A 455,932-nucleotide genomic window follows, 5' to 3' on the forward strand; every position below is an offset into this window, starting at 1 on the left:
GTTACATTCCGAACCCGGAAGCTAAGCCTTACAGCGCCGATGGTACTGCAGGGGGGACCCTGTGGGAGAGTAGGACGCCGCCGAACAAATTTTAGAGAAAACCCCCGTGCCATCGGCACGGGGGTTTTCTGCGTTTAGGTCTAGCCCGCAAGGGGCTCTGTGGAAGAGCCCTTTACAGACGTCCCGCTGTCTTTAGCGCCAGATAGGCGTCTGCCAGTGCGGGTGCCAGTTCGTCCGGTGTCGCATCGACGACTGTGACGCCGGAGCGGCGGAGTTGCTCTGCCGTGCGCCGGCGTTCGCTCTGGGCCTGGGCCGCGGCTGCTGCCTCGTAGACGGAATCCGTTGTGCCGCGGGCTTTCGCCATACGGGCGACATACGGGTCGGCGACTGATGCGACCAGGACGGTGTGGCGCTGGGTCAATTGCGGGAGGACCGGGAGCAGGCCCTCTTCGATCGGGGCCGCGTCCAGGCTGGTGAAGAGGACGATCAGGGCGTGGCGGGGTGCCGTACGAAGTGCTGTGGCCGTAAGGCCGCGGGCGTTCGTTTCGACCAGCTCGGGTTCCAGCGTGGCCATGGCGTTGACGAGGGACGGGAGTACGTCGCGGGCGGTTCGGCCCTGGACGAGGGCGCGTACTCGGCGGTCGTAGGCGAGGAGGTCCACGCGGTCGCCGGCGCGGGAGGCCAGGGCTGCCAGGAGGAGGGCGGCGTCCATGGAGGCGTCGAGGCGTGGGGCGTCGCCCACGCGGCCGGCGGATGTGCGGCCCGTGTCGAGGGCCAGGAGGATGTGGCGGTCGCGTTCGGGACGCCAGGTGCGTACGGCGACCGCGGACTGTCTGGCCGTAGCACGCCAGTCGATGGAACGGGTGTCGTCGCCGGGGACGTACTCGCGAAGGCTGTCGAATTCCGTGCCCTCGCCGCGGGTGAGGACGCTGGTGCGGCCGTCGAGTTCGCGGAGGCGGGCGAGTTTGGAGGGGAGGTGCTTGCGGCTGGTGAATGGTGGCAGCACACGTACCGTCCACGGGACCTTGTGTGTTCCCTGACGGGTGAGGAGGCCTAGCGGGCCGTAGGAGCGGATGGTCACGCGGTCGGCCTGGTGGTCGCCGCGGCGGGTGGGGCGCAGGCGTGTGGTGACGCGGCGGCGTTCGCCGGGCGGGACGGTCAGGCGGTGGCGGGAGGCCTCGATCTCCGTGCCCGGCTGCCAGCTGCTCGGGGGCCAGGCGTCGCGCAGGTGGGCGCGCAGGGGGCGGCTGGAGGGGTTGGTGACCGTGAGGGTGACGTCGGCGGTTTCGCCGAGGCGTGCGGAGGTGTCGCCGGAGCGGGTCAGGCCGAGGCGCCGTACCGGGGCGGCCAGGGCGAAGTCGCAGGCGCAGGCCACGGCCAGGGGGGCGTTGACGGCGAGGATGCCGGTCCAGCTGGGTTCCCAGATGCCGACGGGGAGGGAGCCCAGGGCTGCGAGGAGCGCGGTGCGCCCGGTGAGTGCCATCAGCGGGGGACGGGGACGTGGGCGAGGATCGCGTTGATGACTGAGTCGGCCGTCACGCCCTCCATCTCGGCCTCCGGGCGGAGTTGTACGCGGTGGCGGAGTGTGGGCAGGGCCAGGGCTTTGACGTCGTCGGGGATGACGTAGTCGCGGCCGGTGAGCCAGGCCCACGCGCGGGCGGTGGCGAGCAGGGCCGTGGCCCCGCGCGGGGAGACGCCGAGGGTGAGGGACGGCGATTCGCGGGTGGCTCGGCAGATGTCGACGACGTAGCCGGTGATCTCGGGGGTGACCGTGGTCTTGGCGACGGCTGCGCGGGCGGCCTCGAGGTCGGCGGGGCCCGCCACGGGGCGTACGCCGGCGGCGCGCAGGTCGCGCGGGTTGAAGCCCTCGGCGTGGCGGGTGAGGACGGCGATCTCGTCCTGTCGGGAGGGCAGAGGGATCGTCAGCTTGAGGAGGAAACGGTCCAGCTGGGCTTCGGGGAGGGGGTAGGTGCCCTCGTACTCGACCGGGTTCTGGGTGGCCGCGACGAGGAAGGGTTCCGGGAGCGGCCGAGGGGTGCCGTCGACGGTGACCTGGCGTTCCTCCATGGCTTCGAGGAGGGACGACTGGGTCTTGGGGGGCGTGCGGTTGATCTCGTCCGCGAGGAGGAGGTTGGTGAAGACCGGGCCGGGCTGGAAGGAGAACTCCGCGGTGCGGGTGTCGTAGATCAGGGAGCCGGTCACGTCGCTCGGCATCAGGTCGGGCGTGAATTGGACGCGCTTGGTGTCGAGTTCGAGTGCGGATGCGAGGGCGCGGACGAGCAACGTTTTGGCGACCCCAGGGACTCCTTCTAGTAGCACGTGTCCACGGCAGAGGAGGGCGACGACGAGGCCGGTCACGGCGGGGTCCTGGCCGACCACGGCTTTGGCGATCTCGGCGCGCAGGGCTTCGAGGGAGGCTCGGGAATCGGCCCGGTCCCCGCTCTCCCCGGCGTTGTCAGTGGTCGGGTCCATCATGGACGGCGTACCTCACTTTCGAGGGCGTCGAGTTGGTCGGCGAGGGAGATGAGGGCCGCGTCGTCGCCGGGCGGCGGGCCGAAGAGGAGCGTGTGCAGGGACTGTCCGTCGCCGTGCAGGTGCGTGGCCAGGGCGGGGAGCAGGGCTTCGGGCGTGTGCGCCTGGGCGACGGGGACGCCTACGAGGGGGGCGAGGCGGGTGCGGGTGGTGGAGCGAAGAGCGGCGGCCGCGCGGTCGCGGGCGTTCGCCTTGCGGTAGAGGCGGGCGCGGCCTTCGACGGTTTCGGAGGCGCGGATCGCCACGGGGAGGTTTTCGGGCACGAGGGGGCCGAGTCGGCGTGCCCGCCAGAGGGCGGCCAGGACGGCCGCGAAGAAGAGCTGGAGTGTGCCCCAGAGCCAGCCCGAGGGGAGCAGGTCGAAGAAGCCGCGCTCGCCTTCGGTGCCGGCGGCGGTGGAGTCGGAGAGCGAGGGGAGGTACCAGACCAGATGGGGGCGGGAGCCGAGGAGTTGGAGCGCGAGCGAGGCGTTGCCCTGCTCGTCGAGGCGGTCGTTGGTGAGGATGTCGGGCGCGCCGAGTACGACGGTGTCGCCGTCCCCGGAGGTGTCGGGGATGCGCAGGAGGGTGGCCAGGCGCTCGCTGGGGTAGCAGGAGTCCGCCCGGAGGTGGGTGGTGGTGTAGCGGATGCCACCCGTGTCGGCGGGGCCGGCGCGGCGGGCCTCGGGCAGGTCGCAGTGGGGTTGGAGCGTGGAGTCGAGGCTCTTGGCGGGGTCGGCGACGACACCGGGGGCGAGCCGTTCGACGGACCAGGCGCCGGGGGCGACGAGGACGGTACGGCCGCCGGTGTCGGCCGACGCGGAGTGCAGCGCGGTCTGTTGACGCTCGGTCAGCAGGTCGGGGACGGCGACCAAGAGGGTGGTGTCCGGGCCGGCCGCGTCGCGCGCCTCGTCCAGAGTGGTGATCACGCGCGTGGACACGCCACGGTCGGCGAGGAGTTCGGCGACGGCCCGGCTGCCCTGGGGGTCGGCGGAGCGCGGGTCGAGGGCGCCGTGCCGGGTGTCGGAGCGGACCACGGCGATGGCGACCGCGGCCGCGATGAGGACGGCCAGGGCGAGGGCGATGCTTCGTGCGCGGGTCCAGATCTGGCGGGCGGTGGGCGAGACCGAGGTGGCCGGGAGCGTGGCCTCGGTGGTCATTCGGCGGCTCCCTGGCGGGCGTTGTGGGCCGCGCTGTGGGCGCTTGTGTCGGCGAGCTGGGGCTTGGTGCGCTCCAGGTCGCGGTCGAGTTCGGCGAGGCGCCGGTACGACGGGTCGGTTCCGGACTGTCCGCCGTATGTCACGTCGTCGAAATCCCGTGCGGCGGTGCGCAGTCGGTCCATGTGGGTGGGCAGGGCGCGACCGGCTTCGGCGGCGGCCTCGTCGGCGGTGCGACCGGGGCGGACATCGAGGAGGGCGCGTTCCTCCAGGGAGCGGACGACGGCCCGCATGCGTTCCTGGACAGCCTGGTTCCAGTGGCCCTGGGCGGCTTGTGCCTCGGCGGCGGCGCGGTGTTCGGCGGCGCTGCGGGGACGGTCGTCGAACAGGGCGGCGGAGGAGGTGGGTTCCCGGCGTGGTCTGCCGAGGCGCCACCACAGGGCGCCCAGGACGGCGAGGACCGCCACGATGACGACGACCAGGCCGAGCGGTCCTCCGGGTGTCACGGACGAGGCGCTGCTGAACAGTTCGTCGACCCAGTTCCAGAAGGCGTCGAGGGCGCGTTGGAACAAGCTGGGGTCGTCCTCGTGGTACATCCGCTTGGACAGCTCACGCCGGGCAGCCTCCCGCGCGGGATCGCGGGGGACCGTCAGCGGTGGCTCGTCGTCGGAGCGCGCCGCCGACAGCGCGGAGGCGTCCCCTAGGCGGGGCGACATTCGTGCGGCGGCGCCTGGCAGCGCCGAGGCCGCCGTGAGAACTCCCCCCGCCAGGCTCACCGGTTCAGCTCCCTGGGGTGTCGGATCCGTAGCCCTGGACGCCGGCGGCGCGGGCCAGTTCGAGGTCGAGGGCCTCGCGGCGGATGCGCTGGTCGATGTAGAGGAGCACGGTGACGCCCGCCGAGATCGGGAAGGTGATCATGGAGCCGATCACCGAGCCGATCCCGCTGACGATGAGGTACGTCCAGCCGACGTCGCCGCCACCGCCTTCGAGGAGGCCGCTGACGCCGTCGCTGCTGAAGGCCTCGGCCAGGAAGGCGAAGGGGATGGCGATGATCGACGCGAGGATGCTCGCGATGAGCATGGCCAGCAGTTGAATGCCGAAGACCCGCCACCAGGAGCCGCGGACCAGCTTCGCGGAGCGGCTCATCGACTTCGTGATGCCCTGCTTCTCCAGCATCAGCGCCGGCGAGGCGAGGGAGAAGCGGACCATCAGCCAGATCGCGACGACGGCGGTGCACAGGGTGCCGAGGACGGTGAGCGCGGCGCCCGCCTCGCTCGCGCCCGCGGCGGCGACCAGGATGCCCGGCAGCGCGCCGACGGCGACGATGCCGAAGGTGATGAGCAGCAGCAGGAAGATCAGCCCGAACAGGCGGGCGACCTGGGGGCGGGCGTCGTTCCAGGCCTCGCCGGTGGTCACCGACTTGCCGAGGACGGCTCGGCTGGTGACCGTGGTGAGCAGGGCGGTCGCCACGATCGTGCCGATCAGGGAGATCAGCGAGATGACGCCGTAGCTGAGCAGGGCGTCGCCCATGGCGCGGGTGAGTTCGCTGAGGGTGGCGCTGGGGTCGTTGAGGGCGTCGGTGTCGATGCGGTCGTTCAGGAAGAAGCCCTGCAGCAGGACGACGACGATCTCGGTGAGGACCGCGACCGTGAGGGCGATGCCGAGCACCGTGCGCCAGTAGGCGCGCATCGTGGAGACGGCGCCGTCGAGGATCTCGCCGACACCGAGCGGACGCAGCGGGATGACACCGGGCTTGGCCGCGGGCGGGGGGCCGCCCCAGCCGCTGCCCCAGGCACCGTGACCACCGGGGCCGCCGTAGCCTCCGGGGCCGCCGCCTGCGGGGGACCGGTTGCCCCAGCCCGGGCCAGGGGGCGGGGGCGGCGGGGTCTGCTCCGGGGCCGCGGGGCCGGTCGGCGCGGACCACTGGGCCGGGGGCGGCTGCTCCTTGGACCACTGCGAGCCGGGGCCCTGTGGCTGCGGGCGCGGCTGGTCCGCGGGCTGCTCGAGGTCCGGGCGGTCGGCGGGCCGGTCAGGGCCGGACGTGCCCGGCTCCTGTCCGTCGGACGGGGCGGATCCGGGCGAGGCCCAGCCCGGAGTGTCGTTCATCGTCGCTCCTTCACGGTGCCCGTCCGCGGGTCGCGGCGGCAGGTTGGCAGCCATCGTGCCATGGGGTGGTCACCGAGGGACCGGCCAAGGTATGGGCTGCACACCTTCAATTGTCCGCCGGATAACGGGCAGACTGACCGCATGGCTGATCAGCACGCGCGATCCGGCGAGGACAAGCGGCCGACCGAGATTCCGGTGATCCGTTGGGAAGAGCCGCCCGAAGGCCCCGTACTGGTCCTTCTCGACCAGACGAGACTGCCCGCAGAGGAGGTCGAACTGGTCTGTACGGATGCGCCGATGCTGGTGGAGGCGATCCGTTCGCTCGCCGTGCGCGGGGCACCCGTGCTCGGGATCGCGGGGGCGTACGGTGTCGCGCTCGCCGCCGCGCGCGGATTCGAGGTGGACGACGCCGCGGACGCGCTCGCGGGTGCCCGGCCCACCGCGGTGAATCTCGCCGTCGGGGTGCGCAGGGCGCAGGCCGCCTACCGGGCCGAGCTGGCCCGCGGCGGAGACGTGGGCAAGGCGGCCGCGGCGGCGCTGGCCGCCGCGCGCAAGCTCCACCAGGACGACGCCGAGGCCAGCGCCCGAATGGCCGAGCGAGGCCTGGCGCTCCTGGACGAGCTGCTGCCCGGCGGTGGGCACCGGATCCTCACCCACTGCAACACCGGCTCGCTGGTGTCGGGCGGGGAGGGCACCGCGTTCGCGGTGGCGCTGGCGGCGCATCGGGCGGGGCAGCTGCGGCGGCTGTGGGTGGACGAGACGCGTCCGCTGCTGCAGGGCGCCCGGCTTACGGCGTACGAGGCCGCGCGCAGCGGGATGGCGTACACCCTGCTGACGGACAACGCGGCGGGTTCGCTGTTCGCGGCCGGTGAGGTGGACGCGGTGCTGATCGGGGCGGACCGGATCGCGGCGGACGGATCCGTGGCGAACAAGGTGGGCAGCTATCCGCTCGCGGTGCTCGCGCGGTACCACCATGTGCCGTTCATCGTGGTGGCGCCGGTGACGACGGTGGACCCGGACACGCCGGACGGGGCGTCCATCGAGGTGGAGCAGCGCGCCGGGTTCGAGGTGACCGAGGTGACCGCGCCGCACGTGCCGGTGACCGGTCCCGGCGGGGGGATACCGGTGGCCCCGCTGGGGACGACGGCCTACAACCCCGCCTTCGACGTGACGCCGCCGGAGCTGGTGACGGCCATCGTGACGGAGGAGGGTGTGGTGTCGCCCGTCACGGCTGAGGCGCTGGCCGAGGTGTGTGCCAGGTCACGGGAGGTGACGATCGGCTGACGCCGGGTGGCCATGGGCCTCGGCGGCCGGCCTCGCGCGGGCCGCCGGCGCCCACCCCGGACCTCAAGATCGATGGGCGAGGGCAGACAGTAGCGACCCCATACGACTATCGTCACAGGCCAGTGACCCTTCTCACCAGCGCCCCGGTCACTGTTACGAGAATGGGATGATGTCGTTTATGAAGGGACGAGTCCTTGTCGTCGACGACGACACCGCACTGGCCGAGATGCTCGGCATCGTGCTGCGTGGTGAAGGTTTCGAGCCGTCTTTCGTAGCTGACGGCGACAAGGCGCTGGCCGCTTTCCGTGAGACCAAGCCCGATCTGGTGCTGCTTGACCTGATGCTGCCCGGACGGGACGGCATCGAGGTGTGCCGTCTGATCCGGGCGGAGTCGGGTGTGCCGATCGTGATGCTCACGGCCAAGAGCGACACCGTCGACGTCGTCGTGGGCCTGGAATCGGGCGCGGACGACTACATCGTGAAGCCTTTCAAGCCGAAGGAGCTGGTCGCCCGGATCCGGGCGCGGCTCAGGAGGTCGGAGGAGCCGGCGCCGGAGCAGCTCGCCATCGGCGATCTGGTCATCGACGTGGCCGGTCACTCCGTGAAGCGGGACGGGCAGTCGATCGCGCTGACGCCGCTGGAGTTCGATCTGCTGGTCGCGCTCGCGCGCAAGCCGTGGCAGGTGTTCACCCGCGAGGTCCTGCTGGAGCAGGTGTGGGGTTACCGGCACGCCGCCGACACCCGCCTGGTCAACGTCCATGTGCAGCGGCTGCGGTCCAAGGTCGAGAAGGACCCGGAGCGGCCGGAGATCGTGGTGACCGTCCGAGGTGTCGGCTACAAGGCGGGGCCGAGCTGACATGTCCGGTGACAGTGCCGCTTCGGCGCCCGGACGGTCCGGGACCCGCGCGGGGCGGCCTGTCGGCCGGGGGACGGCAGGCTCCCGCTGGGGACGGTTCTTGCAGGGCGGGCTGCTCCAGGGCGGGGTCCAGGGCAGCCCGGTCCTGAGGTTGTTCATGCGCTGGATACGCCGGCCGCTGCTGCCCGTGATGCGGCTGTGGCGGCGCAACATCCAGCTCAAGGTCGTCGTCACGACCCTGCTGATGTCGCTGGGTGTCGTGCTGCTCCTGGGCTTCGTGGTCATCGGGCAGGTGCGCAACGGCCTGCTGGACGCCAAGGTGAACGCCTCGCAGAGCCAGGCCACGGGCGGGTTCGCGGCGGCCAAGCAGAAGGCCGAGGAAGAGGCCGTCCGGGCCGGTGCCGACGGCACCGCCGCCGACGGCCGCTCCGAGCAGAACGTCATCGAATGGATGAGCGACCTGGTGGAGTCGCTGTCCAGCGGTGGCCAGGGCGCCTTCGAGGTGGTGACCCTGCCCGCCGGCGGGGACACCGGCGGTGGCCGCGGCCCCCGCGCCTCCAACTACGTCGACCCCAGCGCCAGCGTGCCCGAGAACCTGCGGGACCGGATCGACAGCGACACCGCCGCGGCACAGAGCTACACGCGCATCATCTACAACGCCGACAAGGAGTCCCAGCCGGCCCTCGTCATCGGCAAGCAGGTCAACGACCCCAACGGCGACCCCTACCAGCTGTACTACCTCTTCCCGCTCACCCAGGAGGAGAAGTCGCTCAGCCTGGTCAAGGGCACGCTCGCGACCGCCGGACTCTTCGTCGTCGTACTCCTCGGAGCCATCGCCTGGCTCGTCGTGCGCCAGGTCGTCACGCCCGTGCGGATGGCGGCCGGGATCGCCGAGCGGCTGTCCGCCGGGCGCCTTCAGGAGCGTATGAAGGTCACCGGAGAGGACGACATCGCGCGGCTCGGTGAGGCCTTCAACAAGATGGCGCAGAACCTCCAGCTGAAGATCCAGCAGCTGGAGGACCTGTCGCGGATGCAGCGGCGGTTCGTCTCCGACGTCTCGCACGAGCTGCGGACGCCGCTGACGACCGTACGCATGGCCGCTGACGTCATCCATGAGGCGCGGGAGGACTTCGACCCGGTGACCGCGCGCTCGGCGGAACTGCTCGCCGACCAGCTCGACCGGTTCGAGTCGCTGCTCGCGGACCTGCTGGAGATCAGCCGGTTCGACGCGGGCGCGGCGGCGCTGGAGGCCGAGCCGATCGACCTGCGCGAGGTCGTCCGGCGGGTGGTCAGCGGGGCCGAGCCGCTCGCCGAGCGCAAGGGCACGACGATCCGGATGGTCGGCGACCAGCAGCCCGTCGTCGCCGAGGCCGACGCCCGGCGCGTGGAGCGGGTGCTGCGCAATCTCGTCGTCAACGCCGTGGAGCACGGCGAGGGCCGGGACGTCGTCGTCAAGCTCGCCTCGGCGGGCGGGGCGGTCGCCGTCGCGGTACGCGACTACGGCGTCGGGCTCAAGCCCGGCGAGGCCACGCGCGTGTTCAGCCGCTTCTGGCGGGCCGACCCGGCACGCGCGCGTACCACCGGCGGTACGGGCCTGGGGCTGTCCATCGCCCTGGAGGACGCCCGGCTGCACGGCGGCTGGCTGCAGGCGTGGGGCGAGCCCGGTGGCGGCTCGCAGTTCCGGCTGACGCTGCCGCGGACCGCGGACGAGCCGCTCAGGGGCTCCCCGATACCCCTGGAGCCGAAGGACTCGCGCCGCAACCGCGGACTCGACGACGCGGGCATCCCGCGCGCGGAGAAGAGCGCCACCGTGCCGGCGCAGCCGACGGGCGAGACGTCCTCGATACCGTCGCGCGACCCGATAGCGCCCAGGATGGCCTCCGCGGCCCCCACGGCGGATCCGACGGCGCTGCCGGGCAACGGCGCGCGGGTGGTGCCCCGGCCCGCCTCGGCGCCGCGACGACAGGACGACGCGCCCGCCGGGGACGGGGCGCGCGGCGAGGACGCCGGGCCACCGGAGGGCCAGAGCAGGCAAGGGGAGGCATTTCGTGGGCGCTGACCGCGAGGGGGGCACCCGGCGCAGGCCGGGGCGCGCGGTGGCGTACGCCGCCTGTGGCGCCGTACTGCTGGCGGGGTGTGCCTCGATGCCCGACAGCGGCGATCTGAGCGGCGTGGACTCCACTCCGCGTCAGGACACCCAGGTGCGGGTCTTCGCGATGCCGCCCTCGGAGGACGCCACGCCCACGCAACTGGTGCAGGGCTTCCTCGAGGCGCTGACCAGCGACGATCCGAACTATGAGATCGCGAGCCAGTATCTGACCAAGGACGCGGCGAAGACCTGGCGGCCCAAGACGGGCACCACGGTCCTCGCGGACGGCCCCGACGCCTTCGAGCTGCCCAGGGCGCGGGGGCGGGAGGAGACCGGCGAGACCTCGTTCACGCTGAGCGGCACCAAGGTGGCCACGGTCGACGAGCAGCAGTCGTACGCCCCGGCGGACGGGCTGTACGAAACGCTCCTGCACCTCACGCAGGACCCGAAGACCAAGCAGTGGCGCATCGACGAGCTGCCCCCGGGCGTCGTGATGGGACAGGGCGACTTCGAGCGCAACTACACGTCGGTCAACAAGTACTACTTCGCCTCGAACACCACGGCCGGCAACGGGCGGCAGACCACGGCCGTCGCCGATCCCGTGTACGTCCGGGAGCGCGTCGACCCCATGACGCAGATGGTGCGTTCCCTGCTGAAGGGCCCCACCACCCTGCTCGAGCCCGTGGTCCGGACGAGCTTCCCCACCGGCACGGCGCTGGAGAAGGGCGTCACCACGCTGACGCCCGACGACCAGAACAGGCTGACCGTGCCGCTGAACGGCAAGGCGGCCCACGTCGGCCTGAACAGGTGCACCGAGATGGCGGCCCAGCTCCTGTTCACCCTGCGCAGCCTCACTCCATCGGTGGATGAGGTCGAACTGGAGTCGGGCGACAGGCAGCTGTGCACCTCCGACCGGGCCGAGACCACCGCCGCGCGCGGGTCGACGGAGCACGTCGAGTACCTGTACTTCGTCGACGACAAGCACCGGCTGGTCCGGATGTCGGCCGACGAGAGCGCCAGGACGCCGGAGCCGGTACCGGGCGCGCTCGGCGAGGGGCAGACCCAGCTGCGGTCCGCCGCGGTCTCACGGGACGAAAGGATGGCGGCCGGGGTCGGCCTGGACGGCCGGGCGCTGTACGTCGGCTCGCTGGTGTCGGGCGGATCGCTCGGGGAACCGGTGCTGCGCAGTACCGGCAGGACGGAGGACGACCGGCTGACGGCTCCCAGCTGGGACGCCCAGCACGATCTGTGGGTCGCCGACCGCAACCCCGCCGACCCGAAGCTGTTCCTGCTGGAGAACGGCGCGGGTGAGCCGCTGGAGGTGCGGACGCCGGGGCTGGACGGCCGGATCAAGTCGGTGCGTGTGGCCGCGGACGGCGTGCGAATCGCGCTCGTCGTGGCCAAGGGCGACAAGTCGTCCCTGCTCATCGGGCGGATCGAGCGCGAGTCGAAGCCCGGGGAGGACCGGCCGACCGTCTCGGTGATGGAACTGCGTTCCGCGACACCGCAGTTGGAAGAGGTCACCACCGTGTCCTGGGCGGGCGACAGCCGGCTCGTGGTCGTCGGGCGGGAGCAGGACGGCGTGCAGACGGTGCGGTACGTCCAGGTCGACGGGGCCACGCCGGAGGGGCCGGCGCCGGCCGCGCTGACCGGGGTGAAGGAGATCGCGGCGACGGAGGACGATCAGGTGCCGCTGGTGGCCTACTCGGAGGACGGCATCGTGCGACTGCAGTCCGGTGCGCAGTGGCAGAAGGTCGTCAAGGACGGGACGGCGCCGGTTTATCCGGGGTGATCCGGAATACGACGCCCGCCGGGCGTCCGGGTTGGGTGAGCGGCCGCTCCTGAACGGGGGCGGCCGTTTCCCTTTCCAATGGCTCATCGTGGGCTTCTGCGGTCGTTCTGGAGTCCGCCCTCAAGGCCGCCGGAGTTATCCACAGGCAGTTATCCACAGGGCTGGCAGGCGGACGCCCGGATTGGCACAGTGGAGGCCATGCGGGGGTGGTGGCAGGACCTCACCGATCTGGTGCTGCCGGCCGAGTGCGGCGGCTGCGGGAGGCCCCGTACGGTGCTCTGTCCGGAGTGCCGTACGGCCTTGAGCGGCGCCGCGCCGAGCCGGGTGCGACCGGATCCGGAGCCGCCCGGGCTGCCGGTCGTGCACGCGGCGGCCCGGTATGCGGACGAGGTGCGGGCTGTTCTGCTGGCCCACAAGGAGCGGGGCGCGCTGGCACTGGCGGCACCTCTCGGGGTGGCGCTGGCGGGAGCCGTGCGGGCGGGGCTCGGCGAAGTTCCGGGTCCGGTCGGCGGTGGACTGCCCGTGCTGCTGGTTCCGGTGCCGTCGGCACCCCGGGCCGTCCGGGCGCGGGGGCATGACCCGGCGCGGCGGATCGCGCTCGCAGCGGCGGCCGAGCTGCGGCGGGCCGGCACACGGGCGCGGGTGCTCGCCGTCCTGCGGCAGCGGCGTGCGGTGGCCGACCAGTCGGGCCTCAACTCCCGGCAGCGGTCGGACAATCTGGCGGGCGCGCTCGCGGTGGCGCCGGGCGGGCAGCGGCTGCTGGGCGGTGGTGCGGTCGTGCTCGTGGACGACCTGATGACGACCGGCGCGTCGCTGGCGGAGGCGGCTCGGGCGGTGCGGGAGGGCGTGGGGCGGGGTGGGTGGGAGGGGGCGGGGCGGGGCCCCGGGACCACCGCCACGCCAAGAGCGCGGACAGCCGAAGGACCTCGGCCACCGCACCCGGGAACCACCCCGTCCGGCCGTCCTCCCGGACCATCGGCCGCACCACCGTTCGTTCCCCCGGATTGGACAACGGCGGTGTGCATGGCGGGAAGTCGGGAAGAGAGAGGGGAACGGAGTACGGAAGTGACGGCGGAGACAGTGCGGAGGCACGGAGTGCCGGGAATGGCGGGCGGTGTACGCGCAGGTGAGGTCATGTGCGCGGCGGTCGTCGCGGCTTCGCCGGATGCTTTCGAAATAAACCGGAACTGACTGTGAACTTGCATCGTTGCAGGTAATGAGAGGACCAATTCACCTGAACGGAGGTACGCCGCTGTAGAGGGTGACGACATCCGTCCGGGCGAGATATGTTCGGTTGTGAGAGAAAGGCGCAGGCCATCCCTCTCATATCCGAATGCCGCGCTGCGGGTTTTCCGTATTCACCCGAGCCGGCGGGATGGAGATCTTGCCCGTGGGGGAGGAGGAGGTGGACGTCACCGAGTCCGAGGTTCCGGGGTTCGCCGGAGCCTGGTGCAAAAGGGAGATGCTCCGCCGCTGCAGCGGAGCGATCCGGGAACGGAGTTCTGCGTGGACATCGTCGTCAAGGGCCGCAAGACCGAGGTGCCCGAGCGGTTCCGCAAGCACGTGGCCGAGAAGCTGAAGCTGGAGAAGATCCAGAAGCTCGACGGCAAGGTGATCAGCCTCGACGTCGAGGTGTCCAAGGAGCCGAACCCCCGACAGGCCGACCGCTCCGACCGAGTGGAGATCACCCTCCGCTCCCGCGGTCCGGTGATCCGGGCGGAGGCGGCGGCCAGCGATCCGTACGCGGCGCTGGACCTGGCGGCGGAGAAGCTGGACGCCAGGCTGCGCAAGCAGCACGACAAGCGTTACTCGCGCCGAGGCGCGCGCCGGCTGACGGCTGCCGAGGTCCCCGACCACGTTCCGGGTGCGGCGACGCTCAACGGGAACGGCCACACCTTCCAGGAGGAAGAGTCGGACGGCGTTCCCACCAAGAAGATCGGCTCGCTGGAAGTGAAGGGTGAGGGACCCCTCGTCGTACGCGAGAAGACGCACGTCGCCTCCCCGATGACCCTGGACCAGGCCCTCTACGAGATGGAGCTGGTCGGGCACGACTTCTATCTGTTCATCGACTCCGAGACCAAGGAGCCCAGTGTCGTCTACCGGCGGCACGCCTACGACTACGGCGTCATCCACCTCAACACGGACCCGATGGTGGCCGAGGGGGAGACCCAGGCGGCTGGTGGCACGCTGGGCGGCTGAGCCACCCGGCCGGCGAGCGGGCAGGTGCCCCTGGAGCGCGTGTGCGCCCCCAGGGGCACCGGTGTGCGACCGGTTCGCGCCCCGCTCCGTGACCGCGCTGCGGTCCGGGCATGAAATCATGGCCGCACCGGCCCAACCGGTGGGCCGCTGCCTTGGGTTGGCGATGGCATCTGACCAGCCACAGCCTTCAGGGGGAGGAACGATGGCGGACACCTTCGGACCGATGCGGGACGAGGACGCCGACGGCGGCGTCGTCGGCTCGGGCTCGGACACGGGCTCTTCACGCAAGGAGCCGATCAGAGTCCTCGTCGTGGACGACCACGCCCTCTTCCGTCGTGGACTGGAGATCGTGCTCGCGGCCGAGGAGGACATCCAGGTCGTCGGAGAGGCGGGGGACGGCGCGGAGGCCGTCGACAAGGCCGCCGACCTGCTGCCCGACATCGTCCTGATGGACGTGCGGATGCCCAAGCGGGGCGGGATCGAGGCCTGTACCTCCATCAAGGAGGTGGCCCCCAGTGCCAAGATCATCATGCTGACGATCAGCGACGAGGAGGCCGACCTCTACGACGCGATCAAGGCGGGGGCGACCGGCTATCTCCTGAAGGAGATCTCCACGGACGAGGTGGCCACCGCCATTCGCGCGGTGGCCGACGGGCAGTCGCAGATCAGCCCGTCCATGGCGTCGAAGCTGCTCACCGAGTTCAAGTCGATGATCCAGCGGACGGACGAGCGGCGGCTGGTTCCGGCGCCGCGGCTGACGGACCGTGAGCTGGAGGTGCTCAAGCTGGTCGCCACGGGGATGAACAACCGCGACATCGCGAAGGAGTTGTTCATCTCCGAGAACACCGTGAAGAACCATGTGCGCAACATCCTGGAGAAGCTGCAGCTGCACTCCAGGATGGAGGCAGTGGTGTACGCGATGCGGGAGAAGATCCTCGAGATCCGCTAGGCGGGTCGGGCCGTCCGTCAGGCGGGTCAGGCCAGCAGGGCGGCGAGGGACTGGGTGAGGGGTTCGTGCAGTTCCGGGGCCTCGACGCGTTCGACGCGTACGTCGGTGCAGTCCACCCAGCTCGCTGCCTCCACCAGGGCCTGGGCCACCGCCGGGACCGCCTTCCGGCCGTCCAGCGTGACCTGCTTGGCGACCAGGGTGCGGCCCTCGCGGGCCGGGTCCACGCGGCCGACGAGTCGGCCGCCCGCCAGGACAGGCATCGCGAAGTAGCCGTGGACGCGCTTCTGCCGGGGGACGTAGGCCTCCAGGCGGTGGGTGAAGCCGAAGATCCGCTCTGTGCGTGCCCGCTCCCAGATCAGGGAGTCGAAGGGGGACAGCAGGGTCGTGCGGTGGCGGCCCCGCGGCGGGGTGGCCAGGGCTTCCGGGTCCGCCCAGGCCGGCTTGGCCCAGCCCTCCACCGTGACCGGGATCAGGCCGGATTCGGCGATCACCGCGTCGACCTGTTCGCCCTTGAGGCGGTGGTAGTCGGCGATGTCCGCGCGGGTGCCCACGCCCAGGGACTGGCCGGCCAGGCGCACCAGGCGGCGCAGGCACTCGGCGTCGTCGAGTTCGTCGTGCAGCAGGGCGGCCGGGACGGCGCGCTCCGCCAGGTCGTAGACGCGCTTCCAGCCGCGGCGTTCCACGCAGACGACCTCGCCGTACATCAGGGCGCGTTCCACGGCGACCTTGGAGCCGGACCAGTCCCACCAGTCGGCCGTCTTCTTCGCGCCGCCCAACTCCGTGGCGGTGAGGGGGCCTTCGGTGGTGAGTTGCTTGATCACCTGGTCGTAGGCGCCCTCGGGGAGTTCGTGACCCCAGTGGGGGCGGTTGCGGTAGGCGCGGCGGCGGAAGGCGAAGTGTGGCCATTCCTCGATGGGGAGGATGCAGGCGGCGTGGGACCAGTACTCGAAGGCGTGGGTGTCCTGCCAGTAGGCCTGTTCGACCGTGGTGCGGCCCACCGCGCCCAGGCGGGCGTAGGGGATGAGCTCGTGGGAGCGGGCCAGGACGGAGATGGTGTCGAGTTGGACCGCGCCGAGGTGACGGAGGACGCCGCGGACGCCGGAGCGGCGGTCGGGGGTCCCGAGGAGGCCCTGGGCGCGCAGGGCGATGCGGCGGGCCTCGTCTGCCGAGAGATCGGTGGTGGGGCGCGGGGTCGTCATGGCTCGCACGATAGGGGGTGGCACTGACAGTGCGGGGTGAGCTGGGGGTTTGAGTGGCGGAGGTCAAGGCCGGGGGTCAGGGCTTTGCCCGGCGGCGGGACTCCTGGCGTCTTTGCCGGGCGGCGGGGCCACCCGTGGGCGCGTGGCTCAGCTGCTACGGCCGTGCCGGGAGGTACGGGGCCGTCGAGGGGAGGCCCAGGTCCGAGGGGAGCAGGGAGCCCTGCCAGCAGTCTCGGCGTACGCCCTTGTTGTTGATCCCGGAGCGCAGGGTGCCCTCGATGGTGAAGCCGGTGCGTTCCGCCACCGCGCGGGAGGCGGTGTTGCCCACCTCCGCCCGCCATTCCAGGCGGTCGACGCAGGCCTGGGTGAAGGACCAGCGGGCGGCCGTGAGGACCGCTTCGGAGATGTACCCCCGGCCCCGGTGCTCCTTCGCCGTCCAGAAGCCGATCTCCGCCACGCCTAGCGCGCGCATCGTCAGGCCCAGCATGCCCACCAGGTCCTCCCCTACGGGGAGGAAGACGCCGAAGGTGAACATGGTGCCGTCGGCCCAGCCCTCGGGGACCAGTTGTTCGGTGAAGCTGCCGGCGTGTTCGGGGAGGTAGGGCGAGGGGATCGTGGTCCAGCGCTGGATGTCGGGGTCCTGAACGGCGCGGTAGACGGCGTCGGTGTCGCGCGGTCCGACCGCGCGAAGCAGCAGGCGGTCGGTGGTCAGGGTCACGGGGTCCATCGGCCGATTCTGCTCGGGGCCGGTCGAACGTGCCAGATATTTGCCGTGCGTGAGCGGGTGATCACAATTCGCGCAATTCGTCGGTGCCGCGCGGCACCATTCGCGGCGCCCGTCCGTTGTCCCCTTCGAAGAGACGGCAGGCCTCCCGGCGTGGCGGGGTCCTCGCATACGATGGCCGTTGCTCAGTCAAGTCAAATGGAAACCGACCGTCCCAGGCCCGACCGGCAAGGAGACCAACCCCCGTGTCCGTCCTCTCGAAGATCATGCGTGCAGGCGAAGGCAAGATCCTGCGCAAGCTGCACCGCATCGCGGACCAGGTCAACTCCATCGAAGAGGACTTCGTCGACCTCTCCGACGCCGAGCTGCGAGCCCTCACCGAGGAGTACAAGCAGCGGTACGCCGACGGTGAGAGCCTGGACGACCTGCTCCCCGAGGCGTTCGCCACCGTCCGCGAGGCCGCCAAGCGCGCTCTCGGTCAGCGTCACTACGACGTGCAGATCATGGGTGGCGCCGCCCTCCACCTCGGCTATGTGGCCGAGATGAAGACCGGTGAGGGCAAGACCCTCGTCGGCACGCTTCCCGCGTATCTGAACGCGCTGTCCGGCAAGGGCGTTCACCTGATCACGGTCAACGACTACCTGGCCGAGCGCGACTCCGAGATGATGGGCCGCGTCCACAAGTTCCTGGGTCTGTCCGTCGGTTGCATCCTCGCCAACATGACGCCGGCCCAGCGCCGTGAGCAGTACAACTGCGACATCACCTACGGCACGAACAACGAGTTCGGCTTCGACTACCTGCGCGACAACATGGCGTGGTCCAAGGACGAGCTCGTCCAGCGCGGCCACAACTTCGCCATCGTCGACGAGGTCGACTCCATCCTCGTCGACGAGGCCCGTACGCCGCTGATCATCTCCGGCCCGGCCGACCAGGCCACCAAGTGGTACGGCGACTTCGCCAAGCTGGTCACGCGGCTGAAGCGGGGCGAGCCCGGCAACCAGCTCAAGGGCATCGAGGAGACCGGCGACTACGAGGTCGACGAGAAGAAGCGCACCGTCGCGATCCACGAGTCCGGTGTGGCCAAGGTCGAGGACTGGCTGGGCATCGACAACCTCTACGAGTCGGTGAACACCCCTCTGGTGGGCTACCTGAACAACGCCATCAAGGCCAAGGAGCTCTTCAAGAAGGACAAGGACTACGTCGTCATGGACGGCGAAGTCATGATCGTCGACGAGCACACCGGCCGTATCCTCGCCGGCCGCCGTTACAACGAGGGCATGCACCAGGCGATCGAGGCGAAGGAAGGGGTGGACATCAAGGACGAGAACCAGACGCTCGCCACGATCACCCTCCAGAACTTCTTCCGCCTCTACAAGCGCCACGACCACAACGGCAAGGAAGAGCCCGGCCTGTCCGGCATGACCGGTACGGCGATGACCGAGGCCGCCGAGTTCCACCAGATCTACAAGCTGGGCGTCGTGCCGATCCCGACGAACCGGCCGATGATCCGCAAGGACCAGTCGGACCTGATCTACCGCACCGAGGTCGCGAAGTTCGAGGCGGTCGTCGACGACATCGTCGAGAAGCACGAGAAGGGCCAGCCGATCCTCGTCGGCACGACGTCGGTCGAGAAGTCCGAGTACCTCTCGCAGCAGCTGAGCAAGCGCGGTGTCCAGCACGAGGTGCTGAACGCCAAGCAGCACGACCGTGAGGCGACCATCGTCGCCCAGGCCGGCCGCAAGGGCGCCGTCACCGTCGCCACCAACATGGCCGGCCGTGGTACGGACATCAAGCTCGGCGGCAACCCCGAGGACCTCGCCGAGGCGGAGCTGCGCCAGCGCGGCCTCGACCCCGAGGAGCACATCGAGGAGTGGGCGCACGCCCTGCCGGCCGCCCTGGAGCGGGCCGAGCAGGCCGTGAAGGCCGAGAAGGAGGAGGTCGAGGAGCTCGGCGGCCTCTACGTCCTCGGCACCGAGCGGCACGAGTCGCGGCGTATCGACAATCAGCTGCGCGGTCGTTCCGGCCGTCAGGGCGACCCGGGCGAGTCCCGCTTCTACCTGTCGCTGGGCGACGACCTGATGCGTCTGTTCAAGGCGCAGATGGTCGAGCGCGTGATGTCGATGGCGAACGTCCCGGACGACGTGCCGATCGAGAACAAGATGGTCACGCGCGCGATCGCCTCCGCGCAGTCGCAGGTCGAGCAGCAGAACTTCGAGACGCGCAAGAACGTCCTGAAGTACGACGAGGTCCTCAACCGCCAGCGTGAGGTCATCTACGGCGAGCGCCGCCGCGTCCTGGAGGGCGAGGATCTGCACGAGCAGATCCAGCACTTCATGGACGACACCATCGACGCGTACATCACCGCCGAGACCGCCGAGGGCTTCGCCGAGGAGTGGGATCTGGACCGGCTGTGGGGCGCCTTCAAGCAGCTCTACCCGGTGAAGGTCACCATCGACGAGCTGGAGGAGGAGGCCGGCGACCGGGCCGGGCTGACCGCCGAGTTCATCTCCGAGGCCATCAAGGACGACATCCACGCCCAGTACCAGGCGCGGGAGACTCAGCTCGGCTCCGAGATCATGCGTGAGCTGGAGCGCCGGGTCGTGCTGTCGGTCCTGGACCGCAAGTGGCGCGAGCACCTCTACGAGATGGACTACCTCCAGGAGGGCATCGGCCTGCGCGCGATGGCGCAGAAGGACCCCCTGGTCGAGTACCAGCGCGAGGGCTTCGACATGTTCCAGGCCATGATGGAGGGCATCAAGGAGGAGTCCGTCGGCTACCTGTTCAACCTGGAGGTCCAGGTCGAGCAGCAGGTCGAGGAGGTCCCGGTCGAGGACACCAAGCCGACGTTGGAGAAGACCGCGCAGGACGCGGTTCCCGCGCAGGCGGGTGCCCGTCCGGAGATCCGCGCGAAGGGCCTCGACGCCCCGCAGCGTCGGAACCTGCACCTCTCCGCGCCCACCGTGGACGGCGCGGGCGGCACCGTCGAGAGCGACTGGTCCGACGACGGCGAGCCGGTGCGCTCGGAGGCCGACGGCCTCACCCGTGCGGAGCGCCGCAAGCAGTCCCGCGGCGGTCGGCGCCGTAAGAAGTAGTCACGCGGCGCCCGGGAGGACGTCGTAGCGGCTGGGAGGGCCGGGTCACCTGTCAGGGGGCCCGGCCCTTCGGCATGAGGCCGTACGGCCGTGAGGGGGCCGGAGAGCGGGCTGCGCGGGGACGATGCGACGGGGCGGGCCGCGCGGTGGTCGTAGGGGCCGCACGGGCGGCTGTGCGGCGCTGGTACGGCCCCTCGGCCGTCCGTACGGCACCCTCACTCGTCGTCCGTGCGTGGCCGGGACGGGCCGCCCAGTTCCACCGCCGTGCAGCGCCAGCGCAGGTCCGGTCCCTGTTCCAGGCGGAAGGCCATGGCGCGCAGGCGGTCGTCGGCGCCGATGCGGGCGAAGACCTCGATGGCGCCGGGGGAGGGGACGTAGTAGCCGATGTCGCGGATCACCGGGCTGCTGCCGCGCAGGGTGCGCAGGGGGCCGCGTTCGGCGAGCCAGGCCAGATCGTCGTAGGCGCGGCCCGCGGTGTGCCGGAGCATGTAGTGGACCGGGCGGCGGCCGCTCAGGACGGCGAGGAGGCGGTCGGCGAAGACGTCGGTGGGGCGCGGCTGGGGTGCGGCGGGCGGGACCGGGCGGCGCGGGGTCTGGGGCGGCACCGAGGGGGCGATCTGCCGCGTGACGGCCGTGGTCGGCGTCGCGCGCTGCTCGCGGGGCCTGCCGCCGTCCGGGGTGCGGGGCGGGGCGCCTCCGGGGCGGCGGGGGTCGCGGCGGCCCGGCGGGCGGGCGCCGGGGTGGTTCTTCGCCCTCGTCATGACCTTGTTCATGGGGTGCCCCCGTGGGTCGGCCCGGGCTGTACCGGGCAGTAACTTGCGGTTGGGGATCTTGTACGGGGTCGGAGTGGGGGCATCAAGCACGGGCGGGCGCAGGTCCCGGGGTGAGGAAGGTTCACCTATCCGGATGACCTCGGGGGTGCTCGAACCCGCCACTTCGGCGGTGCGGCGGGTGAGTTCCCGGACCGGGGTGGACGGCCGGCGGGGTGTGGGCGGGGGCTCGAAAGGGGACGGCCGCACGTATCCTGAAGGCCCTTCGGGAGGTGCGGAAACGCCCTCTCCGGGGCTGCCCGGAGTCTCCGACCACGAAAGCGGCCAGCCATGCGCGTCTACGTCCCCCTGACCCTTCCCGGTCTCGCCGAGGCGTACAAGACGGGCGAACTGGGAGGCGGGTCGCTGCTCGCCTACGCCGTCACTCCGGCCCTGCGTGAGTGGTACGTCTCCGACGACATCGAGGAGCTGGAGTACGCGGCCCTGAACCGGGCCGCGGCGGCGTCGCTTCGGCTGCTGGCGGCGGACTCAGGGGCGCCGAGGCGCCGGGTCGTGGTCGCCGTCGACGTACCGGACGGTGCCGCAGCGGCCGACCCGGACCGGGGGCTGGATCCGGCGGCACTGGGCGAGGTGCGCGTCGCGGGGGCGGTGCCGCTCGCCAAGGCGGCGTCGGTGCATGTCGACGGCGCGGACGCGGAGGCCGACGTCACGGCCGCGGTGGAGGCGCTGGCGGCGGCGGACGACGGGGACGACGACGCACAGTTCGTGGTGGACGGGGCCGAGGACCACGAGCTGCTGTGGTACGCCACGCAGGAGATCGCGAACCTGGTGGCGCTCGGCGGCTGAGGCGAGCGTTGTGGGGTTCGGCGGCTGAGGCGAGTGTTGTGGGGTTCGGCGGCTGAGGCGACCGGCCTGCTCTCCGCTCCCCTTCCTTGACCTGCGGTTCTCTTGATTGTCAGTGGGTGCGGGTACCGTTTTTCGTCATGGGGAAGCGAGCAGGGGCGCACATCGTCTGGGACTGGAACGGGACACTGTTCCACGACAACGACGCGATCATCGGAGCGACGAACGCGGCATTCGGCGAGCTGGGACTCGAGCCGATCACGATCGAGCAGTACCGGGCGCTGTACTGCGTACCGGTGCCGAAGTTCTACGAGCGGCTGCTCGGGCGGCTGCCCACCGACGCCGAGTGGGAGGTCATGGACGAGACCTTCCATCGGTACTACGCGGAGCACCGGGTGCGGTGCCGGCTGACCGTGGGGGTCACCGAGCTGCTGACCGGCTGGGGCGCGGCCGGGCGCAGTCAGTCGATCCTCAGCATGTACGTGCACGAGGAGCTGGTCCCGTTGGTGCGGGGCTTCGGGATCGAGGCGCACTTCATACGGGTGGACGGCCGGACCGGCCCGTCCGGCGGGAGCAAGGCCGAGCACATGGTGCGGCATCTCGAGGCGCTGGGCGGTGTGGTGGACCCGGCGCGGACCGTGGTGATCGGGGACGCGGCCGACGACGCGGTGGCGGCGCTGCACGTGGGGGCGCGGGCCGTGCTGTACACCGGGGGCTCGCACAGCCGGGCCGGCCTGGAGGGCGTGGGCGTGCCGGTGGTGGACTCCCTGAGCGAGGCGGTCGAAGAGGCGGAGCGGCTGGCGGCGTAGCCGGACGACCGGCGGGGCCAGGGCGGTCGCCAGCCACTCCGCCCCGGCCACTCCGCCCCGGCCACTCCGGCCCCGGGTACGTCACCTCCGGCACTCCGCCCCCGGCCACGCCACCCCCGACCTTCCCACCCCGCTTCCCGGTTCAGGTCACCGGCGCCTTGGCGCGGAGCACCGTCAGGAACTCCCGCATCCAGGCGCTGTGGTCCGGCCAGGCCCGGGAGGAGACGAGGGTGCCGTCGACCACGGCCTCGGCGTCCTGGAAGGTGGCGCCGGCGGCCTGCATGTCCAGTTCCAGCGCGGGGTACGCCGTGACGCGGCGGCCCCGGAGGCCGTCGACGGCGGCGGTGAGCAGGGGGCCGTGGCAGATCTGCGCGACCGGCTTGTCGGCGTCGAAGAAGGACTTGAGGATCTTGCGGAGTTCGGGGTCGTTGCGGAGGTACTCGGGGGCTCGGCCGCCCGGGATGACCACGGCGGCGTAGTCGCCGGGGTCCACCTCGGCGAAGGCGAGGTCGGCGGGCCAGGTGTAGCCGGGCTTCTCGGTGTAGGTGTCGAAGCCGGGCTCGAAGTCGTGGACGACGAACTGGAGCTTCTTGCGGGCGGGGGCGGCGATGTGGACCTCGTAGCCCTCCTCGCGGAGGCGTTGGTAGGGGTACAGGACCTCCAGTGACTCCGCTGCGTCGCCGGTGACGATGAGGATCTTGGCTGTCATGTCGGTGCGCTCCCCTGTTCGGCCGTGGACTGCGGCTGCGTCGGACTCTCTGGCAACGTCCCTCGGTTGGCGGGTCTTGCCAAGAGGGCCTGCGCCGGTGGGGTGACCCCGGGGCGGGGCGCCGCCGGCTCTGCGGCATCCCCCAGGCACCCGGCACTGTGCAGAACGTCAAACTTCGACCCCTGGTTTTGTACACATACGGCTCATGACGGCCCCCGGGTAATCAGCGATAGCCTTGTGGCGTGATCAGCGCGATAGCTCGCGGGGGCCTCGTTGCCTCTGCCCTGCGCCCGGTGAGCACGGATGACATCCGTGGCCGGGCGGTGGTCGCTGGTCTTCGCGGGCGGGTTCCCGTCGTGGCGCGCAACCCCGTGGTGTCGGCAGTGCGGAGAGCAGTGTCACACCCACGAGGCACGGCGATTTTGGCTGATATCCCCCCGCTCATCTCACCTCGCGGCATAGCGTCGAAGCAGACCGGACACCCCGCGTCGCGACGTTACGTCGGAGGGGACGAGACCGTACTTCCTTCTACGTCACGCAACGGCGCGCGACAGGAGCCAGAGGACAATGCAGACCAAGCTGGACGAAGCAAAGGCCGAGCTGCTCGAGAGGGCCGCCCGGGTAGCTGAGAACAGCCCGGTCGGGGGGCACCTACCGACTGGGACCACGGGCGAGGGCACCCCGGACCGGGACACCGTGCTCTCGTTCCTCCAGCGTTACTACCTGCACACCGCCCCGGAGGACCTCACCGACCGAGACCCGGTCGATGTCTTCGGAGCCGCCTTCTCCCACTACCGGTTGGCCGAGACCCGCCCGCAGGGAACGGCCAATGTGCGGGTCCTGACGCCCACCGTCGAGGAGAACGGATGGGCGTGCAGCCATTCCATCGTCGAGGTCGTCACCGACGACATGCCCTTCCTGGTCGACTCCGTCACCAATGAGCTGACCCGGCAGGGACGTGGGATCCACGTCGTCATCCACCCCCAGGTCGTCGTCCGCCGTGACGTCACCGGCAAGCTCGTCGAGGTGCTCCCCGCCCCTCCGGCCGCCGCTGACCGCCCGCACGACGCGCACACCGAGTCCTGGATCCACGTAGAGATCGACCGGGAGACCGACAAGGCCGACCTGAAGCAGATCACCGCCGATCTGCTGCGCGTCCTGTCCGACGTACGGGAGGCCGTCGAGGACTGGGAGAAGATGCGGGACGCCTCGATCCGCCTCTCCGAAAGCCTCGCCGAGGAGCACGTGCCCGGCGATCTGCCCGGCCCCGAGGTCGAGGAGGCGCGCGAGCTGCTGCAGTGGCTGGCCGCCGACCACTTCACCTTCCTGGGCTACCGGGAGTACGAGCTGCGCGAGGACGACTCCCTCGCCGCCGTCCCCGGCACCGGGCTCGGCATACTGCGCTCCGACCCGCACCACGCCGGTGCCGACGCCCACCCCGTCAGCCCCTCCTTCGAGCGGCTGCCCGCCGACGCCCGCGCCAAGGCCCGTGAGCACAAGCTGCTGGTCCTCACCAAGGCCAACAGCCGTGCGACCGTCCACCGGCCCTCGTACCTGGACTACATCGGCGTCAAGAAGTTCGACAGCGAGGGCAATGTCGTCGGCGAGCGGCGCTTCCTCGGCCTGTTCTCCTCGGCCGCCTACACCGAGTCCGTCCGCCGTGTCCCGGTCATCCGGCGCAAGGTCGACGACGTGCTCAGGCGCGCCGGGTTCTCGCCCAACAGCCACGACGGCCGCGACCTGCTGCAGATCCTGGAGACCTACCCGCGCGACGAGCTGTTCCAGACGCCCGTCGACGAACTGCAGGCGATCGTCACCAGCGTCCTGTACCTCCAGGAGCGCCGGCGCCTGCGCCTGTACCTGCGCCAGGACGAGTACGGCCGCTACTACTCCGCCCTCGTCTACCTGCCCCGCGACCGCTACACCACCGGCGTCCGGCTGCGGATCATCGACATCCTGAAGGAGGAGCTCGGCGGCACCAGCGTCGACTTCACCGCCTGGAACACCGAGTCGATCCTTTCCCGGCTGCACTTCGTCGTCCGCGTCCCGCAGGGCACCGAGCTGCCGCAGCTCAGCGACGCCGACAAGGAGCGCATCGAGGCCCGCCTGGTCGATGCCGCGCGGTCCTGGGCCGACGGCTTCGCCGACGCGCTCAACGCCGAGCTGGGCGAGGAGCGCGCCGCCGAACTGATGCGCCGCTACGGCAACGCCTTCCCCGAGGGCTACAAGGCCGACCACACCCCGCGCTCGGCCGTCTCCGACCTGGTCCACATCGAGCAGCTGACCGAGGACAACAACTTCGCGCTCAGCCTGTACGAGCCGGTCGGCGCCGCCCCCGAGGAGCGCCGCTTCAAGATCTACCGCAAGGGCGCGGCCATCTCCCTGTCCGCCGTCCTGCCGGTGCTGAACCGGCTCGGCGTCGAGGTCATCGACGAGCGCCCCTACGAGCTGCGCTGCTCGGACCGCACGGTGGCCTGGATCTACGACTTCGGCCTGCGCATGCCGAAGGCGCAGAACGGCAGCGGCGACTACGTCGGCGACGACGCCCGCGAGCGCGTCCAGGAGGCCTTCGCCGCCACCTGGACCGGACAGGCCGAGAACGACGGCTTCAACGCGCTGGTGCTGAGCGCCGGGCTGAACTGGCGTCAGGCGATGGTCCTGCGGGCGTACGCCAAGTACCTGCGCCAGGCCGGTTCCACGTTCTCGCAGGACTACATGGAGGACACCCTCCGCAACAACGTCCACACCACCCGGCTCCTCGTCTCCCTGTTCGAGGCGCGGATGTCGCCGGACCGCCAGCGCGCCGGGCACGAGATCGTGGACGCGCTGCTCGAGGAGGTCGACGCGGCCCTGGACCAGGTGGCGAGCCTGGACGAGGACCGGATCCTGCGGTCCTTCCTCACCGTGATCAAGGCGACCCTGCGCACGAACTTCTTCCAGGAGGCGGCGGGCGGCGCCCCGCACGACTACGTCTCCATGAAGTTCGACCCGCAGGCCATCCCGGACCTGCCGGCGCCGCGTCCGGCGTACGAGATCTGGGTGTACTCGCCGCGGGTCGAGGGCGTCCACCTGCGCTTCGGCAAGGTCGCGCGAGGCGGTCTGCGCTGGTCCGACCGGCGTGAGGACTTCCGGACCGAGATCCTCGGTCTGGTGAAGGCGCAGATGGTGAAGAACACCGTCATCGTGCCGGTCGGCGCCAAGGGCGGCTTCGTCGCCAAGCAGCTGCCCGACCCGTCCGCGGACCGGGACGCCTGGCTCGCCGAGGGCATCGCGAGCTACAAGACGTTCATCTCGGCGCTGCTCGACATCACCGACAACATGGTGGCCGGGGAGGTCGTCCCGCCCGCCGACGTCGTACGACACGACGAGGACGACACCTACCTCGTCGTCGCCGCCGACAAGGGCACCGCGACCTTCTCCGACATCGCCAACGAGGTCGCCGAGAGCTACAACTTCTGGCTCGGCGACGCCTTCGCCTCCGGCGGCTCGGCCGGTTACGACCACAAGGGCATGGGCATCACCGCCCGCGGCGCCTGGGAGTCCGTCAAGCGGCACTTCCGGGAGCTGGGCGTGGACACGCAGACCGAGGACTTCACGGTCGTCGGCATCGGTGACATGTCCGGTGACGTGTTCGGCAACGGCATGCTGCTCAGCGAGCACATCCGCCTGGTCGCCGCCTTCGACCACCGGCACATCTTCATCGACCCGAACCCGGACGCGGCCACCGGCTACGCCGAGCGCCGCCGTCTGTTCGAGCTGCCGCGCTCCAGCTGGGCCGACTACGACACCGACCTGATCTCGGCCGGTGGCGGCGTCTTCCCGCGGACCGCCAAGGCGATCCCGGTCAACGCGCACATCCGCGAGGCCCTGGGCATCGAGGGCAAGGTGTCCAAGATGACGCCGGCCGACCTGATGAAGGCGATCCTGCAGTCGCCGGTGGACCTGCTGTGGAACGGCGGCATCGGCACGTACGTCAAGGCCTCCACCGAGTCCAACGCCGACGTCGGCGACAAGGCCAACGACCCCATCCGCGTCGACGGCGCCGAGCTGCGGGTCAAGGTCGTCGGCGAGGGCGGCAACCTGGGTCTGACCCAGCTCGGCCGGATCGAGTTCGCCCGGCACGGCGGCAAGATCAACACCGATGCCATCGACAACAGCGCGGGCGTGGACACCTCCGACCACGAGGTGAACATCAAGATCCTGCTTAACAGCCTGGTCACCGACGGCGACATGACCGTCAAGCAGCGCAACAAGCTGCTCGCGGAGATGACCGACGAGGTCGGCCGGCTGGTCCTGCGCAACAACTACGCGCAGAACACGGCGATCGCCAACGCCCTCGCCCAGTCCAAGGACATGCTCCACGCCCAGCAGCGCTACATGCGCCACCTGGTCCGCGAGGGCGCCCTCGACCGGGCCCTGGAGTTCCTGCCCACCGACCGCCAGATCCGTGAGCGGCTCGGCACCGGACACGGCCTGACCGGCCCGGAGACGGCCGTGCTGATGGCGTACACGAAGATCACGGTCGCCGAGGAGCTGCTGCACACCTCGCTCCCGGACGACCCCTACCTGCGCGGGCTGCTCGACGCGTACTTCCCGACCGCGCTGCGCGAGCGGTTCCCCGAGCACATCGACACCCACCCGCTGCGCCGTGAGATCACCACGACCGTGCTGGTCAACGACACGGTCAACACCGGTGGTACGACGTATCTGCACCGTCTGCGCGAGGAGACCGGGGCCTCCCTGGAGGAGATCGTCCGGGCGCAGACCGCGGCCCGCGCGATCTTCCGCTCGGCGCCCGTGTGGGACGCGGTCGAGGCCCTGGACAACCAGGTCGAGGCCGATGTGCTCACCCGGATCCGGCTGCACTCGCGCCGCCTGGTGGAGCGCGGCACGCGCTGGCTGCTCAACAACCGCCCGCAGCCGATCCAGCTCACCGAGAACGTCGAGTTCTTCGGCGAGCGGGTCGAGCAGGTGTGGCAGCAGCTGCCGAAGCTGCTGCGCGGCGCGGACCTCGAGTGGTACCAGCAGATCTACGACGAGCTGTCCGGCGTCGGCGTCCCGGACGAACTGGCCACCCGCGTGGCCGGCTTCTCCTCCGCCTTCCCGGCGCTCGACATCGTCTCGGTGGCCGACCGCATGGGCAAGGAGCCGCTGGACGTGGCCGATGTCTACTACGACCTCGCCGACCGGCTGCGGATCACCCAGCTCATGGACCGCATCATCGAGCTGCCGCGCAACGACCGCTGGCAGTCCATGGCCCGCGCCTCCATCCGCGAGGACCTGTACGCGGCCCACGCGGCGCTGACCGCGGACGTCCTCGCGGTCGGCAACGGCTCCTCCACCCCGGAGCAGCGCTTCAAGGCGTGGGAGGAGAAGAACGCGGCGATCCTCGGCCGGGCGCGCACCACCCTGGAGGAGATCCAGGGCTCGGACGCCTTCGACCTCGCCAACCTCTCGGTGGCGATGCGGACGATGCGCACCCTGCTGCGGACGCATTCGTAGGACGCTTCCCGGCCTACGACAGTGAAGGGCGCCCCGGGCCGTCATGGCCCGGGGCGCCCTTTCGCACGTCAGGGAGTTACGCGGCGACCTTCGGCTTCGGCTTGGCCTTGGGCTTCTTGTCGCCGGTGAAGGCCTCGTACTCCTTCAGGACGTCCTCGGTGGGGCCGTCCATGCGCAGCTCGCCGCGCTCCAGCCACAGGACGCGGTCGCAGGTGTCGCGGATCGACTTGTTGTTGTGGCTGACCAGGAACACCGTGCCGGCCTCCTTGCGCAGCTCGCGGATGCGGGCCTCGGAGCGCTTGCGGAAGTTCGCGTCGCCGGTGGCGAGGGCCTCGTCGATGAGCAGGACGTCGTGGTCCTTGGCGGCGGCGATGGAGAAGCGGAGCCGGGCGCCCATGCCGGAGGAGTAGGTGCGCATCGGCAGGGTGATGAAGTCGCCCTTGTCGTTGATGCCGGAGAAGTCGACGATCTCCTGGTACCGCTCCTTGATCTGCTCCCGGGACATGCCCATGGCGAGGCCGCCGAGGTAGACGTTCCGCTCGCCGGTCAGGTCGCCCATCAGGGCCGCGTTGACGCCGAGCAGGGAGGGCTGGCCGTCGGTGTAGATGGCGCCGCTCTCCACGGGGAGCAGTCCCGCGACCGCCTTGAGCAGGGTGGACTTCCCGGAGCCGTTGGTGCCGATCAGGCCGATGGCCTCGCCCTTGTACGCGACGAAGGACACCTTCCTCACGGCGTGCACCGTGCGGACGCCGGAGGCCTTCTCGGTCTGCTTGCGCCGCAGGATGCGGTTGAGGGCGGCGGTGGCGGAGCCGCGGCCCGCGCCGGTGCCGTTGACTCGGTAGACGATGTCCACGCGGTCGGCGATGACGGTGGGGGTCTGGTCGTTCGGGTGCTCAGCCACGGCCGTACGTCTCCTCAGCCTTCCAGAAGTAGATGAATCCGCCGATCCCGGCGAGCAGGGCCCAGCCGGTGGCGAGCGCCCACACGTGGGCCGGCAGCTGGCTCGCGTGGAAGCTGTCGATCAGCGCGAAGCGCATGAGGTCGATGTAGACGGCGGGCGGGTTGGCCTGGAGCACCGGGCCCACCCAGGACGGCCAGTCCTGGTGCTTGGCCAGCAGGTGGTCGATGCTCCACATGACGCCGGAGGTGTACATCCAGGTGCGCAGCACGAACGGCATCAGCTGGGCGACGTCCGGGGTCTTCGCGCCCACCCGGGCCATGATCATCGAGACGCCGGCGTTGAAGGTGAACTGCAGCACCAGCGCCGGGATCGCGAGGAACCAGGAGAAGGCGACCGGGACGCCGAAGGCGAGCAGGATGACGACCAGGGCGCCCATGGAGAACAGCAGCTGCTGGAGCTGCTGGAGGCAGAAGGAGATCGGCAGCGCGGCCCGCGGGAAGTGCAGGGCGCGGACGAGACCGAGGTTGCCGGAGATCGCGCGGGTGCCGGCGAGGATCGAGCTCTGGCTGAAGGTCCAGATGAAGACGCCCGTGACCAGGAAGGGCACATAGTCCGGGACGCCCTGCTTGGTGCCCAGCAGCACGCCGAAGATCAGGAAGTAGACGGCCGCGTTCAGCAGCGGGTTCATCACCTGCCAGAGCTGGCCGAGCTTGGCCTGGCTGTACTGGGCGGTGAGCTTGGCGGTGGAGAACGCGGCGATGAAGTGGCGCCGGTCCCACAGCTGCCGGACGTACTCGGGCAGGGTCGGGCGGGCACCGCTGACCGAGAGGCCGTGGCGGGCGGCGAGGGCCGCGAGGTCGACGTCGGTGCCGGTACCGGGTGGGGCCGTCGTCGTCGGGGGCGGTGTGTCGAGGACCTGGCTCACATCCGCTGCTTTCGCTCGGGGGGTCGGGTGCGCGTGCGGCGCGTGGGGCCCGTCACCGGCTGTTCCCTTACGGGACTCTTAGCGTTCTCTTACGTCGGGACGGGACCGTATCGTCGCAACGCGAGCGTAGGCCGACTCGACGTCGGAACGCAACCGTTTCGTCGTAACGCCCTATGCTGGTCCGCATGACGACGAACGCCGACGGACCCCAGCCGCGTCCGCGCCGCCGGGCCCCCGCGGGGGCGGCCGTGCTGCGGGCGGACGTGACGGAAGCGATCCGGGCGGCCGTGTTCGAGGAGCTGGCGGCGGTCGGGTACGCGCGGATGTCGATCGAGGGGATCGCCCGGCGGGCCGGGGTCGGCAAGACGGCGGTGTACCGGCGCTGGCGGTCGAAGCTGCACCTCGTCCTGGACGTGGTGTCCGCGCTGGCGGTGCAGGGGCTGCCGATGCCGGACACGGGGTCGCTGGAGGGCGACCTGCGCCTGCTGTACGAAGTGACCTCCCGGGCTCTGCGCCACCCCGTGGCCTCGCAGATCATCCCGGACCTCCAGGCGGAGGCGGCCCGCAACCCCGAGATCGCCGAGGCGATGCAGAAGGCGCTGCGGGAGGGGCAGGACGGAGTGGCCACCGGGATCGTGGCGGCGGCGGAACGACGGGGGGAGCTGCGGGAGGGCATCGACCACGACCTCGCCCTGGACCTGATCTCTGGCCCGCTGTACTGGCGTTCGGTCGTCATCCGCAGCCCGAAGCTGCCGAAGGGGTATCTGGCGTCTCTGGCCCGGGCTACGGCTGGGGCGTTGAAGGCGTTGTGACAGGGGCGCCGGCTCCCGCCAGGTTCCGGCCCAGGCTCGCCAGCGCCCCGGCGTCCAGCACCCGTTCGCCGAAGCCCGGCAGCGGTACGTGCAACCGCTCCGTCCAGCGTTCCGGGATCGCGCCGGCGCCGTGGACCGCCCCGGCCAGGCCGCCCGTCACCGCGGCCACCGTGTCGGTGTCGCCGCCCAGGTCGACGGCCGTGCGCAGCGCGTCCTCGAAGGAGCCGGTGGTGCGGACGGACCACAGGGCCGAGGCCAGACAGGGCCAGACCGCGCCGTTGAACTCGGTGGCCAGGTCGGGGTGCCAGGTGGGGGAGAGGACGGTGGCGTAGCGGTCGACGTGGGCCGGGTGCACCGACCCCAGGGTCTCCGCCACCGCGTTGAAGGGGTCCGCGCCGGACAGGGCCACCCGGATCAGCTCATGGAAGATCGCCGTGCCCTCCCACGCGGCCCTGTCCCCATGGGTCAGCGCCGACAGCCGGCGGGCCGCCTCCATCGTGGTCTCCCTGCCCCGCGGCGCGAAGTACACCGCTGACGGCGCCGCTCGCATCAACGCGCCGTTCCCGGCCGCCCGTTGATTGACCTGGAAGTGCAGCGCGGCCGCCGTGTCCCACGGGTCACCGCTGGTCAGTACCGCTTCCGTCTGCAGTCCGATGTCCTTCGGGTCGGCCGCCGCCCAGCGCCGGAAACGGCGGAAGACGTCCGGGAGTTCGAGCCCGCCGCACTCCAGCAGCGACTCGGCGACCAGGACCGCCATCTGCGTGTCGTCGGTCGCCTCGCCCGGCTCCCAGCCGCCGCCCCCGCACATCTCGCCGCCCGCCCCGGGGGACGGGAAGCGTGCCGAGAAGGCGCCCTCGGGACCGAACTCGAAGGGCGCGCCCAGCGCGTCACCGACAGCCGACCCGACCACGGCGCCGACGGCACGCTCCAAACCTGAGTCGGTCATGCCGGCCACGTCAGCCCCGTGCCGCCCCCGGATATCGCCGTACCCAGCCCTCCCACGCCGACGTGATCATGTCCTGCACGTCGTGCTTGGCCTTCCAGTCCAGTTCCGCGGCCGCGCGGTCGGCGGAGGCGACCACGCGGGCCGGGTCGCCCGGGCGGCGCGGGGTGACGGTCGGGGGGCGGTCGTAGCCGGTGATCGCGTTGATCCGGTCGATCATGTCGCGGACCGACACTCCCTCGCCCCGGCCGATGTTCAGGGTCAGGTCGCGGCCCGGGGACGTCCGCAGCGCTCGCGCCGCCGCCACATGGGCCTCGGCCAGGTCGACCACGTGGATGTAGTCCCGGACGCAGGTGCCGTCCGGCGTCGGGTAGTCGTCGCCGAAGATGCGCGGGGGCGCCTTTTCGGTCAGCCGTTCGAAGACCATCGGAATGAGGTTGAAGACGCCCACGTCCGCCAGTTCCGGCGCCGCCGAGCCCGCCACGTTGAAGTAGCGCAGGGACGCCGTCGACAGGCCCGTCGCCCGGGCCGTCGCCCGCACCAGCCACTCGCCCACGAGCTTGGTCTCGCCGTACGGCGACATCGGCTCGCACGGGGTCTCCTCGGTCACCAGCTCCACGTCCGGCATGCCGTAGACCGCCGCCGAGGAGGAGAACACGAACGAGGGAACGCCGGCCCTGGTCACCTCGTCCAGCAGTACGCGCAGGCCCTCGACGTTCTCCCGGTAGTAGCGCAGCGGCTGGTCCACCGACTCGCCGACCTGCTTCTTCGCCGCCAAATGCACGACCCCGGTGATCCCGTGGTCCTGCAGGGCCCGGGCCACCTGCTCGGCGTCCAGGGTGGAGCCCACCACCAGCGGGACCCCGTCGGGCACCCGCTCGGAGATGCCGGTGGACAGGTCGTCGTAGACCACCGCCCGCTCGCCCGACTCGGTCATCGCCCGTACGACGTGCGCCCCGATGTATCCGGCGCCGCCGGTGATCAGCCAGGTCATGTACGGCCGTCCCCTCGTCAGTTGGCCCGTGCGTGGAGCATAACCACTCCCATTCGCCGTCAATGAACAAAAAGAGTCAGTTAATAGCACAAAATCATCGATGTGCTGAGCCGGAGAGCAGGAGCCATCGCCGTGCCCCCCGCCCTCATGCTGGCCGTCGGGCTCTGGGGCCTCGACCGCGGCGGCATGTGGCGCGACGAGGCGGTCACCTTCCAGGTCGCGCGCCGGTCGGTGCCGGAGATCTGGCGGTTGCTGCACGGCGTCGACGCGGTGCACGGCCTGTACTACCTCCTCATGCACGCCGTCCTCGCCGTCCACCCCGGCGAGGTCCTCCTGCGGCTGCCGTCGGTGTGCGGCGCCGCCGCGGCGGCCGGTCTGATCGCCGCCCTCGGCGTACGCCTCGCCGGACCGAGGGTCGGGCTGTGGGCGGGACTGATGTACGCCGTCACCCCGCTGACCGGCCACTACGCGCAGGAGGGACGGTCCTACGCCCTCGTCGGCGCCGGAGCCGCGGGCGCCACCCTCCTCCTGGTGCGGGGGCTGTGGGGGCCCGCTCGCGCGTGGACCTGGTGGGCGTACGGCGCTGTCGTCGCCGTCACCTGCCTGCTGCACGAACTGGCGGTCCTGGTGCTGTGCGCGCACGCCGTGACGCTGGCGGCGGCCCGGCCGGGGCGGCGGGTGTGGGCGCGCTGGGCGGGCGCGGCGGCCGTCGTCGGCCTGGTACTGCTGCCCCTCGTGCTGGCGTCCCGGGCGCAGGCCGGCCAGGTGGAGTGGCTGACGGCACCGGGGTGGGGGAGCGTGCAACGGCTGCTGCGGGCCTTCGTCATCGCGCCCAAGGGGCTGATGTTCGAGACCGGCGTGGTGCTGATGCTGGCGGGCCTGGCCGCGCGCCGGACGGCCGCCGTCGCGCTGCCCCTGATGACCGTGCCGCCCTGCCTGCTGATGCTGGTCTCACAGGTACGGCCGATCTACGACGACCGATACGTGTTCTACGCCCTCGCCGGGGCGCCCCTGCTGATCGCCGCCGGTGCCGACCGGGTCGCCGCCGCCGTCCTGGGCCGGATGCCGTACGTCCAGCTCGCCGGGGCCCTCGCGATCCTGTTCGCCTTCTTCCACCACCTCCCCCTGTACCGCGCCGACCGCGCCCCCGAACGGCGGCCCGACAACCTCGCCGCCGTCTCCGCCCTCGCCGCCCGGCAGATCCGCCCCGGCGACCCGGTGCTGTTCGTGCCGTCCATCGGCCGGCGGGCGGCGATGGCGTACCCGGAGGGGTTCCGGCAGGCCGAGGACCTCGCGCTCAGCCGGCCCGGGCCCGGGTCGGGGACGCTGTACGGACGGGAGGCCGGGCCGTGCGAGCTGCGCCGCAGGCTGGCGGCGGTGGACCGGGTGTGGGTGGTGGCCGAGTCGTACGCCCTGGGCCCGCGCTGGTTTCCGCGCAACCCGGTCGAGCGCGCCAAGATCACGGTCGTGGGGGAGGACTTCGTCCCGCGTGAGGAGTACGCCCGCGGAGGCGTGACCCTGCGCCTCTACGAGCGGGCCACGGTGAAACCGCTGACGGCCGACCCCTCTACCGCGCTGTCGCTGACAGTGCCGCCGCGTCCAGGGCCGTCGTGAGCTCGTCCAGGCGGGACCGCAGGGCGTTGATCTCCTCGACGTCGAAGCCGGTCGCCGCCGCGATCCGGCGCGGCACCTCGCGCGCCCGCTCGCGCAGCGCCGTGCCCTCCTCGGTCAGGCGCACCTCCACCGAGCGCTCGTCGCGCGCGCTGCGCTCCCGGCGGACCAGGCCGGCCGTCTCCAGCCGCTTCAGCAGCGGCGAGAGGGTGCCGGAGTCCAGCCGCAGGTGCTCGCCCAGCTTCTTGACGGGCAGCTCGCCGTGCTCCCACAGCACCAGCATCACCAGGTACTGCGGGTAGGTGAGACCGAGGTCCTTGAGGATCACGCGGTAGACGCCGTTGAAGGCGCGCGAGGCCGCGTGCAGGGAGAAGCAGATCTGGCGGTCCAGGCGGAGCCATTCCTCCTGGTGCGCCGCGGGTGTCTCGGTCCGGTTCATGTTCCCAGAGTAGCGCTTGCCCGCCATTTAGTTGTGCACAACTTAATTGTGTGCTCTACTTGAGCCCGTCAACGAGCCACGACTTCTCGAACAGGGATGGTTCCTTCATGGACGCGATCTACACCGCCGTCGCCACCGCCACCCACGGCCGCGAGGGCCGCGCCGTCACCTCCGACGGCAAGATCGACCTCGCCCTCGCCATGCCGGTGGAGCTGGGCGGCAACGGCCAGGGCACCAACCCGGAGCAGCTCTTCGCCGCCGGTTACGCCGCGTGCTTCGGCAGCGCCCTCGGTCTCGTCGGCCGCCAGGCCAAGGTGGACGTCAGCGACGCCGCCGTCACCGCCGAGGTCGGCATCGGCAAGCAGGGCGAGGGCTTCGGACTGAAGGTCGCGCTTCGGGTGGAGCTGCCCGACACGGTGGACGAGGAGACCGGCCGCAAGCTGGTCGAGCAGGCCCACCAGGTCTGCCCCTACTCCAACGCCACCCGCGGCAACATCGAGGTCGACCTCGTCATCGAGTAGTCGTCCCGGGGACCCGGGCCAGCACCTCTCCCGTCCGCTCGCTCCACGCCACGACCACGGCCTCCTCGGGGACCTGGTGCCGGCGGGTGAGCAGCAGCCAGCGCACGTGGTGGTGGTGGGCGATGGCGGTGCGGTCCCTGCGGGTCGCCTCGGGCGAGAGGTAGGCGCGGACGTCTTCTCGGCGTCCGCGTCTTTCGTCTTCGGGTAGTGAGGCGTCGCGCTTCGTGGGGGCGACGAGGTTGGCGCCGTAGCCCGGGAGCGAGTGGGTGGCGTGGGGGGCGTCGGTGAGGACGACTTCGCCGGGGTTGATGTGCTGTGCTGCCCAGTCGTACGACTGCCAGGGGCGGGGGTGTTCGAAGGCTGATGTCAGTAGCAGGGCCGCCGTCAGGGTTGTGATCAGAGTGCTGGCCGGTGGGGGCTTGTCGCGCCCCGCGGCGGAGCCGCAAATCGATACAGCCCCGCGCCCCTTGAGGAGTAGCACCCGCCCGGAGATCAAAGCCGCTGACCCTACCAGCGCCCCCATCCCCGTCATCGGGTCGATCAGTGCGATCAGGACGTACAGCGCGCCCAATCCGGCGTACCCCACCATGCTCGGCCTGCCCTTCGGGCCCACGAAGCGCACCGGGCCGCTCGCCCCCGTCAACCCCCACGCCCAGAACGTCAGGCCGATCGCGAACGTCGACGGGTAGGCGAGCGTCTGTGCTGTGGGCAACAAGACCGCTGTCAGCACGGCCAGAGTCCCTACCGGCACCCACGGGCGTGGAGTCAGTACGCGGACCAGACGTCCGAGACCCGTCAGCAGCACCACCAGGTTCAGCGGGCCCGCGAGTCTCAGTACCTCCCAGCCGCCCAGGCCCGTGAGGCGGGCGAGCAGGGCCTGGGTCGCCGTGTACGGCGTGTAGTACTGGCTGCCCTCGCCCGGGGCGTCCACCGTGGGGTGGCGGGGGTCGAGGAGGCTCGCCTTCAGGCGTTCCACGACCGCCGCGTGCTGGCCCGCGTCGCAGCACAGGGGCAGGCGCCAGCAGGCGAGGGTCAGCAGCAGCCAGGCGAGGAAGCCGAAGAGCTGGTACGGGGTGGGGCGCCAGGTGGGACCGCCTCGGAGGGCGGTCGCGCCGTGCGTCGTTCGCCTGGCCAGGAGCGTTTCGCGCATTCGCCGTATGTTCCCGGCCGCGCCGGCGGATTGACCTTCCTTCACCTCATGGAGTGAGTCCGGTCGGAGTGCCCCTGCGCCGGCAACGACACCCGGTCGCGCATCAGATGGTCCAGCAGGAGAGGTACGCCGACCACCGGGAGGAGCCAGGCCAGGACGATCAGCCGGTCGCCCCAGATGGTGATGTCCGGGTGCCCCGCCTGGGTGAGGATCCCGGTGGCGGCGGCCGCGATCACGAAGGCGCCGAAGGGCGGCCTGCGCAGCGCGCCCCACAGCCCGGCGCCCAGCGCCGCCAGGAACAGCGGCTCCCAGAACTGGCGGCGCAGCCACTCCACCCAGAAGTTCGACGACAGCTGGAGGAACTCCGGCCAGGGACGCGCCCGGTCGGGGCGGGTGAAGTGGTCGGCCAGCAGATCCTGGAGGCTCTCGGACGCCGCCGGGTAGTTCAGGAGCTTCGCCAGCACGACCGTCCCCACGGCCGCGCCCAGCCCGATCCCCGCGATCGCCGTGACGTCCCGGCCCGGCGCCCGCCCCTTGCGCCATCTGCCGACGGCCACCACCGCGCCCGCCGCCGCCAGGCACACCCCGAGGAACAGCGCCTGGGAGTGCTTCACCGTGAACTGCGCCGCCAGCGCGCCCGCGATCAGCGCGAGGCCCGCCCGCCTTCCCCGCAGCACCAGCGCGCAGCCCCACAGCGCGGCCAGGGTCAGGGCCAGCAGCAGGCCCTCCGTCATGGGCCGCATCGCCGTCGTCCCGCACGGCAGAACGAAGTACAGGGCCTGGCCGGTCAGCGCCAGCGGCAGCGGTACGGACAGCGTGCGCAGGATCAGGAAGACCAGCACCCCGCCCGCCACGGTCACCGTGACCCCGGCCGCCCACAGCCCCCAGGTCGCGCCGAGGACGGTCACGAACGGCACCAGGAACACCGGGTAGCCGGGCCGGACCTCGAAGATCCGCATGAAGCGCTCGGAGGCGAAGGGGGCGGTGTGCCCGGCCGTCCGCCCCTCCCGCAGCCGCTCCTCCACCTCGGGCCACTCCCGCGCCCGGCACCGCTCCTTCACCCGCTCGCTCGGGTCGGCGCGGTGGAAGCGGACCACGTCCACGCTCTGCTCGCGGCGCGCGACGGACCCCTTGCCCGCGCAGTAGTGCTCGATCGTCGCGAGGGCCGCCTCCCGTTCGCCGCGGCCGCTCAGGCTCAGGGCGTACGACAGGTAGTTCCGGGAGTCGGGGGTGTCCCGGCCGCTGACGTTGGCCAGTTGCAGCACGGCGAAGACAGCGGCCAGCAGCAGCACCCAGGTGCGCGGTCTCATGACGCGGCGAGCCGGCCGCCCGGCCGTCCGGCCGGACGCCAGGTGTGCGGCCGGGTCGGGGTGGGCCGCGACGGGCTGGAGGGCATGGGAACTCCGGTTGCGAATCAGAGGGGCAGGGGCACGGCGGGGTGCGACGGCTCCGCGCGCGGGGAGTCCGCGCGCGACGGCACCGGATGCCGCTCGGCGAGCGGGACGACCGGCGGCAACCCGTGCTCGCCGAGCACCACATGGCGCACGACGCGCTCGGCGGCACGGCCGTCGTCGTACGGGCAGAAGCGCGCCCGGAACGCCGAGCGCAGCTGGGCGGAGCGGGAGCCGCGCCAGTGGCCGGTGGCGAAGATGTCGACCAGTTCGTCCTCGCTGCGCGCGAGCGCGCCCGGGGGGAAGTCCCGCAGGTCGAAGTAGGTGCCGCGGGCCGCCTCGAAGGCCTCGCGGTCCTCGGTGTGCAGCACGATCGGACGGTCCAGGCCCGCGTAGTCGAACATGATCGACGAGTAGTCGGTGAGCAGGGCGTCCGAGGCGAGGCAGAGGGACTCGACGCTCGGGTGGGCGCTGACGTCGATGACCCGGGGCGAGGCCGGGTCGGGGGCGAGCGGGCCGCCGTGCCGCCGGTGGGCGCGGGCCAGGATCACGAACCGCGGGCCGAGCCGGTCGGCCACGCGGTCCAGGTCCAGCGGGCTGCGCTGGGTGCGGCGGTAGTCGCGGTGGGTCGGGGCGTACAGGATCGCCACCGCGTGCTCGGGGACGCCGAGCGACTCGCGCAGCCGGGTCACGTCCGCCGAGGTCGCCTGCTGGAACACGTCGGTGCGCGGCTGGCCGTACTCCAGCGTCTTGTACGTGCCCGGGTGGACGCGCTCCCGGACCAGGGTGGAGTGGCGGTTGGCGGAGACGACGTAGTCCCAGGTGTCGACCGTCCGCAGGAGCGCGTCCGGGTCCGTCGTCGCGGCCGGGCGTTCCAGCAGGTCCAGGCCCATGTGCTTGAGGGGGGTGCCGGTCCCGGTCTGCACGACGGTCTGGCCGGGGCGCTTGACGAAGCGGCGGTCGAGGCCGACGTTGTCGACCAGGTACGCGGAGCGGGCCAGCGCCGTCCAGTAGGCCGCCGTGCCGGGGGTGATACGGCGCGTGGCGGCGGGGATCGTGTGGTGGTGCTCGGGGTGCGCGATCCATGCCGTGCGCAGGTGCGGGGCGTGGGCGCGGAACGCCTGCTCCAGGGCGCCCGGGTTGCATCCGTGGCCCTGACCGCCGTACGCGCAGAAGACGGCTCGGTCGGGGCGCAGGGGCAGTCGGCGCTGGACGCGGTAGTGCAGGCGGAGGGCGGCCGCGCGCAGACGGGCCGTCAGTTTCACGGCCGCCTTGGCCGTCGTACGGCCGAGGAGCGCGACCTGTCGCAGGGACCGGTGGACGCGCCACAGGCGCAGGGGGGTGAGGGCACCCCGTGTGCGGTGGCGGCGGTGGTGGGCGCGGGCCAGGCGCAGGAACTCGGCGCGGGTGCCGCGCGGGAGACGGCCGATGTGGGTGGACACCGTCGCCAGGTGGGTGACCATATGGCGGAACACCATGGGACGCCACGGTGAGAGGTGCGGGCGCTCGGCGAGGAACGCGAAGAGACGGTCGTACTGCTCGAAGAGGTCGAAGGGGCGGCGGGCCGTGCCGCCCCTCCGGCGCTGCCGGTGGTGGACGCACACCCGGTCCAGGGTCGCGAGGGACCTCGCCGTCATCAGGGCCGGACCGGACCAGGGGGTGTCCTCGTGGGAGCCGGGCGGGAAGGCGAGGCCCTCGCGCTCGACGAACTCCCGCCGGTACGCCATGTTCCGGACCGCCGGCGGCGGTCGCAGCAGACCCGGGCGGTCCTCCAGGCGGAACGGCGCAGGGCCCTGCTCGGTGAGGGGGATCGCCGCCGGGTCGCGGACGGTCTCGCCGGTGCGGGTGAGGCGGGCGTGGTCGTGGACCAGGACGTCCGGCTCGCCGGTCTCCTTCAGCCGGTCGGCGATGGCTTCCAGGGCGCCGGGGGTGAGGGTGTCGTCGCCGTCGAGGAACAGCAGGTAGTCGCCGGTCGCCTCGGCCAGTCCGGCGTTGCGGGCCGGGCCGAGGCCCTCGTCGCGCGCCAGCCGCAGCGGCCGTACCCGCGGGTCGCGGTCCGCGAACTCGTCGATGATCGCCCCGCAGGCGTCCGGTGAGGCGTCGTCCACGGCGATCACTTCGAGATCGGGGAACGACTGCGAGAGCACCGACTCCAGACACTCGTGCAGGTACGCCTGAACCTTGTACGCGGGGACGATGACACTGAACCTGGGCAAGGGACATCCATGGGTCGGGACGCGGGCGGGCCTTGCCCGGGAACGGCCGATGGAGTGAGTTGGTTACGCTGCGTTACGGCATTCGGGGGATGACGGGATGAACGGCGAGGGGCCGGCCGGTTTCCTCCGGCCGGCCCCCGAATCCGCTTGTCCTGCCGCCTACTTCACCGCGCCCGCCATCACACCGGACACGAACTGCCGCTGGAAGGCGAAGAACACGGCCAGCGGGATCACCATGGAGATGAAGGCGCCGGGCGCCAGCACCTCGATGTTGCTGCCGAACTGCCGTACCTGCTGCTGGAGCGCGACCGTCAGCGGCTGCGAGCCGGAGTCGGAGAACACCAGCGCCACCAGCATGTCGTTCCACACCCACAGGAACTGGAAGATCCCCAGCGAGGCGATGGCCGGGGCGCCCAGCGGCAGCACGACCGTCGCGAACAGCCGTGCCTCGCCCGCGCCGTCGAGCCGGGCCGCCTCCAGCAGTTCGCGCGGGATCTCCGCGAAGAAGTTCCGTAGCAGGAAGATCGCGAACGGCAGTCCGAACGCCACATGGAACAGCACGACACCGGTGATGGAGCCGAAGATGCCGATCTCGCCGAAGAGTTCGGACAGCGGGATCAGCGCCACCTGCACCGGCACCACCAACAGGGCGATCACCACCATGAACCACCAGTCACGGCCCTTGAAGTCCATCCACGCGAAGGCGTATCCGGCCATCGCGCCGATGATGACGACGAGCAGGGTCGCGGGGACGGTGATCCACACGGTGTTGAACAGCGCGCTGGTGATGTCGTCGTTCTCCAGCAGCGTGCTGTAGCTCTCGGTGGTGAGCTGGGCCGGTGCCGTGAAGACCTTCCACCAGCCCGAGGAGGCGATGTCGGTCGGCTCGCGGAACGAGGACACCAGCAGTCCGAACGTCGGCACCAGCCAGAACAGCGCCACCAGCAGCAGGAAGGTGCGCAGCGCCCCGCCCGCCGCCCCGCTCGCCACCCGGGAGGCCCATGACTGTTTGCCGCGCACAGAGGTGTCGAGGGGGGTCACCGCTCGCGCTCCTTCCTGAGCCGGCGGATGTTGACGATCATCACCGGGACCACGAGCAGCAGCAGGATGATGCCGATCGCGCTGCCCAGGCCGTAGTTGCCGCCGCCGCCGAAGGACGACAGGAACAGTTGCAGCGCCAGCACGTTGGCCTCGTCCTGGGTGGGCTGCGGGGCGATGATGTAGACCAGGTCGAAGATCTTCATCACGTTGATCATCAGCGTGATCAGGACGACGACCAGGACCGGCGCCAGCATCGGCACCGTGATCCTGCGGAACACCTGCCACTCGTTGGCGCCGTCGACCCGCGCCGCCTCCAGCAGGTTGCGGTCGACCCCGGCGAGACCCGCCGCGATCAGCACCATCGCGAAGCCCGCCCACATCCAGACGTACGCCCCGATGATCGACGGTGTCACCAGCGTCGGGCCGAGCCAGTCGACGCCGTTGTAGGGCGCCGCGAAGTTCGAGCCCGGCAGCCGCAGTTGGGCGCCGTCCGCCTCGGCGGGCAGGGTGAAGGTGCCGTCCGCGCCACTGGTCGCCGAGGCGACGACCTCGCCGTCCTTCACCGCCTCGACCTTGACGCCCTCCAGCGCCTTCTCGCCCGCGTCGACCTGCCCCTTCTCGCCGCCTCCGCCGAGCTTGAAGTCCAGCCAGACGGTGCCGGTGATCCCGTCTCCGGTCGCCACCTCGGCGTCCTCCGGGGTGCCCGGCAGCCGGTTGGGCGCGATGCCGACGAGCGGGAGCAGTGCCGGGGTGCCCGCCTCGACCGTTCCCGTCGTGGTGAAGGACCCGCCGCCGGACGCCTTGAGATCGCTGACCTGGGCGTTGGGACGGGCCTTCGGATAGACGGAGGAGTCGGCGAAGGTGTCGTGCACGCTCGTCACGACCGCGTTCGCCACACCCTGGTCAGGATCCGCCTGGTACACCAGCCGGAAGATGATCCCGGCCGCGAGCATCGAGATCGCCATCGGCATGAAGACGATCAACTTGAACGCCGTGCCCCAGCGCACCCGTTCGGTGAGCACGGCGAAGATCAGGCCCAGCGCGGTGACCACCGCGGGCGCGACGGCGACCCAGATCGCCGTGTTGCGTACGGCGGTCAGGGTGGCGTCGTCGGTGAAGACGTCGACGTAGTTGTCCAGACCGACGAAGCCGTCACCGCCCGCGTCGTACAGACTGCGCCAGACCGAGTACCCGATCGGGTAGACCACGAGCGCGCCGAGCAGCACCAGCGCGGGCAGCAGGAACAGCACCGCCACCCACAGCCGGGTGCCCGTCACGCTCTTGTCGGGTGCCTTGGCGGCACCGTTGTCCGCTACGGCCGACATCCGTCAGCCGGTCTTGTACGCCTTGGCGGCGTCCGCCTCCAGCTTTCGCTGGGCGCCCGCCACATCGCTCGGGTTCTTCAGGAAGTCCTGGAGCTGCTTCCACTCGCCGACGCCCTGGGTGCCGCCGAAGGCCGCCGGCGCCTGGTCGGACATGTCGAACCGGAAGTCGTCGCCGGCCGCGATCAGCGCCTCGGCGATGCCCTTGGTGACGTCGTCCTTGTACGTCCCGGTGTCCATCTCCTTGCTGGGCGAGATGAACCCGCCCTGCGCCGCCCAGATCTCGGCCGCGTCGGTCGAGGCCAGGAAGGTCATCAGGGCCTGCGCCCCCTCACCGTCCTTCAGGGCCACGGCGACATCGCCGCCGCTGACCACGGGCGACTCGTCGCCGACCGCCGGGAACGGGAACACCTTGGCGTCGGTGCCGACCTTCGCGTCCGTGTCGGCGTTGATGTTCGCGGTGACGAAGTCGCCCTCGAAGACCATCGCGGCCGGGGTGTCACCGGAGAAGGTCTGGGTGACGGACTTGGGGAACTCGGTCTGCAGCGCGCCCGAGCGGCCGCCCGCGATCAGCTCGTCCTTGCCCCACAGCCCGGCGAGCGTGGTCAGGGCGTCCTTGACCGAGGGGTCGGTCCACTTGATCTCGTGCTTGGCCAACTGGTCGTACTTCTCCGGTCCGGCCTGGGAGAGATAGATGTTCTCGAACCAGTCGGTGAGCGTCCAGCCGTCGGCGCCGCCGATGGAGACGGCCGGGGAGCCGGCGTCGGAGAGGGTCTGGGCGGTGGCCAGGAAGTCGTCCCAGGTCTTCGGCTCGTCGGTGATCCCCGCTGCCTCGAAGGCGGCGGTGTTGTACCAGATCAGGGACTTGTTGGCGGCCTTCACATACACGCCGTACTGCTTGCCCTCGTAGGACCCTAGGTCGTTCCACCCGGCGGAGAAGTTCTTGTCCGCCTGGGCCTGGGCGTCGGTGCCGAGCGGCTTGATCCAGCCCTTGTCGGCGAACTGGTGGAGCACGCCGACCTGCGGCAGGAACGCCACGTCCGGCGGCTGACCGCCCTGGATCTTGGTACCGAGGAAGGTGGAGGTGTTGTTGCCGGTGGGCACGAAGTTCACCTTGGCGCCGGTGCGCTTCTCGAACTCGTCCAGCACCTTGGTGAAGTTGTCCTGCTCGGGGCCGGTCCAGACGGCCGCGACCTCGAGTGTCTGCCCGTCCAGCTTGGGAAGTTGCACGGTGGACCCGGCGCCGGTCTCCTTGCCGCCGCCGCCCCCTCCGCCGTTGTTGTCGTCGTCTCCGCCGCAACCGGTGAGCGCCAGTGCGAGGGCGCCTACGGTCGCGATGGCGATCCGGATGGTGCGATTCGTGCTGCGCATCACTGCCCCGTTCTTCGTGCCTCGTTGCCTCGTCGAACGTTCGAGCGCTGTCTGTGCGGTTTGGTTTACGCCGGGACTTGGGGGTCGGCAAGAGCGCCTGCGCTGTCAAGTAGGCGATCGTGACCGCGTCGTGACTCGGCCTCGACTGTGGCGTGAGGTGCGCGGGGATCGGTCTCGAGCGCGGCTGGAGGCGTGCGGGGAACCTCGGCTCCGGCCGGGGCGGCGGGGTTGGGGGACCTCCGACCGTGGCGGCGCGGTTGGGGGAACCTCGGCTCCGGCCGGTGTGGGCGGGGGCGGGGGACTCTCGACCGGGGTTACAGGAGCGAGGGGACCTCGGCCGCCGAGACCTCCTTCGCCGCTCTCTCCAACGCGCTGGCCAGGAGGGCCAGGTCGGTCGGGCCGTTGCCGAGTTCGCGGACCAGGCGGCGGGTCGGGGGGTCGCCCATGCGGTGCCATTCCAGCGGGACGACCGTGGGCCGCAAGGTGGCGGTGCGCGGGATGCGGCCGGTGACACGTCCGCCCTGGAAAGCGGTCGTACGGCCGTCCGCCCAGGTCAACGCGCCGCGACCGGGCGCCGGTTCGTCGGGGCCGCCGACCGGTTCGTCGAGGACGACACGCAGGGTGGCCCGTCGGGCCGGCTCCGACGCGGCCGTACGGCCGTCGGCGCCCGTCGCCGCCACCAGGTGCACGCCGAGTCGCTCGCCCTCCCGGGCCACCGCCTCCAGCGCGCGTATGACCGAGCCGGCCGCCGGTCGGCCGGGGGAGCCGAGGGCGGGGGAGACCAGGGCGTCCAGATCGTCCACGACCACGACCAGGCGGGGCAGCGGCGGTGCCGCCTCCGCCTGCCGACGGGACGCGGCCGGGCGCAGCCGCAGGGTGGAGCTGGGCGGGGCGTCGAGGTCGGCGGCGCCGGGCCCCGCGGGGGCGGTGGTGGGGTGGCCGTTCCCGGAGGGGGTGGTTCGGGGGTGGCCGGTCCCTGCGGGGCCGGTCCCGGAACGGGGGGTCCCCGCGGGGCTGGTCGCCGTGCGCTGGGTGACCATGCGGCCCGAGACCAGCCGGCTCGCGTGCCACTCGGTGAAGTGGGAACGGCCGAGCAGCTCCGCCCGCCGCTTGAGCTCGGAGCTGAGGGACTGGGCGAACTCCCGCATCCGCACCGGGTCGTTGACGGCGAGGTGGGTGGTGACGTGCGGGACGTCGGTGCACACGCGCAGCCCGTCGCCGCCGCTGTTCGCCGCGCCGGTGCTGTCCCGGCCGTCGATCAGGACCATGCTCAGCCGGTCCGGCCGCTCGGCGGCGGCGAGCGAGGCGACGAGCGCCCTCAGCAGCTCCGTACGTCCGCTGCCCGCGGGGCCCTCGATCAGCAGGTGCGGTCCGTCGGCCGCGAGGTCCGCGCCGACCGGGCCGCGCGGTCCGGCGCCGAGCACGACACACGCGCGTCCGCCGAGCGCCTCGGTGTCGTCGGCCGCGTCCGCCCAACGGGCCATCAGCGAGGCGGGGGTGGCCCGGGCCAGCCCCAACTCGTCCAGCAGCCGGGCCGCCTGAGGCAGCGGCGCGGACACCCGGGCCTGCCGCCCTCCTGCGACACCGTCCGGCCGCAACGGCGCCAGCGCCCGCGCGAACCGCTCGGCCCAGGGCAGGGACACGGCGTCGACGGTGGCGACGGTGCCGGGGGGTACGGGGGCCGGGTCGGCGTGGGCCGGGACGGCAGGGGGTGCGGAGGACTTGGGGGCGCCTTCGCCGCGGGTGGGGCGGCCGCCTTGCCCGGTGCGTGCGGTGCCGTCGTTCGCGGTGTCGCCGCGGGTGGCCGTGGCGGCACCCTCCAGGGCTCCCGTGCGCGCGACCCGCATCAGCCGCAGCGCGGTCGCCACATCGCCGCTCAGCAGCGCGACCGCGCCGCAGTCCCGGAAGGCCGGGGCCGCGGCGCAGGCCGCCCGGTAGGTCTCGGTGAGCGGTGACGCGGGGGAGGCGGGCGGAGTCTCGGCGAGGCACACCACGTGGACACCGGCCCGCGGGCCCTCGGACGCCAGCCGTGCCACGGCCTCCCGGACATCGGCACCACCGGGGTCCCCGTCCACGACGACCACGGTGTACGGGCCCGGGAAGCGGTCCGCCGGGTCGTCCTGGGCCCAGGAGGGCCGACGGGCGGGGCGGGGCTGCGCGTGGGACGTGGCGTACGGGTCGGGGGAGTGACCCGACGGGTCGGTCCGGGCGCCGGTGAAGGGGTGGTCGGCGGACCGTCCGTCCCGTCCTTGCGTACGGGATGTGGCGTACGGGTCAGGGGAGTTGGCCGACAGGTCGCTCTCGGCGCCTGCGAAGGCGCTCCTGGAGTCCTCCTGGGCGCCGGATGTGCGGGGGGCCGGGAGTGCCGGGGGGCGCTCCTGGTCGTCGAGGCGGCGGAGGAGCTCTTCCGTGCGGGCCGTCGCCTGTTCGCGGTCGTGGGCCAGCAGCAGCCGGCAGTCCTGGCCGTGGGCCGGGCGCAGATGCGGGAGCCAGCCCAGCCAGGACCACTCGGCGGTGCGCTCCTCCAGCGGGCGCGAGCGGTCCGCGCTGATCAGCACGATCTCCAGGGTGTCCGGCGAGTGCAGCGCGGCGAGTTGGGCCACCACCGCGCGGGCGAGACCGGCCAGCCGCGCGCGCGGCCCGGCCAGACCCAGGGCGCCCGCCTCGCGCAGATCGGCGGTCACGGGCACGGCGGGCAGCAGCCCGCCGTCGGGGGCGGCGCGGTCGGCGGTGCCGAGACGGACGGTCAGCGCCTCCGGGTGCTCCGGGCCGCGCTCCCACAGCCGGGCGCCGGGACCGAGGGCGGTCAGCAGCAGCGCGGCGGGGTCCGGCCAGGTCTCCGGGACCCGGTGGGCGGTGTCGGCGGCGGGGCGTGCGACGGCGTCGGCGCCCTGGACGTCGTACGCCTCGCGCCCGGGTGCGCTCTGCTCACCGCGCCCGCCGGTCAGCCGCCGAGCCCACGCGCCGAGCCCGCCACGCTTGCGCACGCCCTGCGGGACATCGGTGCCGCGCAGGGGAGTGCCCTTGCGGCCCTTGCCCTCCGGGGCGTCGGAGTCCTCACGGCTGCGGCCGGCCGGGCCACCGCCACCGGTCGACCGGTCACCGAAGCCCGGCTCGCCGCGGAAGCCAGACGCACCGCCGCGCCCGTCGCCCCGATGGCCCCCGGCCGTCCGGCCCTCGCCATACCCCTCGCTCCCGCGGTCTCCGGCAGCCCGATCTCCGCCCTGCGCCTCGCTCCGATGGCCCCCGGACGTCCCGCCCCCGCCGTGCGCCTCGATCCCGTCGCTCCCGCGGTCCCCGTGCCCGTCGGCCGGGTGGTCGCCGTGGGATGCCGTGCCGCCGCGGGTGCGAGCGTTCGTCGTGAAGCCGGCGCCGTGGGTGTCGCCCTCGCGGGGGCCCGGCACCTCCGCGCTCGGCAGGCCGCGGTTCTCGATCCGTGGCGCCCCGCCCTGGCCGGGCACGACCGGCGGTTCGACCGGCCCGTGCTCCTGTGCTCCCCGCGTCGCCGACGAGGCCCCCCAGGCGGCCGAGCCGTACGCGTGCCGCGTCTCTCCCGACGGCCCCGAGGCCTCCCGCGTCGCCTCCACGCGCGTGTGGCCGCCCGAGAGGCGGATGTGCCCCTCGCCGTCCGGCACCGTCGCCACGCGGGCTCCCGGGCCCCCCGCCGGAGCGAGCCGCAGGGTGGATTCACCGATGCGCAGGAGCGCGCCCGGGGCGAACCGGACCGGGCGGGGGCCCACCACGGCTCCGTCCAGGGTGGTGCCGTTGGTGGAACCGAGGTCGGCGACCGAGACACGGCCGTCGGCGGCGACCGTCACCGCGCAGTGCAGCCGGGAGACGTCCGGGTCGTCGAGCGGGACGTCGGCGTCGGCGGAGCGGCCGACATGGATCTGGCCGCCGTGCAGCAGGTGCACACCGCCCGCGTCGGGGCCGGCCACCACATGGAGCTGGGTCGGGGCGTCGTCGACCTCGGGGTGCGCCTCGGGCTCGGCGGGGGCGCCCAGCGAGAGCACCGCGCCGTCGATCAAGGGGGGCTCGCCCAGCGTGCAGCGCGCGCTGTCGAGCCGCTCCGCGCCCGCGTACACCACCACAGGCCCGCCGCCGCGCTCGGCCTCGCCCGCGCGGGAGGTGCCCCCGTCCGCCGAGACCGTGGAGGCGAGGGCCGACGCCACCGCGGCCAGGGCCGTGCCGGCGGGCGCCGTGACCAGCACGTCGCAGCTCGCGGCGCGGCCCCGCGGCGACGCGGGGGGCGGGCCCAGCGGGTCTACGACGGTCAGCCGGATCTGCATCGCCGTCAGCGGTCCCTTCTGCGCGGGCACCCGCGAACGGGGACGACGCCCCGCGGTCCCCCACCGCGGACTTCCCCCACCGCCACACGAGCACATCGGCCAGTACGAAAGGCATCCTCGCACCTGCCACTGACAACACGCCCGCCCCCCGGCGCCAAGTGATCTTGATTGGTCGGCTCTGCCCGTAAAAATGCCTGATCTCTGCCGCATCCCGGCCGAACTTCTGCCGCCCGGACGATCACTTGAGATCGCTCACGCCCGGGTTCGGCAACCAAAGCGAGCGGCCCGAGCGTCTTTCCTGTGAACCTTTGCTTCGAAGCGCCCGGCACTACAGTGGGTCGGAACATCGGAACACTTTCAGGCAATCAGCAGGGAGCGCGTGACGTGCGGCCAGTCGGCAGCAAGTACCTGCTCGAGGAGCCGCTCGGACGCGGCGCCACGGGCACCGTCTGGCGAGCCCGCCAGCGTGAGACCGCGGGCGCCGAGGCGGCCGTGCCCGGCCAGCCCGGCGAGACCGTCGCGATCAAGGTCCTCAAGGAGGAGCTCGCCAGCGACGCGGACATCGTCATGCGGTTCCTCAGGGAGCGGTCGGTCCTGCTCCGGCTGACCCACCCGAACATCGTCCGGGTCCGTGACCTGGTCGTCGAGGGCGAACTGCTCGCGCTCGTCATGGACCTCGTGGACGGCCCCGACCTGCACCGCTACCTGCGCGAGAACGGCCCGCTCACCCCGGTCGCGGCCTCCCTCATGACCGCGCAGATCGCCGACGCGCTTGCCGCGAGCCACGCCGACGGCGTCGTGCACCGCGACCTCAAGCCGGCGAACGTCCTGCTCAAGCAGGACGGCGGCCAGATGCACCCGATGCTCACCGACTTCGGCATCGCGCGCCTCGCCGACTCCCCGGGCCTGACCCGTACCCACGAGTTCGTCGGCACGCCCGCGTACGTCGCGCCCGAGTCCGCCGAGGGCCGCCCGCAGACCTCCGCCGTCGACATCTACGGCGCCGGCATCCTGCTGTACGAGCTGGTCACCGGCCGTCCGCCGTTCTCCGGCGGTTCCGCGCTCGAGGTCCTGCACCAGCACCTGAGCGCGGAGCCGCGCCGCCCCTCCACGGTCCCGGACCCGTTGTGGACGGTCATCGAGCGCTGTCTGTCCAAGGACCCGGACCGGCGGCCGAGCGCCGAGAACCTCGCGCGGGGCCTGCGGGTCGTCGCCGAGGGCATCGGGGTGCACGCGAACTCCGCGCAGATCGCCGCCGCCGAGGCCGTGGGCGCGCTGCTCGCGCCCGACCCGGCGCCCGCGACCGTGCCGGGTTCGGCCGACCCCACGCAGGTGCTGCCGCACGGCGCCGGTTCCTTCGACCCGAACGCCGCGACCAGCGTCCTGCCGCACACCTCCGGCGCCGCCGACCCCACCGCCGTACTGCCGAACCGGGGCGCGGCCGACCCGACGGCGGTCATGCCGCCCGTACCGCCCGGGCAGCAGCCCCAGGGCCCCCGGCCCGAGGAGCCGCACCCCTGGCAGAACCAGCTGCGGGCCGCGCGCGACCGCAACGAGCAGACGCAGGTCCAGTACCTCGACCCGAGCGAGGACCCGCTGCGCCGCCGCCCCCAGCGGCAGGTGGCCCGCCCGCAGCAGCCGCCGCAGCGACAGCCGCGGCAGCAACAGCAGGGCTACGGCTATCCGCAGCAGGGCCGGCAGCAGTACGCCCCCCAGCAGCAGCCGCAGCAGTACGCGCCCCAGCAGCGGCCTCAGCAGCCGCAGCCGCAGCGGTACTCGCCGCCGCCCGCGCCGCCCGAGACCCAGCGGCCGCAGCGTGAGCCCCGGCAGCCGCGGCAGCGCAGCGCCAACCCGATGCGGATCCCCGGGCTCGGCTGCCTCAAGGGGTGTCTGTTCACGCTCGTCATCCTGTTCGTGGCCGGGTGGCTCGTCTGGGAGCTGAGCCCGCTGCAGGACTGGATCGGCACCGGCAAGGGGTACTGGGCTCAGCTCTCGGACTGGTTCACGACGGTGACGGACTGGATCGGTGAGCTGGGCGGGAGCTCGGCCGGGCAGTAGGTCCGGGCAGCAGCCCGGCCGCGGTGCCGTGGACGACGAGTCTGTTGATTTGTCGACACCTGGCGGGTGATTTCCGTCTCCGCGGTGAAGGTTGGCTCGTCGGACGCGTAGTTTTGGCGACAACACGCGTCTGTAGGAGCAGTCTTGGCACGGAAGATCGGCAGCCGGTACACCGCCCACCAGATCCTGGGACGGGGCAGCGCCGGCACGGTGTGGCTGGGCGAGGGGCCCGAGGGGCCCGTCGCCATCAAGCTGCTGCGCGAGGATCTCGCGTCCGACCAGGAGCTCGTCGGGCGCTTCGTGCAGGAGCGGACGGCGCTGCTGGGCCTGGAGCACCCGCACGTGGTGTCGGTGCGCGACCTGGTCGTCGACGGCAACGACCTCGCGCTGGTCATGGACCTGGTCCGGGGCACGGACCTGCGCACCCGGCTCGACCGGGACAAGCGTCTCGCGCCGGAGGCGGCGGTGGCGATCGTGGCGGACGTGGCGGACGGCCTCGCGGCGGCGCACGCGGCGGGCGTCGTGCACCGCGACGTGAAGCCGGAGAACGTCCTGCTGGACATGCAGGGCCCGCTCGGTCCCGGCGGCGCGCACCCGGCGCTCCTGACGGACTTCGGCGTCGCGAAGCTGATCGACTCCCCGAAGCGGACCCGCGCGACGAAGATCATCGGTACGCCGGACTATCTGGCCCCGGAGATCGTCGAGGGGCTGCCGCCGCGGGCGTCGGTGGACATCTACGCCCTCGCGACCGTCCTCTACGAGCTGCTGGCGGGCTTCACGCCCTTCGGGGGCGGTCACCCCGGCGCGGTGCTGCGCCGCCATGTCACGGAGACGGTGGCCCCCCTGCCCGGCATCCCGGACGAGCTGTGGCAGCTGATCGTGCAGTGTCTGGCGAAGGGCCCCGCGTCCCGGCTGCGCGCGTCCGAGCTGGGCGTCCGGCTGCGGGAGCTGCTGCCGATGCTGACGGGGATGCCGCCGCTGGACGTGGACGAGCCGGACACGGAGCCGGCGGAGGAGGAGAGCGCGCCCGAGGAGCCGGCTCCCCCGGGGCCGGTACGGCGGGGGGCGGTGCCGCTGGTGCCGGGTGCGAAGCCGACGGACTCCAACCGGGACACGCACACGTCGATGAGGGTGCCGGGGCCGGACGAGCTGGCGGGCGGTGCGCGCGGTACGGCGCGGGTGCCCCGGGCGTCCGGAGCGCCCCGCCCGGGCTCGGCCCGCCACCGCGCGGCCACCCGGCGGCGCCGGATCGCGCTGGGGGCGGCGGCGGTGGCGCTGGTGGCCGCGGCCGGGGTCGGTACGTGGTTGGCGACGTCGGGGGACGACGCGGACGCGACACCGCGGGACGCGCAGACCTCGGCGCCCGCCTCACCGTGACGTCCGGGCTTCCTCGCCCCCGCGGAGCCAACCGGCCGGAAACCCAGGGCACCCTCTACGGACCTCGGCGCTTGGCGGAGCCGTTACGCTGGGAGCGTGGCAGTCGTCGATGTATCCGAAGAGCTCAAGTCCCTCTCCTCGACCATGGAGTCGATCGAGGCCGTTCTGGACCTCGACAAGCTGAGGGCAGACATCGCCGTGCTCGAGGAGCAGGCGGCCGCGCCGTCCCTGTGGGACAACCCGGACGAGGCGCAGAAGATCACCAGCAAGCTCTCCCACCTCCAGGCCGAGGTCAGGAAGGCGGAAGCGCTGCGCGGACGGATCGATGATCTCGCCGTGCTCTTCGAGATGGCCGACGAGGAGGACGACCCGGACACCCGTGCCGAGGCCGAGTCCGAGCTCGCCGCCGTCAAGAAGGCGCTCGACGAGATGGAGGTGCGCACCCTCCTGTCCGGCGAGTACGACTCCCGCGAGGCGCTGGTGAACATCCGCGCCGAGGCCGGTGGCGTCGACGCCGCCGACTTCGCCGAGCAGCTCCAGCGCATGTACCTGCGCTGGGCCGAGCGCCACGGCTACAAGACGGAGCTCATCGAGACCTCGTACGCGGAAGAGGCCGGCATCAAGTCGACCACCTTCTCCGTGCAGGCGCCGTACGCCTACGGCACGCTCTCCGTGGAGCAGGGCACGCACCGGCTCGTCCGGATCTCGCCCTTCGACAACCAGGGGCGGCGCCAGACCTCCTTCGCCGGTGTCGAGGTGCTGCCCGTGGTCGAGCAGACCGACCACGTCGAGATCGACGAGTCCGAGCTGCGGGTGGACGTCTACCGCTCCTCCGGGCCCGGCGGCCAGGGCGTCAACACCACCGACTCCGCGGTGCGCCTGACCCACCTGCCCACCGGCATCGTCGTCTCCTGCCAGAACGAGCGGTCGCAGATCCAGAACAAGGCCACCGCGATGAACGTGCTCCAGGCCAAGCTGCTCGAGCGGCGCCGCCAGGAGGAGCAGGCCAAGATGGACGCCCTCAAGGGCGACGGCGGCAACTCCTGGGGCAACCAGATGCGTTCGTACGTCCTGCACCCGTACCAGATGGTCAAGGACCTGCGGACGGAGTTCGAGGTCGGCAACCCGCAGTCCGTGCTCGACGGTGAGATCGACGGCTTCCTGGAGGCCGGAATTCGCTGGCGCAAGCAGCAGGAGAAGTAAGCGAAGCGTTTTGTCGACAAGGCAACTGCCGCCGTCGGGGCGGCAGTTGCCTTTTCTGTTCCCGATGTCTGGGTTTTACATCACACTCACAGGCTCCCTCCACCGGCAAACGGCCCGTACCTGGACATCGCGTACGCAACGGCCTTGACGTTGGTTTGAAAAGTGGGAAGGGTGAAGCGCGGCATGCGTATCTCCGGGGCGCATGTGAACCGGGGGGCGTGAGTTCAGCTACCACCCCCCGTCGATCACCGCCCCCGAGCGCCGCCTCACTGACGATGAGCTACTGGGGGTAGCAACCACATGACCAAGAAGACGCGGATCCGTGTCGCCCGCCTCGCGGCCGGTGCCGTGATAGCGGCTGGTGCCACGATCTCCGCCGCGGGTGTCGCTTCCGCCGACGTCTGTGACGATCTGGGTATTTGCGTCACGCCCGAGCCCGATCCCACGGAGACCGAGCCGGAGCCCGAGCCGGAGCCCACCGAGACCGAGCCGACCGTCATCCCGACGGCCACCGAGGAGCCGGAGCCGACGGACCCGCCCGAGCCCACGGCGGAGCCGACCGAGCCCACCGAGGAGCCGTCGGAGGACCCGACCACCGAGCCCACCGAGGACCCGGGCAACGGCAACGGCAACGGGAATGGCAACGGAAACGGCAACGGCGGCGGCAACAACACCGACCCCGACGGCGGTGCCGGTGACTCCGCCCAGCAGGAGGGTTCCTCCTCCCTGACCGACACCGGTGACGAGACCGCCTCCGACACCTCCGCCCAGGGCAGCGGTGAGGAGCTCGCCGAGACCGGCGCCGCGCAGACGACGTTCCTGATCATCGGCGCCGCGACGATGATCGCCGGTGGCATCGGCTTCCGGGTGCTCCCGCGCCTGGTGAGCGGCCGTGGCGGCGCTGCCGCCTGACGGTAGCCGCACGCACGCGCACCGTGTGTGACGAAGGGCCCGGAGCGAGGCACGCTCCGGGCCCTTCGTCGTGGCTGTGAGCAGGGCTTACGCGGTCTGGTGCGCCAGCAGCGCGACCGCCGCGATGAGAATCACCAGCAGTGCGATCAGCGTCATCGGGGTCAGGTTCGCGAGCGGGTTCTCCTGCTGGAGCCGTTCGCGGTTGGCCCGGCAGACCGGGCAGCGGCCCTCGTTCACGGGCGCCGCGCAGTTCGCGCACACCAGCCGGTCGTACGTCATGCGCCTCGCCCTTCTTCCGAGTGTTCCGGTGGGAGAACGCCTCAGGGTCGCGGAACGTTCCCCTCTCTACTGTGCCAGGTTCCTCCGCAGGCCGCCCGGGCGCTCCCGAGAGGGTGTTTTCACAGCGGGAACAAATCCGCACAACCCTTGCGCAACCCCTACCGGTGCCTGCGCTCCCGCACCCGACTCGCGTATGGTCACGCTCATCTACCCCCGGCGACCCGTGGTGCATCCGTGATCCGATTCGACAACGTATCCAAGGTCTACCCCAAGCAGACCCGCCCCGCACTCAGGGATGTCTCCCTGGAAGTGGAGAAGGGCGAGTTCGTGTTCCTCGTCGGGTCCTCCGGCTCCGGAAAGTCCACCTTCCTGCGGCTGATCCTCCGCGAGGAGCGGTGCAGCCACGGTCAGGTGCACGTCCTGGGCAAGGACCTCGCGCGCCTGTCCAACTGGAAGGTGCCGCAGATGCGGCGCCAGCTGGGCACGGTGTTCCAGGACTTCCGGCTCCTGCCGAACAAGACGGTCGCGGAGAACGTCGCCTTCGCGCAGGAGGTCATCGGCAAGTCGCGCGGCGAGATCCGCAAGTCCGTGCCGCAGGTGCTCGACCTCGTCGGGCTCGGCGGCAAGGAGGAGCGGATGCCGGGCGAGCTGTCCGGTGGTGAGCAGCAGCGCGTCGCCATCGCGCGGGCCTTCGTGAACCGGCCCAAGCTGCTGATCGCCGACGAGCCCACCGGCAACCTCGACCCGCAGACCTCCGTCGGCATCATGAAGCTGCTCGACCGGATCAACCGGACCGGCACCACCGTGGTGATGGCGACGCACGACCAGAACATCGTGGACCAGATGCGCAAGCGCGTCATCGAGCTGGAGAAGGGCCGCCTCGTCCGCGACCAGGCCCGCGGCGTCTACGGCTACCAGCACTGAGACCGCAGCGAGTTCCACGGAAAGGCTTGAAGCAGACGCCATGCGCGCCCAGTTCGTACTCTCCGAGATCGGTGTCGGTCTCCGCCGCAATCTGACGATGACGTTCGCCGTCATCGTCTCCGTCGCCCTGTCGCTCGCCCTGTTCGGCGGGTCGCTCCTGATGAGCGACCAGGTCAGCACGATGAAGGGCTACTGGTACGACAAGGTCAACGTCTCGATCTTCCTCTGCAACAAGAGCGACGCCGAGTCCGACCCCAACTGCGCCAAGGGCGCGGTGACCGCGGACCAGAAGAAGGAGATCCTCGCCGACCTCGACAAGATGAATGTCGTCGACACGGTGACGTACGAGTCGCAGGACCAGGCGTACAAGCACTACAAGGAGCAGTTCGGCGACTCCCCGCTGGCCAGCTCCCTCACGCCGGACCAGATGCAGGAGTCGTACCGGATCAAGCTGGAGGACCCGGAGAAGTACCAGGTCATCGCCACCGCCTTCGACGGCCGTGACGGGGTGCAGTCGGTGCAGGACCAGAAGGGCATCCTGGACAACCTGTTCGAGCTGCTCAACGGCATGAACTGGGCCGCCCGCGCGGTCATGGCGCTGATGCTGGTCGTCGCGCTGATGCTGATCGTCAACACGGTGCGCGTCTCGGCGTTCAGCCGGCGGCGCGAGACCGGGATCATGCGCCTGGTCGGCGCCTCGGGCTTCTACATCCAGGCGCCGTTCATCATGGAGGCGGCGGTCGCCGGTCTCATCGGCGGCGCGGTCGCCTGCGGGTTCCTGGTGGTCGCGCGGTACTTCATCATCGACCACGGCCTGGCCCTGTCCGAGAAGCTGAATCTGATCAACTTCATCGGCTGGGACGCGGTGTTGAAGTATCTGCCGCTCATCCTCGTGACGAGTTTCCTGATGCCCGCGTTGGCGGCGTTCTTCGCGCTCCGCAAGTACCTGAAGGTGTGACTCTTGCCAAGAGGGGCCGTCCGGTCAACCGACCGTACGGCCCCTCGCGTTGTCCTAGACTCACCGGCATGTCAGGTCGTGACCTGTTCTGCCAGCCCCGTCGCATTCGCCGCGGGGCCGCCCTGACATTGGTGTTCGCCAGTGTGCTCGTCGCCGGTGCGGCGACCGGATCGCTGCCCGGCCCCGACCGGAAGTCGGCGCCGGGGACGGCCCGTTCGACCACCGCCGCCCGCCATGAGCAGGTCGCCGAGGCGGCCGCCGAGGCCATGGCCGACGGAAAGTCCCCCATGGAGGCCGCCGAGCGCGCCGTCAGCCGCAGCGGGGACCGCTGGGGCGCCGTCTACTCCCAGGGTGAGTACGAGGAGTTCGAGGAGGCCCTCGACGGCCGCTACACCGGCGTCGGACTGTGGGCGCGGCGCGAGCGGGACGGCCGTATCGAGGTGACCAAGGTGCGTGCCGGGTCGCCCGCGGCCACCGCCGGGATCAAGGCCGGCGACCGGCTGCGCAGTGTCGACGGTGAGCGGGTGGACGGGCGGCCGGTCACCGAGGTCGTCTCCTTACTGCGCGGCGACGCCACCGACGCGGCCGCCGGTACGGCGGTCGAACTCGGATTGGAGCGCGGCACGCGCGCGTGGAGCCTCACCGTGCGCCGCGCGGAGCTGTCCACCGACTCCGTCACCGTCCGCCGCCTCGCCGCCGGGGTCACCGTGATCCGGATCGACTCCTTCACCAAGGGCTCCGGCAAGGCCGTGCGCACCGCCCTGGGCGATGCCCCGGCCGACGCCGGGATCATCCTCGACCTGCGCGGCAACTCCGGCGGCCTGGTCACCGAGGCCGTCACCGCCGCCTCCGCCTTCCTCGACGGCGGGCTGGTCGCCACCTACGACGTCGACGGCGAGCAGCGCGCCCTGCACGCCGAGCCCGGCGGGGACACCACCAGACCCCTGGTCGCGCTCGTCGACGGCGGCACGATGAGCGCGGCCGAGCTGGTCACCGGCGCCCTCCAGGACCGCGGCCGCGCGGTCGTGGTGGGCTCGCGCACCTTCGGCAAGGGCTCGGTCCAGATGCCGAGCCGGCTGCCCGACGGCTCCGTCGCCGAGCTGACCGTCGGGCACTACCGCACCCCCTCGGGGCGCGGCGTCGACGGCCACGGCCTCACGCCCGACCTGGAGGCGGACGCGGGGACGCTGGAACAGGCGGAGACCGTGCTCAGCGGCCTGGCCCCGCGCTAGAAAATCGGCTTCCCGCCGACCCCCTCCGTAGTGCGAAAATGGACGGCACTATGAGCAAGGGAATGTACGTACCCAAGGAGGCCCAGCCCAAGAAGGGCGGGGCGGCCGCCAAGGCCAAGGACGGCGAGAAGGGCGGCAAGCGCAAGATCGTCGCGCAGAACAAGAAGGCCCGCCACGACTACGCGATCATCGACACCTTCGAGGCCGGTCTCGTCCTCACCGGCACCGAGGTGAAGTCGCTGCGCCAGGGCCGGGCCTCGCTGGTCGACGGGTTCGTCCAGGTCGACGGGGGTGAGGCGTGGCTGCACAACGCCCACATCCCGGAGTACGCCCAGGGCACCTGGACCAACCACTCCGCGCGCCGCAAGCGCAAGCTGCTGCTGCACCGCGAGGAGATCGACAAGCTGGAGGTCAAGGCGGGGGAGACGGGTCACACGATCGTGCCGCTCGCCCTGTACTTCAAGGACGGCCGCGCGAAGGCCGAGATCGCGCTCGCGCGGGGCAAGAAGGAGTACGACAAGCGCCAGACACTGCGCGAGCAGCAGGACCGGCGGGAGTCGGACCGTGCCATCGCGGCGGCGAAGCGCAGGCAGCGGGCGGGTTGACGCCGGGAATACGGTGGCATGCGCCCGCGTTGGTCACGTACGATGGCACTGCACCTCACCGAGGGTGCGCGGCCCCTTCGGGGGATTGAAAAAACAACATGGGGATGATCGGTTTCGACAGCGGCTGTCGAAGCAGGGGAAGCGTGTCGAGGAAGCGGCCATGATCTCGTAAACCACAGGCCGAAACCAATAATCGCCAACACCAAGCGCGATTCCTTCGCCCTCGCTGCCTAAGTAGCGACTTGCGAAGTGTCAGCCCGGGGCTGTTCCCGACCCGGATCCTGGCATCAGCTAGGGGACTAAACCTTGATCCCGGTCACGGGGTGAAGAGGGAAATCAAACAGTGACTGAGCCCGTTCCGGACTTGTCTGGGTGATCCGGAGGGCTGAGAAACTCGTACCAGACTGCACACGGAGAAGCCCTGATTCCGCACCGTTGGACGCGGGTTCGATTCCCGCCATCTCCACCAGCCCCTCCGGGGGTTACCCCATGTGGGCACAGGCCCCGTCGCTTCGCGCGGCGGGGCCTTTGTCATGCGTGTTCCGGGATGGCATGTGTGTTCCGACGTGAGCTGTGTGATGTGCGGGGTCTGTGACAGCTCTGTGACGGGTGATGTGGCGCCCGTCACAGCCTGCGGTGATCGTCGCCTGATGAGGTGGGCGGATGCCGAACCCCCGTCGTGCCGTCCCGGCCGTCCTCGCCGGTGCCCTGCTGCTCGCCGCCTGCGGAACGGGGGAAGGGGGCTCCACGCGCGCCGGCGGCGAAGGCGGGCCGGTGTCCGCCGAGACCCTGTGCCCCTCGGACTTCCCGCGGTACGGCACGCCGAACGCCGAGGAGCCGGATCCCGCCGCCGCCCCCTCGGGCACCCCGTCGGCGTTGCCGCTGCCGCCCGCCGACGGCACGGCCGACGCGGACGCCGAGGTGAGGATCACCGGCCTGTACTCCTGGGGCCCCGACAGCGGGTGCGCCGGGGCGGACGTCTCCGCCGACTTCGAGGTCACCAACCGCGGTAAGGAGACGGCGACTTTCACGATCACCTTCGGCTTCCGCGGCGGCGTGGGCGGTGGGACCGACAACGGGCAGCGGACGATCGAGTCGGTCGGCCCGGGCAAGACCGTCAAGGGCACCGTGGTCAAAACCGCGGACATGGGCTCGCCGTCCGAGGTGTCCGGGATCTCGGTCGTCAAGGTGCGCAGCGTCCCGGACGCCGAGGCGTCCACGGCGTCGGGTCCCTGCCCGAAGTCCGGGCTCCACGTGTACACGGACCAGGGGGACGCCGCCATGGGCCTGCGCGTCGTGGGCCTGCACCTCGTCAACTGCGGCAGCACGCCCTACGAGCTCAACGGCTACCCGGAGATCGAACTCCTCGACGGGGAGCACAAGGCGGTCGACGGGGTACGGATCCTCCAGGGCACCGCGCAGATCAGCACCGGCCTCGGCGACGACACCGCGCGCCCCGTGACCCTCGCACCGGGCGAGGCCGCCCGCGCCACCTTCGCCTGGCGCAACACCACCCAGTCCGGCACCCCCGTGAACGCCCCCTACGCCCGGGTCCACGCCAAGCCGGGAGCGGCCCCCGTCATGGTCATCCCGGAGTTCGACCTCGGCACCACGGGCCAACTCGGCGTCAGTGCCTGGGCGAAGGACGAGGCCCTCTCGACTCCGTAGTCCTCAGACCCACCCCCGACTCACGGTCTTGGGGCTCCACATCACAAGCCCCGCCTATGGTGTCCGGCCCCATATCGGCGGGTCGTTCACGGTTCTACGGTCCCTCCCCATGACACAGACCAGAGCCGCGACCCTGCCCCTGTTCGCCGTCCTGACGGCCCTGTTGGCCGTCCTCCTCACCCCGGCGCCCGCGTCCGCCGCCTCCCTCCAGGAGGTCACCGGCTTCGGGACCAACCCCGGCGCCCTGCGCATGTACCGGTACGTCCCCGACGGACTGCCCGCGGGGCGGCCGGTCGTGGTCGCCCTGCACGGCTGCACCCAGAACGCCGCCGGATACGGCACCGGCACCGGCTGGCCCCAACTCGCGGACCGCTGGGGCTTCTCCGTCGTCCTGCCGCAGCAGCAGAGCGGCAACAACCTCTCCAACTGCTTCAACTGGTTCCAGAGCACGGACATCCAGCGCGGCCAGGGCGAGGCCGCGTCGATCGCGCAGATGGTGGACCGGCAACTCGCCGACTCCGGCGGGGATCCGTCGCGGGTCTACGTCACGGGACTGTCCGCCGGGGGCGGGATGACCTCGGTGATGATGGCCGCGTACCCGGAGAAGTTCCGCGCGGGCGGCATCGTCGCCGGGCTGCCGTACGGCTGCGCCCAGGCCGCGGGGTCGCCGTACGTCTGCATGTACGTCGGTGCCACCCAGACCCCGGACCAGTGGGGCGACCGGGTGCGGGCGGCGCGGCCCGGCTACGGGGGACCCTGGCCCACGCTGACCGTCCTCCAGGGCACCGCCGACTACACCGTGAAGCCCGTCAACATGACCGACCTCATGGAGCAGTGGACCGATGTCCACGGCGCCGACCGGACGGCGGACGTGAGCGACTCCGTGGCCGGGTACCCCCACCAGGTCTACCGGGACCCCGCGGGCACGCCCGTCGTCGAGACCTACAGCGTCACCGGCATGGGCCACGGCCAGCCCGTCGACCCGGGCAGCGGCGGTACGCAGTGCGGGACGGCCGGAGCCTACTTCCTCGACGTGAACCTCTGCGCCGCCTACCGGCTCGGGCTGGCCTGGGGGCTCGGCGCCTGACCGAACCGCCGCAGCCCGTACGTCCGTTGCGTGAGCGCGAGCACCAGGGCCGCGCAGGCCGCCGCCACCGGTACGCCGTACCCCGCGCGCGCCGACACGTGTTCCGCGACCCAGCCGCCGGCCGCGCTGCCGAGGGCGATGCCCCCGAGCAGGCCGGTCACCGCCAGGGTCATGCCCTCGTTGAGGCGGCCCTCGGGGGTGCGCTCCTGGATCAGGGTCATGTTGGTGATCATCGTCGGGGCGGTGGCCATGCCGGAGACCAGGAGGGCGCCCGCCAGCAGGACGAGGGAGCCGGTGAGGGACGCGGTGAGCAGGGGGAGCGTCAGCAGTACGGCCATCGCCGCGAGGCACCACGGGTAGCGGCGCTCGGCGCTGCCGCCCGACCCCAGGGCGCCGTACAGCAGCCCCGCCGCGCAGGAGCCGCCCGCCTGGAGGGCGAGGACCGCGCCGGCCGCGGTGGGGTGTCCCTGCTCGTCCGCGAACGCGATCGTGACGACCTCCAGGGTGCCGAACACCGCGCCCATCGCCAGGCACACGGCGAGCAGCGCGGGCATGCCCGGCGCCCGGTACGGCGGCCGCGTCGGCGTCGTTCCCGGCCGGACCGGCGGTTCGGTCGAGCGCTGGGCGGTGAAGAGCGCCATGCCCGTCACGAGCAGCACCACTCCGGTGAGCGTGCCGGCCTCCGGGAACCACGTGCCGCACAGGAAGGCCGCGAGCACCGGCCCCAGCATGAAGCACAGCTCGTCCGCCGCCTGCTCGAAGGAGTTCGCGGTGTGCAGCGCCGCCGGGTCTCCCTTCAGCAGATGGGCCCAGCGGGCGCGGGCCATGCCTCCGATGTTGGGGGTGGTCGCCGTGGCGGCGTACGCGGCGAACAGGGTCCAGTCGGGGGCGCCCCGGTGCGTGCACAGCACCAGCGCGAGGTCGCCCAGGGTCGCGAGGAGGGTGGCGGGCAGGGCGACACGGGCCTGTCCGTGCCGGTCGATCAGCCGCGCGGTCCAGGGGGCGACCAGCGCGGTCGCCGCGAGCCCGGTCGCGACGACGGCGCCGGCGAGGGCGTACGACCCGCGCGTTTCGGCGATCATCAGGACCGCGCTCACGCTGAACATGCCCATGGGCAGACGGGCCATGAGGTTCCCGGCGGTGAAGGCCCGGGCGCCGGGTATGGCGAAGAGGCGGAGGTACTGGTGAGGCATGCGCCTACCGTCGCCCGGAGTGGATCAAAGGGTCCAACACCTTCTCCGTACGGATTCACGCGGCGGCGTTGTAAATTCCCCGTCATGCCCGATCCCCGCCTCCTGCGCGCCTTCCTCGCGGTCGCCGAGGAACTGCACTTCACCCGCGCCGCCGCCCGGCTCTACGTCGCCCAGCAGGCGCTCAGCCGGGACGTACGGCGCCTCGAGCGGGAGCTGGGCGCCGAGCTGTTCGTCCGGACCACCCGGCAGGTGACGCTGACGGCGGACGGGGAGCGGCTGGTGCCGCACGCCCGGCGGGCGCTCGCGGCGCAGGACGATCTGCTCGCCGCGTTCGGGCAGGCCCGGCCGCTGCTGGTCGACGTGAACTCCCCGGGGCTCGGCACCGGGACGCGGGTGCTGGAGCGGGCCCGCGAGCTGGCGTCCGGCCATGAGCTGATGGCCCGCTACGAGAGCGGTCTGACGGGAGCCGCGGCCGAACTGCTCGCCGGGCGCCTGGACGTGTCCTTCGGGCGGTTCGCGGGGCTGGCGCCGGCGCTGCGGGCGGGCCTCGAGCAGCAGCCCGTGCGCTACGAGCCGATGGCGGTGATCCTGCCCGAGGACCATCCGCTGGCGGAGCTGGCCGAGGTGCCGCTGTCCGCGCTGGCGGGGGAGACGGTGTACGCCGGCGCCGGGAATCCGCGGACCCCGGAGTGGACGGACCTCGCGCGGCGGCTGTTCGAGGGGCGCGGCATCGAGATCGCGGCCCCCGCTCCGCTCGCCGTCGGGCACGAGGAGTTCCGGCGGATCATGGCCAAGACTCGTACCCCGGTCCTCGCCGTCGTGGACTTCCCCGCCATGCCCGCCTCGGTGCTGCGGCCCCTGACCGACCCCGTGCCCCTGTCACCGGTGTCGCTGGTGTGGCGCAGGGGACTGGTGCACCCCGGGCTCGCCGCCCTGCGGCGGGCGGCGGCGGAGCTGGCCGCGGAGCACGAGTGGCTGAATCCAGCCGCTGAAGCATGGATTCCGGACAGTGACAAAGTCACGATGCGGGTCCACAACTGACACGCGGCAAACATGGAACTCACTCGTGCGCTACATTCTTGGCCTGAGCACAGTGTGCTAGAGGGGGCGCTCGGACCGGGTGGGGGCCCGGTGACGATCGACGGGTGCTCAGTGTCGTACGCGCACCCGGAAGGCTCCCGTGGGGGGATGAGTGCGCGTGAACAATTGGCGAGAAGACGCCCAACCGGAGTGGCCCGAGGCGGCATCCGGAACTCAGACGAATCCGACGGCGCAGGGTGCCACCCAGGCGTTCCCGGAGACCGCCGCGAACAGAACGGCGGCGCCGGAGGCCGAGGCGACGACGGTGCTGCCGAAGGTCGCGGAGGGCTCCGAGGCCGATCTGACGGAACTGCTGTCGGCGTTCGACCGGTTCGATCACAGCGAGGCGCTGCCGAGGACGGGCGGGCGCAAGGCGGCGGGCGAGGCGTTCATGCCCCGCGAGGGCACCGCGCGTGCGGTGAGCCGTACGACCGCGCCTGAAGCCGTGAGCCGTACGACCGCGCCCGGAGCCGCGAGCCGTACGACCGCGCCTGAAGCCGTGAGCCGTACGACCGCGCCCGGAGCCGCGAGCCGTACGACCGCGCCCGAAGCCGTGAGCCGTACGACCGCGCCCGGAGCCGTGAGCCGGACCATCGTCCCCGAGGGTGTGGGCCGTACCACCGCCCCCGAAGCCGTGAGTCGTACGGCCGCTCCCGAGGCGACCGCCCCCGACGCCGTGGTCCGTGACCCGTGGGGTGAGGCGCCCGAGGCCGGGGTCGCCCATGACCCGCACGAGGTCACCATCCAGCTCGACAGCGTCGGACTCCACCTCGACGGCTCGCTGCGGGCGGCCCCGGGCGCTGCGGGCGGCGGGGGCGCGGAGGGCTCCGACGGGCCCGTGTTCGTGGACGCGTCCGGCCGGCGCAGCCGCCGTTTCCGGCGGCTCGGCATGGTCGTCGCCATCGCCTGCGCCGTCTACGCCGTCGTGATCGTCGCCACCGTGCTGTCCGGGAACTCCAACGCGCCCTGGCTCCCCGTCAAGGACCCGAAGCAGGACACCCCGGCCGGTCAGGTGGACACCCCGCCGCTGCCCGCCGAGTCGGCGCCGGCCGGCGATGAGGACGCGGCGACGCCCGGCGCCTCCCCCTCCGTCAGTGACGGAGTGACCCCCTCCCCGGAGGCCGGCGCCACCGCCCCGGACGCCTCAGCCACCACCGAGGAGCCGGGCACCGACCCCGAACCGACCGCGACGAAGCCGACGACGCCGGACCTCGACCCGACGCCCGTCGACCCCGACCCCACCGAGACCGGGACCACGCCCGACCCCGACCCCACCCCGACGGAGACCGGCGAGCCCACGTCGGAACCGACTCCTACCGAGGGCGGTGGCGACGCCGGAGGCGCCGGCACCGATGCGGTCGCCGCTGAGAACCCCGCCGCAACCCCGAACGACCCGTCCCCGGAGCACACCCTCTGATGGCCTCCCGTACCAGCCGCCGGGGCATATCCCCCGGCGGTCCCAGGCGCCGCCGCGTGCCCATGCGCCTGCTCCTGCCCACGCTCGTCCTCGCCGCGCTGATGGCGATGCTGATGCTGCGCGGGTACGTGCACAGCGAGATCCTGGCGGACCACCGCGTCCGCCCCGCCACCGCGTCCGACCGCGTCCCCGAGCAGGTGCTCAAGGGCGGCCCGGTCATCGACGCCCGCAGCGGCCGTACCGAGACCATGGACATGCCGGACCACCGGCTCGTCCTCACCTTCGACGACGGCCCCGACCCCGAGTGGACGCCCAAGGTCCTGGACGTGCTGAAGAGGTACGACGCGCACGCGGTCTTCTTCGTCACCGGCACCATGGCCTCGCGCTACCCGGACCTCGTCAAGCGCATGGTGGACGAGGGCCACGAGATCGGTCTGCACACCTTCAACCACCCGGACCTCTCCTACCAGTCGAAGAAGCGCATCGACTGGGAGCTGTCCCAGAACCAGCTCGCGATCAGCGGCGCGGCCGGTATCCGCACGTCCCTGTTCCGCCCGCCGTACTCCTCCTTCTCCGCCGCCATGGACAACAAGTCCTGGCCGGTGACCGAGTACATCGGCTCCCGCGGCTACATCACGGTCGTCAACAACACCGACAGCGAGGACTGGCGCAAGCCGGGCGTGGACGAGATCATCCGCCGGGCCACCCCCAAGGGCGGCCAGGGCGCGATCGTCCTGATGCACGACTCCGGCGGCGACCGCCACCAGACGGTGCAGGCCCTGGACCGGTTCCTGCCGGACATGCAGGCCAAGGGCTACGAGTTCGACAACCTCACCGAGGCCCTCGGCGCGCCCAGCGCGCACAGCCCGGTCAGCGGCATCGACCTGTGGAAGGGCAAGGCGTGGATCTTCCTGGTCCAGGCCTCCGACAACATCACCGCCGTGCTGGTGGTCGGGCTCGCGATCATCGGGTTCCTGGTGATCAGCCGGTTCGTGCTGATGCTCGTCCTGTCCGGCGCGCACGCGCGCAGGGTGCGCAGACGCGGCTTCAGCTGGGGCCCGCCGGTGACGGAACCGGTGTCGGTGCTGGTGCCCGCGTACAACGAGGCCAAGTGCATCGAGAACACCGTCCGTTCCCTGATGGCGAGCGAGCACCCGATCGAGATCCTCGTCATCGACGACGGCTCGACCGACGGCACCGCGCGGATCGTCGAGGCGATGGGCCTGCCGAACGTCCGGGTGATCCGCCAGCTGAACGCGGGCAAGCCGGCCGCGCTGAACAGGGGCCTGGCGAACGCCCGTTACGACATCGTGGTCATGATGGACGGCGACACGGTCTTCGAGCCGTCGACGGTCCGTGAGCTCGTCCAGCCCTTCGGCGACCCGCGCGTGGGCGCGGTGGCGGGCAACGCCAAGGTCGGCAACCGGGACTCCCTCATCGGTGCCTGGCAGCACATCGAGTACGTGATGGGCTTCAACCTGGACCGCCGGATGTACGACATGCTGCGCTGCATGCCGACGATCCCGGGGGCGGTGGGAGCCTTCCGCCGTACGGCTCTGGAGCGCGTCGGCGGGATGAGCGAGGACACGCTCGCCGAGGACACCGACATCACGATGGCGATGCACCGGGACGGCTGGCGCGTGGTCTACGCGGAGAAGGCCCGCGCCTGGACCGAGGCCCCGGAGACGGTCCAGCAGCTGTGGTCCCAGCGCTACCGCTGGTCCTACGGCACCATGCAGGCGATCTGGAAGCACCGCAGGGCCCTGGTGGAGAGCGGTCCCTCGGGCCGCTTCGGCCGGGTGGGCCTGCCACTGGTGTCGCTGTTCATGGTGGTGGCGCCGCTGCTGGCTCCCCTGATCGACGTGTTCCTGCTGTACGGCCTGGTCTTCGGACCGACCCAGAAGACGATCGTGGCGTGGCTGGGCGTGCTGGCCATTCAGGCGGTGTGCGCGGCGTACGCGTTCCGCCTGGACAAGGAGCGGATGACGCACCTGATCTCGCTCCCGCTCCAGCAGATCCTCTACCGCCAGTTGATGTACGTGGTCCTGCTCCAGTCCTGGATCACCGCGCTCACCGGCGGCCGGCTGCGCTGGCAGAAGCTGCGGCGGACGGGTGTGGTCGAGGCGCCGGGCGGTCCGGTCGCGAGCCGGGATCGGAGGCCGGTGGGATGACACAGGAGATGTCGCAGCAGTCGTACGACGTGGAGTCCCCACCAGCCGCCCCCGCGCGTCCGGGCCGGGACCGCTACCTGGACCTGCTCCGCTCCATCGCCCTGGTGCGCGTGGTCGTCTACCACCTCTTCGGCTGGGCCTGGCTGACGGTGCTGTTCCCGTCGATGGGCGTGATGTTCGCGCTGGCCGGGTCCCTGATGGCCCGCTCGCTGAACCGCCCGGCGTGGGGTGTGATCAAGGGCCGGGTCCGCCGGCTCCTGCCGCCGCTGTGGGCGTTCAGCGCGGTGGTGCTGACACTGATGTTCGCGGGCGGCTGGAACCCCACGAAGAACACGGAGGACAGCCCGACCTGGGCGCTGCTGGAGCTGGTCAACTACATCATCCCGATCGGCGCACCGCCGTTCCCCTGGCACATCGGCTCGAAGTCGGGCCTGTTGGAGGACTCGTGGGCGGTGCAGGCGGCGGGACCGCTCTGGTACCTGCGCGCCTACCTGTGGTTCGTGGTGGCGTCCCCGCTGCTGCTGTGGTGCTTCCGCCGGGCCCCCTGGCCGACGCTGCTGGCCCCGCTGGGGCTGACGGCGATCGTGGGCACGGGAGTTGTGACGATCCCCGGTGAAACGGGCAACGCGGTGACGGACTTCGCGGTCTACGGCGGTTGCTGGGTGCTGGGCTTCGCCCACCACGAGGGGCTGCTGGCCCGTATCCCGCGCTATGTCGCCGTGTCCTGCTCCTCGCTGCTGATGGCCTTCGGCCTGTGGTGGGCCTCCGGCCACCTCGGCCCGGACGGCTGGGACCTGAACGACATCCCGCTGGCCCAGGCGACCTGGTCCTTCGGCTTCGTCGTGATCCTGCTGATCTACAGCCCGTCCTGGCAGGAACTTCCGGGCGGCCTGCGCAGATGGGACAAGCTGATCACCCTCTCCAACAACCGTGCGGTCACGATCTACCTCTGGCACAACATGCTGATCATGGCCACGGTCCCGATCCTGGACAACCTCTACGAACTCCCCTTCATGCAGGGCGAACAGGCGGTCGCGGCCCTGGACTCCACCTACCTGATCTGGATGTTCTTCCTGGTCTGGCCCCTGATCGGCCTCACGATCCTCTCAGTGGGCTGGATCGAGGACCTCGCGGCGAAGCGCCGCCCGAGACTGTGGCCGAACGGGGTGAAACGGGGCGGCGCCAGACGCAAGGCGTGACCTCGCCGGGGCGCTTCAGGGACCGGACTGTGGATGCTGAGTCATCCAGACCTCCGAGGGTCTGGGTCGATGTGGTGGCTGAGCTGCCACAGTTGAAGTCGAGGCCTTTCCTCGTGGAGGACTCGGAATCGATCGCGCGGGCGGTTGCCGAACTCGGCTTTCGCGTGGTTCGAGTCGCGCTCCCGCTGGAGATGGCGAACGCCGAGGACGTGGTGCTCACGCGATTGACAGCGGCGCTCGCCTTCCCGGATCAGGGGGCCGGGAGCTGGGCGGCCTTCAACGATCGCCTCTGGGACCTGCTCACAGCGGAGGACGAGCCGCCGGTCGCCATCTTCTTGGCCGGGCTTGACCGGCTGCTTCCCCGTGACCGAGCGAGGCGCCCGGCGACAGTTCCGCTGAGGCACTGCCCCGCTTCCTGCGTGCGTCGGGAGCCGATAGCGTGGCGCTGATTTGTGCCGTCACGTTTGCGCCATCAGGAGCTCTCCATGACCGACACGCGGGCGCCCGTGTTCGGGTTGATCACGCCCGAGGACTGGTATCGCGTCCCCCTTCAGCCGCGGGAGCGGATGGAGGCGTCCGTCGCCGCGCTCATCAAGCGGCAGTTCGCCGGGGTCGACGATCAGCCCGTGTTGCGGCGGAAGGCCGAGGAGCAGTTGCTCGGGGCTGCCGACGCGGGGGTTGAGCAGGGGGGCGTCGTGCTCTACCTGTCCTTCCTCGAGGCCGGGGGGATTCCGCTTTCCGCCTCTCTCCTCGTCTGTCGGCTCTTCGAGAAGTTCGACAGTCTCGACGCCGTCGTCGCGCTGGCCGGGTCCGGGGAGGTGGAGCCCGTCAAGCTGCCCGCCGCCGGCCCCGCCGCGCGGCTGCTGCGACGTGAGCGGCCCAAGCAGTCCCGGAAGTTGGGAACCGAGTTCGACGACACGATCGTGGAGTACTTCGTGCCCGTCCCCGAGCGGGACGAGGTGCTGCTCCTCACCTTCAGCACGCCTCTGGAGCCCATCGCGGACGCCATGGTCGGACTCTTCGACGCCGTGGCCGGCACCCTGCGCTGGCATCAGCCGACCGAGGAGAGGGAGATACCGGCGTGAGCAAGAAACTCAAGGTCTCCACCGACGACCTCCGCACCGCCGGTACCGGGTTGCGTACCGTCGCCACCGAGCTCGAAGGGCTCGACAAGCTGATGGACGCCTATGACCGCCGTACGGTCGGGCACCAGACCCTGCACGAGCGGTTGCAGGAGTTCTCCGACGGGTGGGACGACAACCGCAAGAAGATGATCGAGGAGATCAAAGGGCTCGGCACGCTCGCCCATGAGGCGGGCAAGGCGTACACGGAGTTGGACACCGCGCTCTACGACGCGCTCGTGGGCAAGGGGAAGAAGAAGTGACCCGGCCCGCCGACCACCGCTGGGAGGTGCTCGGGGAGAGCACCGACCCCGTCCCCGGTGACCTCCACGACATGCAGGCGCTCTCCCGGCGCTTCGCCGCCACCGCCAAGACCATCACCGACACCGCCGCCGCCCTCCGCCGTATCGGCAACCTGGAGAGCTGGGACTCCGACGCCGGACGGGCCTTCGCCGAGAAGGCGAACGAGACCGCCAAGAACGTGAGCAAGGCGCACGACCGCTACGCCGACGCCGGCTCCGCGCTCAAGGAGTACTGCACCGAGCTGGAGTCGGTCCAGGGCGAGGCCGACAAGCTGCTCACCCAGGCCGAGACCAAGGCCGGCGCGCTGACCTCCGCCAAGTCCAGCGCCGCCAACCCGCCCGAGGGGACCGACGAAGCCGGGCAGAAGAAGCTCGACAAGGCCGCTTCCGACCTTCAGGACGACCTCGACGGGCTGCGCGAGAAGCTCTCCGGGCTCAAGACCCGGCACAAGGAGGCCGGGGACAAGGCCGCCAAGAAGATTCACGACACCACCGAGGGCGACGGGCTCAACGACTCCTGGCTCGACGATCTGCGGGACACCCTGAAGCTCGTCAGCGACATCGCCGGGGCCATCGCGGCGGTGTGCGGACTGCTCGCCCTGGTCGTCGGGTGGATTCCCGTCATCGGACAGGCCCTCGCCGCCGTGCTCGGCACGATCGCCCTCGTCATGACGGCGATCTCGCTCGTCTGCCACGTGCTGCTCGCCATCAACGGTGACGGCTCCTGGGGCGATGTCGCCATCGATGTGCTCGGGCTCGCAACCTTCGGCATCGGGCGGGTCTTCTCCGCCGGCGCCAAGATGGCCGCCACCGTCGGACGCAGCCGCGTCTGGACCGCCGCCACGCAGTACGTCCGTGGCTGGCACCCCAACCTCTCCTCCGCCGCCCGGCGCGACCTCGTCGAGGCCATGGTCGGCGCCCGCGCGGGGGCGACCCCGGGCGCGGCCCTCCCCGACGTCTCCCTGGGCGCCGCCTTCCGAGGACTGCCCACTTCCTTCGTCGACGACCTCGGCACCATCCGCAGCAACTGGCGGGACCTGTTCAAGGTCGGCGACAACTTCTCCGCCGCCCGCGACGCCTACAACACGGCCGGTGCGCGCGGTCTGGCCAGCATGTACGCCGGTCCCGGCATGGTCGACGAGCTGACCCGGATCAAGAACATCGACCCGTCCGACCTGAGCTTCATCGGGACGCCGGACGCGTTCAAGCAGGCCATCGCCTACAACTCGCTGGGCCTCGGCGGCACAGCCACCGGCGCCGGATCCGACACCAGGAGCTTCGTCGGACTGTTCGGCGGCGATCCCGAGATCGACGTCACCGGCTCCGACGCGTCGCTGGCGGGAGTGTGAGCACCGGCATGGGAGCTACGACGGACGAGTGGCGGGAGTGCCGGGTCGAACTGCCCGCCGCGCACAACTGGCTCGTGCTGGACCTGCGCAACGAGGACCCCGAGCGCTGGGCGCTCGGCGTCGCCGAACGGCACCTGGACGAGGAGGCCGGGGAGGAACTCCGTACGGCCTTCGCCTACGACCTCCTCTGGTACTGGGGCGTCGCCGTACGGCAGGGCGCGCTGTGCGCCGCCGTGCTGGCGCCACGCCGGGACGCGATCATCGCCAGCTACACGGTCCGTGAGCTGCGGGTTCCGCCGCAGTCCCGGAGCCTGGCCGCCTTCCGCGCCGAGGCGGGGCGGGCGGAGGGGCCGTACTTCGGGGGCGGGCAGGGCATCAGGGAGGTCGAGCTCCCCCTCGGACCCGCCCTCCGCGTCCACCGCCAGGAACCCACGGCACCGGAGTCCGACAGCGGCGTGATCATCGAGGGCGTCGCCCACTACGTCCTGCCCACCCGGCACGCGACGGCCCTGGAGTGCCGGCTGCTGTGGACGTCGCTCGGGCTCGGTGAGGAACTGTCGAAGGTGGCCGACGAGTTGGCGGACTCAGTGCGCCTTGCGTGACGTCGGCACCAGGCCGGCGAGCCCCAGCTTCTCCCAGGGGACCATCGCGAGCGGCATCCAGCTGAAGCCGACGGCGAGGACGGCGACGGTGGTGGTGAGGTCGCGGGGGAGGACGTGACCGAGCTGGGCGACCAACAGGCCGACGACCACGAGCCAGGCGCCGAAGACCAGCACGGCGAGGATCTTGCGCAGGGCCTCGCCGGGCGCGACCCGGGGGGTGTCCTCGGTGCCCCGCACCATGCCCCACAGCACGATCGGCACCATCAGCCCCACGATGCCACCGAGCCCGACGCACCCGACGACCAGCGCGTGCTCCCCGTCCTCCGGCACCGGTCCGGACAGCGGCGACTTCAGCAGCGCCACGGCGGCGAACGCCCCGAGCACCGTCGTCGCCAGTACGCCGACGGCTCCCGCGCCGAAGACGATGTTCCCGGCAAGCGAGCGCTGCGCCTTCGTACGCTCGGGCGTGGACTCGGCGGACATGGACTCTCCCCTCCCTGTGGGATCCGCTAGAGGATAACGGCGTCCAAGGCCCGCTCATACGCCCGGAACCCCTCCTTCCCGCTCTCCGGTGCCCCCGAGTCCGGGCGGAGTACGGGGACCAGATACCGGAGCCGCCAGGCGCGGAAGGCTGTGGCGGGGGTGCGGTGTCCGGTGCCGTCCGCCAGGCCGGTGGCCAGCGACAGGATCCCGGTCAGCTCCCGGGCACCGGCGGCCGCGTCCGTCCCCGCCACCAGCGCCGCCGTGACCAGCGCGTGCAGGAACTCCGTCAGCTGGAGATCCGCTCCCGCGCGGCACATACGGCGTACGGCCGTCGGGTGCGCCAGGCCGGGCCGTACGCCTTCCACTCCGCCCGACCAGAGGAGACCCGACCAGAGGAGAAGGGAGGGCGCGGTGATGTCGTGGTCGCTGAAGTACCCCAGTTCGTCGGCGACCTTTGTGAAGACCGGCCCGAACGCGCACAGGCGGCGGACACCGGCCAGGATGCGGGTCAGTTCGCCCTCGCGCTCCGCCAGGAAGGCGCCCAGCGAGGCACCGGCCGGGTCCCAGGTGCCGGTCGCCGTCACCGCGCCGATCTCCAGCAGACCGCCGAGCGGAGCGATGACCGACCGAGCCAGTACGTGTTCCTCCACGAGTCCCCCACACCAGGATCCGGTGAACCCGCTTCTCGCGGTTCCCGCTGTCAGACCCTCATGGAACACTGGCCGCGTTGCGCAAGTGAACAACGGGGAGGGTGTTGATGAGCAAGCGGCAGGTGCGGAAGATGCTGGGGCTGATGGCGCATGGGGAGCCCGTTGAGCTCACCAGTCCCCTGGCCTCCGTGAAGAAGCTGGCCCGGCTCGCCTTCATCGCGCAGCAGTTCGGCTACGAGTACGCGGATGTGCGCCAGGGGGGCAGCCACAACTCCGCGCTCGTCATGCTGCTCGTGCCCGACCACAGCCCTCACGCCCGCGCCCGCGCCGCGCAGAACTGGGCGCAGTATCCGAACGCCGGCGACGGAGTCTCCGTGCCGCCCCTGGTACCGGACGCCTTCGAGCTGCTCAAGGCGCGGATCAATTTCGACCTCACCGGCAAGAGCGCCGAGAAGCGGATGCTGCTGGGTGCGCTCGGCGGCACCGTCGGGTGTCTCGCCGTCGCGATGCAGTCCAGCCAGGGGAGCATCACCTGGATCATCGCCGGTGTGCTGGAGGCTCTGCTCATCGGCGGCCTCGGCATCGCCTTCGTCGTCAACCGCAAGCGGAACGCCAAGTTCGCCGCGCGTCTCCAGGCGGCCGGTTTCCAGCCGGTCCACGACGCCACCGGCCGGCTGCGGTATCTCCCGGCGGGGGTCCGGGTGCCCGGGCAGGAGAACCCGTTCGCCAACAGCCCCTACGGCGCCGTGCCTCCCCAGGCGTACGGGCAGCCGTACCCGCCGCAGCCGTACCCGCCCCAGCCCTACCCTCAGCAGCAGAACCCCCACTGGCACCCCTGACCCGCCACCCCCCGTCACGGGAACCTCTCATCCCACCGCCTCCTGCGGTGAGAGCAAAGTTCCTTTCCGGTCACCCAGTGCCACAGGCAGGAAACGCGCCCTCCCTACCTTCGGGATCAGCCACTCCCTGGAGTACGACCTGAGCCCGGAGCCCCGTGGAGGCGTCATGACAGCCCCAAGCACTGCCCCCGCCGCGAGCAGGGGAGGCCGCTGGATCGATCACTGGGATCCGGAGGACGAGACCTTCTGGAACGAGAAGGGCGAGAAGATCGCCCGGCGGAACCTGTTCTTCTCCGTCCTCTCCGAGCACATCGGCTTCTCGATCTGGACCCTGTGGTCGGTCATGGTGCTCTTCATGGGCCCGGAGTACGGACTGACCCCGGCCGACAAGTTCACCATCGTCTCGATGGCGACCCTGGTCGGCGCCGTCGTCCGGGTGCCGTACACCTTCGCGGTCGCGATCTTCGGCGGCCGGAACTGGACGATCATCTCGGCGAGCCTGCTGCTGGTGCCGACGGTCGCCGCGTTCACCGTGATGGAGCCGGGGACGTCGTTCACGACCTTCCTGCTCTGCGCGATGCTCGCGGGCGTCGGCGGCGGCAACTTCGCCTCCAGCATGACCAACATCAACGCCTTCTTCCCGCTGCGGAAGAAGGGCTGGGCGCTCGGCCTCAACGCGGGCGGCGGAAACATCGGCGTGCCCGTCGTGCAGCTGGTCGGCCTGGCGGTCATCGGCGCCAGTGGTGGGCCGCGCCTGCTGCTCGGGATCTACATCCCGCTGATCGTCGTCGCCGCCGTGCTCGCCGCGCTGTACATGGACAGCATCTCGTCGGTGAAGAACGACACCGGCGCCGCCAAGGACGCGGTGAGGGAGGGGCACACCTGGATCATGTCCTTCCTCTACATCGGGACGTTCGGGTCGTTCATCGGCTACTCCTTCGCCTTCGGACTGGTCCTGCAGACCCAGTTCGGCCGTACGCCGCTCCAGGCCGCGTACGTCACCTTCATCGGCCCGCTGCTCGGCTCGCTGATCCGGCCCGTCGGCGGTGCGCTCGCCGACCGGTTCGGCGGGGCGCGGATCACGCTGTGGAACTACGTCGCCATGGCCGCCGCCACCTCGGTGGTCATCGTCGCCTCGATGCGGGAGTCGCTGCCGCTGTTCACCACCGCGTTCATCGCGCTGTTCGTGCTGAGCGGCCTCGGCAACGGCTCGACGTTCAAGATGATCCCCGGCATCTTCCACGCCAAGGCCCTGGCCAAGGGTCTGGAGGGCGAGGAGGCCGCCGCCTACGGCCGCCGGCTGTCCGGCGCCTCCATGGGCCTGATCGGCGCGGTGGGCGCGCTCGGCGGACTCGGCATCAACCTCGCCTTCCGCCAGTCCTTCCTCTCGGTGGGCTCCGGCACCGGCGCCTTCGTCGCCTTCCTCGCCTTCTACGGCGTGTGCTTCGCGGTCACCTGGGCCGTATACCTTCGCCGTACGACCGCCCATCCGCACGCCTCCACGGCCGCTTCGGAGGCGAAGCCGCAGCTCAGCTATGCCGAGGTCTGAGCAGGTGTGACGTAACACCGCCGACATCAAGCCGAACCGAGCCTGTCACGGACCGTTGACAGGCTCGATCGGCATGCGGGTGCAACCCGTGCATGCGGGCGTAACCCGACATGTGACGACTCGAGTGCGGGACGAGAGTTATGTACGACGAACAGCACAAGCCCGACCAAGGGCAACACGGCCCTCTCGCGGGGTTCACCGTAGGGGTGACCGCCGCGCGCCGCGCCGACGAGCTGGGGGCGCTGCTGCAGCGACGCGGTGCCGCCGTCCTGCACGCGCCCGCCCTGCGCATCGTGCCGCTGGCCGACGACGGTGAACTCCTGGCCGCGACCAAGGAGATCGTCGACCAGGCGCCGGACGTGGTCGTGGCGACGACCGCGATCGGCTTCCGGGGATGGATCGAGGCCGCCGACGGGTGGGGGCTCGGGGAGGACCTGCTGGACCGGCTGCGCGGGGTGGAACTCCTCGCGCGCGGGCCGAAGGTGAAGGGTGCGATACGCGCCGCGGGTCTGACCGAGGACTGGTCGCCGTCGTCGGAGTCGATGGCGGAGGTGCTGGACCGGCTGCTGGAGGAGGGCGTCGACGGGCGCCGTATCGCCGTACAGCTGCACGGCGAGCCGCTGCCGGGGTTCGTGGAGTCGCTGCGGGCCGGGGGCGGGGAGGTCGTGGGGGTGCCGGTGTACCGGTGGATGCCGCCGGAGGACATCTCGCCGGTGGACCGGCTGCTGGACGCGGCCGTGACCCGTGGGCTGGACGCGTTGACCTTCACGAGCGCTCCGGCCGCCGCGTCGCTGTTGTCGCGGGCGGAGGAGCGGGGGCTGCTGCCGGAGCTGCTGTCGGCGCTGAGCCACGATGTGGTGCCGGCCTGCGTGGGTCCGGTGACGGCGTTGCCGTTGCAGGCATTGGGTGTCGACACGGTCCAGCCCGAACGCTTCCGGCTCGGCCCGCTGGTCCAGCTGCTGTGCCAGGAACTGCCCTCGCGGGCGCGGGCGTTGCCGGTGGCGGGACATCGGGTGGAGATCCGGGGGCACGCGGTGCTGGTCGACGGGGTGCTGCGGCCGGTTCCGCCGGCGGGGATGTCCCTGCTGCGGGCGCTGTCGCGGCGGCCGGGGTGGGTGGTGGCCCGGGCGGAGCTGCTGCGGGCGCTGCCCGGTGCGGGCCGGGACGAGCACGCGGTGGAGACGGCGATGGCCCGACTCCGGTCGGCGCTGGGCACACCGAAGTTGATCCAGACGGTGGTGAAGCGGGGGTACCGGCTGGCCCTGGATCCGGCGGCGGACGCGAAGTACGCGGACGCGTAGTCGTAGTACGCGAACCGTAGTCGTAGTACGCGAACGCGTCGTCGTACGCGTGCGGGTCCGCCGGGGCGCGGGTGGGCCGGGTTCACGCTCGCCCGCGCTCGCGGGGTGCCGCCTGGCCTGCTGCCAGGCACCCCAATCCCACCGTCACCAGCACCCCCCGCACCGCGTTCCACGTCACCCACGGCCCCTCGAAGTCCTCCCGGAGCTCCGACGGATCCCCCGCCCCCGCCAAGGCGTCGTTCAGCGGGATGTTCACCGCGAACGTCAGCAGCAGGGCGAGGACGTTCGCGGCGGCGGCCGCCCACACCCACCACCGGCGCCCGTCGTGCCGCAGCCGCCATGCCGCCAGGCCCGTCAGCACCGGCGCTCCCAGGAAGCTCAGCAGGAACACCGGGTTCTGGATGACCTCGTTGATGTCGCGCATCACCTCGACGTAGACCTCGTCCTCGCTGCGGGCCAGCCCCGGCATCACCGCGCAGGCGAAGGCGTAGAACGTGCCGGCCAGCAGGCCCGTGGTGATCGTGGCCGCCGTGAGAGTCGCTGTCCTCGTCGTCATGCGTCCAGTCAATCCAGGGCCCACCGCCCCGGACATGGCCATGACGCGCGCACGCATAAGCGCGCGTCCACTAGGGGTTCCGGGCGCGGAAGCGGGAAGGCACTGTTAGAGGGAACGGTTCGTCCGGGGCCGGTCCCGGGGTGACCCCTAGGCGGTGACAGGCACATGGCACTGGGTACGGCCACGGTCTCGTACGAGCTGCGCTTCGACGCCGGACGGCTCTGTCTGGATCTCCTCTCCACCACGCATCCGGGCGAGCGGCTCGACTCGGTCGAGGTGTTGTGCGCCTGGATCACCGGGTCCGGACTCGTCCCGGCCGGGACCCCCCTCGCCCACGTCGACGACCCATGGCTCCTCGACTTCCGGGAACTGCGCGGACGTATCGGCCAGTTGGTCCGCGGCGTCCTCTCCGCCGAGGTCAGGTCCTGGTCGTCGTACGACCGCGCGCTCGCCCGGGTGAACCAGACGGCCCGCACCTCACCACCGGCCCCGCGCGCGATCCGTGCTCAGGACGGCACCCTCGTGCGGGAGTTGGAGGGGCCGCCCGAGCGCCCGGCGCTGCTCGCCGCCGTCGCCCGGGACGCCGTGGAGCTGCTCACCGATCCGGTCGCCCGGGCCGCGCTGCGGCAGTGCGAGGGGGACAACTGCCCGATCGTCTACCTCGACACCTCGCGCGGACGCCGGCGCCGCTGGTGCAGCAGCGAGGTGTGCGGGAACCGGGAACGGGTCGCCCGGCATCGGCGCAGGGCGGCGCTCGCCCGCGCCTGACGATCCGTTAAGTCCCTTTCACGCACTTCGGGTCCGCCGCTGTCGAAGTGATTTCGATTACACGCCGTTTACCTTCGGCTGGTCCGTACCAAGCCGGTCGCTCCCGGCGTGCGTGGCGAAATTGTAAAGACATTGGCGGGGGAATGTGCCCTCGTGTCCCCTCCGTCATGTCACCCGGGAGAAAACTGTCAGCCGGGTTTGAACACTCAACGCGTGCGTTGCGTACCGGTGGTGGAGCGACCGGCTGGGGGAGCCCAGATGAAACGGGGACACCGGAGGTGGGCGTGCGCAAGGATGCGGCCGTGGCCAATGAACGTGGATCGAGGGCCCGACATCGCATGTCCCAGCCCTCGGTGGAACCTGACGAGGAGCTGATGCGTGCTCTGTACAGGGAGCACGCCGGACCCCTGCTCGCGTACGTCCTGCGGCTGGTCGCCGGTGACCGGCAGCGCGCCGAGGACGTCGTGCAGGAGACGCTCATCCGTGCCTGGAAGAACGCCGGCCAGCTCAATCGAGCGACCGGATCGGTACGCCCCTGGCTGGTGACGGTCGCACGCCGCATCGTCATCGACGGCCACCGCAGCCGGCAGGCCCGGCCGCAGGAGGTCGATCCGTCGCCGCTGGAGGTCATCCCCGCGGAGGACGAGATCGACAAGGCGCTGTGGTTGATGACGCTGTCGGACGCGCTCGACGACCTGACCCCCGCCCACCGGGAGGTGCTCGTCGAGACGTATTTCAAGGGGCGTACCGTCAACGAGGCGGCCGAGACGCTGGGGATACCCAGCGGAACCGTCCGCTCACGGGTGTTCTACGCCCTGCGGTCGATGAAGCTGGCACTGGAGGAGCGGGGGGTGACGGCGTGATGAACACATACGGGGGATACGGAGCAGGGGGTCCGGGTATGTCTGGCCCCATGCAGGGATCGCAGGGCCCTTCGGGCGCGAACGAGCACGAGACCGTCGGCGCCTACGCCCTCGGGATTCTCGACGACGCCGAAGCAACCGCTTTCGAAATGCACCTCGCCACCTGCGAATGGTGCGCCCAGCAGCTCGACGAGCTGGCCGGGATGGAGCCGATGCTGGCCGCGCTCGCGGACCTGCCGGGCTCCGGCACGCCCGCCATCGGCGAGTCGCTGTCGGCCAAGCCCAGTCCGCGCCTGGTGCAGAACCTCGTCGACGAGGTCGCCGAGCGCCGCGCGCTGACCCGCCGCCGCAGCTTCTACATGGTGGCAGCGGCAGCCGCCCTGATCATCGGCGGCCCGGTCGCCGCCATCGCCACCACCGACGGCGGCGGTACGGCCAACGAGGCGCACGCCACCAGCCCGGCCAAGGCCGCCTTCGACGTCATCACCGACCGGGTCGCCGGCCGGGACGCCTCCACCAAGGTCTCCGCGACGGTCGCCATGGAGCCCAAGGCCTGGGGCACCCACGCCGTGCTGGAACTGAAGAACGTCACCGGACCCGAGAAGTGCTCCCTGATCGCCGTGGGCAAGAACGGCGAGCGCGAGACGATCACCTCCTGGTCGGTCCCGAAGTGGGGCTACGGCATCGCGAACGCCAAGACCGAACAGGCCCGGCAGCCGCTGTACGTGCACGGCGGAGCGGCCTTCGCGCCCGAGGAGATCGAGCGCTTCGAGGTCATGACGTTCGAGGGCAAGCGTCTGGTCGAGGTGGCCGTATGACACGGCACATGGCGGACGCATAGCTTCCAGGGGCCCCCTTCGCGTACGGTTGACGGCTGCCCAGCACGTCAGAAGGGGGCCCGGTGGCCGCACAGGCTCAACAGGAAACCGCGGTCGGCTCGGTCCAGGACTCCGTCCGGGACCGGGAGATCAGCGTCGAACAGGAACACCTGGACCGGGTGTACCACCGCCTCGAGGAGAAGATCCACGAGGCCGAGTTCCTCATGCGTGACGCGGCCGAGCGCGGCAAGGTCGGCACGCCCGGCGCGCTCGCCGAGCGTGACGCGCAGGTCTTCCGGGCGGGCGTCCACCTCAACCGGCTGAACAACGAGTACGAGGACTTCCTCTTCGGCCGGATCGACCTGCTGCTCGGCAAGGACGGCAGGAAGGGGCCCGACGGCGCCTACACCGCGGTGGAGCCCGCCGAGGGCGCCGTGCGCGGCGACAACACCGCCGACATCGCCGAGACCCTGCACATCGGGCGGATCGGCGTCCTCGACGACGACTACGCCCCCCTGGTCATCGACTGGCGGGCCCCGGCCGCCGCCCCCTTCTACCGCTCCACCCCGGTCGACCCCGGCCGGGTGGTGCGCAGACGGGTCATCCGCTCCAAGGGGCGGCGCGTCCTCGGGGTCGAGGACGACCTGATGCGCCCCGAGCTGACGGCCTTCCTGGACGGCCGGGAGCTGCCCGTGATCGGCGACGGCGCCCTGATGGCCGCGCTCGGCCAGGCCCGTACTCACACCATGCGGGACATCGTCGCCTCCATCCAGGCCGAGCAGGACCTGGTCATCCGCGCCCCCGCCGCCTCCGTGACCTACGTCGAGGGCGGCCCGGGCACCGGCAAGACCGCCGTCGCCCTGCATCGCGCCGCCTACCTGCTCTACCAGGACCGGCGCCGCTACGCGGGCGGCATCCTGATCGTCTCCCCGACCCCGCTGCTGGTGGCGTACACCGAGGGTGTCCTGCCGTCGCTCGGCGAGGAGGGCCAGGTCGCCATCCGCGCGATCGGCTCGCTGGTCGACGGCGCCGAGGCCACCCTGTACGACTCCCCGGCCACGGCCCGCGCCAAGGGCTCGTACCGCATGCTCAAGGTGCTCAGAAAGGCCGCGCGCGGAGCTCTGGAGCTGAACGATTCTCCGACCCGCCTGCGCGTCGTCGCCTTCGGCCGCCGGCTGGAGCTGGAGGCGGAGCAGCTCGCGGAGATCCGCCGCACCGCCCTCAGCGGCACCGCTCCGGTGAACCTGCTGCGCCCGCGCGCCCGCAAGCTCCTCCTGGACGCCCTCTGGGCGCGGTCCGGCGGCGCGGCCCGGCACACCGACCCGGAGCTCGCCGCCGAGCTGCGCTCCTCCTTCGACGAGGACGTGACCGGCGAGGACTCCTTCCTGGAGTTCCTCGACGCCTGGTGGCCGGAGCTGACCCCGCGGACGGTCCTCACGGCGATGTCCGACGAGAGGCGCCTCGGCCGCTGGGCCCGGCGCGTCCTGAACCCGGGCGAGGTCCGCCGGGTCGCCCGCTCCCTGCGCCGCGACGGGCACTCGGTGCACGACATCGCGATGCTGGACGAGCTCCAGGCGATCCTGGGCGCCCCGGCCCGCCCGAAGAAGAAGCGCGAACTGGACCCCCTCGACCTGCTCACCGGTCTGGAGGAGCTGATGCCGGGGCGCGAGGAGAGCCAGCGCGAGCGGGCCGAGCGGCTCGCCCAGGAGCGCACCGAGTACGCCCACGTCATCGTCGACGAGGCCCAGGACCTCACGCCGATGCAGTGGCGCATGGTCGGCCGCCGCGGCCGGCACGCCACCTGGACAGTCGTCGGCGACCCGGCCCAGTCCTCCTGGTCCGACCCCGACGAGGCGGCCGAGGCCCGCGACGAGGCCCTCGGCACCCGCCCGCGCCGCCGCTTCCAGCTCACCGTGAACTACCGCAACCCGGCGGAGATCGCCGAGCTGGCCGCGAAGGTGCTGGCGCTCGCCATGCCGGGCTCCGAGTCTCCGGCCGCGGTCCGCTCGACGGGCGTCCGCCCGCGGTTCGCCGTCGTCCGCGACTCCCTCGCCGAGACGGTCCGCGAGGAGGCGGCCCGGCTGCTCGACCGCGTCGACGGCACGATCGGCGTCGTCGTCGCCATGCAGCGCCGCGAGGAGGCCGCCCGCTGGCTCGCCGGACTCGGCGACCGGGTCGTGGCCCTCGGCAGCCTGGAGGCCAAGGGCCTGGAGTACGACGCCACCGTCGTCGTCTCCCCGGCGGAGATCGCGGACGAGTCCCCGGCGGGCCTGCGTGTCCTCTATGTCGCCCTCACCCGCGCCACCCAGCAGCTGACGGTGGTCTCGGGGGAGCGGGACGAGCCGGACGCGACGGGGGTGCCGGATCTTCTCCGGGACTGACAGCCGGTACGGGAATGGCCTTACGGGATCGGTTTGTTAGCCTGGGTGTGGCACCGGCCCGATCCAAGCCCCCGGGCCCAACCTTCGTCCCTCAGAGGGACCACTTGCCGCGAGGCGAGCATGGCGGGTCGGTGTCACTGAACTGCGAGAGGCCCACGTCACGAGTGTGACGTGGGCCTCTTTGTCGTCGTATGACTGGCTGATCGATTCTCGTATCGTGGAAGATGTTTTCCGAACTCGCACGCACCGGGTGATCCGCCCGGTGAACAAAACGTCCGCAATCCAGGGCGGCTACCACGTACTCAGCGGTAGGTGCGACGATCGGACGGCACAACTTCGCGACACGGTGAAAGCAGAGGAAGTCGGCCATGGCAACGGCGCCCAGCGTCTCCTACTCGATGACGGTCCGGCTGGAGGTGCCCGCGAGCGGAACGGCGGTCTCGCAGCTCACCACGGCCGTCGAGTCCCACGGAGGCTCGGTCACCGGCCTCGACGTCACCGCCTCCGGCCACGAGAAGCTGCGCATCGACGTCACCATCGCGGCGACCTCCACCAAGCACGCCGACGAGATCGTCGAGCAGCTGCGCGGCATCGAGGGCGTCACGCTGGGCAAGGTCTCGGACCGTACGTTCCTCATGCACCTCGGCGGCAAGATCGAGATGCAGTCGAAGCATCCCATCCGCAACCGTGACGACCTCTCCATGGTCTACACGCCGGGTGTGGCCCGGGTCTGCATGGCCATCGCCGAGAACCCCGAGGACGCCCGCCGCCTCACCATCAAGCGCAACTCCGTCGCGGTCGTGACGGACGGCTCCGCGGTGCTCGGCCTCGGCAACATCGGCCCCAAGGCCGCGCTGCCGGTGATGGAGGGCAAGGCGGCCCTGTTCAAGCGGTTCGCGGGGATCGACGCCTGGCCGATCTGCCTGGACACCCAGGACACCGACGCGATCGTCGAGATCGTGAAGGCCATCGCCCCCGGCTTCGCCGGCATCAACCTCGAGGACATCTCGGCGCCCCGCTGCTTCGAGATCGAGGCGCGGCTGCGCGAGGCCCTGGACATCCCCGTCTTCCACGACGACCAGCACGGCACCGCGATCGTGGTGCTCGCCGCGCTGACCAACGCGCTGCGGGTGGCCGGCAAGTCCATCGAGGGCATCCGGGTCGTCATGTCCGGCGCCGGCGCGGCCGGTACGGCCATCCTGAAGCTGCTGCTGGCGGCGGGTGTGAAGAACGCCGTCGTCGCCGACATCCACGGCGTGGTGCACGCCGGGCGCGCGGACCTGGTGGACGCGGCCCCCGACTCGCCGCTGCGCTGGATCGCCGACAACACCAACCCCGAGGGCCTGACGGGCACCCTGAAGGAGGCCGTGCGCGACGCGGACGTCTTCATCGGCGTCTCGGCCCCGAACGTCCTGGACGGCACCGACGTGGCCGCCATGGCGGACGGCGCCATCGTGTTCGCGCTCGCGAACCCCGACCCCGAGGTGGACCCGGCGATCGCCCGCCAGACGGCGGCGGTCGTGGCCACCGGGCGCTCCGACTTCCCGAACCAGATCAACAACGTGCTGGTGTTCCCGGGCGTCTTCCGCGGCCTGCTGGACGCCCAGTCCCGCACGGTCAACACCGAGATGATGCTCGCGGCAGCGAAGGCGCTGGCGGACGTGGTGACCGAGGACGAGCTGAACCCGAACTACATCATCCCGAGCGTCTTCAACGACAAGGTCGCGGGCGCGGTGGCCGGTGCGGTCCGGGAGGCGGCGAAGGCGGCCGGGGCGGCTACGGGCGCCAACTCGGGCGTCTGAACGGCGTCCGCAGGACGTGACGATCGCCACGGCAAGCCCTTGTCGCGGCGCGTCGTGGAACCGAGGGCCTGGGAACGCCGTTTATGGTGACGGCCAGGCTCAGGCCCTCTTTTCGTGTGACTCCCAAGGGTGTTCTCACGACTCGGACGGGTGCCGGATTGGCTTTCCCGCCGCAGGTAGGGGCAGGATGCGTCTCTGGGCGCGAGGGTCTGACGACGGACCCGGGTCCGGGGACCGCCGAGGACCCTGGCAGCATCGGCTTCGCTGTGCCCACTATGCGGCTCCGCCGCGTGGCACGCCTCAACAGCAAGAAGAACACGGGAGTAACAACATGAACCGCAGTGAGCTGGTGGCCGCCCTGGCCGACCGCGCCGAGGTGACCCGCAAGGACGCCGACGCCGTGCTGGCCGCGTTCGCCGAGACCGTCGGCGAGATCGTCGCCAAGGGCGACGAGAAGGTCACCATCCCCGGCTTCCTGACCTTCGAGCGCACCCACCGTGCCGCTCGCACCGCGCGCAACCCGCAGACCGGCGACCCGATCCAGATCCCGGCCGGCTACAGCGTGAAGGTCTCCGCGGGCAGCAAGCTCAAGGAAGCCGCCAAGGGCAAGTGACCTTGCCGGTACACCTCGCGACGGTGTACGAGGCCTTCTAGGCCCGACAACGCAATGGGGCGGCCCTCCTTCGCCGGAGGGCCGCCCCATCGTCGTACGTAGCGCTATCCGAGTGCCTTGCCCGGCAGTTCGACCTTCGCGCCGAGTTCCACGAGCTTCTCCATGAAGTTCTCGTAGCCGCGGTTGATGAGGTCGATGCCGTGGACGCGGGACGTGCCCTGGGCCGCCAGGGCCGCGATGAGGTAGGAGAAGCCGCCGCGCAGGTCGGGGATGACCAGGTCGGCGCCCTGGAGTCTGGTCGGGCCCGAGACCACCGCGGAGTGCAGGAAGTTGCGCTGCCCGAAGCGGCAGTCGGAGCCGCCGAGGCACTCGCGGTAGAGCTGGATGTGGGCGCCCATCTGGTTCAGCGCGGAGGTGAAGCCGAGGCGGGACTCGTACACCGTCTCGTGGATGATCGACAGACCGGTCGCCTGGGTCAGCGCCACCACGAGCGGCTGCTGCCAGTCCGTCTGGAAGCCCGGGTGGACGTCCGTCTCCAGCGCGATGGACTTCAACTGGCCGCCGGGGTGCCAGAAGCGGATGCCCTCGTCGTCGATCTCGAAGGCACCGCCCACCTTCCGATAGGTGTTCAGGAACGTCATCATCGAGCGCTGCTGGGCGCCGCGGACGTAGATGTTGCCCTCGGTCGCGAGCGCCGCGGACGCCCACGAGGCGGCCTCCAGCCGGTCCGGCAGGGCGCGGTGGGTGTAGCCGCCGAGCTTGTCGACACCGGTGATCCGGATCGTCCGGTCGGTGTCCATCGCGATGATGGCGCCCATCTTCTGCAGCACGCAGATGAGATCCTCGATCTCGGGCTCCACCGCGGCGTTGGACAGTTCCGTCACGCCCTCCGCGAGCACCGCCGTCAGCAGCACCTGCTCGGTGGCGCCGACGGACGGGTACGGCAGCCGGATCTTCGTGCCGCGCAGCCGCTGCGGAGCCTCCAGGTACTGCCCATCGGCCCGCTTCTCGATGGTCGCGCCGAACTGCCGCAGCACCTCGAAGTGGAAGTCGATGGGCCGGCCGCCGATGTCGCAGCCGCCGAGGCCGGGGATGAAGGCGTGCCCGAGGCGGTGCAGCAGCGGACCGCACAGCAGGATCGGGATACGGCTCGAACCCGCGTGGGCATCGATGTCAGCGACATTCGCGCTCTCCACGTGGGAGGGGTCCATGACGAGTTCGCCGGGCTCCTCGCCCGGACGGACCGTCACACCGTGCAGTTGGAGCAGTCCACGTACGACCCGGACGTCACGAATGTCCGGAACGTTGCGCAGTCGACTTGGCTCACTGCCCAGCAGGGCGGCGACCATCGCCTTCGGCACGAGGTTCTTCGCGCCGCGGACACGGATCTCGCCCTCCAGCGGGGTTCCGCCGTGGACAAGCAGGACATCGTCGTTGACGGTCATGTATCTCGCGTTCCGATGAGTGGGGCAGGGGCCGAGGGAAACAGGGTAATCGCCGCCGACCCCGGTTCCGTAAGCCCACGTACGGCCCAGCTACGTCATAGCTGTGTCACAACACGAACGGTTCCGCGCCGGGCACGAGGGGTCACCGGGGCGGGTGTGCGCCGGGGGCGCTCGATCCGGTGCTGAGCTGCGTTCACTCCCTTACCGGGATTGCCTCCCCACGCGAAGGGAAGATGCGGGATCATGTCTGGCATGACCGAGGTGTCCTCGCTCACAGGGCGGTTGCTCGTGGCAACGCCCGCCCTGGCGGACCCGAACTTCGACCGTGCGGTCGTGCTCCTTCTCGACCACGACGAGGAGGGCTCGCTCGGCGTCGTCCTCAACCGTCCGACCCCGGTGGACGTGAGCGACATCCTGGAGGGCTGGGGCGACCTCGCCGGTGAGCCCGGAGTCGTCTTCCAGGGCGGCCCGGTGTCCCTGGACTCCGCGCTCGGGGTGGCCGTCATCCCCGGCGGCGCGAGCGGCGAGAGCGCCCCGCTGGGCTGGCGCCGGGTGCACGGCGCGATCGGGCTCGTCGATCTGGAGGCCCCGCCCGAACTGCTCGCCTCGGCCCTCGGCTCGCTGCGGATCTTCGCCGGGTACGCCGGCTGGGGCCCGGGCCAGCTGGAGGACGAGCTGGTGGAGGGCGCCTGGTACGTCGTGGAGTCGGAGCCCGGCGATGTGTCGTCCCCGGCCCCGGAGCGGCTGTGGCGGGAGGTGCTCCGTCGCCAGCGCAACGAACTCGCGATGGTGGCCACGTACCCCGACGACCCTTCGCTCAACTGACCCCTGTGAGCTTCAGTACTCTTGGTTGTTATGAGCACTCTCGAGCCCGAGCGCGGGACTGGTACGGGGACCCTCGTAGAGCCGACGCCGCAGGTGTCCCACGGCGACGGCGACCACGAGCGCTTCGCCCACTACGTCCAGAAGGACAAGATCATGGCGAGCGCCCTCGACGGGACCCCCGTCGTGGCGCTGTGCGGCAAGGTCTGGGTGCCCGGCCGCGACCCGAAGAAGTACCCCGTGTGTCCCATGTGCAAGGAGATCTACGAGTCCATGGGCTCCGGCGGGGACGACAAGGGCAAGGGCGGCGACAAGAAGAAGTAGCCCTGCCCGTCGTCTGAGTCTTTCGAAGGCCCTCGGGGCGCGCTGACCGGTGCGCCCCGAGGGCCTTCGCGTTGCCCGCCGCGGGATCCCTCGCGTGTCACGAACTGGTTGAGACCTCTTGTGGACATGTTCATGTAGTCCATAGCCTCCGGACTGTTGTTGTGCAGAGCAAAACAGTCATTGCGTATGTTGCAACGCTCGGAGGATTGCTCCATGAAGCTCCCCGCCCGTCTCGCCGTACTCCTCGCTGTCATGGCCGCCACCGCCTGCGCCCCCCAGACGTCCGACAACTCCTCTTCCGACAAGGACGAGAAGACCGGCACCCTGCGGGTCTGGCTCTTCCAGGAGGTCAGCAACAAGCCGAAGGAGGAGGTCGTCGACTCCGTCCTCGCCGCCTTCGAGAAGTCCCACGAGGACACGAAGGTCAGCGTCGAGTACATCCCCGTCGAGACCCGCGCCCAGCGCATCAAGGCCGCCTTCAACGACCCCAAGTCCGCGCCCGACGTCATCGAGTACGGCAACACCGACACCGCGGGCTATGTGAAGGACGGCGGACTCCTCGACGTCACCGAGGAGTTCGGCGCCTGGGAGGAGGCCGCGGACACCGACCCGACCGCCAGGCAGTCGGTCACCGTGGACGGCAAGGTCTACGGCGCCCCGTACTTCGTGGGCGTGCGCGCGCTGTACTACCGCACGGACGTCTTCGAGGAACTCGGCCTCGAGGTGCCGAGAACGCAGGCCGAGCTGATCTCCACGGCGAAGGAGATACGGGCCGAGAAGCCCGAGCTGTACGGCCTCGCCGTGGGCGGCGCCTACACCTACGGCGCGATGCCCTTCGTGTGGGCGAACGGCGGCGAACTCGCCACCGGCAAGGGCGGTTCGTACGCCGCCGCCATCGACAGCCCGGCCGCGCGCAAGGGCATCGAGGCGTACACGTCCCTCTTCGGCGACGCCAACTGCCCCGCGGCGACCTGCGCCGGCATGGGCGGCAACGACACGGTGACCGCGTTCGCCTCCGGCAAGGCGGGGATGGCGATCGGCGGCGACTTCAGCCACGCGGCGGTGGAGGCGGGGAAGGTCAAGGGCAAGTACGCGGTGGTGCCGCTGCCGGGCCTGAAAGCGGGTTCGATCGCCCCGGCCTTCGCGGGCGGCAACAACATCGGCGTACTGAGGAGCACGACGCACCGCACGCTCGCGGTGGACCTGATGAAGCGGCTCACGTCGAAGCGGACGCAGGCGTCGATGTTCGACGCGATGGGCTTCCTGCCGACGTTCTCCGACGTACGGCAGCAGGCCGCGGCGAAGGAGCCGTTCGTGAAGCCGTTCACGGAGACGCTGGAAGCGGGCACCAAGTTCGTACCGGCCTCCCCGGCCTGGGCCTCCATCGACTCGGGGCTCGTCCTGCCGACGATGTTCCAGGAGATCGTCAGCGGCAAGAAGTCGGTGGCCGAGGCGTCCGGTGACGCGGCGAAGAAGATGAACGACGCGTTCGGCTCCGCCGGGTGACCTCCGTGACCCACCGCACGACCTGGACCCCCTGGCTCTATCTCGCCCCCGCTCTCGTCGTCCTCGGCGGTCTGCTCGCCTACCCCGTCTACCAGCTCGGTCTCATCTCCCTGTTCCACTACACCCAGGCCCAGGTCAGCGGCGGCGAGCCGACGACCTTCGAAGGATTCGGGAACTACGCCGAGCTGTTCGGGGACTCCCAGTTCTGGGAGGTGCTGCTGGCGACCGTGGTGTTCGCTGCGGCCTGTGTCGTCTCGACGCTCGCCGTCGGATGCGCCCTCGCCGTGCTGCTCACGCGGGTGCGTGCCGTGCCACGGCTCGCGCTGATGCTCGCGGCACTCGGCGCGTGGGCGACGCCGGCCGTCACCGGCTCGACGGTGTGGCTGTTCCTCTTCGACCCGGACTTCGGGCCGGTGAACCGGGTGCTGGGGCTCGGCGACCACTCCTGGACGTACGGCCGCTTCAGCGCCTTCTTCCTCGTCCTCCTCGAAGTGGTCTGGTGCTCCTTCCCGTTCGTGATGGTGACGGTCTACGCCGGCATCCGCGCCGTACCGGGCGAGGTGCTGGAGGCCGCCGCGCTGGACGGCGCCTCGCAGTGGCGGATCTGGCGGTCCGTGCTCGCGCCGATCCTGCGGCCGATCCTGGTCGTCGTCACCATCCAGTCCGTCATCTGGGACTTCAAGGTCTTCACCCAGATCTACGTCATGACCAACGGCGGCGGCATCGCGGGCCAGAACCTGGTCCTCAACGTGTACGCCTACCAGAAGGCGTTCGCGTCCTCGCAGTACGGCCTCGGCTCGGCGATCGGCGTCGTGATGCTGCTGATCCTGCTCGCCGTGACGCTCGGGTACCTGCGCCTGCTGCGCCGCCAGGGGGAGGAGCTGTGAATCTTCTTCGAGGCCTTGTGACCCGTCCGTGGCGGTTCGCGGCGGAGGTGACCGCCCTGGTGATCGCCGCGGTCGTCGCCTTCCCGCTGTACTGGATGGTGCTCGGCGCCTTCAAGCCCGCCGGGGAGATCGAGTCGACCGAGCCCCGGCCCTGGACGACGGCGCCCTCGCTGGACTCCTTCCGGCGGGTGTTCGAGCAGGAGGAATTCGGTCGGTATTTCGTCAACAGCCTTGTCGTGGCGGGCACGGTGGTGATCGCCTCGGCGCTGATCGCGTTTCTCGCGGCGACCGCCGTGACGCGATTCCGGTTCCGCTTCCGGACCACCCTGCTGATCATGTTTCTGGTGGCCCAGATGGTGCCCGTGGAAGCCCTCACGATCCCCTTGTTCTTCCTCATGCGGGACGCCGGACAACTGAACACGCTGGGCTCGCTGATCCTGCCGCACATCGCCTTCTCGCTGCCGTTCGCGATCTGGATGCTGCGGGGGTTCGTGAAGGCGGTCCCGGAGGCTTTGGAGGAGGCCGCCTACCTCGACGGGGCGAGCCGTGCGCGATTCCTGTGGCAGATCCTTTTCCCGCTCGTGCTGCCGGGGTTGGTGGCCACGAGCGTGTTTTCCTTCATCTCGGCCTGGAACGACTTCCTGTTCGCCAAGTCGTTCATCATCAGCGACACTTCGCAGTCGACACTGCCGATGGCGCTGCTGGTCTTCTACAAGCCGGACGAGCCGGACTGGGGCGGTGTGATGGCCGCGTCGACGGTGATGACTATTCCGGTGCTGGTGTTCTTCGTACTCGTACAGCGACGACTGGTCTCCGGGCTGGGCGGAGCGGTCAAGGATTGAGGTGGTGGATGTGATTCCTGAGCCCGCCTACGTGCGCCGGCACGGGACCGAGTCCTGGGAACTGGGGCCGGGGACCGGACTGGCCGTGGGGGAGGGGGCGGAACCGGCGGCGCGCTGGCTGCGCTCCGCGCTGGGCGCCGCCACCGCCCTGCCGCTGGCTCCCGCGAGCCCGGAACGTGACGACGTCATCCGCCTTTCCGTCGACCCCGGGGTGGCCAGGGGAGTCGCCCCGGAGGCCTATCAACTCGCCGTCACGCCCAGGGGAGCCCACGTGGTCGGCGGCGGTCCGGCCGGCCTGTTCTGGGGTGCCCAGACACTGCGCCAGCTGCTCGGTCCGGACGCCTACCGCCGCGCGCCCCTGCCCGGCCGGCAATGGCGGTTGCCGCTGATCCACGTCCAGGACGCCCCCCGCTTCCGCTGGCGCGGACTCATGCTCGACGTCGCCCGGCACTTCCTGCCCAAGGACCAGGTCCTGCGCTACCTGGACCTGATGGCCGCGCACAAACTCAACGTCCTCCACTTCCACTTGACCGACGACCAGGGCTGGCGCGTCGAGATCAAGAAGTACCCCCGGCTCACCGAGGTCGGCTCCTGGCGGGCGCGTACGAAATTCGGCCACCGCGCCTCCGCGCTGTGGGAGGAGAAGCCGCACGGTGGCTACTACACCCAGGACGACATCCGCGAGATCGTCGCCTACGCCGCCGAGCGGCATATCACCGTCGTCCCGGAAATCGACGTACCGGGCCACTCGCAGGCCGCCATCGCCGCGTACCCGGAACTCGGCAACACCGACGTCATCGACACCACCTCCCTGACCGTCTGGGACAACTGGGGAATCTCCGCCAACGTACTCGCCCCCACTGACAACACCCTGCGCTTCTACGAGGGGGTGTTCGAGGAACTGCTGGAGCTGTTCCCCTCGGAGTTCGTTCACGTCGGCGGTGACGAATGCCTCAAGGACCAGTGGCGGCAGTCGCCCACCGCCCAGGCGCGCATCAAGGAACTCGGACTCGCCGACGAGGACGGGCTCCAGGCCTGGTTCATCGCGCACTTCGACAACTGGCTGTCCGCGCGCGGGCGCAGGCTCATCGGCTGGGACGAGATCCTGGAGGGCGGCCTCGCCAAGGGCGCCGCCGTGTCCTCCTGGCGCGGCTACGAGGGCGGGATCGCCGCCGCGCGCGCGGGACACGACGTCGTCATGTGCCCCGAGCAGTACGTGTACTTGGACCACCGCCAGGCCCCCGGCGAGGACGAGCCGGTGCCCATCGGCTACGTCCGCACCCTGGAGGACGTCTACCGGTTCGAGCCCGTCCCACCCGCCCTGACCTCGGAGGAAGCCCGGCACGTCCTCGGCACGCAGGCCAATGTGTGGACGGAGGTGATGGAGGACCACGCGCGCGTGGACTACCAGGCCTTCCCCCGGCTCGCGGCCTTCGCGGAGGTGGCCTGGAGCGCCCTTCCGGCCCCCGGGGAACGGGACTTCGCCGACTTCGAGCGCCGTATGACGGCCCATTACGCCCGCCTCGACGCCCTGGGTGTCGGCTACCGCCCGCCCGCCGGACCGCTGCCGTGGCAGCGCCGACCCGGAGTGCTCGGCCGCCCCATCGAGGGACCGCCCCCGAACAGGTAATGGAAAAACCCCGGCAGGGTCACCGAAGAGTGGCAATTCGCGCGGACCGGTGATGCCGGACCAAAACGGACTATCTCCCCGGTGAAGTGGGCGAATGCCTCCTAGCGGACCCCCGCGTTCGGGCCCTGCGAAGATGTGCCAGAGTTGCCACGTCCGCCCTGTCAGCACGTACCGTACGGCAGCAACAGGTGGGACCAGGTGGGGCAGCGGGAAGGGGCAGCCGGTTTGACCACGCACGCACCGCAGGCGGGGCAGGCCGTCACGCTGCCCACGACTCTGGACGAGGCCGTGGCGGCGCTCACCGCCATGCCGGCCGCCGTTCCCGTGGCCGGCGGCACCGATCTGATGGCCGCCGTCAACTCCGGGCAGCTCAGGCCCGCCGCGCTGGTCGGCCTCGGCAAGATCAGCGAGATCCGCGGCTGGCAGTACCAGGACGGCCACGCGCTGCTCGGCGCCGGGCTCACGCACGCGCGCATGGGCCGCCCCGACTTCGCCGCCCTGATCCCGGCGCTCGCCGCCTCCGCGCGCGCGGCCGGCCCGCCGCAGATCCGCAACGCCGGCACCCTGGGCGGCAACATCGCCACCGCCGCCCCGACCGGCGACGCGCTGCCGGTGCTGGCCGCCCTGGAGGCGACGCTGATCATCGCGGGCCCGGGCGGGGCCCGCCGGGAGATGCCGGTGTCGCATCTGCTGGCCGGCATGGAGATGCTGCGGCCCGGCGAACTCATCGGCTACGTGCGCGTGCCGCTGCTGCACGCCCCCCAGGTCTTCCTCAAGGCGACCGGGCGGACCGGACCGGGGCGCGCCCTGGCCTCCGTGGCGCTCGTCCTCGACCCCGCGCGGCGGGGCGTGCGCTGTGCCGTGGGGGCCATAGCGCCGATGCCGCTCAGGCCGCTGGACGCCGAGCAGTGGGTGGCGCAGCTGATCGACTGGGACAACGACCGCGCCGTGGTCCCGGAGGCGCTGACCGCCTTCGGCGAGTACGTCGCCGCGGCCTGCATCCCCGACCCCGCCCCGGGCGAGGACGGCTCCGTGGAGCAGCTCCCGCCCGCCGTACTGCACTTGCGGCGCACCGTCGCCGCGCTGGCCCGACGAGCACTGGGGAGGGCGCTGTCGTGACCGACGACCAGCACGGAGAAGGCGCCCCGCAGGGCGGGGGCCGCTGGGATCCGCTGCCCCAGGGCGACTACGACGACGGCGCCACCGCCTTCGTGAAGCTCCCCGAGGGCGGCGTCGAGGCCCTGCTGGCCGCCTCCGACAGCCCGCTGGCCGCGCCGGGCCACGGCTATGTGCCGCCGCCCATAACGGTCACGCCCGGCACCACCGCGGGCACCGACCCGGCCGCCACCGGCACCTGGACGATGCCCGCGGGCGGCGTGCAGTGGCCCGACGCGAACGCGGGGACCGAGGAGGCCGGGAACGACCGGTTCACCTACAACCCCGCCGCGACCGGCCAGTGGCACTTCGAGGATGCCGCGGCCGCCGAGGGCGCGCCGGGCCACGACGTCACGGGCCAGTGGTCGATCCCCGTCGCCGGTGGCGACCTTCCCGACGAATCGGGCGAGTTCACCACCTCGTCGCTGGTCGAGCAGTGGGGCGGCACCCCGCCGGCCACCCTCCCCGGCGGCGCGCCCGCGCCCTGGGCGGCCCAGCAGCCGCCCCAGGCCATCGGCGAGCCGTGGAGCCGGTCGGCCCCCGAACAGGCCGAGCACGCGCCCGCGCAGGCCGACCGCACCGCCGAGCACGGCGCGCCGCACGCGCAGCTGCCGGCGGACGCCGACACCGCCGTACCGGAGCCGCCCGCGCCGGAGCCCGTCGCGGAGGCCCCCGAGGCCGCTCCAGAGGCCTCTGAGGCCGCTGGGGAGGCCCGTGAGCCGGAAGGGGCCGACGAGGGGCCCCAGGAGGCCGACAGCGGCGCCGAGAGCGCCGTGGAGCCGCCCGCCGACAAGCCCTCGCTGCCCGGTGAGGAACACCCCCTCGCCTCCTACGTGTTGCGGGTCAACGGCGTCGACCGCCCGGTGACCGACGCCTGGATCGGCGAGTCGCTGCTCTACGTGCTGCGCGAGCGGCTCGGCCTCGCGGGCGCCAAGGACGGCTGCTCGCAGGGCGAGTGCGGGGCCTGCAACGTCCAGGTCGACGGACGGCTCGTCGCCTCCTGCCTGGTGCCCGCCGTGACCGCCGCCGGCAGCGAGGTCCGTACCGTCGAGGGCCTCGCCGTCGACGGACAGCCCTCCGACGTGCAGCGCGCGCTCGCCCGGTGCGGGGCCGTGCAGTGCGGCTTCTGCGTGCCGGGCATGGCGATGACCGTGCACGACCTGCTGGAGGGCAACCCCGCCCCGACCGAGCTGGAGACCCGCCAGGCGCTCTGCGGCAACCTGTGCCGCTGCTCCGGCTACCGCGGTGTCGTCGAGGCGGTCAAGGAGGTCGTCGCCGAACGCGACGCGCACAGCGCGGGCGACGGTGAGCCCGACCCCGACGAGGCACGCATCCCGCACCAGGCGGGCCCGGGAGCCGGCGGGGTGCACCCCTCGGCACTCGATCCGCACGACCAGGCGTACGGACAGGACGGAGGCCAGGCGTGAGCAACGAAGCCGCCACCGCGCCCACCCCCGCGGAGGCAGCCCCCGCCCCCGAGCCGATCCCGCACGGCCTCGGCGCCTCCCTGCCGGCCGCCGACGCCCGCGCCAAGACCGAGGGCACCTTCCCCTACGCGGCCGACCTGTGGGCCGAGGGACTGCTGTGGGCGGCCGTGCTGCGCTCCCCGCACGCGCACGCCCGCATCGTGTCCATCGACACCACCCACGCGCGGGAGATGCCCGGCGTGCGCGCCGTCGTCACCCACGAGGACGTCCCCGGCACCCCGGTGCACGGCCGCGGCACGGCCGACCGTCCGGTGTTCGCCTCCGAGGTCGTACGGCATCACGGCGAGCCCATCGCGGCCGTCGCCGCCGACCACCCCGACACCGCGCGGATGGCCGCGGCCGCCGTCATCGTCGAGTACGAGGTGCTCGACCCGGTCACCGACCCCGAGCAGGCCTTCGAGGCCGAGCCGCTGCACCCCGACGGCAACCTGATCCGGCACATCCCGCTGCGCCACGGCGACCCCGACGCGGCCGGCGAGATCGTCGTCGAGGGCCTGTACCGCATCGGCCGCCAGGACCCCGCGCCCATCGGCGCCGAGGCCGGGCTCGCGGTGCCACGCCCGGACGGCGGGGTCGAGCTGTACCTGGCCTCCACCGACCCGCACAACGACCGCGACACCGCCGCCGCCTGCTACGGCCTCGCCCCGGACCGCGTGAAGATCGTCGTCACCGGCGTCCCCGGCGCCACCGCCGACCGCGAGGACCAGGGCTTCCAGCTCCCGCTCGGTCTGCTGGCCCTGAAGACCGGCTGCCCGGTGAAGCTGACGGCGACCCGCGAGGAGTCCTTCCTCGGCCACGTCCACCGCCACCCGACGCTGCTCCGCTACCGCCACCACGCGGACGCCGAGGGCACGTTGGTCAAGGTCGAGGCGCAGATCCTGCTGGACGCGGGCGCGTACGCGGACACCTCCGCCGAGGCGCTGGCCGCCGCGGTGTCCTTCGCCTGCGGGCCCTACGTCGTGCCGAACGCCTTCATCGAGGGCTGGGCCGTGCGCACCAACAACCCGCCCTCGGGACACGTCCGGGGCGAGGGCGCCATGCAGGTGGCCGCCGCCTACGAGGCGCAGATGGACAAGCTGGCGAAGAAGCTCGGCGTCGACCCGGCCGAGCTGCGCCTGCGCAACGCCATGGCGACCGGCGACGTCCTGCCCACCGGCCAGACCGTGACCTGCCCGGCACCGGTGGCCGAACTCCTCCAGGCGGTACGGGACTTCCCGCTGCCGACGCTGCCCAAGGACACCCCCGAGGACGAGTGGCTGCTGCCCGGCGGTCCCGAGGGCGCCGGTGAACCGGGCGCGGTCCGCCGGGGCGTGGGCTACGGGCTCGGCATGGTGCACATGCTGGGCGCCGAGGGCGCCGACGAGGTCTCCACGGCGACCGTCAAGGTGCAGGGCGGGGTCGCCACGGTCCTGTGCGCGGCGGTGGAGACCGGACAGGGCTTCGCCACGCTGGCCCGCCAGATCGTCCAGGAGACCCTCGGCATCGACGAGGTCCATGTGGCCCCGGTCGACACCGACCAGCCCCCGGCGGGCGCGGGCTGCCGAGGCCGGCACACCTGGGTGTCCGGCGGCGCGGTGGAGCGCGCGGCGAAGATGGTCCGCACCCAGCTGCTCCAGCCGCTGGCGCACAAGTTCGGCATGTCCACCGAGCTGCTCCAGATCACCGACGGCAAGATCACGTCGTACGACGGCGTCCTGTCGACCACCGTCACCGAGGCGATGGACGGCAAGGAGCTGTGGGCGACGGCCCAGTGCCGGCCGCATCCCACCGAGCCGCTGGACGAGGCCGGCCAGGGCGACGCCTTCGTGGGCCTGGCGTTCTGCGCGATCCGCGCGGTCGTGGACGTCGACATCGAACTCGGTTCGGTGCGCGTGGTGGAGCTGGCCCTCGCCCAGGACGTGGGCCGGGTGCTCAACCCGGCGCAGCTGGCGGCGCGGATCGAGGCGGGCGTCACGCAGGGCGTCGGCATAGCGCTGACGGAGAACCTGCGCACCGCGCGCGGCGCGATCCGCCACCCCGACCTGACCGGGTACGCCCTGCCGACGGCCCTGGACGCCCCGGACATCAAGATCGTGAAGCTGGTCGAGGAACGGGACGTGGTCGCTCCGTTCGGCGCCAAGGCGGTCAGCGCGGCGCCGGTGGTGGCCTCGCCGGCAGCCATCGCCTCCGCCGTACGGGCGGCGACGGGCCGGCCGGTGAACCGGCTGCCGATCCGGCCGCAGGCGGCGGTTGTGACGGGCGGCACGTGAGCCGCTGAGCGGGCGTTGTCAGTGGTGCGGCGTAGTGTTTCGAGGTGTTGGGACACGCACGGGGGGACACCATGAACGGGACGATCACCAGGCCGGATCAACTGCTGCGCTGCGGGCGCCTGCTCGAGACCTTGACGCTGGTGGCGGGCCCTGAGCTGGTCCAGTGGGAGGCGTCGGGTCTGGCCGTCGCAGTGCCGCCCAGGATGCTCGCCGAGGAGTTCGGCCGCGGCAGAGTGGCGCGCTTCGAGGACGTCGACTTCCCGGCGGCGCTCACCCATGAGCCGACCCGGCGCTTCCTGCGCGAGACGGGGCTGCCGGAGGAGCACGCCCTGTTCCGCATGGACGTGGACATGGTGCTGCCGACGCTGACGGAGGCGTACGAGGCCGGCCTCCCCGAGGACGCGGACCGGCTGATCGTCCTCGGTCACCTGGACGACGAGGCCACCACCCTCCTCCTGCACGGCGCGACGGGCACGCTGCTGACCTGGACGGCACCGGGCACCACACCGCACCCGCTGAACGCCGACGTCTCCACCCTCGCGTTCACCCTGTGGCTGCTGCACCGGGACACGGTCCGGCCGTGACCGAGGACATCGTCGTCCGCCCCGCCGAGCCGTCGGACCTGGAGGCGGTCGCGGAGCTGCGCTGGCGGTGGATGGCGGAGAACGGCGACACCCCCACGACGATCGAACGCCCCGACTTCGTACGCCACTTCGTCGCCTGGGCCGCCGACAACTCCGCCTCGCACCGGTGCACGGTCCTGGTCCGCGACTCGGTGGTCATCGGCATGGCCTGGCTGGCGGTCGTCCACCGCGTCCCGACCCCACGATCACTGCACCGCGCCTCCGGCGACCTGCAGTGCGTCTACGTCGTCCCCGAGGCCAGGGACACGGGCCTGGGCGGCCGCCTGATCGACCGGACCCTGGCCGCGGCCACGTCCCTCGGCCTGGAGCGCGTCACGGTCCACTCCTCCCCGAGAGCGATACCGGCCTACGCCCGCCGGGGCTTCGAGAACTCCCCCCGCCTGATGCAGGCGCGGACGGCGGGACCGGCCTAGGTCGTACGACCAAGGTCCCGGTCGGGGCGGGACTCGCGACAGGGGCAGAGGGGCGGTTCGGACCTTACACTCGCACGCATGACCGGACTCGAGCCGCGCGACACCGACGTCGCGCCCACCGCCGACCCCGCCCCTGCCCCCGCCGAGTCCGCCGACCCCGAGTCCGCCGACCCCGAGTCCGCCGAGTCCGCCGAGTCCGCCGAGACTGTGCTGAGCCGTTCGTACCGGGCGCTCAGCATCGGGATCGTCTCCGTCGTGCTGCTGATCGCCTTCGAGGCCACGGCCGTGGGCACGGCGATGCCGGTGGCGGCACGGGAACTGGACGGGGTGTCCCTGTACGCCTTCGCCTTCTCGGGGTTCTTCACCACCTCGCTGTTCGGGATGGTGCTCGCCGGACAGTGGGCGGACCGGCGCGGGCCGCTCGGACCGGTGACCGCGGGCATCGGCGCCTTCGCCGCCGGGCTGCTGCTGGCGGGGACGGCCACGGCGATGTGGCTGTTCGTGCTCGGGCGGGCCGTGCAGGGGCTCGGGGGCGGGCTGGTGATCGTCGGCCTGTACGTCGTGATCGGGCGGGCCTATCCGGAGCGGTTGCGGCCGGCGATCGTGGCCGCGTTCGCCGCCAGCTGGGTCGTGCCGTCGATCGTCGGGCCGCTCGCGTCCGGGGCGGTGACCGAACACCTCGGCTGGCGCTGGGTGTTCCTCGGGGTCCCGGTGCTCATCGTGTTCCCGCTGGCGCTCGCGCTGCCGCAGATAGGCAGGCGGGCCTCGGGCCCGGTGGCCGGGACGCCCGCCTCCTTCGACCGCCGCCGGATCCGGCTCGCCCTGGGGATCTCCCTCGGCGCGGGGCTCCTCCAGTACGCCGCCCAGGATCTGCGCCCGCTGTCGCTGCTGCCCGGGGTGCTGGGCGCCGCGCTGCTGGTGCCCGCCGTCCTCGGCCTGCTCCCGCGCGGCACGTACCGGGCCGCGCGCGGTCTGCCGTCCGTGATCCTGCTGCGCGGAGTCGCGTCGGGCTCCTTCATCGCGGCCGAGTCCTTCGTCCCGCTGATGCTGGTGACCCAGCGGGGTCTGTCGCCGACGCTGGCCGGGTTCTCCCTCGCGGCGGGCGGCGGGACCTGGGCGGCGGGCTCCTGGGTGCAGTCCCGGCCGCGCCTTGAGCCGTACCGGGAACGGCTGACGACCTTCGGGATGGTGCTGGTCGCCGCCGCGATCGCCGCCGCGCCGAGCGTGCTGATCGACTCCGTGCCGGTCGCGACGGTCGCCGTGGCCTGGGCCCTCGGCTGCTTCGGCATGGGCCTGGTGATCTCCTCCGCCAGCGTCCTCCTCCTGAAGCTCTCCACCCCGGAGGAGGCCGGCACCAACTCCGCCTCCCTCCAGATCTCCGACGCCCTCTCCAACGTCGTCCTCCTCTCCGTGGGCGGCGCCGCCTTCGCCACCCTCGGCGGCGGCACCCTCCAGCACACGACCACCTCGGGCTCCCACCCGGCCGCCTTCGCGGCGGTGTTCCTGCCGATGGCGGCGGTGGCCCTGGCGGGGGTGTGGGTGACGACGCGACTGCGGGAGCGGTGAGTCGTAGCCGGGCCGGTGGACGGTGAGCCGTAGCCGGGTCGGTGGACGGTGAGCGGTGAGTCGTAGCCGGGTCGGTGGACGGTGAGCGGTGAGCCGTAATCCGGTCGCAGAGCCGTGACCGGCGGCGGTAGCTTCACGGCATGCACGAGCTGACCCTGCGCCTCCCGCCCGACCTCCGGCGGCGACTCGACGACCTCGCGGACGCGACCGGCCGTAGTCCCGAGGACCTAGCGCTGGACGCCGTGACTCGGCGGGTGGCGAAGGAGGCCTCGGCGGTGACGGTGACCGCCGAAGTGCTGGCGGACGCGCACGCCGATCTGCTGCGCAGGCTCGGCGAATGACCAGGCATCTCACCGTCGCGGAGGCCGAGGTCATCGCCCGGATCGCCTTCGGCGGGCGGGCGCCCGAGGTGCGGGACCCGGGGCTGTTCGCCTCTGCCGTACGCCGGTCGCGAGCGCGGATGTTCGGGGCGGAGGCCTATGGCGATCCGTACGAGCAGGCCGCCGCGCTGCTGCACGGACTCGCCGCCAACCACCCCCTCGTGGACGGGAACAAGCGCACCGCCTGGCTCGCCGCCGCGACCTTCCTCGGGGTCAACGGCGTCGACCTCGTCGACTGCGACCAGGACACCGCGTATGACCTGGTCATCGATGTGGCGGCCGGGGTCGAGAGGGAGATCCCGGTGATCGCGCGACGGCTGCGGGCGCTGTGACGTCGGTCCCACCCGTGGGTGACCCGGCCCGGTGCGCGCGTTGACAGCGGCCGGGCGCCGGTAGGGTGACTCGGTCGTCATACGCAGCCGCCCGAACCCCACGGAGACCGTGACTACCTCCGCCGCCTCCACCTCCCACCACCTTTCCCCCGCCTTCCCCGGCCGTGCCCCCTGGGGTACCGCCAGCAAGCTGCGTGCCTGGCAGCAGGGGGCGATGGAGAAGTACATCCAGGAACAGCCGCGGGACTTCCTCGCGGTCGCGACCCCGGGCGCGGGCAAGACGACCTTCGCCCTGACCCTCGCCTCCTGGCTGCTGCACCATCACGTCGTGCAGCAGGTGACCGTGGTCGCGCCGACCGAGCACCTGAAGAAGCAGTGGGCCGAGGCCGCCGCGCGGATAGGGATCAAGCTCGACCCCGAGTACAGCGCCGGCCCGCTCGGCAAGGACTACCAGGGCGTCGCCGTGACCTACGCGGGTGTCGGCGTACGGCCCATGCTGCACCGCAACCGCGTCGAGCAGCGCAAGACCCTCGTCATCCTCGACGAGATCCACCACGCCGGTGACTCCAAGTCCTGGGGCGAGGCGTGCCTGGAGGCCTTCGAGCCCGCCACGCGCCGCCTCGCGCTCACCGGTACGCCCTTCCGGTCCGACACCAACCCCATCCCCTTCGTGACGTACGAGGAGGACAACGCGGGGATCCGGCGCTCGGCCGCCGACTACACCTACGGCTACGGTTCCGCCCTCTCCGACGGTGTCGTCCGGCCCGTCATCTTCCTCTCCTACAGCGGCAACATGCGCTGGCGGACCAAGGCCGGCGACGAGATCGCCGCCCGGCTCGGCGAGCCGATGACCAAGGACGCCGTGTCGCAGGCCTGGCGCACCGCGCTCGATCCGCGCGGCGACTGGATGCCGAGCGTGCTGCGCGCCGCCGACCAGCGGCTGACCGAGGTCAGGAAGGCCATCCCGGACGCGGGCGCCCTCGTCATCGCCTCCGACCAGGACTCCGCCCGCTCCTACGCCAAGCTCATCCGTGAGATCACCGGCAGCAAGGCGACCCTCGTCCTGTCCGACGACACCGGCGCGTCCAAGCGGATCGACGACTTCAGCGGGAGCAACGACCGCTGGATGGTCGCCGTCCGCATGGTGTCCGAGGGCGTCGACGTGCCCCGCCTCGCGGTCGGCGTCTACGCCACGACGATCTCCACGCCGCTGTTCTTCGCACAGGCCGTCGGCCGCTTCGTGCGGTCGCGTCGCCGCGGCGAGACCGCGTCAGTGTTCCTGCCGACCATCCCCGACCTCCTCACCTTCGCCAACGAGATGGAGGTCGAGCGCGACCACGCCCTCGACAAGCCGAAGAAGGAGGGCGAGGAGGACCCGTACGCCGAATCCGAGAAGGAGATGGAGGAGGCGAACAAGGAGCAGGACGAGGACACCGGCGAGCAGGACATGCTGCCCTTCGAGGCGCTGGAGTCCGACGCCGTCTTCGACCGGGTCCTCTACGACGGCGCCGAGTTCGGTATGCAGGCGCACCCGGGGAGTGAGGAGGAGCAGGACTACCTCGGCATCCCGGGGCTCCTCGAACCCGACCAGGTGCAGCTGCTGCTCCAGAAGCGGCAGGCCCGGCAGATCGCGCACAGCCGGAAGAAGCCGGACACCGAGGCGGACCTGCTGGAGCTGCCCGCCGAGCGGCGGCCCGTCGTCTCACACAAGGAGATGATGGAGCTGCGCAAGCAGCTGAACACGATGGTCAGCGCGTACGTCCATCAGAGCGGCAAGCCCCACGGGGTGATCCACACCGAGCTGCGCCGCGTGTGCGGGGGGCCGCCGAGCGCGGAGGCCACGGCGGGGCAGCTGCGGCAGCGCATCGCCAAGGTGCAGGAGTGGGCCACGCGCATGCGGTGACGTTGGGCGCTGTGCCTTCGCCGGTTCCGTGGGGTGGTGCCAGTCGGGTTTTTGGCTCCGGGCCGGTGGGGGCCGGTCGCGCAGTTCCCCGCGCCCCTGAGGCGCTTCGCGTCTCTCGTGCGCTGTGCGTATCCGGACAAACACAGGCGTGCCGTACCGGCCGATGCCCGGATTCTGGACGGAGCCTTCCGCTCAGCGAACCGGCTTCGCTACTGTCCCGCTACGCACACGCCCCGTGGCAGCGCCGCCGCGGAGCGCAGCCGTGAAGCGACGCGGTCCGGACATGCCGGGCCGCCGGCCGATCGGCGGCCTCTGAAGCGCGTCGCCGACGGGACTCGGTGACGCATCTGCCGCGAGGGGGCCGCCGACCTCACCACTAAGGAGTGGGCGTCGTGACCGCGGAGACCTCCCAGACGCTCGACCGGGGACTGCGGGTCCTCAAACTGCTGGCCGACACGGACCACGGGCTGACCGTCACCGAGCTTTCCAACAAACTGGGCGTGAACCGGACCGTGGTGTACCGGTTGCTCGCCACGCTGGAGCAGCACGCCCTAGTACGCCGTGATCTGGGCGGCCGGGCCCGGGTGGGTCTCGGAGTGCTGCGCCTCGGCCGCCAGGTGCATCCGCTGGTACGGGAGGCGGCGCTGCCCGCGCTGCGGTCGCTGGCGGAGGACATCGGGGCGACCGCGCATCTGACGCTGGTGGACGGCGCCGAGGCGCTGGCCGTGGCGGTGGTCGAGCCGACCTGGACGGACTACCACGTGGCGTACCGCGCGGGCTTCCGGCACCCCCTGGAGCGGGGCGCGGCGGGCAAGGCGATCCTGTCGGCCCGCCGCCAGGATCGCCTGGAGGAACCCGGCTACACCCTGACCCACGGCGAACTGGAGGCGGGCGCGAGCGGAGCGGCGGCGCCGCTGCTGGGGGTGACCGGGGTGGAGGGCAGCGTGGGCGTGGTCATGCTGGCGGACGCGGTACCGGAGCGGGTCGGCCCGCGCGTGGTGGACGCGGCGCGAGAAGTGGCGGAGGCGCTGCGCTGACCGCCCGGGGCTCCGCCGGATCGCCGTCACGTTAGATTGACCTCGTGCTCTCTCGTCTCTCTCGCCCCCAGGCCCTCGTCGTCTGTGCTCTGCCCGTCGTCGGGCTGCTGGCGGCCGCCGCCTTCGCGCCGTTGCCGTTCGCGCTCACGCAGCCCGGGATGACGGCGGATGTGCTGGGGGAGAACAAGGGGGAGCCGGTGATCACGATCGAGGGGGCCGCCACCCGGGAGACCGAGGGACAGTTGCGGATGACGACCATCGAGGCCACCGGGCCCGATGCCAGTGTGTCGCTCGGGGACATTCTCGACTCCTGGTTCCGGACCGACCGCGCCGTCATGCCCCGTGACTCGGTCTACCCCGGCGACAAGAGCACCGACGAGATCGAGAAGTACAACACCGAGCAGATGCGCAAGTCCCAGGACGCCGCCACCGAGGCCGCCCTGAACTACCTCGACCTCGACTCCGACAAGATCGATGTCGATCTGGAGCTCGCCGACGTCGGCGGCCCCAGCGCCGGCCTGCTCTTCTCGCTCGGCATCGTCGACAAGCTGGACGGCGACGGCTCCGGCGGCGACCTCACCGGCGGCCGCACCGTCGCCGGCACCGGAACCATCGCCGCCGACGGCAAGGTCGGCCCCGTGGGCGGCGTGGCGCTGAAGACACAGGCCGCGCACCGGGACGGCGCGACCGTGTTCCTCGTCCCCAAGGCCGAGTGCTCCGACGCCAAGGCGGAACTGCCCAAGGGCCTGCGCCTCATCCCGGTCACCACCCTCGAGGGCGCCATCGACTCCCTGACCGCCCTGGAGAAGGGCGCGGGCGGGGTGCCGAGCTGCTAGTCAGCCCTCCTTCACGAACCCCTGCTCCAGCATCCAGTCCAGGGCCACCTCGTGCGGGTCCTCGCCCTCGACATCCACCTTGGCGTTCAGTTCCCGCGCCACCGCGTTGTCCAGGGCCGCCGTCACCGGGGCCAGGATCTCCGCGATCTCCGGGTACTCCTTCAGCGTTCCGGAGTTGATCTCGGGGGCCGCGTTGTAATTGGGGAAGAACTTCTTGTCGTCCTCCATGACCACCAGGTTCATGGACTTGATGCGGCCGTCCGTCGTGAAGACCTCGCCGTAGGTGCAACTGCCCTTCGCCGCCTGGGTGTAGATGATCCCGGTGTCCATCTGTGTGATGTTCCCGGCCGGGATGCTCATCCCGTACTCCTTCTCCATGCCCGGCAGGCCGTCCGCGCGGTTGGCGAACTCGCTCTCCACGCACAGCGTCACCGCGCCGGGGTCGGTCGTCGCCAGTTCGGCCACGTCGGACAGGGTCTTCGTGCCGTACTTCCTGAAGTTGTCCTGGTTCATCGCCAGCGCGTAGGTGTTGTTCAGGGCCGAGGGCTCCAGCCAGGTCAGCCCGTTCTTCAGGTCCGCGTCCCGCACCGCCTCCCACTGCTCGCGCGGGTTGTCGATGGGCTCGCTGTTGCCCAGGTACGTGATCCAGGCGGTGCCCGTGTACTCGTACATCCCGTCCGCGTCCCCTGACTTGACCGCCTCCCGCGCCCCGATCGACCCCTGGATCCCGGTGCGGTCGAGCACCTCCGCCCCCGCCGCCTCGAAGGCGATGCCCATGATCGCGCCGAGGATGAGCTGCTCGGTGAACTCCTTCGAGGTCACCGTCAGGTCGGCGCCCTTCAGCGGCTGCCCCTGGCCGATCGAACCGGGGACGACGTCGTCGACCATCGGCGAACCGCTCGTCAGCCCGCAGCCCGACAGCAACCCGGAACCCGACAGCAGTGCCCCGGCCAGCAGCAGACACGCGCTCCTTCTCACGTCCCCACCTCCAGCCCCCGCGGCCTGAGCAGCAGTTCCGCCAGCGACGCCAGCCAGTCCACCAACAGCGCCAGCGCCACCGTGAGGACCGAGCCGAGCACCAGCACCGGCATGCGCTGGGTCGTGATGCCCGTCGTGATCAGCACACCCAGGCCGCCGCCCCCGCCGAAGGTCGCCAGCGTCGCCGTACCGACGTTGAGGACGAGCGCCGTGCGGACGCCCGCGAGGATCAGGGGGACCGCCAGCGGCAGTTCCACCCGGGACAGCACGCCCACGGGGGACATCCCGATGCCCCTCGCCGCCTCCAGCAGCGTCGGGTCGTTCGCCTTCAGACCCGCGATCGTGTTCGACAGCACGGGCAGGATGGCGTAGAGGGTGATGCCGATCAGGGCCGACTTCATCCCCGTGCCGAGCCAGATCACCAGCAGCGCGAGCAGACCGATCGCCGGGGTCGCCTGGCCCATGTTGGCGATGGTCATGGCCACCGGGGTCGCCTTGCGGAACGCCTTGCGGGTCAGCAGGATACCCAGCGGGATCGCGATGATCAGCACGAAGAACGTGGAGATCACCGTCAGCTCCACGTGCTGCCACAGCGCCTTCGAGACTTCTCCGTCCGACAGGGCGTTCTCGGAGATCTCGTCCAGGTCGGCCTGCTGGAACCACAGCCAGGTCGCCAGCAGCAACGCCACCAGCAGGGCCGGCAGGACGGTCAGCTTCTGCCAGGTCACCCGGCGCCCGGTCACCTGCGGGGGCGGGGGCGCCTCCTGCTCGGCCTCGCCCTCGTCACGGAAGGCGAGCCCCTTGACCTCGTGCTCGCCGTCGGGGCGTTCCTGGTCCGGAGAGGTCGTCACGCCTTCTTCTCCCCTCCGTCGCCCTCCTGCTCGGCGTGCGTCTGGGGGGCCCGGGCGGACTCCAGCTCGTGCTGGTGCTCGATCGCCTCGAGCCGGTCCGCCTCCAGGAGCTCGTGCACGGAGTTCATCAGCGTCTCCATGTCCACCACCCCGTCGTACTCACCGCGCCGCCCGGTGACTGCGACCCGGCCCGCGTTGTCGGTGAGCACCGCCTCCAGGGCGTCCCGGAGCGTGGCGTCCCGGGTGACCGTGTCGTGCACGAGGGTGCCGGCGCGGGCCAGGGAACCTCTGGCCCGCATCAGATCGCCGCGGCGCAGCCACTTGTAGGGGCGGCGGCGCTTGTCGAGCAGCAGGATCTCGTTGGTGCCGCTGGAGCGGAGCTTGTTGAAGATCTCCTGGAGCGGGTCGTCGACGGTGACCGTCGGATACTCCCGGATCTCCACGTCCCGCACGCGGGTGAGGTTCAGCCGCTTCAGCGCCGCCCCGGCGCCGACGAACCCGGAGACGAAGTCGTCGGCCGGGTTGGTGAGGATGGCCTCCGGGGTGTCGAACTGAGCGATGTGCGAGTGTTCGCGCAGTACGGCGATCCGGTCGCCCAGCTTGATCGCCTCGTCGAAGTCGTGCGTGACGAAGACGATCGTCTTGTGCAGCTCGTGCTGCAACCTGATCAACTCGTCCTGCAGATGGTCCCGGGTGATCGGATCGACCGCGCCGAACGGCTCGTCCATCAGCAGCACCGGGGGATCGGCGGCCAGCGCCCGGGCCACCCCGACCCGCTGCTGCTGGCCCCCGGAGAGCTGACGCGGATAGCGGCCGTGGAACTCCCCGGGGTCGAGCCCGACCAGGTCCAGCAGCTCCTCCACCCGGCCCTTGATCCGCCCCTTCGGCCAGCCGACCATCTTCGGCACCAGCGCGATGTTCTGCGCGACCGTCATGTGCGGGAAGAGACCGGCCGACTGGATCGCGTACCCGACCTTGCGGCGCAGCTTCACCGGGTCGATGTCGGTGACGTCCTCGCCGTTGATCCGGATCCGGCCGCCGGTCGGTTCGATCAACCGGTTGATCATCTTGAGCGTCGTGGACTTCCCGCAGCCGGACGGCCCGACGAAGATGACGATCTCGCCCGCCTGGATCTCCATGTTGACGCTGTCGACCGCCGGGCTGGGGTTGCCCGGGTACCGCTTGGTCAGGTTCTCCAGCTCGATCGAGGCACCGGACGTGCCGGAGGCACTGGACTCAGGCACGGATCCCCCTGGGAATGGTCAGCCGTCCGATCAGGACGTACGCGGCGTCGAACAGCAGGGCCAGGACGATGATCCCGAGCGTGCCCGCGAGCACTTGGTTCAGCGCGTTCTTGCTGCCGAGGGAGGCGATCCCGCGGAAGATCTCGTTGCCGAGGCCGGGTCCGGAGGCGTAGGCCGCGATCGCCGCGATGCCCATCAGCATCTGGGTCGAGACGCGGATCCCGGTCAGGATCGGCGGCCAGGCGAGCGGCAGCTCGATCCGGGCCAGTCGCAGCAGTCGTGACATCCCGATGCCCTTGGCCGCGTCCACCAGGGTCGGGTCGACCCCGCGCAGCCCCACGATCGCGTTGCGCACGATCGGCAGCAGCCCGTACAGCGTCAGGGCGATCACCGTGGGCGGTACGCCCAGCCCCACGATCGGGATGAGCAGACCGATCATGGCGAGCGAGGGAATGGTCAGGAAGGTCGAGGTGGTCGTCGTCGCGATGTTCGCGGCCAGCTCGCTTCGGTAGGTCAGCACACCGATCAACACGCCCAGCACGGTCGCCACGACCATGCACTGGAACACGGCGCTCGCATGCTGGTACGCGTCCGCGAGCAACTCCTGCTGGTTGGTGCCCAGGTACTCCCAGAAGTTCACATCGCTCACCCCAGCAGTCGAATCAGCTCCTCTCCCGGCCCTCCGCCTGCTCCCCGAGTGCCGCCTGCTGGACCAACGGGATGATCCGCAGCGGCACGGGGTTCTCCATCACGATCGCGGTGGAGGCCCGGACGATCCCATCAAAACCGACAACCCGGTCGATGACCCGCTGCAGATCGGCGTTCGAGCGGGCCACGAGCCGGCACAGCATGTCCCCGCTGCCGGTGGTCGTGTGCAGCTCCAGCACCTCCGGCACCGTCGCCAAGTGCGCCCGCACGTCGGGTCCTTGGCCCTGCCGGATCTGGAGCGTGGCGAAGGCGGTGACCGGGTAGCCGAGCGCCGCCGGGTCGACCTGCGGACCGAACCCCCGGATGACTCCGTTCGACTGAAGCCGGTCGAGCCGCGCCTGCACGGTCCCGCGCGCCACACCGAGCCGCCGGGACATCTCCAGCACCCCGATCCGCGGCTCCCGCGCGAGCAGCACGATGATGCGGCCGTCCAGCTGATCGATCCCCACGGGACCCTCCCGACACTGGTCATCCTGTACAGAAAGCCCGCCGAGGCTGACGTATCACTGGGCACATTGTTCAGCGATTCTGCGAACTATTGCGCACCTTGCGGGTCCGGGCCACCCTGCCGCTATGACGCAGACCACAGACCACACTCCCGACACCGCCCGGCAGGCCGACCCCTTCCCGGTCAAGGGAATGGACGCGGTCGTCTTCGCCGTGGGCAACGCCAAGCAGGCGGCGCACTACTACTCCACCGCCTTCGGCATGCAGCTGGTCGCCTACTCCGGACCGGAGAACGGCAGCCGCGAGACCGCCTCGTACGTCCTGGAGAACGGCTCCGCCCGCTTCGTGTTCACCTCGGTGATCAAGCCCGCCACCGACTGGGGCCGCTTCCTCAAGGAGCACGTGGCCGAGCACGGCGACGGCGTCGTCGACCTGTCCATCGAGGTCCCGGACGCGCGTGCCGCGTACGCCTACGCCCTCGAGCACGGCGCCCGCTCGGTCACCGAGCCGTACGAGCTGAAGGACGAGCACGGCACCGTCGTCCTCGCCGCCATCGCCACCTACGGCGAGACCCGCCACACCCTCGTCGAGCGCACCGGCTACGACGGCCCCTACCTGCCCGGTTTCGTGGCGGCGAAGCCGATCGTCGAGCCGCCCGCCCAGCGCACCTTCCAGGCCATCGACCACTGCGTCGGCAACGTGGAACTCGGCCGGATGAACGAATGGGTCGGCTTCTACAACAAGGTCATGGGCTTCACGAACATGAAGGAGTTCGTGGGCGACGACATCGCGACCGAGTACAGCGCGCTGATGTCGAAGGTGGTGGCCGACGGCACGCTCAAGGTCAAGTTCCCGATCAACGAGCCCGCCATCGCCAAGAAGAAGTCCCAGATCGACGAGTACCTCGAGTTCTACGGCGGCGCCGGCGTCCAGCACATCGCGCTGAACTCGGGCGACATCGTCGCGACGGTACGCACCATGCGCGCGGCCGGGGTGCAGTTCCTCGACACCCCGGACTCGTACTACGACACCCTCGGCGAGTGGGTCGGCGACACCCGCGTGCCCGTGGAGACCCTGCGCGAGCTGAAGATCCTCGCCGACCGCGACGAGGACGGCTACCTGCTGCAGATCTTCACCAAGCCGGTCCAGGACCGCCCGACGGTGTTCTTCGAGATCATCGAGCGCCACGGCTCGATGGGCTTCGGCAAGGGCAACTTCAAGGCCCTGTTCGAGGCCATCGAGCGCGAGCAGGCCAAGCGGGGCAACCTCTAGGACTCCGCAGCCGCCTCCGCAGGCGCCTCCAGCGAAGGCTCGCCCAGCTCGTCCAGAGCCCGGCGGGCCTTCGCCACGTGCAGCGTCGAGAAGTACGGATTGATCCGCAGCGCCTCCTCCAGATGCCGCCGGGCGGGACCCGTCAGCTCCAGGTCCCGCTCGATCATCCCGCGGTGGTAGGAGTACAGCGCGCTGCGCACCCCGCCCCCCTTGGTCCTGTCCGTGGCCACCTTGGCGAACCGCAGCGCCTGTTCGTCGTCCCCGACCCGGTGCAGCGCCCACCCCAGCGCGTCCGCCACCGCGATCCCGGGCTGCCGCTGCCACTCGGCCCGCAACCGTCGTACGGCCGACGCCGGATCCCCGTGGTCCGCCTCGAACAGGCCCAGCACCAGCTCCTCGTCGGCCCCGCCCGCCGCCGCGCTCCGCACCCGCTCGCGCAGCAGGTCGTACTGGACCCGGGCCGCCTGCCCGAGCCCCAGTGACTCGTACAGCTCGCCCAGTTCCAGGGCGTACTGCGGGCGCGGCTGCTTGGTGAGGGCCACCTGGTAGGCGCTCAGCGCCTCCGTGGTGCGGCCCAGGGCCGCGAGCGCCCGGCCCTGTCCGGCCTGCGCGGCCCGCTGGTCCGGGTCGAGCCGTACCGCCGCCTGGAAGTGACGCAGGGCCGTCTCGCGGTCGCCGCGCTCGAAGGCCAGCTGCCCGCCGCGCTCCAGGTACGCGGCCCGCTCGGCCGGCGCCTCGGCGGCCGCCGCCGCGTCGGAGAGGGAGGCCGCCGCGTCCTCGCGCCAGCCGTGGTCGCGGTAGACGGCCCCGGCATGGGCCAGCACCGCGGGGCCCGAGCGCAGTCGCAGCAGCCGGTCCAGGTTCTTCTTGGCCGCCTTGTGATCGCCGAGGCCGGTGTAGGCGTCGATCAGCAGGGGGTACGTCGTCCAGCGCTTCGGTTCCAGTCTCAGCGCGGCCTCGCCCCACTTCCGCGCGGCCGGGAAGTCCCGCCGGGCGCCCGCCAGCGCGGCGAGCCCGCTCAGCGCCTCCACATTGCCCTTCGCCCGCACCTTGAGCGAGGTCCGCAGCATCCGCTCGGCCTTCGGGTAGTTCCCCGCGTCCGCGGTCCGCCGCCCCTGCTCCACGTAGGCGGCCCCGAGCACCGCCCAGGACTCGGCGTCCTTCGGATGCTTCCGCAGGTGGCTCTCGCGCTCACCGATCAGCACCGCCAGGTCGGGCAGCGCGGCCGGTACGCCCGTGGTGACCGCCGCCAGCGCCTGCGCGCCCGGCGCCGGAGCGGCGGGCGCGCCCGTGGACCCGCCCCACGGCAGCAGCGCCACCATCCCGCCGAGCAGGGCACACCCGACGCCGGCCCCGACGAGCACCCGCCTGCCCGCGCGCGGGCGCTCCTGATGTTGGTTCTCCATGGCGCTCACTGTGCGGCAGTACGACGACCACATTCCCGTACCGAAAGCCCCTCGTTGGCGGGGTTCACACCGATGGCCCCCGGTGCGAGGCTGTGATCATGAGCCACGACCTCGTCAACCGTCTGCTCACCGGTCTGCCCGCCGAGGCGGTCCTGACCGACCCCGACATCACGGCCTCCTACGCCAACGACATGGCCAGCTTCTGCCCGGCCGGCACCCCGGCGGTGGTCGTCCTGCCGCGCACGGTCGAGCAGGTCCAGCACGTCATGCGCACCGCCACGGAGCTGCGTGTACCGGTCGTCCCGCAGGGCGCCCGCACCGGCCTGTCCGGAGGTGCCAACGCCTCCGACGGCTGTGTCGTGCTGTCCCTGACCAGGATGGACCGGATCCTGGAGATCAACCCGGTCGACCGCATCGCCGTCGTCGAACCGGGCGTCGTCAACGCGGCCCTGTCCCGCGCGGTCGGCGAACACGGCCTGTACTACCCGCCGGACCCCTCCAGCTGGGAACAGTGCACGATCGGCGGCAACATCGGCACCGCCTCGGGCGGCCTGTGCTGTGTGAAGTACGGGGTGACGGCCGAGTACGTCCTCGGCCTCGACGTCGTGCTGGCCGACGGACGCCTCATGACCACGGGCCGCCGTACGGCGAAGGGGGTCGCGGGCTACGACCTGACCCGGCTGTTCGTCGGCTCCGAGGGCTCGCTCGGCATCGTCGTACGGGCGGTCCTGGCGCTCAAGCCGCAGCCGCCGCGGCAGCTGGTGCTGGCCGCCGAGTTCGCCTCCGCGGCCGCCGCCTGCGACGCCGTGTGCCGGATCATGGCCGGCGGACACGTCCCGTCCCTCCTCGAACTGATGGACCGTACGACCGTCAAGGCGGTCAACGACCTGGCGCACATGGGACTTCCGGAGTCGACGGAGGCGCTGCTGCTGGCCGCCTTCGACACCCCGGACCCGGCCGCCGACCTCGCCGCCGTCGGGGCACTGTGCGAGGCGGCCGGCGCCACCCAGGTCGTACCGGCCGAGGACGCCGCCGACTCCGAACTGCTGCTCCAGGCACGGCGGTTGTCCCTCACGGCGCTGGAGGCGGTGCGGGGCGTGACGATGATCGACGACGTGTGCGTGCCGCGCTCCCGGCTCGGTGACATGCTCGACGGGGTCGAGCGGATCGCCGAGAAGTACCAGCTGACCATCGGGGTCGTCGCCCACGCGGGCGACGGCAACACCCACCCCACGGTCTGCTTCGACGCGCAGGACGCCGACGAGTCCCGGCGCGCCCGCGAGTCCTTCGACGAGATCATGGCCCTCGGCCTGGAGCTCGGCGGCACGATCACCGGCGAGCACGGCGTGGGCGTGCTGAAGAAGGAGTGGCTGGCGCGCGAGATCGGCCCGGTGGGCGTGGAGCTGCAGCGAGGGATCAAGCAGGTCTTCGACCCCCTCGGCATCCTCAACCCGGGCAAGCTGTTCTGAGGCCCCTCCGGTTCTACGGCTCACTCGGCGTCCCGGGACTCGTCGCTCGGCCAGGGGTCGCGCAGCCAGAGGTCGTCGGCCGGGGTCGGGGCGAGCAACTCGGCGAGGCCGTCGTCGATGCCGAGCTGCTCGGCCTCAGAGCCCGGGGGGACCACCCGCAGCGTCCGCTCCAGCCAGGCCGACACCTGCGCGGCCGGGGCCTCCAGCAGGGCGTCCCCGTCGGGTGAACTCAGCGCCATCAGCACGACGCTGCGGCCCTCGACCTTCGTCGGCCACACCCGTACGTCCCCGTGGCCGCACGGCCGGAACACCCCCTCCACGAGGAGTTCGCGGGCGAAGGTCCAGTTGACGGGGTGGTCGGAGCCGATGTGGAAGGTGACGTGGACGGCGTAGGGGTCATCGCTGGTGTAACTCAGCCGGGCCGGGACGGGGATGCTGCGCTCGGGCGACAGGACGAGCTTGAGCTCCAGTTCCCGCTCTACGACGGTGGGGTGCATGGCGTTCGGTGTCCTCTCCGGTGGCTTCTCGTACGGGTCCTTCGGCGGGCCCGTACGAGGGAGAGGGGGGTGGGCCCCGGAGCATTACGCGGGTTCGCGGAACTTTTTTCCGGATCTCCTGGCTGCGTTTCCCGGGGGATGACCCCCTACCCCCGGCAGAGGGGACAGTCGGACCATGCCCGGAAAGGGGGCGGTATGGCCGGAGCGGCCCGGTCTCACGCGTGCGTCTGATAGATGTGGACCCCCACACGACCCCCGAGCAGATACGGGACGACGGACATGAGCGCCCCAACCCCGGCCCCCGGCGACGACAGGCCCCGCGAAGGGTATTACCCGGACCCGTCCATTCCTGGATATGTCCGGTACTGGAACGGTGCCGCGTGGGTACCGGGCACCAGCCGTCCGGCGCCCACGGACGGTGAGCCGCTCGCCCCGCCGCCGGGCGCGGCCCCCGCTGCGGGCGCCGCCTCGGCCCCGGTCGAGGAGACGGGTCCGCACTTCTTCGACGAGGACCCGGTCGGCGAACCCGCCCCGGCCCAGGGCCAGTCCCAGCACGGCAGCCGTCCGGAACCGGCCACGGCATGGGGTGCCGACCGCTCCCGCCAGTCCGGCTTCGGCGGCGACCAGGACCGCCGGGTCTCGTGGGGCGCCCCGGACCCGAGGGTCGCGGTACCGGGCGACGGCGCGGCGGCGGTCCCGGCCGAGGGAAGCGCGCCGAGCACCGACGGCACGGCCACGATCCCGCCGGCCGACACCGACGCCGCCCCCGGTTCCCCCAACACCTTCGTCTTCCGCCGCCCGACGCCCGGTGCCGCCGCACAGGGCTCCGCCACGGACGAGGGGACCATGACATTCCGCGCACTGTCCCCGCGCATGGGGCGCCAGGACGGGGCGTCCGGGGCACAACAGGGGCGCACACCCAACGAGCCGGGCGTCCAGGGACCGGGCGGGTCCGGAGGTGCGGGAGGGCCGGGCTTCGGAGGCCAGGGCGCTCCGGGCACGCCGGGCTCCGCGTCCGGTGCGGGTGCGGCGGGCTCCGCGTCCGGTGCGGGTGCGGCGGGCTCCGTGTCCGGTTCGGGTGCGGTGGGCTCCGCGTCCGGTTCAGGTGCCGCCGGTGCCGGGGCCCCCGGTTTCGGTGCCGCCGCCTCCGCCGCCTCCGCCGCTCAGGGCCCGGGCTTCGGTGCCGCCGCCTCCGCCGGTCAGGGTCCGGGCTTCGGCGGACCCGGTGCGGGCGCCCCGCAGGGCCCCGGCTTCGGTGCCGGGAAGGCCGCCGCCGAGCGGGCCGCCGCGCAGCAGGGCCAAGTCGGCGCCCCCACGGCCCTGTCGGGCCCGCAGGCGGCCCCCGCGGCCCCGGCCGTCCCGCAGCAGTCCGGACCCCAGCAGGCACCGCACGTCCCCGCACAGGGCGGCGCCCAAGGCGCCCCGGGCGCCGTCACCACCGGTCCCGGCGGGGGGCAGCCCTCCTGGGCGCAGCAGGTGCACCGGCTCGCCGGAGGGCCCGACGACGACCAGCCCGTCGCGCCCTGGAAGCCCCCGGTCGAGGACGTGTTCCAGGCCGCCGCCCGCCGTCAGGCCGCCGCCCGGCCCGCCTCCCTCGGCAAGCGGCTGGCCGCGCGGCTGCTGGACACCGTCGTCCTGCTCGCCGTCACCGCCGTGGCCGCCGTACCCCTCGGCACCAGAGCCGTCGACCACGTCGACGAGAAGATCGACGCGGCCAAGCTCTCCGGCGAGACCGTCACCGTCTGGCTGCTCGACGCCACGACGTCCCTCTACCTCGGCATCATCCTCGGCGTCCTCCTCCTCTTCGGCGCCCTCTACGAGGCCCTGCCCACCGCCAAGTGGGGCCGCACCCTGGGCAAGAAGCTGCTCGGCCTGGAGGTGCGGGACATCGAGGCGCACGAGCCGCCGACCTTCGGCGGGGCCCTGCGCCGCTGGCTCGTCTACAGCGTCCCCGGCCTGCTCGTCATCGGGGTCGTCGGCGTCCTGTGGTGCCTGTTCGACCGCCCGTGGCGCCAGTGCTGGCACGACAAGGCCGCACGTACGTTCGTAGCGGGATGACCGGATACGACGGAGTGCCCGGATAAATCCGTACCCCGGACGGCCGCTCGCCGGATGCGCGGACCGGGGGTTCGCGGTCGACTCGGGCCATGAGCAGTGAACCGCCCCCCGGCTCCGGCCAGCAGCCCCCGGAAGACGACCCGTTCAGGAAGCAGCCCCCGTCCGGGGACTCGGGTGCGGGCGCGGGCTCGCCGTACGACGCCCCGCCCGGCAGCCAGCCACCGCCGTACGGAGGCGGCCCCTACGGGGGCGACCCCTACGGCGGTGGTCCCGGCTACCCGGCCGATCCGCTGGCCGGCATGCCCCCGCTCGCCGACAGCGGCAAGCGCACCCTGGCGCGGATCATCGACATGGTGATGGTGGCCGTCGTGGTGTGGCTGCTCACCTGGGCGTTCCGGGTCAATGAGCTGGACATGAGCGCCGACAACGTCGACTACGGCAAGTCCCTCGGCCAGTCGCTCATCGCCGCCCTGCTCTACATCGGCTACGACACCTTCATGATCTCCAGGAACGGCCAGACGCTCGGCAAGAAGTGGCTGGGCATGCGGGTGGCGAACCTGGACAACGGCGCCACGCCCTCCGTGCAGACCGCTCTGGTCCGCTCCTTGGTGCTGTGGATCCCGTTCGCCTTCTGCTGCGCCTGCATCTGGACCGCGATCTGCGGGGGCTGGAGCTTCTTCGACAAGCCCTACAAGCAGGGCCTGCACGACAAGGCGGCCAAGACGGTGGTGGTCAGCACCCGCTGAGGGGCATCAGGCGGCGCGCTCGGGAACCGGGGCCGGGGCGGGCGCGTCCTCCGCCACGACGGCGGCGGGCTTGCGCATCACCACCACGCGCGCCTTGGGTGTCGGGACGGTCAGCGCGACCAGCAGTCCGAGGGCGAGTGCCGCGACGGCGACGATCGCGATCCCCGCGGCCGAACTCGTCTGTGACAGCAGCAGCATGGCGAGGGTCGAGAAGAGCACGGTGCACGAACCGTAGGCGAGCTGTGCGGCGGTCGGACGAGGCATGGTAATCGTGTCCTCGGATTCGGGGGTGCACGGGGGGTGTCGGCCTGGCATTCCGCCAGCTTCCGGGCGTTCCGCCATCCGACTCTAATCGCGTGCATGCCCGAGGGGAACGAACAGTAAGCGTGACCTAACCAACAGTACCGGTGCACGGGGGGCGCACGGAGTCATGGCGTCCAGCAAGTGGACGGCGCCGCGCGCCTGTCGAGCGAGCTCCGGGCGTCCGTAAAGCGGATCGCGACTCCGCATAGTGCAGTTGACCTGCTCAAGTCAAGGTCTGTCTTTTCTGGTGAACCTCTAGTCAAATGTCGTCACTTGACTACACGCGTTGATCACGCGCGCGCGAATCTTCCATGACCAGGAACCCTCCCGTCGCGCGCGCCGAACGCGGGGGAGGATCTCAAGTGACCAGCAGAACCTGGACGTTCAGAGCGGCCGCGACGGCTGTCGCGTTCGCGGCGGCCACCGCCACGTTCTCGACGTTCACCATGGCGCAGGCCGACGACACGGCCAAGAGCCCCGCAGCCGAACGGCGCGACCCGGCGCCGGTGCACAACGAGTCCGAGCACGACCTCGAAGGCCCGCTGAGCCAGACGCAGGAGGCGCAGCGCGAAGAGGCCCTGAAGCAGGTCATATCCGGCAAGGCCGAGGTGAAGGAGCGCGGCGGCTCCCAGGTCGTCGAGCTCAAGAGCAAGAAGGGCGACAGCAAGTACGTCGAGCTGGGCCGCGAGAAGACCGACAAGATCTTCACGATCCTGGTCGAGTTCGGTGACCAGACCATGCCCGAGTTCGGCGGCACCCCCGGCCCCGCGCACAACCAGATAGCCAAGCCGGACCGCACCCAGGACAACAGCACGGCCTGGCAGGCGGACTACAACCAGAAGCACTTCCAGGACCTCTACTTCGGCACCGGCAAGCGTGTCGAGTCGATGAAGAAGTACTACGAGAAGCAGTCCTCGGGCCGCTACTCCATCGACGGCGAGGTCTCGGACTGGGTCAAGGTCCCCTACAACGAGGCCCGTTACGGCAACAACAAGTGCGGTGAGACCAACTGCCCGAGCGTCTGGAACATCGTCAGCGACGGTGTGACGGCCTGGGTCGCCCAGCAGAAGGCAGCGGGGCGGACCGACGCCGAGATCCAGGCGGACGTCAAGCAGTTCGACCAGTGGGACCGCTACGACTTCGACGGCGACGGCAACTTCAACGAGTCCGACGGCTACATCGACCACTTCCAGGTCGTGCACGCCGGTGAGGACGAGTCCGCGGGCGGCGGCGCGCAGGGCGAGGACGCGATCTGGGCCCACCGCTGGTACGCCTTCGGCACCGACGCCGGCGCCACCGGCCCGGACAACAACCGCCTGGGCGGCGCCCAGATCGGCTCCACCGGTATCTGGGTCGGCGACTACACGGTCCAGCCGGAGAACGGCGGACTGGGCGTCTTCGCCCACGAGTACGGCCACGACCTCGGTCTGCCGGACCACTACGACACCACCGGCGGCGGCGAGAACTCCACCGGCTTCTGGACCCTCATGTCCTCCGGCTCCTGGCTCGGCACCGGCAAGGAGGCCATCGGCGACCTGCCCGGCGACATGACCGCCTGGGACAAGCTCCAGCTGGGCTGGCTCGACTACGCCACGGCGAAGGCCGCGACCAAGTCGAAGCACAAGCTGGGCGTCGCCGAGTACAACACCAAGAACAAGCAGGCGCTCATCGTCGAGCTACCCAAGAAGCCGGTCACGACGGAGATCGTCGCCCCGGCCGAGGGCACGAAGCAGTGGTGGAGCGGCAGCGGCGACAACCTCAGGAACACGCTGACCCGTTCCGTCGACCTCACCGGCAAGTCCAAGGCGACGCTGGCCTTCGACGGCTGGTACGCCATCGAGTCGGGCTACGACTACCTCTACACCGAGGTGTCCACCGACGGCGGCGCCAATTGGACCCCCCTGGACGGCACGGTGGACGGCGCCGCCATCCCGCGTGACGGCAGCGACAAGCCCGCGCTCACCGGCTTCTCCCAGACCTACAAGAAGCTGTCCTTCCCGCTGGACGTCTACGCCGGCAAGAAGATCGACGTGCGCTTCCGCTACGCCACCGACGGCGGCGTGGCCGAGAAGGGCTTCGCGGCCGACCGGATCTCGGTGACCGCGGACGGCACGGCCCTGTTCACCGACAACGCCGAGACGGCGGACGCGGCTTGGACGGCGGCCGGCTTCGAGCGCATGGGCGCGTCCTTCACCAAGGACTACGCGCAGTACTACATCGCCGAGAACCGCCAGTACGTGTCGTACGACAAGACCCTGAAGGTCGGCCCGTACAACTTCGGTTTCTCCACCACCCGTCCGAGCTGGGTGGAGCACTACCCGTACCAGAACGGTCTGTTGATCTGGAAGTGGGACACCTCCCAGGCGGACAACAACACCAGCAAGCACCCGGGTGTCGGTCTGATCCTGCCGGTGGACTCGCACCCGAAGGCGATGAAGTGGTCGGACGGCACGCTGATGCGCAGCCGCATCCAGGCCTACGACTCGCCGTTCAGCCTGTACCGCACGGACGGCATCACGCTGCACAACGCGGACGTGGCGACCAAGATCCTGTCGTCGAAGGGCGTGCCGGTCTTCAACGACCACACGAACACCTACTACGACAAGGCGACCCCGCTCGCCGGTGTCAACGTCACTGACACCAACACCAAGATCAAGATCGTCAAGGAGGCCAAGAATGGCTCGACGATCTCGGTCGAGGTCGGCCCCGCGGTGAAGTAGTCGGTATTTCCGCAGGTCAGAAGCGTATCGGCGGCAACCCCTTGGCGGGTTGCCGCCGGTCGTGTTTAGGTGCGTCCTGTGGCTCTCTTATTGACACCGACGCACACGGGGGTGTGACCGCATGGCCGCAGGAGGTTTCTGCAAGCTGCCGACCGGCAGCGTGGTGGTGGCGCTGAATCTGCCGACGCCCACCGCCGACGGCACGGGCTCCGTCCGTGTCCTCGTGCACGCCCGCAACCGCGCCAGGGCCCTGACCAGGCTGCGCAACCTGGGCCTGCGAGCGGTCTACCTCCGCGGCAACGCGGCCCCGCCGACCCCGGACGAGATCACCGCGGTCCTGCACCACCCCGACGGCCTGATATGGCGAACGGCCCCTGACAACGGTGTCCCAACGGCCCCGGAACGAGTCCAGGAGCTGTGGCGCCCGATCCGGTCCCTCCTGACTCGCCCAGCGCCGACTCCTTAGGGGCGCGGGGAACTGCGCGACCAGCCCCCACGCACCCGCAGCCCCCGACGGTCGACCGTGGCACCCCCTGAGGGCGCTACGCCACCACAGGCTTACCGCTCAGCTCCACCCCGCCCCGACGCATCTCCTCCAGCGCCCGCTCGGTGGTATCAGCAGCAACCCCCGCAGTCAGATCCAGAAGTACCTGCGTACGAAAGCCTTCCCGCACCGCGTCCACCGCGGTGGCCCGCACGCAGTGGTCCGTGGCGATACCCACCACATCCACCTCACCCACCTCCCGCGCGCGCAGCCAGTCCGCGAGCGTCACCCCGTTCTCGTCGACCCCCTCGAACCCGCTGTACGCCGCCGCGTACGCCCCCTTGTCGAACACGGCGTCGATCGCGCCGGAGGCGACCGCGGGGGCGAAGTTCGGGTGGAAGCCGACCCCCTCCGTGCCGGCGACGCAGTGCGCCGGCCAGGAGTGGGCGTAGTCGGGGTTGTCGGCGAAGTGGCCGCCCGGCGCGATGTGGTGGTCGCGGGTGGCCACCACGTGCTGGTACCCGGTACCGGCGGCCTGACCGACCAGCTCGGTGATGGCGGCGGCGACATCCGCGCCGCCGGCCACCGCGAGGCTGCCTCCCTCGCAGAAGTCGTTCTGCACGTCTACGACGATCAAGGCGCGGCGCATGGTGGCTGTCCTTCGACTAAGAGTGAACTTACGAGCCTAGAGACTCAAGGGCGGCTGCGGGAGGGCGCACCCGCATTAGCTACCCGAGCGCCCATGGACGTACTCCGTCGGAAGGACGGGTTCCCCCCGGGACAGCTGCGTCGCGGACAGCGGCAGCCCCGCCCGGACGGCCGTGTGCCGGTCGCGTACGACGTCCAGGGGCTCGCGGGCCACGACCTCGCCGCCCTTGACCAGTTCCACCAGCAGCTGCCGGTCGGCCAGCTCGGCGGGGACCGCCCCGGTGCCGACGACCTCGGCCTCCGCGACGCCGTACCCGTCGAGCCGGCGCGCGGCCCATTTGCGGCCGCCGACGGAGGTCTTGCCGCCGCTCGACTTCTTCGCCACCGGCACCAGCGGCGCCCCCGGCTCCGCGGACTCGGCGCGGGCGACCAGCTTGTAGACCATGGAGCAGGTCGGGTGCCCGGAGCCGGTCACCAGCTGGGTGCCGACGCCGTACGCGTCCACCGGCGCCGCCGCCAGCGAGGCGATGGCGTACTCGTCCAGATCCGAGGTCACGATGATCCTCGTGTCCCGGGCACCCAGCTCGTCCAGCTGCTGCCGCACCCGGTGCGCGACCAGCAGCAGGTCGCCGGAGTCGATCCGCACGGCGCCCAGCTCGGGCCCGGCGACCTCCACGGCCGTACGGACCGCCTCGGCGACGTCGTAGGTGTCCACGAGCAGCGTGGTGCCCCGGCCGAGCGAGTTCACCTGGGCCTGGAAGGCGTCGCGCTCGGTGTCGTGCAGCAGGGTGAAGGCGTGTGCGGAGGTGCCGACGGTCGGGATGCCGTAGCGGAAGCCAGCCGCGAGGTCGGAGGTGGTGGCGAAGCCGCCGATGTACGCGGCGCGCGAGGCGGCGACGGCGGCCAGCTCATGGGTGCGCCGGGCGCCCATCTCGATCAGCGGCCGGTCCCCGGCGGCCGAGGACATCCGGGAGGCCGCGGCCGCGATCGCGGAGTCGTGGTTGAGGATGGAGAGGATCACCGTCTCCAGCAGCACGCACTCGGCGAAGGTGCCCTCGACCCGCATGATCGGCGAGCCGGGGAAGTACACCTCGCCCTCGGGGTAGCCCCAGATGTCGCCGCTGAAGCGGTAGCCGGCCAGCCAGTCCAGGGTCTCCTCGTCGACGATGGCCCGCTCCCGCAGGAAGCCGAGGACGCCCTCGTCGAAGCGGAAGTTCTCCACGGCGTCCAGCACCCGGCCGGTGCCCGCGACCACGCCGTACCGACGCCCGTTCGGCAGCCGCCGCGTGAAGACCTCGAACACGCTCCGCCGTTCGGCCGTGCCCGCTTTCAGGGCGGCCCGGAGCATCGTCAGCTCGTACTGGTCCGTGAAGAGCGCCGTCGAGGGAACATCCACCGGCAGCCCAAGGTCCGCTGTGTTCATGACGAAGACTCTACCCCACTTCGCGTCAGTGTGACGATTTATCGGGCGCGTGGCAGCATGGGCCATGTGACGTCACCCGCTCCCGTAGAGATCGAACGCACCGAGTCGGCGGAAGAGGTTTTCGCCGTCCCCGAGCCCGACGTCCCCTGGGTCACGATCGTCCACAATGACCCGGTCAACCTCATGAGCTACGTGACGTACGTCTTCCAGACGTACTTCGGCTATCCCAAGGACAAGGCCACCAAGCTCATGCTCGACGTCCACCACAAAGGCCGGGCGGTCGTCTCCAGCGGAACCCGCGAGGAGATGGAACGCGACGTGCAGGCGATGCACGGCTACGGTCTGTGGGCCACCCTCCAGCAGGACCGGAAGTAGCGACCAGCGCTGATGCCAGGAACCTTCGAACCGCTCCCCGGCGGCGGCGCGGCCGTCGCCCTCGACGACGTCGAGATCTCCATCATCCGGTCACTGGCCGTCCAGCTCCTGGAGCTGATCGGGCCGGGACCCGGCGAGGACAAGTCCGACGACCCGCTCGCCGAACTCTTCGCCGAGGGCCCGAGCGAACCGCCCTCGGACCCGGTCCTCAAGCGTCTGTTCCCGGACGCCTACAGCGACCCGGAGGCCACCCCCGGCCCGCAGGAGGCCGAGGAGCAGCGCGCGTACTCCTCCGAGTTCCGCCGGTACACCGAGAACGACCTGCGGGCCGGCAAGCGGGACAACGCCCTCACGGTGATCCGCTCCCTGGACGAGCTCAGTTCCGCGGCCGGTGACGGTGGCGCGGTGCTGAAGCTGGCGCCGGGGGAGTCCCGCCAGTGGCTCGGCGCCCTCAACGACCTGCGTCTGGCCATCGGCTCGCGGCTCGACATCGTCGACGAGGACGACACGGACCTGCTCTACCGGCTCCCGGACGAGGACCCCCGTAAGCCCATGGTGATGGCCTATCTCTGGCTCGGCGGGCTCCAGGAGTCGCTGGTCTCCACGCTTATGCCCTGAATGTGACGGTCTTGTGTTCGCTCAGCGGACGCTCAAATCCGGATAACGATCGCGTCACTCGCTCGGCCTGCTGTGCCCCTTTCTGTCCTGTTTGCGCGCTTCTCCCTGTGTGATGCGCCACAGGGCTCTCGATCGCGCCATGACGATCAATGCGACGGCCGTGATAAATCTTCACGACCGCCCGGCGAACACCACCCATGTTCCGTCCGGGTGCGCCACCGACCGGCAGATCGCCGGTTAGGCACAAAGCTCCATCAATCCGGGGGGATCGAGATCCGATCCGAGGCCGACAAGAGGCCCGGGTCGGCGTGGAGAAAGGCGCACGAACACATGACCTCCGCTCAGGTCGACACGGAGAAGGCTCCGGAAGAGGGCTACGAGCGCGGCCTCGGCAGCCGCCAGGTCCAGATGATCGCCATCGGCGGCGCCATCGGCGTCGGCCTCTTCCTGGGTGCCGGGGCGAACATCGCCAAGGCCGGTCCCAGCCTCATCCTCATGTACGCCCTCGCGGGCGTCATCATCTTCTTCATCATGCGGGCGCTCGGCGAGCTGCTCCTCTACCGCCCGGTCTCGGGCTCCTTCGCGGAGTACTCCCGCGAGTTCCTCGGCCCGTTCTTCGGCTATTTCACCGGCTGGACGTACTGGCTGATGTGGGTCGTCACCGGCATGGCCGAGCTGACGGCCGCCGCGATCTACGTCAACTACTGGTTCCCGTCGATCCCGCAATGGGTCACGGCCCTGGTCTTCCTGCTGGTGCTGTTCGCGGCCAACCTCATCTCGGTGAAGCTGTTCGGCGAGATCGAGTTCTGGTTCTCGATGGTCAAGGTGACCGCGCTGATCGGCATGATCGTGATCGGTCTCGGCGTCCTCACCTTCGGCTTCAGCTCCGCCGGTGACACCGCCGCGGTCTCCAACCTCTGGGCCTTCGACGGCTTCTTCCCCAAGGGCATCGGCTCCTCCCTGATGACCCTCCAGGGCGTCATGTTCGCCTACCTCGCCGTCGAGCTCGTCGGCGTCACCGCGGGCGAGTCCGAGAACCCGGAGAAGACCCTCCCCAAGGCGATCAACACCCTGCCCTGGCGGATCGCCCTGTTCTACGTCGGTGCCCTCACCGTCATCCTGTGCGTGGTCAAGTGGACCGAGTTCAGCGAGGGCGTCAGCCCCTTCGTCGCGGCCTTCGCGAAGATCGGCATCCCGGCCGGCGCGGCCATCGTCAACTTCGTCGTGCTGACCGCCGCCCTGTCGTCCTGCAACTCGGGCATGTACTCCACCGGCCGCATGCTGCGGAACCTGGCCGAGAGCGGTGAGGCCCCCGCGGTCTTCAAGAAGCTCTCCTCGACCAAGACCCCGGCCTTCGGCATCACCATCTCCGTGCTCTTCATGGGCATCGGTGTGGTCCTGAACTACATCGTCCCGGAGAAGGCCTTCGGCTACGTCGTCTCGGTCGCCACGGCCGCCGGTATCTGGACCTGGCTCATGATCCTGGTCAGCCACGTCCTGTACCGCCGCGCGGTCGACGCGGGCCGCCTGCCGGCCTCGTCCTTCCCGGCGCCGGGCGGTGCGAAGTGCAGCTGGGTCGCCATCGTGTTCCTGCTCTTCGTGACGGGCATCATCGCGTACGACGCCGACTCCCGCGTCTGCCTCTTCGTGATGGCCGGCTGGGCCGCCGCGCTCGGTGTGGGCTGGCTGGTGCTGAAGTCCCGCAACCCCGAGATCACGCAGCGGCGCGAGCCGGAGTTCGAAAAGGTCGGCTGACCCCACCCCAGCCGAGCTGTCCGGTATTTGGGCGGCCCCGTACCACTCCTCGGTACAGGGTCGCCCCTTTGCTTATCCTGGCTCGCATGCTGACCATCACCCAGGCCCTCGTCGACCAGATCGTCGCGCACGCGCGCAAGGACCACCCCGACGAGGCGTGCGGCGTCGTCGCGGGCCCGGCCGGGTCCGACCGCCCCGAGCGCTTCATCCCGATGCTGAACGCGGCCATGTCGCCCACCTTCTACGAGTTCGACTCCGGCGACCTGCTCAAGCTCTACCGCGAGCTGGACGACCGGGACGAGGAACCGGTGGTCATCTACCACTCCCACACGGCGACCGAGGCTTACCCCTCCCGCACGGACATCTCCTACGCCAACGAGCCCGGCGCCCACTACGTCCTCGTCTCCACCGCCGACACCGACGGCCTCGGCGACTTCCAGTTCCGCTCCTTCCGGATCCTGGAGGGGGAGGTCACGGAGGAGGAGGTCAAGGTCGTGGAGGCGTACTGATCCCACATCGCGGATGATTTATGTCCGCAGGGTGAGATCACACTCCAGGAGCAGGTCCGGGAATCGATACGATGAGCCCATGGTTCTTCTCGACGTGAGCGACAAGGCGCCGGGCACGCTGCTCGTTGCGCGGCTGCACGTCGACCTGTGCAGGCTGAACAGCGCCATCTGTTGACCGTCCCGCTGTAAGCCGTACGGCCGTGCAGTCGCGGCGCGCCGTCGCGCGCCCACTTCAGACCGCGCCCACCGAGACCAGACCACTTTTCCGACAGGAGCCCCTTGCCATGGCCATCGAGGTCCGCATCCCCACCATCCTCCGCCAGTACACCGACGGTCAGAAGGCGGTGGAGGGCAGCGGTGACACCCTCGCCGACCTGTTCACCGACCTGGAGACCCGGCATGCGGGAATCCACGCCCGCATCGTGGACGGCGAGCAGCTGCGCCGGTTCGTCAACGTCTACCTGAACGACGAGGACGTGCGCTTCCTCGACGGCATCAACACCAAGCTCACCGACGGCGACAACGTCACGATCCTGCCGGCCGTGGCCGGCGGCATGGTCTGATCCCGGATGCGCTACGACTCCCCGCTGGCCGCGGTGGGCAACACCCCTCTGGTGCGCCTGCCGCGGCTGTCGCCGTCAGCGGACGTCCGGATCTGGGCCAAGCTGGAGGACCGCAACCCCACCGGCTCGGTCAAGGACCGCCCGGCCCTGCACATGATCGAGCAGGCGGAGAAGGACGGCCGCCTGACGCCCGGCTGCACGATCCTCGAGCCGACCAGTGGCAACACCGGCATCTCGCTGGCCATGGCGGCCAAGCTCAAGGGCTACCGCATGGTCTGCGTGATGCCCGAGAACACCTCGCAGGAGCGCCGGGACCTGCTCGGCATGTGGGGCGCGGAGATCATCTCCTCCCCGGCCGCGGGCGGCTCCAACACCGCCGTGCGCGTCGCCAAGGAGCTGTCCGCCGAGCACCCCGACTGGGTGATGCTCTACCAGTACGGCAACCCGGACAACGCGGGCGCGCACTACGCCACCACCGGACCCGAGATCCTGGCCGACCTCCCCTCCATCACCCACTTCGTGGCGGGCCTCGGCACGACGGGCACCCTGATGGGCGTGGGCCGGTACCTGCGGGAGAACAAGCCGGACGTCAGGATCGTCGCCGCCGAGCCGCGCTACGACGACCTGGTCTACGGCCTGCGCAACCTCGACGAGGGCTTCGTCCCCGAGCTGTACGACGCCTCCGTCCTGACCACCCGCTTCTCGGTCGGCTCGGCGGACGCGGTCACCCGCACGCGGGAACTCCTCCAGCAGGAGGGCATCTTCGCGGGCGTCTCCACGGGCGCGGCCCTGCACGCCGCGATCGGCGTGGGCAACAAGGCGCTGAAGGCGGGGGAGTCCGCCGACATCGTGTTCGTCGTGGCCGACGGCGGCTGGAAGTACCTGTCGACGGGCGTCTACACGGCGGCGACGACGGAAGAGGCGATCGAGACGCTGCAGGGCCAGCTCTGGGCCTGATCAGGTAGCGAGGTGTCGGACCTGGTCCCACAGGACCGGGTCCACCACCCCCACCTTCTTGCGGAAGTCCCGCACCGGCACCTCCCGCAGCTCGTCCGTCTCCAGGAAGCTGGCCCGGCCCTGCGCGTCACTGACCGCACCCGGGGGCAGCGGGATCACCCCGGCCCGCTCGTCGTGACAGCGGCTGGTGATCTTCGCGACGCGCACCCGTCTGCCGTGCACCGCCAGCACCAGACACGGCCGGTCCTTGGCGCCCGGCCGGTCCTCGAACGGCACACTCGCCCACCAGATCTCCGTGGGCCGCGGCCGCACAGCCGCCCGCCGCCGGTCCGCCCGTCCGGCGGACCTGCGCCCCCAGCCGTCCACGAGCGCGGCGACCAGCGCCAGCAGCACCACCGCCGCGAGCGCCAGCCACCAGGACGTGTCCATACGACGACGTTACCGGCGCCCGCTCCGCCGCGCGCGCCCTCTCGCGCGCCCCACCTGCCCCGCTGCCAGCCGAACCGGTGACAGCACAGGTGAGTTCGCCCACAACAGCCCTTGGCGGAGGAGCGACCGGACGTTTTGCGCCTTACGCTCGACGCACCGCACGACCCCCGTCGCCCCCCATCCGGATTTCCCGCCAGCGGAGGTTTCTGCTTCATGAAGCTCACCGTCGTCGGCTGCTCGGGGTCGTTCCCGTCCGCGGAATCGGCCTGCTCGAGCTACCTCGTCGAGGCCGACGGCTTCCGGCTGCTCCTCGACATGGGCAACGGCGCCCTCGGCGAGCTGCAGCGCCACTGCGGTCTCTACGACCTCGACGCGATCTTCCTGAGCCATCTGCACGCCGACCACTGCATCGACATGTGCGCGTACTTCGTCGCGCGCTACTACCGGCACGACGGCGGCCGCTGCGCCCCGATCCCGGTCTACGGACCCGAGGGCACGGAGCACCGGCTGACCACGGCGTACGCCGACACCCCCTCGGCCTCCTCGATGAGCGAGGTCTTCGACTTCCACACGGTCAAGCCGTCCACCTTCGAGCTCGGCCCGTTCACGGTGCACACGGAGCGCGTGGCCCATCCGGTCGAGGCGTACGGCATCCGCGTCGAGCACGCCGGGAGGTCGCTGACGTACTCCGGCGACACCGGCGTCACCCCGGCGCTGGACGAACTGGCCCGGGACACCGATCTGTTCCTGTGCGAGGCGGCGTTCACGCACGGCAAGGAGAGCATCCCCGACCTGCACCTCAACGGCCGCGAGGCGGGTGAGACGGCGGCCCGGGCAGGCGCCCGCCGCCTGGTCCTCACCCACATCCCCCCGTGGACCGACCCCGAGGTCAACCTGGCCGACGCCCGAGCGGTCTACGACGGCCCGGCGGAACTGGCGGTGCCGAGGCGCTCGTACGACGTCTGACCCCGGCCCGCACGAAGGCCCCGGAACCTTCCCGGTTCCGGGGCCTTCGTCATGCCGTACGGGCGAGGCTCACGCCTTCGTGAGCTCCTCGACCTCCTCCTCGGGCTCGCGGCCCGGGGTGGGGAGGTTGAACTTGGCGATCGCGAAGCGGAAGAGGACGTAGTAGACCGCCGCGAAGACCAGGCCGATCGGGATGATCAGCCAGGGCTTGGTGGCCAGCGACCAGTTGAGCCCGTAGTCGATGACGCCCGCGGAGAAGGTGAAGCCCGCGTGGACGCCGAGCGCCCAGGTGATCGCCATGGACAGGGCGGTCAGCACCGCGTGGATCGCGTAGAGCACCGGCGCGATGAACATGAACGAGAACTCGATCGGCTCGGTCACACCGGTGACGAACGAGGTCAGCGCGAGCGAGATCATCATGCCCATCACGGCCTTGCGGCGCTCGGGACGGGCGGCGTGCGCGATGGCGATCGCGGCGGCCGGCAGACCGAACATCATGATCGGGAAGAAGCCCGACATGAACTGACCGGCGTCCGGGTCACCCGCGAAGAAGCGGTTCAGGTCACCGTGCACGACCTCGCCGGCCGCGTTGGTGAAGTCGCCGATCTGGAACCAGGAGACGGTGTTGACGAACTGGTGCATGCCGATCGGGATCAGCGCGCGGTTGATCAGACCGAACAGACCCGCACCCGCGGCGCCCAGGCCGGTGATCCACTCACCGACGTCCGAGATGCCCTCACCGATCGGCTCCCAGACCAGGCCGAAGAAGACGCCCATGAGGGTGCCGACGAAGGCCATGATGATCGGCACGAGACGGCGGCCGTTGAAGAACCCGAGCCAGTCCACCAGCTTGGTGCGGTGGAAGCGCTGCCACAGCACGGCGGAGAGCAGACCCATGAGGATGCCGCCGAGGACACCCGGGTTGTTGTAGGTCGCGGCTATGTCCGCGCCCGCCTGCACCTTTGCTTCGGTGACAGGGAACGCCTTGAGGACGTTGCTGTAGACGAGGAAGCCGACCAGGGCGGCCAGCGCGGTCGAGCCGTCGGCCTTCTTGGCGAAGCCGATGGCGACACCGATGCAGAACAGCAGGGGCAGGTTGTCGAAGATCGCGCCACCGGCCGTGGCGAAGACCGCCGTGACCTTGTCGGGCAGGTTCAGCTTCTCCTGAACGTCGGCCTGACCCAGCCGGAGCAGGATGCCCGCCGCCGGCAGTACGGCGATCGGGAGCTGGAGGCTGCGGCCGACCTTCTGCAGGCCCTGGAACAGGCCGGATCCCCACTTCTTCGTGGGGGCCGCCGATGCGGTGGCGGTGCTCATAGACTTCCTCCATCGGGTGGTGGTCTACACCACTCAGTGGTGTAGACCTGTTGTAGCACGATGAAGGGGGCATAAGGAACCCGCGATTCCGTGACGGGAACCGCGGGTTATGCAACCGTTGTTCGGCGGTCGCCGGGTCAGGCTTTCGTGACGTCCTCGTGTTCCTCCTCCGGCTCCCTGCCCGGGGTCTTGAGGTCGAATCTCGTGATCGCGAAACGGAAGATCGCGTAGTACACGACTGCGAACACCAGGCCGATCGGGATGATCGCCCACGGCTTGGTCGCCAGGTTCCAGTTGATGACGTAGTCGATGAGCCCGGCCGAGAAGCTGAAGCCGTCGTGCACCCCGAGCCCCCAGGTCACCGCCATCGACACACCCGTCAGCAGCGCGTGCACCACGTACAGCAGCGGCGCGACGAACAGGAACGAGTACTCGATCGGCTCGGTGATGCCGGTGACGAACGAGGTCAGCGCGACCGACAGCATCAGACCGCCGACCTCCTTGCGCCGGTGCGGCTTCGCGCAGTGCGTGATCGCCAGCGCCGCCGCAGGCAGCGCGAACATCATGATCGGGAAGAAGCCCGACAGGAACTGCCCCGCGTCCGGGTCGCCCGCCAGGAACATGTTGATGTCGCCGTGCACCTCGGTGCCGTCCGGTCTGACGTAGGTGCCGAACTGGAACCAGATGGGCACGTTCAGGAACTGGTGCAGCCCGATCACCAGCAACGCCCGGTTGGCGATCCCGAAGATGCCCGCGCCCCAGGAGCCGGCGTCGCTCAGCCAGTCGCTGAAGTTCTCCAGCGCGTCACCGATCGGCGGCCAGATCCACAGACACAGCGCCGCGAACGCGATCGCGACGAACGCCATGATGATCGGCACCAGCCGGCGGCCGTTGAAGAAGCCGAGCCAGTCCACCAGCCTCGTGCGGTGGAAGCGCTGCCAGAAGTACGCCGTCAGCAGGCCGATCACGATGCCGCCGAACACGCCGGGGTTCTGGTAGGTGAACCCCGCCGCCGTGTCCTCCGCGGGCGCCAGGCAGCCGACGTTGATGATGGCCACGGAGTCGGGCGGGCAGTCCTCGGGGAACTGGCGCAGCACGTTGTAGTAGACGAGGAACCCGGCCACCGCCGCCAGCGCCGTCGACCCGTCCGCCTTCTTCGCCATGCCGATGGCCACGCCCACGCAGAACAGCAACGGCAGTCCCAGCGAGCCGTCCAGCAGTGCGCCGCCCGCGCCCGCCATCACCTTGGAGACGTTGTCCCAGCCGAGCCCGTCGTCGCCGAACACGTCCGGCTGGCCGAGACGGTTGAGGATGCCGGCGGCCGGCAGTACGGCGATGGGGAGCTGCAGTGAGCGGCCCATCTTCTGCAGGCCCTGGAACGCCGACTGCCACCGCCGACGTGCTGGGGAGGCTTCGGTGGGAGCATTCATCAGTTGGCGACCGCCTGTCAGGTGGTGTAGACCAGTTCTCGACGATTGGGTTGCTGTGACGTCATCTTTCGGTACGTACGGCGCAATCGCTCGTAAAGTTGGGCCAACTGTGCGTGAGGAGACCGAAATGGCCAGCAAGGCTGAGAAGATCGTTGCCGGGCTCGGCGGCATCGACAACATCGAAGAGGTCGAGGGCTGCATTACCCGCCTGCGGACCGAAGTCAACGACCCCGGTCTCGTCGACGAGGCGGCCCTGAAGGCGGCCGGCGCCCACGGAGTCGTCAAGATGGGCTCCGCGATCCAGGTCGTCATCGGCACCGACGCCGACCCGATCGCCGCGGAGATCGAAGACATGATGTGAGCCCCACGGTTCACGCGAAGGGGTCTCTTCCCACCGGGGGAGGGGCCCCTTCCACATGTACGGCTACGCTCAGGGCCATGTCTCGAATCGACGGCCGCACCCCCGAACAGCTCCGCCCCGTCACCATCGAACGCGGCTGGAGCAAGCACGCCGAGGGCTCCGTCCTCGTCTCCTTCGGCGACACGAAGGTCTTCTGCACCGCCTCCGTCACCGAAGGCGTCCCGCGCTGGCGCAAGGGCAGCGGCGAGGGCTGGGTCACCGCGGAGTACTCCATGCTGCCCCGCGCCACCAACACCCGCGGCGACCGCGAGTCCGTCAAGGGCAGGATCGGCGGCCGTACGCACGAGATCAGCCGCCTCATCGGCCGCTCCCTGCGCGCGGTCATCGACTACAAGGCCCTCGGCGAGAACACCATCGTCCTCGACTGCGATGTGCTCCAGGCCGACGGCGGCACCCGTACCGCGGCCATCACCGGCGCGTACGTGGCCCTCGCCGACGCCATCTCCTGGGCCCAGGGCAAGAAGCTGATCAAGGCCGGTCGGCAGCCGCTGACCGGCACGGTCTCCGCCGTGTCCGTCGGCATCGTCGGCGGGGTCCCGCTGCTGGACCTCTGCTACGAGGAGGACGTGAAGGCCGACACCGACATGAACGTGGTCTGCACCGGCGACGGCCGCTTCGTCGAGGTCCAGGGCACCGCCGAGGCCGAGCCGTTCGCCCGCGAGGAGCTCAACGCCCTGCTCGACCTCGCCGTCGCGGGCTGCACGGAACTGGCCGCCGTCCAGCGCGCGGCACTTGATACCGTCCTCGAAAAGTAAAGGGCGCACCAAGAGGCGAGGGCGGCGGGGGCAACCAGGCCGACCCCTCTGGCGTCAGTAGGGGTACGGGCGTACGACACACCGTCGTACGCCCGGCCAGTACGGGGGGCCTGCCCCGAGGCAGGGCCTGGAGCACGGGAGGGACACCAGCATGGGCGCGAGCCGACGCCGTCGGAGCCGTATCGCCATCGTCGCCGCGGTGGCAGCCGTAGGCCTGACCACCGGCCTGACCACCGGCTGCGACGCCGTCAGCAAGGCACTGGACTGCGTCCAGACCGCCGAGGCCGTCGCCGACAGCGTGACCGACCTCCAGCAGGCCGTGGAGAACGCCGCGAACGACCCGACGCAGATCGACGAGTCCCTCGACTCCATCGACCAGAACCTCGACGAGGTCGGCGACAAGACCGACAACGCCGACGTCGACAAGGCCGTCGACGACCTCGCCGCCGCGGTCGACAACGTCCGTACGGCGATCAAGAACGGTGACGAGACCCCGGACCTCAGCCCCGTCACCGACGCGGCCGGCGAACTGACCAAGGTCTGCACGCCGTAATACTGGGGGCATGACCCGCCTGATCCTCGCCACACGCAACGCCGGAAAGATCACCGAGCTGAAGGCCATCCTCGCCGACGCAGGTCTGCCCCATGACCTCGTCGGCGCGGAGGCCTACCCGGACATCCCCGACGTCAAGGAAACCGGAGTGACGTTCGCCGAGAACGCCCTCCTCAAGGCCCATGCCCTGGCCCAGGCCACGGGACTGCCCGCCGTGGCCGACGACTCGGGCCTGTGCGTGGACGTCCTGAACGGCGCCCCCGGCATCTTCTCGGCCCGCTGGGCAGGCCGCCACGGCGACGACCAGGCCAACCTGAACCTGCTCCTGGCCCAGCTCTCGGACATCGCCGACGAACACCGCGCCGCCCACTTCGCCTGCGCGGCGGCCCTGGCACTGCCGGACGGCACGGAACGCGTGGTCGAGGGCCAGTTGCGGGGCCTGCTCCGCCGAACCCCATCGGGCACCAACGGCTTCGGCTACGACCCGATCCTCCAGCCGGAGGGCGACACCCGCACGTGCGCGGAGCTGACCCCGGCCGAGAAGAACGCGATCAGCCACCGGGGGAAGGCGTTCCGGGCGTTGGTGCCCGTCGTGCGGGAGCTGTTGGGTTGAGATACGGCAGAGGGGCCGCCCGCTTCGGACGGCCCCTCTGCACACGTGCGGTCGGTGGGACTCGAACCCACACGGGATTTCTCCCACGGGCACCTAAAGCCCGCGCGTATCGCCTATTTCGCCACGACCGCCCCAAACCGGACATCACGCCTTTCCGGTGGCGACCAGTGTACGGGGCGAGCCTGCTGAGCGACGACGGGCGCCCTCACCTTCTGACGGCACCATGTGTCCGTCAGTGCATGACAGTTGGGGCACAGATGCCGCGGATTCTCCCGGCGGTTGTCGCGCAGCCGATCTCGGCGAGGGCTCGGTGAAGCTGGAGCCGAGTTGCCGCGCGCCGCACGCGTCGGTGATTGGTGTCGTTGACCTCCAGGGCAGCCCGCGCATCACGTCGGCGCTGGGTGTCGACGTGCTGGTCGCGCAGCATGCGGCTCAGCGTCGCGCGCGAGCGGCTCGCGGAGCGAGGCGGACGAAGCGGCTGCCTCGGCGATGGCGGCGTCAGGGTACTCGCGCCATGGGCTGCGCTGGGCGAAGTGGCTCGTGTCGAGCCCGTACGCGACGACCTTCTCCTGGAGCACACGTCGTTGCCCGCCGCTCGGCCGGAGCTCAAGCCGTCGCATGAGGTCTGTCCAGTTGCGGGCCTCGGCGTCCCCCTCCGTTCTCGGCCACCCGTTCGTGGCCTCGTACGGAGTAGCGAACCGATTATCGGACCGTCACGGACGGAATGCGGAACGGCTCGTACCGGGTGATCTCGGTACGAGCCGTTGGGGGGAGTGAGGGCCGGTCAGATGCCCAGATCCTTGATGATCTTGGCTACGTGGCCCGTCGCTCGGACGTTGTACAGGGCCCGTTCGACCTTGCCGTTCTCGTCCACGACGATCGTGGAGCGGATGACGCCCATGTAGGTCTTGCCGTAGTTCTTCTTCTCGCCGTAGGCGGCGTAGGCCTCGGTGACCGTCTTCTCCGGGTCGGCCAGGAGCTTGACCCGCAGGGACTCCTTGTCCCGGAACTTCGCCAGCTTCTCGGGGCTGTCCGGGGAGATGCCGATCACGTCGTAGCCCGCGCCGGCCAGGAGGTCCAGGTTGTCGGTGAAGTCGCAGGCCTGCTTGGTGCAGCCGGGGGTCAGGGCCGCCGGGTAGAAGTAGACGATCACCTTTCGGCCCTTGTGGTCCGACAGGGAGACCGGCTTGCCGTCGGCGTCCGGGAGGGTGAAGGCGGGGGCCACGTCCCCGGGCTGGAGTCGCTCGCTCATCTCGCTAGCGTAACCGGGGGTCCTGACAGTGCGGCGGCGCGGAGAGCTGACAGACTGTCCGGAACAGTATCAGCGGACTTCGGAGGCCGAACGGTGGCGGAAACGTCGGACACCAGAACCCCGGCGCAGATCGAGGCGGACATCAGGACCCGCCGCGAGCTGCTGGCCGAGACGCTCGACGAGATCGGGGTTCGGGTCCACCCGAAGACCATCGTCGGGGACGCGAAGGCCAAGGTCGTCTCCAACATCGACCACACGCTCGGACGCGCCTACGTCCAGGCCAACCGGGTGGTCAGTGATGTCAAGGCGCAGTTCGTCGACGAGGACGGCGCGCCCCGGCTGGAGCGCGTCGTGCCGGTCGCGCTGCTCGTCGTCGGCGTCGTCGGCCTCTTCGCCGTCGGCACCCGGCGTCGCAGGCGCTGACCCGGCGGCGTACGGACGCGGCGAAGGCAGGTAGGTTCGAGGCGTGAGCGCCAACAGAAACGACACCCCCCATGACGACAAGCTGCCCATCCGCATGCTGCACGACCGTGTCCTCGTGCGGCAGGACACGAGCGAGGGCGAGCGGCGTTCCGGTGGCGGGATCCTGATTCCGGCCACCGCGGCGGTCGGCCGCCGGCTGGCCTGGGCCGAGGTCGTCGCGGTGGGGCAGAACGTACGGACGGTGGAGCCCGGTGACCGGGTCCTGTTCGACCCGGAGGACCGCGCCGAGGTGGAGGTGCGCGGGATCGCCTATGTGCTGATGCGCGAGCGCGATCTGCACGCCGTGGCCGCCGACCGGTTCGAGGGCTCCGAGGACTCGACCGGCCTGTACCTGTAGAAGCACGGCGGAAAGGGGCTGGTGACCGTTGTCACCAGCCCCTTTCGTCGTTCCTTTGCTAGCTTGGAGGAGACCCCGACGAGACGCGCCGTACCGGGTGAAGGAAAAGACGACGCACCGCCGTTCGCTTTTCGTCTCTCGGAGGTGCTCCCCATGGCCTGGGTTCTGCTCGTCGTCGCCGGTCTGCTCGAGGTCGGCTGGTCGATCGGGATGAAGTACACCGACGGTTTCACCCGTCTGGTGCCCAGCCTGTTCACCGGCGCCGGAATCGTCGCCAGCATGCTGCTGCTGTCGTACGCCGCCCGTTCCCTGCCCATCGGCACCGCCTACGGCGTGTGGGTCGGTATCGGCGCGGCCGGTGCGGCGGTGGTCGGCATGGTGGCGCTGGGTGAGCCGGCGACCGCCGCCCGGATCTTCTTCGTCTGCCTGCTGCTGGTCGCCGTGGTGGGGCTCAAGGCGACCAGCGGGCACTGATCACGGACTCACTCCCGGCGGGTCCACGACAGTGGGCCCACCGTCGTGCCGTCCCCCGTCGTGCCCTCCGTCGTCCCGCCGCCCGTGCTGGTGTCACCGGTGGTCCCGCCGTCCGCCGTACCGCCGGTGGCCGTGTCGCCGCCGGTCGTGGAGCCGTCGGTGGTGCCCCCCTCGGTGCCGCCGGTCGTCGTACCGCCGTCCGTGCCGCCGGTCGTGGTGGAGCCGTCCGTGGTGGTGCCGCCCGTCTGGCCCTGGGTCTGGCCCTCGGGACCGCCCGGGGTCTGACCGCCGGTGTCCTCGCCGCCGGTGGGCGTACCGCCGTCGTCCGGCTCCTCGGTGCCGGGGTCCGCGGACGGATCGGCGGGCGGCGCCTGGATGACGTCGGCGCCCTCCTGGAGTTCGAGGTCGAAGTCGGTGACCGGCTCGCCCTTCAGGGCGTCCTCGGTGAACTGCGCCCAGATCTCCGCTGGCGCCCCGCCGCCGTTGATCCGCGGCAGGCCCATCACGCCGTACAGCGACTTGTGCTCGGCCGTGACCGGGTCCTGGCCCATCACGGCGACGACGGTGGCGAGGTCGGGGGTGTAGCCCGCGAACCAGGCGGCCTGGTCCTTCTCCGCTGTGCCCGTCTTGCCGGCCGCCGGACGGCCCGCGGCCTGCGCGGCGGTGGCGGTGCCGTTCTCGACCACGCTCTGCAGGACGGAGGTCGTGGTGTCGGCGGCCGCCCGGCTGACGACCTGGGAGGTCTTGCGCTTGGGCAGGTCGATGACGTCCTGGCCGTCCTTGGTGATCCGCTCGATCATCGTGTACGTGCCGTGCTTGCCGTGGTTCGCGAGCGTCGCGTACGCCTCCGCCATGTCCAGCACGCTGGCCGTGGCGACGCCGAGCGAGATCGACGGGTACGGCTCCAGGTCCGGGGTGCCGGCGGGCAGGCCCAGGTCGATCGCGGTCTGCTCGATCTTCTCGGGGCCGACGTCCACCGCCATCTGCGCGTACACCGAGTTCACCGACTTGTCGGTGGCCTGGCGGACGGTGATGTCGCCGTAGTCGACGTAGTCCTCGTTCTCCGGGGCGTAGGTCTCGCCGGTCCAGCCCTGCACCGGGCGCTCGTTGGTGCCGTCGTAGATCGTGTTGGGGGTGATCGGGCGGCCGTCCTGGGTGGTGGAGTCGTTCTCGACGGCCGAGGTGAAGACGAACGGCTTGAAGGTGGAGCCGACCTGGAAGTCGCGGCGCGCGGCGTTGGGCGTGTACTGCTTCACGTAGTCGATGCCGTTGTACATCGCCACGACCTTGCCGGTCTTGGGGTCGATGGCGGCGCCGCCCGCGCGGACGTAGGAGTCGACCTTGCGGGCCTTCGGGTCGAGCTGATCCATCAGCTTGTCGTTGACGGCGTCGACGAAGGCGTCCTGCTTGTCCTTCTGCAGCGTGGTGGTGATGCGGTAACCGCCCGCCTCCAGCTGCTCCTTGTCCACGATCTTGTTCGCGACGAGGTAGTCCTTGACGATCTGGACGACGTAACCGCGCTGCCCGGACAGGTTGGTGGAGACGGTCTGCTCCTTCGGCATCGGGAACTTCAGGCCCGCCCGCTTGGACTGGCTCAGCCAGCCCTCCTTGACCATGCCGTCCAGCACGTAGTTCCAACGGGCCTGCGCCGCGGCCTTGTTCTCCGGGTGGGCGACGACGTCGTACTCGCTGGGCGCGTTGAGCAGGGCGGCGAGGTAGGCGCCCTGGGCGGCGCTGAGGTCGGTGGCGTCGATGCCGTAGTAGGCCTGGGCCGCGGCCTGGATGCCGTACGCGTTGCGGCCGAAGTAGCTGGTGTTGAGGTAGCCCTCGAGGATCTGGTCCTTGGACTCCGTGCGGTCCAGCTTGATCGAGATGAAGAACTCCTTCACCTTGCGCGTGACCGTCTGCTCCTGCGCGAGGTAGTAGTTCTTCACGTACTGCTGGGTGATCGTGGAGCCGGACTGCTTGCCCTTGCCGGTGGCGGTGTTCCAGCCGGCGCGCAGCATCGCCTTGGGGTCGATGGCGGACTCGCTGTAGAAGTCGCGGTCCTCGGCGGCCAGTACGGCGTACCGGGCGGGCTTGGAGATCTGCGCGAGGGTGACGTTCTCCCGGTTGACCTCGCCGTCGCGGGCGAGCTGGCTGCCGTCGGCGTACAGGAAGACATTGCTCTGCTTGGTCGCGAGCGCGTTGGCCGGCGGGATCTTGACCATCGAGTAGCCGAGGAAGAACAGCCCGACCAGGAGCAGCACGCCGACCACGAAGGTGCCGAGCACCATCCGCCAGGTAGGGATCAGCCGGCGCCAGCCGGTGCGCCTCGGCCGCTTGGGCTTCTCGGTCGGCTGTGCCTGCGGCTGCGGCTCGTCGCTCATCTAGTGCCAGGACTCCTGTTTCGCGTCGTACGTTCCCGTACGACCTCGTACGCGTTCTGCGCCCCCTGTTGAAGACTCTCGCACCATGCGTTCCGTTCCCGGATCACGGCACGCATCGGCAACGGAAAATGCGTGGCGTGCGTCACCACCTGCGTACTAGGCTCCGGCGCTTCGGTGTCCGGCTGGCCGGGGAGGGTGGTGGCGGTGGGCTCCGCACGGTTGTACGCGGCCGTCGCGGCGGGGGGATTCCGACGGTACGCGACCTATCGGGCGGCGACCGCCGCCGGAGTGTTCACCAACACCGTTTTCGGTGTGATTCTCGTCTACACCTACCTCGCGCTGTGGGACGAGAGACCACACCTCGGGGGGTACGACCAGACACAGGCCGTCACCTACGCGTGGCTCGGTCAGGCCCTGTTCTCGACGCTCGCGATCCAGGGCGGCGGCGCCGAGAGGGACCTGATGGCCCGCATCCGCACCGGGGAGATCGCGGTCGATCTGTACCGCCCCGCCGACCTCCAACTGTGGTGGCTGGCGAGCGACTTGGGCCGGTCGGTGTTCCAGCTGCTGGGCCGCGGGGTGATCCCCTTCGCGTTCGGCGCGCTGTTCTTCCCGATGGCGCTGCCGACGGAGACGGCGGTCTGGTTCTCCTTCCTGGTCGCGATCGGGCTGGCGATGGTGGTCAGCTTCGGGATCCGCTACCTCGCCGCGCTGACGATGTTCTGGCTGATGGACGACCGGGGCATCAGCCAGACCCTGATGATCACGGGCGTCTTCTGCTCCGGCATGACCCTTCCGCTGAACGCCTTCCCCGACCCGCTCGGGGACATCGTCCAGACGCTGCCGTGGGCGGCGCAGCTCCAGATGCCGGCGGACGTGCTGATGGGGGAGGTCTCGCCCTGGGACGCGTACGCCTTCCAGGCGGCCTGGGCGGTGGTGCTGCTGGCGGCCGGGCGGCTCCTGCAGACGGTGGCGACACGGCGGGTGGTGGTCCAGGGTGGCTGATCCTTTCGCGGGCTCCGGGCCGACCGGGGACTCGCGGCTGACCGGGGGCTCGCGGCTGACCGGGGGCTCCGGGCCGTCTGAGGGCCACTCGCCGTTCGCGGGCTCCCGGCTGACCGAGGGCGTGCGGGCGTACGGGCTGATCGCCGGGATGTGGATCAGGGCGTCGATGACCTACCGCACGTCCTTCGTGCTCACGGTGATCGGCAATCTGCTGATCACCGCGATGGACTTCGTCGCGATCCTGCTGATGTTCTCGCAGGTCGACTCGCTCGGCGGCTGGACCCTGCCCGAGGTCGCCCTGTTGTACGGGCTGTGCGGCACCGCTTTCGGCCTCGCCGACCTGCTGCTCGGCTCGGTGGAGGGGCTCGGCGCCCGGATCCGCGACGGCTCCTTCGACACGCTGCTGGTACGGCCCGCGCCGGTGCTTGCCCAGGTGGGCGCCGACCGCTTCCCGCTGCGCCGCCTGGGCCGGGTCGCCCAGAGCACGGCGGTGCTGGGCTGGGCACTGTTCGCGGTGGACGTCGACTGGACGGTGGCGAAGGTGCTGCTGGTGCCGGTGATGGTGGCGAGCGGCGCGGTGATCTTCGGCTCGGTGTTCGTGGCGGGGTCGGCCTTCCAGTTCGTGGCGCAGGACGCGGCCGAGGTGCAGAACGCGTTCACCTACGGCGGCGGCACGCTGCTGCAGTATCCGCCGACCGTGTTCGGGACGGAGCTGCTGCGCGGGGTGACCTTCGTGCTGCCGCTCGCCTTCGTCAACTGGGTACCGGCGGCCTATGTGTTGGGGCGGCCCTATCCGCTGGACCTGCCGGAGTGGGCCGCCTTCGCGCCGCCGGTGGTCGCGGCGGGGTTCTGCGGCCTCGCGGGGCTCGCCTGGCGGGCGGGGCTGCGGTCGTATCGGAGTACGGGGAGCTGAGGAGCGAGGTGTTCATCGAACTGGACGGCGTCGAGAAGGTCTTCGACGTGCGCAGGAAGACGGGGTTCCTGAAGCGGGAGCGGCGGCGGGTGCGGGCGGTCGACTCGATCTCCTTCACGGTGGCGCGGGGCGAGATGGTCGGCTACATCGGTCCGAACGGCGCCGGCAAGTCGACGACGATCAAGATGCTGACCGGGATTCTGACGCCGAGCGGAGGGCGGCTGCGGGTCGCGGGGATCGATCCCTCGCGGGAGCGCAAGCGCCTCGCGCACCGGATCGGCGTGGTCTTCGGCCAGCGCACCACGCTGTGGTGGGACCTGCCGCTCATCGACTCCTACCGGCTGGCGCACCGCATGTACCGGATCCCGGCGGCCCGTTACCGGGAGAACCTGGACCGGTGTGTGCAGTTGCTGCAGCTGGAGGGCCTGTTGGAGGTCCCGGTACGGCAACTCTCCCTGGGCCAGCGGATGCGCGGGGACATCGCGGCGGCGCTGCTGCACGACCCGGAGGTGCTGTACCTGGACGAGCCGACGATCGGCCTGGACGTGATCTCGAAGGCCAAGGTCCGTGAGTTCCTGCGGGAGTTGAACACCGACCGGGGGACGACGGTGCTGCTGACCACGCACGACCTCCAGGACATCGAGCAGCTCTGCTCCCGGGTGATGGTCATCGACCACGGGCGGATGGTCTACGACGGCCCGCTCACCGGCCTGCACGAGGCGGGCGGCGGCGAGCGCACCCTGGTGGTGGACCTGGAACGGGAGCTGCCGCCGATCGAGGCGGGCCCGTCGGCGAGGGTGGTGAAGGTGGAGGGGCCGAGGCAGTGGCTGGCGTTCCCGGCGGGGGAGTCGGCGGCGGGCCTCGTGGCCAGGATCGCGGCGGAGTACCCCCTGGTCGACCTCTCGGTCCGCGAGCCGGACATCGAGGCGGTGATCGCGCGGATGTACGCGGACAGGGCGAGGGCGTAGTGCGGAGGTGTTCTGAGGGGGCGGTGGACCGCGCGGGCAGGAAAACGGCGTGGTGCGGGGGCCGTGGACCGCACGGGCAAGGCGACGGCGCAGCAGGGCCGTCGACGACCCGGCGCGGACGCGGCGACCGCATAGTGCCGGGCCTCTGGAACTCGTAGGCTGAACGCATGACCGAAGAACTCCCTGAGCTTCGAGCATCCGACGCCGACCGTGAGCGGGTCGCCGACATCCTGCGGGAAGCCCTCGCCGAGGGGCGGCTCGACATGGAGGAGTTCGGGGAACGGCTGGACGCGGCCTACCAGGCCCGGACGTACGGGGAGCTGACCCCGCTCACCCGCGACCTGCCGGTGGCGGGCTCCGTGAACCTGGTCAAGGGCCCTGAGGGGAACGGCGCTTGGGCGAGCCGCATCACGGGCGGCGAGGGCTCCTCCACGCTAGGGATCGCGGTGATGTCCGGCTTCGAGCGCAAGGGCCGCTGGACCGCCCCGCGCCGCTTCAACTGCTTCGCCTTCTGGGGCGGCGGGGAGATCGACCTGCGCGAGGCGAACTTCGCGGACCGCGAGATCGTGATCAACTGCGTGGCGATCATGGGCGGCCTGAACGTGATCGTGCCGCCCGGCGTCGAGGTGGCGACCCGCGGGATCGGCATCATGGGCGGCTTCGACCAGTCCGAGGACGGCGTCCCCGGCGACCCCGACGCCCCCCGCGTGATCATCACCGGCTTCGCCTTCTGGGGCGGCGTGGGCGTGGAACGCAAGGTCACCAAGGCGGAACGCCAACGACTCCGCGAGGAACGCCGCCAGGAGAAACTGCAGCGCAAGGCGTCGCGCCATGCGCTGCACGAGCGGCGGGGGGACGAGGAGGACTGACGGGGCCGGTCGGCCGGTCACAGCTCTGCCGGCGCCGAGCCCTTCAGGGTCTTCAGGTCGAAGGACTCCGCCATCTGCTCGTAGCCCCGGTCGCTGGGGTGCAGGTGGTCGCCCGAGTCGTAGTCGGCGCGAAGTTTGCGGGGGTTGTACGGGTCCCGCAGGGCCTCGTCGAAGTCGGCGACGCCGTCGAAGACCCCGCCGGAGCGGATCTCCGCGTTGATCCGCTGGCGCACCGCCTCGCGTTCCGCCGTATAGCCGCGGTGTCCCTGGAACGGCATCAGCGTCGCGCCGATCACCTTCAGGCCCCGCGCGTGCGCCTGGCGGACCATGACGCGCAGGCCCTCCAGGATGCGCTCCGGGTCCGCCACCTGCGGGTTGCGGAGGATGTCGTTGACGCCCAGGGCGATGACCACGACCTTGACGTTCGTGCGGTTCAGGACGTCCCGGCCGAAGCGGTCCAGGCCGCTCGGGTTGTCCGCCGGCCGCCCGAGCCCTCCGACCAGGATCTGGTTGCCGCTGATCCCCTGGTTCACCACGCTGTAGCGCGGCAGCCTCTCCCCGGCCGCGACCGCCGTGCGCAGCCGCTGCGACAGCACGTCCGTCCAGCGGCGGTTGGCCCCCGACGTGGAGGTGATCCCGTCGGTCAGCGAGTCGCCCAGGACGACCACCGTGCCGTCCGAGTCCTTGCTCAGCACGTCCAGCGCCGTCAGATAGCGCCAGTACCCCACCTCCTCCGTGAACGCCGCCCCGGTCACGTCCTCGGTGCGGTCGCCCTGGGCGACGTAGGAGGCCTGACGGGCGTGCGGGTGGTAGGTGACCGGGCCGGAGCGGGTCGGGGAGTACGTCGTGACCAGCACGTCCGCGTTCGCCGGGACGCCGACGCGGACCGCGTCGCTCATGACCTGCCCGCCGGGCGGGATCACGACCGTCGTGTTGCCCCCGAAGGTCAGCCGGCGCATCGTTTGCGTCACGGCCGCCGCGGTGTCGCTGCCCGCCGCCACGGCGATCGAGGTGTGCGTGATCGTCAGCGGGGACGTGCCGTAGAGATTGGAAAGCGTGATGCGGGCACTCGTACCACCGACGCTGGTGTGGACGACGTTGCGGACCGAGCGTCCCGCCAGCCCTTCCGTCTCGGTGCCCGGCTCGGCGGCGGCCGGCGAGGTCGACCAGGTGCCGACCCAGGTGCCGGTGGAGACCGGTGCGGCGGGGTTGCGCGGGGTGTTCCCGCTGGCCAGGGTGGACTCCTGGCCGCTGCCGTCGTCGGCGGCGACTCCTACGTAGATCGCCGCGGACAGGCCCACGATCAGGGCGACGATGGCGGAAAGCAGGGCATAACCGTGACGCCTGGTCATGCGGTGCGTGTCTCCTCGGGCAATGGGAGCCCGAGGCTCCGATGTGATCACCTCATGATGCGTCATGAGGCAGGGAGGGCCTGAACAGACCCCCCATTGGGCCGTGGAGTTCCCCATGGTGCTCCCCCCACCGGACAGACGCCGGGAACTCTCGTTTCGTTCCAGGAGTCGGTCAGGAAGGGACAATATGTACGGGGAGTGTGAACGGGTGGAGCGGATGGAACGATCGAAAACAGGCGAAACGGAAGAGGCGGACGTAGGGCAGCATGCCCGGCGGGGCACTCCGGCGAACCCTGCCGGGGCCCGGTCCAACCCTGCCGGAGCACCACTGGATCCCGCCGGAGGGACGGGCACCGGAGGGCTGGGCAAGGGCGTCCCCGCCTCCGCCGTCCGCGCGATGACCACCTTCAGCGCCGCCGACGAGGAAAAACAGCGCGGCGTACGCCGGATGAAGCTCACCGCGACCGGCCTGCTGCTCTTCGTGGCGCTGATCTACGTCCTCGCCAAGTGGGCGTCGAACGAGGGCGCCGGCGCCTGGGCCGGCTATGTCGCGGCGGCGGCCGAGGCCGGCATGGTCGGCGCGCTGGCCGACTGGTTCGCCGTCACCGCCCTCTTCCGCCACCCCCTAGGCATCCCCATCCCGCACACCGCGATCATCCCGACCAAGAAGGACCAGCTGGGCGTCTCCCTGGGCGAGTTCGTCGGCGAGAACTTCCTCTCCGAGGCCGTCGTACGGCAGCGGCTGCGCACCGTCGGCATCGGCAGCCGGCTCGGCGCCTGGCTCGCCGACCCCGAGCACGCCGACCGGGTCACCGCCGAGCTGTCGGCCGCGCTGCGCGGCGCGCTGACCGTGCTGCGGGACCAGGACGTGCAGGCGGTCGTCGGCGAGGCGATCACCCGGCGGGCCGACGCACAGGAGATCGGGCCCGGCATCGGCAAGATGCTGGAGAAGGTGGTGGCCGACGGCGGCCACAAGCGGGTCGTCGACCTCGTCGTCTCCCGGGCGCACGACTGGCTGGTCCTGCACGACGAGCAGGTCATGGACGCCGTCCAGGGCGGCGCGCCCGGCTGGACCCCGCGCTTCGTGGACAAGCGGGTCGGTGAGCGCGTCTACAAGGAACTGCTGCGCTTCGTCACCGAGATGCGCGACATGCCCTCCCACCCGGCCCGTGGCGCCCTCGACCGCTTCCTCACCGACTTCGCCTCCGACCTCCAGTCCGACACCGACACCCGGGCGCGCGTCGAGCGGCTCAAGGGCGAGGTGCTCGGCCGCGGCGAGGTCCAGGACCTGATCGCCTCCGCCTGGACCGCCGTACGCTCCATGATCGTCTCGGCGGCCGAGGACGAGCGCAGCGAGCTGCGGTTGCGGCTGCGGGCCTCGCTGCTGTCGCTGGGCGCGCGGATGGCCGTGGAGCCCAAGCTCCAGAGCAAGGTCGACAGCTGGGTGGAGGGCGCGGCGGTGTACGTCGTCACGACCTACCGCAAGGAGATCACCTCCCTGATCACGGACACCGTGGCGGGCTGGGACGCCGAGCACACGACCCGGAAGATCGAGGCGCACATCGGCCGAGACCTGCAGTTCATCCGGATCAACGGCACGGTCGTCGGCTCGCTGGCCGGACTGCTGATCTACACGGTGTCGCGGGCGCTCGGGGCGTAGGCCCTGAAGGGTGTCGCGGGCGCTCGGGGCGTGAGCCTTGAAGGGTGTCGCGGGCGCTCGGGGCGTAACCCCTGCTGGGCGGGGCACACGGGACGGGGTCCGCTCGTCCGGAGGGAGCCGTGCCCATGACAGCAGCAGCGTCCGAGCCGGTGCCGGGATCCACCGGTACCGTCACCACCGCCGTACCGGCCCGCCTGGACCGGCTGCCGTGGTCGCGCTGGCACTGGATGATCGTGATCGGCCTGGGCACCGTCTGGATCCTGGACGGCCTCGAAGTCACCATCGTCGGCAATGTCGCCGGCCGCCTCGCCGAGGAGGGCAGCGGCCTCGACATCACCTCCGCCCAGGTCACGGGCCTCGCCGCCGCGCTGTACGTGGCCGGCGCCTGCGTCGGCGCCCTCTTCTTCGGCCGTCTCACCGACCGCTACGGCCGCAAGAAGCTGTTCATGGTGACGCTCGCCGTGTACCTGGCGGCGACCGCGATGACCGCCCTGTCCTTCGAGTCCTGGTGGTTCTTCCTCTTCCGGTTCCTCACCGGCTTCGGCATCGGCGGCGAGTACGCGGCCATCAACTCGGCGATCGACGAGCTGATCCCCTCCCTCTACCGGGGCCGCGTCGACCTGATCATCAACGGCAGCTACTGGCTCGGCGCGGTCGGCGGCGCCCTGCTGTCCATCGTGATGCTGGACACCGCGATCTTCCCCAAGGACCTCGGCTGGCGGCTGAGCTTCGCCCTCGGTGTCGTCCTCGGCCTGGTCATCCTGCTCGTACGCCGCCATGTCCCGGAGAGTCCACGCTGGCAGTTCATCCACGGCCGGGGCGAGGACGCCGAGGAACTGGTGACGCAGGTCGAGCGCGAGATCGAGCGGGAGAAGGGCGAGCCGCTGCCGCCCCCGAGCGGCGAGATCACCATCCAGCAGCGCAAGAGCATCGGCTTCGGCCTGATCGCCCGCACGGTCTTCGGGCAGTACCCGCGCCGCGCCACCCTCGGCCTCTCCCTCTTCATCGGCCAGGCGTTCCTCTACAACGCCATCACCTTCGGCTTCGGCGCAATCCTGACGACCTTCTACGACGTCCCGCCCGGCCGCACCGGCTACTACTTCGCCGTCATCGCCGCCGGGAACTTCCTCGGCCCGCTGCTGCTCGGCAAGCTCTTCGACACGGTCGGCCGCCGCGTCATGATCAGCTCGACCTATCTGCTCTCCGGCGTGCTGCTGTTCGGCACGGCCTGGCTCTTCGACCGCGGCTCGCTGAGCGCGTCGACCCTGACGGCCTGCTGGTGCGCGGTGCTCTTCTTCGCCTCGGCCGGCGCCTCCAGCGCGTACCTGACCGTCTCCGAGGTCTTCCCGATGGAGACCCGGGCGATGGCCATCGCCTTCTTCTACGCCCTCGGCACCGCCGCCGGTGGCATCAGCGGCCCGCTGATCTTCGCGGACCTCACGGAGTCGGGCGTCGTCGGGGACACCGTGCTCGCCTTCCAGATCGGCGCCGGGCTGATGTGCGCGGCGGGCCTGGTTGCGGCGTTCCTCGCGGTGCGCGCGGAACGGCGGTCGCTGGAGGACATCGCGACGCCGCTGTCGGCGGTGGGCGCCAAGGCCTCGCACAAGGTGGCATGAGCGGGCCCCAACTCCCGGGTGACTCAGGTCACATGCGACCGTGTCACACGCGTGCGGGCCGTCCCGTCATAGGGGTGCAAGCACCTACGACGGCCAAGGAGCCCGCCATGGAAGCCCGCCTCAACCTCTTCGAGAACCCCGTCCTCGCCAAGGTCTTCCGGCACATCAACTCCGCCGGCAAGGCGGTGTCGGACTCGGCGGTGCCGGACGCCACCCTGGAGCTGGTGAAGATCCGCGCCAGCCAGATCAACGGCTGCGGTTTCTGCACCGACATGCACACCAAGGATGCCGCCGCGGCCGGGGAGACCCCGCAGCGCCTCCACCTGGTCGCCGCCTGGCGCGAGGCCAAGGTCTTCACCGAGGCGGAGCGCGCCGCGCTGGAACTGACCGAGGAGGGCACCCGCATCGCCGACGCGGCGGGCGGCGTGCCGGACGCGGTCTGGGAGAACGCCGCCAAGCACTACGACGAGGAGCAGTTGGCGGCGCTGGTCGCCATGATCGCGCTGATCAACACGTACAACCGGTTCAACGTCATGGTCCAGCAGCCCGCGGGGGACTACCAGCCCGGCATGTTCGGCTGAGTCACTCCGCCGCCCGACCGGCCGCCCCGCCCTGCCCCGGACCCGGTCCCGGCGGCGGGGTGGGACGGGCCTCCCGCGTGAACGCCGCTGTCGTCGTGGGGTCAGCACGGGGAGGAGACGCGGGGAAGGGTGGGGACAACAGAAACCGCACCCGGTAACGGGACATGGGAAACGGAAGGGCCGTAGATGACCGTCCGCAGGATCGTCCCCAACATCGAGGTCGGCTCACCGGAGGCGCTGAACACGAACCGCGCCTTCTACGGCCTGCTCGGCTTCGAGGAGGTCATGAACATGGGCTGGGTGGCGACCCTGGCCTCACCGGCCAACCCCACGGCCCAGATCAGCTTCTTCACCGAGGAACGCACCGGCCCGGTCGTCCCCGACCTCAGCGTGGAGGTCGAGGACGTGGACACCGTGTACGCCCAGGTCCTGGCCACGGGCGCGGAGATCGTACGGGAGCTGCGGGACGAGGAGTGGGGCGTACGCCGCTTCTTCGTCCGCGATCCGAACGGGCGGGTGGTGAATGTGCTGACGCACGTGCGCTGAGCCCTGGGTGCTGGGCGCTGAGCCCTGGGCTCGGTGCCGGCGTCAGGCGTCAGCGCCCGGCGTCAGGCGTTGCGGTCGGCCACGGCCCAGGAGGCGAGCGCCACGGCGCCGGCGACGCCGAACACGGCCGGCCAGGCGCCGACCTTCTTGGCCAGCGGGTGCGAGCCGGCGAAGGCGGCGACGTAGGCGGCCGTCAGCGCGCCCGCGGCCGGTCCGCCCGCCCGCTGCCGCCACTGCTGCGCCGCGGCCGCCCCGGCGGCGGCCAGCACGGCCCCGCCCAGCGGACGCTTCTTCGTCCACCGGGCCACGCCGTACCCGCCGACGAGCCCGCCCGCTGCGATGACCGAGCTGGGAATCTTCGCCATGTCTGCCTGCCTCCTGGTTGCCTGCCTGATCGGCCTAGGTGCCTGATGGGCTTGCCTGCCTGATCGGCTTGCGTGCCTGATGGGAAGAGGCTAATCGTCGGGCTCGACGATCACTCAAGCCCCGGAGAGAAGCGGAGAGCACCGGCGTGACCCTGTTGCACCAGCACTTCACCACCCCCGACGGCACGCGCATCGCGTACCGCGACCATGGCCCGCACGACGCCCCGGCGGCGATCCTGCTCCTGCACGGCCTCGCGGGCCACCAGGGGGAGTGGGACGACCTGACGACCCGCCTGCGCTCCGAGGGCCACCGCGTGGTGACGTACGACGCCCGCGGCCACGGCGCGAGCACGCGCCGCCCGCCGACGGTGACCAGGGAGGCGTGCACAGGGGACGCGGAGGCCCTGACCGACCACCTGTCACTGGACTCCGTGACCGTGATCGGCCAGTCCCTGGGCGGCCATACGGCGATGCTGCTGGCGGCGGCCCGCCCGGACCTGGTGTCGGCGCTGGTGCTGATCGAGGCGGGCCCGGAACGTACCCCCGAGGACACGCCTGCGCAGATAGGCAGGTGGCTGGACAGCTGGCCGAAGCCGTTCGAGTCCTTGGAGTCGGCCACGGACTTCCTGGGCCACGAGGCATGGGCGAGGGGCCTGGAGGAACGGGCGGACGGCTGGTGGCCGAGGGTGGACCGGGACGTGATGGTGGCGATGATCACGGACCTGACGAGGAGGGACTACTGGCAGGAGTGGCGCGGTATGACGACCCCCACGCTGCTGCTCCGGGGCGAGCACGGCTGGATGCCGGAGGAGGAGGCCCGGAAGATGACGGCGACGCGTCCGACGACGGTTCTGCGCACGATCCCGGCCGCCGCCCACGACGTACACCTGGACCAGCCGGAGCGAGTGCATGCGGAGGTGCGGCAATTCCTGGCCGAGCACCTCGGGAGGGCCGCCGGAGAGACACGGTGACCTCGTCTTTTGCACCCTGCGACGGTGGCGGCGGGCCGGAGGGTGCAGGATGGGGGGTATGACGACCAAGGTCTATTTCGACATCACCATCAACGACAAGCCCGAGGGGCGCATCACCTTCAACCTCTTCGACGACGTCGTCCCGAAGACGGCTGAGAACTTCCGTGCCCTGGCCACGGGCGAGAAGGGCTTCGGCTACGCCGGCTCCTCCTTCCACCGTGTCATCCCGGAGTTCATGCTCCAGGGCGGCGACTTCACCGCGGGCAACGGCACGGGCGGCAAGAGCATCTACGGCGAGAAGTTCGCCGACGAGAACTTCCAGCTCAAGCACGACCGCCCGGGCCTGCTCTCCATGGCCAACGCGGGCCCGAACACCAACGGCTCCCAGTTCTTCATCACGACGATCGTGACGCCCTGGCTGAACGGCAAGCACGTCGTCTTCGGCGAGGTCGCGGACGAGTCGAGCATGGCGCTCGTCAAGAAGATCGAGTCCCTGGGCTCCCAGAGCGGCACCACGTCGGCCAAGATCACGATCTCGGAGTCGGGCCAGCTCTGACGCTTGGCGGATGGCCGGGGTGCGAGTCTGTGGCACCCCGGCCACCGCGGGGGCTGTACGGACCATCGCACGGCCGCCCAGGCTTGTCGCAGATGCTGCTTCGACGATCTCAAAGTGCGTGTTGTGTGGGTCGGGGACAATCCACACAGCGGAAGAATTGTGGCGCGAGGCTTGAGTTGTTGGCCTCTCGGCCGAACTCAGAGAAGTTGCCAGCGTCGTTGCGGTATACGAGGCCTATACCGTGTTCAGCAAGTAGCTCACAGAGATCATCACGCGGGCGCGCTGGTGCGAGCACCATGAGGTGCAGTGGCTGATCATGGTGGATTTCATTCAAGTAACGCCGTGCGTAGAGAAGATGAGCGAAGGCTTGATTGATTGACTCGATTGCCGCGCTACCCGTCGGCTCAAACACCGTGTTGGTTGTTGGGTTGTAGAGCTCGAGCATCAGCCGAGAGGTTGAGTTTCGCATCGACAGGTCCAGTTGCCCCATCGTTTGCCCCGCTGCGACCTGACGATCCTCAAAGTCGTCCGCCAGGTCGTCCCGGGTTGCTGCTACTTGATCGACAGCAGTTTGACGTCGGCGCTCGCGATCCTGACGCCGCGCTGCTCGGGTGAGGCGGCCAGCAGTGAGGTTAAATCGCGACCGGGAAACGGGTGCTACGGGCAGAGTATCGGCATCCTCGCGGATGTATCGGCCGATGGGGCGCAGCCGGAAGACTATGACGTTGCGGTCTTCGCCTGATTCATCCTTCGCTTCCCGCATTTCATATGGCTTGCGTTCATCCAGTGCAAACTCACCTATGTATCTGTGCGTTCGCGTGTCGCTCCCTGGCACCTTCCCTACGGCGACAAACAGATGCAGGGTACGTCCCTTCTTGGCGTGATCTCGTATGGCGGTATTTCCGCCCTCGAAGACCTGGTGGCCCTGCTTTCCGGTTCCGGTGTACGTGAATACGGGACCTAACTCGTCGTCCTCGGCGAGCCAACCGTCGCGGTACCCGTAGCGCTTACCGGTTGAACTGTCGGAGAAGAGGAGGACGTTGCGTTTCTCCACTGCTGGACAAATGCCGGCGTACCCGCTACCGCCGAGCACGGGATGGATCTGCTTACGGGTGAGGATTTCGCCAGGCTCGATGCTGGGAGAGGGAGTTGTCATGCGAAGAGGTTAGCGCGAGGATGATGTGATGAGTGAGGCGACGGGGACGGTCATCGCGGGCGTTATTGCTTTTGCATCTGCAGTCATCGGCGCTGTGATCGCCGGCAGGTATGCCAAGAGTGGGGCAGAAGCGGGCGGACGTAAGGCAGTCGAAGCTGCGCTGGCACAGGTGCATGGACAGGCGGCGGCAGAACACTGGCAGTGGGTGCGCAGTCAGCGACATCAGTCCTTTGCTGCTCTGTTTACGGCTTTTGCCGCGCTTGATGATGCACTCGCCCGTATCGCGCCCGAGGTGCGCAATGGCGTTGGGCTTGAGGGTGAAACCAGGCGGGAGTTGGGGGAGCGCACGCTCGAGTTGCAGGCGAAAACAAGCCAGTTGGCGCTGTGGGGACCGAGTGAGGCGCAACAGTTGGCTTACGAACTGGCCGGCAAGTCGATAGCAGCAGTAGGTTCCCTGCTGCGTGTTGCGAGCGTGAGCGCCGCGGATTCGACCACAGCTTGGTCCAGGTTTGACCATGCTAGAGAAGAAATGGCGGAAGCTCACAACACCTTCCTGCAGAGGGCTGGAGAGATCGTGCGTAACCCACAACAGCCCATCAGCTAGTTCACAGTTGTCTGAGCCTGAGGTGGCTATCCAGTGGTGATGGTCGAATACGACCACACGTCCGCGGGTAGTTCATGGTGAAGTTGCCAGGTGATGGCCATCGGCTTGCTTCCCTCGTGCCTGACATAGGTCGCCGGGCCGAGGAGCATCCACGGCTGGGCCTTGCCGATGTCGGTGTCCTTATAACGCCGCATGAACATCAGCACATGACTTCCGCGTTGAGCGTGCTGCTGGTATCGCAGCCCCGTTGGAGAGGTGTCAGCGGTCGTGCTCTGCGACTCCCAGTGGAACAGGGAGGGGCTCAGGGCATAGTCCTTATACCGGACAGTGGGCGAGAAGTCTTTTTCATTCTTCTCAAGCGTGATCAGCAATGCGTCCGTTTCATTTGGCTGGTCCCACAAAACGCCCTGCGCAAAGGATCCGGGCATCTGACCGCCCAGTCGGGCGACACCGAGCGCGGCCAAAATCTCCGAGCGGTTGTATGAGCTGTGGATTTTCAGAGGGATGTGCGCGTGCGGGCCCTCAAGGGGGAGGGGGAAGTGGTCGGCCTGCTCCATCACATGCTTAAGGACCTGCCGTAGTTCGCTACGTAGGGCACGCTGTTCACGGAGTGATTCAAGTCCTTGCTCGTATGAGTGGAAGCCGCCAGCCTTGTCCCACAGATTGAAGAAGAGCATCCGTGCATACGTTCTGTTCTTTGAATTCAGGGACTCGTATGTTGGCGCGTCATCGCTCAGGAGACTGGTGTAAGCCTCTGCGCGCTCTAGATCATCTACATGCAAGAAGGCATGCACGCGCTTCAGTAGTTCCTCTTCGCCGGCTACCTCGGGCAGGTCGGACAAGCCAGCGCGGCGTAGGACTGAAGTCCACGAGTTGCTTGACTTATACAACTCCCTGATCTCGCGACGGCTCTCCCTGAGGTAGTCGCCGAGGAGTGGCGTATTGAAGGCCTTGACTTCTTTGGCGAGAGTTTGAACATTCGCCTTGATCTGGGTGCGGATGTTGTCCAGCACAAGGTCTTTGGACTTGCCTTCGAGGATAATCTGGCAACCCGATGGCAGCAGCGGAAAATCGTGCTCGGCGTGCTCAAGTAGCCGGTTCCGCGACAAGTTCGTCATCGCGCGGAACTGTTCCTCGAACCGGAACTCGGCACGATGCTGGCCGATGAAATCAAGCACGGTGAGCACAGGCTTGTCTGCTGTGCGACGTAGGCCTCGGCCCAGTTGCTGAAGGAAGACCGTCGCGCTGTTTGTCGGTCGTAGCAGGAGCAGCGTATCGACGTCGGGGATGTCCAGGCCTTCATTGAAGAGGTCTACCGAGAAGATGACTTGAATCTCTCCAGTCTTGAGCTGGGAGAGCACTCGATCACGAACCTCAGGCTTCGAATCACTGTCCAAGCTTTCAGCATTCAAGCCTGCATCTCGGAAACACTTTGCCATGAAATGAGCGTGCTTCCTGGTGACGCAGAAGCCGAGCGCGCGCATGCGCATAGGGTCAGATACCTTGTCTTGCACCTGCTTGAGCACGATGCGAGCTCGAGCATGGTCGGCAGAGAACAAGTCGCCGAGTTGGCTCTGATCATAGGTCCCCGAGCGCCAGTTGAGACGTGTGAGATCAGTGCCGTCCGGTACACCGAAGTAGTGGAACGGGCAGAGGAGGTCGTTATCAAGGGCCTCCCAGAGTCGCATCTCGGCGGCGATCCGGCCCTGGAAAAACTCGTCCTGCACGTTGAGCCCGTCCGCGCGCTCGGGAGTGGCGGTCAGGCCGAGTAGCTGTTTCGGCTTAAAGTGGTTGAGAACTCTTCGGTACGTCGCCGCGGTGGCATGGTGGAATTCATCGACGACGATGATGTCGAAGTGCTCCGGGTCGAATTGCTCCAGTCGCTGGTCAGTCAGCGACTGGACACTGGCAAATACATGCTTCCAGTCCCGTGGCAGCTCTCCACTGAAGAGCACTTCTCCAAAGGACGCGTCGTCAAGTACCTCGCGATACTTTCGTAGCGACTGCTTCAGGATCTCTTTGCGGTGTGCTACGAAGAGCAGCCGCGGGTACTGCTTGGTGTCCGCCTGCTTGAACAGATTGCGATAATCCAGGGCGGCCATCACGGTCTTGCCTGTACCGGTCGCGGCAACAAGCAAGTTGTGTCGGTGGCCGCGGACCTCACGCTCGACGCGCAGCCGCTCCAGCATGTCAGCCTGATGCGCGTAGGGCCTGACCTCCAAGCCCGAGAGACTGATCTTGGCGTCTTGGGCGGTCGGTGAGCCGCCCGCCAGACCCAGGGCTTCATCCAACTTGCGGGCGTCGCGGTCCGGATCGTAGGGCTCAAAGGCGATGTCGTTCCAGTACGCATCAAAGGTGGCCTCGAATTTCTTGAGCACTACTGGAGTAGCCACCGACGATAGGCGTACGTTCCATTCCAGGCCGTCCAGCAGCGCTGCCTTCGAGAGGTTAGAGCTACCGACGTATGCCGTATCGAAGCCGCTCTGTCGGCGAAACAGCCAGGCCTTTGCGTGAAGGCGTGTTGAGCGGGTCTCGTAGTTGACCTTGACCTGGGCGCCGAAATCGCGAACGAGCCGATCAAGGGCGTGGCGGTCGGTCGCGCCGATGTAAGTGGTCGTGATGACGCGAATGGGGATGCCGCGCTCCTTGGCGGCGCGGAGCGCATCCTCGAGCACGCGTAGTCCGTACCACTTGACGAAGGCGCAGAGCAGATCGATGCGGTCTGCGGTCGCCAGCTCAGCGCGCAACTCACTTCCGAGGCTCGGATCCTCAGGTGAGTTCGTGATGAGGGCAGTCTCCGAGAGGGGTGTGAGCGGGCGTATCGCGTAGACCCCAGGAGCCTCCTTCTCGGCGAGGGCGAGGAGTTGGCGCGGCCCATCTGCGATGAGCTCCGCATCCTCGCTGGTCCCAGGGCCGGCTGCGAGTGCCTCGATGATCTGGTTGGCTGCTGCGACGCGCTTGTCTGGGGGGAGCTGGCTGAGTCGGCGACTAACGGCTTCGCTGATGTATCGGGCGATGACGTGAGGTGACGATTCCTCGCTCACCTCATCATCGATGGCCCTCCACCCCGCTGCGTTCAGCTGCTCTATCTGGTCCTGCATGCGTTGGGTGACGAGTTCCTCGTAAACACCCGCGACAGGCTGTGACAGGTCCCCCGGCTGCGCCACGCTGTTTCCCCAATCCCTCACGTACAGCAGTGGCTCTGTTCTAGCAGGTGCTACCGACAGCCTTTGTGCGTCCATCCACCGCCACCGGGCGGTCGTCCGTGCCTGCTGCTTTCATGGAGCCATGACCAGTAGAACCGTCGTCGTCGAGCGGCGTATCGCCGCAGGTCAGGAGGTCGTGTGGGCCGCGATCACTGATCTTCGCGGTATGGAGCGCGTGCTCAGTGGAGTCTCCAAGGTCGAGGTGCTTACCCCGGGGGAGTTTCGGGTCGGGACTCGGTGGCGGGAGACTCGGCGGATGTTCGGGAAGGACGCCACCGAGGAGATGTGGGTGACCGTCTGTGAGCCGCCCGAGCGGTATGTCGTGGAGGCCGAGTCGCATGGCAGCCGGTACGTGTCGGAGTGGGCGCTCGAAGCGGCGGGGGGCGGGGCGACCCTGGTGCGTATGACGTTCACTGGTGTGACCACCGGTGGGGGACTCGCCGGGGTGCTTGCCAAGGTGCTGGGGGGACTCGGGGCCCGGGCCGTCAGCCGGGCCATCGCCAAGGACCTCGACGACGTTGCCGCCGCCGTCGAGGCCTCGGCGGGCTGAGTTTCAGAGCACCCCGTGGCAGGCGCCGTACGCCCGCCCCGACCCGCACCAGCACCCCGCCCCCCGCTGCGGCGGCCACTCCACCGCTCGGCCCCGTGCCGCCAGTGTCGTCGCGTACTGGGGGAGCAGGGACGCGTCTCCCGGGGACGTGCCCTCCGAGGCCGCGAAGGCCTCGTACGACGGGACCGTGCCGGTGACGATGCCCAGGTTCGGGGTGCCCGAGGAGGACAACTCCCTCAAGGACGCCTCTATCGTCGACAAGTGGGTCTCGTGGGACGGGTATTCATCCGCCAGCGTGGGATACGACCCGACCAGCTCCGTCAGTTCCTCCGCCGGCCAGTGCAGGACCGCCACCGGGAACGGACGGGACAAGGCCTCCCGGTAGGTGCCCAGTTCGGCACGCAGGCGGGAGATCTCCGCCTCCAGTTCCGCCGGGTTGTTCGAGCCCAGGGACCACACCCGCTTGGGGTCGTGGAGTTCGTCCAGGGAGACCGGGGAGGCGTGCAGGGTGTCCGCCAGTACGTCCCAGTCGTCGTGCGCCGCGCCCAGCATCCTGCGGACCCGGTGGCGGCCGTAGAGCAGGGGGTGTGTCGCGTACGGGGGTTCCTGGACGTCCGCCAGGAGCAGCGTCACTCCCTCCGTGAACGTCTCCTGCGCCGCCTCCAGCTCGTCGTGGGACTCCAGTGCCTCCGCCACGATCACCCACGGCGCCGGGTCGCGGGGTGCCGCGGACCGGACTCCCTCGATGATCGCGCGGGCCTCCGCCTCATGGCCGTACTCCCACAGGTTCGACGCCTTCAGGGCGCGGACCAGGTACGGGCTCTCCAGGGAACCGTCGGACGACAGCAGGCGGTCGTAGAGGGTGCTCGCGGCGGGGCGGTCGCCGGCCAGTTCCAGGTGGGCCGCCGCCTGCAGCAGCAGGGCTTCGGCGTCCTCGGGGTACAGGCCGGCGGTCCGCTCCAGGCGTGCCGCTTCGGCGGTGTGGTCGACGTTCTCGGCAGGCGTGTCGGGGCGCATGCACGACACCGTACTGCCCGGCGGTGACAAAGGCTCCCGACGGCTCCTTTCGGGCTCCCCGCACTTGTCTAGATCGTCACCCCGTCCACCTGGAGCGTCTGTACCGCGCCCGCCGCGAAGGGCGCGCTCACCGTCTTTCCGGCCACGTGTACGTCCGTGTACGCGCGGTACATGTCGCCCCCTCCCGTCACCGTGTTCCAGCGCGGGACCACGCCTCCCGAGCCGCCCGTCACCGTCGTGAAGCGGGACAGGTCAAAGGTCAGGGTCTGGGCGGTGGTGGCCGTGTTCACGGCCACGATCACCAGGCGGCGCGCGCTCGCGTCGTACGCCGCCGCCGCGTAGCTCACGCCCGTGTCGAGGATCGTCATGCCGGGGCGGATGTGGCGACTGAACTGGGCCATCACGTAGTACTTCGGCTGTACGGTCGTCGGCTGGAGCGTGTTCGCGTCGTACGCGATCATCGCCCAGCCCGTCGAGGGATCCATGACCTGCCAGTAGCACCAGGCCGTCGGGTGCAGCCAGCGGAAGTCGTAGCAGAGGTTGCGGGCCATGCTCAGGCCCGTGCCGTCGCTGTCTCCCGTCTCCGAGTTCCACAGTTTCTTGCCCGACGTCGTCACCACGTCCGTGTACAGGAGGTCCCTGCGGCCGCCCGTGCCCTGGTAGCCGTGCACGTTCACCTGGGACACCAGGGACTTCGTCGACGCGCCGAAGGCCGCCCACGTCGAGCGTGCCGTGTCGTAGTTCGTCTCGTCCGAGGCCGAGATACGGACCCCGGTCAGGCCCCGCTTGTCCAACTCGCTCCTCATGTACGGAAGTACGGCCGCCTGCACCGCCGGGTCCAGGTGACAGCCCTCCTGCGTGCCCGTGGCCGTCCACCAGCTCGACGCCGGCTCGTTGAAGGGGTCCACCGTCGCGAAGTTCACGCCCCAGTTCGTCCGCGCGTACAGGGCCACCGCCGCCAGGTGGGAGGCGTGCTGGCGGTGGTTCCAGGTCTGGAGGTTGTTGCCGCCGTCCGCCGCGCCGGACGGGTTGTGGTTGTAACACATCCACCACATGGGGGAGTTGGCGAACAGCTCGGTGATCGCGCCGCGCTGGGTCGCCTTCACCAGCATCGCCCGCTGTGCCGCGTCCGCCGTCCAGTCCCAGGCGGAGGAGGCGGGGTCCTCGTTCGTCCAGTCCTGCCAGTAGCCCTCGATCTGCTTGAAACCCGGGATGTTCGGCGACTCGGCCATCGTCTCGCCGTTCACCGTGTTCCAGCTGCACGCGCCCAGGTTGTAGCGGGCGATGTTCAGGCCCAGGCCGGGCAGGGAAGTGCCGTTGTACGTACCGACTTGCTGCTGAAGAAGAGATCGGCGAAGTCGTCCCGGGTGCCGAAGACATTGCCCCACCAGGCAAGCGAGGTTCCCCAGCCTTCCCAAGTGCCGTACCTCGTGGCCGGGTTGATCGCGATCGTCGCGTCCGCGTGTGCCGTACCGGTCGCCAGCGCACTGCCCAGGACCGCTCCGCCCGTCGCGGCCAGCAGAGTTCTGCGTCTGATCATGACTTCTCCGCCTCGCTCGTCGCCGAGGGCGCCGCCCGCCTCGGCTCGTGACCCGTGCATGCCATTCGGAAGCATCGGGCCCGGCTCCTCGCCGTGTCGAGAGTTGCGACAGCCCTTTCTCAAACCCGTGTACGAAGTCTCGAACGGCCCTGGAACTCTGGCGACTTCGGCACCGCCGCCCTATCGTGCGGGCCCGCCGTGAAGGAGGCGGGCTCAAAGGAGGTCGCACACATGCGGGTCGTCCAGCACAGCACCCGCCGCCGGCGCGCACTCCGCCACCGTGCCCTCTGGGCCGCCGGCGAACTCCTCGTCACCGTCGGCCTCGTCCTGCTGCTCCTCGTCGTCCATCAGCTCTGGTGGACCAACCACGAGGCCAAGGCGGAGGCCCGGCGCGGGGTCGCCGCGCTGGAGCGGGAGTGGGACACCGCCGCCCAGCCCCAGCAGGGCTCACCCCCGGCCTCCCCTCGGGCGACCCGCACTCCCGAGCCGTCCACTCCCTCCAAAGGAGCGCCCGCCGAACCACCCCCCACCTGGTCCCACGCCTACGCCATCCTCACCATCCCCCGCCTCGGCCTCCGCGTCCCCGTCGCCGAAGGCACCAGCAGGACCGGCGTCCTCGACAAGGGTTACGTCGGCCACTACCCCGGCACCCAACAGCCCGGCCACCTCGGCAACTTCGCCCTCGCCGGGCACCGCAACACCCACGGCGAGCCCTTCCGGCGGCTCGACCGGCTCGGCAAGGGCGACGAGATCGTCGTAGAGACGCAGGCCGCCGTGTACACGTACGCCGTCGACCAGACCCTCGCGCGGACCTCCGCGCACGACACCGGGGTCATCGGGGCCGTGCCCCGCAGCCTCGTCCACCCCGGGCGCGGTTACCGGGCGCCCGGGTACTACGTCACCCTGACCACCTGCACGCCCGAATTCACGTCCCGGTACCGGCTGGTGGTGTGGGGGACACTTCTCTCGATGCGCGCGCGTTGAGGTATAACAAGGGCAACCGGGAGGGGAGGGAAGCCGATGAACAAGCGCTGGGCCGGTCCGCGTCCCGCTCTCGTCCTCCCCACCCTTCTCCTCGTCCTCTTCCTCGACGTCCTGCTGCTCGACTCCGGCAGCCTCTTCGCGACCGTCGCCCTCGCCGCGACCGCCGCCGCCGGGTCCGCGCTCGCGCTCTGCTCGGTCATCGCCGCGCGCTGCGCGCCCGCCGTGCCGCCCACCCGGGTCCGTACGGCCATCCGCGACCGGGACCGCCGTACGGCCTTCCTGCCGCAACGCGACCCCGACGCCAAGGGGCGCACCCGGCCCCGAGCCCCTGGTCTCGCCCTCTCGGCGACCGTCGCGTAGGGGCAGCACAGCCACCCAAGTGACCCTGCGCGGGTCGTCATGCCGCCATTCCCGTATCCCGGCACGACGAGACCCGAAGGGCTCACCCATGTCTGTTTTCGCCCAGCTTGTCGAGCAGCTCGCGGAGCTGCTCCAGCCCCTGTTCCACGGTTCCGCGGCGGCCGCCGCGATCGTCCTGTTCACCGCGCTCGTACGGCTGCTCGTGCATCCGCTGTCCCGGGCCGCCGCCCGGGGGCAGAAGGCCCGCGCCGAGCTCCAGCCGAAGATCGCCGAGCTGCGCCGCAAGCACGCCAAGAACCCCGAGAAGCTTCAGCGGGCCGTGCTGGAGCTGCACTCCGAGCACCAGGTGTCGCCGTTGGCCGGGTGTCTGCCGGGGCTGTGCCAGGCGCCCGCGTTCTTTCTCCTCTTCCATCTCTTCTCCAGCTCGGAGATCGGCGGGCGCCCCAACGAGCTCCTCGACCACCAGCTCCTCGCCGCGCCCCTCGGCGGGCGCCTGACGGACGCGCTCAGCGTCAGTGGGGGAGGGGCGGCCGGGCTCGTGTACCTGGGGCTGTTCGTGCTCGTCGGCGCGGTCGCCGTCTTCAACTACCGGCGGACGAAGGCGACCATGGCCGACAGCGCGCCGCTCGACACCCCGGGTGCCGGGGCGATCAGCGCGGTGATGCCGTTCATGTCCTTCTTCACGCTGATCACCGTGGCCGTCGTACCGCTGGCCGCCGCGCTGTACGTCGTGACCAGTACGACCTGGGCGGCGGTGGAGCGGGCGGTTCTGTACCGCTGACCTACGGTCCAGTACGTGAACCGGGTATTGCGGACTGGACTCGGAGCTTGGAGGATCGACCAGTCCTCCGATGGCTGCACACGTCGGCGGGCGCCCCGCGATCGAGGGAGATTGTGACCATGAAGCTGCTGCGAGTCGGTACGGCGGGAGCGGAGACGCCCGCGCTGCTCGACGCCGAGGGGGTTCTGCGGGACCTGTCGGGCGTCGTGCCGGACATCGACGGACCGCTGCTCGCCGACGAGGAGGCCTTGGGGCGCATCCGTGCCGTCGCCGGCCAGCTGCCTGCGCTGGACGCGACCGGGCTGCGGATCGGGCCGCCGGTCGGGCGGATCGGGAAGGTCGTGTGCATCGGGCTGAACTATCACGACCACGCCCGCGAGACGGGGGCCGAGCCGCCCGCCGAGCCTGTCATCTTCTTCAAGGCCGCGGACACGGTCGTAGGACCGAATGACACCGTGCTGGTGCCCCGCGGGTCGGTGAAGACCGACTGGGAGGTCGAGCTGGCCGTCGTCATCGGGCGTACGGCCCGGTACCTCGAGTCCGCGGAGGCGGCGCTCGGGCATGTCGCCGGGTACGCCGTGGCGCACGACGTGTCCGAGCGGGAGTTCCAGATCGAGCGGGGCGGGACCTGGGACAAGGGGAAGAACTGCGAGACGTTCAACCCGCTCGGGCCGTGGCTGGTGACCGCCGACGAGGTGCCGGATCCGCAGGCCCTGTCGCTGAGGCTGTGGGTGAACGGTGAGCTGAAGCAGGACGGGACCACGGCGGAGCAGATCTTCCCGGTGGGGGAAGTCGTGCGCTACGTCAGCCAGTTCATGACCCTGTACCCCGGCGACGTCATCAACACGGGGACGCCGGCCGGGGTCGCGATGGGGCAGCCCGAGCTGAAGCCGTTCCTTCGGGCCGGGGATGTGGTGGAGCTGGAGATCGAGGGGCTGGGGCGGCAGCGGCAGGAGCTCAAGGACGCGTAGCGCTCCGCCGGGAGAGCCGGGGAACTGCGGGACGGCCGTCATCCGCAGGCGGGCCGTGGCTGGGCGCGCAGTTCCCCGCGCCCCTGGGGAAGTGCTACTTACCCAGGAACTCCTCCAGCGCCTCCACCACGAAACGGTGGTCCTCCAGCTGGGGCAGGCCGGACACCGTCACCGCGCCGATCACGCCGACGCCCTCCACCGTGAGCGGGAAGGAACCGCCGTGTGCCGCGTACGTGTCCGGGTCCAGGCGCGAGGAGTCCTCGAAGGTCGTGCCCTTGGCGCGGGACCGCGCGCCGACCAGGTAGGACGAGGAGTGGTAGCGCTCCACCACCCGGCGCTTGCGGGCGATCCACGCGTCGTTGTCCGGGGTGGCCCCGGGGAGCGCGGCGTGGAACAGCTGCTGGCCGGCGCGGTGGATGTCGACGGCGACCGGGGCCTGGCGCTCGCGGGCCATCTCCACCAGGAGCGAGCCGAGGCGCCAGGCGTCGTCCTCGGTGAACTCCCGGAAGACCAGGCGGCGTTCCTGGGCCTGGAGTTCCTCGATGGTCGGGGTGATCTCCGGGGTGAACTTCGGGGTGATCCCGTTGTTGTGCGTCACAGCGTCACCGCCACACAGTCGCGGGCCGAACGGCGGGCCGCCTCCAGTACGTCGAGGGCGGCGGCCGCCTCCAGCGCGGTCACCGGGTTGGCGCCGCCGTCGGAAAGGGCCCTGGCCACGGCCGCATAGTACGCGGGGTAGTCGCCCGGGAGGGTCGGTTCGGGGCGTCCGCCGCCGGTCAGCGGGGACTCGCCGGAGCCGACGCGGCCCCAGAGGGACTCGGGCTCCACACCCCACTCGGCGCCGGGGCGCTCGCCCTCGCGCAGGGCCGCCTCCTGGGGGTCGAGGCCGTGCTTGACGTAGCCCGCCTTGGAGCCCAGGACCCGGAAGCGGGGGCCGAGTTGGGCGGTGGTGGCGGAGACGTAGAGGTGGGAGCGGACGCCGCTGGTGTGGGTGATGGCGATGAACGTGTCGTCGTCCGTCTCGGCGCCGGGGCGGCGGACGTCGGTCTCGGCGTAGACGGAGGCGGCGGGGCCGAAGAGGACGAGCGCCTGGTCGACGACATGGCTGCCGAGGTCGTAGAGGAGACCTCCGATCTCTGCCGGGTCGCCCGACTCGCGCCAGCCGCCCTTGAGTTGGGGGCGCCAGCGCTCGAAGCGGGACTCGAAGCGGTAGACGTCACCCAGCTCGCCGTCGGCGATGAGCTTGCGCAGGGTCAGGAAGTCGTTGTCCCAGCGGCGGTTCTGGAAGACCGACAGCAGCAGTCCGCGCTCCTCGGCGAGCGCCGCGAGCTCGCGGGCCTCGGCGGCGGTGCCCGCGACCGGCTTGTCCACGACGACCGGGAGGCCGGCCTCCAGGGCGGCGGTGGCGAGCGGGACGTGGGTCTTGTTCGGGGAGGCGATGACGATCAGGTCGAGCTCGTCGGCGCGGGCGAACAGCTCGTCGGGGGTCGCGGCGATCCGGACGTCCGGGTGCTCGGCGCGGGCCTGCTCCTGCCGCTCCGGGTTGGCGGTGACGACCGTGTCGAGGGTGAGGCCCTCGGTCGCGGCGATCAGCGGGGCATGGAAGACGGAGCCGGCGAGGCCGTAGCCGATCAGGCCGGTGCGGAGGGGTGTGCCAGTCATGGTTCCTACTTTCGCAACGCTGTTGCCAAAGTGCAAGCGGTGGGGAGAATGGGCCTATGAGCAGCACGAAGGACGTGACCCGGTGACCCAGGGCGTGAATCTGCCGGCCCTGCGCAGCCACAACACCGCGCTGGTGCTGGATCTGCTGCGCACGGCCGGTCCGGACGGGATCAGCCGGCTCGAGCTGGCCGAGCGGATCGGGCTGACCCCGCAGGCCGTCAGCAAGATCACGGCTCGGTTGCGGGCGGAGGGGCTGGCCGCGGAGGCGGGGCGGCGGGCGTCCACGGGGGGCAAGCCGCGGACCGTGCTGCGGCTGGTGCCGGAGGCCGGGCACGCGGTGGGAGTGCATCTGGACCGGGACGCGCTGCGGGTGGTGCTGGTCGATCTGACCGGCGCGGTGGTGGCAGAGCGGCGCGCGGGGCTGGGGCTGCGGGCCGGGCAGCGGGCGGTCGTCGAGGGCGTGCTCGGTGAGGTGGGGGCGCTGCTCGGGGACGCGGGAACCCTGGTCGGCGTGGGGGTGGGGCTGCCCGGGCCGCTGGATCACACGCGGGGGGTGCTGCACCGGGTCACCGGGTTCCCCGAGTGGGACGGCTTCGCGGTCCGGGAGGTGCTGGAGCGAGGGCTCGGCGGGGTGCCGGTGGTGGTGGACAAGGACACGAACGCGGCGGCGGTGGGTCTGGCGGTCGGCGGGGTGGCGGAGTCGTTCGCGTATCTGCACTTCGGGGCCGGGCTCGGCGGCGGGATCGTGCTCGGGGGCGCGGTGCGGCGGGGGGCCAGGACCGGGGCGGGGGAGTTCGGGCATCAGGTCGTGCAGCTGGACGGGCCGGTGTGCGGGTGCGGGAACCGGGGGTGCGTGGAGGCGCTGTGCCTGGCGGCGGTGGAACGCGGGGACTTCGAGGAGGCGGCGCGGGTGCTCGGCACGGGGGCCGGGAACCTGGTGGCGCTGCTGGACATCGACGTGGTGCTGCTGGGCGGCCGTACGGTGGCGGCCCGTCCGGAGTGCTTCGTACGAGGGGCCGCGGCCGTCCTCGAGGAACGCGGCCGGAGAGTGGGCGAGCCGCCGGTGCCGGTGCGCCTTGCTCCAGGAGGGGGCCGGGAAGTCGCGGAGGGGGCGGCGCAGTTGGTGCTGGCGCCGTTGTTCGGGCGGGGGGTGGGGTGAGGGTCGGTCGGGGGCGGGTCGGGACCGTGCGGCGGTAGCGCGGCAGGGCCGTTCGGGCGGAAACGGGGGCTCCCTGGGAGCGGCGTCCGTCTGTTGGCCGAGTTGTCCGGCATGGTCATGTGTTCATGCGACTAGTGCTGTCCGCGTCCCTGTCCCTTCCCCTCGCCCTCGCTCTCGTCTCCGCGCCCGGGGTCGCGCACGCCGTCGAGCCGGAGGGTGGGTGTGCCGCGTCCGAGGGGCGGACGTTTCCGCTCAGCACCCGGATCCGTGGCGGGCCGGGGTCGTACGAGGCCGGGGGCGGGTTCGGCACCTGGTATCTGGAGCTGCGCAACAAGACCGACGTGGCCTGCGAGAACGTGCACCCGGTCGTCGTGTTCGTCGACGACCGGCGGGCCCTCAGGGCCTCGCAGCCCCGGCTGGAGTACTACGTCGGCGACCGGCCCCACCCCGTGCGGTTCGAGACCACCGACGAGGACGAACTCGTCGGGGTCTTCGGCGGGGAGGTCGAGGACGGGTTCACGGTCGGGCCCGGCAGGACCGTCACCGTGAAGGTGCGGCTCGCCGTCACCTCCGACGCCGTGCCCAATCGGGTCACCGCCAACGCCGCCGTGGTGCAGCGCCAGGAGGACGACGGGGACTGGATCGGGCAGTCCAACGACTACCGCTTCGGCATCGAGTCCGACTCCGACTCCGACCCCACCTCCGAGTCCGGCTCCGCCACCGCCACCGCCACCGATCCCGCCCCGACCACCACCGCGGACCCGGGCAGATCCCCCGCCCCCCGTCTCCCCTTCGCCGAGGAACTCGCCAGCACCGGCACCCCCACCGCCGCCCTGGCCGCGACGCTCGCCGCGCTGCTCGTCACCGGCGGAGCGCTGCTGATCGCCCGAAGGCGGCGCTGAGCCCACCGGGGGTGTCTCCTGACGGGACCCCCAGCCGGCACTCGCCCGCGCCCCGGTCGCCGCCCTCGCCGCGCTGACCGCTCGGAGGCGGCGCCGAGTCCACCGGCGGTGTCTCCTGACGGGCCCCAGCCGGCACCCGCCCGCACCCCCGGTCGCCGCCCTCGCCGCGCTGATCGCTCGGAGGCGGCGCCGAGTCCACCGGGGGTGTCTTCTGACGCGATCCCCAGCCCGCACTCGCCCGCACCCCCGGTCGCCGCCCTCGCCGCGCTGACCGCCCGAAGGCGGCGCTGAGTCCACCGGCGGTGTCTCCTGACGGGACCCCCAGCCGGCACTCGCCCGCCCCCATTGGCCCCCGCCGCCGCCCTCGCCGCCACGCTCGCCGCCCTGCTGATCGCCCGGAGGCGGCGCCGAGTTCACCAGGGGCGTCTGACACGATCCCTGCGTGGACTACCCGAACGACCAGGCCCCCGGCGCCCCCGTCCGCTCCGGCATCCCCGAGCACGGGCGCATCCCGAAGTACTACGCGGTGAAGGCGCGCATCGACCGCCTCGTGGCGGAACTCCCCGAGGGCAGCGCCATCCCCACCGAACGTGATCTCGCCGAGGAGTACGACGTCGCCCGCGAGACCGTACGGCAGGCGCTGCGCGAACTCGTGCTGGAGGGCAAGCTGCGCCGGCAGGGGCGCGGGACGGTCGTCGCGGGCCCCAAGCTGGAGCAGCCGCTCTCCCTCGCGAGCTACACCGAGGGCGTCCGGCGCCAGGGCCGCACACCCGGCCGTACCCTCGTCACCCTCGACCGCTTCCCCTGCCCGGACGCGCTGGCCGCCGAGACCGGACTGACCCGCGGCGAGGCCGTCTGGCACTTGGAGCGCGTCCTGCTCGCCGACGACGAGCGGGTCGGTCTGGAGAGCACCTACGTGGCCGTCGCCAGGGTGCCGCGGCTCGACTCCGACTTCGACCCGGACTCCTCCTTCTACGCCTACCTCCACTCCCAGGGCATCGCCTTCGGCGACGCCGACGAGCGCATCGAGACCGTCCTCGCCACCCCGCGCGAGGCCCTCCTCATCGGCACCCCGCCCGCCCTGCCCATGCTGCTCATCCACCGCGTGTCCAGGGACACGGCCGGACAGCCGCTGGAGCGCGTACGCACCCTTTACCGCGGCGACCGGTTCTCCTTCAGCGCCCATCTGCGCGGCTGAAACGCGGCTGGAAATCGACCCCTCGACCCCCCTCCAAATATCACGAAAAGATAACGGGTCTAGCCCAAACGTGATGGCTCGTTCACGCTCCCGTTGGTAGCCGGACCTTTCCGGTTCCCCGAGCCCGAGGAGCGTTGCCGTCGTGAGAGTGATAGTCGTCGGAGCTGGCGTGGTGGGCACCATGCACGCCTGGCAAGCAGTGGAACGCGGCCACGAGGTCGTACAGATCGAGCGCGAGACGGAGGCTCGCGGCGCCTCGCTGCGCAATTTCGGCCAGATCTGGGTCAGCGGCCGTGCGGGCGGCGAGGAGCTGGAGACCGCCCTCAGGGCGCGGGAGCTGTGGGAGGAGATCGGCGCCCGCGTGCCGAAGCTGGGCTTCCGGGCCAACGGCTCCCTCACCCCCGTCCGCGGCGACCTCGAACTCGCCGTCGCCGAGGCCGCCGTAGCCCGTGAGGACGCCGCCGCGCGCGGTCACAAGCTGCTCACCCCGGCCGAGGCGCGGGCCCTCAACCCCGCCCTGCGCGGCGAGTTCACCGCCGCCCTGTACTGCGAGCGGGACGCGGCCGTCGAGCCGCGCACCGCGCAACTCGCCCTGCGCGAGGAGCTGCTGAGGTCGCCGGACTACACCTTCCTGCCGGGCCGCGAGGTCCGCGAGGTCATCGGCTCCAGTGCCGTCCGCGACGACCACGGCGACGTGCACAGCGGCGACGTCGTCGTGCTCTGCACCGGCGCCTGGCTCGGCGGTCTGGTGCGCGAACTGGCCGGGCCCGAGCTGCCCGTGCGCCGGGTCCGGCTGCAGATGATGCAGACCGAACCGCTGGGCGAACCGCTCACCACCTCGGTCGCCGACGCCGACAGCTTCCGCTACTACCCGGCCTACCGCAGCGACGCACTGGACGAGCTCAACTCCGGGCAGCCGCAGGCCGAGACGGCCGCCACGCACAAGATGCAGCTGCTCATGGTGCAGCGCGCCGACGGCGGACTGACCATCGGCGACACCCACGAGTACGAGCACCCCTTCGCCTTCGACACCCTCGAAGACCCCTACGACCACCTCACCGAGGTCGTCGAATCCCTCCTCGGCCGCCCGCTGCCCAAGGTCAGGCGCCGCTGGGCGGGCGTGTACGCGCAGTGCACGGACCCCTCCCGGGTCGTGCACCGGCAGCGGGTGCGCGATGGGGTGTGGCTGGTCACCGGGCCCGGCGGGCGCGGCATGACCTGCTCGCCCGCGATAGCCGAGACCACCGCGAACGAACTGGGCTGGTGACACCGACATGACCAACGACCAGGACATCCGACTCGTCGTCCTCGACATGGCCGGCACCACCGTCGCCGACGGCGGCCTCGTCGAGCAGGCCTTCACCGCGGCCGCGCACCGGCTCGGCGCCGAGCCCGAGTCGATGCTGGACTACGTTCGCGCCACCATGGGCGAGTCCAAGATCTCCGTCTTCCGGCATCTGTTCGGCGAGGAGACGAAGGCTCAGGAGGCCAACAAGGCCTTCGAGGAGGCCTACGCCGGGCTCGTCGACGGCGGGCGGGTCGCCGCGCTGCCCGGCGCCCGCGAGACCATCGAGGAGCTCAAGGCGCAGGGCCGTACGGTCGTGCTGAGCACCGGCTTCGCCCGCACCACCCAGGACGCCATCCTGGCCGCGCTCGGCTGGCGGGACCTGGTCCCGCTGACGCTGTGCCCGGCCGACGCCGGGGGCCGCGGGCGGCCGTACCCGGACATGGTGCTCACCGCCTTCCTCCGTACGGCAGCGGCGGACAGCGTCCGCCAGGTCGCGGTCGTCGGGGACACCTCGTACGACATGCTCAGCGGGGTCCGGGCCGGGGCCGGGGTCGTCGCCGGGGTGCTGACCGGGGCGCACGACGCTCAGGCCCTCGACGCGGCCGGCGCGACCCATGTCCTCGAGTCCGTGGCGCAGTTGCCGGGAGTCCTGCGATGAGCAGCGGCATCCGCTTCGACGGCGTCACCGTCGCCTACGACGGCAACGTCGTCCTCGACGCCCTCGACCTCACCATCGCCCCCGGCGAGGTCATGGCGCTGCTCGGGCCGTCCGGATCCGGCAAGACCACCGCGCTGCGGGCGGTCGCCGGCTTCGTGCGGCCCGCCGCCGGGCGGGTGTTCCTCGGCGACCGGGACGTCACCGCGCTGCCGCCGCACCGGCGGGGCATCGGGATGGTCGTCCAGCAGTACGCGCTCTTCCCGCACATGCGGGTCGAGGACAACGTGGCCTTCGGCCTCAAGGCCCGCAAGGTGGCCCGCGCCGATATCCGCGGCCGGGTCGCCGAGGCCCTGGAGATGACCGGCATGGCGTCCTACGCCCGCCGCTACCCGCGCGAGCTGTCCGGCGGCCAGCAGCAGCGCGTCGCCATCGCGCGGGCGCTCGCGATCCGGCCGTCCGTACTGCTCCTGGACGAACCCCTCTCCGCCCTCGACGCCCGCCTGCGCTCCGGCATGCTCGCCGAACTGGCGCGGCTGCACCGCGAGCTGCCGGACGTGTCGATCCTCTACGTCACCCACGACCAGGTCGAGGCGCTCACCCTCGCCGACCGCATCGCGGTCATGGACAGCGCGCGCCTCCAGGCGTGCGGGACGCCGAGGGAGCTGTACCGGGCCCCGGCGAACGAGTTCACCGCGTCCTTCGTCGGCAACGCCAACCTGCTCCCGGTGACCGTGAGCGCGGGCGGGGTCTGCTTCGGGGGCGCCGAGCTGAAGGTCGACACGACGGGCGCCGCGAAGGGCGCGCGGGCGACCCTGTGCGTACGCCCGCACCTCATCGGCGTCGGCGACGGACCCAACCGGCTGTCCGGGACGGTACGCGAGATCCAGTGGCGCGGCGCCACCCACCGGCTGTACGTCGAGGTCGACGGCCACCGGATCATGACGGACCTGCGCGAACTGAGGGACCCGCCGGAGCTGGGCGACACGGTGACACTGCACTTCGCCCCGGAGGACGCGGTGTTGCTGACCGCCGGAGTCACCCATGACTAGAAGGCTGCTGTGGGCCCTCCCGCCCGTCGCCCTCCTCGCCCTGTTCTTCCTCTATCCCCTCGCCCTCGTCGTCGAGCAGTCCCTCAAGCCCGACACCGGCGGCACCTCGCTCCAGCCGTACGCCGACGTCTTCGCCTCGGAGGCCTTCCGGGAGGCCCTGTGGACGACCGTCTGGCTGGCGCTCGGGGCGACCGCCGGGTGCCTGGTGCTCGGGTTCGCGCTGGCGCTGGTCATCGCCTTCGTGCCCTTCCCGGGGGCCCGGGCGGTGGCCCGGTTCATCGACGTCTTCCTCTCCTTCCCGTCCTTCCTGATCACGCTGGCCCTGCTGTTCATCTACGGCACGGTCGGCATGGCGAACGGACTGTGGACGGACGTCACGGGCGCCGCCGACGGGCCGTTCCAGTTCCTCACCACACCCTGGGGTGTGCTGCTCGCCGAGATCACCTACTTCACGCCCTTCGTGATGCGGCCCCTGCTCGCGGCCTTCGCCCAGCTCGACACCGCGCAGCTGGAGGCGGCCAGTTCGCTCGGTGCGAAGGCGCCGAGGATCGTCCGGCGGATCATCCTGCCGGAGGCCCTGCCCGCCCTCGGGGCCGGCGGCGCCCTGGTCCTCGTCCTGTGCCTCAACGAGTTCGGCATCGTGCTCTTCACCGGCGCCAAGGGCGTCACCACGCTGCCGACCCTCGTCTACGGCAAGGCGATCCTGGAGTCCGACTACCCGGGCGCCTGCGTGGTCGCCGTCGTCAACGTCCTGATCTCCGTGGGCCTGTACGGCCTGTACCGGGTGGTGAGCCGTCGTGCTGGTGCATAGCCGCGGGGCCAAGTGGGCCGTATGGGCCCTGTTCCTCCTGCTCTTCCTGCCGCTGTTCGCGCTGCCGCTGCTCGTCGTGGTCGCCGCGTCCTTCGCCACCCACTGGTCCAGCGTGCTGCCCTCGGACTTCACGACCTCGCACTACGAGGCCGCCACCCGCGGCGAGGCCCTCCAGGCGCTGACCACCAGCCTGGTGACGGCCCTCACCGCGAGCCTGCTCGCCCTGGCGGCCGGAACCTGGGCCGCGCTCGCCGCCGCAGGACTCGGCAAGCGGGCGCGACGGCTCCTCGACGGGCTGTTCGTGCTGCCGCTCGCGGTGCCCTCCGTGGTCGTCGGTCTCGCGGTGCTGGTCGCCTTCTCGCAGCCGCCGATGCTGCTCAACGGCACCCGGTGGATCGTGATCGTCGCGCACACCGTGCTGGTCACGGCCTTCGCCCATCAGTCGGTGTCCGCCGCGCTGACCCGGCTCGACCCCGCCTACGAGCAGGCCGCCGCCTCGCTCGGGGCGCGCCCCTCCTACGTGCTGTGGCGGGTGAAGCTGCCTCTGCTGCTGCCCTCCCTGTCCGCCGCGGCCGGCCTCTGCTTCGCCCTGTCCATGGGCGAGCTGAGCGCCACGATGATGCTCTATCCGCCCGACTGGACCCCGCTTCCGGTCCTGATCTACGCGGCCACCGACCGCGGCGCCCTGTTCACCGGGTCCGCCGTCGCGGTGGTGCTGATGACGGCGACGCTGCTCGTCCTGTTCGCCGTGTCCCGCGTCCGCACCAAAGCCTCGTTCCGCTGACCGACTTCCCTCAACCGCCCTCATTTCAGCAAGGAGTTCATCTCGCCATGTCCGCGAACACGTCCACGTCCCGTCTCACGCTCGCCGTAGCGCTCGCACTCGTCGCCGTTCCCGCCCTGTCCGCCTGCGGTGGCAGCTCCGCCGCCGCCGACGAGAAGGTCGTCACCGTCTACAGCGCGGACGGCCTCAAGGGGGAGAACGGGGACGGCTGGTACGACCAGGTCTTCAAGGACTTCGAGAAGGAGACCGGGATCAAGGTCGAGTACGTCGAGGGCGGCTCCGGTGAGATGGTGCAGCGCGCCGTCCGGGAGAAGAGCAACCCGCAGGCGGACGTGCTGGTCACACTGCCGCCCTTCATCCAGCAGGCCGACGGCAAGGGCCTGCTGCAGAAGTACGTGCCCGCAGGCGCCGACCAGGTGAGCGGGGCGGACAAGTCCGCGAACGGGACCTGGACCTCCGTCGTCAACAACTACTTCGGGTTCATCTACAACACGAAGGAGCTGAAGCAGGCCCCGGCGACCTGGGAGGAACTGCTGGACTCCTCGTACAGGAACAAGCTCCAGTACTCCACTCCGGGTGTGGCCGGTGACGGCACCGCGGTGCTGATCAAGGCGATGCACGACTTCGGCGGCGAGGAGGCCGCGCTGGAGTACCTCGGCAAGCTCCAGTCCAACAACGTCGGTCCCTCGGCGTCCACGGGCAAGCTCGCGCCGAAGGTCGACAAGGGCGAGCTGCTGGTCGCCAACGGCGATGTGCAGATGAACTACGCCCAGTCCAAGGACATGCCGAACCTCGGGATCTGGTTCCCGGCGAAGGACGGCGGCAAGCCGACGACGTTCGCGCTGCCGTACGCGGCCGGTCTGGTCACCGACGCCCCGCATTCGGAGAACGGCAAGAAGCTCTTGGACTACATGCTCGGTCAGAAGGCGCAGCAGCAGGTGAGCTCGGTGGGCGGCGGGTTCGCGGCCCGTCAGGACGTCAAGGCGGTGGACGAGGACGCGATCGCGCTGACGAACCTGATCAAGGACGTGGAGGTCTTCGAGCCGGACTGGGACGACATCGAGAAGAACCTCACGACGTACGTGGACAACTGGAAGTCGGCAACGGGCAGCTGACGCCCCTCGGTCACCTGGCACCACGGCACCACCGGCACCACCGAACGACCCTCACCTTCCCCCCATCCGGAGGATCACGTGTCGTCACGACCCACTCGCCGCACCGTGCTCACCGCCACCGCGGCCACCGCCGCCGGCCTCGCCGTCGGCGCCGGCGGGCAGGCCCACGCCGTGCCCACGCTGCCGGGCGGCACCAGCAAGGACAAGGTCCTCGTCATCGGCATGGACGGTCTGCGCCATGACCGGATCGCCGCCGCCGACGCCCCGCACCTCAAGGCCATGATGAGCGAGGGCACCTTCGGCCTCTCGCTCCTCTACGCCAACCCCATGGCCGCCACCTCCTCGGGCCCGGGCTGGTCCACCATCTCCACCGGTGTCTGGCCCGACAAGCACGGGGTCAAGGACAACACCTTCGCCGGGAAGAAGTACGGGCAGTACCCCGGGTTCCTCGCCCGCCTCGCCCAGGTCCGGCCCGAGTTCTCCACCTACGCCGCCGTCGACTGGAAGCCCCTCGACACCCAGGGCACCGTCACCCCCGGCGCCGACGCCAAGCTCGTCCTCGACGGCGACGCCGACGGGTACACCGGGCACGACGCCACCATCGCCCATGAGGCCGAGGCCATCATTCGCGACCAGAATCCCGACGTGCTCTTCGTCTACTTCGGGCAGTCCGACATCGTCGGCCACAACTCCGGCGCCGGCAGCCAGGCGTACCTGACGCAGATCGCCGTACAGGACGCGTTCGTCGGCAGACTCCGGGCGGCCATCAAGGCCCGCCCCGCCTACTCCACCGAGCGCTGGACCGTCATCGTCACCACCGATCACGGGCACCTCGACGCCGGCGGGCACGGCGGGTCGGCGGTCGAGGAGCGCCGTACCTTCGTCCTCGCCACCGGACCGGGCATCGCCGCCGGCGCCCGGCCCATCGACACCCGGCTCGTCGACGTCGTACCCACCGTCCTCAAGCAGCTCGGCATCGCCGTCGACCCGGCCTGGGGCCTGGACGGCAAGCCGATCCAGGAGCGGTCCACCGACCCCTTCGACGCGCTCACCCTCTCCGCCCGCACCGACGAGACCGGCATCCCGGCCACCGTCCTCGGGTACACCCACACCCCGCCCAGCGGCTGGTCGGTCATCAACAACGCCATGGGCACAGGCGGAGTGACCGAGTGGCGCGGCTGGTCCTTCGCCACCGACGAGTTCTGGTCCCGCACCCAGCGCGACCAGTCCCGTGAGCTCAATGTGCGGTCCCGGGGCGTGTTCGCCGTCGCCGACTCCGACGAGTGGTCCGACAAGACCTTCTCCGGGGCGTACGACTCCACCCTCGTCACCCCCGCCCACGACGTCACCGGCCGCACCACGGTCCGGCTCGACTTCACCACCTTCTACCGGCAGGAGGGCGCCCAGACCGCCCAGGTCCTCGCCTCCTTCAACGGCGGCACCCCGACCGTCGTCAAGAGCTACACCTCCGACGTCGTCTCCCAGCCGCAGTCCCTCTCCGTACCCGTCCCCGCCGGCGCCTCCAGCGTGAGCTTCCGCTTCCGCTACACCGGCGCCAACAACTGGTACTGGGTGATCGACGGGGTCAGGGTGAGCACTTCCTGATTAGGCTGAGGGCGTCGGTACGCCGTGGTTCCGGCGCCCTCAGCTCACCTTCGTACGTACGCCAGGAGTCCCGCACATGGCAGACCGCAAGCCCATCGAGTCATGGCTCACCGACATGGACGGTGTGCTCATCCACGAGGGCGTACCGATCCCCGGCGCCGACGCGTTCATCAAGAAGCTGCGTGAGTCCGGGAAGCCGTTCCTGGTCCTCACCAACAACTCCATCTACACCCCGCGCGACCTGCACGCCCGGCTGCGGCGCATGGGCCTGGAGGTGCCGATCGAGTCCATCTGGACCTCGGCCCTGGCCACCGCCCAGTTCCTGGACGACCAGCGGCCCGGCGGCTCGGCCTATGTGATCGGCGAGGCGGGGCTCACCACGGCGCTGCACGACATCGGCTACATCCTCACCGACCACGAGCCGGACTACGTCGTCCTCGGTGAGACGCGCACCTACTCCTTCGAGGCCATGACCAAGGCGGTCCGGCTGATCAACGAGGGCGCCCGGTTCATCTGCACCAACCCCGACGAGACCGGCCCCTCCACCGAGGGCCCGCTCCCCGCGACCGGCGCCGTCGCCGCCCTGATCACCAAGGCGACCGGCAAGCAGCCCTACTTCGCGGGCAAGCCGAACCCTCTGATGATGCGCACCGGCCTGAACGCCATCGGGGCCCACTCCGAGACCAGCGCCATGATCGGTGACCGCATGGACACCGACGTGCTGGCCGGCATGGAGGCCGGGATGCAGACGTTCCTGGTGCTCACCGGGCTGACCCGGCCGGAGCAGGTGGAGAACTTCCCGTACCGGCCGTCCAAGATCGTCGACTCCATCGCCGACCTCGTCGACCGGGTCTGAAAACCCCGAGGGCCGGGATTCGACCCGTTCGGAGCAGTCGGGCCCCGCTGAGGATGCGGGGTCCGGCGCCCGGGAGGAGCCTCCAAGTAACTGGAGGTTCACGATGGGCTCAACGAAAGTCACTCTCTGTGCGGGCATGGCCGCGGTCGTCCTCGCACTCACCCCGGGGGCATACGCGGCGGACGGGGGCGGCATCTCGGTGAACCCCGCCTCGCCCACCCCGGGCGGTGACGTCGCACTGCGCGTCACGGGCTGCGCCGAGAAGACGGCCAGCGCCGTCTCGGCCGCGTTCGTCACCGACGTCAAGCTCACCGTCAACGGCGCCGAGGGCACCCTGATCGGCGAGAGCCGCATCCGGTCCTCGCTGGAGATCGGGAGCTACGACGTCACCGTCACCTGCGGTGACGCCCGGCGGACGGTGTCCCTGCCGGTGGGGAAGACGCCGGCCACCCCGGCCTCGCCGGTCGCCCCCGTGAAGGCGGGCGGCGGCGGTACGGCGGTACGGCTCGCCGAGGCCGACGACGGGGCCGACACCACCGGCCCCGGCAGGATCCACGCCGTGATCGGTCTCGTCCTCGCCGGTGTCGCGGCGACGGCCGTGGCGCTCAGAAGCGCCCGCCGGAGCCGCGGGACGGACTGACCATGTCCGGACATCCACGTTCGCGCCTCTCCGGCCGTCTGCTCACCGGTACGGCCTGGGCCGTACTGCTGCTCGGGCTGTGGCTGTGGGGACGGGACGCCACCGACGTACGGCACGGGATATCCACGCCCACCACCGGCGACATGGCGGCGGTGGGCCGCCCGCCCGACGTCGCGATGCCGCCCCCCGCGCGGCCGCTCGGCGACGCCCTTCCACAGCGCGTCGACATACCCGGACTCGGGGTGCAGGCCCCCGTGGTGGCCCGCGGACTCGACTCCCAGGGCGCCGTCGACCCGCCGCCCTTCGACCAGCCCGGCGTCGTCGGCTGGTACGCCGCCGGCGCGGCGCCCGGTGCGCCCGGGACGGCGCTGCTGGTGGGGCACGTCGACACCGAGACCAAGCCCGCCGTCTTCTACAAGATCAGCGTGCTGAAGCCGGGTCAGACGGTCCGTGTCATCCGCGACGACGGCCGGGCCGCCGAGTTCACCGTCGACGACGTCCAGGTCGTCACCCGCGACCGCTTCGACGCCCGCCAGGCCTACGGCCCCCGCGAGCCGGGTCGCGCCGAACTCCGGCTGATCACCTGCGGCGGCACCTTCGACCGAACCAGCCGCAGCTACACGGCGAACGTCGTGGTGTCGGCGTACCTCACGGGCACGGGTCTGTGAGCGGGCACGGGTGTGTGAGCCGCCGCGGGCCTGTGAGCGGGCACGGGCCTGTGAGCGGGCAACGGCCTGTGAGGCATGGGCAGGAGAAGGCCACCTGGCCCGGTCGACGACCCGCTCCCCCCGAAGCCGCCGACCGGGCCGGCCCTCGACCGCGCGCGCTCGGGCTGCGGGAGTAACCCGGCGGCAGGCGCGGGAGGTTGGAGTGGTCATCACGGGGGGAGGCGACAGGCCGGGGGCTGGGGCCGTCTGACACGACTCTATGACGGATGGGGGCAGTGGCCTAGGGCCCTCCCCCACGACCGCTCACATCCCCACGACCACTCCCCTCGCCGCGCGCCCCTCGGCCAGAGCCCTCGCCTACGGCCGCCCACCCGCCGTGCCCCTCGGCTCGGAGCCTTGTCTGCGGCCGCTCACCCGCCGCGTCCCTCGGCTCGGAGCCTTGTCTGCGGCCGCTCGCCCGCCGCGTCCCTCGGCTCGGAGCCTTGTCTGCGGCCGCTTGCCCGCCGCGTCCCTCGGCCCAGAGCCCTTGTCTACGGCCGCCCGCCCGGCCCGCCCCCGGCCTCGCGTCGGAGTTCCGTGTCGTCCGCGATCCGGTCGATGACGGCCTGTGCCACCCGGTCCAGCGGCAGGCGGTGGCGTCGCGCGTACTGCCGCAGGGCCACGAAGGCGTGGTCCGCGCCGGTCTGCCAGCGCTCCGCGAGCATGCCCTTGGCCTGCTCGATCCGCACCCTGCTCGACAGCGCTTCCTGCAACTGGCCCGCCAGCGTGCGGTACCGGGCGTGCGTGCGCTGGTTCTGCAGGCCCACGGCCGCCGCGTCGGCCAGCGCCTGCGCCAGCCGCAGCTCACCGCCGCCGCCCTCCGCGTCCTGGGGCAGCGTCGGCACGAACACGTTCAGCGCCCCCAGCAGCGTCTCCCGGCGGCGCAGCGGTACCGCGAAGGTCGCCGCCACCCCGTGCCGCAGCGCCCGCTCGGTGAACACCGGCCAGCGCGCACCCGCGTGCGCGACGCCGATGGAGACCGGCGGCACCGGCTTCCCGGTGCCGTAGCTGTCCAGGCAGGGTCCGCCGCCGGACTGCGCCCGGAGCAGGTCGAGCGCGAGCTCCCGCTGCCGGCTGCTCCCGGCCAGCGAGACGGTACGGCCTCCGTCGATCAGCATGAACCCGGCCGCCCGCGCGCTCAGCAGGTCCACGCAGTGGTCGCAGACGCGTTGTAAGTAGTCGGCGGTCTCGAATCCGTCGGTCAGCGTGTCCGCCGCCTCCACGAGCGCGGCGGCCAGCCGGGTCTCCCGAGTGGTGCACTGCATGGCCCACGTCCCTTCCCCTGACGCCCTCCCCACTCAGCGGCGCACCTACCCTCACCCCCAGGGGTGTAACAGCTCGCGGACAAGGCTCGACCGCCATCGTGGGTACCAGGACGCGTATGTCAGGATTGAGGCTTGGAACAGTGCACCCAAGGGGGAGTTGGATGTACGGCAGTAGGGGGGCCCGGAGGGGCGCGTCCGCGGTGGTGCTGGGGGCGGCGCTGCTGGTCTCGGGATGCTCCTCCGACGACGGTGGTGACGAGCCGGAAAGCGCCGGCGCCGGAATCACCCAGCAGCCCAAGGAGATCGACCCGTTCTGGGTCAACCCCGACGGAAACGCGGCCCAGCAGGTGGCCGACTACGAGCAGGACGGCAAGGACGCCGACGCCGAGCAGATCCGCAAGATCGCCGAGCAGCCGACCGGCGAGTGGATCGGCCCGGAGAGCCCCGAGGAGCAGGCCCGCGGCTTCACCGAGGCCGCGGACAAGGCGGGCCGTACGGCTCTGCTGGTCCTCTACAACATCCCGCACCGCGACTGCGGCCAGTACTCACAGGGCGGCGCCGCCGACGGCAACGCCTACCGCGACTGGATCGACGGTGTGGCGGCGGGCATCGGCGAGCGCTCGGCGACGGTCATCCTGGAACCGGACGCGGTCCTGCACCTGGTGGACGGCTGCACTCCGGACGAGTTCCACGAGGAGCGCTACGACCTCCTCAAGGGCGCGGTGGAGAAGCTCAAGTCGCTGAAGAACACCAAGGTGTACCTGGACGCGGGCAACGCCGGCTGGGGCGACCCCGACCAGATCTTCGAGCCCCTCCAGTGGGCGGGCATCGAGCAGGCCGACGGTTTCGCGGTGAACGTCTCGAACTTCTACACCACCGAGGACTCCATCGAGTACGGCAAGAACCTCTCGGCCAAGGTCGGCGACAAGCCCTTCGTCATCGACACCAGCCGCAACGGCAACGGCCCGTACGAGGAGGGCGACCCGAACGAGCGGTGGTGCAACCCTCCGGGCCGGGCCCTGGGAGAGACGCCGACCACCAAGACGGCGGACCCCCTGGTCGACGCCTACGTCTGGGTCAAGCGCCCCGGCGAATCGGACGGCGAGTGCAAGGGCGGCCCGAAGGCGGGCGAGTGGTGGGCGGAGTACGCGCTCGGACTGGCCAAGGCGTCCAAGTGACCTCCCCGCGCCCCGTCAGGGGCGCGGGGATTCGCTTTCAGGGGATCCGAACCCATTGCGCCTTCGACGGCACCCCTTGGTCGTCCACGACGAACAGCATGTACCACCCGGCCTGGACAAGGTTCTTGTTCTCCGGCACGGTCACCGTCACCTTGTCGCCCTCGGTCGTGAAGTCCAGCGCGACGGACCGCTGGTCCACGTCCGTGACATGCGTCGCCGCGCTCGGCCGGATCAGCCGTACCTTCTTGATCGACGAGGCGTGCTGCGAGGTGAACGTCCCCGTCTCACCCCGCTCGATGGTCTTCGTCCCCTCGGACAGCGACGGACGGGACCCCTGGTACAGATACGGCGGCGTGTAGATCTCGATCCGCTGCTCGAACTTCCCCGGCTTGGTGTTCGCCTTGTCGCCGTACAGCGAGTCCGACCCGAAGAACATCACGCGGCCGTCGGGCAGCAGCACCGAACCGGAGTGGTAGTTCCGCCCGACCAGCGGATCGGCGACCTGGTCGAAGGAGTTGGCGGTGGGGTCGTAGATCCGCGCCTGGAGGATGTTGGAGTCCCCGCGCCCGCGGTAGTCCTCGGAACCGCCCGACACCAGCACGGTGTCATCGGGCAGCACGGAGGCCTGCGGGTACCGCGTCCCCTTCTCCATCGACGGCCCGTCCACGAACTTCGGGCTGTCGGCCTTCAGGTCGATCAGCCGCGTCTTCTCACTGGACAGCTTGGACTCGCCGACGCCACCGCCGCCGATCACCATGTACTTCTCGTCCTGCGCCGGAGGCAGCAGCACGGTCCCGGAGGTCTCCAGCTGGTCGGCGTCGCTCAGTCCGGGAAGCTTGGTGAACTTGTTGGTCTCCACGTCCCAGACACCGGGGTCACGCCCGACGTCGTCAGGGCCGTATCCCGCGTTGGACCCGGAGTAGAAGACCTTGCCGTTCTGCATCAGGAACAGCGCCGGGTAGGTCGGGAACTGCCGGACCTTCTCGGTGTACGTCCACTTCTTGGTCTCGGGGTCGTACACCTCGTTCTTGCCCGGCACCAACTGCCCGATGTCGTCGAGCCCGGAGACGCTGAGGATCTTCCCGTCGCTCAGGGTGGTGAGCGTCGGGTACCAGCGGGCCTCCTTCATCGGGTCGACCTTGATGTACTTCTCGGCGACCGGATCGAACTCGTAGGCGTCCCGGATGCCCTGGAAGTCCTTCTTGTCCAGCGCCAGCTTCTGCGCGATGCCGTACGTGTTACGCGCGTCAGTGCCGGACAGGCCCTGCACCCGGTAGTTGTCCTCGGTGCCGGTCTCGTACTTCGAGCCGCTCTTCTGCGCCTCGACGTAGATCCGGCCGAGCCCCGGGTCGTTGCGCAGGAACTCGCCCGTGTCCGGGTCGAAGACCTTCTTCGCGCGCGGCACCAGCACCGGGTCCTTGGAGACGAACGTCTTGCCGTTCTCCTTGCCCGTGAACTTGGTGCCCGCCGGCAGGGTGATCGGCTCGTCCGGGTTCTCGTTGTGGACGATCATCAGGCCGCCGGCCTTGGTGACGTCGCCCTTGAGCTTCTCGTACCGCTTGGTGCCGCCGGCGATCAGCAGATTGCCGTTCGCCAGCTGCGTGTGCCCCGTGCAGAACAGGTCGCTCGGGGTCGGCACCTTCTTGATGGTGCCCTTGACCGGGTCCCAGATCCGGGTGTCGAACCTCTTCGCGTCGAAGTTCTCCTGGTTGTTGCCGGAGCCCGCGACGAGCAGCACCTTCCCGGTGCGCAGCAGCGCCGCGTGGATGGTGTTCTGCCGGTACTCCTCCGGGAAGTCGACGATCTCCCAGTGACCGTTGTCGGCTTTGTACTCCGGTCTGTTGATCTGGTACTGGTGGTATTTCTCGGTGCCGAAGCGGTAGAGCCACGGACCGTTCATCCCGGCCAGCGCGAGCACCACCGCCGTGCCTATCGTGAGTCGACGGACACGGCGGCGGCCGGCCTGGTCTTTCATTCCTTACGTCCCCCAAGTCCACCCAGGGCGATTTGCATGGTCTGGTCGGTGCCGCCGGCCGAGGGCTGCTGGGCGGCGGCCCAACTCGGCTTGTGCTGCGGGCTGTGGTGCGTGCCCGCCTGGGCGGGCAGCGGCTGCGGCTGGGCCTGGTGCGGCACGACCGGTGTGGCCGGGTCCGGCTCGGCCGGAGTCGGCGGCTTCTTCTTCGCCTGCCGGAGCATGTGCCGCCAGGCGAAGATCGGCGTGGCCGTGATCAGCATGGCGAACGTCGCCCAGATGACCATCGCGGGGTGCGAGTGCCCGTAGACGAAGCCGGCGGCGATCGAGGCGCCGAAGATCAGGATGAAGTACCAGTGGTAGCGGAAGGTTCCGAACCAGCGGTCGGGGCTGGCCGAGTCGCCCTTGGGGGTGACGACGAACTTGCTCTTGCGGCGCAGCACCGAGTCGATCAGCGCCTTGGCGTACAGCGGCGCGGACAGGGCGGACATCACCATGCCGGCCACACCGCCGGAGCCCTCCGGCTCGTGCGGCGAGACGTTGTGGCGGCGGTTCCAGACGTAGAGGCCGATCTGCAGCGCGGAGGCGTTGCCGTAGAGCATCAGCCATATGGTCGGGTCGATGTCCACACCCGAGGCGCCGAGGCCCAGGAACAGGGCGCAGCTGATGGCCGCGAGGATCCAGTTCAGGGCGGACATCGGATAGAAGATGATCATCATGGTGTAGTTGAAGAGCTTGCTCGGCGGCAGCGAGTACCAGCCCTTCCAGTACTGCTTGAGGATCGTCTCGTACGTCCCTCGCGACCAGCGCATCTGCTGGGTGAAGAAGTCCGTCCAGGCGCTCGGGCCCTCACCGACGGCCAGCACGTCCGGGGTGTACACCGAGCGCCACTTCTTGCCCGTCGCCGGGTTCTTGTGGCGGTGGATCTCGAAGCCGGTCGCCATGTCCTCGGTGATCGAGTCGTACAGACCGCCGATCTGCTTCAGCGCCTTGATGCGTACGGCGTTCGACGTACCGACGAACATCGGGGAGCCGTAGCGGTTGCCCGCACGCTGGATGAGGGCGTGGAAGAGGAACTGCTGGGACTCGGCGGCCTTGGTGACGAAGTTGTCGTAGTTGCCGTAGACCTGCGGGCCGATGACGAAGCCGACGTTCGGGTCGCGGAAGAAGCCGAGCATGCGCTCCAGGTAGTTGGGGAGCGGCACGTGGTCGGTGTCGACGGAGGCGAAGTAGTCGTAGTTGTCGCCGTGCGCGTCCAGCCAGGCGTTGTAGTTGCCGTGCTTGGTCTTGGCGCGGTGCGGGCCCTTGGGCTGGTTCCACTTCGCGATGCCCTTGCGGGAGAAGTGGTGCACGCCGAGCCGGGCGCAGACCTCCTTGACCGCCGGGTCGTCGCCCTCGTCGAGCAGCCAGACGTGCAGCAGGCCCCGGTGGCGCAGCTTGACGGCCGCCTCCAGGGTCTTCGTCACCATCTCCAGCGGTTCCTTGCCGGGCACGAAGGAGGTCAGGAAGGCCACTCTCGTGCCGGTCTCGGGCACCACCGGGATCGGGTCGCGGGCGACCAGGGTGGCGTGCGCGTTCGACAGGACGTTCATGCAGCGGAAGAACTCGATCAGACCGATCGAGACGAGCATGACGACGTCGAGCGTCGGCAGGAAGTCGTAGGCCGGGTAGTCGCGTTCCGTCCAGTGCTCGGGCTGGAGCAGCCAGGCCAGCAGGACCAGCGAGAGCAGCGGCGCGGCCGCCAGCATCAGCGCGACCCTGATCCGGTGCGGCTCCTGCGAGATCAGCGAGCGGTACTGGACCCGGTACGGCTTGTTCGGGTCGGGCTGGGTGAGGGGACCGGCCAGCCTGCTGTAGTGCTCGTAGTCATACTTCGGCAGTGTCTTCTTGATCCGCCGGAACGCCCCGGTCCGGTGCGTAGGCACTCTGAGCTGAGTGGTTTGTGACGGGTCGGAGTTCGGCCGGGCGCCCGTCGGCGTCGACGTCATGAGTCATCCCCCCACACGCAGGTCGCCGCGTGTCTGTCGGTTCCTTCGTCTGCTTCGGTCCCCCTCGACCGTCACAGACGTATCAGTGGTGGGTCACAGTCACCACGTCTTCCACTTCATAGACATGGAACCGCGACCTTCCGGTTGCATGATGCCCCCCTCGGCATCCGATCGTGAACGGGGCCCCTCTCCCCGCCGAATCGGGCAACCGGCTCCTTGCCCCCCAACTGCCGCGTAACCGCAGCATCTTGAAGAACCAGGGTTCTACGGCGTTCAGCATGATCGCAAGATGCGAAACGCGGTGTTTACCGGTCATACGCGTTCATTGTGGCGCCTGTGGGGGTCTTGTGGACCTGTTGTGGATGCGGGGATATGCCGAGGCTCCCGCTCTTACGAGGGACTTCCGGTGGACATCGGATACGCCGGAAGCCCCTCGCTTCCACGAAGGGCTTCCGGTGTCGGTGCGCCGCCAGGGACTCGAACCCCGGACCCGCTGATGCTGCACTCCCTGGGGGATAACCCCCAGACCCCCAGCCGCCCCTGCAGGTCGTACCAACCCGACCAAGAGCGGAGGCCCCACGCTGTCGCGAGGAGCCTCCACCGTCCGTGCGCCGCCAGGGACTCGAACCCCGGACCCGCTGATTAAGAGTCAGCTGCTCTAACCAACTGAGCTAGCGGCGCCTGCTGACGTCGTAACTCTACCTGACCTGGGAGGGTGCTCCGGACCGTGCCCGGCGGGCCCCCGGATGGCCCTGTACATCATTCGGACCGTCAACATGCGCGTGCGGAAGACGGTTGAGAAACTGGCGAATGTGTACACACGCGGACATTTCCATCCGGAATGTGAGGGGCATCGCATGGGGACTCCGGTCTTCGAGGAATTCGATCCCACGAACGACTGCGACTGCCCCGGATGCGTCCACTGGCGCCGCGTCCTGCCGCACTCCGCGGCGGGCCGCACCGGCGCCCACCCGGCCCACCGGACGGTGATCGTGGCGGCCGCCGCCACGGCCGCGCTCGGCGCGGGACACGCCGTACCGGCGCTCGCCGCCCCGCAGACACCCGCCCCGCAGACACCCGCCCCGCAGACACCCGGCCGGCCGAGCCTTCCCGCGGGCCTCCCCGGCGCCGACGAACCCGACACCCCGCAGGGGAGCAAGGCCCCGCTGCACGGCCCGGGCGGGACCCCGGCCAAGCCCGCCAAGGCTCCCACGACCACCCGGGCGGACATCATCAGGCGGGCCAAGCTGTGGGTCGCGGCGCGGGTGCCGTACAGCATGTCCCAGTACTGGTCGGACGGGTACCGGCAGGACTGCTCGGGGTTCGTCTCGATGGCCTGGAACCTGCCCGGCAACGAGTGGACCGGATCGCTGGACCAGTACGGCGTGCGGATCCTGAAGGACGACCTCCAGCCGGGCGACATCCTGCTGTTCCACAACCCGGCGGACCCCGAGAAGGGCTCGCACGTCGTCATCTTCGGCGGCTGGACGGACTACACCCACACCTACTACATCGCCTACGAGTCGACCCGCCCGTACGCCCGCAGGCAGTCCACCCCGTACGCCTACTGGAGCCACTCCGACCGCTATGTCGCCTACCGCTACAAGGGCCTCGCCGGCGGTACGGCGGGCTCCGCGCCGGACACCGGCACGCCCGGCGGCGAGAAGCCGGGCAGCGAGAAGCCGGGCGGCGACCGGCCGGATGCCGGGGAGCCCGGCTCGACGCCCTACCCCGGGCGGGCCTACTTCGGGCCCGGGGCCAACAACAAGTACGTCACCCGGCTCGGCCGCATGCTCGTCGAGCGCGGAGCGGGCCGCTACTACGCCTCGGGTCCCGGGCCGCGCTGGTCGGACGCCGACCGGCGGGCCACCCAGGCCTTCCAGTACGCGCAGGGCTGGCGGGGCCCGGACGCGGACGGGCTGCCGGGGCCGCTGACCTGGGAACTGCTGGTCACCGGGGGCGGCCGGGACGTCAACGCCGGAGCCGCCGGACCGCCCGCGCCACCCGCCTCGCACGGGGTGCCCGGGTATCCGGGGCGGGCGCTGCTGCGGCCCGGCGCGAACAACTCCTACGTCACGCTGCTCGGGAAGCAGCTCGTGAAGAAAGGGTTCGGCAAGCACTACACGACCGGTCCCGGGCCGCGCTGGGGCGAGGCGGACCGGCGGAACGTCGAGGCCTTCCAGCGCGCCCAGGGCTGGCGGGGCGGCGCGGCGGACGGCTACCCGGGCCCGGAGACCTGGCGACGGCTCTTTTCCTGAAGCCCTTTCCGAAGCCCTTCTGAAGCCCTTCCTGAACATCTGTTGTGACGCATCTGGCGCGGAGGCTGGAGGCACGCATGAGCACGACCACTTCGTCCACACCGCCGACACCGGAGTCCGAGGGGCGGCCCGAGCACCCGGCTCCCCGTCCCGCCCGGCTGATCCAGAACGAGGTCACCACCGAGATCCCGGTCCATCTGCTCTTCCGTGACGAGCCCGAACCGGTGTCCGTCCCGTTGAAGCCCGCGGTCGTCAGCCGCCGGCAGGGGACGGGGGAACAGCCCCGCCTGCGCCGGCCGGCCGCCGCGCGGGCGCGGTCGGTGCCGGACGTGGACCCGGAGCTGGTCGAGCGGCCCGCGCGGGTGCTGCCGGGTTCGGCCGGGGTGCTCGCCGGGGCCTGCGGTCTCGCGGGCTGCGCGGTCACCTCCTGGTGGGCGGGAACCCTCCCGCCGCTCGCGCTGGAGGCGCTGCGGCTGCCGTCGTACGCGGGCGCGGCCCTCGGCCCCGCCCAGTGGGCGGCCTACGCCGGGGCCGGCGCCCTGGGTCTGATCGGCTTCGGCGGGCTCGCCCGGGGCCGGACCGGACGGGCCTGGGTGCTCGGTCTGTTCGGCCGCTACCGGGGGACGGTCCGGCGCACCGGGCTGATGTGGGTCAATCCGATGCTGCTGCGCCGCCGGGTGGACGTACGGCTGCGGCACTGGCGCAGTGAGCCGATGCCGGCGGCGGACGCGAGCGGGGTCGCGCTGCGGGTGGTGGTCCTCGCGGTGTGGCGGGTGCGGGACACCGCGCGGGCCACGCTGGGTGTGGAGGACCACGAGGCGTACCTGCGCGAGTGCGTGGAGGCCGCGCTGGCGCGGGTGCCGGTGGAGGCGCCGGGGTCGGGGCGCGGCACGGTGGACGCGGCGGGGGAGCGGCTGACCCGGCTGGTGGCCGCCGACGCGGCGCCCATCGGGGTCGAGGTGTTCTCGGTGCAGCCGGTCCGGGTGGAGTACGCCCCCGAGGTGGCCGCCGCCATGCACCGGCGCCGGATCGTCGCGCTGGACGCCCAGCACCGGGCCTCGATGCTCACCTCGGTGGTGGACTCGGTGGAGGACACGGTGACCCGGCTGACCATGCGGGGCCTGGTCGAACTCGACGACTACGAACGCAAGGCGCTCGTGAAGGACTTGACGGTCGCCTTCTGTGCGGGGCGCGGGGAATCGGGCTCGTGATTGGTATGGACATGTTCAACTAACGGCAATACTCTCAGACTTGGTCTAGACCTACCCTGCACAGCTCACTGAACATCCCCCACGTTCCCAGGAGCGGCAGCATGCGCAGAATGACCAAGTTGTCTGCCGCCGTGGTCGGTCTCGCCACCACCGGAGCCTTGGTGCTCTCGTCCGGCGGGGCCACAGGCCACGGCTACACCGACCTCCCCATCAGCAGGCAGAAGCTCTGCCAGAACGGCACCGTGACCAACTGCGGATCCATCCAGTGGGAGCCGCAGAGTGTCGAGGGCCCCAAGGGCTTCCCGGGCTCCGGCCCGGCCGACGGGCAGATATGCAACGGCGGGGTTGGCCACTTCGGCCAGCTCAGCGCACCACGCACCCCGTCGGGCGGCGCCTGGCCGGCCACGAGTGTCAGGGGCGGCCAGAGCTACACGTTCCGCTGGCAGTTCACCGCCATGCACGCCACGACGGACTTCAAGTACTACGTCACCAAGCAGGGCTGGAACCAGAACCACAACCTGGCCCGCTCCGACCTCAACCTCACTCCGTTCCTGACGGTGCCGTACAACGGTCAGCGGCCGCCGTCCACGCTCTCGCACAGCGGCACGCTGCCGTCCGGGCTCAGCGGACGACACGTGATCCTGGCGGTGTGGACGATCAACGACACCGGCAACGCCTTCTACGCCTGCTCGGACGTCACGTTCTGAGCATCGCTTGAGCAACTCCGTCACCCCCCGCGGGTAGGTTTCCCGCACGCCGCCCAACCGGCCCGGCGTGCGGGAAACCGCTGCGTACCTGTGTCTGCGGGCGTTCGCGACCACGCGGGACGGCTCCGCGACGCAGCACCATGTCCACGAGTTCGCCACCCGCGACGGCCGTACCGTGCGCTTCGAGGAGGAGCACGGGCTGATGCCGTAGCCCTCCACATCTGACGGCATGTCAATTACCGTGCGCGCCCATGGAGTCCACGAGCATCGCCGAACTCGTAGGGGCGCGCTGGGGTGACCATCGGCCGGGGCTGTGGTGCGAGGGGCGGGTGCTGAGCCATCACGAGGTGGCCGCCGGGGCCGCCGCTCGCGCGGCGTTACTGGCCGACCTGCTGCCGCCCGGCGCGGCGCCGCACCTGGGCCTTCTCCTCGACAACACCGAGGAGTACCCGCTCTGGCTCGGCGCCGCCGCCCTCGCCCGCGCAGCGGTCGCCGGGATCAACACCACCCGCAGAGGCCCCGAACTGGCCCGGGACATCCTGCACACGGAGTGCCGCGTCCTGATCACCGAGCCGACGCACGTCCCCCTCCTCAAGGGCCTCGACCTGCCCGGCGTACGGCTGCTGCTGACCGGCTCCGAGGAGTACGACGCCCTCCTCGCGCCCTACGCCGACGCGCGCCCCGACCCCTCCCGCGCCACCCCGCGTGACCGCCTGCTGCTCTACTTCACCTCCGGCTCGACCGGCGCCCCCAAGGCCGCGATCTGCACCCAGGGCCGCCTGGCCGCCGCCGGGGAGTCGCTGGCCGGGCAGTTCGGGGTCGGGCCCGAGGACGTGCACTACATCTGCATGCCGATGTTCCACGGCAACGCGGTCATCGCCGACTGGGCCCCCGCGCTCGCCCGCGGGGCAGGGGTGGCCCTGCGGCGGCGCTTCTCGGCGTCCGGCTTCCTCCCCGACGTACGGGCCTTTGAGGCGACCTACTTCACCTACGTCGGCCGGGCGATCCAGTACGTCCTCGCGACCGAGCCCCGCGCCGACGACCGCGACAACCCGCTGCGGCTCGGCTTCGGCACCGAGGCGGGGGCGGCGGACGCGGCGGCCTTCGAGCGGCGGTTCGGGGTGCGGCTGGTGGAGGGATACGGCTCCTCGGAGGGCGGCGCGGCGATCCAGTGGTCGCCGGGGACGCCGGCGGGCGCGGTGGGACGGGCGGTGCCCGGTCTCGTCGTACTCGATCCGAAGACGGGTCAGGAGTGTCCGGCCGCGTGCTTCGACTCCGGCGGGCGACTGCTGAACGGGGACGAGTCGATAGGGGAGCTGGTCAACCGGGGGCCGAGCCCCTTCGAGGGGTACTGGCGCAATCCGGGGGCGGAGGCCGAGCGGCGGCGGGACGGGGCGTACTGGACGGGAGACCTGTTCTGCCGGGACGCCGACGGCTACCTCTACTTCGCCGGGCGGGCGGACGACCGGTTGCGGGTGGACGGGGAGAACCTGGCCGCCGCGATGATCGAGAACATCCTCGCGCGGTACGACGGTGCCCGTGCCGTCGCCGTGTACGCGGTGCCGGATCCGGTGACCGGGGACCAGGTGATGGCGACCCTCGCCGGCACGTTCGACCCGCTGACCTTCACGGAGTTCCTGCTCTCCCAACCGGACCTCGGCACGAAGATGGCCCCGAGGTTCATCCGAGTGACGGACGCCATACCGGTAACGGCCACAAACAAGATCCACCGCGCCTTGCTCCGCCGAGAGGGCGTCCACTGCCAGGACCCGGTGTGGTGGCGCCCCCCGGGCGAACCGACATACCGCCCCCTGACCCAGGAGGACGCCAAAGGGCCCCTCGTCAGCACGAGGGACCCTTCAAGGTGCGCTGCCAGGGACGCCTGAGTCCCCCCGGTAATGAGTGAAGGCCCCCCGCTGCTGCGAGGAGCCTTCGCTTTCGGTGCGCCGCCAGGGACTCGAACCCCGGACCCGCTGATTAAGAGTCAGCTGCTCTAACCAACTGAGCTAGCGGCGCATGACTCACGTCAGCTGCTTGATTTGGTGTCTCGCGGCTGACGACAGAGAAAATACTACCTGGTCCCGAGGGGTGCTCTTGACCAAGATCAGGTGTACGTGTCCAGGGGTGCGGCCGGCCCCCACCGGCCCGCGGTCGAAACGCGACGCACCTAGATCGCCAGCGACAGCAGAACCGGCGCCGCGTTCCGGTTGAGCGCGTCCGCCGCCTGCCGGAGGCGATGCGCGTGTTCCACCGGAAGCGACAGGGCCAGGCACCCCACGGACGAACCCGCGGTGATCGGCACCGCCGCGCACACCGTGCCGATCGCGTACTCCTGGAGGTCCAGGACGGGCACCGTCGGCGGCTGCGACTCCAGGCGGGAGAGCAGCAGCTTGTCGCTGGTGATCGTGCGCGAGGTGAGGCGGGCCATCTTGTGCCGGGACAGATGGTCCCGCCTGCCGTTGTGGTCCAGCTGTGTCAGCAGGCTCTTGCCGACCGCCGTCGCGTGCGCGGAGACCCGGAAGTCCACCCACTCGTTCACCGCCGGAGTCTCCGGCCCGGCCGCGTACTGTGTGACCCTCACCTCACCGTCGACATACCGGCTGATGTACACCGCCGCGCCGACCGAGTCGCGCAGCCGGTCCAGGGTCTGCTGGAGCTTCTCGCGCAGCGCGGCCTCCCGGTCGTGCGCCGAGCCCAGCCGGGCCAGCGCCTCCCCGGTGACGTACGCGCCGTCGGCGACCTGCTCGACGTACCCCTCGCGGCGCAGCATCCTCAGGAGGCTGGTCAGGCGCTCCGGGCTGAGGGTGGTGTGCCGGGCGAGTTCGGCGTCGGTGATTCCGGTGGTGTGCCGTGCCACCGTCTCCAGGACGCGCAAGGCGTCCTGGGCCGAGTGGTACGGCGCGGTCGGCTCGTGCTTCAGCTCCACGGTGTCCCCCTGCGCTAGCTTGTGGGGCCGGATTCCAGTCAGCCAATCGACTCAACGATAGCTGCCAAGAGGCTTGTAGTGAGCGGTTGTTGACAAGATTCCGACGCCCTCAACTGCGGTGATAACCCTCTGGCATATGACAGGGCCATGCCCCGGAGGTCGGGATCACAGCACCGCGCTGAGAAACTCCCGGGTCCGGTCGTGTTCGGGCTCGCTGAAGATCTTCTCCGGGGCCCCCGCCTCGATGACCCGGCCCGAGTCGAACATCAGCACCTGGTCGGAGATGTCCCGGGCGAAATTCATCTCGTGGGTCACACAGAGCATCGTGATGTCGGTGGAGCGCGCGATGTCCCTGAGGACGTCGAGGACGCCCGCGACCAGCTCCGGGTCCAGCGCCGAGGTCACCTCGTCCAGCAGCAGCACCTGCGGCCGCATCGCCAGCGCCCGCGCGATCGCCACCCGCTGCTGCTGACCGCCGGAGAGCTGCCCGGGGTGCTTGTCGAGGTGCTCGGTGAGCCCGACCAGCTCCAGCAGTTCCCGCGCCCGCTCCTCGGCCGCGTCCTTGGACATGCCGAGCACGGTGACCGGGGCCTCGGTGATGTTTCGCAGGACCGTCATGTTCGGGAACAGGTTGAACTGCTGGAACACCATCCCGATCTTCTTGCGGACCTCGCGGACCTGCTTCTCCGGCGCCGGGAACAGCCGCTCCCCGTCCACGGTGATCGTGCCCTCGTCGGGCTTGGTCAGCGTCATCAGCAGGCGCAGGATCGTCGTCTTGCCCGAGCCGGACGGACCGATCAGCGTGACGTGCTTGCCGGCCTGGACCGAGAAGTCGAGGTGGTCGAGGACGGTGTTGTCGCCGAACCGCTTGGTGACCTGCTCGAGCCGGATCAGCTCGCCGCTGGACCGCTTGTCGGCGGGGTTCATCTCGGGACTGTGCTGGATGTCAGTGGACAAGGCGTCGCTCCAGGGCTCGCAGAAGAAGGGAGGCCAGATAGGAAATGACGATGAAGGCCACGCCGATCACCGTCAGCGGCTCGGTGAACTGGAACTGCTCCTGGGCGAACAGCCGGGCCTCGCCGAGCATGTCGAGCACGGTGATCGCCATCAGCATCGGCGTGTCCTTGAGCATCGCGATCACGTAGTTGCCCAGCGCCGGCACGACCCGCCGGATGGCCTGCGGCAGGATCACCGCGGTCCACGTCCGGGTGAGCGGCAGGTTCAGCGCCGTCGCGGCCTCCCACTGGCCGGCCGGCACCGCCTCGATGCCGGCCCGGTAGACCTGCATCGTGTACGTCGAGTAGTGCAGCCCGATGGCGAAGACACCGGTGGTCAGCGCGGAGGCGGTGACGCCCCACTCGGGCAGCACGTAGAAGAGGAAGAACAGCTGCACCAGCAGCGGGGTGTTGCGCACGAACTCGGTGACCGCGCCGACCGGCCAGGTCACCCAGCGGGTCGGCACCCGCATCAGCAGCGCCCACACCAGGCCCAGTACGAAGGCGATGACCGAGCCGAGCGCCAGCGCCTGGAGGGTGACCAGCAGGCCGTCCCAGAACTGCGGCATGAAGTCGGCGACCGCTCCCCAGTCCCACGTCATCCGAGACCACCCCCGACGCCGGTGCCCACCGGCTCAGGCGCGACGAGTTTCTTCTCCGGCCGCTTCCCGACCCCGGCCTTCAGCCTCTTCTCCAGCCCGCGCATCAGCCGGGTCAGCAGGAAGGCGATCACGAAGTAGATGAGCAGGATGTACGTGTAGATCTCCGCGCTCTCCTGGAGCGCGAGCCGTACCAGGTTGCCGCTGAAGGCGAGGTCGCCCATGCCCATCACCGACACCAGCGCGGTGCCCTTGAGCAGCTCGATCAGCAGGTTGGAGAAGGGCGGGATCATCTCCGGCACCGCCTGCGGCAGCAGGATCAGCCTCATCCGCTGCCAGGGCGTGAAGCTGAGCGCGATCCCGCCCTCCTTCTGCGCCGGGTCGACCGCGTTCAGGGCGCCGCGCACGATCTCCGAGCCGTAGGCGCCGTAGGTGAGCCCGAGGGCGAGGGTGCCGGCCCACAGGGGCACCAGCTGCCAGCCGAAGGCGGGCGGCAGCACGAAGAACACCCAGAAGATCATCACCAGCGCCGAGGTCCCGCGGAACACCTCGGTGTAGAGGCCCGCGAGGAAGCGGACGATCCACAGCCGGTGGGTACGGGCGATACCGGCCACGAACGCCACGGCCGTGGCGAGCAGCGCGCTGAGCACGAGGAGCTGGACGGTGACCCAGACACCCTTGAGCACCAGTTCCCAGAGTCCTGAAGTCATCCGCCGCAGAGCTCCTTCGCGGTCAGCTCCGTCATCTCCGCCTCGGTGAAGCCGAACGGCTTGAGGATGCGCAGCAGTTCGCCGCTCTTCTTCAGCTTGCGCAGCTCGACGTTGAAGGCGTCCCGCAGCTTGGTCTCGGTGGGCCGGAACGCGAACGCGCCGCCGTCGACATGGGGTTTGCCCCCGACCAGCGGCTTGAACGGTTCGGTCGCCTCGGCCTTGCCGGACTTCTTCACCACCTCACGGGTGGTCAGCGCCGTCCCCGCGAAGACGTCGACCCGGCCGGCCTCCACGGCGTTCAGCCCCGCGACCTGGTCCGGGACGATGAGGATGTCGCTCTCCTCGTACCCGGCCTCGACCGCGTACTGGATCTCCGCGTACCCGGTGCCGGTCGCGAACTTCGCCTTCTTCTCCACGACGTCCTGGTAGTTGTTCAGACCCTTCGGGTTGCCCTTGCGGACGATGAAGGAGTCGAGCATCTGGTAGTCGGGATCGGCGAAGATGACCTGCTCGCAGCGCTCGGGATTGACGTACATCCCGGCCGCCACGACGTCGAACTGCTGCGAGTTGAGCCCGGGGATCAGTGAGCCGAACTCGGTCGGCACGGGCTGCACGCGGTCCACGCCCAGCCGTTTGAAGATCACCCGCGCCAGCTCGGGCGCCTCGCCGGTCAGTTCGCCGTCCTTGTCGATGTAGCCGAACGGGATCTCGCCCGCGATCCCGAGCCGTACGACGCCCGCGGCCCGCAGCCGGTCCAGCAGCTCACCGCCGTCCTCGGTGGAGGCGGTGGCCACCCGCGAGCAGCCGGCCGCGCCCAGCGCGCCGAGCGCCGCCACCCCCGCGAGCAGCGATCGGCGTGTGGTGCCGGATATGTGTTCGGAATGTTCCAGTGGTGGAGCCATGGCGGCGCGGCTACCCGAGTCCATGCGATGTATGCCCCCTGGATCGTGGGGCGGGATGAGGGCACCGTGGAGCGCATGACTGATCGGTTCATCGAGGTCTCGCTCCTGAAGCGGGACATCCACTGCACGGCGAGGCTGCTGGACGACCGCGCACCGATCACCTGCGCGGCCGTCTGGGACGCCCTCCCCCTGAGCGGCGACGTCTACCACGCCAAGTACGCCCGCAACGAGATCTACGCCCTGTTCCCGCCGTTCGCCGGGACCGAGCCACCCCTGGAGAACCCGACCGTCACCCCCATTCCGGGCGACCTGTGCTATTTCGCCTTCGCGGGCGCCGAACTGGGCACCAAGGCCTACGGCTACGACCGCGAGGTCCGCCCCGGCACCACCCTCGTCGACCTGGCCCTGTTCTACGAGCGCAACAACCTGCTGCTCAACGGCGATGTCGGCTGGGTGCCGGGCATCGTCTGGGGCCAGGTGGTCGAGGGCCTTCCCGGGATGGCGGACGCCTGCAACGCCCTGTGGCGCTCGGGCGCGGCGGGGGAGACGCTCAGCTTCCGTCGGACATGAGGGCGTGCGCCGCCCGCAGCACCAGGTCGTCCCGGTGCCGGGCGGCCACGAGCTGGAGGCCCACCGGAAGTCCGTCCCCGTCCGTGCCCACGGGGACGGTGGCGGCGGGCTGCTGGGTCATGTTGAAGGGGTACGTGAAGGGCGTCCACCCCGTCCAGCGGCGGTGCCCGGAGCCCTTGGGCACCTCGGCGCCCGCCTCGAACGCCGTGATCGGCAGGGTGGGGGTGACCAGAAGGTCGTAGGAGTCGTGGAACCGGCCCATCCGGCGGCCGAGTTCCATACGGACGTCCACCGCGGCCAGGTAGTCCAGGGCGCTGTACCGGGCGCCGAGTGCGCAGATCTCGCGCAGCCCGGGGTCAAGCAACTCCCGCTGGTGCGGCCCGAGTCGCTGGGTCACCCGGGCGGCGCCGCTGAACCACAGGGTGTGGAAGGCGTCCACCGGGTCGGTGACATCGGGGTCGGTCTCCTCGACGTACGCCCCGAGCGCGGCGAGCCGCTCCACCGCCCGCCGCACGGCCGACGCGACCGCCGGGCGCACCGCCACCTGTCCGCCGAGCGAGGGCGAGAACGCCACCCGCAGCCCGCGCACCCCGCCCTCGCGGGCGAGGGCGTCGGCGAAGGAGCCGGCCGCCGGGCCGAGCGCCGACCAGTCCCGGGAGTCGGGGACGCCGATCACATCCAGCATCAGCGCCGCGTCGGCCGCGTCCCGCGTCATCGGGCCGACATGCGACAGCGTCCCGAACGCGCTCGCCGGATACAGCGGCACCCGGCCGTACGTCGGCTTCATCGCGAAGATCCCGCAGAAGGACGCCGGGATGCGGACGCTGCCGCCCCCGTCGGTGCCGAGCGCGAGCGGGCCCGCGCCGAGGGCCACGGCCGCGGCGGCGCCCCCGCTGGAACCGCCCGCCGTGCGCGTCGGGTCCAGCGGATGCCGGGTGACACCCGACAGCGGCGAGTCGGTGACGCCCTTCCAGCCGAACTCCGGGGTGGTGGTCTTGCCGAGGAAGACGGCGCCGTGCGCCCGCAGCCGCGCGACGGAGGGCGCGTCCTCCTCCCAGGTCCCCTTCTCCGCGAGGGTCCTGGAGCCCTTGAGGGTGGGCGCGCCCCGCATCAGCAGGATGTCCTTCACGGTGACCGGGACCCCGTCCAGCAGCCCGCCCGGCTCCCCGCGCCGCCACCGCTCGGCCGACTCCCGGGCCTGCTCCAGGGCCTGGTCCGCGGTGATCCGCACGAAGGCGTTCACCTCCGGCTGGATCAACTCGGCCCGCTCCAGCGCGGCACGCGTGGCCTCCACCGGGCTGAACGCGCCCGTGCGGTACCCGTCGAGGAGTTGTACGGCGGTCAGTCCGGTCAGGTCGGTCATACGCCCTCCAACGGTGGGAAGTTCAGCGCCCTGGTACGTACCCGCGTTGCTTGTCGACCACGTTCGGCAGTGTCCGGCCCGCCGCCCAGCGGTCGTACAACTCCACGAACTGCGCGCCGAGTTCGTCGCGCCAGCCGACGGTGTCCCCGCTCATGTGGGGGGACACGATCAGGCCGGGCAGGGCCCACAACGGGCTGTCGGGGCCGAGGGGTTCGTGCTCGAAGACATCGAGCGCTGCGCCCGCGATCCACCGCTTGGCCAGTGCGTCGGCCAGTGCCTCCTCGACGACGAGCTGTCCGCGCCCGACGTTGATGAAGCGCGCGGAGGGCTGCATCACCCCGAACCGGCGGGCGTCGAACATGCCGCGCGTCCGCTCGGTGAGCGGTGCGGCGGCGATCACCCAGTCGGCGCGGGCGATCAGCCGGTCCAGGTCCTCGGGCCCGTGGATCCCGGTCCGGGGGGTCCGGCCGACGAGGGCGCAGGTGACGCCCAGAGCCTTGAGCTTGGCGGCGATCGCCCGCCCGATCGGCCCGGAGCCGACGACACAGGCGCGGGTGCCGCCCAGCCGCCGCGACTCGCGGTGCAGCCAGGTTTGCCGCCCCTGGAGTTCCAGGGTCCGGGGCAGGTCCTTGGCCATGGCGAGGACGAGGGCGGCGACGTACTCGGCGATGGGCTCGTCGAAGATGCCGCGCGCGTTGGTGACCACGGTGTCGGAGGCGGCGAGTTCAGGACACATCAGGTGATCGACACCGGCGCTCGCCGTGTGCACCCAGCGCGGCCGGGGCCCGTCCCCGGGCCAGGCGCGCCGGACCGCGTGCGAGGTGAAGTCCCACACCAGCAGCACGTCGGCGTACGGCAGCCGCCGCGCGAGCCCCGCCTCGTCCGTGTGCTCGATCCGGGCCCGCCCGGTGAGCCTGCCGAGCCGGGGGAGGGGCTCGGCGTCCAGGACGAGCAGCGTGGGGGTGGTCATCGACAGCCGTTTCCTCGGAGTGGCCGGGCGTCTGACATGCGCGGATTGACCACGCTCGCACCCGAACCTACCTTCGTCAACACGGGCGGTGTGTACGGTCCGTTGCTCCCCTGTTCCTCTCGGTGAGGCGGGTGCCTGCCATGGACGTCTCCTTTCTCGGCGGACCTCGGCCGCAGCGCGGTGTCGGTGTGGTCGCGCCCTTCGACTTCGCGCTGGACCGCGAGCTGTGGCGCTGGGTCCCGGACGAGGTCTCCCTGCATCTGACCCGCACGCCGTACGTGCCGGTGGAGGTGAGCCTGGACCTGGCCCGGCTGGTGAGCGAGCACGAGACGCTGTCGGAGGGCGTCCGCACCCTGATCGCCATCGCCCCCGAGGTGGTGGCCTACGCCTGCACCTCGGGCAGCTTCGTCGGCGGGATCGCGGGCGAGCGGGCGATGTGCGCGGCGATGACGACGGCGGGCGCGGTGCCCGCCGTGACCACCTCCGGGGCACTGCTGGAGGCGCTGGCCAACCTCGGCGCGCGCCGGGTGGCACTGGTGACGCCGTACACGGTGTCCGTGACCCGGTCGCTGCAGGAGTACGTGGCCGAGGCGGGCGTCAGGGTGACGGGATGTGCGTTCATGGGGCTGACGCGGCACATATGGAAGGTGCCGTACAGCGAGGTGGTGGGGATGGCGCGCAAGGCCGTACGGACGGCGGAGCCGGACTGTCTGTTCATCAGCTGCACGAATCTGCCGACGTACGACGTGATACCGCAACTGGAGGCGGAACTGCGGATGCCGGTGATCTCGGCCAACCAGGTCACGATGTGGGCTGCGCTGCGCCGGCTGGGTACCCGGGCGATAGGGCCGTACCAGGCCCTGGTCGATCCGGCGGCCCGCGGCGGCCGCCCGGTGATTCCCCCGGACGTGGAACAGCAGCAGGAAGGTTCGACATGACGGCACTCGGATTCCTCTACCCGGGCCACTCCGCCGAGGACGACTATCCACGCATCGAGCAGCTCCTGGGCAGCGACATCCGGGTGGACGTGGTGCACACGGACATCGGCGAGGACGCGCACCGGGTCGACGCGCTCCGGGAGATGGGCGCCCCCGAGCGCCTGGCGGCGGGCGTGGAGCAACTGCGCCTGACGGGCGCGGAGGCGGTGGTCTGGGCGTGCACGAGCGGCAGCTTCGTGTACGGCTGGGAGGGCGCCCACGAGCAGGTCCGCACCCTGGCCCGGGTGGCGGGCATGCCGGCCTCCTCGACCTCCTTCGCCTTCGTGCACGCGGCGGCGGAGCTGGGGGTGCGGCGGCTGGCGGTCGGCGCGACCTACCCGGACGACGTGGCGGAACTCTTCGCCGGGTTCCTGCTGGCGGGCGGCGCCGAGGTGGTCGCCGTGCGGGGCTCGGGGATCATCACGGCGGCGGAGGTGGGTGACTGGACCGAGGACCAGGTGCTGGCGCTGGCGCGGCAGGCGGACGAGGAGTCGGCGGAGGCGGTCCTGCTGCCCGACACGGCCCTGCACACGGCGGCCCTGATCCCGACGCTGGAGAAGGAGCTGGGCAAGCCGGTCCTCACCGCGAACCAGGTGACGGTCTGGGAGGCCCTGCGGCTGACCGACCGCAGGGTGAACGCCCCGGAGCTGGGGTCCCTGTTCACCCGGGAACCGATCGTCCAGGTGTGACGGGAGGACCCTCGGGACCAGGGCCGGGAATAAAGCGGAGACCCCCTCCTGTTACGCCCCGCAGGACCATCCGGCGTACTTCAGGAGGCACCCCCCGATGGCGGCAGACGAGATCCGGGGCGCGGCACACGGCAGCGCACCCGTCCCCCTGTCCGTGCTCGATCTGGTCACCGTCGGAGCGGGCAGCACCGCCGGCGACGCGCTGCGCACCGGCGTCGAGCTCGCCCGCTTCACGGAGTCCCGCGGGTTCCATCGGTACTGGGTCGCCGAGCACCACTCCATGCCGGGCGTGGCCTCCTCCTCCCCGGCCGTGATCCTCGCCCACCTCGCCGCCCACACCGAGCGCATCCGCCTCGGCTCGGGCGGCGTCATGCTGCCCAACCACGCCCCGCTGGTCATCGCGGAACAGTTCGGCACGCTGGAGGCGCTCGCCCCCGGCCGCGTCGACCTCGGGCTCGGCCGGGCGCCGGGCACCGACGGCGCCACGGCCGCCGCCCTGCGGCGCACCGAACGGCTGAACGAGGGCGCCGACGACTTCCCCGAGCAGCTCGCCGAGCTGACCCGCTTCCTCGACGACGACTTCCCCGACGGGCACCCCTACCGCCGGATCCACGCCGTCCCCGGGCCGGTCCAGGCGACCTCGCCGGGCGGCGTCCAGAGCCCGCACCGCCCGCCGATCTGGCTGCTCGGCTCCTCCGGCTTCAGCGCCCGGCTCGCCGGTGTCCTCGGTCTCCCCTTCGCCTTCGCGCACCACTTCTCGGCGCAGAACACCATCCCGGCGCTCGACCTCTACCGGGAGTCCTTCCGGCCCTCCGAGGTCCTGGACGCCCCCTACGCCCTCATCGGCGTCTCCGCCCTCGCCACGGACGACGAGCGGGAGGCCCGCCGGCAGGTCCGCGCCACCGGCCTGAACATGGTCCGTCTGCGCACCGGCCGCCCCGGCCTCTTCCCCAGCCCCGAGGAGGTGGAGGCGCACCAATTCAGCCCTATGGAGGAGGAGTTCATCGCCTCCTGGGGCGCCAACATCGTGCACGGCACCGTCGACGAGGTCCGCCAGGGACTCGACGACCTGCACAAGCGCACCGGCGCCGACGAGTTGATGCTCACCTCCCACGCCCACCGCGGCGAACTGCGGCTGCGCTCCTACGAACTCATCGCCGACGCCTACGAGTTGCCGGCGACCGCCTGAACCTCCGGCGAGCGCATCAGCTCGGAGATACGATCCGGCGTCACCGGCCGGGAGTACAGCCACCCCTGGCCGGTGTCGCAGCCGATCCGGCGCAGCCGGGCCGCCTGCGCCGCGGTCTCCACGCACTCCGCGGTCACCGTCAGGCCGAGCCGGTGCGCCAGCTGGATCATCGCCTCCACCACGACCTCGTCCGCCGGGTTCGGGGCGATGCCCTCACCGTCGTACTGGAAGCCCTTCACGAAGGAGCCGTCCAGTTTCAGCACCGACACCGGCAGTCGGCTCAGGTACGCCAGATTCGAGTAGCCGGTGCCGAAGTCGTCGATCGCGATCCGTACGCCCATGTCGCTGAGCGCCTGAAGCGCCTGCTGCGGGCGTCCGCCGGAGCCCATCACCGCCGACTCGGTCAGCTCCAACTGCAGCAGATGCGGGGCCAGTCCGGTCTCCGCGAGGGTCTGCGCCACGTCCGCGACCAGGTCGGAGTCCCAGACCTGGCGGACCGCCACGTTGACGCTGACGAAGAGCGGCGGCTCGTCCGGATGGGCGAGCTGCCAGCGGCGGGCCTGGGTGCAGGCCGTGGCGAGCACCCAGCGGCCGAGCGGCACGATCGAGCCGTCCTCCTCGGCCAGTCCGATGAACCGATTCGGCGTCAGCAGGCCGAACTGCGGATGGTTCCAGCGCACCAGCGCCTCCACCCCGCGCAGCCGCCCGTCCTCCATGCACACCAGCGGCTGGTACTCCAGCACGAACTCCCCGCGCTCGATGGCCGGTCGGAGCGTGGAGGCGAGGGCCTGGCGGGTCATGCGGTGGGCGTTGCGCTCGGGGTCGAAGAGCGTCCAGCGGTCCTTGCCGTCGGCCTTCGCCCAGTACAGGGTCGTGTCGGCGGCCTGCATCAGCGCGGTGGGACTGGTCCCGGCCGCGTGCCGCTCCACCACCCCGATCGACGCCGACACCGAAAGACGCCGCCCCGAGATGTCGAAGGGCGCCTGCAGCGCCTTGAGCACCGACTCGGCGAGATCGGCGAGTTGCTCGGTGCCGGTCGAGTCCTCCACCAGCAGGGCGAACTCGTCCCCGCCGAGCCGCGCCACCAGCGGGGTGCTCGCCCGGGCGCAGCCCGCCTCGTCCGCGCACCGGGTGAGGCGTTCGGCCACGGCCGCCAGCAGCCGGTCGCCGACCCGGTGCCCGAGAGTGTCGTTGACCGCCTTGAAGCCGTCGAGGTCGAGGTAGCAGAGCCCGATCCGGCCGGTGCCGCCCTCCTCGTACGCCTCCGCCTCCAGCGCGGCCGAGAGCCGCTCGAAGAACAGCGTGCGGTTGGGCAGCCGGGTCACCGGGTCGTGGTTCTGCAAGTGCCGTAGCTGGGCCTGGAGTTCCCGGCGGGCGCTGATGTCGGCGACCGACAGCAGCACCCCGCCGCGCTCCTCGGCGGGCAGCGGCGCGATGGCGACCTGCACCCACAGGCAGTGCCCGTCGGGGTGCTTCAGCCGCCGGGTGCAGCGCAGCCGGGCCTGCCGGCCGCGCAGCACCTCGCGGTAGGCGTGCCAGGTGCGGGCGTCGGAGGCCAGGTCCACCAGATCGGCGGCGACCGCCCCTTCCAGTGCCTGCGGGCTGCTGCCCAGCAGGTCGCCGAGGGCGGGGTTGGCGCCGGTGACCAGCCCCTCGCGGTCGACGACGGCCATCGCCAAGGGGGCCGCGTCGAACGCGCCTTGGAAGGGTACGGAGGACGGCCCGGTACGAGGAGACGACTCTTCGTTACTCTCTGTGACAGCCGGCCCGATGAGATCTGCCGCGGGCGCCGGCCCTTCGGACGTTCCGCTCACCGCTCGCTCCCGCAGTGCACTCGATTCTCGGATGGGTCTCGTCGCAATGGCCGACCGACCTGGCGGCCGCCGGGCCGGGTCCGTGCAGGAAAAGGATCAGGACAGTACAGGAAAGGGTCAGGAAAGTGTGCCGATCATAGAGGCTGCTTCCGGGACCGTGCAGCCACTGTCCAGTGTCCCGGAGCCGCCCGCAGATCTGACAATTCGTTTCTGCCCGCAGCTGGCCGGGTTCAGCAGCCCCTCGACCACATGTGACGGTCCGTGAGCGATTCGGGGGTGTCGGATCGTGCGCCCCTCACTCGTCCGGTGCAGATAAACAGGGCGTAGTACGACAAATGCCCACAGGCTGGGAGCGGTGTCCCGCGAACCGCTCCCGGAGGTCCACGTGCCGCGTCAGCTCCCGCTCAGGGAACTCACCCGTGCGACGATCCGGGACCTGGGGGACCGGCTGCGCGCCTGGCCCCGACTGCGCACCACCGCCGCCCTCTTCACCACGATGTCCGCGCTCGCCGCGACGTCCCTGGTCTCCGCCCCCTCGGTCGCCGAGCCGTTCTCGTCCCAGCCCTGCGCGCTGCACCGCACCGACGCCCACCACTCGGAGGGCGTGGACACCTGGAACGCGGCCTATCCGCGCCCGGACCGCTCGCTGGACGCCGTGATGGTGTTCCTGTCCTTCCCCGACTCGGTCCCGCTGACCAGCCCCGCCCAGCTGACCGCCGACCACTTCCCGGCCACCAGCCGCTTCTTCGAGCGTTCCTCCTACGGCAGGTTCACGCTGCGCCCGCATCCGCTGCGGGACTGGATCCAAATGCCGCAGCCGTCGACGGCGTACGCCATACAGCGCGACTGGGACCCTGCCTACCGGAGCGCCTATCTGCGCGACGCACTCGCGGTCGCCGACAGCCGGGTGGACTTCTCCCGCTACGACGTCGTGTACTTCGTCGCCGACCCGGACGCGCCCGGGGTGGACTCCGACGCGACGAAGGTCGTCAACCTGGACAGCCCGCTGAGCGCCGACGGCACCGAGATCCGGCGGGTCGTGACGGTGTTCGAGCAGCATCCGCCGGACCGGCTCGTGCTCGCCCATGAGACGGGCCATGTCTTCGACCTGCCGGACCTCTACCACCGTCCGGTGGACGGCATGGGCGACTGGGACACCTACGTCGGCGACTGGGACCTGATGGGCAGCCAGTTCGGCCTCGCGCCGGACCTGTTCGGCTGGCACAAGTGGAAACTCGGCTGGCTGGAGCCCCGGCAGGTGACCTGCGTCCGCGATCCCGGCGGCACCCGGCTGACCCTGGAGCCGCTCGGGGCGGGGCCCGGCGTCGCGATGACCGGCGCGGCGGGGGCGCCCGCCTTCGGGCTCGGCGGCGGCACGAAGCTCGCGGTGGTGCGCACCGGGCACGACAGCGCGCTCGCCTTCGAGGCACGCGGCCGCATCGGCAACGACACGGCGGCCTGCCGGGACGGGATCCTGGTGTACCGCGTCAGCAGCGGCGCCGAGTCCGGCCGGGGCCCGGTCGAGGTCATCGACGCCCACCCCCACACCGAGGCCTGCTGGGAGGACTCGGTCTACCCACCCCTGGCAGACGCCCCGGTAGCCCTCGGCGAAAGCTTCACGGTGCCGGGCGAAAACGTCCGAGTCGAGGTGGAGGGCAGGACTCCGGCGGGGGCGTGGACGGTACGGATCGCTCGGCGGTAGCCGGCCGCAGGCACAGGCGAAGGGCCCCTCGTATCCACGAGGGGCCCTTCACTGTCGTGCGCCGCCAGGGACTCGAACCCCGGACCCGCTGATTAAGAGTCAGCTGCTCTAACCAACTGAGCTAGCGGCGCCTGCTGACGTCGTAGACCTTAGCATCCTGGTCGGCGGGAGGAAAAATCGATATCCGCACGGCCGCGCGGGCCGCCCGTACGGCCGCCCAGAGCAGGATCTCGGGGCCCGGCAGCCACGGGTGGCGGGTGTCCGGCGCCACTAACCAGCGGGAGCCGGCGGGGGTGGGCGCCGGAGCCGCGGCCGGGGCCGGGACGGTCACCGCGTCGCCGTTGCCGTGGCACAGCAGGGGCGGGATGTCCCCGGTGCGGCCGAATTCCTCCCAGCCCAGCAGTGAGGGCAGCCGCTGGGCCGTGCCCGGCGCGGCGAACAGCAGCATCCGGCCCCGGAACACCGCCACCGGCCCCGACCCCGGCCCGTCGTCCCAGAGCCGGTCGAGCATCCGGCGCCCGAACATCGCGGGGGCGCTGACGACGTCGAAGACCGAGCCGCAGGGCAGTACGACCGGGGCGTCCGACCGCTCCGCCCAGAAGGCCTGGGTGGTACGCGGATACGTTCCTGCCGAGGCGAGCCAGTCGGCTCCGTCCGGGGTGACGCCGGAGACATCGAGGTAACTGCTCATGGCATCCAGATCTACCGGCCGTGAGCGTTCCGTTTCAGAGGGTTGCCGGAAATCGGGACAGGGGGTGGTGGGAGGGAGTATCTTGCCCGGTTCTTGCCCGTCTGGCATATGCCCACCCGGCCCGGCCGCACCGCCTCCTGGGAACCCGGCCAACCGGCCTACACGGGGTCGACGTGCTCCCGGCCCTCTACCGCCCCCCGCATCAGGTCTCTGCCGAACTCGACCATCTTCTTGGCGTAGTCCTCGGTCCATTCGGCGCGCTCGGCGATGTCCGCGGGCGTCAGCCGGTCGAAGCGGCGCGGATCGGCCAGCTGGGCCGCCGCGATGGCCTGGAACTCCACGGCACGGTCGGCCGCCGCCCGGAACGCGAGCGTCAGCTCCGTCGCCCGTGTCAGCAGCGCCCGGGGGTCCTCGATCGACTCCAGGTCGAAGAAGTGCTCCGGGTCGCCTGCCGCCTGCGTGGGCTCGAAGAGCAGGGGCGCGGGGCGTAGCCGCGGTTCGTTCCGACGCGGCGTGGGCTCCGCCATGTCTTCTCCTCCTCGTACGTCGCTGATGACCCCCCCATGAAGTGGGCCACCGTCCATTGTCCCGCGCCCGCGCAAGAGGGCCTCGAGCCCCAGGTCAGACGGGCCATCGCTCAGACGGACCGCCACACCACCCGGTGTTCCGCCAGCCGGGCCAGTACCGCGTGGTTGGCCTCCCAGCCGTCTGGGAACTTCACCACCGTGCCCAGCTGGACCGGTTCCGTCGACGGGTAGTCGTCCAGCAGGTCGGTCACCCCGGCTCGGCAGATCATGATGCAGGCGTGCCGGTGGCGGGAGGCGAGGACGCACAGGCGGCCCGTCTCCAGGTGGAAGGCCGTGGCGTCGGGGCGGCCGGAGAGTGGGTGGAGGACGACCGTGACGTCGTACTCCCGGCCCTGCAGCCGGTTCGCGGTGTCCACGGTGACGTCGGCCACGGCCAGTTCCGCCAGCGCCGCACGGACCGCCGCCGCCTGGTCGCGGTGGGCCGTGCCGACGGCGATCCGGTCGGCGGTCAGCGGCGCCGGATCCGGCGAGCGCTCCGAGGTGGCCGCGCCGCCCCGGTCGAGCAGCCGCCGTACGACCGTCGCGACCGCCCGGACGGCCTCCGGGTCCGTGCGCGGGGTGTGCCGCGCGGGCAGCTCCAGCAGGCCCCAGCCGGACTCGGCCGCCTCGTCGATCACCTTGTCGGGCCCGGAGCCGTCGGAGGGGACCGCGAAGGCGAGGCGGCGGTCGCCGTGGCCGGTGCCGCTGCGGAAGGGCGTGTACGGGTAGAACGCGTCCGACACCAGCTGCGCCGCCGACGCGGGGAGCCGCCAGGACACCGGCAGCCGGTGCTGGGGCAGCTCGGGATTGTGTGCGAGCAGGGTGGTCACGGCCGAGGACGAGGGGTCGTACGACAGGCCCGCCCACTGTTCGCCGCCCACGATCGAGAACGGGTCCAGCTGGCCCGGGTCGCCCACGAACAGCGCCCGCTCGAACAGCCCGGCCACGGCCAGCAGGGAGTCCGAGCGCATCTGGTACGCCTCGTCCACGATCGCGTGCCGCCACGGCTCGTCGACCTTCACATGCGCCCATTTCGCGGCCGTGGAGATCGTGACCGGCAGCCCGGTCAGCTCCGCCGCCTTCGCCGACTTGCGCACGTTCGGCAGGTCGTCCAGCGCCTTGTCGTACGGGTCGGCGTCGCTGCTGTGCAGCCGGCCCACCGGCAGCTCGGGGCTCTTCTCGGCGAGCCGCAGCACCAGGTCGTCGACCTGGGCGTTGGTCTGCGCCACCACCATCAGCGGGCGGCCCGCGTCGGCGAGTTCCAGCGCCGCCCGCACCACCAGCGTGGACTTGCCGGCGCCGGGCGGGGAGTCGACGACGACCCCGCGGTGCGTGCCGTGCAGGGTGTCGGCGAGGATCGCGTCGGTGGCCTGTGCCGCGGCCAGGCCCGGGTCGAACACGGCGGTCACAGCACGTCCTCCTGGGTGAGCCGGTCGGCGGGCTCGGCCACCGCCTCGCCGGGCGGCCCGCCGTGCGTCCACGGTGTCTGCTCCGGGTCCGGCAGCTTCGCCCCGCCCCGCTGCTCGTGCTCGAACAGCGTGAAGCAGACCCGGTCGCCCTTCTGCGGCACGGACCCCTCCTCGGGCTCCTTGCCCCGGCCCATCTTGTCGAGGACGCGCAGGACCAGCAGCTCGCCGTCGCCCTCCACGAACTCCGCCGACTGCGGCTTCCCGCCCAGCGAGCGGTACACCTTGACCCGCTCGCCGAGCCGCGGCCGGTCGTCGGTGCGCACGGTGACCAGCGGGCGCGGGCTCGGCCGCCTGCCCTCGCTGTACGCCATGGCGACATCGGTGACCTCGCCCACGAAGGCCTCCCCGGCCAGCCGCCGCCCGGCCATCACCAGCGGGTCGTCCAGCGCCTCCTGGGCCTCCAGACGGGCCTGTTCCCGCTCACGCGAGGCGAGCTTGTTCGCGGCCGTCACAGCGTCGTCGCGGCGCGGCTGCGGGGGCTCGCCCGCCGTGATCCGGTCGCGGTGGGCGGTGAACGACCAGCGGTCGCGTGTCCACCGCTCCTCGACATGCCCGCCCGGGGGCAGTTCCCGCAAGCGGTCGAGGCCCTGCCAGACCGCGTCCCAGGTGGGCCGGACCTGGCTCTCCACCAGCGCGCGGATCTCCCGCTCGGCGGCGGTCAGCGCGCCGAGCCGGGTGTCCGCCTGCGGACCGTCCTCGGCTGCGGCCAGCGCCGTACGGGCCCGGTCGTAGCGCTCGATGGCGGGGGCGAGCAGCTTGTTGTCGAACGCCGGGTCCGTGGCGGGGCCCGCCGGCGGGCACACCAACTGGCCCCGCTCGTCGCGCGCGAGCTCCGCGCGCAGGGCGGCCTCGGCGCCGGTCGCGTCCGGCGGGGGGTCGATCCAGGAGAGCAGCGCGCCCAGGTGCTGGTCCTCCAGGGTGGACTGTCCGGTCGCCCAGTGCCGGGCCAGGACGTCGGTCATGGCCAGCAGCAGCGAGGACCCCGGCACCCGGGACCGCTCGCCGTAGTGCGTGAGCCACCGGCCGAGCAACGGCACCCGGGGCGGCGCCGGATAGGGGGTCTCCGGGTCCTGCTCCGCCGTACGCCTGAAGCGCATGGAGCGGCCGAGCAGGCGTACGAAGTCCAGGCCCGCGCGGCTCGGGACGAGGAGCTGGGGCGCGTCCGCGCACAGGTCGACCTCGACCTTGACCCGCTTGCCGGTCTCCGGGTCGGTCTCGGTGCGCTCGGCGGCCTCGACCGCCTCGGTGTACGTCTCGATGTGCGGCAGGACGACATCGGCGAGGTCCGTGAGGAACGCGAACCTCAGGTCGCGGTCCCGCGGCTGCGGTACGACGAGCAGCCGGGGCGCGTCCCGGTCCGTGCCGATGAGGGCGCCGAGCGGGGCGCCCGCCTCACCGGCGGTGGTGAGCGGCACGAAGACCAGCGGACGCTCGGACAGGTGCCGGTGGCGGACGGTGGCCGAGGGCTGGGCGCGGCCGGTGCTGACCGCCTCCAGGCGGGCGAGGGTGGCGATCAGGGACACGGGACCGCCTCCCGGGCGCCCAGGGCCTCGGCCCGCAGGCTCGCCGCTCTGCGCAGGGCCGCCACCGCGGGGTCGGCCGGGTCGCCGGCCGTGCCGTGGGCCGCCGCGAGGACGTCCTCGACGGTGGTGAGACCGCCCAGTTCGGCGCGGACGGAACGGCCCAGAGAGGTGACGGCACCTGCCGCGCGGGAGCGGTCGCGGCAGTGGAAGGCCAGCTCGCAGGCGGACAGGCACTCGGGCGCGTACGTTGCCGGGACCGACTCCACCGCGGCCGTCAGCTCGTCGCCGGGCAGCCCGGGGTCGAAGCAGGTGCCCTCGGGGAGGGCGGAGGCGATCTCCTCGATCCGGGTCAGCCGGGCCAGCTGACGCGCGGTCACCGCGCGCTGCTTGCGGATGTCGACGGCGGATGCGGTGGGCAGGTTGGAGAAGTCCTTGGGGCAGACGAGCAGGACCCGGTGCCGCACGCGCGGGGCGGGCGCGGGCCCGTTCGGCTCCGCTTCCTCCTCCTCGGCCGTGGCGGGTCCTTCCGGCGCCTCACCCAGCCGTGCGGCCACCTGCTCCAGCGCCAGCACGTACACCGCCGCCTGCCGGGCCGCCGCGCCCACCTTCGACGGGTCCGCGGAGCCGTCCAGCATGGGGAAGGACTTGATCTCCACGACCGTCCAGCTGCCGTCGGGGTGCACCACGACCGCGTCCGGCTCCAGGAAGGCGGGCGAGCCCGCGACGTCGAGCGCGAGCATCGGGTGGTCCAGCAGCGTCCAGGCGCCCGGCGCCGCGGCGGCCTCGCGCAGCGCCAGCGCCGTACGGGCCGTGCGGCCCTCGGGGCCGGTCGCGGTGAGATCGGGCACGCGCGCGTGGGTGGGCGGTTCCGCGAGGCGGTCCAGCTTCTCGTGCACCAGGCGCAGCAGTTCGGCGCCGCCGTCGGCCTTGACCTTCGCCTCGAAGGCGTTGCCCCGGGTCAGGGCGAACTGCGACTGCCCGAAGGCCGAGGGCGCGCCGAGCGCGCTCGCCAGTGCCGTCTTGTTCACCCCGGCGCCGTCGAGGATCGCGCGCCGTCTGCACCCGGGGTTGGCGGCGAGGGCGGCCAGGGCGCGCGCGTCCAGCGCCTTGGCCGGGACCTCGGGACCGCGCAGTTCAGCGAGCCGTTGCCGGAGCGCCGTCCCCCGCGTCCGTGGAGGAGGCACCCGGCTCGGCTCCGGGCTCGAACCGTGACTCGCGCTGCCGTGGAAATCGCTCACCCGCGGAAGTCTGGCATCCGCCACTGACAATCGAGGCCTCTGCGGTGGGAGAGGCCCCGGTGGCGGCCGTGCCCGAGCCTGTGGCGACCGTCCCCGAGCCCGTGGCGGCCTTTCCTGAGCCGGTGGCGGCCTTTCCTGAGCCGGTGGCGGCCTTTCCTGCGCCGGTGGCTGTCTTCACCGAGCCGGTGGACGCCTTCGGCGATACGGCCGCCACCTTCGCCGAGTCGGCCGCGGCCTTCGCCGAGCGCGCCGCGACGAGGCTGCCGCGGCCCTCGAAGCGGGCCCGGACCCGGTCGGCGGTGCGCAGCACGTACGGCGTCAGCAGCAGTCCCGCGACCATCACGGCGGCGCCCGCGACCGCGTCGAGGAAGTAGTGGTTCGCGGTGCCCATGACCACGATCACGGTCACCAGCGGGTAGACGACACCGGCGACCTTGGTGAGGCGATTGCCGCCGTAGCGCCACAGCATGACGCCGCACCACAGTGCCCAGCCGCAGTGCAGGCTCGGCATCGCGGCGTACTGGTTGGTCAGACCGCCGAGGCCCTTCGGGGCGCTGGCGTCGCCGCCCCACCAACCGTAGGTGCTGTACTGCGCCATCGTGTCCACGAAGCCGTGCGTCGGGGACAGCAGCCGGGGCGGGCAGGTCGGCAGCAGGGTGAAGCCGATCAGGCCGATGAAGGTGGACGTCATCAGCCAGGTGCGCGCCACGCGGTAGTGCACGGCGCGGGACCGGAAGATCCAGACCAGGATCACCGGGGTGATCAGGTAGTGCAGCGAGGCGTACCAGAAGTCGGCCGGGACACCCAGCCACGGTTCGCGGGTGAAGAGACGGTTCAGCGGGTGCTCGGCGTTGAGGAACAGCAGCTTCTCGACGCGCAGGATCGCCAGGCCGTGGTCGACGGCGGACGCGACGTCGCCGCGGGCCAGCAGGCGGCCGGCCGAGTAGCAGGCGTAGACCAGAACGATCAGCGGCAGCTCGGTCCACCAGCGAAGGCGGAGTCGTGGTGCCGCCGCTATGCCTGGTGTCTCGGCGTGCGGCATCCGATCGCCTCCCCCTTCTCGTCGTGGCGCCGGTTGCCCGGACCCGCCACTTTACGTTCTCTGTGCACGCCTGGTTCAGGCGCCCCCGGCCCTGATAGACGCAGAGATCGCCCGCCGGGTTGCCCCCTCACAGCGTGGGGGATGATGGATGGGTTCCGCCTCGCATATTCCTGGAAAGGCCCTCGACCCCATGGCACCGCGCATTCTGCTGGCCCGGCACGGACAGACCGAGTGGTCGCTGTCCGGCAAGCACACCGGCCGGACCGATGTGCCGTTGCTGGAGGAGGGCCGGCGGGGCGCCAAGCTGCTCGGGGAGCGGCTGCACCGGGCACCGCTGGACGGGCTGCCCGGCGTGGAGGTGCGGACCAGCCCGCTGGCACGCGCGCGTGAGACGTGCGAACTGGCCGGGTTCGGGGAGCGGGCCGCCGTCTGGGACACGCTGATGGAGTGGGACTACGGCGCCTACGAGGGCATGACCCCGGCTCAGATCCAGGCCGTACGCCCCGGTTGGCTGATCTGGCGGGACGGTGTCCCCTCCGGGGAGACCCTGGCGGAGGTCACCGCGCGGGCGGACGAGGTGGTGTCGTGGGCCCGCTCCGCGGACCGTGACGTCCTGGTCTTCGCCCACGGGCACATCCTGCGCTCCATCGGCGCGCGGTGGCTCGGCCTGGAGCTGGACTTCGCCGCCCGGATACGCCTCAACCCGACGTCGCTGTCCGTCCTGGGCTGGGCGTACGGCGAGCCCGCGCTGGAGAGCTGGAACGACGTGGGTCACCTGGCGGGCTGAGCCGCGCTCGCGGCGCGCCGTCGTCACACCGCGCGCGGCAGGCTCGCGTGCTTCTCCAGGAACGTCGACACGTCCGCCGCCCTTCGGTGGGGGAGCAGGACCCGGGCCGTTCCCGCCAGCATCGTCTGGATCCGGGAGGACTGGACCTCGTTCAGCAGGTCCAGCACCCGCATGCCCGCCACGGCCGCCTCGTCGGGCCGGCCGCCCCGCGCGAGGTCGTCCGCCAGTTCCGCCGTGTACAGGGCGATGTTGCGGGTGAAGTGCGGGTCCTGGAGGTGCGCGGCCCGGCCCGCGTGGCGTGCCGCGCGGTGCCAGTCGCCCAGCATCGACCAGCACTGCGCCTCCAGAGCCTCCAGCTCGGCCTCGCCGAAGAAGCTCATCCACTCGGGGTCGGCGTCCGAGGGACCCCGCTGGTAGAGGGCCTGGGCGCGGGCGAGGGCCTGCGCGCAGCCCGTGCGGTCGGCGAGGCCCGCCCAGCCGCCCGCCTCGCGCAGGGCGAGCAGGGACATCAGGCGGGAAGAGCCGAGGGGTCGGGCCGCGCGCTGCGCCGCCTGCGCCGCGCGCACCGCCTCACGCGGGCGTCCCGAGTCCCGCGCGAGGAACGAGGTGTTGCAGAAGGCGTGCGCCTCCAGCGCGGGGTCCCCGGCCATCCGGGCGGTCGCCAGCGCCTCCGCGTAGTGGGAGCGCGCGTCGTCGAAGCGGCCCGAGTCGTGCGCCAGCCAGCCGACCGAGATGGCCAGCTCGCCGGCGCCCGAGTGCAGCCGCTCCCCGGCCGCGTGCCGGGTGGTACCGGCGTCCAGCAGCGCGTAGGCGGCGCGCAACGGAGCCGCCGCGCGCTGGTACAGGCCGTCCGCGCCGTGCCGGTCGTCCAACAGCCGGATCCTGCGGACCGCTTCCTCCAGCGCCTCCGCCTCGCTCGTCCCCACACGGCGCGCGGGGCGTTCCGCGGCGGTCGCGTCGAGGGCGAGCCCGAAAGGGCTGAGCGAGGCGGCGGCCACCGTGGCGCCTCCGCCGGTCATGAATGCGCGACGCAGCACGTCGCTCTCCTCGGGTTTCTCGTGCGTGTCGTACGGGTCTTGCGCTTCATACGGCTCGTACGCCGCCCACGTCTCACTCACGGCGTGCGCGGGGCTCACGATGTGCGAGGGGGGCGCATCCTCTGTGCCGCGCGCCCGGCGTCCACGGACCGACGCGCGGGGCGCGAAGCCTAGGTCGGTGAGTGATCGTCCCGGGAACATGTGCAGGAACACCCGTTCGTAGGCGTAGTTGGGGCAGCGGATCTCGCCCGCCTCCACCCGGCCGATGTAGCGCGCGTCACAGCTGACCCGCTCACCGATCTCGCGCGCGGCCCTGCGGACCGCCGCCGCGAACTCGGCCGGCGAGCGCAGGCCGCGCAACTGCCGGAACGCGAGGTTCGGGCGGGGTGGTCTCGGGGGCTGGGGCGAGTCCAGATCTGACGAGTTCAGCTCTGACGACGTCATGGCCGGGTCCTCTCGTGCGAACCGTCGAACCATGCCGGAATAGGGGAGAGTTGAACTAATTGTTCGCTTCGTACCCCGTGGTCCGGCGGGCAAGAACGTACCTGCTGCCTCGAGCCCGCCATGCGGTGTTTGGCTACAAACCGGATATCTCATCCAACATCTGCCATGAACTGCCATCCTTTGCGGCGGACTTGTGCCGTAGCCGTTGACGCGGTGACACGTTGAACCACACGGACCGGGAGCCGCCCGCCTCCCGACCCGCTCGTTCGAGGAGGGGTTCCGTGGTGGAGGCCGGGATGGAGATCAATCAGGAGTGCGACCTGGTGACGGTGCCCGCGCGGCAGGGTCTCGAGGCGGTCGACATCCTGCGCCGGGGAGTGGGGGACGCGGTCGGACCCGTACTGTGCGACGACGGCTGCGACACCCTCGGCTTCGTGGTACCGGCCGGGACCGCGGCGGCGTGGGACGTACCGGGCAGCACCTGTACGGAGACCAACGGGCGCGGGCTGCGTCTGGACCCCGCGCCCCCGGTGGAGGGCTCCGACTGGCTGCTCCCGCCCGGGGAGGCCGACCTCGCCACGGATCCCGCGGTGCTGCGGGCGGCGCTCGGTGAGGCGGCGCGGCTGATCGAGGCGGCGGACAACTGCCGGTGACCGTCCCGGCGCCCGACAGCACCTGCTCGCAGCGACTTCTGCCCCAGCCCGACGGCCCCACCACCCCCACGCCCCACCGACACCGCGCCCGCCTCGACGACTGACCGCGCCCGCCTCGACGGCTGCCCCCGCTTCGACGACTGACCGCGTCCGCCCCGGCGGCTGCCCCCACGGCTGACCGCCCCCGCCTCGACGGCTGCCCCCGCTTCGACGGCTGACCGCCCCCGCCTCGACGGCTGGCCATACCCGCCTCGGCGGTTGACCGCCCCCGCCTCGACGGCTGACCGCGTCCGCCCAGGGCGGCTGGCCATCCCCGCCTCGGCGGCTGACCGCGTCCGCCCACGACGGCTGACCCCCCTCGCCTCGGCGGCTGCCCCCGCTTCGACGGCTGACCGCCCCCGCCTCGACGGCTGCCCCCTCCGGCCCCGATCGTCCCGCTCACGCCCCGGCGGCATGGCCGCTCGAGGCTCCGCATAATGGGCCAATGGGCAAGTCCAGGAACCCGCGCCGCCAAGACCCGGCCGCCGCTGCCGTCGTCGAGGCCGTCGACGGAGGGCTTGCCGAGCTGATACCCGACCGGGACCGGACCCGGGCCTGGACGCTGCTCATCGACGGAGCGCCGCAGTCGCACGTCGACCTGGACGATCCGGGCTACCTCTCCTTCGAGTACCAACGACGCCTCGGGCACGTCATCGACCTCGTCGCCCCGCCCGGCAGGCCCGTCCAGGCCGTGCACCTCGGCGGCGGCGCCTTCACACTCGCCCGGTACGTCGCCGGCACCCGCCCCCGCTCCACCCAGCAGATCGTCGAGCGCGACGCGGCCCTCGTCCAACTGGTCCGCCGGGAACTGCCGCTGGACCGCAACGCGCGCGTCCGGGTCCGCTCCACGGACGCGCGCGAAGGGCTCGCCAAGGTGCCCGACGGCTGGGCCGACCTCGTCATCGCCGACGTGTTCAGCGGCGCCCGCACCCCGGCCCATCTGACCTCGACCGAGTTCCTCGACGAGGTCCGCCGCGCCCTGCGCCCCGGCGGCTGGTACGCCGCCAACCTCGCCGACGGGCCGCCGCTCGCCCACCTGCGCGGCCAGATCGCCACCGCCGCCGCCCGCTTCCCCGAGCTGGCCCTGGTCGCCGACCCGACCGTGCTGCGCGGCAAACGCTTCGGCAACGCCGTACTGGTCGCCGCCGACCAGCCCCTCCCCGTCGCGGAACTGACCCGCCGGGCCGCCTCCGACCCGCACCCGGGGCGGGTCGAGCACGGCAGGGCGCTGACCGACTTCACCGGCGGCGCGGTCCCGGTCACGGACGCGGCGGCGGTCGCCTCCCCCGCGCCGCCGGCCTCGGTGTTCCGCTAGGTCAGTAGTTCCCGATCTCCACCCGGGGCGCGCTGTCGTGCCACGTGCAGAACACCGACACCCGGTCCGCGCCCTGCGCGAACTCCACGCGGATCCACGTCTCCGTCTTCCACACCTGCATCGACCACCCCGTGCCCGGCGTCGCCGACACGAGCGTCGCGGAGGCCTCGCCGAGGTCGAAGACCACCCGGCCGCCGTCGGTGTCGTAGCTCTTGACCTGCCCGGAGGCGGTGGGGGAGGGGTCCGGGGCGCGGGAGGGCGTGCCGGTGGGCCCGGGGGTGTCCGTGGGGGACGGCTTCGCCGACGGGCTCTTCGTGGGACCGGCCGACGGGGTGCCCCGCCGGGTCGACGACGCCAGCGGCTTCGACTCCTGCGTCGTCGCGTCCGCCGCCGCGATGGGCAGGGCGCGCGGGGGGTCGTAGGCCGTCCCCGCCATCACCGTGTGGACGCCCCACCACGACAGCGTGACCGCCGCGCCCGTGGCGAGCGACCAAGCCAGTACGTGTACGAGTCCTCTGCGCATCGCGGGCCATACTGCCTCACGCGCCCCACGGGTGTCGCCTGTTGTCCACAGCGGGGCAGTTGTCCACAGGCCCGGACCGGGCTCCCCCGCATGGCGTACGGTGCGGCGCATGGCAAGTGTGCTCGTGGTCGAGGACGACCAGTTCGTGCGCTCCGCCCTCATCCGGCATCTGACCGACGCCGCGCACACCGTGCGCAGTGTCGGCACCGCCCTGGAGGCGCTGCGCGAGGTCGCCCATTTCCGTTTCGACGTGGTCATCCTGGACCTCGGACTGCCCGATCTGGACGGGTCCGAGGCCCTGAAGATGCTGCGCGGGATCACCGACGTCCCTGTGATCATCGCCACCGCCCGCGACGACGAGACGGAGGTCGTCCGGCTGCTGAACGCGGGCGCGGACGACTACCTGACCAAGCCCTTCTCCGTCGAGCACCTCTCCGCCCGGATGGCCGCCGTACTGCGCCGGTCCCGGGCCACCGCGGGAGAGGCCCAGCCGGAGTCCGTGCTGCGCGTCGGCGGCCTCACCGTCGACCCCTTGCGCCGCCAGGCCGAACTGGACGGCGTACGGCTCGACCTCACCCGCCGCGAGTTCGACCTGCTCGCCTTCCTGGCCGGACGGCCCGGAGTCGTCGTCCCCCGCAAGGAACTGCTCGCCGAGGTGTGGCAGCAGTCCTACGGCGACGACCAGACCATCGACGTGCACCTGTCCTGGCTCCGGCGCAAGCTCGGCGAGACCGCCGCGAGCCCGCGCTATCTGCACACCCTGCGCGGGGTCGGCGTGAAGCTGGAGCCACCGGCGCACGGGGGGCCGCCGCGATGAGATGGGCGCTGGTCAAGGTCTCGCTCGCGGTCACCACCATGGTCGTGCTCGCCTTCGCGGTGCCGCTCGGACTCGTCATCAAGGAGATGGCCCGCGACCGCGCCTTCTCCAACGCCGAGCGGGAGGCCGCCGCGGTCGCCCCCGCGCTGTCCATCACCACCGACCGCGACCAGCTCGAACGGGTCGTGGCCTCGGCCGGCTCGGAGGCGGAGATGGCCGTGCACATCCCCGCCGCCGACCGGGCCGAGGCCGTCGACATCGGCCGGCAGCGCGCCGCGGACGACGACATCGCGACCGTACGGCGGCTCGGCCGCGCCTCCACCACCGAGGTGCCCGGCGGCTCCACCCTGCTCCAGCCGGTCGCCATCAGCTCCGGTGAGATCGCCGTGGTGGAGGTGTACGTCCCCGAGGCCGAGGTCAGCAACGGCGTGTCGACGGCCTGGGCGGTCCTCGCCGCCGTCGGTGTCGCCCTGATCGTCGGCTCGGTCGCCGTCGCCGACCGGCTCGGCGTACGGATGGTGCAGCCCGCCCAGCGCCTCGTCGAGGGCGCCCACGAACTGGGGGAGGGCAAGCTCGGCGCCCGGGTGCCGGAGGAAGGGCCGAACGAACTGCGGCTCGCGGCGGCCGCGTTCAACTCCATGGCCGACCAGGTCGTCCAACTGCTGGCGAACGAACGGGAGCTGGCGGCCGATCTGTCGCACCGGCTGCGCACCCCGCTGACCGTGCTGCGCCTCAACGCCGCCTCCCTCGGCGACGGACCGGCCGCCGAGCAGACCCGGGCCGCCGTCGCCCAGCTGGAGCGCGAGGTCGACACCATCATCCGGACCGCGCGGGAGGCCAAACCGCAGACGGCGGCCGCCGGTCCCGGCGCCGGCTGCGACGCGGCCGAAGTCGTGCGCGAGCGGATGGCGTTCTGGTCGGCGCTGGCCGAGGACGAGGGCCGCAAGGTGCGGGTGGCCGGAGTCGACCGCCCGGTGCGCATACCCGTCGCCCGCGCCGACCTCGCCGCGGCCCTCGACGCCCTGCTCGGCAACGTCTTCCGGCACACCGCCGAGGGCACCGCCTTCGCGGTCGACGTGCACAACGGCGAGGACGCGGTGATCGTGCTCGTCTCCGACGCGGGACCCGGCATATCCGACCCGGAGGCGGCCATGGCCCGCGGCCGGGGTTCGGGCAGCGCCGGGTCGACCGGGCTGGGGCTGGACATCGTGCGCCGGCTCGCGGAGTCCACGGGCGGCGATGTGCGGATCGGCTCGTCGGTGCTCGGCGGGACCGAGGTGCGGATCTGGATCCAGCTGGACGGACGGGCGCCCGAGCGCCGGGGGCACCGGGTGCGCAGGCGCCGCGGCGGCCGACTGGTCTCGACCTTTAACCGGCCCCGATCCCTTCCTTAAGCGCACCCTAAGATCCCCAACCCCCGTCCCGATCAGTCCTTTTGCCCGATTCGGCCTCGCTAGCGTGCTGCCGCACCCCCACCCCCGTGAGTAGCGAAAGCAGGCAGGCGATGAGCACCCACCGGCGCAAGGTCAGCGGCAGGAACAAGGCGATAGGCGGACTCGTCGCCGCGGCCGTGGTCGGTGGCGGCGCCGTCTTCCTCACCGGCACCGCGCAGGCGGCCGGTGTGGGCGCCGCGTACACCAGGACCAGTGACTGGTCGACCGGTTACACCGCGCAGTACGTCGTCACCAACGACAGCGGCTCGGTGAAGACGGACTGGACGCTCCGGTTCGACCTGACCTCGGGCACCAAGCTCAGCTCGCTGTGGAACGCCGAGTCCAGCGTCAGCGGCTCCCGCGTCACCGTGAAGCCCGCGGCCTGGGACAAGGACGGCCTCAAGGCCGGCGAGTCGGTCACCGTCGGCTTCGTGGTCAACGGCTCCGGCGACCCGACCGGTTGTGTCGTCGACGGCGTCAAGTGCTCGGCCGACGAGGGCGCGACCCCGGAGCCGACCGGCCGCCCGACCCAGACGGCCACCCCGACGGCCACCCCCACGCCGACGCCCACTCCCACGCCCACCCAGACCGCCACCGCCACCCCGAAGCCCACGGAGTCCACCGGCAGCGGCACCACCACGAACGCCGGCTTCGCCCCCTACGTGGACACCTCTCTCTACCCCGCCTTCGACCTCGTCGGCACCGCCGAGGCCACCGGCGTGAAGGACTACAACCTCGCCTTCGTCACCGACGGCGGCGGCTGCACCCCCAAGTGGGGCGGGGTGTCGGACCTGGCGAGCGACGCGGTCGCCGCGCAGATCGGCGCCCTGCGCGCCAAGGGCGGCGACGTCCGCGTCTCCTTCGGCGGCGCGGCCGGCAGCGAGCTGGCCACGACCTGCTCCTCGGCGGACGCGCTGGCGACGGCGTACGACAAGGTCGTGAAGGCCTACGACCTCACCAAGGTCGACTTCGACGTCGAGGGCGGCGCGCTGCCCGACGCCGCCGCGAACACCCGCCGCGCCCAGGCCATCGCCGAGCTCCAGAAGCGGCACCCCGGCCTGAACGTCTCCTTCACCCTCCCGGTGATGCCCGAGGGCCTCACCCAGCCCGGCGTGGACCTGCTGGCCGACGCCAAGAAGAACGGCGTGCGGATCGACGCCGTCAACATCATGGCGATGGACTACGGCCCGGCGTACAGCGGCGACATGGGCACCTACGCCGAGCAGGCCGCCACCGCCACCCAGGCCCAGATCAAGGGCGTCCTGGGCCTGTCCGACAGCGCCGCCTGGAAGACCGTCGCGGTCACCCCGATGATCGGCGTCAACGACGTCGTGACCGAGATCTTCACGGTCGAGGACGCCACCCAGCTGGTGAACTTCGCCGAGTCCAAGGGGATCGGCTGGCTGTCGATGTGGTCCGCGACCCGCGACAAGGCCTGCCCCGGCGGCCCCAAGCCCGCGGCGGACGCCACGTGCAGCTCCGTCGACCAGGACAAGAACGCCTTCGCCAAGGCCTTCGCGGCCTACAACTGACCCGGGTCACGGGCCCGGAACCGACCAAGGCCCACCACTGACCCACGGGGGGCGCGCCCCGGCCGGTCCTTCCCCCCCATCCGGCCGGGGCGCGGCACGTCCCTCCACGCGCCGCGCCCCGCCCCCCGTCAGACCGACTCCACTCCCGGAAGCGCCCCCGACCGAGCCGCCCGCCCGTACCAGAGGGCACTCGACTTCGGCGTCCGCTCCAGGGTCGTGTAGTCGACGTACACCGCGCCGAAGCGCTTGTCGTAGCCGTAGGACCACTCGAAGTTGTCCATCAGCGACCACAGGTAGTAGCCGCGCACGTCGGCGCCGTCCTCGATGGCCCGGCGGACCGCCGAGAGGTGACCGTGCAGGTAGGCGATCCGCTCGGGGTCGTGGACCTGGCCGTCCGGGTCGGGCTTGTCGTCGTAGGCGGCGCCGTTCTCCGTCACGTACAGCGGCAGCCCCGGAGCCTCGTGGGCGTAGCGCATGATCAGGTCGTGCAGGCCGGTCGGGTCGATCGTCCAGCCCATCTCCGTGCGGTCGCCCGGGGTCTGGTGGAAGGCCACGTCCTCGGAACCCGGCCACGGGCTGTACGCGCTCGCGCCGTGGCCGTCCGCGCGCGGGCCCGTCGCCGACGCGGCGGCCGACACCAGCGTCGGCGTGTAGTAGTTGAGGCCCAGCGCGTCCAACGGCTGGTGGATCAGGGCCAGATCGCCGTCCTGGACGTACGACCAGTCCGTCACCGACTCCGTCGCCGTGAACAGCGACTGCGGGTAGGCGCCGTGCAGTATCGGGCCGTGGAAGACGCCGTTGGCCAGATCGTCGATCCGTTGCCGGGCCGCCAGGTCCTCCGGGTCGTCGGAGAACGCCCTGACCACCGCGGAGTTCAGGCTGACCGCCACCGAGTTGCGGGCCGGCATCACCGAGCGCAGGGCCGTCGCGCCCAGACCGTGGGCCAGGTTCAGGTGGTGCGCGGCGCGCAGGGAGGCGGCCGGGTCGGTACGGCCGGGCGCGTGCACCCCCGAGGCGTACCCCAGGAAGGCGCTGCACCACGGCTCGTTCAGCGTGATCCACTGCTCCACCCGGTCACCGAGCGCCTCGCCGACGATCTGCGCGTACTCGGCGAACCGGTACGCCGTGTCCCGCTCGGGCCAGCCGCCCGCGTCCTCCAGCTCCTGCGGCAGATCCCAGTGGTAGAGCGTGACCGCCGGCTTGATGTCGTGCGCCAGCAGCTCGTCCACCAGGCTCCGGTAGAAGTCCAGGCCCCGCTGGACCGCCGGACCCCGGCCGGTCGGCTGCACCCGCGACCAGGAGATCGAGAAGCGGTACGCGGTCAGGCCCAGCTCGGCCATGAGCGCCACGTCCTCGCGGAAGCGGTGGTAGTGGTCGACAGCGATGTCACCGGTCTCACCACCGGCCGTCTTGCCCGGCGTATGGCTGAAGGTGTCCCAGATCGACGGGGTACGGCCGTCCTCCCGCACCGCCCCCTCGATCTGGTACGCGGAGGTCGCGGCGCCCCAGAGGAAGGCGGGAGGAAACGTCACCGGGGTCCCCGGCTGTGCGGAATCAGGCATGGAAGCGCTCCCATTGAAGGTCGTCAGGACCGAGTAGGGGGATGGGGACGAGGAGAGAACAGGGGCCGGAGCGGCGATGACCCGGCCCCTGGAAGGAGAGTGAGGGCGTCAGCCCTTGACCGCGCCCTGCATGATGCCGCCCACGATCTGCTTGCCGAAGATCGCGAAGACGATCAGCAGCGGCAGCGTGCCGAGCAGCGCGCCCGCCATGATCAGGGACTGGTCCGGCGTATAGCCGCGGCCCAGACCCGCCACCGCCACCTGCACGGTCGGATTGCCGTTCTGGGTGAGCACCAGGAACGGCCACAGGAAGTCGTTCCAGGTCTGCACGAACATCAGCATCCCCAGCACCGCCATCGCGGGCCGGGCCGCCGGGAACACCACGTGCCAGATCACCCGCCAGCTGCTCGCGCCGTCCACCCGGGCCGCCTCGATGATCTCGTCCGGCAGCGCCTGGAGCAGGTACTGCCGCATGAAGAACACCCCGAAGGCGCTCACCAGCGAGGGCAGGATCACCGCCTGGAGCTGGTCGGACCAGTCGAGCTCGGCGACCATCATGTACAGCGGGATCACACTGAGCTGCGGCGGCACCATCATCGTGCCGATCACGATCAGCATCAGCGCGTTACGGCCCTTGAACTTCAGCTTGGCGAAGGCGAACCCGGCGATCGTCGACAGGAACACGATCGTCGCCGCCGACACCCCGGCCACGAACGTGGTGTTGACGAACGCCTCGCCCAGATTCGCGTCGTTCCAGGCGAGATCGAGGTTGTCGAAGAGGTTCGAGCCGAACCAGAACGGCGGAGGCGTCTCCGCCAGCCGCTGGTTGTCACGGGACGCGGCGATCGCCGTCCACACCAGCGGGAACAGCGAGCCGAGGGTGAACAGCCCGAGAATGACGTACGCGATCGGTCCCGCGTGCATCTGCCCGCCGGCCCGGGCCGACTTCGGGCGCCGTACGCGCTTGGGCTTCTCCGGCGCCGGGGTCAGTGTCGTCGTCACGGCCGGTCTCCTAACTACTGGCGCGCAGCCGGCGCGAGATGACGTAGTTGACGATCCCGACCACGATGAGGATCAGGAACATCGTCCAGGCGATGGCGGAGGCGCGGCCCAGGTGCTGGTTGACCCAGCCCTGCTCGTACAGATACAGGCCGAGCGTCTGGAACTGGTGCTGGGATCCGCCCGAGGCGCCCTTGTTCGCGTCGAACAGCAGCGGCTCGCCGAACAGCTGAGAGGCGCCGATGGTCGACACGACGACCGTGAACAGGATCGTCGGGCGCAGCGAGGGCAGCGTGACGTGGAAGAACTGCTGCCAGCGGTTGGCCCCGTCGAGCGCCGCCGACTCGTACAGATCCTGCGGGATCGCCTGCATCGCGGCCAGGTAGATCAGCGCGTTGTACCCGGTCCAGCGCCAGATGACGATGGTCGAGACGGCGATCTGGGAGGCCCACTTGTCGTTCTGCCAGTCGATGTGGTCCACACCGACCGCGCCCAGCGCCCAGTTGATCATGCCGTAGTCGCGGCCGAACAGCAGGACGAAGACCAGCGAGGCGGCGGCGATCGAGGTCGCGTACGGCGCGAGCATCGCGACCCGGTAGAACGTCGACGCCCGCAGCTTGTAGTTGAGGATGTGCGCGATGCCCATCGCCATCAGCAGCTGCGGAACGGTCGAGATGATGCCGATGGTCAGCGTGTTCTCGGCCGCGTTCCAGAAGAAGTCGTCGTCGAAGATCCGGGTGTAGTTGCGCAGGCCGACCCACTCCATGTCGGTCGGCGCGGTCAGCTCCACCTGGTGCAGCGAGGCCCAGCCCGTGTAGATCAGCGGGAACAGGCCGAAGGCCAGGAACAGCAGGAAGAAGGGGGAGACGAAGGCGTACGGACTCCAGCGCACGTCCCGCTGCCAGCGGCGGGACAGCCGGGACCGGCGCCGCCGCTCCTGCTCGGTGACCGGACCGCCGCCGGACGGGCGGGCCGGGGCCGCGCCCCCCTCCTTGGAGGGGGACGCGGCGGCGGTGTCGTGCCCAGTGGTCATACGGGTCACTGGTCCAGGGCGTTGTCGATGGTCTTGACGGCGTTGTCCCATGCCTCCTTGGGCGACTTGCCCTGGGTCACGAGGACCACGCCGTTGTCGGTCAGACCCTGCTGGATGATCTGGTCCTTCGGGCCGATCGTCTGGACCGGGATGTTCTCCGCGGCCTCGGCGAAGATCGTGCCGATCGGCGCGTCACCGGTCATGTCGTTCTTCGCGCCGGTCACCTCGGACGACTCGTACGCCGCCGGGGTGCTCGGGAAGCTGCCCTGCACGCCGAAGAGCTTGGCCTGCTGCTCCGGAGCGGTCAGCCAGGCGGCCAGCTTCGCCGCCTCCTCCGTGTTCTTGCCGGACTTGGGCACGGTCAGGAACGAGCCGCCCCAGTTGCCGGACTTGGGCGCCTGGGCGATGTCCCACTTGCCGGCCGCGTCGGGCTTGGACTTGCCCTTGATGTAGCCGAGCATCCACGGCGGGCAGGACATCGCGGCGAACTTGGAGTTGGCGATCGTGGTGTCCCAGGCGGGCTGGAACTGCGTCTGGTTGCCGATCAGTCCGGCCTCGGCGGCCTCCGCGGTGAGGTCGAAGGCGGACTTCACGGCCGGGTTGGTCTTGTAGATGACCTCGCCGGAGGAGTCGTAGAAGCGCTCCTCCTCACTGCTGAGGATCGCCTGGAGCATGCCGCCGGGGGAGTCCAGGAAGGTGGTGCCCTTGGGGCCCTTGGCCTTGTAGTCCTTGCCGACCTCGACGAACTTGTTCCAGTCACCGGCCCACAGCTGGCCGACCTCCTCGCGGTCGGTGGGCAGCCCGGCCTTCTCGAAGAGGTCCTTGCGGTAGCAGATGGCCATCGGGCCGACGTCCGTGCCGACACCGATCGTCTGACCGCCCTCGGTGGTGGCCTGCTGCCACTTCCACTCCAGGTAGTCGCTCTTCTTGCCGTACTTCGACAGGTCGAGCAGCTTGTCCGACTGGGTCTGGACGATCTCGGCGATGTTGCCGACCTCGACCATCTGGATGTCCTGGAGGCCGCTGTTGGTGGTGAGGTGGTTGAGGAGCGCGGGGTAGTAGTTCTCGTTGCGCTCGACGACCGTCTGCTGGATGTCGATGTTCGGGTGAAGCTTCTCGTACTCCTTGTACAGACCGGACTCCTCGAATCCGGCGGTGCCGAACAGCCCGAGGGTGATCTTGATCTTGCCGCCACCGCCGTCCGACGACGAGCTGTCGTCGCCGTCGTCGCCGTCGTCGGCACAGCCGGCCAGCAGCCCGGCGCCCAGCGACGCCACCGCCGCGAGGACAACCGCCTTACGGCGGATTCGGGTACGTGCTCGCATTGCGTCCTCCTGTTGCCCTGACGTGCCGACCCCCCGGCCAACTGCACTGTTGGGCCCGTTAGTTCTCGCTGCGGCTCGGGCGGGGAACGTGCGGGATGTGTATGTGTCAGGTACTGTGGGAGCGCTCCCACAAGTGATGTGTTGAAGAGTCGTCGGTCCGGGCGGGGGTGTCAAGGGCGCGGACAGCGCTATATCGCTTCGAGATGTTTCCTTAGCTGAATCCATGCCGCCAGGGGCTGGACGCGGAGACCGGGCGGCCGTTCGGTGAACGGGCGACCCTGACTCACTCGTTCCAGAGAGGGTGACCTGTTCGTATGCGCAGTGGCGAACCCGCGGCCGGCGTCCCGGGGCGCGCAGGCCTGGTTCGCGGGCCGGAACGGCTCCCGCGGCATTCGCGGACGCGGACGACACACCACAGCCAGTGGTGTCCGGAAGCAAGCCTGCCCACGATGGTGGCAGGCGGCTGACTTGTCGGGTCGTTCGGTCTCGGCGACGACGATCGGCGGAGCGCGGGGCGACCCGGTTCGACAGGAGCGGGGAAGAGGCTGCGCCGGACAGGACCGCGGCCAGGGACGGGACTGTTAAATTCCAGGCCAGTGACAGTCCGGCCGGCGACGGGGCAGGCCAGCGACAGGACACGGGGAAAGGCGGGGCCCATGGCAAGCCACGGAGCGCGGGGGCGGAGTGGTGGGCGTCCCACGCTCGAAGAGGTCGCCGCACGTGCCGGTGTCGGTCGCGGCACCGTGTCCCGGGTGATCAACGGCTCGCCCCGGGTCAGTGACGCCACCCGCGCGGCGGTGGAGGCGGCCGTCGCGGAGCTGGGTTATGTCCCGAACACGGCCGCCCGCGCCCTCGCCGCCAACCGCACCGACGCCATCGCCCTGGTCGTCCCCGAGCCGGAGACCCGGTTCTTCGCCGAGCCGTACTTCTCGGACATGCTGAAGGGCGTCGGCGCCGAACTGTCCGACACCGAGATGCAGTTGCTGCTGATCTTCGCGGGCAGCGACCGTGAGCGGCGCCGGCTCGCGCAGTACCTCGCCGCGCACCGGGTCGACGGGGTCCTGCTGGTCTCGGTGCACGCCGACGACCCGCTGCCCGATCTCCTCGCCCAGCTGGAGATCCCGGCCGTCATCAGCGGCCCGAGATCCGCCGGAGAGACGCTCACCTCGGTGGACTCCGACAACTACGGCGGCGCCCGCCAGGCCGTGGAGCACCTGCTGTCCCGGGGCCGCCGCGAGATAGCCCACATCACCGGCCGCCTCGACGTCTACGGCGCCCAGCGCCGCGTCGACGGCTATCGCGACGCCCTGAAGGACGCGGGGCGCGCGGTGGAGGACGGGCTGATCGAGCCGGGGGACTTCACCGAAGAAGGCGGCCGCCGCGCGATGGCGGCTCTGCTGGAGCGGCATCCCGGACTGGACGCCGTCTTCGCGGGCTCGGACGTGATGGCGGCGGGCGCCCGCCAGGTGCTGCGCGAGCGGGGCCGCCGTATCCCCGAGGACGTGGCGCTCGTCGGCTACGACGACTCCGCGATCGCCCGCCACATGGAGCCGCCGCTGACCAGCGTGCGGCAGCCCATCGAGGAGATGGGCCGCCGGATGATCGACCTCCTGCTGGAGGAGATCGCCGACCGCCGCCCGGCCGTCTCCCGGGGCCTGGAGCGCCGGCAGGTGGTCCTGGCGACGGAACTGGAGGAGCGGGCGTCGTCCTGAGGCGCCGGGGCCCGTGCGGTCAGCGGTGCCAGCCCCTGCGCGGTCGCCGCGCGGGCCGTTCCGTGTGGTGGGTGATCAGCCAGGCGGCGCCGAGCAGGACCAGGCCCGTCAGCCAGACCACGATCACCAGCCAGGTGTCGATCACGGTGCCGGCCTCCTCGGCGTTCGGGCAGACCTCGCCGACGCAGGTGGGGTCGTCCCCCTCGGCCGCGTCCAGCGCGACCACCAGCCACAGCAGCATCGCCAGGTTGAAGGCCAGGATCAGCCACGTCAGCAGCCGCCATCGATGAACACCCTGCGACCCCATGGCGAGCCTCCCAGCCTCATGACCGGCTCCTAAGCCGACCATACGCCTCACCTGCGGTTACGGCCCGAGCCGCCAGCGGATCTCGCCGTCCTGCCGCTCCTCGGTCGGGGTGAGTCCCGCGGCCCGCGCGACGGCGGCGGAGGCCGCGTGGTCCGGGTGGACATGGGCGACGACCGTGGGGACGGTGAGGTGTCCGACCAGCGCCCGTGCCGCCTCCGCGGCCAGACCGCGGCCCTGCCAGCGGGTGCCGACGATCCAGGCGATCTCCGCGGCCTCGGCGGTGACGGTGGCCTGGACGGTGCCCACCAGACACCCCTCGGCGCGCAGCCGCAGCACCCAGTTGCACCAGGTGACCTCCGGGTCCGGGGAACCGGCGACGAGCCGCTCGTAGCGGGCGCGCAGCGCCGCAGGGCTCGCGGGGGAACCGCCGATGAAGTCGTGCAGCGCCGGGTCGGCGAGTACGGCGGCCATCTCGTCGGCGTGCTCGACGCGCAGGGGCAGCAGGTCGAGGCGGTCGGTGCGCAGGGGTTCGGTCATCCCGGGAGCGTATGCGCGGGTCCCTGAAACGCATTCAGCCGGTGACCCTCGTAAGAGGGTCACCGGCTGAACTCAGGGTGAGTGACGGGACTCGAACCCGCGGCATCCTGGACCACAACCAGGTGCTCTACCAGCTGAGCTACACCCACCATGACCGGCGGTTTCTGGTGGTTCACCGACCGGCCGAGAAAAAGTGTACAGGGTCCGAAGGGGTGCTCGCGCCCGCCTTTCGCGGGGCCCTGTTCCGGGGCCCCGCGCACCGCTACTGAGCAGGCAGGACGTGCTTCGCGGCGATGGCCTTGGCGGTCTCGGAGTCCGGTCCCGGCTGGGGGACGAACACGGCCTCGCGGTAGTAGCGCAGTTCCGCGATGGACTCGCGGATGTCGGCGAGGGCGCGGTGGTTGCCGTTCTTCTCGGGGCTGTTGAAGTACGCCCGCGGGTACCAGCGGCGGGCCAGCTCCTTGATCGAGGAGACGTCGACGATGCGGTAGTGGAGGTAGTCCTCCAGCGTCGGCATGTCCCGCAGCAGGAAGCCGCGGTCGGTGCCGACGGAGTTGCCGCACAGCGGGGCCTTGCCGGGTTCCTTCACGTGTTGCCGTACGTACGCCAGGACCTGGGCCTCGGCGTCCGCCAGCGTCGTACCGCCGGCGAGCTCGTCGAGCAGACCGGACGCGGTGTGCATCTGACGCACCACGTCCGGCATCGTCTCCAGGGCCGCGTCCGGCGGCCGGATGACGATGTCCACACCGTCGCCGAGGATGTTCAGCTCGGAGTCGGTGACGAGGGCGGCAACCTCGATGAGCGCGTCGTCGGACAGCGAGAGGCCGGTCATCTCGCAGTCGATCCACACCATGCGATCGTTCATGCGACCACCCTAAAGCTGACGTGAGCATTTGTGTCGCCCCGTGTCAGCTCGGGGCCCACGGCAAAACGCCGGACGGGCTGGTCCTGCCCGTCCGGCGTTCTGGAGGTCCGTCAGCTCACGACCCGCTGCGCTGTCCCGGCAGCGTGGCGCGCGCGATGTACGCCTCGCGGCCGTTCTCCGCGGCGGCCGCGGCCAGGGCCTGGCCCACCGAGCTGGTCGCCGGGGTGCGGCGGGCCTGCAGCGGGACCGGTCCGGGGTCCGGGTGGAGCGTGGGCGTCGGGCCGGGGGCGGTGTCGGCGTCCACCGTCGGCCGTTCGCCCTGGGGCCGGCGGGCCCGGTACGCGGCCCGGTACGCCGCCGGGGACGACCCGAGCTGGCGGCGGAAGTGACCGCGCAGCGCGACGGGGGAGCGGAAGCCGCACCGGCCCGCCACCTCGTCCACCGAGTAGTCCGACGTCTCCAGCAGGCGCTGTGCCTGGAGGACCCGCTGGGTGATCAGCCACTGCAGCGGGGCCGAACCGGTCAGCGAGCGGAAGCGGCGGTCGAAGGTGCGGCGCGACATGTACGCCCGTGCCGCCAGCGTCTCCACGTCGAACTGTTCGTGGAGGTGCTCCAGCGCCCAGGCGACGACCTCGGCGAGCGGGTCGGCGCCGATCTCCTCTGGTAAAGAGCGGTCCAGGTAGCGCTCCTGGCCTCCCGTCCGGCGCGGGGGGACGACCAGTCGGCGGGCCAGCGCGCCGGCCGCCTCGTTGCCGTGGTCCGTCCGCACGATGTGGAGGCAGAGGTCGATCCCGGCGGCCGTACCGGCCGAGGTCAGGACGTCTCCGTCGTCCACGAACAGCTCTCGCGGATCCACGTGCACCGACGGATAGCGCTTGGCCAGCGTCGGCGCGTACATCCAGTGGGTCGTCGCGGGGCGCCCGTCCAGCAGGCCCGCCGCGGCGAGGACGAAGGCGCCGGTGCACAGCCCTACGATGCGGGCGCCCTCCTCGTGTGCCCGGCGCAGCGCGTCGAGCGCTTCCTCGGGCGGTGGTGAGGTGATCGAGCGCCAGGCCGGTACGACGACCGTCCCCGCGCGTGAGATCGCCTCCAGGCCATGTGGCGCGCTGAGTTCCAGTCCGCCCGTGGTGCGCAGCGGGCCTTCCTCGCCCGCTGACACCAACAGGCGGTAGCGCGGTACGCCGGCGTCCTGGCGGTCGATTCCGAACACCGACAACGGTATGGAACTCTCGAAGATGGGGCCGCCGCTGAACAGCAGCACCGCGACGATCTCCTTGCGGCGTCGCCCGGAGAGTTTCCGGGCCGCGGCTTCCGGCGCGGCAGTGGAGTCGTGGCTCATACTGCTAAGCCCCCCTCGGTGGTCGCGGCTCCTCGGTTGTGTCGCTCCTGCACGTTTCCCCTCGGTCCTGCACGAGTCCCCCGCCGTAGACAGTCAAGATCGAATCTACTGTGTCGCGTCGCGCCGCAGTGGCCGGTTCGCCACTCGGCACATTGTCGACTTGGCAACTTGGCGTGAAGCATTCGATCACGAAGCGTTGCACTCCCGGGCGGTGCAGGGAAGTGCGCCTTGTCGCAGTGGCCAATCCGCGTAGGGTGCGCGGCACCCCCGAGACCCTTTTCGTGCAGGTCGAACGGGGGTTGGGGGGTGGTTCGGGCAAGGGATGCGCGGTTCCCGGAAGTTGGCTGAAAAGAAGCGCCTGAGGGCATGAAAACCGGTCAGCCGCCCGGTGTATTTCCCCCGGAGTGGCGTCCGCCTCGCCGGGAGCCCGTGCCGGTCCGGTGCCGGCGCCCGCGAGGGGGTGCGGGGGAGTCGGGTTCCTCGGCGAGCAGCCGGGCCGCGCCGCGCTCGGACCGGCGCAGCAGCACCCGGCAGACCGCGGTGACGGCGGCGAGCCCCAGGGCGGTGCCGGCGGCGCCGGCGAGGGAGGTGCCGTACCAGAGGAGGACGACGGGGACGAGGACACAGGAGAAGGCCGCCCAGCGGACCACGTCGGTGGTGGTGTCCGTCTCCTGGGGGTGCTGTCCGGACATGCGTGCTCCCGGTGTCGGTGGCTCACCGGGATCAACGCGTCTTCGTGCGGTCGGTCACTGTGCGGCCGTACGAGCGCCGCCGGGCCGTCGTACGTGAATCCTGTACGAACCGCCTGTACAGCGCAGCAACCATTGCGTTACGGGCGCACCCTCGTGCATGCTCCCTGGAACCCCCGCGGAGCGCATCGCGGGATCTGGGCTAAGGAGGCGTGCCGCCGTACCCTTGGGGGTATGGGGTTGGGAAGATGATTCCCGGACACAGCTCCGACCGCACCTGTCGACCCACCCACACAAGGATCACAACGCCGAGACAGCCATGGCCGGTCACGAATTCTTCGAACCCGCGGACCGCAAGCGGCCCGTCGCCGACCCCACGGCGGCCGAGCCCCTGGCGGCGGAAGAGCCACGTCATTCCTGCGACCCCGCCTTCAAGCACGGCGTCGTCGTCGGATTCGACGGCTCCACCTCCAGTGAGCGCGCCCTCGCCTACGCCATCGGCATGGCCCACCGTTCCGGCTCCGGCCTGATCATCGTGCATGTCGCCAACCGGCTGCCCACCACGGTGTGGGCCGGCTGCGAGCCGCCGGTCTTCGTGGACGTCCCCGATCACCGCACCGAGGTGCTGGGCCTGGAGCTCGCCTGCGCGGACTATCTGGCCGAGGTGCCGTGGATCCTCGTCGAGCGCGGCGGTGACATCTGCCACGAGCTCGAGGAGGTCGGCCGCGAGTACGAAGCGGACGCCATCGTGGTGGGGTCCACGCACGGCATCGTCGGCCGGATCTTCGGCTCCGTCGCGGGGCGGCTCGCCAAGCGGGCGCAGCGGCCCGTCGTTGTCATTCCGTAACTCACCGTTGTCCCAGGTGAGATGCGCCGTTGGCGCACTCTTCCGCCTCTCCCCAACGCATAAATCTACTGGCGCGTAGAGGTGTTTGTGCCTTTGTGAAGGGCATATATCGCTCACCGCACAACTGCACATGCATGAAGGGAGCCCGCCGTGGACAACGACGTCTCTGCGGGAAGCGGAATCACTACCGTGGTCGGCCGACTCGCCCTGGGAATCACCCTGTTGGCCTTCGGGCTGGGGTACACCGAGGTGATCGACGGTGTTTCGGCCGCTGACGCCGTATCAATCGCCCAGTACGTGGGTGGAGTTGCCCTCTTCGTCGCCGGTCTGATGGCCTTCCGGGACGGGGACTCCGTCGGTGGGACGGGGTTCGCCGTACTCGGCGCTCTGTGGTTCACCTGGGCCGTGTCCGCCGACAGCCAAGTCTCCGCCAACGCGGCCGGGTTGTTCCTGCTGCTGTTCGCCCTGGTGGCGCTGTCGCTCACGCTCGCCGGTGGGGACCAACTCGGGCAGGGCGCGTACGGGTTGTTCTTCGTCGCTCTTCTTCTGCTGTCCATCTCGATGTTCGCCGAGAACGACGGGCTGGCGAAGGTCGGTGGGTGGTTCGCCGTGGCCGCGGGGGCTGTTGCCTGGTACGCGGCGACTGCGGCTCTGGCCCACTGGCCGACCTCGGTTCCGCGGCGCGCTGCCGGTAGAGGCGTGACGGCCACCGGTTAGCTGCGCAGGCTGGGGAGTTGGGCCCTCCCCGGCGACTGGAAGGCCCCCCGCGTGAATGGTGGCATCACGTGGGGGGCCTTCTTGCTGTGTGGCCTCTGCGGGTCTGTGGGGGTTGCTCGCGCAGTTCCCCGCGCCCCTGAAAGCCTTACTCCACCGTCACCGACTTTGCGAGGTTCCTGGGCTTGTCGATGTCGCGGCCCAGGGTCAGGGCCGTGTGGTAGGCGAGGAGTTGGAGGGGGATGCCCATCAGGATGGGGTCCAGCTCGTCCTCGTTCTTCGGGACGACGATCGTCTGGTCGGCCTTCTCCTGGTCCTGGTGGGCCACCGCGAGGATCTTGCCGCTGCGGGCCTTGATCTCCTCCATGGCGGCGCGGTTCTTCTCCAGGAGGTCGTCGTCGGGGACGATCGCCACCGTGGGCAGGGCCGGCTCGATCAGGGCCAGCGGGCCGTGCTTCAGCTCGGAGGCGGGGTAGGCCTCCGCGTGGATGTAGGAGACCTCCTTGAGCTTCAGGGAAGCCTCGCGGGCGACCGGGTAGCCCCGGACGCGGCCGATGAAGAGCATCGAGCGGGCCTCGGCGTACTCCTGGGCCAGCTTCTTGATCTCCTCCTCCTGCTCCAGCATCTCCGCGATCTGGGCGGGGAGCTTGCGCAGGCCCTCGATGATCCGCTTGCCGTCGCGGACCGAGAGGTCACGGGTGCGGCCGAGGTGGAGGGCGAGCAGCGCGAAGGCCACCGTGGTGTTGGTGAAGCACTTCGTCGAGACGACGCAGACCTCCGGGCCCGCGTGGACGTAGATGCCGCCGTCCGCCTCGCGGGCGATCGCGGAGCCGACCACGTTCACGATGCCGAGGACCCGCGCGCCCTTGCGCTTCAGCTCCTGGACGGCCGCGAGGACGTCGTACGTCTCACCGGACTGGGAGACCGCGATGTACAGGGTGTCCGGGTCCACGACCGCGTTGCGGTAGCGGAACTCGGAGGCCGGCTCGGCGTCCGCGGGGATGCGGGCCAGCTCCTCGATCATCTGGGCGCCGATCATGCCCGCGTGGTACGAGGTGCCGCAGCCGAGGATCTTCACGCGGCGGATCCGGCGCGCCTCGCGGGCGTCCAGGTTGAGGCCGCCGAGGTGCACGGTGGAGAAGCGGTCGTCGATCCGGCCGCGCAGTACGCGGTCCACGGCCTCGGCCTGCTCGTGGATCTCCTTGTGCATGTACGTGTCGTGGCCGCCCATGTCGTAGGAGGCGGCCTCCCACTCGACGGTGGTGGGCTCCGACGTGGTGCGGGTGCCCTCCGTCGTGTACGTGCGGAAGTCGTCGGCCTTGAGGGTGGCCATCTCGCCGTCGTCGAGAGTCACTATCTGCCGCGTGTGGGCGACCAGGGCGGCGATGTCCGAGGCGACGAACATCTCCTTCTCGCCGATGCCGAGGACGACGGGGGAGCCGTTGCGGGCGACCACGATGCGGTCCGGGAAGTCGGCGTGCAGGACGGCGATGCCGTATGTGCCCTCGATGACGCGCAGCGTCTCGCGGACCTTGTCCTCCAGCTTCTCCGCCTGGGACCGGGCGATGAGGTGGACGAGGACCTCGGTGTCGGTCTCGGAGAGGAACTCGACGCCGTCCGCCTCCAGCTTGCGGCGCAGGTCGGAGGCGTTGTCGATGATGCCGTTGTGGACGACGGCGACCTTGCCCTCGGCGTCCAGGTGCGGGTGGGCGTTGACGTCGGAGGGGGCGCCGTGGGTGGCCCAGCGGGTGTGGGCGATGCCGGTGGTGCCCTTGAAGCGCGCCGGGACCTTGGCCTCCAGGTCGCGGACCCGGCCCTTGGCCTTGACCATCTTCAGGGCGGGCGCCTTGGGGGAGGAGACGACCACACCGGCCGAGTCGTAGCCGCGGTACTCCAGTCGCTGCAGGCCCTCCAGCAGCAGGGGCGCCACGTCACGCTTGCCGATGTATCCGACGATTCCGCACATGTATACAGATATCCCTAGCCGTAGACGATCCGGCGCAGCTGCCGGAGCGAGAGCTCCGGCGGGGCCACCGCCCGGTATTTCAGGTCCGCCTCGATCCGTTCGAAGATCTCCGTGTTCACCAGGCCCTGGGACTGGAGTTCACGGTGGCGGCGACGGACGAACTCCTCGGTCGTCTCGTCGAAGTAGGCGAGCACGTCCTGGATCACGCGCAGCGCCTCACCCCGGCTGAGGGGCGTGGACCGCGTCAGATGATCTACGAGTTCGTCGTGCACCCGGTAGATCCTGGGGTACCGAGGACTCTTTCGCAAGAATCCTGCCCGATTTCGGGCAAGGGCGTGTCAAAGGCCTTTGGAACAGTTATGGGACGCCCATGGGCGTTCGTTGGGCGGTTGTTCCTCGGGCGGATGTGTGTAGCGAGCAACTTGTGGCGCCATGGACATACCTCGTATGGGCGTACCCGAGCGGCTCGCCGAGCGCATGAGCATGGCCGAGCAGCACGAGTACCTGCACAGCCGGTTCTCCCGGCGCACGATGATCAGAGGCGGTGCCGTCACCCTCGGCGCCGTCGTGGGCGGCGCCTTCGTGCCGGGCGCCACCGCCCGGGCGGCCGTACCCACGCAGCGCACCGCGGCCGGGACCGTCGACGGCGCCCTTGTCGCCCCCTTCGGCCGCCACCTCGCCTACGGCGACGACCCGCGCACCGAGATGACCGTCTCCTGGCAGGTCCCGGTCGCCGTCACCAAGCCCTTCATCCGGATCGGCGCCCACCCCTGGGACCTCTCCCGGAAGATCGAGGCGGAGGTGCGCACCCTGCACACCCCGGCCGGTGTCGGCGCGAGCGGCGACCACACGCAGTACTACCTGCACGCCAGGCTGACCCGCCTCAAGCCGGGCCGGACGTACTACTACGGCGTCGGCCACGCCGGCTTCGACCCCGCCGAGCCGCGTCTGCTGGGCACCCTGGGCACCTTCACCACCGCGCCCGCCACCGCGCGGCCCTTCACCTTCACCGCCTTCGGCGACCAGGGCGTCAGCTATCACGGCCTCGCCAACGACAGCCTGATCCTCGCCCAGGACCCGGCCTTCCACCTCCACGCGGGCGATATCGCGTACGGCGACCCGGCGGGCCAGGGCAAGGCCTCCGACACCGGCTTCGACTCACGGATCTGGGACCAGTTCCTCGCGCAGACCGAGTCGGTCGCCAAGTCCGTGCCGTGGATGGTGGCGTACGGCAACCACGACATGGAGGCCTGGTACTCCCCCAACGGCTACGGCGGCGAGGAGGCCCGCTGGGAGCTGCCCGGCAACGGGCCCGACAGCCGGAACCTGCCCGGCGTGTACTCCTTCGTGCACGGCAACACGGCGGTCATCTCGCTCGACGCCAATGACATCTCGTACGAGATCCCGGCCAACCTGGGCATTTCCGGCGGAACGCAGACGAAGTGGCTGGAGGCGCGGCTGAAGGAGTTCCGGGCGGCGAAGGGCATCGACTTCGTCGTCGTCTTCTTCCACCACTGCGCCTACTGCACCTCCACCGCCCACGCCTCCGAGGGCGGGGTGCGGCAGGAGTGGGTGCCACTGTTCGAGAAGTACTCCGTGGATCTCGTCATCAACGGCCACAACCACGTCTACGAGCGCACCGACGTCCTCAAGGGCGGCGAGGTCGCCAAGAAGCTCCCGATCGGCGGCACGGCGTACCCCGAGACCGAGGGCGTGGTGTACGTGACGGCGGGCGCGGCGGGGCGCAGCCTGTACGCGTTCAGCGCCGGTGAGTCCTACGAGGGCCAGGTGAAGGACGACGACGCGGTGGCGTCCTTCGTCTGCGTCGAGGGCGGCCGGCAGAGCGAGACCGTCGCCTGGTCCCGGGTGCGCTACCTCGACTACTCCTTCCTGCGCGTGGACGTCACGCCCGCGCCGAAGGGGCGGACGGCCACGCTGCGGGTGCGGGGCATCGCCGAGACCGGCGAGGTCGTCGACCACTTCACGGTGGCGCGCACCGCGAAGTAGCTCACATCCGCTTCAGGATCGCCTGTTTGGCGAGGGTGAACTCCTCCTCCGTCAGGACGCCCGTGCGATGCAGCTCGCCCAGCTCCCGCAGCCGGCGCAGCAGCGCGTCGTGGTCGTCCTCGGCGGAGGAGGGGGCGGGCAGCTGCCGGGGCTCGTCCGGCTCCGGCTGTCGTACGTCGTCGGCGGCGGCCGCCGGATGCGGGAGCCGGGCCTGGACGGCCGCCGCGACCAGGGCCATCAGCGGGTCCTTCTTGAAGCCCCACAGCTCCACGGCGTTGGGGTCGTACTTGGGCGGGGCCTTGGTCGGGGCGTTGCGGACGGTGAAGCGCAGGTGGCCGTTCTCCAGGCCCGCGGCCGGATGCCACTCGACGCCGGTGATGTCCGTGAGGGCGAGCGAGCGGGCCCCGGCGGCGGCCTTGGCGTCCTCCGTCTTCCAGTTCCACTCCAGCCGGATCCGCTCCCCGTCGAAGCTCGCGGTGCCGTCCCCGGCGGAGACGGACAGCGGCACCGCCGGACCCGGCACGAGGTACTCGGAGACGGGGTCGGCCGGGACCTCGTCCAGCAGCAGGGCGTTGCGGACCTCGTCGGTGAAGTACTCGGCGACGCCGTACCGGCCGGGTTCGACGATCAGCTGGTAGGGGTCGTGGGGCTCGGTGAGCCGGCCGCCGGTGGCGTGCAGCAGCGGGTCGGCGCCGTCGCGCATGCGCAGCCGCAACCGCCCGGTCTTCTTGCCCTGTTCGAAGGAGATCCCCGCCAACGCGCCCAGCGGAACGACCAGTTCACCCAGCGTCTTGCGGAACAGGCTGACGTTCTTGTCCCGTCCGGGAGTCAGTCGCAATGCGTCGCCGTCGAAGACCCACGTGCCGTCCTTCTGGATGATTTCCGCCATGGGGTGGATTGTTCCACCTCACTCACGAGAGAGTGGTCCAGACCTTTTTGGGGCTCCATGGCTCATGGAAGGGACACGCTTGTGAGACACAGCCTGGTGAGACACAGCCGTGTGAGACGGCACCGCGGAACGCTTCGCCTGCTCGGTTCCCTGCTGCTGGTCGCGATGGCAGCCACCTCCGTCACGGGGGCCGCCCCCGCCGAGGCGGAGACACCCACCCCGCTCGACCGGGTGGTCCCCGCGCCCGCCTCGGTCGACCCGGGCGGATCCCCCTACCGGATCACCCGCGACACGCACATCCGCGTCGACGCGAACGGCGAGGTCCGGCGCGTCGGCCAGTACCTCGCGGACCTCCTCCGCCCCTCGACCGGCTACCGGCTGCCGGTCACCACCCATGGTTCCGGCATCCGGCTGCGGCTGGCCAAGGGCCCGTTCGGTGCCGAGGGCTACCGCCTCGACAGCGGCCGTAAGGGCGTCACCATCACGGCCGCCGCGCCCGCCGGGCTCTTCCACGGCGTCCAGACGCTGCGGCAGCTCCTGCCCGCAGCCGTGGAGAAGGACTCCGTGCAGCCCGGCCCGTGGCTGGTCGCGGGCGGCACGATCAAGGACAGCCCGCGCTACGGCTGGCGCGGCGCGATGCTCGACGTCTCCCGGCACTTCTTCGGCGTCGACCAAGTCAAGCGGTACATCGACCAGTTGGCGCTGTACAAGTTCAACAAGCTGCATCTGCACCTCAGCGACGACCAGGGCTGGCGCATCGCCATCGACTCCTGGCCGCGCCTCGCGACCTACGGCGGCTCGACCCAGGTCGGCGGCGGCCCCGGCGGCCACTACACCAAGGACGACTACCGCGAGATCGTCCGCTACGCGGCCTCCCGGCACCTGGAGGTCGTCCCCGAGATCGACATGCCCGGCCACACCAACGCGGCGCTCGCCTCGTACGCCGAGCTGAACTGCGACGGAGTGGCTCCGCCGCTCTACACCGGCACGGAGGTGGGCTTCAGTTCGCTGTGCGTGCCGAAGGACATCACGTACGACTTCGTGGACGACGTGATCCGGGAGCTCGCCGCGCTCACGCCGGGCCGGTACCTGCACATCGGCGGTGACGAGGCGCACTCCACCAGCCACGAGGACTACGTGAAGTTCATGGACCGGGTGCAGCCGGTCGTGGCGAAGTACGGCAAGACCGTGGTGGGCTGGCACCAGCTGACCGGGGCGAACCCCTCGCGGGGGGCTCTCGCGCAGTACTGGGGGCTGGACGGCACCAGTGCGGAGGAGAAGGCGCGGGTCGCGGCTGCGGCGCGGGCCGGGACGGGCCTGATTCTGTCGCCCGCGGACCGGGTGTACCTCGACATGAAGTACGACGCGAGCACGCCGCTGGGGTTGTCCTGGGCGGGGTACGTCGATGTGCGGCGGGCGTATGACTGGGATCCCGGGGACTATCTGGACGGGGTGCCCGCTACGGCGGTACGGGGTGTCGAGGCGCCGTTGTGGAGTGAGACGTTGGAGAACTCCGCGCACATCGAGTACATGGCGTTTCCGCGGGTTGCGGGGGTGGCCGAGCTGGGGTGGTCGCCGGCCTCGACGCATGACTGGGAGGGCTACAAGGTGCGGCTTGCTGCGCAAGGGCCCCGGTGGGATGCGTTGGGGATTGGTTACTACCGGGCGCCGGGGGTGCCCTGGTCGTGATCCGGCTTTCGGCCGGTGGGGGTTGAGCGCGCAGTTCCCCGCGCCCCTAGGTGGGATTTGGCTGACGGGCGCCTCGGGAGGACCGTACTCCTGAGGCGCCCGTCGGTCTTTGTGGGCCCTTATTTGTCTGCGATCGGGTTCTTCAGTGTGCCGATCAGTTGCAGCGCGCCCGCCGGGTCCGCCAGGTCCACCATCTGCTGGTTGTTGCGCAGCTGGAGGCGGTTGAGGCAGGACAGGGCGAACTCCGGGGCGAACATGTCGTACTGCTGGAACTTGTCCGCCAGTTCCGGCACCTTCTCCTGGTACGCGCGCGTGACCTCGGCGACCGTCCGCCAGAAGTCGTCCTCGCCGAGGATGCCCTCCGTGGCGAGGTTGGCCGCGAGGAAGCGGAAGAAGCAGTCGAAGACGTCCGTGAAGATGGACAGCAGCTTCTTGTCCTCGGGGACGTCCACGCGCAGCCGCTCGACCGTCGGCGGCAGCACCGCGTCCGGGTCCATGACCGCGATCTCCTCGGCGATGTCCTTGTAGACAGCGCGCTGGACGACACCGTCCTTCAGGACCAGGATCACATTCTCGCCGTGCGGCATGAAGACCAGGTCGTAGGCGTAGAAGCTGTGCAGCAGCGGCGTGAAGTACGCCGTCAGGTACCGCCGCAGCCACTCCGCCGGCTCCAGACCGGACTGCTCGATGAGCGCGCCCGCGAAGGACGCGCCCTCGTGGTCGACATGGACGAGGGAGGCCATGGTGGCGAGCTGCTCGCCGTCCCGGAGGGAGGCCACCGGGCTCTCCCGCCACAGCGCGGCCAGCATCTTGCGGTACGGCGAGTAGCGGTCCGTCGCCGCCTCGTACTCCAGGTGCCGGTAGCCGACCGCCGCGCGCTCGCGGATGATCGACAGGCCCGTCTCCTTGAGCACGGGGTCGTTCTCGATGAGCTGGGCGAGCCAGTCGTTGATGGCCGGGGTCGCCTCCATGTACGCCGCCGACAGGCCGCGCATGAAGCCCATGTTGAGGACGGACAGGGCCGTCTTCACGTAGTGCTTCTCGGGGTTGGAGGTGTTGAAGAAGGTCCGGATGGACTGCTGGGCCAGGTACTCGTCGTCCCCCTCGCCCAGGCACACCAGGTGCCCCCGGGCGACCTCGGCGGCGAAGGTGACCGCCAGCTTGTTCCACCACTGCCAGGGGTGGACGGGGATGAGCAGGTACTCGGCGGGGTCGTGACCCTGCTCGACGAGCCGCCGGTTGAAGCGCTCGACGGTGTCCTCGCCCAGCTCGTCCCGTACGAAGGACTCGTACTCCAGACCCACACCCGCCGTGAACGCGGCCCGCGACCGGTGCGCCGCCAGCCAGACCAGCCGGACGGGGTTCGCGGTCTCGGGGGCGTACGACAGGTACTCGTGGATCCCGAAGCCCAGCCGGCCGTTGTTGGCGACGAAGCAGGGGTGGCCCTCGGTCATCCCCGTCTCGATCTCCTGGAAGCCGCTCCTGGTGAGCTCGGCGACCGGGATCTGGGGCTTGGTGAGCTTGTAGCAGGTGCCGGAGAGGGTGGAGGAGACCTCCTCCAGGTAGACCGGCAGGATCGCGTCGCTCAGGCCGAGGGACTTCTTCAGCTCGATGAAGAAGTCCAGGGCGGCGAGGGGGAGGTCGACGCCGTCCCGATGACGGGAGATCGAGTCGGCGTCGACCTGCCAGTGGTCGAGGGCGCGGCGGACGGCGGTGAACCGGTAGCGGGTCAGACCGTCGTCGCTGCGCACCTCGAAGCCGCCGTCGGCGGTGGCCTCGGGCGTGATCAGCCGCTCGTGCGCGAACTCGGCGAGCGCCTTGCGGACGAGTTGGCGGTTGGCCGTCTCCCAGCGCTCGGGGGAGAGGTGGGCCACGCTGTCGATGAGGGTCACGCGGCCACCCCCGTCGCGGCCAGGAACTGCTCGCGGGTGCAGAAACTCAGCAATGCCTTCTTCTCCGGCTTCTGGATCTCCCGCTCCGGCACGAACCCGACGGCTTCGTTCAGGGCGTGCACGGCCTTGTTGGAGACGTCCGGCTCGACGACGACCCGGCGGACCGCCGGGTCCTCGAAGAGGTGCGCCATCACGGCGGTGATGACGGCCCGGGTGAAGCCGTGGACGGGCCGGTCGGTGGGCGGGGTCAGGAAGTGCATGCCGACGTCGCCGGCCTCGGGCTCGTAGAGACCGACCAGTTCGCGGTGGGCGGGGTCGTAGTGCTCCATGAGGAAGGCGGGGGCGCCGCGCTCGTCCAGGCCCAGCAGGGCGTGGTGGTGCTCGTCGGCCGCGATCTCCATGTAGGCGCGCTCGACGTCCTCCAGTCTGGCGTCCTGCATCATCCAGAAGGCCGCTTTGGGGTGGGTCACCCAGCTGTGCAGCAGCTCGGCGTCCTTCAGGGGGTCGAGCGGGCGGAAGGTGAAGGTGTGGGGGGTCATACGGCGAACTCCTGGAACGCGATGGTCTTCTCGACCGGGTAGTACTCGCTGCCGAGCAGCTCACGGATGATGCAGCTGTTGCGGTAGGCGCCCATGCCGAGGTCCGGGCTGGTGATGCTGTGGGTGTGCACGCCGGCGTTCTGCAGGAACACACCCCGGCCGGTCACGTCGATGGCGTAGTTGCGGGCGACGTCGAAGTTGCCGCGCGAGTCGCGGACGAGCCGGTCGCCGACGGGCTTGAGGAACTCCGGCTCGGCGTAGGCGTACCCGGTCGCGAGGACCAGGCCCTGCGTCTCGAGGTCGAAGTCCTTCTCCTGCTCCTCCTGGCGGAAGGACAGCGTGTACGTCCCGTTCTCGTACCGGGCGCTGTTCAGCGAGGAGTTGGTGAGCAGCCGGGTGGGGACCGGGCCGCCGAGGTTCTTCTGGTAGAGCAGATCGAAGATCTCGTTGACGAGATCGCCGTCGATGCCCTTGAACAGGCCTTTCTGCTGGGCGACGAGCCGGTAGCGGGTCGCCTCCGGCAGCGCGCGGTAGTAGTCGATGTACTCCGGGCTCGTCATCTCCAGCGTGAGCTTGGTGTACTCCAGCGGGAAGAAGCGCGGGGAGCGGGTGACCCAGTTCAGCCGGTAGCCGTGGACGTCGATCTCGGCGAGGAGGTCGTAGTAGATCTCGGCGGCGGACTGGCCCGAGCCGATGATCGTGATCGACTCCTTCTTCTGCAGCTCCCGCTTGTTCTGCATGTAGCGGGAGTTGTGGAAGAAGTCGCCGCCCAGGCCCTCGACGGCCGCCGGGTAGTGCGGCGAGGTGCCGGTGCCGAGGACGAGGCGCCGGGCGCGCAGGACGTCACCGGCGGTGGTCCGCACGACGTACAGCTCGGCGCCCTCGTCGTACGTGACCTCGCCGACCGTCGTGCCGAAGCGGACGCAGCTCAGCTTGTTCGCGGCCCAGCGGCAGTAGTCGTCGTACTCGACCCGCAGCGGGTAGAAGTTCTCCCGGATGTAGAACGAGTACAGCCGGCCTTTCTCCTTCAGGTAGTTCAGGAAGGAGTACGGCGAGGTCGGGTCGGCGAGGGTGACCAGGTCCGACATGAACGGGGTCTGGAGGTGGGCGCCGTCCAGGAACATGCCCGCGTGCCACTCGAAGTCGGGCTTCGACTCCAGGAAGACACCGTCGAGTTCGTCGATGGGCTCGGTCAGACAGGCCAGGCCGAGGTTGAAGGGGCCGAGCCCGATGCCCACGAAGTCGTAGGTCTTGTTCGTGGTCTCAGGAAGCGCGGTCAAGGGACTCTCCCAGGTACTGCTCGGCGTGGCCGGCGATCAGGTCGAGGACGGCGGCGATGTCGGCCGTCGTGGTCTCGGGGTTGAGCAGGGTGAACTTCAGGTAGTGGCGGCCGCTGACCTTGGTGCCCGCGACGACGGCGTCACCGGAGGCGAACAGGGCCTTGCGGGCGTAGAGGTTGGCGCGGTCGATCTCGGCCGGGTCGGTCACGGCGGCCGGGATGTAGCGGAAGACGAGGGTGGACAGGCTCGGCTCGACCACGACGTCGAAGCGCGGGTCGGCGGCGAGCAGCTGCCAGCCCTCGGCGGCCAGGTCGACGACCTCGTCGAAGAGCTGTCCGATGCCGTCGGCGCCCATCACGCGCAGGGTCATCCACAGCTTCAGCGCGTCGAAGCGGCGGGTGGTCTGGAGGGACTTGTCGACCTGGTTGGGGATGCGTTCCTGCACCATCCGGCGCGGGTTGAGGTACTCCGCGTGGTAGGTGGCGTGGCGCAGCGTGGCCACGTCGCGGACCAGCACGGCGGAGGAACTCACGGGCTGGAAGAAGGACTTGTGGTAGTCGACGGTGACCGAGTCGGCGCGCTCGATGCCGTCGATCCGGTCCCGGTACTTCACCGAGGCGAGCAGACCGCAGCCGTAGGCGGCGTCCACGTGCATCCAGGTGCCGTACTGCTCGCACAGTTCGGCGATCTCGGGCAGCGGGTCGATGGAGCCGAAGTCGGTGGTGCCGGCGGTGGCGACGACCGCCATGGGGACGAGACCGTCGGCGCGGCACCGCTCCAGCTCACGGGCGAGGGCGACGGTCTGCATGCGCTTGTCGTGGTCGACGGGGATGGAGACGACCGCGTCGCCGCTCAGGCCGAGGAGTTTGGCGGACTTCTTCACGCTGAAGTGGCTGACCTCGGAGGCGAAGATCCGCAGGGTGCCGAAGTCCTCGGCCTTGGCCTCCTCGCGGGCCAGCAGCAGCGCCTGGAGGTTGGACTGGGTGCCGCCGGAGGTGAACACGCCGTCGGCGGCGGGGCCGAGGCCGATGCGGGCGGTCGTCCAGTCGATGAGCTTGCGCTCGATGAGGGTGCCGCCGGCCGACTGGTCCCAGGTGTCCAGGGAGGAGTTGACGGCGGAGAGCACCGCCTCGCCGAGCACCGCCGGTATGACGACCGGGCAGTTGAGGTGGGCGAGGTAGCGGGGGTGGTGGAAGTAGATCGCGTCCCGGAGGTAGACGTCCTCCAGCTCGTCGAGGACGGCGGCGGTGTCGTGGAGCGGCTTGTCGAGGTCGATCGCGTCGATGACGGGGGCGAGGGAGTCGACGGTGACGCCGGTGAACGGCCGTTCGGTGGTGGCGAGTTTGGCTGCCACCCGCTCGATACCTTCGGTCACGGAGCGGCGGTACTGCTCCGCGGTCGTGTCATTGAGCAGGTGCGAGCGCATGGGGGAGTCCTCCGAGGGGAAGTCCGTGCGGGACGAAGGCGATGCGGGGTGGGGAGTGGGGTGCGACCGGTCGAGGGAAACGATCGATCAATTTAGGTAAGCCTAACCTAACTTCACCGTCCGGAGCGCGAGCGTGATCCCACCCCGCCCGTGACGGTGGTCACTTCCGTCGCGTCACTCGCCCAACTCGCGCAGCTGCTCCTCGGTCAGCCCGCGCCGCCAGTAGCCGACGAAGGTGACCCGGCGCCGGTCGATCCCGCGCTCGCCGACGAAGTGCCGCCGCAGCGCCTTCACGCACCCCGACTCGCCCGCGATCCAGACGTACGGGTGCTCGGCGGCCGGGAGTTGGGCGTCGCGCAGGGCGTCGAGGGCCATGGGGGACCCCTCGCCGCCGCGGTCCTCCTGGACCAGCCAGTTGATCTCGGCGTCCGCCGCGGTGGTCAAATCCTGGACGTCACCGGCGTCGTGCACCTCCAGCCAGACCCGGGCCCGGGTGCCGGCCGACAGCGACTCGACGATGGCACAGACGGCCGGTACGGCGGTGTCGTCTCCCCAGATCACCACGAGGTCGGTGTCCGCGGGCGGCCGGAACCGGATGGCCCGGTTGTCGGCGACGGCGGGCCCGATCAGTACGACCCGGTCCCCGGCGGCGGCCGTGGCGGCCCACCGGGAGGCGGGCCCGGCGGGCTCGTGCAGCACGAAGTCGATGTCGATCTCGTCGGGGTCCCGCCGCAGCGCGCGCAGGGTGTACGACCGCATCACGGCCCGTACGTCGTCCGGCAGTTCCCGCCACCCCTGCCACCAGCCCTCACCGAGCTCGATCGGCACGGCGGGCGCGTCCTGCCCGGGATGCGGCAGGAAGAGCGACAGCGACTGATCCTGCCCGTCGGAGTGGAAGTCGCGCAGCTCCTCCCCGCCGAACGTCACCCGGACCAGAGACGGACCGAGCCGCCGGGTCCGTACCACCTGGAGAGAGAAGAAACGGAACGCGACGGCTACGGTCGTGGACAAGGGGGTGCTCCTGGAAAAGGGGGAACTGTACCTGCCTAGGGGCGCGGGGAACTGCGCGACCAGCCCCAGCGGACCGTCAGTCGCCCGCGCACCCGAGCCACCCGAGAGATCAGGCGACCTTCTTCGCGTTCTCGATGGCCTCGGCGAGGTTGTCGAGAAGCGGCGTGCACTTGTCGTACGACAGGATCGGCTCGGGCGAACGCGCGATGACCTGACCCGCCTTCACGGCAGGCAGCTTCTTCCACGTGGCCTCGGTGATGTCGGCCGGCTGGATCGTGGAGGACCGGTCGTCCATCACGATGATGTCCGCGTCGTACTTGTCGACGTTCTCCCAGCTGAGCGCCTCGAACCAGCCGCCGCTCTCGGCCTTCGCCTTCTCCGAGGGCTCGATGAAGTTCACGCCGAGGGCCTTGAAGTACTCGAGGTCGATGGAGAAGTTGGTGCCGGAGACGTAGAAGATCGTCTCGGCGGCGGAACCGGCGAGCACCTTGATCTCGGGCTTCGCCTTGGCGGCGGCGCGCAGCCGGGCCGCGGCGGCCTCGAACTTCTTCTTGGACTCGGCGATCTTGTCGGACTTCATGTCCGCGCCGAGCGACTCGGCCAGCTCCCACATGCGCTGGAGCGGCTCGGTCATCTGGCGGTCGTAGACGGAGATCGCGACGTCCGGGGCGAGCTTGGCGATCTTGGGGGCCGACTCGACGGGCACGGACCACAGGGTGCCGGCGTCGTCGAAGGTCGTGGTGATGAGGACCTCGGGGGCGAGGGCCGCGTACTTCTCGATGTTCAGCTTGCCCCACTCGTTGCCGAGCACGGTGACCTTGCTGACGTCGAGGTCGCCGGCCTGCACGTCGGGCTTGCCGTCCGCGGTCGTGGTCGGGCCGAAGACGCCCTTGACCTCGATGCCGTAGTCGAAGAGGGCGGCGGCGACACCGGTGAACGCGACGATGTTGGTCGGCACCTTGTCGAGCTTCACGGTCGTACCGCGGTCGTCCTTGAACGTCCACGGGCCGGACTTCGCGGCAGCCGTCTCCTTGTCAGAGCCCTCGCTTTTCGCGTCGTCGTCGCCACAGGCTGCGAGCACGGCACCGAGGCCGAGGGCGCCGCCCGCGGCGAGGATGCCACGGCGGGTGAGGTGGGTGGCTCTGGCGTTGGACATGGGTACGCTGCTTTCGAACGATCTTGCGCGGGACAATTCGAAGGTAGGTTAGCCTAACCTCACCGTTTGTCCAGGGGTGGGTCCCTCTTCGGTGCCGCCTGTGCGACTCCCATGAGGTCCACATCGGCGCACAGCGAGGCCCAACTCCCTTGCGCGCAAAGGAGTTGGGCCGGCCGGATCAGAGGGTCCGCCGCTGTCTCACTAGCGCTGCGGCAGCCCCAGTTCGCGGGCGATCAGCATCCGCTGGACCTCGCTGGTCCCCTCGCCGATCTCCAGGATCTTGGAGTCCCGCCACATCCGGGCCACCGGGAACTCGTTCATGAAGCCGTAGCCGCCGTGGATCTGGGTGGCGTCGCGGGCGTTGTCCACCGCGATCGTGGAGGAGTAGAGCTTGGCCATGGCCGCCTCCCGCTTGAAGGGCTCGCCCGCCACCAGCCGGCTCGCCGCGTCGCGCCAGGTGACCCGGGCGGTGTGGGCCCGCATCTCCATGTCGGCGAGCTTGAACTGGATCGCCTGGTTGGCGCCGATCGGCCGGCCGAAGGCGTGCCGCTCCTTGGCGTAGCGCACCGACTCGTCCACACAGCCCTGCGCCAGCCCCGTCGCCAGCGCCGCGATCGCGATCCGGCCCTCGTCGAGGATGCGCAGGAACTGGGCGTAGCCGCGGCCCAGGGTGCCGAGGAGGTTGGCCCGCGGGACCCGGACGTCGACGAAGGACAGCTCACGGGTGTCGGAGGCGTTCCAGCCGACCTTCGAGTACGGCGGGGCCACCGTGAAGCCCGGGGTGCCCGACGGGACGATGATCGAGGAGATCAGGGGCGCGCCGTCCGTGGGGCCGCGGTCGGTGACCGCCGTGACCGTGACCAACCCCGTGATGTCCGTACCTGAGTTGGTGATGAAGCACTTGGTGCCGTTGATCACCCACTCGTCGGTCTCCGGGTCCAGTTGGGCCGTCGTCCGGGTCGCGCCCGCGTCGGAGCCGCCGTCCGGCTCGGTCAGACCGAAGGCGCCGAGGACCTCTCCCGAGCAGAGCCGGGGCAGCCATTCCCTCTTCTGCTCCTCGGTGCCGAACAGATGGATCGGCATCGCGCCGAGCGAGACGCCCGCCTCCAGGGTGATGGCCACCGAGGAGTCGACGCGGGCCAGTTCCTCCAGGGCGATGCCGAGGGCGAGGTAGTCGCCGCCCATCCCGCCGTACTCCTCGGGGAAGGGCAGCCCGAACAGGCCCATGCGGCCCATCTCGCGCACGATCTCGTACGGGAACTCATGGCGCTCGTAGAGGTCGCCGATCTTGGGCGCCACGACGTCGTGCGCGAACTCCTCCACCGTACGGCGCAGTTCTTCGAGCTCGGGGGAGAGCTTGTGGTCCATGGGGGTCACTCCTTGTGGGAGAGGGCTCGTACGGTGCGGGACGGGCTGGGGCGGCCCAGTCGGCCGGCCATCCACTCGCTTGTGGCGACGAGACGGCCGAGGTCGACCCCGGTGTCGATGCCGAGTCCGTGCAGCATCCACACAAGGTCTTCGGTGGCGAGGTTGCCGGTGGCGGACTTCGCGTACGGGCAGCCGCCCAGGCCGCCCGCGGAGGCGTCGACGGTGGTGACGCCGTGCTGGAGTGCCGCGTGGGTGTTGGCGAGGGCCTGGCCGTAGGTGTCGTGGAAGTGCACGCCCAGCTTCTCCACGGGCGTGCCCCCGCCGGTGAGTTCGGTGAGCAGCGCGCGGACGTGGCCCGGGGTGGCGACGCCGATCGTGTCGCCGAGGCTCAGTTCGTCGCAGCCCATGTCGAGCAGGGCGCGGCAGACCCCGACGACCTGCGGCACGGGCACCGCGCCCTCCCAGGGGTCGCCGAAGCACATGGAGAGATAGCCGCGCACATGGACGCCCTCGGCCTTCGCGCGGGCGACGACCGGCTCGAACATGGCCAGCGCCTCGTCGACCGTGCGGTTGAGGTTGGCCTTGGCGAAGGACTCGGTGGCGCTGGCGAAGACGGCGACGCGGGTGGCGTTCAGCGCGAGGGCACGCTCCAGACCGCGTTCGTTCGGCACCAGCACCGGAAGGTCCACCGGCAGATCGCTGACCTGGGGGAACAGCTCTTCCGCGTCCGCGAGTTGGGGCACCCACCTCGGGTGTACGAAGCTGGTGGCCTCGATCGTCGTCAGGCCCGCGTCGGCGAGGCGGCGGACGAACTCCGCCTTCACCTCCGTGGGTACGGTCGACTTCTCGTTCTGCAGGCCGTCGCGGGCGCCGACCTCGTGGATCCGGACGCGGGCCGGCAGGCCGCTCTCCGGGACGGTCATGGGGAGCGTCACTGGTCCTCCTCCGCGTCGGCGGGGGTGATGACGGCGAGCACCTGGTCCATGGCGACCGTGGTGCCCGGGGCGACGTCCAGTTCGGCGACCGTGCCGGCGTGCGGGGCGGAGATGACGTGCTCCATCTTCATCGCCTCCACCACCAGCAGGCTCTGACCGGCGCTCACCTCGTCCCCCACGGCGACCTTGACGACGGTCACGGTCCCGGGCATGGGCGCGGTGAGCGAGTCGGCCCCGGAGTGCGCGGCCCGGCTCAGCGACGCGGCCACCGGATCGTGGTCCCGCACGTGCCAGGCGTCGCCGTCCCGGCCCAGCCAGGTGCCGTCCGGCGAGGCGGCGAAGGTGTGGGTGAGGCCGTCGAGGGTGAAGGTGAACCGCTGCGCGTCCCACGCGCCCCCGGAACCCCGAAGCGGGGTCTCCCGGCCGGGCAGCAGCAGCTCGGTCCGCCCGTCGCGCGTGCGGCGCACCCGCACGGTCACCGGGTCGTGGCCCGGCACGTGCAGCGGGGTCGGAGTCCAGGCCGGCTCACCGCCCAGGCGCCAGCCGTCGGCCGCCGCGAACGGGTCGGCCCAGCCGTCCCCGTCGGCCGGCGTGAGTGCCGCCCGGCGCAGCAGCGCCGCGGCCGCGTACACCTCCACCGGCACCTCCGTCACCACCAGCCCGTCCACCTCGCGCTCCACGAGCCCGGTGTCCAGTTCCCCGGCCACCACCGCCGGGTGGGCCAGCAGGCGGCGCAGGAAGCCCGCGTTGGTCTGCACGCCCAGCGTCACCGTCTCCGCGAGGGCCGCGCGGAGTCTGCGCAGGGCCGTCGGGCGGTCGGGGCCGTAGGCGATGACCTTGGAGAGCATCGGGTCGTACAGGCTGCCGACCTCGGTGCCCTCGGTGAGCCCGGAGTCCGTGCGCACGCCGTCCCCGGAGGGCTCGCGCAGGCGCAGGACCGTGCCGCCGGAGGGAAGGAACCCGCGCGCGCCCTCCTTGACGGACACAGTCTCGGCGCAGATACGGGCCTCCACCGCGTGCCCGGTCAGCCGGACCTCGTCCTGGCCGAAGGCGAGCTTCTCCCCGGCCGCCACCCGCAGCTGCCACTCGACCAGGTCCAGGCCGGTGACCAGCTCGGTGACCGGGTGCTCCACCTGGAGGCGGGTGTTCATCTCCATGAAGTAGTACGCGGAAGGGTCGCCGCCCGGGACGATGAACTCCACCGTGCCCGCGCCGACGTACCCGCAGGAGCGGGCCGCCTCCACCGCCGCCCGTCCCATCGCCGCCCGGGTCTCCTCGTCGAGGAGCACGCTCGGCGCCTCCTCGACGACCTTCTGGTGGCGCCGCTGCAGGGAGCACTCGCGCTCGCCGAGGTGGACGACCTGGCCGTGGCCGTCCGCCAGCACCTGGATCTCGATGTGCCGGGGGCGGTCGATCCACCGCTCGACCAGGAGCGTGTCGTCACCGAAGGAGGCCGCCGCCTCGCGCCGGGCCGCCGCGATCTCCTCGTCCAGCAGGTCCAGGTCCCGGACCAGCCGCATGCCCTTGCCGCCGCCGCCCGCGCTGGGCTTCAGCAGCACCGGCGGGCCCAGCTCCCGGGCCGCCGCGGCGAGTTCCGGGTCGCGTCCGCCGGGGACGACCGGGACTCCGGCCGCCCGCACGGTCTCTTTGGCGCGGATCTTGTCGCCCATGAGGGCGATCGCCTCGGCCGGCGGTCCGATGAAGACCAGGCCCGCCTCGGCGCAGGCGCGCGCGAACTCGGCGTTCTCGGCGAGGAAGCCGTAGCCGGGGTGGACGGCCTGGGCGCCGGTGCGGGCGGCGGCCTCCAGCAGCGCGGGGACGGACAGATAGCTCTCCACGGCCGGCGCGGGACCGATCCGTACCGCCGTGTCGGCCTCCCGGACGTGCCGGGCGTCGGCGTCGGCGTCGGAGAAGACGGCGACCGAACGGACGCCGAGCGTGCGCAGGGTGCGGATGACGCGGACCGCGATCTCACCCCGGTTGGCGACGAGCACTGTGTCAAACATGGGTTGGGTCCTCACATCCGGAAGACGCCGAACTGGGGGTCACCCAGCGGGGCGTTCGCGCAGGCGGTCAGTGCCAGGCCCAGCACCTGCCGGGTCTCCAGGGGATCGATGACCCCGTCGTCCCACAGGCGGGCCGTCGCGTAATAGGCATTCCCCTGGCGCTCGTACTGCGCACGGATCGGTGCCCTGAAGGCCTCTTCCTCCTCGGCCGGCCACTCCTCGCCGCGCGCCTCCAGCTGATCGCGCTTGACGGTGGCCAGGACGGAGGAGGCCTGCTCGCCGCCCATGACGGAGATCTTGGCGCCCGGCCACATCCACAGGAAGCGGGGCGAGTAGGCGCGGCCGCACATGGAGTAGTTCCCGGCGCCGTAGGAGCCGCCGACCACGACCGTCAGCTTCGGGACGCGGGTGGTGGCGACCGCCGTCACCATCTTGGCGCCGTGCTTGGCGATACCGCCCGCCTCGTAGTCCCTGCCGACCATGAACCCGGAGATGTTCTGCAGGAACACCAGCGGGATGCCGCGCTGGTCGCACAGCTCGATGAAGTGGGCGCCCTTCTGGGCGGACTCGGCGAACAGGATGCCGTTGTTGGCGACGATGCCGACCGGGTGGCCGTGGATCCGGGCGAAGCCGGTGACCAGGGTCTGCCCGAACTCGGACTTGAACTCCGCGAACCGGGAGCCGTCGACCACGCGCGCGATGACCTCGCGGACGTCGTAGGGGGTGCGCGGGTCGGCCGGCACCGCGCCGTACAGGCCGTAGGGGTCGACCTTGGGCTCCTCCGCCGACCGCACCTCCCACGGCAGCCGCCCGCGCGCGGGGAGGGTGTCGACGATGTTCCGGACGATCCTGAGCGCGTGCGCGTCGTCCTCGGCGAGATGGTCGGTCACGCCCGACACGCGCGCGTGGACCTCGCCGCCGCCCAGCTCCTCGGCGGTGACGACCTCGCCGGTGGCGGCCTTCACCAGCGGCGGGCCGCCGAGGAAGATCGTGCCCTGGTTCCGGACGATGACGGCCTCGTCGCTCATGGCCGGGACGTACGCCCCGCCGGCCGTGCAGGACCCGAGGACGGCGGCGATCTGCGGGATCCCCGCGCCGGACATCCGGGCCTGGTTGTAGAAGATCCGCCCGAAGTGCTCGCGGTCGGGGAAGACCTCGTCCTGCATCGGCAGGAAGGCGCCGCCGGAGTCGACGAGGTAGAGACAGGGCAGCCGGTTCTCCAGCGCCACTTCCTGGGCCCGCAGGTGCTTCTTCACCGTCATCGGGTAGTACGTGCCGCCCTTGACGGTGGCGTCGTTGGCGACGATCACGCACTCGCGTCCGCTGACCCGGCCGATCCCGGCGATCACGCCTGCCGCCGGGGCCTGTCCCTCGTACATGCCGTCGGCCGCGAGGGGCGCCAGCTCAAGGAACGGCGAGCCCGGGTCGAGCAGGGTGTCCACCCGGTCCCGGGGCAGCAGCTTGCCGCGCGCGGTGTGCCGGGCGCGCGCCTTCTCGCCCCCGCCGAGCCGGGCCGCGGCGAGCTTGTCGCGCAGCTCGGCCACGAGCGCGAGCTGCGCCTCCTCATTGGCCTGCCAGGCCTCCGACGCGGGATCTGCCGCGCTCGTCAGCTCCGGTGCCTCGTGCATCCTGCGGTCCCCTCACCCTTGTTAATGAGCGTTAACGCATTTCCTTCAGGTTAACGACCGCTAACCTCCCTGTCTAGAATTGCTCGCATGGCCACCAGAACCGACGCCCCGACCCGTCGAGAGCAGATCCTCAAGGAGGCCGCGCGGCTCTTCGCCGAACGCGGTTTCCATGGCGTGGGGGTCGACGAGATAGGTGCCGCCGTCGGCATCAGCGGCCCCGGGCTCTACCGGCACTTCGCGGGCAAGGACGCGATGCTGGCGGAGCTGCTGGTGGGGATCAGCGGCCAGTTGCTGACGGGGGCGAAGCGCCGGCTGGCGGAGGCCGACGGGATGCCGTCCCCGGCGGTGCTGGACTCCCTGATCGAGGGGCACATCGACTTCGCGCTCGACGACCGTCCCCTGATCACCCTGCACGACCGCGAGCTGGACCGCCTCCGGGACAGCGACCGCAAGCTGGTGCGCCAGCTTCAGCGGCAGTACGTGGAGCTGTGGGTGGAGGTGGTCCGCGAGGTGTACCCGGAACTGACGGAACCGACGGCTCGGTCCGCGGTGCACTCGGTGTTCGGTCTGCTGAACTCCACGCCGCATCTGGGGCGTCCGGGATCGCTGCCCGGCCGGGGGGCCACGGCTGAGTTGCTGCACCGGATGGCCCGGGGGGCCTTCGGATCGGCGAGCGGTCAGGAGTAGGCCCGCGAGGGGCGTGACGAGCGTTACGACCGGACACCTCTGGACGCCGCTTCATACTCGCCGGTACGGTTGAGTGAGCAAGCGCTTAGACATACGCAGGTGGAGGTGGCGGCGTGCGCCGTACTGTGTTCAATGAGGACCACGAGGCGTTCCGGGAGACCATCCGCGCCTTCATCGAGGCCGAGGTCGTACCGGTGTACGACGAGTGGTTCGCGGCGGGCCAGGCGCCCCGGGACTTCTACTACAAGCTCGCCGAGCTCGGCGTCTTCGGCATCCGCGTCGACGAGGAGTACGGCGGCGCCGGCATCGAGTCGTACAAGTTCGAGGCGGTGATGTACGAGGAGACCGCCCGCGCGGGTGTGCAGTTCGGCGGCTCCGGCGTGCACGTGCTGCTCGGCCTGCCGTACATCAAGATGCTCGCCAGCGACGAGCAGAAGAAGCGCTTCCTGCCGAAGTTCGTCTCCGGCGAGGAGATGTGGGCCCTCGCGATGACCGAGCCGGGCACCGGCTCCGACCTCGCGGGCATGAAGACCACCGCCAAGCTCTCCGAGGACGGCACGCACTACGTCCTCAACGGCGCCAAGACCTTCATCACCGGCGGCGTCCACGCCGACCGCGTCATCGTCTGCGCCCGCACCTCCGCGCCCACCGCCGAGGACCGCCGCTTCGGCATCTCGCTGTTCGCCGTGGACACCAAGTCCGAGGGCTACTCCGTCGGCCGCAAGCTCGACAAGCTCGGCCTGCGGACCTCCGACACCGCCGAGCTGGCGTTCGTCGACGTGAAGGTCCCGGTCGAGGACCTCCTCGGCGAGGAGAACAAGGGCTTCTACTACCTCGGCCACAACCTCGCCTCCGAGCGCTGGGGCATCGCCTACGGCGCCTACGCGCAGGCCAAGGCCGCCGTGCGGTTCGCCAAGGAGTACGTCCAGGACCGCACCGTCTTCGGCAAGCCGGTCGCCGCGTTCCAGAACACCAAGTTCGAGCTGGCCGCCTGCCAGGCCGAGGTCGACGCGGCCGAGGCCGTCGCCGACCGCGCCCTGGAGGCCCTCGACGCCGGTGAGCTGACCCCCGCCGAGGCCGCCTCCGCCAAGCTCTTCTGCACCGAGGTCGCCCACCGCGTGATCGACCGCTGCCTCCAGCTGCACGGCGGCTACGGCTTCATGAACGAGTACCCGATCGCCCGCCTCTACGCGGACAACCGGGTCAACCGCATCTACGGCGGCACCAGCGAGATCATGAAGTCGATCATCGCCAAGGACATGGGCCTGTAAGGTCCCCGACATGACTGGCCGGTACAACCAGTTGCCATGAACGAGGCACTACAGGATCTCCTCGATCTGCTCGACCTGGAGCAGATCGAGGAGAACATCTTCCGCGGCCAGTCCCGGTCCGCCGTCGTCCCACGGGTCTTCGGCGGACAGGTCGCCGCCCAGGCGCTGGTCGCCGCCGGGCGGACGGTCCCCGAGGACCGGCTCGCCCACTCCCTGCACGCGTACTTCCTGCGCATCGGGGACCCCGGCGCGCCCATCGTCTACACCGTCGACCGCATGAACGACGGCCGGTCCTTCACGGCCCGCCGGGTGGTTGCCGTCCAGCACGGGCAGCCGATCTTCGCGCTGTCCGCCTCCTTCCAGCGCCCGGAGGAGGGCTTCGAGCACCAGACCCCGATGCCCGCCGCGCCCGACCCGGCCACGCTCCCCACCTCGGAGGAGCGGCTGCGCGGCTACGGCCATCTCGACGCCGGCGTCGTGGAGAAGTTCCTCGAGGCGCGCGCCGCCGTGGACGTGCGCTACGTCGACGAGCCGCCGTACGGCAGGTTCGGCGAGCCGCGTGAGCCGCACTCCCAGGTGTGGTTCCGCACCAACGGCAAGCTCGGGGACGACCCGCTGCTGCACGTCGTCCTCGCCACGTACGTCTCCGACATGACCCTGCTGGACTCGGTCCTGCTCGCGCACGGGCGGGGCGGCTGGGCCGTCGGCGATGTCGTCGGCGCCTCCCTGGACCACGCGATGTGGTTCCACCGCCCGTTCCGCGCCGACGAGTGGCTGCTGTACGACCAGCAGTCCCCGTCGGCCTCCGGCGGGCGCGGCCTCGGCCAGGCCCGCATCTACACCCAGGACGGCCGGCTGGCGGTCTCGGTCATCCAGGAGGGCGTCGTCCGCGCGCCGCGCGGCTAGGCCCCTTTCACGAAAGCCCCGCCTCCGCCAGCAGGTACGCCGTCATCGCGTCGTAGTAGCGGGGGCTGACCACGTGGTCGTCGAGCGGGACCGTCACCTGGACGGTCCCCTCGGACTCCGCGAGGAAGAGGGCCGGGTCGTTGGAGTCGGCGTAGCCGACCGAGTCGACGCCGTGCTGTCCCGCGTAGCCCGCCCAGCCGTGGTCGGCGACGACCAGGTCCGGCAGCGGATCGCCGAGCCGTTCCAGCGCCGTCAGGATCGCCTTCATCGGCTCGCCCGAGTGGGTGTGCCACAGCGTGGCGCCGTGCTCCAGCACCGCCACGTCCGCGAACTGCATGACGTAGCCCTCGTCCGTCTGCAGCCCGTCCGGGATGACCACGATCTCGCAGCCCGCCGTGCGCAGGGCGGCGGCCGTGGCGCGGTGCACGTCGAGGAGGCCGCCGGGGTGGCCGGTGGCGAACAGGACGCGCTGGCCGCCGTCGGCCGCCTTGCGCAGCCGGCCGGCCATCCGCTCCAGTCCGGCGACGGTCAGCTCGGGGTCGATGGTGTCCTGGCCGAACCGGTACTCGGGATCGTCGTTGACGCCGACCCGCTCCGCCATCACCGCGAGCACGTCCTGCTCGTCGGTCCAGCGGTCACCCAGCTCCAGGCCGAGCCAGAAGTTCCGGTCGCCGTTCGCGAGCTTGCGGTAATGGGAGAGGTTGTTCTCGCGAGGAGTGGCTACGTCGCCCGCGATACGGGTTCTGACGAGGTGTTCGACGAGCTCGGCGCGGCTGGGTGTCCCGGGTATCGGCATGTGTCCCATTGTGAGGCAGACCCCGGTGGACGCGCGGGGTGTCCCGGACGCTGGGACGTGGGTCACTGCCGCAGCGCGAACCACAGCTCCATGCGTACGTCGGGGTCGTCGAGGTCGGTGCCGAGGAGCGCGGCGCAACGGGTGATGCGCTGGCGGACGGTGTTGCGGTGGACGGCGAGCGCGACGGCCGTACGGTCCCAACTGCCGTGCAGGGAGAGCCAGGTGCGCAGGGTGTCGACCAGGGCGGGGGAGTTGGCGATCGGGGCGAGGAGGGAACGGGCGTGGGCGGCGGCCTCGTCGTGGGGGACGAGGTCGGACAGACCGGTTCCGGTGCCGTGGCGGACGAGGGGGGTGCGGGTGGCGCGGGCGCGGGCGAGCGCGCGGGCCGCGCGGATGTCGGCGGCGGGCCACTCCGCGGGGGTGGCGGGGTCGCTGACGCCGAGGGTCCAGCCCTGCTGCGGGGCGGGTTCGCGGTCGGCGGGGACGAGGACGCGGACGACGTCCTTCGCGAGGTCGACGAGGGGCGAGCCGAGCGCGGCGCCGAGGGCGGAGGCGGTGACGGGGTCGGGGGCGGCCGGGGTGTCGGGGCGGGCGTGTACGACGAGCCAGGCGCCGGTGCCGAGGAGGGGGGCGACGTCTTTGGGTTCCGCCCCGAGGAGCAGCCGTACGAGAGCGGAGGTACGGGCCGCGCCGGTGCCGCTCTGCTGTTCGCCGGTGAGGAGGGAGAGGAGTACGGCCGCCACGGAGGCGATGGTGTGGTCGGCGGGGTCGCGGTGGGGGGCGGCGACACCGAGGACGAAGCCGTGTCCTGGGGCGAGGGCGTAGGCGGCGAGGTGGGTGCCGGCCACTGTGTCCGTGGCGGAGGTGGGCGCGGGCGAGGTGTGCGCCTGCCCGCGCTCGCGGGGTGCCGCTTCTTTGGCTGCGAGGGCCGCCTCGGCGGCACGACTGCTCGCGGCTGCGGCGGATTCCGGGGCGCGGCTGCCTGCGGCTGCTTCGGGTCGTACGACCCGTGCCAGCTCCGCAAGCGCCCCCCTCGCCTCCGCCCCCGGCGCCCGTCCCGCCTTCGCGATGTCCGCGCCGTCCGGGCCGTACAGGACTGCCCAGCCGCCGACCCGTTGGGCCAGTTGGCGCAGCACTGACGGAACCGGGTCCGGGCGGGAGGCGGCTGTGGCCAGTCGCTGCTGGGCCTCCGTCACTCGGCGGAGTTCTGCCAGGCGGGCCTGGGCCATCAGCTGCCAGACCGCTCTGGCCACGCCCGAGAAGGTCGTCCGGGGCGGGACCTCCAGGAGCGGGAGGCCGTATGCCTCGCACGCCGCGACCAGGGCTCTCGGCACCGTGTCGTGCACCGGAGCCAGTCCGAAGCCCAGGGCCGTGCCGCCCGCCTCGACGATCCGCGAGACGTAGTCGTCGAAGTACGTGCCCGAGCCCGCCGCCTCCGGGATGTGCACGCCCGCCGTGAGCAGCAGCTCTCCGCCGAGCAGGTACGGATACGGGTCCGCCATCTCGGACGTGTGCGCCCAGTGGATCATCACGCGCGCGGGGTCCGCGGCGCCCGCGATGTGCCGCAGCGCCAGGTCCTCCCGGGCCAGCAGCGCCGACAGCGGTACCGGTGGGGTGGGTGGGACGGACGGATCCGGCATGTGTGCGTTCCCTCCACTCCGTACAGCCTGAATGGATGAAACGTACACTTCGCAGTCGCTTTTCGGCCACCTAAGGTCGGTCCAGACCGGCAGCCGCGGGTACGGGCGGATGTCCCCGCGAGCCCCTGCCGGAGTCCCTGTGCTCAGGAACCCCTGTTCTCAGGAACCCCCCACGTATCTGCACGACACGCCACCGGGAAGTGCGTAAAGGAGGCCCCAATATGGCCGTCGACTACACAGTGATCGTCGTCTATCTGGTCGGCATGCTGGCCATGGGCTGGTGGGGCATGCGCCGAGCCAAGTCCAAGAGCGAGTTCCTGGTGGCGGGGCGGCGCCTCGGGCCCGCCATGTACTCCGGCACCATGGCCGCGATCGTCCTCGGCGGCGCGTCCACCATCGGCGGCGTGGGCCTCGGCTACCAGTACGGGCTCTCCGGCGCCTGGATGGTGTTCACCATCGGGCTCGGGCTGCTCGCCCTCTCCGTCTTCTTCTCCGCCCGGATCGCCCGGCTCAAGGTCTACACCGTCTCCGAGATGCTCGATCTCCGGTACGGCGGCAAGGCCGGCGTGATCTCCGGCGTGGTCATGTGGGCGTACACCCTCATGCTCGCCGTCACCTCCACGATCGCCTACGCCACGATCTTCGACGTGCTCTTCGACATGAACCGCACGCTCGCCATCGTCCTCGGCGGTTCGATCGTCGTCGCCTACTCCACCCTCGGCGGCATGTGGTCGATCACCCTCACCGACATGGTCCAGTTCGTGGTGAAGACCATCGGCGTGCTGCTCCTGCTCCTGCCCATCGCCGTCGTCAAGGCCGGCGGGTTCAGCGAGATGAAGGCCCAGCTGCCCACCGAATACTTCGACCCGCTGGGCATCGGCGGCGAGACGATCTTCACCTACGTGCTGATCTACACGTTCGGCATGCTCATCGGTCAGGACATCTGGCAGCGCGTCTTCACCGCCCGCAGCGACACGACCGCCAAGTGGGGCGGCACGGTCGCCGGAACCTACTGTCTCGCCTACGCCCTCGCCGGCGCCGTCATCGGTACGGCCGCCAAGGTGCTCTACCCGAACCTGGCCAGCGCCGACGACGCCTTCGCCACGATCGTGAAGGACGAACTGCCGGTCGGCGTCCGCGGCCTGGTGCTGGCCGCCGCCCTCGCCGCCGTGATGTCCACCTCCTCCGGCGCGCTCATCGCCTGCGCCACCGTCGCGAACAACGACATCTGGTCGCGGCTCAGGGGCATCGTGCGGGGGTCCGAGGACGCGCACGACGAGGTCAAGGGCAACCGCGTCTTCATCCTGATCATGGGTATCGCGGTCATCGGCACGGCCATCGCGCTGAACAACGTCGTCGAGGCGCTGACCGTCGCGTACAACCTCCTGGTCGGCGGACTGCTCGTCCCGATCCTCGGCGGACTGCTGTGGAAGCGCGGCACCGCGCAGGGCGCCCTCGCCTCCGTCGTCGTCGGCGGACTCGCGGTCGTCGGGCTGATGGCGAGCTACGGCATCCTCGCCAACGAGCCCGTCTACTACGGCCTGCTGTCTTCCCTCGTGGCCTACCTCGCCGTCTCCTTGATGACGAAGCCCACCGACGCGGCCGTCCTCGCCGCCTGGCGCGAGCGCCTCGCCGGACGTGCGCCCGAGCCCGAACTCGTGTCCGAACCCGTCCCGGCTCACCAGTAGAGTCGTAGACGCAGATGTACATACGCGACGAAGCGTAGGAAAGAAGGCATTTCCCCATGAGCAGCAACGAGACGCCCCGCGGCCCCGTCGACTCCTCGCGCATCCCGCGCTACGCCGGCCCCGCCACCTTCGCCCGGCTGCCGCGCCTGGACGAGGTCGGCACCGCCGACGTCGCCGTGGTCGGCGTGCCCTTCGACTCGGGCGTCTCGTACCGGCCGGGCGCCCGCTTCGGCGGCAACGCCATCCGTGAGGCGTCCCGGCTGCTGCGCCCCTACAACCCCGCGCAGGACGCCTCCCCGTTCGCGCTGGCCCAGGTGGCCGACGGCGGCGACATCGCGGTGAACCCGTTCAACATCAACGAGGCCGTCGAGACCATCGAGGCCGCCGCCGACGACCTCCTCGGCACCGGCGCCCGGCTGATGACCCTGGGCGGCGACCACACCATCGCGCTGCCGCTGCTGCGGTCCGTCGCCAAGAAGCACGGCCCGGTCGCCCTGCTCCACTTCGACGCCCACCTCGACACCTGGGACACGTACTTCGGCGCGGAGTACACCCACGGCACCCCGTTCCGCCGCGCGGTGGAGGAGGGCATCCTCGACACCTCGGCCCTCTCCCACGTCGGCACCCGCGGCCCGCTCTACGGCAAGCAGGACCTCACCGACGACGAGAAGATGGGCTTCGGCATCGTCACCTCCTCCGACGTCTACCGCCGGGGCGCCGACGAGATCGCCGACCAGCTGCGCCAGCGCATCGGCGACCGCCCGCTGTACATCTCCATCGACATCGACTGCCTGGACCCGGCGCACGCGCCCGGCACCGGCACCCCGGAGGCGGGCGGCATGACCTCCCGCGAGCTGCTGGAGATCCTGCGCGGACTCGCCTCCTGCAACCTCGTCTCGGCCGACGTCGTCGAGGTGGCGCCCGCGTACGATCACGCCGAGATCACGTCGGTGGCCGCGTCCCACACGGCGTACGAACTGACCACCATCATGTCCCGCCAGATTGCAGAGGCCCGCGCGAAGTGACTCACGACCACGACCTGGAGCTCCGCCCCACCGCCGCCCAGACGGAGGCCGCGCTGAACCCTCCCCCCGGCCGCAACGGCGGAGACCTGGTCGTGGAGACGCTGGCCGGGCTCGGCGCGACGACCGTCTTCGGCCTGCCCGGCCAGCACGCCCTCGGCATGTTCGACGCCCTGCGCCGCTCCGACCTGCGCTATGTCGGCCTGCGGGTGGAGAACAACGCCGGGTTCGCGGCGGACGCCTACGGCCGGATCACCGGCGAGGCGGCCCCGCTCCTGCTGTCGACCGGGCCCGGCGCGCTGACCTCGCTCGCCGCGCTGCAGGAGGCGGCGGCCGCCTCGGCTCCCGTGCTGGCGATCAGCAGCCAGATCCCCTCCGCCGGTCTGGGCGGTGGCCGCCACGGCTACCTGCACGAACTCCCCGACCAGGCCGCCTCGTTCCGGGGTGTGGTCAAGTCCGTCCACACCGTCCGTACGCAGTCCCAGATCCCCTCCGCCCTCGCCGCCGCCTGGAAGTCGGCACTGACCGCCCCGCACGGGCCGGTGTGGGTGGAGATCCCGCAGGACGTGCTGCTCGCTGAGACGCGGGTGCCGGTGGTGACGGGCGTGGACGCCACGCCGGAAGAGCTGGCGCCGCGCGTGGAGCTGACGGCCGTCGCGGCCGACCTGCTGTCGAAGGCCGAGCGCCCGGCGATCATCGCGGGCGGGGGCGTCGTACGGGCGGACGCGTCCGGGAAGCTGCGGCAGCTCGCGGAGCTGCTCCAGGCGCCGGTCGTCACCACCCCCGGCGGCAAGGGCGCCTTCCCCTGGACGCATCCCCTCTCGCTCCAGTCGTGGCTGGAGGACCGGTACACGACCGACTTCCTTGAGGACGCGGACGTCCTGCTGGTGGTGGGGTCCGGTCTCGGTGAACTGTCGTCCAACTACCACACGTTCAAGCCGCGTGGCCGGGTGATCCAGATCGAGGCGGACCTCGGCAAGCTGGAGTCCAACCACCCGGCGCTCGGCATCCACGCGGACGCGCGGCTCGCGCTGCAGGCGCTGCTGGAGACGGCGTCGAAGCGTACGGATCCGACGGCCGCGGAGCGCGTACGGGACCTGCTGTCCCGGGTGAAGGAGCGCATCGCCGCCCAGGAACTCACCCTGGAACAGGAGGTGCTGGCGTCGGTGCGCCGGGCCCTGCCCGCCGACTCGCCCTCCTTCTGGGACATGACGATCCTGGCCTACTGGGCCTGGTCGGCCTTCGACGCCAAGGGCCCGAACCACATGCACTCCGCCCAGGGCGCCGGCGGCCTCGGCTACGGCTTCCCGGCGGCGCTCGGCGCGGCGGCGGCGGACCCCACCCGGCCGGTCCTCGCGGTCTCGGGCGACGGCGGGGCGCTGTACTCGATCGCGGAGCTGGCGACGGCCCGCCAGTACGACCTGAACGTCACCTGGCTGATCGTCGACGACGGCGGCTACGGCATCCTGCGCGAGTACATGACGGACACCTTCGGGCAGGCCACGGCCACCGAGCTGACCCGCCCGGACTATGTGGCGCTCGCCGAGTCCTTCGGCGTCCCGGGGGTGCGGACCACGCCGTCGACGCTGGAGGCGGACCTGGCGAAGGCGCTGTCCACGCCGGGCCCCTCGGTGGTCGTACTCCCGGCGCTGCTGCGGATGTTCGCGCCCACGCATCTGTCGTCGGAGTCGGAGCGGTAGAAGCTGAGGTTGATCCGGGCCCCGGGCGCGACCACCGGCTCGGCCAGACACGTGGCCAGCCGCCCGGGGCCGTGGATCGCGTGGCGGACGGGCAGCTCCGAACCGTCGACGTGGGGGAGCGGCACGGAACCGGCCGCCCGGTAGAGCGGTCCGGTTGACGGGTCGGCGAGGACGTCCCGTTCGAGCGCGGCGAGCGCGGCACTGCCCGGCCGCAGCTCCACCGCCTGCTTGAGGAACGGCATGACGGCCGGCGCCCAGTGCGTCCGCCAGCCGATCAGCGTCTCGGTGCGGATCCGCGGGTCCAGCAGCAGTCCGCGCATGACGTTGGCCGGGGCCCGCCCCGGCGGGAACAGCAGCCGGAACTCCGCGTTGTGGGCGACGATGTCGAACTCCGCGTCGCTCACGTAGGCGATCGCCCCGCCGAACCGGTCGATCAGCCCCTGCCACATTCCCGACAGGGTCATTCCCGAGCTGTCGTGCAGCGCGCGGGGAGGGTTCTCCTTGCGGGTCAGCTGCCACAGGAACACCCACTCCTGCTCGCTGAACTCCAGGGTCCTCGCGATCGCGGTGATCAAGTCGGCGGCCGGGCGCACGAGTTGACCGTTCTCGAACCGGTTGTACGTCCCCCGCGCCCGCGCCAGCAGCTCGTCCATCTGCTCCTGGCTCAACCCCACGGCCCGCCTCCCGGGCCCGGCCGGGCGCCGGGGGAACCCCTTGGCCACGGGGTCGATCGCGGCCCGCCGCGCCCGGAGCACCTTCCTCAGGGAGGCGCGGTCAGTGGTGTTGAGTCTCATGGGCCGCATTATCTGCAATTTCTGCACGTGGAAAGAGCCGTCGAAGCGGGCGAGACTCCTGGTCAGCGGGTTGCGAGGGGATCCGAGGACCCCGCGTCAGGGCTACGGGGGAGCCCTGACGCGGGGTCGGCCGGACCGGTCGGGCTACCAGATCGCCTCGACCCACTCCGGGTGGTCGATGAACGGGTTCCGGTTGCCCTGGTAGTTCGTGTAGATGAGCTGGTTGCGGCGCTCCTCGAAGGCGCTCGGCGGGTCCTCGTCGTTCCAGGCCTTCAGGACCGAGAGACGGCCGTGGTAGGGGACGCTGCCGTTGATGGAGTCGTTGGCCTCCAGGTCGGGCCAGCTGTCGTCGCCCTCGTAGCGGACGGCCATGTAGAGGATCATCCGGGCCACGTCGCCCTTGACGGCGTCACGGGGCTCGAAGGAGTTCGAGTCGGTCAGGCTGCCACCGGAGTTGGTGAAGCCGCTGCCGCCGTTGTCGAAGTCCTTGTTGCCGCGGATGGAGTTGACCTGGACGTCCTCGGGGCGCAGGTGGTGCAGGTCGGTGCCGGGACCCGCCGAGGTGCCGAAGTCGCCGTGCGACTGCGCCCAGACGTGCTCACGGTTCCAGTTGCCGGTGCTGCCGCCGTTCAGCGACTTGCTGCGGGAGATGCCGCTGTAGAGCAGGACCACGTTGCTGCTGTTGTTCGGGTCCTGGTCGGTGACCTTCAGGGCCTCCCAGACCGCCGAGTACGACAGCTTGGTCTGCGGGCTGATGATGGTGTGCAGCGCGCTCTTCAGGCTCGTACCGGACTTGCCGATCGCGTTCTTGTAGTACGTCGAGTCGTACGCGGTGGTCGTCGCCGCGGCGGGGGTCGCGGTGAACGCGGGAACGCTGAGGCCGACCAGGACGGTGGCGGTGGCCAGGGCCACCGACTTCCAGCGGCGTATGTGTGTCGCCAGCATGAGGGGGAGTCCCATCTACGCGGGTTGAATGGAGGCGGCACCTGGGAGAGTGACATGGACATGCGGCGGTGTAAATGGATGTCACGTGTCCATTGGGTGACCTGAAACGGCAAATCGGGGCTTGTCTACGCGAGTTGACACGTCAGCTCACGTCCGACGGGTCCAGGCGGTAGAGCGACGAGGTCGTCGCCGAGGAATTGTCGCCGTACTCGCTCGCCTTCACCGCCGTGCCGTTCTTCTGCACCCACTCGGTGACCTCGGTGCTGAGGCTCGAGCCGCCGCCCGTGCCTCCGCCGCCGCCCATGCCGCCGCCGAGCTGGATGTAGTGCAGTTCGCCGCTCTTGACCAGTTCCTTCAGCTTGGCCGGCGTCATCGCCCGGTCGCTGCCGGACCAGCCCCACATGGAGATCACCGGCTCACCGCTGCTCATGATGAGCTGCGCGGCGCTCTGCGAGCTGGACACCGCGAGCAGCCAAGTCGCCCCGTCCTGGTGCTTCTTGAGGTAGGCGACGAGCTCGGTCGAGGCGCCGCCGCCCATGCCGCCCATGCCTCCGGCGGTACTGCCGTTTCCGGGCCCGCTGTTCTGGCCGTCCTGCTCGCCGGTCGTGCCGGTGGGGGGCGTACCGCCCATCTCGCCGCCGCCGGGAGGCATTTGCCCGCCGCCGGGACCATCCCCGCCGGGGAAGCCGCCCTGACCGCCCCCGTCGCCGCCTTGGTCGCCGCCCCCGGGCCCGCCGCCGCCGGGCCCGCCCCCGAAGCCGCCGCTGCCCGTGCTCGGTCCGGCCGTCGGGTTCGTCCCGCCCATGCCCCCGCCCGACCCGGACGGCACCGACCAGGCGTAGGCGGCGGGCCCCGCCACCGCGGCCACGATCGCCGCGGCCAGCGAAGCGGTCAGCAGCCGCGCCCGGTTGCCGGACCGGAAGAGGACCAGCCCGACGATCGCCAGCGCCATGACCGCCGCGACGGCCGGCCACAGCCAGGTGTTCCAGCCGGCGGCCCGGCGCAGCAGCACGACCGCCCAGACCGCCGTGACCGCGAGGCCGAGCGGCAGGACCCACACCCACCGCCTGTCCGTACGGAAGGCGCGCAGCAGCATGAACCCGCCGCCGGCGCACAGGGCGGCGATGCCCGGGGCGAGGGCGGTCGTGTAGTACGGGTGCATCGTGCCCTCGGCCAGGGCGAAGGTCAGGTAGTGCAGTGCCGTCCAGCCGCCCCACATCACCAGGGCGGCCCGGGTCATGTCGGTGCGCGGGGCGCGGCCGCACAGGATCAGGCCGCCGACGCAGGCGAGGGCCGCGAAGGGGATGAGCCAGGAGATCTGGCCGCCCAGGATGTCGTTGAAGAGGCGCCCGATTCCCGCCGTACCGGAGAAGCCCCCGCCGCCTCCGCCACCGCCGCCGTTGCCCTCGCCGCCGAGGATCCGGCCGAGGCCGTTGTAGCCCGTGATCAGGTCCCAGGCGGTGCCGTCGGTGGAGCCGCCGATGTAGGGCCGTTCGCCGGCCGGGACCAGCGAGACGGCCGCCGCCCACCAGAAGCTGGAGACGGCCAGGACGACGGCCGCGAGGGCGAGGTTCACGAGCCGCTTCACCAGCTTGGGCCGGGCCGCGTAGAGGTAGACCGCGAAGACGGCCGGCAGCGGGATGTACCCCTGGAGCATCTTGGTGTTGAAGGCGAGGCCGAAGCAGGCGGCCGAGCCGAGCAGCGGGAGCAGCTTGCCGTCCCGGGTGGCGCGCAGGGCGAGGGCCGCACCGGCGACCATGAGGAACACCAGGAGCGTGTCGGGGTTGTTGTCCCGGTTGATGGCGACCGTGATCGGGGTGAGCGCGAGGACGAGCGCGGCGAGCGCGGCGGCCCCGTGGCCCCACACCCGCTTCACGGAGGAGTGCAGGATCCAGATGGACGCCAGTGCCACCAGGACCATGGGCAGCATCATCTGCCAGGTCCCGAAGCCGAGGATCCGGCAGGACAGCCCCATCACCATGAGCGCGAAGGGCGGCTTGTCGACGGTGAGGAAGTTCCCGGCGTCCAGCGACCCGAAGAACCATGCCTTCCAGCTCTGCGTACCGCTGAGCACGGCCGCGCTGTAGAAGCTGTTGAGGTTCGAGCCGGACAGGTTCCAGGAGTACAGCACCGCGGCGAGCACCAGGATCGCGAGCAGCACGGGCGACGACCAGCGCGGCGCCTGGGGGCGAGGGTGGGGATCGGTAGAGGTCACCAGCGCATGGTGCTGATCACGAGTGGGCGCGGGCTGTGCCGCACCTGGTGCCCGCCTGTGAATCGCCAAAGGACTCCGCGAAGAGGGCCCGCGGGTCAGGCCAGCAGCTTCGGATACTCCTGCTTGTACGTGTTCATCTGCTCGCACCAGCCGGTCGTGAAGTCCGCCGAATCACCACTGGTGCCGTTGCCGACCGAGCCGGGCGGGATGAAGTCGGGTATGTCCCGGAAGATCTTGGAAGCGGCCTTGGCCTGCTCGGTGCCCTTGCCGAACGCCGCGAGGAGATGGCCGCCCGCTGACTGAAGGAGCTTCGGCATCTCGTTCTTGGGGTTCTCGAACGCCTTCTTCATGTTGGTCATCCCGGCCAGCTCCTTGCTCCCCGTGCCGAGGATGCACAGCGCGTGCAGCGCCGCGTACAGCTGACCACACAGATACGCCTTGCTCCGTCCGTTGCCCGCCATGGGCGACTCCCCCCTCCGACGACACCTGCTGCACTACCCGAAAACGTGACCCTGGGAACACGTGTACAACTTCCGGTCGTCCGTGCGTGTCGAAGGGGCATGACTCACGCGATATCCAGACGTGTCAGATGGGTGGCGGGCGGTGTGCTCGTCGCCTCTGTGGCCGCCGTCACGCCCGCCGCCGCGGCGACCACGCCCGTCGTCAGCTGTACGTCCGCCAAGGCGGGGCTCGCCGAGAAGCTGAAGAAGGACATCACCGCGGCGCTCGCCACGCGCAAGGGCACCGTCGCGGTCGGGCTCTACGACCGGTCCACCAAGACCACCTGCACGCTGCGGCCGTCCACCGCCTACGACTCCGCCAGCGTGGTCAAGGTGACCGTCCTCGCCACCCTCCTCTGGGACGCGCAGAAGACCGGGCGCGCGCTCACCAGCCGGGAGAAGTCGCTCGCCACGGCCATGATCACCAAGTCCGACAACGCCTCCACCTCCACCCTGTGGAAGCAGCTCGGCGTCACCAAGGTGAAGAACTTCCTCGCCGCCGCCGGCATGACGCAGACCAAGCCCGGCGCGAATGGCTACTGGGGCCTGACCCAGATCACCGTCACCGACGAGCAGAAGCTGATGAAGCTGCTCACCGCGAAGAACACGGTGCTCACCGACGACTCCCGCTGGTACGTCCGCAAGCTGATGGGCGACGTCGTCTCCTCGCAGCGCTGGGGCACCCCCTACGGCGCTCCCTCCGACGTCATCGTGCACGTCAAGAACGGCTGGCTCCAGCGCGCCACCAACGGCTGGCGGGTGCACAGCGTCGGCACCTTCAAGGGCGGCGGCCACGACTACATGATCACCGTGCTGACCCACGGCAACAGCACGATGAACTACGGCGTCACCACGATCCAGAGCGTCGCCAAGGTCATCCACCGCGATCTCGACGCGAGTTGACGCCTGGCGGTCTCCCGCCCTTCACCGGCCCGCCCTACGGTGACGTCCATGCGCATGAGATCCGTACTCGCGACCGCCACCGCGGCCCTGGCGGCGGCCACCTGTCTGACCGCCGCCGGTCCCTCCTACGCCAACGGCCCGCAGGAACACGCCTGTTCGCCGTACGTCTCCATCGACCGCTTCTCCGACGCGCTCGACAAGACGACGTACCAGGGCACCTTCGTGGGCAACTTCTCCGCGCTCGCCGTGCGACGCGACGGTTCGCTCGCGGCCGTGTCCGACCGCTCCGCGCTGTTCTCGCTGGACGCGAGGACGCTCGCGCCGCGGTCGGTCGTCGCGCTCGCCGACGAGAACGGCGCCGCCCTCGACTCCGAGGGCCTGGTCGTCGACCGGGACGGCACCCGGCTGATCAGCTCCGAGGGCGAGCCCGCCGTACGCCGCTACTCCGCGGACGGCAGGATCCTCGGCCGTCTCCCCGTGCCGGACGCGCTCCGGCCGGCCCCCGCCGGGCGGGCCGTGAGCAACGGCACCTTCGAGGGCCTGACCTGGTTCCGGGGCGGCCTGCTCGCCTCCATGGAGTACGCGCTGTCCGGCGACACCGCCGGCATCGTCCGCTTCCAGACCTGGGACCGGCGCAAGGGCGCCTACGAACTCGCCGCCCAGTACGGCTACCGCGCCGACACCGGCCTCGGTGTCCCGGAGGTCCAGGCCCTCCCCGACGGCCGGCTCCTCGTCCTGGAGCGCGGTTTCACCTCCGGCGTCGGCAACACCGTCCGCCTCTACCTCGCCGACCCGCGCCGGGCGACCGACACCAGCACGGTCGAGAACCTCACCGGGCAGCCCGGCGTACGGCTGATCGGGAAGACCCTCCTCGCCGACATCGCCGCCTGCCCCGACCTCGGCGCCACGGCGAAGCAGCCCCAGCCGAACCCGCTCCTCGACAACATCGAGGCGATGACGGTCACGGGCCGGACCAAGGGCGGCGCCCTGAAGGTCCTGCTGGCCAGCGACGACAACCAGAACCCGAGTCAGACGACCCGGTTCTACTACCTCAGGGTGCGGGTCTAGCCGGGAGTTCCGCGGGTCTGGCCCGGGAGCACGGCGATCCCCAACGGCCTTTCTCCCGCCGCCAGTCGACGGGTGTCGCCGGTGTCGAGGTCGACCACGGTGACGCCGTCCCAGTAGCCGTCCCGCGTGAAGCCCCCGGTGACGTACGCGGTACGGCCGTCGGCGACGACGTCCTCGTGGGGACCCTCCAGCGGGATCACCTTTTCCCGGCCGTCCGGGCTGCGGACGGTCAGGGAGGGGCCCGCGTCCTCCGACGGGTCGATGGGACCGGTGCCCACGGCGAGGAGGGTGCCGTCCGCGAGGACGGTCACCCCGTGCTGGTGGGTGTTCGCCGTCATGCGCTCGACCGTCGAGCGGCCGGTCTCCGGGTCGAGGACGACCAGCTTCTCGCCCTCGAAGGGCAGCAACAGCCTGCCGTCCGACGGTCGTACGGCCGCGTAGTGCGGCTTCAGCCACGAGCCGAGGCCGCCCTCCGTGCCGTAGGGGGCCACCTCGACGCGGCGCGTGTCCAGGGAGGCCGTGTCGACGACGGTCACGTCGAAGGAGTCGTGCCCGGTGGCGTAGACGTGCCGTCCGTCCGGGGAGACGTCCACGTCGAAGGGTCGGCGGCCGGTGTCCGCCCTGCCGGTGACCTTCAGGGTGCGGGTGTCGACGACCTCCAACGTCCCTTCGCCGCCGGGGACGTTGACCCCGACGTACACCCGCCCGCCGTCGGGGGCGAGCGCGATGCCCATGCCCCCGCCGCGGTACTCGCCGTACGCCGGATCGCCGAGGCCCCCGGTCTCGTACGGGATCAGCGCGAGGCGCTCCCGGGTGCGGGTGTCGACGACGGCGACGCCCTCGGCCGTGGCGACCCAGGCGCGGCCGTCCGCTCCGACGGTCAGGCCGTAGGGGGCGGTGCCGACCTCCACCGAGTCGAGCGGGCCCTCGGCGGGGTCGACGAAGGTGACCGTGTCGGCGCCGAAGTCGGCGACGAGAAGGGTGCGGTCGGGCGTCGGGCTGCGATCGGGCGTCGGCATGCGGTCCGGGGCCGGCGGGCGGGTTGCGGTCGGCGGCGTGCGGGAAGTCCCGGCGGTCGGCCCGGCTTCGGGGGCGGGGTCGCAGGCGGTGAGCAGGACGGCCGCCGTGACGAGGGCCAGGGCGGCGGCTCGCGGTGAGGTCATGGGCTTGCCTCCGGGGGACCGGGAAAAGGAGGGCCCGGGCGCCCCGACGGGCGCCCGGGATCACGGCGGTCGCGTCAGCCGGCCAGCTCGGCCACGCCCGCCTGCGCGAACTTCTCGTCCAGCGCGCCGGACGGGGCGCCCGCCACACCGATGCCCGCGATCGGGGCGTTGTTCACGGTGACCGGGGCTCCGCCGCCCAGGAACAGGGTGCCCGGGATGTCCTTCAGGTTCGGGGTCTGCTCCAGGCGCTTGACCAGCTCGGAGGTGGGGGCGTTCCAGGAGACCGCGGTGAAGGCCTTGCGGATCGCGGACTCGTAGGACTGCGGGCCCGCGCCGTCGCCGCGCAGGGTCACCAGGGTGTTGCCGTTGCGGTCCACGACCGCCACGGTGACCCGCTGGTTCTCCTTCTTCGCCGCCGCCAGGACGGCCTCGGCGGCCTCGGTGGCGGCCTTGACCGTCAGATGGGTGGAGGTGACCGTGTCCGACGACTTCACGGCGGCGGGACGGGCCTGCGCGGCGGCCGGGGCCGAGGCGCTGGCGGAGACGGCCCCGAAGGTGCCGGCGGCCACGGCCGCGAGGACGACGCCACCGGTGGCGAGACGGACACGGCGGGAGAACTTCTTCATGGCTCGGCAACTCCTGTGCTCGGCGGGTTCGACTGCGTACCTCCAGCCTGGGCCCGGAACCGAGGCCCACCCGTCGGCGTTCCGGCTGCTCCGGGGGAGCGGGTCGGCTGACGCGCGGGTCAACCGATCGGTTGACCCCGGTGGCCGGTGGGGCGGGGGACACTGGGCAGCATGCGGGCACCACGGCAGGAGTACGGCGACACGGCCATCCCCGGCACGCCCGCCGATCCCGACGCCCGCTGGCTCGCCGCCGTCATGCACGCCACCTTCTTCCTCCTGCTCGGCACGTCCATGGCCCGCTACCTCCAGCGCCACGGCGAGGAACCCCGGGCCCCCTGGGTGATCGCCCTGGCCGCCGTCCTCGCGGTGCTGTACGTCATGGGCCGCTTCGGCGACCGGCCGGGACCGGCCGGCCCCGAGTCCGCCTGGCCGACCCCGCCCCGCCTCCTCTGGCTCGGTGCGGTCGTCGCCGTCTGGGTGGTCCTCGTCGCCCTCGCGCCGAGCTTCGCCTGGGTCGCCGTCCCCCTCTTCTACGTCGCCCTGCGCCACCTCCCACCGGGGGCCGCGTACGTCCTCGTCACCGTCCTCACCGTGTTCGTGATCGCCGCCCAGCTCCAGCTCGCCCCCCGTTTCGACCTCGACCTCGTCGTCGGCCCGGCGGCCGTGGCCGGTTTCGCCACCGCGATCTTCGTGCACCTGCGCCGCCAGGCGGCCCGGCAGCGGGCGCTCATCGACGACCTGGTCCGCACCCGCCGGAACCTGGCCGCCACCGAACGCCGTGAGGGCACCCTCGCCGAACGCCAGCGGCTCGCCATGGAGATCCACGACACCCTCGCCCAGGGCCTGTCCAGCCAGCAGATGCTGCTCCAGGCCGCCGAGCGGGTCTGGGAGTCGGACCCGGACAAGGCCCGCGCGCATGTCCGTACCGCCGAGTCCGTGGCCGAGCACAACCTCACCGAGGCCCGTCGCTTCGTGCACGACCTCGCCCCCGCCGACCTGGCCCGCGGCGGCGGACTCGGCGAGGCGCTGCGCACCCTGGCCGCCCGGGAGTCCGGCGACCGGCTCACCGTCCGCGTCCACCTCGACGACGGCGGCCGTGCCCCCGGGCTGCCCGACCGGGTCCAGTCGGCGCTGCTGCGCATCGCGCAGGGCGCCCTGGCGAACGTACGGGAGCACTCCGGGGCGAGCGCCGCCGCGCTGACCCTCACCCTCCTCGACGACCAGGCCGTCCTGGACGTCGCCGACGACGGGCACGGCTTCGACCCGGCGGCGCTGCCGGACGCCCCGTCCGGGGTCCGGGGGCACGGGCTGCCCGCGATCCGCGCGCGGGTACGGCAGCTCGGCGGCACCCTGGCCGTGGAGTCGGCACCGGGCGAGGGCACGGTCCTGTCCGCCGCGATCCCGCTGGAGAAGCCGGTGGCGAACCCCTTGGAGCACCCCTGATGACCGTACGCATCCTCCTCTGCGACGACCACGCCGTCGTACGCGCCGGACTGCTCGCCCTCCTCGACAGCGCCCCGGACATCGAGGTCGTGGGGGAGGCCGGGACCGGCGAGGAGGCGCTGGCGCTCGCCGCGAAGCTCACGCCGGACGTGGTGCTGATGGACCTCCAGCTCGGAGCCGGGATCGACGGAGTGGAGACGACCCGGCGGCTGACCTCTTCAGCGGATCACCCGCACGTCCTGGTCCTCACGACGTACGACACCGACGCCGACATCACCCGGGCCATCGAGGCGGGCGCGACCGGCTACCTGCTGAAGGCCGAGCGCCCGGAGGAGCTGTTCGCCGCGATCCACGCCGCCGCCGAGGGCCGTACCGCGCTCTCGGCGCCGGTCGCGGGGCGGGTCATGGCCAACCTCCGCAATCCGCGCCCCACGCTCACCGACCGGGAGCAGGAGATCCTCGGCAAGCTCTCCCAGGGCCTGGGCAACCGGGACATCGCCAAGGCTCTGTTCATCAGCGAGGCCACGGTCAAGACCCACCTCGGCCGGATCTACGACAAGCTCGGCGTGGACACCCGGGCGGGCGCGGTGGCGGTGGCGAAGGAGCAGCGCCTGCTGCCGTGAGGCTCAGTGGTCCGGCCTCTCGTACTCGTCGACGGTCCCGTCGCCGTCCTTGTCGTGCGTGTAGTCGTAGGCGTCGCCGTACGTGTCCGTGTACCGCACGCACCTGCCCTCGGCCCGCAGCTCGGGCTCGTCGCTGTACCAGTCCAGGTGGAAGGTGACCTCGATGCCGTCGTCGAGGGTGGTGGCGATGCCGTTCTCGACCTTGCGCACCTCGCGCCCCTCCGCACGCCAGGTCGCCGCCAGGGCCTTCACCGCGGCCCGGAAGTCCGCCCTGCTCGCGTACTCCATGTTCCAGCTGTAGACCGGCCGGTCCCGGGTGACGTCGCCCTCGTCCCAGCCGAAGTCGTCCACGCAGGAGGTGCTCGCCTCCTGGCTGGGGTACGGGGCGTCCACCGGCGCGGGCGACAGGGCGAGGTACACGTCCGTGCCCGCCTGCGTGGTCGCCCGGACGTGCTCGCGGAACTCGTCGGTCGTGCGCACCGGGCCGCCCTCGATCGCCTCGCACCCCTTGGCGAGCAGCGCGAACAGCAGCACGAGAGCGACGGCGGCGGTGACGAGCACGGTGTTCTTCCTCATGCCGATGATCAAAGCGCGGCCGGGAGCGCGGCGGCACCGACCTGCTACTCAGGGGTCATGGGCGCTGATGCTCATCCGATACCCGTCCCGGGATGAAATCCGGGCCCGAACACGTTGGGGATGTCCGTGGACGATCACACGGGGAGGCCGGACGTGGCAGCGCGGCAGGGTTGGGCGCGGAGACTGTGGGGGTACGCCTGGCGCTACCCGAAGGACGTCGTCCTCGCCCTCGGGTCCTCCCTGGCCGGTATGGCCGTCATGGCCCTGGTGCCGTTGATCACCAAGGTGATCCTCGACGACGTGATCGGCGACAAGAGCCGGGGCATGGCGCTGTGGGCGGGACTGCTGATCGCCTCGGCGGTCGTCGTGTACGTCCTCACCTACGTCCGGCGCTACTACGGCGGCCGGCTCGCCCTCGACGTCCAGCACGATCTGCGGACCGAGATGTACGACACGATCACCCGGCTCGACGGGCGGCGGCAGGACGAGCTGTCCACCGGGCAGGTCGTCGGCCGGGCGACGAGTGACCTCCAGCTGATCCAGGGCCTGCTCTTCATGCTCCCGATGACCATCGGGAACTTCGCCCTGTTCCTGATCTCCCTGGTGGTCATGGCCTGGCTGTCGCTGCCGCTCACCCTCGTCGCGCTGGCGGTCGCGCCCGCGCTGTGGTGGATCGCCAGGCGCAGCCGCGCCAAGCTGCACCCCGCCACCTGGTACGCGCAGGCCCAGGCGGCGGCCGTCGCGGGCGTCGTCGACGGCGCCGTCACCGGGGTCCGGGTGGTCAAGGGCTTCGGGCAGGAGGACCAGGAGACCGGCAAGCTGCGGGACGTCAGCCGGCGGCTCTTCGCCGGGCGGCTGCGGACCATCCGGTTCAACTCCAAGTACACCCCGGCCCTCCAGGCCGTCCCCGCCCTCGGCCAGGTCGCGATGCTCGCCGTCGGCGGCTGGCTCGCCGTACGCGGACACATCACGCTCGGCACGTTCGTCGCCTTCTCCACCTACCTCGCCCAGCTCGTCGGCCCGGTCCGGATGCTCGCCGTGGTCCTCACGGTCGCCCAGCAGGCCCGCGCGGGCACCGAGCGCGTCCTGGAGCTGATCGACACCGAGCCGTCGCTGAAGGACGGCACCAAGGAGCTGCCCGCCGACGCCCCGGCGACGGTCGAGTTCGACGACGTGTCGTTCGGCTATGAGGACGGCCGCCCGGTCCTCGACGGCCTGAGCTTCGAGATCCGCCCCGGCGAGACCCTGGCGGTCGTCGGCTCCTCCGGCTCCGGCAAGTCCACCGTCTCGCTGCTGCTGCCGCGCTTCTACGACGTCACCCACGGCGCCGTCCTCATCGGCGGCCACGACGTCCGCGAGCTGACCCTGGACTCGCTGCGCGCCGCGATCGGCCTGGTCCCCGAGGACTCCTTCCTCTTCTCCGACACCGTCCTCAGCAACATCGCATACGGCCGCCCCGACGCCACCCGGGAACAGATCGAGCAGGCCGCCCGCGCCGCCCAGGCGGACCGTTTCATCCGGGAACTCCCCGAGGGCTACGACACCAAGGTCGGCGAGCACGGCCTGACCCTCTCCGGCGGCCAGCGCCAGCGCGTGGCCCTGGCCCGCGCCATCCTCACCGACCCCCGCCTGCTGGTCCTCGACGACGCCACCTCCGCCGTGGACGCGCGCGTGGAGCACGAGATCCACGAGGCCCTCGCCCAGGTCATGGAGGGCCGTACGACCCTCCTCATCGCCCACCGCCGCTCCACCCTGAACCTCGCCGACCGCATCGCCGTCCTCGACGGCGGCCGGCTCGCCGACCTCGGCACGCACGAGGAGCTCCAGCAGCGCTCGGCCCTCTACCGGCGCCTGCTCACCGACCCCGACGAGCTGGGCGGCGTCTCTCCCGGACACACCCCGAAGGCACTGCCGCAGGACGAGGACACGACCGTACGGGCCGAACTGGACGCCGAGTTCGACGCCGAGCGCGGGATCACGCCCCGGCTGTGGGCGGGCGAGCGCACCCCGCGCGACACCGCGATGGACGGGGCCCCCGCCACCCCCGAACTCCTCGCCGAGGTGGACGCGCTGCCCCCGGCGAAGGACGTCCCCGAGATCGACGAGGCCCGAGCGGTCACTCCCGAGGAGTCGTACGGCCTGCGCAGGCTCCTGCGCGGCTTCGGGCTGCCCCTGCTGGTGAGCCTCGCCCTGGTGGCCGTGGACGCGGGCACCGGACTGCTGCTGCCCGTGCTGATCCGGCACGGCATCGACAGCGGGGTCACCGAGGCGGCCCTCGGCGCCGTCTGGGCGGCCTCGCTGCTCGCCCTGCTGGCGGTGACCGTGCAGTGGTCGGCCCAGGTCGGCGAGACCCTGATGACCGGGCGGACCGGCGAGCGGGTCCTGTACGCGCTCCGCCTGAAGATCTTCGCCCAGCTCCAGCGGCTCGGACTCGACTACTACGAGCGCGAGCTGACCGGCCGGATCATGACGCGGATGACGACGGACGTCGACGCCCTGTCGACCTTCCTCCAGACGGGCCTGGTCACCGCGTTCGTCTCGGTGGTCACCTTCTTCGGCATCATGGGCGCCCTGCTGGTGATCGACCTCGAGCTGGCGCTGGTCGTCTTCGCGACGCTGCCGCCGCTGATCGTCGCCACCTGGTTCTTCCGCCGGGCGAGCGTGAAGGCGTACGAACTGGCCCGTGAGCGGGTGTCGGTGGTCAACGCCGACCTCCAGGAGTCGGTCTCCGGGCTGCGGATCGTGCAGGCCTTCCGGCGCGAGAAGGACGGCGGCGCGCGGTTCGCCGGACGCAGCGACAGCTACCGGCAGGCTCGCATAAAGGGCCAGTGGCTGATCTCGGTCTACTTCCCCTTCGTGCAGTTCCTGTCGTCGGCGGCCGTGGCGGCGGTGCTGATCGTGGGCGCGGGCCGGATCGACGACGCGACGCTGACGACCGGCGCGCTGGTGGCGTACCTGCTCTACATCGACCTGTTCTTCGCCCCGGTCCAGCAGCTCTCGCAGGTCTTCGACGGTTACCAGCAGGCGTCGGTGTCGCTGGGCCGGATCCAGGAGCTGCTCCGGGAACCGACGTCGACGAAGTCCGCCGACGAGCCGCTCGACGTGCTGTCGCTGCGCGGCGAGATCGCCTTCGAGGACGTGCACTTCGCCTACGGCGGTGACGAGGAGGCGCTGACCGCCGTGGACCTGCGCATCCCCGCGGGCCAGACGGTCGCCTTCGTCGGCGAGACCGGGGCCGGCAAGTCGACGCTCGTGAAGCTGGTGGCCCGCTTCTACGACCCGACCGCCGGCCGGGTCACCGTCGACGGCACCGATCTGCGCGCCCTGGACATGACGGCGTACCGGCACCGGCTCGGCGTCGTCCCGCAGGAGGCGTACCTCTTCCAGGGCACCGTCCGCGACGCCATCGCCTACGGCCGCCCCGAGGCGACGGACGCCGAGGTCGAGGCGGCGGCCCGCGCGGTCGGCGCCCACGAGATGATCGCCACCCTGGACGGCGGCTACCTCCACGAGGTCGCCGAGCGCGGCCGCAACCTCTCGGCCGGCCAGCGCCAGCTGATCGCCCTGGCCCGCGCCGAACTCGTCGACCCCGACATCCTGCTCCTGGACGAGGCGACGGCCGCGCTGGACCTGGCGACGGAGGCGCAGGTCAATCAGGCCACCGACCGCATCGCGGGCCGCCGTACGACACTCGTCGTGGCCCACCGCCTGACCACGGCCGCCCGCGCGGACCGGGTCGTGGTGATGGCCCACGGCAGGGTGGCGGAGGACGGCACGCACGAGGAGCTGCTGGCCCTCGGCGGGCGGTACGCCGAACTGTGGCGGACTTTCGTCGGTGAGCCGGTCGGTGTAGAGCTGGCGTGACGGTCGGCACGCAACCGTCCGGCGTACGCCAGGCGTCCGTACACCAGTACGCTCATCGCCGGGGTACGGGGAGGACGACGCAGTGGACAGTGGTGCGATACGCCGACGGCTCGCGGTCGGCCTGGCCGTACTGACCGCGTCCGGGCTGCTGGCGGTCGCGGCGCCCGGCGAGGCGCAGGCCGCCGGCACCTCGTGCGCGGGCCGCAAGGTCCGCACGGTGCCGTTCTCCACGGGCGCCGTGCACGTCTACAAGTCCGGCGGACAGGTCTGCGCGGTCACCGTGGCCAAGCGTCCCGGCCCGTTGCGCACGATGGCGGTCAGCGTGCAGGCGCGGGGCCATCACCCGGTGGCGTACAAGGGCAAGCACCGCCGCAAGTCCCGCACGGTGACGGTGTACGCGGGGCATCGCTGCGTGAAGGTGACGGGAAGGGTGGCCGGGGGCTCGGTGGCATCGGGTTGGATCCTGTGCTGAGACGACCTTCGCCTTGCCCCTCTCTGATTGTCTCCGTTCCCTTGCGAACCGGCCTTTTTCGGTAAGTCCCCTGGTGTGATCGTCAGTTGCTCCGATAGCTTCCGGGCGCACATCTGACTCACAGGGGAGGGTGCATGCGCAAGGCGCTCAGATGGCTGCTGGCGCTCACGGTGCTCATAGGCACGTTGAGCACGGCAGGGTCGGCCACCGCCGCCCAGCCGGAGGCCACCACCGACATCAAGGACCGGTTGCTCGCGATACCGGGCATGAGCCTGATCGAGGAGAAGCCGTACCCCGGCTACCGCTTCTTCGTCCTCAACTACACGCAGCCGGTGGACCACCGGCACCCGTCGAAGGGCACGTTCCAGCAGCGGATCACCATGCTGCACAAGGACGTCAGCCGCCCGACGGTCTTCTACACCGGCGGCTACAACGTCTCCACGACCCCGAGCCGGCGCGAGCCGACGCAGATCGTGGACGGCAACCAGATCTCCATGGAGTACCGCTACTTCACCCCGTCCCGGCCGGCTCCGGCGGACTGGAAGAAGCTGGACATCTGGCAGGCGGCGAGCGACCAGCACCGCATCTTCAAGGCGCTCAAGCCGATCTACGGCAAGAAGTGGCTGTCGACGGGCGGTTCGAAGGGCGGCATGACCGCCACGTACTACGAGCGCTTCTACCCGCGTGACATGGACGGCGTCGTGGCCTACGTGGCCCCCAACGACGTGGTGAACAGGGAGGACTCGGCGTACGACGAGTTCTTCGCCCACGTCGGTACCAAGGAGTGCCGCGACCGCCTGAACGGCGTCCAGCGCGAGGCGCTGGTGCGCCGGGAGCCGCTGGAGCAGCGGTACGCGGCGTACGCGGCGGAGAACGAGTACACCTTCAACACGGTCGGCAGCCTGGACAAGGCGTACGAGGCGACGGTCCTCGACTACGTCTGGGGCTTCTGGCAGTACAGCCTGCTGTCGGACTGCGACACGATCCCGGCGGACGCGAAGAACGCGACGGACGACGAGATCTGGACGTCGATCGACACGATCGCGGGCTTCAGCTTCTACACCGACCAGGGCCTGGAGCCGTACACGCCGTACTACTACCAGGCGGGTACGCAGCTGGGCGCGCCGACGATCGTCTTCCCGCACATCGAGAAGAAGTACATCCGCTACGGCTACCTGCCCCCGCGCTACTTCGTCCCGCGGGACATCGAGATGAAGTTCCAGCCGTGGGTGATGCGGGACGTGGACACCTGGGTCCGCCACAACGCGACGCGCATGCTCTTCGTCTACGGCGAGAACGACCCGTGGGGCGCGGAACCCTTCCACCTGGGCAAGGGCGCCCGTGACTCCTACGTCTTCACGGCCCCCGGCGCGAACCACGGCGCACGGGTGGCGGGCCTGGTCGACTCCGAGCGGGCCCTGGCCACGGCCCGGATCCTGGAGTGGGCGGGCGTCGCCCCGACGTCGGTCCAGTCGAACCCGTCCTCGGCGAAGCCACTGGCGAAGTTCGACGCGAAGCTGGACAAGCGGGGGGTTGAGCGGACGCTGCGTCCGTAACGTGCCGGAGGTTCGTGTGTGAGTCGGCGGCGGGTTCTGGATGGGCCCGCCGCCGGGTTCATGGGCAGACAGAAGCGTCGGAATTCCCGCGGAGGTAGGCCTTGCGTTCGTCCTGCGTGAGGTCGCGGTCGAAGGTACGGCAGATCTGCTCGATTGCCTTGTCGGGCTCGGGGGAGGTGACCACGTTCCACTGGCGCGCTGTTCCGTCGTTGCTCGCCGTGGCAAGAGTGCGGCCGTCGGGGCTGAACGCCAAGTGGTTTACGCCACTGAGGCTTCCGAGGAGGGTCATGCGGGGTTTCGCCGTGGTTGCGTCCCACAACCGTACGGTTCCGTCTGCGCTGCCAGTGGCGAGGATGTTGCTACGAGGGTGGAATGCCACCGCGTTGACGGACCCGGCGTGCCTTGTCAGTGTGGTGATCGACTGGCCAGTGGCTGTCTCCCACAGGCGGACGGTTCCATCCTCGCTTGCGGTGGCGACCGTGTCGCCGTCTGCGCTGAATGCCACTGACCACACTGGGCGGTTGTGTCCGGCAAGGGTCGTGAGGAGATTTCCGCGACGGTCCCAAAGCCTCGCGGTCGAGTCGTAACCGGCCGTGGCGAGGAGCCGGTTGTCAGGGCTGAACGTCATGTCGAGCACCGCGTCAGTGTGTGCGTCGACGGGGGTGACTGCCCTGCCGGTGGCCGCGTCTCGCAGGATGAGCGTCCCGTCCTCACCTCCGGTGGCGAGTGCCTTGCCGTCACGGCTGTAGGCCACCGAACGCACCGGAGAGGCGTGATCTTTCAGCGGGGGCCGACTTTTCCCCGTCTTCGCGTCCCACAGCCGAACGGATTCATCGTCGCTGCCGGTTGCGACCATTTCGCCGTCAGGATGGAAGGCCACCGAGTTCACCGGTGCTGTGTGTCCGCCGAGTTCCTTGCCGGGTTTCCCAGTGGCTGAGTTCCACAGACGGGCGGAGTTGTCGTCGCTGGCGGTGGCGATGGTCTGGCCGTCGGGGCTGAACGCCAGTAGCCACACCGACCCGGTGTGTCCCCGCAGAACGGTGCGGTTGTCACCGGCGGCTGCGTCCCACAGGCGTACTGTCGTGTCGCGACTGGCGCTGGCGAGCGTTTTGTTGTCCCGGCTGAACGCCAGCGAGAGGACCTCGTTGGCGTGACCGGCAAAAATGACTCCTGGTGCGCGGGTGGACGTGTCCCACAGTTGTACGAAGCGATCAGTAGCGGTGGCGAAGGTCTTGCTGTCCGGGCTGAAGGCGATCAGCTGGGCGTAGTTCGGCAGCAGGCCCTGGCTCTCACCGGTGGACGGATCTCTCAGATGGGCGTCGTACCCGTCAGCGGTGGCAAAGACGTCGCCGTCCGGGCTGAAAACCACCGACGTCACCGGCTGTTCGTGCTCCTCAAGCGTTTCTACTTGTGTGCCGTCAGCCGCGTTCCACAGGCGGACTGTTTTGTCGTCGCCGCCGGTGGCGATGATGCGGCCGTTGGGGTGGAACGCCACGGTCCTCACATGGCCTGTGTGCCCTTTGAGTGTTGTCGTGTGTTTCCCCGTGGCCGTGTTCCACAGGCGGACGGTGTTGTCGTCACTGGCTGTGGCGAGGATGTGGCCCTTGGGGTGGAACGCCACGGCCCTGACCTGATCGGTGTGGCCCCCAAGGTTCAACCGATGGGTCCCGCCGGCCGCATTCCACAGGCGGACGACGCGGTCGGCACCGGCGGTGGCGAGAGTGCCACCGTCCGGGCTGAACGCCACCGCGTTCAACGCATTGTCATGCGCGGTGAATCGCCGGAGGGTCTTCATCGTGGTGGCGTCCCGCAGTCGGACGGTGTTGTCGGCACCGGCGCTCGCGATGAGGTGACCGACCGGACTGTAGGCGACCGCACGCACCTCATCGGTGTGCCCCGACATGCGGCGGTGCGTCGGCAGGGCGGCGGCGCTGCTCAGGGTGTCCACGGCTTCAGCGGTATGGCTGATGCGGTATGCCTTGACCGCCAGCAGCGCGGCGAGCTCGGGATCGGTGCCGAGGAGTTCGTTGGACTGCGCCGCCAGCTCGCGCGACAGCGCCCTCTCCTTCGCATTCCCCACCCTGACCGACTGCCACAGCGCACCCCCCGCCGCCAACAGCGCGAGGACCAGCAACCCGCTCAGTACCCCGATGGTCACCCGGTTCCGTCGGACCGACGCCCGCTGGCGGTCCTGGCTCGCCTTCAGGAACTCCTCGATGTCGTTCGGCAGTCGCCGCTCCTCGGACAGTTCGAGGGCCTCTGCCAGGGCCGCTCCTTCGAGCAGGTCCCAGCGGGACTGGCGTTCCCGGGTGCGGTTGAGCCATTGGTTGAAACGGGTGTCCTGGTCCACCCACTTCTTCAGCGCACCCCAGTCACGGATCAGCGCCTCATGGATCAGTTCCGCGACCGGTTCGCTGGGAGGGGCCCCGGGATGCGGCGGAGTGCGGAGCGTCGTGATGATGCGGCGTCGGGCCAGTGCCGCGATGACCGCGTCCACGTCAGCGCCCTCATCCCTGTCACCAGGGTCCGCCGCCAGAACTCGCAGTTCGTCCAGCGGCACCTGCGTGCGTACCGCCGTCGCGCTGTGGCGCGGGTCCACCGGGTGCACCAGGGACGTCAACGCCCGGCGCGCGATCACCTGTTGCTCGGGGGACAGTTCGTCCAAGGCGTTGTCGCACCATGTGGTGACGCTGCCGCTGACCTCCCCGATGCGTGAGTACGCCTCGTGGGTGAGGTAGCCGTCCTGGCGCCGTTCCCACAACTGCTGGAGCGTCATCTCCAGCAGCGGCAGCACGGTGACGGGCGCCTGGTGGGTGATCGCCGCCGCTGGGGTGATGTTCAGTACGTCATCGATGATCCGGTCCGGCAGCCCCGGCTGGAGCCGCAGCCCCACGTTCACCGCCGGCAGGACGATGATGTCGTGCAGGTCCTGTTTGGTCAGGGTGCCCGGCACGTTGAGCAACCCCGGCATCGCCGCGTCCAGCAGACGAGGCGCCAGCGCCGCCAGCTGCGGATAGAAGTCGTCCCGCATGATCAGGATCACGGTGATCTTCGTGTAGGCGTCCGCCGCCGACGTGACCTCGTCGATGGCCTCCAGCAGCTTCCGCAGCCGCCCGTTGGTGCTCTGCACCAGCAGTTCCTCGAACTGGTCGATGACCAGCAGCACCCGCTGGAAGCCCGGTTCGGCCGCCAGCCTCGCGTTCACCGCCGCCGTGATGCCCTCACTGCCCGCCCCGGGCAGCCCTGCCCGCTCGATCTCCGCGAGCATGTCCTGCCGGGGCCGGGCCAGCACCGGCAGCCAACGGTCGCTGCCCGGCAGCTCCCCTTTCGCCAATTCGCTCAGCACGCCCGCCTGGATCAGCGACGACTTGCCCGATCCCGAAGGACCGAGCAGCAAGGTCAGGCGGCGCTGTTGGGCCAGGTTGGCCACCACCTGACTCACCGCCTCCGAGCGGCCCTTGAACCACTGGGCGTGCTCGGCCGTGAAGGGCTCCAGGCCCCGGTACGGGCACACATCGCGCTCGGTCAGCTCCGGGAGGATCTCCCGCAGGACCTCGGTGGGTGTGGCGTACGCGATGTTCAGGCCACGCAGGTTCGCGTCGGCTCCCGTGATCGCGGTGACCATGCCGACCACCAGGCCGTTCTCCTCGTCGAGAACCGGCCCGCCGCTGAACCCCGTGGTCAGGTCATTGGCGCCGGTCAGCTGCAGCAGCGGTCCCCGGCCGTCCGAGGACCGCAGCACACCGGCGACCTTCCCGACGCCCCAGTGCCCCTCCACCGGAGCCTGCGTGGGGAAGCCGAACGTCCGCACATCGTGGCCCCGGCGGCCCTCCGCGGCGCCGAGCGGCAGGACACACGCCCCGGTCGGCACGGCGGTCAGCCTGATGAAGGCCACGTCCTCCGCCTCGGACGCCCGCCACAACTCGGCCAGGACGGTTCCCTCGAGCCCGTCGGTGCCCACCACCCGCGGGAAGGCCAGGCCTACCGACGCCCCCGGACCGAACCCGGCCGCCTCGACGACATGCGCACATGTGACCACCAAGTCCTCGGCCACCAGGAACCCCGTACCGGCCACCCGGCCGTCAGCGGTGAGGATCTGGGCCACCGCCATCGGCAGGTCGGAAGTCAGGCCCGACGGGAGGCTGTCGCCGTTCATGGGGAGTCACCGCCGTCAGGGACTTCGTTCCTCCAGGCCACCGTCACCTTCAGATGGCACCCCGCCTGGCTCTTCGTGATCACGGCCCCCGCCTCGAAGGCGAGGTCCACGCCGAACTCGACGACGATCTCGTCGGGGCGGGCCTTGCGGAGGGACACGAGTGCGGCTCGGGCCGCCGCCGTGACCGGCTCCAGGGCCCCTTCCAGCGTCGCCGGCAGCTCCCGTACCGTGTCGCCGATCCGGCCCGCCTTCACCGGCCCCGCGTCCGGCGGGCCCGGCTCCTCCACCAGCAGCCAGCCCCCGCCCTCCAGAGGTATCCGCTTCAGAGAGGTCACGACGCCACTGTTCATGAAGCTGGCATATGCCGCATGCCGGAGGGGGCCGTTCGCGTGGCCCTCTCAGGCGCTCAGAGCGGTCTCGCGCAGCCCACCGGGCGTTCGCCGCCCAGCTGTACGTACAGCGCCGTCGACACCGGGCAGTCGGTGCGTTTCGCTACCGCCTTCACCACCTTGTACTGCGGCTTCTTCTCGTCCTTGCCGTCGCAGGACGTCTCGCGGACCTGGCGGCCGCCCGTGTTGTAGACGCAGTCGCCGACGATCGTGCGGGGGCCGCCGCCCGCGCCCGGGTCGCCGGGGTGGGGCGGGGTGAGGTTGCGCATGCAGGCGTAGCCCTGGGGGACCGCGCCGTCGCCGTCCTCGTCCGAGGGGCTCTGTTCGCTGATGTGCAGGACGAAGTCCGTGGTGCCGGGGCAGGGCGGGCCGTCGCCGACGGCGCCGTCGAAGCGGGCCACCACCCTCGCCGCCGCCCGTTCCCCGCCGCACGGCACTTCCGTGAAGCTCGTCGTGCCGAAGGAACTGCACTCGTCGACCCCGAGGAACACCGTGCCGTACCCCGAGGGGCGGGCCTGTGGCGGGGTCGCCGACGCCACCACGCTGCCGCGGCCGTCCTCCTCCGCGCCCCCCTCCGACTGGCAGGCCGTCAACAGCGCCGCCGCCAGCACCACCGCCCCCACGGCATGTCTCCCACGCATCGCACTCCCCCCAGAGCCCCCAGGTCCAGCGTGGCCCGCCGCAGCGGGCGCACGCCAGACGCACGGGGCGCTTTGGGCCCTTTGGGGGTGGTGCGCCCGGGCGGTGGCGTACCAGGCGCTACGCCCGATGCGGCAGTCCAGTCCGTGAGGCCTACGCCGGATACGACAGACCGTGCCCCACCGGATACAGCACCCGGCTCGGGTCGTCCGCCCGCTGCACCGGCACCGGCAGCTTGCCGCGCGGATTCACCGCGCCCGCGATCAGCCGTGCCGCCGCCCGCAGTTCCACGTCGGTCCAGGAGTACGAGGCCAGGTAGCCCTGGACGGCGGGCAGCTGCGCCACGTCGTACGGGTTGCGGATCGCCACCGCCACCACCGGCTTCCCGAGCGCCAGCAACTGCGCCACCAGCGTCTTCTGGCTGCTGGTCGCCGTGACGTTGTACGTCCCCACCACCACCGCGTCCACGTCCCGCGCCGCCGCGACCGCTCGCTCGATCGTCGCGGCGGACGGTGCCGTTCCGGTGGACAGCGGGGTCGCCGTGAAGCCGAGTCCGGTCAGCGCGGTGGCCAGGACCCCGGTCGGCGGGCCCGTCGTGCCGGAGGGGGATGCCGGGTCCGCGCCCACCACCAGGAGCCTCGGCGTCGCGGCGGGGGACAGCGGCAGCAGGGCGCCCTCGTTCACCAGCAGGGTCGTCGAGTTCTCGGCGATGCGGTCGGCCGCCGCCAGGTGGTCCGGGATGCCCACCGCGCGGTCCACGCCCCGGTGACTGACGTACGGGTGGCCGAAGAGCCCCAGCTTCGCCTTCAGCCGCAGCACCCGCAGGATCGACTCGTCCAGCCGCGCCTCGGTCAGCTCGCCGTCCCGCACCGCGTTCAGTACGGCGTTCCAGGCGACGTCCAGGTTCGGCGGGTTCAGGAGCTGGTCCACGCCCGCCTTCAGCGCCAGCACCGGGACCCGGTCGTCGCCGTACTTGGTGCGGACGCCCTCCATGCCGAGCGAGTCGGTGACCACGACCCCGTCGTAGCCCAGCTCCTCGCGCAGGATGCCGGTGAGGATCGGGTGGGAGAGGGTGGCCGGGTCGCCGGAGTCGTCCAGCGCCGGGACCATGATGTGCGCGGTCATGATGGAGTCGATGCCCGCCTCGATCGCCGCCCGGAAGGGGGGCGCGTCCAGCGCGTCCCACTGCGCGCGGGTGTGCGTGATGACCGGGAAGCCGTAGTGGCTGTCGACGGCCGTGTCGCCGTGCCCGGGGAAGTGCTTGGCGGTCGCCGCGACCGAGGAGCGCTGGTAGCCGACGACCTCGGCGGCGACGAGACGGGACACCGCGGCCGGGTCGGAGCCGAAGGAGCGCACGCCGATGACCGGGTTGGCCGGGTTGACGTTGACGTCGGCCACGGGGGAGTAGTCCTGCCGGATGCCGAGGGCGCGCAGTTCCTTTCCGGCGATCCGGCCGAGGGTGCGGGCGTCGGAGCGCGAGCCGCTCGCGCCGACGGCCATCGCGCCCGGGAAGAGGGTGGCGGGCTTGCCCACGCGGGCGACTATGCCGTGCTCCTGGTCGGTGGAGACCAGGACGGGAAGTCCGCGCGGCAGCTCCAGGGACGCCTTCTGGATGCCGTTGGAGAGGTCGGCGATCTGGTGCGGGTTGCGGGTGTTGTGGGCCCAGGCGAAGTAGATGATGCCGCCGACGCGGTACTTGGCGAGCAGTTCGGCGGCCGTGCGGACGCCGATCTCCGTGAGGTTGGCGTCGATGTCGGCCTGGTCGGGTGCGGTGGCGGAATGGCCGTAGACCCGCATCACGAACAGCTGGCCGACCTTTTCCTCGAGCGTCATACGGGAGATGAGGGAGCGGAGCTTCTTGTCGTCCGCGTATGCGGTGCCGCCCATCGCGAGGGCGGCGGTGACTCCCGCTGTCGCGGCGAGGACGGTGCGTCTGGAGGGCACGTGCGCTCCTTCCGGAGGTGATCCGCTGAAGAGACTTCAGAGGGGTTCCGCTGAAAGAAACTTCCGAGGAGTCACCAATATCCGGGAAGTTTCTGCCAGTCAAGAGAGTGCACAGTAACCCGGTGAAGGCGCGCGGCCGGGGAATGAGGGCCGCCATCGGCGCTGTTGGAGGGGGGCGCGCCGATGACGGCGGGCTGTCGGCCGCGGCACGGCGGAGAGGGTGGTCAGCGTTCGCAGCCAGCAGCGAGGCCGACACCGCACCGTGGTGACTCTCCGACAGCTTGCGAGTTGGACGGGCGGTGGCGAAGGCGGGTTCCCGCCTCCGCGCGGAATCCCGGAAGTTGGGGCGCCGGAGCCGCAGGGGGCGGCTGCGGCGCCGTCAGCTCGCCCGTGCCGGTCCCGAGGTGTCCACGGCCAGGGACACGGCGAGTCCCCCGAGCACCGTGCCCATCACATAGCGCTGCACCCGCAGCCAGCCGGGACGGCGGGCGAGGAACACGGCGATGGTTCCGGCGGCCAGCACGATGGAGAGGTTGACCGTCACGGCGACCACGATCTGCACCGAGCCCAGCACCAGTCCCTGGAGCAGTACATGACCCGCCTCCAGATCGATGAACTGCGGGATCAGGGACAGGTACATGATGGCGATCTTCGGGTTGAGCAGATTCGTCACCAGGCCCATCGTGAAGAGCCGGCGCGGTGAGTCGGGGGCCACGTCCTTCGGTGCGAACACCGAGATCCCGCCCGGCTTCAGCGCGCTCCAGGCGAGCCAGCCGAGGTAGCAGGCGCCGGCCAGCTTCACCGCGACGTACAGCTCGGGCACCGCGTAGAAGACGACCGAGAGGCCGAGGTTCGCGGCCGTCAGATAGACGAGGAAGCCGACGGCGACCCCGCCGAGCGAGATCACCCCGGCGCGGCGGCCCTGGGTGATGCTGCGGGAGACGAGATACAGCATGTTCGGGCCCGGTGTGAGCACCATGCCCAGGGCCACGACGAACACGCCGAGGACTCCGCTCGGATCGACGATCATGACGACTCCCCGTGTGGTCGCGGTATGCACTGACCAGTAATGCACTGACCTTAAGTCTGGTCATTGCCTCGATGCAATGGCGATATTGCCCTCGGTGCAATCCTGTGGTTGGGTGTCAGGGACCGAGAGAGGAGCCGCCGTGCGGGACTACCGGAGCGTCGCCGACGAGGTGGCCGCCGAGATCAGGGCGGGTGCGCTCAAGCCGGGCGACCGGCTCCCCCCGCAGCGCGCCTTCGCCCGGCGGTACGGCATCGCCAACTCCACGGCCACCCGCGTCTACCAGGAACTCGGCCGCCGCGGACTGACCGTCGGGGAGGTCGGCCGCGGCACGTTCGTCCGTGCCGCCGCCCCCGTCGACGCGCCCGCCCTCGGGGAACCCGCGGGCAGCCGGATCGACCTGGAGTTCAACTACCCGGTCGTGCCCGAGCAGTCGGCCCTGCTCGCCACCGGCCTGGAGGGCCTGCTGCGCGCCGACGTCTTCCAGGACGCCCTGCGCCCGGTCGGCCCGGCGGGGCACCCCGGCGCCCGGGAGGCCGCCGCCGATCTGCTCACCCGGGGCGGCTGGCGTCCCGATCCGGCGCGGGTGCTGTTCGCCGGGAACGGCCGCCAGGCGCTGTCCGCCGTCTTCGCCGCCCTGGTCCCGCCCGGCGCCCGGCTCGGCGTCGAGGAGCTGACGTACCCCGTGGTGAAGGCCATCGCCGGGCGGCTCGGCATCACCCTCGTCCCGCTCGCCATGGACGACGACGGACTCGTGCCGGAAGCGGTCGCCGAGGCGCATCGGGCGGGCCCGCTCCACGCGGTCTACGCCCAGCCGGTGGTCCACAACCCGCTGTCCCTGACCATGCCCGCGGCCCGCCGGGAGCAGTTGGCCGAGCTGCTGCGACGGCTGGACCTGCCCCTGGTCGAGGACACCATCTGGGCCTTCCTGCACGACGAACTGCCGCCGCTCGCCGCCCTGGTGCCGGAGCGGACGGTCCTTGTCGACAGCCTCTCCAAGCGCATCGCCCCCGGCCTGTCCCTGGGTTTCGTGGTCGCCCCGGCCCCGCTGCTCGGCGATCTCACCTCCGCCGTGCGCTCCGGGGGCTGGACGGCCCAGCGCTTCAACCTGGAGGCGGCGACCCGCTGGCAGCGCGAGGGGGTCGTCCACCGACTCGTGCGGGCCAAGCAGCGGGACGCGGCCGTACGGCAGGACATCGCGGCCCGGCAGCTGTCCGGGTTCGCGCTGCGCACCGATCCGCGCTCGTACCACTGCTGGTGGCGGCTGCCGAAGCCGTGGCGCGCCGACACCTTAGTGGCCGCGGCGGCCCGCTACGGCATCGGCGTACCGCCCGCCGCCGCGTTCACCGTGGGCGACGCCCACGCCCCGAACGCGATCCGCGTCGGCCTCGCGACCCCACGCCCGGAGGACCTGACGACGTCCCTGGCGACCCTCGCGGCCCTGGCCCGCTCCACCCCTGACGACCTGGCCACGGACTGACCCTCCAGGAACGCAGACGTCCCAAGGGACGCGAGGTCCTGCGCGACCACCCACAACGGCGCCGCGGACGACCGATGGCGCGCGCGAGAACTTCGAGGGGGTTCACGGACTGACCCTCCGGTGCCCGGAGGCGCCGTCAGGGGCGCGGGGAACTGCGCGACCAGCCACAGCGGCGCCGCGGACGACCGATGGGCGTGATGCGGCAAGTCAAGCGGAGGGTCACGGCCAGCCCCTCGGTGCCCGGAGGCGCCGTCAGGGGCGCGGGGAACTGCGCGACCAGCCACGGCGGCGCCGCGGGCGACCGATGGGCGTGGTGCGGCAGGTCGAGCGGAGGGTCACGGCCAGCCCTTCCGGTGCCCGGAGGCGCCGTCAGGGGCGCGGGGAACTGCGCGACCAGCGACGACGGCGCCGCGGGCGACCGGTGGGCGTGGTGCGGCAGGTCGAGCGGAGGGTCACGGCCGGCCCCTCCGGTGCCCGGAGGCGCCGTCAGGGGCGCGGGGAACTGCGCGACCAGCCACAGCGGCGCCGCAGACGACGATGGCGTGGTGCGGCAAAGCGGCGGACTGTCGGCGTCCGCCCCCCGGCGACATGACCACCGACTGACGATCCGTGGTCCATCTCGTGGACGAGGGGACACCGGACGCGGCCGGCGCGCGATCATGGGCGGCATGCCAGTCGTCGCCATTCCCGGTTCCAAGTCCATCACCGCGCGTGCCCTCTTCCTGGCCGCGGCGGCCGACGGAGTCACCACCCTCGTACGGCCTTTGCGGTCGGACGACACCGAGGGCTTCGCGGAGGGCCTGGTCAGCCTCGGTTACCGGGTCGGCCGGACCCCGGAGAGCTGGCAGGTGGACGGCCGCCCGCAGGGCCCCGCGGTCGCGGAGGCGGACGTCTACTGCCGGGACGGCGCGACGACCGCCCGCTTCCTGCCGACGCTGGCCGCCGCCGGCCACGGCACCTACCGCTTCGACGCCTCCGAGCAGATGCGCCGCCGCCCGCTGCTCCCGCTCACCCGAGCCCTGCGCGAACTCGGCGTCGACCTGCGCCACGAGGACCGCGAGGGCCACCACCCGCTGACCGTGCGCGCCACCGGCGTCGCGGGCGGCGAGGTGACGCTCGACGCCGGCCAGTCCTCGCAGTACCTGACCGCGCTGCTCCTGCTCGGCCCGCTCACCGAGAAGGGCCTGCGCATCCACGTCACGGACCTCGTCTCGGTGCCGTACGTCGAGATCACCCTCGCGATGATGCGGGCGTTCGGCGTGGAGGTGACCCGCGAGGGCAACGACTTCCTCGTCCCGCCCGGCGGCTACCGCGCCACGACCTACGCGATCGAACCCGACGCCTCGACCTCCAGCTACTTCTTCGCCGCCGCGGCCCTGTCCGGCGGCGAGGTGACCGTGCCGGGCCTCGGCCAGGGCGCGCTCCAGGGCGACCTGGGCTTCGTCGACGTACTGCGCCGGATGGGCGCGGACGTGGAGATCGGCGCCGACCGCACGACGGTCCGCGGCACCGGCCACTTGCGGGGCCTGACCGTCAACATGCGGGACATCTCCGACACCATGCCCACCCTCGCGGCCATCGCCCCCTTCGCCGACGGCCCGGTGCGCATCGAGGACGTCGCCAACACCCGGGTCAAGGAGTGCGACCGGCTGGAGGCCTGCGCGGAGAATCTGCGGCGGCTGGGCGTGCGCGTGGAGACCGGCCCGGACTGGATCGAGATCCACCCCGGCGCGCGGCCGACGGGCGCGCGGATCACGTCGTACGGCGACCACCGCATCGTCATGTCCTTCGCGGTCACCGGCCTGCGCGTGCCCGGTATCTCGTTCGACGACCCGGGCTGCGTCCGCAAGACTTTCCCCGGTTTCCACGAGGAGTTCGGGGCGCTGCGCGCGCGGCTGTGAGGGACGACGGGTGAGCTTCAGACTGCGAGGTCCGCTGCTGGAGGGCGAGTTGGTGCGCCTGGAGCCGCTGGAGCGGCGGCACGCGGCCGGACTCGCCCTGGCGGCCGGGGAGAACCGCGACACCTACGCCTTCACCTGGGTGCCCGGGGCGGCCGAGGCGGAGGCGTACGTCGACGCCCAGCTCGCCCGCGCCGCCACCGGGAAGCTCGCGCCGTACGCGCAGATCGCCACGGCGACCGGCCGTGTGGTGGGCACCACCTCCTACTGGGAGCCGCGCAGCTGGCGCTCGGAGGACCGGCTCGACGCCGTGGAGGTTGGCTTCACCTGGCTCGCCGCCTCCGCGCAGGGCACCGGCGTGAACACCGAGGCCAAGTACCTGCTGTTCCGGCATGCCTTCGAGGAGTGGGAGGTGTCCCGCGTCGACCTCAAGACCGACGCCCGCAACAGCCGTTCCCGCGCCGCGATCGAGCGCACCGGCGCCCGCTTCGAGGGCGTCCTGCGCAACTGGTCCCGCTCCTGGGCCCCGGGCGAGGACGGCCGGCTGCGCGACTCCGCGATCTACTCGATCACGGCCGACGAATGGCCGGAGTGCCGGGCGCTGCTGGAGAAGCGGCTGCGCTGAGCAGCTCTTCCCGTACGGCGGTCAGGACGGGGTCCGCCTCCGATCCGGCCCGCACGGCCGCGAAGACGTTCCGCGACGGCGGATCCCCTTCCGGCGTGAGCAGGGCGATCCGGCGGTGGGCGTAGAGCGGCCGGACCAGGCGGGGGATGAGCGCTACCCCCTGTCCGGCCTCCACCAGCGCCGCGAGCGCGGCCCAGTCGTTCACCGCGTGCCGGATGTCGGGGGTGAACCCGGCCGCGGCGCACACCGAGCGGGCCACCGCGCCGCAGCAACTGCGGGCGTCGCCGACGATCCACGGTTCCTCGGCCAGCTCCCGCAGCGCGACCGCGGGCCGGTCCGCCAGCGGGTGGTGCGCGGGTACGGCGATGTCCAGGACGTCGGTGAGCAGGTCGACGCGGTGGTGGCGGCGGTCGGTGTGCGGGGGCGTCGCCGCGAAGTCGACGGCCACCGCCACGTCGATCCGTCCCGCGTCCAACGCGGTGAAGATGTCCGGGGGTTCGGCCTCGACGACGTCGACCCGGAGCCGGGGGAGCCGGGACGCCAGTGCGCCGAGTGCCCCGGGCAGCAGGCCCAGCACGCCGCTGGAGAAGCAGCCGACCGTCACCTGCCCGCGCCCGCCCTCCCCGTACGCCGCCAAGTCGACTCGGGCGCGCTCCAGTTGGGCGGCGATCAGATCCGCGTGGTCGAGCAGGACCCGGGCCTGGCCGGTGAGCCGTACGCCCCGGCCCTCCCGCTCGGTCAGCGGGACGCCGAGTTCCCGGGAGAGCGCGGCGAGCTGCTGGGAGACCGCCGACGGGGTCAGATGCAGGGCCTCGGCGGTGCGCGCCAGAGTGCCCCGGCGCCGCAGCTCGCGCAGGACGCCCAGGCGGCGCAGATCGACCGTGAAGGTCTCGCTTACCGGTTCCATCGCAAAAGGTTAACTGGACCTGGAGGGCGATGATCGGAAACCATCGACGGCATGACCTCGTACCTCATCCTCCACGGCTGGCAGAACCACCGTCCGAAGGGCCACTGGCAGCACTGGCTCGCCGACCGTCTCGGTGAACTCGGGCACCGGGTCGCCTACCCGCAGCTGCCCGACGCGGACGATCCCGAACTCGACGTATGGATGGCGGAGTTGGCGCGGCGGCTCGACGATCGGCCCGAGGTCGTCCTCGCGCACAGCCTCTCCGCCGTGCTGTGGCTGCACGCGGCGGCGCGCGGACTGCCCGGCCTCGACGGCGTCGGCCGCGTGCTGCTCGTCGCCCCGCCCTCCGGTTCCGTCCTGAAGCGGTACCCGGAGGTCGCCGCGTTCGCCCCGCCCGCCCCGGAGTTCGCGCTGCCCGGCCCCACCCGGCTGGTCGCGGGCGACGACGACCCGTACTGCCCGGAGGGCGCCCGAGCCCTGTTCGCCGACCCGCTCGGCATCCCCTCCGACGTGCTCCCGGGCGCCGCCCACCTCGACCTGGACGCCGGGTACGGGCCCTGGCCCGCCGTACTGGAGTGGTGCCTGGACCCGGCCGCCCGGCTCAGTCCGGCGTAGCCCCGTCGCGCAGTTCCGGGGTGCTCGTGGCGACGTAGGCCACCGCCAGTACGCACAGCACGCCGCCGGTGACCAGGGCGGTCGCGCCGGAGGTCCAGCCGGCCACCACACCGCCGCGCAGATTGCCCAGGTGCGGGCCCGCCTGGCCGACGATCGCCTCGGCCGCGGTGACCCGGCCCAGCAGCGCGTCCGGGGTGCGGGTCTGGACGATCGTCGTACGGGACAGCACCGAGACGGAGTCCGCCGCGCCCGCCACGGCCAGCAGCCCGAGCCCCGCCCAGGCGTGGGTGGTCAGCCCGAACAGGGCGAGCGCCCCGCCCCAGGCCGCCGCCCCGCAGAGCATCACCGCGCCGGGCCGGGCCAGCCGCGTCACCCAGCCGGACAGCGCGGTGGCGGTGACCCCGCCGACGGCGACGGCGGACAGGAACAGCCCGAGGGTGCGCGGACTGCCCCCGAACCGCTCCTCGTTGATCAGCGGGAACAGGCTCATCGGCATCGCCAGCAGGGTCGCCGCGAGGTCGGTGATCAGCGCTCCGCGGACCACCCGGTGCCCGCCCAGGAAGCGCAGTCCGTCCAGCACGCCGTGCAGTCCGGGCTTCGACTTCTCGCCCTCCGGCGGCAGCGCGGGCAGGCCGAAGGCGCCGTAGAAGGACAGGCCGAAGCTGGCGGCGTCGATCAGGTAGCAGACGCCGATGCCGAACCAGCCGAGGAACAGGCCGCCGAGCGCGGGGCCCAGGAGCATCATCGCCTGGGCGGTGACCTGGTTCAGGGCGAGCCCGGCGGCCACCTGCTCCTTGGGCAGCAGCCGGGGCACGAACACGCCCGCCGCCGGGCCGCCGACCGCGCCGAAGCAGGAGCCGGCCGCGACCAGGGCCAGGATGCCGGGCACCGGCACGCCCCCGGTGAAGCCCTGCACCGCCAGCAGCAGCGAGCACACCGCCTGTCCGACGGTCGCGACGAGGAAGATCCGCCGCCGGTCCCCGCGGTCCACCCACGCCCCGGCGAACAGCCCGACGAGCACCAGCGGCAGCGCCTGCGCGAGCCCCACGGCGCCGCTCCAGACCGCGCTGTGGGTCAGGTCCCACACCTGGTACATGACCGTCACGACGGTCATGAAGCTGCCCAGGATGGAGGCGGTACGTCCGATCAGCAGCCGCCGGAAGACGGGGGAGGTGCGCAGGGGCCGAACGTCGACGAAGGCACGGGCGAGGCTCATGAGGGCATGGCGAAGCGCGGCGGCGCGGGCGGGATCATTCCGCGGACGCTAGCCGCACGGCCCTGCCTGGGGCCAACGAATTACGCGGAGTCGTTGAGCAGCCGCGCCAGATGGTCGTGACCCGGGCCGAGCAGCTTCGGCAGCGGCGGGGCGCCCTCGTACCAGCGCTTCTCGTACTCCCAGCACAGCCAGCCGTCCCAGCCGTGCCGGGAGAGCACCTCCACGCACTCGGCGAGCGGCAGCACCCCGGCGCCCAGCGGCAGCGGCGTGGTGTCGGTGGCGGAGGCGATGTCCTTGACCTGGACATAGCCGAGGTAGGGGGCGAGGGCGGCGTACGACTCGGAGGGCTGCTCGCCGCCCAGCCAGGTGTGCATCACGTCCCACAGCGAGCCCACGTGCCGGTGCCCGACCAGCCCGAGGACGCGGATCGAGGCCGCCGCTGTGCCGTGTGAGTCGTGCGTCTCCAGCAGGATCCGCACGCCGAGGTCGGCGGCGTACTCGGCGGCGGTGCCGAGCCTGCGGGCGGCGACGGCGTCGGCCTCCTCGGGGCGCTGGGAGTCCTCGGCGCCGGGGAAGACGCGGACGAAGCCGGCGCCGAGGTCGCGGGCGAGGTCGAGCAGGTCGCGGATCTCCTGGATGACCGCCTCGTCGTCGCCGGGGGCGGCCACGCGCGGGTACCCGGCGATGCCGAGGATCTCCAGGTTCGCCGCCTTGAACTCGGCCGCCGCCGCGGCCCGTTCGGCCGCGCCGAGGCCCGGATGCACGGGTTCCTCCGGATGCGCGCGCAGCTCGACGCCGTGATAGCCGTGGGCGGACGCGAGCCGCGCCACGTCGGCGAGGGGAAGACCGGGGACACCGAGAGTGGAGAACGCCAGCTTCATGCTCGCGACTCTACGCGCACCTCTTGGGCCTCACTCGGGGAGGGCGAGGGGAACGGCCGGACAGGCCCTACTGGTCGGTGCGGGTCAGATCCAGGCGCCAGTCCTGGCCGACCAGGTCCTTGCCGAAGGAGCGGTGCGGTTTCTCGGCGGCGAGGACGAAGCCGTGGCGCTGGTAGACGCGGCGGGCGGCGGACAGGACGTCGTTGGTCCACAGGACCAGGTCGCGGTAGCCGACCCCGCGGGCGAAGGCGATCACCGCGCCGACCAGCCGGTCGCCGATGCCGAGGCCCCGGGCGTCCGGTTCCACGAGCAGCAGCCGGAGCCGGGCGGTGGCGGGCGCCTCGTCCCGTACGCACATCACGCACCCCACCGGCCGGCCGTCCAGCTCGGCGATCCAGACCCGCTCCAGATGCGGGTCGTGGTCCTCGGCGAAGTCCGCGACGATCCGCGCGACCAGGCCCTCGTAGTCGGTGTTCCAGCCGAACTCGGCCGCGTACAGCGCCGCGTTGCGCTGCACGATCCAGCCGAGGTCGCCGGGGCCCGGCTCGCGCAGCACCACGTCCTCGCGGCGCGGGGGCCGGCCGTCGGAGAGGATCTCGCGGACGGTGCGCATCGCCTCGGCGAGCCGGTCCCGCTCGGCGGCCGGTACCGCCGACAGCAGCGAGCCGACCGCCTCGTTCGAGCGCTCGGCCAGCAGGGCGGCGGTCTCCCGGCCGTGCGCGGTGAGCGTGATCCGGCGCCGCCGGGGATCCTGCGCGGAGGGCGCCCGCTCGACCAGTCCGTCCTGCTCGAACCTGGTCAGGATCCGGCTCAGATACCCCGAGTCCAGCGACAGCTCGGTCCGCAGATCGGCCGCGTCGGTGCGCGGGGAGTGCGCCAGCTCGTAGAGCACGCGGGACTCGGTGAGCGTGTACGGGGCGTACAGGCGGCGGCTGTAGTCGAGGGCGCCGATGACATTGGTGTAGAAGCGGTTGAAGGCGCGGATGTCCTGGACGGTCATGATCGACCCGCTCCTCTGATAGCTGACTCAGTCAGAGATACAGGACGAGCCTAGGACGCCCGCTCCCTCCCGGCTACCCCCCGGTCGCCCCGGCGGCGGGCCAAAAACAGGCGCACCTGGGCGCCGGTCCTGGCGGTGGTGGAAGACGATCCGGCCGGGAACTGTCCCGGCCGGATCCGGTCAATCCGCTGCTACGACGCGTCGCGCACCGTTCCGGTCAGCGTCGGGCCGTGCGGTTCGCCGTTGTCGTCGGTCGGCTGGAGCACCAGCCGCTCGGCGGGCTCGGCGACCCGGTCGCGGACCGTGGGCACGGTCAGTTCCGCGCTCGTCTGTCCCGGCGGGACCGGCGCCCAGAGGGCGAAGTACTCCAGCTTCGACAGCGGGACCTCCCCGGCCGGTATCTCGCCGGCGTGGTCGCGCAGCCACTGGGGGTCGACGTCCTTCGTGGACAGCTCCGGGCCGTCGGCGACCGGCAGCACCCCCAGCGACACGCCCAGGTCCACGTCCGCGGGCTCGGACAGGGTGGCCTTCCAGCGCAGCGGCTGTCCCTCGGTGACGTCGTCGGCGACGGGGGAGACCGTGATCTCGGGCATCGGGTCGTCCTCGACGACGGTGACGCCACCGCCGTAGGAACCGATGACCGTGCCGCGCACCGCCTTCACCAGTACGTCCTGCGACTCGCCGTACGAGAAGCGGGTGTTGCCCTTGACCGTGAAGGTCACCTCGGCGGCCGGCTGTCCCGGGCGCAGGGTCACCAGGCGGTGGCGCAGATCCTCGGCGCCGGGCTCGGAGACGTACATGCGGAGCGTGCCGGTGCCCGGCCCGGTGAGCCGGACGGGCACGGTGTAGGTGCGCTCGCCCGAGTCGCCCTCCTCGACGGACAGCCGGCCGATGTCGACGCGCGTGAGGTCGGCCGGCCGCACCGCGGGGGTGCCGGGGCGCCAGGCGTGGGCGTCGATCAGCCAGGCCTTGCCCTTGCTGGAACGGGGCGTCAGCTCCAGCTTGGCGATGCGGCTCAGGTCGACACCGCGGGCGCCGCTGAGCGGGACGCGCAGCTCCTGCGCCCAGTGGGCGGTGGTGCTGCGGCTGCCCGGCAGCCCGTTCGCCCTCACCTGCCCGAGGACGGCACGCTTGCCGGACGCGTCGGTGACGGCGACGTCGAGGCGCGTGCCCTTGCTGTTGGGCGGCACGATCACGCGCAGCGCGAGGCTCTTGGCGCCCTTGAGGCTGACGCTCTTCTCCGGCCGTACGACGGTCTTCGCGCCCGGCGCGGACCACTTCAGCGCGACCGCGCGGCGGCCCACCTCACGGCTGGGCCACCAGTGCGCGAAGTGCGGGGAGCCGCCGGCCACGTCGTCGCCGAGGCAGGCCTTGGCGGGGTCCGGGTGGACCGCGGAGCACAGCCGTCCGCCGCCGGTCACCTTCATCGGCCCGTCGGGCAGGAACCCGGCACCCCGGGCGCCGCCCACGGCGTGCGTCAGGACCCGGGCGGGGTCGGCCGACGGGGCGCGGCGGCCGGTGCCGTCGAGGAGCTGGCGCACACGGTCGTCACCGGCGACGAACAGCCGCGCGGCGGCGGCGATGTAGGTGGCCCCGGCACGGTGCTGCTGCTTCGCGGTGAGCCGGGTGGCGGTGCCCTTGGAGCACACCGGGTCCGGGTTCTCGGGGTCGTCCCAGAAGTCGTCGCTCGCGGGCGCCTTGGCCTCGCCGGGCGTCCACTCGCTGTTGAAGAAGTTGTGGTTGGCGCCGGTCATGTAGACCGCGCTGTGCAGCGCCTTGCCCGCGCTCACTCCGCGCGTGCCGTCGACGTACACCTCGCCCTGGAGGTCGGAGACGTCGCCGTCGCAGCCCGGCAGGATCGTCAGGGACGGCACGTCCGGGACGGGGTTCTGGCCGAAGACGGTGGGGCCGATGAGAACGGTGCCACGGATGGTCCAGCGGGCCGAGCCCTGAGCGCCGTCCTGTTCTGCGGGCGGCGGGTAGAGGCTGTCCATGGCGGCCCGGTTCACGCCCTCGCCGCCACGCGAGTGGCCCACCAGCAGGACCTTGGACAGGTCGGCCTCGGGTGCATTGCGCACGGCGGCCGGCGCGTCGGCCGGACGCTCGGCCCAGTCCGCCCAGCGTGCCAGGTGCGCGCGCACCAGCGAGGAACGGCCCTGTGCGCCCGCGTCCTCCAGCTCGTTGTCCTGTCCGTTGATGCCATTGGCGGAGACGGACACCGTGACATAGCCCTGGGAGGCCAGCAGCTTCTGGTCCTTCAGATAGCCGCGGTGGCTGGGGATCTGCTTGGCCCCGGCGGCGCAGGGCCAGTCGATGGTGACGGCCTCCTCGCCCTGGCCGGGGACGTAGCAGGTGGCGTGCCGCCCGTGCAGGAACAGGGCGACCGGCCGCTTGCCGGTGGCGCCCTTGGGCGCGACGACGACTCCGCGCATCTCGACGGGCTGCTTGTAGCCGGGCAGCCGGATGTCGTCGAGCGCGTACTCGGTGGTCTTGGTGGCGTACGAGCCCGGCTTGCCGGGATCCACGGCACCGGCGGGCAACTGGGCGGGCGGCGTCACGGCACGCGCCCCGCTCGTCCCGCCCCGCGCCGGCTGATCCAGCCGCCGTCCCCCGGCCACGACCTGAAGCCCGCTCAGACTCTCCAGACCGGCCGCGTCCTTCAGCGGCAACCGGAAGGTACGACCGTCCTCGTCCTGCTCCGGTACGCCGACCAGGGCGCCGTCCGCGTGGAACTCCACGCGCGCGTTCCCGGGCGGCACGTACCTGGACGAACGCCACTCCAGCGCGTTCCCGTCCGCCGTACTGACGACCCGCCAACCCGAGGGCAGCCCTCCGTCGTCCCCCGCCGCGTCCACGGCTCCGGCCGCCCGCGTCCCCGCCTGCGCCAGGGCCGGCGTCACCCCCACCAACATCACCGCCGCGACGGCGGCGGCCCACACTCTCCGACCACGTATCAAAACCGCTCCCCTCCAACTCCGCACAGCACGTTCCGTGCAGGAGGAGGCCGAGGAGAGGGCGGGGGTTGCCTGTGAGCGGGCTGTACTTGGGGGAGGGGGCAGCCAGTTGGCGACCCAGAGGACCGTTGCCGTGGCCCACCGGTGAGCGGTCCGCCCGCGACGTGCCCGAGCGCGACACCCCCGTCAGGCGAGCGGTCCCGGGTCAGGCCCGCGGCACCCCGTCAGGCGAGCGGTCCCTGGGTCAGGCTCCCGGGTCAGGCGCGCGGTACCCCCGGTCAGGCGCGCGTCACCCCCGTCAGGCGAGCGGTCTCCGGGTCAGGCTCGCGGTACCGCCGTCAGGCGAGTGGTCTCCGGGTCAGGCTCGCGGCACCCCATCCGGCCCGCGGCACCCCCGGTCAGGCCCGCGGTACCCCCGTCGACCCCCGCACCATCAGCTCGCCCCGGATCGTCGCGATGCCGCCGGGGGGTTCCTCCTCGCGGCCCATCGCGATGCGGCCCGCGCGGGCTCCGGCCTCCGTGAGGGGCAGGCGGACCGTCGTCAGGGAGGGCACCGCGTCGATGCTGAAGGGGAGGTCGTCGAAGCCGGCGACCGAGACGTCCTCGGGGATGCGGAGCCCCGACTCCCGCAGTGCCGCGCACGCGCCGAGCGCGACGGAGTCGTTCGCGGCGACCACCGCCGTCAGGGTCGGGTCCCGGCGCAGCAGCTCCAGCGTCGCCTCGTACCCGGAGCGGCGGTCGTACCGTCCGTGCACCGTCCAGCGCGGGTCCTCCTCGATCCCGTGCGCCTGGAGAGCCGCCCGGTGTCCCTCCAGCCGGTGCCGGGTCGTCGTGCGCTCCTCCGGGCCCGCGATGTAGCCGAGGCGCCGGTGGCCGAGGCCGATCAGGTGCTCGGTCAGTTCCCGGCCGCCCCCGCGGTTCTCGAAGGTCAGCGCGATGGCCCCGGTGTCCGGCGCCGGCGGCCGCCCGCACAGCACCACCCGCGTCCCCGCCTCCGCCAGCTTCCGCAGCTTCGCCGAGACCGCCGTCCCGTGCGCCGCGCTCTCCACGGCCCCGCCGGTCAGCACCACGGCCGCCGCCCGCTGGCGCTGGAGCAGGGTCAGATACGTCAGCTCGCGCTCGGGGGACCCGCCCGTGTTGCAGACGACCGCCAGCCGTTCGCCGCCCGCCCGTCCGCCCGGCCCGCCGATCTCCGCCTGGATCGCGCTCGCCATGATCCCGAAGAAAGGGTCGGCGATGTCGTTGACGAGGATGCCGACCAGGTCGGACGTGGCGGCGGCCAGCGCGCTGGCCGGCCCGTTCAGCACGTAGTCCAGCTCGTCCACCGCGCGCAGCACCCGCTCGCGGGTGGACGCGGCGACGGGGTAGTTCCCGTTCAGTACGCGCGACACCGTCGCGGGGGAGACCTGGGCGCGGGCCGCCACGTCCGCCAGGGTCACCGTCATCTCGTCGTCCTCCGGTCGCGCATCTCTCGTACCACCTCGTACGTCATACGTGCTCGTAGACAGCCTTCCGGCGGGTGCGGTTCCGTCAGGTGCCGTGCAGACCATAAGGCCAGCCACCCCGTTTGTTCGCCCCCTCGAACAACTCAACCCCGTCACGGTCTTGTCCGGACCGCTGCTGAGAGGCTAGCTTCTTCCTGTATAGAAAGCGCTTGCTGTAACGCTCATCAGTGGGAGCGTGCGCGGCGCGCACACCCCGCGTACGACTCCTGCGAAGGGATTCACGTGACCCGCAAGACGGTGCGTATCGCCATGAACGGCGTGACCGGGCGCATGGGCTACCGCCAGCACCTCGTCCGCTCCATCCTGGCCCTGCGCGAACAGGGCGGTCTCGACCTCGGCGACGGCACCGTGCTGTGGCCGGAGCCGATCCTCCTCGGCCGCCGCGAGCACGCGCTCAGGGCGCTCGCCGAGCGGCACGGTCTGGAGCATGTGTCCACCGACGTCGACTCGGTCCTCGCCGACCCGACCGTCGACATCTACTTCGACGCCCAGGTCACCTCCGCCCGCGAGGAGGCGATCACCAAGGCGATCGCCGCGGGCAAGCACATCTACACCGAGAAGCCGACCGCCACCGGCCTCGAGGGCGCCCTGGCGCTCGCCCGGCTCGCCGCGGCCAAGGGCGTCAAGCACGGCGTGGTCCAGGACAAGCTCTTCCTGCCGGGCCTGCTCAAGCTCAAGCGGCTCATCGACGGCGGCTTCTTCGGCCGGATCCTCTCCGTGCGCGGCGAGTTCGGCTACTGGGTCTTCGAGGGCGACTGGCAGTCGGCCCAGCGCCCGTCCTGGAACTACCGCGCGGAGGACGGCGGCGGCATCGTCGTCGACATGTTCCCGCACTGGGAGTACGTCCTGCACGAGCTGTTCGGCCGGGTGAGGTCCGTCCAGGCCATCGCCACCACCCACGTCCCGCAGCGCTGGGACGAGAACGGCAAGCCCTACGACGCCACCGCGGACGACGCGGCCTACGGCATCTTCGAACTCGACGGCGGCGCCATCGCCCAGATCAACTCCTCCTGGGCCGTCCGCGTCAACCGCGACGAGCTGGTCGAGTTCCAGGTCGACGGCACCGAGGGCTCGGCCGTCGCGGGCCTGCGCAACTGCCGCGTCCAGCACCGCTCGGCCACCCCCAAGCCGGTCTGGAACCCCGACATCCCGGCCACCGAGGTCTTCCGCGACCAGTGGCAGGAGGTCCCGGACAACGCCGAGTTCGACAACGGCTTCAAGGCCCAGTGGGAGCTGTTCCTCCGGCACGTCTACGCCGATGCCCCCTACCACTGGGACCTCCTCGCCGGCGCCCGTGGCGTCCAGCTCGCCGAACTGGGCCTGAAGTCCTCGGCGGAGGGCCGCCGTATCGACGTACCGGAGATCCAGCTGTGACGATCCACCTCCCTTCGGGCGACGGGTCCTTGCGGGCGTACGAACCCCGCGAGGAACCCCTCGCCGTCACTCCCGGCACCCCCTTCTCCTCCCGTACGGTCTTCTCGGCCGCGCATGTCGTGGCCGACCCGTTCGCCGACGTCAGCCCCGACTCGCCGGCCGCCGTCGACTGGGACGCCACCCTCGCCTTCCGGCGCCACCTGTGGTCCCACGGGCTCGGGGTCGCCGAGGCGATGGACACCGCGCAGCGCGGAATGGGCCTGGACTGGGCCGGCGCGGCCGAGCTGATCCGGCGCTCGGCCGCCGAGGCGCGGTCCGTCGGCGGGCGGATCGCCTGCGGGGTGGGCACCGACCAGCTGCCCGTCACCGAGATCGGCTACCCGTACGGCCTCGACGACATCCGCGCCGCCTACGAGGAGCAGCTCGCGGTCGTGGAGGAGTCCGGCGCCCAGGCCGTCCTCATGGCCTCCCGCGCCCTGACGGCCGTGGCCAAGGGGCCCGAGGACTACCTGGAGGTCTACGGCCACCTGCTGCGCCAGGCCTCCGAGCCGGTGATCCTGCACTGGCTCGGCCCCATGTTCGACCCCGCGCTGGAGGGCTACTGGGGCGCCACCGACCTGGACGCCGCCACCCGCACCTTCCTGGACGTCATCGCCGCGCACTCCGACAAGGTGGACGGCATCAAGGTCTCCCTGCTCGACGCCCAGCGCGAGATCGACCTGCGCCGCAAACTGCCCCACGGCGTCCGCTGCTACACCGGCGACGACTTCAACTACCCCGAGCTGATCGCGGGCGACGACCACGGCTTCAGCCACGCCCTGCTCGGCATCTTCGACCCGCTGGGCCCGCTGGCGGCACAGGCGGTACGGGACCTGGACACCGGTGACACGGTGGGCTTCCGGGGGCTGCTGGACCCCACGGTCGAACTGTCCCGGCACCTCTTCCAGACCCCGACCCGCTACTACAAGACGGGAGTGGTGTTCCTGGCCTGGCTCGCGGGCCACCAGAGCCACTTCACCATGGTCGGCGGCCTCCAGTCGGCCCGCTCCCTGCCCCACCTCGCCCGCGCCTACGAACTCGCCGACGGCCTGGGCCTGTTCCCGGACCCGCGACTGGCCGAGGAACGGATGAGGAACCTGCTCTCGCTGTACGGGGTGAACCGGTGACCGAAGACCTCTCGCGTTTCTCCGTCAACCAGATGACGGTCAAGCAGCTGTCGCTGCCCGAACTGGTCGACGCCTGCGGTGAGCTGGGCGTCGGCAACGTGGGCCTGTGGCGCGAGCCGGTCCAGGCCTACGGCCTGGAGGCGACGGCCAAGCTGGTCCGGGACGCGGGCCTGACCGTGACGACCCTGTGCCGGGGCGGCTTCCTCACCGCCATCGACCCCGGCGAGCGCGCCGACGCCCTGGACGACAACCGCCGCGCGGTCGACGAGGCGGCGACCCTCGGCACGGACACCCTCGTCCTCGTCTCCGGCGGCCTCCCGCCCGGCTCCAAGGACCTGCGCGGCGCCCGGGAGCGCATCGCCGACGCGCTCGCGGTGCTGGGCCCGTACGCCGTCGAGCGCGGGGTGAGGCTGGCCATCGAACCGCTCCACCCCATGTTCGCCTCCGACCGCTGTGTGGTCTCCACCCTCGCCCAGGCCCTGGACCTGGCCGAACGCTTCCCCGCCGAGCAGGTCGGCGTCACGGTGGACACGTACCACATCTGGTGGGACGACCAGGCGCCCGCGCAGATCGCGCGGGCGGGTGCGGGCGGCCGTATCCACACCTTCCAGCTCGCCGACTGGACCACCCCGCTGCCCGAGGGCGTGCTCAACGGCCGCGGGCAGATCGGCGACGGCTCGATCGACATGCGGGAGTGGAAGGGCTGTGTGGAGGCCGCCGGCTACACCGGCGCCATCGAGGTGGAGCTGTTCAACGACGCGCTGTGGGCTCGGGACGGCCGGGAGGTTCTGCGGGAGACGGCTCAGCGCTTTCTGGCGCACGCGGGCTGAGCAGCGCGTCGGCGGTGGCGGTGCGGGCGTAGAGGACCCAGCGGCCCGCCCGGTGGGCGCTGACCAGACCCGCGTCGCGCAGCGCCGTGAGCGACTGGGACACGGCGGCCGGGGACAGCCCCGTCCGCCGGGCCAGGTCGGTCGTGGCGGCCGGGGTGTCCAGCTCCGTCAGCAGCCGGGTGCGGGACCGGCCCAGTACGGCGGCCAGGGCGCCGGCGGCCGGGATCGGCCGGCGCTGCCACAGCGTCCCGGTGCCCCGGGCCGGGTAGGCGAGCTGGGGCGGGTCCGGGGGTGTCACCCGGGTGAGCAGACCGGGGCCGGTGAAGGCGGACGGGACGAGCACGAGACCGGCTCCCGCCGTGGCGCGGGACAGGCCGCGCCTGCGCTCCCGCAGCCGGAGGGTGGTGCCCTCCCAACTCGCCGTCCCGTGCAGGTCGTTCAGCAGACGGGCGGTGCCGTGCTCGGCGAGCTGCCGGGCGCGGTACAGCACATCGGCGTCGAGCACCGCCCGGATCCGGGCCCAGTAGGGGGCCAGCGCCAACTGCCAGTAGGCCTCGATCTCCTCGGCGAACCTGGGCAGTTGGGCGGCCGGGTCGTCGTACAGGGCGCACAGCCGGGGGCCCAGTGAGCGGCCCTGCTCCCGCTCCAGACGCTCCAGATCCCGGCGCACCTGCTCGGCGGGAGCGGCCCGTACGGCGGTCAGCTCCTCGGCGAGGGAGGGCGTCGGGCCGCTCGGTGCCGGGTTGAGGAAGTCGGGGACGTAGCCGTCGGGCGGGACCAGCTCGGCGAGCCGGTCGCGGTCCAGGCCCGCGGCCGCCACCCGCGGGCGCACCTGCTCGGCCCAGGCCCGGTGCACCGGGTGCGGGCGCCCCGCCGCGAGCAGCCGGAAGCTCGTCCCGACCTCCCACAGCGGCGACACCGCGAACCGCAGTCGCGCCAAGTCCCCGGCAGAGAACTCCAGTTCCGCCTCCATGACCAACTACCCCCCACTGGTTTCGGCCACGGCTGAAAGGTTGGCGGGAGCTTAGCGCCGAGGCGATCCTTCCGGCATGACTCGGCGAGAGAACGACATCACGGCGGCGGCAGCGGGCACCTGGGCCCTCGGTGACCTGGAGGTCAACCGAATCGGGTTCGGCGCGATGCGGCTGCCCCAGTACGGCGCGGCCCTCGTGCCGGACGCCGTCCCGAGGGACCGCGACCAGGCGATCCGCGTCCTGCGCCGGGCACGGGAGCTGGGCGTGAACCACATCGACACGGCGGCCTTCTACTTCTCCTCCCTGCGCTCGGCGAACGAACTGATCAACCGGGCGCTGTCCCCGTACCCCGACGACCTCGTCATCGCCACGAAGGTCGGGCCCGGCCGTGACCGCTCGGGCCACTGGGAGCAGCACGCGAGGACCCCGGAGGCGCTGCGCGCCCAGGTCGAGGAGAACCTCCGCCAGCTCGGCCGCGACCACCTCGACCTGGTCAACCTCCGGATCGTCGGCACCGACTCGGTCGCCGAGCGCTTCGGTGCCCTGTCCGAGCTGCGCTCCGCGGGCCTGATCCGCCACCTCGGCCTGTCCAACGTCACGCCCGCGCACCTGGCGGAGGCCCAGAAGATCGCCCCGGTGGTCTGCGTCCAGAACCAGTACGGCCTCGGAGTCCGCCCCGACCAGGACGCCTTCGTGCGGGAGTGCGGGGAGCAGGGGGTGGCGTTCGTGCCCTTCTACTCCATCGCCGGCCCTCGCCGGGAGGCGGGCGCGGTGGACGCGGGGGAGGGGGAGGACCCGGCGATCCGTGCCGTCGCCGACGCGCACGGGGTCACCCCGACCCAGATCCGGCTGGCCTGGACGCTGCACCGGGGCCCGCACGTCCTTGCCATCCCCGGCACGGGCGACCCGGACCACCTGACGCAGAACGTGGCGGCGGGCGGACTACGGCTGAGCGAGGGGGAGTCGGCGCTGCTGGAGCGGCTCCACCAGGGTCAGCCCAGGTAGTCCGTACGCCCCTCGTCGTCCATCTCGAACGGGCCGTCCGGGATGACGCAGAACTCGTTGCCCTCCGGGTCCGCCATCACCAGGAACCCGCCGTCGGCGTACTCCTCCAGCCGGCGCCCGCCCAGCCGCTCGATCCGCCGCCGCTCGGCGGCCGGATCGGGCGAGCTGACGTCGAAGTGCATCCGGTTCTTGCCCCGCGCGGGCTCCCCGACCCGCTGGAAGCCGAGCCCGAGCCCCTGCTCCCGCCGCAGCCACACATAGGGCCCGGTGCGGCCCACCACGGGTCTGCCGAGCACCTCGGACCAGAACGCGGCCAGTCGCTCGGGGTTGAGGGCGTCGACGATCAGGGCGTTGATGCGCAGGGACGAGTCCGCCATGTCCCCATGCTCGCTCACTGCGGGGGCAGCAGGGGACCGAGAGGCCCGAGGTCGAGGTTGAGGTCCTCCAGGGTGAGGCCGTAACGGTCGCACAGCTCGGCCATCCGGTCGTGCAGCAGCATCAGCGTCAGCCCCAGCCGCTCCTCCTGCTCCTCGGTCAGACCGCCCTGGTCGACCCGGTGCAGGGCCTGCCGTTCCATCAGCTGGCGCAGCAGCTCGACGAGGGTGAGGACCAGCCGGACCAGGTCCCGCTCGACGGTGTCCGGATCGGCGTGCAGCCGGCGCGCGGCGGACTGTCCGGCGGACGGCCGCGGGACGTCGTCGGGCCGGGCCGGGAGCAGCGAGAACGCGCGGCTCGCGGCCTCGGACACCTCCCGCAGCCGGTCAGCCGAGGGGCCAGTCATCGTCGCCACCGTCCTCCGGGGCCGCCGGCAGCGGCCACTGTTCCGCCAGCTGATCGCGCACGGCGACCACCACCGCGCGCAGCGAGACCCGCACCAGGTCGATGTCGGCGATCGACAGCACGACATCGCCGGTGATCACCACTCCGCCGGTGAGCAGCCGGTCGAGCAGGTCGATCAGCGCCACCTGCCGCCCGCTGATCGGCCGGTCGTCGCCCAGGGGCGCGTCGTACCCGCTCATCGCAGCCCGGGCCCTTCGGGCAGCACCGCGAACGAGTACGGCGCCCAGGGGCCGGTGACCTCCACCCGTACGCCGGACAGACCGTCGGCCGCGTGCAGCATCCGGTCCCGGAACTCCTCCGCGAGCCGCAGCGGGACGAGATAGGCGTCGTTGGCCACGTTCTCGCCGGGGCTCTCGGCCAGGTCGCCGGACTGCGGCCGGTGCCGGGCCCGGTCCACGGCCAGCGCGCGGGCCTCCTCCTCGGTCCGCCGTACGACGGCCTCGGCGGACCGCCAGACCTCCTCGCGGCTGTGGTACTGCTGCCGGCGCTGCCGCAGGTAGGCGCGGCCCGACTCTGGCTCGGGCGCGGAGGCCGCGGCGGGCGCGGCCTCCGCGTACACCTTCACTCCCCACTCCACATGGCCCGCCAGCCGGTCCAGCAGCGTGGTGAAGACCTCCTGACGCTCGCTCAGCACCTCGGCGACCCGGGCCTCGTCGCGGTACACGGTGGCCAGTCGCAGGGGCAGGACCGTCGTCCGCGTGGCCAGGGTGTCGACGACGAAGTGATGGGCGCGGGCCGTCTCCGCGAGCCAGTCCAGGTCCTCCAGACGCCGCTTCAGCGCCTCCTCCGAGAACTCCTCGCCGGACACTTCGCTGACCGCCGCGGACACGGCCCCCGCCTGCACGAACGTCACCGGCGCGCCGGCCACCCCGCGCAACCCGGCCGGTGCCGGGGGCGCCGCCGCGGCCGGGGCCGGGACGACGGCGTAGACGTAGCTCGGGCGGCCGCTCACGACTCCCGGTCCCCGTCCTCGGCGTCCCTCACCTTGCGCCGGGCGCGCCGCGGCTCCTTGGCGGGCTCCCGTTCCGGCTCACGGGACCGGCGGGTGCGTGGCGGGAGTTCGGCCGGGGACTCCTCGACACGGCGGCGCAGCTCCTTCACCTCGGCCCGCAGCTTCCTGTTCTGCTCCTCCAGGCGGTCGCGGTCCTCCCGGCGGTCACGGTCCTCGTGCCGGTCGTGCGCGCGGGAGGACAGCGCGGGGTCGTGCTCCCACCAGTCGATGCCGATCTCCTTGGCCTTGTCGACGGAGGCCACGAGGAGCCGGATCTTGATCGTGAGCAGCTCGATGTCGAGCAGGTTGATCCTGATGTCGCCGGCGATGACGATGCCCTTGTCGAGCACGCGCTCGAGGATGTCGGCCAGGTTGGACCCGGACTGCTGGCCGCCGTACGAGGAAAAGCCGCTGGACGAGGGCATGCCGCCGAAGCGGGGCTCGGGTTGGTTCACGATGTCCTCGACCTGTCGTCACGGACGCCGTCGGAGCCGCCGTCCTCGTCGTCGTACTCGTCTTCCCCGTACTCGTCTTCTTCGTCCTCGTCCTCGTCCCAGTCGTCCTCCTCCGGTTCCTCCGCCTCTTCCTCGTCGTACTCGTCCTCCGCGTTCTCGTCGTCCTCCGCGTTCTCGTCGTACCGCTCCTCGTCCTCCTCCTGCGCCTCCTCGTCGGAGCGCACCACCTCGCTGTCGCGGATCTCCCCGCGCCAGCTTCCGGTGGCCTCGCCGCGCATGGTCACGAAGCTGCGGTAGAGCTTCAGGTCGAGCCGTGCGCGCCGGCCCTGGGCCCGCCAGAGGCCGCCGATCCGCTCGATCGGACCCTGGGGGAAGTAGCGCAGGACGAGCAGCACCTTGGTGAGGTTCTCGCCGAGCGGATGGAAGGTGACGACGCCCTTGGTGGTGCCCTTGGGGCCCTCGGACGTCCAGGCGATCCGCTCGTCGGGCACCTGCTCGGTGACCGTCCCCTGCCAGCGGCGGTTCGCCTTGGCCACCTTGACGTGCCAGTTCGACGTGGTCTCGTCCTTCTGCTGGACGTCGACCACGCCCTTGGTGAACCGCTTGAACTCCTGGAACTGCGTCCACTGGTCGTAGGCCACGCGCACCGGGACACCCACGTCGATGTCCTCGATGATGGTCATCCCCTTGCCCCCGGCGTCCGGGGTCTTGTCCTGCGACTTCTTCGTGGCACCCCCGAGCCCGTGCTGCCCGACGTCCTTGGCCTTGCCGACCACGCTGTCCTTGGCATGCGTGGCCGTCGAGGACAGGGCCTCGCCCCCCGGCACGCGGTCGCGGACCCGCCGGGCGCCCCGGGCCGCCGCCGAGGTCAGCGCGCCCGGACCGACATGCGCCTCGCCGAGCTTCTTCGCGCCCGTGTCCATCCGGTGCCCCATGTTCTCCAGCGCGGCCTGGACGCGGGCCTCGACATACTGCTGCAACTCCTCTTTGAGCCGGTCGGTGCCCTGCGGCTGCCCGGCTTTCCCGGCGGACTTGGTGCCGGCGCCCCCGGAGCCACGTCCCGTGCCCTTGCCCTCAGCCATCGTCCCGGCTCCTCGATCGAGAGGTACCGCTGCGCGAGCGGCCCTGCGCGGAGGACGTCTTCTTCGCGGCCCGGCCCGTGCCTGTCTTCTTCGCGGCCCGGCCCGTGCCCTGGCCGGAGCTCCGGCGCCGGGTCTTCGCCCGGGGCTGCTCCTCCTCGTCGCCCTCCTCCGGCTCTTCCTCCTCCGGTTCCTCCTCCTCTTCTTCCTCCTCTTCCTCCTCCGGTTCTTCCTCCTCGTACGTCTCCTCCGGTTCCTCGTCCTCGGTCGCGTGCCCCTTCTCCCGCAGTCCGCTGGTGCGGTTGTGCAGGGCGTCGGCCAGGTGGTCGGCCTTCGCCGTCAGCACGGAGGTGGCCGCCGCCTTCCCGGCACCGGTCAGTTCGGTCCGTACCTGTTTGGTGAGGGTGTTGACGAAGGGGGACTGCTGGAGCGTCTTGCCGAGCTGCGCGGGGTTGACCCGCGACCCGGCCAGCGCCGCCCCGAGCCCGAGCGCGAGCTTGGCCCTCTTCGTCCGGCCCAGCACGTACCCGCCCAGGAAAGCCGCGCCGATCTTGGCGTTGTTCATGGCCTTTCTTCTTTCTGCCTCACGGCCCTTGCGGCCCGGCTCGCCTCACCAGGGCCTCCTGCACCGGGGCGGGGTCGTAGTACGCGTCCTCGGCGGTCCGGACCACTTTGTCGAGTACCCAGCCCACGCCACGAACCGGGGCAAAAGGCGACAGAAGAATCTCGGTGACCAGTCCCACGGCGCCTCCCCGGCTCAGACGAAGCTGTACGGCGGCAGCGGTCCGCGCAGCCGGAACGCCACGCCCTCGCCGTCCCCGAGGACGGTGCGCAACAGGGCGTCCTCGTCCAGGAGGCCCTTCACGTCGTACACGGACATCGCGCGCTCACTCCTCCCGCTCCCCGCCGGAGTCCCGGTCGCGGTCCCGGTCCCGGTCCCGCGAGGAACGGCGGCGCGAGCCGCGCTCGGCGTGCTCGGGCTCCTTCTCGCGCCCCCCGGTCAGCGAGTCGGTGACCGCTTCGGCCGCGCCGGTCAGCGCTCCTTTGCCCTTGCCCTCCTCGCCGCCCTCCGTGACCCCCTGGACGACGTCGGTGAGCTTCGCCGGAGCCCTGGGGCCCGCCTCCAGGTCCAGCCGGTTGCACGCCTCGGCGAAGCGCAGATAGGTGTCGACGCTGGCGACGACGACCCGGACGTCGACCTTCGCGATCTCGATGCCCACGAGGGACACCCGCACGAAGGCGTCGATGACCAGACCCCGGTCGAGGACGAGTTCCAGCACGTCATAGAGGTTTCCCGAGCCGCCGCCACCACCGGCCGCGCCCCCGCTGTTCGCCTGTGGCACCACAGTCATGGTGTGTTTCCCTTCCAGCGAAGGGAACCGGTCTACCGGCCGTCCGCCCTGTCGACCTGCGAGCGCGTGTAGCGGCGCTTGCGCTCGTACGCCACCAGCTGTCCCCCGGAATCCAGCGTCACCTGGTAGCTGGCCATCACACTGGTCGTCTCGGGGATGCGCTCCAGCTCCAGGACCTCGACACCGGCTTCCCAGCCCTGGTCGGTCGGCTTCAGCGACGAGACGGACTCGGGGATCCTGCCCAGCAGCTCACTCAGCTGCTCGATCGCGCTGCGCATCGCCTCCGGAGCGGACAACCGCTCCTCGGAGGACGCCTGCCGGGATGAGGGACGAGCCCTCTTCGGCTCTCGGTCGCTCGTGATCGTTCACCTTCTCACTTTCCGTCCATCATCGCCCCACCCCCGCCTCCCCCGCCAACCGGAAAAATTCTTCGGAAGCCGTGCAACCCTTCCCGGGGGTCGCGGGTCGTACTTGGTGTCAGAACTTCTTGGAGGGGGATCTGGGGGGATCGCGGGGGGTTCTGACACGGAGGGGGAAAGCGCGAGGGGGCCGGGTCGACGGACCGGGCCCCCTCGAAGCATGTCCGGGGCCCGAGGGCCGGCCGGACAGACCTCAGAAGAACACTCCGCAGCGCAGCAGCACGTTCGCGTACGGCCGTGCCTCTCCGGTGCGTACGACCAGACGCGCGTCCCGTGACAGCTCCTTGAGCTTCTCGTGCGGGACCAGGAGCAGCTCGGGGAAGTGCCCGTCCAGCAGCGCGGACGCGGCCGGATTGGCCCTGCGCACCTCCCGCGCGGCCGTGGCACCCTCCACCACCAGCTCGTCCAGCAGCCCCGCCACCACCTCGGCGAAGGACGGCACCCCGGCCCGGAACGCCAGATCGACGACCCGGGGACCGTCGGGCACCGGCATTCCTACGTCACACACCAGCACCCCGTCCCCGTGCCCCAACTCGGCGAGCGCCCCGGCGAGATGACGGTTCAGGATGCCCGACTTCCTCACCGGGCCTCGACTTCGGCCGCCGTCGGGAACGACGCCTGCGCGCCCTCCTTCGTGACCGCCGCCGCGCCCACCCGGGCCGCGTAGGCCGCCGCCTCGGGCAGGGTGGCTCCGGCGCCCAGGCGGTACGCCAGCGCCGCCGTGAACGCGTCCCCGGCGCCGGTGGTGTCCACGGCCGCCACCTTCACGGCCGGGATCCGGGCCACACCGTCGGAGGAGGCCACCAGCGCGCCCTGCGCGCCCAGTGTCACCACCACCGACCGCGGGCCCTTCGCCAGCAGCAGCCGCGCCCAGTCCGCGGGCTCCTCGCTCACCAAGGAGCCGCCCAGGATCACCTTCGCCTCGTGCTCGTTGACGATCAGCGGATCACACGCGGCCAGCACCTCCGAGGGCAGCGGCCGCGGCGGCGACGGGTTCAGCACGAACCGGCCGCCGTCCGCCAGGCTCCGTACGACCTCCGCGACCGTCTCCAGCGGGATCTCCAGCTGTGCGGAGACCACCCGCGAGGCCTGGAAGAGGCTCGCGGCGGCCCGTACGTCCCCTGGCGTGAGCCGGCCGTTGGCGCCCGGGGAGACCACGATGCTGTTGTCCCCGGACGGGTCCACGGTGATCAGCGCGACCCCGGTCGGCGCACCGCCGACCAGCACGCCCACCGTGTCCACCCCGGCCCGCCGCTGGGAGTCCCGCAGCAGCCTGCCGTGCGCGTCGTCGCCGACCCGGGCCAGCAGGGCCGTACGGGCCCCGAGCCGGGCCGCGGCGACCGCCTGGTTCGCGCCCTTGCCGCCCGGGTGGACGGTGAGATCGGAGCCGAGCACGGTCTCGCCCGCGCCCGGCCTGCGCTCCACGCCGATCACCAGGTCGGCGTTGGCCGATCCCACGACCAGGAGGTCGTAGTCGTACATCAGTCGTCTCCCCTGCGGAGGCCTTGAGGGCCCGTCAGCCCTGCCCGAACTCGGCCACGTTCTGCTGCGTGACCACCTTCACCGGCACCATCACCGACTTCTCGACCCGGTCGCCCCCGGCGGTCTTCACGGCGTTGCGCACCGCGATCCTGCCGAGTTGAGCCGGCTGCTGCGCGACGGACGCGTACAGCGTGCCCTCCTCGACGGCCTGCAGACCGTCCTCGGTTCCGTCGAACCCGATGACCTGGACGGACTTCCCGGCCTTCGCGCCGAGCGCCTTGATCGCGCCCAGCGCCATCTCGTCGTTCTCCGCGAAGACACCGTCGATGTCCGGGTTGGCCTGGAGCAGGTTGGTCATGACGTCCAGGCCCTTGGTGCGGTCCCAGTCGGCGGGCTGCTTCGCGACGACCTCGATGCCCGGGTAGGCCTTCAGCCCTTCGGTGAAGCCCGCGCCGCGCTCCCGGCTGGCGGAGGTGCCGGCCTGGCCCTGGAGCACCACGATCCGCCCCTTGCCGCCGAGCTTCCCGGCGAGCGCCTTGGCGGCCTGCTCGCCGCCGGTGACGTTGTCGGAGGCGACGAGCGCGGCGGTGGTCGCGTTGTTCACGGCCCGGTCGACGGCGACCAGCGGGATGTCCGCCTTGTTGACCGCCTTGGCGGCCGGGGTCACCGCGTCGGAGTCCACCGGGTTCACGATGATCGTGCCGAGGCCCTCGCTGGTGAAGTTCTGCAACTGGTTGGCCTGTTGGGAGGCGTCGTTCTGCGCGTCGGTGACGGTCAGGTCCACGCCCAGCTTCTCCGCCTCGGCCTGTGCTCCGGCGCGGATCTGCACGAAGAAGGGGTTGTTGAGGGTGGAGAGGGAGAGCCCGATCTTCTGGCTCTTCGCCTCGGACGTACCGGAGTGCAGGAAGGAGGTGGCCCCGACGACCGCCGCCGCGACGACGGCAGCGAGCAGGTAGGTGACCGCCTGCTTGCCCTTGTCGCCGCCGCCGGCGGGCGCGGGCGTGGCCCCGGCCTTGCGCCGGACCGTGTCCAGCAGCACCGCCAGCGCGATCACGACACCGATGACGACCTGCTGCCAGAAGGCGGACACCGAAAGGAGGTTGAGCCCGTTCCTGAGCACCGCGAGGATCAGCGCGCCGATCAGCGTCCCGGACGCCTTGCCCGTACCGCCCGCCAGCGAGGCGCCGCCGATGACGACCGCGGCGATCGCGTCCAGCTCGTAGCCCTGCGCGGCCTGCGGCTGCGCGGAGGACAGCCGGGCGGCGAGCACGATGCCCGCCGCGGCGGCGAACAGCCCGGAGAACGCGTAGATCGCGAGCTTCTGCCGCTTCACCCGCAGACCGGAGAGGCGGGCCGCCTCCTCGTTGCCGCCGATCGCGTACATGGAGCGGCCGATGTACGTCCGGCCCAGTACGAACGCCGTGAGCAGACCCATGGCGACCATCACCAGCACGGGCACCGGCAGCCAGCCGCCGAGGGTGTCACCGAGGTGCGAGACCGAGTCCGGGAAGGCGATCGGGGAGCCCTGCGAGATCACCAGCGACAGACCGCGCGCCACGGACAGCATGGCGAGCGTCGCGATGAACGGCGGGAGTTTGCCGTACGAGATCAGGAAGCCGTTGACCAGGCCGCAGGCGATGCCGGTGGCGACCGCGAGGAGGACCGCCAGGGCGACCGGCACGCCCTCCGAGGTGGCGCTCCAGGCGAGGACGGTGGCCGACAGGGCCGCCACCGAGCCGACCGACAGGTCGATGCCCGCCGAGACGATCACGAAGGTGACGCCGAAGGCGAGGATGGCGGTCACGGCGGCCTGGATGCCGACGTTGAGCAGGTTGTCCGTCGTCATGAAGTCGCCGGACAGCGCCGACATGGCGACGACGAGGACGATCAGCGCGGTGAGCGCGCCGTTGTCGAGGAGCAGCCGGCGCAGCCCTGAGGCGCCCGTCGTGCTCTTGAGCGTGTCAGCGGCCACGGGGGGCCTCCACTTCGGTCGGGTCTTCGGTGGTAGCGGTGGTGCTCACGGCGAGGGCCATCACGGCGTCCTGGGTGGCCTCGCCGGCCGCGAGTTCGCCCGCGATCCGGCCCTGAGCCATCACCAGGACGCGGTCGCTCATGCCGAGGACCTCCGGCAGATCGCTGGAGATCATGAGGACGGCGGCGCCCCGCGCGGTGAGTTCGTTGATCAGCTGGTAGATCTCGACCTTGGCGCCGACGTCGATGCCGCGCGTCGGCTCGTCGAGGATCAGCACCCGGGTGTCGGCGAGCAGCCACTTGCCGATGACGACCTTCTGCTGGTTGCCGCCCGACAGCGTGCGGACGTGCTGTCCCAGCCCCGCCATCCGCACCCCGAGCTGCTCGGCGATCCGCGCGGCGGCCTCCCGCTGCCCCTTGAGATCGACGAGCCCAGCGCGCGTGGCGGCGCGCAGGGTCACCAGGCCGAGGTTCTCCTCGACCGACTGGTCGAGCACCAGGCCCTGGCCCTTGCGGTCCTCCGGGATCAGCCCGATGCCCGCCGCCATCGCGGAGTTGACGTCATGCCCCTTCAAGGGTGCCCCGGCGACCTTCACCGCGCCCTCGTCGTACGGATCGGCGCCGAACACCGCCCGCACGACCTCGGTACGGCCCGCGCCGACCAGCCCGGCGATGCCGACGACCTCACCGGCGCGCACCTCGAAGGAGACGTCGTGGAAGACGCCGTCCCGGGTGAGCCCCTCGACGGTCAGCAGCGCGGCACCCTTGTCGGTGTCCTGGCGGGGGTACTGCTGCTCGATGGACCGCCCCACCATCAGCCGTACGAGCTCGTCCTCCGGCGTCGAGGCGGGCACCTGCCCGACGGACCGGCCGTCCCGCAGGACCGTGACCCGGTCGCCCAGGGCGGCGATCTCCTCCAGATGGTGGGTGATGAAGACGATGCCCACGCCGTCCTCGCGCAGCGAGCGCACGATGGCGAAGAGCCTGTCGACCTCCTCGGAGGTGAGCACGGCGGTCGGCTCGTCCATGATGAGCACGCGCGCGTCGAGGCTGAGCGCCTTGGCGATCTCGACCATCTGCAGCCGCGCGATACCGAGTTCACGCACCCGCGCGCGGGGCGACACCTCCACCCCGACCCGCAGCAGCAGTTCAGCGGCCTGTGCCTCCATCCGCTTGCGGTCGATCATCCCGAACCGGCGCGGCTGGCGGCCGAGGAAGATGTTCTCGGCGACCGTCAGATCGGGGACGAGGTTGAACTCCTGGTGGATGGTGGCGATCCCGAGCCGCTCGGAGTCCTGCGCACCGTGGATGCGCACCTCCTCGCCGCCCGCCAGGATCCGCCCGGCGTCGGGGGTGTGCGCGCCGGAGAGCATCTTGATCAGCGTGCTCTTGCCCGCGCCGTTCTCACCGAGCAGCACATGCACCTCGCCCCGGCGCAGATCGAAGTCGACGCCGTCCAGCGCGACCACGCCCGGGAAGGTCTTCCGGATGCCCTCGATGCGCAGCAACTCGTCCGGGTCGCTCACGACTTGCTCCTCTTCTGTACGGGGTCCTCGCCGCACGAGCGGCGTACGACGAGGCGGGCGGGGAGGGTGACGGACTCGCCGGCCCGGCCCTCGACGCGGTCGACCAGGGCCCGTACGGCGGCCCGGCCCAGCTCGCCCGTGGGCTGGGCGATCGCGGTGATCGGCGGATCGGTGTGCACGAACCACGGGATGTCGTCGAACGCGGCGAGCGCGAGGTCGTGCGGGATCCGCAGCCCACGCGCGCGTACGGCGTCCAGGGCGCCGAGCGCCATCAGGTTGTCGGCGGCGAACACCACCTCGGGCGGCTCGGGCAGGTCGAGGAAGCCCTCGGTGACCCGGCGGCCGCTCTCGGCCTGGAAGTCGCCCTGGCCGATGTAGGCGTCGGGGAGTTCGAGGCCGTACGCCTGAAGCGCCTCCCGGAAGGACTCCACGCGCTCGCGTCCGGTGGTGGTGGCGGCGGGGCCCGCGATGATGGCGAGCCGCCGGTGCCCGAGGGAGTGCAGATGCGCGACCAGATCGCGCACGGCGGTCCGGCCGTCGGACCGCACGACCGGCACCTCGACACCCGGGATCCACCGGTCCACGAAGACCATCGGGGTCCCGGCCCGGGCGGCGTCCAGCATCAGCGGGGAGCCGCCGTCGGTGGGGGAGACGAGGAGTCCGTCGATGCGCCGGTCGAGCAGGTTCCGCACGTGGTGGTCCTGGAGCTCCGGCCGCTCGTCGGCGTTGCCGATGATCACGCTGTAGCCGAGGGCGCGGGCCTCCTCCTCGACGGAGCGGGCCAGTTCGGTGAAGTACGGGTTGAGCACGTCGCTGATGACCAGGCCGAGAGTGTGGGTCTGGTCGGTGCGCAGGGAACGGGCGACGGCGTTCGGACGGTAGCCCAGTGCCGCCACGGCGGCCAGGACCCGGGTGCGCGCGTCGGCGCTGACCGACGGGTGGTCGTTCAGGACGCGCGAGACCGTGGCGACGGAGACGCCCGCCTCGGCGGCGACGTCCTTGATGCTCGCCATCGCCGTTCCACCTCCTCGTGGAAACGTTGGAATCGATTACATCGACCTTGGTAGAGAGGATTGGAATCGATTACACGGCGCCTGACAAGCCCCCGACACCGGATCGTGATGTTCTGGAAGTTCGGGATCCGTTTCCTCGAGGAGGAGCCATGACAGCGGCGGCGCGGAACGACGTACCCATAGCGATGGAAGGCGGCGGGGTGGAACTGCGCACCCAGCCGATCGGCGGCGGCCTGTCCGTCGGCTACATCCGGCTCCCCGAGGGCACGGACATGGGCCCCGCGATGAAGGGCCTCCCCGACGACGCCTGCCAGTGCCCGCACTGGGGCTACCTCCTCAAGGGCCGCCTGCGGATGCGCACCCCGGACGGCGAGGACACCTACGAGGCCGGCCAGGCCTACTACTGGGCCCCCGGCCACGTCCCCGTAGCCCTGGAGGACTGCGAACTGGTCGAGTTCTCGCCCACGGAGGACTTCGAGAAGGTCATCAACCACGTGAAGGAACACGCCGGCTGAGCCTCGGGCGTGCCAGCATGACGGCGTGGCCGATCTGCTGTGGGACGACGTGAGCGACTTCTTCGACCCGCATCAGATGGGATCACTGCCGGACCTGCGGGTCCCGGACACCTCGGCGGCGGACTGGCAGGCGCTCCTCGACCTCGTCGAGGAGAAGGGCTGGACGTACGAGTACGTGGAGGGCGACACGCGCCTGCCGATGCCTCGGGCGGAGGCCGTGCTGTCCCGTCCGGCGGAGGCGGAGTGCCCGAACCTTCGGGTCCGGCCGGCCGAAGAGGTACTGGCGATCTTCCGGTTCCTCTCCGACGAGGAGATCGACTTCGACGTCGATGTGCGGGAGTTGCAGGGGCAGGAACGCCTCGACGTGTTCTGCGGCTTCCTGCGGGACCTCGGACGGCGGCTGGGCAAGCCGGTGTTGATGGATCCGGAGGGCGCTCACGGTTGTGCGGTGCTCGGGTTCGACGTGACGGCCGATCGGGTCGTCCTGTTCGGGTGAGGGGCGGCGGGGACGCCGGCAGGGCTTCGGGGACGCCGACAGGGCGGCGTGCGCCGACCTGGTGTCGGGGTCACGCCGCCCTGGGACGGGACGGGTCGCGGGAAGTCGCCCGCGCTGTCATGGCGTTACTTCTGGTCCTGGTTGAACTTGGCGGTCGACCAGAAGTAGCCGAGCACCGAGAGGCCGAGGCACCAGGCGAGGGCCAGCCAGCCGTTGTGGCCGATCTCGGTGCCGAGGAGGAGGCCGCGCAGGGTCTCGATGGCGGGGGTGAAGGGCTGGTACTCGGCGATCGGCCGGAACCAGCCGGGCATCGAGTCGACCGGGGTGAAGGCGCTGGACAGCAGCGGCAGCAGGATCAGCGGCAGCGCGGTGTTGCTGGCGGCCTCGGCGTTCGGGCTGATCAGGCCCATGCCGACCGCGATCCAGGTGAGCGCCAGGGCGAACAGCACCAGCAGTCCGAACGCGGCCAGCCACTCCACGATCGTGGCGTCCGTGGAACGGAACCCGATGGCCACACCCACGGCGCCCACCAGGACCACGCTCACGACCGACTGCAGCACGCTGCCGATGACATGTCCGACGAGCACCGAGGGTCGGTGGATCGCCATCGTGCGGAACCGGGCGATGATCCCCTCGGACATGTCGGTGGAGACGGACACCGCCGTCCCGATCGTGGTGCTGCCGATGGTCATCAGCAGCAGACCGGGGACGAGGTAGGCGACGTACGCGGAGCGGTCCGGCTCACCGCCCGTGAGTCCGGCGCTCATCGTGTCGCCGAAGATGTAGACGAACAGCAGCAGCAGCATGATCGGCGTGAGCAGCAGGTTCAGCGTGAGGGACGGATAGCGCCGGGCGTGCAGGAGGTTGCGCCGCAGCATCGTGGACGAGTCCCGCAGGGCCAGGGACAGGTGGGTGCTCATCGGGCGTTCTCCTTGGTCTGGTGGGGGACGCGCGCGTCGCCGCCGGTCAGGGCGAAGAAGACGTCGTCGAGGTCGGGGGTGTGCACGGTCAGCTCGTCGGCCTCGATGCCGGCCGAGTCCAGCCAGTCGAGGACGGCGCGCAGTTCGCGCTGGCTGCCGTCGCTCGGCAGCCGGAGGGACAGGGACTCGTCGTCCCGGGTGCCCTCGCGCAGGGCGGCGACGGCGCTTCGATACGCGGCCGGGTCGGTGAAGCGGAGCCGGATGTGCCCGCCGGGGATCAGGCGCTTGAGCTCGTCGGCCGTACCCTCGGCGGCGATCCTGCCGTCGTTCAGCACGGCGATGCGGTCGGCCAGTTCATCGGCCTCCTCCAGGTACTGGGTGGTGAGGAAGACCGTGGTGCCGCCGGAGACCAGTTCCCTGATGATCTGCCACATGCTGTGCCGGGCCCGCGGGTCGAGCCCGGTGGTCGGCTCGTCGAGGAAGATGATCCGCGGGTCGCCGACCAGCGTCATGGCGATGTCCAGGCGCCGCTTCATGCCACCCGAGTAGGTGGACGCGGGCTTCGTCGCCGCCTCGACGAGGTCGAAGCGCTCCAGCAGTTCCGCCGCGACCCTGCGTCCCTCCTGCTTGGAGAGGTGGTGCAGGTCGGCCATGAGGAGCATGTTCTCCTCGCCGGTGATCAGTCCGTCCACCGCGGAGAACTGTCCGGTGACCCCGATCGCGTGGCGCACGGCCTGCGGTTCGGCGGCGAGGTCGTGCCCGCCGACCCGGACGGTGCCGGCGTCGGCGGAGATCAGCGTGGAGAGGATCTTCACGGCGGTGGTCTTGCCGGCGCCGTTCGGGCCGAGCAGGGAGAAGACGGTCCCCTCGGGGACGACCAGGTCGATGCCGTCGAGGACGAGCTTGTCGCCGTAGGACTTGCGCAGTCCGTGTGCGGCGATGGCCGGGTTGGTCATGGTGGGTTCTCCTGAAGAGGGCGGGCTGTCAGAGGCTGCGGGCGGTGATGTCGCCGTAGGCGGTGGTGGCGCGGATGTTCAGGCCCGCGTCCGGGCCGTCGCTGTTCTTGAGGGCGTTGTGGACGCGGCCGTAGCCGGTGCCGGCGTCCAGGGAGGCGGAGACCCCGCGGGCGGCGCCGACCGTCACGTCGCCCATCTGGGTCTCCAGCACGACCGTGCCGCCCAGGGCCTCGGTGATCCGGATGTCGCCCTTCTGGGTGCTGATCTCGGCGGGGCCGTTGAGGCGGCCGACCGTGATGTCGCCGTCGTGGGCGGTGAGGCGGATGCTCGCGGCCTCGTCGAGCTTGATCGCGCCGCGGGCGCCGTCGAAGGCGACGTCGCCGAGCCGTCCGACGGCCCGGAACTCGGCGGCGGCCGCCTTCGCCTCGACCCGTGAGCCGGTCGGCACCTGGACCGTCACCTCGACGGCACCGGAGGGGCCGAAGTACTGGTTCTTCGCCGCCGGTGCCGCGATGCGCAGGACGCCGTCGTCGTACTCGACCGTGACCTGCTCCGCCGCCTTCACGTCCCGGCTCTTGGCGGTGTTGACGGGCCGGACGTCGACGGTGGCGTCGGCGCGGTCGGCGGCGATGACCTGGACGCGCCCGGCGGGGATGTCGACGACGGCCGAGACCGGGGCGGTGGTGTCGAACTTGTTCATCGTGCTCTCCTCGTGTGCGGTCCGTTTCTGACATCGAAAACGCTACGTTGCATTCAGAGATTCGGCAACAAGCTCGTTGCGAAGAAACCTAGTAACAGCAGGTGAAGTGAGAGAAATCATTGCAATGGAAGGAGAATTAACGCAATGATCGCCACGGGCTTCGTTGCAATAGAGTGGGAGTGAACGCTATGCTGGCGGTATCAGGCAGCACTCGTGGAGGGAGATCCCGATGCCGGGAGGCAGGCTCACCCAGCAGGAACGTCAGCAGATCGCGCTGGGGCTGGGCGACGGGCTCGCCTACGCGGAGATCGCCAGGCGCCTCGACCGTCCCACCTCGACGATCACCCGCGAGGTCCAGCGCAACGGCGGCCCCACCGGCTACCGCTCCGACCTGGCCCACCGCGCGACCGAGCGCCGCACCCACCGGCGCAGGCAGACCGCTCCCCGGGGCGCGCAGGCGGCCCCGCTGCCGCACGGCCGCGACCCCGAGGCCGTGCGGGAGTACGAGGAGACGTTCACGACCCTGTTCATGGCCCAGGGCGTGCCCAAGATGATGGCCCGGGTGCTGACCAGCCTCTTCACCGCCGACGCGGGCAGCCTCACCGCGGCCGAGCTCGTCGAGAAGCTCCAGGTCAGCCCGGCCTCGGTGTCCAAGGCGGTCGCCTTCCTCGAGTCCCAGGGCCTCATCCGCCGGGAGCGCGACGAGCGCCGCCGCGAGCGCTATGTCGTCGACGACGACGTCTGGTACCAGTCGACGATCTCCAGCGCCCACGGCATCGCCCAGGTCGCCGACACCGCACGACAGGGCGTCACCGTCCTCGGCCCCGGCACTCCGGCCGCGGCCCGCCTGGAGAACATCGCCCGCTTCAGCGACTACATCAGCGAGACCATCCTGCGCGCCGCCGAACAGGTCCGCGAGGTGCTCTACACGAAGCCCGCGCCGGCCCCGGAGGCCGAGGAACCCCGGTCCTGAGGGAGCGGTGACCCACTGTCACACCCGGGCGGTACCGTCGGATCATGTCCAATCTGGCGGTGGTCGAAGGGGTACTCGAGCGCATCACGTACGCGAACGAGGAGAACGGCTACACGGTCGCCCGCGTCGACACCGGCCGCGGCGGCGGTGACCTCCTCACCGTCGTCGGCGCGCTGCTCGGCGCCCAGGTCGGCGAGTCCCTGCGGATGGAGGGCCGCTGGGGCTCCCATCCGCAGTACGGCAAGCAGTTCACCGTCGAGAACTACACCACCGTCCTCCCGGCCACCGTCCAGGGCATCCGCCGCTACCTCGGCTCCGGTCTGGTCAAGGGCATCGGACCCGTCTTCGCCGACCGGATCACCCAGCACTTCGGCCTGGACACCCTGACGATCATCGAGGAGGAGCCCAAGCGGCTCATCGAGGTCCCCGGGCTCGGCCCGAAGCGGACCCGGAAGATCGCCGACGCCTGGGAGGAACAGAAGGCGATCAAGGAGGTCATGCTCTTCCTCCAGACCGTCGAGGTGTCCACCTCCATCGCCGTGCGCATCTACAAGAAGTACGGCGACGCCTCCATCTCCGTGGTGCGGAACCAGCCCTACCGGCTCGCCGCCGACGTCTGGGGCATCGGCTTCCTCACCGCCGACAGGATCGCCCAGTCCGTCGGCATCCCGCACGACAGCCCGGAGCGGGTCAAGGCGGGCCTCCAGTACGCCTTGTCCCAGTCCAGCGACCAGGGCCACTGCTATCTCCCCGAGGAACGGCTGATCGCCGACGCTGTGAAGCTGCTGCAGGTCGACACCGGGCTCGTCATCGAGTGCCTCGCCGAACTGGCCGTACCGGACGAGGAGGGCGGCGACCCGGGTGTCGTACGGGAGAAGGTGCCCGGGGAGCACGGCGAGTCCGTGACCGCCGTCTACCTCGTCCCCTTCCATCGCGCCGAACTCTCCCTCTCCGCCCAGCTGCTGCGCCTGCTGCGCACCGACGAGGACCGCATGCCGTCGTTCCGGGACGTGGCCTGGGACAAGGCGCTGACCTGGCTGAAGGGCCGTACCGGCACCGAGCTCGCCCCCGAGCAGGAGGCCGCCGTCAAGCTGGCGCTGACCAAGAAGGTCGCCGTGCTGACCGGCGGCCCCGGCTGCGGCAAGTCCTTCACCGTGCGCTCGGTCGTCGAACTGGCCCGCGCCAAGAAGGCGAAGGTCGTCCTCGCCGCACCCACCGGCCGGGCCGCCAAGCGCCTCGCCGAGCTCACCGGTGCCGAGGCCTCCACCGTGCACCGCCTGCTGGAGCTCAAGCCCGGCGGGGACGCGGCCTACGACCGGGACCGGCCGCTCGACGCCGACCTGGTGGTGGTGGACGAGGCGTCGATGCTGGACCTGCTGCTCGCCAACAAGCTGGTGAAGGCGGTCCCGCCGGGCGCCCACCTCCTCTTCGTCGGGGACGTCGACCAGTTGCCCAGCGTGGGGGCGGGGGAGGTGCTCAGGGACCTGCTGGCCGACGGCAGCCCGGTCCCCGCGGTCCGCCTCACCCGGGTCTTCCGCCAGGCCCAGCAGTCCGGGGTGGTCACCAACGCGCACCGGATCAACTCCGGGCAGCATCCCGTCACCGACGGCATGAAGGACTTCTTCCTCTTCGTCGAGGACGACACCGAGGAGGCCGGACGGCTGACGGTGGACGTGGCGGCACGGCGGATTCCGGCCAAGTTCGGGCTCGACCCGCGCCGGGACGTCCAGGTGCTCGCGCCCATGCACCGGGGCCCGGCCGGCGCCGGCACCCTCAACGGCCTGCTCCAGCAGGCCATCACGCCCGGCCGCCCCGATCTGCCGGAGAAGCGGTTCGGCGGCCGGGTCTTCCGGGTCGGCGACAAGGTCACCCAGATTCGCAACAATTACGACAAGGGCGCGAACGGCGTCTTCAACGGCACCGTCGGCGTGGTCACCTCGCTGGACCCGGTCGACCAGCGGCTGACGGTCCGCACGGACGAGGACGAGGAGGTGCCGTACGAGTTCGACGAACTGGACGAGCTGGCGCACGCGTACGCGGTCACCATCCATCGCTCCCAGGGCAGTGAGTACCCGGCGGTGGTGATCCCGGTCACCACGGGCGCGTGGATGATGCTCCAGCGCAATCTGCTCTACACGGCGGTCACCCGGGCGAAGCGGCTGGTCGTGCTCGTCGGCTCGCGCAAGGCGATCGGCCAGGCGGTGCGCACGGCGTCGGCGGGACGGCGCTGCACGGCCCTGGACTTCAGGCTCGCACCACGCGCGCTGGAGGTCTGAGTGCCACCCTCTCCGCGGCCGCTGGGGAGCGGTGAGTGAAATTTGATCGATCAAACGAGTCGTAAAGGTCACAGAGCCCTTCCGGAGTCCGGTCCGGAGGGGGCAGGATGAGCAGGTTGGCGGCACTGAGTGCCGTCAATAAGCCCAATGGTCGACCCCGAGTGCACTCTCATGCGCCAAATGGGGGATGGTAGAGACAGTCAGGGCAACCTCGAAGAAGAGGCACAACGTCGGTGAGGGAAGACGTGAGCGACAACTCTGTAGTACTGCGGTACGGCGACGGCGAGTACACCTACCCGGTGATCGACAGCACCGTCGGCGACAAGGGCTTCGACATCGGCAAGCTCCGCGCCCAGACCGGTCTGGTGACCCTGGACAGCGGCTATGGCAACACGGCCGCCTATAAATCCGCCATCACGTACCTCGACGGCGAGCAGGGCATCCTCCGGTACCGCGGCTACCCGATCGAGCAGCTGGCCGAGCGCTCCACCTTCCTGGAGGTCGCCTACCTGCTGATCAACGGTGAGCTGCCCACCGTCGACGAGCTGAGCACGTTCAAGAACGACATCACGCAGCACACCCTGCTGCACGAGGACGTCAAGAACTTCTACAAGGGCTTCCCGCGCGACGCCCACCCGATGGCGATGCTGTCCTCGGTGGTCTCCGCGCTGTCGACCTTCTACCAGGACAGCCACAACCCGTTCGACGAGAAGCAGCGGAACCTCTCCACCATCCGCCTGCTCGCCAAGCTGCCGACCATCGCGGCCTACGCGTACAAGAAGTCGATCGGCCACCCCTTCGTCTACCCGCGCAACGACCTGGGCTACGTCGAGAACTTCCTGCGCATGACCTTCTCGGTCCCCGCGCAGGAGTTCGAGCTCGACCCCGTCGTCGTCGCCGCCCTCGACAAGCTGCTGATCCTGCACGCGGACCACGAGCAGAACTGTTCGACCTCCACGGTCCGTCTGGTCGGCTCCTCGCAGGCGAACATGTTCGCCTCGATCTCGGCCGGCATCAGCGCCCTGTGGGGCCCGCTGCACGGCGGCGCCAACCAGTCGGTGCTGGAGATGCTGGAGGGCATCCAGGCCTCCGGCGGTGACGTCGACTCCTTCATCCGCAAGGTGAAGAACAAGGAGGACGGCGTCCGCCTGATGGGCTTCGGCCACCGGGTCTACAAGAACTTCGACCCGCGCGCCAAGATCATCAAGGCCGCCGCGCACGACGTCCTCTCGGCCCTCGGCAAGTCCGACGAGCTGCTGGACATCGCCCTGAAGCTGGAGGAGCACGCGCTCTCCGACGACTACTTCGTCTCGCGCAGCCTCTACCCGAACGTCGACTTCTACACCGGCCTGATCTACCGGGCCATGGGCTTCCCGACCGAGATGTTCACGGTCCTGTTCGCCCTCGGCCGCCTTCCGGGCTGGATCGCCCAGTGGCACGAAATGATCAAGGAGCCCGGCTCCCGCATCGGCCGCCCGCGCCAGATCTACACGGGTGTTGTGGAGAGGGACTTCGTCCCGGTAGAGGAGCGCTGATCGCCCCGAGCGTCCAGGCGGCACCCCTGGACGCTCGGCGCGGAAGTACCAGGCATAGAAGAAGGCGCCCTGGCGCCGGTCCCCCCACGGGCCGACGTCCAGGGCGCCTTCCCATGTCCCGGTGCGGATTCCCCCCACGGGATCCGGCCGGGCGTCTGAGGACAGCGCCTGAATCGCTGTTGTCCGGCGCCGCGTTGAGCAGAACCGGTGGAACTCGTCGTACTACTGCGTGTGCGGTCTGCCGGGACAACGCACGCTCGGGAGGGCCGCTCAAAGCTCCCCGGGGTGCGTGCCCCGGCAACGCATCTCTGAGGAAGTCCCCCAAGACATCCCCAGATGCCAGTTCGCGCCCCCCAAGACGCTTACCGACATCGCCAACTTAGACCTTCGAACCCCTTCGATGGTTACGTTCACATCACTGTGATCTGCGTCTCTTGCATTTGTCCGTTAGCTGCGCAAGAACCCGGATACAGCGACGAGGCCCAAGCGTAAGGATGATGCGCGAGGCTTGTGAAGAGCTTATGTGAGGCTCGCGCCTGACTCCAGAGGGGCCCCTAACGGAAAGTCCGCAGTCGCAGGCTGTTCGTCACCACGAACACCGAGGAGAAGGCCATCGCCGCCCCCGCGATCATCGGGTTCAGCAGGCCGGCCGCGGCCAGTGGCAGCGCGGCCACGTTGTAGCCGAACGCCCAGACGAGATTGCCCTTGATCGTCGCCAGGGTCCGCCGGGACAGCCGGATCGCGTCCGCGGCGACCCGCAGGTCCCCGCGTACCAGCGTCAGATCCCCGGCCTCGATCGCCGCGTCCGTCCCGGTCCCCATCGCCAGACCCAGGTCCGCCGTGGCGAGCGCCGCCGCGTCGTTCACGCCGTCCCCGACCATGGCGACCGTCCGTCCCTCGCCCTGCAGCCGCCGTACCGCCGCGACCTTCTCCTCGGGCAGCACCTCCGCGATCACCTGCTCGATCCCGACGCTCTTCGCCACCGCCTCGGCCACCGCCCGGTTGTCCCCGGTCAGCAGCACCGGCGTGAGCCCCAGCGCGCGCAGCCGCCGTACGGCCTCGGCGCTGGTCTCCTTGACCGTGTCGGCGACCGCCAGCACGGCCCGCGCCGCTCCGTCCCAGCCGACGACGACGGCCGTACGTCCGTCCCGCTCGGCCTTGTCGCGGGCGCGGGCCAGCTCCTCGGGCAGGGCGGGGAACAGGCGCCCCACGGCGACCTCATGGCCCTCCACGAGCCCGCGTACGCCCCGCCCGGGGACGTTCTCGAAGTGCTCGGCCGCGGGAAGCGCCCCGACCCTCCCCTCGGCGCCCGCGGCGACGGCACGGGCGACCGGGTGCTCGGAGGCGTGCTCCAGGGCGCCCGCGAGGCGCAGCGCCTGCCGCTCGTCGGTGCCCTCGGCGACGTACACCTCGTGCAGGGTCATCCGGCCCGTCGTCACCGTGCCGGTCTTGTCGAGGACGACGGTGTCGACCCGGCGGGTGGACTCCAGTACCTCCGGGCCCTTGATCAGGATGCCGAGCTGGGCGCCGCGCCCGGTGCCGACCATCAGCGCGGTGGGCGTGGCGAGGCCCAGGGCGCACGGGCAGGCGATGATCAGGACGGCGACGGCCGCGGTGAACGCGTCCACGGTGTCTCCGGTCGCGCCCAGCCAGCCGCCGAAGGTGGCGACCGCGAGGAAGAGGACCACCGGCACGAACACCGCGGAGATCCGGTCGGCGAGCCGCTGCACCTCGGCCTTGCCGTTCTGCGCGTCCTCCACGAGCCGCGCCATCCGCGCCAGCTGTGTGTCGGCGCCGACCCGTGCGGCCTCGACGACCAGCCGGCCGCCGGCGTTGACGGTCGCGCCGGTGACGGCGTCGCCGGCCGCCACGTCCGCCGGTACGGACTCGCCGGTGAGCATCGAGGCGTCCACCGCCGAGGTGCCCTCGACGACGGTGCCGTCGGTGGCGATCTTCTCCCCGGGCCGTACGACGAACCGGTCCCCGACCGCCAGTTCCGCCACCGGGATCCGCTGCTCGCGCCCGTCCCGGAGGACCGCCACGTCCTTGGCGCCGAGTTCCATCAGCGCCCTCAGCGCCGCCCCCGCGCGCCGCTTGGCGCGGGCCTCCAGACAGCGGCCGAGCAGGATGAAGGCGACGACCCCGGAGGCCACTTCGAGGTAGATCGCCGAGGCGCCGTCCATCCCGCCGACGGTGAGGCGGAAGCTCTCCCGCATGCCGGGCATGCCCGCGTCGCCGAGGAACAGCGCCCACAGCGACCAGCCGAACGCGGCCAGCGTGCCGACCGAGACCAGGGTGTCCATGGTCGCGGCGCCGTGCCGGGCGTTGGTCCAGGCGGCCCGGTGGAAGGGCAGGCCGCCCCAGACGACGACCGGGGCGGCGAGGGTGAGGGCCAGCCACTGCCAGTTGTCGAACTGAAGCGCGGGAACCATCGAGAGCAGCACCACGGGCGCGGCGAGCAGGGCGGAGACCGTGAAGCGCTGCCGGTAGTCGGCCAGTTCGGGGTCCGCCGGGGCTTCTTCCGGGGCTTCGTCCGCGACCGGAGCGACCGGCTGGGGCTCCTCGGCCGTGTAACCGGTCTTCACCACCGTCGCGATCAGGTCCGCGACCTCGACGCCTTCGACGTAGGTGACCTTCGCCTTCTCGGTGGCGAAGTTGACCGTGGCGCTGACCCCCTCCATCCGGTTGAGCTTCTTCTCGACCCGGGCGGCGCAGGAGGCGCAGGTCATCCCGCCGATGAGCAGCTCGACTTCGGAGCCGGGCGTTGTCGGGGCCTGGACGGTGGCGGACATGGGCCGGGGCTCCCCGAGGTCAGAGGGTGCCGACGAGCTCGAAGCCGGCCTCGTCGACGGCGGCGCGCACGGCGTCCTCGTCGAGGGCGGCCTCGGAGATGACGGTGACCTCGCCGGTGGAGGCGACGGCCTTGACGGAGCTGACGCCGGGGAGTTCGGAGATCTCGCCGGAGACGGCGCCCTCGCAGTGTCCGCAGCTCATCCCGCTGACCTTGTAGACGGCGCTGACGCTCATGGTGTTCTCCTCGTGGAGGCAGTTGGGGCTCACGGGGTCAGCGAGGACCCCATACCACCCACCGTATACCCCTATGGGGTACTCCTCCAAGAAGGGTCGCCGCGGCCCGGTCGACACGTTCCGGTGTGGCGGGTTCCCTCGGGAGTCGCGGACAGGCAGGGCGAATTGGGCTGATTCGCCGGAACCCTATGGTAGGTACCCCTTATGTCGCAGTCCGGGACGCTCATCCTGATCATGTCCATCGCGGTGCTGGCACCGCTGCTCGCGCACGGGGTGAGTCGCCGGCTGCCGGTCCCGCTCGTCATCTTCGAGATCGCCCTCGGCATCCTGGTCGGCCCGGACGTCCTGGGCTGGGCGGGGGACGGCGAGGTCATCGACACCCTCGCCGACCTCGGCCTGGCGATGCTGATCTTCCTCGCCGGTTACGAGATCGAGTTCGACAAGGTCTGCGGGGAGCCCCTGAAGCGCTCCGTGGCGGCCTGGCTGATCGCGCTGGCGGTCGGCCTGGGCCTGGCCACCCTCATCGCCGGCTTCGACCGGGGCGTCTACATCGGCACGGCCCTGACCAGCACCGCCCTCGGCACCGTCCTGCCGCTCCTGCGGGACGCCGGGGACCTGCGGTCCCGGTTCGGCACGGTGATGACGGCCTTCGGCGCGGTGGGGGAGTTCGGCCCGATCATCGCCATCGCCCTTCTCCTGAGCGGCCGTTCACCGGGCCGCTCGACGGCGGTACTGGCCGCGTTCGCGCTGCTGACGGCGGTCGCGGTGTGGTGGGCGACGCGCCCGCGCCCACCGTGGTTCTCCCGGGTGGTCGAGGTGACCCTGCACACCAGCGGCCAGTTCGCCGTACGGATGGTGGTGCTGCTGCTGGCGGCCATGCTCGGCCTGGCCGAGGTGCTGGGCCTGGACACCCTCCTCGGCGCCTTCGCGGCAGGCGTGATCGCGCGGCTGATCCTGCACGGCTCGGCACCCGAGAGCGCGGAACCGGTCATGGAGAAGGTCGAGGCGATGGGCTTCGGCTTCCTGGTCCCCGTCTTCTACGTCGTCACAGGCATCGAGTTCGACCTGTCCGCCCTGCTCTCGGGCGGCCGGGCACTGCTGCTCCTGCCACTCTTCCTGGCCCTGTTCCTGCTGGTCCGCGGCCTGCCGGTGTACGCCCTGGCCCCGCCCGACCTGACCCGCCGGGACCGCAAGGCCCTGACGCTGTTCGCCGCCACGGCCCTCCCGCTGGTCGTGGCGATCACGACGATCGGCGTCGACGAGGGCACGATGCGCACGGACGAGGCGGCGGCACTGGTGGGGGCGGCGATGGTGTCGGTCCTGGTGTTCCCGCTGGTGGGGTTGAGGCTGCGCGGGGAGGGGGAAGAGCGCAAGGAACTCGCGGGGGAGGGGGAGTCCTGGTGACCCGAGGCCGGCTTCCAGCCTTCGCGTGGAAGGAAGGGAGCCCCCGTGCGAGCCGTGGTCTTCGAGCAGTACGGCGAACCCGCCGACGTACGCGAGGTGAGCGACCCCCGGCCGGCCGAGCACGGAGTCGTCGTACGGGTCGAGGCCACCGGCCTGTGCCGCAGCGACTGGCACGGCTGGCAGGGACACGACCCCGACATCACGCTCCCGCACGTCCCCGGCCATGAACTCGCCGGTGTCGTGACGGAGACCGGCTCCCGGGTCACCCGCCGGCGCCCCGGCGACCGGGTCACCGTCCCCTTCGTCTGCGCCTGCGGAAGCTGCGCCGCCTGCGCGGCGGGCGACCAGCAGGTGTGCGAGCGGCAGACCCAGCCCGGCTTCACCCACTGGGGCTCCTTCGCCCAGTACGTGGCCCTGGACCACGCCGATGTGAACCTGGTCGCGATCCCCGACGGACTGTCCTACGCCACCGCGGCGGCGCTCGGCTGCCGGTTCGCCACCGCGTTCCGGGCGGTCGTGCAGCAGGGCCGGCTCGCCGCGGGGGAGTGGGTCGCGGTGCACGGCTGCGGTGGGGTGGGCCTGTCGGCGGTGATGATCGCGGCGGCCGCGGGGGCCCGCGTGGTCGCGGTCGACGTGTCGCCCGGGGCCCTGGACCTGGCCCGCGAGTTCGGCGCGGTGAGCTGTGTGGACGCGACGAGCGTGCCGGACCCCGCCGAGGCGGTCCGCGAGCTGACCGGCGGCGGCGCCCACCTCTCCCTCGACGCCCTCGGCTCACCCGCCACCTGCGCGGCCTCGGTGAACGGACTGCGCCGCCGCGGCCGGCACGTCCAGGTGGGGCTGCTGCCCTCGCCCGACGGCACGACCCCCGTGCCCATGGCCCGCGCCATCGGCTGGGAGCTGGAGATCCTCGGCAGCCACGGCATGGCCGCGCACACCTATCCGCCGATGCTGGAGCTGGTCGCGTCCGGAGTGCTGCGCCCCGACCTCCTGGTCACCCGGACCATCACGCTGGCCGAGACCCCGGCCGCGCTCGCGGCGATGGGCACGGCACCCGGATCGGGAGTCACGGTCATCGCGCCCTGGACCTGAACGGGGTGCCCGCACGCCCGGGGCACCCCGACGGACCGTGCCTAGTCCTCTCTCCGGCCGCGGTTGCCCGGGCGTGAGGCGACCCAGGCCCGGACGGTGTCGGCGTACCAGAAGGGCTTGCCGCCCTCCACGTGGTCGGGCGGCGGCAGCAGCCCGTGCTTGCGGTACGACCGCACGGTGTCCGGCTGCACCTTGATGTGCGCCGCGATCTCCTTGTACGACCAGAGCCGACGGTCCGTCATCGGTTGCACCTCCCCGCGCGCGCCGCGGCGCCGGCCGGGAACGGCCGTCGGGGGTACCGGGCGCTGCGCTGGCGATCACCAAGCCTGTGCCCGGTCAACGACGCTCTGTGACCGGAGGGCAGGGGCTGTGCGCCGGGTGTGACGCAAGACCCGCGTAGGCGCGACATGTGTGACACAAGAGGGGCGTTTGTGACAGAGGTGCCGCAAAGGCGTGCGCGGGCGCGTGGGCGCGGCGCGTTGACGATGCCGTGGGGACCATGGCAGGGCGGGCCGGACCCGCTGCGTCGGGTCCGGCCCGCCGGTTCCCCCGCCAACCTCGGCTCTCGGGCTCGAGGCCAGGCGCTCAGCGTGCCGGGGGAGATCCGCTCAGGTCTTGGAAAAAACCGCACTGCCGCCGGGGTCTAGCACCAGGCTGGTCGCCTCACCGGCCATCCGGTCGTCCGCCGGAGCCCCGACGGGCAGCCGCCGCGCCGTGGCGAACTCCCGGGGCGTGCACCCCGTCATCGCCTTGAACTCACCGCTCAGATGGGCCTGGTCGTAGAAGCCGCAGACAGCCGCGGTCTCCGCGGCGCCGCGACCGGCCGCCAGCAGCCGCCGGGCCCGTTGCAGCCGCAGCACCCGGGCCGCCGCCTTCGGGCCCAGGCCGATCTGCTCCCGGAACCGGTTCTCCAGATGCCGCTGACTCCACCCCACCTCCTCGGCGAGCCGCGGCACGGGCATCGCCCCACCGGTCCGCACCAGCTCCGACCAGGCCCGCACGACCCGCCCCGAACTGGGCACCCCGGCCGCCTGCCACCGCGTGAACACCTCGTCCAGCAGCGCGAACCGCTCGCCCCAGGAGGGCAACGCGGCGAGCGCGCCGGCGAGTTCACCGACCCCGCCGGCCAGCGCGTGCGGCAGTTCGTCGGGGTCGACGGTACGGTCGGCCAGCTCGTACTGCGGTGTGCCGAACAGCGTGAACGCGGCCCACGGAGTGAGCAGCACCTCGATCCCGGCCAGCCGCCCCGCGTGCTCCCCGACGGCCGGGGTGGTGGTGGGCCCGCAGTACAGGGACACGAACGCCTCGGGTTCCCGCCCGCCCCGGGAGATCCGCACGGACTCCCCGAACGACAGCACCAGCGTGGCCGCCCCGATCGGCGTCTCCAGCCGCCGCCGGGGCCGCGCGAAGCCGAGCCGGAACCCGCGATAACTGATGACCCCGGGCCGGAGACGGGGATGGGGCAGGGCGAGCGCGAACTCCCAGGAGCCGTAGGACCCATGGCCGTGAAGAACACGCACGAGCCCCTCCTCTTCCAGGGCAGCGACTCCCTAAGGGGCGCGGGGAACTGCGCGACCAGCCCCCACGACCCGCACACGCGCCATAACAGCACGTGCCACCCCAATAGGCGACCCTCAATCCCCCAGAACCCAACCCAAGAACTAGTCCGAATGTCCGGACAAAATATTGACAGCGCTCCGCCCGCAGGGCTAGAACACGGGGAGAGCCGATACGAAGGGAACGCGATGGCGTACGACCTGATCACCATGGGGCGGATCGGTGTGGACCTCTATCCGCTGCAGACCGGCGTCCCCCTCCCGCAGGTCACCTCGTTCGGCAAGTTCCTCGGCGGCTCGGCGGCGAACGTCGCGGTCGCCGCCGCCCGCCTGGGCCGGAACACCGCCGTGATCACCCGCACCGGCGACGACCCCTTCGGCACCTACCTCCACGAGGCCCTGCGGGACTTCGGCGTCGACGACCGCTGGGTCACCCCGGTCCCCGGCCTGCCCACCCCGGTGACGTTCTGCGAGGTGTTCCCGCCGGACGACTTCCCGTTGTACTTCTACCGGCAGCCCAAGGCGCCGGACCTGGAGATCGACGCCCACGACCTCGACCTCGACGCCGTCCGGGAGGCCCGGATCTTCTGGGTCACCGGCACCGGTCTGAGCGAGGAGCCCAGCCGTACGGCGACCCTGGCGGCGCTGGCGCATCGCGCGAAGTCGGGGATCACGGTCTTCGACCTGGACTGGCGCCCCATGTTCTGGCGGGACCCCGCCCAGGCCCGCCCCTTCTACCGGGAGGCCCTGAAGCACGCGACGGTGGCCGTGGGAAACCTGGACGAGGTCGAGGTGGCCACGGGAGTCCGCGAACCCCACGCGGCGGCCCGCGCCCTCCTGGACGCCGGAGTGGAACTGGCGGTGGTGAAACAGGGCCCGAAGGGCGTCCTGGCGGTGAGCCGCGGCGGCGACCAGGCGGAGGTCCCCCCACTCCCGGTGACCGTCCTGAACGGCCTGGGCGCGGGCGACGCCTTCGGCGGCTCCCTCTGCCACGGCCTGCTCTCCGCCTGGGACCTGGAAACCACCATGCGCCACGCCAACGCGGCCGGCGCGATCGTGGCCTCCCGCCTGGAATGCTCCTCGGCGATGCCGACCCCGGACGAAGTGTCCGCGGCCCTCTCCGCCGGAGCCGTCCAGTGAGCATCGACATCGCGGCGCTGGTGGACACCCGCAGCCGTCACCCCGAAGCCGTCGCGGAGGCCGCCTCGCGGCGCCGCAGGCGCCCCCTGCTCAACAGCGGCGGCCGTCTGATGATCGTCGCCGCCGATCACCCCGCCCGCGGCGCCCTCGGTGTGGGTGACCGCAAGTTCGCCATGGCCAACCGCGCCGACCTGCTGGAACGCCTCTGCCTCGCCCTGTCCCGCCCGGGCGTCGACGGAGTCCTCGCCACCGCCGACATCCTCGACGACCTCCTCCTGCTCGGCGCACTGGAGGACCGCGTGGTCATGGGCTCGATGAACAGAGGCGGCCTCCAGGGCGCGAGCTTCGAACTCGACGACCGCTTCACCGGCCACCGCCCCGAGGACATCCACCGCCTCGGTTTCGACGCCGGCAAGCTGCTGCTGCGCATCGACTACGACGACCCGGGCTCGCTCACCACCCTGGAGTCCACCGCCCGCGCCGTCGACGAGATGGCGGCCCGGCAACTCCCGGTGTTCGTCGAGCCGTTCATCAGCCGTCGCACCCCCGACGGGAAACTCCGCAACGATCTCTCCGCCGACGCCGTCACCCGGTCCATCGCCATCGCCTCGGGCCTCGGCGGCAGTTCGGCGTACACCTGGCTCAAGGTCCCGGTCACGGACAACCCGGACGACATGGCCCAGGTCATGGAGACATCCACGCTGCCCGCCGTGCTCCTCGGCGGCGACATCGGGGACGACCAGGACGCGGCCTACGAGAAGTGGCGCGGCGCCCTCCAACTCCCCACCGTGCGCGGCCTGGTGGTCGGCCGTTCGCTGCTGTACCCGGCGGACGGCGATGTGGCCGCCGCCGTGGACACCGCCGTAGGACTGCTGTGAGGGCCGCATGACCGACAGCCGGATGACGAACAGCGAGCTCCACGTCCCCGAGGGCTCGACCGCGGACGCCCACTACGCGCTCGACATCGACCCCGAGCGGGCAGGCTGGACGCACTCCAGTCTGCGCGTCGTCGAGCTCGCCCCGGGCGGCACGCACACCTTCACCACCGGGGACAGCGAGTGGATCGTCCTGCCCCTCAAGGGTGGATGTACGGTGCAAACAGAACAGCACGAGTTCCAACTCCTGGGCCGGGAGGACGTGTTCGCGTCGGTCACCGACTTCGCGTACGTACCCCGGGACGCCCGGGTCCAGATCGCCTCCGGCGCGGGTGGCCGCTTTGCTTTGGCAGGAGCAAGGTGCGAGCGACGACTCCCCGCCCGCTACGGCCCCGCGCCGGAGGTCCCCTTGGAGGAGCGCGGCAGCGGAAACCGCACGCGGCACGTCCGCAACTTCGCCTCCGCCGACGCCTTCGAGTGCGACAGGCTCATCGCCGTCGAGGTGATCACCCCCGGCGGCAACTGGTCCTCGTACCCGCCGCACAAGCACGACGAGCACCGGCCCGGCGAGGAGTCGGAGCTGGAGGAGATCTACTACTTCGAGATCGAGGGACCGCACGGCTTCGGCTACCAGCGGGTCTCCCCGTCCCGCGAGGGCGGCTCCGACGTGCTCGCGGAGGTCCGATCCGGTGATGTCGTGCTCGTCCCGGACGGCTGGCACGGCCCGTCGATCGCCCAGCCCGGCCACGACATGTACTACCTGAACGTCATGGCGGGCCCGGGGGAGACCCGGGAGTGGCGGATCTGCTTCCACCCCGACCACACGGAGGGCTACCGATGACCATCCGGCTCACGGTCGCACAGGCGCTCCTGCGCTTCCTGGCCGCCCAGCACACCGAGCGCGACGGCGTACGCCACCGGCTCATCGGCGCCACCTGGGGCATCTTCGGCCACGGGAACGTCGCCGGGCTGGGCCAGGCGCTGGTCGAGGCCGCCGATGTCATGCCGTACCACCAGGGCCGCAACGAGCAGTCGATGGTGCACGCGGCCGTCGGCTACGCCCGCCAGTCCAACCGGCTGTCCACGCACGCCGTGACGACCTCCATCGGACCCGGCGCCACCAACCTCGTCACCGGCGCCGCCCTCGCCACCATCAACCATCTGCCGGTCCTGCTGCTGCCCGGCGACATCTTCGCCACCCGCCCCGCCGACCCGGTGCTCCAGCAGCTGGAGGTGCCGTACGCGGGCGACGTCAGCGTCAACGACTGTCTGCGCCCGGTGTCGAAGTACTTCGACCGGGTCACCCGCCCCGAGGCCCTGATCCCGGCCGCCCTCCAGGCCGTACGCGTGCTCACCGACCCGGTGGAGACCGGTGCCGTCACGCTCGCGCTGCCCCAGGACGTGCAGGCCGAGGCGTACGACTGGCCGGAGGAGTTCTTCGCCGAGCGCGTCTGGGCCGTACGGCGACCCGGGGCCGACCCCACCGAGCTGGCCGAGGCCGTCACCGCGATCCGCGCCGCCCGGCGGCCCCTCGTCGTCGCCGGCGGCGGGGTCCACCACAGCCGGGCGGAGGAGGCGCTGGCGGAGTTCGCCCGGACCACCGGCATCCCGGTCGCCTCCACCCAGGCCGGCAAGGGCTCCCTGCGCTTCGACCATCCGCAGGACGTCGGCGGCATCGGCCACACCGGCACCGCGACCGCCGACGAGCTGGCCCGCACCGCGGACCTCGTGATCGGCGTCGGCACCCGGTACACCGACTTCACCACCGCCTCCGGCACCCTCTTCCAGAACCCGGACGTCCGGTTCCTCAACCTCAACATCGCGCCCTTCGACGGCCACAAGCTCGCCGGGATGCCGCTGATCGCGGACGCCCGCAGCGGCCTCCAGGAACTCACGGCGGCCCTGGACACCCACGGCCACCGGGTGCCCGCCGCCTACGTCGCCGAGTACGGCGAGGACAAGGCGGCCTGGGAGCACCGCGTCGGCGCCTGCTTCGAGGCCGGGGAGGAGGCCGTACGGCCGACCCAGCCCCAGGTCATCGGCGCGCTGGACGCCCTCGTGGACGAGTCGGACGTGATCATCAACGCGGCCGGTTCGCTCCCCGGCGATCTGCACAAGCTCTGGCGGGCCCGCTCGGCCGACCAGTACCACCTGGAGTACGGCTACTCCTGCATGGGATACGAGATCCCGGCGGCCATCGGCGTGAAACTCGCCGCCCCGGACCGGCCGGTGTGGGCGCTGGTCGGGGACGGCACCTATCTGATGATGCCGACCGAGATCGTCACCGCCGTGCAGGAAGGCATCGCCATCAAGGTGCTGCTCGTGCAGAACCACGGGTACGCGTCCATCGGAGGGCTCTCGGAGTCGGTGGGCGGCGAGCGGTTCGGCACCGCCTACCGCTACCCGGCCGAGGACGGCACCTACACGGGTGCCCCGCTCCCCGTCGACCTCGCCGCCAACGCGGCCAGCCTCGGCATGCGGGTGCTGCGCGCGAAGACGGTACGTGACCTGCGCGAGGCGCTCGCCGAGGCGCGGGCCGCCGACATTCCCACATGTGTCTACGTGGAGACCGAAACGGCAGACACAGTGTCGGGCGCGCCCGAGGCGCAGGCCTGGTGGGATGTTCCTGTGGCCGAGACCGCGACCCGCCCGTCGGCGGTCAGGGCCCGCGAGGAGTACGACCGGCACGTCTCAGCTCGACGCCGCCACTTGTGAAGGAGTTACTGGGCATGACGAAGATCGTCAACCACTGGATCGGCGGCAAGACCGCCGAAGGCGCGTCGGGCAACTACGGGCCGGTCACCGACCCGGCCACCGGCGCGGTCACCACGAAGGTCGCGTTCGCCTCGGTCGACGAGGTCGACGCCGCCGTACAGGCCGCGAAGGAGGCCTATCTGACCTGGGGCCAGTCCTCGCTGGCCCAGCGCACCACCATCCTGTTCAAGTTCCGGGCGCTGCTGGACGCCAACCGGGACGCCATCGCCGAGCTGATCACCGCCGAGCACGGCAAGGTGCACTCCGACGCCCTCGGCGAGGTCGCCCGCGGCCTGGAGATCGTCGACCTCGCCTGCGGCATCAACGTGCAGCTGAAGGGCGAACTGTCGACGCAGGTCGCGAGCCGGGTCGACGTGGCCTCGATCCGCCAGCCGCTCGGCGTCGTCGCGGGCATCACGCCGTTCAACTTCCCGGCGATGGTCCCGATGTGGATGTTCCCGATCGCCATCGCGACCGGCAACACCTTCGTGCTGAAGCCGTCCGAGAAGGACCCCTCGGCGTCGATCAAGATCGCCGAGCTGCTGGCCGAGGCCGGTCTGCCCGACGGCGTCTTCAACGTCGTCCACGGCGACAAGGTGGCCGTCGACCGCCTGCTGGAGCACCCGGACGTCAAGGCCGTCTCCTTCGTCGGCTCGACCCCGATCGCCCGCTACATCCACACCACCGCCTCCGCCAACGGCAAGCGCGTGCAGGCCCTGGGCGGCGCCAAGAACCACATGCTGGTCCTGCCCGACGCCGACCTGGACGCGGCGGCGGACGCGGCCGTCAGCGCCGCCTACGGCTCCGCGGGCGAGCGCTGCATGGCGATCTCCGCGGTCGTGGCGGTCGGCGCGATCGGCGACGAGCTGGTGGAGAAGATCCGCGAGCGCGCCGAGAAGATCAAGATCGGCCCCGGCAACGACCCGACCTCCGAGATGGGCCCGCTGATCACCAAGGTCCACCGCGACAAGGTGGCGTCCTACGTCGAGGGCGCGGCGGCCGAGGGCTGCGAGGTCGTCCTGGACGGCACCGGCTACACGGTCGACGGCTTCGAGGACGGCCACTGGATCGGCATCTCGCTCCTCGACAAGGTGCCCACCAGCGCGAAGGCCTACCAGGACGAGATCTTCGGCCCGGTGCTGTGCGTGCTGCGCGCGGAGACGTACGAGGAGGGCGTGGCCCTCATCAACGCCTCGCCGTTCGGCAACGGCACCGCGATCTTCACCCGGGACGGCGGCGCCGCCCGCCGCTTCCAGCTGGAGATCGAGGCCGGCATGGTCGGCGTGAACGTCCCGATCCCGGTCCCCGTCGGCTACCACAGCTTCGGCGGCTGGAAGGACTCGCTCTTCGGCGACCACCACATCTACGGCAACGACGGCACGCACTTCTACACCCGCGGCAAGGTCGTCACGACCCGTTGGCCCGACCCGTCCGAGGCCCCGGCGGGCGTCGACCTGGGCTTCCCGCGCAACCACTGAGCGGACGGCTGAGCCCGGGCACCTCGCGGAGGTGCCCGGGCTCAGCCATGCCGGCTCACTGGCCGTTCTGCTCCTCGATCATCTCGGTCAGGTCGGCCGTCTGCGCGGCCGGCGGGGCGTCGATGTCCTTCGTGGCGCCGAACTTGGCGAAGTCCATGGAGACCGACAGGGTGCCCATGTCCTGCTTCAGGCGGACGGGCAGGTCCTTGTCGTTCACCCAGATGTCCATCTCCATCGTGGTGGCGCCACCGGTCAGCGAGCCCATCATGCTGTCCTCGCCGCTGTAGGCGTCCTTGAACTGACCCATGTCGCCCTCGTCGAGCACGGCCCGGTAGTGGGTCGCGCGCTGGCCGTTCACGGTCTCCGTGCCGAGGTTCTCGACGTCGCTCGCGTACTTCAGGCCCTTCAGGGAGGCCGTCGGGTTGCCCGCGTCGCCGCCGCCCTTGTAGGCCTGGCTGCCGCTGTCGCCGAACACGGCGGAGGAGTCGACCTTGATCCACTCCTTGCCGGCGATCGGGCCGGAGGCCTGCGGGTCGACGTCGTAGTAGTAGACGCCGTCGACGAGCAGACAGTGGATCGTCGGGTCGTCCTGGAGCGCCTCCATCTGGGCGGCCCTGGTGTCCATCTGGATGTCGTAGGCCATGCCGTCGCCCCACGAGTACGTGCCGTCCATGGCTATCGGCGTGCCGGTGCCCAGGTCGGTCGACATCTTCACCTCGGCCGAGCCCAGTTCCTCGGTCCGGTTGGTGGCGCGGGTCAGCGCCGCCATGATCTTGTCGGTGCCGGTGATCGCCTCGGCGGCCTTGTCCGTCGTCTCCTCGGCCCCGCCCGAGCCGCATCCGGTGACCGCCACCAGGGCAGCCGCCGTGAGCCCCACCCAGGCAGTGCTGTGCCGCAGCTTCATGTTTGTCCCCCACCCCATCGCTGTGTCTTCGCTGTGCCTCATAGGGACTCTAGCGGCAGCCACTGACACGTCCGCATGCCGGACGTCGGCAGTTTTTTCACCCTTCACGTTGCGGTTCCCGTACGGCGACAAGAAGCGGAACTGCTTACCCGTTCTGCTGTTTACGCGATGCAGAGGCCTTCAGAGCTACGGATTCCGTAGGTAAACAACCATTGACGTGTTGGTTTTCGTCAGTGTTCCATGCAGCGCCGGGAGCGAACCGAGAAACAGACGAACGACAGATGCCGCCGGAGGCGATAGGCGCTCCCGACCCCACCACCACCGCCGCACGACTCGATCGGAACCGCCGCATGACCGACACGCTGGAGAAGACCGTCGTCACCGAGGACGACGCATCGGCCCCCACACCGGAGCTGAAGCGTTCGATCGGGGTCATCGGCGGCACTCTGCTCACGCTCTCCTGCGTCACGCCCGCGTCCACCCTCTTCGTGGTCGTCCCCGACCTGTTCGGCTCGCTCGGCACCGCCACCGCCCTCACCATCGCGATCGGCTCCCTGCTCTGCATCGCGGTCGCGTTCTGCTACTCCGAGCTGGGCACCCTCATCCCCAGCGCGGGCGGCGAGTACGCGATGGTCACCACGATGGCCGGACGGCTCGCCGGCTGGCTGGTCTTCGTGCTCTCCCTGCTGGTGGTGATGATCGTGCCCCCGGTCATCGCGATGGGCACGGCGGACTACCTCGCCCCGGTCGTCGACCTCGACCCCTCGATGGCGGGCGCCGGCGTCATGCTGCTCGCCACCCTCGCCGGTCTGCTCGACCTGCGCGCCAACGCCTGGATCACCGGGGTCTTCCTGGTCCTGGAGGTCATCGCGGCGGCCGTCGTCGCGGTCCTCGGCTTCGCCCACGCCGAGCGCGGCCCGGACAGCCTGGTCTCCCTCCAGGTGGCGGGCGCCGACGGCGGTGTCGACACCGTGACGGCCATGCTGATCGTCTCCGGGCTCGCCATCGCCCTCTTCGTCACCCAGGGCTTCTCCACCGCGGTCTACCTCTCCGAGGAACTGGAGAACCCGCGCAAGAACGTCGCCCGTACGGTCCTGGCCACGCTCGGCATCTCCGCCGTGATCATCCTGGTCCCGGTCATCGGCATCACCCTCGGCGCCTCCGACCTGTCCGCGCTGACCAGCGGTGACATCAGCGGCATGGTCGAGGCCTGGTCCAACTCCGCCGTCGGCACCTTCGTCAGCCTCTGCGTGGCCCTCGCGATCATCAACGCGGGCATCGTCATGGTCATCCAGAACTCCCGGGTCCTGTTCGCCTCCGCCCGCGACAAGGCCTGGCCCCAGCCGGTCAACTCCGTCTTCGCCAAGCTCGGCCGCTTCGGCTCCCCCTGGGTCGCCACGCTGGCGGTGGGCGTCCCCGGCGCCGCCCTCTGCTTCGTCAACCTGGACACCCTGTACGGCGTCACCGGCGTCTCGGTGACCGGCATGTACCTGCTGGTCGCGGTGGCCGCGCTGCTGGCCCGCCGGGGCTCCCACAAGCACACCGCCGCCTGGCGCATGCCCCTGTGGCCCGCGATGCCGGTCCTGCTGATCGTGGTCCTCGCCTACATCCTGACCCAGCAGGAGACGCAGTACCTCCTCTGGACGGGCGGCATCACGGCGGCGGCGACGCTGTACTGGGCGCTGTACCTGCGCCCGCGGCGGGAGACGCGGTGGCTGGTCTCACTTCCGTCGGACGAGACCCCCTAGCGCGATCGAGTCCCGCAACCGCTCCACGTAGAGCCGCATGTTCTTGTGCGCGACGTCCGTGTCGGGGTAGCGGCAGGCGAACCACAGCCCCTCGTGCAGCCGGTTGATCCACACGCACACCTGGTCGCCGTACGACACCCGCAGCAGCCCGTACGCCGACAGTCCGGTCCATCCCTCGGAGCCAGGGATGGACCGGCTGTCGAGGAACGAGACGATCGAGTACAGATCGGGCGACGTGGGCCGGAAGTCGGGGCCCAGCAGGGCCAGCACCCGGGCGAGCGGCATCCTCGCCAGTGACCGGTTGGCCTGCAGTTCGGCGCGCACGCGCCCCAGCAGTGCCGGGAAGTCCGGCGCCCCGCCCAGCGGCACCTCGATCGGCGCGCCGCCGACGTACCAGCCGACCGACTCCGACCACTGGGACCGCACCCGGGTGTGGAAGGGCACCACCGCCCGGTAGACGGAACGCTCGCCGATGTCCCGGACGAACAGCGCCGTCGCGGCCAGCACCCCGACCAGACTCCCGCCGTACGGCCGGCAGAACGCCTCGAACTCCGCGGCGGCCGCCGCGTCCGCGAGCGGCTCGCTCATCAGCCGCTGCGTGGGCAGCGTCCCCCCGGGCTCCAGGCCCAGATCCACCGGAAACCCCGGCAGCCTCCCGTCGCACCGCCCGATGAACTCCCGCCAGCGGCCGACGATCTCGTGCCCCGCGTCGATCCGGTCCGCGTCCGCCCGCTCGATCTCGCAGAAGTCGATGTAACTGCTCACCGGCGCCTGCGGCACGCTCCGCCCCGCGACTCCCGCCGCGTACAGCTCGTGGATCTCCGCGGGGATGCGATGGAGGGAGTAGGCGTCCACGTTGCTGTGGTCGAAGGCCATGTACACGCTCGCGCCGTCGTCCCGCACGACCGCCGCGTAGATCAGGTTCGGCCAGCGCAGCGCGTCCGCGGCCACGTCGAAACGGCTCTGGAGGTGCCGTACGAGAGCGGCCGGATCGGTGAAGTCGCCCACGACCTCGCGGTGCAGCGACACCTCCTCCGTGCCGAGCGTGAACCGGCGCAGCTCGTCGCCGTCCTGCCGGAAGCCGCTGCGCAGCGTCTCGTGCCGGAGGGTCCAGGCGCGCAGGGCGTCCTGGAGGGCGTCGAGGTCGACCCGGCCCGGGACGTCGAACGCCGTGCCCAGCCAGGTCGGCACGAACAGGCCGTCCTCGCGCACGCTCCGGGCGGTCCTGATGTGCGACTCCTGGATGTACGCCGGTGGCCTGCTGTCGTCCGGCAGCACCGACGCTCTCGCGACGGTCGCCGGACTGAGCGTCCACTCGACGAGCTGTCCGGGCCGGACCTCGCAGCGCTGGATGTCGGTGATGCGCACAGGGCGTCTCCGTTCGCAGAGGGGGGACCTTCAAGGGTCTGCCGCCCTCGGAACCGGGGAGTACGGTTTCGTCCGGCTTCAACGCATCGGGTGCCCCGTCGAACACCGGTCCTCGTACCACGAACGCGGTATGCGCGAGGGGTGGCGTACGTCTCTGGGAGGTACCCCGGCTCGGCCTGCGGTCGATAACTCGCCGACAGGTTCACCCCGTACCGTTGAAGCATGGATCTTCGACTGCGAGGGCCGTTCCGGCGGCCCCGGCGACTGCTGGCCGCCGGGGCCGCCGTCGTCGTGCTCGCCGGCGCCGGCACCTGGACGGCCGTCGCCTCCGACGACGGGCCCCCGGTGCGGCGCGCGGACCGGGTCATGTCCGTCAACGGCGTGCGCCTGGACACCTCGTACTTCACCGCCTCCGGGAACGAGCGCCGCCCCGCCGTCCTGCTGGGCCACGGCTTCGGCGGCAGCAAGGACGACGTACGGGAACAGGCCGAGGACCTGGCCGCCGACGGGTACGCCGTCCTGACCTGGTCGGCCCGCGGCTTCGGCGGGTCGACCGGCCGGATCGGCATCAACGACCCCGAGGCCGAGGTCGCCGACGTCTCGAAGCTGATCGACTGGCTGGCGAAGCAGCCCCAGGTCCGCCTCGACAAGAGCGGCGACCCCCGCGTCGGCATGGCGGGCGGCTCCTACGGCGGCGCGATCAGCCTCCTCACCGCCGGGTACGACGACCGCGTCGACGCCATCGCCCCGGCGATCACCTACTGGAACCTCGCCGACGCCCTCTTCCCGAACGGCGTCTTCAAGAAGCTCTGGGCCGGCATCTTCTTCAACACGGGAGGCGGCTGCGCGAAGTTCGAGGCCGAGCTGTGCCGGATGTACGACCGGGTCGCCGAGTCCGGCACCCCGGACGCCGCGGCACGCGAACTGCTGGAGCAGCGCTCGCCGTCGGCCGTCGCCGACCGCATCAAGGTCCCCACGCTGCTGCTGCAGGGCCAGACCGACTCCCTCTTCCCGCTCGACCAGGCCGACCGGGCTGCCAAGGCGATCAGGGCCAACGGCGCGCCCGTGGACGTCGACTGGATCGCGGGCGGCCATGACGGCGGCGACCTGGAGGGCGACCGCGTCCAGGCCCGCGTCACCTCCTGGTTCGACCGGTACCTGAAGGGCGATGAGGCCACCGACACCGGCCCCGCCTTCCGCGTCACCCGCACCGGCGGTGTCGACTCCACCGACGGCGAGGCCCTGCTGCGGGGCGCGAGCGCGGACAGCTACCCCGGTCTGGAGAGCGGACAGCGGTCCGTCGCCCTGACCGGCGGCGAGCAGCGCGTCGCCAACCCGGCCGGCGCCAGCCCGCCCGCCGTCTCGGCCCTGCCCGGACTCGGCGGCGGCGGCCTCGCCCAGCTCTCCTCCCTGGGCGTCGGCGTCTCCCTCGACTTCCCCGGCCAGTACGCCCGCTTCGACTCGGCCCCCGTCCGCGACGACCTGCGGATCACCGGCTCCCCGACGGTCACCGTGCACGTCGAGTCGACCGCCGAGGACGCCGTCCTCTTCGCCAAGGTCTACGACGTCGGCGCCGACGGCACCCGGCAGGTGCTGCCCTCGCAGCTGGTGACGCCCCTGCGCGTCGAGGACGCCGGGTCCGGCAAGGACGTGACCGTCACGCTCCCCGCCGTCGACCACGAGATCGACAAGGGCCACCGGCTCCGCCTGGTCCTCGCCTCCACGGACCTCGGCTACGCCTCACCGGCGTCTCCGGCGACGTACACGATCTCCCTGAAGAGCGACCTGAAGGTGCCGACGGCGCCCGGCGTGACCAGCGCCGCCGCGCCGCTGCCCGCCTGGGTCTGGTGGCTGCCGATCGCGGGTGTGCTGGTCGCCGCGGCCCTGCTGCTGACCGCCCGCCGCCGCACCGCCGCCCCCGCCCCCGACCCGGAGCTCGCCGAAGTCCCGCTCCGGATCACCGAGTTGAGCAAGAAGTACGCGGGCGGCGACCGCTACAGCGTCCGCGATCTCTCCTTCACCGTGGAGAGGGGCCAGGTCCTCGGGCTGCTCGGCCCGAACGGCGCGGGCAAGACGACGACCCTGCGCATGCTGATGGGCCTGATCCGCCCCGACGGCGGCGAGATCCGCGTCTTCGGACACGCCATCCGCCCCGGCGCGCCGGTCCTCTCCCGCGTCGGCGCCTTCGTCGAGGGAGCCGGCTTCCTGCCGCACCTGTCCGGCCGGGAGAACCTGGAGCTGTACTGGGCCGCCACCGGCCGCCCCGCCGAGGACGCCCACCTGGACGAGGCGCTGGAGATCGCCGGCCTCGGCGACGCCCTCGCCCGCGCGGTCCGCACCTACTCCCAGGGCATGCGCCAGCGCCTGGCCATCGCCCAGGCCATGCTCGGCCTGCCGGACCTGCTGATCCTCGACGAGCCGACCAACGGTCTCGACCCGCCGCAGATCCGCGAGATGCGCGAGGTGATGATCCGGTACGCGGCCGCCGGACGCACGGTGATCGTCTCCAGCCACCTCCTCTCGGAGGTCGAGCAGACCTGCACCCACCTCGTGGTCATGGACCGCGGGCAGCTGGTGCAGGCGGGCCCGGTCGGCGAGATCGTCGGCTCCGGCGACACGCTGCTGGTCGGCACCGCCACGCCGGTGGAGGAGCCGGTGGCGGAGAAGGTGGCCGCTCTGGCGGGGATCGCCTCCGCCGTACGGACCGACGACGGACTGCTGGTCCGTCTGGACGCCGACGGCAGCCCGGAGCACCTGGTCGCCGAACTCGTCCGCCTCGAGGTGCCGGTCCGGTCGGTCGGCCCGCACCGCCGCCTGGAAGACGCCTTCCTCACCCTGATCGGAGGTGCCGCATGAGCACGCTCACCGAGGTCGCCTCCGGCTACCAGGCAGGCCGCACCCTGCCGCTCCGGGTCGAACTGGTCCGCCAGCTCAAGCGCCGCCGCACCCTGGTGATGGGCGCCATCCTGGCCGTCCTGCCGTTCGTCCTGCTGATCGCCTTCGCGATCGGCGGTGAGCCGGACGGCGGCGGCGACCGGATCACCCTGATGGACACGGCCACCTCCTCCGGCGCCAACTTCGCCGCGGTGAACCTGTTCGTCTCCGCCGGCTTCCTGCTGGTCATCCCGGTCGCCCTGTTCTGCGGGGACACGGTGGCCTCGGAGGCCGGCTGGTCCTCCCTGCGCTATCTGCTGGCGGCGCCGGTGCCGCGGGCCCGGCTGCTGTGGTCGAAGCTGGTCGTGGGGCTGGGGCTGAGCCTGGCCGCGATGATCCTGCTGCCGGTGGTGGCGCTGGCGGTCGGCACGGCGGCGTACGGCTGGGGCCCGCTGGCGATCCCCACCGGCGGCTCGCTGGACGCGGCGACGGCCGCGCAGCGCCTGGTCGTGGTCGTCGGATACATCTTCGTCTCCCAACTGGTCACCGCCGGACTCGCCTTCTGGCTTTCCACGAAGACCGACGCCCCGCTCGGCGCGGTCGGCGGCGCGGTGGGCCTCACGATCGTCGGCAACGTCCTCGACGCCGTGACCGCCCTCGGCGACTGGCGCCACTTCCTGCCCGCGCACTGGCAGTTCGCCTGGGCCGACGCCGTACAGCCCACCCCCGAGTGGTCCGGCATGATCCAGGGCGTCGCCGTCTCGGTAACGTACGCCGTCGTGCTGTTCGCGCTGGCCTTCCGCGGTTTCGCCCGCAAGGACGTGGTGTCGTAGGTCAACGGAAGATCACCCACCGGTCTCGAAGGCCCCCCGCCGTGCCCACTTCGAGACCCAGCCGCAACGCTCCGTACCGCACGTTCCGCCCCCTCGCGCCGTCACAGTCACATGAGTCGACGTCAACGGACCGAGGGGGCACGGCGGATGAGGAGTCACCGGACACGCGGCGCGGTACTGGCGCTGGCACTGGGCGGCTTGCTGCTGACGGGGTGCGGCGGAGGGGCGGACGGGGACAGCGCGGCCGCGGACAAGAGCCGCGGCTACGCACCGGCGCCGGACAGTGGCGAGTACGACGGATACGACGGAAACGACCGGCAGGACGAAGGCGACTCCCGCGAGGTCGCCCCGTCCCCCGACCACCTCTCCACCTTCGCCCTGGACGTCGACACGGCGTCCTACGGCTACGCCCGCCGCGCCCTCGCCGAGGGCCGGCTCCCCGACCCCTGGTCGGTCCGCCCCGAGGAGTTCGTCAACAGCTTCCGCCAGGACTACGACCGCCCCGAGGGCGACGGTTTCTCGGTGACGGTCGACGCCGCCCGCACCGAGCGGGAGGACTGGTCGCTGGTGCGGGTCGGCCTCGCGACACGGGCCGCCGAGGACGAGGACGAACGTCCGCCGGCGGCCCTGACCTTCGTCATCGACGTGTCGGGCTCGATGAGCGAGGAGGGCCGCCTGGACCTGGCCCAGAAGTCCCTCGGCGTGATGACCGACCGCCTGCGTGACGACGACTCGGTCGCCCTGGTGACCTTCAGCGACGAGGCGGAGACGGTCCTGCCGATGACCCGCGTCGGCGACCACCGCGACGAGATCCACGACGCGATAGACGGCCTGCAGCCCACCCTGTCGACCAACCTGGGCGCGGGCGTGGAGGCGGGCTACGCGGCGGCCGTGGAGGGCCTGAACGAGGGCGCGACGAACAGGGTGGTCCTGATCTCGGACGCCCTCGCCAACACCGGCGACACGGACGCCGACACGATCCTGGAACGCGTCGCGGGAGCCCGTGAGGAGTACGGCATCACCCTGTTCGGGGTGGGCGTGGGCAGCGACTACGGCGACGCGCTGATGGAACGCCTGGCGGACAAGGGGGACGGCCACACGACGTACGTCTCGGGGGAGGAGGAGGCCCGCGAGGTCTTCAGCGAACAACTCCCGCGCAACATCGACCTGACCGCGCGGGACGCGAAGGCCCAGGTCTCCTTCGACCCGGAGACCGTGGAGGAGTTCCGCCTCATCGGCTACGACAACCGCCGGGTCGCGGACGAGGACTTCCGCGACGACGGCGTGGACGGCGGTGAAACGGGCCCGGGTCACACGGTCACGGCCCTGTACGCGGTGCGCACCGAGCCGGGAGCCGACGGCCACCTGGCCACCGCGACGGTCCGCTGGCAGGACCCCGACTCCCGCACCCCGCACGAGGAGTCGGCGCAGCTGGAGGCGGACGCCCTGGCCGACTCGATCTGGAGCACGACCCCGCGCTTCCAGGTGGCGGCGGTGGCGGCCTACTTCGCCGACACCCTCCGCAGGGGCGACGACCGCTGGGGCCGCCTCCCGGGAGCCCCGAGCCTGACCGAACTGGCGCAACGGGCCGACGGGTTGGCGAGGGACACGGAGGACGAGGACGTCCACGGCCTGGCGGAGGCGATCGTCCAGGCGGACCGGATGACCTGAGGTCCGTACCCATTGACCTTCCGCTACGCGCGAGTAAGTTGACTGCTCAGTAAGTCCAAGTCCCCCTTCGAGTCCCCACCACAAGTCCGAGCCGCAGAGTCGCGACCGGGAGCCGTCATGGGCGTACGCAAGGACCTGAAACGAGCACAGCACCGCACCGACCTCCTCACCCGCACCAGGGTCGAGATCAGCAGAGACGCAACCGGCAAGGTCCGCGAAGCGGCCACCCCGCCCCTCGCCCCGGCCCACCCCACCGGCACCACGGCCGACATCCCGTTCACCAACGCGGCGGAGGCCCCCACCGCGGTGGTCCTCCGCCGCAAGGCGGCACCCCAAGGCTCTTGGCGGGACGTCACCGCGACCGCCTTCGCCCAGGAGGTCACCGCCATCGCCAAGGGCCTCATCGCCGCCGGCCTGGAACCCGGCGGCCGGGTCGCGGTGATGTCCCGCACCCGCTACGAGTGGACCCTCCTGGACTTCGCGATCTGGGCGGCGGGCGGCCAGTCCGTACCGATCTACCCCACCTCCTCCGCCGAACAGGTGGAGTGGATCGTCCGGGACTCCGGCACCCGCCACCTCGTCACCGAGACCCCCGAGAACACCGCCACGGTCATCGCGGCCACGGCGGACCACCCGCAGACCCCCCGCGTCTGGGAGCTGGACGCCGGCGCTCTCGAAGACCTCACCACCCTCGGCCGCGACGTCCCCGACGAGGAGGTCGCCAAGCGCCGTATGACCCTCACCCCCGACACGATCGCCACGGTCTGCTACACCTCCGGCACCACCGGCCGCCCCAAGGGCTGCGTGCTCACCCACGCCAACCTGTACGCCGAGGCCGCCAACACCGTGGAACTGCTGCTCCCGGTCTTCCGCGAGGTCACCCGCCTGACCCCGTCGACCCTGCTCTTCCTTCCGCTCGCCCACATCCTGGGCCGCAGCATCCAGATCTCCTGCCTGATGGCCCGCATCGAGGTCGGCCACTGCCCGAGCGTGAAGCCGGACGAACTCCGCCCGGCCCTCAAGGAGTTCCGCCCCACCTTCATCGTCGGGGTGCCGTACCTCTTCGAGAAGATCCACGAGACGGGCCGCGCCACGGCGGAGAAGATGGGCCGGGCCGCCTCCTTCGACCGCGCCGACCGCATCGCGGTCCGCTTCGGCGAGGCCTACCTGCACCGCTTCCTCGGCACAGGCAAAGGACCGGGCCCCGGCCTCTACGCCGCTTGGGCCCTGTACGACCTGCTGGTCTACCGCCGCGTCCGCAAGGAACTGGGCGGCCGCATGCGCTACGCCATCAGCGGCGGCTCCCCGCTCGACCGCAACCTCAACCTGTTCTTCTACGCGGCCGGAATCATCGTCTACGAGGGCTACGGCCTGACCGAGACCACGGCCGCCGCCACCATCGTCCCGCCGCTGCGGCCCCGCCCGGGCACCGTCGGCCTGCCCGTCCCCGGCACCGCCGTCCGCATCGCCGACGACGGCGAGGTGCTCCTCAAGGGCGGGATCGTCTTCGGTTCGTACTGGAACAACCCCGCCGCCACCGACGCCGTGCTCCAGGGCGACTGGTTCGCCACCGGAGACCTCGGCTCCCTGGACGAGGACGGCTATCTCACCATCACCGGCCGCAAGAAGGACCTCATCGTCACCTCCGGCGGCAAGAACGTCTCCCCGTCCGTCCTGGAGGACCGGCTGCGCAGCCGCGCGCCCGTCGGCCAGTGCCTCGTCGTCGGCGACAACCGGCCCTTCGTCGGCGCCCTGATCACCCTCGAACCCGACGCGGTCGCCCACTGGCTGTCGGTCCGCAAACTGCCCGCGGACACCCCGATGTCCGAGCTCTGCCGAGACCCCCGGATGCGCGCCGAGGTCCAACGGGCCGTCGACTACGCCAACGAGGCCGTCTCCCGCGCCGAGTCGATCCGCTCCTTCGCCCTGGTCGCGGGCGAGTTCAGCGAGGAGAACGGCCTGCTGACCCCGTCCCTGAAGGTCAAGCGGCACGCGGTGATCCGGGCGTACGAGGAGGAGATCGAGGCCCTCTACCGCGGCTGACGCCGGACACAGAGAAGCGGGCCACCGGGGTTACCCGGTGACCCGCCGCGGCGGAGGGGAGGCTCAGCCGTTGCCCGCGCCGTTGCCCGACAGCGCCGAGATGTCGTCCAGGATGTGCGACAGCGGCTCGTCGCCCTTGGCCTGGGTGGAGTTCTCGACACACTGCTGGTTCTGCGGCGCCGACAGGATCGGCACGTCCTGCAGGACGCCGACGGCCACGAGGCCGACGAGGCCCTGGGCGTTCAGCTTCGCCGGCAGGCCGATGCAGGGCTTGTTCAGCGAGCCCTGGACCAGCGAGAGCTGCGGGCTCATGTCGCCGAACGTGGCCGAGTTGCCGAACTCCTGCTTGGCGTGGTTGCCGCTGGCGGAGGTGGTGCCGTTGTCGTCACCGATCGCGAGCGCCTGGGGGGCGGCGGCAGCCGACACACCGGCGACCGAAGCGGCGACAGCCGCGGTTGCCCACAGCTTCTTCATGTTTGTTCCCTTCGAAAAGCGGACTCCGGGGGAGGAGCTGCATGATCGTCAACGCCGCCACCCCCGGCAGGGTTGCGGCCTATGCCCCGATTGGCCCAGCGCACAACCCGCTCACTGAGCGCCCTCGCTCACGGGCGCGGGCGCTCCCGCGACACGACGCACGACAGCGGGCCGCCGGTGTTCCGGCGGCCCGCTGACGGGGGCTCAGGGCGTCCCGGTGCCTCAGTGGTTGTCGACGCCGTTGCCGGCGAGGACGGAGATGTCGTCCAGGATGTGCGACAGCGGCTCGTCGCCCTTGGCCTGGGTGGAGTTCTCGACACACTGCTGGTTCTGCGGCGCCGACAGGATCGGCACGTCCTGCAGGACGCCGACAGCGGCGAGGCCGAGGATCCCCTGCAGGTTCGCCTTCGCGGGCAGGCCGATGCAGGGCTTGTTGAAGGAGCCCTGGATGAGCGCCATCTGCGGGCTCATGTTGCCGTAGGTGGCCGAGTTGCCGTACGACTGCATCGCGCCGTTGCCGCTGGCGGACTTGGTGCCATCGTCGTTGCCGATGGCCATGGCCGGCGACGCGGCCCCGACGACGGACGCGGCGACCGCGGCGGAAGCCAAAACCTTCTTGATCACTTGCTAGTCCCTTCTGAAGAAACCCCGTCCACCGGAGCGCTCTGGTCAACTGCCCCGGGTCCGCTTGGTTGCTGCCATTCACTCCGATGGCGCACACGGGGAAGAAAGGGCACCGCCCGGTCGACCACGGGAATTTCGTGAATTACGCGCACCGAACGGCCCGAACGGGTGAAGTGCCGCAACCAATCCCCGCGCATCGGGTTGATGCGAGGGCAGGAACATGCGTCTCACCTCAGGGTGTGTCCGGACCCGTGGCGCTCCTGCCCAAGAAAGGAAAAGCGACATGCTCAAGAAGGCAATGGCCGCCGTCGCGGTCACCGCGTCCGTAGTCGGCGCTTCGGCCGCGGCCGCCCCTCAGGCGCTTGCCATCGGTGACGACAGCGGCACCACCTCCGCCAGCGGCAACCACGCCCAGTCGAAGTTCGGCAACCAGGTGACCAAGGGCCACATGAGCCCGCAGGCCACGCTGGTGCAGGGCTCGGTCAACAAGCTCTGCGCGGGTGTGCCCGTGAAGGCGAACCTGCAGGCCATCCTCGGCGTCATCGCCGCCGTCGGCGTGGCCCAGGACGTGCCGATCCTGTCCGCCCCGCAGAACCAGCAGTGCGCCGACAACTCCACCCAGGCCAAGGGTGACGAGCCGCTGTCGCACATCCTCAGCGACATCTCGGCGCTCTCCGGCAACGGTGTCGACAACGGCTGACACGCTTCGCCGATCGAGTGAGACCGCCCGGCGGTTCCGCGTTGTCAGCGGAACTGCCGGGCGGTTCGCGCGCGCTGACGCATTATCAATTCTTTCACCCAGGCGAAGCGTTTCATCTCCGGCGGGAGTCGCCTGTGGATCTCCGGTGTCAATTCTGTGAAGGCGTTCGAGTGAATTAACCGGCGACTCGCGTTCCGGAGTTTCTTCAACTGTCTATCCCTCGTTCTACAACCTGCCGGTCATGGTGCGAGCCGTTCCAGCTGTGCTCGCTCGGCTTCGGCCGACAAAGGGGCATGACCGCGGAGAAGGGAAAGTTCATGAAGAAGAGCGCTGCTGTAGTCGCGGGCGCCATCCTGGCCATGGGCATGGCCACGCCGGCGTTCGCCGACTCGGGTGCCGGCGCCGTCGCCGAGCACTCCCCGGGCGTCCTGTCGGGCAATGTCGTCCAGGTTCCCATCCACATCCCCGTCAACGTCTGCGGCAACACCGTGAACGTCATCGCCCTGCTGAACCCCGCGTTCGGCAACACCTGCGTCAACGACTGACGACGCAACGCACCAGCCGCTCGGCTTGTGTCATGGCCGGCCTTGGACACCTTCTCCCCGTTCCGAGGCCGGCTTTTCCCACTTCTTCAAGCAGGAAGACAACGAGATTGCGACAGACCCTGAGTAGGGGAATGGTCGCGGCCGCCGCCGCGACAAGCATTCTGTCCCTGTGCGGCAGTCCCGCCCTCGGCGACACGAGCGCGAACGGGTCCGCCAGTGGTTCGCCGGGCCTTCTGTCCGGCAATGACGTGGCCGCGCCGGTCGACGTCCCGGTCAACGTCTGCGGCAACTCCGTCGACGGCGCCGCCGGTCTCAACCCCGCCTTCGGCAACTCCTGTGACTCGGACGCGGACACGGAGAAGGCCCGGGCCTTCGAACCGCCGTACGGCGATTCCGGGTACGGGGACTGGTACGACCACGACGACCACCGCGACCGCGACTCCGGCACGTGGGCACACGGGCTGCCCGAGGACTCGTCGGACGACGAGGGCTACGGTGACTCGCCTGGTGGCGGGTACGAGGAGTGGCCCGGCGGTGGGCACGAGGGTTCGCCGGGTGGCGGGCATGAGGACTCGCCGGGTGGCGGGCACGAGGATTCGCCGGGTGGAGGGTACGGGGACACGCCTCCGACCAAGCCCCCGACGACTCCGCCGACCAAGCCCCCGACGACCCCGCCGACCACGAAGCCGCCGACGACTCCGCCGACGACGCCTCCCACCACGAGGCCGCCGACGCAGCCCCCGACGACGCCGCCCACGACGGCTCCCCCCACGAAGCCGCCGACGACGCCGCCGACCAAGCCGCCCACGATGCCGCCCTCGACGCATCCGGGCGGCGGGCACACGACGCCCCCCGGTGGGCCGCCGCCCACCATGCCCGAGACCGGGGCCGGGGAGGCCGTGCTGGCCGCGTCCGGTGCCAGTGCCGCGCTGATCGCGGGTGGGGCCGTCCTGTACCGACGAGGCCGAGCCGCGTCCCATCGGTGAGGTACGTGGCGGGTGCCGGACGTGAGCCCTGTCCGGCACCCGCTCCCTCGGTCGTGAGCACCGAGGTGCCCCGGCGCCCAGGCGGGGGCAGCCCGTACATCAGAGACTTCGCGCCTTCTCGTCGCCGGTCACCGGGGCGGACCCCTGGCGGACCACGCGGGCCTCTTCCGGCGGACCCGTGCGCTTGCTGATGCGGCGCAGGCGGTCCAGGACGCGGCGCGAGACATGTCCGGCCCACAGGGCCCACATCGCCCAGCCCGGCAGACGGTCGTCCCGCGCGTGCCAGGCTCCCTCCCGGCCCGCCCGCCGCGGACGCAGCGCGGTCAGCGGAGCGTAGTTCTCCACCACGAAGACCCGCCCGGACCGCGCGGCCCCCTCCGGCGGCGGACGGTGGGTCAGGTCCAGGTGCAGCGCCCGTACGACGTCCAGGTCCGCGGTGTCGGTGAAGAGCCGGAACTGGGCTCCCGGCCGCGGGTTGAAGTCCAGCAGGTGATAGCGGCCGGTGCCGGCGCAGCGGCGGAAGTCCAGGTCGAGGATGCCCCGGTAGCCGAGCTCGCCGACCAGGCGCTCCGCGAGGGCCCGCACCTGGGGGTTGGGGGTCCAGCGGCCCGCGGCCGTCAGGCCCGCGCCGCGCGGCCAGGACAGGTGTTTCACCCCGGAGCCGCCCGCTCGCAGGGCGCCCGCGCGGTCGGCGTACCCGTGAAAGAACCAGTCCAGCTCGGGGCCGGGCGGCAGATACGCCTGGAGGAGCAGCCGACTGCCCGCCTCGGCCGTGCGCGCGTACAACTCCCGTGCCTGCCCCGCCGAGCGGATCACCGTCGTGCTGCGCAGTCCGCTGTCCGGGGGCAGAAGCCAGGGGCGGCTCCACTTCGCCACCACCGGCAGGCCGAGGCGCCAGGCCTCGGCGGCGGCCTCGGCCGCGCTGTCCGGGACGACGGTCCGCGGGTGCGGCACCCGTGCCGCCAGGCACAGTCCGGCCAGCTCGGCCTTGTCGGCCACCCGCTCGGACAGGGCCCAGGGCTGCTGCGGCAGCAGATACGCGGGAGAGAGCTCCTCGCGCAGCCGGTTCACCGCGACCGCGCCCGCGTCGTCCATCGGGATCAGCACCGCGGGCCGCGCGATCCGGGCGGCCACCCGGCGCAGCGCCACCGCGATGTCGGCCGTGGCGGCGCCGGGCGGCGGCGGGGAGTGCAGCCGCGTGAGATACCGGGACGCGCGCACGGGGGAGGCGGCGCAGTCGGCGACCACGTGGACGTCCACGCCCGCCCGGCCCAGCGAGCGCACCGCGCCCAGCGTTCCGTGGTGAAAGGGATTCCGGTCGATCCGCAGCAGTACCGCGGGGACCCGAATGTCGAAGAGAGACACGGATTCAATTCCTTCGGTCGGGCGAGCGGGGCACTCGAAAGCCGTAACGCCGGTGGCGTAATTCCTGTTCATATGACTGAGTGTCAGTAATGGGAAATCCTGCGCATGTGGAGAAAGGAGCAGGCATGGCCCCACAGCAGCGACCGGTCCGGTCCCGTCGGCTGGCATGTGTCGCGGTGGTCGTCGCCGCGTCCGCCGCCCTGGCGTCCGGTCCTGGATTCGCCGCGGGTGCGGGGACGGCACGGGTCGCCTACCCGCCGGCTCCGGCACCCACGGCCACGGCCACGGCACAGGCGACACCGACACCGACACCGGCGGCTACGGCACCGGCGGCACCGGCGCCCGCGGCGGAGTCCCCCGCCTTCGGCGCCTACCTCGACTACAGCGAGCGGGGCGTCGAGCGGATCGCCGAGCTCAGCCGCTGGCTGAACGGCGCGAACCTGCGCGTCGGGCACACCTACCTGCCGGGCGACGTATGGAGCAACATCGAGGGCGCCCCCAACTTCCTGGACGCCTGGGCGAAGTGGCGGCGGGGCAAGGACGACCGGATGTTCGTCCTCAACGTCCCCATGCTGGAGCGCAACGAGGAAGGCGTCTCCGACGCCGAGGTCCGGCTGATGCTGCGGCGGGGCGCCGCCGGAGCCTTCGATCACCACTTCCGTCGCCTCGCCGAACGGCTGGTGGAGCTGAAGGTGCCGGACACGGTGATCGTGCTCGGGTGGGAGATGAACGGCATCACCTACACCCATCGCTGCGGCCCCGACCCGACGGCCTGGAAGAGGTACTGGAACAGGATCGTCACCACCATGCGTGCGGTGCCGGGGCAGAAGTTCCGCTTCGACTTCACCCCGACCCGGGGCCGGGACGCCGTTCCCTGGAAACAGTGCTATCCGGGCGACAGCACGGTCGACATCATCGGAATGGACGCCTACGACCAGCCGCGCGGAATGTCGTTCGACGAACAGGTGAAAGAGCCCTACGGACTCCAGGAGCACGTGGACTTCGCCAAAGCCCACGGAAAGCCGATCTCCTATCCCGAATGGGGACTCTTCCGTAACGGCGACAACGCCGAGTACATGCGGCGGATGCTCGCCTGGATGGCGGAGCACAAGCCGCTGTACCACACGGTGACCGACTACTGCCCGCACGGCGTGTGGCAGTGCGAGGACAACCCCGAGTCCTCCAAGGTCTACCGCGAGATGCTGTCCGGCCGGCCCGGCGTCCCGGAGCCCACGCCGAAGCCGACGCCGACGCCGGTCGAGCCCACCGTGCCGCCCGTCACCCCGCCGAACTGTTCGCCGCTGGATCTCGGCGACTGGGTGGAGTACTGGCTCGGCGGGAAGCTGTGCCTGCGCTTCGACTGGTTCTCGCGCAACCGCTGACCCCCCGGTGGCGGCAGGCCCGTCAGGACCTGCCGTCATCGTCGCGCTCCTTCCAGCGGTGCACGAGTTCCCTGCCCCGCCGCCGGGCGGTGACCGCGCCCAGCGCCGCCGCCAGCAGCGGGGCCGTCCGCTTCCGGGCCAGCAGCAGCCGCCGGTTCTCCACCGGTTCGGGCCGCCAGTGGTGCTTGTACGGCTCGTTTCCGCGCAGCAGGCTCAGCGTGCCCCGCGCGTGCTCGGTGCAGGCCTCGAGCAGCATCACCGCCACGTCCGCCTTGCGTTCCCGCAGACAGGGGTGGGCGCCGTACAGATAGCCGCCGGTCACGCGCCGCGACAGCAGGGTCAGATCGACGGCCACCACGTCGTCGTCGAGCCGGAACTCGGTGACCACCGCGTCCCCGGAGGCCACCATCGGGCCGACCGAGCGCACCAGGTGGTCGCGGAAGCGGGGGCGCAGGTGCTCGGACGTCACCTTCCGTCCCTGCCACTGGAGTTGATGCAGTTCCAGCAGCCGCCGCAGCGCCTTGTCGACCTCGTCGGGCTCCACCACGTGCCGCTGGATCCCGAGTGCGGTCAGCTTGCGCAGCTGGGCCCGCGCCCGCTGCTGGGCCTTCGCCGAGGGCAGCCGGGCGATCAGCTCGGGCATCGGGGCGGCGGGCAGTTCCAGGCAGAGGGAGTCGGGGACCTGGCGGCGCGGGCCCGGCCAGTGGGCGTAGATCTGTTCGGCCGCGCCGCCCGGGCGGACCTCGCGCAGCTCGATCAGCGCGGTACGGGCCGCCGTCGCCAGGCCCGTGGTGAGCGCGGCCACCGCCGGTTCGCCGTGCTCGTCGTCCAGCAGGACGTCCCCGTAGTCGGAGATCGCCCCGCCGAGCGGCACCAGCGCGGGCACCGGCCGGCGTACCCGCATCAGCGGGGCGGCGGCGACGAGTTCGCCCCCGTCGCGGACCAGCACCACACGCAGTCGGCCGGGGCCGCCGTACGACCGCCACCAGGAGTGCAGCCAGGGGTGGCTCTGGAAGGGGGTCGCGGTGGCGCAGCTGCCGTACAGCCGCGCCCAGTCGGGGGACAGGGCGGCGAAGGTGTCCTCGTCGGTGACGAGTTCCGTCGTGTAGGTCACAGCTGTCGGTGGACGTCGGCGGCGGGGGCGGGGCCCGGCACGGCCGCCCGGCCGCGGTCGTCGGCGCTCCGGCGGGGCCGCGCCAGCAGCGCCAGGCCGCCGAGCAGTCCGCCCGCGCTCGCGCCGACCAGTCCGGTCACCGCGGGGGACGCCGAGGAGGGCTCGGTGGGCGTGGTGGCGCGGGCGAACTGCTGGAGCTCGACGTGGGTGGACGCCTCGGCGTCGACCGCGTGCCGGGTCAGGGCGCGAGAGACGGCGTTGGCCATGTCGGCGGCGAGGTCGGCGCGCGAGGAGGTGGCGGTGACGGCGACCATCGGGGCGTCCGGGGAGGTCGCGGTCCGCACGCTCTCCCTCAGCGTCGACACCGGTACGCCCGCCCACACCTGGGCGTCCCCGAGCACGGCGAGCTGGGTGGCGACACGGCCGTAGGCCTGGGCGAAGCCGAGCGCGGAGGCCGGGTCGGACTTCTCGCCCGGGACCGCGACGACGTAGCTCGTGGCGGTGTAGGTCGGCGGCTTGACCAGGCCGTACGCACCGCCGATCAGTCCGCCGGCGAGGGCGCCGGCCGCGATCAGGGACCAGGGCGGCAGGGCCCTGGCACGGGTCAGGGGGGTGACGGGGCGGTGTCGTCCGGTGGGGTTCTCGGTCATGGGGCACTGGCTCCCTGGGGTGACGGGGACTTCGGGGAGGTGACGGCGGTGTACACGTCCAGCAGGCGGTCGGCGCTGCGGGTGATGCCGTAGTGCAGGGCGGCCTCGGGCGCGGTGCGCGGGCGCGGGCCCTCGGACCGGGTCGCGGCGATGGCGTGGGCGAACTCCTCGGGGCCGCCGCGGACCCGGCGCGTGGCCGGGGCGGTGTGCGCGGGGAGGTCCTCGATCGCGGGGCAGGAGGCGTAGAGCACGGGCAGGCCGCAGGCCAGCGCCTCCACGGCGGCGAGTCCGAAGGCCTCCTCGGGGGACGGGGAGGCGAAGACGTCCATCGCGGAGGTCAGGGAGGGCAGGTCGGGTCCGGGGGAGCCGTCGGGGACGTAGGGGCGTTCGCCGGTGAACAGGACCCGGTCGGCGACCCGGGCCTCGTGCGCGGCGCGGCGCAGCACGCTCTCCTCGGGGCCGCCGCCGACCAGCAGCAGCCAGGTGTCCTCGGGCAGGTGGGCGAGGGCGCGGACGAGGGTGTCGAACTGCTTGGCGGCGGTGAGGCGTCCGATGCCGCCGACGACGTAGGCGTCCTCGGGCAGGCCGAGGCGGCGGCGGGTGCGCAGCCGTTGCACCGGGTCGAAGCGGAAGCGGTCCAGGTCGATGCCGTTGGGGACGACCTCGATGCGCGGCGCGGGCACCCCCCAGCGCTTGAGCCGGTCGGCGACCGTCGGGGAGACGGCGACGGTCATCCGGCCGAGCCGCTCTCCCGCCAGATACAGCGCCCGCACCCCCTGGCTGAGCCGGCGCCCCTCCATCTGCGAGTCGCCGAGGGAGTGTTCGGTGGCGACGACCGCCTTCACCCCCGCCATCCGGGCGGCGAGGCGGCCGTAGAGGCAGGCGCGGTACAGGTGGGTGTGGACCAGGTCGTAGCCGCCGGTCCGGATCAGGCGCGTGAGGCGGGGGAGCGCGGCGAGGTCCCGGTTGCCGGCCATGCCGAGGTGGACGACCCGCACTCCGTCGGCGACCAGACCGTCGGCGACCGTGCCCGGGTTGGTGAGCGTGACGACGTCGCAGTCGACGGGCAGGTGGCGCAGCAGCAGCCGCAGTTGCTGCTCCGCGCCCCCGACGCCGAGGCCGGTGATGACGTGCAGTGCCTTCACCGCAGACCCGCCACGGGACGGCGGCGCAGCCCGTGCAGCCGGTGCTTGAGATACAGGCGTACGGCGGTGTCGTTCTGGCCGACATGGACGCGGGGGAGTGCGTGCAGCGCGCTGAGCGGGCCGGGGTCGATGGCGCAGGCGTAGGTGTAACCGGCCGCCCGGACGGCCTCCACCGCGCGGGCGTCGATCGTGCCGTACGGGTAGCAGAAGCCGGCGACCGGAGCACCGGTCAACTCCGAGAGCACCGCTCTGCTTTCGGCGGTCTCGGCGCGCAGGAGGTCGTCGTCGGCCTTCGTCAGGTCCACGTGGGTCAGCCCGTGCGAGCCGATCTCCACCCCGGCCTGTGCGGCGTGGCGGATGCCGTCGGCGGTGAGCAGCGGTTTGCGGGGGCCGAGCGGGTCCCAGGCGTTGTCCCCACCGAGCCTGCCGGGGAGGACGAAGAGGGTGGCGCCGCAGTCGTGGCGGCGCAGCACGGGCAGGGCGTGGTCGAGGAAGTCGGCGTACCCGTCATCGAAGGTGAGCCCGACCAGGCCGCGCCCCTCGCCCCGGGACCGGGCGGCGAGCAGCTCGGCCACGGACACGCCCCGCAGGCCCCTGCGGCGCAGCCTGCCGAGCTGCTCGTCGAGGCGCTGAGGGGTGACCGTGATCCGGTACGGGTCGTCCGAGCGGTCGCCCACGGAGTGGTACATCGCCACCCACGGGACCGGTCCTGGGCGGGGCCTGGGACGCGGGCCGGTGTCAACGGAAACGGACATGGCGGAGCCTTTGTGTGACGGTGGTGAGGGGGGAGAGGCCCTGGGCGCCGAGCGCCCAGCCGATCAGGAGGAACACGCCGGTCACGGTGGCCGCGCCCGCGGCCAGACCGGTCAGGGGGGTGTCGAAGCGGGCGGCGACCAGGGCACCGGCCACCGTGGCGATCACCGCGGCCCGTACCGGCCTGCTCAGTTCGCCCAGCACCCGCCGGGTGCCGACGGGGACCGCGCGCTTGCGCATCCCCGCGAGGAGCAGCGCGGCGGTGACGGTGATCCCGGCCGCGTTGGCGGCGGCGATGCCGTGCACGCCCCACGGCCCTACGGTCCACACGCCGATCCAGGAGGTGACGGCGATGCCGACGGACATCATCGCGAGCGGGAACCAGGTGGGGCGGCCCGCCGAGAAGTAGGAGCGGATCAGGGCGCCGACCAGGGTCTGGCCGAGCAGCCCGAGGGCGTACACGCGCATGACCCCGGCGGTGGCGGCGGTGTCCCGGTCGGTGAACGCGCCGCGCTGGAAGAGGAGTTCGGTGATGTGCGGGGCGCAGGCGATGACCGTGGAGGCGCCGAGCAGCACCACGCAGGCGGCCATGGCCAGATCGCGCTCGACGCGGGTACGGGCCCGCTCGATGTCGCCCTCGGCCACCGCCCGCGCGACCACCGGGAAGGTGACCGTGCACAGCATCAGCGAGAGTGTCATCGGGATCTGGGCCACCTTCTGCGCGTAGTTCAGATGCGAGATGGACCCGGCTGGCAGTCCGGAGGCGAGGAACCGCTCGATGAGGACCTGCGACTGACGGCACAGCGCGAACAGCAGCACGGTCGCCACCAGCGCGAGCGTCACGGCCTGCCCCTCGGCCGGCCCCGCCTCCTCGGCCGGCGACTCCTGGCGCCGCAACCGCCTGAGCACGAACGGCAGTTGTACGGCGACCATGAGGGCGCCGCCCACCGCCACCCCGACGGCCGCCGAGCGCACCCCCCAGTGGCCGCCGAGGACGAACATCGCCGTGATGATGCCGGTGTTGTACGCCACGTAGATCGCGGCCGGGGCCAGGAAGCGGCGGTGCGCCCGCAGGACGGCGCTGCAGTACCCGGCGAGCCCGAAGCTCAGTACGCAGGTCGCGGTCAGGCGGGTGCAGTCGATGGCGAGGGCCGGGTCGGGCAGTCCCGGCGCGAGGGCCTCGACCAGGTGGGGGGCGGTGACGACGACCAGGGCGGCGGCGCCGATCAGGGTGAGCGTCAGCTTCGGCAGGGTGGTGGCGACCAGGGCCCGTACCGGGTCGCCGGGGGCGCCCTGGGCGCGGCGGGCCAGCGCCAGGCTGAACGCCGGGACCAGGGCGAAGGCGAGGCCGTCCTCGATGAGGAGGGTCGAGGCGAACTCCGGCACGGTCCAGGCGACGAGGAAGGCGTCCGTCTCCGTACCGGCCCCGAACAGCCGGGCCAGCGCCTGGTCGCGGGCGAGCCCCAGCAGGGCACCGGCGATCGAGAGCACGGCCGTGATGAGGGTGGCGCGGGCCAGGAACTTCCGGGAGACGGGGGCGAGTCCGGTGCCGTCCTGGACCGGGCCCGGGTCACCGGAGCGGGCCGAGGGCAGCGACACCGAGCCGTCGGCGCCGGTCCGAGGGGGCGTCACCGTCATCGCTGCGCGGCCTCCCCGGCAGCCGCCGTCCGGCGGGCGGCCTCTGCCGTGGCCGCCGATCGCGGCTCGGCCTCCCCGGCGGTCGCCCACCAGGCCGTGAGGCCCAGACAGACCGCGGTCAGCACCGTCGAGGGGCCGCCGATGTCGGCGTACGCGAAGTCGACGAGCAGCCACACCAGCAGCCCGCAGGCGACCAGACCGCAGTCGAGCCCCGACGCCGTGCGCCACACCCTCCGCAGGGCGCACACCAGCAGCGCCAGCCAGCCGCCCGCCAGCGCCACCAGGCCGATCAGGCCCTGCTCGGCGAGGATCAGCAGGTACATGTTGTGCGGGGAGAGCAGCGGCTGCCTGACGAACGCGGCGCCCGCGCCGTCGGTGTCGCTGCCCGAGGACAGGGCCAGCGAGGCGTGCGCGTCCCGGTGCTCGGGGAAACCCTTCAACCCCACACCGGTCAGCGGCTGTTCGCGCCACATGCCGACCGCCGCCGCCCACATCGTGTACCGGTCGGTGACGGACTGGTCGGGGGCGTCGGTGACCTGGGTGATGCTGCTGATCCGCTCCTGGAGCATCGCCGTACCGACCCCGAACCCGCCCACCAGGATCACCCCGGCCGCGGCGAGCACGGCGCCCACCTTCAGCGCCCGGCGCAGCCCGGCCAGCGCCAGTTGCACGGCGCAGGTCACCGCGGTGGCGATCCAGGCGCCCCGGCTGAAGGACAGCGCGAGCGGCAGGAGCAGGGCGAGGGCGCAGCCGGCGGCGAGGGCGCGCTGCCGCAGCGGGGTGCGGCCGAGCGCGAGGCCCACCGCGCAGACCAGGCCGAAGGAGACGACGGTCGCCATCCCCATCACGTCCTGCGCCCCGAAGGTGCCCACGGCCCGGATCTGCTCGCCCTGGTAGGAGGCGCCGGTGCCGGTGGCGTACTGGTGCACGCCGACGGCCCCCTGCCATCCCGCGAGGGCGACGAACGCCCAGGCCAGCAGCCGGAAGTCGGCCCGGTCCCGGACCAGCAGCAGGACGGCCGCCGGGACCAGCACGAACACCTGGAGATAGCGGCCCATGCCGCTGAGCCCGGCCCCGGGGGACACGGCCCCCAGGGCGGCGACCGCGAGACCCACCACGGGCAGTCCGAGCACCACGGCCGCGGTACGGGACAAAGGGCGCCGCCTCTGCCGTAGGAGACGGACCGCGCAGTACAGCACCACCAGCGCGGAGAGCGCGTCCGCCGGGCCCGCGCCGCCCTCGCCGCCGGGGCCGGCCGGGAGGGCGAGCAGGGCCACGACGGCCACCACCGGGAGGGCCGGGGAGAGGGCGCGGGGCGGGGCGAGGGCGAGGCTCGTCACCGGTCAGCTCCCCGTCGGACGGACGAGGGACGCCGCCGTGCGCAGCAGGATGCAGATGTCCTGCCAGAGCGACCAGTTGTCGATGTAGGCGTTGTCGAACCGGGCCCGGTCCTCGATGGAGGTGTCGCCGCGCAGCCCGTGGACCTGGGCGAGCCCGGTGATGCCGGTCCGCATCCGGTGGCGGGCCGCGTAGCCCGGGTAGGTCTGGCTGAACTTCGCGACGAAGTACGGGCGTTCGGGCCGGGGCCCGACCAGGCTCATGTCGCCCCACAGCACGTTCCACAGCTGGAGCAGTTCGTCCAGCGAGGAGCGGCGCAGGAAGCGGCAGAACCACGACATGCGCACCTCGTCGGCCACGCTCCAGCGGGTCGCCGACTCGTGCTCGTCGACCGGGCGGTGGGTGCGGAACTTCAGCAGCGTGAAGGGGCGTCCGCCCTTGCCGATGCGCTCCTGCCGGAAGACCACCCCGGGTCCGTCCGTCACCCGCAGCACCACGGCGCACACCAGCAGCAGCGGGCTGACCAGCAGCAACAGCGTCCCGGACACGGTCACGTCCAGCACCCGCTTGCCCGCGCTGCCGCGTCGCCGGGTCGTCCCCATGTCCAGGCGCCGGCAGGCGAACCCGGCGAGCTGTTCGCGGGTGGCGTACGTCGGGGAGTCCGCGTCGACCTCCCACACCGTGCACCCGGACTCCGCGAGCGCCCGCAGCAGGGGGGCCCGCTCGGACCGTACCGAGGGGTGGACGGCGAGGACGTCCCGGACGCCGTTCTGGATCAGCGCCCGCTCGACCTCCTCGCCGGTGGTCAGCACGGGCAGGCCCTCGGTGCCGTCCGGGTCCCCGGCGACGATGCCCACCGGCCGCACCCCGCACCGCGGATGGCGCAGCACCCCGGCGGCCACGCGCTGCGCGGTCGCCGCCGGGCCGATCACCAGCGCGGCGCGGGGGCGGGCGAGCAGCATCTCGGCGCGCTGCTGGTGCACCAGACCGCGGCCCGCGCAGCTCGCCGCGGCGTGCACGAGGAAGCCGAGGGCGAGGGTGCGCGCGGAGAGCGCGTGGTGCGGGGCGTACGCGGCGACCGCGGTCGCGAGGGCCAGCCAGGCCACCGCGATCCGGGCGCAGACGGCGGGCAGTTCGTCCAGGACCCCGGTCACCGGCCGGGCCGGCTGCGGACGCAGCAGCAGCGCGGCCGCCACCAGCGCCGCGACCAGCAGCGGGCGGCGCTGGGCGCCGGTGAGGGCCAGGGTTCCCAGTACGGCCGCGACGGTGTCGGTGGCGAGCAGCGGTACGGGCGACGCGGGGCGCGGGCGGGGTCTGCGGGCCGGGAAGCGGAAACCGGCGGCCGAGCCGCGCGGCGGCATGACGGAGACGGGCGAGAAACCGGGCCCCCGTGGCTGCCCGGCGGGCGAGGGGACGGTGCTGTCGGCAGTCACGAGTGGATGGACTCCCTGTACTCGGTGGGCACCCGCTGGGCGAGCAGGTCGCGGTAGACCTCCGCGACCGCCCGGGCGGTGTGCCGCACGTCGTGTGTGGACAGGACGTGCCGGCGCCCTTGGTGGCCGAGGGACTCGCGCAGCAGCGGGTCGCGCAGCAGCCCGGTCATGGCCGCGGCCAGCCGGGCCGGATCGCGCGGGGGGACCAGGCAGTGGGGCGCGAGCGAGGGCGGCAGGCTCTCCCGGGCGCCGTCCACCTCGGTCACCACCACCGGCCGGCCGCACGCCATCGCCTCCAGCGGGGCGAGCGCCATGCCTTCCCAGCGCGAGGGCAGGACGACCAGGTCGGCGGCCTGGTACCAGGGGGCGGCATCGGCGACCGCCCCCGCGAACAGCACGGACTTCGGTGCCCGCGAGCGCAGTACGGCGGTGTCCGGACCGTCGCCGACCAGGACGAGACGGGCCCCGGGCACCCGCTCCGCCACCGCGGCCCAGGCCCGCAGCAGCAGATCCTGCCCCTTCTGCCGGCACAGCCGTCCGACGCACACCACCAGCGGCGCCCCGGGATCGACGTCCGGCAGCAGCCCGGCGCGTACGGTGTCGACGGCGGCGGGGTGGAAGCGCTCGGGGTCGATGCCGTTGGGGATCACCGTGTACCGGCCGCGGATCCCGGCCCGCACTCCGGTCACCCGCTCCGCCTCGCTCACGCACACCACCCGGGAGGCCCAACGCGCGCCCTTGCGCTCCCAGTTGAGCGCGACCGCCGCCACGGCCCCGCCGACCGCCTCGAAGGACCAGGCGTGCGGCTGGAACACCGTCGGGATCCGCCCGCGCAGGACGAGCCGCCCGGCCAGGCCCGCCTTGGCACTGTGGGCGTGCACCAGATCGGGCTGTACCTCCTCGATCAGCCGGGCGAGCAGGCGTACCTCTCGAACGAGTGTCGGGCCCGGCGTACGGGTCGCGGACCAGGCGCGTACGTCGGCGCCGAGCGCCCCCAGTTGCCGGGTGAGGGCGCTCTCGGGGCAGGCGACCGTGACGTCCAGACCGGCCGCGAGCTGGGCGCGGACCAGATCCGTCACGACGCGGGCGACCCCGCCGTCCACAGGCTGGGTCAGATGCAGGACCCGAGGCGGAGGGTCGGTGGCTGACAGGTGCATTGCGCGGTTTCCTCGCTCACGGGTGTCGCTCGGGACGGGCGGGATCGCGCCTCAGCTCTGGGCGTCGACGGCGACGAAGAGCGCGCGGCCCACACTGCGTCCGGCTGGGAAACGAGCCGGAAGCCCGGCTGGTCACCACCGGCTCGCCGCGCCTTGCCGAGTTCGAACACATCGGAGTCGTGGCCGAGGGGGTCGGCGTACCCGGGCGCACACCGCGCCGGAGCCGCCCCCGGTTCGCCGATCGTGGAGCTCAGGACGTCAGGGCGGGGGCCGGCCGAGCCGCCGAGGGGGACACTCGCGACGCCGGTCGCATCATCGTTCCGGCCGCGCTCCCCGTCGTACGCCGTGCGGCCCGCGCGCCCGCGCACGCCCTTCCCCGCGCGCGCCCCGATCTCCCGCGTGCCACCGGGCGGGTTGCCGCCCCGCCGCGCGGCGATGCAGGTGTGGCGCATGACCGGCCGTGCCCTTCGGGAAAGGTGCGATTTGCTGGCAATAGGGGTGCGTCGGGAGGTCCGCAACTCTAGTTGCTATGCCTACTAATCCGGCGAAAGCCGACAAGTGTGTCGGAACGGTGAAGCCGGGCCTGTCGCGGGATCACCCCATTGGCGGCACAACCCCGGTGCGCGTCACGCGTTGACACAGCGCCGGGCATCCCCGCCCGGGTGTTTGTGTCAACCCCAAGGAGCACCTCTCCATGTCGCGTATCGCGAAGGGCCTGGTCCTTACGTCTGTTGCCGCTGCGGCCGTTGCGGGCGGCGCCGGCATCGCCGCCGCCGACGCCGGCGCGGGCGGTGGCGCCGCCCACTCCCCGGGCGTGCTGTCGGGCAACGTCGTCCAGGTTCCGGTCCACGTCCCGGTCAACGTCTGCGGCAACACGGTCAACGTGATCGGTCTGCTGAACCCGGCGTTCGGCAACACCTGCGTCAACGACTGACGTCACCGCTAGACCCTCTGCCGGCCGCCCCGCCGTGGATCCGCCACGGTGGGGCGGCCGGTTCGCGTCGTCCGGTTCGCGTCGCCCTCCCCGTTGCCCCGAATGGGGCATTCCGGAGGCGGCCCGGCCGGTCGCCTTGACATGCCCCTCACCAGGCAGGACGCGGTCGGTGGGGCGTACGAACGGTGACCGAGAGCGTTCGAACGGTTGCAGAGAGCGGTGGGCGATTTCACGGTGGGCACAAGGTCCCACGCACCACCGAAAGGAACACCCATGCGTGCTCTGCCCGCACGGCGTATCGCGGTCTCCGCACTCTGCGCCACCCTCCTGATCGGGATCGCCGGTCCCACCGCCATGGCGGCCGACGACTCCGCCCGTGAGCGCACCCTTGCGGCCTCCCATGCGCCCGTCCCCGGCGCGGACGCGCTGCTCGCCCAGGTCAAGTCGCTCGGCAACCTCGGTACCGTGCTGACCCCGGTCACCGACCTGCTGAACGCCGCGCTCAAGGCCGACAACGGCCAACTGCCCGCCGCGGACGCGGACAAGCTCGGCCAGACGGTGAAGGACGCCCTCGCCAAGGTCACCGCCGCCGCCCCGGCCGTCCCGCCGGCCAACCTCCCCGCGACGCCCGCCACGCCCGCGACGCCCAACGCACCGGCCGCGCCCGCGCTGCCCTCCACCCCCGCGCTGCCCTCCACCCCCGCGCTGCCGGCGCTTCCCGCCCTGCCGGCGCTCGGCCAGAGCGACGACAAGGCGCCGAGCGCGGAACTCCCCGCCGACCTCGTCGGCGACGCCCTCGCCACCATCCAGAAGGCGGTCGACGCCCTGCTCAAGGCCGTCACCTCCGGCGACGTCGGCCAGGTCGTCCCGGCCGTCACCGGCGTACTGACCGGCCTGGTCAACGTGGTCGCCGCCACCCTGCTCGGCGGCGGACTGCCCGCCCCGGACCTGGCGGGCCTGCCGCAGCTGCCGAGCCTGCCGGTCTCGGCGCCCCAGCTGCCGGTCGGCGGTCTGCCGCTGCCCACCTCGTAACCACGACAGCCGTCAACCCGACGAGGGCTGGAACAGCCGTGGTGCCGGTCGCCATTGACCGGCATCACGGCTTTCTCGATTTCATATGAGGAAGACCGCCCGGGGTTTCCGCTCCGGTATCAGGTCGTTAGGCACGGCGGCAGAATTCCCTGTGGTGACCGTGAGTTGCCGAAGAGAGGAAGACGATGAAGTCCCTGAAGGCCGCCGCTGTCGTTGCCGGTTCCCTGGTCGTCGCCGGAGCCGCCGCGCCCGCGTTCGCGCACAACCCCGCCGACCTCACGCCGACCAGCCTCAACGGCGCGGTGAACACCCTCACCAGCGGTCGGCTGACGGCCGCCGACGCGCTGCCGTTGCAGCACCAGTCGGAGGCGCTCGACACCGAGAACAAGGACTCCGTGCTCAACACCGTGAAGGGCGCCACCACCGCGCTGAACCAGGGCGGCGGACTGCTCGGCGGACTTCCGCTGCAGAAGTGAATTCCCGCATTTCCGCGCCGCGAGGGCCGATTTCGTACGGAACGGAATCGGCCCTCGGCCTTTTCCGCCGGGGCTGTTGAGGCCGTCGGGGCTGTTCGAGAGGGCCGTAACTCGTTCGTGTGGACGAGCCGTTGGCCATCGCCCGGTCGGGTGAGAAGGGCCCCGGGGCCGTTCCGGCGCGTCGATAAGGTCGCGCGGTGACCTCAACCTCAAGCGAAAACCGCGCCTTCAGCGCCGCCGATCTCGGCACGCTCGTCGTGATGGCCTGGAGCGGCGAGGCCCCCGGCGGCGACATGCCCTATCTGCTCGCCTACACCCTCGGCGACGGCGCCGCGGGCCCGGAGGGCTCGACCAGGGCCGTAGAAGCGCTGCTGGAGAACAACGGACTGCCGGTCGGCGGCGACCTCGTCGACGGCAACGCCCGCCCCGGCATTCCGGTCAGCATGCTCGTCGAGTCCGGGCAGGCCGTCGTCAGCATGACCGGCTTCAACGCCACCTGCACCCCGCCGCCGGAGTGGCTGGAGGCGGTGGCCGAACGCGGCTTCGCCTACTTCGTGTTCACCTCCCGCCCCTGGCCCGAGGCCGAGCCCGGCAAGCCGATCGAGCCGGAGGCCCTGGCCGAGTTCGCCGGAGCCGACGAGACCCTGAACGCCGCCGCGCACGTCGTGCTGCCGGCCCGGAGCCTGCGCGGCTGATGGCCGCGACCGCGGGACGGTCCGCGCGGACCGTGGGCGCGGGGCGGGGTCTCGCCCTGCTGCTGGTGCTCACCGGCGCCGCCGGACTGCTGGCCTCCTGGGTCATCACCCTCGACAAGTTCAAACTGCTGGAGGACCCGGACTTCACCCCGGGCTGCAGTCTGAACCCGGTGGTGTCCTGCGGCAGCGTGATGGAGAGCGACCAGGCCGAGGCCTTCGGCTTCCCCAACCCGATGCTGGGCCTGGTCGCCTACGGCATCGTCCTCTGTGTCGGCGTCAGCCTCTGGGCCGGCGCCGCCTTCCCGCGCTGGTACTGGCTCACCTTCGAGGCGGGCTGTCTGTTCGGCGTCGGGTTCGTGTCGTGGCTGCAGTTCGAGTCGCTGTACCGGATCAACGCCCTGTGCCTGTGGTGCTGTCTGGCGTGGATCGCCACGATCATCCTTTTCTGGTACGTCACTTCGCTCGTCGTCCGCCGCGCACTCCTGCCCGCCCCAGCCTGGCTGGTGTCCTTCTTCGGCGAGTTCACCTGGGTGCTCGTCGTGCTGCACCTCGGCGTCGTCGGGATGCTGATCCTGACCCGCTGGTGGGACTTCTGGACGAGCTGATCGACGTACTACTGCGGCAGTCGGGGGAATCTTGCGCTGGTCGTGAGTGCGGAGTCGTTGTGCGGTACGGACGTCGATCCACCGAACCCCGGAAGGGACCGTAGCTGAGATGAAGTCGACCACCCGAGGAACCCTTGCCGCCGTCGTCACGGGCGTCGCGGCCGCGGTGGCGGCCGCCGCCCCCGCCGCCGCGGTCGGCACGGTCCCCGTCCCGGTGCCGCTGGACGGCCTCGAGAAGTCCCTCAACATCGAGCTGCCTAAGATCGGCGGCGAGGTGCCGGTGCCGATGCCGGGTGCCCCCGACGGCCCCCGGTACGTCGAGGGGCGGCTCATCCCCGAGCGGGTCGTCCCGCAGCTGCCGGTCACCGGCGGGCTGCCCGGCGTGGGCCTGCGCGCCCCGCTGCCGCACCTCCTCGGCGACGACTTCGACCACGTCGGTGTCCACGCCCCCGCCTCCGACCTGCGCACCCTGGCGCCGGGCCTGACCCTGGACGCCCCGCTCACCCCGCCGAACCCGGACAACTTCGGTCTGCCGGAGCCCAAGCTGCCGCAGGCGGGGCTGCTCGCACCGGTGCTGCAGACCGTGTCGGCGGCGGACCTGGTGATGGGGCCGGGGCTGTAGGTCCTGCTCCCGGTTTGTGGCTCCGGGGGCGCAGTTCCTCGGTTGTCGCCGAGCCTTCGTCAGGGCCCGGGGCGCGTGTCGCGTCGGCCGGGCCCTTCGGCTGTCCGGGGCACGGACGGTGACCGGGGCGCCCGTCGGGCGGTTACCGCTACGACAAACCAACCGGATGAGGAGCACACGATGGTGGTCGGCGTCGGTGGAGTGGCCGTGGGGGCGGAGCCCGGAGCCCAGGGCAAGGCGAGACCCGTGCGCGGCGGCAGACGGGACGTGCTGCGCGGGCTGGTCGCCGCGGCCGGCGCGCTGGCCCTGGCACCGGTGGTCGCCGCCTCCCGGCCGTCGGCCCAGGACCGGAGCGGGGACCGGGCGCAGGGCCGGGACAACCCCGGCGAGATCGCCTTCGACGAGACCTACCGCGGCCGCCACATCCGCGGCATCTACACCTCGGCCGGCCGCACCTTCGGTGCCGACGAGTGGCACGTCACCGTCGACGGCGTACGGCTGCATCTGATGCGCCGGGCGGACGGCACCTGGCTGAGCATGGTCGACCACTACGGCTCGTACGACACCCCGCTGGAGGCGGCCCGGGCGGCCGTCGACGAACTCGGGCCGGGGGAGCGGCTGCGCGACTGGAAGAGGATGACCGGGGAACACCATGGCGTACACGCGTAAGGACGTCAGCACGCTCACCCGCGCCGAGCGGCGGCGGCTGGTGAACGCACTGCTGGAACTCAAACGGCGGGGCGAGTACGACGAGTTCGTGCGCATGCACATCGACTACTACGTCTCCGACGGCGAGGGCGGACTGCGTACGGCCCACATGGCGCCCTCCTTCCTGCCCTGGCACCGGCAGTTCCTGCTGGACCTGGAGCGGGCGCTGCGCCGGGTGGACTCCTCGGTGACCGTGCCGTACTGGGACTGGACGAAGGACCGTACGGCGGGCGCCGCGCCCTGGACCGCCGACCTGCTCGGGGGCAGCGGGCGGCGCGCGGACCAGCAGGTGATGACCGGTCCCTTCGCCTACGTCCAGGGCAACTGGACGATCAGGGAGGGGGTGACGGACGGCCGGTTCCTCACCCGGGACCTCGGCCGGGCCCGTGATCCGATCGCGCTGCCGACGAAGGGCGATCTGGAGTGGGCGATGGCGGATCCGGTCTACGACGCGCGGCCGTGGAACTCGACCGTCCGCAAGGGCTTCCGCAACAAGCTGGAGGGGTGGGGCGAGGGGCGCGGTCCGGTGGCCTGGCGCAACCACAACCGGGTGCACCGCTGGGTGGGCGGTGACATGGTCGGCGGTGCCTCGGTCAACGACCCGGTGTTCTGGATGCACCACGCCTTCATCGACCTGTGCTGGACGCGCTGGCAGCGGCGGCACCGCACGCACCGCTATCTGCCGGCCACGCCGCCGGCGGTCGGGGACGAGCAGCGGGGGCGGATCGTCGCGCGGCACGAGAAGCTGCCGCCGTGGGACGTGACGCCGGATCAGTTGGAGGACGTGAGCCGGATCTACCGGTACGCGTGAGGGTTGCCGGGTTGCCGGGCTGCCGGTGCGGTCTTGTGCGTGGGTCGCCGGTGTCGTGAGGTGAGCCGGCAAGGGGAGAGCCCCGGCGCTCGAGGTGCCGGGGCTCTCTGCCGTACGGGGAGGTACGGGCGGGGCTTCAGTCGCCGTAGCCGCTGTTGCCGTGACCCTTGTCCTTGTCCTTGTCGGCGCCGTTGTTGACGCAGGTGTTGCCGAAGGCGGGGTTCAGCAGACCGATCACGTCGACGGTGTTCCCGCACAGGTTGACCGGGATGTTGACCGGAACCTGGATGAGGTTGCCCGACGCGACGCCGGGCGAGTGCTCGGCCTTGCCGTGGGCGCCCGCGTCCGCCAGGGCCATTCCGGCCCCGCCGATCACCATGGCACCGGTGCCGACGGCGACAGCGGCTGTCTTCGCGATGCGCGACATCACGTTCTCCTTCTGAATCGGTGAGCTCGGCGGCAGGGTGCGCCGCCGCACTCCCCGTTCAACGCCGGTGATCGCGGCTGGTCACGCCGAACGTGCCGGGATCACCCCCGGCGTTAACCCGTGCGGCGGTGTCAGGGCAGCCGCCGTACGGGCGAGCCCGCGAGGTAGGCCCTGATGTTCTCCACGGCCTGGCCGTAGTACGTGCGGTAGTTGGCCTCGGAGACATAGCCGAGGTGGGGGGTGGCCAGCAGGCGGGGAGCCGTGCGCATCGGATGGTCGGCGGGGAGCGGCTCGGTGTCGAAGACGTCCACGGCGGCTCCGGCGATCCGGCCCGCGTGCAGGGCGGCGAGCAGGGCGTCCTGGTCGACGATGGCCGCGCGGGAGGTGTTGACCAGATACGCCGTCGGCTTCAGGAGGGCGAGTTCGGGGGCGCCGAGCAGGCCGCGGGTGCGGTCGCCGAGGGCGAGGTGGACGGAGACGAAGTCGCTGTCGGCGAGAAGCTCTTCCTTGCTTCCGGCGAGTTCCACCCCGGCCTCGTCCGTGCGCTCCTTGGTGAGGTTCTGGCTCCAGGCGCTGACGCGCATGCCGAAGGCGAGGCCGACCTGGGCGACCCGGCCGCCGATCTTGCCGAGCCCGAGCAGGCCGAGCCGGCGGCCGTGCAGATCGGCGCCGACGGTGGACTGCCAGGGCCCGTTCGCGCGCAGGGAGTTGCTCTCGGCCACGACACCCCGGGCCAGGCCCAGCAGCAGTGCCCAGGTCAGCTCGACGGGCGGGGTCGAGGAGCTGGCCGTACCGCAGACGGTGACGCCGTGGGACTCGGCGGCGGCGTAGTCGATGACGCTGTTGCGCATGCCGGAGGCGATCAGCAGCCGCAGCCGGGGCAGCCGGGCGAACAGGGAGGCCGGGAAGGGGACGCGCTCGCGCAGGGTGACCACGATGTCGAACTCGGCGAGTGCGGCGGCCAGGGCGTCCTCGTCGGCGAAGTGAAAGCCGAAGGAGACCACTTCGACGTCCTCGGCGATCGGCGCCCAGTCCACGAGCCCGGTGGCGACCTGCTGAAAGTCATCGAGCACGGCACAGCGCAGCGGCACGGCGGGATCCTTCCGGCGGGGCGGGATCCCCGACTCTACGCCGGACCCGACCACACAGCCCCTGAACAGCAAAAACGCCCTCCCGAGGGAGGGCGGAGACTGGGCGCCCCCGGCAGGACTCGAACCTGCGGCCAAGCGCTTAGAAGGCGCCTGCTCTATCCACTGAGCTACGGGGGCCGGTGTGGTGGCCTCTGTCGTGGTGCCCGGGTGTGGGCTGATCCGTGACGTTGCCGGGACAAGGATAGGGCTCCCGCGTCCTCGTCCCTGTTGCTTCGCCTCCGTGGCTCGATGTGGAGGTTCAGTGAAGCGGTCCTGATAATCGCAGGCAGGTACGAATCGTGCACCGCTTTTGGCGTCTCGCGCCCCGGGTGTTGTGCACTCGTTATGCCTGGACTATGCCGGTGTCCCAGTCATCCCTTCCGTCCCTTGTGTTCCGTCGGCGCGCAGACATGCTCATATGCTTCAGAATTCCCCTAAAATTGGGCATTCTTCGCATGTGGTGACCTTGGACGTACGGCCTCAGTTGATCGACGCACTCTCCGCTCTGCGCGACCGTGTCGCAGCCGCACGCTTTCCGCTGCCCCTGGCGGGGGCGCCACGCGCGCGTGCCAACCGCGACGAACTGCTCGCCCAGCTCGACGACTACTTGGTGCCCCGGTTGAGAGAACCTGAAGCGCCCTTGCTGGCCGTCGTGGGAGGTTCCACGGGTGCCGGCAAGTCGACGCTGGTCAACTCCCTCGTGGGGCGCAGGGTCAGCGAGGCGGGGGTGTTGCGGCCCACGACACGGACGCCCGTGCTCGTCTGCCATCCGGAGGATCATCACTGGTTCAGCGGGATGCGCGTGCTGCCCGACCTCACGCGGGTGTGGGTGCCCCAGCAGGACGCCGGCGACGACCTCCTGCTGCCCGGCGAGGACCCCGCGCGCGTGCTGCGTGTCGAGACCGCCGAAACGCTCCCGCGCGGCCTCGCCCTCCTCGACGCGCCCGACATCGACTCCCTGGTCGCCGACAACCGCGTCCTCGCCGCCGAGCTGATCTGCGCGGCCGACATCTGGATCATGGTCACGACGGCCGCCCGCTACGCCGACGCCGTCCCCTGGCACCTGCTGCGCACCGCCAAGGAGTACGACGCCGCCCTCGTCACCGTCCTCGACCGCGTCCCCCACCAGGTCGTCTCCGAGGTCTCCCGGCAGTACGGCGCCCTGCTCACCAAGGCCGGGCTCGGCCATGTGCCCCGCTTCACCGTCCCCGAGCTGCCCGAGTCGGCCTGGGGCGGCGGACTGCTGCCCGCCACCGCCGTGGCCCCGCTGCGCACCTGGCTCGTCCACCAGGCCCAGGACCCGGCCGCCCGCCAGCACGTGATGGCCCGCACGGCCTACGGCGTCCTCGACTCCCTCAAGTCCCGGATGCCGGAGCTGGCGAGCGCCGCCGCAGCCCAGTACTCCGCCGCCCTCCGGCTCACCGCCGCCGTGGACTCGGCGTACGACAGCGAGTACGCGCGCGTGCGGGGCCGGCTGCAGTCCGGCGCCGTCCTCGCCGGTGATGCCCTCAAGCGCTGGCGCGCCTTCCCCCTCGACTGCTCCGCCAGTGAGCTCCTGGACGCCCTTGTGGGGAGCCTCGCGGCCCTGCTGCTGTGCGCGGTCACGGCCGCCGACGAGCGCGTCGACGAGGCCTGGCGCCGCGAACCGGCGGCCGCCACCCCCACGCTCCGGGACCGCGACCCCACCCTGGAGAGCGCCGAGCACCGCATCGGCCTGGCGGTACGGCGCTGGCGGCGCGAGCTGGAGGAGTACGCCGAGGACGAGGTGCGCGGCCTGGAGCGGGGCGCGGCGCCCGATCCCGAGGTGGTCGCCGCCCTGGTCGCCACGACCCTCCTGGGCGGCCGCAGGGCCCGCTCCGCGGGTGAGGGGCTCGCCGAGCGCATCGGAGCCCATGGCGCACTGCGGCTGCGCGACAAGGGCGGGCGGCTGCTCGCCGACCATCTCGACCGCGTCATGCACACCGAACGCGAGCGCCGGCTCGCCCCCCTCGACGCGCTCGACGTCCACCCGGAGCCGCAGGCCGAGCTGATCGCCGCGCTGTCCGTACTGCAGAAGGAGAGGTGACCGGTGACCGCCGTGACTGACCAGGACCACGACCCGGGGCACACGGAGCCCGCCAAGGACGGCGCCGAGGACGGTGCACCCGAGGGTGCGCCGGAGGAGAAGGCCGCCGAGGAGGTCGGAGCAGGCGAGACGGCCGAGGAGGTCGTGGAAGGAGAGACGGCCGAGGGCAGCGGCAGCGAGCCCGAGGACCCTGCGGACGCCGATGACGACGAGCACGCGCGCGTGGAGCCCGAGAGCGGTCCCGCGTGGGACGACGGGCTGATCGCGCGGCGGGTGAACGAGACGGCGGCCGGGGAACAGCCCGTCGCCGTGGTGGAGACGCGGGCCTCTGTCCCGCAGACGGCGGCGCCACTGGCGTACGACGGAGCCCTGCGGTCGCGTCTGGACGCGCTGCGGGAGCTGGTGGGGCTGTCCCGGACCCGGCTCGACAGCCGGACCCTCGCCGAGGCCGGGCGGGTGCTCGACGAGGCCGCCGCGCGGCGCAGGCTCTCCGGGCAGCACACCGTGGTCGCCATCGCGGGCGCCACGGGCAGCGGGAAGTCGCAGCTGTTCAACGCGCTCGCCGGGGTCACCATCTCCGAGACGGGCGTGCGCCGGCCGACCACCTCCTCGCCCATCGCGTGCAGTTGGAGCGACGGCGCGGCGAGCCTCATCGACCGGCTCGGCATCCCGCCGCGGCTGCGCCGGCGTCCCGCGCAGCACGCGGACGCCGACGGGCAGTTGCGCGGTCTGGTCCTCGTCGACCTGCCCGACCACGACTCGGCGGCCGTGCAGCATCGCGAGCAGGTGGACCGGGTGCTGGCGCTGGTCGACGCCGTGATCTGGGTCGTGGACCCGGAGAAGTACGCCGACGCCGTCCTCCACGAGCGCTATCTGCGGCCCATGGCGGGGCACGCCGAGGTCATGTTCGTGGTCCTCAACCAGACCGACCGGCTGCCCGGAGAGGCCGCCGACCAGGTCCTCGACGATCTGCGGCGGCTGCTCGACGACGACGGCATCGCGCTCGGCGAGTACGGCGAACCGGGCGCCACCGTCCTCGCGCTGTCCGCGCTCACCGGGGACGGCGTCGGCGAACTGCGCGAGGCGCTCGGCCAGTTCGTGGCGGAACGCGGGGCCGCCGCGCGCCGGATCTCCGCCGACGTGGACACCGCCGCGTGGCACCTGCGGCCCGTCTACGCCACCTCCCAGCGCACCGGGCTCAGCGAGGAGGCGCGGGACGAGTTCGCCGCCCGGCTCGCGGACGCCGTCGGCGCCACCGCGGCGGGCGAGGCCGCCGAGCGCGCCTGGCTGCGCAACGCCAACCGCGCCTGCGGCACGCCCTGGCTACGGCTGTGGCGCTGGTACCAGGACCGGCGCGAACCTCCCACCGGACGGCTCCCGCTGCGCGCCCAGGCGGACGAGGAGGCCACTGCCCGTCAGCGCGTCGAACAAGCGGTGCGTACGGTCGCGGAGCGGGCCTCCGCCGGGCTGCCGACGCCGTGGGCGCAGGCCGTGCGCGAGGCCGCCGTACGCGGCTCGCAGGGGCTGCCCGAGGCGCTGGACGAACTGGCCGCGCGGGCCGGACTGCCGCCCGGGCGGCCACCGCGGCCGGGCTGGTGGCCCGCGGCCGTGCTCGTGCAGGCGTCCATGACGCTCCTCCAGGTGATCGGCGGTCTGTGGCTGGTGGGCCAGATCGTCGGCGTCATGGCGCCGAACCTGGGCGTGCCGGTGCTGCTGATGGTGGCCGGGATCGTGGGCGGGCCCCTGGTGGAGTGGAGCTGCCGGATGGCGGCACGGGGGCCGGCCCGGCGGTACGGGCTCGAGGCGGAACGGCGATTGCGGGAGGCGGCCGCCGGGTGCGGGCGGGCGCGGGTGCTGGATCCGGTGGCGGCGGAGTTGCTGCGGTATCGGGAGGTGCGGGAGCAGTACGGGAGGGTCACCGGGGTGGGGGTGGGGTGAGGGAGCTCTTGATGGGGGTGGGGTGAGGCAGTTCTTGGTGGGGTGCGGCAGCTCCTGGTGGGGTGCGCCAACTCCTGGTGGGGTGCGGCAGCTCCTGGTGGGGTGCGCCAACTCCTGGTGGGGTGCGGCAGCTCCTGGTGGGGTGCGCCAACTCCTGGTGGGGTGCGGAGTGCCTCGTTCGGGTGGCGGGGTTTTCCACAGGCTGGGGGTTGATCCACAGCGCTCGGCGGGCTCGGCTCGGCGGAGGCAGTCTGGCCGCACGGCGATTCGCGAGGGACGCGGACGTCGGTGCGACAGACGCAGCCGTACGGGACGGGCCCGTCGGCGTATCCGCTCGGGCCCGGAGCCCGGGCGAGGGAGGGGTGGACGATGAACGAGACGATCATCTCGGTCGTGGGGAACGTGGCCACACAGCCGGTGTACCGCGAGGTCGCGACGGGACCGTCCGCGCGGTTCCGGCTGGCGGTGACCGCGCGCTATCTGGACCGCGAGAAGAACGAGTGGACGGACGGGCACACCAACTTCTTCACGGTGTGGGCCAATCGGCAGCTCGCCACGAACGCGGCGGCCTCGCTGACCGTCGGCGACCCGGTGCTGGTGCAGGGCAGGCTGAAGGTGCGCTCGGAGGTGCGCGAGCAGCAGACCTGGACCTCGGCCGACATCGAAGCGGTGGCGATCGGTCACGATCTTGCGCGGGGTACGTCCGTCTTCCGCCGCCCCGGCCGGCCGGAACCGGCGGTGAGCGGACCGCCGCCGCGTCCGGAGCCGGACTGGGAGACTCCGCAACCGGCGGACCAACCGGTGGCGGAACCGGCGGTGATGACGTGACGTCAGAGCGGTGGAGGGTGGTCTGACCGAACTGCGGCTTATCGGCGAGTGCGCACGGTGGATTTGTCGATAAGCCCTGTTCGCGGCAGGGTGCGGCGATAACGATTCCGAGTCGGATCGCTTGTCCCACGGGATCCCTGGGAAGCGTGGTGCGCCCGGTCCTTAGGATGCCGAACAAGGCTCTCGGGGCTTGTAGTTCTGCTGGTGGGACCGTACCCCCCACGTCAACGGGTCCTGCTCGAAGGGGAATTCTGTGCTTTGTTCTTTCTCCGCGCTGTCCGGGCGCGGGCGAGGGGCGGCCCGGCTCGCCGCCGCGACGCTGGTGTCCGGCCTGGTCACCGCCGGTGCGCTGGTGGCCGGTGCCGGCCCGGCCGCCGCCGCGGACGGTGCGACGCGGAACGAGGGCGGGGCGACCGCGACCATAGGCGGCCTGAAGACCTACGGCACCGCCGTCATACACGCCGAGACCGGTGACCAGGAGATCTCGGCGGGCCTGTTCGAGATGTCCGTGGACGGCGGCGGCACCTTGCAGACGTACTGCGTGGACCTGTTCAACCCCACGCAGAAGGACGCCAAGTACCACGAGACGCCGTGGAGCGGGACCTCGCTCGGCGCCAACGCGAACTCGGGCCGGATCCGCTGGATCCTGCAGAACTCCTACCCGCAGGTGAACGACCTGGCGGCGCTCGCCCGGAAGGCGGGGGTCCAGGGCGGTCTCAGCGAGCAGGACGCGGCGGCCGGCACCCAGGTGGCCGTCTGGCGCTACTCGGACGACGCCGACGTCGACGCCGTCGACCCGCAGGCCGAGAAGCTCGCCGACTACCTGGAGAAGAGCGCTCGGGACGTGGCCGAGCCCGAGGCGTCGCTGACCCTGGACCCGCCGGCGCTCGCCGGCCGACCCGGCGAGCGGCTCGGGCCGGTGACCGTGCACACGGGCGCGGACGGTGTGACGGTGCTGCCGCCCGCGGACGCGGCGATGAGCGGCGTGAAGATCGTGGACAAGACCGGCCGGCCCGTCACCGCGACCACCGACGGCGGCCAGATCTACTTCGACGTGCCCGAGGACGCGGCGGCCGGTATGGCGGAGCTGACCGTGCAGGCCACCACGACGGTGCCGGTGGGCCGGGCCCTCACCTCCGAGAGCCGCAGTCAGACGCAGATCCTGGCGGGCTCCAGCGAGTCCACGGTGTCCGCGACGGCGAGCGCGACCTGGGCGGAGCAGGGGGCGATACCGGCCCTCTCGGCGACGGAGAACTGCGTGAAGGGCGGCGTCGACCTCACCGCCGCCAACGAGGGCGACGAGAAGTTCTCCTTCGAGCTGCTGGGCGTCGAGTACGCGATCGCGCCGGGCGAGTCCCGCACGATGACGATCCCGCTCCAGGAGGACCAGGCCTACGACTTCACGATCGAAGGCCCCAACGGTTTCTCGCAGCGCTTCACGGGCGTCCTGGACTGCATGACCCAGGCGGCGGAACTGGCGGAATCGGCGGACAACACGACCACCCAGACCCTGACGGAACCCAGCCCGGCGACCGTCGGCGGCACCGCCGACGACACCAACCTCGCCGCGACGGGCAGCTCCAACGCGACCCCGGTGATCGCGGGCGTGGCGATAGGCCTGGTCCTGCTCGGAGGCGCGTCCCTGGTGATCGTCCGCCACCGCAGGCCGCCGAACCAGGACTGACCGCACCCCGGTCCTGCCGCTGACACGCCCTGTGGGCTAAGGGCCGTCGACTTCGGTGGCGGATGGTGTCCGCGGCGATGTCGTTCGGGTCGGGACGGCCCTCCCGGACGAAGCCGCACAGGGCTCGCAGTGCGTCTTCGCCCAGTTCCAGGGGGTGGAAGGGCAGGAGGTACGGCTCTTCCTCCTCGTCCGGCCAGGGGATGACGTCCGCCGGACGGTCGCCGGACCAGTAGGGGAGTTCGAAGGGGAGCGGGTCGCCGATGTTCTCGATGATTCCGCTGTTCGGGGACAGGCTCAGGGAGCGGACCAGGTGTCCGTCCTCCCAGACGGCGAACGCCAGCCAGTCGACGACGCTGTGCATGACGTGCAGGACGAGCCGTCGGCCGGCGCTCGCCGTCACGAGGTGGGCCGGTAGCTCGGAGGGGGCGTCGATCATCACCCTCTGATGGCCGATCACGTCCACGCCCGGCCAGCTGGCCGCGTACGCCGTTCCCTTCGGTGGGTAGACGCCGCCCCAGAGGTTGGAGCCCTCGCACTCCGCCATCTCCCAGCCCGGGTACAGCCGCCGCATCATGGCGGTCGTCCGGTCGAGGTCCGCCGCTCCCGCGTGGCGCAGCAGATCCGGCACCTCCCCGTCGGCGTACACCAGCAGTCCCGTCTTGGCTCCCACAGCCCCTCCCCAGCGCGTTGCCTGTGATGGTGGACGCACCGTAGTCGGCGGCACTGACAACGCCGCCCGGTCGACCCTGCGTCGTCGGCGGCAAAGTGCCAGGTCAGGGCCGCCGGAAGGAACGGGTTTCCTCCCAAGGGTGGCGGTACGGCAAGATGGGGTGTATCTGCCCACTGCCAGATTTCAAGCTGCCGGACGGTTTCTCTTGGCTGAGTTCATTTACACCATGCGCAAGGCGCGCAAGGCGCACGGCGACAAGGTGATCCTCGATGACGTCACCCTGAACTTCCTCCCCGGAGCGAAGATCGGCGTTGTCGGCCCGAACGGTGCCGGTAAGTCGACCGTGCTGAAGATCATGGCGGGGCTCGAACAGCCCTCCAACGGTGACGCCTTCCTGTCGCCGGGATACAGCGTCGGCATCCTCATGCAGGAGCCGAAGCTGAACGACGAGAAGACCGTCCTGGAGAACGTCCAGGAGGGTGTCGCCGAGATCAAGGGCAAGCTCGACCGGTTCAACGAGATCGCCGAGCTGATGGCGACCGACTACTCGGACGCGCTGCTCGACGAGATGGGCAAGCTCCAGGAGGAGCTCGACCACGCCAACGCCTGGGACCTCGACGCCCAGCTCGAGCAGGCCATGGACGCCCTGGGCTGCCCGCCCGGCGACTGGCCCGTCGTCAACCTCTCCGGTGGTGAGAAGCGTCGCGTGGCGCTCTGCAAGCTGCTGCTGGAGGCTCCTGACCTGCTGCTGCTCGACGAGCCCACCAACCACCTCGACGCCGAGTCCGTGAACTGGCTGGAGCAGCACCTCGCCAAGTACGCGGGCACCGTCGTGGCCATCACCCACGACCGGTACTTCCTCGACAACGTCGCCGAGTGGATCCTCGAGCTCGACCGCGGCCGCGCCTACCCGTACGAGGGCAACTACTCCACGTACCTCGAGACCAAGCAGACCCGTCTCAAGGTCGAGGGGCAGAAGGACGCCAAGCGGGCCAAGCGGCTCAAGGAAGAACTCGAGTGGGTTCGCTCCAACGCCAAGGGGCGGCAGGCCAAGTCCAAGGCGCGTCTGGCCCGCTACGAGGAGATGGCCGCCGAGGCCGAGAAGATGCGGAAGCTGGACTTCGAGGAGATCCAGATCCCGCCGGGCCCGCGGCTCGGCAGCATCGTCGTGGAGGTCAACAACCTCAGCAAGGCCTTCGGCGAGAAGGTCCTCATCGACGATCTCTCCTTCACGCTTCCGCGCAACGGCATCGTCGGTGTCATCGGCCCCAACGGCGCCGGCAAGACCACCCTCTTCAAGATGATCCAGGGCTTCGAGACCCCGGACTCCGGCTCCATCAAGGTCGGCGAGACGGTCAAGATCTCCTACGTCGACCAGAGCCGCGAGAACATCGACCCGAAGAAGACCCTGTGGGCGGTCGTCTCTGACGAGCTGGACTACATCAACGTGGGCCAGGTCGAGATGCCGTCGCGTGCGTACGTCTCCGCCTTCGGCTTCAAGGGCCCCGACCAGCAGAAGCCGGCCGGCGTCCTCTCCGGTGGTGAGCGCAACCGGCTCAACCTGGCGCTCACCCTCAAGCAGGGCGGCAACCTGCTGCTCCTCGACGAGCCCACCAACGACCTCGACGTGGAGACCCTGAGCTCCCTCGAGAACGCTCTGCTCGACTTCCCGGGCTGCGCCGTGGTCGTCTCCCACGACCGGTGGTTCCTGGACCGGGTCGCCACGCACATCCTCGCCTACGAGGGTGACTCCAAGTGGTTCTGGTTCGAGGGCAACTTCGAGTCGTACGAGAAGAACAAGATCGAGCGGCTCGGCCCGGACGCGGCGCGTCCGCACCGCGCCACCTACAAGAAGCTGACCCGGGGCTGATCGATCTTGCGGCACATCTACCGCTGCCCACTGCGCTGGGCGGACATGGACGCGTACGGCCACGTCAACAACGTGGTCTTCCTCCGCTACCTGGAGGAGGCCCGTATCGACTTCCTGTTCCGCCCGGACAAGGATTTCCAGCAGGGGTCCGTGGTGGCGCGCCATGAGATCGACTACAAGCGGCAGCTCGTGCACCGCCACCACCCGGTGGACATCGAGCTGTGGGTCACCCAGATAAGGGCCGCTTCCTTCACGCTGTCCTACGAGGTCAAGGACGGCGATGAGATCTACGTCCGGGCGTCGACGGTGATAGTGCCGTTCGACTTCGAGGCCCAGCGGCCCCGCCGGATCACCGAGGAGGAGCGCGAGTTCCTCAGCGAGTACACGGACGACGACGAGGAGGAGGCCGTCGCCGCATGACGGTGCTCCACCTCGCCGACGAGGGGGAGGCGGCGGATCTCGTCGCCTTCCTCTCCCGGCTGCTCCACTACGACCGTGGAGCCGCGGTACGCCTCCAGGCGGCCGGTACCGCGCTCGCCGTCTTCGGGCGGCCGCCGTCCTTCGAGGTCCTGGCGATCCGGACGGCACGGCTGGCCAAGCCGTACGAGAACGGCCTCGACGTCACTCTGGACCTGACCGTGTCCGCCGGTGAGCTCCTGGAGGCGGTGGACGAGCCGGCTGCCACGGCGGTCGTCCCCGGCGCCGTCACGGGTCCGCCCTGGGCGGGTGTGCTGCCGCCTCGGCGTGACTGGCGTCCCGAGCCGGGGCTGCCGGCGCCGGACGCGTTGAGGGCCATGGTCGGGGCGGCGGTGGCCGAATTCCGGGCGCGGACCGAGGAGTTGGGTCCTGAGCGGCGTACCAGGGCCGAGCTCGACCGGATCGGGCGGGACATCTGGTCTCGGGCCGTCGGGGATACGCATCTGCCGGTGCGGGCTGTGCATGCGGCGCAGTCGCTCGGGTTCTTGCGCGCTGGTGAGCAGGGCGGCTCCGACGAGGGGTCTCTCGGGCTGTTCTCGTCGGGTGCGTGGCTGCGACTGCGCACGCCGTACGGGTCGGTCGCTGTACGGCGGGCCGGGCTCGGGGCGCTGGATGTGAGCGTGTCCCGCTAGCTTCGGGGCGTACCCGGGGTGGGTTTGCGCTCGCCCGCGCTGGCGGGGTGCCTCCCCCGGAGGGGGACCCCCAGAGGGGGACCCCCAGCCCACCCGTGCCGCCCCAGCGGCACGACTGCCCGCAGCGACGGCACGAGCGCGTCTTCAGCCCGCCGTGTTCACCATCGATGCCGCCGCGTACGTCAGGTAGTTCCAGAGCGTGCGCTCGTGCTCTTCGGAGAGGTTGAGTTCGTCGACCGCGTCGCGCATGTGCTTCAGCCAGGCGTCGTGGGCCGCTCGGTCGACCGTGAAGGGGGCGTGGCGCATCCGCAGGCGGGGGTGGCCGCGGTTCTCGCTGTACGTGGTCGGGCCGCCCCAGTACTGGATCAGGAACAGGGTCAGACGCTCCTCCGCCGGGCCCAGGTCCTCCTCGGGGTACATCGGCTTGAGGATCGGGTCGCCGGCGACACCCTCGTAGAAACGGTGGACGAGGCGGCGGAAGGTCTCCTCCCCGCCGACCTGCTCGTAGAAGGTCTGCTCCTGAAGCGTGCCGCGCCGAATCTCATTCACCTCCCCATGGTCTCAGACGCCAGGACCGAGGACCGCAGACTTAGGACCCTTCCGGCACTCGCCCCGCGCCGCGTCCCGCAGGACAGTGGAGGCATGAGCGCTCACGCTCTCGACAAGGACCTCGACGCCCTCGCCGCCACGGCGCGGGCGGAACTCGTGCGGCGGATCGACCGGAGCGGGGCCTGGGCCGGAGATCCGGTGTGGCGGGAGGTGTTCGAGGCCGTCCCGCGCCATCTCTTCGTGCCGTACTACTACGTCGGCGTCGTCGGCGGCTACGAGCGCCGCTGGGGCGAGAGCCCCGATCCCGTCGCCCGGGCGGACTGGATGCGCGGCGCCTACGCCGACGTACCGCTCGCCACCCGGCTGCGCGACGGGGACCTGCTCTCCTCCAGCAGCCAGCCCTCGCTGATGGCGATGATGCTGACCGCCCTGGGGGTGGAGGACGGGGACCGGGTGCTGGAGATCGGCGCGGGCACCGGGTACAACGCCGCCCTGCTCGCCCGGCGGCTCGGCGACGACGACCTCGTCACCACCATCGATCTGGACCCGGAGATCACCGAGTCCGCGCGGCAGCACCTGGCCGTCGCCGGGCACCACCCCGTCGTCCTGACCGGCGACGGTGCCCGCGGCGCCCCGGAGCGGGCGCCCTTCGACCGCATCATCGCGACCTGCACGCTGCCGTCGATCCCGCGCGCCTGGCTCGCCCAGTGCCGTTCCGGCGCCCGGATCCTGGCCCCGATGGCCACCGGGCTCCTCGCCCTGACGGTCGAGGACGCCGAGCGCGCCGAGGGCCGGTTCCTGCACACGCCCGCCTACTTCGTCCCGCTGCGCGGCGGCGACCGGGCCGAGCCCGAACCGGCCCCCCTCGGCGGAGTGCCGCGCCGGGCAAGGGAGGACGAGCTGTTCCGCTTCCTGCTGGCGCTCAGCCGGGACAGCCTGGACCCGCAGGAGGCGTACGCGATGTGGGACCGCGAGGGCGCACCCGAGCGCGGGCGCTACGGCATCACCGTCAGCGGTGAACGCGAGTGGGCCTGGCTGGACGATCCGGAGGGGCCGTACGCCTGGCCCCTCCGGTGAAGGGCCTCAGCCCCGCCGGATGGTGATCGTCGTCCACGCGCCCACGTGGACGCGGTCGCCGTCCTGGAGCGGTACCGGGACGAACGGCTGGATCGGGTCCTCGGAGCCGTTCACCGTGGTGCCGTTCGTCGAGTTCTGGTCGACGACCGCCCAGGTGCCGTCCGGCTGCTGGACCAGCACCGCGTGCTGGTGCGAGACGCCCGGGTCCTCCGGCGGCACCGACAGGTCGATGTCGGGGGTGTCGCCGGTGGAGTGCCGGCGGCGGCCGATCGTGACCTGGTTGCCGGTGAGCGTGCGCTGCTGCTCCGGCGAGTACGCGGGCAGGTTCAGGCCCGCGGCCTCGGGGCCGGAGCGCTGCATCATCGCCATGAAGTACTCACGGTCCGGGCCGATCGTCGCCGTCCAGGTGGCCGGCTGCTGCGGGTACGCCGGGCCGGGCGGCGGCGCGGTGCCGACGCCGGGCTGCGGGTAGCCGTAGCCGCCGCCCTGGGGCGGGCCGCCGGGCGAGCCGGCGGACGGGGGCGAGATCACCCAGTCGTCCTCGCCGCCGCCGAAGGACGGGCCGCCGGGCTGCGGACGGTGCGTCTCCTGCGGGAAGCCGGGCGGGGCGGGCGGACCGGACGGGCCGCCGGGGGGCGGGGACTGGAACGCCTGCGGAGCTCCACCGGGGCCTCCGGGCCCGCCGTGGCCACCCGGGCCACCGGGACCGGCGGGCGGCGTGGGGCCGGGCGGGGGCGGGACCGGACGCGAGGGGTCGCCACCGAAGCCGGACGGACCACCAGGACCACCAGGGCCGCCAGGGCCGCCGGGACCGGGGCCTCCGGGGCCACTCTGGCCACCGAAGCCGGGACCACCAGGACCACCGGGCCCACCGAAGGGACCCGGACCACCCGGACCACCCGGGCCGCCCGGCCCCGCGGACGGATCCGTCCCGAACGGCGGGATCGGCTCGGCAGGCCGGTTCATCTGCGACGGCCGGGAGCTCTGGTAGTCGTACGCGTCACCCCCGCCGTAGGACGGCCCGGGCGGCTGCTGGAAGCGGGCGGCCGGGTTGGGGCCGGGGGCCGGCGGGCGCGGGGCGGCCGGGGTGTACGAGGTCGCCGTGTTGGTCAGGAAGTTCCACCGGCACTCCTCGCAGAAGGGCGCACCGCCCTCCCGGGGCGTACGGCACTGCGGGCACAGCTCCGGCTCGGGGTCCGGTACGGCGGACAGATGTCCCCGCAGGCCACCGGGACCACCGGGCGGCGGCGGGAAGCCGTAGCCACCGCCGGGCGGGGGCGGTGGCGGAGGGGGTGGAGGTACGGCACCCGCCATGCGGTGACCGCAGACCTCGCACCAGTCGTCGGAACCCGACTGGTGTCCGTTCGGGCAGGTCGGCATGTCGGCGCTTCCCCCTCTCCTTTCCGGCCGTTGTGGCCGGATTTCTCCAACCCCGAGGGGTCAGGCTCGCGTTATGGCTCGGGCACTTCTCAAGGCGCCGGTCGTGTCACTTCTTTACACGAACAGTCTTTGTGGACCGGGTCTCGAGAGTCATCTCGTCGGCCTCCGCGACCTTCGCCTTCAGTCGCACAGTACCTGCCGCGGCGTCGACCACGTCCACCACCTTCGCAAGGAGTTTCGCCGTATCGGCGTTTCCGGAGGCGCTGGCGAGCTGAACGGCCCGGCCGAGTTTGGCGGTTGCTCCGTCCATATCGCCCGCTTTGCGCAGATCGAGACCTTGCTGAATGGCTTGTGCCAGTTCGGCCTGCCCGGTGTAGTGGGCGACCTGGGGGTTGATCGACGTCGAGGCGACCATGTCGTCGGTCCACACGGCCCGTACCAGGCCTTGCGCGCCGAGGTTCTGGACGCTGCCGTCCGGCTGCGGGACGACCAGCGAGACCCGGGCGGCGAGCATCTCCCGGCCCAGGTCGGCGGCCGGGACCTCCACACATACGTGGTAGTCACGGGATTCGTCTCCCCAGGAGCCGGTGGGGTAGTCCCCGGAGCGCGGGCCCGACTCGGTCCGGCGGTCGGTCAACTCCTCGACCGTCGGCGCGACTTGCTTGACGAACTTGATGGTCGTGCCCACCGGCGTCCAGACCCGCAGGGCGACGTCGGCGACCTCCTTGCCCATCGCCGTCTCCATCATCCGCGTGAAGTCGGCGGCCAGGCCCGCCGGATCGGCGACGATGTCGGCGGTGCCGAGGAGCGCGGAGGAGATCGCTGTGACTTCTTTCACTTCCCAGTCGGTGCCCACACCACGTGCGTCACAGGTGAAACGGCCGGCACAGGCGTCCAGCGCGGCCCGCAGATCCTCTGGTGACTCGTGTTCATTGCGGCCGTCGGTGAGCAGGATGCCGTGGCGGATGGCGACGTCCGCGGAGGACAGCAGCCGGTCCGCGAGCCGCAGCCAGGTGCCGATGGCCGTACCGCCGCCCGCGCTGAGCGCCCGCAGCGCCCGCTTGGCCTGCTCGCGGGTGGTGGCGTCGGCGACCGCGAGCCGCCCGCCGCCCGGGTAGACCTCCTTGGCGACATGGGTGCCGCCGACCACCGCGAAGTGCACCCCGTCGCGCAGGGTGTCGATGGCCGCGGCCGTCGCGTCGCGCGCGTTGCGCATCTTGGTCGGCGGGTAGTCCATCGAGCCCGAGCAGTCGACCATGATCGCCACCGCCGCGGACGGGCCCTGGCCCGCGGTGAACAGGTGGGGCGCCGCGACCGCGCTGCCGATCGTGCCGCCGCCGGTCGCGGTGACCGTGACGATGGCGTTGACCTCGCGGCCGCCCTCGGGGAGGTACTCGTTCTGGTACACGTCCATCGAGAACTGCGGCACGTTCGACTTCGAGAAATTGGCCATGCCTTGTCTGACTCCCCCTGAAGCACCCCACCGGGGTGGGGTGACGGCTGATGACGGACCGGTCCCCTCCGGCCCGTCGAGGCTGTTCCCCGCTGCGTGGCCTCAGGCCGATCCTGCCCCCATCGGCGGGGCCGGGAACGGCAGCACGGCCACTGTTACGTTGTCGTGGCCCCCGCCGTCGAGCGCGTGTCCTACCAGCACCTGGGCGCTGTGCAGGGGCCGAACGGCCGCGTCGAGGGGCACCACGTCGGCCATCTCGTCGGCCGCCTCGGCGTAGTTCCACAGACCGTCGGTGCACACGACCACCACACCGGGCCGGTCCGGCTTGAAGGAAGCGGTGTGTGGCTCCAGCTCGTAAGCGTCCGCGCCGAGCCATCCGGTGATCGCGTGGGCGCGCTCGTCGGCGTAGGCCTCGGCCTCGTTCATCAGGCCCGCGGCGACCATCTGCGCGGCCCAGGAGTCGTCCTCGGTCAGCCGGGCCGGGGGCGTGCCGCGGTCCACCGGGACCCAGTAGGCGCGGCTGTCGCCGACCCACCCGACGACCAGCAGACCCGAGGTGATCACGGCGCCGACCAGGGTGCAGGCGGGCGCGTTCTGGTGCGGGGCGTGCTCGCGGGCGGTTGCGGGCTCGCCGGCCAGCGCGTTGACCGCGCGGGAGGCGGCCACGATCGCCTCGTGCATCGCCTGCTGCGGATGCGTGCCCTGCGGCAGGGCCGCCAGCAGCGCGTCGCTCGCCGCCCGGGACGCGGCCAGCGAGGCGTCGTCGGGGCGGGTCGCCGAGGAGACGCCGTCGCAGACGATTGCCAGCAGGGCGGGGGAGCCGTCGGCGAGGGCCGTGCACCCTACGGCGAAGGCGTCCTCGTTGCGGTGGTGGCGCAGTCCGCGGTCGCTGACGGCGGCGAGCGGGCCGCACTCCTGTTCCATGTGGTCGCGCTCGCGGGGCTGGGCGTGCCCGCAGTTCTCGCAGTAGCCGTCGTGGTCGACGCGGCCGGCCCGGCAGGCCACGCACGTCTTCACCGCCTCGGCGGGGGCGATCCGCGGGTCGGGCGCCTGGAGCGGGTACTCCTCGGGCTCCGGCGCGCGGTCGAACCGCACGCCCGAGTGACCGCGGCCGTCCGACTCCAGACCCTGCAGCTCGCCGGGCAGATGGACCGCCGGCGGGGTGTCCGAGCTGTCCGGCTCGGAGGCGTGCGGCCAGGCCACGTCGGCGGCGCCGGGCGGCGGGGGCGGCGTGGGCGGTTCGGTGCCGTTCACGGCGGTCGGCGTCTCGGCGAGCGCGGACAGGTCGTATCCGCACTTCTCGCAGAAACGGTCACCCGAGAGCAGCGGTTCCGCGCAGCTCGGGCACTTCGACAGAGCGGCCTGCTGGGGCATCTGCGACATCAACTACACCCACGTCCGGGGGCGGTAACGATTGGCACGTTCCACCAGGTCGATCCTCTCCTCGCCGCCTTGTGCGAGCCGGGCCAGCATGCGGTACGAACGCTCGAGGCCGAACCGCAGTCCCCGCTCGTCCAGACCGCTGCCGAGCAGCGTCCGTCCCCCGGCGGCGGTGGGAACGGAACCTTGGCCACCGGAGAGTATCCAGTCCAAGGCGGAGCCGAGCACCTCCGCGGCCAACTGCTCGCGGCGCGCCGGGTCCAGGCCGTACGCCTGCAGCGCCTCCACCTGTCCGGCCGCGGCGGTGAGGTCCTCCTGGAACGGTACGTCACCGGCGACCGCGGTGCGTTGCCGCAGCCGCGCCCTTACGGCGGCCACCCGCGCGGCCGTGTAGTGGATCGAGCTCTCCGGCACCGACTCCAGCGTGGTGACGGCGCTGCGCCGGTCGCCGGTGGCGAGCTGGACGCGGGCCAGGCCGAACGCGGCGCTCACATAGCTCGGATCGGTGGACCAGACCAGGCGGTAGTACTCGGCGGCGTTGTCGAGCTGGCCGAGCACCTCCGCGCACAGGCCGAGCGCCAGCTTGGGCGCGGGCTCGCCGGGGAAGGCGTCGTAGATGGCGTCGAAGGCGAGCGCGGCGCCCTCGTGGTCGCCGGTCACCAGCGCGGCCACGCCCCGGTACCAGACCACCCGCCAGTCGTCGGGCCGCTCCGTCTCCAGCTCCAGCAGGGTCCGGTGGGCCGTGCCCGCGTCGCCGTTCTCCAGCCAGGCCCGCACCTGCCGCAGCCGGGTCTCGGTGGACGGCGCCGGGGCCGCGGCGAGCGCGCCGGCGAGTTCGGCGGGCGCGGAGGCCAGCAGGCCCGCGAGGAAACCGGCGTTGGGGTCACCGGGGTCCACGTGCGGCACCGGCAGCGCGAGGGCCGCGGCGGCGGTGTCGACGGGCTTGACCAGGCCGGCGGAGAGGGCGGGGGCGGCCGTACTCCGGTCCCGCGCCCCGAGCCGGGAGACCTCCCCGTCCAGCTTCGGGAACAACTCCGTGTCCGTGACCCGCACTTCGGGCCCGAACAGCGTCGACAGCGCGGGCCTGGCCCGCCCCGTCTGGAGCGAGACGACCTCCCGCAGCACACCCGTCAGCTGCTCCGCCATCTCCTGCGCGGAGGCGAACCGGCGGGCCGGGTCCGGGTCCGTGGCGCGCACCAGGAGCCGGTAGAAGGACTCGTACTGCCGGAAGACCTCGATGTTGTCCGGGTCGGGCAGGGAGTCCACGAAGACGTTCGTGTAGCCCTGGAAGTCGAAGGTCAGCACCGCCAGGGTGCGGGCGACGGTGTACAGGTCGCTGGCCACCGACGGGCCGACGTCCGCGACCTCCGGCGCCTGGTAGCCGACCGTGCCGTAGATGGCCGACTCCTCGTCGTCCATGCGGCGCACGGCGCCCATGTCGATGAGCTTGAGCTGGCTCTCGGTCTGGATGGCGTTGTCGACCTTGAAGTCGCAGTACAGCAGGTTGCGGCTGTGCAGATGGCCGAGCGCCTCCAGGGCCTCGATGCCGTAGGCGCAGGCCTGCTCCACCGGCAGCGGGTCGCGCTTGCCCCCAGTCGTGCGGCGGCCGTTGGCGATCTCCTTCAGGGACTTGCCGCCGACGTACTCCATGACGATGTAGCCGTCCAGGGAGCCGGTGCGCTGGTCGAGGTGCTCGACGAAGTTGTAGATCCGCACGATGTTGGCGTGCTCGATCTCCGCCAGGAACCGCCGCTCGGAGATCGCCGCGGCCATCGCGTCCTGGTCGCCGGTGTCCAGCAGACCCTTGAGGACCACCCAGCGGTCGGAGACCGCGCGGTCCACGGCGAGGTAGACCCAGCCGAGCCCGCCGTGCGCCAGACAGCCCACGACCTCGTACTGGCCGTGCACGACGTCCCCGGACTTCAGCTTCGGGACGAAGGAGTACGGGTGCCCGCACTTGGTGCAGAAGCCCTCCGTACGGCCCGGCCGCTCACCGCGCGAGCGGCCCACCGGCGCCCCGCAGTCCGAGCGCGAGCAGAACCGCTTGCGCTCGGGCACCTCGGGGTTGTCCAGCACCATCGCGCGCGGGTCGGGCCGCGGCACGTCCGGCACGTCGACCAGGCCCACCCCGATCCGGCCCCGGCCGGAGGCGCTCGCCGCCGCGCCGGAGCTGCGCACCGACACCGAGCGGCCGGTGGAACGGCCCGACAGCGAGCGCGAGAGCCGCCCGGACACCGAGCGGCGCGACTTCGACGACTGCGACGACGTACGCGAACTGGCGCGGCTGCTGGAGCGGGAACTGGAACTGGCGGAACCGCGCTTGCCGCCGCCGGACACCCCGGTCGGGGCGGAGCCGACCGCGCCGGAGGCGGAGACGACCGGCGCCAGACCGCAGGTGTCGCAGTACAGCTCGCCGCCGCCCACGTCCTCGTAAGCGCCCTCGCAGCCGGGCCGCTGGCAGGTCCCCTGTGCCTGACTCATGACGTCTCCCCCCGACGGTCCTCAGGGCCGCCCTGCCCCGGCACGCGCGGGGCGCCCAGCTGTTCCGCGGCCGCCTGCTGATAGCGCAGGACGGCCTGTTCCGCGACCCGCAGGTCGCAGGGCGCGCTCCACAGCATGCGCCGGGCCGCGTCGTACCGCTCGATCAGGAACGGGTCCTCGGCCAGGCCGTGCCGGGCGACCTTCGCCTTGTACGCGTCCAGCCGGCCGCGCAGCTCCGCGCGGACCGCGAGCGGCTGGGTGACCGCGGTCAACGACTCCCGGGCGCGCAGCAGTTCGTCCTCCGCCTTCTGCTCCAGGGACTCCAGCAGCGGCGACAGCCGGTGCCACTGGGCGTGCCTGCGGTACTCCGCGGCCGTCGCGAGCTGTTCCTGGAGCACGGTCGGCGGGCCGCTGACGACCGGCACCTCGGTGGCGGCGATCTTCGCGAGGACCTCGCCGCGCGCGGTGCGGGCCTCGGCGAGCGTGCGGTCCGCGCGGGAGAGGACATCCCGCAGCTTCACCAGCCGCGCCTCCGCGTCCTGCCGGACGGTGAGCACGGCGTCGATCTCCCGGCGTACGTCCTCCAGGGCGCGCGCCTCACGGTCGTAGACCGTGGTGTCCGGCTTGCCGCCGCCGGGGGCCGAACTGCCCTGGGTGGGGCGCCAGTAGGCGAGCGGGTCGGAGACCACCTCGGAGCGCAGGTTCGTCAGCGTGCGCGTGATCCGCTCCAGGTCGTCGCCCGCCGGGTGCTCGCCCGGGCGGACGCCGACGGAGTGCGCGAGCTTGCGGGTGCGCTGGAGCTCCGCGGCCAGTAAATCGATCCGGGCGGGCAGCGCCGACCAGACCGCGTCGGCGGCGACCACCATGTCCAGCGAGGACGCGTACAGCTCGTTCATCCGGTCCACCAGCGTCACCAGCGAGTACCGCTCGCTGAGCTTGCCCGAACCGCCTTGCAGGGTAGGCGCGTTGGCGGTCGCGGTGGTGGAGCCGGCGACCGTGACCGACTCGCCGCGCAGCAGCTCCGTCAGCTCCACCAGATCCTCGCGGCTGGACCAGCGGCGCCGGGAACGGATCTCACGGGCGCTGCGCAGGGCGGCCGTATAGGCGTCGAAGTAGGCCCACAACAGGGTGATCGAGGCCTCGGCGGCCGTCCAGCGCTCCTTGGTGACGCCGGTCAGCTCGGCCCCTTCGAGGAGTCTGCGGCCCGCGTGGTCCTGGAGGGCGAGCAGCGAGGTCTCGATCGCCTCGTGCTCCGCGCCGAGCCGCGCCAGCGCACGGTCCACCTCGTCCCGGTCCATCACCGGCCCGGGGGGTCCCGTGACGCCCATCGATCACCTCTCGCTGCTGTGTTGTGTGGCTGGGGGAGTTGTTGCTCGGTTCTGCGGTTCAGCTCGTGCGGAGGTACTGCGGTGCGGGCGGCTCCGAGTCCTTCGACTCCGCCCCCAGTGTCGCCGAGAGCCACTTGTCGTACGACGCCTGCCAGCCGCCGGAGGTGTCCTTGCGGTAGTCCACCAGGATCCGGTTGACCCGGCGTACCAGATCGTCGGCGTCCTTCTTCATCGCCACGCCGTAGTACTCGGTGGTGAACGCGGCACCCTTCAGCTCGACCGTCGGGTCCTGCGCGGCCTGGCTCGCGGCGAGGGCGCCGTCGGTCACCACCGCGTCCACCTCGCCCAGTTGGAGCCGGACCAGGCAGTCCAGCTGGTTGGGCACGGTGTGGGAGATGTCGGCGGAGGGGGGCAGATCGCCCTCCTTCCGGCCCTGCTCCAGGGTGGAGTACGCCGTCGAACCCTCAGCGGTGCAGATCGTGCGGTCGGCGAGGGTGTCGTCGTAGCCCGTCACAGGGGAGGACTTGGGGGCCAGGACCTGCTGGCCGGTCTTGAAGTAGGGGGCGGAGAAGGCGACGTCGGCGAGCCGGTCGCAGTTGATCGTCATGGTGCGCACCACCATGTCGACCCGGCCCTCCTGGATCGCCGGAATGCGCTGGTTGGTGGGGATCGCCTTGAACTGCACCGCGTCCGGGTCGCCGAGGATGTCCTCCGCGATGCGGTGCACCAGGTCGATGTCGAAGCCCTCCAGCTCGGCGGTGCCGGTGCTGTTGGGGTTGCGGTAGCCCCAGCGGTAGCTGTTCTGGTCGACACCGACGATCAGCTTGCGCTTCTCGCCCTGCCGGTTCTTGATCTCCTCGATGGTGGGGCCGTCCGCGCCGGACGGGGAGAGCGTCTGCTTCTCCGGGTCCACGCACTCCTCCTCCGCGCGCGCGGGCCCCGCCTTCCCGACGCCCTGACCGCCGACGCCGGTGCTGCCGTCCCCGGCGGCCTGTGTGAGCGGCAGCAGCAGCGCGAGCAGCACCGCCAGGGCGCACACCGCCGCCATCGCTCCCACTCCGCCCCAGCCCTTCAGACTGGCCCGCAGACGTCGCGCATGCATGGTCACGCCCCCTCTCACCGGTACTCCGACAGCCTGCGGCCGATGCCGAGGACGGCGCCCACGGCGCCCAGGACGGCGAGCACGGCGGCGCCCGTGGTCAGGCCCGTCATCGCGTCCCGGCCGTCGCCGGCCGCCGACTTGAACTCGGTCGTCTCGTGCTTCAGCGCGACGGCGAGGTTGGCGTCGACGCTGTCGAAGCACTCGCCGGTGGTGCCCTTGGAGCCGATCACCTTGTCCAGCGCCTGCTGGTACTCGCCGTTCTCGTCCTCCGCGCGGGCGGCCGAGTGGCGCTTCTTCCACTCCGTCATGTTCCCCACGGCCGCGGTGACCGGCTGCTCGCCCGCCCGGTCGTCGGCGAGGTCCTCGGCGAGGGCGAGGCCCTTGCCGAGGGTGTCCATGTCCCGCTGGAAGTCGTAGTCGTAGGCGTCGTACGTCTCCTCGCCGACCTTCTTGGTCTCGGCGCCGCGGGAGACCAGGGTCAGGTTCTCGTTGCCGCGGGCCTTCAGGGAGGCGATCCGGGCGTCGTGCAGGACGTTCAGCGAGCGGACGCCGTGGTCGTAGGAGTCGTTCAGGCCGGCGCGGGCCACCGCGTGGCCGACGACCAGCCAGAGCAGGACCACCGTGGCGGCGGCCGTGGCGGCGACCAGGCCGTGGTTCAGGACGCGGTTGGTGCGGCGGTAGTTGCGGTGCTGGGCCCAGGCGAGGGCGGCGAGCGCGAGGACGCCGAGGGCTATCGCGGCCCAGGGGTACGGGGTGGCGTCCGCGTAGTCGTCGCGCAGCCGCTGGTTCTCCTTCTTGTAGAGATCCTCGGCGGCCGGGAGCATCTCCGTCTGCATCTTCTCGTTGGCGTAGCGCAGGTAGGCGCCGCCGACGGGGAAGCCCTGGCGGTTGTAGGTGCGGGCCTGTTCGACGAGGCCCTTGTACTCCGGGAGCAGGCGGTTGAGCTTGGCGATGGCCTGGGCGGAGGGGGAGTCGGGGTCGGAGTTGGCCGCGGCCGTGACGAGCTTCTCGGCGGCCGTGCGGATGCCCTTCTCGTACCGGACGCGGTTGACGCCGGTCTCCTGGCGGCCGGCCAGGAAGCCGCTGGAGGCGGCGGTGTTGGCGTCGGCGAGCGAGCGGTAGATGTCGGCGGCGTCGGAGCTGAGCGGCTGGCTGCTGTGCAGGACGTCGTCGGCGGCGGCCGCGCGGTCGGTGACCTGCCAGGCGGTGACGGCGCCGAAGGCCACGACGAGGAGGGCGAGGACCGCGCCGATGATACGGAGCCGCCCGGGCTCGGTGGTGGCGGCGGCCCGCAGCCGGTCGAGGCCCTCGGCGAAGGCGGTGCGGCGCGTGTCCGGCGGTACGGCCCCGACGCCGCGGGCCTGCTGCGGCGGCACCGACGGCATGGTGGGCACGCCGGGCTCCGGTGGTGGTGGCGCGGTGCGTGTCTCCGGCTGTGTCACTTCGACCTCCCCCATGGTCATCCGTCGCCCGCAAGTATCACTGGCGGGACCGACATTCGTCACGGTGGGTCCGCCGGCAGCCTCGCAGTATCCCGGATCACCCCCTGCCCATGAATACGCCCCACGAATCGGTTCGGTTCCGGCGGGGGCGGTCCGGAGTACGGAGGGGGGAGCCTGGCACCTCCGGCGCGAGGCCTTTGCGCCGGTGGGTGGGGTCTTGGGGCGCGGTGGTTTGAGGTCTTGGTGGTGGTGGGTGGGGGGTGCGCGGCCGGTGGATGGGGTTTTGGCACCCGGTGGTCTGAGGCCTTGGTGTCGGTGGGTGATGGCCGCGCGGCCGGTGGGTGGGGTCTTGGGGCGCGGTGGCTGAAGCCTCGGCGTTGGTGGGTATGGGCCTGCCGGCGGTTGGCGGAGGCCTCGGCGTCGGTGGGTAAGGGCCTTGCCGACGGTTGGCGGAGGCCTCGGTGCCTGCGGGCGGGGTCTTGTCGCCGGGGTGCGGAGTGCTCACCGGTCGAAGTGGTCCCGCGCTCTCCTCTCCGGATCCGCTCCCGCCCCCACCCGGTCCAGGCCCAGCAGCACTGCCCCCAGGACCGGTGGGGCCGTCACCACGCTCGGTATTGCCTTCGGGGCTCTGGCCGCCAGCAACTCTTGTATACGGCGGTCCAGTAGGGGATGCCGAGCCGCCAGGACGCTGCCGCCCAGGACGACCGGGGTCTCCTCTTCCAGGAGGTCCAGCCGGGTCAGGGCCACCGTGGCCATCGTCACCACCTCGTCCGCGAGGCGGTCGATCAGGGAACAGGCCACCCGGTCGCCCGTCACGGCCGTGGCGAACAGGACCGGGGTCAGCTCGTGGCGGCGGCTCTGCGGGATGTGCTCCAGGTGCAGGGCCTCGATCAGCGCCGGCATGTCCGGCAGGCCGAAGTGGGCCGGCAGCGTGCGGGCCAGCTCCGTCCACCCGCCCCGGCCGTCCTCCGCCCGCGCCGCGTGCCACAGCGCCTCCTCCGCCAGGCCCCAACCGCCGCCCCAGTCACCGGAGATGCGGCCCAGCGCCGGGAAGCGGGCCGTGCGGCCGTCGGGGCGCATGCCGACGCAGTTGATGCCCGCCCCGCAGACGACGGCCACTCCGCGCGGCTCGGCCACCCCCGCCCGCAGGATCGCGAACGTGTCGTTGCGGACCTCGACCGTCGCACCCCACCCGCGCGCCTCCAGCGCGGCCGTCAACTGCTCCTCCTCCACCGGGAGATCCGCGTTCGCGAGGCACGCCGACACATGCGTCACCGCGTCGACGCCCGCCTCCGCGAAGGCCCGCCGTACCGCCTCCTCGACCTTGTCCACCGCGACCGTCACCCCGACCGCCGGGGGCCGGAACCCGCCCGCGCGTGCCGTGCCGATGACCTCGCCGTCGGCCGTGACCACCGCCACGTCGGTCTTGCTGTTCCCCGCGTCGACGGCGAGAACACTGCCCGTCATGCCCACGCCAGGTGCTCCCGGTTGTGTGCGATCAGCCGGTCGGTGAGCGTCTCGGCGTACGCGTACTGGCCGATCAGGGGGTGCGCCAGCAGCGCCCGGAACACCCGGTCCCGCCCGCCCCGCAGCGCCGCCTCCAGCGCCAGCTCCTCGTACGCCGTCACGTTCGCCATCAGTCCCGCGTACAGCGGATCCACGTCCGCCACCGGCAGCGGCGCCGCCCCTTGGGTGCTCACCGCCGCCTGCACCTCCACCACCGCGTCGTCCGGGAGGAAAGGCAGCGTGCCGTGGTTGTAGGTGTTCACCACCTGGTAAGGGCTGCCGGCCCCGCCCAGCAGCGCCGCCGCCAGGTCCACCGCCGCCTCCGAGTAGAACGCCCCGCCCCGGCGGGAGAGCAGCTCCGGCTTCTCGTCGAGCGTCGGGTCCGCGTACAGCTTCAGCAACTCCTTCTCCATCTCGGCCACTTCGGCCGCCCGGGAGGGCTTCTCGCGCAGCTCCCGGACCACCTCGTCGTGCGCGTAGAAGTAGCGCAGGTAGTACGACGGGACCACGCCCAGCCGGTCCAGCAGCGGGCGCGGCAGCCGCAGATCGTCCGCGATTCCCGCGCCGTGCTCGGCCAGCAGTTTCGGCAGGACGTTCTCGCCCTCGGGGCCGCCCAGCCGTACCCCCGTCTCCCAGGTGAGGTGGTTCAGGCCCACGTGGTCCAGGTGGACGTCCGTGGGGGCCACGCCCAGCAGGTTCGCGAACCGCCGCTGGAAGCCGATCGCCACGTTGCACAGCCCCACCGCGCGGTGCCCCGCCTGGAGCAGGGCCCGCGTCACGATCCCCACGGGGTTGGTGAAGTCGATGATCCACGCGCGCGGGTTGGCCCGCCGGACCCGTTCCGCGATGTCCAGCACCACCGGCACCGTCCTGAGCGCCTTCGCCAGGCCGCCGGCGCCGGTCGTCTCCTGGCCCACGCAGCCGCACTCCAGCGGCCAGGTCTCGTCGTCGTCGCGGGCCGCCTGGCCGCCGATGCGGAGCTGGAGCAGCACCGCGTCCGCGTCCTCCACCGCCTGGTCCAGGTCGCTCGTCGTCACCACCCGGCCCGGGTGGCCCTGCCGGGCGAAGATCCGGCGGGCCAGACCGCCGACCAGCTCCAGACGCTCCGCCGCCGGGTCCACCAGGACCAGTTCCTCCACCGGCAGGGTGTCCCGCAACCGGGCGAAGCCGTCGACGAGTTCGGGCGTGTAGGTCGATCCGCCGCCGACCACGGTCAGTTTCATCAGAGTCAGCCCTTCACTCCGGTCAGCGTGACGCCCTCGACGAACGCCTTCTGCGCGAAGAAGAACACGAGGATCACGGGGGCCATGACCAGTACGGTCGCGGCCATGGTCAGGTTCCAGTCGGTGTGGTGCGCGCCCTTGAAGGACTCCAGGCCGTAACTGAGCGTCCAGGCGCCGGGGTTCTCGGAGGCGTAGATCTGCGGGCCGAAGTAGTCGTTCCAGGCGTAGAAGAACTGGAACAGCGCCACGGCCGCGATGCCCGGCTTCGCCATCGGTACGACGACCCTCAGCAGCGTCCTGAACTCGCCGCAGCCGTCCACGCGGGCCGCGTCCAGGTACTCGTTCGGGATCGTCAGCAGGAACTGGCGCAGCAGGAAGATGGAGAACGCGTCCCCGAACGCCATCGGGATGATCAGCGGCCACAGGGTGCCCGACAGGTCCAGCTGCTTCGCCCAGAACAGGTACATCGGGATGATCACGACCTGTGGTGGCAGCATCATCATCGCGATGACCAGCATCAGCGACAGATTCCGGCCCCGGAAGCGGAACTTGGCGAGGGCGTACGCCACCGGGAGCGACGACACGACCGTCAGCAGGGTGCCCAGACCGGCGTACAGGAGCGTGTTGCGCCACCAGGTGAGGAAGCCGGGGGTGTCCAGGACCCGGCGGTAGTTGTCCCACTGCCAGGTGTCGGGGACGAGGTCGCGGGTGAGCGCCTGCTGGTCGCTCATCAGGGAGGTGAGGACCACGAAGACGAAGGGGAGGGTGAAGAAGAGCGCCGCCGCGACGCCCAGGGCGTGCACCGCGATCCACTCCAGCAGCGAGCGGCGCCGGGCCGTGCGTTCCTCCTCGCCAGGAGGGCTCAACCGCACCGGCTTTTCTAGTACTTGAGTCATCAGTCACCTGCTTCGAGCAGCCCACCGCGGCGGCGCATCAGCAGTGCCGTGAACGCCATGGCGAGGGCGAAGAGGACCAGCGCGACCACACACGCGGCGCCGTAGTCGAAGCGCTGGAAGCCGAGGTTGTAGACGAGCTGGGGGAGCGTCAGCGTCGACTTGTCGGGGTAGCCCGGCTCGAAGGACTGCCCCGACCCGCCGATGACACCGGAGGCGACCTTCCCGGCCACCAGCGGCTGGGTGTAGTACTGCATCGTCTGGATCACGCCCGTGACCACCGCGAACAGCACGATCGGCGAGATGTTCGGCAGGGTCACGTACCGGAACCGCTGCCACGCCGACGTGCCGTCCAGCTCGGCGGCCTCGTACTGCTCCTTCGGTACGTCGAGCAGCGCGGCCATGAAGATGACCATCAGGTCGCCCACCCCCCACAGGGCGAGCGCGGTGAGCGCCGGCTTGGACCAGGCGGGGTCCGTGAACCAGCCGGGTGTGGGCAGGCCCAGGCCGTCCAGGACCGAGTTCACCGGTCCTGTGCCGGGGTTGAGCAGGAAGACGAAGGCCAGGGTGGCGGCGACGGGCGGGGCGAGGTACGGCAGGTAGAAGAGGGTCCGGAAGACGCCCGCGCCCGTCTTGATCTTCGTGATGAGCAGGCCGACCCCGAGTCCGAAGACCACCCGGCAGGTCACCATGACCAGCACCAGCCACAGGGTGTTCCCCAGCGCGGGCCAGAACATGGGGTAGTCGGAGAAGAGGTAACTCCAGTTGTCCAGGCCCCGGAACTCCGGGGTGTTGAAGCCGTCGTACTTCATCAGCGAGAAGTACGCGGTCGAGATCAGCGGGTAGACGAAGAAGACCGAGAAGCCGATCAGCCAGGGGGAGAGGAAGGCCAGCGTCCGCAGGGCGGATCTGCGGCGCCGTACGGCGAGCGTGGACATGGGCGGCTACTTCGCCTGCTCGATGTCGCGGTCGATCTGCTCGGCGGTCTTCGCCAGGCCACCCTTGAGGTCCTTGGCCTTGCCGGACTCGTACTGGTAGCTGAAGTCCTGGAGGGTCAGCTGGTAGGCGTCGCCGTTGACGGCGTTCGGGCTGGTCGTGGACTCGGGGTGCTGGGCGATGTCCAGGAAGGTCTTGAAGGCCGGGTCCGTCTTCAGGTCGGGGGACTTCAGGGCCTCGAAGGTGGACGGCACGTTGTGGATGGCGTTGGAGAAGGCGACGACGGCCTCGGTGTCGGTCGTCATGTACTTCAGCAGCTCCCAGGCGGCGTTCTGCTTCTTGCTCTGGGGCGCGATGCCGATGATCGTGCCGGACAAGTAGCCCTTGCCGTACTCGTCGGCCTCGTCGTCGGCGACCGGCAGCGGCGCGGTGCCGATCTCGAAGTCCAGCCCCGCCGCCTCGGCCATGCCCAGCCGCCACTCGCCGTCGAGCTGCATGGCCACCTGGCCGGTGTGGAAGGGGTGTTTGGCGCCCCACTCGTCGCCGAAGGTGTTGCGGTACTTCTCCAGCTTCGCGAACCCGCCGAGGTCGTCCACGAGCTTCTTCTGGTACGTGAACATCTCCGCGAAGGCCGGGTCCTTGGCGACGTTCGACTTGCCGTCGGCGTCGAAGTAGGCGTGGTCCCACTGGGACATGTAGTGCGAGACGACCGTCTCGTAGCCGTGGTAGGTCGGCATGAACCCGAGCTGCTCGTAGGAGTCGCCCTTGGTCTTCGTCAGCTTCTTCGCCACCTCGGCGAACTCCGACCAAGTCTTCGGCGGGGCCTTGACGCCGGCCGCCGCGAAGGCGTCCTTGTTGTAGTAGAGCCCGTAGGCGTCGCCGAGCAGGGGGAGGGCGCAGCGCTTGCCCTCGAACTGGGTGTAGTCGAGCATCGGCTTCGGGATCATCGCGTCCAGGTCGAGCCCGGACTTGTCGATGAACGGCTTCAGGTCGAGGAAGGCTCCGGAGGAGCAGAACTTGCCGACGTTCGAGGTGGTGAAGGACGACACCACGTCGGGCCCGTTCGAACCGCCCGCGCGCAGGGCCTGGTTGAGCTTGTCGTCGTTGATGTTGCCGACGACCTTCACCTTGATGTTCGGGTGCGCCTTCTCGAACCGGTCGACGTTCTCCTGGACGGCCTTCACCTCGGCGGGCGCGCTCCAGCCGTGCCAGAAGGTGATCGTGGTCTCGGCGTTCGGGTCGTCGTTCGCCCCGGATTCCGTGGATCCGGTGCAGGCGGTGGCGAGGAGGGCGAGGGACGCGGTCAGGACGCAAGCCGCATTTCGGGTGGATATGGGCATGGCGAGGTCTCCCTGGAGGGAAGGGTGGTGGTGGGACGGTTGCTGATGCTCAGCGCGAGGTGTCGAAGACCTCGTCGCGGGTCGTGGCCAGCGCGCTCTCCAGCGCGCCGCGCAGCACGGGCTCTTCGGTCACATCGCCCAGCACCAGCTGGGGCCGGGAGGCGGCGAGTTCCGCCAGTTCGGCCTGGACCAGGGCCAGCAGCCGCTCGCCCCCGGAGGCGAGGGCGCTGCCGCTGAGGACGACGAGTCCGGGGTCGAGCACGGAGACGAGCGAGGCGAGACCGGTGGCCACACCGGTCGCGTAGGTGGCCAGGAGCTGCCGTTCGGGTCCGGCGCCGCTGTCCGCGGCCCGCGCCAGCAGGGTGGCGGCGACCTCGGTGTACGGCCCCTCGGGGAGGTCGCCGATGCCCAGCTCCCGGGCCAGCCGCGGGATGACCTGGGCGCCGGCCAGCTCCTGGTAGCCGCCGCTGTTGGTGCGGGTCACCTGGCGCACGAGGGGCGCGCCCGGCACCGGCAGGAAGCCGACCTCGCCGGCGCCGCCGGTGAAGCCGCGGTGCAGCCGGCCACCGAGGACCAGGGCGGCGCCGAGTCCGGCCTCGTTCCACAGCAGCACGAAGTCGTCGTGGCCGCGGGCCGCGCCGAGCCGCTGTTCGGCGACGGCCACGAGATTGACGTCGTTCTCGTACTCCACCGGCATCGGCAGCGCGGCGGCCAGGTCGTCGAGGAGGCTCGGGGCGTGCCAGCCGGGCAGATGGGCGGCGTAGCGCAGCCGGCCGGTGCCCGGGTCGAAGGCGCCGGGGGTGCCGATGACCAGGCGGCGGATGTCGTCCCGGGTGAGCCCGGCCGCCTTCATGGCGCCGTCGAGCGCCTCGGTGACCAGCTGGACCACGGGCCGGGCGGGCCGTCGTCCCGGGGTGGGGAGTTCGAAGCGGCCCACGGTGCGGCCGGTGATGTCGGCCACGGCGGCCAGGACGCGCTCGGGGGTGACGTCGAGTCCGGCGGCGTACCCGGCGGCCGGGTTGACCTCGTAGAGCTGGGCGCTCGGGCCCGGGCGGCCCTCGGTGGTGCCGGTGGGCAGGACCAGTCCCGCGGCCTCCAGGCGGGCCAGCAGCTGGGAGGCGGTCGGCTTGGACAGGCCGGTGAGCTTGCCGATCCGGGTGCGGGACAGGGGCCCGTGCGCCAGCAGCAGATCCAGGGCGGCGCGGTCGTTCATGGCGCGCAGGACGCGCGGGGTGCCCGGCGTACCGGCGGTTCCTGCCATGGGATCTGCACCTGCCTTTCGGGGGGAAAGCCTCTCACGCCGCCCAGGGCCCGGGGAGGTGACGTCAGCGCGGCTGGGAGCTCGATCGCGGGCTCTGTTAGGAAACTTTCCTATCGACTGACGAGGAAGGTAGGCCCACGGGCCGGGGCCGTCAAGCCCCAGCGGTGAAACGGCCGACTACGACGAAGCCCCGCCGGTGTGGTCCGGCGGGGCCTGGGTCCGTCGCGTCCGAGTTACTTCGTCACGCTCGGCGGAGTGAGCGGCGTCGCGGCCTGGGCCTGCGGGGAGGAGGTGTTGGCGTAGGCCGAGGGGGCGGCCATGGCCGCGGTCGGGTCGGCCAGGGCCACGTCCTCCACGGCCAGCGGCGGCCGGCCGACGATCTGGATGTCCGCCGCGTCGAAGGCCCGCTTGATCCGCCAGCGCAGCTCGCGCTCCACGGTCAGCGCCTTGCCCGGCATGGTCTTCGCCGAGACCCGCACCACCATGGAGTCCAGCAGGACGCTGTCCAGACCGAGGGTCTCGATCGGGCCCCACAGCAGCTCGTTCCAGGGCTCTTCCTTGCTCATCCGCTCGCCGACCTCGGCGATCACGGCCTTCACCTTGTCCAGGTCCTCGGACGGCCGGACGGTCACGTCGACCCCGGCCGTCGACCAGCCCTGGGAGAGGTTGCCGATGCGCTTGACCTCGCCGTTGCGGACGTACCAGATCTCGCCGTTGTCGCCGCGCAGCTTCGTCACGCGCAGGCCGACCTCGATGACCTCGCCGGAGGCGACGCCCGCGTCGATCGAGTCGCCGACGCCGTACTGGTCCTCCAGGATCATGAAGACACCGGAGAGGAAGTCCGTGACGAGGTTGCGGGCGCCGAAACCGATCGCGACACCCGCCACACCGGCCGAGGCCAGCAGCGGGGCGAGGTTGATCTCGAAGGTGCCGAGGATCATCAGACCCGCGGTGCCCAGGATCAGGAAGCTGGCCACCGAGCGCAGCACCGAGCCGATCGCCTGCGAGCGCTGGCGCCGCCGCTCCACATTGACCAGCAGCCCGCCGATCGCGGTGCCGTCGACCGCCTGGGCCGTGCGGTTCATCCGGTCTATGAGCTTGGTGATCGCCCGCCGCACCGCCACCCGCAGCACCGCCGCGATCACCAGGATCAGCAGGACCCGCAGACCGATGGCGAGCCAGGTCGACCAGTTCTCCTCGACCCAGCTGGCCGCGTTGGTGGCGCTCTCCTGGGCGTCCTGGAGCGATGGCACCACCGGGGTCGTCGGCGAGGGCGACGGCGACGGGGTGGAACCGGCGGCCAGTAGGACGGCGGACAAGGACACGGCGGGTACCTCCAGGTGCGGCTTCTGCCTCCCGGTACGGCGGTCAGGATCGGTACGTCAGCAAGGTCACGGAAGGGTCACCAAGGGGGCAGACCCACCACACTAACGGTGCATCGTGTGTGGATCGTTGCAATGTTCGGGGGAGAGACCGTACTCACCTGGGGATGAAGAAAGGTGTGGTCGAAAACACTCTCAGCCCGTTACCTGGACATGGTGGCGCTTTCACCAGGCCTGAGGGGAGACTGACTACAGATCGTCCCGGCGCGAGCCACGCGCCGCCGACGCCCAAGGAGGCATCCGTGCCGCATGTCCTGGTCCTCAACGCGTCGTACGAGCCACTCGGCGTCGTACCGCTCCGCCGCGCGCTCGTCCTCGTGCTCGAAAACAAGGCCGTATGCCTCGAGGAATCCGGCGCCTTCATGCACAGCGCAACCGTCACAGTCCCCGCACCAAGCGTGGTCCGGCTCAAGCGATTCGTCCGGGTTCCCTATCGGGGGCCCGTTCCTCTTACCCGCAGGGCGCTCTTCGCCCGCGACGGGGGCCGGTGCATGTACTGCGGTGGCGTCGCAACCAGCGTCGACCACGTCATCCCGCGCAGCCGCGGGGGCAAGCACGTCTGGGACAACGTGGTGGCGTCCTGCCGCCGCTGCAACCACGTGAAGGCCGACCGTCACCTGTTCGAGATCGGCTGGCGGCTGCGGCACAAACCGGCTCCGCCGACCGGTCTGGCCTGGCGCATCATCGGGACCGGGCATAGGGATCCGCGCTGGCTGCCGTACTTGCAGCCGTACGGCGCGGATGACGCGTTGGCCCGGATCGACGGCATTTCCGCCTGAGGATCCGGGCCTTTTGTGTCTTGTCCGCGGGTGTGTGGGGGCTGGTCGCGGGTGTGTGGGGGCTGGTCGCGCAGTTCCCCGCGCCCCTAGGTGACTCGACGCGCCCCCTTGATCACGTACAGGGTGCCTCCGAGCAGGAAGAGCGCGGCGGCCGTGTTCCAGGCCGCCCCGCCCGCTTCCGGCTCCAGAAGCCATGCCCAGGGTGGGAGTGAGCCGCCTCTCGTCCCCGCTGTCCCCAGGTACATCGCGCTCACGTACCCGAACACCGGGAGCCAGCTCAGTCTCGCGCCCAGTGCCACCGCCGCCGCTGCGGTCAGGCCGGTGCAGCCGAGGGTGTTCCTGATCATGGCGGGCGGGCCGAAGGTCTGGGCGCTGGTGAGGACGGCCAGGGGGAGCAGGGCCGTGGCCAGGGCCGTCAGGGTCAGGAGGTGGAGCGCGCGGCGGCGCCACCAGGGGCGTACCGCTGTGCGGTCCAGTTCGTCGGAGGGGGAGTGGAGGCTCGTGCCGATCGCCGCCGAGGCCAGCAGGGGGGCCAGGGCCACCAGCGGGACCTGGCGGTCGGGGTCCAGGTAGGAGTCCAGGGCGTGGGCCGAGACGACCGCGAGGACGGTGGTCGCGGCGAGGGCCGCGAGCGTCTGGGGGAGGGCGCGGGAGCGGGCGTAGAGGAGGAGGCCGGTCGTCGTCACAGCGTCGGCACCCCCTTCGGGTCGCAGACGTCCGCGGTCGCGAAGTACTCCGACAGCCAGGCCCTGCGCTCCTCGTCGTCCATCGCCAGCAGGCGGGCGCGGGCCTGCCGCTTCGCCTTGACATCGGCGTCCAGCTCGTCGAAGTGCGCCTCCAGTGGGTTCGGCGCCAGGTAGTGCTCCACGGCATCGTCCACACGGCTCAGCTCAGGGTCAGTGGCGTCGCAGTCGGCGCGGCCGATCACCGCCATGCCGGCCTCCCAGGCGAACTGCTCCGGATCGGCCAGCTTTCCGCGTACGACCGCCCAGCCGAGCGGGGTGATCGACGGCAGCCAGACTTCGTTCTCGCGTGGTCCGCTTCGGGTGTCGTTGAAGCGGACCGGCACGTTCTCCACCCCCTCCAGGCGGCCCGTCAGTCCGGACAGGGCGTCGGTGATCTGCGGCAGGAGCTTCTCGTAGCGGGCGTTGACGCAGATCTGCGGGGTGGTGGAGGTGTCGCAGACCTGGCGGCGGGCGACCGGGGTGGTGTGGCTCAGGCCGTCGTCGCCGGTCTGCACGAGCAGTACGGCGGCGGCCGTCGCGGCGGTCAGCGGCAGCAGCGCCGTGACGCGGCGGCGGGCGGTGTGGGCGAGGACCGCGGCCGTGGCGAGGCCGCCGGTCCAGGCCACCGTCACCGGGGGCTGCCACCACACCGGCGCCTCGTGGTCGGCCGTGTCCAGCAGCGGGGACAGGGCGGCGAGCGTGCCCCGGCTGTCGTAGGACAGAGTGCCGAGGACGACGTACGCGGCGATCGCCAGCAGCGGGGCCGTCAGGCGCCAGGGCAGGACGCGGCCCGCGACCTGGCCGGCGAGCGCGGCGCTGCCGAGGACGAGGGTGTCCGCGAGCGGGACGAGGAGGTACGGGCTGTCCCCGGTGGCGCAGTACGCGGTGGCCAGCATCGCTGGCGCGGCGGCGGCCAGGTGTCCCGCGGCCACCCACAGGGCGAGCGGCAGGGCCGAGGCGAGGAAACGGGGCAGCGGGCCGCGTACGGAGGTCTCCATCAGTTCGCCGGTACGGCTCCGGCGCTCCCGTCCGCCCTGCCAGCAGCCCGCCGCCAGCGCCAGCGGGATGCCGAGCAGCACCGCGGCCGCGTGGGTGCGGTCCCGGGTCTCCGCCCAGCCGCCCTGCCAGGTCTCCGCCGGTACGGCCAGCGCGACCAGCAGCGTGACCAGGACCGAGCCGCCCGCCCAGGGGGCGAAGCCGCGGCGGACCTCGGGGCGCAGGGGGTGCCCGGTGACGCGGGGTCGCTCCGCGAGGAGGGTCATCGGACCGTCACCTCCCGGACGGCTCCGGAGGAGCGGTGGGCGCGCAGGGCCGCCGTGTAGCCGCGCTCGATGGGGTTGTCGCCGACGCCGTCCGCTGTCGTGCCGAGCTCGGTGAGGGACTCGGGGGTGCCGCGGAAGGCGAGGCGGCCGGCGGCGATCAGGGTGACCTCCGTGCAGGCAGCGGCCACGTCCTCCACCAGGTGCGTGGAGACCAGGACGGTGGCCGAGGCGCCCAGTTCGCGCAGCAGCTCGCGGAACTCCACCCGCTGCTCCGGGTCGAGGCCGGCCGTCGGCTCGTCCAGGAGCAGCACGCTCGGGTCGTTGACGATCGCCTGGGCGATGCCGACGCGGCGGACCATGCCGCCGGACAGCGTCTTGATCTTCGCGTCGATCCGGTCGGTGAGCCCGACCCGGGCGACGGCCCGCTCCACGGCGGCCGGGGTTTCGGCGGCGGGCATCTCCTTCAGCCAGGCCATGTAGGCGACGAACTCGCGCACGGTGAAGCCCGGGTAGTAGCCGAACTCCTGCGGCAGGTAGCCGAGCCGACGGCGGACGGCGGCCCGGCCGCGGGGGTCGCGGACGTCCTCGCCGAGGATGCCGACGTGGCCCTCGGTGGGGGCGGCGACGGTGGCGAGGACCCGGATCAGCGAGGTCTTGCCCGCGCCGTTGGGGCCGAGCAGACCGTGCACGCCGCGTCCGAAGTCGAGGTCCAGTGAGTCGAGGGCGAGCGTCTTGCGGTGCCGGACACGCAGACCGGCCACCTGGATCGTGGTCAAGGGGGCTCCTTGAGAGGGACGTCGAGAAGAGAACGTCGAGAAGGGGACGTCGAGAAGAGGGAGAAGGGGGTACGTCCTGCTTCGGCCGAGAGGGGTTCAGTGCCGCTCGAGGCGGTCGTACGCGGTGCGGCGGGCCGCCAGCAGGGCCGCGCACACGGCCGCCGCCGCGGCCCAGCCGCCTTGCGCGGGGGCGCCGCCGACGTAGGCGGTGAGCTGGTCCGTGAGACGGGCGGACAGCGCGTCGTCGGGGACGGCGAGCGCGGGCGCGAGTACGGCGCACAGCCAGCCGCCGCCGGTCAGGGCCGTCGCCGCGCGCAGCCCGAGCCAGCCGCCGAGGGCCAGCGAGGCCAGCGTCAGCGCGAGCCCGGGCAGCAGCCAGGCGGCGGCGCCCGGGGCGCCGTAGGACGGCAGGACCAGGCCGGCGAGGGTCAGCAGCGGCAGGCTCACCGTCAACACGACCGCGGTGCGGGTCAGTACCAGTCGCAGCCCCGCGGACGGCGTGGCGGCGGCCAGTTCGTGCAGCGGGTCGGCGTGGGCACCGTAGGACAGGGCGACCCCGGCGACCGGCACGACGGGCGCTACGGCGAGCAGCAGCGGCCGCGCCCCGGCGAAGTCGGCCCCGTACGCGAGCAGCACGGCACCGACCGCCATCAGCAGCAGGGCGGGCAGCCAGGCTCCCCGCACGGCGGGACCGGCGGCCCAGAGGAGGCGGGCGGTGCGGAGGCGGGCGTGCGGAGCCGGGACTCCGGCCGGGGATGTGATCCGCCTGCGCGGGGCGGCCCACCGGGGGAGGGCGGTGCGGAGGCGTGCCGTCGGCGCCGGGGACTCGGTCAGCAACCTGTGCGGGGCGGCACTCGGCGCCGCCTCGGCATGCCGGTGGGGGGCGGCGTCCAGTACCGCCTCGCGTACCTGCGCCAGTACCGGGCCCGCCGCTGTCGCGGCCACCGTGCTGGAGACCCGGGCCGCGCAGGACGCGCAGGACTCCAGGTGCTTCTCCAGGGACCAGGCGTCCGGGTCGGGCAGGGTGCCGTCGGTGTAGCGCGTGACGAGGGCGTCCGGCGCGTGCCAGTCGGTCATGCCGGGCCTCCCAGCGGGGACAGGGTCAACTGGGCCAGCGCCGCGCGCAGTTCGGCGCGGGCGCGCATCGCGCGGGACTTGACGGTGCCTTCGGGGATGCCGAGGAGCCGGGCCGTCTCACGGGTGGTGAGCCCGTCGACGACCGTGGCGCGCAGCACCTCGCGCAGCTCCGGGGAGATGCGGTCGAGGGCGGTGCCGACATCGCCGTACTCCAGACCCGCCAGCACCCGCTCCTCGGCGGAGGGTGCGGCCGGCGCGGACGCGGTGGGGCCCTCGTCGATCGGTGTCGTCTCCAGGCGCCCGGCGCGCTCCTGCGCCCGCCGTGCGTCGATCAGCCGGCGTGCGGCGATCGTCCACAGCCAGCCGCCGGCCTCCTCGCCGCGATGTGCCTCGGCCGAGCGCCACACGGTGACGAAGGTGTCCTGCAGCACCTCGCGCACCACCTCGGGGTCCGCGCAGCGCCGGGTCAGCCGGACGTGCAGCCAGCCCGCGTGCCGGTCGTACAGCGCGGCCATCGCCGCCGGGTCACCGGCCGCGACGGCCCGCAGCAGCACCGCGTCCGCCGGCTCCCCGTCGTCCTTCTCCCGCTGGCCCCCCATGGGGCGGAACAGTCTCACACCCCGTCTATCGACGGCCTGAGCGGCGCCGGTTCACGGCCGGTCGACGAGGGCTCGAGCGTCCCTGGCGCCGAGGTGGGGCGCCGGTGGCCGCGAGGGCGGGATTGCCCCAGTCTGTAGGTGTCGCGGCGGAGCAGAATGTGACGAGAGGCACGTTGTCCGGCTGTGCACGTCTGCCGTCGCGCCCGCTGGGTAGGGCTGCGATAACCCGCAAGGGCCTGGCCGGCGGCGCCCCGCAGGACAGGCCGTAGGTCGCCGTACTCGACAAGGAGGCCCCAGTGGCCGCATCGGCACACCTTCTGCTCACCGCCCTGTCCAAACCCGAGGCGCTCACCGGGCCCGAACCGCACGTGTGCGTCTTCAGCGCGGAGAGCGCCTGCGCCGAAACCCCGCTGACCAGCGAACCTCCCCTGCCCGCCGCCGAGCCGCTGACCAGCGAGCCGCCGCTGCACGAGGCCGCGCCGCTGACCAGCGAGGCGCCGATGTACGCGGCCGAGCCGCTCACCAGCGAGCCCCCGTTCGCCCCCGCCGAACCGCTCGCCGGTGAGGTCCTCCCCTTCGCCCCGGACCCCGCGAGGTCGTAGATGGCAGAGCAGCGGTCGGCCGAACCTTCCCCGGAGCCCGAGTCACGGTCCGAGTCATCGTCCGAGTCGCGGTCCGAGTCCGCGTCCGAGCCCGGGGCCGAGGGCACCCCGTCCCAGGACCTGTCGCGGCTCGCCGAACTGCACGGCGTCGCCCCTTCCTACCGACCCTCCCCGGACCGCACCGTCCACGCCTCGGCCACCGCGCTCACCCTGGCCCTCGCCGCGCTCGACGTCGACGCGCACACCCCCGAGGCCGTACGACGTGCCCTCGCCGCACGCGAACACGAGCTGCGGCAGCGGCTGTTGCCGCCGACCGTGGTGTGCTGGCACGGTTCCGCGCCGCCCGCCGCACTCACCGGCCTGCCGCCCGGCACCCGGCTGCGGGTGGAGACCGAGCAGGGCGAGACCCGTGCCGCCGCCGACCGCCTCCCGCCCGGCGTCCACCGGCTGACCGCCACCGCGCCCGACGGCCGCACCGGCACCGCCCACCTCGTGGTCGCCCCGGCCCGGCTGCCCGTCGCCGCAGGCCGCTCGCACGGACTGCTCGTCCAGCTCTACTCCCTGCTCTCCCGGCGCTCCTGGGGCATGGGCGACCTCGGTGACCTCGCCGAACTGGCCGGCTGGGCGGGCCGGACGCTCGGCTCCGGGTTCGTCCAGGTCAACCCGCTGCACGCCGCCGTACCCGGAGCGCCCACCGACCCCTCCCCCTACCGCCCCTCCTCCCGCCGCTTCCCCGACCCGGTGCACCTGCGCGTCGAGGACATCCCGGAGTACGCCCGGATCGAGGACCGGGAGCGACTGCGGGCGCTGCTGGAACGCGCCGAGCGGCTGCGCGAGTCCGTGCTGGAGAAGGGCGCGCTGATCGACCGCGACGCGGTGTGGGAGCTGAAGCGGGAGGCGCTGGAACTCGTCCGCGAGGTGCCGCTCGGCCCCGGCCGGCGCGCCGCCTACGCCGACTTCCTCGCCGAGGAGGGCCAGGCCCTGGAGGACCACGCCACCTGGTGCGCGCTCGCCGAGGTGCACGGCTCCGACTGGCGCCGCTGGCCCGCCGCGCTGCGCGACCCCCGGTCGCCGGAAACCGCCCGGGCGCGCGGCGAGTTGATGGACCGCGTCGACTTCCACTCGCGGCTCGTGTGGCTCACCGACGCGCAGCTCACCGCCGCGCAGCGCACCGCCCGCGACGCCGGGATGGCCGTCGGGATCGTGCACGACCTCGCGGTCGGCGTGCATCCCGAGGGCGCCGACTCCTGGGCGCAGCAGGAGTACTTCGCCGCCGGGATGTCGGTCGGCGCGCCCCCGGACGCCTTCAACGCGCGGGGCCAGGACTGGGGCCTGCCGCCCTGGCGCCCGGACCGCCTCGCCGAGTCCGGCTACGCGCCGTACCGCCGGCTGCTCAGGGCCCTCTTCCGGTACGCCGGGGCGCTGCGCATCGACCATGTCATGGGCCTGTTCCGGCTCTGGTGGGTCCCGCAGGGCCATCCGCCCACGGAGGGCGCCTACGTCCGCTACGACGCCGAGGCCATGCTCGCCGTCCTGGTGCTGGAGGCATCCCGCGCCGGGGCGTCGGTGATCGGCGAGGACCTGGGCACGGTGGAGCCGGGCGTTCGGGAGGCGCTGCGGGCGCGCGGGGTGCTCGGCACCTCGGTCCTGTGGTTCGAGCGGGACTGGGAGGGCGACGGGCGTCCGCTGCCGCCGGAGACCTGGCGCTCCGACTGTCTGGCCACCGCCACGACCCACGATCTGCCCTCCACGGCCGCGCGGCTCACCGGTGATCATGTCGAACTGCGGCACAGCCTGGGCCTGTTGACCCGTTCCCTGGCGGAGGAACGCGCGGAGGCCGCCGCCGACACCGGCGAGTGGCTGGCCGTGCTGTCCCGGCTCGGTCTGCTGCACGGCACGGGCGGTGGGCACGGTACGTCGCAGGAGGAGGCCGAGATCCAGGCCGTCCACCGCTTCCTGCTGCGCACCCCGGCGCGCATGGTCGGCGTCTGGCTCCCCGACGCGGTGGGCGACCGCCGCCCCCAGAACCTCCCCGGGACCTGGGACCAGTACCCGAACTGGCGCCTGCCGATAGCGGACGCGGACGGCAGGCCGGTGACGCTGGAGGACCTGGCTGCGTCACCGAGGCTGCGCGCGCTGATGGAGGTGCTCGGACGCCCGCGGGCGTAAGTGCGGCGGAGGGCCCTCGCCTCGTATGCACCCCCCGGGCGAGCGCCCTCCAGGGCCATTCGATACTTTTGGCACCGTGGACAAGAAGAACGCCCTGCGCGCCGGCGCCCTGGCTGCCGGTACGACGCTGATGATGCTGCTCATGTCGTCCCCCGCGCTCGCGCTGACCCGCGACGACGGTGACGACCCCGGCTCTGGTCTGAGCGTCATCGAGACGCTGGGTCTGTTCGTCGTGGCCCCGATCGCCCTGTTCGCGGTCATCGCGGGCCTCGTCATGGTCCTGGACCGCTCCCAGGAGACCCACCGCGTCAGGACCAAGCCGAAGGCGAAGGCCCCGGCGAAGGCCTGACCTCTCCCGAACTCTTCGAGGGCGCCGCCCCCACGGCCCGTACGCGCAGACCGCCGTACGGAGCCGGGGGCGGCGCCTTCCGCGTCTCCGGGGCCTCCTCGGACCCCCCTTCCTCCGGCGTCTCGTCGAGCTCCGGCTCCGGCTCCGGCTCTGCCTCTTCCTCGGCAGCGGAGGTCTCGGCAGCGGAGGTCTCGGTGCCGGAGGTCTCCACCCCTCTCACGGGTTCGGAGCCGTCAGGTACCGCTGAACCGTCGGTGCCAGCCATGCCACCACCTCCTCGGCGGTGAGCGCCACGGCCGGGGGCAGCCGCAGCACATAGCGGGTGAGGGCGAGCCCGAGCAGCTGCGTCGCGATCAGCGCGGCCCGCGCCGGGCTCTGCTCGGGGTCCGGGCAGACCTGCCGGGACAGCGGCAGCAGCTGCTCCCGGAAGATGTCCTGCATCCGCTCGGCCCCGGCCTGATTGGTGACGCCGACCCGGAGCAGGGCCGTGAGCACCTCGTTCTCCTCCCACAGATGCAGGAAGTGCAGCACCATCGCCTCGCCGTTCTCCTGGCGGGGCAGTCTGTTCAGGTCCGGCAGTTTCAGGTCGACTGAGACGGCCGCCGCGAACAGCCCCTCCTTGTTGCCGTAGTAGCGCATCACCATCGACGGATCGATGGCGGCGTCCTTGGCGATGGCCCTGATGGTGGCCCGTTCATAGCCGTCAGCTGCGAATCGTTCGCGGGCCGCGGCGAGGATCGCGTTGCGGGTGGCCTCCGACCGGCGCCGACCGCCGCCCCCGGATTCGGTCACCGTACTGCGTTCATTTCCAGTCATGCCAACAAGCGTAGGCCAACACGCGTAGGCCAACAAGTGTTGACTTCGAATGAGGCCCGCCGTATCGTCGTCAACGAGCGTTGGCAAACAAGCGTTGGCAAGTCGTCGGAGGCGTCGGCTCTAGGAGGCCACCATGAACACCCCCCACTCCGTGATCGTCGTCGGCTGCGGCCCCACCGGCCTTCTGCTGGCCGGTGACCTCGCCGCCGCCGGTGTCCCCGTCACCCTCGTCGAGAAGCGCCCGCACAAGATCAGCAACCTGTCCCGGGCGATCGTGGTCCACGCCCGCACCCTCGAACTCCTCGACGCCCGCGCGCTCTCCGAGGAGGTCGAATCCCTCGGCCGCCGGCTGGACCGGATGAACCTGTTCACCCGGCTCACCGTCGAGTTCGACAGCCTCCCCTCCCGCTTCAACCACATCCTTCTTCTCCCGCAGTACGAGATGGAGCGGATCCTGGAGCGGCGCGCGTTCGAGGCCGGGGTCCGGTTCCGGTACGAGACCGAGGTGACCGGGCTCCGCCAGGACGAGGACGGCGTCACCGTCGAGACGCGGGGGCACGACGGGACGAGCGAGGAGCTGCGGGCGTCGTACGTCGTCGGCACCGACGGAATGCGCAGCACCGTGCGCGGCGCGATCGGCCTGCCCTTCCCGGGCCGTTCCGTGATCCGCTCCGTCCTCCTCGCCGACGTGAAGCTCGCCGAGGAGCCCAAGGAACTGCTCTCCGTGCACTCCAACGGGGACGCCTTCGTCTTCTTCGCCTCCTTCGGCGACGGCTACTACCGCGTCGTCGCCTGGAACCGCAGCCGCGACATCCCCGAGAGCGAGCCGCTGCACCTGGAGGAGATCAGGGAGACCGTCCGGCTCGCCGCGGGCCGTGACTTCGGGATGCACGACGCCCGGTGGCTGTCCCGCTTCCACAGCGACGAACGCCAGGCGCCCTCCTACCGCGTGGGCCGGGTCTTCCTCGCCGGCGACGCCGCGCACGTGCACACCCCGGCCGGCGGCCAGGGCATGAACATCGGCATGCAGGACGCGGCCAACCTGAGCTGGAAGCTCGCCGCGGTGGTCCAGGGCCGTGCGCAGGACGCGCTGCTCGACACCTACCAGGCCGAGCGCCACCCCGTCGGCACGGAGGCCATGCGCAGCAGCGGTGCCATCGTCCGCCTCGCCATGGCCAAGCACTCCTGGACGCTGGGCCTGCGGGCGGTGGTCGCGACCACCCTCAACGCGCTCAGCCCCGTCCGCCGCAAGCTGGCCCTCCAGATCACCGGCATCGGCGTGAAGTACGACGCGCCCTCGGGCGCCCACGCTCTCACCGGCTCCCGGATCGGCGACGTCGAACTGGAGGGCGGCCGCCTCTACGAGGCCCTGCGCGGCGGCCGGTTCGTGCTGATCACCCCGCAGGAGTGCGCGGACAAGACGGGCCTGGAGGACGTCCTGACGGTGGAGCGCCGGTCGGGCCGCGGGCGCGACAGCCGTACGACGGTGCTGGTGCGGCCCGACGGATACGTGGCCTGGGCGGCGGACGGCGCCGACCCGGCGGAGACCGAGGCGGCGGTCGAGGCGCACGTGGGGGAGCGGATCGCCCTGGCGCGCTGAGGCGCCGGGGGCCGGCGCGTCTCCCCTGCGGGGACTCGCGCGCCGAGGGCCGGCGCGTCAACTCTGCGGGGTCTCGCGGGTCCCCGCCAGCAACTCCCTCAACAGGTCGGCCAGGTGGCCGGCCTGTTCGGCGTCGAGGGCGGACAGGGCCTCCGTCTGGACGGCGAGCCCGAGGCCGACCGCCTCGTCGACGAGCCGCAGCCCCTCCTCGGTGAGGGTGACCTGGAGTCCGCGCCGGTCGTGCGGGTCGGGGGACCTGCGCAGCAGCCCCGCCCGCTCCAGCTTGTCGAGGCGGCCGGTCATCCCCCCGGTGGTGAGCATCAGCGTCGCCGAGAGCTGGCGCGGCGAGAGGGTGTAGGGCGCGCCGGAGCGGCGCAGCGTGGCGAGGACGTCGAACTCGCCCCGGGCGAGGCCGATACGGCCGTACGCCTTCTCCATGCGATCGCCCATCGCGCGCGAGAGGCGGAAGATCCGCCCGAAGACCTCCATCGCCGCGGTGTCGAGGTCGGGCCGTTCGGCGGCCCACTGGTCGATGATCGCGTCGACGGCGTCTCTGGGCTGTTCGGGGCGTGCGTCCATGGGCCGAGTATCGGGGCCGGGAGGGTCGGCCGCAAGAAAGTAGCTTGCTGGAAAGCGGCTTCCGGAAAAGTAGCTTGCAGGAAAGTAGCTTAGGGGTAAGCTACTTGCTGTCGACCTATTGAAGGGTGCGTCCCATGGCCACCAGCCGCCCCGCGCTCATCGCCCTCACCGCCCTGGCACCCGTCTCCTGGGGCACCACGTACTTCGTCACCACCGAGTTCCTGCCGCCCGACCGCCCTCTGTTCACCGGTCTGATGCGCGCCCTGCCCGCGGGACTGCTGCTCCTGGCGCTCGCCCGGGTCCTGCCGCGCGGTGCCTGGTGGTGGCGGGCGGCGGTGCTGGGCGCGCTCAACATCGGCGCCTTCTTCCCGCTGCTGTTCCTGGCCGCCTACCGGCTGCCCGGCGGTCTCGCGGCCGTCGTCGGTTCCGTCGGCCCGCTCTTCGTGGTCGGCCTCTCGGCGCTGCTGCTCGGGCAGCGGCCGACGCCGCGGGCACTGCTCACCGGGGCGTTCGCGGCCCTCGGGGTCAGCCTGGTCGTCCTGGAGCGGGTCGGCGCGCTGGACGTACCGGGCCTTCTGGCAGCCCTCGCCTCCACCGCGTCCATGTCCACCGGCACCGTGCTCGCCAAGCGGTGGGGCCGGCCCGAGGGTGCCGGGCCGACCGCGCTGGCCGGCTGGCAGCTCACCATCGGCGGCCTGCTCATCGCCCCGGTCGCCTTCCTGGTCGAGGGCGCGCCGCCCGTGCTGGACGCCCGTGCGCTCGGCGGCTACCTCTACCTCGCCGTGGCCGGTACGGCGGTGGCGTACTGGCTCTGGTTCCGCGGGATCGGCCGCCTCACCGCCACCCAGGTCACCTTCCTCGTCCCGCTCTCCCCGCTCACCGCGGCGGTGGTCGGCTGGGCCGCGCTGGGCGAGTCGCTGACGCCGGTGCAGCTGGCGGGGATGGTGCTGGCACTGGGGGCGACGGTGGCGGGGCAGTTGGTGCCGGGCAATGGTGGCCGGACCGTCCGATCGTTCAGTTTCACTACAAAGAACGCTCGAAAAGATTCGATGGACGTGACAGGTTCCGCGCTGCGACGGTAGACCGGACCGCGATCACCGAAGCGAAAGGGCCTTTGTGGCTGACCTGGCCGAGCACACCCTCTCCTCCCGTACGACCTCCCGCGCGGCGATGCCGAGGACGGCGGCCCCCGTCCTCGGCATCGCCCTCGCCGCCCTCGCCACGCTCGTCTGGTCCGGCAGTTTCGTTATTTCGCGGGCGCTGCACGACAGCGTGCCGCCGGTCCAGCACGCCTTCTGGCGCTGGGTCGTGGCGCTCGTGGCCGTCGCGCCCTTCGGGGCCCGGCAGGCCTGGCGGCAGCGGAAGGCGGTCCGCCGGCATCTCGGGTTCGTGCTGCTCGCCTCGCTCCTCGGGGTCACCACCTACAACACCTTCGTCAACCAGGCCGGGTTGACCACCCCCGCCGCCAACATGGGCATGATCATGGCCGCTTCGCCGGTGCTGATGGCGGTGTTCGAGCGGATGGGCGGGGTACGGCTGGGCGCGCGGCGGATCTGCGGTCTGCTGGTCGCGTGCGCCGGGGTGCTGCTGCTCGTCCGGGGCGGGGGCCGGTTCGCTGCGGGCGACCTGTGGATGATCGCCGCGGCCTGCTGCTTCGCCGGGTACAGCGCGCTGCTGCGGCGCAAGCCGGCGGAACTGGGCGGTGCGGCCTTCCTGTTCACGACGTTCCTCGTCGGCGCGGTGCTGCTGCTGCCGGCGCAGGGGGTGAGCCTCGCGGTGCAGGGCGGTTTCGAGCCCACGGCGGGCACGCTGCTGCCGCTGCTCTACGTCGGTGTCGTCTCCTCCGCGGTGGCGTTCTTCGCCTGGAACCGGGCGATCTCACTGATCGGCGCGGGCCGCGCGGGGGTCGTCTACTACCTCCAGCCGGTGTGTGTGGCGCTGTTGTCGTGGGCGCTGCTCGGGGAGACGGTCGGGTGGGCGCAGGTGCTGTCGATGGCGCTGATCCTGGGCGGGGTGGTGCTGGGGGCGGGGGCGCGGCGGTGACGTAGGTTGCCGCCATGGTCGAGTGGGACGTCCGGAAGCTGCGGATTCTGCGGGAGTTGCGGGAACGGGGGACGGTGACCGCCGCCGCCGAGGCCCTGCGGATGACTCCGTCGGCCGTGTCGCAGCAGCTGACGAACCTGGCGAAGCAGCTCGGGGTGCCGCTTCTGGAGGCGCACGGGCGGGGGGTGCGGCTGACGGACGCGGCGCGGTTGGTGCTGCGGCACGCCGAGGCGGTGTTCGAGCAACTGGAGCGGGCGGACGCGGAGTTGAGCGCCTATCTGCACGGGGAGGCCGGGGAGGTGCGGCTCGGAGCCTTCGCCACGGCGGTGCCGGCGCTGGTGGTTCCGGCGGTTCGGGCGCTGCGGGCGGCGCATCCCGGAGTGCGGGTCCAGGTCCGGGAGGCCGAGGCGGGGGAGGCGTACGAGCTGCTGGGGGCCGGGGAGGTCGACCTGGCGCTGTCCCTGGCGGCGCAGGCGCCGAGTGCGGTGGATCCCCGGTTCGCCCGGGTGACGCTGCTGGCGGATCCGCTGGACGTGGCCTTGCCGCGGGGGCATCGGCTGGCGGGGGCGGGGGAGGTGCGGCTGGCCGACCTCGCCGAGGAGTCGTGGATCTTCGGGGCGAGCGGGCCGTGGTCGGACATCACCCGCGGGGCGTGCGAGGCGGCGGGGTTCACTCCCCACCAGGGCCATGCGGCGACCGGCTGGACGGCGATCCTGGCGATGGTGGAGGCGGCAATGGGGGTGGCGCTGGTGCCGCGGATGGCGGCGGTGCCCCGGGGCGGCGTGGTGATGCGGGAGCTGGACGCGGACCGGCCCGTACGGCATGTGGTTGCGGCGATCCGCAAGGGCGCGGACGCCTCACCGGCGGTGGGGCGGGTGCTGGAGGCGCTGCGGGGGGTCGCGGAGGGGCTCGGCTAGGAGTCGGGGTCCCGGCGGACGGCCGGACTGCGGACGGGGCACCGGCGGTGGGGTGGGTGCTGGGGGCGTTGCGGGGGTTGCGGAGGGGCTTGGCTAGGAGTCGGGGGTCCGGCGGACGGCCGGATTGTGGACGGGGCACCGGCGGTGGGGTGGGTGCTGGGGGCGTTGCGGGGGTCGCGGAGGGGCTTGGCTAGGAGTTGGGGGCCGGGCGGACGGCCGGACTGGGGACGGCTCACCGGCGGTGGGGTGGGTGCTGGGGGCGTTGCGGGGGTCGCGGAGGGGCTTGGCTAGGAGTTGGGGGCCGGGCGGACGGCCGGACTGCGGACGGGGCACCGGCGGTGGGGCGGGTGCGGGGGGCGCGGAGGGGGGCGGGCAGGGCGCCGGAGGGGCGCCTGGTACGTGACCGGGCGCCCCTCTCTTGGTCGTACGGGCTGCTACTCGGCCGCCGCCGCGTCCGCCGCCTGGGCCTTCAGGGCCCGGTCCACTCCTGCCCGGGATTCCGAGATCAGGCGGCGCAGGGCCGCGTTCGGCTCGGCGGACGAGAGCCAGGCGTCCGTCTTGGCCAGGGTGTCCGCGGAGACCTGGACCGTCGGGTAGAGGCCCACCGCGATCTGCTGGGCGATCTCGTGGGAGCGGGTGTCCCAGATGCCCTTGACCACCTCGAAGTACCGGTCCGTGTACGGCGCCAGGAGCTCGCGCTGGTCCGTCTGGACGAAGCCTCCGATCACCGCCTCCTGGACCGCGTTCGGCAGCTTGTCGGACTCGATGACCGAGGCCCAGGCCTCCGCCTTAGCCTCCGGGGTCGGCCGGGCCGCACGAGCCGTCGCCGCGTGCCGCTCGCCCGCCGCCGTCTTGTCCCGCTCGTACTCGCTCGCGATCTCCGCCTCGTCGAAGCGCCCCACCGCCGCGAGCCGCTGAACGAACGCCCAGCGCAGCTCGGTGTCGACGACCAGGCCCTCGATCGACTGCGAACCCTCCAGCAGGGCGTCCAGCAGGTCCAGCTGCTCCGGCGTCCGGGCCGTCGCCGCGAAGGCGCGCGCCCACGCCAGCTGGTGGTCCCCGCCCGCCGGCGCCGAGCGCAGGTGCGCCAGCGTCGCGTCCGTCCAGCGGTTCAGCAGCGCCTCACGGCCCGCCGGGTCGGCGTACAGCTCGATCGCCAGCTTGACCTGGCGGTGCAGCGACTGCACCACACCGATGTCGGACTCCTTGCCGATGCCCGACAGGACCAGGGACACGTAGTCGCGGGTCGCGAGCTCCGCGTCGCGCGTCATGTCCCACGCCGACGCCCAGCACAGCGCCCGGGGCAGGGACGCCTCGAAGTCGCCCAGGTGCTCCGTCACGAAGGCCAGCGACTGCTCGTCGAGACGGACCTTGGCGTACGACAGATCGTCGTCGTTCAGCAGCACCACCGCCGGACGACGCTTGCCCGCCAGCTGCGGTACGGCCGTCAGCTCGCCGTCCACGTCCAGCTCGACGCGCTCGGCACGCACCAGCTTGCCGCTCGCCTCGTCGAGTTCGTACAGGCCGACCGCGATCCGGTGCGGACGCAGCGTCGGCTCACCCTGCGCGCCGGCGGGCAGCGCCGGGGCCTCCTGGCGGATCGCGAAGGAGGTGATGACACCGTTCACGTCCGTCTCGATCTCGGGGCGCAGGATGTTGATGCCGGCCGTCTCCAGCCACAGCTTCGACCAGGTCTTCAGATCCCGCCCGGACGTCTTCTCCAGGGCGCCGAGCAGGTCCGACAGACGCGTGTTGCCGTACGCGTGCGCCTTGAAGTACGCCTGCACGCCCCGGAAGAACTCGTCCATGCCGACGTACGCGACGAGCTGCTTCAGGACCGAGGCGCCCTTGGCGTACGTGATGCCGTCGAAGTTGACCAGGACGTCGTCCAGGTCCCGGATCTCCGCCATGATCGGGTGCGTCGAGGGGAGCTGGTCCTGGCGGTACGCCCACGTCTTCATGGAGTTGGCGAACGTCGTCCACGCGTGCGGCCAGCGCGACCCGGGCGCGTAGGCCTGGCAGGCGATGGAGGTGTAGGTGGCGAACGACTCGTTCAGCCACAGGTCGTTCCACCACTCCATGGTGACCAGGTCGCCGAACCACATGTGGGCCAGCTCGTGCAGGATCGTCTCGGCGCGCACCTCGTACGCCGCGTCCGTCACCTTGGACCGGAAGACGTACTGGTCGCGAATGGTCACCGCGCCCGCGTTCTCCATCGCGCCCGCGTTGAACTCCGGCACGAAGAGCTGGTCGTACTTCTGGAACGGGTAGTCGTAGTCGAACTTCTCCTGGAACCACTCGAAGCCCTGCCGGGTGACCTCGAAGATCGCGTCCGAGTCGAGGTACTCGGCGAGCGAGGGGCGGCAGTAGATGCCGAGCGGGACGGACTGGCCGTCCTTCTCGTACACGCTGTGCACGGAGTGGTAAGGACCGACGATCAGCGCGGTGATGTAGCTGGAGATCCGCGGGGTCGGCTCGAAGGCCCAGACGTCGTCCGTGGGCTCGGGCGTCGGGGAGTTCGAGATGACCGTCCAGCCGCTCGGCGCCTTCACCGTGAACTGGAAGGTGGCCTTGAGGTCCGGCTGCTCGAAGGAGGCGAAGACCCGGCGGGCGTCGGGCACCTCGAACTGGGTGTAGAGGTAGGCCTGGTTGTCGACCGGGTCGACGAACCGGTGCAGGCCCTCGCCGGTGTTGGTGTACGCGCAGTCCGCGGTCACCCGCAGGACGTTACGGCCCTGAAGCAGCCCCGGGAGCGCGATCCGGGAGTCCTTGAAGACCTCGTCCGGGTCGAGCGCGTCGCCGTTGAGCGTCACCTCGTGCACGGCCGGGGCCACCAGGTCGATGAAGGACTCGGCGCCGCCCTCCGCGACGTCGAAACGCACCGTGGTCACGGACCGGTAGGTGCCGCCCTCCTGCGCGCCGGAGAGGTCGAGATCGATCTCGTACGAGTCAACGGTGAGCAGCTTCGCCCGCTGCTGCGCCTCTTCGCGAGTCAGGTTTGTGCCAGGCACGCGGTCATCTCCTCGTTATGTGTGGGTTCGGTCATCCTTCCACGAACTGCCGAAAGGGCGGCCACCCCGGTGGGGTGGCCGCCCTTTCGACTGTGACCGGCGTCAGGCCTTCAGCTCGGCCGCCACCAGCTCCGCGATCTGGACCGCGTTCAGCGCGGCGCCCTTGCGGAGGTTGTCGTTGGAGATGAACAGGGCCAGGCCGTTCTCGACGGTCTCGTCGGTGCGGATGCGACCGACGAACGAGGCGTCCTTGCCGGCCGCCTGGAGCGGCGTCGGGATCTCGGAGAGCACCACGCCCGGCGCCCCGGCGAGCAGCTCCGTCGCCCGCTCCGGGCTGATCGGGCGGGCGAAACGGGCGTTGACCTGGAGGGAGTGGCCGGAGAAGACCGGGACCCGGACACAGGTGCCGGAGACCTTCAGCTCCGGGATCTCCAGGATCTTGCGGGACTCGTTGCGGAGCTTCTGCTCCTCGTCGGTCTCGTTCAGGCCGTCCTCGACGAGGTTGCCGGCGAAGGGCAGCACGTTGAAGGCGATGGGGCGCTTGTAGACCTGGGGCTCGGGGAAGTCGACGGCCTCGCCGTCGTGGGTCAGCTTCTCCGCGTCCGCGACGACCTTCTGGACCTGGCCGTGCAGCTCCGCCACGCCCGCTACGCCCGAGCCGGAGACCGCCTGGTAGGTGGTGGCGACCAGCGCCTCCAGGCCCGCCTCGGCGTGCAGCGCCTTCAGCACCGGCATCGCGGCCATCGTGGTGCAGTTCGGGTTGGCGATGATGCCCTTGGGGCGGTCGGCGATGGCGTGCGGGTTGACCTCCGACACCACCAGCGGGACCTCGGGGTCCTTGCGCCAGGCCGAAGAGTTGTCGATCACCACCGCGCCCTGCGAGGCGACCTTCTCGGCCAGCGCCTTCGAGGTCGCGCCGCCCGCGGAGAACAGCACGATGTCCAGGCCGGTGTAGTCGGCCGTGGCCGCGTCCTCCACCGTGACGCCGTCGAGGACCGTCCCCGCCGAGCGGGCCGAGGCGAACAGGCGCAGCTCCGTGACCGGGAAGTCGCGTTCCGTGAGGATCCTGCGCATGACCGTGCCGACCTGACCGGTGGCTCCGACGATTCCGACCCTCACGGTGACTCCTTCGCTGTGGCGATTGCGTGGCCTGGACGTTTCCATGATGCGTCCCATCCAGGCCGTTGTGTCCAATCGTTTGCCCGAGTGATGGGACGCCACTCCTGTCAGGGGCGCAGTTCGATCACCCATCCGCCCAGTGCCCGGACCTGCAGAAATGCGCTCTCGATCCGGTACGGGCCGGAAGAACCCGTGATTTTCCGCTTGGGGAACAGGTTTTCGTCCAGTTCGTAGACATGGAGGATGCCGCTCGTCCCGGCGACCATCATCTCCACCTCGGGCCCGGTGTGACATACGACTCCGTAGCCCTCGCCCTGGTTCCGCGCACCGAGGGCGGTCGCCAGGCTGAGCGGCTGCGGCTCCAGTCGCCACTTCGCGCCGTCGGTGGCGGACACGACCACGAAGCAGGAACCGCCCGGGTCGACGAAGACGGGACCGAGCGCCGGACGGCGGCGGCCGTGGACGTCGGCGATGATCACCGTCCTGCCGAACGGATGGTTCTGGGCGTGCGCGGTCAGCTTCTCGTCGTTCCCCTTCGAGGTCAGCCGGACGTTCATCAGCGTGGGCGGCCCCGGGTAGCGCAGGACCGTGCTGCCCTTGCCCTCGACCGGGCCGGTGAGCAGCGGCGCCTCGTCCTCGGGGACGATCCGCAGCGACCACTTGCCGGAGTGCTTGACCCGGATCGTCCGCTCGGCCTGCCCCTGGGAGAAGACCAGGGCCGTGCCGCGGGTGCCGTGGTTCCAGGTGGTGAGCCACTCGTCCTCGTCGCCGTACTCGTCGACGAGCTTCACCCCGATGTCGAAGCTGCGCTCGGCGCCGGGGAAGTCGTACCGGAGCAGCGAGGGCCGCCCGGGCCGCGGGTTGACCAGCGTGACCGTCTTCTCGCCCCGGCCTTCGTGGACGTTCTTCCCACCCGCTCCGGGCGGCGCCTCGTCGGGCAGAGGACTGATGCCGAGTCCCCAGTCGCCGTCGCTTCGCTCCACGGTGAACAGGAGCGGGCCTGCCGGGATCCGTACGGTCTTCTTGACCCGTCCCATGCCGTCGTGCAACCGCTCGGCGCTGTCGAGATCGCGGGTGTCACCCTGGTGGCGCTTGAGCCGCAGCCAGGCGTCGCCGCGCTCTCCCCAGATCTTCAGCTCGGCCGCGGGGCCGGTGTAGGCGAGGACCTCGTCGCCGTGGCCCTTGACCCTCTTCGAGCCGAGCGGGAGCGCCGCCGACAGGGGCAGCACGGTGATGGTCCAGTCGCCGAAGCAGTCGACCTCCAACGGCATCGGTCCGCCTTCCGGTGGCGGCAGGGCCAGGGCGCGGCCTTTGAAGTCGTCCTCGATGGAGTGGAGGATGTCGTCGCCGCCGGGGGTTTTGACAGAGCAGGTGGCGCCCTTGACCTTGGCCTCGACGATCACCGGTCCCGAGTTCGGCGGGAACGCCACATCGACGGTGATGCTCTTCTCGTAGCTGCCGGTGTGGACATAGGGGGTGAACTCGAAGGGGCGGGCGTGGTCCGGCTCCGTCGGCACCACCAGCGTCGTCGTCGACGACGTCTTCGCCACTCCGGTGTTCAGCACCGGAGCCGGAGCCGGAGCGGGAACCACCGGAGCCACGGGTGCCGCGACCGGCTGCTCCTCCGCCACCATGATCCCGAAGTCCGTCGCCAGGCCCGCGAGGCCCGAGTCGTAGCCCTGGCCCACCGCCCGGAACTTCCACTCGCCGTTGCGCCGGTAGAACTCCCCGAGAACGAACGCCGTCTCGTCGGCGGCGTCCGTCACCTCGTAGTGCACGACGATCGTGCCGTCGGCCGCCACCGTCTGTGCCGCGAGCCCCGGTACCGCCCCGAAGACGCCGTCGTCGCAGGAGGCGGCGATCAGCACCCGCTGCACCGCCGGTTCCACCCGGGGCAGCTCCAGCTCCAGCCATTCCGCGAGCTGTTCGCCGCTGTCCCCGGTGCCGAGGTGGCGTACCGCGCCCGAGGGATGCGCGGGCTGGTTGTGGAAGACGAGGTCCGCGTCGCCGCGCACCTTGCCCGCCGCGTCCAGCAGCAGCGCCGAGACCTCCACCGCGGCCGGCGTCCCGGGCACCTTCCTGCGGCACACGGCGACCCGCAGCAGACCTGCGGGGACAGGGGTGTTGGCCCCCTTGGTGATGATCGTCATGGGGCACATGGTGACAGTGGAGATGATGTGAAGAAAAGATTCCGCAGTTCGGATCGAACGTTTCCCTCCCGACCGGCGTCATAGGGGAAACGCGGCGAGGGGAGGGTGGCTGTGCTGCGCAGATTGGCCCGTCGTGGCCAGGGGGACGGTGCGCCGGAGGCGCCGGACGATCCCCTGGACGCGGCTCAGGAACGTCGGGTGCGGGCCGTGCTCGCGCTCGGCGGGGTGCCGCAGGCGGACCTGCCGGACGGGGTGCAGCAGGTCCGTCTGCGGCTGTTGGAGCGGGCGGCGAGCGGACGCGAGGCGCCCCGGGACGTCTCCGCGTGGGCGGCGGTGGTCGCCTCCAACTACGCCATGGACTGGCACCGGGCCAAGCGCCGCCAGGAGCGGCTCGGCGAACGCCTCGCGTCCCTGCGCCAGTCGGCGCACCCCTCCGGCGAGGACACCAGCGTGCTCTCCCTCGCCGTCGCCCAGGGCCTGGACGAACTGCCCGACGCCCAGCGCCAGGTGGTCGTCCTGCGCTTCTTCGCAGACCTGCCCGTGCGCGACATCGCCGAGCAGCTCGCGATCCCCGAGGGCACGGTCAAGAGCAGGCTGCACACGGCGGTACGGGCTCTGCGCGCCCGCCTGCACGAGGACGAGGTGGTGTGACATGACCGCCGAACACAGCGGCATCGACGCCTTGATGGCCGCGATCACCGACGAACCCCTGCCCGAGGAGGCCGACGCCGCCCTCCTGGCCGAACACCGCAGGGCCACCGCCGACCTCGCCGTGCTGCGGGAGCAACTGGAGATCATCGGCAGCGCGTTGGCCGAGCCGGGAGAACCCGCGCCGGCACCCCGACCGGCCCCCGCCCTCCGTCCGGTACGACCGGTCCGGCGCCGGATGTTCCGCCTCGCCGTCGGCTCGCTCGCCGTGGCCGCCGCCGCGAGCGTGGTCGCGGGGCTCGGCTGGCTGGTGATGGAGTCCGGACCGGGCGGCGCGAACAGCAGCGCCGACTCGGCCGCGAGCGGCGCCAAGGAGGCGCAGCAGGACAGCGGAGGCGTCCTGTTCGGCAGCCCCCGCTATCTGTCCTGCGCGTACCTGGTCGCCGAGGGCACGGTCACCGCCGCCGAACCGGTCGGCGAGCCCACCGCCGACCCGGCTCTGGTCCAGGTGAGCGTGCGCGTCAGCCGCTTCTACAAGCCGGAGAAGTCGACGGAGAAGGACCTCACCTACGTCATCGACGAGAACTCCGCGCCCCGGCTGCGCGAGGGCGACGAGGTCCTCTTCGGCGTCCCCGACAAGGGCGCCCCGCCCGACATGTGGATCGTGGGGGAGCAGGAGATCGCCATGGAACGGGAGTGGGTCACCCGGTCGCTGCCCGAGTCCCGTTCCCTGAACTGCGGATGAGCGCATGCGAAAGGGCGGGCGCCCGCGACCGGACGCCCGCCCCCTTCACAGCCGTGGAACGGACTACGGAGTGACCTTCTCGATCTTCACGCTGCCCGCGCCCGCGACCGTGCCGCGTGCGTTCAGCAGCTGGACCTGGCCGAAGAACTCACGGCCCTCCGGCGCGGCCGCCGCGGCGGTGACCTTCGCCGCGACCGTGGCCGAGTCGCCCGTGCCGAGCTTCACCGGCGCCGTCTCGTCGACGGTGACCGAGCCGAGCGCGGCGGAGAAGAACACGTCCAGGTAGTCGTAGGCGGTGGAGCCGGACGGCACCGAGTAGCCCACGACCTCGATCGTGTAGGTGCCGGCGGCGGGCTTGGCGATCGAGACCGCCTCCTCCGAGTCACCGTCGGCGGCCTGCGCGACCTGGTTGCCGTCCTTGTCGTAGACCGTCAGGTCCAGGTCGGCGGCGTTGTCCGAGACATTGCCGATGGCGACGTCCAGGGACGTGGCGCCCTCGGGCACCTCGACCGTGCTGGTGTGCGTCTCGTGGTCGGCGATGGTCGGCCGGGCCGACTTGGACGAGCCGAGCGGACCGCCCGCCAGCTTGCCGTCCAGGGCGGCGAACTTGTTCGTCACCTTCCAGGAGGCCTCGACCGGGGTGCCCACCTTGGCTTCGGGCACGGTCACGGTCTCCGGGTCGAAGGCCGCGCCGAGGACGGTGACGTCCAGCTTGAAGGGGTTGTCGAGCAGCGGCGACGTACGGCGCGACTCGACCTCGATCTCCCAGACGCCGGGCTGCGGGTCGGCGTACGAACGCACGTCCGGGCGGCAGCCGTTGCCGTCGAGGTAGTTGTTGTAGCAGTTCGGCGTCGACGTCGTGTCGGACGGAACGCCGTAGGGGTGGATGGCGATGAAGCGGGTCTGGCTCTTGTCCTTGAGCCCGCCGATCGCGACCTCCAGCGACTTGGCGCCCTCGGGCACGGTCACGAAGTAGTGCTTGGTGCTGTTGCGCTGGACCGTGCCGGACGCCGAGTAGGTGTACTGCAGCGGCGCGGCGACCACGACGGTCGACATGACCAGCTTGTCGATGCCCTCGGTGCGCGGGTCGTCGACCTCGAGGATCGCGCTCTTCAGGCCGGCGGACTTCGGGTTGGCCTGCACCTTGACGGTGACCGGCTGGTTCAGCGGCAGGTTCACCTCGTCGGAGCCGACGATCCGGAAGGTGCCACCGGCGTTGTTCTCGAAGTGCAGCTCGTGCCGGATCGCGCGGTCGGCGCCGGAGGTACGGGTCAGGGTGATCTCGTACGTCTTCTTCTGGCCGGCCTTCAGACCGCCCTCGCGGTCGTACAGACCGGAACCGAAGCCGGGCGTCTTCAGGAACTGGTCGAGCGCGGTGTCGACCGGCGCCTTCACCGTGTAGGTGTGCGCGGTGGCGTCGTCCTTGATCGACTCCCAGGCGTCGGGGATGTTGATCAGGCCCGCGCCTTCTTCGTACGCCTGGACCCCGCTGATGTGGTCGGCGGTCGAGGTGAGCGCGGTGCGCAGGGTCGCCGGGGTCAGCTCGATGCCCGCGCGCTTGGCGGCGCTCAGCAGCAGCGCGGAGGCACCGGCGGCCTGCGGCGAGGCCATCGAGGTGCCCTGGAGCATGCCGTAGCCGGCCGGGAGCGAGTAGCCCGCCTCGGCGACCGGGGCGCCCGGCAGCCAGGTCTGGATGGTGTTGACCGCGGCACCCGGCGCCACGAGCGTCGGGGTGAAGCCGCCGTCCTCACGCGGGCCGCGGGAGGAGAACGGCATCATCGCGTACCGCTTCTCCACCTTGGAGCCGTAGTTGGCGGCCCAGGTCTCCCGGGAGACGGAGGCGCCGACCGAGATGACCTTGTCGGCCAGGGACGGGTCGCCGATGGTGTTGGCGCCGGGGCCGGAGTTGCCCGCGGAGATCACCAGCTGGACGCCGTAGGTGTCGATCAGGCGGGTGTAGAGCTCGGCGCGCGCGTTGTTGCCGTCGTTGAGCGCCGGCAGACCGCCGATGGACATGTTGACGATGTCGACGCCCCGGTTGACGACGAGGTCGATCATGCCCTCGGTCAGCGCGACGTTGGTGCAGCCGCCGGTCCAGGTGCAGGCGCGCGAGGAGACGACCTTCGCGCCGGGCGCGGCGCCGTTCATCTCGCCGCCGAACAGGCCGTTGGCGGCGGTGATGCCGGCCACGTGCGTGCCGTGCTCGGACTCGATGACGCCGATGTTGACGAAGTCGCGCTTCTGCCCGACCCAGTCACCGCCGTAGGGGTCCATCGGGACGTCCTTGCGGATCTCCACGACGAACGGCTGACGCTCGGCGACGTCGGTGCCGGGGTTGTCGGTGCCGAACCAGCCGATCTGGAAGCCGTCCTTGTACGGCTTCATCGGGGTGTCGTCACCGAAGTCGAAGTTGTTGTTCAGGTCGACCCGGACCGTGCCGGCCGCGGCGTCGTACAGCACGCCCCAGACGTCGGTGGTGTCGCCGTCCCGGTTCGCGTCGCCCTTGGCGTCGCCGCCCGTGGTCGCGGACTCGCGGAACAGGTTGACCTGGTACGACCCGGCGGGTGCCGTCCAGGTGCGGCCGCTGAAGGTGAAGCTGGGTCCGGAGACGTTGGTCGTCATCGCGCGCCAGGTGGCGTCGCCGTCGACGATCGGGTCGGTCGCGGTGACCCAGTCGACGATCTTGCGCTCACCGGTGGTGGTCTTCTGCAGCGCCGGGTGGGACAGGTCCACGCCCGAGTCCAGGACACCGATGGTGACTCCGCGGCCGTCCGCCTTCGGGTGGTCGTCGACGAAGTCGACGGCGCCCGTCTCGAAGGAGGGGTTGTACGGGTTCTCGGCCGGGGTGTTCTTGCCGGGGGCCGGATAGGCGGCCGCGGTCGACGCCGACTTCCTGGTGTCGACGGCCGGGTCGTCCAGCGGGATCTCCTCGCGCAGGTCGATGCCGTGCACGGAGGAGAGCTTGGCGGCGGAGGCGATGGCCGCGTCCGCCTTGCCGGTCGGGACGGTGGCCCGGACGTAGCCGAGCTTGTCGTAGGTACGGCCCACGGAGCCGCCCTTGACCGCGTCCAGCTCCTGGGCGACCTGTTCGGTCTGCCCGGGGGCGGTGGCGATCATCATCGTGACGTTCTTGTCGCCGGCCGCCTTGGCGTCGGCGAGCAGGTCCGCGTCGCCGGAACCGAGCTTGTCGTGCGCGGACTTGACGGCCGGGTCGGCCGCGGCGGGGGCGTCCTCGGCGAAGGCCAGGGGTATCGGCCCGGCGGCGGACAGCGCGGCCACGAGTCCGGCGGCCACCGCTATGCGGGCCGCGCGTCTCGCACCCGATATGGGTTCACGCTGGGGGGTGAGGGTCATCGGCATCCCTTGTAGGTAAAGGAACGAGCGTGGAACGACCGCTCAGCCTTACGCAAGGGACAGATGTTTGGGGAGAGTTGGCCCGAACGAAATTGAGGGATGGGGAAAACCCGCTATCCCTTTCCGGCTGATCTCCGGCAAAGCGCGCAAGTCGCCCGGCCGGCGTCAGTCCTCCTTGGTCCGGGCGTAATGCCGGGACGCCTTCGCGCGGTTGCCGCAGGTCGCCATGGAGTGCCAGCGGCGGGTGCCGTTGCGCGAGGTGTCCAGGAAGTACAGGACGCAGGCCTCGTGGGCGCAGGCGCGGATCCGGTCCGGGACGGTGGCGAGCAGCCGGAGGTAGTCGCGGGCGGCGAGCCAGGCCGGACCCCAGGCGGGGGAGCGGAACTCGGGCAGCTCGCCGGGTCCTTCCGCGGTGAGCGTGGCCCGGATCCGGCCGTGCGCGAGGACGGCGTCGACGAGGGGCGCCGCGTCCCGCGGTGATCCGTCGACGGCGGCCTTGATCGCGTCGCGGGCCTGGAGGAGGTGGCGCAGGGTCGTGGCGTCGGCGGGGTGATCGCCGGCCAGCCCGTTCGCCGCGAGCCAGACCGCCAGTCCGTCGGTGTCCGTCAGCAGGTCCCGCGCGGCTCCGTCCTGCATCCAGCGCGTGTTCAGCAGGTCCAGCGCCAGCGGCTCGCCGAGGTGCGGGCGGGGGTCGGACATGTGGGGCTCCCTCTTCCGTACTAACCGGTCAAGGGTACGTGACCGGTTGACACCTCTGATTTCTAACCCCTAAGCTCACTTTCAAAGGTTAGAACAGTGCGTGCGAAACCACTTCTGATGGGGGTAGTCATGACCTTGAGCACCGGCCACGTCGGCCTGAACGTCACCGACCTGAACCGCTCGCTCGCCTTCTACCGCGACGTCCTCGACTTCGACCTGCTGGTCGAGGGCAAGGAGGACGGCCGGCGGTTCGCGCTCATGGGTGTGGGCGGCACGCTCACCCTCGCGCTGTGGCAGCAGGCGGACGGGGCCTACGACAAGGCCCGGCCCGGCCTGCACCACCTCGCCTTCCAGGCGGACTCCGTCGAGCGGATCCGCGCCTACGAGGCCGCGCTGCGCGAGTACGGCGTGGAGTTCGCCCATGAAGGGGTCGTGGCGCACGCCGAGGGCGCCGACTCCGGCGGCATCTTCTTCTTCGACCCGGACGGCCTCCGCCTGGAGATCTCCGTGCCGAGCGGCGTCAAGGGTGCTCCGGCGCCCCACGAGTCGGCCCCCACCTGCGGGTTCTTCTAGTCATGGGCGTCTATCACGAGGGCTCGCTCGCCGTGCAGGACCGGCTCGGCGTGCGGGATCTCGCCGCGCATGTCGGCCGGTCCATCGGGGAGGGCATCAAGCCGGTGGCCGCCGCCTTCCTGGAGCTCCAGCCGCTGCTGGTGATCGGCGCCGCCGACCCGGCGTCGGGGAGGGTGTGGGCTGCGCCGCTGGCGGGGGAGCCCGGATTCGTCCGGGCGACCGGGCCGCGGCAGATCTCCGTCACGGGTGAGGCCAGGGTCTCTCCCGCCTCGGCGCTCACCGAGGGCACCCCGGTCGGCACCATCGCCCTCGATCCGCGCACCCGGCGCCGGATGCGGCTGAACGGCAGGCTGCGGCCCACCGCCCGAGGGTTCGCGATCGAGGCGGACCGGGTCTTCGCCAACTGCCCGAAGTACCTGCAACGGAGGGAGTCGTACGAGATCCTGCCCGACCGGGTGCCCGGCGAGAGCCGCGCGAGCGGCGAACTGACCCAGCGGCAGGCGGAGTTCATCGCCGCCGCCGACACCTTCTTCCTGGCCAGCGTCCATGAGGGCGGAGCCGACGCCAGCCATCGGGGCGGCAACCCCGGCTTCGTGCACGTCGATTCACCGCGCGAGCTGAGCTGGCGCGACTATCCGGGCAACTCCATGTTCCTCAGCCTCGGCAACCTCGCCGCCGACCCGAGGGCGGGCCTGCTCTTCCTGGACTGGACGTCCGGGACGGCGCTGCGGCTGACGGGACAGGCGCGTACGGAGTTCACCGAGGACGGCGAACGACGAGTCCGTTTCATGCTGTTTGAGGTGATGGAGACTCGGGGTGCCGTGCCCCTGCGCTGGTCGGCTCCGGAGTACTCGCCCGCGAACCCGGAGCGCCCCTGAACACATCCCGAACGCCCCCCGGATACCCGCGAAGATGAACACGGAGTAGCCGCGCCCCGGCCGCCCGAGGAGCGGTCGGGGGCGCGCAGGGTAGGCCAAGATCCACGTACGGTGATCGGCGCTGCGCGTTGCCGCCTCGTTCACGCGCAGGTCATCCCCAGTGCCAACGATCCAGAGCGAGCGGGTCGTTCGCGACAGCGACGCCCGCGACCACTGCCGACGCGTCACGCACTCGGGGAGACCGCGCCATGTCGCGCATACGCTCTGTCGCCAGCTCCGCGCTGGGCGTCCACCGCCGTTCCGTCCTCGCCGCCGCCGGTGCGGTGTCCCTCTCCGCCGGCGTCGGCTACGCCCTGCGGCCCACCGACAGCCAGGCCGCCACCACCGCCGAGCCGAGGGCCGTCGCCTCCCAGGAGGCGCCGGTCGCCTCCTCCAGCCGGGCGCCCTCGTTCCCGCTGCGCCCCTACACCCGGGGCACCACGATCGCGGGCGTCGCCACCCCGCGGGGCACCTCCGGCTACCGCCGGCTCGTGAGCGGACCCGGCTGGAGGCGCGTGGTCCGCAGCGAGCTGGCCGCCGCCAAGTCCGGCCGCGAGAATCGCCGTACCGCGCTCGCCGCGTTCGTCCAGCTCACGGACCTGCACATCCTGGACGTCCAGCACCCGATGCGCCTGGAGTTCCTGCGCTCGCACGACGTGCACGCCTGGCGGCCCCAGGAGGCGCTGACCGTGCAGGGTGCCGTCTCCCTCGTGGAACGGGTGAACGCGCTGCGGGGCGCTCCCGTCACCGGCGCCCCGCTGCACTTCGCCATGACCACCGGCGACAACACCGACAACAACGCCCGCACCGAGCTGGACTGGTTCCTCACCGTCATGAGCGGCGGCCGGATCACCCCCAACTCCGGTGATCCGCGCCAGTACGAGGGTGTCCAGAACAGCGGGCTGAAGCAGTTCTGGCAGCCCGACTCGGCGATCCGTGACGCCGACAAGCAGCTCGGCTTCCCGCAGCTCGACGGCTTCCTCGCCGCCGCCCTGCGGGAGGTGAACAGCCCCGGCCTGAACATGCCCTGGTACTCGACCGTCGGCAACCACGACTCCCTGCCGCTCGGCACCTACGCCTCGCACCGCGACCCCTACCTCACCGACTTCGCGGTCGGCGGCAAGAAGCTGATGACCCTGGCCGCGGCCGAGGCCAAGAAGCTCCAGGACGCGCTGAAGCAGGCCAAGGACCCCCGGGGCGTGCAGTACCGCGAGCTGCTCAAGGCCCACACCCGCGACCTGCGGTCGGTCACCTCGGACGAGCGGCGGGCCCCGTACACCCCCACCGAGTACCTCAAGGCCCACCTGGACGCGGCCTACCTCGGCATGGGCCCGGTCGGCCACGGCTACTCCACCGCCAACCTCGACGCCGGCACCCAGTACTACAGCTTCCGCATCGCCGACGACGTCATCGGCATCAGTCTGGACACCACCGACGCGGGCGGCCACCACGAGGGCTCCATCGGCACGGCCCAGCTGAAGTGGCTGGACCGGACCCTGAAGGACAACCAGGACTCGTACGCGATCGTCTTCAGCCACCACACCAGCGACACGATGGACAACACCAACCGCGACCCGGACCGGCCGACCGAGCGGCGCCACAACGGCCAGGAGGTGCTCGCCCTCCTCGGCGGCCACCGCAACGTGCTCGCCTGGGTCAACGGCCACATCCACCGCAACGCGATCACCCCGCGCGACGGCTTCTGGGAGATCTCCACCGCCTCGCACGTGGACTACCCCCAACTCGCCCGGGTCATCGAGCTGGTGGACAACAAGGACGGCACGATCTCCCTGTTCACCACCTGTGTGGAGTCCGCGGCGCCGCACCGCACGGACTTCTCCGACCTCTCCCAGACCGGCCTGGCCGCCCTCTACCGCGAGATCTCCTGCAACGCCCCCGGCGCCCGCACCGACCTGGCGGGCGGCCGCGCGGACCGGAACACGGAGCTGGTGCTGAAGAAGGGCTGACGGGCGAGAGGGCTCGGTGGCCGAGAAGGGCTGAAAGTCGCTCAACCGGCCCACACCCGCTCAACCCTTCCCAACGATCACGGGTCTGCCTTCCCGACCGGCCCGACGCAACCGGCGCGTCGGGAGAACGAAGGGGGAAGACATGACCACACGCGTACGCACGACGCTGGTGGCGGCGACGGCGGTGGCGCTCTCGGCGGCCCTGGTGGGTCCCGCGGTGGCGGCGGACACGAAGACCGGCCACTCCGCCACCCGCGACGCGATGGAGGCAGCGGTCGAGGCGGGCGTGCCCGGCGTGACCGCCACCGCCCGCGACCACGGCCGCACCTGGTCGGCGACGGAGGGCGTCGGCGACCTGCGGACGGGCGAGTCCCGCTCGGCACAGGACCGTTACCGCGTCGGCAGCATCACCAAGACCTTCGTCGCCACGGTGCTGCTCCAACTGGAGGCGGAGGGCCGGCTGTCGCTGGACGACAAGGTCGACCGGTGGCTGCCGGGCCTGGTGACGGGCAACGGCCACGACGGCGCCAGGATCACGCTCCGGCAGCTCCTCAACCACACGAGCGGCATCTACAACTACACGGCCGACGAGGACTTCGGCCGGACGTACTTCCTCAAGGACGGCTTCTTCGAGCACCGCTACGACAGGAAGCAGCCCGAGGACCTGGTCGCCCTGGCCATGACCCACAAGCCCACCTTCGAACCGGGCACGTCCTGGTCCTACTCCAACACCAACTACGTCCTCGCGGGCATGGTGATCGAGAAGGTCACGGGACACGCGTACGGCGACGAGGTGCGCGCCCGCATCCTCGACCCGCTCGGCATGCGCGCCACCTCGGTCCCCGGCACCCGGGTCGGCCTCCCGCAGCCGAGCAGCCGCGCATACTCCAAGCTCGCCGAGACGGCCACGGGCAAGACCTACGACGTCACGAGGCTCAGCCCCACCCTGGCCTACGCGGCGGGCGAGATGATCTCCAACTCGGCCGACCTGAACCGCTTCTACACCGCCCTGCTGAAGGGCAGGCTGCTCCCCGCCGAGCAGCTGAAGGAGATGAAGACCACCATCAAGGCCGAGGACATCCCGAACGCCGGCTACGGCCTCGGCCTGATCTCCCGTGAGCTGTCCTGCGGCACCACGGTCTGGGGCCACGGCGGCGGCATCCACGGCTCGGTCTCGGAGGCGGTCACCACGGCGGACGGCCGCCACTCCCTGTCCTTCAACTTCAACGGCGACTGGACGGGCGACACGGACGCGATCCTGGAGGCGGAGTTCTGCGGCGAGTAGCCGCGCCACGAGGGTGGTTCCCGCGCGGGTGCGGACCTGTGCGGGAACCGGTCCGCGCGCCCGCCCCGCTGGCTATCCTGCTGCTCACGTGAAGCGCGACTCCCGGGGGAGCACGTGGTGGCGAGTTCACCGACGGCAGGGCACCGCGACGCGGTGGTGGTCCTGCCGGGAATCATGGGCAGCGAACTGGTCGAGAGCGCGACGGGCCGGGTGCTGTGGGGCGTCTCGGATCCGCGGTGGTACGTCAGTGCCTGGACGACCGGCGACGCACTCACCGGGCTTCGGGTCACCGACCACGAGCGCGCGGGCCGCACCGGCCGGATCCAGGCCACCCGCATGCTGCGCTTCCCCGCCTTCGCGCCGGTGCTGCGCGGCTTCGAGCCGTACGACAAACTGCTCAGGGGAGTCCGCGACCACGCAGCCCACCCGGACGCCGTCCTGGAGTTCGCCTACGACTGGCGGCTGCCCGTCGCCCATGCGGCCGCCGAACTCGCCAAGGCCGCCGACGACCACCTCCGGGCCTGGCGTGCCCATCCGAGGGGCAGCCGGGACGCCCGGCTCACCCTGATCGCCCACTCCATGGGCGGACTGGTCGCGCACTGGTTCGTGACCGAACTCGGCGGTACGAGCGAACTGCGCACCCTCATCACGCTGGGCACCCCCTTCCACGGCTCGGTCAAGGCCGCCGGACTGCTGGCCACGGGCGGGCGTACCCCGCTGCCGCTGCCCCGCCGCCGCCTGCGCGCCCTGGCCGGCACACTCCCCGGCCTCCACGAACTGCTGCCGGGCTACCGCTGCGTGGAGGAGAGGGCCGGAGTGTTCCGCCGGTTCACGGCGTCGGATGCCGCGGCCCTGGGCGGCGACCGGGAGTTGGCGCGCCTTGCCCTGGAACGTCAGGAACGACTGCGCGCCGCTCCCGCGCTCCCGCAGCTGCGCGCCGTGGTGGGCGTCGGCCAGCGCACCCCGCAGAGCCTGCGGCTGGTGGACGGCACCGCCGTGGTGCGCGAATACGTCCCGGACGGCGACACCCAGGACGACCGGCGCGGCGACGGCACGGTCTACCGGGACGCGGCCGCCCTCGCGGGCACCTCACCCCACTACCTGCCGCAGAGCCACGGAGCAGTGGCCCGTAGCGAGGAGGCCATCGCGTACACCGGCTCGGTCCTCACGGAACGCCCCCTCGGCCCGCCCCTCGGCGCGAGCGCACTGGGGCTGCACATACCGGACTTGGTCACGGCCGGCCGCCCGTGCCCCGTCGAGGTCGACCTGGTGGACAGCCCGACGGCGGTGGTGTGCCAGGTCTTCGACGTCGCCGGGAACCTGGAGATCGCGCGCCCGTTCCTGACCCCGCGTGACGGCCGCCTGCACGCGGACGTCCTCCTGCCCGGACCGGGTCTGTACCGGGTGGAGGCGAAGTCGGGCGGATCATCGGCGGTGAGACAGCTCGTGTTGGTGGTTCCGCCCGATGAGTGAGTTCAGCTTCGTGCCCGTGCCCATCGGGACGTACAAGCAGCACACCTTCCCGGCACTGGATGCCGACGACCAGGCGGCCCGCGTCGCGGAACTGGTCGAGGAGCTGGGCGGACGCGAGGAACACTGGGGGCCCGGACCGCGCGACCACTCGGCGGTCGGCAGCCGCCTCATGGACTGGTCCCGGCCGGCCGCCCCGCGCAGCTCGATGCTCTACTGGGCCGGTCACGGCCAGGCCCTCGGCCCCAAGGCATGGCTGGCCGTCGAGGACTCTCCCGATCCGATGACCGTGCGGTCGTTCAACCCGGCCTCCTTCGCCGAGTACGTGATCGAGGAGTGGCGGCACCGCTTGCTGGACGAGGACGCCTGGGCTCTCGTCGTCATCGAGGCCTGCGGCGCGAAGCGCTTCGTGGAGATCCTGCTCTCCCGGCTCTACGACGAGGGCGGCATGGACCGACTGGCGGTCATCGGGGTCGGCGGCTACGGCTCCGGTTACCTGGGCACGTTCCAACAGGTCCTGTCCGACGCGCTGGCGGGCTACAGCGACAACGACGAGGCCATCCACCTGCGCGACCTGGTGGGCCGGATCCAGAACCGGCTCGGTGACCAGGGCATGGTCGCCGACCTGGGTCTCTACCAGGCCCCACCGCTCCCGCGCCGCCGCCTGACCGGCCCTGTCACCGCACCCCTCGACGTGTACGCGGAACTCCGCGACTTCGTCGCCACCCTCACCCCCGACGAGCGCGGCCATTTCCTCCCCAAGGCTCAAGGCGCCGAACAGGGCGAACTGGCCTGGTACTTCATGGGCCGCCGGGAGGAGGGCGCCCGAATCGCCGAATGGCTGCGATCGGCGCGCACGGGCCTGCTGGTCGTCACCGGCGAGGCGGGCTCGGGCAAGTCCGCGCTGCTCGGGAACGTGGTCGTACAGGCCAACCCGGAGCTGAGCGCACTGCTCGCGCGGGCGGGCATGACGGACGGCACGGATCCGCGGCGCCTTCCGCCACCCCACGTCTTCGACGCGGTCCTGCATCTGACCGGGGCGACGACGGCGGACGTCGCGCGCCGGCTCGCGGGAGACGAGTCGGTGGAGGACGCGGACCAGTTGGTGCGATGGCTGAGGGAGCGCGGGGAGCCCTTCACGGTCCTGGTCGACGCCTTGGACGAGGCGCAGGACCCCTTGGCCGTCGCCCGAGGAACCCTGGCCCGTATCGCGGAGCTGGACGGAGTCCGCGTGGTGGTGGGTACCCGCAGCTCCACGAAGGAGGGCCCGGACTCACCGGCGGGGGAGGACACGGACATCCTGGACGCCCTGGGCGGTCCGGCGGAACTGGTCATGGTGGGCCGGGACGGCGAGGCGGCCGACGAGTACGTCCGGCGCCGCCTGCTGGCCGCGTTCCCGTCGATCGACGAGGCCGAACTGGAGGCGGTACGGCGGGAGATCGCGGCCCGCGAACGGCACTTCCTGTACGCCCGGCTGGCGGTCCACGAGCTGATGGCGCGCCCCGAACTCATCGAGGCAGCTCATCGGGAGCAGCGGGCCGAGCTGCTGGCGCACGACTATCGCGCGCTGTTCGGGGCTGCCGTCACCCGGCTCGGCGACCGTGATCCGGCCTTCGTGCCGCTGCTCGAGGCGCTGGCTCTGGGACAAGGACGCGGGCTCCCGCGTACGGACGGGGTGTGGCAGATCGCGGCGCGGGCGTTGCTGGCGGAGAGGGCGGACGGCACGGCCGTGGATGAACGGGCCGTCGACGCGTTGCTGGTGGACGCGGCGCCGTACATCATGCTCGACGCGGAGTACGGGCAGAGCGTGTACCGGCTCGCGCACCGGACGTTCCAGGAGCACTATGCCGCCGCCAACGCCGACGAGCTGGGCCGACGGCACCACTTGGTCGCCGAGGGACTGGCCGAAGCCGCCGAGCCGCCGCTGCCCTCTCCGCCCAATCCGTACGTGGTCCATCACTTGGCCGGGCATGTCGCCGCCGCGGACGGCTGGCAGTGGCTGGTCTCCCGACCGAGCCTGCTGGACCACCTCGCCCCGGGGGCGGTCGCCGCCGAGGCGGCACGACCACGTCCGGGGAGGGCGCCGCTGCCGGACGCGGTCTCGGCGATCCGAGCGGCGCACCTCCGGCTCTCGGCGGCCGCTCCGAGCGAGCGCGGCGCCCTGCGCGCGGTGGCCGAAGCACAGTTCCGCGGGACATTGCCGGATCCGGCGGGGTGGTGGTCACGGGATGCGGCGTGGGCGCCGCTCTGGGCCGATTTCCGTTCGCTGCGCAGTCCTACGACCAGTGTGTTCGCACTGGAATGCGAGAAACTGAGGGCACTCGCGGCGCTGCGCTGGGGTGATGGCCGTACGGTGGTGGCCCTCGCGGAGGAGGCCGCTCCTACGCGCATTCACTTCTGGGACCCCGTCCTGATGTCCATGGTCGGCGCGCCCTTGACCTGCTCCGAGGTGATGGCCACGGCGCTGGCGGCGGTGCCCTTCGATCAGGAGCGTGACCACCTCGCCGTCGGTGGTTTCGGGGGCGTGGAGATCTGGGATCCGCGAGAGCGGAAGCAGACCGACGCTTTTCGCAACAAGCGCCTGACCGTCGTCGGACACCTCGCGGGAATGCGGAACGGCCGCGGGCGCGTCCTGCTCGCCTACGCCGGCGGAGCCGGATCGAACGAGATAGTCGTGAGGGACCTCAGGACCCGTCGTGAGGTGACGACCGACGCCGGCAACGCCATCGGGGCATTGGCCGGCCTCCAGGGGAGCAACGGCGCCCCACGACTCGTGGTTGCCGGCCTGTCTCACCTGTCCCCTCTCTCCTTCGGTCTCCGTAGGTCCCGGGTTCCGGTCCGGATCCTGGTCGCCCCAGGAGAAGCCATGGGGATGTCGGCGATCCCCGCGACGCGGGATCACGTCATGCTCGCACCGTTGTCCCTTGGGCGAAGACCACTCAGTCTGTGGGACACGACGAGCGGTTCCCTGACCGAAGTGCCGGTCATGGTGGATCTCGCCTACGACGGTGCCTTCACCCATGTCGAAGGTCCCGACGGCGCACTGCTCGTCGTCTCGATCACGGGCGAGGACGAGAAGGTCACCGTGTTCGAGACGCCCCGGCCGGCAGCACCGGAGGGTTCCGATTCCTCCTCGCTCCGTCACTCCGTGAGCGCTCAGAGTGTGCGAGTGCCGGGCTGCGGCGACGCGTTCGCCGTCTGCTCCGCCGGAGAGTTCAGCTTCCGTGACGCGGCGACGGGCGATCTCCTCGACGAGCCGGAGACCGTTCGGTCCAGGGTCACGGGCCCGCACGGAGGACCGCTGTTGATCAGATCTCAGAGGTGGCAGATCTGGACGCGGAAGGACGGACGGATCACGCTGCCCGAGCCGACTCCCTTCTTCCTCGGCAGTGTGCCGTTCCTCGGTTCGGACGGCCGTCTCCTGGTCACGCACGCGGAGAGACGGAGTGACGACTGGGGAATCGTGTGCTTCGAGGTGCCGCGTGCCGGGGCGGGCTGGAAGCAGGGCTGGCGGATCGACGGTACGAGCTTTCGCATGAGCCCCAGCAGCATCAGGGTTCTTCCGAAGCGGGGCGGTGGAGCCCTCCTGCTGGCCTACACGGAGAAGAATCCCGTCGTGTTCGACCGCGACGAACCCGGGCGGGCCTGGGAACTCTCCGACGTCACGAGCCGCTTCTGCAAGGGAGCCGCACTGGTCCACCTGCCTGGACCGGTACTCGCCGTGTGCGACTACCGCAGGGTGGTCCTGTGGGATGTGGCGGACCGGACCCGGATGGCCGTGATGCAGGACGGCAACGCCACCATCGCGGACATGGCCGCCGTCCATGTGTCCGGCACCGATCCTGGCAGGGTGCTGCTGGCCGTGGCATACACGGACGGCTCGCTGAGGCTGTGGGATCCCTTGCGGACGGACCGGCCGCTCGCCGTCCTCGCTCTCGACATGGCTGCCGCTGCCATCGCCTCGGCCGGCAGCAAGGTCTGTCTGGTCAATGACGAGGGCGCACTCTGCGTCGATGTCGGCGGCATCGCGGGAGCGGAGCTCAGCCACCCGCCCACACCCCGTGCGCCGCGCGCACCCTCCCCGCGTCGGGCGGTACGGCCGGGCGGGGGACGCAGGAAGTGGTGGTGGCGTCTTCTCCGCATGAGGAGGGGCCGCCCGGGATGACCCCGGTGGCCCCTCCTCTCCCCTCCTGATGCCTCCCCGATCCCCCTCCTACCGGGGCAGCACCACCACATACGCGGCGGGATCACGGTCCGCCGAGGCCATCAGGGCCGTGCGGATCACCGCCGCCTGCTGGTCCAGGGAGTCCCGGAGCTTCTTGGGCGTGATGTGGACGACCGTGATGCCGAGGCGCTCCAGGTGCTCGCGCTTGCGGGCGTACTCCGCCCACTGGGCGTCCTCGTCCTGCCGATGCCCCTGGCGCGGGGCCCTCGTGTCCAGTTCCACCGCCACCGCGTGCTCCGGCCAGTACGCGTCCAGCCCGCCGAGGTGCGGGCCGCCCGGAAGGCGGAGGTCGATGTTCCAGACGGGGTCGGGGAGGCCGTACTCGCGGACCATCCGGTAGAGGCGGTCCTCCGCGATCGCGCGGCCCTCCGCCAGCAGCGACTCCACCGCGTCCACCACGTGCGGCCCCAGCAGCTTGGCCTGCGTCAACTCCCGTACCACCGCAGCGGGTTCGCAGTGGCCGCCGCGCACCGCCTCGGTGAGCAGCCGGCGTACGGCGCCCGCGTCGGAGAGTTCGGCCACCGCGTCGGCCAGGGCGCGCGGGACCGGGGCCACCGGCAGGCCGGTGACCTCCTGGGGCGTCGGCAGGGACGGCGTGCGGACGATCCGGGCGCAGCCCGTCGAGCGCAGCCGGCGCAGCCGGGGGACCAGGACGTCGATCGAGTCCAGGGCGGTCAGCGGGGGAGTCGCCGCGAACCCGTGCAGGGTCAGCGCCGCCAGGCCCGTGATCATCGCCTCCGCGTACACCGGACGGTGCGGTTCCTCCCCGCCAGGCTGCGCCGGGACCCCGGTGGTCCGCTCCCGCGCCGCGTACAGCAGTACCGCGTGCAGCCGCTCCTCGCTGGTCGGGGGGCCGGGGTGCAGCAGGTAGACGCCCGGGAGGATCTGCTGCCAGGGCCCGCCTGCCCGGCACTGCTCGTTCGTCTCGGCGGCCGCGACGCCGTGCGCCCGGAGCTGCGCGGCGGTGAGCACGCGGCGCCGGACGTCGGTGAGCTGGTGGAGGGGGCGGGGGGAGAGCGGGGTGTTGTGGTTCATGACCCGGGGATTCCCTCGTCCGATCCGCCTCTTAACCCCTGTTACACGCCCGTCGACAAAACCGGACAAGCTCGTCCTAAAGGACGGGTGTTCGGTTGCCGAGTAGGCACGGAAAACCCCTGGTCCGTTCGGGTTGGACCAGGGGTTACGGCTGCTATTGCCTGAATTCCGTAACGGTCACCGATGGATCAAGCGGTGGCCAAAGGTCGGGCGAGCGAGGGACCCGGCGATCACTCGGCCCCCGCCGCCGCGTCGCACGCCTGACCCCGCAGCGCCCGCGCCAGATCGTCCCGCGCCTCCAGCACCAGCCGGCGCAGCGCCGGGGCCGCCTGCTCGTGCGCGGCCAGCCACGCGTCCGTCGCGTCCAGGGTCTCCGGCGACTCGTGGAAGGAGGGGAACAGCCCCGACACCACGACCATGCCGATCTGGATGGACCGCTCGGCCCACACCCGCTCGATCGCCGCGAAGTACTTCTGCGTGTACGGCGCCGTCAGCTCCCGCTGCGAGGGCCGGGCGAAGCCCGCGATCGTGGCCTCCACCAGCGCGTTGGACAGCTCGTCGGACTCCACCACCTGCGCCCACGCCTGCGCCTTGACCGAGGCCTGCGGACGAGCGGCGAGGCAGCGCACCTGGTGACGCCTGCCGGACGCGGTGTCGTCGCGGGCGAGTTCGGCGGCCAGCTCCTTGTCGCCGACCACGTCATGGGCGGCGAGGGCGTCCAGGAACGCCCAGCGCAGCTCCTGGTCGACGTCCAGGCCCGGCAGGGTCACCGTGCCGTCGAGCAGCGCGCTCAGCATCTCGAAGGAGGGAGCCGCGCTGGCCACCCGCGCGAAGAACCGCGCCCACGCCAGCTGGTGCTCGCTGCCCGGCTCGGCGGTGCTCAGCTGGAGCGCCGCGCCCTGGTCGAGCAGCCGGCCGGCCGCCGCGCGCCGCTCGGGGGCCGTGTAGTGCACCGCCGCCGACTCCGCCCAGGCGTGCAGCATCTGGAGCACACCGATGTCGGACTCCTGGCCCGCGAACCTCAGCACCAGGTCGATGAACTCCCGGGCCGGCAGCAGCGCGTCCCGGGTCATGTTCCACAGCGCCGACCAGCACAGCGCCCGCGCCAACGGGTCGGCGATGTCGCCGAGGCCCCGCCGCAGCGCCGCCAGCGAGGTCTCGTCGAAGCGGGTCTTGCAGTACGTCAGGTCGTCGTCGTTGACCAGCACCAGCTCCGGCGCCTCGGCCCCGGCCAGCTCCGTCACGACCGTACGCGGACCGTCGACGTCCACCTCCACCCGCGCGTACCGCTCCAGCACACCGCCGGTACGGCGGTACAGGCCCACCGCGACCCGGTGCGGCCGCAGCTCGGGGTGGGACTCGGGCGCCTCCTGCACCACCGCGAGCTCCGCGACCCTGCCCTCGGGGTCCAGCAGCACCTGCGGGGTGAGGGAGTTGACCCCGGCCGTCTGGAGCCAGGACCGCGACCAGGCGGCCATGTCCCGTCCGCTGGTCTCGGCGAGCACCGAGAGCAGGTCGCCGAGCCGGGTGTTGCCGTAGGCGTGCCGCTTGAAGTAGCGGCGGGCGCCCTCCAGGAACGCGTCCTGGCCGACGTACGCCACGAGCTGCTTCAGCACGGAGGCGCCCTTGGCGTAGGTGATCCCGTCGAAGTTGAGCTTGGCGTCCTGCAGATCGCGGATGTCCGCTGTGACGGGGTGCGTCGAGGGCAGCTGGTCGGCGCGGTACGCCCAGGCCTTGCGGCGGTTGGCGAAGGTGATCCAGCCGTCGGTGAAGCGGGTCGCGCCCACGGTGGCGAAGGAGCCCATGAAGTCGGCGAAGGACTCCTTCAGCCACAGGTCGTCCCACCACTCCATGGTGACCAGGTCGCCGAACCACATGTGCGCCATCTCGTGCAGGATGACGTTGGCCCGGCTCTCGTAGGACGCCTGCGTCACCTTGCCGCGGAAGATGTACTCCTCGCGGAAGGTCACCAGGCCCGGGTTCTCCATCGCGCCGAGGTTGTACTCGGGCACGAAGGCCTGGTCGTACTTCCCGAACGGGTACGGGTAGTCGAAGTGGTCGTGGAAGAAGTCCAGACCCTGCTTGGTGACGAGGAAGACGTCGTCGGCGTCGAAGTGCGGCGCGAGCCCCTTGCGGCACATGGCGCCGAGCGGGATCTCCAGCGTCGTACCGTCCTCGAAGGTACGGGTGTAGGAGTCCGTCACGTAGTGGTACGGGCCCGCCACCACACACGTGATGTACGTCGAGATCGGCTTCGTCTCGGCGAAGCGCCACACGCCGTCCGTCCGCGAGCCGGTGCCGTTGCTCCACACCGTCCACCCCTCGGGCGCCCGCACCTCGAAGCGGAAGGGGGCCTTGAGGTCCGGCTGCTCGAAGTTGGCGAAGACCCGGCGGGAGTCGGCCGGCTCGTACTGGGTGTACAGGTACACCTCGCCGTCCTCGGGGTCGACGAAGCGGTGCAGGCCCTCGCCGGTACGGGAGTAGGCGCACTGGGCGTCGACGATCAGCTCGTTGTCGGCGGCCAGGTCCTCCAGGGCGATCCGGGAGCCGTCGAAGACCTCGCTGGGGTCGAGGTCGCGGCCGTTGAGCGAGACCGCGGTCACGGCGGGGGCGATCAGGTCGGCGAAGGACGAGGCTCCGGGCTCGGCGCAGCGGAAGCGGATCGTGGTGACCGAGCGGAAGGTGCGCGGCCCGCTCTCCGGCTCTCCGCCGAGCGCGGAGCGCAGGTCGAGGGACACGTCGTACCCGTCGACGGACAGCAGCGCGGCCCGCTCCCGGGCCTCGTCGCGGGACAGATTCTCACCGGGCACGGGTGTCTCTCCTCACAGAGTGTTCAGTATGCGGACGGGGCTGATCCTGCCATGCGGGGCGGGGAATGGCGGAGGCGGTCACCGGTGTTGCCGTGGTCAAAGACCGCTTCCCTAGGAGAGCCATGTCCGAGTCCGTCGAGTCCGCGAAGACCCCCGTCGACTTCTGGTTCGATCCGCTGTGCCCCTGGGCGTGGATGACCTCGCGCTGGGTGCTGGAAGTCGAGAAGGTCCGCGACATCGAGGTCCGCTGGCACATCATGAGCCTGGCCGTGCTGAACGAGCCGAAGATCGACGAACTGCCCGAGGAGTACCGGGAGCTGCTGGAGACCAAGGCCTGGCAGCCGATACGGGTCGTCACCGCGGCCTGGCAGAAGCACGGCTCCGACGTCCTCGGCCCGCTGTACACCGCGCTCGGCACCCGTATCCACAACGAGGGCCAGGGCCCGACCCGCGAGGCCGTCGAGGGCGCCCTCGCGGACGTCGGCCTGCCCGCCGACCTGATCGAGTACTTCGACCAGAAGGACTTCGAGTTCGACGCCGAGCTGCGCGCCTCCCACAAGGAGGGCATCGACAAGGTCGGCCAGGACGTCGGCACCCCGGTCATCGCGGTCCCCGGCGACGACGGCGAGCAGATCGCCTTCTTCGGCCCGGTCGTCACCCCCGCCCCGAAGGGCGAGGAGGCCGCCCGCCTCTGGGACGGCACCCTCGCCGTGGCCTCGGTCCCCGGCTTCTACGAGATCAAGCGCACCCGCACCAAGGGCCCGGACTTCAGCAACCTGTAGGGCTCACCCCGGCTCCGTGGCGGCCCCCTCCTCGCGGAACTCCTCGGGGAGGCGGCCGTGACCGGCCTTGTTGAACTGGGGGTAGTACGTCAGGCACCCCGCGGCGGTGCAGCGCCAGAGGTTGCCCAGAAACAGCCGCGGCCCCTCCCGCTTCCGCAGCGCCGCCTTCTCCCGGTCGTCGAGCAACCGGAAGGCCTCCATGGAGCCGCAGGTCGGGCAGTCCAGTGTGCGGGTCCTGCGTTCGGGCATCCAAGTCCCTTTCTCTCCAAGGCAGTTGCTCTTCGGACGGCGTAGGGCGGCCAGCAGCCACACGGTGAACTCGGCGGTCACGGCCGCGGCTCACGCAGAACCGGTTCGGTCCTCGTCATCACCACCCCTCACCGGGCCGACCTTGTACGGCACCTCGTGCTCGTCCAGGTCCCGCAGCGCCTCCGCCGACGAGCATCGCCCGCTTCACCGACACGATGTGCTGGTGGTGGTAGGCGTACCCGCGGTGCACGGCCGACGTGTCGAACACCCCCCGACGGCTGCGCGGTCACCCCCCCCCCGCGGAACTTCCGTACGACGCCTTGCCGTTCCAGCTCGCCGAGGTCCCGGTGGATGGTCAGCAGGCTCACCCCGAACCGCTCGGCGAGCTCCGCGGCGGTCGCCGAACCGTCGGCCAGGACCTGCTCCGCCATGGCGGTCCGACGGGCCGCGGGCCCCTGCTGCGGGTGGGTCATGGCACGATCCTTCGTCCTCGGGTGGGATCGCGGGGCAGGTCTGGTCGACGCGGCGAGTCGACTCGTCAACAGAGGGTGGAGCGGCGGAGGTTGGCCGTCAATCCCTCGCACACGCGAAAACATCGGTGCAGAGTGGGAAGTTCACGTCGAGTGATGGTGCCCGGGAGGTGGCATGGCGGCCTGGCTCGGGATCGACCTCGGTACGCAGAGCGTGCGCGCCCTCCTGGTCGAGGCGGACGGCACCGTCCTGGGCTCGGGCTCCGCCCCGCTCGGCGGCCGACGGGACGGTGTGCGCCACGAGCAGGATCCCGGGCAGTGGTGGGACGGGGTGTGCGCGGCGGCCGGGGCCGCACTCCAGGGCCGGTCGCGGGTGCGGGTCGGCGGGCTCGCGGTGTGCGGGACGTCCGGGACCGTGCTGCTGACGGACGGGGCGGGGCGGCCGATGAGTCCCGCGCTGATGTACGACGACGGCCGCGCGACCGAGGAGGCGGCACGGGCGCGGGCGCTGGGGCTCGCGGTGCAGGACACCTGGGCGCTGCCGAAGGCGCTGTGGCTGCTCGGGGCGTACGGCCCCGGCCGGATCACCCACCAGCCGGACCTGGTCGTCTCGCTGCTCACCGGCGAGCTGCCCCCGGCGGACTCCAGCCACGCGCTGAAGACCGGTTACGACCTCGAACGGGACTCCTGGCCCGTGCCGTTCCCCCTCGACCTGCCCGAGCGGGCGCTGCCCGACGTCGTCCGCCCCGGCACCCGGCTCGGCGAGGTCTCCGCCACGGCGGCCGAGGCCACCGGCATCCCCGCCGGCACCCCGGTCGTCGCCGGGATGACCGACGGCTGCGCGGCCCAGATCGCCTCCGGCGCCCTGCGCCCCGGCTCCTGGAACTCGGTGCTCGGTACGACCCTGGTCCTCAAGGGCGCGTCCCTCACCCCGGTCCGCGACCCGTCGGGCGTGGTCTACAACCACCGGGCGCCCGACGGCACCTGGCTGCCGGGCGGCGCCTCCAGTGCGGGCGCGGGAGTCCTCACGGCCGCCTTCCCGGCCGCGGATCCGGCGGCGATGGACGCGCGGGCGGCGGCGCACGAACCCTCCGGCGCGATCAGCTACCCGCTGGTGTCACCGGGGGAACGCTTCCCCTTCCTCGCCCCGGAGGCCACGGCCCTCCTCCTCGGCGAGCCCGAGAACGACGCCGACCTGTGGGCGGCGCTGCTCCAGGGCGTGGGGTTCGTGGAGCGCCTGTGCCTGGACTACGTCCACCACTTGGGCGCCCCTGTGGACGGGCCCCTCACCCTCACCGGCGGCGCCGCCCGCAGCCGGTACTGGAACCAGCTCCGCACCGACATCCTGGGCCGCCCGTCCCGGGTCCCCCGGCAGACGGAACCGGCTCTGGGGATGGCGGCACTGGCGGCGTACGGGACGGGCGGTGTGCCGGGGGCCTTGGCGGACGTGGCGGAGGCCATGGTGACCATCGGCACGAGGCTGTCCCCGGACCCGGCGAACACGGCCCGCTTCGAAGAGCCGTACGCCAGGCTGCTGACCGAACTGGAAACGAGGGGCTGGCTGCCGGAAGAGGTGGCGGGACATGCCCGCGAGCGTCTTCGATACTGACGTCCCATGACCACCACCCTCCTCCTCGCCCGCCACGGACAGACCGTCTGGCACGCCGAGAACCGCTACGCCGGAATCAGCGACGTCGAGCTCACCGACACCGGCCGCGCACAGGCGGAGGCCCTCGGCCACTGGGCCGCCGCCCACCCCGTGGACGCGATCTGGACCTCCCCCCTCTCCCGGGCCGTCGCCACCGCGGCACCCGCCTGCCGAGCCCTCGCCCTCACCCCGCACCAGGACCCCGGCCTGCGCGAATGCGACTTCGGGGTGGTGGAGGGCCGTACCCTCGCCGACTTCGAGGCGGAGAACCCCACCGCGGCACAGGCCTTCCGCGAGGACCCGGTGGCACACCCCTTCCCCGGCGCCGAAGACCCGCGCGCCGCCGCGGAGCGGGGCACGGCGGCCCTCCGCCGCATCGCCACCGTGCACCCCGGCTCCCGGGTCCTGGTCGTCGCCCACAACACCCTCCTCCGCCTGGTCCTGTGCACGCTGCTCCGGATCCCGGCACAGGAGTACCGCAGGGTCTTCCCCCGCCTGGGCAACACGGCGATCACCGAAGTCCTCATGAGCAGCGCAGGCGAGGCCGCGCTGCTCTCCCTCAACGTCCCCTGCGAGTAGCCCCCGGGGAACGGGAAGCCCCCGCGAGTCACGTCCTCGCGGGGGCTTCCGTCATTCCGCCTGCCTGCGTGAAGGGTGAGAAGACGATCACGAGGCAGGACGTATCAAGGGGCGAGCAGCAGTACGTCCGGGCGGGACTTGGCGGCCGCGTAACGCCGGGCCACGTCCTGCCAGTTGACGACCTGCCACATGGCCTCGATGAAGTCGACCTTCTGGTTCTTGTACTGGAGGTAGAAGGCGTGCTCCCAGGCGTCGAAGACGAGGATCGGCGTGGCGCCCTGGCCGACGTTGCCCTGGTGGTCGTAGACCTGCTCCACGATCAGCCGCCCGCTGAGCGGCTCGTGGGCGAGGACGCCCCAGCCCGAACCCTGCGTGGTGGCGGCGGCCTTGGACAGCTGCGCCTTGAACCCGGCGAACGACCCGAAGGACTCCGCGATGGCGTCCGCGAGCTCCCCGACCCCATCGGCGGCCAGCGGCTCGCCACCCCCCTCACCGGTCATGTTGTGCCAGTAGATGCTGTGCAGGATGTGCCCGGACAGATGAAAGGCCAGATTCTTCTCCAGCCCGTTGACCGCCCCCCACTGCTCCTTGTCCCGCGCCTCGGCGAGCTGCTCCAGAGTGTCGTTGGCCCCCTTCACATACGCCGCGTGGTGCTTGTCGTGATGCAGCTCGATGATCTCGGGGCTGATCACGGGGGCGAGCGCGGAGTAGTCGTACGGCAGTTCAGGAAGCGTGTAGACGGGCATGGCGATCCCCTCGGAGTGGCTTATTGCAACTAGCTCGCAATAACAACCTAACAGCATCAAGCGCGGAAACGGGGGAGGCCTCTACTATCGGAAGTCGTACGCAGGGGGTGTCATGGGACCGGAGCTGGCCGAACTCGCCCGGACGGCGGGCACGACGATGGTGGCGCTGATGGCCACCCAGACCTGGGAGTCGGCACGCGAGGGCGTGGTCGCCCTCTGGCGCCGCTTCCAGCCCGCCCGGGCCGAGGCCGTCGGCGGTGAACTGGAGGCCACGCGGGAGGATCTGCTCCTGGCCCGCGAGTCGGGTGACACCGAGACCGAGGCCGAACTGGCCGCCGAGTGGCAGGCGCGGGTCCGCCGCCTGCTGCTCGCCCAGCCCGAAGTCGCGGACGAACTGCGCCGCATCCTTGCCGAGTTGTACCCGGAGCAGAGCCGGCAGCCCTCCGTCGACGTCCGGCTGCGGGCCGAGGTCTCCGGCAGCGGCCGCGTCTACCAGGCCGGCCGCGACCAGCACATCACGGAGCGATGAACGAACTCGGCGCCCGCGCCTCGGGCCAGGGCCGGATCTTCCAGACCACCGGCGACCAGTACATCCAGGAGCACCACCACCACTACGGCCCGGGCGCAGCCCCGACGCACCGTCCCCCCGACTCCGTGCGCATGCCACTGGTAGGCCGCCCGCCCGGCGTCCTCCGCGATCGTGACCAACTGCGGGCGCTGCTCACCGAGGCCCTCGCCGGACCCGGCGGCGACGCCCACGTCGTGCACGGCATGGGTGGCTGCGGCAAGACGGCGCTGGCGTACTGGCTGTTCACCGAGGCCGTACGAAGCCATGGCCGGATCGGGTTGTGGGTCAACGCCTCCGAGCGGATGTCCCTGCGGGCTGGAATGCTGGCGGTCGCGGGCGACCGGGGCGCCTCGGCGGGCGAGCTGGCGGCCGCGGCGGCGGGCCGGCGGGCGGCGGCGGACCTGACCTGGCACTACCTCGACCACTCGGTGGACCCCTGGCTGCTGGTCCTGGACAACGCCGACGACCCGAGCGTCCTGGAGGACGGCGCCTGGCTGCGCACCAGCCCGCGCGGCACGGTCCTGATCACCACCCGGCACGCCACGGCCCCGCTGTGGCACGGCCCAGGCGTCCTGCGCCACGCCCTCGGTGTGCTCCCCCTCGACGACGCGGCCCAGGTCCTGTGCGACCTGGCCCCGGACACGGGGGACTTGGCGGCCGCGCGTAAGGTCGCGCAGCGCCTGGGCCGCCTCCCGCTGGCGTTGACGCTGGCCGGTTCCCACCTCGCCCACCAGTTGCTGGAGTCGTGGTCCATGGACGAGTACGACCGAAAGCTCGCGGAGGAGTCGACGGCGATCGTGGACCGGGGCGCGACGGGCGGTGGCCAGTCCCGCCATCTGGTCGGCCGCACCTGGCAGTTGTCCCTGGACGCCCTGACCGCCCAGGGCCTGCCGGAAGCCTCGACACTGCTCCGACTCCTGTCGTACTGGGCGGCGGACCCGGTTCCGCTGGATGTCCTGGCACCGGTGGCCCGGGGAACGGTGGCCGTCGAAGGGCTTGAACCGGAGCGAGTGGAACCGGGGTTGCGCGGACTGCTCGACCATTCGCTGGCCGAGTTGGTCGTGGGGGCGGACGGGGTGCGCTGCGTGCGGGCGCACGGCGTGCTGCTGGACAGCGTCGCGGCCGGGTTGCCCGAGGGGCAGCGCGCGGTCCTGGCGGAAACGGCGGCCGGGCTGCTGACGGCGGCGCTGCCGGACCGGGGTGGCGCCTCGCCCAGGACGCGGAACTTCCTCGGCCTGCTCGCGCCGCACGCATCGGCCCTGCTCGGTGCCGCGCCCTCGGAGGCGACCGCCGAGCTGGCGGCACGGGTCGCCCGGCAGGTGCTGGACGCGGGAGACTTCGCGGGCGCGCTCGGGCTGGCACCGGGCATCGCCGAGCGAGTCGAGGCGCTGCTCGGCGTACAGCACCGTGTGGCCCTGGACGCGCGGGACGTGGAGGCCAGGGCGCTGTTCCGGATGGGCAGCTACGCCGAGTCCGAAGCGCTGCACCGGCGGGTCCTCGGTCGCCGCGAGCTCGTTCTCGGCCCCGACCATCCGGACACCCTGCGCAGTTGTGTCGGTCTGCACCAGCCGCTGGACCTGCTGGACCGGGACGAGGAGGCCGAACGGCTGCTGCGCCGGGCGTTGGAGGGCCAGCGGCGGGTGCTGGGAGAGCAGTCGCCGGAAACGCTCTTCACCTGGGTTTATCTCGTCGAGGTGCTGCCGCAGCTCGGCAAGGAGCGGGAGTTCGAAGCCGAGGCCCGCGCCCTCACGGAGAGGTGCGAGCGGGCCCTGTCGCCGGACCACCTCACGACGGTGGGCGCCTACCACTCGTACGCCGTCGGGCTGCTCGACTTCGGGCGCTACGAGGAGGCGGAGCCGCTCGCCCGCCGGGTACTGGCGGACCGGACCCGCCTCCAGGGCCCCGATCACCCGGTGGCGGTCTCCGCCCTCTCCCTGAACGCGAGCATCGCCCATCACCTGGGCCGGCGCGAGGAAGCCCTGGCGACCCAGGAACTGGTGGCCGAACGACGGGAACGGGCACTCGGCCCCGAGCACCCGTTCGTCGCCTACGACCGCAACCGGCTCACCGCATGGCAGGCCGAAGCCGGCGCCTGATCAGCCCTTCGCCGCGCGCGCCCGCTGCCACCCGTACCCCACGGCCGCCAGGAACAGCGTCATTCCGCCGGTCGAGTAGAGCTGGACGCGGGTGTCCGGTTCGCGGGCCATGAGGACGAAGATCGCGACCATGCCGGCCAGGGCGACCCAGGTCAGGACCGGGAAGGCCCACATGCGGACCGTCAGCTTCTCGGGGGACTCGCGCTCCAGGCGGGCGCGGAGCCGCAGCTGGGAGACCGCGATGAAGATCCAGACGACGAGGATCACCGCGCCGATCATGTTCAGCAGCCAGGGGAACACGTCGTCCGGGCGCCAGTAGCTCAGCAGCACGCACGCGAAGCCGAACACCGAGGAGGCCAGGACCGCGATCCGCGGGACGCCGGACGTCACCCGGCCCAGCGCCTTGGGGCCCTGACCGCGCTGGACCAGGGAGTAGGCGATGCGCGAGGAGCCGTAGATGTTGGCGTTCATGGCCGACAGCAGGGCCACCAGCACGACCACGTTCATCAGCTGACCCGCGCCGGGGATGCCCAGTTCGTCGAGGGCCGCGACGTACGGGCCCTTCTCCACGACCGCGGCCGAGTCCCACGGGACCAGGGTCACGATGACGGCCATCGAGCCGATGTAGAACAGGGCGATACGCCACATCGCCGTACGGACCGCGCTCGCCACGCCCTTGACCGGGTTCTCCGACTCGGCCGCCGCGATGGTCACCGTCTCCATGCCGCCGTACGCGAAGACCGAGGCGAGCAGGCCGATGATCAGGCCCTCGCCGCCGTTGGGGAGGAAGTCGGTCAGGTTCGAGGTGCCGGGGGAGTCCGTGCCCGGCAGGACGCCGAAGATGGCGAGGCCGCCGAGGACCAGGAACAGGCTGATCGCGCCGACCTTCAGGGCCGCGAACCAGAACTCGAACTCACCGAAGTTCTTCACCGCGGCCAGGTTCGCGCCGCAGAACACCACCATGAACAGCGCCACCCACGCCCACTCCGGCGTGCCCGGCAGCCAGCCGGTGACGATCTTCGCGGCGCCGATGCCCTCCAGTCCGACCGCCGTGCAGAGCAGGACCCAGAAGGACCAGCCCGCGGTGAAACCGGCCCAGGGTCCGATCGCCCGCTCGGCGTGCGCGGAGAAGGAGCCGGAGGACGGGTACGCGGCCGACATCTCGCCGAGCATCCGCATCACCAGCATCACGAGGAGGCCGGAGACGGCGTAGGCGACGACGATCGAGGGGCCCGCGGCGGCGATACCGGCGCCGGAGCCCACGAACAGACCGGCGCCGATGACACCGCCGAGGGCGATCATCGACAGATGGCGCTGTTTCAGGCCGTGGGAGAGGGAGGCGCCGTCCTGCTGCGGCGGCGTCTCGACTGTGGTGCTGGGCATGGGAGCGGCTCGTCCAATGCGTGAGATGGGCAAAAAACCCGTCAGTCTGTGGGGCGTGTCCGCTCAGGCGAAGGGGTCGCCCACTATGCGGACAGGTACGGCACAGAGCGTACGGGACCCCTCACCGCTCCCGGATTGGGGGAAACCTACAGATCGCCCACCGCCCCCTTCGTGACCTGCGCGTCCTCACCTCAGTGACCAGCGTCACGCCGTACCGCTTGTAACTGCCACTCTTTGTACGGAGCCCACCAAGCCCACGTTCCGGCCTTTGTCGACCACTGACGGTGATCGGCTCAAGGCCTCTGGGATAGCGTCGCCGTGTCCCGAACTGCCCTCACCTCGCGGAGTCCCCATGAGCACCGCCGCTGTCGCCGCCCCCGCCCGCACCGGACAGGTCCTCGCCGACCTGCTCCCCGCCTCCCGAGTCCGCGACCTCGCGCTCGTGGTCGGCGGCGCCGCGCTCACCGGGCTCGCCGCGCAGATCGCCGTGCCGGTGCCCGGCTCCCCGGTCCCGGTGACCGGCCAGACTTTCGCCGCGCTGCTCGTCGGCACCTCCCTCGGCGCGAGCCGGGGTGTCGCCGCGCTGGCCCTGTACGCGCTGGCCGGCCTCGCGGGCGTCCCGTGGTTCGCGCAGGGCGGCCACGGCTTCAGCGTCTCCTTCGGCTACATCCTCGGCATGCTGCTGGCCTCCGCCGCCGTCGGCGCCCTGGCCCGCCGCGGCGCCGACCGCTCGGTGCTGCGCATGGCCGGCACGATGCTCATCGGCGAGGCGATCATCTACGCCGTCGGCGTCCCGTACCTGGCCTTCGCCGCCGACATGTCGCTCTCCGCCGCCGTCGCGGCGGGCCTCACCCCGTTCCTCATCGGCGACGCCCTGAAGGCGGCCCTGGCGATGGGCCTGCTGCCCACGGCCTGGAAGCTGCTCAAGAAGTAGCCGCCCCAGCAGCACCCCTCCGGAAGAGGTTCGCCGGGTCGAGATCGGCCTTCAGCCCGGCGAGCCTCTTCCGCGTCTCCGGGTCGTGCAGCCCCTCGGTCCGGTCCCCGGCCCCGCAGGCGACCCGCACCGAGCGAGTTCGTCGTCGTAGCCGGGCTCGCCGGGGTGCAGGGGGAGAAGGTCTCACGTGGCGGTCACGGGCGCAGCCTGGCCGGATGACCTGACAGGTGCCGTCAGGTCATCCGGCCATCTGTCGGGGGTTCAGTTCTCCTGACGCACCGGCCGCGGCCGCCGGAACTGGGTCCACCAGAGTCCGGCCGTGCCCGCCGCGATCAGTGCCGCCCCTGCCGCGCCCAGCGGCAGGACGTCCCGCTCGACACCGGTCTTCGGCAGCTCGTCACCGCCGGGCGCCACCGGTTGGTTGTCGGTGCCCAGCAACAGCGGGGTGGCCGGGGCGTTCGGCGACGGGTTCGTCGTACCGAACGGCACCGGGCCCTGCTGCCAGTACGTCTTGTCCCCGGACGCGGACTGGACGGGCAGGCAGATCTTGCCCGTCTTGCTCAGGTCGTACGTCGCTTCGACGTCGTACGATTTCGAGTCGCCGGCGGCCAGATTGTCCACGGCGCAGGCGAATCCGCTGTTCGAACCCTCCGGCAGATCGCTTTCGGCGATCGGTGAACAGCCCTGCACATTCTTGACCGTCAGGCCGTCGAATCCGACGACCAGAAGCCTGATCTCTCCGCTCTCCTCGGTTCCTTCGTTTTTCACCGTGGCGGTAATCGCCGTCTCCTGGGACTTGTTGTCGACGGAGATCTTCTCGGGCAGCGTCGTGGTCAGTTCCACGCCCGCCGGTGCCTCGTCAACGGCCTTTCCCCCCTTGCCACTCTGGGGTCCCTGGTCGTCCGCGGCGGCGGTGAACGGAAGGATCACCACGACCGAGAAAGATGCTGCAACCAGCGATCCCGTGATGGTCGTCATACGACGAGAACTCATGTTCGTCCCCCTTGGCTGCGCCTGAATTCGCAGTACTTGAAGAGGTACCACAAGATTTCTCCGCACTATGCTGGTGTGGCGCGAAGTGTGACCATCGTGTTTCAAACGGACAGGCTCAGTGGGGAATTGAGGGGGTGCAGCGGATTGCCGGGGAATACGGGAAACACGAGGAGCGGTGGAGTTCCAGGGCTCCTGGTGACCGGACGCTATCGATTGGTCGAGAGCATCGGTCAGGGGGGAATGGGACGGGTGTGGCGAGCCGCCGACGAGATACTCGACCGACCGGTCGCGATCAAGGAAATGCGGATCGACGGACTCGACCCGGAGGACACCCGCACCCGCCGCGAACGCACCCTGCGCGAGGCCCGCGCCACCGCCCGCATCGACCATCCCAACGTGGTGCGCGTGTACGACGTGGTGGACGAGGGCGAACGGCTCTGGATCGTCATGGAACTGGTCGCCGGGCGCTCCCTGGAACGCCTCCTCGTGGAGGAGGGGCCCCTCGGCCCGGCCGAGACGGCACGCATCGGACTCGGCCTCGTCGCGGCACTGCGCCAGGTGCACGAACGCGGCGTGCTGCACCGGGACATCAAGCCCGGCAACGTCCTGGTGGAGACGGGAGCCCGGCGCGTGGTCCTCACCGACTTCGGCATCGCGGCGATCCAGGACGCCAAGGCGCTCACGATGGTGGGCATGCTGGTCGGCTCCCCGGACTACATGGCCCCGGAGCGGATCTCCGGGCGCCCCCAGGGCCCGCCCTCCGACATCTGGTCCCTGGGCGCCACGCTCTGCGCTGCCCTCGGCGGCCGTTCCCCGTTCACCCGGGACACCACGCTGGCCACCCTGCACGCGGTCCTGTACGAGGAGCCGGAACTCCCCTCGGTGGCGGGCCCGTTGGGTCAGATCCTGGCGGCGCTGCTGGAGAAGGAGCCGGAGGTCCGTCCGGGCCTCACGGACCTGGAGATCGCCCTCCAGCCGATCGCGTTCCCGCCGCCCACGCCGACGGTCACGGTGGGCGGTACGGCGGAGCAGGCGCCCGAGCGGACGCCGGAGGAGCCCGCCGAGCCGGATCCGGAGCCCGAGCCCGAACCCGTACCGGAGGAGCCGGCCGAGCCCTTCGACAGCCCGCCCCCCGAACAGCAGCGGCCCACCCATGACTTCGGCCTGCGCCGCCCGGTCACCCCGGCTTCCGGTGCCGGCGTCTCCCTCGTCCGCGAGGAGCCGAAGCCCGCGGCCGTGCTCCACGCGGAGGCGGAGACCAAGCCGGCGACCGTGCCCCACCCGGAGGCCGAGACCAAGCCTGCGGCCGTGCTGCACGCGGAGGCGGAGACGGAACGGCGACAGGCGCCCGCCCCCGATCCGCACCCGACGCCCCCGGGCGAACTGCCCGGTCCGGCGGTCCCCGCCCGCCCCGCGTCGCGCCGACGCCCCGGGATCCTCGCCGCGGTGGGACTGGTCACGGTCGGAGCCGTGGTGGCTGTCGCCCTGGTCCTCAACTCGGGCTCGCCGGACGACGACAAGGCGGCCGGGTCCTCCCCGTCCGCGGGCTCCTCGTCCACCGCCTCCTCCTCGGTGTCCCCCTCCTCGACGGTGGAGGGCACCTCGCGTCCGCAGTCCCTGCCGCCGGGGGCGCGTACGGAGGCCGGCGGCTTCGCGTGGGTGACCCCCGAGGGCTGGCGGCGGGACGTGAAGACCGGCGCGGAGGTGCACTACACCTCTCCCGACGGCAAGCAGGAGCTCGTCGCCAAGTCCTCCCTCGCCCGCGGCGACCTGATGGAGACGTGGGAGACCTCGGAGCAGAACGCCCACCAGGGCCAGGCGTACAACAAGATCCGCCTCGAGGAGACGACCTTCCGCGACTATCCGGCGGTGGTCTGGGAGTACACCTTCACGCTCAAGGGCGTCCCCTGGCACGCGCGGTTGCTGGGCTTCAACGTGGAGGGGAAGTCGTACCAGATCAACACCTGGTACCAGCCGGACATCGAGGAGCAGGCGCTGGGGACGTACGACCAGGTGAAGGACAGCTTCACGATCCTGTGAGCACGGGAAAGGGGGCCCCGAGGGGCCCCCTTCCGTGTACTGCCTACCGCTTGCCGCGGACGGATCAGCCGACGTTGACCTCGTCGGCGTCGATCTCGGACCGGACCGTCGTGGTGGTGGCCGCCCGGGAGCCGCCGACCTTGTTCTTGATGAAGGCGATGGCGAGGACGACCGCCGCGACCAGCAGCGACAGCAGGACCGTCTTGCGGCCGTCGTGCTCGGTGTCGGTGAGCATGTAGCCGAGCACGAAGACGATCAGCGCGGCCGCCGCCCAGGTGAGGTACGGGTACAGCCACATCCGCACGACCAGCTTCTCCGGCGCCTCGCGCTCGATGATCTTCCGCATGCGCAGCTGCGAGAAGCAGATGACGAGCCACACGAACAGGGCGACCGCACCGCTGGAGTTCACCAGGAAGAGGAAGACGGAGTCCGGGAACTTGTAGTTGAAGAAGACGGCGACGAAGCCGAACACGACCGAGGCGATGATCGCGATGAGCGGCACACCGCGGCCGGTGGTCCTGGCGAAGGCCTTGGGCGCGTCCCCGCGCTGACCGAGCGAGAACGCCATCCGGGAGGCCGTGTACAGGCCGGAGTTGAGGCAGGACAGCACCGAGGTCAGCACGATGAAGTTCATGATCTGACCGGCGTGCGCGATACCGAGCGAGTCGAGGGCGGCGACGTAGGAACCGTCCTCGGCGATCGACTTGGAGTCCCAGGGCAGCAGGGTCACGACCACGAAGATCGAGCCGAGGTAGAAGACACCGATACGCCAGATGATGCTGTTGGTCGACTTGGTGACCGCCCGCTGCGGGTCCTCGGACTCACCGGCGGCCAGGGTGGCGATCTCGCTGCCCATGAAGGAGAAGACGACGAGCAGCACACCGGTGAGGATGGCGCCGGGCCCGTTGGGCAGGAAGCCGCCGTGCTCGGTGAGGTTGGCCAGGCCGGCCTGGTCGGAGTCGACACCGGGGAGCACCCCGAACACGGCCAGCCCGCCGACCACGATGAACGCGCCGATGGCGACGACCTTGATACCGGCGAACCAGAACTCGAACTCGCCGTAGGAGCCCACGGAGACCAGGTTGGTGGCGGTCAGCACGACCATCACGATGAGCGCCCAGCCCCACTGCGGGACCGCCGGGATCCAGCCCTCCAGGATCACCGCACCGGCGGTCGCCTCGACCGCGAGCACGACGACCCAGAAGAACCAGTAGAGCCAGCCGATGGAGAACCCGGCCCAGGGACCGAGCGCGCGGTCGGCGTGCGCGGAGAACGAACCCGACGTCGGGTTGGCGGCGGACATCTCACCGAGCATCCGCATCACCAGCACCACGAGCGTGCCGACGAGGGCGTACGACAGCAGGATGCCGGGGCCGGCGGTGGCGATGCCGGAGCTGGACCCGACGAAGAGTCCGGCGCCGATGACACCGCCGATGGCGATCATCGACAGGTGGCGGTTCTTGAGCCCGGCCTGGAGACCGTTGCCGGGATCGCCGGTGGCTCCAGGGTCCTTTTCAGCCTTCGACAGGGTCGGCTGCGAGGTCATAGGGGGGATTCCTTCGTGCCGGGTGAGGGGTTTCCCGTACGAGCGGAGTACGGGGTGGCTAACAAGTTGGTCCAGTGAATCGGAGGCAAAGAAAGAATTGAACCTTTGAATCCGGATCGTTACTTGAGGTTTCCCTGAGGTTCTGTAGTGTGGCTCACAATTCTCGGGCCGGCGTCGGGACCAACCCCCGCCGCGCCTGCCCGCTTCCCGCCGTGTCACACTCATCCCCATGCGCGTGTATCTCGGCTCGGACCATGCGGGCTACGAACTCAAGAACCACCTTGTCGAGTGGCTCAAGGCGGCCGGCCATGACCCCGTGGACTGCGGCCCCCACATCTATGACGCCCAGGACGACTACCCGCCCTTCTGCCTCCGCGCCGCCGAGCGCACCGCCGCCGACGCCGACGCCCTCGGCATCGTGATCGGCGGCTCCGGCAACGGCGAGCAGATCGCGGCGAACAAGGTCAAGGGCGTCCGCGCGGCCCTCGCCTGGAGCGAGGAGACCGCGGCACTGGGCCGTCAGCACAACAACGCGAACGTCGTCGCCGTGGGCGCCCGCATGCACACCCAGGAAGAGGCCACGAAGTTCGTGGAGACCTTCCTCGGCACCCCGTTCTCGGGCGACGAGCGCCACATCCGCCGCATCGACATGCTGGCCGACTACGAAACGACGGGCGACCTCCCCCCGATCCCCGCACACCACCCGCAGCAGTAGCACCAGGACCCACGAGCCCCGTCGACCCCGCCTCACAGAGCGGCACCAGGCCCCGCAGGGGGCGGTGCTTCTCGGCGTCGGTGCGGCTTTCAGCCGGTCCGGGGTCCGAGGACGAGACACCCGTCCCGAGCCCCCACCCACCCGCAGGGGGCGGTGCTTCTCGTCGCCGGTCCGGCCAGTTCAGCCCGTCCGGCGTTTGAGGACGAGGCCCCTTCAGGGCCGATGGGGGTCCAGGGGGCGGAGCCCCCTGGGTGCGGGGTCGAAGGGGCGGCAGCCCCTGGAGGATGGGACGGGTAGGGGCGGCGGGGGCGAGCACCATCGACGCGCCACCCCACCGCCCCGAACCACCACCGACCCAGAAGGAGCACCGTGCCGGAAGGGCACACGATTCACCGGCTGGCCAAGGACTACGCCGCCGCCTTCACCGGCACAGCCCCCCACGTCACCAGCCCCCAGGGCAAGTTCGCCGACGCCGCCGCCCTCCTCACCGGCACCCCCCTCACCACCACCGAAGCCCACGGCAAGCACCTCTTCCTGGGCTTCACGGAGTCCTGGGTCCACATCCACCTCGGCCTCTTCGGCAAGGTCGGCTTCGGCCCCACCCCCGCACCCCCACCCACCGACACGGTCCGCCTCCGCCTCGCGAACACCACGTCGTACGTGGACCTCCGCGGCCCCACCACCTGCTCCCTGATCACCCCCGCCGAGAAGCAGGCGATACACGACCGCCTCGGCCCGGACCCCCTGCGCGACGACGCCGACCCGAACACGGCGTACCGACGGATCTCCCGCAGCCGCACCACGATCGCCGCCCTGCTCATGGACCAGAAGATCCTCGCGGGCGTCGGCAACGTCTACCGCGCCGAGGTCCTCTTCCGGCACGGCATCGACCCCTACCGCGCGGGCAGGGACATCACCCCCACCGAGTGGGACGCGATCTGGACGGACCTCGTGGAGCTGATGCACGAGGGCGTCCGCCACAACCGCATCGATACCGTCCGCCCGGAACACACCCCCGAGGCCATGGGCCGCCCGCCCCGCGTGGACGACCACGGCGGCGAGGTCTACGTCTACCGCAGGGCCAACCTCCCCTGCCACATCTGCGGCGGCGAGATCCGCACCGCCGATCTCGCCGCCCGCAACCTCTTCTGGTGCCCGAACTGCCAGAAACAAAAAAAGAACTGACAGTGGCTCAGAACCCGTGCGCCAGCCACGGCGCCACCACCGACCCGAACCCCACCGAGGCCTCGGCCAGCGCCCCCTGTCGCAACTCCCGCACGCGCCCCGCGGCCGCCAGCCCCGCGAGGCTCACCCCGCCGAGATACGCCGACCCCAACTCCCGTACGGACAGGGCCAGATCCGCCGCGTCCCGGGTCGGCTCGCAGGACGCCCCCTTCGCGTCCCCCGACAGCCGCCAACGCCCGCTGTTCCAGGGGCAGAAGGAGTCCTCGACCTCCAGCACCACATCCACCGGCGCCTGATACGTCCGCGCCTGAAGCGCCGCCCCGACGTCGACGAGCCGCACGTACATCCCGTCCCGGAGCCGCGGCCGGCACCGCCGGATGTCCGACACCTGGTACTGCCAGGCCTCGTCCACCGGCCGCCCGTACACCCGCAGTGTCGTCGTCAGGTCGATGTCGAACAGGAACCGCCACAGCGCGGCCTGCGCGGCGGCGTCCACCCCGGCCAGCTCCCGCAACTGCACTGTGCCGTTGTGCCCGGAGACCTCCCACTCCGGCTTGACGGCGAAGCGCGCGTACCCGACGGTCTCACCGTCCCGCTCGGCCAGCACGCACTGCAGCGGCGAGGCCCCGTCCCGCCCGTCCTCCGGATCGAGCACCCCGACCCGTTCCCACCCGGGCCGCACCCGGGCCTGCGTTCCGGGGCGTACCGGTACCAATGCCGCGTACACGGCCTCGCACGCGTCGATCACCTCGGCGGCCGCGGGCTCCGCGTACCGCAGCCGTACGGCGTCCGTACCGTCCGGCACCGTCAGCCGCACCCGGGTCGTGTCGATCTCGGCGGCCAACTGGAGGGTTCCCACGCCGTACCCGAACCGCCCGTAGATGGCGGGCTCGGACGCCGTCAGCACCGCCAGCGGCTCACCCCAGGACCGCACGTCGTCCAACTGCTTGCGCATCATCGACGTAAGGACCCCACGCCGCCGGTGCGTGGCGGCGACCCCGACCATCGTCACGCCCGCCGCGGGCACCGAGGCCCCGCCCGGCACGGTGACCGCGAAGGGGAACGCCCCCGCGGAGCCCACGCACAGCTCACCGTCCCAGGCCGCGAGGAAACGGTCGAACTGGGTCAGGCTCCGGTACAGTTCACGCTCCTCGGCGGGCTCCGGCACCCCGCCGAAGGCACGCAGCAGGACGTCGTAGAAGGTGTCCCACTGCTCGGGCAGCAGCTCGCTCAGCTCGATGGCGCCGGTCGCGGATCCGGTCGTGACGTGTGTCCCCATGCGCCATGCCTACCAGGGCAATGCGGGACGAGCCAGGGAATTTCCGCTGGGTGGCCGCACGATGGCTTCTCGTGAAGTTCACTGTGAAGTTGAGCCTCGGACGGGGGACAAGTGGGACCTCCCGTGCCAAGCGGCTGGTCCGATGGATAGGGTCCCGAACTAATGGCAGCAGGACGAGAGCGGCGCGCGGCCGCCGACACGTTCACGGCCCGGTTGCGGATGCAGTGGCACCGGGTCCGCGTCGGCCTGCGCAGAAGCGCCGTGGACTACTTCCGCGGCGACGGCTCGGACTGGATCGCGCTGGCCGGACTCCTGCTCACCGTCCCGCTGATCGCGGCCGTCACCCTGGCCAACCCGGTCTGGGCCTCACCGGCCGCGCTGGTCCTGCCGATCGTCGCCGGCGGACTGCTGCTGCGCCCGGCCAGCCTGCTCGGCCTGTACGCGGCCGCCGCCACCGCCCTCATCGTGGAGTCGGTGCAGCTCGGCCCGTACACCGAGGGCGCCGCGCGGGTCACCCCGGGCGTGGTCCTGGTGGTCGCCGCCTGCGGTTTCGTCGGGCTGCTCATCGCGCAGTTCCGCAGCCGGGTCGGCGTGCCCTGGCGGCGCGGCGGCACCATGCTCTTCGACCTGCGCGAACGGATCCGGGTGCAGAGCAAGCTGCCGCAGCTGCCGAACGGCTGGCACCGGGAGATGGCGTTGCGCCCGGCGGGCGGCCAGTCGTTCTCCGGTGACTTCGTTGTCGCGGCCCGGACGAACGGCGGCCGCACCCTGGAGGTCGTCCTGACGGACGTCTCCGGCAAGGGCATGGACGCGGGCTCGCGGGCGCTGCTGCTCTCGGGGGCCTTCGGCGGTCTGCTGGGCAGCCTGCCCCCGCACGCCTTCCTGCCGG

At 71.4% G+C, this 455,932-nt stretch carries 397 protein-coding genes, 6 tRNA genes, 1 rRNA gene, 1 other RNA gene, 5 pseudogenes and 1 riboswitch; of the genes and pseudogenes, 217 read left to right on the forward strand and 193 right to left on the reverse strand.

The window, feature by feature from the left end; all coding sequences use genetic code 11:
• Positions 1-86 (forward strand): 5S ribosomal RNA (rrf, locus tag AC068Z_RS20630); the annotation flags it as partial.
• 86 nt (positions 87-172) lie between these two features.
• On the opposite strand, the gene AC068Z_RS20635 is transcribed toward rrf, so the two are convergent.
• Genes AC068Z_RS20635 through AC068Z_RS20655 form a run of 5 tightly spaced genes read right to left on the reverse strand, consistent with a single transcriptional unit; the run spans position 173 to position 5,771 of the window.
• The gene (locus tag AC068Z_RS20635; protein WP_478557293.1) at positions 173-1,483 is read right to left on the reverse strand and encodes a DUF58 domain-containing protein; all 1,311 of its coding nucleotides are present in this window, start codon (positions 1,481-1,483) and stop codon (positions 173-175) included.
• Complete coding sequence (locus AC068Z_RS20640) at positions 1,483-2,472, reverse strand: AAA family ATPase (RefSeq protein ID WP_478557295.1); 990 nt, start codon at positions 2,470-2,472, stop codon at positions 1,483-1,485. The genes AC068Z_RS20635 and AC068Z_RS20640 overlap by 1 nt, the downstream gene beginning before the upstream one ends.
• A complete protein-coding gene (locus AC068Z_RS20645; RefSeq protein WP_478557297.1) occupies positions 2,472-3,668 on the reverse strand; it encodes a DUF4350 domain-containing protein in 1,197 nt (398 codons plus the stop codon). The genes AC068Z_RS20640 and AC068Z_RS20645 overlap by 1 nt, the downstream gene beginning before the upstream one ends.
• Entirely contained in the window at positions 3,665-4,441 is a 777-nt protein-coding gene (locus AC068Z_RS20650) for a DUF4129 domain-containing protein (protein ID WP_478557299.1), read from the reverse strand. The genes AC068Z_RS20645 and AC068Z_RS20650 overlap by 4 nt, the downstream gene beginning before the upstream one ends.
• Before the next feature lie 4 nt (positions 4,442-4,445).
• Positions 4,446-5,771, reverse strand: a complete 1,326-nt coding sequence (locus tag AC068Z_RS20655) for a DUF7847 domain-containing protein (RefSeq protein WP_478557301.1) — start codon at positions 5,769-5,771, stop codon at positions 4,446-4,448.
• Positions 5,772-5,912: 141 nt separating this feature from the next.
• Here AC068Z_RS20655 and mtnA point away from each other — a divergent pair, with 141 nt between their 5' ends.
• From mtnA to AC068Z_RS20690, 7 genes are all read left to right on the forward strand, one after another.
• Positions 5,913-7,055 carry an S-methyl-5-thioribose-1-phosphate isomerase gene (gene mtnA / locus AC068Z_RS20660; RefSeq protein WP_478557303.1) on the forward strand — a complete coding sequence of 381 codons (1,143 nt, stop codon included), beginning with the start codon at positions 5,913-5,915 and terminating at the stop codon, positions 7,053-7,055.
• 166 nt (positions 7,056-7,221) lie between these two features.
• Entirely contained in the window at positions 7,222-7,911 is a 690-nt protein-coding gene (gene mtrA, locus AC068Z_RS20665) for a two-component system response regulator MtrA (RefSeq protein ID WP_015659998.1), read from the forward strand.
• A gap of 1 nt (position 7,912) precedes the next feature.
• The gene (mtrB, locus tag AC068Z_RS20670) at positions 7,913-9,970 is read left to right on the forward strand and encodes an MtrAB system histidine kinase MtrB (RefSeq protein WP_478557309.1); all 2,058 of its coding nucleotides are present in this window, start codon (positions 7,913-7,915) and stop codon (positions 9,968-9,970) included.
• Positions 9,960-11,792 (forward strand): LpqB family beta-propeller domain-containing protein, encoded by a 1,833-nt coding sequence (locus AC068Z_RS20675; RefSeq protein WP_478557311.1) that lies wholly within the window; start codon positions 9,960-9,962, stop codon positions 11,790-11,792. Before mtrB ends, AC068Z_RS20675 begins: the two co-directional genes overlap by 11 nt.
• A 198-nt stretch (positions 11,793-11,990) precedes the next feature.
• Positions 11,991-12,983, forward strand: coding sequence for a ComF family protein (locus AC068Z_RS20680; RefSeq protein WP_478557313.1), 993 nt, complete (start codon positions 11,991-11,993; stop codon positions 12,981-12,983).
• Between the two features lie 315 nt (positions 12,984-13,298).
• Positions 13,299-13,991 (forward strand): ribosome hibernation-promoting factor, HPF/YfiA family, encoded by a 693-nt coding sequence (gene hpf / locus AC068Z_RS20685; RefSeq protein ID WP_451727069.1) that lies wholly within the window; start codon positions 13,299-13,301, stop codon positions 13,989-13,991.
• Between the two features lie 202 nt (positions 13,992-14,193).
• Positions 14,194-14,940, forward strand: a complete 747-nt coding sequence (locus tag AC068Z_RS20690) for a response regulator (RefSeq protein WP_478557316.1) — start codon at positions 14,194-14,196, stop codon at positions 14,938-14,940.
• 26 nt (positions 14,941-14,966) lie between these two features.
• Here AC068Z_RS20690 and AC068Z_RS20695 read toward each other — a convergent pair whose 3' ends face one another.
• Both AC068Z_RS20695 and AC068Z_RS20700 read right to left on the reverse strand, forming a co-directional pair.
• Positions 14,967-16,139 (reverse strand): winged helix-turn-helix domain-containing protein, encoded by a 1,173-nt coding sequence (locus tag AC068Z_RS20695; protein ID WP_478557318.1) that lies wholly within the window; start codon positions 16,137-16,139, stop codon positions 14,967-14,969.
• Between the two features lie 154 nt (positions 16,140-16,293).
• Entirely contained in the window at positions 16,294-16,866 is a 573-nt protein-coding gene (locus AC068Z_RS20700) for a GNAT family N-acetyltransferase (protein ID WP_478557320.1), read from the reverse strand.
• 242 nt (positions 16,867-17,108) lie between these two features.
• Here AC068Z_RS20700 and secA point away from each other — a divergent pair, with 242 nt between their 5' ends.
• Positions 17,109-19,955 (forward strand): preprotein translocase subunit SecA, encoded by a 2,847-nt coding sequence (gene secA / locus AC068Z_RS20705; protein ID WP_478557322.1) that lies wholly within the window; start codon positions 17,109-17,111, stop codon positions 19,953-19,955.
• 215 nt (positions 19,956-20,170) lie between these two features.
• On the opposite strand, the gene AC068Z_RS20710 is transcribed toward secA, so the two are convergent.
• Positions 20,171-20,728 carry an Rv3235 family protein gene (locus tag AC068Z_RS20710; RefSeq protein ID WP_478557324.1) on the reverse strand — a complete coding sequence of 186 codons (558 nt, stop codon included), beginning with the start codon at positions 20,726-20,728 and terminating at the stop codon, positions 20,171-20,173.
• Between the two features lie 327 nt (positions 20,729-21,055).
• On the opposite strand from AC068Z_RS20710, the gene AC068Z_RS20715 reads away from it, so the two are divergent.
• Positions 21,056-21,571, forward strand: coding sequence for a DUF6912 family protein (locus AC068Z_RS20715; RefSeq protein ID WP_478557326.1), 516 nt, complete (start codon positions 21,056-21,058; stop codon positions 21,569-21,571).
• Positions 21,572-21,708: 137 nt separating this feature from the next.
• Complete coding sequence (locus AC068Z_RS20720; RefSeq protein ID WP_478557328.1) at positions 21,709-22,377, forward strand: HAD family hydrolase; 669 nt, start codon at positions 21,709-21,711, stop codon at positions 22,375-22,377.
• Between the two features lie 142 nt (positions 22,378-22,519).
• Here the strand turns inward: AC068Z_RS20720 and AC068Z_RS20725 are convergent, their stop codons facing one another.
• Entirely contained in the window at positions 22,520-23,086 is a 567-nt protein-coding gene (locus tag AC068Z_RS20725) for a DJ-1/PfpI family protein (RefSeq protein WP_478557330.1), read from the reverse strand.
• A 567-nt stretch (positions 23,087-23,653) separates the two neighbouring features.
• Here AC068Z_RS20725 and AC068Z_RS20730 point away from each other — a divergent pair.
• Positions 23,654-28,588 carry an NAD-glutamate dehydrogenase gene (locus tag AC068Z_RS20730; RefSeq protein ID WP_478557332.1) on the forward strand — a complete coding sequence of 1,645 codons (4,935 nt, stop codon included), beginning with the start codon at positions 23,654-23,656 and terminating at the stop codon, positions 28,586-28,588.
• Positions 28,589-28,664: 76 nt separating this feature from the next.
• Here the strand turns inward: AC068Z_RS20730 and AC068Z_RS20735 are convergent, their stop codons facing one another.
• Positions 28,665-29,489: an ABC transporter ATP-binding protein gene (locus AC068Z_RS20735; RefSeq protein WP_478557334.1), complete on the reverse strand. Its 825-nt coding sequence runs from the start codon at positions 29,487-29,489 to the stop codon at positions 28,665-28,667.
• Positions 29,482-30,414: an ABC transporter permease gene (locus tag AC068Z_RS20740; RefSeq protein WP_478557336.1), complete on the reverse strand. Its 933-nt coding sequence runs from the start codon at positions 30,412-30,414 to the stop codon at positions 29,482-29,484. The genes AC068Z_RS20735 and AC068Z_RS20740 overlap by 8 nt, the downstream gene beginning before the upstream one ends.
• A gap of 173 nt (positions 30,415-30,587) precedes the next feature.
• Between AC068Z_RS20740 and AC068Z_RS20745 the strand changes: the two genes are divergently transcribed.
• Positions 30,588-31,226 (forward strand): TetR/AcrR family transcriptional regulator, encoded by a 639-nt coding sequence (locus AC068Z_RS20745; protein ID WP_478557338.1) that lies wholly within the window; start codon positions 30,588-30,590, stop codon positions 31,224-31,226.
• Here AC068Z_RS20745 and AC068Z_RS20750 read toward each other — a convergent pair.
• Together AC068Z_RS20750 and galE are read right to left on the reverse strand one after the other, a co-directional pair.
• Positions 31,198-32,172 carry an ADP-ribosylglycohydrolase family protein gene (locus AC068Z_RS20750; protein ID WP_478557340.1) on the reverse strand — a complete coding sequence of 325 codons (975 nt, stop codon included), beginning with the start codon at positions 32,170-32,172 and terminating at the stop codon, positions 31,198-31,200. The genes AC068Z_RS20745 and AC068Z_RS20750 overlap by 29 nt on opposite strands.
• A 10-nt stretch (positions 32,173-32,182) precedes the next feature.
• Complete coding sequence (gene galE, locus AC068Z_RS20755) at positions 32,183-33,163, reverse strand: UDP-glucose 4-epimerase GalE (protein WP_478557342.1); 981 nt, start codon at positions 33,161-33,163, stop codon at positions 32,183-32,185.
• Positions 33,164-33,295: 132 nt separating this feature from the next.
• Between galE and AC068Z_RS20760 the strand changes: the two genes are divergently transcribed.
• Positions 33,296-34,777 carry a glycosyltransferase family 39 protein gene (locus AC068Z_RS20760; protein ID WP_478557344.1) on the forward strand — a complete coding sequence of 494 codons (1,482 nt, stop codon included), beginning with the start codon at positions 33,296-33,298 and terminating at the stop codon, positions 34,775-34,777.
• Here AC068Z_RS20760 and AC068Z_RS20765 read toward each other — a convergent pair.
• Complete coding sequence (locus tag AC068Z_RS20765) at positions 34,731-35,240, reverse strand: MarR family winged helix-turn-helix transcriptional regulator (RefSeq protein WP_478557346.1); 510 nt, start codon at positions 35,238-35,240, stop codon at positions 34,731-34,733. The two genes, AC068Z_RS20760 and AC068Z_RS20765, sit on opposite strands and share 47 nt — an antisense overlap.
• 80 nt (positions 35,241-35,320) lie before the next feature.
• Between AC068Z_RS20765 and AC068Z_RS20770 the strand changes: the two genes are divergently transcribed.
• Positions 35,321-35,734 (forward strand): organic hydroperoxide resistance protein, encoded by a 414-nt coding sequence (locus tag AC068Z_RS20770; protein ID WP_478557348.1) that lies wholly within the window; start codon positions 35,321-35,323, stop codon positions 35,732-35,734.
• On the opposite strand, the gene AC068Z_RS20775 is transcribed toward AC068Z_RS20770, so the two are convergent.
• The 7 genes from AC068Z_RS20775 to AC068Z_RS20805 form a co-directional block, all read right to left on the reverse strand.
• A complete protein-coding gene (locus tag AC068Z_RS20775; protein ID WP_478557350.1) occupies positions 35,724-36,884 on the reverse strand; it encodes a hypothetical protein in 1,161 nt (386 codons plus the stop codon). The genes AC068Z_RS20770 and AC068Z_RS20775 overlap by 11 nt on opposite strands.
• Positions 36,885-36,925: 41 nt before the next feature.
• Positions 36,926-38,194 carry a hypothetical protein gene (locus AC068Z_RS20780; protein ID WP_478557352.1) on the reverse strand — a complete coding sequence of 423 codons (1,269 nt, stop codon included), beginning with the start codon at positions 38,192-38,194 and terminating at the stop codon, positions 36,926-36,928.
• A 104-nt stretch (positions 38,195-38,298) separates the two neighbouring features.
• The gene (locus AC068Z_RS20785; protein ID WP_478557354.1) at positions 38,299-40,491 is read right to left on the reverse strand and encodes a bifunctional glycosyltransferase/CDP-glycerol:glycerophosphate glycerophosphotransferase; all 2,193 of its coding nucleotides are present in this window, start codon (positions 40,489-40,491) and stop codon (positions 38,299-38,301) included.
• A gap of 159 nt (positions 40,492-40,650) precedes the next feature.
• Positions 40,651-41,532, reverse strand: a complete 882-nt coding sequence (locus AC068Z_RS20790) for a carbohydrate ABC transporter permease (protein WP_478557356.1) — start codon at positions 41,530-41,532, stop codon at positions 40,651-40,653.
• Positions 41,529-42,857, reverse strand: coding sequence for a carbohydrate ABC transporter permease (locus tag AC068Z_RS20795; RefSeq protein WP_478557358.1), 1,329 nt, complete (start codon positions 42,855-42,857; stop codon positions 41,529-41,531). The genes AC068Z_RS20790 and AC068Z_RS20795 overlap by 4 nt, the downstream gene beginning before the upstream one ends.
• Positions 42,858-42,860: 3 nt before the next feature.
• Entirely contained in the window at positions 42,861-44,225 is a 1,365-nt protein-coding gene (locus AC068Z_RS20800) for an ABC transporter substrate-binding protein (protein WP_478557360.1), read from the reverse strand.
• A gap of 314 nt (positions 44,226-44,539) precedes the next feature.
• Positions 44,540-48,514 carry an FtsK/SpoIIIE domain-containing protein gene (locus tag AC068Z_RS20805; RefSeq protein WP_478558591.1) on the reverse strand — a complete coding sequence of 1,325 codons (3,975 nt, stop codon included), beginning with the start codon at positions 48,512-48,514 and terminating at the stop codon, positions 44,540-44,542.
• Positions 48,515-48,898: 384 nt separating this feature from the next.
• Here AC068Z_RS20805 and AC068Z_RS20810 point away from each other — a divergent pair, with 384 nt between their 5' ends.
• From AC068Z_RS20810 to AC068Z_RS20825, 4 genes are all read left to right on the forward strand, one after another.
• Positions 48,899-50,572 carry a protein kinase domain-containing protein gene (locus AC068Z_RS20810; RefSeq protein WP_478557362.1) on the forward strand — a complete coding sequence of 558 codons (1,674 nt, stop codon included), beginning with the start codon at positions 48,899-48,901 and terminating at the stop codon, positions 50,570-50,572.
• Positions 50,573-50,716: 144 nt separating this feature from the next.
• The gene (locus AC068Z_RS20815; RefSeq protein ID WP_478557364.1) at positions 50,717-51,949 is read left to right on the forward strand and encodes a serine/threonine-protein kinase; all 1,233 of its coding nucleotides are present in this window, start codon (positions 50,717-50,719) and stop codon (positions 51,947-51,949) included.
• Between the two features lie 96 nt (positions 51,950-52,045).
• Entirely contained in the window at positions 52,046-53,152 is a 1,107-nt protein-coding gene (gene prfB, locus AC068Z_RS20820) for a peptide chain release factor 2 (RefSeq protein ID WP_478557366.1), read from the forward strand.
• A gap of 300 nt (positions 53,153-53,452) precedes the next feature.
• Entirely contained in the window at positions 53,453-54,064 is a 612-nt protein-coding gene (locus tag AC068Z_RS20825) for an LPXTG cell wall anchor domain-containing protein (protein ID WP_478557368.1), read from the forward strand.
• An 87-nt stretch (positions 54,065-54,151) separates the two neighbouring features.
• On the opposite strand, the gene AC068Z_RS20830 is transcribed toward AC068Z_RS20825, so the two are convergent.
• Entirely contained in the window at positions 54,152-54,343 is a 192-nt protein-coding gene (locus tag AC068Z_RS20830; protein WP_451727000.1) for a hypothetical protein, read from the reverse strand.
• Positions 54,344-54,577: 234 nt separating this feature from the next.
• Between AC068Z_RS20830 and ftsE the strand changes: the two genes are divergently transcribed.
• The 7 genes from ftsE (at position 54,578) to AC068Z_RS20865 (ending at position 60,817) form a co-directional block, all read left to right on the forward strand.
• A complete protein-coding gene (ftsE, locus tag AC068Z_RS20835; RefSeq protein ID WP_186286574.1) occupies positions 54,578-55,267 on the forward strand; it encodes a cell division ATP-binding protein FtsE in 690 nt (229 codons plus the stop codon).
• A 40-nt stretch (positions 55,268-55,307) separates the two neighbouring features.
• Positions 55,308-56,225, forward strand: coding sequence for a permease-like cell division protein FtsX (ftsX, locus tag AC068Z_RS20840; RefSeq protein WP_451726997.1), 918 nt, complete (start codon positions 55,308-55,310; stop codon positions 56,223-56,225).
• A gap of 68 nt (positions 56,226-56,293) precedes the next feature.
• The gene (locus AC068Z_RS20845; RefSeq protein ID WP_478557372.1) at positions 56,294-57,457 is read left to right on the forward strand and encodes a S41 family peptidase; all 1,164 of its coding nucleotides are present in this window, start codon (positions 56,294-56,296) and stop codon (positions 57,455-57,457) included.
• 62 nt (positions 57,458-57,519) lie between these two features.
• Entirely contained in the window at positions 57,520-58,062 is a 543-nt protein-coding gene (gene smpB / locus AC068Z_RS20850; RefSeq protein WP_451727100.1) for an SsrA-binding protein SmpB, read from the forward strand.
• A 100-nt stretch (positions 58,063-58,162) separates the two neighbouring features.
• Positions 58,163-58,531: a transfer-messenger RNA gene (gene ssrA, locus AC068Z_RS20855) on the forward strand.
• 194 nt (positions 58,532-58,725) lie between these two features.
• Entirely contained in the window at positions 58,726-59,730 is a 1,005-nt protein-coding gene (locus tag AC068Z_RS20860; protein ID WP_478557374.1) for a DUF4232 domain-containing protein, read from the forward strand.
• 109 nt (positions 59,731-59,839) lie between these two features.
• Entirely contained in the window at positions 59,840-60,817 is a 978-nt protein-coding gene (locus tag AC068Z_RS20865) for an extracellular catalytic domain type 1 short-chain-length polyhydroxyalkanoate depolymerase (RefSeq protein ID WP_478557376.1), read from the forward strand.
• On the opposite strand, the gene AC068Z_RS20870 is transcribed toward AC068Z_RS20865, so the two are convergent.
• Positions 60,781-62,010, reverse strand: coding sequence for an MFS transporter (locus tag AC068Z_RS20870; RefSeq protein WP_478557378.1), 1,230 nt, complete (start codon positions 62,008-62,010; stop codon positions 60,781-60,783). The two genes, AC068Z_RS20865 and AC068Z_RS20870, sit on opposite strands and share 37 nt — an antisense overlap.
• An 84-nt stretch (positions 62,011-62,094) precedes the next feature.
• Here AC068Z_RS20870 and AC068Z_RS20875 point away from each other — a divergent pair, with 84 nt between their 5' ends.
• The 9 genes from AC068Z_RS20875 (at position 62,095) to AC068Z_RS20915 (ending at position 71,251) form a co-directional block, all read left to right on the forward strand.
• On the forward strand, positions 62,095-63,051 hold the full coding sequence (locus AC068Z_RS20875; protein WP_478557380.1) for a LysR family transcriptional regulator: 957 nt from the start codon (positions 62,095-62,097) through the stop codon (positions 63,049-63,051).
• Positions 63,052-63,208: 157 nt separating this feature from the next.
• Positions 63,209-64,507 carry a DNA polymerase III subunit gamma/tau domain-containing protein gene (locus AC068Z_RS20880; protein WP_478557382.1) on the forward strand — a complete coding sequence of 433 codons (1,299 nt, stop codon included), beginning with the start codon at positions 63,209-63,211 and terminating at the stop codon, positions 64,505-64,507.
• Positions 64,507-66,678, forward strand: a complete 2,172-nt coding sequence (locus AC068Z_RS20885; protein ID WP_478557384.1) for a bifunctional polysaccharide deacetylase/glycosyltransferase family 2 protein — start codon at positions 64,507-64,509, stop codon at positions 66,676-66,678. The genes AC068Z_RS20880 and AC068Z_RS20885 overlap by 1 nt, the downstream gene beginning before the upstream one ends.
• Positions 66,675-67,877 carry an acyltransferase family protein gene (locus AC068Z_RS20890; protein WP_478557386.1) on the forward strand — a complete coding sequence of 401 codons (1,203 nt, stop codon included), beginning with the start codon at positions 66,675-66,677 and terminating at the stop codon, positions 67,875-67,877. The genes AC068Z_RS20885 and AC068Z_RS20890 overlap by 4 nt, the downstream gene beginning before the upstream one ends.
• A 71-nt stretch (positions 67,878-67,948) precedes the next feature.
• Positions 67,949-68,326 (forward strand): hypothetical protein, encoded by a 378-nt coding sequence (locus AC068Z_RS20895; RefSeq protein WP_478557388.1) that lies wholly within the window; start codon positions 67,949-67,951, stop codon positions 68,324-68,326.
• 36 nt (positions 68,327-68,362) lie between these two features.
• Positions 68,363-68,962: a hypothetical protein gene (locus AC068Z_RS20900; protein WP_478557390.1), complete on the forward strand. Its 600-nt coding sequence runs from the start codon at positions 68,363-68,365 to the stop codon at positions 68,960-68,962.
• Positions 68,959-69,261 (forward strand): DUF6317 family protein, encoded by a 303-nt coding sequence (locus AC068Z_RS20905; protein ID WP_315885592.1) that lies wholly within the window; start codon positions 68,959-68,961, stop codon positions 69,259-69,261. Before AC068Z_RS20900 ends, AC068Z_RS20905 begins: the two co-directional genes overlap by 4 nt.
• The gene (locus AC068Z_RS20910; RefSeq protein WP_478557393.1) at positions 69,258-70,649 is read left to right on the forward strand and encodes a WXG100 family type VII secretion target; all 1,392 of its coding nucleotides are present in this window, start codon (positions 69,258-69,260) and stop codon (positions 70,647-70,649) included. Before AC068Z_RS20905 ends, AC068Z_RS20910 begins: the two co-directional genes overlap by 4 nt.
• An 8-nt stretch (positions 70,650-70,657) precedes the next feature.
• Entirely contained in the window at positions 70,658-71,251 is a 594-nt protein-coding gene (locus tag AC068Z_RS20915; protein ID WP_478557395.1) for a hypothetical protein, read from the forward strand.
• Here AC068Z_RS20915 and AC068Z_RS20920 read toward each other — a convergent pair.
• Both AC068Z_RS20920 and AC068Z_RS20925 read right to left on the reverse strand, forming a co-directional pair.
• Positions 71,234-71,734, reverse strand: a complete 501-nt coding sequence (locus AC068Z_RS20920; protein ID WP_478557397.1) for a hypothetical protein — start codon at positions 71,732-71,734, stop codon at positions 71,234-71,236. The genes AC068Z_RS20915 and AC068Z_RS20920 overlap by 18 nt on opposite strands.
• Before the next feature lie 26 nt (positions 71,735-71,760).
• Positions 71,761-72,384 carry a hypothetical protein gene (locus AC068Z_RS20925; RefSeq protein WP_478557399.1) on the reverse strand — a complete coding sequence of 208 codons (624 nt, stop codon included), beginning with the start codon at positions 72,382-72,384 and terminating at the stop codon, positions 71,761-71,763.
• Positions 72,385-72,491: 107 nt separating this feature from the next.
• Between AC068Z_RS20925 and AC068Z_RS20930 the strand changes: the two genes are divergently transcribed.
• The 3 genes from AC068Z_RS20930 to AC068Z_RS20940 all read left to right on the forward strand — a co-directional run bounded on the left by AC068Z_RS20930 (position 72,492) and on the right by AC068Z_RS20940 (position 76,073).
• Positions 72,492-73,223 carry a hypothetical protein gene (locus tag AC068Z_RS20930; protein ID WP_478557400.1) on the forward strand — a complete coding sequence of 244 codons (732 nt, stop codon included), beginning with the start codon at positions 72,492-72,494 and terminating at the stop codon, positions 73,221-73,223.
• A gap of 166 nt (positions 73,224-73,389) precedes the next feature.
• Entirely contained in the window at positions 73,390-74,772 is a 1,383-nt protein-coding gene (locus AC068Z_RS20935; protein ID WP_478557402.1) for a nitrate/nitrite transporter, read from the forward strand.
• A gap of 140 nt (positions 74,773-74,912) precedes the next feature.
• On the forward strand, positions 74,913-76,073 hold the full coding sequence (locus AC068Z_RS20940; protein ID WP_478557404.1) for a uroporphyrinogen-III synthase: 1,161 nt from the start codon (positions 74,913-74,915) through the stop codon (positions 76,071-76,073).
• A gap of 82 nt (positions 76,074-76,155) precedes the next feature.
• Here AC068Z_RS20940 and AC068Z_RS20945 read toward each other — a convergent pair whose 3' ends face one another.
• The gene (locus AC068Z_RS20945; protein ID WP_478557406.1) at positions 76,156-76,629 is read right to left on the reverse strand and encodes an anthrone oxygenase family protein; all 474 of its coding nucleotides are present in this window, start codon (positions 76,627-76,629) and stop codon (positions 76,156-76,158) included.
• Positions 76,630-76,794: 165 nt separating this feature from the next.
• Here AC068Z_RS20945 and AC068Z_RS20950 point away from each other — a divergent pair, with 165 nt between their 5' ends.
• The 6 genes from AC068Z_RS20950 (at position 76,795) to AC068Z_RS20975 (ending at position 83,874) form a co-directional block, all read left to right on the forward strand.
• The gene (locus AC068Z_RS20950) at positions 76,795-77,397 is read left to right on the forward strand and encodes a CGNR zinc finger domain-containing protein (protein ID WP_478557408.1); all 603 of its coding nucleotides are present in this window, start codon (positions 76,795-76,797) and stop codon (positions 77,395-77,397) included.
• 278 nt (positions 77,398-77,675) lie between these two features.
• Positions 77,676-78,260 (forward strand): sigma-70 family RNA polymerase sigma factor, encoded by a 585-nt coding sequence (locus AC068Z_RS20955; RefSeq protein WP_078598885.1) that lies wholly within the window; start codon positions 77,676-77,678, stop codon positions 78,258-78,260.
• Positions 78,261-78,310: 50 nt separating this feature from the next.
• A complete protein-coding gene (locus AC068Z_RS20960; RefSeq protein ID WP_478557410.1) occupies positions 78,311-79,078 on the forward strand; it encodes an anti-sigma factor family protein in 768 nt (255 codons plus the stop codon).
• An 83-nt stretch (positions 79,079-79,161) separates the two neighbouring features.
• On the forward strand, positions 79,162-81,459 hold the full coding sequence (locus AC068Z_RS20965) for a HelD family protein (RefSeq protein ID WP_478557412.1): 2,298 nt from the start codon (positions 79,162-79,164) through the stop codon (positions 81,457-81,459).
• Between the two features lie 368 nt (positions 81,460-81,827).
• Positions 81,828-83,261: an NAD-dependent malic enzyme gene (locus AC068Z_RS20970; protein ID WP_478557414.1), complete on the forward strand. Its 1,434-nt coding sequence runs from the start codon at positions 81,828-81,830 to the stop codon at positions 83,259-83,261.
• 331 nt (positions 83,262-83,592) lie between these two features.
• Positions 83,593-83,874, forward strand: coding sequence for an HU family DNA-binding protein (locus AC068Z_RS20975; protein WP_007382399.1), 282 nt, complete (start codon positions 83,593-83,595; stop codon positions 83,872-83,874).
• A gap of 104 nt (positions 83,875-83,978) precedes the next feature.
• Here AC068Z_RS20975 and murA read toward each other — a convergent pair whose 3' ends face one another.
• Positions 83,979-85,319, reverse strand: coding sequence for a UDP-N-acetylglucosamine 1-carboxyvinyltransferase (gene murA, locus AC068Z_RS20980; RefSeq protein WP_478557424.1), 1,341 nt, complete (start codon positions 85,317-85,319; stop codon positions 83,979-83,981).
• 252 nt (positions 85,320-85,571) lie between these two features.
• Here murA and AC068Z_RS20985 point away from each other — a divergent pair, with 252 nt between their 5' ends.
• The 17 genes from AC068Z_RS20985 (at position 85,572) to AC068Z_RS21065 (ending at position 103,332) form a co-directional block, all read left to right on the forward strand.
• Positions 85,572-86,144 (forward strand): YqgE/AlgH family protein, encoded by a 573-nt coding sequence (locus AC068Z_RS20985; protein ID WP_478557426.1) that lies wholly within the window; start codon positions 85,572-85,574, stop codon positions 86,142-86,144.
• A gap of 30 nt (positions 86,145-86,174) precedes the next feature.
• Positions 86,175-86,465, forward strand: coding sequence for a DUF3039 domain-containing protein (locus tag AC068Z_RS20990; protein ID WP_351931262.1), 291 nt, complete (start codon positions 86,175-86,177; stop codon positions 86,463-86,465).
• Positions 86,466-86,678: 213 nt separating this feature from the next.
• Positions 86,679-87,971: an extracellular solute-binding protein gene (locus AC068Z_RS20995; RefSeq protein ID WP_478557429.1), complete on the forward strand. Its 1,293-nt coding sequence runs from the start codon at positions 86,679-86,681 to the stop codon at positions 87,969-87,971.
• Complete coding sequence (locus tag AC068Z_RS21000) at positions 87,968-88,858, forward strand: carbohydrate ABC transporter permease (RefSeq protein ID WP_478557431.1); 891 nt, start codon at positions 87,968-87,970, stop codon at positions 88,856-88,858. The genes AC068Z_RS20995 and AC068Z_RS21000 overlap by 4 nt, the downstream gene beginning before the upstream one ends.
• The gene (locus tag AC068Z_RS21005) at positions 88,855-89,700 is read left to right on the forward strand and encodes a carbohydrate ABC transporter permease (RefSeq protein ID WP_478557433.1); all 846 of its coding nucleotides are present in this window, start codon (positions 88,855-88,857) and stop codon (positions 89,698-89,700) included. Before AC068Z_RS21000 ends, AC068Z_RS21005 begins: the two co-directional genes overlap by 4 nt.
• Before the next feature lie 4 nt (positions 89,701-89,704).
• Positions 89,705-91,330: a beta-N-acetylhexosaminidase gene (locus AC068Z_RS21010; protein ID WP_478557435.1), complete on the forward strand. Its 1,626-nt coding sequence runs from the start codon at positions 89,705-89,707 to the stop codon at positions 91,328-91,330.
• A 225-nt stretch (positions 91,331-91,555) separates the two neighbouring features.
• On the forward strand, positions 91,556-92,449 hold the full coding sequence (locus tag AC068Z_RS21015; protein WP_478557437.1) for an FAD binding domain-containing protein: 894 nt from the start codon (positions 91,556-91,558) through the stop codon (positions 92,447-92,449).
• On the forward strand, positions 92,446-93,912 hold the full coding sequence (locus AC068Z_RS21020) for a (2Fe-2S)-binding protein (protein ID WP_478557439.1): 1,467 nt from the start codon (positions 92,446-92,448) through the stop codon (positions 93,910-93,912). Before AC068Z_RS21015 ends, AC068Z_RS21020 begins: the two co-directional genes overlap by 4 nt.
• Positions 93,909-96,221, forward strand: a complete 2,313-nt coding sequence (locus AC068Z_RS21025; RefSeq protein WP_478557441.1) for a xanthine dehydrogenase family protein molybdopterin-binding subunit — start codon at positions 93,909-93,911, stop codon at positions 96,219-96,221. The genes AC068Z_RS21020 and AC068Z_RS21025 overlap by 4 nt, the downstream gene beginning before the upstream one ends.
• Positions 96,222-96,292: 71 nt before the next feature.
• Positions 96,293-96,805 (forward strand): SUKH-4 family immunity protein, encoded by a 513-nt coding sequence (locus tag AC068Z_RS21030; RefSeq protein WP_478557443.1) that lies wholly within the window; start codon positions 96,293-96,295, stop codon positions 96,803-96,805.
• Positions 96,802-97,278, forward strand: coding sequence for a GNAT family N-acetyltransferase (locus tag AC068Z_RS21035; RefSeq protein ID WP_478557445.1), 477 nt, complete (start codon positions 96,802-96,804; stop codon positions 97,276-97,278). Before AC068Z_RS21030 ends, AC068Z_RS21035 begins: the two co-directional genes overlap by 4 nt.
• A 78-nt stretch (positions 97,279-97,356) precedes the next feature.
• Complete coding sequence (locus AC068Z_RS21040) at positions 97,357-98,844, forward strand: MFS transporter (protein ID WP_478557447.1); 1,488 nt, start codon at positions 97,357-97,359, stop codon at positions 98,842-98,844.
• Between the two features lie 140 nt (positions 98,845-98,984).
• Positions 98,985-99,185 carry a CopG family ribbon-helix-helix protein gene (locus tag AC068Z_RS21045; RefSeq protein WP_478557449.1) on the forward strand — a complete coding sequence of 67 codons (201 nt, stop codon included), beginning with the start codon at positions 98,985-98,987 and terminating at the stop codon, positions 99,183-99,185.
• Positions 99,182-99,556 carry a type II toxin-antitoxin system death-on-curing family toxin gene (locus AC068Z_RS21050; RefSeq protein WP_478557451.1) on the forward strand — a complete coding sequence of 125 codons (375 nt, stop codon included), beginning with the start codon at positions 99,182-99,184 and terminating at the stop codon, positions 99,554-99,556. The genes AC068Z_RS21045 and AC068Z_RS21050 overlap by 4 nt, the downstream gene beginning before the upstream one ends.
• 109 nt (positions 99,557-99,665) lie before the next feature.
• A complete protein-coding gene (locus AC068Z_RS21055) occupies positions 99,666-101,459 on the forward strand; it encodes a DEAD/DEAH box helicase (RefSeq protein WP_478557453.1) in 1,794 nt (597 codons plus the stop codon).
• Between the two features lie 392 nt (positions 101,460-101,851).
• Entirely contained in the window at positions 101,852-102,496 is a 645-nt protein-coding gene (locus AC068Z_RS21060; RefSeq protein WP_478557455.1) for an IclR family transcriptional regulator, read from the forward strand.
• 44 nt (positions 102,497-102,540) lie between these two features.
• Entirely contained in the window at positions 102,541-103,332 is a 792-nt protein-coding gene (locus tag AC068Z_RS21065) for a S16 family serine protease (RefSeq protein ID WP_478557458.1), read from the forward strand.
• Here the strand turns inward: AC068Z_RS21065 and AC068Z_RS21070 are convergent, their stop codons facing one another.
• Genes AC068Z_RS21070 through AC068Z_RS21090 form a run of 5 tightly spaced genes read right to left on the reverse strand, consistent with a single transcriptional unit; the run spans position 103,333 to position 107,562 of the window.
• Complete coding sequence (locus AC068Z_RS21070; protein ID WP_478557461.1) at positions 103,333-104,310, reverse strand: glycine betaine ABC transporter substrate-binding protein; 978 nt, start codon at positions 104,308-104,310, stop codon at positions 103,333-103,335.
• Positions 104,307-105,161, reverse strand: coding sequence for an ABC transporter permease (locus AC068Z_RS21075; protein ID WP_478557464.1), 855 nt, complete (start codon positions 105,159-105,161; stop codon positions 104,307-104,309). The genes AC068Z_RS21070 and AC068Z_RS21075 overlap by 4 nt, the downstream gene beginning before the upstream one ends.
• On the reverse strand, positions 105,158-106,405 hold the full coding sequence (locus AC068Z_RS21080) for a betaine/proline/choline family ABC transporter ATP-binding protein (RefSeq protein WP_478557467.1): 1,248 nt from the start codon (positions 106,403-106,405) through the stop codon (positions 105,158-105,160). The genes AC068Z_RS21075 and AC068Z_RS21080 overlap by 4 nt, the downstream gene beginning before the upstream one ends.
• Positions 106,398-107,045, reverse strand: a complete 648-nt coding sequence (locus AC068Z_RS21085) for an ABC transporter permease (RefSeq protein ID WP_478558595.1) — start codon at positions 107,043-107,045, stop codon at positions 106,398-106,400. Before AC068Z_RS21085 ends, AC068Z_RS21080 begins: the two co-directional genes overlap by 8 nt.
• Before the next feature lie 22 nt (positions 107,046-107,067).
• Positions 107,068-107,562, reverse strand: a complete 495-nt coding sequence (locus AC068Z_RS21090; RefSeq protein ID WP_478557470.1) for an Lrp/AsnC family transcriptional regulator — start codon at positions 107,560-107,562, stop codon at positions 107,068-107,070.
• A gap of 124 nt (positions 107,563-107,686) precedes the next feature.
• Between AC068Z_RS21090 and hppD the strand changes: the two genes are divergently transcribed.
• Positions 107,687-108,832 (forward strand): 4-hydroxyphenylpyruvate dioxygenase, encoded by a 1,146-nt coding sequence (hppD, locus tag AC068Z_RS21095; protein WP_478557473.1) that lies wholly within the window; start codon positions 107,687-107,689, stop codon positions 108,830-108,832.
• Here the strand turns inward: hppD and AC068Z_RS21100 are convergent.
• The gene (locus tag AC068Z_RS21100; protein WP_478557476.1) at positions 108,829-110,238 is read right to left on the reverse strand and encodes a tetratricopeptide repeat protein; all 1,410 of its coding nucleotides are present in this window, start codon (positions 110,236-110,238) and stop codon (positions 108,829-108,831) included. The genes hppD and AC068Z_RS21100 overlap by 4 nt on opposite strands.
• Positions 110,239-110,336: 98 nt before the next feature.
• On the opposite strand from AC068Z_RS21100, the gene AC068Z_RS21105 reads away from it, so the two are divergent.
• On the forward strand, positions 110,337-111,707 hold the full coding sequence (locus tag AC068Z_RS21105) for an FAD-binding oxidoreductase (RefSeq protein WP_478557479.1): 1,371 nt from the start codon (positions 110,337-110,339) through the stop codon (positions 111,705-111,707).
• A gap of 20 nt (positions 111,708-111,727) precedes the next feature.
• Here the strand turns inward: AC068Z_RS21105 and AC068Z_RS21110 are convergent, their stop codons facing one another.
• Positions 111,728-112,204: an SsgA family sporulation/cell division regulator gene (locus AC068Z_RS21110; RefSeq protein ID WP_478557482.1), complete on the reverse strand. Its 477-nt coding sequence runs from the start codon at positions 112,202-112,204 to the stop codon at positions 111,728-111,730.
• 279 nt (positions 112,205-112,483) lie between these two features.
• Here AC068Z_RS21110 and AC068Z_RS21115 point away from each other — a divergent pair, with 279 nt between their 5' ends.
• Both AC068Z_RS21115 and AC068Z_RS21120 read left to right on the forward strand, forming a co-directional pair.
• Positions 112,484-114,262 (forward strand): RDD family protein, encoded by a 1,779-nt coding sequence (locus AC068Z_RS21115; RefSeq protein ID WP_478557485.1) that lies wholly within the window; start codon positions 112,484-112,486, stop codon positions 114,260-114,262.
• Positions 114,263-114,351: 89 nt separating this feature from the next.
• Positions 114,352-115,008 carry an RDD family protein gene (locus AC068Z_RS21120; RefSeq protein WP_478557488.1) on the forward strand — a complete coding sequence of 219 codons (657 nt, stop codon included), beginning with the start codon at positions 114,352-114,354 and terminating at the stop codon, positions 115,006-115,008.
• Positions 115,009-115,014: 6 nt separating this feature from the next.
• Here AC068Z_RS21120 and AC068Z_RS21125 read toward each other — a convergent pair whose 3' ends face one another.
• Positions 115,015-115,272: a hypothetical protein gene (locus tag AC068Z_RS21125; protein ID WP_478557491.1), complete on the reverse strand. Its 258-nt coding sequence runs from the start codon at positions 115,270-115,272 to the stop codon at positions 115,015-115,017.
• A gap of 401 nt (positions 115,273-115,673) precedes the next feature.
• On the opposite strand from AC068Z_RS21125, the gene AC068Z_RS21130 reads away from it, so the two are divergent.
• Together AC068Z_RS21130 and AC068Z_RS21135 are read left to right on the forward strand one after the other, a co-directional pair.
• Positions 115,674-118,031, forward strand: a complete 2,358-nt coding sequence (locus AC068Z_RS21130; protein WP_478557494.1) for an immune inhibitor A domain-containing protein — start codon at positions 115,674-115,676, stop codon at positions 118,029-118,031.
• Between the two features lie 121 nt (positions 118,032-118,152).
• Complete coding sequence (locus tag AC068Z_RS21135; protein ID WP_478557497.1) at positions 118,153-118,497, forward strand: hypothetical protein; 345 nt, start codon at positions 118,153-118,155, stop codon at positions 118,495-118,497.
• A 76-nt stretch (positions 118,498-118,573) separates the two neighbouring features.
• Here AC068Z_RS21135 and AC068Z_RS21140 read toward each other — a convergent pair whose 3' ends face one another.
• Together AC068Z_RS21140 and AC068Z_RS21145 are read right to left on the reverse strand one after the other, a co-directional pair.
• On the reverse strand, positions 118,574-119,164 hold the full coding sequence (locus AC068Z_RS21140; protein WP_478557500.1) for an isochorismatase family protein: 591 nt from the start codon (positions 119,162-119,164) through the stop codon (positions 118,574-118,576).
• A 75-nt stretch (positions 119,165-119,239) separates the two neighbouring features.
• Complete coding sequence (locus AC068Z_RS21145) at positions 119,240-120,586, reverse strand: nicotinate phosphoribosyltransferase (RefSeq protein WP_478557503.1); 1,347 nt, start codon at positions 120,584-120,586, stop codon at positions 119,240-119,242.
• Between the two features lie 57 nt (positions 120,587-120,643).
• On the opposite strand from AC068Z_RS21145, the gene clpS reads away from it, so the two are divergent.
• The 7 genes from clpS (at position 120,644) to AC068Z_RS21180 (ending at position 125,363) form a co-directional block, all read left to right on the forward strand.
• Complete coding sequence (gene clpS / locus AC068Z_RS21150; protein ID WP_155054666.1) at positions 120,644-120,961, forward strand: ATP-dependent Clp protease adapter ClpS; 318 nt, start codon at positions 120,644-120,646, stop codon at positions 120,959-120,961.
• Between the two features lie 12 nt (positions 120,962-120,973).
• Positions 120,974-121,579 (forward strand): DUF2017 domain-containing protein, encoded by a 606-nt coding sequence (locus AC068Z_RS21155; RefSeq protein ID WP_478557507.1) that lies wholly within the window; start codon positions 120,974-120,976, stop codon positions 121,577-121,579.
• A 330-nt stretch (positions 121,580-121,909) separates the two neighbouring features.
• Positions 121,910-123,334 (forward strand): amino acid permease, encoded by a 1,425-nt coding sequence (locus tag AC068Z_RS21160; protein WP_478557510.1) that lies wholly within the window; start codon positions 121,910-121,912, stop codon positions 123,332-123,334.
• 86 nt (positions 123,335-123,420) lie between these two features.
• Positions 123,421-123,843 carry a M67 family metallopeptidase gene (locus AC068Z_RS21165; RefSeq protein WP_478557513.1) on the forward strand — a complete coding sequence of 141 codons (423 nt, stop codon included), beginning with the start codon at positions 123,421-123,423 and terminating at the stop codon, positions 123,841-123,843.
• Positions 123,844-123,922: 79 nt separating this feature from the next.
• The gene (locus tag AC068Z_RS21170) at positions 123,923-124,018 is read left to right on the forward strand and encodes a putative leader peptide (RefSeq protein WP_019065921.1); all 96 of its coding nucleotides are present in this window, start codon (positions 123,923-123,925) and stop codon (positions 124,016-124,018) included.
• 109 nt (positions 124,019-124,127) lie between these two features.
• Complete coding sequence (locus AC068Z_RS21175; RefSeq protein ID WP_186287545.1) at positions 124,128-124,406, forward strand: MoaD/ThiS family protein; 279 nt, start codon at positions 124,128-124,130, stop codon at positions 124,404-124,406.
• 6 nt (positions 124,407-124,412) lie between these two features.
• The gene (locus AC068Z_RS21180) at positions 124,413-125,363 is read left to right on the forward strand and encodes a PLP-dependent cysteine synthase family protein (protein ID WP_478557518.1); all 951 of its coding nucleotides are present in this window, start codon (positions 124,413-124,415) and stop codon (positions 125,361-125,363) included.
• Here AC068Z_RS21180 and AC068Z_RS21185 read toward each other — a convergent pair whose 3' ends face one another.
• Entirely contained in the window at positions 125,364-125,792 is a 429-nt protein-coding gene (locus tag AC068Z_RS21185; RefSeq protein ID WP_478557521.1) for a type II toxin-antitoxin system PemK/MazF family toxin, read from the reverse strand. It lies immediately after the preceding gene.
• Positions 125,793-126,005: 213 nt separating this feature from the next.
• On the opposite strand from AC068Z_RS21185, the gene AC068Z_RS21190 reads away from it, so the two are divergent.
• A complete protein-coding gene (locus tag AC068Z_RS21190) occupies positions 126,006-126,758 on the forward strand; it encodes an MBL fold metallo-hydrolase (protein WP_478557524.1) in 753 nt (250 codons plus the stop codon).
• Between the two features lie 69 nt (positions 126,759-126,827).
• On the opposite strand, the gene AC068Z_RS21195 is transcribed toward AC068Z_RS21190, so the two are convergent.
• On the reverse strand, positions 126,828-128,075 hold the full coding sequence (locus AC068Z_RS21195; RefSeq protein ID WP_478557527.1) for a PTS transporter subunit EIIC: 1,248 nt from the start codon (positions 128,073-128,075) through the stop codon (positions 126,828-126,830).
• A 137-nt stretch (positions 128,076-128,212) separates the two neighbouring features.
• Positions 128,213-129,505 (reverse strand): PTS transporter subunit EIIC, encoded by a 1,293-nt coding sequence (locus tag AC068Z_RS21200; protein ID WP_478557530.1) that lies wholly within the window; start codon positions 129,503-129,505, stop codon positions 128,213-128,215.
• A 127-nt stretch (positions 129,506-129,632) separates the two neighbouring features.
• Between AC068Z_RS21200 and AC068Z_RS21205 the strand changes: the two genes are divergently transcribed.
• The 4 genes from AC068Z_RS21205 to rdgB all read left to right on the forward strand — a co-directional run bounded on the left by AC068Z_RS21205 (position 129,633) and on the right by rdgB (position 131,847).
• Positions 129,633-129,866, forward strand: a complete 234-nt coding sequence (locus AC068Z_RS21205; RefSeq protein WP_478557533.1) for a PTS sugar transporter subunit IIB — start codon at positions 129,633-129,635, stop codon at positions 129,864-129,866.
• Positions 129,867-129,943: 77 nt separating this feature from the next.
• A complete protein-coding gene (gene rph, locus AC068Z_RS21210; protein WP_478557536.1) occupies positions 129,944-130,681 on the forward strand; it encodes a ribonuclease PH in 738 nt (245 codons plus the stop codon).
• Between the two features lie 151 nt (positions 130,682-130,832).
• Positions 130,833-131,234: a hypothetical protein gene (locus AC068Z_RS21215; RefSeq protein WP_478557539.1), complete on the forward strand. Its 402-nt coding sequence runs from the start codon at positions 130,833-130,835 to the stop codon at positions 131,232-131,234.
• Positions 131,235-131,244: 10 nt separating this feature from the next.
• Positions 131,245-131,847: an RdgB/HAM1 family non-canonical purine NTP pyrophosphatase gene (gene rdgB, locus AC068Z_RS21220; protein ID WP_478557542.1), complete on the forward strand. Its 603-nt coding sequence runs from the start codon at positions 131,245-131,247 to the stop codon at positions 131,845-131,847.
• A 46-nt stretch (positions 131,848-131,893) separates the two neighbouring features.
• Here rdgB and AC068Z_RS21225 read toward each other — a convergent pair.
• Positions 131,894-131,978, reverse strand: a tRNA-Leu gene (locus AC068Z_RS21225).
• A gap of 653 nt (positions 131,979-132,631) precedes the next feature.
• Positions 132,632-133,099 (reverse strand): thioredoxin-dependent thiol peroxidase, encoded by a 468-nt coding sequence (gene bcp / locus AC068Z_RS21230; protein WP_478557545.1) that lies wholly within the window; start codon positions 133,097-133,099, stop codon positions 132,632-132,634.
• Positions 133,100-133,192: 93 nt separating this feature from the next.
• Here bcp and AC068Z_RS21235 point away from each other — a divergent pair, with 93 nt between their 5' ends.
• The 3 genes from AC068Z_RS21235 to AC068Z_RS21245 all read left to right on the forward strand — a co-directional run bounded on the left by AC068Z_RS21235 (position 133,193) and on the right by AC068Z_RS21245 (position 134,393).
• Positions 133,193-133,522, forward strand: coding sequence for a DUF3618 domain-containing protein (locus AC068Z_RS21235; RefSeq protein ID WP_478557548.1), 330 nt, complete (start codon positions 133,193-133,195; stop codon positions 133,520-133,522).
• Positions 133,523-133,565: 43 nt separating this feature from the next.
• The gene (locus AC068Z_RS21240) at positions 133,566-133,919 is read left to right on the forward strand and encodes a GroES family chaperonin (RefSeq protein WP_250076311.1); all 354 of its coding nucleotides are present in this window, start codon (positions 133,566-133,568) and stop codon (positions 133,917-133,919) included.
• A gap of 57 nt (positions 133,920-133,976) precedes the next feature.
• Positions 133,977-134,038: riboswitch (guanidine-III (ykkC-III) riboswitch) on the forward strand.
• A 34-nt stretch (positions 134,039-134,072) separates the two neighbouring features.
• Entirely contained in the window at positions 134,073-134,393 is a 321-nt protein-coding gene (locus tag AC068Z_RS21245) for a DMT family transporter (RefSeq protein ID WP_315888350.1), read from the forward strand.
• An 8-nt stretch (positions 134,394-134,401) separates the two neighbouring features.
• Here the strand turns inward: AC068Z_RS21245 and AC068Z_RS21250 are convergent, their stop codons facing one another.
• Entirely contained in the window at positions 134,402-136,762 is a 2,361-nt protein-coding gene (locus tag AC068Z_RS21250) for a transglycosylase domain-containing protein (RefSeq protein ID WP_478557555.1), read from the reverse strand.
• Between the two features lie 204 nt (positions 136,763-136,966).
• Here AC068Z_RS21250 and AC068Z_RS21255 point away from each other — a divergent pair, with 204 nt between their 5' ends.
• The 4 genes from AC068Z_RS21255 to AC068Z_RS21270 all read left to right on the forward strand — a co-directional run bounded on the left by AC068Z_RS21255 (position 136,967) and on the right by AC068Z_RS21270 (position 140,517).
• A complete protein-coding gene (locus tag AC068Z_RS21255) occupies positions 136,967-137,767 on the forward strand; it encodes an ABC transporter permease (protein ID WP_478557558.1) in 801 nt (266 codons plus the stop codon).
• 148 nt (positions 137,768-137,915) lie between these two features.
• On the forward strand, positions 137,916-138,680 hold the full coding sequence (locus AC068Z_RS21260; RefSeq protein ID WP_478558598.1) for an ABC transporter permease: 765 nt from the start codon (positions 137,916-137,918) through the stop codon (positions 138,678-138,680).
• Positions 138,681-138,688: 8 nt separating this feature from the next.
• The gene (locus AC068Z_RS21265) at positions 138,689-139,648 is read left to right on the forward strand and encodes an ABC transporter ATP-binding protein (protein WP_478557561.1); all 960 of its coding nucleotides are present in this window, start codon (positions 138,689-138,691) and stop codon (positions 139,646-139,648) included.
• 167 nt (positions 139,649-139,815) lie between these two features.
• Positions 139,816-140,517, forward strand: a complete 702-nt coding sequence (locus AC068Z_RS21270) for a DUF1707 SHOCT-like domain-containing protein (protein WP_478557564.1) — start codon at positions 139,816-139,818, stop codon at positions 140,515-140,517.
• A 17-nt stretch (positions 140,518-140,534) separates the two neighbouring features.
• Here AC068Z_RS21270 and AC068Z_RS21275 read toward each other — a convergent pair whose 3' ends face one another.
• Complete coding sequence (locus AC068Z_RS21275; RefSeq protein ID WP_478557567.1) at positions 140,535-141,869, reverse strand: SGNH/GDSL hydrolase family protein; 1,335 nt, start codon at positions 141,867-141,869, stop codon at positions 140,535-140,537.
• Between the two features lie 187 nt (positions 141,870-142,056).
• Between AC068Z_RS21275 and AC068Z_RS21280 the strand changes: the two genes are divergently transcribed.
• The 4 genes from AC068Z_RS21280 to AC068Z_RS21295 all read left to right on the forward strand — a co-directional run bounded on the left by AC068Z_RS21280 (position 142,057) and on the right by AC068Z_RS21295 (position 146,272).
• Positions 142,057-143,529, forward strand: a complete 1,473-nt coding sequence (locus AC068Z_RS21280; RefSeq protein ID WP_478557570.1) for a DUF445 domain-containing protein — start codon at positions 142,057-142,059, stop codon at positions 143,527-143,529.
• A gap of 125 nt (positions 143,530-143,654) precedes the next feature.
• Complete coding sequence (locus AC068Z_RS21285) at positions 143,655-145,145, forward strand: MFS transporter (RefSeq protein ID WP_478557573.1); 1,491 nt, start codon at positions 143,655-143,657, stop codon at positions 145,143-145,145.
• A gap of 107 nt (positions 145,146-145,252) precedes the next feature.
• Positions 145,253-145,726 carry a carboxymuconolactone decarboxylase family protein gene (locus AC068Z_RS21290; RefSeq protein WP_478557576.1) on the forward strand — a complete coding sequence of 158 codons (474 nt, stop codon included), beginning with the start codon at positions 145,253-145,255 and terminating at the stop codon, positions 145,724-145,726.
• 186 nt (positions 145,727-145,912) lie between these two features.
• Positions 145,913-146,272 carry a VOC family protein gene (locus AC068Z_RS21295; RefSeq protein WP_478557579.1) on the forward strand — a complete coding sequence of 120 codons (360 nt, stop codon included), beginning with the start codon at positions 145,913-145,915 and terminating at the stop codon, positions 146,270-146,272.
• 62 nt (positions 146,273-146,334) lie between these two features.
• On the opposite strand, the gene AC068Z_RS21300 is transcribed toward AC068Z_RS21295, so the two are convergent.
• Positions 146,335-146,637: a hypothetical protein gene (locus tag AC068Z_RS21300; RefSeq protein ID WP_478557582.1), complete on the reverse strand. Its 303-nt coding sequence runs from the start codon at positions 146,635-146,637 to the stop codon at positions 146,335-146,337.
• Between the two features lie 146 nt (positions 146,638-146,783).
• On the opposite strand from AC068Z_RS21300, the gene AC068Z_RS21305 reads away from it, so the two are divergent.
• On the forward strand, positions 146,784-147,608 hold the full coding sequence (locus AC068Z_RS21305) for an alpha/beta fold hydrolase (protein WP_478557585.1): 825 nt from the start codon (positions 146,784-146,786) through the stop codon (positions 147,606-147,608).
• Positions 147,609-147,666: 58 nt separating this feature from the next.
• The gene (locus AC068Z_RS21310) at positions 147,667-148,164 is read left to right on the forward strand and encodes a peptidylprolyl isomerase (protein ID WP_478557588.1); all 498 of its coding nucleotides are present in this window, start codon (positions 147,667-147,669) and stop codon (positions 148,162-148,164) included.
• A gap of 109 nt (positions 148,165-148,273) precedes the next feature.
• Here the strand turns inward: AC068Z_RS21310 and AC068Z_RS21315 are convergent, their stop codons facing one another.
• Positions 148,274-149,320 carry an SRA domain-containing endonuclease gene (locus AC068Z_RS21315; RefSeq protein WP_478557591.1) on the reverse strand — a complete coding sequence of 349 codons (1,047 nt, stop codon included), beginning with the start codon at positions 149,318-149,320 and terminating at the stop codon, positions 148,274-148,276.
• Between the two features lie 28 nt (positions 149,321-149,348).
• Here AC068Z_RS21315 and AC068Z_RS21320 point away from each other — a divergent pair, with 28 nt between their 5' ends.
• Complete coding sequence (locus tag AC068Z_RS21320; protein ID WP_478557594.1) at positions 149,349-149,924, forward strand: hypothetical protein; 576 nt, start codon at positions 149,349-149,351, stop codon at positions 149,922-149,924.
• Positions 149,925-149,950: 26 nt separating this feature from the next.
• On the opposite strand, the gene AC068Z_RS21325 is transcribed toward AC068Z_RS21320, so the two are convergent.
• Positions 149,951-153,025, reverse strand: a complete 3,075-nt coding sequence (locus AC068Z_RS21325) for a DEAD/DEAH box helicase (RefSeq protein WP_478558601.1) — start codon at positions 153,023-153,025, stop codon at positions 149,951-149,953.
• A gap of 187 nt (positions 153,026-153,212) precedes the next feature.
• Between AC068Z_RS21325 and AC068Z_RS21330 the strand changes: the two genes are divergently transcribed.
• On the forward strand, positions 153,213-153,680 hold the full coding sequence (locus tag AC068Z_RS21330) for an SRPBCC family protein (RefSeq protein WP_478557597.1): 468 nt from the start codon (positions 153,213-153,215) through the stop codon (positions 153,678-153,680).
• Between the two features lie 3 nt (positions 153,681-153,683).
• Here the strand turns inward: AC068Z_RS21330 and AC068Z_RS21335 are convergent, their stop codons facing one another.
• Both AC068Z_RS21335 and AC068Z_RS21340 read right to left on the reverse strand, forming a co-directional pair.
• Positions 153,684-154,697 carry an SEC-C metal-binding domain-containing protein gene (locus AC068Z_RS21335; RefSeq protein ID WP_478557600.1) on the reverse strand — a complete coding sequence of 338 codons (1,014 nt, stop codon included), beginning with the start codon at positions 154,695-154,697 and terminating at the stop codon, positions 153,684-153,686.
• 68 nt (positions 154,698-154,765) lie between these two features.
• Positions 154,766-156,237, reverse strand: a pseudogene (locus AC068Z_RS21340) (glycoside hydrolase).
• A gap of 231 nt (positions 156,238-156,468) precedes the next feature.
• On the opposite strand from AC068Z_RS21340, the gene AC068Z_RS21345 reads away from it, so the two are divergent.
• From AC068Z_RS21345 to AC068Z_RS21360, 4 genes are all read left to right on the forward strand, one after another.
• Positions 156,469-157,221 carry a class E sortase gene (locus tag AC068Z_RS21345; protein ID WP_478557603.1) on the forward strand — a complete coding sequence of 251 codons (753 nt, stop codon included), beginning with the start codon at positions 156,469-156,471 and terminating at the stop codon, positions 157,219-157,221.
• A gap of 36 nt (positions 157,222-157,257) precedes the next feature.
• The gene (locus AC068Z_RS21350; RefSeq protein ID WP_478557606.1) at positions 157,258-157,581 is read left to right on the forward strand and encodes a DUF6412 domain-containing protein; all 324 of its coding nucleotides are present in this window, start codon (positions 157,258-157,260) and stop codon (positions 157,579-157,581) included.
• An 88-nt stretch (positions 157,582-157,669) separates the two neighbouring features.
• Positions 157,670-158,362, forward strand: a complete 693-nt coding sequence (locus AC068Z_RS21355) for a YidC/Oxa1 family membrane protein insertase (RefSeq protein WP_478557609.1) — start codon at positions 157,670-157,672, stop codon at positions 158,360-158,362.
• A 119-nt stretch (positions 158,363-158,481) separates the two neighbouring features.
• On the forward strand, positions 158,482-159,333 hold the full coding sequence (locus tag AC068Z_RS21360) for a fumarylacetoacetate hydrolase family protein (protein ID WP_478557612.1): 852 nt from the start codon (positions 158,482-158,484) through the stop codon (positions 159,331-159,333).
• Between the two features lie 94 nt (positions 159,334-159,427).
• Here the strand turns inward: AC068Z_RS21360 and AC068Z_RS21365 are convergent, their stop codons facing one another.
• Entirely contained in the window at positions 159,428-159,931 is a 504-nt protein-coding gene (locus AC068Z_RS21365; RefSeq protein WP_478557615.1) for a heme-degrading domain-containing protein, read from the reverse strand.
• Positions 159,928-160,995 (reverse strand): Gfo/Idh/MocA family protein, encoded by a 1,068-nt coding sequence (locus AC068Z_RS21370; RefSeq protein WP_478557618.1) that lies wholly within the window; start codon positions 160,993-160,995, stop codon positions 159,928-159,930. Before AC068Z_RS21370 ends, AC068Z_RS21365 begins: the two co-directional genes overlap by 4 nt.
• 82 nt (positions 160,996-161,077) lie before the next feature.
• Between AC068Z_RS21370 and AC068Z_RS21375 the strand changes: the two genes are divergently transcribed.
• The 13 genes from AC068Z_RS21375 to AC068Z_RS21435 all read left to right on the forward strand — a co-directional run bounded on the left by AC068Z_RS21375 (position 161,078) and on the right by AC068Z_RS21435 (position 173,728).
• Positions 161,078-162,154 (forward strand): ROK family transcriptional regulator, encoded by a 1,077-nt coding sequence (locus AC068Z_RS21375; RefSeq protein ID WP_478557621.1) that lies wholly within the window; start codon positions 161,078-161,080, stop codon positions 162,152-162,154.
• 125 nt (positions 162,155-162,279) lie between these two features.
• Positions 162,280-163,056, forward strand: a complete 777-nt coding sequence (locus AC068Z_RS21380; protein ID WP_478557624.1) for an LPXTG cell wall anchor domain-containing protein — start codon at positions 162,280-162,282, stop codon at positions 163,054-163,056.
• A 442-nt stretch (positions 163,057-163,498) separates the two neighbouring features.
• Positions 163,499-164,254 (forward strand): GntR family transcriptional regulator, encoded by a 756-nt coding sequence (locus tag AC068Z_RS21385; protein ID WP_478557627.1) that lies wholly within the window; start codon positions 163,499-163,501, stop codon positions 164,252-164,254.
• Between the two features lie 142 nt (positions 164,255-164,396).
• Positions 164,397-165,521, forward strand: coding sequence for a TIGR03364 family FAD-dependent oxidoreductase (locus AC068Z_RS21390; protein ID WP_478557630.1), 1,125 nt, complete (start codon positions 164,397-164,399; stop codon positions 165,519-165,521).
• Between the two features lie 7 nt (positions 165,522-165,528).
• Positions 165,529-166,200: a phosphonatase-like hydrolase gene (locus tag AC068Z_RS21395; protein ID WP_478557633.1), complete on the forward strand. Its 672-nt coding sequence runs from the start codon at positions 165,529-165,531 to the stop codon at positions 166,198-166,200.
• Positions 166,197-167,249: an ABC transporter ATP-binding protein gene (locus AC068Z_RS21400; protein ID WP_478557636.1), complete on the forward strand. Its 1,053-nt coding sequence runs from the start codon at positions 166,197-166,199 to the stop codon at positions 167,247-167,249. The genes AC068Z_RS21395 and AC068Z_RS21400 overlap by 4 nt, the downstream gene beginning before the upstream one ends.
• Positions 167,242-168,060, forward strand: coding sequence for a 2-aminoethylphosphonate ABC transporter permease subunit (locus AC068Z_RS21405; RefSeq protein WP_478557639.1), 819 nt, complete (start codon positions 167,242-167,244; stop codon positions 168,058-168,060). The genes AC068Z_RS21400 and AC068Z_RS21405 overlap by 8 nt, the downstream gene beginning before the upstream one ends.
• Entirely contained in the window at positions 168,047-168,844 is a 798-nt protein-coding gene (locus tag AC068Z_RS21410) for an ABC transporter permease (protein WP_478557642.1), read from the forward strand. The genes AC068Z_RS21405 and AC068Z_RS21410 overlap by 14 nt, the downstream gene beginning before the upstream one ends.
• Positions 168,845-168,891: 47 nt before the next feature.
• Positions 168,892-169,959 (forward strand): 2-aminoethylphosphonate ABC transporter substrate-binding protein, encoded by a 1,068-nt coding sequence (locus tag AC068Z_RS21415; RefSeq protein WP_478557645.1) that lies wholly within the window; start codon positions 168,892-168,894, stop codon positions 169,957-169,959.
• Positions 169,960-170,037: 78 nt separating this feature from the next.
• Positions 170,038-171,564, forward strand: a complete 1,527-nt coding sequence (locus AC068Z_RS21420; RefSeq protein WP_478557648.1) for an alkaline phosphatase family protein — start codon at positions 170,038-170,040, stop codon at positions 171,562-171,564.
• A gap of 76 nt (positions 171,565-171,640) precedes the next feature.
• Entirely contained in the window at positions 171,641-172,420 is a 780-nt protein-coding gene (locus tag AC068Z_RS21425) for an HAD-IIA family hydrolase (protein WP_478557651.1), read from the forward strand.
• 103 nt (positions 172,421-172,523) lie between these two features.
• A complete protein-coding gene (locus AC068Z_RS21430) occupies positions 172,524-173,060 on the forward strand; it encodes a hypothetical protein (protein WP_478557654.1) in 537 nt (178 codons plus the stop codon).
• Positions 173,061-173,062: 2 nt separating this feature from the next.
• Positions 173,063-173,728: a class F sortase gene (locus AC068Z_RS21435; protein ID WP_478557657.1), complete on the forward strand. Its 666-nt coding sequence runs from the start codon at positions 173,063-173,065 to the stop codon at positions 173,726-173,728.
• A 530-nt stretch (positions 173,729-174,258) separates the two neighbouring features.
• Here AC068Z_RS21435 and AC068Z_RS21440 read toward each other — a convergent pair.
• The gene (locus AC068Z_RS21440) at positions 174,259-175,032 is read right to left on the reverse strand and encodes an ANTAR domain-containing protein (protein WP_478557660.1); all 774 of its coding nucleotides are present in this window, start codon (positions 175,030-175,032) and stop codon (positions 174,259-174,261) included.
• A 161-nt stretch (positions 175,033-175,193) separates the two neighbouring features.
• Between AC068Z_RS21440 and AC068Z_RS21445 the strand changes: the two genes are divergently transcribed.
• Complete coding sequence (locus tag AC068Z_RS21445; RefSeq protein ID WP_478557663.1) at positions 175,194-176,210, forward strand: glycoside hydrolase family 6 protein; 1,017 nt, start codon at positions 175,194-175,196, stop codon at positions 176,208-176,210.
• A 37-nt stretch (positions 176,211-176,247) separates the two neighbouring features.
• Here AC068Z_RS21445 and glxA read toward each other — a convergent pair whose 3' ends face one another.
• The 3 genes from glxA to AC068Z_RS21460 form a co-directional block, all read right to left on the reverse strand.
• Entirely contained in the window at positions 176,248-178,185 is a 1,938-nt protein-coding gene (gene glxA, locus AC068Z_RS21450; RefSeq protein WP_478557666.1) for a radical copper oxidase GlxA, read from the reverse strand.
• The gene (locus tag AC068Z_RS21455) at positions 178,182-180,170 is read right to left on the reverse strand and encodes a glycosyltransferase family 2 protein (protein ID WP_478557669.1); all 1,989 of its coding nucleotides are present in this window, start codon (positions 180,168-180,170) and stop codon (positions 178,182-178,184) included. Before AC068Z_RS21455 ends, glxA begins: the two co-directional genes overlap by 4 nt.
• A 607-nt stretch (positions 180,171-180,777) precedes the next feature.
• Positions 180,778-180,851 (reverse strand) — tRNA-Lys (locus AC068Z_RS21460).
• Between the two features lie 176 nt (positions 180,852-181,027).
• On the opposite strand from AC068Z_RS21460, the gene AC068Z_RS21465 reads away from it, so the two are divergent.
• The 5 genes from AC068Z_RS21465 (at position 181,028) to AC068Z_RS21485 (ending at position 186,232) form a co-directional block, all read left to right on the forward strand.
• Entirely contained in the window at positions 181,028-182,428 is a 1,401-nt protein-coding gene (locus AC068Z_RS21465; protein WP_478557672.1) for a peptidoglycan-binding protein, read from the forward strand.
• Between the two features lie 77 nt (positions 182,429-182,505).
• Entirely contained in the window at positions 182,506-183,639 is a 1,134-nt protein-coding gene (locus AC068Z_RS21470; protein WP_478557675.1) for an SPFH domain-containing protein, read from the forward strand.
• Positions 183,640-183,740: 101 nt separating this feature from the next.
• Positions 183,741-184,346 carry a lytic polysaccharide monooxygenase auxiliary activity family 9 protein gene (locus AC068Z_RS21475; RefSeq protein ID WP_478557678.1) on the forward strand — a complete coding sequence of 202 codons (606 nt, stop codon included), beginning with the start codon at positions 183,741-183,743 and terminating at the stop codon, positions 184,344-184,346.
• Positions 184,347-184,413: 67 nt separating this feature from the next.
• Positions 184,414-184,557, forward strand: a complete 144-nt coding sequence (locus tag AC068Z_RS21480) for a hypothetical protein (protein WP_478557681.1) — start codon at positions 184,414-184,416, stop codon at positions 184,555-184,557.
• Between the two features lie 40 nt (positions 184,558-184,597).
• Positions 184,598-186,232 (forward strand): AMP-binding protein, encoded by a 1,635-nt coding sequence (locus AC068Z_RS21485; RefSeq protein WP_478557684.1) that lies wholly within the window; start codon positions 184,598-184,600, stop codon positions 186,230-186,232.
• Positions 186,233-186,288: 56 nt separating this feature from the next.
• On the opposite strand, the gene AC068Z_RS21490 is transcribed toward AC068Z_RS21485, so the two are convergent.
• The 6 genes from AC068Z_RS21490 to ehuB all read right to left on the reverse strand — a co-directional run bounded on the left by AC068Z_RS21490 (position 186,289) and on the right by ehuB (position 190,478).
• A tRNA-Lys gene (locus tag AC068Z_RS21490) sits at positions 186,289-186,362 on the reverse strand.
• Positions 186,363-186,513: 151 nt separating this feature from the next.
• Complete coding sequence (locus AC068Z_RS21495; protein WP_478557687.1) at positions 186,514-187,272, reverse strand: IclR family transcriptional regulator; 759 nt, start codon at positions 187,270-187,272, stop codon at positions 186,514-186,516.
• A gap of 165 nt (positions 187,273-187,437) precedes the next feature.
• Positions 187,438-188,199, reverse strand: a complete 762-nt coding sequence (ehuA, locus tag AC068Z_RS21500) for an ectoine/hydroxyectoine ABC transporter ATP-binding protein EhuA (protein ID WP_478558604.1) — start codon at positions 188,197-188,199, stop codon at positions 187,438-187,440.
• Positions 188,200-188,218: 19 nt separating this feature from the next.
• Entirely contained in the window at positions 188,219-188,869 is a 651-nt protein-coding gene (gene ehuD / locus AC068Z_RS21505; RefSeq protein ID WP_478557690.1) for an ectoine/hydroxyectoine ABC transporter permease subunit EhuD, read from the reverse strand.
• Positions 188,866-189,576: an ectoine/hydroxyectoine ABC transporter permease subunit EhuC gene (ehuC, locus tag AC068Z_RS21510; RefSeq protein WP_478557693.1), complete on the reverse strand. Its 711-nt coding sequence runs from the start codon at positions 189,574-189,576 to the stop codon at positions 188,866-188,868. Before ehuC ends, ehuD begins: the two co-directional genes overlap by 4 nt.
• Positions 189,573-190,478, reverse strand: a complete 906-nt coding sequence (ehuB, locus tag AC068Z_RS21515; RefSeq protein WP_478558607.1) for an ectoine/hydroxyectoine ABC transporter substrate-binding protein EhuB — start codon at positions 190,476-190,478, stop codon at positions 189,573-189,575. The genes ehuC and ehuB overlap by 4 nt, the downstream gene beginning before the upstream one ends.
• Before the next feature lie 75 nt (positions 190,479-190,553).
• On the opposite strand from ehuB, the gene AC068Z_RS21520 reads away from it, so the two are divergent.
• The gene (locus AC068Z_RS21520; protein ID WP_478557696.1) at positions 190,554-191,048 is read left to right on the forward strand and encodes a DUF3830 family protein; all 495 of its coding nucleotides are present in this window, start codon (positions 190,554-190,556) and stop codon (positions 191,046-191,048) included.
• Here AC068Z_RS21520 and AC068Z_RS21525 read toward each other — a convergent pair.
• Positions 191,029-192,411 carry an amidase gene (locus AC068Z_RS21525; protein WP_478557699.1) on the reverse strand — a complete coding sequence of 461 codons (1,383 nt, stop codon included), beginning with the start codon at positions 192,409-192,411 and terminating at the stop codon, positions 191,029-191,031. The two genes, AC068Z_RS21520 and AC068Z_RS21525, sit on opposite strands and share 20 nt — an antisense overlap.
• Positions 192,412-192,433: 22 nt before the next feature.
• Positions 192,434-193,381, reverse strand: a complete 948-nt coding sequence (locus tag AC068Z_RS21530) for a D-2-hydroxyacid dehydrogenase (RefSeq protein WP_478557702.1) — start codon at positions 193,379-193,381, stop codon at positions 192,434-192,436.
• Between the two features lie 140 nt (positions 193,382-193,521).
• On the opposite strand from AC068Z_RS21530, the gene AC068Z_RS21535 reads away from it, so the two are divergent.
• The 3 genes from AC068Z_RS21535 (at position 193,522) to AC068Z_RS21545 (ending at position 196,236) form a co-directional block, all read left to right on the forward strand.
• Positions 193,522-194,319, forward strand: a complete 798-nt coding sequence (locus tag AC068Z_RS21535) for a maleate cis-trans isomerase family protein (protein WP_478557705.1) — start codon at positions 193,522-193,524, stop codon at positions 194,317-194,319.
• Positions 194,316-195,047 carry a maleate cis-trans isomerase family protein gene (locus AC068Z_RS21540; protein WP_478557708.1) on the forward strand — a complete coding sequence of 244 codons (732 nt, stop codon included), beginning with the start codon at positions 194,316-194,318 and terminating at the stop codon, positions 195,045-195,047. The genes AC068Z_RS21535 and AC068Z_RS21540 overlap by 4 nt, the downstream gene beginning before the upstream one ends.
• A 97-nt stretch (positions 195,048-195,144) precedes the next feature.
• The gene (locus tag AC068Z_RS21545) at positions 195,145-196,236 is read left to right on the forward strand and encodes an LLM class flavin-dependent oxidoreductase (RefSeq protein ID WP_478557711.1); all 1,092 of its coding nucleotides are present in this window, start codon (positions 195,145-195,147) and stop codon (positions 196,234-196,236) included.
• Here the strand turns inward: AC068Z_RS21545 and AC068Z_RS21550 are convergent.
• Complete coding sequence (locus AC068Z_RS21550; RefSeq protein WP_478557714.1) at positions 196,212-198,050, reverse strand: putative bifunctional diguanylate cyclase/phosphodiesterase; 1,839 nt, start codon at positions 198,048-198,050, stop codon at positions 196,212-196,214. The genes AC068Z_RS21545 and AC068Z_RS21550 overlap by 25 nt on opposite strands.
• A 355-nt stretch (positions 198,051-198,405) precedes the next feature.
• On the opposite strand from AC068Z_RS21550, the gene AC068Z_RS21555 reads away from it, so the two are divergent.
• Positions 198,406-199,752, forward strand: coding sequence for a M6 family metalloprotease domain-containing protein (locus AC068Z_RS21555; protein WP_478557717.1), 1,347 nt, complete (start codon positions 198,406-198,408; stop codon positions 199,750-199,752).
• A gap of 57 nt (positions 199,753-199,809) precedes the next feature.
• Here AC068Z_RS21555 and AC068Z_RS21560 read toward each other — a convergent pair.
• The 7 genes from AC068Z_RS21560 to AC068Z_RS21590 all read right to left on the reverse strand — a co-directional run bounded on the left by AC068Z_RS21560 (position 199,810) and on the right by AC068Z_RS21590 (position 206,281).
• Positions 199,810-199,883 (reverse strand) — tRNA-Lys (locus AC068Z_RS21560).
• Complete coding sequence (locus AC068Z_RS21565; RefSeq protein ID WP_478557720.1) at positions 199,874-200,443, reverse strand: bifunctional DNA primase/polymerase; 570 nt, start codon at positions 200,441-200,443, stop codon at positions 199,874-199,876. The genes AC068Z_RS21560 and AC068Z_RS21565 overlap by 10 nt, the downstream gene beginning before the upstream one ends.
• 158 nt (positions 200,444-200,601) lie before the next feature.
• A complete protein-coding gene (locus AC068Z_RS21570; RefSeq protein ID WP_451721476.1) occupies positions 200,602-200,970 on the reverse strand; it encodes a hypothetical protein in 369 nt (122 codons plus the stop codon).
• Positions 200,971-201,080: 110 nt separating this feature from the next.
• Positions 201,081-202,418, reverse strand: coding sequence for an AAA family ATPase (locus tag AC068Z_RS21575; RefSeq protein WP_478557725.1), 1,338 nt, complete (start codon positions 202,416-202,418; stop codon positions 201,081-201,083).
• Positions 202,415-204,001, reverse strand: coding sequence for a hypothetical protein (locus tag AC068Z_RS21580; protein ID WP_478557728.1), 1,587 nt, complete (start codon positions 203,999-204,001; stop codon positions 202,415-202,417). Before AC068Z_RS21580 ends, AC068Z_RS21575 begins: the two co-directional genes overlap by 4 nt.
• A complete protein-coding gene (locus AC068Z_RS21585; protein WP_478557731.1) occupies positions 203,992-205,185 on the reverse strand; it encodes a hypothetical protein in 1,194 nt (397 codons plus the stop codon). The genes AC068Z_RS21580 and AC068Z_RS21585 overlap by 10 nt, the downstream gene beginning before the upstream one ends.
• On the reverse strand, positions 205,136-206,281 hold the full coding sequence (locus AC068Z_RS21590) for a phosphatase PAP2 family protein (protein ID WP_478557734.1): 1,146 nt from the start codon (positions 206,279-206,281) through the stop codon (positions 205,136-205,138). Before AC068Z_RS21590 ends, AC068Z_RS21585 begins: the two co-directional genes overlap by 50 nt.
• Positions 206,282-206,471: 190 nt before the next feature.
• Here AC068Z_RS21590 and AC068Z_RS21595 point away from each other — a divergent pair, with 190 nt between their 5' ends.
• Positions 206,472-207,068, forward strand: a complete 597-nt coding sequence (locus tag AC068Z_RS21595) for a histidine phosphatase family protein (protein WP_478557737.1) — start codon at positions 206,472-206,474, stop codon at positions 207,066-207,068.
• A 23-nt stretch (positions 207,069-207,091) separates the two neighbouring features.
• Here AC068Z_RS21595 and AC068Z_RS21600 read toward each other — a convergent pair whose 3' ends face one another.
• Entirely contained in the window at positions 207,092-208,549 is a 1,458-nt protein-coding gene (locus AC068Z_RS21600) for a hypothetical protein (protein WP_478557740.1), read from the reverse strand.
• Between the two features lie 296 nt (positions 208,550-208,845).
• On the opposite strand from AC068Z_RS21600, the gene AC068Z_RS21605 reads away from it, so the two are divergent.
• Positions 208,846-209,202: a hypothetical protein gene (locus tag AC068Z_RS21605; protein WP_478557743.1), complete on the forward strand. Its 357-nt coding sequence runs from the start codon at positions 208,846-208,848 to the stop codon at positions 209,200-209,202.
• Between the two features lie 484 nt (positions 209,203-209,686).
• Positions 209,687-210,556, forward strand: coding sequence for a spermidine synthase (locus AC068Z_RS21610; protein ID WP_478557746.1), 870 nt, complete (start codon positions 209,687-209,689; stop codon positions 210,554-210,556).
• A 1-nt stretch (position 210,557) separates the two neighbouring features.
• Here AC068Z_RS21610 and AC068Z_RS21615 read toward each other — a convergent pair whose 3' ends face one another.
• Positions 210,558-211,079, reverse strand: a complete 522-nt coding sequence (locus tag AC068Z_RS21615; RefSeq protein ID WP_478557749.1) for a hypothetical protein — start codon at positions 211,077-211,079, stop codon at positions 210,558-210,560.
• A gap of 109 nt (positions 211,080-211,188) precedes the next feature.
• On the opposite strand from AC068Z_RS21615, the gene AC068Z_RS21620 reads away from it, so the two are divergent.
• From AC068Z_RS21620 to AC068Z_RS21630, 3 genes are all read left to right on the forward strand, one after another.
• Positions 211,189-211,896: a response regulator transcription factor gene (locus AC068Z_RS21620; RefSeq protein WP_478557752.1), complete on the forward strand. Its 708-nt coding sequence runs from the start codon at positions 211,189-211,191 to the stop codon at positions 211,894-211,896.
• Positions 211,893-213,290: a sensor histidine kinase gene (locus AC068Z_RS21625; RefSeq protein WP_478557755.1), complete on the forward strand. Its 1,398-nt coding sequence runs from the start codon at positions 211,893-211,895 to the stop codon at positions 213,288-213,290. The genes AC068Z_RS21620 and AC068Z_RS21625 overlap by 4 nt, the downstream gene beginning before the upstream one ends.
• Before the next feature lie 110 nt (positions 213,291-213,400).
• The gene (locus AC068Z_RS21630; RefSeq protein ID WP_478557758.1) at positions 213,401-214,861 is read left to right on the forward strand and encodes a glycoside hydrolase family 18 protein; all 1,461 of its coding nucleotides are present in this window, start codon (positions 213,401-213,403) and stop codon (positions 214,859-214,861) included.
• A 128-nt stretch (positions 214,862-214,989) separates the two neighbouring features.
• Here the strand turns inward: AC068Z_RS21630 and AC068Z_RS21635 are convergent, their stop codons facing one another.
• The 4 genes from AC068Z_RS21635 to AC068Z_RS21650 form a co-directional block, all read right to left on the reverse strand.
• Positions 214,990-216,423, reverse strand: coding sequence for a GH1 family beta-glucosidase (locus AC068Z_RS21635; protein ID WP_478557761.1), 1,434 nt, complete (start codon positions 216,421-216,423; stop codon positions 214,990-214,992).
• Between the two features lie 108 nt (positions 216,424-216,531).
• Complete coding sequence (locus tag AC068Z_RS21640) at positions 216,532-217,425, reverse strand: carbohydrate ABC transporter permease (RefSeq protein ID WP_478557764.1); 894 nt, start codon at positions 217,423-217,425, stop codon at positions 216,532-216,534.
• Between the two features lie 10 nt (positions 217,426-217,435).
• Entirely contained in the window at positions 217,436-218,455 is a 1,020-nt protein-coding gene (locus tag AC068Z_RS21645) for a carbohydrate ABC transporter permease (protein ID WP_478557767.1), read from the reverse strand.
• A gap of 5 nt (positions 218,456-218,460) precedes the next feature.
• Positions 218,461-219,780: an ABC transporter substrate-binding protein gene (locus AC068Z_RS21650; RefSeq protein ID WP_478557770.1), complete on the reverse strand. Its 1,320-nt coding sequence runs from the start codon at positions 219,778-219,780 to the stop codon at positions 218,461-218,463.
• A 656-nt stretch (positions 219,781-220,436) separates the two neighbouring features.
• On the opposite strand from AC068Z_RS21650, the gene AC068Z_RS21655 reads away from it, so the two are divergent.
• Complete coding sequence (locus tag AC068Z_RS21655; RefSeq protein WP_478557773.1) at positions 220,437-221,492, forward strand: LacI family DNA-binding transcriptional regulator; 1,056 nt, start codon at positions 220,437-220,439, stop codon at positions 221,490-221,492.
• Between the two features lie 19 nt (positions 221,493-221,511).
• Here the strand turns inward: AC068Z_RS21655 and AC068Z_RS21660 are convergent, their stop codons facing one another.
• From AC068Z_RS21660 to AC068Z_RS21685, 6 genes are all read right to left on the reverse strand, one after another.
• The gene (locus tag AC068Z_RS21660) at positions 221,512-221,799 is read right to left on the reverse strand and encodes a hypothetical protein (RefSeq protein WP_478557776.1); all 288 of its coding nucleotides are present in this window, start codon (positions 221,797-221,799) and stop codon (positions 221,512-221,514) included.
• A gap of 57 nt (positions 221,800-221,856) precedes the next feature.
• Complete coding sequence (locus AC068Z_RS21665; protein WP_478557779.1) at positions 221,857-222,336, reverse strand: GNAT family N-acetyltransferase; 480 nt, start codon at positions 222,334-222,336, stop codon at positions 221,857-221,859.
• Between the two features lie 76 nt (positions 222,337-222,412).
• A tRNA-His gene (locus AC068Z_RS21670) sits at positions 222,413-222,485 on the reverse strand.
• Positions 222,486-222,598: 113 nt separating this feature from the next.
• Complete coding sequence (orn, locus tag AC068Z_RS21675) at positions 222,599-223,201, reverse strand: oligoribonuclease (protein ID WP_478557782.1); 603 nt, start codon at positions 223,199-223,201, stop codon at positions 222,599-222,601.
• Between the two features lie 115 nt (positions 223,202-223,316).
• Positions 223,317-224,540 (reverse strand): helix-turn-helix domain-containing protein, encoded by a 1,224-nt coding sequence (locus tag AC068Z_RS21680; RefSeq protein WP_478557785.1) that lies wholly within the window; start codon positions 224,538-224,540, stop codon positions 223,317-223,319.
• A 377-nt stretch (positions 224,541-224,917) separates the two neighbouring features.
• Entirely contained in the window at positions 224,918-225,232 is a 315-nt protein-coding gene (locus AC068Z_RS21685) for a hypothetical protein (protein ID WP_478557787.1), read from the reverse strand.
• A 316-nt stretch (positions 225,233-225,548) separates the two neighbouring features.
• Between AC068Z_RS21685 and AC068Z_RS21690 the strand changes: the two genes are divergently transcribed.
• Complete coding sequence (locus AC068Z_RS21690; protein ID WP_031114250.1) at positions 225,549-226,076, forward strand: universal stress protein; 528 nt, start codon at positions 225,549-225,551, stop codon at positions 226,074-226,076.
• 150 nt (positions 226,077-226,226) lie between these two features.
• Positions 226,227-226,793: a GPR1/FUN34/YaaH family transporter gene (locus AC068Z_RS21695; protein ID WP_478557791.1), complete on the forward strand. Its 567-nt coding sequence runs from the start codon at positions 226,227-226,229 to the stop codon at positions 226,791-226,793.
• Between the two features lie 145 nt (positions 226,794-226,938).
• Here AC068Z_RS21695 and glmS read toward each other — a convergent pair whose 3' ends face one another.
• Both glmS and AC068Z_RS21705 read right to left on the reverse strand, forming a co-directional pair.
• Complete coding sequence (gene glmS, locus AC068Z_RS21700) at positions 226,939-228,756, reverse strand: glutamine--fructose-6-phosphate transaminase (isomerizing) (protein ID WP_451721500.1); 1,818 nt, start codon at positions 228,754-228,756, stop codon at positions 226,939-226,941.
• Positions 228,757-228,770: 14 nt separating this feature from the next.
• Positions 228,771-229,028, reverse strand: coding sequence for a hypothetical protein (locus AC068Z_RS21705; RefSeq protein WP_478557796.1), 258 nt, complete (start codon positions 229,026-229,028; stop codon positions 228,771-228,773).
• A 175-nt stretch (positions 229,029-229,203) separates the two neighbouring features.
• Here AC068Z_RS21705 and AC068Z_RS21710 point away from each other — a divergent pair, with 175 nt between their 5' ends.
• Positions 229,204-230,763, forward strand: a complete 1,560-nt coding sequence (locus AC068Z_RS21710; protein WP_478558610.1) for a purple acid phosphatase family protein — start codon at positions 229,204-229,206, stop codon at positions 230,761-230,763.
• Between the two features lies 1 nt (position 230,764).
• Here the strand turns inward: AC068Z_RS21710 and AC068Z_RS21715 are convergent, their stop codons facing one another.
• The gene (locus AC068Z_RS21715) at positions 230,765-231,652 is read right to left on the reverse strand and encodes a DUF4429 domain-containing protein (RefSeq protein WP_478557799.1); all 888 of its coding nucleotides are present in this window, start codon (positions 231,650-231,652) and stop codon (positions 230,765-230,767) included.
• Positions 231,653-231,817: 165 nt separating this feature from the next.
• On the opposite strand from AC068Z_RS21715, the gene AC068Z_RS21720 reads away from it, so the two are divergent.
• Positions 231,818-233,341 carry a beta-N-acetylhexosaminidase gene (locus tag AC068Z_RS21720; RefSeq protein ID WP_478558613.1) on the forward strand — a complete coding sequence of 508 codons (1,524 nt, stop codon included), beginning with the start codon at positions 231,818-231,820 and terminating at the stop codon, positions 233,339-233,341.
• 119 nt (positions 233,342-233,460) lie between these two features.
• Here the strand turns inward: AC068Z_RS21720 and AC068Z_RS21725 are convergent, their stop codons facing one another.
• The 10 genes from AC068Z_RS21725 to AC068Z_RS21770 form a co-directional block, all read right to left on the reverse strand.
• Complete coding sequence (locus tag AC068Z_RS21725; RefSeq protein WP_478557802.1) at positions 233,461-235,233, reverse strand: IucA/IucC family protein; 1,773 nt, start codon at positions 235,231-235,233, stop codon at positions 233,461-233,463.
• Positions 235,230-235,772, reverse strand: coding sequence for a GNAT family N-acetyltransferase (locus tag AC068Z_RS21730; RefSeq protein WP_478557805.1), 543 nt, complete (start codon positions 235,770-235,772; stop codon positions 235,230-235,232). The genes AC068Z_RS21725 and AC068Z_RS21730 overlap by 4 nt, the downstream gene beginning before the upstream one ends.
• The gene (locus AC068Z_RS21735) at positions 235,769-237,052 is read right to left on the reverse strand and encodes a lysine N(6)-hydroxylase/L-ornithine N(5)-oxygenase family protein (protein WP_478557808.1); all 1,284 of its coding nucleotides are present in this window, start codon (positions 237,050-237,052) and stop codon (positions 235,769-235,771) included. Before AC068Z_RS21735 ends, AC068Z_RS21730 begins: the two co-directional genes overlap by 4 nt.
• On the reverse strand, positions 237,036-238,478 hold the full coding sequence (desA, locus tag AC068Z_RS21740; RefSeq protein WP_478557811.1) for a lysine decarboxylase DesA: 1,443 nt from the start codon (positions 238,476-238,478) through the stop codon (positions 237,036-237,038). The genes AC068Z_RS21735 and desA overlap by 17 nt, the downstream gene beginning before the upstream one ends.
• A gap of 174 nt (positions 238,479-238,652) precedes the next feature.
• Positions 238,653-239,489 (reverse strand): siderophore-interacting protein, encoded by an 837-nt coding sequence (locus AC068Z_RS21745; RefSeq protein WP_478557814.1) that lies wholly within the window; start codon positions 239,487-239,489, stop codon positions 238,653-238,655.
• 109 nt (positions 239,490-239,598) lie between these two features.
• The gene (locus AC068Z_RS21750; protein WP_478557817.1) at positions 239,599-240,645 is read right to left on the reverse strand and encodes an ABC transporter substrate-binding protein; all 1,047 of its coding nucleotides are present in this window, start codon (positions 240,643-240,645) and stop codon (positions 239,599-239,601) included.
• 201 nt (positions 240,646-240,846) lie between these two features.
• Positions 240,847-242,013 (reverse strand): acyl-CoA dehydrogenase family protein, encoded by a 1,167-nt coding sequence (locus AC068Z_RS21755; RefSeq protein WP_478557820.1) that lies wholly within the window; start codon positions 242,011-242,013, stop codon positions 240,847-240,849.
• A 5-nt stretch (positions 242,014-242,018) separates the two neighbouring features.
• Positions 242,019-242,948, reverse strand: a complete 930-nt coding sequence (locus tag AC068Z_RS21760; protein WP_478557823.1) for a hydroxymethylglutaryl-CoA lyase — start codon at positions 242,946-242,948, stop codon at positions 242,019-242,021.
• On the reverse strand, positions 242,945-244,954 hold the full coding sequence (locus tag AC068Z_RS21765; protein WP_478557826.1) for an acetyl/propionyl/methylcrotonyl-CoA carboxylase subunit alpha: 2,010 nt from the start codon (positions 244,952-244,954) through the stop codon (positions 242,945-242,947). Before AC068Z_RS21765 ends, AC068Z_RS21760 begins: the two co-directional genes overlap by 4 nt.
• A gap of 11 nt (positions 244,955-244,965) precedes the next feature.
• Complete coding sequence (locus tag AC068Z_RS21770) at positions 244,966-246,582, reverse strand: carboxyl transferase domain-containing protein (RefSeq protein ID WP_478557829.1); 1,617 nt, start codon at positions 246,580-246,582, stop codon at positions 244,966-244,968.
• A gap of 87 nt (positions 246,583-246,669) precedes the next feature.
• On the opposite strand from AC068Z_RS21770, the gene AC068Z_RS21775 reads away from it, so the two are divergent.
• The 3 genes from AC068Z_RS21775 to AC068Z_RS21785 all read left to right on the forward strand — a co-directional run bounded on the left by AC068Z_RS21775 (position 246,670) and on the right by AC068Z_RS21785 (position 249,446).
• A complete protein-coding gene (locus AC068Z_RS21775) occupies positions 246,670-247,269 on the forward strand; it encodes an SACE_7040 family transcriptional regulator (protein ID WP_478557832.1) in 600 nt (199 codons plus the stop codon).
• Positions 247,270-247,382: 113 nt separating this feature from the next.
• Positions 247,383-248,540 (forward strand): acyl-CoA dehydrogenase family protein, encoded by a 1,158-nt coding sequence (locus tag AC068Z_RS21780; protein ID WP_478557835.1) that lies wholly within the window; start codon positions 247,383-247,385, stop codon positions 248,538-248,540.
• Between the two features lie 36 nt (positions 248,541-248,576).
• Positions 248,577-249,446: an acyl-CoA thioesterase gene (locus tag AC068Z_RS21785; protein ID WP_478557839.1), complete on the forward strand. Its 870-nt coding sequence runs from the start codon at positions 248,577-248,579 to the stop codon at positions 249,444-249,446.
• A 7-nt stretch (positions 249,447-249,453) separates the two neighbouring features.
• Here AC068Z_RS21785 and AC068Z_RS21790 read toward each other — a convergent pair whose 3' ends face one another.
• Both AC068Z_RS21790 and AC068Z_RS21795 read right to left on the reverse strand, forming a co-directional pair.
• On the reverse strand, positions 249,454-250,242 hold the full coding sequence (locus AC068Z_RS21790) for a phosphatase (RefSeq protein ID WP_478557842.1): 789 nt from the start codon (positions 250,240-250,242) through the stop codon (positions 249,454-249,456).
• Positions 250,243-250,304: 62 nt separating this feature from the next.
• Complete coding sequence (locus tag AC068Z_RS21795) at positions 250,305-251,882, reverse strand: PucR family transcriptional regulator ligand-binding domain-containing protein (RefSeq protein WP_478557845.1); 1,578 nt, start codon at positions 251,880-251,882, stop codon at positions 250,305-250,307.
• A 221-nt stretch (positions 251,883-252,103) separates the two neighbouring features.
• On the opposite strand from AC068Z_RS21795, the gene AC068Z_RS21800 reads away from it, so the two are divergent.
• Genes AC068Z_RS21800 through AC068Z_RS21810 form a run of 3 tightly spaced genes read left to right on the forward strand, consistent with a single transcriptional unit; the run spans position 252,104 to position 256,292 of the window.
• Entirely contained in the window at positions 252,104-253,570 is a 1,467-nt protein-coding gene (locus AC068Z_RS21800; protein ID WP_478557848.1) for a sodium:solute symporter family protein, read from the forward strand.
• A gap of 56 nt (positions 253,571-253,626) precedes the next feature.
• Positions 253,627-254,595, forward strand: a complete 969-nt coding sequence (gene speB / locus AC068Z_RS21805; RefSeq protein ID WP_186287739.1) for an agmatinase — start codon at positions 253,627-253,629, stop codon at positions 254,593-254,595.
• Positions 254,592-256,292, forward strand: a complete 1,701-nt coding sequence (locus AC068Z_RS21810) for a thiamine pyrophosphate-binding protein (RefSeq protein ID WP_478557852.1) — start codon at positions 254,592-254,594, stop codon at positions 256,290-256,292. The genes speB and AC068Z_RS21810 overlap by 4 nt, the downstream gene beginning before the upstream one ends.
• Before the next feature lie 176 nt (positions 256,293-256,468).
• Here the strand turns inward: AC068Z_RS21810 and AC068Z_RS21815 are convergent.
• The 4 genes and pseudogenes from AC068Z_RS21815 to AC068Z_RS21830 all read right to left on the reverse strand — a co-directional run.
• Positions 256,469-257,095 (reverse strand): annotated as a pseudogene (locus AC068Z_RS21815) (MmyB family transcriptional regulator); the annotation flags it as partial.
• 135 nt (positions 257,096-257,230) lie between these two features.
• A complete protein-coding gene (locus tag AC068Z_RS21820; protein ID WP_478558616.1) occupies positions 257,231-258,031 on the reverse strand; it encodes an endonuclease I family protein in 801 nt (266 codons plus the stop codon).
• Positions 258,032-258,173: 142 nt separating this feature from the next.
• Positions 258,174-260,249 carry an ArnT family glycosyltransferase gene (locus tag AC068Z_RS21825; RefSeq protein ID WP_478558619.1) on the reverse strand — a complete coding sequence of 692 codons (2,076 nt, stop codon included), beginning with the start codon at positions 260,247-260,249 and terminating at the stop codon, positions 258,174-258,176.
• A gap of 92 nt (positions 260,250-260,341) precedes the next feature.
• Positions 260,342-260,707: a hypothetical protein gene (locus tag AC068Z_RS21830; RefSeq protein WP_478557855.1), complete on the reverse strand. Its 366-nt coding sequence runs from the start codon at positions 260,705-260,707 to the stop codon at positions 260,342-260,344.
• 99 nt (positions 260,708-260,806) lie between these two features.
• On the opposite strand from AC068Z_RS21830, the gene AC068Z_RS21835 reads away from it, so the two are divergent.
• The gene (locus tag AC068Z_RS21835; protein WP_478557858.1) at positions 260,807-261,649 is read left to right on the forward strand and encodes a serine hydrolase; all 843 of its coding nucleotides are present in this window, start codon (positions 260,807-260,809) and stop codon (positions 261,647-261,649) included.
• A 48-nt stretch (positions 261,650-261,697) separates the two neighbouring features.
• Entirely contained in the window at positions 261,698-262,717 is a 1,020-nt protein-coding gene (locus tag AC068Z_RS21840; protein ID WP_478557861.1) for an esterase-like activity of phytase family protein, read from the forward strand.
• Here AC068Z_RS21840 and AC068Z_RS21845 read toward each other — a convergent pair.
• Complete coding sequence (locus AC068Z_RS21845) at positions 262,714-263,880, reverse strand: YncE family protein (RefSeq protein WP_478557864.1); 1,167 nt, start codon at positions 263,878-263,880, stop codon at positions 262,714-262,716. The genes AC068Z_RS21840 and AC068Z_RS21845 overlap by 4 nt on opposite strands.
• A 74-nt stretch (positions 263,881-263,954) precedes the next feature.
• On the reverse strand, positions 263,955-264,506 hold the full coding sequence (locus AC068Z_RS21850) for a GlcG/HbpS family heme-binding protein (RefSeq protein ID WP_478557867.1): 552 nt from the start codon (positions 264,504-264,506) through the stop codon (positions 263,955-263,957).
• Between the two features lie 171 nt (positions 264,507-264,677).
• Here AC068Z_RS21850 and AC068Z_RS21855 point away from each other — a divergent pair, with 171 nt between their 5' ends.
• Positions 264,678-265,949 (forward strand): sensor histidine kinase, encoded by a 1,272-nt coding sequence (locus AC068Z_RS21855; protein ID WP_478557870.1) that lies wholly within the window; start codon positions 264,678-264,680, stop codon positions 265,947-265,949.
• Complete coding sequence (locus tag AC068Z_RS21860; RefSeq protein ID WP_478557873.1) at positions 265,949-266,572, forward strand: response regulator; 624 nt, start codon at positions 265,949-265,951, stop codon at positions 266,570-266,572. Before AC068Z_RS21855 ends, AC068Z_RS21860 begins: the two co-directional genes overlap by 1 nt.
• Before the next feature lie 3 nt (positions 266,573-266,575).
• Here AC068Z_RS21860 and AC068Z_RS21865 read toward each other — a convergent pair whose 3' ends face one another.
• Positions 266,576-267,148: a hypothetical protein gene (locus tag AC068Z_RS21865; protein WP_478557876.1), complete on the reverse strand. Its 573-nt coding sequence runs from the start codon at positions 267,146-267,148 to the stop codon at positions 266,576-266,578.
• A 120-nt stretch (positions 267,149-267,268) separates the two neighbouring features.
• On the opposite strand from AC068Z_RS21865, the gene AC068Z_RS21870 reads away from it, so the two are divergent.
• The 3 genes from AC068Z_RS21870 (at position 267,269) to AC068Z_RS21880 (ending at position 273,040) form a co-directional block, all read left to right on the forward strand.
• A complete protein-coding gene (locus tag AC068Z_RS21870; protein ID WP_478557879.1) occupies positions 267,269-271,012 on the forward strand; it encodes an ABC transporter ATP-binding protein in 3,744 nt (1,247 codons plus the stop codon).
• Between the two features lie 82 nt (positions 271,013-271,094).
• Positions 271,095-271,484 (forward strand): hypothetical protein, encoded by a 390-nt coding sequence (locus tag AC068Z_RS21875; protein ID WP_478557882.1) that lies wholly within the window; start codon positions 271,095-271,097, stop codon positions 271,482-271,484.
• Between the two features lie 134 nt (positions 271,485-271,618).
• Positions 271,619-273,040, forward strand: a complete 1,422-nt coding sequence (locus AC068Z_RS21880; RefSeq protein ID WP_478557885.1) for a S28 family serine protease — start codon at positions 271,619-271,621, stop codon at positions 273,038-273,040.
• 58 nt (positions 273,041-273,098) lie between these two features.
• On the opposite strand, the gene AC068Z_RS21885 is transcribed toward AC068Z_RS21880, so the two are convergent.
• The 5 genes from AC068Z_RS21885 to AC068Z_RS21905 all read right to left on the reverse strand — a co-directional run bounded on the left by AC068Z_RS21885 (position 273,099) and on the right by AC068Z_RS21905 (position 281,195).
• Positions 273,099-277,196, reverse strand: coding sequence for an nSTAND1 domain-containing NTPase (locus AC068Z_RS21885; RefSeq protein WP_478557888.1), 4,098 nt, complete (start codon positions 277,194-277,196; stop codon positions 273,099-273,101).
• Complete coding sequence (locus AC068Z_RS21890; RefSeq protein WP_478557891.1) at positions 277,193-277,531, reverse strand: CU044_2847 family protein; 339 nt, start codon at positions 277,529-277,531, stop codon at positions 277,193-277,195. Before AC068Z_RS21890 ends, AC068Z_RS21885 begins: the two co-directional genes overlap by 4 nt.
• Before the next feature lie 71 nt (positions 277,532-277,602).
• Positions 277,603-278,226, reverse strand: coding sequence for a hypothetical protein (locus AC068Z_RS21895; RefSeq protein WP_478557894.1), 624 nt, complete (start codon positions 278,224-278,226; stop codon positions 277,603-277,605).
• Between the two features lie 151 nt (positions 278,227-278,377).
• Positions 278,378-280,111, reverse strand: a complete 1,734-nt coding sequence (locus tag AC068Z_RS21900; RefSeq protein ID WP_478558622.1) for a glycoside hydrolase family 3 protein — start codon at positions 280,109-280,111, stop codon at positions 278,378-278,380.
• 436 nt (positions 280,112-280,547) lie between these two features.
• Positions 280,548-281,195 (reverse strand): LysE family translocator, encoded by a 648-nt coding sequence (locus AC068Z_RS21905; protein ID WP_478558625.1) that lies wholly within the window; start codon positions 281,193-281,195, stop codon positions 280,548-280,550.
• Between the two features lie 142 nt (positions 281,196-281,337).
• On the opposite strand from AC068Z_RS21905, the gene AC068Z_RS21910 reads away from it, so the two are divergent.
• The 3 genes from AC068Z_RS21910 to AC068Z_RS21920 all read left to right on the forward strand — a co-directional run bounded on the left by AC068Z_RS21910 (position 281,338) and on the right by AC068Z_RS21920 (position 285,198).
• Positions 281,338-282,675, forward strand: a complete 1,338-nt coding sequence (locus tag AC068Z_RS21910) for an aminotransferase-like domain-containing protein (protein ID WP_478557897.1) — start codon at positions 281,338-281,340, stop codon at positions 282,673-282,675.
• A gap of 668 nt (positions 282,676-283,343) precedes the next feature.
• Entirely contained in the window at positions 283,344-284,576 is a 1,233-nt protein-coding gene (gene aroA, locus AC068Z_RS21915; RefSeq protein WP_478557900.1) for a 3-phosphoshikimate 1-carboxyvinyltransferase, read from the forward strand.
• Positions 284,577-284,586: 10 nt separating this feature from the next.
• Positions 284,587-285,198 (forward strand): GNAT family N-acetyltransferase, encoded by a 612-nt coding sequence (locus AC068Z_RS21920; RefSeq protein ID WP_478557903.1) that lies wholly within the window; start codon positions 284,587-284,589, stop codon positions 285,196-285,198.
• Here the strand turns inward: AC068Z_RS21920 and AC068Z_RS21925 are convergent.
• Positions 285,143-286,105: a LysR substrate-binding domain-containing protein gene (locus tag AC068Z_RS21925; protein WP_478557906.1), complete on the reverse strand. Its 963-nt coding sequence runs from the start codon at positions 286,103-286,105 to the stop codon at positions 285,143-285,145. The genes AC068Z_RS21920 and AC068Z_RS21925 overlap by 56 nt on opposite strands.
• A gap of 51 nt (positions 286,106-286,156) precedes the next feature.
• Here AC068Z_RS21925 and AC068Z_RS21930 point away from each other — a divergent pair, with 51 nt between their 5' ends.
• A complete protein-coding gene (locus AC068Z_RS21930) occupies positions 286,157-286,720 on the forward strand; it encodes an RBBP9/YdeN family alpha/beta hydrolase (RefSeq protein WP_478557909.1) in 564 nt (187 codons plus the stop codon).
• On the opposite strand, the gene AC068Z_RS21935 is transcribed toward AC068Z_RS21930, so the two are convergent.
• From AC068Z_RS21935 to AC068Z_RS21955, 5 genes are all read right to left on the reverse strand, one after another.
• The gene (locus AC068Z_RS21935) at positions 286,707-287,936 is read right to left on the reverse strand and encodes an MFS transporter (protein ID WP_478557912.1); all 1,230 of its coding nucleotides are present in this window, start codon (positions 287,934-287,936) and stop codon (positions 286,707-286,709) included. The genes AC068Z_RS21930 and AC068Z_RS21935 overlap by 14 nt on opposite strands.
• An 80-nt stretch (positions 287,937-288,016) precedes the next feature.
• A complete protein-coding gene (locus AC068Z_RS21940) occupies positions 288,017-288,817 on the reverse strand; it encodes a sugar phosphate isomerase/epimerase family protein (protein WP_478557915.1) in 801 nt (266 codons plus the stop codon).
• 67 nt (positions 288,818-288,884) lie between these two features.
• Positions 288,885-289,817 carry a bifunctional helix-turn-helix transcriptional regulator/GNAT family N-acetyltransferase gene (locus AC068Z_RS21945; RefSeq protein WP_478557918.1) on the reverse strand — a complete coding sequence of 311 codons (933 nt, stop codon included), beginning with the start codon at positions 289,815-289,817 and terminating at the stop codon, positions 288,885-288,887.
• 191 nt (positions 289,818-290,008) lie between these two features.
• Positions 290,009-292,774, reverse strand: coding sequence for a hypothetical protein (locus AC068Z_RS21950; protein WP_478557921.1), 2,766 nt, complete (start codon positions 292,772-292,774; stop codon positions 290,009-290,011).
• 395 nt (positions 292,775-293,169) lie between these two features.
• Entirely contained in the window at positions 293,170-294,216 is a 1,047-nt protein-coding gene (locus AC068Z_RS21955) for a LacI family DNA-binding transcriptional regulator (RefSeq protein ID WP_478557924.1), read from the reverse strand.
• A 282-nt stretch (positions 294,217-294,498) separates the two neighbouring features.
• Between AC068Z_RS21955 and AC068Z_RS21960 the strand changes: the two genes are divergently transcribed.
• From AC068Z_RS21960 to AC068Z_RS21970, 3 genes are read left to right on the forward strand one after another with little or no spacing between them, the layout of a single operon-like run.
• Positions 294,499-295,650, forward strand: a complete 1,152-nt coding sequence (locus AC068Z_RS21960; RefSeq protein ID WP_478557927.1) for a Gfo/Idh/MocA family protein — start codon at positions 294,499-294,501, stop codon at positions 295,648-295,650.
• Complete coding sequence (locus AC068Z_RS21965; RefSeq protein WP_478557930.1) at positions 295,647-296,816, forward strand: dihydrodipicolinate synthase family protein; 1,170 nt, start codon at positions 295,647-295,649, stop codon at positions 296,814-296,816. Before AC068Z_RS21960 ends, AC068Z_RS21965 begins: the two co-directional genes overlap by 4 nt.
• Positions 296,817-296,848: 32 nt before the next feature.
• Positions 296,849-297,646, forward strand: a complete 798-nt coding sequence (locus AC068Z_RS21970) for a sugar phosphate isomerase/epimerase family protein (protein WP_478558628.1) — start codon at positions 296,849-296,851, stop codon at positions 297,644-297,646.
• On the opposite strand, the gene AC068Z_RS21975 is transcribed toward AC068Z_RS21970, so the two are convergent.
• A complete protein-coding gene (locus AC068Z_RS21975; protein WP_478557933.1) occupies positions 297,567-298,619 on the reverse strand; it encodes an ArsR/SmtB family transcription factor in 1,053 nt (350 codons plus the stop codon). The genes AC068Z_RS21970 and AC068Z_RS21975 overlap by 80 nt on opposite strands.
• A 76-nt stretch (positions 298,620-298,695) precedes the next feature.
• Between AC068Z_RS21975 and AC068Z_RS21980 the strand changes: the two genes are divergently transcribed.
• Complete coding sequence (locus AC068Z_RS21980; protein WP_478557936.1) at positions 298,696-299,625, forward strand: aldo/keto reductase; 930 nt, start codon at positions 298,696-298,698, stop codon at positions 299,623-299,625.
• Here AC068Z_RS21980 and AC068Z_RS21985 read toward each other — a convergent pair.
• The 16 genes from AC068Z_RS21985 to AC068Z_RS22060 all read right to left on the reverse strand — a co-directional run bounded on the left by AC068Z_RS21985 (position 299,613) and on the right by AC068Z_RS22060 (position 310,753).
• The gene (locus AC068Z_RS21985; RefSeq protein WP_478557939.1) at positions 299,613-300,002 is read right to left on the reverse strand and encodes a VOC family protein; all 390 of its coding nucleotides are present in this window, start codon (positions 300,000-300,002) and stop codon (positions 299,613-299,615) included. The genes AC068Z_RS21980 and AC068Z_RS21985 overlap by 13 nt on opposite strands.
• Before the next feature lie 14 nt (positions 300,003-300,016).
• Entirely contained in the window at positions 300,017-300,406 is a 390-nt protein-coding gene (locus tag AC068Z_RS21990) for a gas vesicle protein K (RefSeq protein ID WP_478557942.1), read from the reverse strand.
• Positions 300,387-300,644, reverse strand: coding sequence for a gas vesicle protein (locus AC068Z_RS21995; RefSeq protein ID WP_478557945.1), 258 nt, complete (start codon positions 300,642-300,644; stop codon positions 300,387-300,389). The genes AC068Z_RS21990 and AC068Z_RS21995 overlap by 20 nt, the downstream gene beginning before the upstream one ends.
• Positions 300,641-301,417, reverse strand: a complete 777-nt coding sequence (locus AC068Z_RS22000; RefSeq protein WP_478557948.1) for a GvpL/GvpF family gas vesicle protein — start codon at positions 301,415-301,417, stop codon at positions 300,641-300,643. Before AC068Z_RS22000 ends, AC068Z_RS21995 begins: the two co-directional genes overlap by 4 nt.
• Positions 301,414-301,881, reverse strand: a complete 468-nt coding sequence (locus AC068Z_RS22005; protein WP_478558631.1) for a gas vesicle protein — start codon at positions 301,879-301,881, stop codon at positions 301,414-301,416. Before AC068Z_RS22005 ends, AC068Z_RS22000 begins: the two co-directional genes overlap by 4 nt.
• A 26-nt stretch (positions 301,882-301,907) precedes the next feature.
• Positions 301,908-302,993 (reverse strand): SRPBCC family protein, encoded by a 1,086-nt coding sequence (locus AC068Z_RS22010; RefSeq protein WP_478557951.1) that lies wholly within the window; start codon positions 302,991-302,993, stop codon positions 301,908-301,910.
• Entirely contained in the window at positions 302,986-303,555 is a 570-nt protein-coding gene (locus tag AC068Z_RS22015; RefSeq protein WP_478557954.1) for an ABC transporter substrate-binding protein, read from the reverse strand. The genes AC068Z_RS22010 and AC068Z_RS22015 overlap by 8 nt, the downstream gene beginning before the upstream one ends.
• A 19-nt stretch (positions 303,556-303,574) precedes the next feature.
• Complete coding sequence (locus tag AC068Z_RS22020) at positions 303,575-303,733, reverse strand: gas vesicle protein GvpG (RefSeq protein WP_478557957.1); 159 nt, start codon at positions 303,731-303,733, stop codon at positions 303,575-303,577.
• A gap of 14 nt (positions 303,734-303,747) precedes the next feature.
• Positions 303,748-303,870 carry a hypothetical protein gene (locus tag AC068Z_RS22025; protein ID WP_478557960.1) on the reverse strand — a complete coding sequence of 41 codons (123 nt, stop codon included), beginning with the start codon at positions 303,868-303,870 and terminating at the stop codon, positions 303,748-303,750.
• A 7-nt stretch (positions 303,871-303,877) separates the two neighbouring features.
• Positions 303,878-304,342, reverse strand: coding sequence for a gas vesicle protein GvpJ (gene gvpJ, locus AC068Z_RS22030; protein ID WP_478557963.1), 465 nt, complete (start codon positions 304,340-304,342; stop codon positions 303,878-303,880).
• A 32-nt stretch (positions 304,343-304,374) separates the two neighbouring features.
• Entirely contained in the window at positions 304,375-304,704 is a 330-nt protein-coding gene (locus tag AC068Z_RS22035) for a gas vesicle protein GvpO (protein ID WP_478558634.1), read from the reverse strand.
• 250 nt (positions 304,705-304,954) lie between these two features.
• The gene (gene rbsD / locus AC068Z_RS22040; protein WP_478557966.1) at positions 304,955-305,344 is read right to left on the reverse strand and encodes a D-ribose pyranase; all 390 of its coding nucleotides are present in this window, start codon (positions 305,342-305,344) and stop codon (positions 304,955-304,957) included.
• Entirely contained in the window at positions 305,341-306,243 is a 903-nt protein-coding gene (locus AC068Z_RS22045; RefSeq protein ID WP_478557969.1) for a ribokinase, read from the reverse strand. Before AC068Z_RS22045 ends, rbsD begins: the two co-directional genes overlap by 4 nt.
• Positions 306,244-306,277: 34 nt before the next feature.
• Positions 306,278-308,215: an ABC transporter permease/substrate-binding protein gene (locus tag AC068Z_RS22050; RefSeq protein ID WP_478557972.1), complete on the reverse strand. Its 1,938-nt coding sequence runs from the start codon at positions 308,213-308,215 to the stop codon at positions 306,278-306,280.
• Positions 308,205-309,740 (reverse strand): sugar ABC transporter ATP-binding protein, encoded by a 1,536-nt coding sequence (locus tag AC068Z_RS22055; protein ID WP_478557975.1) that lies wholly within the window; start codon positions 309,738-309,740, stop codon positions 308,205-308,207. Before AC068Z_RS22055 ends, AC068Z_RS22050 begins: the two co-directional genes overlap by 11 nt.
• Entirely contained in the window at positions 309,737-310,753 is a 1,017-nt protein-coding gene (locus tag AC068Z_RS22060) for a LacI family DNA-binding transcriptional regulator (RefSeq protein WP_478557978.1), read from the reverse strand. The genes AC068Z_RS22055 and AC068Z_RS22060 overlap by 4 nt, the downstream gene beginning before the upstream one ends.
• Positions 310,754-310,902: 149 nt before the next feature.
• Between AC068Z_RS22060 and AC068Z_RS22065 the strand changes: the two genes are divergently transcribed.
• A complete protein-coding gene (locus tag AC068Z_RS22065; protein ID WP_478557981.1) occupies positions 310,903-311,268 on the forward strand; it encodes a cupin domain-containing protein in 366 nt (121 codons plus the stop codon).
• A gap of 25 nt (positions 311,269-311,293) precedes the next feature.
• Entirely contained in the window at positions 311,294-311,764 is a 471-nt protein-coding gene (locus tag AC068Z_RS22070; protein WP_478557984.1) for a hypothetical protein, read from the forward strand.
• Positions 311,765-311,889: 125 nt separating this feature from the next.
• Here AC068Z_RS22070 and AC068Z_RS22075 read toward each other — a convergent pair whose 3' ends face one another.
• Genes AC068Z_RS22075 through AC068Z_RS22085 form a run of 3 tightly spaced genes read right to left on the reverse strand, consistent with a single transcriptional unit; the run spans position 311,890 to position 314,340 of the window.
• Positions 311,890-312,684 (reverse strand): ABC transporter permease, encoded by a 795-nt coding sequence (locus AC068Z_RS22075; RefSeq protein ID WP_478557987.1) that lies wholly within the window; start codon positions 312,682-312,684, stop codon positions 311,890-311,892.
• Positions 312,681-313,640 (reverse strand): ATP-binding cassette domain-containing protein, encoded by a 960-nt coding sequence (locus AC068Z_RS22080; protein WP_478557990.1) that lies wholly within the window; start codon positions 313,638-313,640, stop codon positions 312,681-312,683. The genes AC068Z_RS22075 and AC068Z_RS22080 overlap by 4 nt, the downstream gene beginning before the upstream one ends.
• Positions 313,641-313,668: 28 nt before the next feature.
• Positions 313,669-314,340 (reverse strand): DUF4097 family beta strand repeat-containing protein, encoded by a 672-nt coding sequence (locus tag AC068Z_RS22085; RefSeq protein ID WP_478557993.1) that lies wholly within the window; start codon positions 314,338-314,340, stop codon positions 313,669-313,671.
• 229 nt (positions 314,341-314,569) lie between these two features.
• Here AC068Z_RS22085 and AC068Z_RS22090 point away from each other — a divergent pair, with 229 nt between their 5' ends.
• The 3 genes from AC068Z_RS22090 (at position 314,570) to AC068Z_RS22100 (ending at position 319,124) form a co-directional block, all read left to right on the forward strand.
• Positions 314,570-315,313: a GbsR/MarR family transcriptional regulator gene (locus AC068Z_RS22090; RefSeq protein WP_478557996.1), complete on the forward strand. Its 744-nt coding sequence runs from the start codon at positions 314,570-314,572 to the stop codon at positions 315,311-315,313.
• Between the two features lie 44 nt (positions 315,314-315,357).
• Entirely contained in the window at positions 315,358-317,589 is a 2,232-nt protein-coding gene (recD2, locus tag AC068Z_RS22095) for an SF1B family DNA helicase RecD2 (RefSeq protein ID WP_478557999.1), read from the forward strand.
• Positions 317,590-317,834: 245 nt separating this feature from the next.
• Entirely contained in the window at positions 317,835-319,124 is a 1,290-nt protein-coding gene (locus AC068Z_RS22100) for a citrate synthase (RefSeq protein WP_451721565.1), read from the forward strand.
• 554 nt (positions 319,125-319,678) lie between these two features.
• Here the strand turns inward: AC068Z_RS22100 and AC068Z_RS22105 are convergent.
• Entirely contained in the window at positions 319,679-321,916 is a 2,238-nt protein-coding gene (locus AC068Z_RS22105) for a heavy metal translocating P-type ATPase (RefSeq protein WP_478558003.1), read from the reverse strand.
• Positions 321,917-321,935: 19 nt separating this feature from the next.
• Positions 321,936-322,151, reverse strand: a complete 216-nt coding sequence (locus tag AC068Z_RS22110; protein WP_478558006.1) for a heavy-metal-associated domain-containing protein — start codon at positions 322,149-322,151, stop codon at positions 321,936-321,938.
• Between the two features lie 204 nt (positions 322,152-322,355).
• Between AC068Z_RS22110 and AC068Z_RS22115 the strand changes: the two genes are divergently transcribed.
• Together AC068Z_RS22115 and AC068Z_RS22120 are read left to right on the forward strand one after the other, a co-directional pair.
• Entirely contained in the window at positions 322,356-323,555 is a 1,200-nt protein-coding gene (locus tag AC068Z_RS22115) for a cation:proton antiporter (protein ID WP_478558009.1), read from the forward strand.
• 45 nt (positions 323,556-323,600) lie between these two features.
• Positions 323,601-324,644, forward strand: a complete 1,044-nt coding sequence (locus AC068Z_RS22120) for a zinc-dependent alcohol dehydrogenase family protein (protein ID WP_478558012.1) — start codon at positions 323,601-323,603, stop codon at positions 324,642-324,644.
• Between the two features lie 41 nt (positions 324,645-324,685).
• On the opposite strand, the gene AC068Z_RS22125 is transcribed toward AC068Z_RS22120, so the two are convergent.
• Positions 324,686-324,886, reverse strand: coding sequence for a helix-turn-helix transcriptional regulator (locus AC068Z_RS22125; RefSeq protein WP_266514799.1), 201 nt, complete (start codon positions 324,884-324,886; stop codon positions 324,686-324,688).
• Between the two features lie 366 nt (positions 324,887-325,252).
• Positions 325,253-326,164: a helix-turn-helix domain-containing protein gene (locus AC068Z_RS22130; RefSeq protein WP_478558019.1), complete on the reverse strand. Its 912-nt coding sequence runs from the start codon at positions 326,162-326,164 to the stop codon at positions 325,253-325,255.
• Positions 326,165-326,389: 225 nt separating this feature from the next.
• Between AC068Z_RS22130 and iolC the strand changes: the two genes are divergently transcribed.
• From iolC to mmsA, 5 genes are read left to right on the forward strand one after another with little or no spacing between them, the layout of a single operon-like run.
• Positions 326,390-327,340, forward strand: a complete 951-nt coding sequence (iolC, locus tag AC068Z_RS22135; protein ID WP_478558022.1) for a 5-dehydro-2-deoxygluconokinase — start codon at positions 326,390-326,392, stop codon at positions 327,338-327,340.
• Positions 327,337-328,218, forward strand: a complete 882-nt coding sequence (locus AC068Z_RS22140) for a Cgl0159 family (beta/alpha)8-fold protein (RefSeq protein WP_478558025.1) — start codon at positions 327,337-327,339, stop codon at positions 328,216-328,218. Before iolC ends, AC068Z_RS22140 begins: the two co-directional genes overlap by 4 nt.
• Before the next feature lie 22 nt (positions 328,219-328,240).
• Entirely contained in the window at positions 328,241-329,056 is an 816-nt protein-coding gene (gene iolB / locus AC068Z_RS22145; protein WP_478558637.1) for a 5-deoxy-glucuronate isomerase, read from the forward strand.
• Positions 329,053-330,930, forward strand: coding sequence for a 3D-(3,5/4)-trihydroxycyclohexane-1,2-dione acylhydrolase (decyclizing) (iolD, locus tag AC068Z_RS22150; protein ID WP_478558028.1), 1,878 nt, complete (start codon positions 329,053-329,055; stop codon positions 330,928-330,930). The genes iolB and iolD overlap by 4 nt, the downstream gene beginning before the upstream one ends.
• Before the next feature lie 14 nt (positions 330,931-330,944).
• Entirely contained in the window at positions 330,945-332,447 is a 1,503-nt protein-coding gene (mmsA, locus tag AC068Z_RS22155; RefSeq protein ID WP_478558031.1) for a CoA-acylating methylmalonate-semialdehyde dehydrogenase, read from the forward strand.
• A gap of 55 nt (positions 332,448-332,502) precedes the next feature.
• Here mmsA and AC068Z_RS22160 read toward each other — a convergent pair whose 3' ends face one another.
• Positions 332,503-333,351 carry an SCO4651 family lipoprotein gene (locus AC068Z_RS22160; protein WP_478558034.1) on the reverse strand — a complete coding sequence of 283 codons (849 nt, stop codon included), beginning with the start codon at positions 333,349-333,351 and terminating at the stop codon, positions 332,503-332,505.
• 350 nt (positions 333,352-333,701) lie between these two features.
• On the opposite strand from AC068Z_RS22160, the gene AC068Z_RS22165 reads away from it, so the two are divergent.
• Positions 333,702-335,099, forward strand: coding sequence for an APC family permease (locus AC068Z_RS22165; protein ID WP_478558037.1), 1,398 nt, complete (start codon positions 333,702-333,704; stop codon positions 335,097-335,099).
• Here the strand turns inward: AC068Z_RS22165 and AC068Z_RS22170 are convergent.
• Positions 335,073-336,467 (reverse strand): condensation domain-containing protein, encoded by a 1,395-nt coding sequence (locus tag AC068Z_RS22170; protein ID WP_478558040.1) that lies wholly within the window; start codon positions 336,465-336,467, stop codon positions 335,073-335,075. The two genes, AC068Z_RS22165 and AC068Z_RS22170, sit on opposite strands and share 27 nt — an antisense overlap.
• 222 nt (positions 336,468-336,689) lie before the next feature.
• Between AC068Z_RS22170 and AC068Z_RS22175 the strand changes: the two genes are divergently transcribed.
• From AC068Z_RS22175 to AC068Z_RS22190, 4 genes are all read left to right on the forward strand, one after another.
• Positions 336,690-339,323: an alpha/beta fold hydrolase gene (locus AC068Z_RS22175; RefSeq protein WP_478558043.1), complete on the forward strand. Its 2,634-nt coding sequence runs from the start codon at positions 336,690-336,692 to the stop codon at positions 339,321-339,323.
• Positions 339,320-340,174, forward strand: coding sequence for an ABC transporter permease (locus AC068Z_RS22180; protein WP_478558046.1), 855 nt, complete (start codon positions 339,320-339,322; stop codon positions 340,172-340,174). The genes AC068Z_RS22175 and AC068Z_RS22180 overlap by 4 nt, the downstream gene beginning before the upstream one ends.
• Before the next feature lie 147 nt (positions 340,175-340,321).
• Positions 340,322-341,845 carry a vWA domain-containing protein gene (locus tag AC068Z_RS22185; protein ID WP_478558049.1) on the forward strand — a complete coding sequence of 508 codons (1,524 nt, stop codon included), beginning with the start codon at positions 340,322-340,324 and terminating at the stop codon, positions 341,843-341,845.
• Positions 341,846-341,962: 117 nt separating this feature from the next.
• Positions 341,963-343,888, forward strand: a complete 1,926-nt coding sequence (locus AC068Z_RS22190; protein WP_478558052.1) for an AMP-dependent synthetase/ligase — start codon at positions 341,963-341,965, stop codon at positions 343,886-343,888.
• Between the two features lie 63 nt (positions 343,889-343,951).
• Here the strand turns inward: AC068Z_RS22190 and AC068Z_RS22195 are convergent, their stop codons facing one another.
• Together AC068Z_RS22195 and AC068Z_RS22200 are read right to left on the reverse strand one after the other, a co-directional pair.
• A complete protein-coding gene (locus AC068Z_RS22195; RefSeq protein ID WP_451721584.1) occupies positions 343,952-344,362 on the reverse strand; it encodes a rodlin in 411 nt (136 codons plus the stop codon).
• A 222-nt stretch (positions 344,363-344,584) separates the two neighbouring features.
• A complete protein-coding gene (locus AC068Z_RS22200; protein ID WP_451721585.1) occupies positions 344,585-344,986 on the reverse strand; it encodes a rodlin in 402 nt (133 codons plus the stop codon).
• Positions 344,987-345,269: 283 nt separating this feature from the next.
• Between AC068Z_RS22200 and AC068Z_RS22205 the strand changes: the two genes are divergently transcribed.
• The 3 genes from AC068Z_RS22205 to AC068Z_RS22215 all read left to right on the forward strand — a co-directional run bounded on the left by AC068Z_RS22205 (position 345,270) and on the right by AC068Z_RS22215 (position 347,217).
• Positions 345,270-345,686, forward strand: coding sequence for a rodlin (locus AC068Z_RS22205; protein WP_478558055.1), 417 nt, complete (start codon positions 345,270-345,272; stop codon positions 345,684-345,686).
• A gap of 317 nt (positions 345,687-346,003) precedes the next feature.
• A complete protein-coding gene (locus AC068Z_RS22210; RefSeq protein ID WP_478558640.1) occupies positions 346,004-346,231 on the forward strand; it encodes a chaplin in 228 nt (75 codons plus the stop codon).
• A 107-nt stretch (positions 346,232-346,338) separates the two neighbouring features.
• Positions 346,339-347,217, forward strand: coding sequence for a chaplin (locus AC068Z_RS22215; RefSeq protein WP_478558058.1), 879 nt, complete (start codon positions 346,339-346,341; stop codon positions 347,215-347,217).
• A gap of 99 nt (positions 347,218-347,316) precedes the next feature.
• Here AC068Z_RS22215 and AC068Z_RS22220 read toward each other — a convergent pair whose 3' ends face one another.
• Positions 347,317-348,582: a carboxylate--amine ligase gene (locus AC068Z_RS22220; RefSeq protein ID WP_478558061.1), complete on the reverse strand. Its 1,266-nt coding sequence runs from the start codon at positions 348,580-348,582 to the stop codon at positions 347,317-347,319.
• 125 nt (positions 348,583-348,707) lie between these two features.
• On the opposite strand from AC068Z_RS22220, the gene AC068Z_RS22225 reads away from it, so the two are divergent.
• A complete protein-coding gene (locus tag AC068Z_RS22225) occupies positions 348,708-349,964 on the forward strand; it encodes a glycoside hydrolase family 26 protein (RefSeq protein WP_478558064.1) in 1,257 nt (418 codons plus the stop codon).
• A gap of 22 nt (positions 349,965-349,986) precedes the next feature.
• On the opposite strand, the gene AC068Z_RS22230 is transcribed toward AC068Z_RS22225, so the two are convergent.
• Genes AC068Z_RS22230 through AC068Z_RS22265 form a run of 8 tightly spaced genes read right to left on the reverse strand, consistent with a single transcriptional unit; the run spans position 349,987 to position 359,192 of the window.
• On the reverse strand, positions 349,987-351,078 hold the full coding sequence (locus tag AC068Z_RS22230) for a GNAT family N-acetyltransferase (protein WP_478558067.1): 1,092 nt from the start codon (positions 351,076-351,078) through the stop codon (positions 349,987-349,989).
• Positions 351,075-351,728, reverse strand: a complete 654-nt coding sequence (locus AC068Z_RS22235; RefSeq protein ID WP_478558070.1) for a YveK family protein — start codon at positions 351,726-351,728, stop codon at positions 351,075-351,077. Before AC068Z_RS22235 ends, AC068Z_RS22230 begins: the two co-directional genes overlap by 4 nt.
• Positions 351,725-352,873 (reverse strand): glycosyltransferase, encoded by a 1,149-nt coding sequence (locus AC068Z_RS22240; protein ID WP_478558073.1) that lies wholly within the window; start codon positions 352,871-352,873, stop codon positions 351,725-351,727. The genes AC068Z_RS22235 and AC068Z_RS22240 overlap by 4 nt, the downstream gene beginning before the upstream one ends.
• A complete protein-coding gene (locus AC068Z_RS22245; protein ID WP_478558076.1) occupies positions 352,870-353,628 on the reverse strand; it encodes a polysaccharide deacetylase family protein in 759 nt (252 codons plus the stop codon). Before AC068Z_RS22245 ends, AC068Z_RS22240 begins: the two co-directional genes overlap by 4 nt.
• The gene (murJ, locus tag AC068Z_RS22250; protein WP_478558079.1) at positions 353,612-355,264 is read right to left on the reverse strand and encodes a murein biosynthesis integral membrane protein MurJ; all 1,653 of its coding nucleotides are present in this window, start codon (positions 355,262-355,264) and stop codon (positions 353,612-353,614) included. The genes AC068Z_RS22245 and murJ overlap by 17 nt, the downstream gene beginning before the upstream one ends.
• Positions 355,261-356,604, reverse strand: a complete 1,344-nt coding sequence (locus AC068Z_RS22255) for an O-antigen ligase family protein (RefSeq protein ID WP_478558082.1) — start codon at positions 356,602-356,604, stop codon at positions 355,261-355,263. The genes murJ and AC068Z_RS22255 overlap by 4 nt, the downstream gene beginning before the upstream one ends.
• Positions 356,605-356,607: 3 nt before the next feature.
• The gene (locus AC068Z_RS22260; protein WP_478558085.1) at positions 356,608-358,035 is read right to left on the reverse strand and encodes an exopolysaccharide biosynthesis polyprenyl glycosylphosphotransferase; all 1,428 of its coding nucleotides are present in this window, start codon (positions 358,033-358,035) and stop codon (positions 356,608-356,610) included.
• The gene (locus AC068Z_RS22265; RefSeq protein WP_478558088.1) at positions 358,032-359,192 is read right to left on the reverse strand and encodes a glycosyltransferase; all 1,161 of its coding nucleotides are present in this window, start codon (positions 359,190-359,192) and stop codon (positions 358,032-358,034) included. Before AC068Z_RS22265 ends, AC068Z_RS22260 begins: the two co-directional genes overlap by 4 nt.
• Before the next feature lie 694 nt (positions 359,193-359,886).
• On the opposite strand from AC068Z_RS22265, the gene AC068Z_RS22270 reads away from it, so the two are divergent.
• The 8 genes from AC068Z_RS22270 to AC068Z_RS22305 all read left to right on the forward strand — a co-directional run bounded on the left by AC068Z_RS22270 (position 359,887) and on the right by AC068Z_RS22305 (position 365,075).
• The gene (locus AC068Z_RS22270; protein ID WP_451721599.1) at positions 359,887-360,126 is read left to right on the forward strand and encodes a chaplin; all 240 of its coding nucleotides are present in this window, start codon (positions 359,887-359,889) and stop codon (positions 360,124-360,126) included.
• A 273-nt stretch (positions 360,127-360,399) separates the two neighbouring features.
• Positions 360,400-361,158: a hypothetical protein gene (locus AC068Z_RS22275; RefSeq protein ID WP_478558091.1), complete on the forward strand. Its 759-nt coding sequence runs from the start codon at positions 360,400-360,402 to the stop codon at positions 361,156-361,158.
• 185 nt (positions 361,159-361,343) lie between these two features.
• Entirely contained in the window at positions 361,344-361,634 is a 291-nt protein-coding gene (locus tag AC068Z_RS22280; protein WP_478558094.1) for a hypothetical protein, read from the forward strand.
• 197 nt (positions 361,635-361,831) lie between these two features.
• A complete protein-coding gene (locus AC068Z_RS22285) occupies positions 361,832-362,329 on the forward strand; it encodes a DUF5949 family protein (protein ID WP_478558097.1) in 498 nt (165 codons plus the stop codon).
• Entirely contained in the window at positions 362,329-362,934 is a 606-nt protein-coding gene (locus tag AC068Z_RS22290) for a vitamin K epoxide reductase family protein (RefSeq protein ID WP_478558100.1), read from the forward strand. The genes AC068Z_RS22285 and AC068Z_RS22290 overlap by 1 nt, the downstream gene beginning before the upstream one ends.
• A gap of 109 nt (positions 362,935-363,043) precedes the next feature.
• A complete protein-coding gene (locus AC068Z_RS22295; protein WP_478558103.1) occupies positions 363,044-363,556 on the forward strand; it encodes a hypothetical protein in 513 nt (170 codons plus the stop codon).
• A gap of 180 nt (positions 363,557-363,736) precedes the next feature.
• Positions 363,737-364,225, forward strand: a complete 489-nt coding sequence (locus tag AC068Z_RS22300; RefSeq protein WP_478558106.1) for a tyrosinase family oxidase copper chaperone — start codon at positions 363,737-363,739, stop codon at positions 364,223-364,225.
• A complete protein-coding gene (locus AC068Z_RS22305; protein ID WP_478558109.1) occupies positions 364,209-365,075 on the forward strand; it encodes a tyrosinase family protein in 867 nt (288 codons plus the stop codon). Before AC068Z_RS22300 ends, AC068Z_RS22305 begins: the two co-directional genes overlap by 17 nt.
• 136 nt (positions 365,076-365,211) lie before the next feature.
• Here the strand turns inward: AC068Z_RS22305 and AC068Z_RS22310 are convergent, their stop codons facing one another.
• The 3 genes from AC068Z_RS22310 to AC068Z_RS22320 all read right to left on the reverse strand — a co-directional run bounded on the left by AC068Z_RS22310 (position 365,212) and on the right by AC068Z_RS22320 (position 366,770).
• Positions 365,212-365,502, reverse strand: a complete 291-nt coding sequence (locus AC068Z_RS22310; protein ID WP_478558112.1) for a chaplin — start codon at positions 365,500-365,502, stop codon at positions 365,212-365,214.
• Positions 365,503-365,633: 131 nt separating this feature from the next.
• A complete protein-coding gene (locus tag AC068Z_RS22315; RefSeq protein WP_478558115.1) occupies positions 365,634-366,593 on the reverse strand; it encodes a D-2-hydroxyacid dehydrogenase family protein in 960 nt (319 codons plus the stop codon).
• Positions 366,594-366,697: 104 nt separating this feature from the next.
• Positions 366,698-366,770: transfer RNA gene (locus tag AC068Z_RS22320), tRNA-Arg, on the reverse strand.
• Between the two features lie 319 nt (positions 366,771-367,089).
• Between AC068Z_RS22320 and AC068Z_RS22325 the strand changes: the two genes are divergently transcribed.
• The 4 genes from AC068Z_RS22325 to AC068Z_RS22340 all read left to right on the forward strand — a co-directional run bounded on the left by AC068Z_RS22325 (position 367,090) and on the right by AC068Z_RS22340 (position 373,147).
• Positions 367,090-368,697, forward strand: a complete 1,608-nt coding sequence (locus tag AC068Z_RS22325) for a dynamin family protein (protein WP_478558118.1) — start codon at positions 367,090-367,092, stop codon at positions 368,695-368,697.
• 3 nt (positions 368,698-368,700) lie between these two features.
• Positions 368,701-370,635 carry a YfjP family GTPase gene (locus tag AC068Z_RS22330; RefSeq protein ID WP_478558121.1) on the forward strand — a complete coding sequence of 645 codons (1,935 nt, stop codon included), beginning with the start codon at positions 368,701-368,703 and terminating at the stop codon, positions 370,633-370,635.
• Between the two features lie 369 nt (positions 370,636-371,004).
• Positions 371,005-371,463: a single-stranded DNA-binding protein gene (locus AC068Z_RS22335; RefSeq protein ID WP_478558124.1), complete on the forward strand. Its 459-nt coding sequence runs from the start codon at positions 371,005-371,007 to the stop codon at positions 371,461-371,463.
• Between the two features lie 253 nt (positions 371,464-371,716).
• Positions 371,717-373,147, forward strand: coding sequence for a Cys-Gln thioester bond-forming surface protein (locus AC068Z_RS22340; RefSeq protein ID WP_478558127.1), 1,431 nt, complete (start codon positions 371,717-371,719; stop codon positions 373,145-373,147).
• Between the two features lie 73 nt (positions 373,148-373,220).
• Here the strand turns inward: AC068Z_RS22340 and AC068Z_RS22345 are convergent.
• Positions 373,221-373,991: pseudogene (locus AC068Z_RS22345) on the reverse strand (DUF6928 family protein); the annotation flags it as partial.
• Positions 373,992-374,022: 31 nt separating this feature from the next.
• On the opposite strand from AC068Z_RS22345, the gene ettA reads away from it, so the two are divergent.
• Genes ettA through AC068Z_RS22360 form a run of 3 tightly spaced genes read left to right on the forward strand, consistent with a single transcriptional unit; the run spans position 374,023 to position 376,796 of the window.
• The gene (gene ettA / locus AC068Z_RS22350; RefSeq protein ID WP_478558130.1) at positions 374,023-375,687 is read left to right on the forward strand and encodes an energy-dependent translational throttle protein EttA; all 1,665 of its coding nucleotides are present in this window, start codon (positions 374,023-374,025) and stop codon (positions 375,685-375,687) included.
• Between the two features lie 6 nt (positions 375,688-375,693).
• A complete protein-coding gene (locus tag AC068Z_RS22355) occupies positions 375,694-376,107 on the forward strand; it encodes an acyl-CoA thioesterase (RefSeq protein WP_478558133.1) in 414 nt (137 codons plus the stop codon).
• Complete coding sequence (locus AC068Z_RS22360) at positions 376,104-376,796, forward strand: DUF8010 domain-containing protein (RefSeq protein ID WP_478558136.1); 693 nt, start codon at positions 376,104-376,106, stop codon at positions 376,794-376,796. The genes AC068Z_RS22355 and AC068Z_RS22360 overlap by 4 nt, the downstream gene beginning before the upstream one ends.
• Before the next feature lie 144 nt (positions 376,797-376,940).
• Here the strand turns inward: AC068Z_RS22360 and AC068Z_RS22365 are convergent, their stop codons facing one another.
• Positions 376,941-377,345 carry a globin gene (locus tag AC068Z_RS22365; protein ID WP_478558140.1) on the reverse strand — a complete coding sequence of 135 codons (405 nt, stop codon included), beginning with the start codon at positions 377,343-377,345 and terminating at the stop codon, positions 376,941-376,943.
• Between the two features lie 93 nt (positions 377,346-377,438).
• Between AC068Z_RS22365 and AC068Z_RS22370 the strand changes: the two genes are divergently transcribed.
• On the forward strand, positions 377,439-378,422 hold the full coding sequence (locus AC068Z_RS22370; protein WP_478558143.1) for a methyltransferase domain-containing protein: 984 nt from the start codon (positions 377,439-377,441) through the stop codon (positions 378,420-378,422).
• A gap of 6 nt (positions 378,423-378,428) precedes the next feature.
• Here AC068Z_RS22370 and AC068Z_RS22375 read toward each other — a convergent pair whose 3' ends face one another.
• The 14 genes from AC068Z_RS22375 to AC068Z_RS22440 all read right to left on the reverse strand — a co-directional run bounded on the left by AC068Z_RS22375 (position 378,429) and on the right by AC068Z_RS22440 (position 397,472).
• Positions 378,429-379,802: an FHA domain-containing protein gene (locus AC068Z_RS22375; RefSeq protein WP_478558146.1), complete on the reverse strand. Its 1,374-nt coding sequence runs from the start codon at positions 379,800-379,802 to the stop codon at positions 378,429-378,431.
• 106 nt (positions 379,803-379,908) lie between these two features.
• Positions 379,909-381,255 carry a vWA domain-containing protein gene (locus AC068Z_RS22380; RefSeq protein ID WP_478558149.1) on the reverse strand — a complete coding sequence of 449 codons (1,347 nt, stop codon included), beginning with the start codon at positions 381,253-381,255 and terminating at the stop codon, positions 379,909-379,911.
• Positions 381,256-381,357: 102 nt separating this feature from the next.
• Positions 381,358-382,638: a PP2C family protein-serine/threonine phosphatase gene (locus tag AC068Z_RS22385; protein ID WP_478558152.1), complete on the reverse strand. Its 1,281-nt coding sequence runs from the start codon at positions 382,636-382,638 to the stop codon at positions 381,358-381,360.
• Between the two features lie 3 nt (positions 382,639-382,641).
• Positions 382,642-385,116 (reverse strand): serine/threonine-protein kinase, encoded by a 2,475-nt coding sequence (locus AC068Z_RS22390; protein ID WP_478558155.1) that lies wholly within the window; start codon positions 385,114-385,116, stop codon positions 382,642-382,644.
• On the reverse strand, positions 385,113-386,444 hold the full coding sequence (locus AC068Z_RS22395) for a hypothetical protein (RefSeq protein ID WP_478558158.1): 1,332 nt from the start codon (positions 386,442-386,444) through the stop codon (positions 385,113-385,115). The genes AC068Z_RS22390 and AC068Z_RS22395 overlap by 4 nt, the downstream gene beginning before the upstream one ends.
• Positions 386,445-386,502: 58 nt before the next feature.
• Positions 386,503-387,546 carry a glutamate ABC transporter substrate-binding protein gene (locus AC068Z_RS22400; RefSeq protein ID WP_478558161.1) on the reverse strand — a complete coding sequence of 348 codons (1,044 nt, stop codon included), beginning with the start codon at positions 387,544-387,546 and terminating at the stop codon, positions 386,503-386,505.
• Positions 387,547-387,560: 14 nt separating this feature from the next.
• On the reverse strand, positions 387,561-389,003 hold the full coding sequence (locus tag AC068Z_RS22405) for a hypothetical protein (protein ID WP_478558164.1): 1,443 nt from the start codon (positions 389,001-389,003) through the stop codon (positions 387,561-387,563).
• Between the two features lie 486 nt (positions 389,004-389,489).
• The gene (locus AC068Z_RS22410) at positions 389,490-390,461 is read right to left on the reverse strand and encodes an N-acetylglucosamine kinase (protein WP_478558167.1); all 972 of its coding nucleotides are present in this window, start codon (positions 390,459-390,461) and stop codon (positions 389,490-389,492) included.
• Positions 390,452-391,717 carry a 6-phospho-beta-glucosidase gene (locus AC068Z_RS22415; RefSeq protein ID WP_478558170.1) on the reverse strand — a complete coding sequence of 422 codons (1,266 nt, stop codon included), beginning with the start codon at positions 391,715-391,717 and terminating at the stop codon, positions 390,452-390,454. Before AC068Z_RS22415 ends, AC068Z_RS22410 begins: the two co-directional genes overlap by 10 nt.
• A 5-nt stretch (positions 391,718-391,722) precedes the next feature.
• Positions 391,723-392,613 (reverse strand): carbohydrate ABC transporter permease, encoded by an 891-nt coding sequence (locus tag AC068Z_RS22420; protein ID WP_478558173.1) that lies wholly within the window; start codon positions 392,611-392,613, stop codon positions 391,723-391,725.
• Positions 392,613-393,548: a carbohydrate ABC transporter permease gene (locus AC068Z_RS22425; RefSeq protein ID WP_478558176.1), complete on the reverse strand. Its 936-nt coding sequence runs from the start codon at positions 393,546-393,548 to the stop codon at positions 392,613-392,615. The genes AC068Z_RS22420 and AC068Z_RS22425 overlap by 1 nt, the downstream gene beginning before the upstream one ends.
• Before the next feature lie 6 nt (positions 393,549-393,554).
• Positions 393,555-394,886, reverse strand: a complete 1,332-nt coding sequence (locus AC068Z_RS22430; protein ID WP_478558178.1) for an ABC transporter substrate-binding protein — start codon at positions 394,884-394,886, stop codon at positions 393,555-393,557.
• Positions 394,887-394,935: 49 nt separating this feature from the next.
• Entirely contained in the window at positions 394,936-396,147 is a 1,212-nt protein-coding gene (locus AC068Z_RS22435; protein ID WP_478558181.1) for an ROK family transcriptional regulator, read from the reverse strand.
• Positions 396,148-396,380: 233 nt separating this feature from the next.
• A complete protein-coding gene (locus AC068Z_RS22440; protein ID WP_478558184.1) occupies positions 396,381-397,472 on the reverse strand; it encodes a mechanosensitive ion channel family protein in 1,092 nt (363 codons plus the stop codon).
• 299 nt (positions 397,473-397,771) lie between these two features.
• On the opposite strand from AC068Z_RS22440, the gene AC068Z_RS22445 reads away from it, so the two are divergent.
• Positions 397,772-398,308, forward strand: a complete 537-nt coding sequence (locus AC068Z_RS22445) for an HNH endonuclease (RefSeq protein ID WP_086843133.1) — start codon at positions 397,772-397,774, stop codon at positions 398,306-398,308.
• Between the two features lie 86 nt (positions 398,309-398,394).
• On the opposite strand, the gene AC068Z_RS22450 is transcribed toward AC068Z_RS22445, so the two are convergent.
• The 5 genes from AC068Z_RS22450 to AC068Z_RS22470 all read right to left on the reverse strand — a co-directional run bounded on the left by AC068Z_RS22450 (position 398,395) and on the right by AC068Z_RS22470 (position 402,747).
• A complete protein-coding gene (locus AC068Z_RS22450; protein ID WP_478558189.1) occupies positions 398,395-398,994 on the reverse strand; it encodes a hypothetical protein in 600 nt (199 codons plus the stop codon).
• Positions 398,991-400,295 (reverse strand): hypothetical protein, encoded by a 1,305-nt coding sequence (locus AC068Z_RS22455; protein ID WP_478558192.1) that lies wholly within the window; start codon positions 400,293-400,295, stop codon positions 398,991-398,993. The genes AC068Z_RS22450 and AC068Z_RS22455 overlap by 4 nt, the downstream gene beginning before the upstream one ends.
• Positions 400,292-401,071: an ABC transporter ATP-binding protein gene (locus AC068Z_RS22460; protein ID WP_478558195.1), complete on the reverse strand. Its 780-nt coding sequence runs from the start codon at positions 401,069-401,071 to the stop codon at positions 400,292-400,294. The genes AC068Z_RS22455 and AC068Z_RS22460 overlap by 4 nt, the downstream gene beginning before the upstream one ends.
• Positions 401,072-401,167: 96 nt before the next feature.
• A complete protein-coding gene (locus AC068Z_RS22465; RefSeq protein ID WP_478558198.1) occupies positions 401,168-402,148 on the reverse strand; it encodes a zf-HC2 domain-containing protein in 981 nt (326 codons plus the stop codon).
• The gene (locus tag AC068Z_RS22470) at positions 402,145-402,747 is read right to left on the reverse strand and encodes an RNA polymerase sigma factor (protein ID WP_478558201.1); all 603 of its coding nucleotides are present in this window, start codon (positions 402,745-402,747) and stop codon (positions 402,145-402,147) included. The genes AC068Z_RS22465 and AC068Z_RS22470 overlap by 4 nt, the downstream gene beginning before the upstream one ends.
• Before the next feature lie 296 nt (positions 402,748-403,043).
• Between AC068Z_RS22470 and AC068Z_RS22475 the strand changes: the two genes are divergently transcribed.
• The 3 genes from AC068Z_RS22475 to AC068Z_RS22485 all read left to right on the forward strand — a co-directional run bounded on the left by AC068Z_RS22475 (position 403,044) and on the right by AC068Z_RS22485 (position 405,867).
• Positions 403,044-403,349, forward strand: a complete 306-nt coding sequence (locus AC068Z_RS22475) for a hypothetical protein (protein ID WP_478558204.1) — start codon at positions 403,044-403,046, stop codon at positions 403,347-403,349.
• On the forward strand, positions 403,350-405,518 hold the full coding sequence (gene malQ / locus AC068Z_RS22480; RefSeq protein WP_478558207.1) for a 4-alpha-glucanotransferase: 2,169 nt from the start codon (positions 403,350-403,352) through the stop codon (positions 405,516-405,518).
• A 76-nt stretch (positions 405,519-405,594) separates the two neighbouring features.
• On the forward strand, positions 405,595-405,867 hold the full coding sequence (locus AC068Z_RS22485; RefSeq protein ID WP_478558210.1) for a hypothetical protein: 273 nt from the start codon (positions 405,595-405,597) through the stop codon (positions 405,865-405,867).
• A gap of 216 nt (positions 405,868-406,083) precedes the next feature.
• Here AC068Z_RS22485 and AC068Z_RS22490 read toward each other — a convergent pair whose 3' ends face one another.
• A complete protein-coding gene (locus AC068Z_RS22490; RefSeq protein WP_478558213.1) occupies positions 406,084-406,683 on the reverse strand; it encodes a TetR/AcrR family transcriptional regulator in 600 nt (199 codons plus the stop codon).
• Positions 406,684-406,816: 133 nt separating this feature from the next.
• Between AC068Z_RS22490 and AC068Z_RS22495 the strand changes: the two genes are divergently transcribed.
• Positions 406,817-408,283: an FAD-dependent monooxygenase gene (locus AC068Z_RS22495; RefSeq protein WP_478558216.1), complete on the forward strand. Its 1,467-nt coding sequence runs from the start codon at positions 406,817-406,819 to the stop codon at positions 408,281-408,283.
• Positions 408,284-408,340: 57 nt separating this feature from the next.
• Here the strand turns inward: AC068Z_RS22495 and AC068Z_RS22500 are convergent, their stop codons facing one another.
• Positions 408,341-408,862, reverse strand: a complete 522-nt coding sequence (locus AC068Z_RS22500; RefSeq protein WP_478558219.1) for a MarR family winged helix-turn-helix transcriptional regulator — start codon at positions 408,860-408,862, stop codon at positions 408,341-408,343.
• 134 nt (positions 408,863-408,996) lie between these two features.
• On the opposite strand from AC068Z_RS22500, the gene AC068Z_RS22505 reads away from it, so the two are divergent.
• Genes AC068Z_RS22505 through AC068Z_RS22515 form a run of 3 tightly spaced genes read left to right on the forward strand, consistent with a single transcriptional unit; the run spans position 408,997 to position 411,822 of the window.
• The gene (locus tag AC068Z_RS22505) at positions 408,997-409,944 is read left to right on the forward strand and encodes an EamA family transporter (protein ID WP_478558222.1); all 948 of its coding nucleotides are present in this window, start codon (positions 408,997-408,999) and stop codon (positions 409,942-409,944) included.
• Positions 409,945-409,978: 34 nt separating this feature from the next.
• The gene (locus AC068Z_RS22510) at positions 409,979-410,905 is read left to right on the forward strand and encodes a DMT family transporter (protein WP_478558225.1); all 927 of its coding nucleotides are present in this window, start codon (positions 409,979-409,981) and stop codon (positions 410,903-410,905) included.
• Between the two features lie 14 nt (positions 410,906-410,919).
• Positions 410,920-411,822, forward strand: a complete 903-nt coding sequence (locus AC068Z_RS22515; protein ID WP_478558228.1) for a LysR family transcriptional regulator — start codon at positions 410,920-410,922, stop codon at positions 411,820-411,822.
• 434 nt (positions 411,823-412,256) lie between these two features.
• On the opposite strand, the gene pepN (AC068Z_RS22520) is transcribed toward AC068Z_RS22515, so the two are convergent.
• The 3 genes from pepN (AC068Z_RS22520) to AC068Z_RS22530 all read right to left on the reverse strand — a co-directional run bounded on the left by pepN (AC068Z_RS22520) (position 412,257) and on the right by AC068Z_RS22530 (position 418,102).
• Positions 412,257-414,833, reverse strand: coding sequence for an aminopeptidase N (pepN, locus tag AC068Z_RS22520; protein WP_478558231.1), 2,577 nt, complete (start codon positions 414,831-414,833; stop codon positions 412,257-412,259).
• A gap of 102 nt (positions 414,834-414,935) precedes the next feature.
• Positions 414,936-415,952, reverse strand: coding sequence for an aspartate-semialdehyde dehydrogenase (locus AC068Z_RS22525; protein ID WP_478558234.1), 1,017 nt, complete (start codon positions 415,950-415,952; stop codon positions 414,936-414,938).
• Between the two features lie 107 nt (positions 415,953-416,059).
• Complete coding sequence (locus AC068Z_RS22530; protein ID WP_478558237.1) at positions 416,060-418,102, reverse strand: TerD family protein; 2,043 nt, start codon at positions 418,100-418,102, stop codon at positions 416,060-416,062.
• A 105-nt stretch (positions 418,103-418,207) separates the two neighbouring features.
• Here AC068Z_RS22530 and AC068Z_RS22535 point away from each other — a divergent pair, with 105 nt between their 5' ends.
• Together AC068Z_RS22535 and AC068Z_RS22540 are read left to right on the forward strand one after the other, a co-directional pair.
• Positions 418,208-418,753: a sigma-70 family RNA polymerase sigma factor gene (locus tag AC068Z_RS22535; protein WP_478558240.1), complete on the forward strand. Its 546-nt coding sequence runs from the start codon at positions 418,208-418,210 to the stop codon at positions 418,751-418,753.
• 1 nt (position 418,754) lies between these two features.
• Positions 418,755-419,495: a hypothetical protein gene (locus tag AC068Z_RS22540; RefSeq protein WP_478558243.1), complete on the forward strand. Its 741-nt coding sequence runs from the start codon at positions 418,755-418,757 to the stop codon at positions 419,493-419,495.
• A gap of 63 nt (positions 419,496-419,558) precedes the next feature.
• Here AC068Z_RS22540 and AC068Z_RS22545 read toward each other — a convergent pair whose 3' ends face one another.
• Both AC068Z_RS22545 and AC068Z_RS22550 read right to left on the reverse strand, forming a co-directional pair.
• Complete coding sequence (locus AC068Z_RS22545; protein WP_478558246.1) at positions 419,559-422,849, reverse strand: S8 family serine peptidase; 3,291 nt, start codon at positions 422,847-422,849, stop codon at positions 419,559-419,561.
• A gap of 165 nt (positions 422,850-423,014) precedes the next feature.
• Positions 423,015-423,548, reverse strand: coding sequence for a CGNR zinc finger domain-containing protein (locus AC068Z_RS22550; RefSeq protein ID WP_478558249.1), 534 nt, complete (start codon positions 423,546-423,548; stop codon positions 423,015-423,017).
• 129 nt (positions 423,549-423,677) lie between these two features.
• Here AC068Z_RS22550 and AC068Z_RS22555 point away from each other — a divergent pair, with 129 nt between their 5' ends.
• The 6 genes from AC068Z_RS22555 to AC068Z_RS22580 all read left to right on the forward strand — a co-directional run bounded on the left by AC068Z_RS22555 (position 423,678) and on the right by AC068Z_RS22580 (position 433,925).
• The gene (locus tag AC068Z_RS22555; RefSeq protein ID WP_478558252.1) at positions 423,678-424,121 is read left to right on the forward strand and encodes a VOC family protein; all 444 of its coding nucleotides are present in this window, start codon (positions 423,678-423,680) and stop codon (positions 424,119-424,121) included.
• 2 nt (positions 424,122-424,123) lie between these two features.
• Positions 424,124-424,999, forward strand: coding sequence for a pyridoxamine 5'-phosphate oxidase family protein (locus AC068Z_RS22560; RefSeq protein WP_478558255.1), 876 nt, complete (start codon positions 424,124-424,126; stop codon positions 424,997-424,999).
• Between the two features lie 248 nt (positions 425,000-425,247).
• Positions 425,248-427,005: a TIGR03767 family metallophosphoesterase gene (locus tag AC068Z_RS22565; RefSeq protein ID WP_478558258.1), complete on the forward strand. Its 1,758-nt coding sequence runs from the start codon at positions 425,248-425,250 to the stop codon at positions 427,003-427,005.
• Between the two features lie 142 nt (positions 427,006-427,147).
• Positions 427,148-428,290 carry a serine hydrolase domain-containing protein gene (locus AC068Z_RS22570; RefSeq protein WP_478558261.1) on the forward strand — a complete coding sequence of 381 codons (1,143 nt, stop codon included), beginning with the start codon at positions 427,148-427,150 and terminating at the stop codon, positions 428,288-428,290.
• 117 nt (positions 428,291-428,407) lie between these two features.
• The gene (locus tag AC068Z_RS22575) at positions 428,408-429,763 is read left to right on the forward strand and encodes an esterase/lipase family protein (protein ID WP_478558264.1); all 1,356 of its coding nucleotides are present in this window, start codon (positions 428,408-428,410) and stop codon (positions 429,761-429,763) included.
• Positions 429,756-433,925 (forward strand): hypothetical protein, encoded by a 4,170-nt coding sequence (locus tag AC068Z_RS22580; protein ID WP_478558267.1) that lies wholly within the window; start codon positions 429,756-429,758, stop codon positions 433,923-433,925. Before AC068Z_RS22575 ends, AC068Z_RS22580 begins: the two co-directional genes overlap by 8 nt.
• A gap of 48 nt (positions 433,926-433,973) precedes the next feature.
• Here AC068Z_RS22580 and AC068Z_RS22585 read toward each other — a convergent pair whose 3' ends face one another.
• Both AC068Z_RS22585 and pepN (AC068Z_RS22590) read right to left on the reverse strand, forming a co-directional pair.
• Entirely contained in the window at positions 433,974-435,020 is a 1,047-nt protein-coding gene (locus tag AC068Z_RS22585) for a hypothetical protein (RefSeq protein ID WP_478558270.1), read from the reverse strand.
• Positions 435,021-435,250: 230 nt separating this feature from the next.
• A complete protein-coding gene (pepN, locus tag AC068Z_RS22590; protein ID WP_478558273.1) occupies positions 435,251-437,830 on the reverse strand; it encodes an aminopeptidase N in 2,580 nt (859 codons plus the stop codon).
• 122 nt (positions 437,831-437,952) lie between these two features.
• On the opposite strand from pepN (AC068Z_RS22590), the gene AC068Z_RS22595 reads away from it, so the two are divergent.
• Positions 437,953-438,612, forward strand: a complete 660-nt coding sequence (locus AC068Z_RS22595; protein ID WP_478558276.1) for a mycothiol-dependent nitroreductase Rv2466c family protein — start codon at positions 437,953-437,955, stop codon at positions 438,610-438,612.
• 3 nt (positions 438,613-438,615) lie between these two features.
• On the opposite strand, the gene AC068Z_RS22600 is transcribed toward AC068Z_RS22595, so the two are convergent.
• Together AC068Z_RS22600 and AC068Z_RS22605 are read right to left on the reverse strand one after the other, a co-directional pair.
• Positions 438,616-438,861, reverse strand: a complete 246-nt coding sequence (locus tag AC068Z_RS22600; RefSeq protein WP_478558279.1) for a hypothetical protein — start codon at positions 438,859-438,861, stop codon at positions 438,616-438,618.
• 269 nt (positions 438,862-439,130) lie between these two features.
• Positions 439,131-439,292: pseudogene (locus tag AC068Z_RS22605) on the reverse strand (DeoR family transcriptional regulator); the annotation flags it as partial.
• 214 nt (positions 439,293-439,506) lie between these two features.
• On the opposite strand from AC068Z_RS22605, the gene AC068Z_RS22610 reads away from it, so the two are divergent.
• Together AC068Z_RS22610 and AC068Z_RS22615 are read left to right on the forward strand one after the other, a co-directional pair.
• Positions 439,507-440,940 carry an FGGY-family carbohydrate kinase gene (locus tag AC068Z_RS22610; protein WP_478558282.1) on the forward strand — a complete coding sequence of 478 codons (1,434 nt, stop codon included), beginning with the start codon at positions 439,507-439,509 and terminating at the stop codon, positions 440,938-440,940.
• A gap of 6 nt (positions 440,941-440,946) precedes the next feature.
• Positions 440,947-441,558, forward strand: coding sequence for a histidine phosphatase family protein (locus AC068Z_RS22615; protein WP_478558285.1), 612 nt, complete (start codon positions 440,947-440,949; stop codon positions 441,556-441,558).
• Between the two features lie 104 nt (positions 441,559-441,662).
• Here AC068Z_RS22615 and AC068Z_RS22620 read toward each other — a convergent pair whose 3' ends face one another.
• A complete protein-coding gene (locus AC068Z_RS22620) occupies positions 441,663-442,304 on the reverse strand; it encodes a superoxide dismutase (RefSeq protein ID WP_478558288.1) in 642 nt (213 codons plus the stop codon).
• Between the two features lie 112 nt (positions 442,305-442,416).
• On the opposite strand from AC068Z_RS22620, the gene AC068Z_RS22625 reads away from it, so the two are divergent.
• Positions 442,417-442,833: a hypothetical protein gene (locus AC068Z_RS22625; RefSeq protein WP_478558291.1), complete on the forward strand. Its 417-nt coding sequence runs from the start codon at positions 442,417-442,419 to the stop codon at positions 442,831-442,833.
• Positions 442,830-444,968, forward strand: a complete 2,139-nt coding sequence (locus AC068Z_RS22630; RefSeq protein WP_478558294.1) for a tetratricopeptide repeat protein — start codon at positions 442,830-442,832, stop codon at positions 444,966-444,968. The genes AC068Z_RS22625 and AC068Z_RS22630 overlap by 4 nt, the downstream gene beginning before the upstream one ends.
• On the opposite strand, the gene AC068Z_RS22635 is transcribed toward AC068Z_RS22630, so the two are convergent.
• Positions 444,969-446,351 carry an amino acid permease gene (locus AC068Z_RS22635; RefSeq protein ID WP_478558297.1) on the reverse strand — a complete coding sequence of 461 codons (1,383 nt, stop codon included), beginning with the start codon at positions 446,349-446,351 and terminating at the stop codon, positions 444,969-444,971.
• A 352-nt stretch (positions 446,352-446,703) separates the two neighbouring features.
• Between AC068Z_RS22635 and AC068Z_RS22640 the strand changes: the two genes are divergently transcribed.
• On the forward strand, positions 446,704-447,285 hold the full coding sequence (locus tag AC068Z_RS22640; RefSeq protein ID WP_478558300.1) for a biotin transporter BioY: 582 nt from the start codon (positions 446,704-446,706) through the stop codon (positions 447,283-447,285).
• 261 nt (positions 447,286-447,546) lie between these two features.
• Here AC068Z_RS22640 and AC068Z_RS22645 read toward each other — a convergent pair whose 3' ends face one another.
• Positions 447,547-448,278, reverse strand: coding sequence for an LPXTG cell wall anchor domain-containing protein (locus tag AC068Z_RS22645; RefSeq protein ID WP_478558303.1), 732 nt, complete (start codon positions 448,276-448,278; stop codon positions 447,547-447,549).
• Positions 448,279-448,518: 240 nt separating this feature from the next.
• Here AC068Z_RS22645 and AC068Z_RS22650 point away from each other — a divergent pair, with 240 nt between their 5' ends.
• Positions 448,519-450,318 carry a serine/threonine-protein kinase gene (locus AC068Z_RS22650; RefSeq protein WP_478558306.1) on the forward strand — a complete coding sequence of 600 codons (1,800 nt, stop codon included), beginning with the start codon at positions 448,519-448,521 and terminating at the stop codon, positions 450,316-450,318.
• A 64-nt stretch (positions 450,319-450,382) separates the two neighbouring features.
• Here AC068Z_RS22650 and AC068Z_RS22655 read toward each other — a convergent pair whose 3' ends face one another.
• A complete protein-coding gene (locus AC068Z_RS22655) occupies positions 450,383-451,864 on the reverse strand; it encodes an amino acid permease (protein ID WP_478558309.1) in 1,482 nt (493 codons plus the stop codon).
• A 229-nt stretch (positions 451,865-452,093) separates the two neighbouring features.
• Here AC068Z_RS22655 and AC068Z_RS22660 point away from each other — a divergent pair, with 229 nt between their 5' ends.
• Entirely contained in the window at positions 452,094-452,579 is a 486-nt protein-coding gene (locus tag AC068Z_RS22660; protein ID WP_451726683.1) for a ribose-5-phosphate isomerase, read from the forward strand.
• A 369-nt stretch (positions 452,580-452,948) separates the two neighbouring features.
• Complete coding sequence (locus AC068Z_RS22665) at positions 452,949-453,764, forward strand: Fpg/Nei family DNA glycosylase (RefSeq protein WP_478558314.1); 816 nt, start codon at positions 452,949-452,951, stop codon at positions 453,762-453,764.
• Positions 453,765-453,771: 7 nt separating this feature from the next.
• Here the strand turns inward: AC068Z_RS22665 and AC068Z_RS22670 are convergent, their stop codons facing one another.
• Positions 453,772-455,043 (reverse strand): GNAT family N-acetyltransferase, encoded by a 1,272-nt coding sequence (locus AC068Z_RS22670; protein WP_478558317.1) that lies wholly within the window; start codon positions 455,041-455,043, stop codon positions 453,772-453,774.
• Between the two features lie 162 nt (positions 455,044-455,205).
• On the opposite strand from AC068Z_RS22670, the pseudogene AC068Z_RS22675 reads away from it, so the two are divergent.
• Positions 455,206-455,932: pseudogene (locus tag AC068Z_RS22675) on the forward strand (serine/threonine-protein phosphatase); the annotation flags it as partial.

Source organism: Streptomyces sp. NPDC043726, from assembly GCF_056436565.1.

Bases quoted from the DNA above. Each gene is read 5' to 3' on its own strand.
- ehuA (WP_478558604.1), bottom strand. From the start codon at position 188,199: ATGAACCCCGCCGACAAGCGGTCCAGCGGCGAGCTGATCCGGCTCGAG.
- AC068Z_RS22425 (WP_478558176.1), bottom strand. From the start codon at position 393,548: ATGTCCACGCTCGCCGTACGGCGCCGCAGATCCGCCCTGCGGACGCTG.
- AC068Z_RS20935 (WP_478557402.1), top strand. From the start codon at position 73,390: ATGACAGCCCCAAGCACTGCCCCCGCCGCGAGCAGGGGAGGCCGCTGG.
- AC068Z_RS22595 (WP_478558276.1), top strand. From the start codon at position 437,953: ATGTCCGAGTCCGTCGAGTCCGCGAAGACCCCCGTCGACTTCTGGTTC.
- AC068Z_RS20920 (WP_478557397.1), bottom strand. From the start codon at position 71,734: ATGTCCGCCGAGTCCACGCCCGAGCGTACGAAGGCGCAGCGCTCGCTT.
- AC068Z_RS22195 (WP_451721584.1), bottom strand. From the start codon at position 344,362: ATGAAGAAGCTGTGGGCAACCGCGGCTGTCGCCGCTTCGGTCGCCGGT.
- AC068Z_RS22310 (WP_478558112.1), bottom strand. From the start codon at position 365,502: ATGTCGCGCATCGCGAAGACAGCCGCTGTCGCCGTCGGCACCGGTGCC.
- AC068Z_RS21160 (WP_478557510.1), top strand. From the start codon at position 121,910: ATGACCTCCGCTCAGGTCGACACGGAGAAGGCTCCGGAAGAGGGCTAC.
- AC068Z_RS22395 (WP_478558158.1), bottom strand. From the start codon at position 386,444: ATGGGCGTCACGGGACCCCCCGGGCCGGTGATGGACCGGGACGAGGTG.
- AC068Z_RS20970 (WP_478557414.1), top strand. From the start codon at position 81,828: ATGGCAACGGCGCCCAGCGTCTCCTACTCGATGACGGTCCGGCTGGAG.
- AC068Z_RS21195 (WP_478557527.1), bottom strand. From the start codon at position 128,075: ATGAGCACCGCCACCGCATCGGCGGCCCCCACGAAGAAGTGGGGATCC.
- AC068Z_RS21955 (WP_478557924.1), bottom strand. From the start codon at position 294,216: ATGACGGTGACCCTGGCGGACGTGGCGGCCCGCGCCCAGGTCTCCCCC.
- AC068Z_RS22185 (WP_478558049.1), top strand. From the start codon at position 340,322: ATGAGGAGTCACCGGACACGCGGCGCGGTACTGGCGCTGGCACTGGGC.
- AC068Z_RS21770 (WP_478557829.1), bottom strand. From the start codon at position 246,582: ATGCACGAGGCACCGGAGCTGACGAGCGCGGCAGATCCCGCGTCGGAG.
- AC068Z_RS21325 (WP_478558601.1), bottom strand. From the start codon at position 153,025: ATGCAGGACCAGATAGAGCAGCTGAACGCAGCGGGGTGGAGGGCCATC.
- AC068Z_RS21645 (WP_478557767.1), bottom strand. From the start codon at position 218,455: ATGACCACTGGGCACGACACCGCCGCCGCGTCCCCCTCCAAGGAGGGG.
- AC068Z_RS21180 (WP_478557518.1), top strand. From the start codon at position 124,413: ATGCGCTACGACTCCCCGCTGGCCGCGGTGGGCAACACCCCTCTGGTG.
- AC068Z_RS21535 (WP_478557705.1), top strand. From the start codon at position 193,522: ATGGACGTCTCCTTTCTCGGCGGACCTCGGCCGCAGCGCGGTGTCGGT.
- AC068Z_RS22300 (WP_478558106.1), top strand. From the start codon at position 363,737: ATGGTGGTCGGCGTCGGTGGAGTGGCCGTGGGGGCGGAGCCCGGAGCC.
- AC068Z_RS22465 (WP_478558198.1), bottom strand. From the start codon at position 402,148: ATGACCGACTGGCACGCGCCGGACGCCCTCGTCACGCGCTACACCGAC.
- AC068Z_RS22025 (WP_478557960.1), bottom strand. From the start codon at position 303,870: ATGTCCGTGTACGACGTGAAGGGCCTCCTGGACGAGGACGCCCTGTTG.
- AC068Z_RS21800 (WP_478557848.1), top strand. From the start codon at position 252,104: ATGGCCGTCGACTACACAGTGATCGTCGTCTATCTGGTCGGCATGCTG.
- AC068Z_RS22235 (WP_478558070.1), bottom strand. From the start codon at position 351,728: ATGACCGAGAACCCCACCGGACGACACCGCCCCGTCACCCCCCTGACC.
- AC068Z_RS22385 (WP_478558152.1), bottom strand. From the start codon at position 382,638: ATGTCGCAGATGCCCCAGCAGGCCGCTCTGTCGAAGTGCCCGAGCTGC.
- AC068Z_RS21345 (WP_478557603.1), top strand. From the start codon at position 156,469: ATGCGGGTCGTCCAGCACAGCACCCGCCGCCGGCGCGCACTCCGCCAC.
- AC068Z_RS21185 (WP_478557521.1), bottom strand. From the start codon at position 125,792: ATGGACACGTCCTGGTGGCTGGCGCTCGCGGCGGTGGTGCTGCTGGCG.
- AC068Z_RS21415 (WP_478557645.1), top strand. From the start codon at position 168,892: ATGTCCGCGAACACGTCCACGTCCCGTCTCACGCTCGCCGTAGCGCTC.
- AC068Z_RS22470 (WP_478558201.1), bottom strand. From the start codon at position 402,747: ATGGGGGGCCAGCGGGAGAAGGACGACGGGGAGCCGGCGGACGCGGTG.
- AC068Z_RS20900 (WP_478557390.1), top strand. From the start codon at position 68,363: ATGACCGACACGCGGGCGCCCGTGTTCGGGTTGATCACGCCCGAGGAC.
- iolD (WP_478558028.1), top strand. From the start codon at position 329,053: ATGACCATCCGGCTCACGGTCGCACAGGCGCTCCTGCGCTTCCTGGCC.
- AC068Z_RS21820 (WP_478558616.1), bottom strand. From the start codon at position 258,031: ATGCTGGCGACACACATACGCCGCTGGAAGTCGGTGGCCCTGGCCACC.
- AC068Z_RS21925 (WP_478557906.1), bottom strand. From the start codon at position 286,105: ATGGAACCGGTAAGCGAGACCTTCACGGTCGATCTGCGCCGCCTGGGC.
- ehuC (WP_478557693.1), bottom strand. From the start codon at position 189,576: ATGACTTCAGGACTCTGGGAACTGGTGCTCAAGGGTGTCTGGGTCACC.
- AC068Z_RS22045 (WP_478557969.1), bottom strand. From the start codon at position 306,243: ATGTACGACTACGACCTCCTGGTCGTGGGATCGGCCAACGCCGACCTG.
- AC068Z_RS21685 (WP_478557787.1), bottom strand. From the start codon at position 225,232: ATGTCCGGACAGCACCCCCAGGAGACGGACACCACCACCGACGTGGTC.
- AC068Z_RS20690 (WP_478557316.1), top strand. From the start codon at position 14,194: ATGGCGGACACCTTCGGACCGATGCGGGACGAGGACGCCGACGGCGGC.
- AC068Z_RS20765 (WP_478557346.1), bottom strand. From the start codon at position 35,240: ATGGCGGGCAAGCGCTACTCTGGGAACATGAACCGGACCGAGACACCC.
- AC068Z_RS22620 (WP_478558288.1), bottom strand. From the start codon at position 442,304: ATGCCCGTCTACACGCTTCCTGAACTGCCGTACGACTACTCCGCGCTC.
- AC068Z_RS21030 (WP_478557443.1), top strand. From the start codon at position 96,293: ATGAACGGGACGATCACCAGGCCGGATCAACTGCTGCGCTGCGGGCGC.
- AC068Z_RS21730 (WP_478557805.1), bottom strand. From the start codon at position 235,772: ATGACCCCCCACACCTTCACCTTCCGCCCGCTCGACCCCCTGAAGGAC.
- AC068Z_RS20945 (WP_478557406.1), bottom strand. From the start codon at position 76,629: ATGACGACGAGGACAGCGACTCTCACGGCGGCCACGATCACCACGGGC.
- AC068Z_RS21445 (WP_478557663.1), top strand. From the start codon at position 175,194: ATGTACGGCAGTAGGGGGGCCCGGAGGGGCGCGTCCGCGGTGGTGCTG.
- AC068Z_RS22635 (WP_478558297.1), bottom strand. From the start codon at position 446,351: ATGCCCAGCACCACAGTCGAGACGCCGCCGCAGCAGGACGGCGCCTCC.
- AC068Z_RS22295 (WP_478558103.1), top strand. From the start codon at position 363,044: ATGAAGTCGACCACCCGAGGAACCCTTGCCGCCGTCGTCACGGGCGTC.
- AC068Z_RS20890 (WP_478557386.1), top strand. From the start codon at position 66,675: ATGACACAGGAGATGTCGCAGCAGTCGTACGACGTGGAGTCCCCACCA.
- AC068Z_RS21315 (WP_478557591.1), bottom strand. From the start codon at position 149,320: ATGACAACTCCCTCTCCCAGCATCGAGCCTGGCGAAATCCTCACCCGT.
- AC068Z_RS21440 (WP_478557660.1), bottom strand. From the start codon at position 175,032: ATGCAGTGCACCACTCGGGAGACCCGGCTGGCCGCCGCGCTCGTGGAG.
- AC068Z_RS21880 (WP_478557885.1), top strand. From the start codon at position 271,619: ATGCGCAAGGCGCTCAGATGGCTGCTGGCGCTCACGGTGCTCATAGGC.
- AC068Z_RS22245 (WP_478558076.1), bottom strand. From the start codon at position 353,628: ATGTCCGTTTCCGTTGACACCGGCCCGCGTCCCAGGCCCCGCCCAGGA.
- AC068Z_RS20695 (WP_478557318.1), bottom strand. From the start codon at position 16,139: ATGACGACCCCGCGCCCCACCACCGATCTCTCGGCAGACGAGGCCCGC.
- AC068Z_RS21395 (WP_478557633.1), top strand. From the start codon at position 165,529: ATGACCAACGACCAGGACATCCGACTCGTCGTCCTCGACATGGCCGGC.
- AC068Z_RS21360 (WP_478557612.1), top strand. From the start codon at position 158,482: ATGAAGCTGCTGCGAGTCGGTACGGCGGGAGCGGAGACGCCCGCGCTG.
- AC068Z_RS21835 (WP_478557858.1), top strand. From the start codon at position 260,807: ATGACTCACGCGATATCCAGACGTGTCAGATGGGTGGCGGGCGGTGTG.
- AC068Z_RS22015 (WP_478557954.1), bottom strand. From the start codon at position 303,555: ATGAACAACGCCAAGATCGGCGCGGCTTTCCTGGGCGGGTACGTGCTG.
- AC068Z_RS22455 (WP_478558192.1), bottom strand. From the start codon at position 400,295: ATGACCCTCCTCGCGGAGCGACCCCGCGTCACCGGGCACCCCCTGCGC.
- ftsX (WP_451726997.1), top strand. From the start codon at position 55,308: ATGCGCGCCCAGTTCGTACTCTCCGAGATCGGTGTCGGTCTCCGCCGC.
- AC068Z_RS22670 (WP_478558317.1), bottom strand. From the start codon at position 455,043: ATGGGGACACACGTCACGACCGGATCCGCGACCGGCGCCATCGAGCTG.
- AC068Z_RS21650 (WP_478557770.1), bottom strand. From the start codon at position 219,780: ATGCGAGCACGTACCCGAATCCGCCGTAAGGCGGTTGTCCTCGCGGCG.
- bcp (WP_478557545.1), bottom strand. From the start codon at position 133,099: ATGAGCGAGCGACTCCAGCCCGGGGACGTGGCCCCCGCCTTCACCCTC.
- AC068Z_RS21775 (WP_478557832.1), top strand. From the start codon at position 246,670: ATGGCCACCAGAACCGACGCCCCGACCCGTCGAGAGCAGATCCTCAAG.
- AC068Z_RS22505 (WP_478558222.1), top strand. From the start codon at position 408,997: ATGGCCACCAGCCGCCCCGCGCTCATCGCCCTCACCGCCCTGGCACCC.
- AC068Z_RS20750 (WP_478557340.1), bottom strand. From the start codon at position 32,172: ATGACCGACTCAGGTTTGGAGCGTGCCGTCGGCGCCGTGGTCGGGTCG.
- AC068Z_RS21155 (WP_478557507.1), top strand. From the start codon at position 120,974: ATGCCAGGAACCTTCGAACCGCTCCCCGGCGGCGGCGCGGCCGTCGCC.
- AC068Z_RS21330 (WP_478557597.1), top strand. From the start codon at position 153,213: ATGACCAGTAGAACCGTCGTCGTCGAGCGGCGTATCGCCGCAGGTCAG.
- AC068Z_RS21285 (WP_478557573.1), top strand. From the start codon at position 143,655: ATGACAGCAGCAGCGTCCGAGCCGGTGCCGGGATCCACCGGTACCGTC.
- AC068Z_RS22400 (WP_478558161.1), bottom strand. From the start codon at position 387,546: ATGCATGCGCGACGTCTGCGGGCCAGTCTGAAGGGCTGGGGCGGAGTG.
- AC068Z_RS20710 (WP_478557324.1), bottom strand. From the start codon at position 20,728: ATGAACAAGGTCATGACGAGGGCGAAGAACCACCCCGGCGCCCGCCCG.
- AC068Z_RS21940 (WP_478557915.1), bottom strand. From the start codon at position 288,817: ATGAAGCTGGCGTTCTCCACTCTCGGTGTCCCCGGTCTTCCCCTCGCC.
- AC068Z_RS21530 (WP_478557702.1), bottom strand. From the start codon at position 193,381: ATGACCACCCCCACGCTGCTCGTCCTGGACGCCGAGCCCCTCCCCCGG.
- AC068Z_RS22375 (WP_478558146.1), bottom strand. From the start codon at position 379,802: ATGCCGACCTGCCCGAACGGACACCAGTCGGGTTCCGACGACTGGTGC.
- AC068Z_RS21935 (WP_478557912.1), bottom strand. From the start codon at position 287,936: ATGAGCCTCGCCCGTGCCTTCGTCGACGTTCGGCCCCTGCGCACCTCC.
- aroA (WP_478557900.1), top strand. From the start codon at position 283,344: ATGCCAGTCGTCGCCATTCCCGGTTCCAAGTCCATCACCGCGCGTGCC.
- AC068Z_RS21355 (WP_478557609.1), top strand. From the start codon at position 157,670: ATGTCTGTTTTCGCCCAGCTTGTCGAGCAGCTCGCGGAGCTGCTCCAG.
- ehuD (WP_478557690.1), bottom strand. From the start codon at position 188,869: ATGACGTGGGACTGGGGAGCGGTCGCCGACTTCATGCCGCAGTTCTGG.
- AC068Z_RS21280 (WP_478557570.1), top strand. From the start codon at position 142,057: ATGTACGGGGAGTGTGAACGGGTGGAGCGGATGGAACGATCGAAAACA.
- AC068Z_RS21430 (WP_478557654.1), top strand. From the start codon at position 172,524: ATGGGCTCAACGAAAGTCACTCTCTGTGCGGGCATGGCCGCGGTCGTC.
- AC068Z_RS22370 (WP_478558143.1), top strand. From the start codon at position 377,439: ATGAGCGCTCACGCTCTCGACAAGGACCTCGACGCCCTCGCCGCCACG.
- mtrB (WP_478557309.1), top strand. From the start codon at position 7,913: ATGTCCGGTGACAGTGCCGCTTCGGCGCCCGGACGGTCCGGGACCCGC.
- AC068Z_RS20635 (WP_478557293.1), bottom strand. From the start codon at position 1,483: ATGGCACTCACCGGGCGCACCGCGCTCCTCGCAGCCCTGGGCTCCCTC.
- AC068Z_RS21625 (WP_478557755.1), top strand. From the start codon at position 211,893: ATGAGATGGGCGCTGGTCAAGGTCTCGCTCGCGGTCACCACCATGGTC.
- AC068Z_RS21895 (WP_478557894.1), bottom strand. From the start codon at position 278,226: ATGCGTGGGAGACATGCCGTGGGGGCGGTGGTGCTGGCGGCGGCGCTG.
- AC068Z_RS21975 (WP_478557933.1), bottom strand. From the start codon at position 298,619: ATGGAGGCGGAACTGGAGTTCTCTGCCGGGGACTTGGCGCGACTGCGG.
- AC068Z_RS22110 (WP_478558006.1), bottom strand. From the start codon at position 322,151: ATGAGCGTCAGCGCCGTCTACAAGGTCAGCGGGATGAGCTGCGGACAC.
- ehuB (WP_478558607.1), bottom strand. From the start codon at position 190,478: ATGGCTCCACCACTGGAACATTCCGAACACATATCCGGCACCACACGC.
- AC068Z_RS21855 (WP_478557870.1), top strand. From the start codon at position 264,678: ATGCGGGCACCACGGCAGGAGTACGGCGACACGGCCATCCCCGGCACG.
- AC068Z_RS20640 (WP_478557295.1), bottom strand. From the start codon at position 2,472: ATGGACCCGACCACTGACAACGCCGGGGAGAGCGGGGACCGGGCCGAT.
- AC068Z_RS21205 (WP_478557533.1), top strand. From the start codon at position 129,633: ATGGCCAGCAAGGCTGAGAAGATCGTTGCCGGGCTCGGCGGCATCGAC.
- AC068Z_RS22660 (WP_451726683.1), top strand. From the start codon at position 452,094: ATGCGCGTGTATCTCGGCTCGGACCATGCGGGCTACGAACTCAAGAAC.
- AC068Z_RS22090 (WP_478557996.1), top strand. From the start codon at position 314,570: ATGCCGGGAGGCAGGCTCACCCAGCAGGAACGTCAGCAGATCGCGCTG.
- AC068Z_RS21985 (WP_478557939.1), bottom strand. From the start codon at position 300,002: ATGGCGGACTCGTCCCTGCGCATCAACGCCCTGATCGTCGACGCCCTC.
- AC068Z_RS21135 (WP_478557497.1), top strand. From the start codon at position 118,153: ATGGCCGCAGGAGGTTTCTGCAAGCTGCCGACCGGCAGCGTGGTGGTG.
- AC068Z_RS22225 (WP_478558064.1), top strand. From the start codon at position 348,708: ATGGCCCCACAGCAGCGACCGGTCCGGTCCCGTCGGCTGGCATGTGTC.
- AC068Z_RS21475 (WP_478557678.1), top strand. From the start codon at position 183,741: ATGCGCAGAATGACCAAGTTGTCTGCCGCCGTGGTCGGTCTCGCCACC.
- AC068Z_RS21320 (WP_478557594.1), top strand. From the start codon at position 149,349: ATGAGTGAGGCGACGGGGACGGTCATCGCGGGCGTTATTGCTTTTGCA.
- AC068Z_RS22160 (WP_478558034.1), bottom strand. From the start codon at position 333,351: ATGAAGCTGCGGCACAGCACTGCCTGGGTGGGGCTCACGGCGGCTGCC.
- mmsA (WP_478558031.1), top strand. From the start codon at position 330,945: ATGACGAAGATCGTCAACCACTGGATCGGCGGCAAGACCGCCGAAGGC.
- AC068Z_RS22065 (WP_478557981.1), top strand. From the start codon at position 310,903: ATGACAGCGGCGGCGCGGAACGACGTACCCATAGCGATGGAAGGCGGC.
- AC068Z_RS21845 (WP_478557864.1), bottom strand. From the start codon at position 263,880: ATGACCTCACCGCGAGCCGCCGCCCTGGCCCTCGTCACGGCGGCCGTC.
- AC068Z_RS22305 (WP_478558109.1), top strand. From the start codon at position 364,209: ATGGCGTACACGCGTAAGGACGTCAGCACGCTCACCCGCGCCGAGCGG.
- AC068Z_RS22640 (WP_478558300.1), top strand. From the start codon at position 446,704: ATGAGCACCGCCGCTGTCGCCGCCCCCGCCCGCACCGGACAGGTCCTC.
- AC068Z_RS21790 (WP_478557842.1), bottom strand. From the start codon at position 250,242: ATGCCGATACCCGGGACACCCAGCCGCGCCGAGCTCGTCGAACACCTC.
- AC068Z_RS21655 (WP_478557773.1), top strand. From the start codon at position 220,437: ATGGCAAGCCACGGAGCGCGGGGGCGGAGTGGTGGGCGTCCCACGCTC.
- AC068Z_RS21610 (WP_478557746.1), top strand. From the start codon at position 209,687: ATGGGCAAGTCCAGGAACCCGCGCCGCCAAGACCCGGCCGCCGCTGCC.
- mtnA (WP_478557303.1), top strand. From the start codon at position 5,913: ATGGCTGATCAGCACGCGCGATCCGGCGAGGACAAGCGGCCGACCGAG.
- AC068Z_RS22105 (WP_478558003.1), bottom strand. From the start codon at position 321,916: ATGTCCGCCACCGTCCAGGCCCCGACAACGCCCGGCTCCGAAGTCGAG.
- AC068Z_RS21250 (WP_478557555.1), bottom strand. From the start codon at position 136,762: ATGAGCGACGAGCCGCAGCCGCAGGCACAGCCGACCGAGAAGCCCAAG.
- AC068Z_RS20940 (WP_478557404.1), top strand. From the start codon at position 74,913: ATGTACGACGAACAGCACAAGCCCGACCAAGGGCAACACGGCCCTCTC.
- AC068Z_RS21795 (WP_478557845.1), bottom strand. From the start codon at position 251,882: ATGCCGGATCCGTCCGTCCCACCCACCCCACCGGTACCGCTGTCGGCG.
- AC068Z_RS22515 (WP_478558228.1), top strand. From the start codon at position 410,920: ATGGTCGAGTGGGACGTCCGGAAGCTGCGGATTCTGCGGGAGTTGCGG.
- AC068Z_RS20860 (WP_478557374.1), top strand. From the start codon at position 58,726: ATGCCGAACCCCCGTCGTGCCGTCCCGGCCGTCCTCGCCGGTGCCCTG.
- AC068Z_RS21145 (WP_478557503.1), bottom strand. From the start codon at position 120,586: ATGAACACAGCGGACCTTGGGCTGCCGGTGGATGTTCCCTCGACGGCG.
- AC068Z_RS22085 (WP_478557993.1), bottom strand. From the start codon at position 314,340: ATGAACAAGTTCGACACCACCGCCCCGGTCTCGGCCGTCGTCGACATC.
- AC068Z_RS21120 (WP_478557488.1), top strand. From the start codon at position 114,352: ATGAGCAGTGAACCGCCCCCCGGCTCCGGCCAGCAGCCCCCGGAAGAC.
- AC068Z_RS21300 (WP_478557582.1), bottom strand. From the start codon at position 146,637: ATGGCGAAGATTCCCAGCTCGGTCATCGCAGCGGGCGGGCTCGTCGGC.
- AC068Z_RS22290 (WP_478558100.1), top strand. From the start codon at position 362,329: ATGGCCGCGACCGCGGGACGGTCCGCGCGGACCGTGGGCGCGGGGCGG.
- AC068Z_RS21840 (WP_478557861.1), top strand. From the start codon at position 261,698: ATGCGCATGAGATCCGTACTCGCGACCGCCACCGCGGCCCTGGCGGCG.
- AC068Z_RS21600 (WP_478557740.1), bottom strand. From the start codon at position 208,549: ATGACGTCGTCAGAGCTGAACTCGTCAGATCTGGACTCGCCCCAGCCC.
- AC068Z_RS21045 (WP_478557449.1), top strand. From the start codon at position 98,985: ATGCACGAGCTGACCCTGCGCCTCCCGCCCGACCTCCGGCGGCGACTC.
- AC068Z_RS21900 (WP_478558622.1), bottom strand. From the start codon at position 280,111: ATGGGCGGCACCGCATACGCGGACGACAAGAAGCTCCGCTCCCTCATC.
- AC068Z_RS21310 (WP_478557588.1), top strand. From the start codon at position 147,667: ATGACGACCAAGGTCTATTTCGACATCACCATCAACGACAAGCCCGAG.
- AC068Z_RS22615 (WP_478558285.1), top strand. From the start codon at position 440,947: ATGACCACCACCCTCCTCCTCGCCCGCCACGGACAGACCGTCTGGCAC.
- iolC (WP_478558022.1), top strand. From the start codon at position 326,390: ATGGCGTACGACCTGATCACCATGGGGCGGATCGGTGTGGACCTCTAT.
- AC068Z_RS21870 (WP_478557879.1), top strand. From the start codon at position 267,269: ATGTCCGTGGACGATCACACGGGGAGGCCGGACGTGGCAGCGCGGCAG.
- AC068Z_RS22655 (WP_478558309.1), bottom strand. From the start codon at position 451,864: ATGACCTCGCAGCCGACCCTGTCGAAGGCTGAAAAGGACCCTGGAGCC.
- AC068Z_RS22205 (WP_478558055.1), top strand. From the start codon at position 345,270: ATGCTCAAGAAGGCAATGGCCGCCGTCGCGGTCACCGCGTCCGTAGTC.
- AC068Z_RS21175 (WP_186287545.1), top strand. From the start codon at position 124,128: ATGGCCATCGAGGTCCGCATCCCCACCATCCTCCGCCAGTACACCGAC.
- AC068Z_RS20795 (WP_478557358.1), bottom strand. From the start codon at position 42,857: ATGTCGGCCGTAGCGGACAACGGTGCCGCCAAGGCACCCGACAAGAGC.
- glxA (WP_478557666.1), bottom strand. From the start codon at position 178,185: ATGAAAGACCAGGCCGGCCGCCGCCGTGTCCGTCGACTCACGATAGGC.
- AC068Z_RS22210 (WP_478558640.1), top strand. From the start codon at position 346,004: ATGAAGAAGAGCGCTGCTGTAGTCGCGGGCGCCATCCTGGCCATGGGC.
- AC068Z_RS21520 (WP_478557696.1), top strand. From the start codon at position 190,554: ATGACTGATCGGTTCATCGAGGTCTCGCTCCTGAAGCGGGACATCCAC.
- AC068Z_RS21860 (WP_478557873.1), top strand. From the start codon at position 265,949: ATGACCGTACGCATCCTCCTCTGCGACGACCACGCCGTCGTACGCGCC.
- AC068Z_RS21750 (WP_478557817.1), bottom strand. From the start codon at position 240,645: ATGTCCAACGCCAGAGCCACCCACCTCACCCGCCGTGGCATCCTCGCC.
- AC068Z_RS20800 (WP_478557360.1), bottom strand. From the start codon at position 44,225: ATGCGCAGCACGAATCGCACCATCCGGATCGCCATCGCGACCGTAGGC.
- AC068Z_RS22380 (WP_478558149.1), bottom strand. From the start codon at position 381,255: ATGGCCAATTTCTCGAAGTCGAACGTGCCGCAGTTCTCGATGGACGTG.
- AC068Z_RS21200 (WP_478557530.1), bottom strand. From the start codon at position 129,505: ATGAATGCTCCCACCGAAGCCTCCCCAGCACGTCGGCGGTGGCAGTCG.
- AC068Z_RS21830 (WP_478557855.1), bottom strand. From the start codon at position 260,707: ATGGCGGGCAACGGACGGAGCAAGGCGTATCTGTGTGGTCAGCTGTAC.
- AC068Z_RS20655 (WP_478557301.1), bottom strand. From the start codon at position 5,771: ATGAACGACACTCCGGGCTGGGCCTCGCCCGGATCCGCCCCGTCCGAC.
- AC068Z_RS20715 (WP_478557326.1), top strand. From the start codon at position 21,056: ATGCGCGTCTACGTCCCCCTGACCCTTCCCGGTCTCGCCGAGGCGTAC.
- orn (WP_478557782.1), bottom strand. From the start codon at position 223,201: ATGAACGATCGCATGGTGTGGATCGACTGCGAGATGACCGGCCTCTCG.
- AC068Z_RS20990 (WP_351931262.1), top strand. From the start codon at position 86,175: ATGAGCACTCTCGAGCCCGAGCGCGGGACTGGTACGGGGACCCTCGTA.
- AC068Z_RS20770 (WP_478557348.1), top strand. From the start codon at position 35,321: ATGGACGCGATCTACACCGCCGTCGCCACCGCCACCCACGGCCGCGAG.
- AC068Z_RS22420 (WP_478558173.1), bottom strand. From the start codon at position 392,613: ATGACTCAAGTACTAGAAAAGCCGGTGCGGTTGAGCCCTCCTGGCGAG.
- AC068Z_RS21260 (WP_478558598.1), top strand. From the start codon at position 137,916: ATGTGGATCAGGGCGTCGATGACCTACCGCACGTCCTTCGTGCTCACG.
- AC068Z_RS20950 (WP_478557408.1), top strand. From the start codon at position 76,795: ATGGCACTGGGTACGGCCACGGTCTCGTACGAGCTGCGCTTCGACGCC.
- AC068Z_RS21620 (WP_478557752.1), top strand. From the start codon at position 211,189: ATGGCAAGTGTGCTCGTGGTCGAGGACGACCAGTTCGTGCGCTCCGCC.
- AC068Z_RS21710 (WP_478558610.1), top strand. From the start codon at position 229,204: ATGGGCGTACCCGAGCGGCTCGCCGAGCGCATGAGCATGGCCGAGCAG.
- AC068Z_RS21455 (WP_478557669.1), bottom strand. From the start codon at position 180,170: ATGACGTCGACGCCGACGGGCGCCCGGCCGAACTCCGACCCGTCACAA.
- AC068Z_RS22545 (WP_478558246.1), bottom strand. From the start codon at position 422,849: ATGACCCTCACCCCCCAGCGTGAACCCATATCGGGTGCGAGACGCGCG.
- AC068Z_RS22435 (WP_478558181.1), bottom strand. From the start codon at position 396,147: ATGGCAGGAACCGCCGGTACGCCGGGCACCCCGCGCGTCCTGCGCGCC.
- AC068Z_RS20775 (WP_478557350.1), bottom strand. From the start codon at position 36,884: ATGCGCGAAACGCTCCTGGCCAGGCGAACGACGCACGGCGCGACCGCC.
- AC068Z_RS22585 (WP_478558270.1), bottom strand. From the start codon at position 435,020: ATGAACCACAACACCCCGCTCTCCCCCCGCCCCCTCCACCAGCTCACC.
- AC068Z_RS22190 (WP_478558052.1), top strand. From the start codon at position 341,963: ATGGGCGTACGCAAGGACCTGAAACGAGCACAGCACCGCACCGACCTC.
- AC068Z_RS21605 (WP_478557743.1), top strand. From the start codon at position 208,846: ATGGAGATCAATCAGGAGTGCGACCTGGTGACGGTGCCCGCGCGGCAG.
- AC068Z_RS21570 (WP_451721476.1), bottom strand. From the start codon at position 200,970: ATGGCGGAGCCCACGCCGCGTCGGAACGAACCGCGGCTACGCCCCGCG.
- smpB (WP_451727100.1), top strand. From the start codon at position 57,520: ATGTACGTACCCAAGGAGGCCCAGCCCAAGAAGGGCGGGGCGGCCGCC.
- AC068Z_RS22490 (WP_478558213.1), bottom strand. From the start codon at position 406,683: ATGACTGGAAATGAACGCAGTACGGTGACCGAATCCGGGGGCGGCGGT.
- AC068Z_RS21100 (WP_478557476.1), bottom strand. From the start codon at position 110,238: ATGGAGAACCAACATCAGGAGCGCCCGCGCGCGGGCAGGCGGGTGCTC.
- AC068Z_RS22600 (WP_478558279.1), bottom strand. From the start codon at position 438,861: ATGCCCGAACGCAGGACCCGCACACTGGACTGCCCGACCTGCGGCTCC.
- AC068Z_RS20930 (WP_478557400.1), top strand. From the start codon at position 72,492: ATGAGCAAGCGGCAGGTGCGGAAGATGCTGGGGCTGATGGCGCATGGG.
- AC068Z_RS20865 (WP_478557376.1), top strand. From the start codon at position 59,840: ATGACACAGACCAGAGCCGCGACCCTGCCCCTGTTCGCCGTCCTGACG.
- AC068Z_RS22360 (WP_478558136.1), top strand. From the start codon at position 376,104: ATGACGGTGCTCCACCTCGCCGACGAGGGGGAGGCGGCGGATCTCGTC.
- AC068Z_RS21165 (WP_478557513.1), top strand. From the start codon at position 123,421: ATGCTGACCATCACCCAGGCCCTCGTCGACCAGATCGTCGCGCACGCG.
- malQ (WP_478558207.1), top strand. From the start codon at position 403,350: ATGGCAGAGCAGCGGTCGGCCGAACCTTCCCCGGAGCCCGAGTCACGG.
- AC068Z_RS21125 (WP_478557491.1), bottom strand. From the start codon at position 115,272: ATGCCTCGTCCGACCGCCGCACAGCTCGCCTACGGTTCGTGCACCGTG.
- mtrA (WP_015659998.1), top strand. From the start codon at position 7,222: ATGATGTCGTTTATGAAGGGACGAGTCCTTGTCGTCGACGACGACACC.
- glmS (WP_451721500.1), bottom strand. From the start codon at position 228,756: ATGTGCGGAATCGTCGGATACATCGGCAAGCGTGACGTGGCGCCCCTG.
- AC068Z_RS20725 (WP_478557330.1), bottom strand. From the start codon at position 23,086: ATGACAGCCAAGATCCTCATCGTCACCGGCGACGCAGCGGAGTCACTG.
- AC068Z_RS22270 (WP_451721599.1), top strand. From the start codon at position 359,887: ATGTCGCGTATCGCGAAGGGCCTGGTCCTTACGTCTGTTGCCGCTGCG.
- murJ (WP_478558079.1), bottom strand. From the start codon at position 355,264: ATGACGGTGACGCCCCCTCGGACCGGCGCCGACGGCTCGGTGTCGCTG.
- AC068Z_RS21615 (WP_478557749.1), bottom strand. From the start codon at position 211,079: ATGCGCAGAGGACTCGTACACGTACTGGCTTGGTCGCTCGCCACGGGC.
- AC068Z_RS22115 (WP_478558009.1), top strand. From the start codon at position 322,356: ATGTCGCAGTCCGGGACGCTCATCCTGATCATGTCCATCGCGGTGCTG.
- AC068Z_RS22650 (WP_478558306.1), top strand. From the start codon at position 448,519: ATGGGACGGGTGTGGCGAGCCGCCGACGAGATACTCGACCGACCGGTC.
- AC068Z_RS20745 (WP_478557338.1), top strand. From the start codon at position 30,588: ATGCTGGTCCGCATGACGACGAACGCCGACGGACCCCAGCCGCGTCCG.
- clpS (WP_155054666.1), top strand. From the start codon at position 120,644: ATGGGCCATGTGACGTCACCCGCTCCCGTAGAGATCGAACGCACCGAG.
- AC068Z_RS21400 (WP_478557636.1), top strand. From the start codon at position 166,197: ATGAGCAGCGGCATCCGCTTCGACGGCGTCACCGTCGCCTACGACGGC.
- AC068Z_RS21765 (WP_478557826.1), bottom strand. From the start codon at position 244,954: ATGTTTGACACAGTGCTCGTCGCCAACCGGGGTGAGATCGCGGTCCGC.
- AC068Z_RS21630 (WP_478557758.1), top strand. From the start codon at position 213,401: ATGAGCACCCACCGGCGCAAGGTCAGCGGCAGGAACAAGGCGATAGGC.
- AC068Z_RS21110 (WP_478557482.1), bottom strand. From the start codon at position 112,204: ATGCACCCCACCGTCGTAGAGCGGGAACTGGAGCTCAAGCTCGTCCTG.
- AC068Z_RS22610 (WP_478558282.1), top strand. From the start codon at position 439,507: ATGGCGGCCTGGCTCGGGATCGACCTCGGTACGCAGAGCGTGCGCGCC.
- AC068Z_RS21405 (WP_478557639.1), top strand. From the start codon at position 167,242: ATGACTAGAAGGCTGCTGTGGGCCCTCCCGCCCGTCGCCCTCCTCGCC.
- AC068Z_RS20875 (WP_478557380.1), top strand. From the start codon at position 62,095: ATGCCCGATCCCCGCCTCCTGCGCGCCTTCCTCGCGGTCGCCGAGGAA.
- AC068Z_RS21170 (WP_019065921.1), top strand. From the start codon at position 123,923: ATGGTTCTTCTCGACGTGAGCGACAAGGCGCCGGGCACGCTGCTCGTT.
- AC068Z_RS21545 (WP_478557711.1), top strand. From the start codon at position 195,145: ATGGCGGCAGACGAGATCCGGGGCGCGGCACACGGCAGCGCACCCGTC.
- AC068Z_RS22555 (WP_478558252.1), top strand. From the start codon at position 423,678: ATGACCTTGAGCACCGGCCACGTCGGCCTGAACGTCACCGACCTGAAC.
- AC068Z_RS22390 (WP_478558155.1), bottom strand. From the start codon at position 385,116: ATGAGTCAGGCACAGGGGACCTGCCAGCGGCCCGGCTGCGAGGGCGCT.
- AC068Z_RS21425 (WP_478557651.1), top strand. From the start codon at position 171,641: ATGGCAGACCGCAAGCCCATCGAGTCATGGCTCACCGACATGGACGGT.
- AC068Z_RS21485 (WP_478557684.1), top strand. From the start codon at position 184,598: ATGGAGTCCACGAGCATCGCCGAACTCGTAGGGGCGCGCTGGGGTGAC.
- AC068Z_RS21105 (WP_478557479.1), top strand. From the start codon at position 110,337: ATGAGCCACGACCTCGTCAACCGTCTGCTCACCGGTCTGCCCGCCGAG.
- AC068Z_RS20870 (WP_478557378.1), bottom strand. From the start codon at position 62,010: ATGCCTCACCAGTACCTCCGCCTCTTCGCCATACCCGGCGCCCGGGCC.
- AC068Z_RS22560 (WP_478558255.1), top strand. From the start codon at position 424,124: ATGGGCGTCTATCACGAGGGCTCGCTCGCCGTGCAGGACCGGCTCGGC.
- AC068Z_RS20805 (WP_478558591.1), bottom strand. From the start codon at position 48,514: ATGCAGATCCGGCTGACCGTCGTAGACCCGCTGGGCCCGCCCCCCGCG.
- AC068Z_RS21190 (WP_478557524.1), top strand. From the start codon at position 126,006: ATGAAGCTCACCGTCGTCGGCTGCTCGGGGTCGTTCCCGTCCGCGGAA.
- AC068Z_RS20830 (WP_451727000.1), bottom strand. From the start codon at position 54,343: ATGACGTACGACCGGCTGGTGTGCGCGAACTGCGCGGCGCCCGTGAAC.
- AC068Z_RS20885 (WP_478557384.1), top strand. From the start codon at position 64,507: ATGGCCTCCCGTACCAGCCGCCGGGGCATATCCCCCGGCGGTCCCAGG.
- AC068Z_RS22645 (WP_478558303.1), bottom strand. From the start codon at position 448,278: ATGAGTTCTCGTCGTATGACGACCATCACGGGATCGCTGGTTGCAGCA.
- AC068Z_RS20825 (WP_478557368.1), top strand. From the start codon at position 53,453: ATGACCAAGAAGACGCGGATCCGTGTCGCCCGCCTCGCGGCCGGTGCC.
- AC068Z_RS21335 (WP_478557600.1), bottom strand. From the start codon at position 154,697: ATGCGCCCCGACACGCCTGCCGAGAACGTCGACCACACCGCCGAAGCG.
- AC068Z_RS21990 (WP_478557942.1), bottom strand. From the start codon at position 300,406: ATGACTGGCCCCTCGGCTGACCGGCTGCGGGAGGTGTCCGAGGCCGCG.
- AC068Z_RS21115 (WP_478557485.1), top strand. From the start codon at position 112,484: ATGAGCGCCCCAACCCCGGCCCCCGGCGACGACAGGCCCCGCGAAGGG.
- murA (WP_478557424.1), bottom strand. From the start codon at position 85,319: ATGACCGTCAACGACGATGTCCTGCTTGTCCACGGCGGAACCCCGCTG.
- AC068Z_RS20680 (WP_478557313.1), top strand. From the start codon at position 11,991: ATGCGGGGGTGGTGGCAGGACCTCACCGATCTGGTGCTGCCGGCCGAG.
- AC068Z_RS21590 (WP_478557734.1), bottom strand. From the start codon at position 206,281: ATGCCGCACGCCGAGACACCAGGCATAGCGGCGGCACCACGACTCCGC.
- AC068Z_RS22580 (WP_478558267.1), top strand. From the start codon at position 429,756: ATGAGTGAGTTCAGCTTCGTGCCCGTGCCCATCGGGACGTACAAGCAG.
- AC068Z_RS20720 (WP_478557328.1), top strand. From the start codon at position 21,709: ATGGGGAAGCGAGCAGGGGCGCACATCGTCTGGGACTGGAACGGGACA.
- AC068Z_RS22500 (WP_478558219.1), bottom strand. From the start codon at position 408,862: ATGGACGCACGCCCCGAACAGCCCAGAGACGCCGTCGACGCGATCATC.
- AC068Z_RS21295 (WP_478557579.1), top strand. From the start codon at position 145,913: ATGACCGTCCGCAGGATCGTCCCCAACATCGAGGTCGGCTCACCGGAG.
- AC068Z_RS22570 (WP_478558261.1), top strand. From the start codon at position 427,148: ATGACCACACGCGTACGCACGACGCTGGTGGCGGCGACGGCGGTGGCG.
- AC068Z_RS22060 (WP_478557978.1), bottom strand. From the start codon at position 310,753: ATGGCGAGCATCAAGGACGTCGCCGCCGAGGCGGGCGTCTCCGTCGCC.
- AC068Z_RS22275 (WP_478558091.1), top strand. From the start codon at position 360,400: ATGCGTGCTCTGCCCGCACGGCGTATCGCGGTCTCCGCACTCTGCGCC.
- AC068Z_RS21595 (WP_478557737.1), top strand. From the start codon at position 206,472: ATGGCACCGCGCATTCTGCTGGCCCGGCACGGACAGACCGAGTGGTCG.
- AC068Z_RS21635 (WP_478557761.1), bottom strand. From the start codon at position 216,423: ATGCCTGATTCCGCACAGCCGGGGACCCCGGTGACGTTTCCTCCCGCC.
- AC068Z_RS21785 (WP_478557839.1), top strand. From the start codon at position 248,577: ATGAACGAGGCACTACAGGATCTCCTCGATCTGCTCGACCTGGAGCAG.
- rdgB (WP_478557542.1), top strand. From the start codon at position 131,245: ATGACCCGCCTGATCCTCGCCACACGCAACGCCGGAAAGATCACCGAG.
- AC068Z_RS20700 (WP_478557320.1), bottom strand. From the start codon at position 16,866: ATGGACCCCGTGACCCTGACCACCGACCGCCTGCTGCTTCGCGCGGTC.
- AC068Z_RS21275 (WP_478557567.1), bottom strand. From the start codon at position 141,869: ATGACCAGGCGTCACGGTTATGCCCTGCTTTCCGCCATCGTCGCCCTG.
- AC068Z_RS21945 (WP_478557918.1), bottom strand. From the start codon at position 289,817: ATGACCGTCCAGGACATCCGCGCCTTCAACCGCTTCTACACCAATGTC.
- AC068Z_RS21850 (WP_478557867.1), bottom strand. From the start codon at position 264,506: ATGAAGAAGTTCTCCCGCCGTGTCCGTCTCGCCACCGGTGGCGTCGTC.
- hppD (WP_478557473.1), top strand. From the start codon at position 107,687: ATGACGCAGACCACAGACCACACTCCCGACACCGCCCGGCAGGCCGAC.
- AC068Z_RS21050 (WP_478557451.1), top strand. From the start codon at position 99,182: ATGACCAGGCATCTCACCGTCGCGGAGGCCGAGGTCATCGCCCGGATC.
- AC068Z_RS22280 (WP_478558094.1), top strand. From the start codon at position 361,344: ATGAAGTCCCTGAAGGCCGCCGCTGTCGTTGCCGGTTCCCTGGTCGTC.
- AC068Z_RS21980 (WP_478557936.1), top strand. From the start codon at position 298,696: ATGACTCGGCGAGAGAACGACATCACGGCGGCGGCAGCGGGCACCTGG.
- AC068Z_RS21680 (WP_478557785.1), bottom strand. From the start codon at position 224,540: ATGAGCCACGACTCCACTGCCGCGCCGGAAGCCGCGGCCCGGAAACTC.
- desA (WP_478557811.1), bottom strand. From the start codon at position 238,478: ATGCGCTCGCACCTGCTCAATGACACGACCGCGGAGCAGTACCGCCGC.
- speB (WP_186287739.1), top strand. From the start codon at position 253,627: ATGAGCAGCAACGAGACGCCCCGCGGCCCCGTCGACTCCTCGCGCATC.
- AC068Z_RS22565 (WP_478558258.1), top strand. From the start codon at position 425,248: ATGTCGCGCATACGCTCTGTCGCCAGCTCCGCGCTGGGCGTCCACCGC.
- AC068Z_RS21245 (WP_315888350.1), top strand. From the start codon at position 134,073: ATGGCCTGGGTTCTGCTCGTCGTCGCCGGTCTGCTCGAGGTCGGCTGG.
- AC068Z_RS21140 (WP_478557500.1), bottom strand. From the start codon at position 119,164: ATGCGCCGCGCCTTGATCGTCGTAGACGTGCAGAACGACTTCTGCGAG.
- AC068Z_RS21435 (WP_478557657.1), top strand. From the start codon at position 173,063: ATGTCCGGACATCCACGTTCGCGCCTCTCCGGCCGTCTGCTCACCGGT.
- AC068Z_RS22125 (WP_266514799.1), bottom strand. From the start codon at position 324,886: ATGACGGACCGTCGGCTCTGGTCGTACAAGGAGATCGCGGCGCACATC.
- AC068Z_RS21885 (WP_478557888.1), bottom strand. From the start codon at position 277,196: ATGAACGGCGACAGCCTCCCGTCGGGCCTGACTTCCGACCTGCCGATG.
- AC068Z_RS20960 (WP_478557410.1), top strand. From the start codon at position 78,311: ATGCAGGGATCGCAGGGCCCTTCGGGCGCGAACGAGCACGAGACCGTC.
- AC068Z_RS21350 (WP_478557606.1), top strand. From the start codon at position 157,258: ATGAACAAGCGCTGGGCCGGTCCGCGTCCCGCTCTCGTCCTCCCCACC.
- AC068Z_RS20975 (WP_007382399.1), top strand. From the start codon at position 83,593: ATGAACCGCAGTGAGCTGGTGGCCGCCCTGGCCGACCGCGCCGAGGTG.
- AC068Z_RS21525 (WP_478557699.1), bottom strand. From the start codon at position 192,411: ATGACCGACCTGACCGGACTGACCGCCGTACAACTCCTCGACGGGTAC.
- AC068Z_RS21930 (WP_478557909.1), top strand. From the start codon at position 286,157: ATGACCTCGTACCTCATCCTCCACGGCTGGCAGAACCACCGTCCGAAG.
- AC068Z_RS21565 (WP_478557720.1), bottom strand. From the start codon at position 200,443: ATGAGCAGTTACCTCGATGTCTCCGGCGTCACCCCGGACGGAGCCGAC.
- AC068Z_RS21720 (WP_478558613.1), top strand. From the start codon at position 231,818: ATGGCAGCCACCTCCGTCACGGGGGCCGCCCCCGCCGAGGCGGAGACA.
- AC068Z_RS21465 (WP_478557672.1), top strand. From the start codon at position 181,028: ATGGGGACTCCGGTCTTCGAGGAATTCGATCCCACGAACGACTGCGAC.
- AC068Z_RS22175 (WP_478558043.1), top strand. From the start codon at position 336,690: ATGGATCTTCGACTGCGAGGGCCGTTCCGGCGGCCCCGGCGACTGCTG.
- galE (WP_478557342.1), bottom strand. From the start codon at position 33,163: ATGACCTGGCTGATCACCGGCGGCGCCGGATACATCGGGGCGCACGTC.
- AC068Z_RS22625 (WP_478558291.1), top strand. From the start codon at position 442,417: ATGGGACCGGAGCTGGCCGAACTCGCCCGGACGGCGGGCACGACGATG.
- AC068Z_RS21215 (WP_478557539.1), top strand. From the start codon at position 130,833: ATGGGCGCGAGCCGACGCCGTCGGAGCCGTATCGCCATCGTCGCCGCG.
- AC068Z_RS22010 (WP_478557951.1), bottom strand. From the start codon at position 302,993: ATGGCTGAGGGCAAGGGCACGGGACGTGGCTCCGGGGGCGCCGGCACC.
- AC068Z_RS22265 (WP_478558088.1), bottom strand. From the start codon at position 359,192: ATGCACCTGTCAGCCACCGACCCTCCGCCTCGGGTCCTGCATCTGACC.
- rph (WP_478557536.1), top strand. From the start codon at position 129,944: ATGTCTCGAATCGACGGCCGCACCCCCGAACAGCTCCGCCCCGTCACC.
- AC068Z_RS21970 (WP_478558628.1), top strand. From the start codon at position 296,849: ATGACGGTCAAGCAGCTGTCGCTGCCCGAACTGGTCGACGCCTGCGGT.
- AC068Z_RS22405 (WP_478558164.1), bottom strand. From the start codon at position 389,003: ATGGGGGAGGTCGAAGTGACACAGCCGGAGACACGCACCGCGCCACCA.
- AC068Z_RS21290 (WP_478557576.1), top strand. From the start codon at position 145,253: ATGGAAGCCCGCCTCAACCTCTTCGAGAACCCCGTCCTCGCCAAGGTC.
- AC068Z_RS22630 (WP_478558294.1), top strand. From the start codon at position 442,830: ATGAACGAACTCGGCGCCCGCGCCTCGGGCCAGGGCCGGATCTTCCAG.
- AC068Z_RS21690 (WP_031114250.1), top strand. From the start codon at position 225,549: ATGGCCGGTCACGAATTCTTCGAACCCGCGGACCGCAAGCGGCCCGTC.
- AC068Z_RS21660 (WP_478557776.1), bottom strand. From the start codon at position 221,799: ATGGGGTCGCAGGGTGTTCATCGATGGCGGCTGCTGACGTGGCTGATC.
- AC068Z_RS22540 (WP_478558243.1), top strand. From the start codon at position 418,755: ATGACCGCCGAACACAGCGGCATCGACGCCTTGATGGCCGCGATCACC.
- AC068Z_RS20730 (WP_478557332.1), top strand. From the start codon at position 23,654: ATGCAGACCAAGCTGGACGAAGCAAAGGCCGAGCTGCTCGAGAGGGCC.
- AC068Z_RS22335 (WP_478558124.1), top strand. From the start codon at position 371,005: ATGAACGAGACGATCATCTCGGTCGTGGGGAACGTGGCCACACAGCCG.
- AC068Z_RS20645 (WP_478557297.1), bottom strand. From the start codon at position 3,668: ATGACCACCGAGGCCACGCTCCCGGCCACCTCGGTCTCGCCCACCGCC.
- AC068Z_RS21995 (WP_478557945.1), bottom strand. From the start codon at position 300,644: ATGAGCGGGTACGACGCGCCCCTGGGCGACGACCGGCCGATCAGCGGG.
- AC068Z_RS21665 (WP_478557779.1), bottom strand. From the start codon at position 222,336: ATGACCGAACCCCTGCGCACCGACCGCCTCGACCTGCTGCCCCTGCGC.
- AC068Z_RS22180 (WP_478558046.1), top strand. From the start codon at position 339,320: ATGAGCACGCTCACCGAGGTCGCCTCCGGCTACCAGGCAGGCCGCACC.
- AC068Z_RS20780 (WP_478557352.1), bottom strand. From the start codon at position 38,194: ATGAGACCGCGCACCTGGGTGCTGCTGCTGGCCGCTGTCTTCGCCGTG.
- AC068Z_RS20915 (WP_478557395.1), top strand. From the start codon at position 70,658: ATGGGAGCTACGACGGACGAGTGGCGGGAGTGCCGGGTCGAACTGCCC.
- AC068Z_RS20985 (WP_478557426.1), top strand. From the start codon at position 85,572: ATGACCGAGGTGTCCTCGCTCACAGGGCGGTTGCTCGTGGCAACGCCC.
- recD2 (WP_478557999.1), top strand. From the start codon at position 315,358: ATGTCCAATCTGGCGGTGGTCGAAGGGGTACTCGAGCGCATCACGTAC.
- AC068Z_RS22005 (WP_478558631.1), bottom strand. From the start codon at position 301,881: ATGCCCTCGTCCAGCGGCTTTTCCTCGTACGGCGGCCAGCAGTCCGGG.
- AC068Z_RS20845 (WP_478557372.1), top strand. From the start codon at position 56,294: ATGTCAGGTCGTGACCTGTTCTGCCAGCCCCGTCGCATTCGCCGCGGG.
- AC068Z_RS22550 (WP_478558249.1), bottom strand. From the start codon at position 423,548: ATGTCCGACCCCCGCCCGCACCTCGGCGAGCCGCTGGCGCTGGACCTG.
- AC068Z_RS21040 (WP_478557447.1), top strand. From the start codon at position 97,357: ATGACCGGACTCGAGCCGCGCGACACCGACGTCGCGCCCACCGCCGAC.
- AC068Z_RS20995 (WP_478557429.1), top strand. From the start codon at position 86,679: ATGAAGCTCCCCGCCCGTCTCGCCGTACTCCTCGCTGTCATGGCCGCC.
- AC068Z_RS22415 (WP_478558170.1), bottom strand. From the start codon at position 391,717: ATGAAACTGACCGTGGTCGGCGGCGGATCGACCTACACGCCCGAACTC.
- AC068Z_RS22075 (WP_478557987.1), bottom strand. From the start codon at position 312,684: ATGAGCACCCACCTGTCCCTGGCCCTGCGGGACTCGTCCACGATGCTG.
- AC068Z_RS21865 (WP_478557876.1), bottom strand. From the start codon at position 267,148: ATGAGGAAGAACACCGTGCTCGTCACCGCCGCCGTCGCTCTCGTGCTG.
- AC068Z_RS21370 (WP_478557618.1), bottom strand. From the start codon at position 160,995: ATGACTGGCACACCCCTCCGCACCGGCCTGATCGGCTACGGCCTCGCC.
- AC068Z_RS22530 (WP_478558237.1), bottom strand. From the start codon at position 418,102: ATGACGATCATCACCAAGGGGGCCAACACCCCTGTCCCCGCAGGTCTG.
- AC068Z_RS21540 (WP_478557708.1), top strand. From the start codon at position 194,316: ATGACGGCACTCGGATTCCTCTACCCGGGCCACTCCGCCGAGGACGAC.
- AC068Z_RS21380 (WP_478557624.1), top strand. From the start codon at position 162,280: ATGCGACTAGTGCTGTCCGCGTCCCTGTCCCTTCCCCTCGCCCTCGCT.
- AC068Z_RS22430 (WP_478558178.1), bottom strand. From the start codon at position 394,886: ATGCCCATATCCACCCGAAATGCGGCTTGCGTCCTGACCGCGTCCCTC.
- AC068Z_RS22495 (WP_478558216.1), top strand. From the start codon at position 406,817: ATGAACACCCCCCACTCCGTGATCGTCGTCGGCTGCGGCCCCACCGGC.
- AC068Z_RS22165 (WP_478558037.1), top strand. From the start codon at position 333,702: ATGACCGACACGCTGGAGAAGACCGTCGTCACCGAGGACGACGCATCG.
- AC068Z_RS21755 (WP_478557820.1), bottom strand. From the start codon at position 242,013: ATGGACCACAAGCTCTCCCCCGAGCTCGAAGAACTGCGCCGTACGGTG.
- AC068Z_RS22080 (WP_478557990.1), bottom strand. From the start codon at position 313,640: ATGACCAACCCGGCCATCGCCGCACACGGACTGCGCAAGTCCTACGGC.
- gvpJ (WP_478557963.1), bottom strand. From the start codon at position 304,342: ATGACTGTGGTGCCACAGGCGAACAGCGGGGGCGCGGCCGGTGGTGGC.
- iolB (WP_478558637.1), top strand. From the start codon at position 328,241: ATGACGAACAGCGAGCTCCACGTCCCCGAGGGCTCGACCGCGGACGCC.
- AC068Z_RS21715 (WP_478557799.1), bottom strand. From the start codon at position 231,652: ATGGCGGAAATCATCCAGAAGGACGGCACGTGGGTCTTCGACGGCGAC.
- AC068Z_RS21470 (WP_478557675.1), top strand. From the start codon at position 182,506: ATGAGCACGACCACTTCGTCCACACCGCCGACACCGGAGTCCGAGGGG.
- AC068Z_RS21270 (WP_478557564.1), top strand. From the start codon at position 139,816: ATGACCGAAGAACTCCCTGAGCTTCGAGCATCCGACGCCGACCGTGAG.